This window comes from Shewanella maritima (assembly GCF_043643735.1).
Taxonomy (GTDB): domain Bacteria; phylum Pseudomonadota; class Gammaproteobacteria; order Enterobacterales; family Shewanellaceae; genus Shewanella; species Shewanella maritima_A.
The window spans coordinates 115,343-482,636 of record NZ_JBHZSM010000002.1 but is presented as its reverse complement, the minus strand read 5'-3'; the positions used below and the strand labels follow the sequence as shown (position 1 = coordinate 482,636).

Below are 367,294 nucleotides of genomic sequence, written 5' to 3'. Positions count from 1 at the left end.
AACAAAGATACAGGCAAACCCTAATTGATGATAACCACCTACTGAAGTAGGTGGTTTAGGGCTGAAAATAAAAAACCAGCCTGATGGCTGGTTTTTTAAATTGATGCAAGCTAACACATAACGGATTACTGCTTTAACTGGCTATCTAAAAATGCAGCAAGTGACTTATATAAATGATTACGTACCTTCTCGCCACGCATTGAATGCTTAGAGCCCGGATAATCTATCATTTGGAAAAGCTTACCTTCGTCCTGCAGCGCCTTGTAAACACGCGTGCTATTTTCAAACAATACATTATCATCAGCCATCCCATGGTACATCAATAAACCAGACCGATAGTTACTCACATAAGGCATCACACTGCTGGCCTCGTAACCTTGCTTATTGCTGTCAGGATGTCCCATATACCGCTCGGTATAATGGGTATCATATAAGCGCCAATCACTCACAGGCGCACCCGAAATAGCCGCCTTAAAGTAATCAGGCGCTTTAAACTGGCTCATCAATGCCATGTAACCACCATAACTGTGGCCGTAAATAGCAATATTATCGCCATCCACATAAGGCAAACTACGCAAGTAGTCGACACCGGCTTTTTGATCGTTAACTTCCGCATCTCCCATGTTTTGGTAGATCACAGACTCAAAGCGTGTGCCGCGATTACCAGACCCACGGTTGTCCAACTGAAATACAATATAGCCTTGTTGCAATAAATACTGGCTAAAATAATCAGCTCCGCTCCAGCTATTAGTCACTAACTGAGCATGTGGACCGCCATAAACACGTACCACAACGGGATACGTTTTTTGCGGATCAAATGCCACAGGCTTAAATAAGCGGTGCTGCAATATTTGCCCATCTTCAGCTTTAATATGGCCAAACTCCGGCATTTGCCACAAGGCTGCAAAATCAAATAGCGGATGGTCAGCATCCACTTTATTTTGCTCTACCCAAGCTAAATGTTTACCGGTTTCTTGGTGTAAGCTAATTTGAGGTGGTTGAGATAAGCTGCTGAAGTAATCGATATAAACTGGCTTATTGTCAGCAAAAACCACCTGATGCATGCCAGATCGAGTACTGAGTTTTTCTATACTGCTAGGCCCTTTCTCCATATGCACCCGATAGATATGTCGCTCAACGACACTGTCTTTACGACCAGAAAAATACACCCAGCCAGATGATTCATCGACATAATCTAGGCTATCCACAACCCAATCGCCTTGGGTTAAGGCTTGGCGGTTTTTGCCATTGTTATCGATTAAATAAAGATGTTTAAAGCCAGAGCGCTCTGAGCCCCAAATGAACTTATCCTGTTTTTTCAAAAAGTGCAGATCATCATGAATATTCACCCATGCTTCACTTCGCTCAGCCATCAAGGTTTGTTGCTTAGCCAAAATTAAATTTTCAGCACGAGTTAGATCAACTAGCCGTAAATCCAGTACCTGTTGATTTCGGCTTTGCCATTGATAAGACAACTTCTCACTCGATGGATGCCACTTTACACGTGGCAAATACATATCCTGCTCAGCGCCTAAATCAATCCACTGAGTTTGGTTGTCTGCAAGCGAAGCTACTGCCAATTTAATGGTGACATTCGCTTTACCCGCATAAGGGTAACGCTGCTGAGTCAACTTAATACCATCAGCATAAATTTCATTACGCGTTACCAGCTCAACGCCTGATTCATCAATGCGGCTAAAGGCAATTTTTGACTCATCAGGTGACCACCAGTAACCCGTCATGCGATCCATTTCTTCCTGCGCCACAAATTCAGCCATGGCGTTCTTAATCGGCCCTTTACCATCTGTAGTAATGGCCGACACTTTGCCCGTTTCAAGGCTTAACACATATAGGTTTTGCTCGCGAACAAACGATACGAAATTGGCTTTAGGTGACAACCTAGCGTCGGTCACAAAGCCCTCGCCTGTGTCTAGCTGCTTCATGGATTGAGTGGCAACTTGGTACAAGTACAATTGCCCTGAGGCTGGGATTAAAATTGATTGGCTATCTTGTGACCAAAAATATTCCATGATCCCTTGGCCATAAATTCGCTGGCGCTCGCGGCGTGCTTTTTCTTCATCAGACAATTCACCTGTGGCCAGCTTGTCAGCATCGATGAACACACTGCGCTTACCGGTGGCGATATCCATTTGCCAGAGATCGTAAAAATCTTGATTATCATCACGACCAGCCAAATAAGTCACACGCGAGCCATCAGGCGACATGCTCAAACCTCTTGGGCTTGCTCCCGCCAGTGCTGGGGATTGATGAATACGTTCGATGGTCAGTGGCGAGCGGCCACCTAAAATGGGAGTTAATTCAGCAGTGGTGTTATAGGTCATGTCCGTTGCCATTACGTGAGGTGCAATGAGTGCACTAGGTAGGATAAAAGGCATCGCAAGCGCAATCTTTATCGCCTTTTGCTTCCATGAACTTATCATTATTATTTCCTTGAATTTTGTTCAGCGACCTCATTCTGCCTTAAAATGGTTGAAAACAAAAACAACCTAATGCTAATTCAGCTGCAAAATCCCATGACTAACGCTGAAATATGCCGCGATCTGCGCTATCATCCGCGCTAGAAAATAATCAATGATAAAGCTGCGTGTTACGCTTAACGTAACATCCACGACCTTAACCCGACTTGTCTTAGGAATAACCATGCAAACATTGGCACAAACTCTGACTTCACAAGCGGTATCGGCTACCTTGTCTGATCTGCTGCTTACCCTTGCAAACACCTCTAAAGAGATCAGCTTAGCTGTTAGACACGGCGCTCTCGCTGGCGTACTTGGCGCAACAGAACAAGAAAATGTGCAGGGTGAAACTCAAAAGAAACTTGATGTCATCACTAATGACATGCTTAAAGATGCATTAGCCGCTGCAGGCAATGTACGTGGTATTGCATCTGAAGAAGAAGACTACGTAGTTGAAGCCGATAAAAATGGCGAGTTCCTCGTGTGTTTTGATCCATTAGATGGCTCTTCAAACATTGATATTAACTCGCTTGTGGGTACTATTTTCTCAGTATTACCAGCCCCAGCAGGTGAGTTAAACGAGCAAAGCTTTCTGCAAAAAGGCCGCAACCAAGTTGCTGCTGGTTATGTGTTGTATGGCCCATCGACCATGATGGCATTAACCACAGGTCAAGGTACGCAGTTTTTCACCTTAGACCCAAACACAGGCGAGTTCTTACTGACTCAAGATAACGTTGCTATCACACCAGATACCGGTGAGTTTGCCATTAACATGTCGAACCAGCGTTTCTGGGAAGCACCGATGCAAACTTACATTGCAGATTTACTATTAGGTAAACTCGGCCCGCGTGAGCGCAACTTCAACATGCGTTGGATTGCAGCCATGGTAGGTGATGTGCATCGTGTATTATGCCGCGGTGGTATTTTTACTTACCCTACCGACAACAAAAATCCTCAAAAGCCATACAAGCTACGTTTAATGTATGAAGCCAACCCAATGGCATTTTTGGTTGAGCAAGCAGGCGGTAAAGCCTCTACTGGCTACGACACCATCATGGATATTGAGCCTGAAGAAATTCACCAGCGCGTAGCGGTAATTTTAGGTAGTGCCAACGAAGTCGATACCTGCCTAAGCTATCACGGTCAAGATTACAGCCAAGAGCCAAACGTAGAATAATCTTGTACTCAGTGCTTATTTACAAAAAAACGCCAGTAAATCAAATTACTGGCGTTTTTTGTAACGGTTCAAAGCTGTATCAATTTGCAACTGTATAGCGCTTTTCTTATCTTTCAGATTAAAAATTAATAAAGTAACTGCTAGTGTAATTGCTAGGCTGCTATATCGGTTAATGAGTAATCGAGGTACATAATATAATTACAAGGATGTTGAAATATGCCATTATCCACACGCAAAAGATCACTAAACCTGCTTTTTTATACCTTTTACTTTTTTGCTCTCTCGCGGTTTATCTTCTCTGTATATAGCAGCTACACACTGCCATTTGAATATACTCAATCAGTTGAATACATCATTAAACATCAATTCTATACTGAACAAGCTATGTTCGCGTTCTTTATGGTTATGATCCATGCTTCCATCAATTACGTCCTCGATGATTTAGACAAAATTAAACGTAAATTAGACATAAAAGACTAATCACTGCCAACTGAAGTTTGGGTAATTAGGTAAGTTAAGTTGACTATTTGGGTCTTTCATCAACTCTGACTCTAATCGATGAATATCCTTTTGCAGCTGCACTCTAAATTTCCATACCTCTGTGGCAACTTTACTCAGCTCAGCTTCATCACCAGTGCCATTGCGAACATCAGCCCAAATAGGCCTTTGGTGATCATACGCTTGCTTCAAACGTGCCACCTGCTGCTCAATAAATTGCTTTAACTCATCAGATGTTGGCGCATTGGATACTTGTTGAGTACCAATTTGGCTGAAGAATTCGACGTATTCAGACTGCGGCACACTGTGAGCACTTTGCCATTTAGACACGGTTTGATGGTTCAATACCTGTGCACTTTTAGGGTCGATAACCAATACTGTCGGCGTACCAAAAATGGCATGATAGCCAAATAATTGCGGCACATGATGTAAATCATCAAAATATGCCACATCCACAAATTGCACCACAAAACGCTGCTGCAATATGCTTTGCATCTCAGGCGTTGAAAAGTTTGACGCTAAGCCTCGACTGTCATGGCACCATTGCGCACCTAACACTAACAGTAATAGTTTATTGTTTGCCTCAGCCTGTTGTTGCGCCTGAGCAATGTGCTGCATGTAATCACTGTTTTGCTCGAATTGATATTCAGGTAAAGCGGGTGTCATGTCATGGTGAGTGGTTTGGCAGCCCATTAAGACAAAGGCAAACAGACTGCACATGCAGCCTAAAAGTAGCGTACGCATCGTAAATCCTTCATTATCAGGCCGCCTAAACGGTTCTGCTTAAGCTAGACCTGTTCCTTATTGTTTGCTGTAGCATGCTAGAAAAGCAAAAGGCCTGCAAGTCAGCAGGCCTTTTTGATCAATTGGGCAAGTAAACCCACAATCACTTAGTCAACTTGATGCGGTTTTTCCGTTTGATCAACAATGGTCAATACCGCGGTATCACCCACTACATTACAAGAGGTCAAAATCATATCAATTAAACGGTCAAGCGCGGCAACAATAGCAAATGCTTCAATCGGTAAACCCATTTGGTGAATTAACACACCAATCATCACCATTCCGCCACCTGGCACACCACCAGCACCTACAGATAATAAGAATACGCTAAATAACAATGCCGGAATTTGCTCGCTAGTAATAGGCATGCCGAATGCGTTAGCAACGAAGAAAATCGCAATGGTAATGTAAATCGACACACCGCCCATATTCATGGTTGCACCAAGCGGTACACCAAAGCCTGCTACTGCGCGATTCACACCTAGCTTATCTGTTAGGGTACGCATGGTGACAGGAATCGTCGCATTTGAACTAGCCGTTGAAAGCGAGAACAAGATTTGCTCGCGAGTTTTCTCACGGAATGTGCTGGCTGACACTTGAGTAAAGAAGCTTACGGCATATGGGTAAACGACAAAGATCCACAGGGCTAATAAACCGATAATCAGCAATAAATACTGCACAACACTGAAGAAGACTTCTGGCTCAAGGGTTGCACCTAGCTTAAACATCAGCGCAAAGACACCAATTGGCGCTAAATTCATTACCACTGAAATCAAACGCATCATGATAACGTTAGCCGTTTGAAAACCTTTCACTGCACCTGAAACCGTTTCACCTAACGACTTCATCACACCGCCTAATAGCAATGCCATAAAGATCACTTGCAGCATATTGCCTGAAGTGAATGCTGAGAATGGGTTGTTTGGCACAATATTGACGATTAACGCCATTAAGTTTGGCAATTCGGTCGCGGTGATCTCAACCCCGCCGCTGCTGGACATATCCACGCCTTTACCCGGCTCAATCAGCATAGCCACGGTAAACGCTGCGGTAATTGCCACTAGCGTATTAATGATATAGAAGCTGAATGTTTTGCCACCGAGTCGGCCGAAGCTTTTCAAGTCTTGCAGCTCACACACACCACACACGATACTGACAAAAACTAAAGGCACAACCAACATCATGATCATGTTGACAAACATGCTACCAATGCCACTGGCAATGTTGACTAACGTGCCAGAAAAGAAAGCAATATCATTCAGTGCGAACTGAACAATGCTGCCCAATATGACACCGATAAACAAACCGATAAAAATTCTTGTGGATAATGAGTTCTTCATTGAGTGTTCAATCCCCGTAGCAATTAAGCCTGTATTAGTTAATTATTTTTATAAGCTAAGCCATAGGCCTACATTTTTTGATTGAAGGATACTGTGCCATCGCAAGCTAGATTTCAATGGTTTATCTCGAATACTCAGTAAAATTTTGGCAACATTTTTACGCACCGAACGTATACCACTGTTTTTAAAAGATTTAATAACAAACTCTAGATTAAAGCGGAATTTAACTTCAAAAACACAGCCTGTAACAGCACGATCGACGACAATTGAGAGGATTTCAGGTTTAAACACCAGTAAAAAATGACTAACGCATTAATAATGTTAACTCTAGAGAATGAGCTAACATATGCTGCTGTTTCACATTGATATGGAATTGTTGCATAGATTTAAATACTTGTGTCCAAGCTTGTAAAGCTTGGCTTTTTAGAAAGCTCACTTGTTTATGCTGTTTGTGGTAATCATCAAGATCATTGACCTGCTTTAACGTAACCAATTGCTCGGGTTCATTTAGCATCATTTTGGGGATAATGATCCCTTCGCATCCAATCAGTAACTGGGCAATTTGCAATCCCGCAGCATCTAAATCGGTAAATGCCAATACCTTTACCTTAGTGTGACTATTGCTGAGTAATTGCAGTAACCGCTTACAGCCAGCAGGTGAGTTTGCCCCGCCACCTCGATAGACAAACAGAGTACTATCAAGCTGTGAGCTAATGGCCTCATCAAAGTTCATCTTGGCTATAGCATCAAAGCTGTCGAGATTCTCGACTACGATTAACCTCTGTATCGAAGCATTTTGGCAGAAGCGAAATACACTATCGACAGGTAAGCGCATTGACGCTTCATCATCCACAATACCACTTAAAGCATTTGATAACTGCGGGTTCGAGGGTTGAGCACCAATTTGCTTAACTAAGACATAATTCGCCTCAGGACGAACGTTTGCCAGCTTTTCTTTATGGGAGACATTAGCCATTTGATGACGATCTGCGTCAAAATCTAGATTAAATACATCTAGGCCTGACTCTTCCTTGACTAACTGGTGCAGTAACTGATGGTCCTGCCGCGTGAGTATCAGCTTTTTATCAACCCCATCAATCTCGCCAACATCAAAATGCTGATATATCGCGCGCCAGTTGGCTGTCAGTTTCACCTGTAACTGACGCTTAGTCACCACAGTGTTGATGGCCTTAATTTGGGCGCGACTTAAACTGGCCATTTACGCCAACCACAACTCAACATCATGGATAATATAGTTGCCGTTATAGACTGGATGAGGCTTACCTATTGCCTCTAACTCAAAATAGTCTTTGTGCTCAGCAGGTAAACCTTCATAGCCACCGATAACCTGATAAATCCAACTTTCACTGTCCCAAGGTAATTGATGCTCTTCAAGGTATTGCAGCGCAGATTGTCGCTCGCCCGAATCAATAATGGCGCAAAAATAAGCATCTACGGCCAGCTTTAATGGGTTATCAGGGATATCAAAGTCTTCTACTTGTCCCACTGAAATTGGCATATCGGTTTCACGAACCGCTCTAATGCCATCATCACGATTAATGGTTTTAATGTGCGACACGATATCCATTAATGCCACTTCATGCTGGCTGTTATGTACATCAACATGCGCAGGCGCGAGTAAGGTTTCGGCACAATTAAACAATGCAGGCACTTGCTTATGGCTAACGTGATCACCCACTTCATAATCGGGGTGTAAATCGGTATGCAGCAACCAACCTTTTAATAAACGCGTACGCCCCTGAATTTGTCTAAATCGACCCAGCAATTCAAGTAGCCTCGCCTGCACGACACTCAACTCCTGGGTACATTGGCTTAACGCTTCTTGCAGATTAGTCACCAGTAACTTACGCAGCTCACGAATATCGCCAGCAATTTCGCCCAGCTCGCTAAACTGGAACATATCTAGCCCATTGAGTAGTTCAGTTACCTGACTTTGGGCGAGTTCATTTTCACGAATTTTAGCGCTGATGCTGCCTACATAACCAAACTCATTGTTGATCCGCCCCCACAACACACGAATGGAATAGCGCAAGCTATCGGTAAAGGCGTACACATGCTCATTTAAGTCAGCCAAATAAGCTTCTGAGGCACTATAGTCGCTGTTGAAACGGGCTTCTTTATAATGGTCGGCTAAGGTTTTGATACTGGCTAAAGCCGAGCCAACATTGGCATCAATTTGTCGGTTACGTTCATCACTCAGTGCTTCTTCAAGTAATGCTCGTACAGAACGCTTTAGACGCAAATCTTGCTCGGGATCAGGCCGCCATAAAATGCCGCTTTTCTTGAGCTTTTCAATGACTTTTTCGTCATGTTGATTTTCGTTGGTGGCACCAGAGAGGTACACATCCATCACCACATCAGCATGCCGCCCCAACTGTTTGAGCAGCTTTACCCCTGCTTGATGCAAGTTGTTGCTCATAGTAAATCCCTTTGTGTTGCGGTTTCAGCTTGCGCTTCAAGATTCAAACCTTCAGTTTCATCGATAAAGCGGATCACTTCATACAAATAATCAATCTTGCCTGTGGCGATAAAGATTTGTTTTTCAGCATTAGGCTTAGTTAAATAACCTAGCTCCACTAATCGCTTAAACACTAATTTTAACTGGCCATCCGTCGCACTTGAGGTTGAGCCAAACAAACGGTAATGGCTTAATTTTGCCAATTGCTCACTGAAAGCTGGGGTATCCTCGATGCAAGCTTGTAACTCAGTCAGTCGGATCGGTGCACCTTCGCTTAATGGTGCATCTTGGCCATTGGCTTCTTGGACTAACACCAACCATTCCACTAGCGGGATCAAGGCTGAGCAGATTTCTTTAAATTGACTCGATACGACTTTGCGCTCGGCATCGCCTAATTGCAGATAACCACAAAAGAACACATCACCTTCGCCGGCACTACTAATGGTGCGATTAATTTGATTGAGGTATTGTTCAACACGGTCGCGAGTTTGTGGGTTCTTCAACGCACGCCAACCATCTTCGTTGGTGACGCGACAAATAAACTCACCTTTGAGCAGTTGTTCAATCAATACGCCTGTGCCCACGAGTACAGACTCTGAAGATGACGAAGTTTGGATTTGCGACATTATGCCATCTCCTCGGTTTGGTTCTCATTACGCTTAGCTAAGCGCTCTGCTAATGGGTTAGATTTTGGTTTCACCACCTGAAGTTTGCGGGTTTGCTTATTAATGATGTAGCGGTTAGCAAAGAGATTGAGCACTTCAGATTCAGGGTTAGGGAATGCTCCTAATACACTGATATTGTTGTTTTCACAGGCATCAAAAATCTTCTTCACATTACCGTGGTGCAAGGTACCAAGCTCATCAATCGGCCAATGAATGGTTACGTCAGCTTTGCCTCTTAATAATCTGGTAAAGGCCAATAGGAACTTACACAAAATCAAATACGCCATACCGTGGCTTGATGATTCATTTAACTGTCTATCGGTGCGGATCACCAAGTCGCTATTACCTTCTTTAAGGCGCAGTTCAATTTCGAGTAGTTTAGCAATACCGCCTGTTAGCGCTGCGCGACCAATAATCTCCAGTGCGCGGCGCATGGTGTTGGTGTAGTTTTCATCCGGCAATTGACTGAAATTATCGGCTTTCCATGCTTTAAAGGCTTTTACAAATGCTTCTAGCTCAGGCCAGAATTCAAGCTCACTGATGCGAGAACGAATTTTCACGGCTGATTCAGATACACCGTCAAGGAACAATTCTTCACCCACTTCACGGGTAATGCGCGCACTTTGAGTGGCAATGCGGCGGTCAATATCCGCTAATACATCATAAAATGCGGTTAAGTCGACACCAAAGATACGCCCTTGCTCTTTAATCGCCATCAATGATTGCGGCACCATCACATTAAGTAACTGTTCAAGTTGTGGCACCAGCTTACGGTAATCAAGAATGCGGATGCCTTTGTCGTTGGTAAAGCTCGACTCTTCACGGGCACGCTCCCAAAACTCAGCCAAACTCGAACCCGACTTACTGGCGATCACACTGTCGAAATGCTCGACATATTGCTTCACAGAGCCCAGCAGATGGTCACGATTAAGTAGCAGATCTTCACCCTGACGCAATCGCTCACCAATACTGCCACTGGCAACATCTTTATTCTTGGGTAGCTTCAACTCAGCGAGTTTACGCATCACAGCGCGTAACTTAGTGAGGTTTTCAGACGCTTCAATTTGTGCCGCATCACACGCTTTACGGGCCGTTTCCAACTCATTGCGGCGCGTTTTAATCTCTGCTGTTTTATGTTTTAGCTGTTGCTGTAAATCCAGTGCAGCTCGTTTGACATCGGCAAGCTGACTTTGCAAGGTGGGCTTACGTTGCAACCAAGTGTGCTGATACCAATCATCAAAGCGCAATACTTCACTGCGACGTTGTTCTGCATGACTAATTTTGGCTTCTAGCTCGCGAATTTCACGCTTAAGGGCGATGATTTTGTCTTCATCGACACCGCGAGATTTCAGCTCGTCTTTATACCAAGACTCACAGGCTTTTTGTTCAGTTTTAGCGTGTTGTTTACGCTGGTCTATATTCGCTTTTATCTGCCCAAGTACATTGTCAATGGCGCCAACCACTTCTTGCCAATAGGCGTTCTTTTCCATCCGCGCTTCAAGGGCTTGTTCTTGCTGTTCTTCAAGCCATTGCTGATGCTGATTATGTAGTTGTTTTAGTTCATTATCTAACTGGGTTAGTCGTTTACCCGATTGGGCTTTACGTTCAGCTAATGCGTCATTGATAGCTTGTTGTTCGGTGCGTTTTTCGTCAAACAAACGACGCACATCTTCACGACTATTTTTGTATGCAGTGCGGGCAAAGGTTAACTCACGGCTCAGCTTATCCAGTGACTCATTCATGGCCACTAGCTGTGCTTCTGCTTCAGCCTGTCTTTCTTTAGCTGTGGTGAGTTGATCTTGTGCTTTATCAAGTGCAATACGTAGCTCTTGTTCAGAGTGTGCATACTCAGGCACCTCTAGCATGTTTAAATCGAGCTCGACACCAAATAAACCCGCGGCATTTTCTGCATTCACACGTGGGTGCAAATCACTGCGGTGCAACAACTCTGGCGCGATGACTTTACCAATGGTCTGCTCCCACCCCTGTGACTCTTTGCGTAAGAACTCCAATAAGGTGTGCGATTGCGGAAACAACATGTGTTCCAGCTCATCTTTTTGCTGCTCCGCTTCATTCACTTTGATGCCCGCTAAGCGTAGCGCTTCATTGGCTTGATCGCGTTTGGCACGTTGCTTTTTCTCTTCAGAGAACAAGCGCTCAACCTTATCGTTGCATACCTCTTGCTCTTCATCAGCAAGCGTAATACGTTCATCGAGCACAGCTAAACGCATTTTTTCTTCTTCGGTATATGTCACCCCATCCACTTGGTGAGTTAACTCAGCTTTAGTGAGTTTCAACTGATACTCTTGCTCACGGAATGTGGATTTACCCGCTTCTGTTTGCTCGCGCCATTGCTGTTCAAGCTTAGCCATATCATCGTTTGCCAATTCTCTCTGTGCATCTCGGGCTTCACGTTGGCTATCTTGCTCTTTATGTAGTTTGTCTAGCTCGCGGCTAAGTTGCTCACCAATTTTGCTGCGCCTTGCATTGTAAGCGGCTTCAATATCCTGATGTTTTTCCGTTTGCAATTTATGACGCTCTTGCAGACTTTCAACATCATTACGCCACGTAGGTAAACTATCTAAATCCGCTTTTGCTTGCTCAATATCAGCATCTAAAAACGCGGCATGCTTATCTTCAATGGCATCCAATTCTTGTTCATAACTTTGAACTGAGGTAGTTGCAGCTGAGATCTCTTGATTAAGCTCGTCCCGCACTTCTTTCCATTCAGTATCTAAGCTTGCTAATTGGCTATTGAGTGTCTTCGCTTGCTGAAGGTTATCCTCTTGACGGGCGGCTTCCTGAGTTTCATCTTGCTGATACCCTTTGGCCAAACTGGCTAAACGAAGTTCTGCACTGAGGAGTTGATCAAACTCTTGTTCTAACTTTTCAAACTGTGGTCGAATTTCTTCAAAACCTTGTACCAATTGGCTTTCACGGATCCATGATTCAACCCGTTGCGGATTCAATCTTGATGCAGGCGGGTTCACACCGTCTTCTTCCAAAATCGCTGCAATCATGGACTTCACAGTTTCCATTTTGCCTTCTTTGGAATGTACTGCTTTGGCCAATTTTTCAATGTGTCTTAAGGTATGCTCACCCTCACATAAGGAGAACTGCCTCGCATTGGTACGTAATTCTGAGCGATTGCTGCCAGTGGCAAGTAAACTGCGATCGTTTTGGATGATCGCTCTAAACTCTCGCGTATTGAGTAAATTAGAGTGCGCGACTTTTCGGCGCTTCATTTCTCGACCAAGATCCGCCATCGAATGACAAATAATCGTGTCACCATTGCGCGTTTTAACGTAATCATCGAGCTCAAAGCCTTGCGCTATAAAGCGGTAATTCACCCCTTTTCCATCACCTGCTGAGGCGAGCACCGCCTGATATAACAGCCCATCTTGTTTTTGATACTCATAAATGATGTAACTGGAGTCGTGAGGCAAATACCAACGCTCAAAACTGTCTCGAGTAGAGGGTACAACGCGACTTGGGTATTCGCCATAAAATACCGGGACGAGTCGTTGTAATGTGGTTTTACCTGATGCATTAGTACCACAAATATTGGTGTGGCCATCAAGGGCGAGCTCTACCACGCCAGGAAGGTGGGTATTAATCAGTACAATTCTTTTCAAGCTTGGCATGTGTGTCCTTTCCAAACAGATCCAATCGCGCGCAATTTGCGAACAGAGATGGCATTAAGTTAAATCAAAGTGCGAGGGTAAGCAATTTGTAGATGCTGCAGATGATACTCCAGTCAGGCTCTAGTTTGTGCTTAACTATTGGTCAACTAAAAATGAGCGGCTTGAAATGACATCAATATAAGTGGAAAAGTAAGACTAAAACGCAAAATGGAGCCACTTGGGCTCCATTGATTAATGCTTAGATGTATTAACTTAGATGAAAGTAAGTATCACTAAAAGCTAATTTTGCCTAGTTATGCAGCTTGCTCACCTGTTGCTTCAGTATGACGAATTAAGTAATCAAATGCGCCCAAAGAAGCTGTTGCACCACTGCCCATCGCAATAATGATTTGCTTATAAGGCGTATGGGTCATATCACCAGCAGCAAATACACCTGGAATTGACGTTTGACCGCGAGCATCAACAATCACTTCACCGCGTTCAGTTAAATCAACGACGCCTTTTAACCATTCAGTGTTTGGCACTAAACCGATTTGAACAAAAATACCGGCCAGTTCAATGTGGTGACTTTCGTCAGTCGCACGGTCTGTGTATTGTAACCCTGTAACACGAGCACCATCACCGATCACTTCAGTCGTCATCGCTTGTTTGATGATAGTAATGTTACCCATTGATGCGGCTTTACGTTGCAATACTTCATCTGCACGTAATTTAGAATCAAATTCAAGTACAGTCACATGCTCAACAATATTGGCTAAATCAATTGCAGCTTCAATGCCTGAATTACCACCACCAATCACAGCGACACGCTTGCCTTTGAATAATGGGCCGTCACAGTGCGGGCAATATGCCACACCTTTACCACGATATTCTTGCTCGCCTGGTACATTCATTTCACGCCATCTTGCACCTGTTGCCAATACGATTGATTGGCTAGTTAATGTCGCGCCATTAGCCAGTTCCACATCAAACTTACCTGCACTATTTTTAGCAAGGGACACACCACGTTGGTTGTCCATCACGTCGACATCATAGTCACGTACATGGTTTTCCAGATTGGCCACTAATTTTGGCCCTTCTGTTTTAGATACCGAAATAAAGTTTTCAATACCTACTGTTTCAGCTACCTGTCCGCCAAACTTTTCAGCAAGGATACCTGTCGTTAAACCTTTACGAGCTGAGTAAATTGCGGCTGATGCACCAGCAGGACCGCCGCCAACAACGAGCACTTCAAAGTCATCTTTTGCGTTAATGGCATCTGCTTGACGACCGGCGGCATTGGTATCAATTTTGTTTAAGATCTCTACCACGCTAATCGCGCCAACAGAGAAAGGCTCGCCGTTTAAGAATACTGATGGCACAGATAAAATATTACGCTGCTCTACCTCAGCTTGGAATAAGGCACCGTCAATCATCACATTGGTGATATTCGGGTTAATGGCCGCCATCATGTTCAAGGCTTGGACCACTTCAGGGCAAGTTTGGCAGCTTAGAGACACGTAGGTTTCAAACTCAAACTTACCAGGTAATTGTTTAATTTGTTCAATGACATCCGCTTCTAGCTTGATGTCGTGACCGCCGCTATGCAGCAAAGCTAATACTAAAGAAGTAAATTCATGTCCCATTGGCAAGCCTGCAAAACTAATTTGGCTACCATTTTCTGGGTTACGCACGCTCATATTTGGGCTGCGAGCACCTTGCTCGTTACGCACTAAGATAAGATCTGACACATCATTAATGTCATTGGCTAACGAAGTTAACTCAGCAGATTTGTTACCGTCGTCAGTTGACAATACCAGCTCAACTGGACGTTTTAAGTGTTGCATGTATGACTTCAGTTGATTTTTTACGTTGGCATCTAACATAACGACTCCTTACAAAGCGAAGTTTGTAATACACAATAAGTTTTTGAAATAGGTTGCCAGCTACCGGGTGATGAAGTCGGTAGCCGGCCGGAGAGAGAGTGATGAAATGGGGCTAAGCGCTACCCCATTTTTTGACTTAGATTTTGCCTACTAGGTCAATTGATGGCGCTAGCGTTTCTTCACCTGGCTGCCATTTTGCTGGGCAAACTTCACCGTCGTGGTCAGCAACATATTGAGCAGCTTGGATTTTACGAACTAGTTCTTGAGCACTACGACCAATACCTAGGTCATGGATTTCAGCAACTTTCACTTCACCTTCTGGGTTCATTACGAAAGTACCGCGAAGTGCTAGGCCGTCTTCTTCAATCATCACACCGAAGTTGCGTGTGATTGCACCCGTTGGGTCACCAATCATTGGGTAGTTGATTTTGCCAATAGTGTCAGAGCTTGCGTGCCATGCTTTGTGAGTGAAGTGTGTATCAGTTGATACTGAGTAAACTTCAACGCCCATTTCTTGCAGCTGTGCGTAATGGTCTGCCATGTCACCTAGTTCAGTTGGGCAAACAAACGTGAAATCAGCTGGGTAAAAGAATACAACAGACCATTTGCCCAGTAAGTCTTGCTCAGTGACGTCGACAAACGCGCCATTATGAAATGCAGTAGCTTTAAAAGGCTTGATAGTGCTGTTGATGATTGACTGTGTCATGTGTAACTCCATTAAGTTTAATTGGCTCATTTGAGCGATTAAAGACGATATTAAAAACTGTCTATAACTGTCGGCGATAACTGCGTGCCGTTGTTCGATGAAGCTAGAATACGTAATCGGATTGATTATGTATAACTGATAAAAACTATCATTATAATCGGATTTTCAGTTTAAGGCTGAACGGCTCAAAAAACGCATAATGAGTGTACAAAAAGTCTTTGTTTTGGTTGGTATATTCTACAAAACGGACATAGATCACAGTTTGCTTTGAGGGTGATTTTTGGGGTTATAAAGGGTGTTTTTTTATTTCGAATAGCAAAAGAGGCAGGTGCTGTTCACTTTTTTCGATTATGACTTTTTCAAAGTAGGTTTTTGGGAGTTTAGAGGGGTATTACTTTTCCAAACTTTGATATCTACACAATATGAAAATGCCCCCTAATGATTTGTTTTAAGATAAAACTCTGGGCAATTTTCAGCCAATACTCTAGTGTAATAGCCATAAACTTATCACGATGTCACTCTACTACATTCAGTGCTTGCATCTGATAATCAGTGTTTTTATCAATACCAAACATGGAGCCAGCATGAAAATATCAGGGAAATTTGATGTCACACTCGAACCAATGGATACCTATGCCACGGGGGCAGAGGGCGCAAATCTCGGCAGAATGTCAATCAACAAGAATTTTCATGGTGAGTTATCAGCACAAAGTCAGGGCGAAATGCTTAGCGTAATGACAGCCGTTAAAGGCTCTGCGGGTTATGTTGCAATCGAGCAAGTGGTAGGTACGCTTTCTGGTATGACAGGTTCTTTCGTGTTGCAACATTACGGCATGATGTCTGGCGGAAAAGACACGCTGATTTTAGAAGTGGTACCCGATTCTGGTACAGGCGAGCTGCTTGGGTTATCAGGCAACATGACCATCAAGGTTGACGGTGGCCAACATATTTACGAATTCGAGTACACAAAGCCACAATGAATGATGGTATTGCGAATAGTGATTCTACTAATAGTGGTAATTACTAATAGTGGTAATTACTAATAGTGGTAATTACTAATAGTGGTAATAGTGGTAATAGTGGTTATGAATAATAATAGTTTGACATTTATGCACTTATTCGCTCCCTAGCTTATCTTGAAACATATCAATACCCACGCTCGAATGCAGGAAAGACATGAAATTAGCTTTAGTCAGCAATAATGCGACAACTCAAGGGCGACAGGCCATAACGCAGTTACTCGCAAGTCTTAATGTGGCTCCCAACGAATTAACAGTAGGCTACATTGCCTCTGCGCCTGATCCAGATAGGACCTTCTTTAACCAAACTCGCGACTTTTACCAGCAGCTTGGGGTAAACCAAGTAGCATACCTTGAGCTTGAACAAGAATTTAGTCAGCAACAATTTGAGAAAATATGTGCCTGCTCAGTCATCCATTTATCTGGTGGTGATACCTATCGCTTTTTATATTGGTTAAAACAGCGTGGTCTGGTCGACACTTTAGCTAATCTAGCTTTAGCGGGGAAAGCCTTTGTGGGAGTCAGCGCAGGGGCAATGCTACTGACGCCATCCATTGAAAGCGCTTCACTATGTGGTGATATTGATACATTCCAGCAAACGGATTTTACAGCATTGGCTGTGGTCGATTTTATGTTTACCGCTCATGCCAAGAGGGATGCCAATGAACGCTCATTAGCTGAAAAAGTGGCTCAAGATAACCACTGCCCGTTTGTATTATGCGCTGACGAGGATGCACTGGTGATTGAGGGTCAGCAGCATACGGTATTTGGTCAGCCTCAATGGGTATATAGCGCAAAGCTGAAAAATGAGAAGAAACCGTGCCATCAATGATTGGTGGTACGGGCTGTTATAGCTATTTCTATGCACTAAACACTAAACACTAAACACTAAACAAAATTACGCTTCATACTTCCATGACTCGAAACGAGTAAGTACCCGTTGAATGTTAAAGTCCAACTGTTGAGACAAAGCTTGAGTCGCGGCTTTATTATTGGCTTGGCTAAAGCCTGCATCATGATCACAAGCAAATATCACCCAGTTTCCACCAGCCGTTAAACATGCATAGACATAGTTAAAATGTTGCGACAACCGTTGTTGAAATGCTAAATCTCGACTGTGTTCCTTCCAGCAATTCAGTACTAACATACCTTGCTGCTTGAGCTTAGATTTACACCCTTGCATAAAGCTGTCTGACAACTGGCGCTGGTCTACACCTTTTTCACTGTAGATATCTGCACACAATAAATCGACTTTTTTATGTTCGGCTTCAACGACAAATGGATAAGCATCTTGATGGATGAGTTGAAGCTTTTTACCTACAGGTAACTGAAAATATCGTCTAGCCACATCTATCACTTGCTGGCGAACTTCAACGGCGGTCATTTTAATCGCTGCATCATAGTGCTTAAACGCATGCACCAATGCACCGCCACCTAAACCCAAAATAATCACGCTTTTAGGTTTTACAAATAACAATGCAGCTAACATAGCTTGCACATAAGTGTGCTGCGGTATGTGCGGGTACTGTTTATCTAGTTTAGATTGCTCGTCATTTTCGCCAAAGGCTAAAATGCGGTAATCACCGTCATCTAATACGCAAAAATCGCCATATTCATCGGCTGTGGTATGGATGACTTTAAAATCGGACATCATGCTCTCTTTTGTTATCAAGGTTCATATCTTGTGCCAATCATTTCAGTGCTCAATAATTTCAGAGCTCATTCAGGGCTCAGTTATTTCAGTACTCAGTTATTTCAGTACTCAGTTATTTCAGTACTCAGTTATTTCAGTACTCAGTAGCACTGCAAAGAGTGACACGACAAAGTGGCACTTCCATTTTGGTGAACCTGCAATAAAAAAGGCTCTCCCTGAGCCTTTATCCTTGGATTGATTAGCTTAGGCGTGACATCATTTTAAGCTACGCTGAAATAAGCTGACCGCTTGTAAATACATTTGCAGCGCTAATGCGGGATCATATCTATCACCTTCATCACGCATAAAAGCATGCTGTGCATTGACTTCTTGCCAGCTAAAATTGGCTTCAACCTCTTCTAGCTTTCGATAAATATCTTTACGACCTTGAGCCGACACATGTGGGTCTTGCTTACCAAACACTAATTGCAATTCACCTTTAATATCGCCAGTGCGAGATAAAGAATCATTACCTTCTTGGCATGGTAGCGTATTTGAATGGATGTCAGTCGGATATAGGCAAAATGCACTACTGATATCAGGGTTAATTGCTGCACGATAAGCCAAATGGCCGCCAATACATACGCCCATGGCCCCGACTTTATCGCTGCAAAAGGTTTGGCTTCTGGCAAAGTCAATTAACGCTTGGGTATCAGTATCATGTGCTTCTAGCGGTTTGCTAAACTTGTCCTGATTACCTTTATCTTTACCAGCATCATCATAGGCTAGAATGGTACCTATTGGATTAAGCTCATGAAACACTTCAGGCACTAACACCACAAAGCCATGTCCTGCCATCATAGCGGCACTGCGACTAATCGGCGCAGTTTCTTGGAAAATTTCTGAGTAAAAAATGATGCTGGCAAACTGCCCTGGTTGACTGGGTCGATATAAGCTAGTGCGCATCGTCCCTGTCGCAGTGTCGATATCGTGAACTTCCCTTAAGATATTCATAATCCCTCAAAAAAATTGGAGCACATGTTTGCTACAACTTATCAACAAACCGCCAAAGTTAACACAGTTCATTTCCGGATTTTTCACCACTCAATACTGCTTGCACATTGTTAAGCGTGGTTGATGCAATGGCATTCAGTGCTTCTTGGGTTAAGAAGGCTTGGTGACCGGTAAAAATCACGTTGTGGCAGGCAGACAAGCGACGGAAAACATCGTCTTGGATGATTTCGCTAGATTTATCCTCAAAGAACAAGCCTTTTTCATTTTCGTATACGTCTAAGCCCAGTGAACCAATTTGACCGTCTTTTAAGGCTTCCATTGCATCAAATGCATTCAATAGTCCACCACGGCTAGTGTTAATAACCATGACACCCGGTTTCATTTTATTGAAACTTTCATTGCTGAGTAGATGGTGATTTTCAGGAGTTAATGGGCAATGTAAGCTGATGATGTCGCATTGCGGGTACATCTCATCCAACTCAACATACTCAATGCCAAGCTCAATAACTTCAGGATTTGGGTATGGGTCATAAGCGACGACTTTACAGCCAAAACCTTGTAAGATTTTGACAGTCGCTAAACCGATTTTACCCGTGCCAATCACCCCAACAGTTTTACCAAACATATTAAACCCAACTAGACCTGCTAGCGCAAAGTTAGCGTCACGAGTACGTTGATAGGCTTTATGGATTTTGCGGTTAAGGGTTAACATCAGCGCCACTGTATGTTCAGCTACCGATTCAGGAGAATATGCCGGTACGTTGACGACTTGAATCCCCAATCGCTTGGCTGCATCTAAGTCAACATTGTTAAAACCTGCACAGCGCATGGCAATAATTTTTGTGCCGCCTTTAGCTAACTCAACTAAAACTTCATCGCAAAGCGAATCATTCACAAATGCACACACAACCTCGAAACCTTCAGCCAGTTTGACGTTTTGCATGCAAATGCGGTAATCAAAGTACTCAATTTGGGCATTAAATGCTTCATTGGCTTGATTGAAATGACGAATGTCATATGGCTTAGCACTAAAAAAACCGATTCTCATATTAACCTCTACGCTTCATGCGTATATAAATTCTCAACTGTTTGCAATTTTAAGTGATAGTGGCAATTTTGTCGTTGTAGACTTTCAAAACAGACAGGGAATTGTGATCAGGGTTACTAGAATCAACCTAATTAAAACATTATTTGATTATTTTCTTACACCTCGGCACATTTATAACTTGATCACGTCCTTTTAGCCGTTATCTTGCTAAGCTTGCTTGCAGTTAACATCACTCCCTCTAGGTATCCACTATGGCGAAAAAACAGTCTCAGCCTTTATCAGAAACCCGTTTTTGGTTCGAAAGACTGACAAAAACCAGCCTCCGCGCATTGCACATAATTGGCATTGTTGGTGCGGGCGGCGGCATCATTGTCGGGGCTGAACAATCATTATGGATGAGCTATTGGGTGCTGGCGATGGCAACTGGCTGTTTGTTATTAGCTTGGGAAGTCGTAAGAGATTGGCGCTGGTTAATCCAATTAAAAGGCGTGCTAACCATAGTCAAAGTGGCAATGTTAGGCTTATTTATTCCGTTAGCTGCCTATAAATCTGAGCTATTCATATTCATTATATTACTGTCGGTAATTGTCTCCCATGGTCCTGCTGGTCTTCGTCATTATTCCATTGTGCATCGTAAAGTATTGCAAGGGCGAAAAGAAATAAAAGGCTAATGATTACTGCAGGCTAAGGAAACTAAATACACCTTTTGTAAGTTATTGCGTCGCGAAATAGCCACTCTTGATAGAGTTGGTGTATAGTTAATTTTGTCGCAATTGATTAACACAAGGATAAAGGATGTTTCCTTACCCAGAGCAATATCGAATCGCCACGCCACCGGTCACCACCGCATTTATGGTGTTTTGGGCGTTAACTAGCCACGCCATTTTTGCCGATGCGAGTCCGTTTGCCCTGTATCCATTAATGATGCTGTTCCCATTAGTGATTGCAACTCATGTGTATTTAATTTGGCACGCTCAAGGGATGACACGTCTCGATCAATGCTTTTATGCGCTAGTCCATGTCCCTTTAGCATTCGTGGTCTGGACCTTCACCATCATGCATGTCAATGGCAACGCATTTTCATAATCTACGCCACAGTTTTACCTAAGATTAGCGTCCAACCTTGCACTCTATGTCAACTCTGGGTAAGGTTGCGCCGCGAATGAATACGAGACTGACATGGCTGACTTTATTTATACTCCCCCTACCGACCCTTGGCTTGATGTAATTCATCTAGACAAAGACATTATTGTACTAAATAAACCTTCGGGAATTTTGTCTGTGCCGGGGCGAGATGCAGCTTACCATGACAGTATTTTTCAACGTGTGTTAGCCGAGCACCCTAATTCGCAAATCGTACATCGCCTTGATATGGCTACCTCTGGTGTCATTGTTTTAGCTTTAAGAAAGAAAGCAGAGCGAGAGTTAAAACGGCAATTTCGTGAACGTGAAACCGCCAAAGTATACTATGCCCGTGTTGCTGGCCATGTAAAAAACTTAAGCCGCGTAGAGTTACCGTTAATCTGTGATTGGCCTAATCGTCCAAAACAAAAAGTGTGTCATCAAACTGGCAAACCATCTGAAACCTTGGTCGATATCATCAGTTATGGCAAACAATCTACATTAGTTAAGCTCACTCCTATTACAGGGCGTTCTCACCAGCTGCGAGTACACATGATGGCAATGGGGCACCCCATTCTTGGCGATGGCTTTTATGCAGACTCATTAGCAAAGCGTCTCGCGCCACGGTTATTATTACATGCTGCGAGTTTATCTATTGCTCACCCTTATTCAGGTGAAGCATTGCAATTTACCGCACCGGTGCCTTTTATTGAGCCTGAAGGGCAACAGTAAACCAATCAGGGATTAAATTCACAATCCCATACTTTTTTTATATTTTTGCTAGATCATTGATGGCAAAAGCCGTAACTTGTTGAGAAACACATAATAATACGGCAACCAGTTATGGATGATTCATTTCAACGAGATCAATTAGATAATCAAATCTTATCAGCGTTAATGCAAGACGCTCGCACCCCCTTTGCTGAGTTAGCCAAACGGTTTTCGGTTAGCGCTGGCACAATTCACGTTCGCGTAGAAAAAATGAAGCAAGCAGGGATCATCACCGGTGCGCAAATAACCGTTAACCCGAAAGCACTCGGTTACGATGTATGCTGTTTTATTGGCATTAACTTAAAAAGTGCAGGTGACTATCCTTCAGCCCTAGCAAAACTGAATGCGCTAGAGGAAGTAGTAGAGGCATATTATACCACTGGCAATTACTCGGTTTTTGTAAAGGTAATGTGCCAATCCATAGATGGATTACAACATGTGCTAATTAACCGCATTCAATCCATTGACGAAATTCAATCAACCGAAACGTTAATTAGTTTGCAAAACCCCATTATACGTGGCGTCAAACCTTAGATAGTTTTGTTTTAAGTTATTCTTACAGTACATAATACTAAAAATAACTAATCACAAATAATGTATCAGCTTTATTACTTTTGTTAATCTTTTGTGCTAATAATGTTGGCAGCGCATCACAGAATGCGCATTTAACATCCAAAAAAAGCCATCTATAACATGAAAACTTTTGTTTATTAGCAATGCTTTACAGCTATAAACAAGTAAACTGATACAAGGAAGAAGTTGTGAAAACTAAATTATCGTTAGCGATTTCAGCTGCGCTCATTTCAAGTGCCGCTTATGCCAATGTTGATAAATACAACACTACAAATCAAGTAAACCAACAATTCAACGGACTACAAGTTTCATTAGAAGAAAAACAAGCTAAAACCCCATCAGCTTGGATGATAAAACTCAATACCAAGTCGCTTTCTGAACAAAGCCGTATTGCTGGGACTAACTTTAAGGTCGCAAAATCTCAAATTGCACAATCTCAAGATCGTCTTCTAAATGCGATCTCAGCATCTGATGCCAACATTCAAGTTGTTGGCAAAACCACTAACTTAGTGAGCTCTTTATTAGTTAAAGCCGACAAAGCGGTGCTTGAGAGCTTTTTAGGACATCCTGATGTCGCTGATATCTTACCTATCTATGACTATGAACTCGATGTGGCTGACAGTGCTGACTATATTAAGGCTACCGCCGTTATTGATGCGGGTGTGGCTTCAGGTAAAGGTCAACGTGTTGCTGTATTAGATACAGGTGTTGATTATACCCATGCTGCATTGGGTGGTTCAGGTGATGTTGCCGATTATGAAGCCGCAGTGGCTGCGCAGGCAGATGACGTTAACTGGCCGCAAGGTAAAGTCATCGGTGGATATGATTTCTATAATGATGATCCTAACCCAATTGATGCAGATGAAAACCACGGTACACACGTAAGCCACTCTGTAGTTGGTGTAGCGCCAGACGTTGAATTATACGTCTATTCTGTTTGTGGTGAATTCTGTCCTGGTATCGCTCAATTAAATGCTCTAGAAGCTGCGATAGATCCAAATGGTGATGGTGATATTTCTGATCGCGTAGATATTGTTAATATGTCACTCGGTGGCGACTTTGGCGATACTGCAGGTGGTGCAGTACAAGAGATGATCGATGAAATGTCAGAAATTGGCGTTAACTTCGCTATTTCTGCTGGTAATGATGGTGCAACACCTTTTGTCGTTGGTGGCCCAAGTACAAGTAATCATGCACTGTCTGTTGGTGCTATGACTCACCCTACAGTAAAAGCAGGTAAAGTTGAGTCAATGATCGATGGTGCAGATGTCACTGCTGTTGCAGCTGCGTTTAACACAACTCAAGTATTCAGTTTTGACGATACAACAGCGCCACTTGTTTTACCGACAGAAAATAATGATGGCTGTGCTGAATTTGCTGATGGTACAGACTTTACTGGTAAAACTGTCATTATCGACCGTGGTGGTTGTGCATTCGTGGATAAAGTTTTCCATGCTCAAGATAAGGGTGCATCATTTGTTATTGTAGCCAATAATGTTGAAGGTGATGGTGCCTTTACTATGGGTGGCACTAATCCTGATATTACTATCCCTTCAGTCATGATTTCTAAAGAAGATGGCGATGCATTGAAAGCAGCATTGGCAGCTGGTGATGTGGCGTTTAGCATTAACTCATCAGAAGTCTCAACTGTTGGCGCCATTGCTACATTCACTTCACGTGGTCCATCAATTGCCGGTACATTAAAGCCTGAAATTACAGCACCAGGTACCGCTATCATGACAGCTCATCCAGGTCTAGGTGATGGCTTATCACCAATCAGCGGTACATCATTCTCTAGCCCAATTACTGCGGGTGCGATGAGTATTGTTAGAGAAGCGCTACCACATCGTTCTGCTCTTGAAATCAAAGCAACAATGATGAACTCTGCAGACCTAGATGTCACTGTAGAGCCTCGTGATATCAATGCTGACGCAGAACTTGCGCCAATCAGTTACATCGGTGCAGGTCTAGTTGATGTTGAAAAAGCCGTTAACCTTCCTGTCATTGCATATAACGAAGATACCATGCAAGCGGCGCTTGCATTTGGTTTGGTTTCATCTTCAGAAACCACATCAATGACCAAGACAGTAACAGTGAAGAACTTTTCTAATGAAGAAAAAACATATTCATTGGTCGCTAAACAACGTTACATGAACGACATGGACTCAGGTGCAGTAAGCTTTGATCTGCCTGAGAGCATTACGATTCCTGGTGGCCAAACAGCCAGTTTTGATGTGATGGTCACCATTGACCCGACTATGCTTCCTGAGTGGACATTAACCTCTTCTTATGAACTTGACGGTACTGCTGAAGATGCTTCAGATGCGCTAACACTTTCTGAATATGACGGCGCGATTAAGTTCATGGATGGCGAAGATGTTGCCTTACATGTGGTTTATCATATTTTACCTAAAGCATCAGCAGCTGCATCGGTTGCAACCGAAGTCACTGAAGATGGCATAGTCAGAACCCTAACTAACGTTGGCGCAACAGCTATTGATGCACCATTTAGTGCACCAGTCACTGCTGTTGGCACTGAAGATATGTCTGTTCGTCATGACTTACTTGCAGCATCCACAGAAATCTATGGTAGTGGTTCTTGTGCTGAAGGCGCAGTTATTTATAACACCTTCAAGTTACGTGACCCTATGGCACATGCATTTGTGGCAAGCTATAACACGGATTTCGATATCAATAATGATGGTGTATGGGACACAACGGTAAGAACCGTTAATCTTAACTGGTTTAACCGCAATTACCCTCGTGCACTCTATGGACTAGCTGGCGCTTACGGTACTTCAAGTGGTTCATTACGCCCTGCATTCCATGTAACAGGCAATGACTTTGTCACCACTGTCGCGTGTTTTGAAGATGTCGGACTAACCATTGCTGATGTCGGTAATTCAATCAATGTTCGTTACCGTGTTGAAGAAGCTGATTGGGCGCCTGTTTCTACAGGTACTGGTGATGAAGTTGAAGCCATGGTTTCATTAGTCACACCAGATGCTTATGCTGAACTAGTCGATGAAAATGGCGATCCAGTTTCATCTCTAGAGCCAGGTGAGAGTGCGACACTGATGTCTCAGGTTGGCGCAAACTCTATGGGTTACATGTTACTTTCAGATAACGGCTCAATGTCTGTTATTGCAAATACAACAGATGAAGGTAACTCAGCCCCTATGGTTGAAGACTTAATGCTTTACGTAGATAAAGGTGCTGGGGCAGGCGTAGAACTAGGTCAAATTATGGCAACTGACCCTGATCAATTCACCAGCCCAGTTTCTGAATTTATCGTCATCAGCGCTAACTCCAGTATGTTTGTTATCGACAGTAAAGGTATGGTTTCTCTAAGCGATAATGCTGTCATTGATCAATCTACGGAAACAATGATGGCTACTGTAATCGCTTTAGATACTATGGGTAACCGCTCTGAAGAAGCGACTGTTACTATTATGGTTAACAATACCGCACCAACTGTGTCTCCATCTGGCATGGTAAGTACCGAAGGTTTTGTCGTTACAGCTAAAGCCAATGCAAAAGATGCTGAAGGTGATGAAATGACATATAACTGGGTTCAAACTGGTGGTGCAGCAGTTACTTTCTCGAATGGAGGCAGTTCAATTAGCTTTACAGCTCCATCAGGTAATCACGAATTAACTTTCGAAGTGACGGCTTCTGATGGTCGATTAGAGAGTGCTCCAGGTACAGCAACGGTTACCGTAAACGCAAAAGAGGAAAAATCTTCTAGCGGTGGTTCTCTTGGCTGGTTAACAGCACTATTGTTACCACTAGCTGCATTACGTCGCCGTAAGCACTAATCCGTGAGCTAACAATTAACTGAGTCATTCAGTAACACAAAGCCAGTAACTTAGGTTACTGGCTTTTTTATTGCTTCACGTTTGATATTGAACGACATTCGATATTGAACGACATTGCCATCATGGCTTTAAATTCATCAATGATTTAATTACACTCTGTGCATCATTTTTAATAGAAGACCCTCACATGCAGCTAAGTCAATTAAACCAACCTATTTTCGATCACCTTTTTCGTGACATTCATGAGTTTCGCACCACCTTCGACTTACCTGTAAACTCCCCTAATACGCTGGATAGCCAAGCTGACACGCTACATACATCATTGATCATTGAAGAAATGACTGAACTTGCAGAGGCTGATTGCCGTGTAGAGCAAGCGGATGCAATTGTTGATTCGGTTTACGTATTAATGGGCCGCTTAGTGCATTTAGGTGCCAGCAAAGTGGAAGATAACCTCGTTATCAGTTACTTGATAGATTTAATGTTAAACGTGGCTAAAAACCGCGAGATTGATTTTATTCGCTGTTGGGATGAAGTGCACTCAAGCAACATGAGCAAGGTATGTCGCAATCAACAAGAATTAGATGAAACCATTGCTGCTTATGCAAAACAAGGTGTAGAAATTGTTGGCAGTGTTAAAGGTGACTTCCTGATTGCCAAATGTGCTCAAGACGTTGAAATGGCCGGTAAAGTGGTGCGTAAAGGCAAGGTACTAAAATCGGTTTATTATCGCCCAGCTGATTTATCCAAATTAGTAAAAGATTAATCTGCTCCTGCCAATTTACTGGCGAGCAATGTCACCTCAATAGAACTAGGCATTTACTTGCCTAGTTCTACTATCAGCATTCACAAATCACCTGTTATCGCCTCTTTACCCCCCAACTTATAAGTCATTAGCTAGGTCATTGGCACGGTCATTAGCCAAACGACAGATTATGCAACTTGCTTAGTCACATCTTCTGGGTCTAGGCTCACACGCTTAATCACTGTTTCTGGCGAATCGACTGCCAAATAGACTTGAGTAAAGTCTTCTGGCAAATGTCCAAAACTACCAAAATAAGTCACATCAGTGGCAAAGTTGAGTTTAAGATTAAAGTGTTGTGCTCGACCAATACAAAGCTGTTCGGCTAACGCTGACTTATCAAACTCGCCTTGTTCGGCCGATTCAACCAGATTTAACGGCACCAGTAAAAATCCCCACAAACCATTATTAATCACCAGTTTCTCATCTTGAATATACAAGGAGTAATGTTTACTCACACGATAATTAGCCACCAATAAAATCACGCTGTAGGCGATAATGCTTGAGACAATAAGTGCGACAATGTCATTCCAAGACGCAATCAGGTAATAGCTAATACCACTTAGGGCGATACACCCAACAAGCATCAACAATAAGTGCCACACACGGCTGCTTAGCAAAGGGATATGCGCAAGTGCAGTAACATGATTTCGCGAGAACCAAGGAATGGCATATAACCAGTTAGCGGGCTCAGTGGCTAGCACCATTGCCAGTGAACGTTGCTTTTCATCAGATGCATCATATTGTTCAACGACACCAATACGTGGATCGCCCTTTAAAGAGCGGGCTTGCCATAAACCACGGATGACAGTGACCACAAGATACAACTCTATCACTAATAACACGGCAATAAGTGGATACCTAACCCACATAACAAACTCAAAGTAACTGGCAAACTCAGCTGGGAAACTCAATCTTGCCACCAAACTGCTCAAGCTAAAGATCAGCAATAACTTCCACTTGGGTTGTTTTCCTGCCTTAATAATCCAAAACCAATACAATATCGGCAATAACACAAAGTACACTGCGGCAATACTGGCTAGCAGAATTTCAGCAGAGGTTGTGACTAGTGTTTCTGGCGTAAAATGTACACCTAGCCAAAAGCAGGCTATGGCGCACACTAAAAAGCTGACTCTGAGCTTGATGGCTGAACGCATCTAACAATCCTTGTAACTATGATATCTATATCATTCAAACACTAACCGAAAACATGCTCAGGTTCGATTATTCACCCATGAGGAATTGTAACAGGCTATGTTAACCAGCTAATTTAATTTAGTTTTTCTAGAGATGAACTCTGATTATTTATCAATAGTACTACAGGGTGTTCAAGATGAATGGCACTAAGGGATTAGCTAGCGTACTAAATACATCAGGGTTAAATAATAAAAAGCGCTAACAGGACTAACTGGAAGAACTAAGGGCTAACTTGGTAACAACTTAGCCCCTTTTGTCATCAAACAATGGTATTCAAACGATGTAATTCACACTAGGTATTAAAACTAGATAATCACACTAAATAATCAACACCCAGTGCCACAAATAACGCAAACCCTGCCCAATTATTATTTAAAAAGGCTTTAAAACACGGCGCACGCTCACGCCCATGGATCAGGTATTGCTGATAGCCGCTAAAGGCAACAAATGTAAGTATACCAACACCATACATCAAGCCACGTTCAGCCGAGAGGCCAGCCATAATGAAGCACCCTAGGGCTGCTAATTGGAAAAAACCAATCCATTGCCTATCGTATTGACCAAACAAAATTGCTGTAGATTTAATTCCCACTTTTAAATCATCGTCTCTATCTACCATGGCGTACATAGTGTCGTAAGCCACAGTCCAACACCAGTTAGCAGCAAACAACCACCAAGCTTCTGCTGGTACATATCCTAGCTGGGCAGCATAAGCCATCGGAATAGACCAACTCCACACTATGCCTAAAAACATTTGTGGCATGTTGGTCACGCGTTTCATGTAGGGATACATGACGGTTAAGATGATGCCAACCACAGACATTTTAACCACAAGAGAATTGAGCATCAGCACCAGGCCAAAAGCACTCAAACCCAGTACCACAAACAATAACAAGGCTTCTTTAGTACTGACTTCACCTGATACTAAAGGACGATTCTGAGTGCGTTCAACATGAGCGTCCAAATTACGATCAGCATAATCATTAATAATACAGCCATTAGCACGCATTAATACCACGCCCACAATGAAAATCAGCAACACTTTTGTGTCTGGCATACCGCCAGCCGCAAGCACTAACGCCATCAAGCACGGCCACATCAACAGCAAAGTGCCAATGGGTCTATCTACTCGCATTAAACGCGCATAAGCGTTTAATTTTTTATTTAGCATTTAGGCTTTCTCCATAGAAATTTTTTGTTCTATTTCTTACTTCAGAAGAAAAATCATTAAGCATTTATATGCCATCTTGGATCATCCGTTTTATCGTTATCGCTTTTTCAAAATGATCAAGTTTATGCGTCTGTATCCACCATGTTGCCGCTTCCATTAACAGCTCAGGGTCATCATTTTTATTAGCAAAAAAAGCGTAAAAAGATAACCCAACATGGTCTCCTTTGGCGGCTATTTTTTTATCACAAACCGCAATGATTTTAGATCGTAAATCAGCTCTCATATTTATTCCATTAAAAGACTCAAGCAATCATTAACGCGACGATTAACTCATCTTACTCATAATTTAAAAGCATCCAGTAAAAGCGTGTTAACATGCTTCCAATTTAGCCAACGAGACTAACAACCACTTACTGCCAAAATCATCAAAATTCACTTGCACTCGGGCTTTTTCACCCACGCCTTCATAGCTGGTCACAATACCTTGATTAAACTTAAAGTGCTTCACTCTTTGACCAATGCTAAAACCAGTGTCATTAGTAGAAGTTGTCCGTTTCCCCATACCAGATAAATGCGACCCCGATGCAGGAAAACGCTGGCTGATTGAAGGCGTCACTTGTGTGCGCATCCGGATTTGTTCAACAAACTTTTCTGGGATCTCACTGATAAATCGCGACGGTGACGCATAATCTTCACGGCCATAAATGCGGCGTGATTCGGCGTAACTGACATACAGCTTTTGCATTGCCCGTGTCATGCCCACGTAACACAGACGACGCTCCTCATCGAGTCTGTCACCTTCATCTAAAGCCATCTTACTGGGGAAAATGCCCTCTTCAACACCCGCCATAAATACCATTGGAAACTCAAGACCTTTGGCAGAATGCAAGGTCATTAATTGCACGGCATCGGTAAATTCATCGGCTTGCCCTTCGCCCGCTTCTAACGCCGCATGGGATAAAAACGCATTAAGCTCACCCATGTCTTCTAACTCTTCCGGCATTTCAAAGCTACGCGCTGCAGTCACTAATTCATTTAAGTTTTCCACGCGCGCTTGGGCTTTTTCACCCTTTTCGGCTTCGTACATTGCACGTAAACCTGACTTATCTATCACGGTATCTGTCATACGATACAACAGCATGTCGTCGGTATCTGTTCGCAGGGTGACAATGAGATCCATAAAGTTACGCACAGCGTTAGCGGCACGGCCGGACAGTACCTTTTCTTCCAGTAAGCGCAAGCTCGCTTGCCATAATGTAAGCTGCTCTTGCCTTGCCGTATTTCGCACAATCTCCAATGTACGATCGCCAATACCTCGCGTAGGTGTATTTACAACACGCTCAAACGCGGCATCATCATCACGGTTATTGATGAGGCGTAAATAGCCCATGGCATCTTTAATTTCTTGGCGTTCGAAGAAGCGTAAGCCACCGTATATACGATATGGCGTGCCTTTATGTAATAACGCCTCCTCCAACACACGTGATTGGGCATTGGAGCGATATAAAATGGCACAATCACTTAAGCTGCCGCCTTTATCTTGCCAATCACTAATACGGCCGACAATAAAACGTGCTTCATCCATTTCATTAAACGCGCAATAAACTGAGATTGGTTCGCCGTCTTTATCTTCGGTCCACAATTTTTTACCCAATCTGTCTGGGTTATTTGCAATCAATTCATTCGACGCATTCAAGATATTGGCAGTTGAGCGGTAATTTTGCTCAAGACGAATGGTTTCAGAATTAGGGAAGTCTTTTAAGAAACGGTGTAGATTCTCAATTTGTGCACCACGCCAGCCATAAATCGATTGATCATCATCACCGACAATCATCACATTGGCAGTATTGCCCGCAAGCACACGGATCCAGGCATATTGAATCGCATTGGTATCTTGAAATTCGTCCACCAAAATATGTTTAAAGCGCTCTTGGTAATGGGCCAACAAATGCGGCTTATTAAGCCAAAGCTCGTGAGCACGCAGTAGAATCTCAGCAAAATCCACCAGCCCTGCTCGATCGCAAGACTCCTGATAAACCTTGTAAATATTTAACAGGTTTTGCTCAATCGGAAAGCCGCCTGCATCGATATGTTTAGGGCGCAAACCTTGGTCTTTTTTGCCATTGATATAATGTGCAGCATGACGTGGAGGGTATTGCTTTTCATCTAAATTCAGGCTTTTAAGAATGCGCTTGATTAATCTTACTTGATCATCAGAATCAATAATTTGAAACGTTTGTGGCAGGTTGGCATCTTGGTAATGGGTGCGCAATAAACGGTGAGCTAGACCATGGAAAGTACCAATCCACATTCTGCCCATGTTGCTGCCAACGACATTTTCAACACGCTCACGCATTTCCGCTGCGGCTTTATTGGTAAACGTTACCGCTAAAATAGAATAAGGACTTTGTTGCTCTACTTGCATCAACCACGCAATACGATGAGTTAACACACGAGTTTTACCACTGCCTGCACCCGCCAATACCAACATATTAGAAAGTGGTGCGCCCACAGCTTCGCGTTGTTTGTCGTTTAAACCATCAAGTAAAGTTGATACGTCCATTTGCCCTCCAAGAATAATGGCTGGCAGTATATCAGCTCCAAGCAATGGTCAGCTAGGAACTGATCTTATGTTTGCTAATTAATTCGCCGCAACCAAATGGCTAAGCAAGCTTAACAACAAGGCTGTGGGTTGATTTCAGCCGCAACAACAGAAATTTCCACCAGCAATGCATCACGTGCCATTTTCGCAGCCACACAAGCACGGGCAGGCGCATGACCTTCAGGTACCCACGCATCCCAAACGGCGTTCATTTCGGCAAAGTAACTCATGTCTTTGACATAAATAGTGGCTGAAAGCATATGTTTGCGCGAGCTGCCCGCTTGTTCTAGCAAAGCATCCACTTTATCAAGCATGGTTTGGGTTTGTTCTTTAATGTCTTTAGTGGCATCAGCGCACACCTGCCCACAAAGGTAAATCGTGCCATTATGCTTAACGATGCAGCTCATGCGTGCGCCCGTTTCCAACCTTTCTATCATGATAAGTTACTCTAAGGATATGGTTAATGATGGCGCATTATAGCAACTGCACTCTTTCAGCAGAACCGTGCAAATGATGCTTACGAAAGGCTGTTTCTAGCAGATGAAGACCTATACTCGGGTGGGATAAGCATCATTGAGGAAACACTACAAAAGCACTTATTGACAGACACACCAGTTAGTCACAATTTGAATCGGGCAAGCTTAAGCCTTCCACTTCTACATGTCGTTTTTGCTGTGTAATGGGGTCGATGAAATTCAGTGATTGCGCTAACAGCTGCAAAGGTTTAGCAAAGTTATCAGGGCCTTTAGGCTGCAATGTAGGATAAAACCTATCATGTAATATTGGCATGCCAAGGCTTTGCATATGCACCCTAAGCTGATGAGTTTTACCGGTAATCGGGCTTAACTTAAACAAACCATATTGCGCGTTAGCTTGCACTAAACTGATTTCGGAGTGAGTATTTGCTTCACCTTCAACCACTGCCATTGTAAAGCTCGGATTAGCTGGCTTCATCCTATTTTTAACGGTCCAATGATTAGGAAGCACTAACTGACTGGCTTGTTGCTGTTGCATTAATTGAGTGGAGAGTTTTGCCACTGCTTGGTACTGCTTATTAATCGCACCATCTAAAAACAGCTGATGATATAAATGCCGCGTGTCGGGGTTGGTACTAAATAACACCAAGCCTGCAGTGTCTTTATCTAATCGATGAGCTGGCGCAATGGTATCAATACCTGTGGCGATACGTAATCGATGCACCAAACATTCATTGACATAGTTACCACCTGGGGTCACCGGCAAAAAGTGCGGTTTATACACAATCAAGCTATGTTCATCTTGGTGTAATATTTCCGCCTCAAACGGCACCTTAGTTTCTGCCTCCACCTCGCGATAGTAATACACTCGCTGAGTCGGAGCATAAGCTGAAGCCACAGTAATTAACTCGCCACCTTGCCAATGCACCTTGCCACGCTCAATACGTTGCAGCCAAACTTCAGCTGGAATTTGTGCAAAACGCCACTGCAAAAAAGCCAACACAGTTGCAAAATGCTGGCCATTTAATTCACTTTCTCGAGGTAACACAATATAAGAAGGTTGCGCCGCAATGGCTGGTGATGCGCTCATAAGGTTGACTCAATAACACTGACAAATGAAATACAACGTCGCAGTCACTGCAAATTAACCGCAATGAGGCAGCGCAACGGATAGCAATAGCCGCAATGATAGCAAATTTAACTCAGAAACTGATCTTGCAGATAACATAAGCTGGAAAATAGTAGAAATCGAAGAAGGCTGTCACTCAGATTGAAAATCACCCAGTGAATACTAATGACTGTTAATGCGAAACTCTGAGAGCGTAGTCAATATTAGTTGACTACTACACAAAACATAAAAATTGTAACCATTGTAAGGTTACAATTTTTTGGCAAATCAATGCCATAATTAAGCCCTATTACAGTTACGAATTTACTTAGAGTTTACAGGTGTAAGGCAAGCAACGATGAAAATCGAAAACCCACAGACACTCAAACAAGCGTTAGCCAACGTGAAACTTGAAAACTTGTCCCCATCCCCGAAAGTAACTGAACTTCTTCAACAAGTATTAACGGATAAAAGCGTTGATACCGAGGATATAATAGGCTTATTGCGTGCGGCACACCGCCCTGATGAAGAGTGCTAAAACACTGTAAAGCGAATCACCTTGATTAAAAAGCCAGCTTCCGCTGGCTTTGGATTGAGAGGAAACGTTTAGTTATTTCTCTGTTTTTTCTCCGACATTCTTTAACAGATTCAATCCAATTAGCTGTTTTAATAATCGGAATTACCAACCATCATATCGTAATGGCCAAGTTGCCCAGCTTTGTCAAAAATATCTCTAAATACACGCAAATAGGCTTCATTAGTCTGCTCACCATGATTAATATATAAATCATCATGTATTGAATGAGGAGCATCATTAACCCATGAAAACAATGACTGACATATCAACTTATCACGACCATCAAATAGCGCACAAAACTCATCCTTGCTCATCCCAGCCCAAATCTTAAAATAGTTTTCAAGTATTCGGCGAAGCGAGTTTTGGAGGTTTACACTCGAAATGTTGCCACATTTAATGTCCTCCCAAAGCAGCTCATAGGCTGAACGTATTGGGTTGCTTTGACATCGCACTACAGTAGAGCCTTGCTCAAGCTTTTTTACTTGCCAAAAACTTTCTTCATTCAAAGCTCCATCCAAAGGGCGAGTCATGCTGAAGCTAATTCATTGTGGAAATAAACGTTACGTGTCAATACGAATACTTGCTTTATCTGCGAGTTCTCGTCTCTAGCCTCTTCCATCACACCTTTAATAAGACTACTAACAATATAGAGGATATCGCTATCTAAAGAAGAAATGGGGTCATCAAAAACAATAACTCGATTCGATGTAATGCCTGAAGGGTCTTGCGCTCCTATAATCAGGTAGAAAAAGTAAAGAAAAGTAATGAATGTTTTCTCGCCCTCACTTAATGAGTGAGCGGCATCCTCTCCATTAGCTCGTAAAATTTTATAGTGACGGCCTTCATCAGCTTCGCCAAGTAAAAACGAAGGAATCCAAATCTAAGTAATTAGTCATTTATAGCTGAAATAGTTGGCTGAATTGACGTCGTCTACCTTTCTAGCTCTTTAATTTGAGCCTTTCATTCCCTGACTTGCTCCTTTTTAGTCCTTAGGCTTTGTTCCATTCCTAATATAGTCTGCGTTAATCGGTTTTTAGTCGCCTGATATTGGCATAAGTCTTCATCCAATTCGCAGAGAACGTAGCGCCACACCTGAGAAGTTAATTTTTGCTTTTCGATGGTAAGGTTGCTGACTGTTAGATTATGAGCTGAAGTCGCTTCATTTGCTACTCTCACTAAATAACAAAGCTTGTCTAGCAGTGGCTTTATAGGCTCTAATTCAATTTTTCTGCTTGGCTCTTCTAACTTAACCGTCGGCTTAGCCTTATTCCCATTTAGCCTCTCAACCAATGTTTGCGCTTCAGCAGAATATAGTTCGTCATTCAGGAATTGATTTCCTTGCTCCAAATTGGACTGAATGGCTGCTTGCAACTGTTCGCTTGAGATTTGATAACGTGTCGCTAATTGTTGAAGGGCTTCAATATCATTGTCATAAGCATCACTAAAGAATTCATCCAAACTTTTAGCAAAATCAGCGACTGTAGTTTGCTGACAAAATGGACAGGTTGTTGGATCTTTTTGATGGTACTGGCGACCTTGTTGCACCCAGTCACTGTTACCAAGTTGCTCAATAAGACTCGCGATGTCGACATCTTGATTACCAACAATCACTTTTTGTAGCAGCTCATTCTCTTCTATTTCTATTAAGTCGTTTGCAGATAAACCACGTAAAAGGTTAACTTGTTCGACGCCTTCTGCAAAAACAGTTTGAGCTTTACCTTTCAACTCATCTAAAGTGAACAAATCAGCAATATTTGACGCCGCTTCCGCCAGTACTTTATTTTTAAATTTATCAGCGCTACTCCTTACGCCCGTGAAGGCATCTTGAAAGTATTTGTCATGAATCTGTTTTTGCTTAAAGCACCTTCTCGAATGTCAGGCCCGAGGTCTTGAAGCTCTTTACGTTTGCCGACCCGCCCTTCATCCCCATCCAATTGAATATTTAAACGAGCAATTTGGCCGTTTACTTTGTCAATTTCAGGCTTAAGAGCTGCAATTTTCTGTTCAGCTTCTACCTGATTCTAGCCTAAAGTGAAAACGCCCTGTAAAGCCCTTTCTTGGTTGAAATTACGTTCTACGAAGTCACGGTTATACACCATCCTTTCTAACGCAATATCCCCCTGCCAAGATAGGGGACAATGTGAATAGCCATCGCTGCCTGCTATAACTCGGCTAATTGTAGTCTTACCTGTCCCATTAGCACCGAATATAAAATTGATTGTCCGTAGATCAGTGAGCGATACTTGATTTATATACGTCGCTACTGTTGGCACTATGTGGATTTCCTTGATCATATGTCTTCCCTTAGCGACTAATTAAAAAGCCTCGACTAGCGAGGTTTTGGATTCAAAACGAAACATGTTTATTCAATTTGCTCGAATGAAATTCCTTTATAATGAGTCTCTAGAATTTTAATCTCTGATTCAACGACCCCAAATATTGTTTTTCCAGAAGAACGACTCTTGTAAAGACTACCGTCAGAAGATCTCAAATAGTGCTCAGAGTCATAAAGAAAAGTAGCTCGTTTTCCTTGATTTTCAATCATCACATTCTCTGATATCGCATTCTCTTTTTCTAGCGAGAACGGGCACTCCAACATCACTTCACGAATTGCTGTTAAAGCTTCACTATATTTCTGTTCAGTTATCATTTGATCGCTACCATTCAATATATAATTAAAAAACTTGGTGTCTTTAATGTAATACTTCGTAGCATTTTTAAAATCACAATCGCTTGTGGCTTTCATTATTTGATCATTGATTTCATTTACCTTTTCAACTGTAATATATTGTTCAGCGGCAAGGTAGAAAGGGGATATCAGTAAACTTATATTGATAAACCAATTAAAATTTCCTTTCATTCTTTCCTCTTAACAGTTGCGTAAAAGCAATTACCCAATTCATATACTAAACATTACACTTCCACTCTTAAAGTAGACATGAATGACTAAGCCCAAACAAACAAAAGCTGCTCCCATAGCACGAGCCTTCCATCCATTCAGCGATATTTCTTTTTGATGTGATGGAGCTTTTTCAACAATAGTGTTAATTCCTTGTTTTCCTGCCCCTAATTGAAGCTCAATCCTTCCTTTTATAATTGAATTGACCCCAAACAGTAAAAACAAAATTACTGCTATATCAGATTCATAAAAATTCATTTTGTGTCTTTCTTAATTTAATGTACACATATAAGCTTCCAACAAACGGGCATAGTAAAGCTATGAAAAATAGTTTCGCGGCATTCATTGAGTCTAAAAGTCTTCGATTAAAAATAATAAACCCTAGTGGATAAATACTCACAATTATTGTTACTCCCCAAAACAAAATACCAAGGTATTTTGAGTAATCATCAACGCTTATTCCACCATCAACAGATACAGAATAAGCGATAATGCTGGTAAGAAGAATCGCCCACGTTAAAATAAGGTTCTTCCAAATTTTCAATTTAACTACCTCTAATTTAGTGTTTTAGTGTCTACTTCTAATTCGACTTTTATTAGGCCCACATGAGCACCAACTTTTACCTTGCCTTCGTTGTTTACAGAAGTAGGATTTAAACTTAATGTTCCTGTAACCTTAGCTCCCTCTATTTTACCTGAAACAGTACCATTTTGAGGTTGAACTAATGCTTCAGCCTTAGCCAACTGTAATTGACCGCTCATGGTACCTGAAGCGTTACTCGCATTTAAACCTGCATCTGCTGAAAATTCAATTCCTTGGGCACTCGGGTCACTAGTCATAACACTAGATACTGCTAATGAACCGCCAGCATCAAATGAACCAACCCCCGGCATATTTTGCGCTTTTACTTGCAATCCGGCCCCAAAACCAACTTTTAATGTACTAGCAGAAGCAATCTTTCCTGCTGTTTGACTTGCTTGCCTAATTCCTTTCTGTCCACCTAAACTTTGAACCATTCCTTGAGGATTGTATGAACTTTCCCCTGTCGGATCGGTCAGGTTAATTGGATCATTATGCACATAAGCATAAAGATTCATCTGATCTTCATAACCTACAGGGTCAGTCTGAAGGAATCGCCCTAGCTTTGGATGATAAATCCGTGCTTTGTAGTGATAAAGTCCCGTATTGGGGATAGCCAACTGTCCCGTAAAGCCATATAGATTATTATTTTCATTATCTGCAACACCATATGCGCTGTAGTTAGTTTTCCCTGTGTAACCAAAAATATTGCTTAAAGCTACAAGTGACCCTAAATGATCAAAGTGCAATCGATAACCGCTATCAAATCCAGAGCCATCGTACCTTACTAATGGCTGTTTGGACTGTGGTGATAACAAATAACGATGATTTATAGAGTCTTGGCCATTATAAGCAACCAGTAATGTATCGCCCAAATACAAAAATTTAGTTGTTATATCATTACTTCTCCAGTTGTCTAATCGTCCCAGCGGATCATATGAAATACTGACATTATCTCCGTTACCTGCAATCGTTATTAACTTGTTCTCATTATCATATGTATACGTGTAATGGCCATCATAGGTTAAGTTGCCATTATCGCTATATTCAAAATCGGTACCACTAACAGAAGTATATTGATTTAATCCGTTAACTTGGTAATCATGACCGGTATCTGTACTACTGTCATATTGATAACCTGAATTAGACTTTGACAACGTTTCTATCTGACTGCTGGGGGTATAATCTATTATTGTCTCATTTTCTACACTGTTGTTTAGATTGCTCATAGAAAGCAATGTGGTGCGGCCAAAGTCATCAAAATCAAACTCTACCCCCATTCCTAACAAGGAAGATATATTTTGCAGAATGCCATGTTCATCATACGTATTTTTAATTATATTAACTTGCTGATTACTCCTAGTGACTGAGTCTAAGTTGCCATCTGCTTTATGTATTGTTTGAAAGGTAACGTTATCAGGGTAAGTAATTGACTGTTGAAAGCCACGATAGTCGTAGTCTAGCGTAATACGTTTATTTAGGTTTGCATTGTATTCTTCTGTTACGTTACCCAACACATCGTATTCATAGTGTATTTGTGTGTTAAGGTTATTGTTAAAATAAATTGACTTAAGCAAGCCAGAATTATAGTACTTGTATTTTTTGTTTCGTAAACCTGTTACAGATTTTACACTTATTCGCCCCATAGAGTCGTAGGTGTTATTTATTATGGCGCCATTTCTTAACCTGTTCGATTCCTGTAAGCCATTATTGTTATAGGTGTATTCTTCAAAGTCATTAACATTGTGCTGACCAACTGATGTTTTACTTGGGAAATATATATAATGTAACTGAGCGTCATCATAGTATGTGTATTCAGTTTTATTGCCAGAAGCATCTGTAACAGACTTTACTAATCCATTATCGTAATACAAAGTCGATTTATAGGTCTGTTCAATAGGAGTATGATAAGCCTTAACTATATTGAGAATTTTACCAGTATCGTTGTATTCATACTTAGTAATTCTATCAGGTCCAAAATTTCCCTGATTGCCAAGTGTACATGCGTCTAGATTCATTGATGCCATGGTAGCTTTATTCATCCTGACAGTTTGGCAGAGTAACCTAAACTTTTCATCGTAAGAAAAGTCTGTTCGAGACTGTATTTCGTCTTCGGAGTCGGCAAGTAAAGTAGATGATTTCATCCCGAAATCATTATACTGATAATGTGTTTTTGAAATTATATGGAAGTTTGGCCAATCTACAGGTGAAACCTCATTCCCTTGCCATGATAAAAGTGTCCCAGATTCAGAAGTTTCTAGATGGCCATTGTCATTGTAATGATAGCGTGTAGCTGAAATACGCGAATCAATTGGGTCTTGTGAAATTTCACCTAATATACGCCCACCAGTACTATAACGTTTTGATATTCCATCACTAGGACTTGAATGTGCAGTTAATGTCACAACTAGCAGCGTCAAAGCTGATAAACAACCTTTAAAAGTAATCATAAACTTTTCCCTGTATTAATTTGTTATTAAAGGCATTGCCCACTAGAAGGAAGGGGATATTCTGAAATTTGTCGACCCAAATCATCATACTGGTAACACAACTTATGGGACGATGATGAGTCAACGGTTGTTACAGAAGATAAATTTAAATTATAGGGCTCGTAACTATAGGAAGTGGTGATTTGATCTGAGCTACAAGTCTCTGATTTTGAAAAATGGCACTGCGTTTGATAATCAAGCAGATAGATACCATCTAAATAGTTAGCCAGTTGACCATTAGATTTCAAATATTGAGCAAAGTACTTTTTATAATAGAAATGTTCGACACTATTGTCTGGGTGTGTAACTTTTTTTATGCCACCATGTGCAGGATAATATTGATAGTTAGTTTTATGGTAAACACCATTAGAGGACCAGTTAGATGTCCATATTGGCTTATTACAGTATTTTCTATTTGTGGAGCTACATGCTGATGGATACTCAGCTTCTCTCGAATATACCCCGTCTTTAGTTATTTTAGTAATGTTCCCTCTATCATCATATTCATAGGAAAAAGATGATGCTGTACTTTTGTCTTTTGAGGTATATGTTTTAATTTGCGATTGCCAATCTTCACTAAATACAATCGTAGTATTCCATGTATCTATCTTTTCAGGGGTACCTCTATCTAAATCAAAATCAGCATAGTTGAACGATTGATAGCCACCAGAAGAAGCTTTTGATAATCCATAAGCCGAAACTATATTGTTAAAATCATAACCAATATTGTCATTACCGCTATAGGCTCTATTTAGCTCAACTTTATATTGTGTTACATCAGCTCCACCTAAAAACTTCTGATCGTCATAAATATCATACTTATATTCATACTCAATGGTTTTTCCACCAGGACTAACAATTTTTGTTAAAAATTGAAAGCCATTTGTTGTAACATTTCCATAGATATCTGTATAAGATAAATCAGGGATAATTCGATGAAACTCTGTCTCAACTCCATCTGGATCTGTAATGGTTTGAATTCTATTGCTAGGACCAGGATTAGAGGGGTGAGGTCTTGAAGAAAGTGTTAATTTCGGCCATTTGTCATCTGCGCAACCTTGACTATAACATTTCAATTTTGAAAGGTTTAGACCAATAATATTATCTATGTAGCTTGTAGTTCCATCAATTACAACTGATGCCGTGTCAGTATAAATACCATACCCAGTATTGGTTTCTTCAATAGTTACACGCTGTCCTGCTTCCTCTCTAAGCCTAAATGTTTTTTTAAATCCGTTTGGTGCTAACGCATGAATAATTTTTCCAGAAGGTAGGTTATGCCCAGCTAATTTTTCAGGTTTTGTATACAAGAGTTCTGTACCATCAGCAGTAGTCAGCAATAGCTGTCCATTAACCTGCTTTTCAAGTGTGTAAGATAAATCACTCAAAGATGTATATGTACCATCATCATTGATTTTAAACCTTGCAGTTACATCGCCTGAAAAAGTTATATGATGTTCATCAGGGTCTGTAATATTCGGATATGGATCTACTTCTTTAAACGAGCTCGAGCGAAATCCTGTAAAACCGACACTTCGATGGGTAACTAAAAAGCCAGTGCTAATACTGTTTGCATTACCCAAACTGATTGATTCAGGTGTATACATAACTCCTTGATAAGTCATACTTACGTGATGACGATCTACCAATGAGTACTTCTCAGTGTTAAGAGCAGTGTCAACTGTATTTGAAGCAAACACAGATGTATTTGTATATGCACATAGTGAAACTGCATATAGCATCATCCTTAATTTCATTAGCATATTCCTTTAATTTTTTTCTACAGAAGTCCTGTTTCCAGCTGGGTCGTAATTAAATGTTTTTTCTGTCACTGAGTCTTTTTTAATGATATGAAGGCGCCCAAGCGCATCATATTCATAGGTCATTTGAACGTATCCGGGGAGGATGATAGGTGAAGTGTAGCTACTGCACTCGGTACTGAAGTTAATGACTCGGCATGCAGCGACTCTAAATTGATAAGTACTTAAGTCTACAGAATACTCTGTTGAGGTGCTGGTTCCATTATAAATGTTCTTAAAGTTTTCATTTCCCTTTTTTGCTTGTAACTTATATTTTTCTGCCCCAGAAACTGATGACCAACTAAGAATTACAGTTTCCTCATTTTTCTCTAATGTTAGATTCCCTGGGGGAGAGAGTTGTTCAGAAACTAGGATGCTTTGACCATATTGACTACAGTTCGACAAATAGCAACCTCGAATTCTATAATAATATTGAGGGTTAACTTTACCTGATAATACGGTTGTTTTAGGGTCATAAACGTGTATACAGTCACTCGGTCCGTTAAAGTCTGGAGTCACTGATGTAGAAGATGATTGTAGCTGGAGTTGTGATGAGTAAGGTGAATAGCCACCTCCTGAATCCCCAGCACCTGAATATACTGTATACCAATTAATTCCATTTACTGATTCTTGGATATTAAACTGATTTTGATTAGCTCCACAGGCTGGCTGCCATTCTAGGTGAACTAGGCTTCCTTGCTTACTGCCAGTCAAACTCGGAGCAGAGGAAGTTATAATGGGGGCTGCTAAAACAGTATTAGAAATGAATAAAACAAACAGAAAAATCCCTGATATTTTCATATATTACATCATCCTTAATGTTATTTAGTTATTTTTTATACAACACCTCACCCCAGCCCGTCAACACAGCGTTAACATTTTAGCGATAAGTCGATAACACCATATTGTGACATAGTTCGTTTACGTCAGCAGCTTAAGAGCCTATATCACCACTGAATAAGTCAGGTATTACCAAAAATATATAGTTATTCCATACAAGTTAAACTACTTCAATTTAACTAGATGGAATAACACTTTCTACTCATGAAACACTTAATACTTTTGGTTCATTATAACTCTGTGGAGTGCAAACCGATCTAGGGGTTATCATTTGTAACTTTTCAATAGCAACTTACGCATCTACATGAGATTTAAGCAATTGCAGCACAAAGTCCATGGTTTTATGGCAGTTCGGTTGATCAGCTAGCATGATTTTATCGCGGTTATACATGGGCAACACTTCTAACCAACGTTGGCTGACCCAAGATGCGTCTTCAAGGTGTATGTGGGAATATAAATCTAGTAAGTCGGGGTTAACTTGATAGAACTGCTCTAACGCGGCACTGATAATAGCAAACTCACCTTCAATGGGCTCATGGCGCCAGTTTGGGCATGCTAATGTCCGAGCTATCCATGAACCATCTCGTTGCTGCGCTGCTGATAATATCTTGACGCGTTGATGCCCTTCTAGCACCACGCTAAGCGAGCCATCTTCTAATTGATGAAAATCGATAATGTCGCACTGCGTTGCAGTGATATAGCATGGGAGGTCGGCGTTGCTTCTCAGCGCACCAAAAGCCAGAGGGAAGTGCCCTTTTAACACACGAGCGATTAACTTTAGTTCAGCGGGGTTAGCCACACGCACTTCAATTCTACCACTGGGTAGCAGCACGGCATCTTCAACCAGTAAAGCCATTTCTTGAGATAGCATGATAACCTCCTCCCCTTACGGGTGCTCAGCTTCCTTGTGTCTTGCTTTCCCTCTTGTGCGGTGACGGTCAACGTCACAAAATACAAAAACCTAAAGTTCAATATAATAATACCGATTGGTATAAGTGTAGCACTGGTCAAATATTCAACAACTCTTCCAAGCGCCACTGCAAAGCTGGAATCGACCTTATCTATAGAGACCGTTTAATATAAGATAAGATTTCAACATACGGTTAACGTGTTGAATTATCGATATAAAACTAGATAGTCACCAATGTGTATGATGGCCTAAAAGCGATACTTTCTGCACCAATATCAAGTTTATAAATGTCACACTAATCATGTATTCGTTGTACATGTGCCATCAACTGATTGCTGGCAATTATCTCGTGTAACTCTTCAGCAAGCTGCCAACTACTTTTAGCCGAGGCTAACCAAAAGTCGATTCGCTCTTGAGTTTCGAGCTGACTAAAGTCATTACGGTCAGGGATTTTTGCTTTAGACAATTGCTGAATAAATGCATCAGTTGGCGCTAAAATCACGGCATTATGTAGATTGGATGCAGCCTTACGCCATGGCAGTGACTTATCAAACCAACCTGGGCTGACTTGTGGATAAAAATGTGGATATAAACTCAGACCGGCTTTAGGCGGCAGCGGCATATCAAAATGATAATCGGTGATGCCACCATCATAATATTTGCCCTTAGGTAAGCCAAAAATATCCCTCACAGGGTTAAGAAGTAATGGAATAGCGCCTGTTGCCATCAATGTAGATTGGAGGTTTTGTTCGGTCAATTGCGCTTGGCGCGTGGGTAAATCGGATAGAGACGCAAATGGTGAGAGTGTATCTTGGTGGCTCACTATTACTCGCTCAAAATGCAATTTAACACTGCGGCGGCTCATAATATTAGTCGCAGCAGTTAACGCCAACCCTAAACCAAGACCCGCTTTGGCTCTGATTTTATTTAACCCTCGGGCACGGCACACAACAAAGTGAGATCGAATTATCTCATTACTGACAATATCAGCCCCTTGTTGTTCGCCTAATACACCAGTAATAATTCGACTGACTTGCTCGTTAACCTGCTGACGGCTGGGCTTTGTTTCATAGCGCTGGTGAACATAATGCTCAATCAAACGTTCATAAGCCGCTTTTGGATTTTGCTGAGCAAAACAAGCGATGCGCCACGCCCCAGAAGATGCACCCATGGTGTAAAGAGGCTGATCGCGATCGGCAAAAAACTCACTAAATAAGTATTGATCTAAACCTGCTATCGATAACCATTTAGGCCCACCTGATGCAGCAAAAAGCTGAGTAAAAAGCGACTGTTGAAATCCGTGTTGCTCAAGTTGAGTATAGGCTGTTGGGCCAGCTAGTATTTGTAACGCTGCCAAAGTTCGTTCCTTGTTATTTGCGCATGCTTACTCATTTAATACCAAACAGCATCAAGCGTAAATTATTCATTGCATTAGATTTGTTCTGATTATCATACGATGCCTTGCCATTGTCGATAACCAGCTCTGCAAACACCAATACATAGGCATTTTTCCACGCTCTGCTTTATCTTCTTCGTGATTCCATAGACTCTGTAAAGTTAGCTTTCCTCTCTGTTCACACCCAGCAAAATGTGATCTTGATCAATATTCACAAGCTGCTAATATAACCACAAGAAATTAGTTATAACAAAAAGTAATATAACAACTAGTCAACCTATGAGCCTCTAGCAATGAACAAGTCATCACCTTTAAGTCAGATTTATCTCGATGCAAACGCCACCACGCCTGTACTTCCGCAAGCAGCTGAAGCCGCACTAAACAGTATGAAAGTATTGTTTGGTAACCCGAGTAGTAGTCATGTCACCGGCCTCAAAGCCAAAGACTTAATGGAAACTACGCGTCAAAATGCCCGCAAGGTCATTGGTGCGGAAACTGGGCAGCTTATTTTCACCAGTGGTGCCACTGAAGGCATTCAAACAGCGATCATTTCAGCTTTAGTTGAAGCAAAAAAACATATTGAACCCAACAAGCAGTACAGCCTACTTTATGGTGCAACTGAACATAAAGCGGTACCAGAATCGTTAAAGCATTGGAACGATATTTTAGGTATCCATGCAGAGTTAAAAGCCATTCCAGTCGATACATTCGGCAACTTAGATACGCAATTTATTGCTGATGAAGCACCTAACGCGCTAATGATTTGCACCATGGCAGTGAACAATGAAACTGGTGTATACCAAGACTTAGCAGCGTTAGAGCAAGTGATACGCAATGCAAACAGTCAGATATTTTGGATGGTAGATTGCGTACAAGCGCTAGGTAAAACCGCACTCAACCTCTCAGACACCAGCATAGATTATGCGCCGTTTAGTGGTCACAAGCTGTATGCGCCAAAGGGCATTGGTTTTATCTATATTCGCCAAAGTGCACCTTTTACTTCAATTATTGCTGGCGGCGGCCAAGAAAGCGGCTTGCGCTCAGGGACAGAAAACCTGCCCGGCATGGCGGCAATCAATGTGATTTTTGAAATGCTATTAGATACAAAAACGAGTGCTTTTGCTGACATCACTACCCTTAGAGGTTACCAAAGTCAGTTAATGGCCACTTTAACAAGCGTGTTCCCTGACGTTGTATTTAACCACAGTGTTGAAAACAGTGTGCCGACCACCATCAACTTTGCGATTGAAGGCTTCAGCAGTAAAGAGATCATGGACCTATTTGATGCGGCAAATATCCGTGTTAGCTCAGGTTCTGCATGTTCATCTAAAGTCACCCGCAGCTTTGTGCTAGATGCAATGGGGTTACCTGCGTGGCAAAGTGAGTCTGCTATTCGTATGTCTTTTGGTCCTGCAATGACTCAAGCTCAAGTGGATGAGGCCTGCCAACGCATTCAATCGGCCGCTAAAGCGCTCACCCATAGCTGTATGATTTTAGACAGCAGCGAGATAAATACCTCACAACCATTGAATGGCCTAGTGCAACTGCGTTCAGGCTCAAACTGCACTTGGGTATACGCCGATCAACAAAGCAAACAAGCCTTTATTATTGATCCTCTGCCCGATCTTAACGATCGATTAGATACCTTATTGCAATGTCAGCAACTTGAGTTAGTCGCCATCATTGATACTCACGGTCATGCCGATCATCAATCAGGTCGCGGTTTTATCGCTGATAAATATTTAGCTTCACAGCAAGCGGATGCGCTCGGCTGGCCAACGCAAAGCCAAGCATCCATTAATAGTCATGTGAGTGGTTATCACACTGTGATGATTGAAGGGCAACTGCTGCAATACATTAATATTGGCCAACAATGGTTAGTCAAAGTGCCTACACCAGGGCATACCGATGACAGTATGTCGTTGTTATTGTGTCAGCCCTTTACTGAGATAAGCGAGATAGCGCAACAATGTCAGTTCGCTTTCTGTGGCGATACTATTTTAATGGGCAGTTTAGGGCGCACAAACTTTGAATCGAGTAGTGCCAGCGATATGCACACCAGCTTAAAGCTTCTGCATCGTTTAATTGGCAGTAACACGCTTATTTGCGCCAGTCATGATTACAATAATGAGTTCACCACGCATTTATCTGCCGAATGTATGCGTAACCCTTTATTACGCGACACCTTAAATGGCCAGCTAGATATCGAAGAGTTTGAAGTGTTAAAGGCTGAACTTGATAGCCACTTATGTGATCAAGCAGGCAGTGAAATCATGTGCGGCGCATTAACTGATAGTCAATTATCAGGGTTACCTGTAGTTGAGTATAATCAGCTCAGTTTGCATGCTGCTATGGCGAGTGAAGAGATATCCTTGATTGATATCCGCGAACCTCATGAGTACGCATTGCAGCCCCCTCAAGATTCAAGTGAAAATGTACCACTCACTCGCCTTGTTCAGTTCATACAACAGCAACAACATAAAAAACATCATAAGTGGGTATTAGCTTGCCGCAGTGGCACACGTTCATACCTAGCAGCACAAGCAATGCAGCGCTTAGGTTTCGATAACGTAGCTCACCTAAAAGGCGGCTATGCATTGACGAGTTAGTCCATTTCCTATTACAAGTCAGGTTGCAGTCCTTTGTTAGACAACAACCTGACTTTTCGTTTCTCATTTCCCTACATCTATCGCCTACGTATATCTACTCATTCAAAGTGTATTCCTAATGATGGTGAGCAACAGACACTGCTACGCTATGCACTGAATTCTCCCAAATAGCCGTACTCAAACACTATCGACGTTTTAGTTATTGGTCACTTGCCTATTTCTTGTTAAAATCGCTGCAAATATATAGGAGCCTTAAAAAATGCCAATGTATGTTGTGGGTCATAAGATCCCTGATTCTGATTCAATTTGCGGTGCGATTGCACTGGCTTACTTAAAAAACCAAATTGATGAGCCAGCTGTGGCGACTCGTTTAGGTGATGTATCACCTGAAACTGCGTTCATTCTTGACCGTTTTGGCTTTGAAGCCCCAGCGCTGAAAGAAAGCTATGCTGGAGAAGAAGTTTACATTGTTGACCATTCAGAACTCACTCAAGCACCAGACGATATTAGCGATGCAACCATCGTGGGTATTGTTGATCACCACAAACTAGGTGATTTAACCACTTCTACACCGCTTGAATGTTGGATCCGCCCTGTAGGTTGCTCTAATACAGTGATTAAAATGATGTACGATTTCTACCAAGTAGACATTCCAGCTAACATTGCTGGCATCATGTTATGTGCCATCCTAAGTGACACGGTTATCTTCAAATCACCGACTTGCACTACAGCTGATATCCGCTGTGTTGAAGCATTAGCTGAAATCGCTGGCGTTGAGGACTTCAAAGCTTTGGGTATGGAAATGTTCAAAGTAAAATCTGCAGTAGATGGTACGCCAGCACGCGACTTAGTCATGCGTGATTTTAAAGACTTCAACATGAATGGTAACCTAGTGGGTATCGGCCAACTTGAAGTGACTGATCTTGCAGTATTTGACAACATCAAAGCTGATTTAGAATCTGACATCGCTAAACTAAAAGCTGAAGGTAACCGCCACAGTGTTATTTTACTGCTAACCGACATCATGCAAGAAGGTAGCGAGCTGTTAGTTGTTTCTGACGATACTTCAATCGTTGAAAAAGCCTATGGCAAGCAACTAGCCGACGGTAAAGTTTGGTTAGATGGTGTATTAAGCCGTAAGAAGCAAGTAGTACCGCCACTACAAGATGCTTTTGCTTAAGTAACACTTGATACCTAATATAAAAAGCAGAGCCTTGGCTCTGCTTTTTACATTTAGCATAAAATAAAGTGATGTAAGACTAATAGTAATAAATTCCTCTTACTATTTCCCCCATGAACATAGCTGAAGTCTTCATTTTTAAAGCTTCCTCCAATCTGGATAAATATATTGTTACTTTTCCACTGAATGTTTAAAAGATTATTTGTCTAAAATAAGAAATCATCAAAAATTAGCTATAGCGCATATATATCAAACATATACAGGGAATCAACATGTCACTTATTCAACTCGTCAGAACAGCCATGATTTTCGCACTAACATTTAGTGCTATGCCAGCCGTTGCAGATATCACATCCAGTGAACTTCCTGCTGTAAAAGCATTAAAAATCAATAACCCACAAGTTGTCACAGCAGGCTTACCTACTGAGGCACAATTTTCAGCACTGGCGAACGCAGGCGTGGAAGTGGTAATCAATCTTATTCCTACTGACAATACTCATTACCTAGACAGCGAGCCAGATCTAGTTCAGCAAGCAGGCATGACTTATGAAAATATTGAGGTGGATTGGCAACAACCACAACTTGCCGATGTGCAGCAGTTCATCAAGCTAATGGATCAGCATAAAGGGAAGTCAGTATTGGTACACTGCGCAGCTAACTATCGCGCCAGTGCATTTTATTATCTGTATCAACTGAGCCAAGGACTTGATGCGAGTGACAAGCAAATGCAGCAGTCGCTGTCACCTTGGGGCGACTTACAACAAAGCTTTGCTAAATACCCACAATGGCAAGCGCTGATTGAACAAGTAAAGCAGCAATACTAACCACAGGAAATGCTAATCAACCCAGACCGCACCTTTCATGGGGTTAATTTATTAACCCCAATTAAGCACTGTGAGAGTTAAATGATTCTCTCTCCTCACTTGCTACAAATTTCCTCATTAACCATTAACATGCACGGCTACTTCTGTAGCTAACGCAATTAACAGGATTTGAGCCACTAATACTGCTAGAATATCGCCTTATTTTAATTGGTACTCAACAATTTCCTGTGTACCTATTAATCTCATTATTATATTGAATTGTAAGGCTGCTATGACCGTTCTTTTGATGACACCGCCGATGACCCAGCTAAATACACCGTACCCAGCAACAGCGTATTTAACTGGTTTTTTGCGCTCACGAGGCTATGCAGCAGAGCAACGCGATCCTGCCATTGAGCTGTTTTTAGAAATGATGACGGCGCCAGCATTAGAGATTATTCGTCAACATGTAGAAGCGAACTTTGAGCATTTTGAAGATGATGAACTGCCACCCGCGGTGCATGCTTTTTTAGCTGACTTTGAGCGTTATCACCAATGTGTGGAAGCAGCAATCCGCTTTTTACAGGGTAAAGACCCAAGCTTAGCATTGCGTATTAACTCACGCCGTTTTTTGCCTGAAGGCCCTGCATTTGATGCCATTGCTCAAATGGAAGCCATATCGGGTGATGTACTGCAAGCGGCGTTCGGTAACCTTGGGGTGCAAGATAAAGCCAAATATCTCGCCACTTTATTTATTAATGACTTATCTAGTGTCATCACTCAGGGCGTTGACCCCTATTTTGAGGTCAGCCGTTACGGTGAACAACTCGCCGCCGCTAATCCAAGCTTTGATAACCTCTACGATACCTTAATGGATGAGCCCACCTTTAGCTCTGAAATTCTAGAACAATTGGTCGAGCATTACTTAGAAGAAACACAACCAAGCGTAGTGGCATTAACCGTGCCATTTCCGGGTAACATGCTCGGCGCATTGCGTATCGCTCAAACCTGTAAAGCGATTAACCCTGAACTACCAATCGTGTTAGGTGGTGGCTTTATTAACACCGAGTTACGCGCCCTAAAAGACTCACGAGTATTCGAGTTTGTCGATTTCATTTGTTTAGACGATGGCGAACGCCCGTTGATCACCCTGCTTGAATACTTTCAAGGCCAACGTGAGGTTGATGAGTTAGTCCGCACCTACTTCTTAGCCGAAAACGAACAAGGTGAAGTGTATGTTCACTTAAATGAAAACACCGAGCTGCATGATATTCCCCAAGCCGATGTGGGTGCGCCAATCTACGATGGTCTGCCACTTGATGAATACCTGTCATTATGTGAAATGCTCAATCCCATGCACCGTATTTGGAGTGATGGTCGCTGGAATAAGCTCACCATCGCCCATGGCTGTTACTGGCGTAAATGTAGTTTTTGCGATGTCAGCCTAGATTATATTGACCGCTACGACACTGCAGGTGCAGACGCGTTAGTCGATCGCATTGAGCAATTAATTGAAGAAACCGGCCAAACGGGATTCCATTTTGTCGATGAAGCCTTACCGCCAAAAACCTTATTTGCCTTTGCAAAGCGTTTAATTGAGCGCAATGTGGTCATCAGTTGGTGGGGCAATATTCGATTTGAGCGAACCTTTAGTCAGGCTCGCTGCCAATTACTGGCCGACTCAGGCTGCGTAGCAGTGAGCGGCGGGTTAGAAGTGGCATCAGATCGCTTATTAAAGCTAATGAAAAAAGGTGTGAGTGTTGAACGTGTCGCCCATGTGACTAAAGCCTTTAGCGATGCCGGCATTATGGTGCATGCCTACTTGATGTATGGTTTCCCGACACAAACAGAGCAAGAGACCATCGACTCGTTAGAAATGGTACGTCAAATGATGCAGCAAGGTTGTTTCCAATCTGCGTACTGGCATCGTTTTGTGGCCACCGTTCACAGCCCAATAGGCATGAATCCAGAGCAGTTTGGGATTACTTTGGTAGAACAACCGGAAATATTATTTGCTGAGAACGATGTCGATTTTATCGACCCGACAGGCACCGATCATCAAATGTTAGGTGAAGGGCTACGAAAAGCGATTTATAACTATATGCATGGCATTGGTTTTGAACAACCCATGAGTTTTTGGTTTGATCAAGAGGTGGCAAAAACAACCATGAAGCCTGACCTCATCTCTACGGCAATTAAGCAGTTTATTGATAGTCATTAGCGGTGCAATTAGCAGTGAAATGATAAGGTAAGATAACCTGAGCTCAAGAAAAGAAAAGGCCACTTACTTGTTCAAGGTAAGTGGCCATATAGATCTTGCGCAACTGAAATGATGAGGAACGATTGCCCAAAACCCATATTGAGGTTACCGATGGGTATCTAATACCAATCGGTGAATTAGGTGGTGTTGCTGACTACCTTACGCATCAGTTTGGAGCATCTGCTTTTGACCGGCGGGTCAACTGATAATCAACAACACCGTTTCAACGTCTAGCCATATCTGAGCTTGGCTTTACTCCAGTTAGTACTGGTAGCTAAACTGCAAGGTAAACTCACGTCCAGGCTCTTTGGCATAAACGATGTTATCTTGCTGATCATACTCAGTTTTCTCACCTAATAAGTTTTTCGCTTTAAACTTCAGCGACATACCATCAGTTGGGAAAAAGCTATAAGTAAAATCTAAACTATGGAATGGCTGTTCATATACGTCATCCAAGCCACCACGACCACCATAAGCAATACGCTCGCCAAAGACGTTATACACAAGTGTTGCTGCGTGTAGTTCGTTATCAGCATCGTAGCTTAGCTGCATGTTAGCCACCCATTGAGAGTGACCCGTCATGCGGCGAGTCTCGTTAGTTGGGTCAATCTCACCATTAGGCTCGATTTCAATTTCTGAATCACCCAAGGTTAAGTTACCGACAATAAAGAACTCGCTCCAAACGCTGTCTTCACCAGCAATAAAGTCGAGGTTTTGTAAAAACTCAGTTTCAAGACCGTATACGTAGCCTGAATTCGCGTTATAGAATTTCAGCTGACGCCCTGCTTCTGAAATTCGCTGAATCGGCTCAATCGGCGCGGCAACATCTTTATAGAAAGCACCAACAGAGAAGTTATTGCCTTCATCAGAGTAGTACTCCCAACGGGCATCAAAGTTGTTGATGCTTGAACTTTCTAGCTCTGGGTTACCAAAGAAATCAAAACCAGTAACAGGATCTTGGAATCGAACAGGTGACACTTCACGTAAATCAGGGCGAACAATCGTTTTACTCGCACCAAAGCGCCATTGGGTGGTGTCTGTTTGTTTCCAAGTGACTGTGGCTGACGGGAACCAATCATCTTCAGCAATCACATAGTCAGTTAACTCGTAACGACCACCTTCATCTGAAATTTCACCTTCAGGGGTAATGGGCAGTGTAGTACGGCGGAAGTCTTCATAACGTACACCCGCATACACGCGCCATACATCATCAAAGTCGGCATCAATCATAAAGAATGCCGCATCGTTTTTCTCGGCAGCAACATAATCTTCCGTGTCAGTTGAGGCATCTTTGAGTTCGATATCTAAGATGTCATCACTGATGTTGCTATCAGAGAAAATGTCATCGAAATCGTCTGATAAAATATCACCGTTTGGATCGGTAGGACTCAGCCCCACATCAAAACCTAGGCGAGTTGCGTAGCTTTCACGGGTACGGTCATAGTATTCGTAACCGCCAGTGAACTTAACAATCGCGTTATCAAACTCAACTGGCAAGGTGTAATCCCAGCTGTAGTTGGTGCTGTCATCTTCAAGGCGGCTATAGACATACTTAGGCGCATCTTGTGTATTGAGGTTACGCGACAATAACTGGTTGTTATCGTCTAATACCACATTGTAGGTGTAGCTTAATTCATTAGGTGCTTTACGCTGCGAACGTGCATCGGAATACATCCAATTGAATTCAGAATCCCAAAGAAAATCAATAAAGTGCTGACCTTTAATTTGATTGCTGATCAAAGTACGTTCTTCATAATCGATGTTATACACTTGCAGAGCATTAGGCTCACCAATGGTATCAATGGTTTCTTCAAGCGCGATGGACACATCATCTGAGGTATCACGTAAGTATGTGGTGTAGGTTTCAATTTTATGGTCGTAACCAATTTCTAAACCTAGGTTGATCATGCCTGACATTTGCACAATTGAATCTGTACCAACTACATCTTTCGCATTTTCAATCTGCACTTCATTTGCATCACCATCTAACTCAACATCTAGCTTGGTATAGTTCTCGGCCTGATTCTTATAAGACACGGCTGACAGTACGCCAAACACAACATCATCAGTAATATCCCAACGATCACCTATCGCAATGTCACCGCTATAACCAGGTGAAGTACTTTCGGTTTTAATTGCCATATCACGGTTAATATCAAGGGCTAAATCACGGTTCATCGCTTGGGCTGTTTGATAATCAATCGCCCCATTAGAACCTGTGACAATATCAATTGGACTAATACCGCCAAACTGGTTAATGGTGCCATTAATGCTTGATGGCATTGCACGCGTACCATCATCTTTGCCCATCCAATCATCTGAGCCACCATTGTAGGTATAGGTGTCATCAGAATCATTGGTGTTATAGCGGCCACTAATAGAAGCCTTAAAAAAGAAATCTGCTGGAATGGCTTTGGTGCGAATATCCACATGACCACCACCAAATGCGGCAGGCTTTGAGGCAGATGCTGACTTTTGTACCGATAAAGATTCTATAATCGATGATGGGAACATATCTAGCGGTACAACGTTACGGGTTGGGTCTGGCGATGGCACCTTGGCACCATTTAAAGAAGTCGAAGAATAACGCTCGCCTAAACCACGTACATAAATAAACTTGCCATCTTTTAGGGTAAGACCGGTTACACGACGAAGCGCGGCGGCTGCGTCACTGTCACCCGTTCTTGAAATTTGTTCTGCGCCCATAATGTCAGCAACGTTAATTTGCTCACGACGCTCTTCTGTTGCGGCCGATGCTGATGTACGCAAACGCCCAGTGATTTTGATTACCTCGATGTCTTCAATGGGAAAATCTTCACCTGGGTCAACATCATCATTTGCAAAAACAGGCTGCGCGGTAAAAATAGTCGCTGCCGAAATTGCCGAAATCACGGCAAGGTGTAGCTTGTTAGCAGTAAAGCTCGGCTTGATTTTCATTGCTATTACTATCCTGTGTAAGGTGTGAGATAGCCGCTTTCCAACTTTAAAGAGAAGCTGGGGAGCTAGAAAGCGGCTATAAACTTGGCTAACTTAACGAGAAGCTAAGGAATTACTGTGCTTGTGGAGCATAGGTCCAGCCTTCACGCCAGTCAGTTGTACCGTCAAATGCACCGATGTAATCAGTCGCTTCAAAGAAGCTATCTTCAGTGCTTAGGTCATGGCCATTACCAAGTAGCACAGTGTCATTTGCAGCAGGTACACCATTTGTCAGAGTAGCTTGTGCAGTTGAGTTACCGTCTTGACCTAGGAACCAAGTTTCGACGTCTACTGTGAGGTTGTTAGCTGGGTCTGAGCTGTTGCTGAACTTGAATGGTTCATTACAGTCGATAATCGAGTGCATGATAGATAGCGAACCATCATTAACGTTATCAACTAGACCTGAGTAAGTACCATCTAGCTCTAGACACTCACCAGACTCAGTTTCAGCAGTGCTACCTTTGCGGCCATGCACTAACACGTTGTATAACTTCGCTGCTGTCGCGACACGTAATAAGATGCCTTCACCTTTGTCACCGCTGGCGTTTTCAATATCGACACCTGGCTCAATTGTGAAGTTAGCAAGCATTGGCATAGATGTTGGCGTATCACCGTCGCTCTTGTGGCTATCACCTTCAATACCACGGTTAGCCGCACCATCTTCGTGAGTAATATGCACAAACTGCGCTTTACCCGTCCAGCCGTTAGTCCAGTCTAATGAGTCATCAAAGTTTTCAGTTAAGTAAACGTACTTGATATTGACTGCACCACCCCAGAACTCAACACCATCGTCACCGTTTGCATGCACCTGAATGTGGTCAACTTGCGTGCCGCTACCCACTGCTGCGAATGAGATACCGTTCATTTCTTGCGTGTCGTTCACTTTAAAGCCTGCGTACTTAACCACTACATGGCTAATTTGACCGCTGCTTTCGGTGTTGTCGTTACCACCATAACTGTGACTACCCACCTCGAATGCAACGTCACATGCGTTTTTATCAGGACACTTGTTCGTTAGGCCGTTACCCAGAATCACTAAACCGCCCCATTGGCCGCGCTCACCCGTTGCACCAGTTAGCACATCTTCTTCAGAGGTCATCACGATTGGATGTTCAGCAGTACCTTGTGCCATGATTTTAGAACCGCGGCTGACGGCAATGTAACTGTCAGAAGTAGAGAAGATATTGACACCCGCTTGAATGCCGAGTGTGGCAGAGTTTTCATTATCGCCACCCACAACAATCGCACCGCCATCAAGTTTGTACATAACATTTTGACCAGCAAGCAGTGTGGTGTTGCTCAGTACATTACCTTGAAGAGTACACACTAATGTCACTGATGCACCTTTGTATAAACCGTCTACTACTGTCTCTGAAGTCGTCCCTACAGGGCAAGATGTCAGCACGGGTAAAGTTGCTGGCTCAGTAGACTCACCATGAATGTCAGTAGTCCAATCCATTGTCCAATCGTTAGTACCGTCAAATGCACCTATGTACTGCGCATCATCTAAACGATCGTCCATATTAGACAGGTCAGCTTTACCACCCGTTAATGCTACTGATGAACTGTTTGGCATATAACCGTTTAGGTCAGATGCGCCCTCAAGGTTACCGTCTTGACCTTTGAACCATGCTTCAACGTCGAGCGCTAATGTGCGGCCTTCTTCAGCATCTGGCTGGGCATCTTTAAATGGTTCAACACAATCAATTAAGCTATTTTCAACCACTAGCATGTCGCTGTTAGCGTTGTTGACCGTGTTGTCGTCGTTCACTTCTAAACATTCGCCAGAGTCAACGTCGCCTTTAACAAGAAGGTTGTAGGCGTTTACTGCTGTGCCTTTACGGAAAAGAATACCTTCAGCTGCATCGCCACCACTGTTTTCACCGTTGGCAACGTTAATCGTGAAGTTAGCAAGCGTAGGATTAGACATAGGCGTTGCATTGGCGTCACTGTTACTATCTGCTTCAATACCACGGTTTGAGCCATTGTCAGCTTGGCGGATATAAACGTGTTGCGCACTACCTTGCCAACCGTTAGTCCAATCTAATGAATCGTCAAAGTTGTTAGTCAATACAACGTGAGAGATAGAAACGTTACCACCCCAGAACTCAACGCCATCGTCTTTGTTTTCATGTATCTGGATGTAGTCCACTTCAGTACCACTACCCACACCTGCAAAGCTGATACCGTTCATTTCTTGGGTATCGTTGATTTTGAAGCCACCAAACTCAACGCGCACATATTTTAGTGAACCAGAGTTATCTGTTTCGTCGTTACCACCGTAGTTATGGCTGCCAACTTCGAACGCCGCATCACACGCACTTAAGTCAGGGCAAGTGTTAACTGGTGCATTACCCAGTAGTACTAAGCCGCCCCACTGACCTGCTTCGCCTGCTTGGCCAAGTGCCGTCACTGAAGAAGTAAATACGATTGGCGCATCTTTAGTGCCTTCAGCCATGATCTTAGAACCACGGCTAATCACGAGATATGAATCGCTGCCACCAAGCACTTTAGTGCCTGGTTGAATAGTCAGCTCTACTGAGTCTGCGTTATCACCACCCGCAACCACTGCGCCATCTAATAGCCATACCACATCATTACCTAAAATGATGCTGCTGCCATCTTGTCCACCCGCATCACCTATAGTTGATGCTGCAGTTGAAGGACTCAGCGTACCTTTTAACTGCCAAACTTCTTTTCCGTCAACTGATGCAAAAGCAGTGCTTTTTTCAGCAAAACCACCATAGGCTTTTTCTTGTGCAGTTTCAGTTGGCTCAGTTGGACCTGGATCAGGTGTTACCGTGTCATCATTGCCGGTATTAATGTTGATATCACCACCACAGCCTGATAGACCAATTGTTGCAGATAGTGCCATTGCTACGGCGCCAAGTTTAAACAGATTTTTCAGTTCCATTGTCATCTCCGAAGATGGAATTAACTCACATTAAGTACAAGAATTTGTTTGCTGGTCGACAAACATAGAGAGCAAAAATGACAAAAAGACTGCGTAAAAATGACGCTTAAACGACACAAGCGTTACGATAATGTTTAAATCCAGCCTAAATAGGGGTTGTAGGAAGGTGAATAGTAGCCACATTTATTACAAAAAATACTCATCTGTATCAGCGGTGGATGCAAAATGTCATCTAATCATCAAAAAAACGACATCTTGTAAACTCGTGCATTTACGTTAAGTAACTGACACAATAATCATCAAGCATGAATTAATAATATGTCTTCAAAAATAAATTAGGGCCTTCTATGACGCGCTTTCCCCCAAAAAAATCAACAGCACTCGGCTTTACCTTAATCGAGTTGGTTGTTGTGATTATTATCCTAGGTATTTTGGCTGTAATTGCTGCACCAAAGTTCATCAACCTAAGCCGTGATGCCAAGATTTCTGCTTTAGAAGGGGTTAAAGCCGCATTCAATAGCACAGCCACATTTGCTTATGCACGCTCATCAATTGAAGGGGTAGAAAAAGATGACCGTAGCCAAGTGATGATGAATGACCTGTTAGTTGAAATGAAATATGGATACCCTGAGGCCTTCGGTGAGAATGGCGGCGTGGGCATAAATCAAGTAATGGACATCGACCCTGCTTTAGAGTTTTGCTTTGCGAGTAGTTGTGATGCAAGTGATGTAAATGTTATTCAGGGTTCATCAACTTATTCTATTGGCTATAACGTGCTATTTGATGAACCAGAGAGCTGCTATGTCCGTTATATCGAACCCACTGGCACAGGTGGACAAGCTGAAACCTATACGATCACCGAAGATTTTACTGGGTGTTAGTTGATTAAAGCCTAAAGGGTCATTTGATTGTTCAGATAGTTGAGCTTGTTGTTACATGGTTAACAGCTAATACGCCGTTAACCATGAGCAACGTTGTCAATATACGCCGCTGATGGAACCAATAAAGTTACAACACGGTTTTTAATGCTCGATTGATATTAACTTTCACCAAAACTGAACTCTGTTATCACATACACAGGCGTCTTTGAGGCATTAGATTCAGAAGGAATATAGTGAATATTTTCTAAGGCTTTTAACGCAAACTTATCCCAAGCGCCTTGGGGCATAGATTCTACTACGGTAGGGTTAAAAATCTCTCCGTTAGAGTCAATGAGGTACTTCACTTTCACTATTCCACTGGTTTTCGGAGGTTTTAGAGCGCCTGTATCAAAACTAAACTCTTCCGCTTTTCTTACCCAATAGTTTGATAAGTTAATTTGATCAACTATTACTGGCTCTTCAGTTAAATATTGCTCTGGCGTTGACGAACAACCACTCAACATAGCCAAACCAAGACATAACACCATTATTATTTTCATAAACAATCCTTGTAAAAATCATTAAAAAATTGAAGATAAATGACAAAAGTAGACGCTGACATCTTAGAATTTAGCGTCTGTAGGTACCCAATGCTCATACTCTGGATAAGCGGTAACCTTTATTGCTGAATATTTTTTTTGAATGCTAATACAGCTACATAAATCAGCCCAAAAAGTGGAAAAAGCGAAAAGAAAAAGCCAATCAAGGTTGCGACTTTAGGCGTTTCAGATTTCTTTTTCGCTAAGAAGTAACAAACTGTCGTATTGAGTAGAATAAAGACCATTAGCAATTGCCCCATCAAAGTTGCATTTACATTCATATAAATTCCTTTTTATTCTAATTCCTTAAATAGATTTCCTGTTTACTGCAAAATTTAATAATTGCACATTTGAAGCAAACCTAATGTTACCTCATGAATCTCTACAACATAAAACGAGTATTCTTGATAGTTCATTTCATCATGCAAACTATTGACGAAAACGGTGTTACAGCATAGGGAGTTTGGGAAGGAGTACTGAAAAACAGCTTGTCGGCGTTCCATGCCCAAGAGTGATAATTAGATTACACTAAAAAAACGATTGTTTTCAATCTTATTCCACTATCAGTAAAACAAAATCATATCGGCATTGATAACGCTGTTAACTTTAAACCTCGCTATGAATTAGTTTAAAAAGCAATCTATTGAGAGAATAATTAAGTGAACAGAAGACCCAAAAAACCAGCTAAGGCTCAAGTAATACGTTGATTAATGCATCGCCATATCCAACCCAAAAATTCAAATATAAAAAATGCTTGATGTCATACACACCAACTTTTCGGCTAAACACAAATAGTTTTCTGAATTAAAAAGCGCTATTTAACAGGTTTAGTTGATCAAGCTAAACCTAGGGTTACCTATCAAAGCAACCTAAAACCTTGTCACTTTTAATGAACTTGAATACGCTCAATTGACTCTTCAGGCTGGTGAATAACAAAATCCAATTGCACTAAACTGCCTTTTTTACCCGCTTTAGATGTCTGATATTGCCATTGCTCTAGTGCTTCTTTTGCTGAGCTATCAAATACGCCTTTAGGTGACGATTTCACAATCTCAACGTTAGACACATTACCTGCAGGGCTGATATCAAATGACAACTGCACATAGCCATTCAGCCCCTCTTTTGCTGCTTGGGCTGGGTACTTAGGTTCAATGCGTATAGTGGGGTACACCACATCTTGCTTAGCTTTTTTTGTCTCAGCTTGATGCTGACTACCCGCATTTACGCTGGGGTTAATGAACAATGCGCAGAGTACTAATGACGCGGTTAGACCTAACATCAGTCCGGTGCTTTTTCCGTGTTGTTTTTTCATCTGTAAGATCCTCTCTTTTAAGATGGTTTTATCTCCATAGTGAGTGTGGAACATGCTTAATGGCGCATGTTGTGAATATGCGAGTAGCGCACGGCTATACGCAATTTTTGAATCCGATACCATGGCTGCTGTCACTGCGGCATCACAGGATAACTCTTGATCATGTCTAAAGCGTTTATACGCTAGCCATGTAATTGGGTTAAACCACATCATTACTGCCAACAAATAAGCAAGCGAATTAGCAATGTGGTCTTTACGTTGAAAGTGGAATTGCTCATGGGCAACAATGGCCTGCTGCTGAGGCTGAGATAATTCAAAAAAGCTTTTTGGCACTAAGACAACTGGGCGAATGACTCCCACGAGCACAGGACTATTCACATATTCGCTTTGTGCTATATCAAGTCGAGTATCAGCCAAGCCAAACTGTGAAGGCTGCGAAACGATATGGGCGTGATGCTTAATTAATCGCAACTGCGCTAGCTGATAACCTAAACGGCAAAGGTGCCATATTAAGCCAACTATATACACACCCAATAATATAAACCAAAGCGTACCCTGATCAGCTGCTAACTGAGTTCCAGCCCGAACTGTATATGTTGCCATTGAGCTGGTAACCGCATTGTCAGAAACCAAACTAAACCACTGAGGCAATGAGATTTGCGCGAGTTCAACCACCAGCAATATTGGCAATAATAACCAGAGTGCATAGGTATAATGTGCGCCCAACTTAACTAAACAAAATCGGTGAGTTAACAATAAGACGGCGCAGGCAATACTCATCAGTACAATGAGCTCTAGTGCGAGTTGTGCGCCTAATTCGATGATGTGACTGCCTCCTTGCATTAACATTACTTTTGCTCCTTATGCCAATCATCTATCAAGGATTGCAGTTCATCCACATCCTCAGCCGATAAGGTGTTATTTTTTGCAAAGCCGGCAACCAAGGGGGATAACTTGCCCGAGAACATACGTTCGACAAAAGACTGTGAGGCTTTCGATGTGTAGTCTTGTTCAGCAATTGATGGCGAGTAATGATAAATTCGCCCTTGCTTTTCATAGCTCACGGCCTCTTTTTTCACTAATCGATTGAGCAGTGTTTTAACCGTTTTCTCGTGCATATCTTGCGTATCAGCCAGTGCTGAAACCAAGTCACTTGAGGTTTGTGGCGACTGCAACCACAACTGTTTTAACACTAATAACTCACTATTACTGATGTCTTTACTCATAACCCTAACCAGTTTTTTTCTTACTGTTGTTGACTAAATGATTCTTACAAAAATATGATTACAAATGTAATCTATAGTTTTAAATTACAATCGTAATCCTAAATAAGCAAGCACTAATTTGATTTTTATTTGTTCAATGGAATTAATGATGATGGATTAATATCTAGAACGCTAAAAGGGGGCAGAGACAGAAATAAGTTAGAAGGTAGAGAAGGTTTAGGAAAAAAAATGCAAAAACAATACTAAGTTCAAGCAGCACACACTGCTTGAACATTAGCTTTAGTCCTACTTAAAACACGCAGTGCTTGGCATAATCTGCCGCTTCATTAGCAGTCCAATTACCTTTGTCTTTCTTGTCCATTTGCTTACACCAGGCTTCGCTACCCACTTCAGGGGCGCATGCTGACAGGCCAACAACTAACAATAAACTTGTGACAACTGCAGTCAGTTTTTTCATTTCTCTTTCCTTTTAGATTTTCATGCCTCATCTCAGCACGAGTGACATCATATGCCTTCAAACGTAAGCTCAAAGCACAATGAGTTAGTCTTTTTTCGCAATCCATGCAATGGCATCTTGCTTGTTTTCAAGGGCAAACCAAGCAATCTCCCCTTGCATGAAGGGACTCAATAAATTAACTGCATTGCCTACCCAGTCTGGTCCACCAACAAATGCTAAAGCATCAAACTCAGGGAAGGTAACTTGTTCAGTGCCCGTCAATGAAGCGATGTCCCAACCTTCGAGTAACACATCAGCCTCAATGTATAAACAGACTCTGCCGTAGGTTTCTCTATATTGCTCAATCTGAGGCAATAATGTGTCGCGATAATCATTAGCAGATAAGCGACCGCTAACAAATAAACTCACTACGCCTGTGGCAATATCCGGAATTTGACTTAACATATAGCCTCCATAAAACCTGAGCTGGCAATGATTGCAGCAATAGTTGCAGATAATAACAAACTCCCCCACTAAACGGGTGATTTAATTGAACCAATTGCGATCTTTGTTAACTGAATGATGCATTTTAATCGACTAGAACGTATTCTGATGTTTCGCATCAGCAAAACACTGCTAACGGTTCAAGCAAGCTATCTTGAATCAACGACTCAACAGCTGCACAACTGACTTTAGGACGCAAGAACATGATTGAGATCAGCCAACGGGTCACCCTTGCAGACCATGAAGTGGAATGGCAATTTGTCCGTTCAAGTGGCGCTGGTGGGCAACACATTAATAAAGTTTCCACCGCTGCCCAATTAATCTTTGATATTAATCAGTCGAGCTTGCCCGACTTTTATAAACAAAGATTGCTAGCCAAGGCCGATCATCGCATTACTAAAAGCGGCAAAGTCATTATTAAATGTCAGCAAAGTCGAAGCCAAGATGCTAACCGACAACAAGCCTTGATGCAGTTTATTGAATTAATTAAGAGTGTGACTTATATACAGAAAGCCCGTATTGCGACTAAAGCAACGAAATCGAGTCAGCGACGACGGGTTGATGCTAAAAAGCAACGTGGAGCGACTAAGGCCCTGCGACGCAAAAATAACGACTATTAATTTATCCACAATTTAGGCTTGTAAAGCCTAAATTGTATGCAAACAAATACTCATTTACCGCAAATTTCGTGTTAAATTACACTGACTAACGCCAACTAAAACAAAAGGATGCTTTCATGGCTGCCAAAATTTTATTAGTGAATGGGCCTAATTTAAATCTACTAGGCCGACGTGAGCCTGGTGTATATGGCAGTGACAACCTCGATACCATCGTCGGCAGCGCAAAGGCGCAAGCACAAGATGCGGGAATGGCATTTGAACATGTTCAATCAAATGCTGAACATGAAATCATTAACGCTATCCATGCAACTGATGCGCAATTTATTGTCATCAACCCAGCGGCATTCACGCACACAAGTGTGGCATTAAGAGATGCCATTTTAGGGGTAAATATTCCGTTCATTGAAGTACATATTTCCAATGTACACGCCCGTGAGCCATTTAGGCATCATTCTTATTTTTCAGATAAAGCTGTAGGGGTAATATGTGGACTGGGCATTCAGGGGTATGAGTTCGCAATACAAGCTGCAATAAACCAGCTAAGCAAGTCGGCTTAAATAGCTTATTTGGCGCACTAAATGAGTAAGTTAAAGGTAGATGTACAAGTCATTCAAGCTGGCATATTTTCAAAGTGGGACTCACAAAGTGCTGCACTGCCAAAGTTTTTACAGGCCACGATACATGTGCCAGCTGAAATAGACATTGAATTTGGTTTTGTAACACGTATTAAAAAAGCAAAGAACCAAAAACTGCGTTACTGCATTTACCACCCCGATATTCCTGATGATAATGGCAATATCCGTCCCCCTTTTGATGGAGAGGTCTACATTAAAGAGAACGATTGGCGCTTTTATCTGGGCGATACCATTTGGGCACCCATTGAAAACAAACTTGGAAACTGGCGCATGACACTCGAACTAAAAGGCAAAGTGATCGCAGAGCGTACCTTTAAAGTCCATTTAGCCGAGTAACCCTAAAACTACTGGTTAGGCAGATTAGTTTGATTGTTGATCCAATCTAATTTTGCAAGATACCTTTGCCGATTTTCGCTCATATTGGTTAGCTCAACAACTTGGGCTAACCATTGCATCGCTTCTTCTGTCTCACCTAATTGATAAAGCACACGAGAGGGTCAAAGTAGGCTTGATGAAAATAAGGTAACTGCTCACCATATTCGTTGTTAAGCAGTACCTATAGAGGATCACCACCTGAGACTCTCTGTTCGATATCGGTGTATTTAAAGGGATGAGGAGTCGCTATTGCAAACTGTAAGTAGAACATAAATGCACCCAAAAATGCCGTCAACATATAAGCTGTAATGATTAACTCTTTTAGCAAAAATACCTCTGCATCACTTTTTATTCTTTTGTTTATTACACTTTCACTTACTTGAAATAACCGTACCTTAGCTTAAATACCTCTCCATGGTCACAGTTTGGCTTCCCTAGAAAAAATATAGTTAGCAAACTCTGTTTAAGCGACCCGCATTAACTTGGTATACTTTACGCTCTTAAATACCTTGAGCAGTTACCATGTCACTTTTGTCACACCTAGAACAGGCTATCACCACGCGTCAACAATTTATGTCACGCGCGGAACAAACCAGCACTGATTGTTATCGCTTATTTCATGGCACTGTTGAAGGTGAAAAGGGGCTCAATATTGATAGATACGGTGATGCTTGGTTAATTCAAAGTTTTCATCAAAGCCTCACTGATGAAGAGATAAGTTTACTTAGGAAGCGCCTACAGCAAATTAACGATTTCCCTGTGGTATATAACGACCGTTCACAGGGCCACTCTCGCATCAATAACTCTCTGGCTGACTCATCTCAACAGTTTGCTCAATCTGAACAAACCATGGCCGAAAATGGCATATTATTTACCAGTAAATTACGCCACGAAGGGCAAGACCCATTATTATTTCTTGATATGCGTATTGGCCGAGAATATATGCGCGCGCATGCTAGCGATAAAACAGTGCTGAATTTATTTTCTTACACCTGTGGTATTGGCACTGCTGCTGCAGTTGGCGGTGCTAAACGCGTGGTCAATGTTGACTTCTCTTCATTTGCCCTTGAAGCTGGTCGCAAAAATGCGCAACTCAATAATGTAGAAAATACCTGTGAATTTATCCAAAGTGATGCATTCCCCGCATTGCGACAATTAGCAGGCTTAAAAGTGGGTGGCAGACGTAATCAACGTTTGCCTAAGTACCCTAAGTTACCTGCTACTCAATTTGATTTAGTCTTCTTAGACCCTCCTCGTTATGCCAAAAGTCCATTCGGCATTGTTGATTTAATCAATGATTATCAATCATTATTTAAACCGGCGGTACTGGCGACGGCTGAGTGCGGTACAGTTGTTTGCTGCAATAATGTGGCGAAGGTAGATAAGCAAGAGTGGTATCAACAATTAGTGCGCTGTGTTGAAAAGCAAGGCAGAAAGGTAGTGCAAAGTCAGTGGTTAGATTGTCATAAAGACTTCCCATCATTTGATAACAATCACCCATTAAAAATTGTTGCGCTAACGCTGGATTAACCGCTCACTAATTACGGCTAACATAACGTATCCTCTGAATTGACTTAATTGGCATAGCTTTAGACTGGCATAGCTGTAGACAGGCATAGCTTTAGACTGGCATAGCTGTAGACAGGCATAGCTCTGAACAGACATAGCTAAAAGCACTCACATAGGTCACGCTTGCTAGCACAATTCAAGCGCGACTCTGGCACAGTTACGCCCTTCTTCTTTTGCAAGATATAACGCACTATCCGCTGCAACTTTCAAACAATGCCAATCTTTCGCAATGGCGCTATTAGGCACAGTGGGCGAAGCACCAATCGACACAGTAATTGAAATATTTCCCTTGGAGGTGGTTATCGGTTTTTGGGCAATAACCTGGTTTAATCGCGTTAAGGCCTGCTGTGGTAATTCTTCCGTTTTGCAGCCTAATAACAACAAAAACTCTTCTCCACCCCAACGAGAAAGGATGTCACCTTCACGAATACTCATAGAAAAACGACGCGCGCACTCTCTAAGCACTTCATCACCCACTTCATGTCCATAAGTATCATTCACCTGTTTAAAGTGATCACAATCAATAATAATGACACTGAAATGCGCAGTTTGAGCATGGCTAGCTCTCATGCTAACAAAATGCTCCATATAGCGTCGATTGAATATTTCGGTCAACTGGTCACGATTAGACTGTTCATATAAGTGCTTATTAGACTGACTTAAATTAACAACACGTTGCTTATAGCCGTTATAACGTTTCAACAAAAACAGAAAAGTTAAGCTGACCAAGAGTATAAACATGATTAACAGGCGTTGACTCAATGCATTTTTTTCTAAAGTCACGGCTGATAAGGCATTCTTTGATTCTAATAGCGCTATTTGCTCCTGTTGCAGCTTATGCTCAAACTTAGCTTGCATTTCAACTGTTTGAGCTTCTCTATTATCAAATAATACTGCTTGAGTGCCTTCATAAAAGCGTTTCAAATGCCAAATTGCGGCAGGGAGATCATTTAATGCTTGATACACATCAGCGAGCAATTGATGACTTTCTAATTGCAAGTTTGTCACTTGTAGTTGCTCAAAAGCTTCCAGCGCCGCAAGACCATCATCTCTAGCTTGGGTCATCTCCCCCAAATTAAATCGAATGATCCCCAAACCAAGCAAGCACTGATTGCGTGCAATGGGATCGTAAACACCTTCAGTAATCGCTAAACATTCAGTAACTACGGCTTTTGCCTGCTGGAACTTGCCAGTATTAAGTAATAACTCAGATTGGGTCCACAACGCGTATTGTAACAGTTGCTTATTAGGTGACTGGGAGGCTATTTCAGTACTTTTTTCACTATATTCAAAAGCCGCTTTTATATCGCCAGCTTCGGCAAACAAATCACTGGCATTACTGTACAAAATCAATACATGTTCATCGGAAATAAAATGACCTTTCAAATATATATTAATGGCTTTTTGATTATATTTAATCGCTTCATCCCAATCTTTAATTAGAGAGTAAACAACTGAAATATTAGAATACACTTTACTCACAAAAGCTCGGTTGGTCGCATCTTTAATCAAACTGATAGCACGTTGATAATCTGCAATTGATGCTTCATAGTTCAATTTTCGCGAATGTAATGCTCCTCGGGTATTCAGGGCTCTAGACAATATTCGTTCATGATTTGATTCGGTGGCTAGCTCAATACTCTCATTAATCATCTCAAATGCTTCATCAGCCACACCTCTACGCGCGGCAATCATCCCTTTTAATGTCATTGCCTCCGCTTGAATCCATAGCGTGGCACTTGCCTTTCCAAGGTGGAGCATTTGATTAGCATGGGTTTGCGCTGATGTTAGGTTACCCTGACTAACATCGATATCATGTAAAATGCGCAACTCAACAGCTTTAAATGTTTTGTCTTTATTAAACAGCCCCTCTTTTTGTAAAGATGCCAGCTGGGCCGATACCCAATCACTTTTCTGCTCAGCTACCATCAGTAACGATAGTAGAAACTTCCCTTCATCAGTGTGATTCAAAATGGCAATGGGATCATCGAGGGAAATATCGGTGAACACACTCGCATGGCTATATGAAGAGAAAAAAACCAGTAGTGCTGTTATCACAAGCAATCGAAATTGTCGCAATATGCCAGATGAAATGAGCAATTTAGCCTCGACAGAGTAAGTTGACTTACCGTTAATTATTTTTTAGATAAACGTTAACGCTACAATATAAAAACCGATAAGCAGGTTCAATGCTAATCAGTTAAATGAAACTATTTGATGCATATGTTGCATACTAATCATGCATAACATCTATTAACCCATCGCAGAGTTCACTCCCTGACAGTGACAAGCAGATCCATGCTAGCCCCTATGGTCCTTTTTCTGTTATGTCACCATCACCATCCTGTACAAATTTAAAGCAACCAATACTGATAATAATTAATAAAATAAAAACTGGATTTTCACTTATATTTATCACTTAAGAAATGTTAAAAACTAATTACTTCAACGCTATTCACAGCCACCAACAAACTACCTTTTAATTACTCCAAAACTAATAAAACCAACAAACAAATTAAATAAAACCCTAAATCAAAAAAAGATAATGTATTAAAAATTAATTTAGAAAAAATTAAAAAACAGATTAAAGGCAGGTTGGAATCAGATTTAATCTGAGCAAATACCAACCAAGACAAATGCATGTCTCAAACACCATAAAAACAAAACGTAAATCACAAATAGAATAAACAACCTTCAATTACGCGACAAAGTTGAACCCAATCACATACATATAGTTACAACTCAATACAATACAAATCAATCACATATATATTAATAAAGTTAATAATGCAGACACTTATTAAGATTATACTATTCTACTTATTAACATCATTTACTTTAACTGTTACTGCAGTAGAAAAAATTAATAGAATCCAAGGAAAAACTATGGGGAATGATTACATAGTAACTTGGGTTGATAAGCGTAATAGTACTGAACTAAACAAACAGCTAAAACAAAAAATAGATACGGCATTAGAAGAATTAAATCAATCAATGTCAGTGTGGCGTGAAGATTCAGAAATAAGCCTGATTAATAAAGCCCAAAAAGGAACTTATCCAATTTCTGAGCAAATGCGATTAGTATTATCTGAGTCTATTCGTATCAACCAGTTAACCCATGGCCGTTTTGATATAACTGTTACACCTTTAATTGATCTATGGGGATTTGGGCCTCATTCCAGTAAAAGACAACAACCCACTCAAGCGCAGATTGAACAAGCAATATCTCGTATAGGTATGGAAAAGTTCAGCCTAAATAATCAGCTGTTAATAAAGAAAAACTCAGAATTATCAATCAACTTATCAGCTATAGCTAAAGGCTATGGCGTCGATGTCATCGCTAACACTCTAAAAAATAATAACATTCATAATTTCATCGTCGACATAGGAGGAGAAGTTACAACGAGCGGCAATAAATTAGGTGAACCTTGGGTTGTGGCTGTTGAAAAACCATATGCAGTGGGCGCAACGAGTGTCATCAAGCTCGAACTCAATAACTTAGCAATCGCGACATCTGGAGATTATCGCAATTACTTCACCCAAAATGGCCAGAGATTCTCTCACATTATCGATCCTAAAACTGGCTACCCAGCGAACAATAACATTGTATCTACCACTGTCATTGCTGACTTATGCATGACCGCAGACGCGCTTGCTACCGCATTCATGATCTTACCAATAAAGGAGTCTTTACAACTAGCAGAAATAGAACACATACCATTAATGATTATTGAAGAACAATTCGGGGAGTTGATGACTTACCAATCATCTGCATTTAAGCAACTACAACAATAACCCCCTAATCAAAGAGTAATGCAGGGAATTAATTATGATGAACAATAAATTTAAAATTAGCCTTATATGTGCAGCCGTGATTGCACTTACAGGTTGTAATGATGATGACACTGATACTTCAGGTTTAGAGCAACAAATTAAAACCTTAGAAACACAAAATGCACAGCTTGAATCTGATAAAGCAGCCTTGCAAGAAACCACTGACCAAGCACTTGCTGATAATGAGTCTTTAGTTTCTGATAACGCAGCATTACAAGCCAAAGCCACCAGCTATATCAGCACGTTCCAAGAGCAGTGTGCTGAAGAAGGTGTCAATTTTGAATATGAAAATCCGAACCCGGATAACCCATTTGTCAATAATGCCCAAGTTCCTATGCCACAGATGACAAGCACGTCTATTGGCACTTATGCTGCTACACCATTGCCAGAAGATCATGAAGGTCGAGACAATAGCACCTGCACTAGTTGCCATTCAGCACAAGCTCCGGATGTTCACTATGGCGAAAATTGCACCAGCTGTCATACCTTTGAAGCCCCGGAGCCAGGTCCGGATCCAGACCCTGGTGCACCTGATACACCAACTCACCCAGCAGATGGTAATTGGGATGCATTAACTGGCGCCAGCGCGGGCACCTTCTACTACAACAAAGACGGTGCATCTTTTGTTAATGCAGCATTCCTTAATACCCGCTTTGGCAAGATGAATTCATTCTATGAGTGGAAAGCTTCAGATAGCGGTGTTAAAACCGTTAAATCTGCGTGTGGTTTACCTAACCGAGAACATATCACCACTAAGTTCCCCGATGACGGCAACGCCTATGTATTAAGTGAATATAAAAACTTCAAAGGTGCAGCTACGTTTGTGACTCAGCGTGAGGAAAATGGCCAGTCAATTGCAAGTGCAGCAACATTTGGCCCAAGTATGCATTTAGGTGATGACGGTGAATATTACGTCACCCTACTTATTACCAAAAACAACACTTGTAAGAACTTGGTGGACAATAATGCAGGTGAAATTCACTATTACGAGTTTGATACTCGTTCGAGTGTGAAACTGGGCTCTCCAGATATGGGACCTCGTAATGCTGGAGCTCGTATCCAAGTCACTACTGACTACAATGCAACTGAACTAAGAAGCTATGACTGGGCAACACCGGTTTATGGTGGCAACGGTCAGGCCTTTGACCCAGCTATTGTTGATTGGACAGCTGTTGGCGCATGTTCACTGTCATTAAAAGTAGAAACCATTTACCCATTGGGTTAATACGCATTAAAAACATCAACTTAAAAGCCCTCATGTGAGGGCTTTTTTTATGCGGCAAACTCAATTAATGGCACTTTGAGATATGGACATCATTTTAATAGTTGGCTAACACTGACTCATCTAGGTGCTGCACATCTGGGTCTAACTGGAGTGAGATCATTTTGTCGCTCACCTGCTGGTATTGTGCATTCACTTTAGACATTGTCAGGGTGTTGTTATCAAGCTCATACACTAAGGCTAAGCTACGGTAATAGAAGGCTAGGATCATTAAAGCTTCTGGTTCATTATCATCTGCTTTAGATTGGATGCTTTTTAGGTTTTTGAAAATCTTATTCTGTAACTGCTTTAACTGCCAAATGTAATACACCTCAAAATACTGAGGCTTACCACGCTGTTTTCGTACCACGAAAGTACAAATCATCAGTGCAAAAATAACCCCAAGAAAATTCAAATTAAAGTTACCTGTTGAGCCATCAGGCAATGCTTCTGAACCAAAAAATACAATTAGGGTTTGCCCGATGACAACTGAAAGTAAGGCTAATAATGCTACTAAGCTAAATTGAACTTTATTATTAAGACTGCGGTATTGTTGTTTATCAATTTGTTCTAACTTCATTTTTTGCTCTTTATTAGGTTAATCGACCATAAACACTGGCAATGATGATCGATGACAAATGCAAATGATACTGTGTTAACAGTGTCAACACACTAACAGACATCACTTAACTGCACGTTAACGCTTCACTTTTGAAGCGACAACAATTTCTACTAAATATTCTGATTTTAGTGATTTTGACTGTATTTTCACGCATTACCAATCTAAAATTATGGTTAATCTCTCTATATCAGCATGTATTCACGGGCATGAAGCCTGTAAGCCGTAACGGGATCAGTTACATCATCATTGGCGTCATCTACAATTTATTTTAAACATCGCCCAATAATACCTACAAGCATGCTTTGGTGATGGTTCATCACCCGCTATTTCTTGAGGAGTAAAATGGAAACTGTCTATACCATAGGCGAGCTGGAGTCATTCCTGATCGCTATTCTTGTTCTGTTTATCGGCCATTTAATCAACCGAAAAGTCAAAGTATTAAAGAAATACAATATTCCAGAGCCAATTGTTGGTGGTCTGATTGTCGCCGCTATCATCACAATATTGCACTTTAATAACATATCATTGGTATTTAGCTTATCGATGCAAAATACCCTGATGCTGATGTTTTTCAGTACTGTGGGGTTGGCTGCTAGTTATAAATTACTGATGAAAGGCGGTGCCAAAGTCTTTTGGTTTCTAGGGATCGCCTCTGTTTATATCATTATTCAAAACGCTGTAGGTGTGAGTTTAGCCTCTGCCTTAGGGCTCGAGCCGATTATGGGGTTAATTGCTGGTTCAATTACCTTGTCGGGCGGGCATGGTACTGGTGCGGCTTGGGCACAAACCTTCTCTGATATGTATGGCATCAACACCTTAGAATTTGCCATGGCAGCAGCCACCTTTGGTTTGGTTATGGGCGGTATTATTGGTGGCCCTGTTGCCCAACGCCTTATTAGTAAGCATAAATTAGAGTCATCTTACGGTGTGGGCGGCAATCATCATCAGGATCACCCTGATCTGGTGACTTACGACCAACTTGAAGAAGACCGCGTAACAGCCAAACGAATCTTAGAAGTGCTGTTTATTATTCTGCTTTGTGTCTCAGGTGCAAACTGGATTGGTCACTTAGTGGATACCTACAGTATCACTTGGCTGAAAATGCCTAATTTTGTATATGCCCTGTTTTTAGGCGTGGTGATCACCAACATCACTGAAATGTCTCGCGGCTACAAAATTAACAGTGAATGTATTGATATACTCGGTACCGTGTCCTTGGCTCTATTCCTTTCAATGGCGCTAATGAACCTCAAACTGTGGGAGATTTTTGACCTTGCGGTTCCACTGTTAATCATCTTATTTGCGCAAACGGTCATCTTAGGCTTGTTTGCTTACTTCGTGACATTTAAAGCCATGGGCAGCAACTATGATGCCGCCGTTATTGCCGGCGGTCACTGTGGTTTTGGTATGGGTGCAACGCCAACAGCGGTGATGAATATGGGTGCGCTAGTGTCACGAACAGGGCCGTCACCGCAAGCCTTTATGATTGTGCCGATCGTGGGTGCCTTCTTTATCGATATCGTTAACGCGATTATCTTGCAAGGCTATCTGAGCTTCATTGGCTAATCTGGGTGATGACTCCCCGATTAATAAGCCCCTCTCTTATACGCTAGAAGCAAAAATGCCAGACATATGTCTGGCATTTTTTTCAATACGGTTAAGTAATCGCAAGGTTTAAGCGTGGTTGTGACCTTCTTTACCAGCACAGTGACCACATTGATTAATGGTGTAGCCCTCAGCGGAATCTGATAAGCGACCATTACCCACAAATAATTCAAATAACTGCTCAGCTGTCATGTCACTCGCCTGACAAGTATGGAACTGTGCATCTTGGCCAAATTCTTGTGCCATTAATGCCAACCATTGTTCACGGGGCTGTGGAGTATGCGTCTTCATTAAGTTAATAACATTACGACCATGAATGGATTTAGACATTAGAAATACCTCATTTTTAAAACATGATTATACAATTGCATCATGGTATTCAGGCGTGCGCTTGCTCAAAATTTGCTTAAATACCCCATTAATTAATTTTTATTTTGTGAAATTACAGACCTAAATAAGCAGACACAAAAAAGCCAACGCAACTGCATTGGCTTGGGTTTCAGTCAGCTAATGACTACATTTTCAAACTGACATCAGAGCGAATTTTAGTTGAACAAGCCAATACGAAGCCGGCTTCAATTTCTGCAGCTGTTAATGTCGCTGTACTGTCGCTGCTTACCTCGCCTTCAGTAACTTGGCATTTACATGCACCACATACGCCATTTCGACATGCGGCAATAATCGATAAGCTTTCAGACTCTATGCCTTCCAATAAGGTTTGCTCACTGCCAAGTGGAATTGCTTTATCACCTATTTTTAGCATAAACCCGCCAGCGGCAGCATGCTCGCTAGGAGACAATTTGGTCATTGCTTGACTGACTTTTGGCGTATCACCAAAGCTTTCTTGGTAAAAGTTCGCCATATCAAAACCCGCATCCACCAATAAGGCTTTAACTGCGTCCATGTAAGGTGTTGGGCCACAAATAAACACGGTACGAGATTTGTAATCGGGCACTAGCGCCTGCAGTTTCTCAATAGTCAGCCTGCCAGCATCGCATTGAGTTTGTGGATAACGTATTAGCAAGTCTTGATGCTGGCTATCATCTTCAAGCACATAGCTGAGTGAAAACGAATCACTGCGCTGCGCCATTGAAGCCATCGCATCGGCAAAAATAATATCTTTTGCACTGCGTGCACTATGCACAAAGGCGATGTTGCTATCAGTGGTGGTATCACATAACCAGCGAGACATAGAATGCATCGGAGTCACACCACTGCCAGCCGATAAGAATAGGTATTTATCAGCGTTAATATCCACTAAGTTAAACGCCCCATCAGGGCCAGTGACTGTCACCTTATCATCGACGTTCAAAGTGTCAGCTAGGTAGTTTGACACCACACCGCCTTCAATACGTTTAATGGTGACGGTGAGTGAATAAGGTCGTGATGGTGATGACGCAATGGTATAACTGCGGAAAACAGGTTTACCATCAATCATCAATTTAAAAGTCAGAAACTGTCCCGGTTTAAAGTTGAATTTTACCGGCTCCAACCCCTGAAATTTAAAGCTGACTACATCATGGGTTTCTTGCCATTTGGCAACACATTTTAAGGTCATTTCGCCCCGCAGCCATTCGTCTGCAGCCAATAAGTTTTTGGCCTGCTCCGATGATGTTGCTTTAGATACTGCTACTTGGGATACAGCAGGCTCAGCTTGTTGCTGAGAAAGCGCATTAGCAAAAGAGAAACCTCCAGCAGACTTGGTCGCCGATTTCACATTGGCATCATTATCAGACTGTTGCTTTGATAGCGCACTTGAGAAAGAAAAACCGCCACTGTCAGATGCCGCAGACTGAGCTGGCTTGGCAGAAGAGTTATCTTGTTTTTGTTTACTCTGTTGCTGTGACAAGGCACTTGAGAATGAAAATCCTGAAGCAGACATAAGACACCTTTTACGATTGGGTTACACGAAAGCGTTGACAAAAATCTGTAGTAAACAATGACATTTACAATGAGAATGACACAAAGCGAATATCAAGGCGGTATTAACTCAGTCAATACCGCCTATCTGCATGATTATGCGGCTTTGATCATCGCATTAAGGTCTGAAGCCACATCCGTGGTGGTACGTAAACCAAATTGCTGCTCCAAGATATTGGCCAGATTCTCAGTGAGGAAGCCTGGTGCACTTGGGCCAGTGCGGATGTTTTTCACGCCTAATGAAAGTAGTGTAAGCAATACCACAATGGCTTTTTGCTCAAACCAAGATAGTACTAGGTGAAGCGGTAAATCGTTGATATCACATTCAAAGATATCTTTTAACGCTAAAGCTAACTGAATAGCTGAGTAAGCATCATTACACTGACCAACATCAAGCAAACGTGGAATGCCGTTGATATCACCAAACTCAAGTTTGTTGAACTTATACTTACCGCAACCCAAAGTTAAGATGATTGAGTCATCCGGTACTGACGTGGCTAAATCCGTAAAGTAGCTACGCTCAGTTTTATCACCATCACAACCACCAATCAGGAAGAAGTTTTTGATTGAACCGTTTTTCACATTTTCAACCACTGTTGGTGCTGCTGCCATTAGCGCATTACGTGCAAAACCAATCGTAATGGTGTGAGGAATTTCATCGTACTTAAAGCCTTCTAGCTCAAGTGCTTTGTCTATCACGACTGAGAAGTCTTCACCATCAATGTGTGTTACGCCCGGCCAACCTACAATGCTGCGAGTATAGATACGGTCAGCGTAATCGCCCACATTAGGGTCGATGATACAGTTAGAGGTCATCACGACTGCACCTGGGAAAGTACCAAATTCGCTTTGCTGGTTTTGCCAAGCGCTACCGTAGTTGCCCACTAAGTGCGGGTACTTTTTGAATGTTGGGTAAGCTAAAGCAGGAAGCATTTCACCATGGGTATAGACGTTAATGCCTTTACCCGCGGTTTGCTCAAGGATCAGTTCTAGATCTTTCATATCATGACCAGAGACCAGAATCGCTTTACCTTTTACACTCTTGGTGTTGACTTGAGTTGGCTCAGGGTGGCCAAATGCTTCAGTTTCGCCACTATCAAGCATTTCCATCACGCGGTAGTTTAACTGGCCAATTTCCATTGCCGTGTTAAATAGCTTGTCAGCATCAACAGAATCTTCACCAATGAATGCCATGATCTCATGAAATCGACCAGCGACTTCATCGTCCGTTTTATCCAATACGCGCGCATGCTCCATATAAGCTGCGGCACCTTTTAGGCCATATAAACATAATAAACGCAGACCCAAAATATCTTCATGAACATCACCACGATTAGGCAATGCGATAGGTGCTTGTTCAAGCATTTCAAGTTGGCTTGCCGCGAGATTTAGCTCGCCTTGATTAGCAATAACCACTGGCGTTTGGCCATTCGCTTCACATGCCGCAACATATTGTGCTTTAAGCTGCTCACGGTAAGTTTGCGCTTGACGCGCATAGTCGGTTAAACGGTCATCATCGAAGTTTACGTTGGTTAACGTAGAGAAAAATGCTTTCGGCACAAAAGTGTCAATGTCTTGATTGATGATGCCAAACTCACGTGCTTTCACTGCGTAAGCTGATACGCCTTGCAGCATATAAATCAGTAAGTCTTGTAAATCTGAGGTCGAGGCTAACTTGCCACACATACCTTGAGAATAGTTACACCCATTGCCTTCTGGGGTTCGGATTGTTTGCTCACATTGAACACAAAACATGACACGTTCTCCTCTGTTTTTAATCATGCATAAAATTTACATGTTTAAAGCAAGTCTACTCTTAACTCAGAAAAGCAAAACCTATTTTTGGTGAATATTTATGGTTTTTTGATCTGTATCACTTTTATTTTTATCTAGACATAGCAGAGATCTAAATGAGAATTATTGACAAAGCACTTCAACAATAGGAATGAAAAACGGGCAAAGAAACTTGCCCGTTTAAATGATGGATTGCGATTTTGATGTTTGAGTACCAAACAGAGAATAGCGAATAGACTATTTTAATTCATAAGCTTACATGCTCAGTTTCCGATTATCATTTTGGTTCTGCAATAAACACTCGTAGTTGACGCTGCAAACTTTTCTCATCTTGACGGCCATACTGCACCAATAAATCATCAAGGCCATCACTGTTAATATCAGACACAGATAACATTGACCCCTCTGTAGGTAAGGTAAAGCTTAACTCACTGCTTTTACTTGAAAATGGTTGCTTGCCAGACTGGCCATTATAGATTTTTAACTTGTCATCACTGTCTGACAGGATTAACTCCTTATAAGAGTCTCCATTTAAATCCCCTAACGCGACCACGGGTTCACCACTTTGCCCTGAAGTAAGACTGAAATTAAGCTCGACTTGCTTACTCTCGTTAGCTTTAGATGGGAAGCGATTATTATTATCCATCTTAAACACATACACATCTTGATCGATACTACCTGACAATAGCGCGCCGATAATTTGCGATACGCCCACATCAAAACCAGACACCACTACTTCATCAATATTGTCATTGTCTAAGTCACTAAAACGTAAGCCGGTTAAGGTACCATCAGCTTTAATAACGGTTGCAGCTTCACGACCAAAGTTCACTGTTTTTGCCCCATCAGGGCTTAACTGTTGCACTTGGCCTAAATACACCTCGTAATCGTTACTGCGATCAAACACGCCCGAGCTTTTGGTATATCGCACCACTAAGTCAGTAATGCCATCGCCATTCATGTCTTTTATCTGCTCAACTTTGCGGTACAGCAAGTCGCTTTGATCTAATTGTCTACCGTATGCATCACGCTTATTCCACCAATTAATACCGCTAATCGGCTGGCTCACAGAAATATAGTTAGGCACGGGGTCAAACTGACCATTTTCTTGCTGAAAATACACTTCCAGCATTCCCTCTCCCACCTTGACAAGATCGGACAAATTATCAAAATTCATGTCGCTACTAAATACTTCTGCACGGCTATATTCCGCGCCACTGCGGGTGACTTCCACAATCGGCTTTAGCGGTACAGATTGACTATGCAATTGGCCATCAGCTTTACCTAACAACACATGGGTTTGATGAAAGTCGCTTAACACAATATCGCCCAAACCATCTCGGTTAATGTCTAACGCAAACCGGCCGCGAGAAATATAATCAGCACTACTGGTTTGAGTAATTGAGCTCACTTGCGTCACTTCAACCAGTTGACTTGGTTGCTGTGCGTTGCTGGGCACAAATTGGTAAAGCGTGTCAGCATTAATGAAAAACAATCCTTGTATCGCGCCTTCGCTATTGGGATGAGCTTGAGGGTCATTGTCTGCTTGGTAAACGTCGTATCGAAATAAATCATTGGTTAATAACAGCTTGTCTAATTGGGTCAACTGTTGGTTTTGATAGCCATAGATAATCAACCAGCGCTGATACTGATCATCAACGCCTACCACAATCAACTCGTTGCCTTCTGCAGCAAGTACATTGGCGGAGACAATAGGTTGTGTCAGCTCGATATCAGCAGTGAGCTTGTACTCTTTAAAAGCAATGGCCGATGCAATATTAGGAGACAGAGTCACCATTGCACAGCCAAGCAAACAGGTTGTTCCCCATATGCGACTCACCATTTGTTGTACACGCGAGCTAGCGTCCATTTGCGCTAAAGCACGCCGACATGTTGCAATTAACTTCATCCTTAAACCTTTCAATTTATGCGAACATTCACTTTCTCTTAATAACCACTCTACAGTAAACGTCTACTTTGTACACAAATGGAATTGTTACTAAATACGATTTTAGGTGCCATTTTTTTAGGTTGGTGAAAGTTTGACTATAAAAGCAGATCAAGTGTGACAAAACACTAATAAATAAGGGGAAAATATTCCATTTGTGACAAATGGGGCTAGCATAGCCTTTCCAACAACAAGGAGTAACAAAATGAAAATTAGTGCACGTAACATGCTAAATGGCAAAGTAAAATCAATTAACGAAGGTTCAGTCAACAATGAAGTTGTTATTGAATTATCACCTGGTGTTGAAATTACTTCTGTTGTTACTAAAGCATCATGTGAAAATTTAGGCCTAGTGGTTGGCGGTGACGCATATGCCATCATCAAAGCAAGCAACGTAATGGTTGCAGTAGACTAAATTGTCTATTGAGGTTGGCGGTGATGGATTGCTTATCATGACTGCCAACGATTTAACAAAGCCATTCACTGCCGCATTAGCTTTATTTACTCAGCTAGACACTCCCCAAATTAATACTACATCAACTAAAATCGGCCTATCTTCATAAGCTGTTTGCCATATCTTTTTCAATATAACGTCTTATATTTAAAGAAAAAAATTTATTGATGTATCAGAACCTACAAATACCACCACAAAAGCGTGAGCCAAATCACACCCCATATGCCATTTTGGACAAAATGTCCGCTGAATTATCTTGTGGGCGATCAGTCTCAAACTTCTTCTACAACACCTTGTGATCTAAAGCACAATTTTGGTGCGGATTGATTTATATCAAGTCTTTACCGTTAACCAGACTCTATATTGATAATTAATGGAAATTAGCCCATCGTGAAAATGATAAGAAGGTTAGACTATGGATAATCACGCCGCACTCTACGAGCAAGGTAAAAAACGCCTTGAATATCTACGCCAAATAGCCCCCAGGCAAGATGTCACCCTAGAACAAAAAATGGCCGAAAACGGCATCACTCGCCGTGACTTCATTAAATGGAGTGGTGCTGTCACTGCTATGTTAGCGTTGCCACTGCCTTTTAGCACGTTAGTTGCTGAAGCTGCAGAGCTTGCTGACCGTGTACCCTTAATTTGGTTACACATGGCGGAATGTACAGGGTGTTCAGAATCGTTGATAAGAACAGATACGCCCAACTTAGATACACTGATTTTTGACCATGTTTCACTGGAATACCATGAAACCTTAATGGCTGCCTCTGGCTGGCAAGCCGAAGAAAACCTTGAACATGCACTTGAGGCATACAAGGGTAATTACCTGCTCGCAGTTGAAGGTGCAGTACCAACGGCCAACAACGGTGCTTACCTCACTGTTGGTTGTAAAGGTCATACAGGCTTACACATTGTGAAAGAAGCCGCTGCCGGTGCTGCCGCAATAATCTCAGTCGGTACTTGCGCCGCCTTTGGAGGTGTGCAAGCCGCAGCGCCCAATCCAACTGGTGCGAAAGGCGTACAAGAAGTCATTAATAAGCCTGTCATCAACCTTGGTGGCTGCCCACCGAGCGAAAAGAACATTGTCGGTACATTAATGTACTTCATCATGTTTGGTAAATTACCTGCTTTAGATATGTTCAATCGTCCGAAGTGGGCTTATGGCGCACGTGTTCATGACAACTGTGAACGTCGCGGCCGCTTTGATGCCGGTGAGTTCGTTGAAGAGTTCGGCGACCACGGAGCTAAAGAAGGTTACTGTTTATACAAAGTGGGTTGTAAAGGCCCGTACACCTACAACAACTGTCCAACAGAACGATTCAACCATCACACCAGCTGGCCCGTACTTGCAGGGCATGGCTGTATGGGCTGCTCAGAGCCTAATTTCTGGGATGACATGGCCGATTTCGAACGACCATTAGGAAGACAATTATTACATGGCATAGATGCAACTGCAGACACCATAGGTGCGGTTATTTTAGGTGCTACTGTTGTCGGTATCGGCGCCCATGCCGTTGCCAGTTTATTTGCTAAGCCATTGGAGGAGTAATCATGAGCAATCGCGTCGTTATCGACCCTATCACCCGTATTGAAGGTCACTTACGTGTAGAGGTAGAAGTGGATGAAAACAACACTATTACTAAAGCTTGGTCGTCTTCAACCTTATGGCGTGGTATTGAGGTGATCCTCAAAGGTCGTACTCCTATGGATGTTGGCCTTATTACCCAACGTATTTGTGGTGTATGTACCTACTCTCATTACCGCTGTGGCACTGAGGCTGTAGAAAATGCCCTTGGGGTTAAAATCCCATTGAATGCAAAATACTTGCGCTCATTGATGCAAACCTCACTCTATATGCATGACCACATTGTGCATTTCTATCATTTACATGGCTTAGATTGGGTAGATGTTGTCTCTGCATTAAGTGCAGATCCAGCACTGGCAGCCCAAGAAGCGTTGAAATACACCGACAACCCAATTGCTGCGGGTGAAGGTGATTTGCGTGCAGCACAAGAGCGCGTTAAAGGCTTGGTTGAAACCGGTAAGCTTGGCCCATTTGCCAATGCATATTGGGGTAATGGTACTTACAAGTTTACCCCTGAGCAAAATCTGATTGCATTATCCCACTACTTAAAAGCACTAGAAGTTCAACGTGTTGCAGCTGAAATGCTGGCAATTTTTGGTGGTAAATCTCCACATCCACAGTCTCTTGTTGTGGGTGGTGTCACCTCAGTGCGAGACATGCTCAGTCCAGCACGTTTACAGCAGTGGAAACAAAAACACGCCATTGTGAATGATTTCATTATTCGTGCTTACAAAGCCGATATTGTGATGGCAGCGGCTGCATTTGGCGGTGAGCCAAGTGTACTGGGTGGCGTGAACGTACCTAACTTCCTAGCAACTAATGATTTTGTACTTGCTGACGGTCAATACATGTTTGACCAAGGCGTCATCATGAACGGCGACTTAGCCGGTGTGAGCGACATCGACCCTGACTCAATCAAAGAAGATGTGACCCACGCTTGGTATAAAGCCGATGGTGCGCAACATCCCTATGAAGGTACCACAGTACCTGATTACACAGGCTTTGTAGAGCGCGACACAGTTTACGGCAAACTACCTACCGTTGATGGCGACGGCAAATATTCTTGGGTGAAATCACCGCGTTATAAAGGTGAGCCTGTAGAAGTTGGCCCATTATCATCATTACTGGTGAGTTATGCTCGCGGCAATGAAGTCGTGGTTAACGCAGTAAACGGCCTATTAGCCGCAACAGGATTACCCATTGAAGCACTCTTTACCACATTAGGCCGTACAGCTGCCCGCATGCTGCAAACCGTGATTGTGGCTGAAGAAGGCCTGAAAACTTTTGATGCCATGCTAGTCAATATGCAAAGTGATGAGTCAACCTATGTGAAACCTGAAATCGACTCAAGCAAAGAGTATGTTGGCCACGCCATGATTGAAGCGCCTCGCGGTATGCTCAGTCATTGGATCCGTATTAAAGACGGCAAGGTTGAAAATTACCAAGCCATCGTACCAACCACGTGGAATGCAGGCCCTATCGATGCCAACGGCAAAATGGGGCCATACGAAGCTTCGCTTATTGGTTTGAAACTGGAAGATCCAACTAAGCCATTAGAAGTTATTCGTATCATTCACTCGTTTGACCCATGTATGGCGTGTGCCGTACACGTGATGGATTACAACAAACAAACCTTAGGTCAGTTCAAGATTGACCCAAATGGTTTTTAACTTGGTTGGTTAATATAAGGGAGGGTTTATGGCACATTCAGCAACCCATACAAGGCATCTCATCTTTACACCAGCGATTAGGATATTTCACTGGTTAAGAGCCTTGTCTATTCTGGTTTTAGTGGTCACTGGCTTTTATATTTCATGGCCGTTTTTAGTGGCGCCTGAATCCAGCGATGTGTTAGTTCAAGGTTGGATCCGTTTTGCCCATATTGTGTTTGGATTTGTATTAACCGCCGTCACTCTAGTGCGTTTTTACTTGTTCTTCTTTAGTCGCAATGACATTGAAAGACGATCATTTAAAGATGTATTAAGTGTGAACAGCTGGCTGACACAACTCAAATCTTACATTTGGGTTGGACATCTCAACAAGGCAGGTATTTATGGCCCACTGCAATTTGTGACCTATGTAGCAATATCGTTCGTTGCTTTGTTCATTTGCATTACAGGCTTGGTGCTATATGCCAATGTATATCATCTAGGACTTGGTGGCATGTTATGGGATAGCGCAGCATGGGTAACCGCACAAATGGGCGGACTCGCTAATGTACGTATCTGGCACCATTATATGACATGGGCATTTATTGTGTTTGTGGTCATTCACGTATACATGGCTGTTTGGTCAGGTATTCGTTTTAAACACAACTCAGTAGACTCCATTGTGTCAGGCTATGACTATCATAAGGATCATTAACCCAACGTGAGCAAAATATTACTATTGGGTATTGGTAATGTATTGTACGCCGATGAAGGTATCGGCGTACATTTTACTAATTACATCAAAGAAAAATATACCTTCAATCACCCTCAACACCAACTCGAGATTGTTGATGGGGGCACCTTAGCACAAGGACTTATCCCCACCATTTGCCAATATGATCAACTCATTGTTGTCGATACAGTGAACAGCGCCGATGCCAATTATGGTGACGTGTATTTTTTTGATTTTGATCAGGCACCAGCTGAAATTGACTGGCAAGGCAGTGCCCACGAAGTAGAAATGCTGCAAACCTTAACCATGATGGACATGGTAGGCGACAGACCAAAAACCCATGTTTTAGGTGTGATCCCAACCGTAATCGAACCTATGACACTTGGGTTAACGGCCGCAATCAGTAATGCCGTTCCTACAATGGAAAAAGCCTTACTTGGCCACCTAACTTCACTCGGCTTTACCGTAGAACAACAACAAGAAGTAACCATCGATGCAGTGATCCCCGATGCTTACAAACGAGGCGTAGATCATGATGCACCATATTCAGTTTGAGTTTATTTGCTCACAACCCGTCGCACTGTACAGTTATCTGTGCGATAAATTCCAGCAATATCAATCTGCTGATATAACTAGCGTCCAATTTATCAATGAGCAACACCATAGTTGTTATGTCCTTGAATCCTACGGCGAACAGCCGCAATTAGAACAATTAGCCGAAGATATTGCTGAGCACTTTTTATTGTCTGTATGGCTTATCGACACCAACATCAAACGCATTGAGGCTAAACAATACCCGGATGCACCTAAAGCTAGTATCAACAATCAAACAGCACCGTTAAGTTACTGCCAGAATTGCCAACCCCAATTTGGTGATAACCAAAGTGCCGACTTCGCCAATATCAACCTCGCTTGTGAACATTGCGGCGGACATAACAAGTTATCTGCCACCCAAAGAGCGTTTACTGAACAGGATATCTTTGCTTTTGCTGAGGTGCTGTTAAACAAAGAAACCCTACATTTACCTGAAGACAATATGACATTGTCTATTGCTCAGCCTAACAATGTACGGGAGCGTCCATCTATTATTGTATGCAACCCCAATGCGATGAATGCCTACTTTAGCCTGAACGAGCAACAGGTGTTAGCATTATCAAGCATTGAAAAACCTTGCCTTAAGCTCTATACCAATGACTCTGGTATGCAAGAAATTAAAGCGCCGCTGGTCGATGTGCAATTTGCCAGTAATCGTTTAATGATCATCTTGTGTGAGCGTCTTCGTCAACGAGGCATTAATTGGATATACGCCCATTCAAACCCACCCGGTGAGCACCATGCCAATCCACCACTCAAACTGGCCTTAATTAATCACCAATGGGTTGCTAAACAGCAAGTATCTCCAGGCAAATGTAAAAGCTATTTCCAGCCATTACATGATGATGCCGTATCCTTGGTGACCAATATGGCTTACACAGCCAATTGCAACAATGACCAAATTAGTTGGAGCGCCACTCACTCACAAAATCTACAGTTACTGCCACCGACACATGCAGCGCAATGTGCATTGCTTGCAGGGCTACAAGCTCAAGTGCCACCGAGTAAATCTAAAAAGCCAAAGCATGCTGGGGTGCTGTTTTTTAGCCGCTACCAAGCTAGTCAAATTGTCACGATAGACAAAGATAGCCAAGCTGAGTTGTTCTTTGAATTGGATGCCATGCCGACATCAGGTTATGAGATTTGCCACCTACTCAGCCAAAGCCGTGAAAAAGGCTTATTGGACAAATTTAAGCAAAATCACCCTGACAGTTACAACACCTTGCTTGATATCAAATTAACCAGTCATCCAAAGTCATTAACCAGCTTAATGGCGGTGGCGGCGACGATTATTGGCTGCACAGTGCACCATGATGCACCTGAGTCAATCACCCAGCAATTAGCTGACCGCTTTGTGGCTGATGCGATGGCATTTCGTGGCGCAAATGCCCCAAGAATTGATTTTCCTCTCACTAAAGGTGAGGCTCATCGCAGTATCAATTGGTGCAAAACCTTGGGCACCTTAATGAGTTTCCGTTTAGCGGGAGAAACCGATTCTGCCAAGTTAGCTTTTGCCTTCCATGACTCATTAGCCGATTATCTCAGTAACTGGATTGAGCATGTGGATAAAAACATTGGCATTCATAATCTCGTGCTCGCCGGCAGTGAATTTGATAACCCAGTGCTAGCCAAGCGCATCCAGATCCGTGTTGGTAAGAACACGCCATTATTAGTCAATCAGCAACTCGATTTAGAAGGGGTGAATTTGGCGGTTGGTGGTCTCTTTTTAGCTAAGCGTCGCCGCTAAGTAACTCGGTAAAATCAGGGGTTTAAATGGCTCAAGAACAAGTCAGCATTTTTGTTAAAGGGATTGTGCAAGGGGTCGGTTTTCGACCTTTTGTCTATCGCCTTGCCGATACCTATTCGCTGACAGGCACTGTGTTAAATGATCATCTTGGCGTCAGCATAGTGCTTCAGGGAGAAGCCACCAGCATCAATCATTTTTTAACTGAGCTGGAGCAACATCCCCCAGTTTTAGCCCGTATTGATGCGATAAACACTGAATATCAAACCATAAATAACATTTATGATGATTTCAGTATTATCGAAAGTGATAAAGGCGATGCACAAGCCATAGTGGCACTGTCTGCTGATAAGAGCACCTGTCAAGATTGCCTCGACGAAATGGCTGATAGCCAAAATCGTCATTATCACTACCCCTTTACCAATTGCACCAATTGTGGCCCAAGGTACAGCATTATCAATGCGCTACCTTACGACAGGCACAATACTTCAATGGCCAACTTTGTGATGTGCAAACAATGCGAGCAGGCTTATACCAATCCACTTGATAGACGTTATCACGCTCAACCTGTTAGCTGCCCAGATTGTGGGCCAAAGTTACGTATACTTGAGCGCCAAGCCCAAAGTGACACTTTTGCCCCTTTTGCTGAGACTTCATTTCATTCATTATTGCAGCAAATCGTGAGTCTGCTTGAGCAAGGGAAAGTGCTGGCTATTAAGGGGCTAGGTGGCTTTCATCTGGTCTGTGACGCCACTAATCACCATGCTGTCACGACATTAAGACAACGCAAACAACGTGCGGCGAAGCCATTAGCTGTAATGGTCAAAGATTTATCTCAAGCCAAACTACTGGCGCAAGGCTCTCAAGCTGAGTGGCAACTGCTGCAAAGTGCTGAAAAACCGATTGTGGTGCTCAATAAACACTCCGTATTAGATAGTCCATCATTAGCAACTGAAACACACTGGAAGTTGAGTGATGCTATCGCCCCAGACATCGATCGAATAGGTTTATTCCTGCCTTACACGCCACTGCATCATTTGCTACTCCAACAATTTGGCAAACCTTTGGTAGCCACCAGTGCCAATCGCAGTGGCGAACCGATTATTTGCGACTGTGATGACATTATGTCGGAGCTTGGTCATGTGGTAGATGCCATTGTTGATCATAACCGCCCTATTATTAATGCCTGCGACGACAGTGTGGTGCAAATGATCAATGATCAGTTGCAGGTTATACGTCTAGCGAGAGGCTACGCACCGCTGACATTAGCCTCTGGCAATTTAGCATTAGATGAAAATGCATACCTTGGGGTAGGTGGCCAGCAGAAAAATGCCGTGGCCTTCGGATTTAAAGGCAATATGATTTTATCACCGCACATTGGCGACTTATTTAATTTACCCGCGCAGCACTACTTTGAAAGAAGCCTTGCGACGTTCAAACGGTTATACGACTTCACACCAAGCCATATCGTGACGGATCAACACCCTGACTATGCACCAAGTCGTTGGGCAAATGACTATTGCGAGCAAAATATTCAAGTGCACCAAAGTACGATTCAGCACCATTACGCCCATATTTTAGCCATCATGGCGGCCAATCAACACACTAAGCCTGTGCTGGGTTTTAGCTTTGATGGCACTGGCCTTGGCAATAATAAAAGCTTATGGGGCAGTGAAGTCATGCTAGCCGATTGCCAGCAATATCAAACTGTGGCGCATTTTAGTGCTTTTAAGCTGATTGGCGGTGAACAAGCCATTAAATATCCTGTTCGGATTTTACTGGCATTATTATTTGAGCATTTCGACCTCGACACGATCCGCTCACTGCCCATACCAGCCATAAACAATTTATCGGATACACAATTAGGTAATCTGCATACCTTGTGGCTAAACCCAAACCATGGGATTACTTGTCGCTCTGTGGGGCGTTTATTTGATGCCCTCGCCGTGGCTTTAGGCTTAATCGAATCAAACCAGTTTGAAGGACAAGCCGGCATGCTGATTGAGGCACAAGCAAGCCAAGCGACTTCAATTAACCCAAGTACTGATACTCATATTGACGCGAATGCTGTCAATATCAGCCTAACGGTCACAGCTCAGCAATACCCAGCGATGACCCAACCAGAAGAACCTGCTGAATTTGCCGTGAAAACTGTCACACAATGGGACAGCCAAGACCTATTCAAGCAGATCATTCATCATATACAGACCGCGCCCAATTCCCCAGCTCATTATCAGCAAATTTGCCATGGGTTCATCTCGGCTTTAGCTGGTGCGGTGCACGGTGTCAGTCAGCAATATGCACATTACCCACATGTATTTTGTGGCGGCGTATTTCAAAACAAAGTATTGCTGCAGCAATGTTTAAATCAGGCAAACAGTCACGGTATTTATGTTCTGGCTAGCCAACAGGTGCCTGTTAGTGATGGCGGTATTGCACTAGGGCAATTATGGGCCACCATGCATCGCAATGAATTAAGTCAAGCAGGTTTGGCTGCAACGATAGACTGATAAACAAAACTGAAATTCAGGCTCTATTGAGTTTCAAAATAGATATTTTTAACCACTGCAACCAGTGATAAAGCGTGAGATAGATCGCAGATTGACACACAAATATGTCATTCCTGATAAAAGCTTTTCAAACCTGACATTGGTCAATGATTCACTGCTCTATGTCACGCACACTGGATAAATAATTTAAAAAAGGTTTAACACTATGTGCCAAGATTGCGGATGCTCAATAACCCACGACCATCAACATGACACGCTGCATACTAACCCGCAGCTGAATGATAAAAAAACCTTATCTGTTATCCATAAGATATTGGATAAAAACGATATTGAAGCACAACACAATCGCGACCATTTTGAAAAACATGGTATTTGTGCCTTCAATTTAATGAGTAGCCCAGGCAGTGGCAAAACGACATTCCTAGAACACTTGTGTGAACAAACTGATCTAAATTACGCTGTAATTGAAGGCGATTTAGAAACCTCCAGAGATGCTGACAGACTCATTGCAAGAGGCATTAATGCTTATCAAATCCAAACCGGTTCAGCCTGTCACTTAGATGCATTTATGGTGCATGGCGCTTTGCACCATATTGAACTTGATAAGCTGGATATCTGCTTTGTGGAAAACGTCGGCAACTTGGTTTGCCCAGCAAGCTACGATGTCGGCACACACAAAAATGTGGTGTTACTGTCTATTCCTGAAGGCGATGACAAAATTGAGAAGTACCCTGTCATGTTCCGCCGTGCCGACTTGGTGTTAATCACTAAATCAGACCTACTACCGCATTTTGATTTCAGTATTGAAGAAGCAAAAGCGCAACTGGCCAAACTCAACCCTGATGTCGAAATTATGAGTGTATCGGTCAAGCAACCAGACACACTCAAACCTGTTGTGCAGTGGCTTTCACAGCAGCGTCAGCAATTGAGTCAGTCTATCGCGCAAAAGGACTAAATTATGTGTTTATCAGTGCCTTCTCAAGTCGTTGAAATCCATGATGATGCCACCGTCACCGTTAACACCATGGGGGTGAAGCGCCGCGTGAGCAGCCACCTGATGTCAGACCCATTAGCCATCGGTGATTATGTGCTCATTCATATTGGTTTTGTGATGAACAAAATCGATGAACAGGACGCCCAAGAAAGTCTCGCGCTGTATCAAGAGATTGTCGAAAAGATGGCCGAGCAGGAGTAACAGTCCATGCAGCTAAAAGATCTATATCAAGGATTTCGTCACCCAGAAGCCATTCATGCCCTAGCAAAGGCTATCAAGGAAACCGCGGCAAAGGTGAAAGGCGACATCAACATCATGGAAGTGTGTGGTGGTCATACCCATACCATCATGAAGTATGGTTTATTGCAGTTACTCCCTGACAATATTCGTTTTATCCATGGTCCAGGTTGCCCAGTATGTATCATGCCGAAAGAGCGCATTGATCATGCCGCTGAATTGGCCAGTCAAGATGACGTCATTTTGGTGAGTCTTGGCGATATGATCCGCGTACCTGGTTCAAAAGGCAGCTTAGCTAAGTTCCGCTCGCAAGGCTGCGACATTAGGCCGATTTACGACCCTCTTGACACCTTAACCATAGCTAAAGACAACCCTGATAAAAAGGTGATCTTTTTTGCCATAGGTTTTGAAACATCTACTCCAATGACCGCAGTACTGCTTGAACAAGCCATCAAGCAAGGGGTAGATAATCTGCTGTTTCATATCAATCACGTATTAGTACCACCAGCCATTGATGCGGTGATGGCAGAGCCCAAGACACAGGTGAACGCCTTTATTGGCCCTGCGCATGTGAGCGTAATAAGCGGCGCGAAAATATATCAAAAAGCGGTTGATGATTATCAAACACCCGTTGTGGTATCAGGCTTCGAGCCAGTTGATGTGATGGAATCGATACTGAAAATTGTTGTTCAAAAAGCCGCAGGTAAAGCTGAATTAAGCGTGCAATACAGCCGCTCAGTCACCTATGAAGGTAATCTTGCCGCCCAACAAATGATCGATAAATATTTTGAAGTGAGACCCGTGTTTCGCTGGCGAGGCTTAGGCCCCATACCTAATTCAGCCCTAAAACTGAAAGACGAATACCAAGATAGAGATGCTGAAGTCGTCATGCTACAGCACATTCCAGTGGTTGAAATTGACGATCACAAAGCTTGTCAATGTGGCGATATTTTACGTGGACTAGCCAACCCTAAAGACTGCAAAGTGTTTGGCAGAGGTTGTAGCCCAGAAACACCACTTGGCAGCTGCATGGTCAGCTCAGAAGGCGCTTGTAATGCCTACTACCGTTACGGTGGTCTCAACCCAGAGCAAGGAAAATAACATGGTTACGACAGCAAAAACCGTACAACTGAGCCATGGTGGTGGCGGTAAAGAAATGGATCAGCTAATCAAAAAAGTCTTCTTTGAAGCATTTGATAATCCGATTCTCACTGCCGAAGAAGATGCCGCAAAACTCCAACTTAAAGGCTCGGTGGCATTTACCACTGACTCATTTACGGTATCTCCGTTATTTTTTGCTGGTGGCGATATCGGTAAGCTTGCGATTGCTGGCACAGTCAATGATCTCGCCATGATGGCCGCCCAGCCAGAATACCTCAGTTGTAGCTTCATTATTGAAGAAGGCTTTGCCATCGACGATCTCAACACTATCGTGCAAAGCATGGCAACAGAATGTCATGTGAGTGGCGCGCGGATCGTCTGCGGCGACACAAAAGTAGTGCCAAAAGGCTGCGCCGATGGCGTGTTTATCAACACCACGGGAGTGGGTCATATCCTTAGTCCCAATGTTTCGGTAAACAACATCAAACCGGGCGATGCCATTATCGTGTCTCGTGATGTTGGCTGTCATGGCTCCACGATATTAATGGCGCGTGAAGGCTTGGCATTAGAATCAGAATTAACCAGTGATTGCGCAACACTCTGGCCTATTGTTGAGCAGCTCATTGCAGCCAATATGCCTATCCATGCAATGCGCGATGCCACACGAGGCGGGTTATCTGCAGTATTAAACGAATGGGCCAAAGCCTCTAATGTTGGCATAGATGTCAACGAGAGCGACATTCCTGTTGCTGATGAAGTAAAAGGCCTGTGCGAGCTATTTGGTTTTGAACCTTATGACTTAGCCAATGAAGGCACTTTCATTATCGCTATACCACAAGCCGCAGCAGCAGGTGCAATTGAAATTATGCAGCGATACGGCCATTGCGAAAACGCCGCCATTATCGGACAGGTAACACAAGCACATGAGGGCAAAGTGGTACTCACAACACCTTGGGGAAGCCAGCGATATTTAGACTTGCCACAGGGCGAGCTATTACCAAGGATTTGCTGATGCACGAGTACTCTATTGTCACCGCACTCATTGAACAATGCGAAACATTAGCAGCGCAGCATCAAGCCGAGGCCATTAGTCGGGTGGAGGTCAAAATTGGCATATTAAGCGGTGTTGAACCAGCTTTGTTATCGCAAGCCTTTGAAGCCTTTAAACAAGAAGGGGTATGCGCCAACGCAGAATTTAATATGCATATCCAGCCACTGCTATTGCAATGTCATGATTGTGGCCAACAAACCGAACAAAATGAACGCACCATTATCTGCTCTCACTGCAATAGCAACCGCACTCAGATTGTTGATGGAGAAGACATGATGCTGATGCAGTTAGAAATGGCGACGCCGTAGTGAGCCATATACAGAACAATCTGTAAAAAATAATCCATGGATTAAACAATCTATATCTATAAGTAAAACAACTAGCAAATGTTACAAGGAAATCGCAATGAAAAAAGCACTATCAGTTATCGCACTTGCCGCAGCCCCCTCTTTAGCAATGGCTCATGAAGGTCATGGTGGTATTGGTTTATTCCATCATTTGTCAGATCTAGTGCCTGCGATCGCACTCGTTGCTGTGGCAGCATTTATCATCTGGAAGCGTACTCGCTAAGCAAGTATTTAGCTTAGCGCCATAGCACGGGCAATGTAGCATTAGTTACATTGCTTGTTGTTGTGTCTGACAATTAAAATAAGCTAAGCAGTATATTTTAGATCTGGCTCAAACTTACATTAATACATCAGCATATTGATTAACTAAATCTAGTGCTTCCTACCTAGTTCACATTTCTTGCTATTTCAGCGTGCTATACCTGTCTTGATACATGTATTAATGAATTGAATAGCAATGAACAACATAAAAAAAATAAAAGAATTAGATATCTTTAGCTTGTTTGTTTTCAAGCAAACCTATGAGCAGAAACACGCCAATTGCGTCGCGAAAACATTGGGGGTTTCGGCCCCAAAAGTAAGTCGATGCCTTAACGCATTACGCGCGACTTTTGATGATGAATTGTTTTATCGTCGTCAGGCTGAATTAAAGCCCACTCCCCTAGCTGACTCACTTTATCCATCGATTAACGCATTATGCCAAAATGTCCAACAGCTTGAAGATGTGGCGTCGACAGAACAAAAACCACAGAGTTCAAAACTGCTGCATATCGCTGTACCGCCGATTTTTATGGCCAGTATTTCTCATCATCTCAGTCAGAGTCATATTCGGGAGAAATATGGTTCAATCAGAATACATCCTTGGTCAAGCCACTCAGCCGAGCAAATATATAATGGTGAAATAGACCTAGGCATAGGTTTTGAGATTGCCTTTGCAGCCGAATTAGATAAATCAGCCATCAGTCAATTAAGCTCCGTTAATTTCATTGCCCGTGATGATCACCCTATTTGGCAAGCCTCGCCTACCACAACGCTGGAAGATATTTGCCAGTATCGATTCTTATACATTGAAGAGATTGGATTTAACGACAAGCTTGACCCATTTGAGCGCTTTTGTATCGAAACGGGCACGCCTTATACCGAGTTGCATAAGGTGGCGACGTTAGAAGAGTGGTATTGTCACTTACTTACCATGGATAGCATTGCGTTTATTCCGCCAACAGAAGCACAAGTCTATCAGGAGTTGCCCAATATCCGCTGTGAAAGGTTAAGCCAAACACAAACTGAAAGATTGATTGGCAATAACAAATTACCTCAGCTGCATTTGATTGAACCTCAAGAAAATTACCGCCGTTACAGCAATGAATACCGAACATTAGTAATTGATATTGTAAAAGAAATATCCAATGTATAGAGAATTATTCTCATTCATTAAAAGTGAATTTTAAAAGCCACAATTAATACTTTCATATTTTAAAATTCACCTAACTGCATCTTTAATTAGCAATCACAAGTTCATCACACCAAACTAACAAACGCATCAGATTTCTCTATAGTCAAAAAGCAATAAAAAAATACCTATAAAGGGATAGAGCGATGAGTAAATATAGAAAATCGATAATGGCATTGGCCATAGTATCGGCTATAAGTTTGTCCGCTTGCAGCGGAGATGATGGTAAAGATGGTAAAGATGGAGAACCTGGTGCACCAGGGCAACCGGGTGATCCGGGTTTGCCTGCTGGCTCTTTTGCCACCACCGTTGAATCAGCCGCAGATTATCAGTTAACTGTTTCCCCCACCGATATCGTTGTTGTTGGTAGCAATGACTTCGCCTTAAAGTTCACAGTCACAGGTAAAAACCCACAAGGTGAAGATGTGCCATTTATGGGGTTAGATAAAATTGCCCTGTATGTGATGAACCAATATGAAAATACCACAGATACTGGCGCACCTATTTTATGGCAAAGTCACACCTTAACTAATGAGTTTGGTTCAAGCATGTACTGTACGCCAACAGGCAAAGCTACTGCGAGAGGTGGTGCAGAAGTTGATGCCTGTACTTTAGTTGAAGATCTTGAAAACCCTGGCACATATACCGGTACTTGGGAGCATGATGGCAATGCACCCGTAGTCTTAGCCGATGGTGACGTTAACGATTTATACCGAGTGATGATCCGCAGTTATGATATTACTGACGCCGAAGGTAATGGTGTTGCTGACAAACTGCTGTCTACACCCATTGATTTTATCGCGGCAACGGGTGAAGCAGCCGTATCAGCGAAAGATGCTGTCTCAAATGAAACCTGTATTAAGTGTCATACACAATTAGATGGTTATGCTGAAACCGATATGCGTATCAGCAATATTCATGCTCACCACAACTATCAAAAAGTAGAAAATTGTGTGGCTTGTCATAACCCAGCTTATGCTGGTGGACAGGACGATCCAGAAAAAGGCTACAACGCCAACTGGAATGCCATGATCCATACACTTCATGCTGGTCACCATATTGATAACTTACAAGGTGAAGCAAAAGAAATGTTTGCTGAAATTGGTTTCCCATCTGAAATCAATGAATGTACTGCTTGTCACGATAATGGCACTCAGTGGAACGACAACATTTATGCTGAAGCCTGTGTTTCTTGTCACACTGATGTGAATTTTGAAACTGGTGAAAACCATGCAGGTATTACTCCAAGTAGCGATGCTGCTTGTGTGGGTTGTCACGGTGGCGGTAGCTTAAGCCCTGTTCAAGCTCATAAAGTAGGCGTAAGAGAAAAAGCCGTTAATGCCATTGTGGTGGACGTCAGTCATGTCAGTTATATGGAAAGCGCGACAGCAGACATGGACGAAATCACCGTCACTTTTGATGTGTCAGTTGATGGTCAGCCTGTTGAAGATGGTTTTGAATTCACTAACTTCACTAAGTATGACGAAATGAAGATTGGTCGTATTGAAGATGATGGCCGTTACTTTGGTAGCACTTCAGTCAACTTAAACGGAATCGCAGCTGTAGGTGGTCAAATCACAGTCACTAAGCCTGCTGAGTACAACCTAGACGGTGCAAGTATTTCAATTACCCCACGCTTCTCAGTTTGTGCTGATGCTGACGGTATGCTGATTGAGTGTTTAGATGCCACAGGCAATGCCCAATACGATATCGGTTATGTTGCAATCACAATGGCACAAGCATACTGGAACTTAGCTAACCCTGATGGTAGTGATGCCAATATTAGTCGCTTTAGTGACCCAGCGCGTGTCACCGCTGATGAAGCAAAATGTAATACTTGTCATACTTCGCTGGGTATTGCTAAACATTATGGCGACCAACGATTCGACCAATGTGTAGGCTGTCACAACGATACATGGGGTGGTTCATACCACGTGACTGTTGAGTACAAGTCAGATGAAGTAGACACAGACGGTAACCCAATTTTCAAAGAAATTGATGGATTGACTTACCATACCCGTGACCTATTTGCTGTTGCTCATAGATTCCATACAGGTCTTTGGGATGACAACCGCGGCTTCCCCGCTATCCACCTTAACTCTGATATGGAAACTGTGGGTTACCCAGCTGTGGCCACGCAATGTACTGCATGTCACAAAGATGACGTCAGCCTGTTCGCCAGTGATGGCGGTTTGACTTCAGGCAAGCGTGCAATTGCTGTGGATGCCGGTGCTACAGAGTTCATCAGCCCAGTTGCTGAAGCTTGCCGTACTTGCCACGCTCACTCAAATGCATCAGCACTCGCTCACTTCAGAGCTAATGGCGCTGTAGTTGAAGGTGAAGGTCAAGCGACTTCAGACTTACCAGTTGAGTCTTGTGCAACGTGTCATGCAGAAGGCAAAACTTACGGCATAGATGTGGTTCACGGTGGAGGTGCACACTAGATACAAGTTCCTAACCGAGGCTAGAGCACTCTTCCCTGCTTGCTTTTAGCCAATGTGGAATGGGCCTATAACTGTTGTTATAGGCCTTTTTCATTATTGGTATAGCAACTGTTCAGTCCTCTTTCTCAACTCTCTGTTTTTATAAGCAGTTTCAATAATTTTTGGGATAAAACAACAAAGATACAAACTGATAACTATGTTAAACATTTGTTACCAGTAGTTGATTATGCTATTTATTAAGGGTCAAACGGCTGTTCAGCACTAAAAGCTGAGTTTTTGGCGAATAAATATAATATAAAATAAATGAGAGCCACCAAATGAAATTATCAAAAGTATCAAGCGCTATTCTAGCGTTATCGATCAGCACTGCACTTCCTACATATGCCAATAGCGACAGATATGTCATCCAAGTTGACCCACAAAAAAAAGGCATTGTTAAAGCTCTAGCCAAGCAGCTAGGTGCAGAGATCCACATAGACGGAAATGGCTTTATCGCAGCGACCTTTTCAGGCAAGAATCTAGAAGAAGTCAAAGGGCTATTAAATAACCCTCATGTTCAATTAGTTGAATTAGACCAACCAAGACAATTAATGAACTTTAGTGATAGCGCTGGCAATCCAACGGACACCCAAGTCACACCTTATGCAGTGGTTCAATCCCAAGCTGATCAGGTGAACTTTAATGCTAATGCAGGCATCAAAGTGTGCGTCATAGATTCTGGTTTAGACAGCAGTAATACTGACTTTAATTGGAACACCATTACCGGAGACAATGACTCAGGAACAGGTAACTGGTTTGATCATGGTGGTCCGCACGGTACGCATGTGGCAGGAACTATTGGTGCGGCCGATAACGGCTACGGTGTTATTGGTATGGCACCTGGTGTCGACATGCACATCATTAAGGTCTTCAATGCAGAAGGTTGGGGTTATTCATCAGATTTAGCCCATGCGGCAAACCTTTGTAGTCAGGCTGGTGCAGATATTATTAGCATGAGTTTAGGTGGCGGTGGAGCAAACTCCACCGAATCAAATGCATTCGAAAACTTTGCTAATGATGGTGGTTTAGTTGTTGCAGCGGCAGGTAATGATGGTAATAACGTACGCTCATACCCAGCGGGTTATTCCTCTGTCATGATGGTGGGGGCAAATGACGCTAACAATGTCATCGCGGATTTTTCCCAGTTCCCTTCTTGTGAAACCGGAAGAGGCAAGAAACGCACAACAGACGAAACTATCTGTGTCGAAATTACAGCTGGTGGTGTTGATACCCTTTCAACTTTTCCAGCAGGCTTAGCAACATCGTCATCACTCACCGCTGACACAACAGGATTTGCATCTTCTGCTATGGAGAATAGTGGCTCGGCAAGTGGCAACACCTACTTCATGGGCACAGCAGAAACCTCAGATGGAGGTGCAAATGGTAATGTATGTGTGATTGACCGCGGTAACATTTCATTCCATGACAAGGTAGCAAATTGTGAAGCCTCAGGCGGCGTAGGAGCTATCATTATAAACAATGAACCAGGCATGTTATACGCAACACTAGGTGAAGCTAACTCTACTTCAATCCCTGCTGTAGGTGTCGCTTTTGAAGATCGTAGTGCGCTTTTAGCGGCCATGTCTGCGAGTATTGACGTTGGTGCATCTGATTACGGATTAATGAGTGGTACTTCCATGGCAACACCTGCTGTATCAGGGATTGCTGCACTTGTTTGGTCAAACCATAGTCAATGTACTGGTGAAGAGATTCGTGAAGCACTCAACACCACTGCTTTGGATGCTGGTGCGAGTGGACATGATGTGTATTTCGGACATGGTATTGCCCAAGCTGCTGCTGCTAATGATTATTTAACCAACAACGGATGTAGTGGAGGAGTCACTCCGCCACCTTCAGGAGATGATATTTCTCTCAGCTTGAATGGTTACAAAAGTAGAGGTGTAAAATATGTTGATCTTACGTTCTCTGGTGCAACCACTTCACAGGTTGATATTTACCGAAATAATAGTTTGATCACAACCACTGTAAATGATGGTGCTTACACAGATACAATCTCAACCAAAGGTGGTGGCACATACACCTACAAAGTCTGTGAAGTATCCTCTACTACTTGCAGCAGTGACACCACTGTCACCTTCTAATTCATAATATTTATAATTAAATTATGATAAAACCTAGGCCAGATATTCTGGCCTAGGTTGTATCTAGAGAACAAGAAATCGGTTACTTTTTTTTAACAAGCGAACAAGTTACACTAGCCAAAATTTCATTTTGAGGTTTCTATGGATAGAAGATTACTTTTACTAATCGCTTGTTTTATAAGCTTTTCACCTTTTGCAGAAGTGTATAAGTGCGCTGATGGCAAGTACCAAGATCATCCTTGTGATAACGATAGCCACCCCATTGATTTAAGCGAGGTAGGCAGTGTCATTACCCCTCAATTAGTCACCGATGACGAACTAGAACAGACCAATAGCAATGCGCAGCAAGCGAAACGCGAAGAAATTTCTACCTACATTCGTAAGCAACAAATCAATCGCAAAATTAGCCAACTGCAGCGAAGTCGAAAACGCGCTCTGGTTGAACAAGAGCTTAAACGCTTAAATGAAGAACGTAATCTTGCTCAAAACGGTCGCATAACCAACGGGATTGCAACAAGGTATGTAGCAGATGAAGATTGGCAACAAAGTTTGACACAAGAAATGTCTGCATTGAATCTTCGCACTGAAGCCGAAGTTGCTTCGATTGATCGCCAAGTCGAAGTATTCCAAAGACAATTAGAAAAGCTAGAAAGCCTAGAACGGCCCTTTGAATAATGCGTTTGCCGCAATTAACTGGCACACTAGTGTCAGTAAACTCATTTAAACGTACTGCAATCTCATGACCATACCGAGTCACATCGAAACAGCACTAATCAATACGGCAGGGATATCTCACATTAACCAAGTGTCTGTAATCCAATCCTTATGGAGCGGGTACGGCCAATTACTCAGAGTATCAATTGAGCCTGGAATTAAGTTAACAGACCAGCGTGTTGCCAACACTGCCCCCATGAAAAGCGTGATAGTAAAACATATTCAATTACCTTGTTCTACGCTTTCACAGCAATCAGATCAGTTGGCCCACCCAAGAGGCTGGAACACGCAATTATCCCACCAACGAAAGCTCGATTCCTACGCCGTCGAGCAACACTGGTATCAATCTTATGCCAATCAATGCCACAGCTCGAGCTATCTACCCCAATGTATTCAATCGCAACAGCATGGTAATGACATCCTACTGATTTTAGAGGATTTGGCCTGCCAAGGTTTTACCGATGTGTATCAACAGGCCTCAGCTATCAATCACGATATAATCAAAGCCTGCCTACAATGGTTAGCACAATTTCATGGGCAATTTATCAATCACTGCGCTCAAGGTTTATGGCCTATCGGCAGTTACTGGCACTTAGCCACTCGGCCAGATGAATACGCGAGCATGCCTGATAGTGAGCTAAAGCGAGCTGCATCTGCCATAGATAACGCACTGAACCAGTGCCAGTATCAGACAATCATTCATGGCGATGCGAAATTAGCCAATTTCTGTATCAACCCAGACAATCAGCAAGCCGCAGCAGTAGACTTTCAATACGTAGGTAAAGGTTGCGGCATAAAAGATGTGGTGATGTTATTAAGCAGCACTTTAGATTTTAGTCAATCTCACCAGCAGCTAGATACACAAATAAGCCGCCACCTTGAGTACTACTTTGATAGCTTAAAAACAAGTATTCAACAGTATAAACAGGCTCTTCCCCCTGAAGAGGTTATCACTGAATGGCGTGATTTGTTTCACATTGCATGGGCAGACTTTCAACGATTTTTGCTGGGTTGGAGCCCTAACCACGCCAAAAACAATTCATATACACAAAAACTCACTAATAAAGCCCTTAAACAACTAAAGTAAGTCTAAAAATATGGACTTATAACCACACTAAATCTCCTATTTTTACGGTAAAAACTTATAACAAACATATAAAAATAGCAGCTTTTGCTCGACAATTACCCAAACAAATCATAACTCACCATTACGTGATCGCCATCACTTGAGCTATCGCAGCAATTCTTGCAAGCTACGACTTGCAAGCATCCATAAGGTGTTTGCTTTCCGTTCGGATGAAGGTAGCAGGAGAGTGGGGCTTAACCCCACACCGACGAGGCAAGTTAGTTATCTCAATACAACTAACCACTCTTTCAGGTGCCACTTAGTGGTGAGGACTGTTACTGGACGAGCCTCTGGAGAGATTGTTAGTCACACTTTTCGTGCGATATAACAACGCCGAAGGCGAAAGTGAGTTATTGATATTTCCTCAGTAACACGCGAAACGCTCAGGCAAAAGGACAGAGGAGAGGATGACTGTATTGCTTATGGTTTCTGACACCTTTGTTGCCCATTCAATGTGACTGAGCTCGTCAGCCCTTGTCGACAGACATTTCTTTTCCTCCCTTAGGGCCTGTTGATCTTTGCTGATTAGAATTTGTTCGAGTTAAAAGCACTTTAATCGCGGCGTGAGCGACGACGTCTAGTCTTCTAAACAAACTCGCTCACAACAAAGAGTAAAGCGCTTTTAAACGAACCTTACAGGCAGCACTTGTTGTCATTTCTACTGCGTTAACGACTTATCATGTGGAATAACCACACATCAAAGTCGTTGTCTTGTATAAATTTCCAACAAGTAGCTGCAAAAATAATCATGAAAGATTAACAGGCCCTATATTAATTAAGTTGTTTAATATTCGAGGAATATCATGAATTTTCACGCTTTACTCAGCGATGTCAACGCTATCGTTTGGGGACCAATCACCCTGTGCTTATTAGTGGGCACCGGTGTATATCTCACTGCTCGCTTAAAACTAATCCAAGTTTTCAAACTACCATTGGCATTAAGCCTGCTATTTAAACCCGCCAGTGGTAAAGGCGATTTAACCTCCTTTGCAGCCTTATGTACCGCGCTGTCAGCCACGATAGGTACAGGTAATATTGTCGGGGTCGCAACCGCGATTAAAATTGGTGGGCCAGGTGCTTTGTTTTGGATGTGGTTAGCCGCCTTTTTTGGCATGGCCACCAAATATGCTGAATGTATGCTCGCGGTAAAATATCGCACCACGGATGCCAAAGGCAATGTCGCTGGTGGCCCTATGTATTACATTGAACGCGGTATGGGGCTGAAATGGTTAGCCAAAATATTTGCCATTTTTGGTGTTGGTGTAGCCTTCTTCGGTATTGGTACCTTTGCACAGGTCAATGCAATTAGTGATGCGCTGACGATTGCCTTTGAAATCCCAAGCTGGGTGACTGCTATCGTGTTAACGACATTAGTTGCCACCGTCACCATTGGCGGCGTAACACGTATTGCTAATGTCGCGAAAAAAGTGGTGCCTACGATGGCATTATGTTACGTCATTGCGTGCTTATGGATATTGACTAGCTTTGCCGATCAGATTATTCCTGCCTTACAGCTGGTTATTCACAGTGCCTTCACACCAATTTCTGCAGCAGGTGGTTTCTTAGGGGCAACCGTAGCACAAGCAATTCAAATCGGTATTGCCAGAGGTGTATTTTCTAATGAGTCAGGTTTAGGTAGCGCGCCGATAGCAGCAGCCACTGCTAAGGTAAAGCAGCCAGTAGAGCAAGGTTTAGTTAGCATGACGGGCACCTTTTTTGACACCATCTTGATTTGCACCATGACAGGTTTGGTGCTGATCATTACCGGCGTGTGGAATGGTGATACTGCTGGTGCTGCAATGACCAGCGCAGCTTTTGCTGCAGGAAGCTCTGCCATGGTGGGGCAATATGTGGTGACTATTGCGCTGGTATGTTTTGCATTTACCACCATTCTTGGCTGGCATTACTATGGTGAGCGCTGCTGGAATTACTTAACCCAGCAACGCTTGGGTGAGCATGGCATTAAAATTTACCAGTTCACCTTCTTATTGCTCATCGCCATGGGCGCATTTATTCAATTAGATTTAATTTGGTTACTCGCAGACACAGTCAATGGCCTGATGGCAATTCCGAATCTGATTGCCATCATAGGTTTACGTCATGTAGTGCTAAAAGAAACCCAAAGTTATTTTGACAAAAAATGTGGCCGCGTCAGCACAGTTGTGCCTGCAAAGTTTTAATTTGAAAACTATAAGATATTTTCTCGATAGGCCATGTTTAATGGCGTTTTACTGAAGGACATCGATAAGTGAAATCAACACAGGCTGAACATAATGCTCAGCCTGTGTTTTCATCTACAACCAATAATCTACAACCAATCCATTCGAAACGATCGTATGTGAGTTCTGTGAACAACCGAAGTTATTGTATCTACGAGCGACTTATCAAGTTAACCACGCTGAATAGTGATATCTGCCACATAACCATGCTGTGTACTTTTTAGCGCATCAACAAGCATGCCAGCGGCTTCATCAGCTGACATAAAACCTGAGGTATCAACATCCTTACCACTCGTGGGCCAAAAACCTGTATCCATGCCCCCTGGGTAAACACACACCAGTTTCATCGGGCTTGATTTCAACTCTAAGCGCACAGACTCTATAAAGCCTTTAACTGCCCACTTAACTGCACAATAGGTTGACTCACCAGCTTTTGCGACCAATGCTGCTGTTGACATCACGACCACTACCGTCACAGGTTTATCTTGATAACGACGCACTAACTCACGTACTAAGTTAATGGTAGTAAGCAAGTTGTTATCGATAAGATTTTGAATTTGCTGATTATCCTGTACGACTATGTCACCAAAATAACCACTACCAGCACAATGGACTACAGTCGATAAGGGTTGCTGAGCGGCATCGATGTAATCAAATAGCTCCGCTACATCACTGGCTTGGGTTAAATCCGCACCAACGGCCTGAACAATATCCGTATCATTCGCAATAGCAGCCAATGACTCAGCGGTTTCGGTTAATCTTTGGCTATTTCTGCCTGTAATGGTAATAGCCTGCGCTGACTGCACGTATTGTTTGGCCACTGCACCACCTAAACCACTACTTGCACCTGTAATTAGAATCATGCATCCCTCTCATTTTCACGTTACAACATTACCAATATATCGCGTTTAACTGGGCTTACTTTAGCATTGAATGATAGGGCCTGTTGATCTTTGTCGATTGAATTTGTTCGAATTAAAAGCACTTTAATCACGACGTGAATAATGACGTGTAGTCATCTAAACAAATAGCTCGCAACGCAGAAGAAAGTGCTTTTAAACGAACCTTGCAGGCAGCACTTGTTGTCATTTCTACTGCGTTAATGACTTATCATGTGGAATAACCACACATCAAAGTCATTTCCTTGTATAAATTTCCAACAAGTAGCTGCAAAAATAATCTTGAAAGATCAACAGACCCAGCTATCACACCGCCTTGATAATCGCTACACAATGGACAATAAAAATATCAGTAAATGAACGCGATATTTTGGTTACAAGTGGTACACATTTGTAATAAAGTAGGAAATTAATATGGTGAAAATATCAACAATAACAGCAAATAAAGGAATATATGATGCTAAATCCTGCAAAAGCTTTCCCTTCCTTATTGGTGGCCTCAACATTGATGCTTTCTGCCTGCGGTGGCTCATCGGGTTCAAGTGATGACAATAGCGGCATTAGTACTGGTGGCGGTTCAGAACCTGAGTGGGTTGCGGGTGAATTTACAGCCTACCCTGATCTTGCTCAACAGTGCTCTGCAGACGGAACGGGGTCAGATTTAATCGAAAAACTATGGCTGCGTTCATGGACTAACGACACCTACCTTTGGTATGACGAAGTTGATGACATTAACCCTGATGGTTACTCAGTTGAACAATACTTCAATCTATTGGTCACTGATGAGTTATCAGAAACGGGCAACCCAAAAGATAACTTCCATTTTTCCATGTCATCGCAAGAATGGAATCAACTGGTCAACTCAGGCGCATCATTTGGCTATGGTATGAACTACTTTCTACGTAATGCATCATCAAGCGTTTCACGCCAAGTGACCATTTCGTACACTGAACCTAACTCACCAGCCACAACTAACAATATTGCGCGTGGTGCTATCATCGTCAGCATTGATGGCGTTAATGTTGCCAATGCCAATACACAGGCTGAAATCGACGTCTTAAATGCTGGTTTATTTCCAACCTCTTCTAGCAAACAAACCGAGTTTGTTATTCGTGATTTAAATTCACAAACCGATCGAAGCGTTTCATTAACAGCAGCAAGCATAGTGTCGACACCAGTACAAAATGTGAAAACCTTATCCACGGCTACCGGTAATGTCGGCTACTTGCAATTTAACTCTCACATCGCCACGGCTGAAAAAGGCCTGTTCGATGCAATAACACAATTAAGTAATGCCGGTGTAGATGATTTAGTGATTGATTTACGCTACAACGATGGCGGTCTGTTAGCCATGGCAAGTCAGCTAGGTTATATGGTTGCGGGTGACAATTTAACCGCTAACAAGACATTTGAATTGATGAACTTCAATGACAAATACCCAAATACTGACCCTGTTACTGGCGGTGCATTATCACCTGTACCGTTTATTCCTGTGACACTTGGATTCAACAGCGCATTAATCGGTCAAAATATTGCGCTACCGAGTTTAGATCTAGACAGAGTATTTATCCTTACAACAGGCAGCACCTGCTCCGCCAGTGAAGCGTTAATGAATGGCTTACGCGGTATTGATGTAGAAGTGATTCAAATTGGTGACACCACCTGTGGCAAACCCTACGGCTTTTATCCAACCGATAACTGCGATACAACCTACTTCACGATTCAATTCCAGGGTGTGAATGATAAAGGGTTTGGCGATTACGCAGATGGTTTTATGCCTAGTACTAACCCAATGCTTGCTAGTGAAGTACCTGGTTGCCTTGTAGGTGATGACTTTACTCACGCACTGGGAGACGCTGAAGAAGCTATGTTAAGCGCAGCACTTTACTATCGTGATAATAGCCAATGCCCAATGGTGGCAGCCGCTAGCGTAGCTAAAGCGCCAGCAATTAATGGCTTAGTCGATGAAAGCTTGCTACTGCAAGATACACGCAAGCAAAGCATTGTACGTAGCAATCGTATTTTGAGCCATATGAGTGCAGGTCAATAATGAGAGACTCTCGCTTATCGCTTATATCTATTGCGTTATTACTGGTTGTCGGTGGCTGTAACAGCACGCAAACCAGTAATAGCGCAACAGACATTAGGCCCATCACACAAGTTGAACCCGCGGTGTTAGTTAAGCCTAACACCTTAGTTCAGCAGGAGTTGCAGCTAGCCGTCAACCAGTTACTATCAAGTAAACAAGTCACCTTGGCAAAGAATGCATTTACCCAATCAAGCCAAATCACTTTGGAACGCCAATCATTTTCTGACGCTAACGGTCATAAGGTAATGGGGCGAACTATGGAAATGCCTGAGCAGTTTCAATTGCTCAAGCAGGGACATCAATGCATTGTCAGGCACTTAAATACTAATGAGCAGGTGGTACTGCAACATGCTACCTGTAAAAGTGAAGCATCCAGATAGATAATGACTCAAGATCATACTTGCGGTATTTAAGTGTTAGGCAAAGAAGGTTTAACGCTATAAACACGCCCGCTGGTATGATTTTTTGCTTTACGGCTGACATGTAAACAATGCGTTTATTCTCAAATGCGTTTGCAAAAAGTAAGTTAAAAATCATCTACATTTGGTTTTATTGTTCCCTAAAACTTGTGAGTCATTCTTAAATACCATAAGGTTAAAAAGGCAGCAAAAATAATAGCGCAGTGGAGAAACCATGGCTCAAGCAAAAATTCTCGTCATTGATGATGACCCAGTCTGTACAGGTCTTGTGTTGGCAATTCTGGGGGACGAATACTTAGTAATGACAGCCAACTCAGGTGAAGGGGCAATTGAGCTCTTATCGAATCTCACTCCCGATTTAATCTTTCTTGATATCACCATGCCAGATATTAATGGCTATCAGGTTTTAAAGCAGGTCAAAGCCAAAACTAACACCAGTAACATTCCAGTGGTGGTAATCAGCTCATTGGCTGAAGCCTCAGATCAAGAGTTTGCCATCAAACTTGGCGCAGATGATTATCTGACAAAACCAATATTACCCGATGCGGTACAAAGAGTGCTGACTAAGTTCCTGTAGACTCAGCTCCTGTAGACTCAGCTCCTGTAGACTCAGCAACTGTAAGTTAACGATGGATATGTAAGCTCAGCAACATCAAACCGCTAATTTGATTGCAAATAAAAAGGCTGCCTAGGGCAGCCTTTTTTAGTGATGAAACTTAACGCAGATTACTTCGCCCCTGGCTCAGCAAAACGTGTCATCCAGTCTTCTGCTTCGTTGTACCAATAAATCGAATTATTCGGTTTTAGAATCCAATGATTTTCATCTGGGAAGTAAATCATCCGCGATTCTACACCACGAGTCTGTAGAGTCCGGAACAACTCAAACCCTTGACCAACGGGCACACGGTAGTCAAGCTGACCATGGATAACTAAAGTTGGTGTGTTGAAATTTTCGGCACCATAATGTGGCGAGATCGATTTATAGATATCTGGATTTTCCCAGTAGCTACCAAAACGAGTACTGTGCACAGAGAAGTCTGCCGCCATTTGCGAGTACATGTTGTACACAGCAGCATGGATCAATAAGGCATTAAATGGGTTTTCTTCGCCTAGAATAATCGACGCTAAATAACCACCATAGCTGGCACCTGCAGCCACTACGCGCTCTTCATCAATCCAGTCTTTATCAGTCAGCCATTTGGTTGCCTTAAATACGTCATCAAGAGATTTATTTTTCCAATCAGGGTTAATGCTATCAGTAAACTCTTGACCAAAGCTGCTTGAGCCATGGAAGTTTGGCCATGCTGTCACATATCCCCAAGAGGCAAAGGTTTGCGCATTCCAACGATAGTGGAAACCATCAGAGATCGCACCATGCGGACCACCGTGGATCAGCATCATCAAAGGATATTGCTTGCTTTTATCAAACCCTGGAGGGTAATGCACCCACATTTGGATATCTTGATCGTTATAGCCTTTATAGGTCACAGACTCATAAGTACCCATGTCGACATTGGCTAAAATGTCATCATTAAACTTGTCTAAACGCGTGACCTTGCCATTACGCTTATTGATACTCACTAAGCGACCTGGGTATAAGAAGCTATCATTGACAGCAACTAACGTGCCGTCTTTCGCGATATCAGGTTGGCCAAAGTTAGTGGCGCCAGTAATGGCTTTAACTTTGCTGTTATTGATGTTGATGTGGTAGATACGACGGGTCGCAGCATCATCAATGGCTGCATAAAAGCCTTTGCTGTTTGCTGTCCACACAAAACGGGCAACTGAGCGATCCCAATCTTTAGCAACAGTACTGAACTTGCCTTTTTTCAGGTCATACAGCATTAATTTTGCGGTATCTGCGTAAAACCCATGAATATGCTGGCGAGTAAATGCCAACGTTTTACCATCTGGGCTAAAAGTTGGATTCGCATCTGGTGCTTGATTATCAGCAGTTAAATTGACCGCTTTCTTGCTACCAATTTCAGCTAGGAAAATATCTACTTTAGGATCAACCTTGTTGTCCCAACCGTTACTGTTAAATGCAATCCAACGCTCAGATGGGTCAATGTCATAGCTGCCTGCGCTCTGAGATGAACGCGGTAATTGAATATTTAGCGGCTGAGTAATTGGCTCAACATCGCCACCTTTCGTTGAAATACGGAACACATGCGCGTGTCTATCTTCTTCAATCCAGTGATCAAAGTGCGAATATGGCAGTGCATTCCACTGGCGAGCTGAGACTTTAGTGTCTTTATTAGCTTTCAGCTGTGTTGCCATTTCTTCCCAGTTTTTATCAGGGAAAATACGGCTAATGAAATAGATGTGTTGTCCAACCCACTTAATGCCTTTTACACCACCGGGTACTTCAGTTAAGCGCTGTGCTTCACCTGGTTGATTCATTGGTAATAAGTAGACTTGACCCGCGTCATCATCGTCACGCTTACTAATAAAAGCTAAGGTATTGCTGTCAGGTGAGAAAGTCGCTTCACTGACTCTCAGGCCTTTGGCGGTAATGGCGCGCTGTTGCTTACCTTCAGTGTCAAATAACCACAACTGAGTTGAGCCTTTATCACTCGGCACATCAAACTCAGTCACTGGTGCCACAATGTAGTCACCATTAGGCGAAATAGTTGGGTTGCCGATTCGGCTAAGTTGCCATAGCACATCAACAGATAGTGTCTTTTTTTCTTCCGCGATTACTGATGCAATGGGCATAAGCAAGCAGAGGAAAAATACCCCGATTTTTTTCACAGTGGTTCTCCCTATTATCTTTTTTATTTCGACGTTTACATTGCAAAACAAACGTGGGCAGCCAGCCGATGTCATTCCGGCACCGCGCAGATGCAACTATGTTGCACGCTACGCCTAAAGTAAGCTGAGTGTCAAAGCTTGTATTGAGTTGGTGAGATAAATGTTACCTATATCACACCCACATAATGGCGATAATCACTTAAGTGAAACTTAATCTGTCAGTTATTAGCGCCTGTTGCTCTTTCAAGATTGTTTTTGCAGCAACTTGTTGGAGATTTATACAAGGCAGTGACTTTGATGTGTGGTTATTCCACATAATAAGTCGTTAATGCAGTAGAAATGAAACAAGTGCTGCCTTTAAGGCTCGTTAGAATTCATCAATAACATGAAACGCGCGGTATTCATCATAGGCAAATTGGTCGGTCATGCCACTGATATAATCAATGATTAACCGAGTGCGGAAGTAGAACTCTCGACATGCTTCATCAGGTATTTGCGCGGCGAGTTGTTTTTGCTCCATCGCCAATTGATACGCTGAGATATGTTTTGAAGATAGCTTCTTAAATAAACGTTGAGGGTAAATAGGAATACTACACCAGCGAGGATCGGACTTTTTAATGCCGTTAATCAGCACATTAAACTGCGCTGAAGACAGTTCAAGCAAAGGTTGATAACACTGCATTAAACCGCTGATCACCCGGTAACCTTGCAGCTCGCGAGCCTCTACTTCAGGGTGACAAAAAGCTTGTTCAAGTGCCACCAGCTTAAAGGTTTCCACAATCATGTGATTAACGCTGTTATCTTCAATCAACGCCTGATTAAAGCTGCCATTAAATACCGCTTCTAAGTTATCAACAAAACGTTTTTGCGCATGTTGTGGCAACCTAAAGTTTACGCCAACCCGTAAGAAGACAAAGAAAGCGCTGTCGCTACCCTGCGCACTGCGTGTCGCCCGAGTCAGAATATCTGACATTACAGCTTGTTCTGGTGTCGGTAAATGCTCTGACAACTCAGAAAATTTTTGCAGTAATGCCTGTTTCATCTGCTCAATGGTGAGCACGTCTTTCTCAACAGCATCTTCTAAATCTGCAATGCCATAGGAAATATCGTCGGCCGCTTCCATGATATAGGAAAATGGTGAGCGACAATGCTGATCAATAGATAACACTGAGCGCAACTCACAGATGTAGTCAGTTTCACTTAAGTAGTAACCCACTTTTTTCTTTAAATAACTGTGTGGGTCATTGCTACCTTTCGCAGGCTTCACTTCAGTACCACAACGTGTGTACTTCATTATTCCTGATGCCTGAGCATAAGTCAGGTTGAGCTTCAACAAAGTATGGATAAGACGAATGCCCTGCGCATTACCTTCAAAGCTGATTAAATCACGGGCAATATCTGCCGGCAGGTCTTGCTGATGACGCTTGTGGTAGATGCCATTGAGGTGAGTTTCAAGCCAATCAATTAGCGCCGCTTCACCAAAATGGCCAAAGGGTGGATTGCCCACATCATGCATTAAGCAAGACATCTCAACCAGCGTTTCAAGCTCTCGATCAAAATCAGCTAAGCCCATGTGTTTTTGCTGCCACTGCGGCTTAGCTAACTCTTCGCAAATTAGCTGACTGATATAGCGCCCAACCTGCTGCACTTCCATTGAATGGGTCAATCGACTTCGCACTGCTGCATTGCGTTCAAGAGGAAACACTTGGGTCTTTTGTTGTAAGCGTCGAATGGCTGCGGAATTAATGATGCGTCCGCGATCACTTTCAAATTGCCGCGCAATGGGGCCTGAAGACGCTTTCTTTTGATAGGGTCTGTCGACTTTGATTTTTTCGCTGAAATGACCGGTCATAATGATGCTAAGGCAGTAGATTTTAAAACAAAACTACCCTAGAGACCGTCATCAAGCAACAGTTTCACCAGCAAAACCATGATTCAGAGACCGTTGATATCTTTTTGATAAGATAAATTGTTTAGATTCAATGGCTAAATTATGTTTTTAATAATAATCAGCTTAGAAATCCATCTAAATGTGTATACTCAATGATAAGCGCATAAACACTTTGGACGTATCAAACTTTATGACACGTAAACAGGTTTTTTCGGCCATCATTATCAGCTTAATCGCCTTCAGTTTGGTGCCATTATTAATGTGGAGCAACCAATGGTTTACGTCAAAGCAAAACCCACAGCAATATGGCATTGATGGCTCTTTTTTATCACCACTGCATTTTGAATGGCAAGATACCCAACTCAACAGCCAACGATTTCCTTTTAACGAGCCAACTTATACTTATGTGTTTGCAGGCTTCTTATCATGTTCAGAAATATGCCCTATTCGCATCAAACAATTACACCAACTTGAAGCGGTTATTGCCGATGATGAGCAACTAAGCCAGCAGTCCATTGCCTTCTTGTTTATCACTATTGATCCAGACAATGATACACCTCAGGTAAGGCAACAGGTGATAGATGCCCAATCACCTCGTTTTTTCAGTGCAGCACTCGCGGAATCAGCACTATTTAAACTGTCATCCCATTTATCTGAGAACATTTCATCATTTAGCACTACCAACAATCATGTTGGTAAGCTATTTTTAATTAAACCAAATGGAGAAATTGGCCGTATCTATTCTGCAAAAAAACTGTCGACCGACAAGATGTTAGCCGAGTTAAAGCAACTTATTTACTCAAGTAAGGAATCACCATGAGCCGCTCTGCTTCTGAAAAAATACAACAACAGAATGATGCCTATATTTATAAAATATTATTACTGCAATCCCCAATATTGATCGTCAGCGGGTTATTGGGTGCAGGCATGTTCACCTTTACCATGACAGCAGCCATCATTATGGCTGTGTTAGTGCAAGTGAGTTACACCTTGCTAAAAGGCACACCACTGTTTGGTATCGTCGCAGCGGTATTGATGATGACAGTATCTGGGCTGTTGGTACAATCGCAAATGGGTATGATAGAGATGCACTTTCATATCTTTGCCTCAATGGCGTTATTTCTGATTTACCAACGCTGGCAGCCTCTCGTCGCATCCCTCATTACGGTTGCAGTCCACCATGTGATTTTTACTTATATCCAGCTATCTGATGGGCAGATGTTTGGTACGCCTATCATGATTTTTGCTGGCGAATGTTCTTGGAGCATCATGCTAGTCCACGCTGTTTTTGCCGCGGCAGAAACGGGGATATTAGTCCGTATTTCGATGTTCATGCGTCAAAACTCATCAGCCAATTTACGCATTGCGAATGCCATCAGTAACATCTCAGCCAATAAAGATTTATCTATACGTTTAACTCCAGCTGACACTGAAGCAGAACAAGCTTTTAATTTGATGTTGGAAGAATTGAACCAGTTATTTACCGACTACAATGTGATTGCGAAGCAAATGGGTATCACGGCGGATGAATTAATATCTTTGAGTGAAATGACCCAAGAAGCGGTGCATAGTCAATACAATCAGGCTCAATCAATTTCACATACCGCACAACAAGTGATTGGTAATTTCCAGCAAGTTACCCATAACAGCCAAACTTCAGCTGAACAAGCACAATCTGCAGCTGTTTCCAGTGTGGATGACAGACAAAGCGCCCTTAACATAGTAAAAGACATGAGCGCATTAGAGAGTAATACCTCTGCAGTAACAGAGTCACTGACCGAACTCACCAACGATGTCACGGCTATCACATCATTGCTGCAAGCCATTCGCAGTATTTCTGAGCAAACTAACCTACTGGCACTTAACGCCGCCATTGAAGCGGCAAGAGCCGGTGAAAGTGGTCGCGGTTTTGCCGTGGTAGCAGATGAGGTAAGAACCCTAGCCCAACGTACCAGCCAATCAACTGATGAAATTGAAGCGGTATTAAGTCGCTTAAACCAAAGTATGCTCAGAACGGTTGATTCTATGGATGAGGGACAAAAAATCACCTCTGAGAACGTGGCCAATACCAATGTCATAGCTTCAGGGTTGGAAGAACGTACCTCTCAAATTGAGCAGGTTGCCCAGCTTAGCCGTGAAGTGGCCGATGAAACTGAGCAACAAAGTAGTCAATTAACCCATATTGGTAATGAAATAATCAGTAATGCTGAAACCGCGACGCTCTTATCAGAACAAGCGAAGAAACTAATGGAAGGCGTCAACTTGATGCAACAAATTACGGCTGAGTATCAAAGTAAAGCTGCGACTTATAAAACTCAGTGAGTGCAAGTAGAAGCGGCTTCATTATCTTGTTAAACCGCAGTATCGTGGAGTTTCTCGATACTGTGGTTCACCCCATAGCCTATAATAAATCCTGCACTTGTTTCAGTGCCGCTACGGCAAAACCTTGGTCATAAAAGAAGAGTATATTACCTTGCTCATCGAGTAACACGACTCGGGCATTGTTTGGATTTTGATTGCCTGTCAGTTGTTGCACTTGATCGCCATCTTTATAAATGGTCACCACCCCTTTCCACATAGGTTTAGGGATACCTCGACGCATTCCATTGTCTATCATGGTGCTGAACATACGCGGAAATAAGCCTTGTATCGTAGGCAGTTCAAACACAGGTACTTGTGTTTCAGTCATATCCAGCGCAATTAACCAGCGATCAATATCAAACTGACTATCTTGTTTATAACCAATCAATAATAAGGTTTTTTCACCGGCAAGGTCCTCAGGAAAGCGCATCGCTTGTTGTTCTAGCGACTCACCTTCTACACTCGGAAATACTTGCCCTGTAATATCTTGATTTGGATAAGTCGTGCTACACGCACTCAAAAGCAGCAACATAATAGCGGTTATTATTTTAATAAATTGAGTCAGCATACTGCGCATTCCTATTAATAAGCCAAAGCAAGCTATCTCTGCTTGCATATTCAATAGGTTATACGCAGTGAATAGCCAAACGGTTTAAAAAGTTATCAACTTATGCGATTAATACTTCAAACAAATTTAAGCGCCGATGCTAGCTATTTTTTAGGGATAGCATTATCACTTTGAGTATCAGCTTCTGATGGCGTTTGGTCGTTAGATGACGCTTCAGCTGCATTCAATATCTTGCTCGCCTTTGGCGGTAACGCATTTTGTGAATCGACAGTTGATATGACCTGTTTTACTTGTTCATCACTCACAGTTTGCGGTTGGGTCTGCGGCAACAAGCTGGCAATATTGTCGTGCGGCACCATCAATACAGGCTTATTCTCACCTTGAAAAAGCCATAAATAACGACTGCTACTACTGATGATGCCAACTTCAGGCAGTAATAATTGGTACTGCTTTGAATCAAATAAGCTGTTATTAAATGCGCTTTGCGTTGAATCGACAACAGATACCTTAACCTCTTCAGGCTGTGGTCTCGCCATAGGGTAAATCAAAGCGACACGATACTGAGTGAAATCATCGCGCATAAAGCGCTTATAATCATACTTGGCCACGAGGTCAGTCATATTCATGACCAACAGGCTACTGACGAATAACACGATATAGATAGGGTCAATTCTTAGCTTAAAATAGGTTTGATTATTATTGTCGCGATACTTAGGAAAACGCCGCATAAGCCAAGGATCTATGTAGAAACTAAAACCTAAAAAGCCTATCACCACAACTAGCACTGTCACAAAAGCCACCGGATGATGAATGGCAGACAAGATGAAATCGGTTAACTCTAAGTGAATAAGCACATCAACGCCAAAATGGCCTAATAGATGATAAGTGTAAGCAAGCCCAACAATCGTCGATAACAAGTAGAAGAACGACAAAATCAATGCGGGATGACGTTTAATATAATGTTGAATCACACTGCGACGTAACAACACAAGCTGATAGTAATCGGCACTGTCGTCCGTTTTAGATTGATGCTGCGAAGATGAAGTTGCTTGTGCCTGCGATTGTGCTCGCTCATTATGCTCAGGCATTAAAACGGGTGGGGTTGGCTCAAGCTCATCTTGCTGACCTGCACTTTGAGTTTGTTCAGATTGTACCGACATACGTTAACGTCATCCCTAATGATTACTTCCTTAATCTCTTTGTCCCACTTTACAAAGCCAAGCGCATAATGACCAGCTAATTTAATTGAGACTAACACCCTGGATTTTAAACAGTTTAATGGCACTCCCTAATCGGGCTCAATCAATGATAAAATAATGCCAATAACTTGAAAAATACTAGGTAGTACTATGAACCCAATTATTGCCCTTTTAAAAGAGCACAATGTGAGTGATGAAAAAATCAATGAGGTGTTTCAAACCTTAACCCAAAATCCCATGATGGCTATGAACATCATTGGTCAGTTAGGTATTCCACCGGAAAAACTTCAGCAGCTCATGGGATTAGTCATGCAAAACCCCGCTTTAATTAAAGAAGCTGTGGATGAACTCGGGTTAGACTTCAGCCAAGTCGAAGCTGCAAAAGCTAAAATGCAGCAATCAAATAGCGGCGAGCAGTAAGCTCATAGCATTTGCCCCCCTCAAATAGGTCAACTGCAGTGTTGACCTATTTTTATGCCCCCTCTTGCCCCCCGCTTTAATTTCAATCTTATTATCAGCCAACAAGTCGGTATAACAGCCCACATTAGCAACCACTTGTATTACATTAGTGACCTAACTCGGCAATAAAACTGTTATAAACGCCCATTTTCTATGTTAAATTCGCTAAATAGATCACATAATTGTATTACAATACTACGTAGTATTCTGTGGTAATTACTGAATGAAGACCAAGGAACAATAATGAAAAAATGCCAATTAAGCATGCTTGCAGTCGCAGTTTTAGTCGGTGTCGCAGGCTGCTCATCTACATCTCCAGAGCCTGCTCCTAAAAAAGAATTTAATTACGACTATAGTGTTTACCAGCTAGATACCAGCAAGGCGCCTGGGCAAAATTTTGATATGTCTAACTGGAAAATCACTTTGCCTGAGCTGGCTACTGAAGGCTCAAGAAATGGCAAGGCCTTAGAGATCAACAAGCATGACCTCTCTAACCAGCAAACGCCTTACCAGCATAAAGATTGGTTTTACACTGACCCAACTAATGGCGGTCTAGTATTTGTTGCGCCAAATGAAGCACCAACTACACCTAACAGTAAGAATACTCGCAGTGAACTACGCGCGATGTTAGCCGAAAAATACAATGAGCCAGCCAACAACTTTGTTGTTGCATCACACCCTGATGCCGCTGAATATGGTGCGATTGGCGGTCAATTAAAGGCGACCTTATCGGTTGATCAAGTGAGTGTGAGCGGCCAATACAATCGTAATAACGCATTTGCGGTCGTCATTGGTCAAATTCATGGATCTAAAAATGAGCCTCTAAAAATCGTGTACCGTAAATTACCTGAGCATGAGTTCGGTTCACTGTCTTGGAACTATGAGTTAAACCCAATTCCAGAGCAGCAAGATGCGCGTGACAGTAACGGTAAAAAGTTACGTAAAGACATTCGCCATGATGTGTTTGGTAAACACAATTTACGTCAAGGTTCAGCTGAGCCAACCGATGGCATTCGCTTAGGTGAAATTTTTGCTTATGAAGTGAATATCAAAGGTGACAATATGCAGCTGATCTTCACTAAAAGCCCTGGAACTGCTGACGAAAAGGTAAAGACCTTTGATGTGGATTTATCAAAAGGTAACTACAAAGGCCATGAAGTGGATCAAGGTTACGGCAGTGACTGGATGTACTTTAAAGCCGGTGCTTACAATCAATGTAACACTAAAGCCAGCAGTTCAAACTGCCAGTGGCGTGGTATGGAAGCAGGTGATTACACCCAAGCAACCTTCTTCCAGCTTGAGCTAAACCAGTAATTTAAAGTTACTTCCAAACCATAAAGCGCTTGCAATGCCCCCTGCGAGCGCTTTTTTATTGGCTATTTGTCACAGGCTGAATCAGCTGTAAATGCTCATCATACATAGCCGTTAATAATGGCTCTCCTTTGGCGTTTAGTCTGAACTCCCCATACTCAGCCTCCTCATAAAACTTGGCATGACCTTCTTGGAAGAAAAAAGCATTACTCGCCAGTTTGACTTGGTGATTACGCCAGCGATATTGCACTCTCAATTGGTTATCTAATAATGTCTGACCAAGATCTAAACTAATGAAATGTGCCACTTGGTGCTCATCTAATTGCACCACAATATAACCATCTGAAGGCAAAGCATCATCAAAAGATGCCTCGCCTTCCACTTGCTGACGTTGCAAGGATTTAATTTCGGCCCTTACAGCATCCGCTAGCGCAAATCTTAACGCCATATAATCGCCTTGCATCAATGAGCGAGGATCAACAGGTGCCAACTTGAATAACAGTCGCTGTCCATGGGCTAGGTGCTGCTCTTTTGAATATATTTGCCAATTCACAGCCGTCAGTATCACCAGCAAACCTAACCCCACCAGCGCAAGATGCCATCGCGAAACGCTCGATAATGCTTTATCAGTGTTACTCATGGTCTGACTCCTGTTGTACATACGTCTTTCGTAACCACCAGCGTGCTATCAACAACACACTTGCCAATGCCAATAAACTGTATGACTTATATAATAGGCTCACATCAAGGTGGTAATAATAAGCAATAATGAACACTATCAAGGAGAAAATAGCGCCAGCCATGAGCAGTGCATTACTTGAGGCAAACCCTAAAACCAGTATAACAACACCGACTCCCATGCCTTGTGCACCGAATGCCAATCCGCCAATAACCAGCATCATCACCAAGGCGCTGATTTGCTGCGTACGGCTTAACTGTGGGTATCTTTGTAGTAATTGCCAAACTACATATAGCGATACCAAAATAAACAATACGTTGCTGACCCAAACTTCAGTCAACATAGCGGAATGACTGTTTATCAATAACGCTTCAACCCACGCATATTCAAACGCTAATAGGCTGGTCTGCGCAGCTACCGCTAACAAGCAGGCATAACCTATGGTGAGTTTAGTTGTAACAGGCAGCTGCCATTTACCCTCTTTACCAGGCGGTTTTGGTGCAAACTCACTAAATTCAACCAATACCAACCAACAACCGATAAAGAAAATCATCCCTTCCGCCAAATGGGGTAACTGAAATAACGCTAACGTGCCAATCAAGCAAAAACAGGCCATTAAGGTACAACAAAATCGGTGCAGATGATTTTTGATCAACCACACCAAAAACAGCTGCATTACGCTGGCAAAAAGGAAGCCTTGCTTTGTATCGGCGTAATCATCAAGCCCAATTAAGACTAATACTTGTCCAGTAAAACTTAATGCCAAAGCCAGGTGCTCAACGAATTCATTGTGACCACGTTGAAATAATACTGCAGCCACAACAATTAAACTGATACCGCTGAACAGTGCCGCAATGCCCTCCTCAACGAGGAAATTCAAACTAAGGAACATAAAACCAAGCAGAAACACTGCAGCCAACCAGCCAGAAAACGCCAGCATCAATTTAATATACCAAGGTGAATCAGTTTGTTTATGCTCTTCAAACGTTCCTGACAGCAAACCTTGTTGCTGCAATTGCTGCCATAGCTTTGGCTGTTGAGTTAGTTTTGGTTGTGGGCTTAACTGTGCTGTCCTTGGCTGTTGTGACCTTAACTTTTGTGACCCGCGCTCAGTATTCGACTTCATGATTGCCACTCCTTGTGTATGTTACGCAACCAGTGAGCAGAACCCGCAGCCATGGCAATAATCATCATGGCGATTAATAAAAATGACTCACCATTCATCCGACTAAGCAACTTATCAACGAGTAGTGTAATGATCACAATGTTGGCCGACACCATCGCAAGCGCCAACATAAATAATTCCTGTCGATACAGCCGATAACCCCAATACATGAATAATAACCATAATGGCCACATGATCACCGGCAACCAGCCAAAATCGGCATGACTCACAATACTGCCGACCATCAGTACAGTTACACTCCCACCACAGGCCATAGCAATCAGTTTGTTAGACCAAGTATTGCTCAACCAATGCCATTTGCTATCAGCAACCTCCCAGCACAATAACGCGCAAGTATTGAACAAAAACAGGTGCCAAAATCCGTTCAATTCCGAGAGTTCGAACCAACCAAAAGCACCTCTGAAGTTCATGTGATAGAGCCAAATGGCAAGGTTAATGACACCAAGCCATAGCAACCATAATGCAGGCATGCGAGACAGTAACACCCAAGGGGTGATCAGCAGTGCCCAATTAGCGAAAAGTTGCCACGGATCGGCACCGGTTTGATAAGTCTGCCCAAAAAACGCCATCAACACCCCCACCAGAAAAGCAGCCACAAATAAAGGCGTTTGCGACAATGTCGTTGTCGAAGCGGTATCGAGTTGATGATTAGCTAGAGATGGTATTACACGCTTGCTACGTGTATTGAGGAAGTAATAAAGCAGCACACAGAGCACCAGTGCAGCTTCAATTAACACAAATTTGGTAAATCGACCGATTTCAGCCCAGTTATAAGCAATAAAAAACATCGCAGCGAAAGCAAAAGCTAATCCACCAAGCCAAGCTAATAAACGGTCAAAAAAACGAAACCAATCATTAGCAGAGGGTTTCACTTTTGCCAATACTAATGCCTGCTCAAGCTTATCTGGGGCAATTAGTTTCTGCTGTAATATTTCAAATAATTGTTGGCGACTCGTAGCCATAACGCATCCATTCACAAGCTGCTTAGCATTCAACAGCTTTCCTATTGTCTACCGACTATATTGGAATGAATAATATTGATTTACAAACATTTTTAATTCTAGCACTTAGCCACTACATTCAATGCCTTAGATGGCTGGCAAGTATTAGAGATGTATTTTGCTAGAACCTATATCTTATTCCGATACGCGATCGAAGCTCCCGTTTGTCAGAGTCATCACTCACCGAGACATCACCTATCTCAAACCAAGGACTCCAACGGTTAAAGGCATACCTAATTGTCAGATTATTTTCATAGTTGGTTCTTTTATTATCATATAGATGATAATCGGCATTGTCAGAGTAGTAATAGTTAAGCTCTAACCCAAAATCCCAACGGTTATGCTTATAAGCCAAATTTGTTGTGTAACGATGTCGGTAACGGTTGGTTGTCTCGTGAGGCTTAACATCTAGGCGATATCGAGCACTGATAGAGAAATTACTAATGGCCTCGGGTCTATATGTGAGGCGGATCTGTGGTTTATACGTGGCATTTTCATTACTGAATTCTACGGGCATACCTGGAGATAACGTCCACTGTTCATTGATTTTATAGTGATAACCAACATCAAGCTCTGCACCATTGGATTGCATATTCTGCAGAAACTCGCCATCTTCACCTTTAAATTTCAGCTCTAATGACATGGCGACATTATTTGCTAATGTGCCGCCCATTTTGACTCGACTAGCGTGCACTTGAGAGTCTTGTTTATATTCTTGACGAAAATCTACCGACAGAGCAGAGGCATTTGTACTCATCAAAACAAGCAAAGGCAATAACACTAGCTGGCGTATGAATTTCATTGCATTTCACCAAAAAGGAAACTTACTTGTATTACAATAATAAAAATAAGAAAACCCCAGAGGGTGTTGGTGAATTTGTGATCGAACTAACTTATTTAGCAATCGCTAAAACAAGCTAGATATGATTTTGTTACAAGTAAGCAACAAACAAATGGAAAGTCATTAATGGGCGTAACAGGTTTGGTACGTCAACAAAATGCAATATTCAATGTGGGCTGAGCTAGCTGATATTAGCCACAAAACCTATACTGCTGACTCACTAGCTCACCAGTTGAACCTGGTTTTTACCCTGCTTTTTAGCCATATACAACGCATCATCTGCACGATTAATCATAGGCTCAAGGCAATCAGTACTGAGTGGTAACTGCTTAAATAAATTTTGATAACTCCCCGCCACACCGATACTCGCAGTTAACGACAGAATGTCATCATTATGGATATATTCAATGGATTCTATTGCAGCTCGAATACGTTCAGCTTGAATAGCGGCTTGCTGTCTGGGTGTTTCCGGTAAACAGACGATGAACTCTTCCCCACCCCAACGGGCTGCAATATCACCTTTACGGCAGCTATTGATAATTGCCTTAGCCACATGCTTAAGCACATCATCCCCCACTTGGTGGCCATATTTGTCATTGATCCCCTTAAACAAATCAATATCAATAATGACCACAGATACATCCTGATGTTCACGTACTATGCGCTGTAATATGGGTAATGTCAGCTCCTGAAATCCACGGCGGTTATTTAGCTCGGTTAGGGTATCAGTGCGTGCATACTTCTGTGCAATCACTTTATCGAGCTGCGCCATTCTAAACTGCTGCGCTAAGATAGAAGCCAACAAAATCGCTTCAAGCGCCATGCCGACCTCAATCGCTTTAAAGGTAAAGTCATTGTATGGCACTAAAATGCCAGCCACGGCTAGAGTTGAGATAGAAATACACACTGCAGCAGTGACAGACGACAGAATAAATATCAGCGCAAAAGGCTTTTGTGCCTGCAGCGCTTTGACGCCCATGAGAATAAACAAAAATACAAAGCAGGTATTGAGAAAGAAAGACAACACCATGGCAAAGAATAAATAATCAAATACAAAGCCAATCAGCATTCCCAAAGGAATATAGATAGTGGTTCGCAACACCAAATCATCCAGCTTAGGGGCATACTCCTTGGTTTGTAACAGTGCCCGAGCAAAATGCAATCCAGCCACGCTGTAGGTGATCATTAAAAAGATATCTAACCAATCTTGGAAGTAAGGGCCAAAATCATAGGTAATGATAGTGTGCAGCTGTCCCGTATAGGACCAACTATTAAGGAGGAACCCCACCAAATATAAGCCATAAAGACCGTACTCTCGGCGGCGTATAAAGAAATACAGCACCAAATTATATATCGCTAACGCCAACATAATGCCATATAAAGCACCGTACTGATAACCGCTGGCAATATCGCGCTTAATCGCATTCTCTACAGAACTAAAGTGCACAGGAAGTGCCATCGGGCCTTTGGTTTCAACTCGCATGATCACTTGTGTTAACCCAGGTGGATATTCATTTTCGAAGGCATAATAGCGATACGGCATTGGCCTATCTTCAAACGCATAGCCATCACCGCCGGCGATATGCTGTTGTTCCACACCATGACGGATCAACCAAGTGTCTATGTAATCAATCCATGGCGTTTCTACTGATAAGCGGTAATTCTGTGGCTCGCTAGACGTATTATTTACCGTAAAAGTCATCCACACAGGGTCAACATTAATACCTAACGAAATAGAGTTGCTGCTACCGGTTTTCAATGCTTGGGTTCTCAGTAGCTCACGAGCTTGGGCTAATGTCAGCTTACCCTCCCGCTCGCGCAGATATTCAGTATGCTTACCGAGAGAGCCTTGGCCAAACTGAGGAATCGTCACTGTGTCAGCTTGCACTGCAACACTTGCAACCAACAAAAATAGAGTGACGAGAACACGCTGCAACCAAAGTGCAGGCTTCAGCTGAGTATAAAAACACGAGTGGAGCAGTCGATAGCTGACAGTATGCTCCTTGTAATAGCGTTGATTGCTTTGAGTTATTGTGGTGTACCCAGACATGAGCCTTAGCGCTTCTTGTTACATTCTGAATAATTAGTTACCTAAGTGATACTAGCACTAAATACCAGCGTAACTAATATTTATTCTCACTATCAATTAGAGTTACTAGCAGCAGGGGCTCGATATCCAGACAAAATAAAACCCTGATGATGACTCAACAGGGTCTTTTAAAGCAGTAGAACGAGGTTTTATAACAGAGTTACATTTGCAGCCATTGATTGATTTGCCCAGCGCCAGCCACGGCATATTGTCTACTCACTAGATTACCTTCTGAGTCAAAAACAAATAGCTCAGCAGAATTAGCTCGATATTGAGCAATAAATTGTTCACCTTCCGGCGTCCCCACACGTGCAATCAAGAAATACGCTTGATCACCCATTTGATCACGGGCTTCATTCATTTGTTCAGTCTGGCTATTACTGACCGCTAATCCAGGGTCATACACAAACACGATAGCAGGTTTACCAGTTCCAATCTGTTCATGAGAGGTACTGAAACCTTTAGGCATAATGGAAAGTAATCCTGCAAACAACACAACAATGGCTCCAACCACAGTGAGGGCGATTAAAGGTTTACGACGTGAGGAATTTGAATTGAGTTTGTCCATACTGACAACCTATGTCATTGTTTAATAATCAATCATCACACATTGTATAAAGCGAACCTGAGTCAGAGCTTAAAAAGTGAAAGATTGTATCAATTTAACTTTTTGATATTGTTTGTAGCCACAGACAACGCATTTAACATCATAAATTCCTATTAATCATAAGTCATACTTATGGATGCCCCGCCTTCGACGTTGATACAAACAATCACATAATCCGTGCCCAGCTTCAGTGCTTAAACTTTCAAGGTCACTTACAATAGAAGATGAAACTTTGTGCAAACATCTTTTTAACAGGAATACTGTAATAGTTAACAACATGATGGAGTCGTAATGCCTAGTAATATTACACTTAAAAAACTGAGATATTTACCAATATGTGTCGCAGCTGCATGTGCTTTTTCAGCTCAAGCCAGTCAGCAAAACTTTGATAGTCGATCATTTGCCATGGGAAATATAGGTGTAAGTACAGCTGATTATTTAACCGCGCCTTTTCATAACCCAGCGTTAGTTGCGCGTTTTAATGAAGATGACGCCGTTGCGCTACTGTTCCCCTCATTTGGTGTAGATGCCAATGATCCAACCGACATTATCGACAATGTGGAAGATTTCTCAGATATCTACGATGAGTTTAAAAACATCAGCAACCCAACAGAAGACGATGCGCAAAAAGTCATTAACCAACTCTTGTTGGTACAAGGTAACTATGCCCAAGTTCAAGCAGGCACCCAACTTGCCGTTGCAATCCCAAGCAACACCATCGCAGTTAATATCTTTGCCCAGGCCTATGCCGACGCGCTGGTCTTTGCTGATATTGATGAGAATGATTTAGACCCACTTAAAATCATTAACCTAGATTTAGACTCTAAGGCATTAACCATGGGAGTTGTGGTGACTGAATTTGGCGTCAGTCTAGCAAAGTCTTACAAAACGCCCACTGGGCAATTTTATTATGGCGTTTCACCCAAATACCAAAAGGTGAATACCATTAACTACATTGCCGACATTGATAACTATGAGTTTGATGACTGGGATGACGACCGTTACCAGTCTGACGAAAGTAACTTCAATATTGATATTGGCTTTGCATACCAACACAACGCGGGCTTTGGTTTCGGTATTGTCGGTAAAAACCTGATTAAAAACAGCTACCAAACAGAAGTTATTGAAGGTGTAAAAGGGGTCTATGAGCTGAGTCCTACATATACTATCAGTGCTAACTACCAAAATCGATTTGTCATCGCAGCCATTGATATCGCTCTGAATGAGTCAGTTGGCTATAAAGACTTAACAGGTACCATTAATGCCTATGACACCGACAATACTAACCGTCAAATTGCAGGTGTGGGTGTAGAGCTATTTCCAGAAAGTTGGTTCAGATTCCGCGCGGGTTATCAAACTGATTTATCAGATAATACCGATGACAGTTTCACCGCTGGCTTAGGGTTCTCACCTTTTGATGTGTTCCACTTTGATTTATCGGGTCGCTACGCAGATGACCGCAACATGGGTGTGTCACTGCAAACACGGTTTACTTTCTAACTCGAAGAGTAAGGTAGGCAATTCACGCTAGGCTCAATAAAGCCCAGATACTCAACGTGTCTGGGCTTTTCATTATTTTGTCTAAGTATGCAATCATCAAGCGTAAACGCTATAACCAATAACATGTCGGCGAATACTAAAATGATTCTTCCTGCAATAAGACGTAAAAAGGCCCGTGCCTGATGAGGGAACACGGACCTTGCAGGGAAGCGTTAATGTTTAATCAGCTCTTTGCTCATAGTGATCCATCGCCATTTTTTTTGCGAGATTTTCAGGGGTACTATGGCAATCATGGCAGTACTTTTCTAATGTTTTTTGGCTAAGTAACATAGGTGGCTCGCCTACTTCACCTTTCCATGAATGACAATCAACACAGGCAACTGCATTAATGTGTTCTTCAGTATCAATCCAAACATGTGCTGGTGTCACTGCCCACTTATCACCGTGGCACTCATTGCAATCATCCATCGCCATAACGGAACATGAAATCCAAATCCCACATAAGCACATTAGCACATTAGCTTTTTCATAGTAGCCACCTTAGTTTCTTAGGTTGTTACCCTCTCGCCACCTTTGATTTCCTACATCCATAGTACAACACCCTCAAAAAATTAATAGAAGATCTCATGAAACTTGAGCTGTAACACAATAATTTCATTAGTAAAAATTATGAGTTTCCATCTAGTAAAAATACCTAAAAAGCATTCACTTCTACCTAAAAGCTATACACTAGAAAGGGCGTATTCACCGCTAAAACATCTGTAAGTTAGTAGCTTCGCCAACAACCCTTTCATCACAACAAGTATTAAAAAATATTATCAAAATAATAAAAAATGATAATTTTATTTAATTTTAAGCCCGTCATATACTTTGCTCATTGAAACAACGCAGCAATTTCTCAGATAAAATTTTGGAGCACATTATGAAAATGAATCACGTAGGTATTATGGTTGGCGATATGGACCAAGCGGTTGAGTTTTATACTAAAGTTCTTGGCCTAAAAATCGTAATGAACAACACCAAAGTAACAGAAGAACGCGAAACAGCGATTGGCCGCATGTGTATTGCTGTGTTCGGTGAAGGTTTCCAAGGCTTCAACATCGCCCACCTGGTTACAACTGACGGCATAGGGGTTGAGTTGTTTGAAATGAAGCAACGCCAAGAGCGCCATGAAGTCGACTTTACTCGTCTAGGGATCTTCCACTTCTGTCTACAAACTGACGATTTTGAAGGCGTAATGGCACGTACTGAAGAGTTCGGCGGCAAGGTCCGCATGGACATTATGCGCTACCACCCAGAAGATGACAGCAAGCAAGCGAAAATGGTTTACTTAGAAGACCCATTTGGCAACTTATTCGAGTTGTACTCTCACACATATGAAGAGACTTACGCAACAGATTACGAATAAGCTTATCAGTGACACATATCACTTAGCTTAAGCTAGCCCGTATCAATCGCATCAACGCCCCAATATCGAAAGGTATTGGGGCGTTGTGTATTCAGTGATTGAATAACATCGCCAACAAAATCAGTAATATATATTGCCATGAGCTTCAATTAACGCTTTACTGATCATCATAAAAGGAATATTTGTGGAAATAATAGATGGATTTTAAACTTGCGTTATCAACTTGCTTACTGCTTTCAACGCTTTTTTCAGCTTATAGCTACTCACAAACCGTACCGTTCCTCGACTTTTACCCCAATTGCATAGACAAGACCTTAGACAGTGCACATGAACAATACCTCACCAAATTAACGACAGAGCAAATTAAACATCAAACTGAGGATGAACTCGTTAATATTGAGCTAAGTAAAGCACTCATTGCTATCCAAAAGAACGCCAGTCAACTCGGTGCTACCGCCATAATTATCAATAATAAATTTAGTGTATTTAGGAAAAGTAATAATCATAAAGCCAGCTCAATCACCACAAATATTCATGCTGACTACATCACCCTATGTGAGCATGATAAAACACTTACCACAAACAGGACCCCAGTAGGCAGTGATGGCCATAGAGTGCTTTCATCTCATACTTTCAGCGTAAGCACTACCTTCGGTGAAACCAATCAAAATCGAGCAAAAAAAGCCAGACAACACAAGCTAGCAAGTAAAAATATTAGTTTACTCTCGGCCTATGATGTCGAGTTAGGTCAAAACCAGTCTGCATTATCTGTACTTGGCCCAGAAAGTATTCGCCTTAGTTTAAGCAACGGTAATCAGCTGCTCGGCTATGGGCGTAGTCTGTGGGTAATGCTTAAGAACGATGAGATTATTCAGTTATCTAGCCAGCAAAATACACTCAATGTTCATGGCCTTAACTTCATCGATTTTAATAGCAACTATGATGATAAAGATTGGTTGTTTAACCAAAAATATAGCAAAGGTGACCCGATCCATGACATAACAAGCAATGAGGGTTATGAATCTCATAATGGCCGCATTACAGTCAAAGGGCATCACTCTACCCTGCTCACTAAGTCAAGGATGGACACTAACACTGGCAAGTCAGCCTACTATTTGGAAGGGTTTAACTTAACTGGCTCAACGCTGAGTCAACCCACATCAATTGCCAGTTTCCCCGAGGCTTCATTCGATTTAACAGGCATATTTCACACTCCAGAAAAAGCTTACAGCCAACCTCATATCAACAACCACCTGTACCTACATGATGACAAGCCATGGTTAATAGCATCACCTTTTTTACTGATTAATGCTGATGCAGAACAGGTTAATGCCCTGATTGTCACCGAGAGTATGTTTAGCCAAGAAAACACTGGCCAATTTAGCAACCTTGCAAGCTATCTCAAGCTGCACCAATTACCCACCACTAAAGCAGAGTTTTTTGCTCAATATCCAACTGCATTAGATGATTTTGACCAAGCCACTTATGACAAACAACAAGTGCAGATAACCGCAAAGTTTTCTTCTTACGATGATGACGCCGAGGTCATAGAGCTGAGATTAGAGTATTTTTAATGAGTGAGGCTTGAGCGTTTAATAACGACTGCTAAGGAAGTTAACTACTCTAGAACTATCTCGCATCAGCTTCTAACAAAGTAACCATTGCAGGCTTGAACTAGAGTGGATAGATAGGTTGGCTTGAATGCACTTTGTTCACAGCTATATTTTATAGATTCTTTACAGCACGTTAGTCACCCCATTGATTATTTCTCTATTACGGTATGCTAAAGTCTGTAATGCACATCATGACTAAAGTGAGTAGGAAGGGATGGCTACAAAACGAGTAAATACCCAAAATGGACTGTCGAAAGAGTTTAACTTTCTTGCTGGAACACCAATTAATATTGATATTGTGACTCCTGCAGGACAAAAAGGTCGTTTTCGTACAACCTTTATCGGCTACCTTCCTGGCGAATTCGTACTCATTCAATTCCCCGATTTAAATAAATTAGGCAGCTACGCCCAATACTTCGTTAATGGAACAGAACTGACAGTAAGAGGCTTAATTGAGGGTCATGAAGCCTCAGTGATTGCATTTGTCTCAACCATCAAGCAAACCTTAACCGTACCAACTCGAATGGTTGCACTGAATTTTCCCAAAGAGCTCACAGTGCACAACCTAAGGGCAACCAAACGTGTATTAACAGAACTTCCTACAACCGTGAGTCTTGAGCCTCAACAATGGTCTGCCTTAATGAGTGATATATCATTAATGGGGTGTCACTTAATCGTCAACAAATGTTCTGATGAAGATATTGAAGAAGGCGCAAAAATTACCATAACCGTAAAAGATAATGATGAGAACAATATCTCGATAACAGCTGTTGTATGTAACAAAAAATCTAAAGGCACAAATATCGAGTTTGGTTGCCAATTTACTGAACAGCAAGACGACAAGATTGAAAAAATGATCCATATGGCATTACTGGTAGAAAAGTGAATGTGCTTAAAATAAGTCGGGTCAGAGTAAACTTAAATTAGAAATTAGCACCATAATAAGTCGGGTCAGTAAAATAAGTCGGGTCAGAGTAAACTTAAATTAGAAATTAGCACCATAATAAGTCGGGTCAGAGTAAACTTAAATTAGAAATTAGCGCCACGCTTCAATAAGCCGGGTCAAAATAAGTCGGGTCAAAATAAGTCGGGTCAGAGTAAACTTAAATTAGAAAATTAGCACCATGCTTCAGCTATTTACATCACAATTTTCTCTATAACTTCCCCTTCGAAGTAAATAAAAAAGCCCGAAACCATCAGGTGTCAGGGCTTTCATTTACCAGCATCACACGATCACCTGCATACGCTCCAACGAAAAAATAAAAATTGTTTAAAATCAATATATTGCCATCATAAAAACAGAAATGACCACATCACCAGTATTCACAAACAAAAGCTTTGAAAAGGCATTGTTACTAATAGCTTAAAAATAAAAGTTTACTCTGACCCCACTTATTAACGTCAGTGTATTTAAAGGTGGTACGTTTGGTTCTGGAGACTCTGGAGGCTCTGGAGGGTTAGTAGGCGGTGCAACTAATGGCTCAAATTCAGGAACTGGTTCAAGAAAAGTTTGTACTGGCACCGCCGATAATATGAGATGCTTTACTGTATATTACTAATATATAAAGGGGGGATTCACTAAAATAGTAAAGCGAATTCCTCCGTCTAATAAATATAGAGATACTTATGAATATAATAAAAAAATACATCTAGAATTAATAACAATAGCAGCTTTATTATTACTACTGCATTTTAGGGAAGTTAACGTAATGAAATTAAATACATTCAACCTCATAACCTTTACAATTGCCACATCTCTTTGTCTTTACATCTTTAAAAAGAAAAACATAAAAAACTATTATCTAATTTTTTTGGGCATTTTTATATTTTGCATATCAGCTTTAAACATAGGTATCGACATTGCTTACATAACATTACTTTTACAGAGTCTTTTTCTTCTTTGCCTTAAAGTAAAAGAAATAATTACAGACAAACAAAAAAAATTTAAACAGTAGACTGTTAACAATCTGGATTTATACATTTTTCATTTAAATTACGAATACTAAAGTGCAAAAAACGCAAAGAAACGTACACGCTGACTTGCTGAGCGTGTAGCTATGAACAAAGAATGTTTTAACGGGCTGTTTAAGTTTACTCTGACCTCTGACCCGACTTTTTTTAGCGACGTAACACCGCTATCCAGCGGCCAAGACTGAGCAAGCTGGCCAGCGAGCCTGCCACGTAGGTTAGCGCCGCTGCCTTGAGGATCTTCTCCGCATGTTTTAGATCACCGTCGTGTAGGTACTGCCCCTCTTTTAGTATAGGCAGCGCCTTGCCATAACTGGCGTCGAACTCCACAGGTAGAGTCACGAGATGCACAATGGTGCTTAACCCCATCGACAACACCCCTATCAAAATAGTCAATGCACCAGCCTGCGGTATACGGGTGAGCATTAACACCACTGGCGCGGCAAACATCATGATGCCAGCAATACGCTCACCTACCATCGCGGCTCTAGCGAGCTTCTGCCGCATCAGAAATAGAGATTCTCCACGAGAATCTTGCAAAGCATGCCCAACCTCGTGTGCAGCGACCGTCACAGCAGTCAGCGAGTAACCGCAATAGTTGTCCGGCGCAAGGCGAACAGTCTTAGCAGCAGGATCATAATGATCACCGTCTAGCGTCTCTTCAACCTTGACGTCATTCAGTCCCAAACTGTCCAGAAGATGACGCGCAAGTTCTCCACCGCTGCCTTGCTGACTGTAGCGATCAGCAGGTTGCTGGTACTTATTCATGATGTGCTTGACCCACCAACCTGGCAAGAATACACAGCTGGCAATGACAATAAATAGGATGATCCATAGCATGAAAACTAGTATGCCATAACCGTTTGTATTACTCTCACTGCATTTACGTAAAGCCACTAACCGTGGATGGGTATAGTTGCCTGCAAAAAATAAGTGTAATTAATCCCTAAAAATAAAAGTTTACTCTGACCCCACTTATTCTCATTTTTCATCAAGTTTGGCGCTAAATGGCAAATTAATACCCCCATTTATCCGTTAGCATTACTCTAAATCTTGACTCATTGTAGGCTGTGGCCTATTTATCACGAGGAGGCATTAGAGTGACTAATAAACGCGTACAGCTTGTTACTGAACCAGAGAAAATCAATCACACTTTAGGTTTACTTAGGGCTGATAGCCAAATTGACATCGAGTTCGCCTTTTTTAGTAACGAACGCATCAAAGGCCGTGTTGTAGGCGCTCAAGCTGGCAAGTACTTTCTATTGACGTTACCTAAAACGGTATTTCGTACTCAAGAAAACATGCTAGTTGAAGGGCAGACTGTGGTAGTAAGATCAATTATTGAAGGTGACACAGGTGCCTGCGTTGCCTTTAAAGTGCGTATCCAGTCGGTAAGTAGAGCTCCCTATTATCTGTTGTTTATCGACTTCCCAAAAAAATTAGAGATGATTAACCTGCGCAAACAGGCAAGGTTGAGCACGCAGTTCCCTGCTAGTTTGAGCGTTCAGCAAGCTAACTCTGAGCAACATAGCCAAGTACTGACCGGGACAATTCATGATATTTCAGTATCGGGTTGTCGTTTTAAAACCGATAGCCAACCTAATGCCTTGCATCATTTAGACCGATTGATTGAACTAGCTATTAGTCTAGACGCGAGTACTGTGCCGCTTAAAATCAAGGCCAAAGTGAGCAATAGCAATGCTGGTCGTAATGGAATGCTATCGTTAGGAATAGAATTTTTGAGCGAGCAGATGAGCCCCAAAATCAATCAACAACTCGCTCAGCTTGTGCAATATCCTATGCTACGTAAAGCTAGCTAATGAATTAAGTAGGGTCAGAGTAAAGTTATTAAAGCTTGATTCCGGCTAAAAGCATCGCCGGAATGACAATTAAACTAGACCCGTTAATTGTCAGAAAACAAAAAGCCCCGATACCATTAGGTATCAGGGCTTTCAAATTCTCTTTTACAAGAAAAAGTTTACTCTGATCCCACTTATTACTTATTCCCGAGAAAAAGTTTACTCTGACCCAACTTATTCCCACTTATTCAAAAATGGATGGAAACAACGATGACGTTCCCTGTAAAAGGCAGTGATGTAACTGATAGCAGGGTCAAAAAAGTTTAGCGTGCCTTTATAGAGATATATGCAAATTCAGTACCCAAATAGGTTATCTAATGAGATTAGTTAACAAACTCCATTCAATATTTGAGTATAAAGATAAACCTCCTAGAACATACCAAATTTGCTTAAAAGCAAAGATCAGTTTTACTGCTGAGGTTGCTGCAGAGGTCATACTATCTAAAGCTATCTGGGCTTGTTTAGCATGAACAGAAATTTGGTTTCCCCAAGTCGGTTTCTTCATTCCATAACCTCAATTTTTCTAAGTGAGATTATTATACCAAACTGGTCATACCAGTCAACTGGTCGACCAGTTAAGGGTGTTGTTTAGGTCGTGTATAAATGGGAGCAGAGTCAACTTAAACCCAATTACGCTTCCCCAAACAAAAAGCCCCGATACCGCTAGGTATCGGGGCTTTCAAGTTCTTTTACAAGAAGTATGGCTTTCAGTTTTTAAGCTAAGACCAGCATCTGTGTATAGCGCAGGAAAAATGGGCTTAGAGCAAGGCTTTTTGTAGCGACGTGTAGCGTTTTTCTACACGAGCTGCAAAGTAACGCAGCTATAACCCATTTTAACCAGTTAGCTTACATCATGCCGCCCATTCCGCCCATACCACCCATACCGCCCATATCTGGCGCAGCTGGAGCTTCTTGAGCAATCTCACCAACCATTGCTTCAGTGGTGATCATTAACCCTGCAACAGACGATGCAAACTGTAATGCACTACGAGTTACTTTAGTTGGGTCTAGGATACCCATCTCTAGCATGTCACCGTAAGTGTCGTTACCGGCGTTGTAACCAAAGTTACCTTCACCGTTTTTCACGTTGTTAGCGACAACAGATGCTTCTTCACCAGCGTTGGTAGAGATTTGACGTAATGGCGCTTCCATTGCACGTAGTGCGATTGTCACACCGTGCTTTTGATCTTCGTTGATCACTTCAACGTCGCCAATTTTGCTTGCTACGCGAACTAATGCAACACCACCACCAGCAACAACACCTTCTTCAACGGCTGCGCGAGTCGCGTGTAGTGCATCTTCTACGCGCGCTTTTTTCTCTTTCATTTCAACTTCAGTCGCTGCACCTACTTTGATCACTGCAACACCGCCAGCTAGTTTAGCCATACGCTCTTGTAGCTTCTCTTTGTCGTAGTCAGACGTTGATTCTTCAGCTTGTAGCTTGATTTGTGCAACGCGTGATTCGATTTGAGTTTGCTCACCAGTACCGTCGATGATAGTGGTGTCATCTTTAGTGATCACAACGCGCTTCGCTGTACCTAAATCTTCTAGTGTCGCTTTTTCAAGCTCTAGACCGATTTCTTCAGCAATGACTGTACCGCCAGTTAGGATAGCGATGTCTTGTAGCATAGCTTTACGACGGTCACCGAAACCAGGCGCTTTAACCGCTGCCACTTTTACGATGCCACGCATGTTGTTAACAACTAATGTTGCTAGCGCTTCACCTTCAACATCTTCAGCGATGATCATCAATGGCTTACCAGTCTTAGCAAGTGCTTCTAGCAAAGGCAGTAATTCACGGATGTTTGATACTTTCTTGTCAACTAACAAGATGAATGGGTTTTCTAGCTCAACGCTGCCCGTTTCTGGCTTGTTGATGAAGTATGGAGATAGGTAACCACGGTCGAACTGCATACCTTCAACAACATCAAGTTCGTTCTCTAGTGCTTGACCTTCTTCAACAGTGATAACGCCTTCTTTACCTACGCGCTCCATTGCAGTTGCAATGATTTCACCGATTGATTCGTCAGAGTTTGCAGAGATAGTACCTACCTGTGCAATCGCTTTGGTGTCACTGCACTCTTGAGAAAGAGTTTTCAGTTCAGCTACGGCTGCAACAACTGCTTTGTCGATACCGCGCTTAAGATCCATTGGGTTCATGCCAGCAGCAACCGCTTTTAAGCCTTCATTTACGATTGCTTGTGCAAGAACAGTTGCAGTAGTAGTACCGTCACCGGCTGCATCATTGGCTTTAGAAGCAACTTCTTTCACCATTTGTGCGCCCATGTTTTCGAACTTGTCTTCGAGTTCGATTTCTTTCGCTACAGATACACCATCTTTAGTGATAAGTGGTGCGCCAAAGCTTTTGTCTAGTACTACGTTACGACCTTTAGGGCCTAAGGTAACTTTCACTGCGTTTGCTAGTACGTTAACGCCAGCTAGCATTTTTACGCGTGCGTCATTGCCAAATTGAACTTCTTTAGCTGCCATGATTTAAATCCTTTGAATAATATATTGATGGAAGTATATAAATGGGGGAGGCTTAGCCTACTACCGCCATTAGGTCGCTTTCAGACAGAATCAGTACTTCTTCACCGTCAATTTTTTCTTTTTTCACGCCGTAACCTTCGTTGAAGATCACCACGTCACCCACTTGTACATCAAGTGGCTTAACTGTGCCATTTTCAAGAATACGGCCATTGCCTACGGCTAATACTTCACCACGTGTAGAAACTTCTGCAGCGCTGCCAGTCAATACAATGCCACCCGCTGAAGTTGATTCAACTTCTAGACGCTTAACGATTACGCGGTCATGTAATGGACGAATATTCATCTATGAACTCTCCTAATGATGTGATGCCCAATAATCAAGGCGATTAATTAATAGGGTTTTACCCTAGATGCATGTGATATGGGGGTAAGTGATAGCAGATCCAAGGGGATTTACAAAAAAAATTTAAATTTGTTGAGTGGGATTTATTAATGCTCTGTGAATCCTGTTAGAATTCGACTCCATTAAGGTTTACCACGATGTTACATGAACGATAAACACGGACTGCTCACTCAACCTATTGGCCGAGTGCTTTACAATATGACTCTGCCTAACCTGATTGGTATTTTAACCATTATGGGTGGCTCACTGGTAGACATGTTCTTTATCGGTAAGCTGGGCACAGAAGCCTTAGCAGCAATCAGTTTCACCTTCCCTGTTACCCTTGTTGTCTCCAGCATTGCTATCGGTATTGGCGCAGGGCTTTCACGTAATTTCGCCCGCTATATGGGTAGCGGCGATATAGCACAAGCCAAGATCTTTTTATTCGATGTACTGCTGATTACCTTTGCCCTTTTTAGCATTATTGCCCTTATTGGATTGATGTTTATTGACCCGCTGTTTACTTTGCTTGGTGCCAGTGAATCAACCTTGTACCTCATTCACGATTACATGTTTTTCATGTACTTGGGTGCGCCCATTTTGTCATTGCTGATGGTACTTAACCAAGCACTGAGAGCCACAGGAGACACCCGTACACCGGCTAAAATCATGATGTCTGCCGCCATCGTAAATATCGTATTAGACCCATTACTGATTTTTGGTATTGGCCCGTTTCCACGTATGGAATTACAAGGCGCAGCCATTGCGACTTTGATGTCTTGGTTAGTAGCGGTCTTAGTATCGGGTTACTTAATTATCATCAAGCGCGATCTGATTAGCCCTGCAAAAATTCAGTTTACACGCTTGAAAAATAGCTTTGCCACGCTTTCGCATATTGCCAGACCTGCGTCATTAATGAATATGATTAATCCGATAGCTAATGGTGTGATTCTAGCGATGCTTGCGCGGGTTGATCAGGCGAGTGTTGCCGCCTTTGGTGCAGGGATGAAGTTAGAGTCGCTAATCATTATTGTGGTAATGGCATTATCATCAAGCTTGAACCCATTTATCGCGCAAAATCTAGGGGCGGGAAATACCCACAGGGCAAAAGAAGGCCTATTGTTATCGCTTAAGTTTGTGCTGATTTTTCAAACGCTATTAATTGTGCCTTTGTGGTTCAGTTCACAGTGGATTGCTGAGCTATTCTCATCAGATCCTTTGGTGGTCGATTGGCTGAGTTTTTACATTCAAATCGTGTCTCTGGCCTATGGCTTCTTAGGCATGGTGATTATCTTTGCTAATAGCCTAAATGCCTATAACCGTCCAATGAGTTCACTGGCGATTAATGTTGCGCGCCTATTTTTACTGTTATTGCCAGGTGCCGCTCTCGGGTTAATTGTCGGCGGCGTGAAAGGGGTGATGGTGGCATTACCTATTACCAATATCATTATGGGCATTGCCTGTTATATTCTGGCCACCAAAATATCAGAAGCTGACACCCCGATGGGTAAAACCAAACCTGTGAGTTAACCCTCACTTGTGCTTATCTGGCTTTAACCTTGCACTCAAGCCATGACACAGTATGTTATGCATAGAAGTCATGTTAATAAGCAACATTGATATAACGCTCATTGGTCAAACATGTTTTAGTCTCAAAAGGTATTCAGCCATGACACGTGCATTAAAAGCGGGATTATATTCAGGTATTGTCTGCCCGGGTGTGGGGCAATGGTGGTTAGGCTACAAATTACTTGCCTGTGTGTTTGTTCTGCTGAGCCTCATTAGTTTAGGTGCCATTGGACAGTTTTTACTGGCGCAGGCACATACTGTGGTTGATCAAGTATTGGCAGGTCAGGTAAACAATAACTTTTTCAGTATTTATCAGCAGGTCAAAGCGTTAATGGCACAAGGCGTAAGCGAAGAGCTATCTGGCTGGTCACAACTGTTTGTGGCTAATTGGCTGATTGCGATTATCAGTGCTGCTTATCTAGGTTATCGCCAAGATAAGCTGGCTGAGCAAGCGAGTGAATAACAGCTTGTATCACGAGTCATCGCTGTAACAGCACCCTTTCATCTCAAAATAAAACAGCGCTTTCATTTCAAGGTAAAACAGCGAGCATGGGCTCGCTGTTTTCAATATTGCACTCTACTACCGTGTTTAATCTTGCTTCTTACTATCTTGCGAGTCTGTTTTTGGCTCGACTTCAACGTCGATAATGTCACTTTCTTTTTGAGCGGGATCGTTTTGAGCAGGTTCTTTTTGAGGAGACGCTATATGATGCGAGCGTGGACTTGGGTCTTGCTTACGCTCAAAGTCGCCATCAAAGGTATTGCCCTGATCGCCAAAAGGTGGCTGTTTATCAAATGGGTTGCCTTGTTGGAACGGTCCTTGGCCATGTGGGCCAAAACCACCAGTAAAACGTGCATCAGAGACTACTTTTAACTGCAAACGTTTGTATAAAAAGCTGGCGATAGGTTTACGGGTAAAAGGCGTAAGTAATATCAGCCCGACAAAATCGGTCACAAAGCCTGGGATTAACAACATGACACCAGCTGCGGCAAGCATCATTCCTTCGACAATTTCTTTGCCCGGTGCTTCACCACTGGCCAGCTTTTGCTGTGCGATCATCAAGGTACTTAAGCCCTGACTACGTACTAAAGATACCCCAACGATGGCAGTGAAGAACACTAATGCCACTGTATTCCATGAACCAAACGCTTCACCAACGCGTATTAACACGTTCAACTCAATGACGGGGATCACCACAAAAAACAATAATAAGAAAAAAAACATGTTGGCCTCGCTTAAAGTGCGTATGCCCAATTGAGCGACGTCACGTTTTGAATAAATTTTTTAACTGCTTTGAATACTTTATGGGGGTTACACGGTCTTAATTCAAGACACGTCACGATTATCAAACAGAATAATGAAAACTGTTACTAAAAATCGTACAGTAGTCCCATAATAACTTTATTAGCTTAAGCTAACTTTAACTTTTATTGAGATACAATGACTGCAAAGTATTTGATAGTGTATAGCACCTGCCCAGATAAAACCGTGGCACAAACCATTGCCCGAGGTTTAATCAGCAAACAATTAGCAGCGTGTGTACAAATCGGTCAAAGCATTGAGTCAGTGTACGCTTGGCAAGGAGAACTTTGCCAGTCTCAAGAAGTGCCCTTACAAATAAAGTGTCTTGCAAGCCACTATGATGCCATTGAGCAAATGATCCTGAAACATCACCCTTATGATGTGCCAGAAATTATTGCCAGTAGCATCGACCGTGGTTTCGCTCCGTATTTACAATGGATAGAAGAAACTTCCGCATCATGAAAAAACTCGTCTCAGTTGTATTCACATCACTTGTATTGATGTCTACTTTGCTTATGACGTCATTGGCAACCGCACCAATGGCTCATAGTGAAGGAAGCTTAGCCAAGCGATTTAGTTTTTTGAGCTCAAGCAATGAGCCTGAACTTATGCCAGTTAATGAGGCATTTGTTTTTGATTACAAACAGGTTGGTAACCAAGTTAAGATCAGCTGGATCATTGCTGATGGCTACTACATGTACCGTGATAAGCTACAGTTTTCTGCCGATGATGCCGTAATTGGTGATATCGAGCTTCCTCGCGGTAAAATGCACAATGATGAATACTTCGGCGAGCAAGAAGTTTTCTATACCTTTGTTGAGTTTCCCATTGCCTTGAAACAAGCCACCAAAGAAGGGACGTTAAAGCTGACCTTCATGGGTTGCGCTGAAGGTAAACTTTGCTATCCACCCACCACTCGCGAAGTAATCTTAGAAGAAGTTGCTGAAAATGAAGGTAAAATCACCGCCAAAAAGGTGATTGGAGCTCCTGAGACTTCAAGCAGTGCACCTGCCGCGCCAATTACCCAACAAGATAGCTTGAGCCAAATGCTGCAAGATGACAGCCTATTTTGGACACTGTTGGTATTCTTTGGTCTAGGTGTGGGACTGGCACTCACCCCGTGTGTATTCCCAATGTACCCGATTTTGTCGGGCATTATTGTTGGCCAAGGTAAGAAATTATCAATGGGTAAAGCATTTACCCTATCAATGGCCTACGTACAGGGCATGGCGATTACCTACTCTCTGCTCGGTTTAGTGGTTGCGTCTGCGGGAATGAAATTCCAAGCTGCATTGCAACACCCTGCCATTTTGATTTTCTTGGCCGTCATGTTTGTGCTACTCAGTTTATCAATGTTCGGTTTGTATGAGCTGCGTCTGCCAGGTAAATGGCAAGAGAAAATGAACAACCTGTCAAACAACCAAAAAGGTGGCAATCTAGTTGGTGTGTTTATCATGGGTGTCATCTCTGGTCTGGTTGCTTCACCTTGTACCACAGCCCCATTGTCAGGCGCACTAATCTATGTCGCGCAATCTGGCGATTTAGTGCAAGGCTTCATGGCACTGTATGTTCTGAGTATGGGTATGGGCGTACCACTACTTATTATGGGTACTTCAGGTGGTAAGTTACTACCGCGTGCTGGCGCATGGATGGATGTGATTAAGACTATCTTCGGCTTCTTACTGATTTCAGTGTCGATTATGATGCTGGGCCGCATCTGGCCAGGCGTGATATCTGACGTACTCTGGTCTATTTGGGGCATCAGCTTAGTCGGCTACTTAATGCATCAGAATAAGATGACTGAGTTTAACTGGAAGCAAACGGCGCGTAGCATTTTATTATTGCTATCGTTATTAGCGAGTTTCTCTTATGGTTTCCAAGCTGTCATGGGCGCATTTGGACTGCAAGCGCCAGGCTTATCTGCTCCAGCGGGTCAAGCAACTGCGCAAGCACACCATCCTGAGTTCATCAAAATTAAGTCTCTTGAAGACTTAGAGGTTGAACTGGATAAAGCCAGTATAAGTGGCAAGACGGTCATGTTAGATTTATACGCTGATTGGTGTGTAGCCTGTAAAGAGTTTGAAAACATTACCTTTGTAGCACCAGAAGTGGCAGAGCGCTTAAACCAAATGGTGTTATTACAAGCAGATGTGACCCGCAGTGATGCTATAGATGTTGAGCTGCTCGAACATTACAACGTGTTAGGTCTGCCTACCTTACTAATGTTTGATGAAACAGGCGAATTACGTGATGATTTACGCGTAACGGGCTTTATGCGACCTCAAGCCTTTGCTGAACATTTAGATTTATTACTTAAAAATTAATATAAAATTAAGTATACCAATGAAAAATAGCGACTTTTATTGAAAAAGTCGCTATTTTTTTATGTTGAATCTGCATTTACAACATTCTCAGCATAATTCACTAGAATACGTAAAAAAATTCACTTGCCAAGCTGCACTGTTTGCTGTGAAAATTAACAATCACAACAAAAATCAAAAATGTCGTTCATAACAGACGCAGTAACACTCACCACCTGTCATACTCTTGTTAGTTTCGACTAATCAGTGAGATGTTTTGCGACGCTTCTACATTTGAAGCTATGCAGCAAGGAGTACCATGGAACCCGCAATATTAATCATTACCCTACTGTGTGGCATGATAGTGAGCCGAATTGGGCTACCGCCGCTAATCGGTTACCTTGCAGCCGGTTTTTTCTTGTTCATGTTTGGCCTTGAAGAAGACAGCATCCCGCTACTAAACAGCCTTGCCGATCTTGGTGTCACCTTATTGCTGTTTGCCATTGGTTTAAAACTGGATTTAAGAAGCCTGCTGAAAGCTGAAGTTTGGGCGAGCTCAAGCTTACACTTAATCGGTTCCATGCTGTTCTTTATCACCGTATTAAAAATACTGGGGTTAATTGGCCTAGATAGGCTGGAGTTCTTAGATTTTAATCAATTGATGCTGCTCGCCTTTGCGCTCAGTTTTTCCAGTACGGTTTTTGCGGTAAAAGTATTAGATGAAGCCGGTGATGCGCAGGCTTTATACGGCCGTGTAACCATTGGTATCTTGATTATGCAAGATATCTTTGCTGTGGCTTTTCTCACTGTATCGAAAGGCGAATGGCCTTCGATATACGCATTAGGCTTGTTATTACTGCCATTAATCAGACCTATTATCTACAAGGTATTTGACCGTGTCGGCCATGGCGAAATGCTAATTCTGTTCGGCTTAACCATGGCACTGGTTATGGGCGCATGGATGTTTGAAGCTGTAGGGCTCAAGCCTGATCTCGGTGCACTCATTATGGGGATTTTGTTGGCTGGGCATGCTAAATCCTCTGAGTTGGCTAAGTCGATTTATTATTTTAAAGAGTTATTCTTAGTCGCCTTCTTCCTCACCATTGGTTTAAATGGCTTACCCACAGTTTCAGATGTTGGACTCGCGGGCATTCTAGTGCTTCTGTTACCGCTTAAGATTTGGCTGTTTTTCTTCCTGTTAACCCGCTTTAAGCTGCGTTCTCGTACCTCGCTGTTTGCCTCATTCAATTTAGGTAACTACAGTGAATTTGGTTTGATTGTCGCTGCTGTGGCCGCGCAAAAAGGCATGTTACCTCCGGAGTGGTTGATCATTATTGCGGTTGCACTGAGTTTAAGTTTCCTCGTCGCGGCACCACTTAATGGCATGGTTAATCGTTTATATGAGCGTTACCACGCCAAGCTTATCGCGATGGAAAAGTACCCATTGCACCCTGAAGATAGACCCATTCGCATTGGTAACCCACGCTTCTTAATCTTAGGTATGGGCCGCATTGGTTGCGGTGCTTATGATGAAATAAAAAACCAATATAACGATGAAATATTGGGTATTGAACACAAACAAGAGTTGGTCGACTTCCATCTCAGCGAAGGCCGTAACGTGGTGCAAGGTGATGCCAGCGATACCGATTTTTGGGAAAAGCTAGAGCATGCGCCCAACCTTGAAATGGTCTTGCTCGCGATGCCACACCATATCGGTAACATGTTCGCAGTTGAACAGCTAAAGCGCCTAGATTACAACGGCAAAATCAGTGCCATTGTACAATACAGCGAAGATGCTGAAGCCTTAAGAGAAGCGGGGGTTGATGCGGTTTATAACTTGTATGAAGCCGCGGGTGCGGGTTTTGCAGAGCATGTCATTAAAGAAGTGCTGCATCAAGATGAGAATGCGGTATTCGATGCGATGCAGACCAAGCAAGGTGGAAGCTCGCCCACGGTGAGTAAACCCTAGCGCTTTAAATGTTCGCAAAGTCATATCTCAAACAAAAAAAGTGAGCCAATTGGCTCACTTTTTTATTAACAGCCGTCGTTACTTTTTCGAATAAGCAGCAGCGTTTTCACCAGCCAGTTTACCAAAGGTAATGATGTCTGAAATTGCGTTACCACCTAAGCGGTTCGCGCCATGTACACCACCGGTCACTTCACCTGCACCGTAAAGACCTGGAATCACTTTCTTATCTTCAGTCAATACTTCTGCTTGTGGGTCAATTGATACGCCGCCCATGGTGTGATGAACACCTGGGGTAACTTCAATTGCATAGAAGTTTCCTTCATTCAGTGCACGAGGTAAGTTTGCACGCTCAAAGTCTGTATCTTTACCCGCTGCCACCAAGGCATTGTATTGCGCAATGGATGCGGTTAACGCTTTACCATCTATGCCTTCAAGCTTACCTAATGCCTCAGGTGTCGCTGCTGATGGCACCACGCCTAGCTGAATATACTTATCAATTTTCTTCAGCGATTTACGCACTGAGTCATCAAAGATTAAGAAAGCAGTTTTACCTGTTTGATTCAAAATTGCCGCAGCAGCTTTATCACGAGTGGTGATTTCATTGACAAAGCGCTTACCTTCACGGTTGACCAAAATGGCGCCATTACCCCGTACCGCCTCGGTCACCATCACGCCACCTTTCACTGATAATGTTGGGTGAGCTTGAATATATTGCACATCCGTCATGCCTGCACCAGCATTACCTGCGACATCAAGGCCATCACCCGTTGCACCGGGTTGGTTGGTAGAAATAAAGCCTTTTAACTTAGGATCGTATTGTGAAACCCGCTCATTATTTTTAGCAAAACCACCTGTTGCCATAATTACAGCATCGGCTTTAATCCAGTAATAACCTTGGTATTTACCTTTAACCAGTAAACCTTTGACTACACCTTTGTCATTTTTGAGCACTTCAACACCACGGGTATTCATGCGTAAGTCGATGTCACGTTTCACGGCATTGTCATACAGCACTTGAATCACATGGGCACCGACACCCGCGCCACCCGTTGGACGGTGAGAACGGTTGGCAGAAGCGCCGCCCATACGGCCTACGTCATTTAAATCTGCACCTAGCGTGGTTAGCCAATCCACTGATCCTTTTGAATGTGAAGTCAGCACTTCCACCAGCTCAGGTTGATTTAAGTCTCGTCCACCTTTCATGGTGTCTTTATACATAGAGTCGGCGCTGTCTTTAATGTCTTTGGCTTTTTGCTGTTCTGTCCAAGCGGCATTCATACCACCAGCAGCCAGCTTGGCATTACCACCAATCACAGGCTCTTTTTCAATCAGCATCACATTGGCACCTTTATCGTGTGCTGCTACGGCTGCAGCAAAACCTGCACCACCTGAGCCCACGACAACAATATCTACAGTATCAGCTGGCGCTGCTGTCAACGCGGCTTTGCGGTCAGCGCTGTCTTTGGCTAACTCTGCAATAGATGGTTCATAACGCTGCCATTTTTTGCTGTATGGCATATCAAATTCAAAGCTATGACAGGCATCGCAATACACCACTGACTTCTCATGAGCGCTATGACAAGCAGTACATGCAACATCGCCTGGGAAGTGAGATTCATGGGCATTGTAGTTCTTACGCGTATTGGTTTCGGCCATTTCAGCTAAGTCGCCATGGCACGATTCACATTGCGCATTTTCATGAGTTAAACTGTCATTGGACAGTTCTCCACTGGCTAAATGGCAGCTTTCACACTCCATGTTTTCGCCATGAAAATCTGCCAAGTTATCAGCGGCAATTGCACTTCCCGCTAATCCTGCACTGCCTAATACCGCAGCTAACAGAGCTGCACATTTTGTCATTTTCATCTTGTCCACCTAGTCACACATTTTGATTAGTTGATATTGATTAATCCTTGTTGATAAGCACTAGTTTGAAATACAAGCCATAGTCGCTCAACACGCTCAGCCAAAGTGCACATGGTTTTCAACCGCGGATCACATCTTGATTTTGCAACTATGCAAAAACGCATATGCTGCAATGGCACTATGCAAAAATGCATAGTGCTAAGTGATGCTCATCACAGCATAGGTACTGATGTAATGAGCCGTAAATGGAACAAAAGATGGAAGCTCAATAACTAACTTTTCCGTTTTCCCATAGCCTAAGAAATAAAAATCGCGTCATTGGTCACCTTTACTTTTTGTGGCATTTGTTAATCTGACGCTATGAAATATTTGCCTATGCCTGTCTCATTTACCCTACTGGTGTTTGTTGCATTAACAATCACACCACCAGCGAGTGCGAGCAGTGAACAGCAAAAGTCAGAGTTAACTAATCTAACGCAGCAAAAAACAACTGACGCGATTAATCGTAATGAGCCAAATGGCGATGTGTTTCAAGGTGATAGAGGCTATAACCGGATTGTTTTTGGTGTTCACTCAAAAACTGCACCACTTGAGTGGCGCGCCAACGGTATAGATCAAGGCTTTAATGTAGAACTCATGCAGCGCATTGGTCAGATACTGAATACGCCAATTTCTGTGCGCCGAAAAACCTTCCAGCAGTTAATTAAAGATGTTGAAGATCCACACAGTGATATTGATATCATCGCGGTCGTGTCACCCATCGGCATTAGGCGCTCATTGAGTCAATCAGACCCCATTTATGCGACCCATGCCAAAGCCTATACTCGCCAAGGTAAAGCATTTATTGATACTTGGTCTGATCTCAACGGCAAACGGGTGGCCATTAAAAATGGCGCACTAGTGGATGTGTTTTTAGAGAATCAGCCACAAAATTTTACTCCTGTTGTAGTCGACTTATACGAGACCGGTTTCCAGTTATTGGGCGAAGATGCTGTTGATGTTGTACTGGCTGAGAATTTTGTCGCAAGGCGTTTGCAACCTAAATACCCCTTGGTTAGAAGTGCCAGTGACCCACTGATTTTTGGTGCATTTTCATTTGTCAGCCATCCAGAAAAAGCGCTCATCATGCGCGATATCAATACCGCATTAAGGCAACTTAAATTGTCTGGTGAGTATGATCAATTGGTACAAAAATGGTTCGGTACTGGGCGAGAAAAAGTTGACATCACCACCACCGAACGAAAAATGTTAATGCTGGCAATTTTGGTGGCCATCGTGTCTATCTTAGGCAGTTTATATACCGCTTATGTGAGCCGTAATTTACGTATTCGTTCAGAGGCGCTCAGCCTTGAATTGCAACAACGCCAAATTGCAGAGAAACAGATTTCTCAACTATCGCAGCAATTTCAAGATGTGCTTAATGGTATTCCCCACTGTGTCACCATATTTGACCATGATAGGAGGTGTTTATGGAGCAATGACACTGAACATCAACTTGATAAAGGCACATTTTACTTTTTAGATGGCAAACCATTTTCACTATTCACCAGCGTCAATCAAGTAATTGACACTCAAGGCTCTTTTATCGCGGACATGCGCAGTGGCGACCTATTTTGGCAAATACAAATCCACCCAATCACCAATGAGCAAGTCGTGGTGTTATTACAAGAAAACACCGAACAACATGTGCTTCGCCAAGCCAATGATGAAGCGAGCCGCCTCGCATCTTTAGGGGAGTTGTCTGCGGGGATTGCTCATGAAATCAACAATCCAACTGGGATCATTATTCATTCTGTTGCCCTATTTAGTGATGCGATAGCTGACATGCAAGCCGCTGCAGATAGTTACCAACAACAAAATCCGTTTTGGTTAGTCGCAGGGCTTGCGCCGCAGCATGCCTTTATTGAGCTACAACATAGTGCACAAGTTGTCGAAGACAGTGCTAAACGCATTAGCCGTATCGTGAAGGATCTTAAACAATATGCTTTACCGCATATCGATAGCCATCACCAAGCTATTGCCATTAATGAAGTAGTGCAAGTAGCGTTAAGGCTAACTGCGAACCAACTTAAGTGTGTTCAGTTAGAGGTTGACCTTGATCCGAATGACCCGATGGTATGCGGTGATGCTCAGCAGTTGCATCAGGTACTAATCAACCTGCTGCAAAATGCATGTCACGCCTGCGAGCAAGCAAACGATGCTATCAAAATTACGACCCAAAAAGTCGGCTCGAATGCCAGTTCTAAAGTCGGCTCGAAAGTGATCGTCACCGTCAGTGACACGGGCACTGGTATGGATAGTGCAACGTTAGCAAGGATCACTGAGCCTTTCTTTACTACCCGTCGCTCCTATGGCGGCAGTGGTCTAGGTTTATCTGTATGCAGCCGTATTATCAAAGAGCACAATGCCACGATGAAAGTCACCTCAACCATAGGGCTGGGGAGCCAATTTCAATTAACCTTTGAAAGTCTTGAAAGGAGCCATAAGTCATGCTGTTAGCTCGTAATATATTACTGGTAGATGATGAAGCCTCTTGGTTAAGAACATTGTCAGTTACGCTACAACGCCTAGTTCCTGAGGCCGTGATTGATACCTGTGTAGATAGTCGACAAGTGATGAATCGCATGGCCGTGACCGATTACGCACTGGTATTGCTCGATTTGACCATGCCATATCAAAGTGGTGAGCAATTATTGCAACAAATTCGCCTAGAACAACCACACACAAGGGTCATCATTGTCACGGGCGTGAATGAAGTAGACACGGCTGTGAATTGCATTAAGCATGGCGCATATGATTACTTTATTAAAACCGATGATGTAGCCGATCTCGGCCATTCCGTTAGAAGAGCTTTAGAAGTGGTCGGCCTTGAGCGTAACTACCAAAGAATTAAAGACAGCTTTTTAAGTAAAACCCTGTCACAGCCCAAGGCATTTAGCCACATTCTAACCTGTGAACCAGCACTTATTGATCAATTTCGCTATTTAGAAGCGATTGCATTTAGCCCTGAACCCATATTAATTGAAGGTGAAACGGGTACTGGCAAACAAGCATTCGCTAAGTGTTGTCATCTACTTAGCTCACCTGATGCACCATTGATAACCGTTAATCTCGCAGGTATTGATGCTCAGCAATTTGCCGCACAGCTGTTTGGCCAACTGTCTCAAACGCCCGGACAATCTGTTACTGGCGCAATACACAAAGCAGCTAAAGGCATTATCTACCTTAAAGACATTGCCGAATTACCATTAGAAAGCCAAGCCATTTTGGTTGAAGTGATAGAACAAAAACATTACTTCCCTGTTAACAGCGATCAGCATTACCCTGCCCACTGCCGTTTTGTGGTATCCAGTCAACACCCGTTAATGTCGCTGATGCAACAAGGCAAAATTCGCAGCGACTTATTTTATCTGCTTCAAAGCCATAAGCTCAACCTGCCCCCCTTAAGAGAGCGCCGTTTAGATATCACGATTTTGTTGAATCACTTTGTTGAACTGGCAGCACAGGAACTTAACCTCACGCCACCACCTGTGCCAAGTGAGTTAGCAAAGCAACTACAGCATTACCCTTTCCCAGGCAATATTAATGAACTGAAAAGTATGACCATTGATGCCGTGAGTCGCAGTAGTGCCAATGCATTGAATATTGCCCCCTTTATGCAAGCTATTAACGCGGTAATGCCACCACAACTTGATTCAACACCGATTCATTTTGGTGCCGAGTTACCGACATTGGCGGCAATGAGCCAAGCTTTAATCGATGAAGCAATGAGCCGGACTGCACAAAATCAAACAGCAGCGGCAAAAATGTTAGGGATAAGCCAAAGCGCCTTGAGTCGACGTTTAACGAAAGAAAAATAATTTTTAGCCATTAAGAATCAACTGATTAACATCATTTTTTGCAATTACATTGCTTTTATAAAGAAAATTTCGCCAAAGCGTTAATAGCAAAATATTCATAAGAACAATCAATTCGCTTCATTTACGGCTAAGTAGCTTAAAATCTGGCTTTATCCATGCTATAAGTCACCATAGACAAAGTGATATAAATCACATTTAGAATCGTTCACAGAAGCATTCACCTTATTTGTGTGGGAATCGATGACTATGGAAAACCCTGCTCAGCAAGCAATGAAACTGTTTGTGCAAAATTTTGGCACAAAAGCTGACGACCTTTACCAAGCGCCTGGGCGTATTAATATTATTGGCGAACACACCGACTATAACGAAGGGCTTGTGTTACCTGTTGCCATAAATTTCAATACCGTGATAGCGGTAAAACACCGTGATGATTACCAGTTTAGGGCAGTGAGTGATGCGTTTCCTGGCGAAATTCAACAGTGGGAATTTGGCCATGAAGGCGACATTGCTGATGATAGCCAGTGGTATAACTACCTTAAAGGCATTACAGCAGCCATGGCACTGTCTGGTCTTCATGCGAAAGGGTTAGATCTCGCCATCGTGGGCAACGTACCACTAGGAACAGGCTTGTCTTCTTCTGCGGCATTAGAAATCGCCTTTGGTACGGCAATATCTTATGCCGACCAACTGCATTTATCACCATTAGCCATCGCTCAGATTTCCCAACGAGCTGAAAGCCATATGACCCGACAAGAGTGCGGTATTATGGATCAAATGATCAGTGCCTTAGCAGAGCCAGACCACGCACTATTAATTGACTGCCTAGAGCTCGACAGTGAACCCGTACTGCTGCCAGAGAACTTAAGCTTAATTGTGATCGATTTAAATATCGATCGTAAAAGCTTCATGGCACAGTATCAGGAACGCAAACAAAGTTGCTATGAAATCACTGAGATTCTAGGGCTAGACTCATTGAGAGATTTAACCCAAATCCAGCTACATAGAGCCAAACAATTACTCACTGACAGCCAATATCGCCGAGCATTACATGTCATGACAGAAAGCCAGCGAACCGCCAGTGCAGCAAGAGCTTTACAAGAAAACAATCTCAATCGCTTTAGCGAAATAATGCACCACTCGCATTGTTCACTTCGGGACAATTTTGAAGTAGTCACCCCTGAAATGGATCATGTTATCAATGCCGTACATCAGTTTGTTGGGGATAAAGGCGGCGTCAAAATGAGTGATGGCTGCATTATTGCGCTTGTGGATCATGAACTGACAGATCAAGTGATTGAGCTTGTAGAAGACAGCTTCCATAGCCTCACTGGGCGTGACGCGACTATTCATTTATGCTCAGCATCAGGCGGTGCAGGCCGCATTACTTAACTTCCTAATAGAGACCATCATGATTTCAATTTCTCACCTTACGCCTTGGCAAGATCCACGCGGTGGAAACGTGCAGCGCATATTGCTCGATAATGGCATCATAAAATTAGAAGTATTGAGTTTGGGCGGCATTATTCGCACCCTCGAGGTTGCTGATAAACACGGCACTGCAGATAACATTGTATTGGGCTGTGACAATATTGAAGATTACTTAGCCCAACAAGCGCACTTAGGTGCTGTGGCTGGTCGTTATGCCAATAGGGTTGCCAATGGCCAGTTCAGTTATCAAGGGCAAACTTATCAATTAAGTGTTAATCAAGCGAGTAACTGCCTACATGGTGGGGAACAAGGCTTCAATCTGAAACATTGGCAGATGCAAGCCATTGAAGATGGTGTTCGTCTGACGCTATTAAGTCCTGATGGTGATATGGGCTTTCCCGGCAACTGCCAAGTGCAATTAGATTACCGCCTAAATGAAAATAAACTCATGGTTGAGTTTACCGCGACCACAGACAAACCATGCCCAGTTAGCTTAACCCAGCACAGTTATTTCAATCTTGGCGGTAGCCAATGTCAGACCAACACTGAACATCTCATTGAAGTTGACGCGAAACAATATATGACCATGAATGAAGTCGGTGTGCCTACGGCAATGGTGGCCACTCAAGGTAGCGATTTGGATTTATCAACACCGACACCTATGTCGGTGCAAAGCCAGCGCCCTGCACTCGCAGCAACCAATGGCTTTGATCACTGTTACGTTTTAGCGCAGCAACCGGGTAAACTCACCCGCTTTGGTAGTGTGTCTCACCCAAGTTCTGGACGTATTATGACGGTATATACCAACCAAGTTGGGGTGCAATTGTATGGCGCAAACTTTTTAGAAGGCACCATAGGGTATGCAAAGCAGGTATACCAAAACTATCAGGCTGTGTGTATTGAACCTCAGTTAATCCCTGACTCACCTAACCAGCCACAGCTCCCAGGTGCACAAATGACCACCCCCGAACAGCCCTATAAGCATGTCAGTTGCTATGAATTCACAGTCAAGGGGTGAGTAGGCTCACGCTTAGCCTGTACCAAAGAAATATCAGATTCAGCTGAATACAAAAAGGAATAACCTAGGTTATTCCTTTTTTGTTAATCCATATCGTCTAGGTTGTCGCCCATATCATGAATATCTTCATCGGCGTCATCCGAATCTTCATAATCATCGACTGGCTCAGGTGCTGCTTCTTCTTCGATCGGTTTCGCTTTCGCCTTGGTTGCTGGCGCAGAGTCTGGGACAGTTGATAAATCCAATCGCGAAGGATGTGCGGCTAAAAACGCACTACGGGCGGCTTGGAATACCGACTCAAATTCGTCCTTTGCTGCTGCAGTTTGCGCTGAATCTAGATCATGCAAATTCGCATTAACAATATCTTCGACAAACTCAATAATGGCATCGCGCCCAGAATGGTAAAAATATACGCGTCCTGGAGAAGCTTCAGGAAGGCTACCATCAAAGATCACGACAGTGTTGCCTTTGGCTGTACGTAACTCACCGTACCAAACTTGTTTTTTTGCTTTGTTATACATATATGCTAACACCCTTAAATCAACACATATATTGCACATGACTGACATTAAGCTAAACATTAAGCTAAAAGTCAGGTCATGTTGCGTTTATGACTTTTCTGTATTTAAACAGAAAATTTTCCAGAATCAATGCTCAATTTGATGATTTTTTTATGAATTGCTTGAAAACCAAGCAATTCATACACTTGGTTGCAGTTAACAAATCCATATTGTGATATCTACCACAATCACATCAGATTAAGCTAGGTCATAATTTAGTCGAAAAAACGCAGGGTTCAAGTGCCACGACAACAATTTCTACGACAAAGCGGCCGTTTTTTAATTTTTACTTGACCAGTCGAGCACCAGTTTTCCCCTGTGTCGTCCAGACTCCATTCTCTGATGCGCCGATACCACTTGCTCAAAGCCAAATACCTGATCAACATGAATAGCCATCTTGCCGTTATCTAACAATGGCCATACATGTTGCTGCAATTGCTTGGCAATCTCAGCTTTGGCATCATTACTTTGCGGCCTAAGGGTCGAACCGGTCCACGTAATACGCTTTGCCATTATTCGGAACACATCGACAGTGGCCTTAGCACCGGCCTGCATGGCCACAGATACCATACGTCCATCCATGGCTAATAATTTCAGGTTTTGATTAATAAATTCACCACCCGCCATATCAAAAACCACATCAATACCTTGACCTTGGTTTGCTTCAAGAATCGGCTCAACAAAATCCTGTTGGTAATTGCATGCAAAATCTGCCCCCTGTGCGAGGCAGTACTCTAACTTTTCATCAGTGCTACTGGTCGCATACACTTTCGCGCCCATTGCTTTAGCTAACTGAATAGCAGTAGTGCCTATTCCGCCTGAACCACCATGGATGAGTACGGACTCGCCTTTGCAAAGCCCTGCGCGCATGAATAGATTGCCCCATACAGTAAATAAGGTTTCTGGCAAGCTTGCTCCATGCACTAAGCTCATTCCCTTTGGAATGGGTAAACAATGACGGGCGTCAGTCACCACGTATTCAGCATACCCACCGCCGGGAACTAACGCACAGACCTGCTGATCAAGCTGCCAATGTGTGACACCATCACCTAATGAGACAATCGCTCCTGATACTTCTAGACCAAGTATAGGGCTAGCACCTGCGGGTGCTGGGTAAGCGCCTTGACGCTGTTTAATATCAGGGCCATTCACACCCGCTGCTGCGACCTTAATTAACACTTGCCCGGGTAGCACAGTGGGTTTAGCACCATTGGCAATGTATAAAACGTCGGCTGTACCAGTGTCGGAATATGTGACGTATTTCATTAAATATATCCCTATTGATGAAATGGCGTTGCTAGCAGTATTTTTGTACTCAATGCTTTCTAGATAAGTATCTATACACAAAGCATTGAGGCATTGGCTTATTTAGCCCCTAGCCCTGAAAAGGGCTAACAGCTAAAAAAGTTTCTATATCAGATTGCCGTATGTTGAGGTGACTGAGTTTACACAGGGTCTTGATGAACAATAACCTCTGCGTCATCAAATAATGCCGCAACCCTTTGTTCCACATTATCTGCGATCAAGTGCGACTCTGATAATGTCATGGCGCCGTCTAACTCCAAATGCATCTGCACAAAGGTTGTCTTACCGGCTTCACGAGTACGCAAGTCATGCACGCCAAGTACTAGTGGATCTTGTTTAGCCGTAGTGATGATTTGCTCACGCACTTCAGGCTCTAGCTCTCTGTCTAATAATGTTTGAATCGAACGGTATGCTAAATCAACAGCTTGCTGACCAATAAATATGGCAATCAATACAGCAAATAGGCCATCTGCCCACCACCAGCCATACGACGCTAACACGAGTGCTAGTAACACTGCGCCATTGAGTAATAAATCAGATTTATAGTGAAGCGAGTCCGCTTCAACCACTGTACTGTTGGTTTTTTCTAACGCCCGTTTTTGCAGCATGACTAGCGCCAAAGTCATCACAATCGCAATGATCGACACCACAATGCCCACAGTGGCTTGCGTAATGGGCTGTGGGTTAATCAGCTTTTCACCACCATAGAGCAGCAAGAGAAATGCAGAGCCAAGAATGAAGGCAGATTGCGCTAACGCAGCTAATGGTTCTGCTTTGCCGTGGCCATACCTATGATCCTGATCGGCTGGCACAATGGCATATCGAATGGCAATAAAATTCACGATAGAGGCCAAGGCATCAGCAAATGAATCAGTAAGCGATGCCAACATACTGGCTGAGCCTGAGTATAACCAAGCAATCAGCTTAATCACAATCAATGTCAACGCGGTAAACACAGCGGCACGACTCGCTAGCTTTACCCAAAAATCATAATCTGATTGTGGTGATGGTGTGCTCATGTCATCTGATGCCTTATATAAATTGGTGATTGTCGATAATACCTCAATCACGCTAAATAACGCGACCAAGTTTACATTTTAGCAGGGCTTACTCAGCTAGAGGGAACAGAGGGGATTAGGTCATAGCGAATTGTATAATGTTACGACTAACAAGCTCCTCTGCACCAATGTCACTTTTTAAGAGCAAAAAAAAGCCACGATAAAATCGTGGCGTTTAGCATTGAGAGGCTATTACATTATTAACTAATGCATTAACGTGAATGTTTACCTTTGCCTTTACCGCGCTCTAACATTTTTTCAAACTTTTCTTGTTGCTCAGGAGTCAACACTTGATATATTTCATTCTGCATTTTCATGAAATTAAGCGTCTTTTGTTGCTTTTCAGCTTGTTGAGCTTCAATCAACGTCGTAGCTTGTGCTTCATCAAAGCTTGAAGCAGTGATCAGTGCTTGCATTTGCTGCTTATGCTCACTACGAGCCTGTTTCATCGCTTCTCTATCACCGCTGTTATCAGCTTTGTATTTTTCAACAATTAGCTTAACTTGTTCTGTTTGTGAGTCAGATAAATCTAACTTACGCAGCATGCGATGCATACCTTTGCCATGACCACGTGATTTTTTACCATTGTGGTAGCCACTTTGTGAATTAGACTCTGCACTAGTTTGTACTGTTTGGGTTTCAGTTTGCTCAGCAAAAGAAGGCGCCATCATAAAAGAAGAACTTGCAAGAATGACAACGGCTGCTGCTGTAGGTAGACGTAAAGTAGAAAGTTTCATAATGATTTCCTCTGTATTTGGTATCAAGCTAACTAACTTGATGCTCAGTATAACCAGTGCAATGTCAAACAGCGTCTAACGGTGTAAAGGTGTGTAAAGACACACTTTTGAAAAATAGTCTCTAGATTTGGGAACCTGTTTGCTAGCTATTCTGTCTATCGTTACAACTGCTCAGTAGTAGTTATCACTAGCACAGGACTCTTTGAAAGATTTTATGCGAACTAGTTAACAAATTGTTTGGATTTTCGTTCACTTACCTAGGCATAAGCATAAGATGGAGTAATAAGCAGTCGTTATTTTCATTGATCTTGAGGTTTATGATGAACAGATTTTTCATCACTATTTTGATTCTTTTTAGCAGCATCGCAATGAGCACAATAAATGTCGCTCATGCAAATACTCCCCCAGCAGATGATCTTTGGATAGGCCAACAAACTAATGGCGAGCCCAACGTTAAGCTGCACTTTTTTTGGTCTGCCACTTGTCCACATTGTAAAGAAGCCCACCCATTTATTGATGCGTTAGCCGAGCGTGTCGACTGGATTGAGCAGCATGACTATTTGATCAGTGAAGATGGCAATGTAGATAAACTCATGGCAATGGGTAAGCAAACGGGGGTTGAACCACGCTCAGTGCCTTACTTTGCCATTTGTGGTGAAGCGGTAGTCGGTTACAACAACCATGATGTCACCGGCCGTTATATCATTGAGCGTTTAGAAGCTTGCTACCGTCAACAAGGTGGAAACCCCAATATCGGCGCGATAATGGATGACTTTTATGAAGCCCCTTCTACGCAAGGCACACCGTTATTTGAAACCTGTGAAGATACTAGCGCTGATCCAACGGCAGGTACCTGTGGCATGTCATTTGAGTCAGCGGCTCCAGGCGTACAACCTGTCAATATTCCATTAATTGGTGCTGTACAGCCTGATAAAATGTCGCTGCCTCTACTGACGGTAGTGTTAGCTGGGGTTGATGCCTTTAACCCTTGTGCCTTCTTTGTATTGCTGTTTTTACTTAGCATCATGGTTAACGCGGGTAGCCGTAAACGAATGCTGTTAGTCGGCGGTATTTTTGTGTTCTTCTCAGGATTTATCTACTTCATCTTTATGAGCGCTTGGCTCAACTTATTTGTATTACTCGGTGGCAGTGATGGCGGCATAATCATTACCTGTGCGGGTATATTGGCGTTGATTGCAGCAGTAGTGAATATAAAAGACTTCTTCATAGGGCGCGGTGACGTGAGTTTATCTATGTCAGTGGAGAACCGTGGCAGCTTAATTAAACGCATGGGTAAGTTGTCTAAAGCCAGCTCGCTGCCAACGTTAATTGTAGGCTCAACTGTGCTGGCCATTTTGGCTAATGCCTATGAGCTACTTTGTACTGCTGGTTTCCCGATGATTTACACCTCGGTGTTATCAATGTCAGGACTAGAAACAGCGGAACGCTACATGTACCTGATTGCCTACAATGTTATTTATGTCATTCCACTTGCTGCGATTGTGATTGCCTTCTCAGCCACTCTAGGCAAACGAAAACTGACAGAGAAAGAAGGCGAAGTACTCAAGCTGATGTCAGGAATCATGATGTTTGGCTTAGGTAGCATGTTGATTTTAGACCCTAATTCATTACAAAACCCAGTACTGTCTATTGGCCTCATCCTCGGCTCAATTGTACTGACATTCATTGTGACCAAAGCTAAGCGTCATATACTGAAGAGTAAGTAATACAAGCGGTTTGCGGATTGTAAAGCTGTGCAATGTTGATTTATTTTAAATCAGCATTGCGTTACAGTTTTTACATTGGTCGCAGTTTGACCCTTATGAGGAAACCTATGAGCCGCATTTTACTTGTTGATGATGACACTGGACTTTCAGAGCTATTAACTCAATTACTTGAGTTAGAAGGCTTTGATGTCACCCAAGCCTTTGATGGTCAATCTGGTTTAGAACACGCCACTCAAGCACAATTTGACCTAATTCTATTGGACGTCATGCTGCCTAAACTTAGCGGCTTTGAGGTACTTCGTGAACTGCGTAAAAGCCACACAACGCCGGTATTAATGCTTACTGCGCGTGGTGATGAAATTGATCGCGTGGTTGGCCTAGAAATTGGCGCCGATGATTACCTGCCAAAACCTTTTAATGATCGTGAACTCATTGCACGTATCAAAGCGATTTTGCGCCGCTCACATATCACCCAGTCTGATAATCAGTTGAATGACAACATTGTGTTAGGCGATCTTGTATTAGACAAAAACCGCCAAGAAGTATTCTGTAATGACCAGCTAATCGAATTAACTGGTACAGAGCTATCACTGCTATTTCAATTAGTGGAAAATGCTGGTGAATTAATGACCAAAGAAGTGCTCAGTGAAGCTGTACTGGGTAAGAAACTAATGCCATTTGATCGCAGTTTAGACATGCATTTATCCAATCTTCGCAAGAAAATTCCAGAGCGTGGCGATGGTCGCCCACGAGTGAAAACCTTGCGTGGCAAAGGCTATATCTGGATCCCGTAAATGGTCAATACTAGTGCTAAGCCCAAACTCGCCTTTTTAAACAAAACGCCTGCTGTGAGCAAATTGTTTGTTAAGCTCATGCTGAGCTTTTGGCTATGTATTTCTCTCGTTATTGGCCTGTTTGCCTTAGTACCACTCATGCAACAAGAGCATGACCGCACGCCGTTGTCACCTCAACTTGAAAACATGCTGAGCCGCGTAGCTGAAAGAATCAGCCATAACAACGAAGAGCTCAACCCTAGAATGCTAAAGCGTCTTGCCCATTGGCGAGATAATGAAAATAGCCCCGTAAAAATCTACTTAACTGATGACCAGGGTCAGGTACTCAATAGCAATCGCTTATCACGAGGGTTTCGCCATTTTCAATTAATGGCTGAAGAAACGGGCTATCCCATTAGCCATCAATTTCGTAAAGACTTATTTTTTGGCCCTTATACATTTGAGTTGAACGACCAGCAATATTTCCTCTATGGCCGCATTCTAGACCACCGTCCACGCCCGTGGTTTTTATTTTTTAAAGAACACAAACTCCTCAGCACTGGCCTATTAATTTTAATATCAGGATTAATCTGTGGCTTGTTGGCTTGGTATCTCGGTAAACCTTTACGTAACCTAAAACACAGTGCAAATGCGCTTGCTGCAGGTGATTTATCTAACCGTGTCGATACCGCAACCACTAAACGCAGTGACGAGATGGGGGACTTAGCTCAGGCGTTCAATACTATGGCTGATTCGATTGAGTCTATGGTGAACAATCAGCAACGCCTGATGGGCGATATTTCCCATGAATTACGCACACCGCTCACACGCTTACAGCTCTCATTGGCTTTAGCCCGTAAAAAAGGCATCGAAAGTGAAGAGCTCAGCCGCATCGGTTATGAAGCCGAACAGCTAGATGATTTGATTGGTGAACTGTTAAGTTTATCGCGTATTAGTCTCAATGCGAGTACACCGCTTATTGATACTGAACTTGCAGAAAGCCTAAGTCAGGTGCTTGATGATGCAGAATTTGAAGCTGCTCAGCAGGGTAAACAACTCAACATTAACATCGATGAGTCGCTACACCTTAAGCACTACCCTAAATCCCTAGCCAGAGCGGTAGAGAATTTATTACGTAATGCTATCCGCTATGCCAATAGCCAAGTCAGTATTCATACCCAAGTCAAACAACAGCAACTGGAAATCGTGGTCACTGATGATGGACCGGGGGTTGATGAACACGAGCTGCAGGCGATTTTTGAGCCATTCTATCGCCCTGACAACGCCCGAGATCGAGAAACTGGCGGCTGGGGTTTAGGCTTAGCTATCACCCAAGCAGCGATTACAGCCCATAAAGGTCAACTTTATGCCACCAATGTATCGCCTAACGGCCTACAAGTGGTGATAAGCCTGCCCTTTCAGCCTATTCCCAAATAGTGCTAACAAGGTTTAGCTAAGCAAATAATACTGTTTATTTTCAGTTTTTTACTGATAAATGAATCTGTGCTGCTATGATTATATAATCATCAAACAACCCCTAAGGTTACATGTTTCGTGCGAGTATAATTGCCATTAGTCTATGGGCGTGTAGTGCCTCGTTAGTCTTTGCACAAACAATGGAAGTGATAGCGCTAGAATATCCTCCCTATATTTCTACTAGCTTACCTAACAATGGCGAAGCCTTTAATACTGTACAAACCGAGCTAGCTAAAAGCGGGATAGACTTACAAGCTAATTTTTTACCTGCCGCACGAGCATTTAATGAAGTCTCAAAAAACCAGTGGTGTGCTAGTTTCCACCCACCAATCCCAGTCACTGCTCAACACACATTAGTGATCACCAAAAAAGAGTTAGTGCAATTAAGGCTGCATCGCATGCTAGAGCCTAATGAGTTTGTTGGTACCGAGATTAATGGCAAGGTGATCGCACAGTTGCGCATGATTGAGCCGAAAGGCGTGACAAAAGGCTTTGTGGATCAAGGCGCGGAGTTATTTTTGGTCGAATCTTTACCTCAAGCGGTGTCGTTACTGTTAAAAAATCGCGTTGATTATATTTATGCTGATAGTGCGGCACTAGAATTTGCTGCCAAACAACAAAATCTATTACCCACTTTTTTACAGGCATCTTCCATTGCTTTCAGAGAGTTTCCGGTGGGTATTTGGTTTAATAACCAATGCAATCAATCTAGCTTGGCAGTTAATGTACTCAAAAAGCAGGGTTACCCAGTCAAAACCTTTACTGAATCTACCGACAAGGTCAATTTAATCCCAGGTTCGCAGGCGAGCGAACTCAGTCCCAAGTATTATTCAGGGCTTAGCAGCGCGACGCCAATATCGGCACCATAATCTAAACTACTCACTTGGATTACGGCATAAAGTACAGTAAATAATCCACACTTCATTTTACTGTCAGTTTATCCCTATGCAACTAAACCAGTTTTGCCTATGAAAGCCTGATTCAACCTTGCTATAATTGCGCGTCTTTTAATGCTGCTGTTGCGAGAAAACCATGTTTCATATTGCCCTCTACGAACCTGAAATTGCCCCAAATACTGGCAATATTATTCGCCTTTGCGCTAACAATGGTTCTCAGCTGCATTTGATTGAACCACTTGGTTTTGATTTAGAAGAAAAGAAACTGCGCCGAGCAGGGCTTGATTATAAAGACCTCACGAACGTGACTCGCCATAAAAACTTTGATGCTTTTGCTCAGGCAATGGCAGGCAAACGGATTTTAGCTTGCACCACTAAGGGCAGCCGTCCACACAGTGAAATTGAATTCCAAGCAGATGATGTCTTGTTATTTGGCCCAGAGACCCGAGGATTGCCAATGGATATCATTAATGCGACACCACTGGATCAAAGGTTACGCATTCCAATGACTGGCAACAGCCGCAGCTTAAACCTGTCTAACTCTGTCGCGATTATTAGCTATGAAGCATGGCGACAAATGGATTATAAGGGCGCTTTATAATGAAAAAGTCGGCAAATAAGACCAACATCTCAGCTGAAACCCAACAGCAAGCGATGGCAGTTGCTAAAGCGACCCAAAAGCCTGGGCAAACAAAAGAGCAAACCAAGCTAATTGCGGCGGGGATAGAAAAGGGGATTGCGGAGTACAAAAAGCTCCAAAAATCCAAAGCCAGAGTGCGAGATAAGCAGCGCAAACAACTGCAAAAGCAGAAACTGAAACAGGCAAATGAGACTGATGCTGAACACGAGTTTGATAATAGTTACACAGAGGGGCAATTCACTGCTGTAGCCAAAGTATTATTAGCGTTGTTATTGGTTAGTTGGGGTGTGATAGCTTATTTACTGTTAGCTTAAGGTTTAGGCTTAAGTTTAGGTAATAACTCTATGGTGCGGATCACTTTATAACTGTCACTATCATCATCCAGATAATGTGCACTTTGTTGCCATAACCAGCTATCCTGTGCGGTACCTTGTTTGATAAACATCAACTGGATCAATGCAGGCCGTTGATTAACTTCCCCTTTTCCCACAAAAGTATAGCGTTCAGGGCGCTGATAGAGCGTAAATATTTGCCTAACTTCAGTATCAATTCCGTTACTGTAATCTAGCTCTATCGCTTGAAATTTCTGTTTAAACCACCAAGTTTCACTGGTATTAAAGCGGCTACTACTGCTAACACTAAAAATAAGTTGCTTAGCATCTGATGAGCATATGACTTGGGTGTCAACCTGTTTCGGCTCTGCATTAGGGCTGGCGGCGCTTCCCTGCCATTGCCCCGCTATTTGCCGACAAAAGTCTTTCAATGGCACTTTAGTATTGGCGTAGCTGTTTGATGCACTAATCAATACTGCAAGCACACTAACAAATATGGCTAAAGTGCGGGTAAGCTTGGCTGAAGACAAAGACATTTGTGAGGGCAGTAATAACGGTACTTTCATCATGCTTATCCGAGGTTAAAACAACTCAATATCATCATCTTCTGCCGACTTAGGCTGTTGCTTGTGCATGTATTCGGCTAAGGCCTCATGCAAGGGGATACCTTTAAGGACACATTCAAACATGTATTTTTCACATTCTAGCGAATAACTACGCATAATCTCTTGCTTCACTTGCTGCCAGGCTTGTTCATCAATGCGCTTCTGTTCATCTTTGAGTACTTCTTCAGTCAAAGCAAGGCCTGTGGTCACATGCTGTAATCGCTGCGAAATACGGTCATAAAACTGAAAAGCGACTACCCCTTCATTCACCTTGTCAGCCAACTGCTGACCGTGAGCGACAATATCTTCTGGGGTATTGTCTTGAGATTGTAGGTATTGATTAACTCGGGTTTGATGAGTCGCCATATCGGTAAACAATTGCCCTAAGCCAGCGACGTTTTTATCACCATCACTTAAGCTCAGTTCAATTTGCGCCATAGATAAAATCAACAGCTTAATGGTTTCACTCACATGATCCCAAGGTTGGCTGGGTTCTTCAGTTAAGGTTGGCTGAACCTGTGGGGTTGTTGTCATCGTTGTTATCCCAATTTAAAGCCTTCCAGACTATGTTATCTTTTATTCCCTTGCTTTGAATATACACTTTCATTGTTGATTTTTCAGTGTTTAGCGCATAAAAAAGGCTTACCTTTTGGCAAGCCTTACTAATGTTACTTGACAGTCAGAGGCAATGATTAATGACCAAATCCTGATGAAGTAATATCAACCTGAGTGACATCGCCGTACTGCTTGGCAATATCTGCAATCTCTGCCGCATTACCAATTAACACGTACTGCAGATTATCTTGCGGAAAATACTGCTTCACCAAGCGCTGTGCTTCTTCTAACGTGACACCGTCAACACGGGCTTGGAAGTCATTAATGTATTCATCACCAAAACCATACAAATATTGATCTGATAGCAAGCCTGCTAACTGGCCGCTGGTTTCAAACTTAGGAGGGAACTGGCCTTTAACATATGCCTTAGCAGAGTCCAATGTAGCTTGGTCAATGCCTTTCTCCCAAAGACGTGCATAAGTTTTTAACGCTAAATCAATGGCTTCTTTGGTTGTTGATGTTTTCGTGAATGTACTTAATCTAAATACACCAGCATCAGCGTAAGTAACAAACGCTGAGCGAGCACCATAAGTTAAGCCAGCATTCACCCTAAGCTCATCATTCAACCAAGAAGTAAAACGACCACCTAAAATCGTGTTCACCACCGTTAAGCCAACAATATCAGGATTACTTTGACTTACACCCATTCCACCAATGAGGAAGGTAGTTTCTATTGCATCAGGCTTATCAACTAATAAAACGTTGCTTTTCTGCAGGCTTGGTAAGTTTTTAGACAAGTCATTGGCCACTATAGCTTCTGTTGATTGCCAGTCACCAAAGGCGCGTTGCATTTGCTGTTTCATCGCCTCGATATCAAAGTCACCAACAATACTGACTTGGATATTATTTGGCTGATAATAGCTTTTATGGAATGCACGCATTTGCGACACGGTCATTTGCTCAATAGACTCTTTAAAGCCTGATGCAGCATTGCCGTATGGATGGTCATTAAACACTAACTGGTTGAAGTAACGTCCTATCACTCGTCTTGGGCTTTCTTTTTGCTGTGCAAGTCCAACCATAGTGCGCTGCTTTAGCTTGGTAAACTCATCAGCATCAAAATCCGGGTTACGCAGTACGTCTGTGAAAATGGGCAATACCTTGTCCAAGTCTTTAGCCATGAAATTACTACTTACATAGCTGCCATCTGTGCCTCCAGCAGTCATCAATTTCGCGCCAATAAAATCTAAGGTTTGTTCAATTTCGGCTTTAGACTGACCGCCTGCACCTAGCATCAATGATTTTGCTGTCATATCAGCCAAACCCGATGTCGTATCATGTACGGCACCCGCTTTAATGACGGCATTAAAGGTGACGATAGGCACCTCTTTTTTAACCATCAACTTCAAGGTTAAACCGTTATCCAATGTCACGGTTTGATACTCAGGCATGGCAAACGTATTAGTCGTTTCGGCCACAGATGCTGTTTGGTTTGTGGTTTGGCAGCCACTGACACCCAGCGTGCAAGCCAGTACCAAAGCTGACAGGGCAAATTTCATTTGTGTTTTCATTGGTCGGCCTCCTCTTGCGCGGCTAATACACCGACCGAACGGTTCGCTTTAATGAGATAGGTTTGGGCTACTCGCTGTATATCTTCAACTGTCACCTTGTTATAGGATTCTGGCGCATTAAATAGTTGCTCAAAGCTGCCAAAAAATAGCTCGTAAGTACCTAAGGTGTTGGCTTTACCATTAATGGTTTCCATAGTGCGATAGAAATTCATTAGCTTGGCATTTTTGACTTTCTCAAGCTCTTGTGGCGTGACGCCTTCTGTGGCCACACGGTTCACTTCATCAATCACAGCAAGCTCTAACGCTTTCGCTGTGATGCCTTGGTTGGCCACACTCATGATGTAAAACAGGTTAGGGTCAAACGACATCGGCATGTAAGTGTCAGCCGACACTGCAATTTGCTTATCGACTAAGGCTTGATACAAGCGAGAGCTATTACCTTGGCTTAAAATCGCGGTTAATAAATCTAAAGCGTAATAATCTGCATGACTAGTTGCTGGCACATGGTAGGCCAACATAACATTAGGCGTGCTGACCGATTCTTTTTTCAAGAATATGCGACGCTCACCTTTTTGTAATGGCTCCACAGTGCGTACAGCTTGAGGTGGCGCTTGGGCAGGGATTGGAGCAAAATACTCATTGGCTAATTTCTTAACCTCCGCAAGTTTCACGTCACCTGCAATCACAACCACGGCATTGTTGGGTGCATAATAGGTTTTGTGGTATTGCTGCAAGTCTTCCAGTGTCCATGCGGCAATATCGGACTCATAACCAATCACAGACCAGCGATAAGGATGCGCTTGAAACGCAACGCCTTTTACCGCTTCATTAATTGCGCGCCAATTGGAGTTTTCTAGGCCCGTTGTACGTTCAGACTGCACCACACCGCGCTCACTTTCCACCATCTCTGGGTTAATATCCAAATGGGCGATACGGTCAGCTTCTAAATCAAAAATCGTTTCCAGTGCATTGGCCGGGAACCAGTTGGTGTACACAGTGAGGTTTTCAGTCGTGTAAGCGTTGTTCGCACCACCAGCAGCTTCCATCGTGCGGTCAAACATTTTAGGACCAAATTTCTTCGAGCCATTAAACATCATGTGCTCAAAAAAGTGAGAAATACCTGTAATGCCAGGCACTTCGTTTCTTGAGCCGACTTTCCAGAATAAATACATGTTGGCATTAGGAATAGAGTCATCCTCTAACACCATAATTTTCATACCATTGTCGAGAGTAAAACTCTTAACATCGTCGGCTGAAGTGGCACTGGCTGATGTTGAAAACAACAGGCAAAGTGACAACATCCAGACCAGAAATGAACGGTTCATTTATGTCTCCTTACGTAAACGCGTTTGCGAGGTTCATTTGATAAGGTCAATCTATACCAACTAGCACAAGTATGTGATCATTCTTACTGGTTAAAATCTCTGATCACTCATTTATACTAATTGGTATTAAACAACAGGTGGAAGTTGTCACAGCAAAGATCATTGCCAGTGAAACGCGAGCTAAGCGCATAAATCTTCCTTGTTATTATGTTTAGGCTATTCAAAATACCGTTTATTCATCACTTTGTTAATGTTTGTGTCATTTTCAAAGTAAATTCAATTGTATCTGAATATGAATCCTTGTTGATTAGGGTCTGTTAATCTTTGTTGATTAGAATTTATTCGAATTAAAAACACTTTAATCGCGACGTGAGCGATGATGTCTAGTCATCTAGACCTGTGTTTTTTTAACCACAGTGCTCGCAACAAACTTAACTCTTTGCTAAGAGCGCAGGTGCTTTTAAACGAACCTTACAGGCAGCACTTGTTGTCATTTCTAACAAGCTGCTGCAAAAATAATCTTGAAAGAACAACAGACCCTAGAGCCTATGCAAAAACACCACATCTTTGTCGATGATTTGCAATTGCCATTGATAACGCTCCGCTAACCATTGAAAGGTCGCTTCGCTGTAGAAGTTTATATGGGTGGGATCATGCTTATAATGCCAATCAATAAATGCCTCATGACTTAATACACGTTTAGTCATAATTGCTAACGTGCCGCCAGGTTTAAGCATCGCTTCAAATTGCTGCATCAAACCTTGCGCATCGGCGATATGCTCTATTACTTCAGTCATGGTGATAAAGTCGTATTGCTTGTCGAGAAGTTGTGAATGAGGGTGATAAAACAGGTCATAGTTATCTACTTTAATGCCGTGCTTTTCAGCCATCTGGCTTAATACCGCCCCTTCACCACAACCATAATCTAACCCCGCAGCATCTTTCGATAATAAGGGCAGCAAGGGGAATAATGTGCGCCCTAAAAAGCGTTGATAGCCTTCATCAGCAACAGTATTGTCGTGCAAATCGTAAAAGGCTTTTTCATCCTCCTGTGACAAATAATACTGCGCAGGCACTGTCACTAATTGGCAAACATTGCAGCGCAAATACTCGCGTTTTTTATCTTGATGAAATAACACTAAATCAGGGCTGTGGCACAAGGGACAGACTGACACGCTCACTCCTACTTCGACAAGGCTGGTTATGGATATTAGTCTTTCTTCTCAATTTTACGCTCTTGTTTTGCTGTTTCTTGCGCCTGTTTAAGGTACTTTTCTTCTCGTGAGAGGCGGTCGTTAAATTGCTGCTGGGACTTTTCTTTTTGTGCCTGTTCCCATTCACCATATTGCTGACGCTCTAGTATTTCTTGCTCACGTTCAGACATGCCTTGAGCGGCCTCACGGGCTTTTTCTAGTTGTTCTTGTTCAGTTTTTTTAGATGCTTCGCGACCTGCATCAGCCTTTTCTCGCAGCGTCATTTTTTTATGTGGCTTATCACTATCAGCAGCCCAAACTTGGCTGGGTAGCATGCAAATACATAGCAAGCTGCATGCGGCTAATACTAAAATTTGGCGAGTCATGAGTCATCCTTGGTTGATAGTTGATATCGCTGGCGCACCTGTTCAGGCATCGCTTGCAACCTATGTTGCACCATCGCATCTAAAGCTGCAAATAATGGCGTGGTATCCAGACTAGCATCTATGCCACCGAGCACATGAGCAGTCGCCTCAAGTGTCGATAAACTATCAGCTCGCTTGGCTTTACGAATAATGTAATTAGACTGATGATTCATATCTAAATGAATCGCAGGGTAATCCAACAGCCACGGATTGAGTTGCAGCATTTTATACGCTTTTTTCCACGTGCCATCAATCAACACGATAGTACTGTCTTTAGCCGGTGATACCTGAGTAACACTTTGGCTTTTTTCGCTTGGATAAACGAGGTAAACCGAATTATTTGACTGTTCAAGCTGCTGTTTTAAAGCCGTAAAATCCTCTGCTTTCTCGCCAACAACCACCTGCATATCAGGCAGAACCAATTGCATTAACCTGACTGAATTTTTGGCATGACCTACTTCAGAAGGGTGCTGCAGTACGATGACTTGTGTATTTGAGGTGACCGGTGAAATTGCACTACAAACACATGCAGAGATGGGATACTGGCATTCATCGCAAAGCTTACGGGACATAGCGGAATTGGTTATTCTGGCTCAATGGGAATACCCCATCATAGCAAAATTCTTACTTAAGATTGAAATTGAGATGAAGATTGAGTCAGCATCAACAAACAGCGAGCATAAAGTCGAAAATAAAAGCGCCAATAAGAGTATTAGCTGTAGCTCTCTACAACCAATACTCCGCTTGTGATCTTAAGGATGCTGCTCTTGATGCCAATGATTTAAAGCTGGCATAGCCATCATGGCTAAGTACAACAAGCTGGTGATCCCCATCAATGATGCGATAGCGTAAGGCGCGGGGATGGACGTTAACTGGATCAATGCCACTAATAAAGACGCACCACTCATTTGAATAAAGCCTAGCATCGCCGATGCTGTGCCAGCACGCTCGCCAAAACCTGCAAGTGCCATAGTGGTTGCAGGGCCAAGCAACACAGCGAAGCCAACACAAAGCAACATCATGGGTAGCATAAAGCTAAAACCCGCAGCTAAACCTTCTTGCGGGCCAATGATTTGCATCAGCGCTTCTAACACGGCCGATAACAACATCAATACCAAAGCGGCTATCACACCATTACGATTGCCCACTCTTTTCACAAATACAGGGGCAACAAAGCACGCCACAATATTGACTGCGGCATTAAGGCCAAACAAGCCACTAAAGGTCAACTCTGAAATACCCAAATGCCCGATTAACCAGACTGGTGAGTAGGAGACGTAACAAAGAATCGAGGCCATAGCGATCATACAAGAGCCAGCATAGAACATGAAATGCGAGTCGGACAGCACTGGTGTGTAACGCCCCCAGCGATATAAACGACCACTACTTTCGGTGTTAGCAGGTTTTGTTTCAGGGAATCGAAGCAGAACAATTGCGAGCACCAATAAACCGTACAGCGCCATAAAGATAAAGGTTGAGCGCCAGCCGAACTGCATTGCTAACAGGCCACCCAATGTTGGCGCCAATGCAGGTACCACACAAATGGCACCATTGAGGTAGCTATACATGGACATGCTTTGCTCGCGGTTATAACAATCACGCACCGCACAGAACACAACGATTGAAGTAGAACACGCACCAATGCCTTGAAACACGCGAACTAACTGTAATAATTCAAAATCTTGCGCGTAAGCACCAATCACACTGGTCACGGAATACAGAATAATACCGAAAATAGCCACAGGCCTACGACCAAAACGATCAGCCAACGGCCCAATCAATACTTGGCCCACACCTAACGCAAATAAAAATAACACCAGAGTCGATTGAATACTGCTATCACTCACACCATATTCCAACGCCATTGTCGGCATTGATGGTAAGTAGATATCAATCGCTAGCGGGCTCAGTAGCACCATTAGCATTAATATTGGCAGTAAGTTACGTCTCATGATTCAATTGCTCATTGTTAATTTAAAACGTGCACATTTTAAATGATTAATGGTATGAACAGAAATGGTATAAACTCCTAAGTAAATTTCCTCTGAGGAATATCTCATGCATATTGATAATCTGTCACGTATCGACCTAAATCTATTGGTGATACTGCAAGTATTATTTGAAGAACAAAGCGTTACCCGTGCAGCAAGTCGCTTGCATGTTAGCCAGTCATCTTTAAGTAAAAGCTTAAACCGCTTACGCACTACCCTCGATGACCCTTTGTTTCAACGCACGGCACACGGATTAAAACCCACAGCCCACGCAATTGCACTAGGACAGCAGTTACCGAATTTGCTGCAAAATCTATATCAAATTACCCAACCACCGATATTTGATCCCTACAACAGCCACCGCAACTTTTCATTTTCGATGGTAGAAAGTGCCTATGAAACCCTACTGCCGCTGTTTATTGGTTCAGTATTAAAACAAGCACCAAACCTGAGTTTAGATACCTATTTATGGAATGAGAAATCGCTGCAGGATATCAGTTTAGGACAGGTTGATTTTGGTATTACAGGACGAGACTTATCACCATTGGCAGATGCACGATTCGATAATATGCCAGAAGGCATTGAGCATCAGACATTATTTAAAGATAACCAAGTGTGTTTAGTCAGAAAGCATCACCCTATTTTAGACAAAATAGCTCAAGGAGATTGGGATCTTACGGGTTATTTGTCGCTATTTCATGTGCAAGTGCGCTGCGAAGGTAATAACTGGTGGGCGATTGATTATCACTTGGCTGAATCTAATCACAGACGCAATATTTCGGTCACTGTGCCAGACTTTTATGGCGCGGCGAGTATCTGCGCCCACACGGATTTAATTTATACCTTGCCATCTAGCTTTGCTAAACATGCATCAAAACTTTACCCATTAGAAGTTGTGCCGCTGCCGTTTGAGTTTATGCCAATGGCATACGTGTTACTTTGGCACGAAAGGAATAATCAAGAACCGGGGCATCAGTGGTTTAGGCAAATTATTAGCCAGCAAATTCAACATGCATTAAAAACTGAAGACTGAGCTCAACGGTTAATCAACCAATGAGCTGGCACTCTCTAATTAATAATATGAGTAAAGAAGCTAAGCCAGAATAGTCTTAGCATGTTGCAGCGCCTCTAGCTCTTGCTCACTTGGGTTCAAGTCAATCACACTGTCGATTTGTATCGACAATGACTGCCAAATTGGCTCAATAACTTCGAGGTGTGCCTCATCGGCATATTCCTTGGCCAAACGTAACAAATATGCTGACTGCACCACATCAATTCGGCCTAGCATTCCATCAGCTAACGCAACACTGAGTTCCATCATAGCAGTCGCATTGCGGCCATATTTCACCACATCCTGTAGATAACGTTCGGCGGTGTCGAGCTCATCATCAGTGGCATTATCATTGTTTAGGATTTCAGTACCACAACGTAGCATGGCATCTAATTGGCCTTGCTGCGCCGCCTCCTTCACCCAGTACCAAGCTTGTTCAGTATCAACTTCACACCCTTGCCCCTGCTCAAACATAATGGCTAAATGAAATTGTGCATGTGGATAACCCGTTTGAGCCGCTTTACTGACCCACTCAAAAGCTTTTTGATATTCTTGCTGCTGGTAATAAATCACCCCAAGGTTAGACATAGCTTCAGCGTTTTCTGCCATAGCCGCTTTAGTCAACCACTGTTGTGATTGGTCAATGTCAACTTCTATTGATTCACCACCCACAAGATAAAAATACCCAAGCAATGCTTTTGCATCCACCACACCTTTCTCAGCGGCCTGCAATATAATTTGCTCACCTTGGGCTGCTTGCGGCGTACCCTGATAACCATGCAATAAGCTCACGCCATGCTCATACAAGGCATGATGATGTCTGTTAGATGCAGAAGCAAACCAATGAGCCGCTTGCTGGAAGGCGACATCGGTTGATAAGGCTGATGCTTTACGATTAACCGAGTCAGATTGCACTTCATCTGGTAGAGATTGATGGCTTATCGCTTGTTCTTGCTCATTTTGCATCAATGCTTTCGCTTTCAGCGACATCCCTACTAGATATTGCGCATCTGCATCATTTTGCATACTGGCGCGATAACATAAATCTCGCCCGACTAAAGCATCAAACTCTTCAAAGCGATAAGCAGGCGTGTCACTGTGATATTTGGGATACAACTGAGTGACAAACTTTAGAATATTGCGAATGGACTTCTCTGCAATCTTAACGAGTTGCTCATGAGTTAAGTGATACTTCTCTGGGTGGGCACCTCTGTTGCCATCTCCTCGCAAGCGGTGCAATGCACGAACTGTGGGCACATCAATCACACGGGCTTTATTTAACTGCTCAATTCGGTCATACAAATTGGGGCTGGAAAAGCTTTCGCCATGATGACTAGCTAATGCAAAAGTAAGTTTGTGGGTAAAACTGCGCACATACACTAGTGCTTGGGTGGGAATGTCCCTTACATAGCTTTTGGCGCTGGCGTAATCTTCAGATAAATCAGCAGCAAAACCGTCAATAAACTCAATGTCAGTTAACAATGAATGCTCCTTTATTTTGCTGCTATCTACCTGTGACTATCATTTCTACAAGTTATCAGGATGACTATTACACTTCAGTGGTGTCATCTGAGTCATTTTGCGGATTTTTCTGTTGGCGATTGACCATATACAAACGGAATAGCGCCACGTTGACAAACAAGCCAATAAAGGCAAATACCGTATCAATGACCAGCTGTGCTGGGAAGCCAACTTGCTGCGCCATTGATGCCATTGCACCACCTAAAATTGAAATAGGCAGATACAGCATCAATACCAATAGCGTTTTCAGCACAATTGGCCCTGAAAATTCAAAACTGGCTTTGATTGCTTGTAGTGGCGTAATGCGTTCCACTATGACCATGAAATTGACATAGGCTAAGCGGGCAAATAAGTAGAAACTGATCGTTAAACCAATAATCCAAAATGAACCAAAAGCGGCAAACAACACAATCGGCATAACAATAGCTAAACCAGAAAATACCCCAGCCAATAATAGCGGCGGTACAAAGGTGAAGCTTTCCATCAATACCCGGCCGGGTGTCACTTCATGTCCTTGAGAGCGTACTTCCATAAATAAGGTCAATGCAGCAATCAGCAAAGAAAATATTAATAGTAATGCCATCATTGCCATAGCATGAACAACACCAAATTCAGGTGTTTCTGCTTGTGACTGTGCCAACATTTCACTGCCAATCCATAACTGAATGGCCACCTGAATAATCAACAACGGAAAAGTCAACGCTGCCAATTGGCGTAAGTGATTACGGAAAAAGTTAAATGCTTCTGTCAAAATCGCAGACATGGTCGTTCCAATTAAAAATCTAAAAATGAATTGTTGCTAAGGATACCGAAAAACCACTGACTTTACCTAATCCTAATGACTTGATAGCGATATTCACTGTTACATCTGTGCGATTAAAGTTAAAATACGCACACTTATGGGATCAAAATCACATCACAGGATGTTAATAATGAAAGCACCTTCTCTTCTTATATGCGCACTACTCAGCTTAGCCTTAAGTACATCAGTTCAAGCAAGTTGGTTAGACAACCTCCTTGGCTCAGACAAAGATAACGAACAAACTGAGGTTCAAAAACCAAGTGAAGCTGACACGCAATCTAATGCACTTGTCGGTAATGTGATGTCACAACTCGGTCTATCTCAACAGCAAGCTGAAGGTGGCTTAGGCACTTTACTCAGCGTCGCACAATCTAGCTTAAGCAGTGATGATTTTGGTTCTTTATCAGACAGTATTCCGGGTGCCGATATGCTTTTAGCTGCCGTACCTGCTTTAGCCGGTGATTCAGGCATGTCTGGCTTACTGTCTCAAGCTGGGGATATTGGTACTTCATTGCAAGGTGGCGCCATGGTATATGATGCCTTTGAAAAACTAGGGATACCAAAAAGCTTAGTTGCCCCAATGATTGATGTTGCCAAATCTTATCTAGAGCAAAATGGCTCTGAGGGGAGCGTAGGCTTGCTCACTCAGGGACTAAGTAGCTTGTTATAACTGAGCAGTAAATTACTAAAATGGCCAAGGCGCGGCTCGTTTGCACAATGTCGCCGCGCCTATAATGAACACAATTTAATCCACGCCCTATCGCGCAGAAATGGTGGTTTTGCTAATATTCACCCATTACTCAATAGCCCCTGATGTGCCATGATAGCCAAATTAAAACAGTTATTTTCAACGCCTACGCAAACACTTACTGCTGAAGAAAAAGCCAAGCAAATGAATTTGGCTGCAGCAACTCTGCTGTTAGAAGTGGTCTATGCAGATGATCAAATGGGCGAAACTGAAATGGCCATACTGCCATCAGTACTGCAACAAACACTGAAAATTGATGCTGAAGATGCCGATGAGCTGATCATTGAGGCTAAACATACTCGCGGTAATGCAACCTCACTTTTTGAGTTTACAGCTGAAATTAACCAGCATTTCTCACTTGAAGACAAGCAGCAACTATTACTCGCCATGTGGCAACTGGCCTATGCTGATGGTGAACTGTGCCGCTATGAAGACCAAATTATTCGCCGCACGGCAGATTTGCTCTATCTTAAACATAGCGAGCTGATCCAAACTCGCAACATCGCCATGCAACAAAGAAGCTCATAGACCTGCAACTAAGAGTTAAGCCACTAAAAATACTAAGAATAAAGCGACCCAGAGTAAGTTCGTCACTAGCAAGAGTACGTACAGCTAAATAACAACGAAATAAGCCACTGATTCAGTGGCTTATTTTTTGTCATCGTCAATGATTAGACGGCTTGTTTTCGTTCTAAATGCTTTTTTTGATAGCCAACAAATGGCACAAAAATGATCACTAACACCAGCGCATAGAGCATGTTAATGCCAAGCGCAATGGCAACACCAACACAAAACACGCTGCCACAAATCACTATGGGCAGTGCTTTTTTGCCAAGCAATTTGATGGCAGCGAGCAAGGTCACTAAGTAAATCACCACGAAAACCCCATTGCTCCAAGAAATTAAACTTTCTAAGTCTTGGCCACTAAAATAGGTCAGGGTTATCACCACAGCCATGGTCGCGAGGATCATCATCAAGGCTCGTTGTGGCACCGCATGTTCATTCAATGTTGAGAAATAACGCGGCATGATGCCTTCTTGACTAAAACTCCACAGTAAGCGCGCTGCACTGGCGGCATAAACATTAACGGTCGCCAAACCGCTGACAATACCGAGAATGCCAATCACATATACACCTGCGCCATTGAAAGCAGTACCTGCTAACCAATAATCAAATGCAGCCATCATTGCCACGCCAGTGATGGCTTCAGGGGTAGCCAATAACAACAAGGTACACAATAAGTAAATGACACCGACTAGCACTGTTCCCATGACCATCGCCGGCAGCATATCGCGTTTAGGTTGCTTAAATTCAGTGGCTAAGTGGCTCATCGCTTCAATACCAAGGAAGCTCCAAAAGCCAATACCCACTGCCAGCATTAAGCCTGAATACTCAAATGTTTGCGCTTGAAAAACATCCACTTTTACCATTTCAGGCGCACTGACACTTATCAGCGCAACGACCACAGCAATAATCGCCAACGTCAAACCAAACTGCAACTGAGCTGATACCTGAATACCTCTGACATTGAGTAATAAAAGCAACAACACAATAAACAGCTGCGCCACTAATTGCTCAGCACCAGACATTGGCCACATGGCATCCATAAATTGGAATGTCATTAAAATTGCTGCAGGTGCACCAATTGGAATCACCAGTAAAAAGATTAAGCCGATAGTTCTCCCAGCCGTTGCCCCCATGGCTTTTTCGACAAAGTATGCTGGACCGGCAGCATGGGCAAAACGGCCGCTTAACAAACCAAATACCAAGGCCACTGGAATAATGGCAATGGTTAAGATTAACCATGCCGCTAATGCGCCAGTTCCCGCCACAGCAATGGTCATTTGCGGTAAAATAAATACCCCAGTACCCAGCAAAGTGGTGGCCATTAAGCCTGCACCTTGCCAACGTCCAATTGTCCCTGTCATTGACTTCACTTCTTTTGGTTAGTTGATTAAAGTAAGCCTATTATATGCTTGAGTGAGCTAACATACTGTCAAATATCATCGTCAGAATGATGATTATTACCGACAATGTGACAGCTTTATTTAATAAATACGACAAAATGACGGAGCAGTTCTTGGATAAATTCGATCACGCAATCATTAATGAACTCAGACTCAATGCCCGTCAAAGTGTGTCTTATATCGCTCAAAAGGTCAGCTTATCACGTAGTGCTGTTACTGAAAGAATCAAAAAGCTCGAGCAATCAGGCGTGATCCGTGGCTATCAGGTGCTACTGAGTGAATCTCAAAAAGAAGGGGTCTCTGCATACCTTGAAATCCAACACCGCTGCGCCAAATGCAGTGAAGTAGTGCATGTATTTAATACCATTCCAGAGGTGGTGACTTGTCAGGGGATCACTGGCGATATGGACTTACTGGTGTTTGTGATGGCACCGTCAATGAAACGGCTACATGAAATTCGTGAGTATTTTGATGCGCAACCCGATATTACCAAGATTAAAACGCATGTAGTAATGAGCGAGTGGATCAATAATCAAGCATAATTCCACCAAGGTCTACCTGGGTGTTATTAGCAATCTGCAATAGCAACAAATCCATCAGCGACCGACACAACAACGCCCACTTGTAATGGGCGTGATTTTTTACAATGAGATGGATTAAGTCACTAGGCGAGTTGTTTGCCTATCTCTAACCCTTTCCCTCTGATTTCAATCAGTTTATCGGTAATACCATCCATATCCATTTTAATAATGCCGACCTTGTCAGCTTGAGTTGAAAGCCAACAGGTAAATGAGTCTTCACCTCTATTATCATCCCAAAAGCTATAAACCTGATGAGCAAGGAAAATCATTGAAGCTATTTTAGATTCACCCTGAGCTTTCATTGGTTCCAATTGGTATTTAATACCTGCGACGAGTGCATGGGTAAACTTCCAGCTTTCAGCCAATAACGCGCCGACGGCAGGAGAATCAAAGCCTAGCAATGCCATTTCAAGCTCTTGCTTATTGCCACCAGCTTCAACTGCCGCGACGATTTGCGAGTTGATAGCTGGCTCGACTGTTGCAATCAATAAGTCACCAATTCTATGTAAAATGCCACAGGTAAACACTTCATCGGGTGCCACATCCGCTCGTTTGGCCATTTCTTGGGCATATAAGGAAATTTCAAAAGTTTCGCCCCAGAATTTTGCTAAATCAACACCTTGCACATTAGGAATTGCACCCACTACCGCAGATGCAACCACTAAAGTACGGAGGGTTTGCATACCTAAACGCACTACGGCTTCTTCAATTGAACCAACCTCTCGGCTGCGCCCAAAATGCGCTGAATTAGCCAATCTTAAAACTCGGGCACTAATCAGGGGATCAAGAGAAACTTTCTGTGATATTGCCTTAATTGAGGTACTTTCATCATTCACCGCATCTAGCAATTCGCTCACCGCTTTAGGTAGACGAGGAAGCTCATCCACGCGACCTAATAAAGCTGAAGATTCCATTCAATTCTCCTAATAGATTAGTCTTGTATTTCCATTTTGTTTTTATGCTCTTTGCTTAAAAAGTAGTACATACACAAGACGTTAAGCAAGCGAATAGCTTAAATATTTTTGTTAGGTAACAGACAGTTTCGCTGGTAACAGTTAGCCTAGTCATCATCATCAAGATAAACTTAGGATTAGTATGCAAATCACGATAGACTTGTTATTTCGTGCAGCTCAAATTCAATGGCGGAAAACGTTTTAGGTGACCCAATGGCACAGCAATTCATAGCAGACATTAACCTTCTTTGGGGACAATTACTCATTGAAGAAATACACCGATTAGGTGTCAAACATGTGTGTTTAGCCCCAGGCTCTCGTTCGTCACCACTCACACTTGCGGCATCAGCGCAGCCAAATATTGACACTCATGTGCATTTTGATGAGCGTGGACTAGGCTTTATGGCGCTAGGTTTAGCCAAGTCGAGTCAATCTCCCGTGGCAATCATCACAACCTCTGGCACTGCGGTGGCTAATTTATACCCTGCCATTGTTGAAGCATGGTTAACTCAAGTACCACTGATTGTATTGTCTGGTGACCGCCCGACAGAGTTAATTGATTGCGGAGCGAACCAAGCGATTATGCAGCCGGGCATTTTTGCACAATATGCCAAGCAGGTTAACCTGCCAACACCCGATTTTGATTTTCCAGCCCCTGCACTGCTGACAACTATCGATGAAGCCATTAGCAACCTTTCACAGCCAGTTCATATTAACTGCATGTACCGCGAACCGCTTTATCCAACTCAAGTGTTGCCATTATCATCCTATGAGAAATTTAGCCCAGAGCTCCAAGCATACTTAACACCGCTCAACGCATGGTTAAATCATCAACACAGCTATTGCCACTACCATTACCAACCAAATGCAGCACTGCCTTGCCAAGCGACCTTGAGACGGTTTGTGCATGGCAAAGGCGTAATTATTGCAGGTACATTGGCGCCAGATGAAAACCCACAAGCCATTATGCAACTGGCTAAGCAAATTGGCTGGCCAGTATTAACCGATGCACAATCTCAGCTTCGGCAGCACCCTGACGCAATAGGTCATATTGATCAGTTACTGCATCATAACGTTTGTCACAAGCTAATTAAGCAAGCTGATAGAGTGATTGTGTTTGGTGGTCGATTTATTTCAAAACGTTTAATCAATTATCTGGCATCCCAGCAATGGCATAGCTACTGGCAAGTATTGCCTCAATCATCTCGCTTAGATCCTAGCCATCAACCTAAACAAGTTTGGTTAAGTGGTATCAGTCAATTTGTGGAAAATGAATGGTCGCGCTCTTCTCAGTCTTTATGGGCTGATGAATTACATGTGTTCAATGGTAAATTGGAAAAGTTGCTACAACGCCAGATTGACGACAATGAATTCGGCGAGGCGCAAGTATTAAGACAAATAGCCAAACAGGACCAAGCAAAGCAGCTATTTATTGGTAATAGCTTGCCTGTGAGGTTGTTTGATATGTTCGCGCCAACAGTGGCAAACCCACCACATATTTTTACCAACCGCGGCGCTTCAGGCATTGATGGGTTAATCGCCACGGCCTGCGGTGTGGCAAAGGGCAACCAATTACCGACAACTATGATAGTCGGCGATATTTCATGCCTGCATGACCTCAACTCATTTGCTTTACTTAAGCAGTTAACGCAACCGTTTTTGTTGGTCATTTTTAATAATGATGGCGGCAATATCTTTAATCTGCTGCCTGTGCCAGATGAATCATTACGCAGTGAATACTATCGTTTAAGCCATGGTTTAGAGTTTGGTTATGGCGCGGCTATGTTTGGCTTAGCTTATCGCCAAGTCGATGACTTAGCTGATTTTATCCAAGTTTACCAAGAAGCTTATGAGTTTAACTGTACAAGTATTATTGAAGTCACAGTCGGCCCAAACCAAGCCAGTGATCAAATTGCTGCAATGGCACAATGGGTGAAAGACAGTTTATGATCAAAGTTAGCCGCTTTGGCGATCCCAGCTTACCGCCTTTGGTATTGCTGCATGGTTTTATGGGCGCTAAAGAAGACTGGCAACCGCTCATGCCAAAGCTAAGCCAAGTATTCCACTGTATATGTGTTGATTTGCCCGGTCATGGACAATCTGAGTGGCTACTGCCCTCTCCTGGGTTAAATGAAGCCGCTCACGCTATTGTCAGCCTATTATCTAACTTAGGTCACAAGCAGTTCCACTTACTGGGTTATTCATTAGGTGGACGAATCGCACTGCATATCGCACAGCAACACCCACAGAAACTACTCAGTTTAACCTTAGAGTCTGCCCACCCAGGTTTACAATCTGAACCTTTAAAACAGGCAAGATTACAAGCTGACAATATATGGCTACAGCGGCTGGAAACAATACCACTGGTTGAATTTCTTACTCTTTGGTATCAACAACCCGTGTTTGCTGATTTAACAAAGCAGCAGCAAGCTGCATTAATTAAACTCCGCAGCAATAACCAAGCCGATGCACTGTTAAATTGTTATCAAACCACATCACTGGCACTCCAGCAGGATTTACGTAAAATTCCTGACTCATTAGGCTGTATCACAAATGTGATGGTTGGCCAGCAGGATAAAAAATTTTCAGCCTTAGCGAAAAAGTGGGCACAGGATACGCCCATAAACCTGATTGAAGTTGCCGATGCAGGCCATAATATTCATTCAATTGAGCCTAATACTTTCACGACACTTTTATTCCAGCATTTGCCTATTGCAGGCCAATCTAAGGATGATTAACCTATGACTCAATCCACGCCTCAACCTAATCGCATTAACGCCTTTCAATTGGCTAAATTCAGTATAGATTTACACCCTGCATTAGCCGTGGGCAAACAGCGCATTGAACAGCGTCAGGGATTAGTGGTGTCATTGACGGATGAGCAACAATGCACGTTTTTTGTGGAAGTATCGCCTCTTTCAGGCTTGGACCGAGATAATCAGCCTATTCATGGTTTCTCAGCAGAATCCCTCGCTGAAACCGAGCAATGGTTGGCTCAGCAACTAAACTCACTCATAGATGCGCCGATTACTCGTATAGCAGAGCTAGCCGAAGCAGCACCCTATGCCAGCGTGCGCTTTGGATTAAGCATCCTTGCAGCCAAAATGACCCAAGACTTTAATCAGTGGCGTTCAGATACCCGTAATGTACCTTTGGTTTTTGATGGCATGAGCCCAGCCTTAGTAGAACAAAAGGTGCATGCAGCCACTGACCACTTTATAAAAGTAAAAGTTGCTCAAACCAGTATTGATTCAGAAATCGCATTTATTCATAAATTGCTACAACTGAATCCTAGGCTAAAATTACGCTTAGATGCAAACCGCGGCTTTGACTTAGCTCAGGCATGCGACTTTTTATCTTGCCTACCAAAGTCCAGCATCGAATACATTGAAGAGCCTTGTATTCGTCCACAAGATAATCCCACGCTTTATCAATCTGTCGCTGTAAAATATGCCCTTGATGAGTCGCTCAATAGTCCAGATTATCAATTTAGTCCCGAGGCAGGGCTAGGAGCCTTGGTGATCAAACCCAGTATATTTGGGTCAATTTCTGCAATCCAAACACTCGTTGAACAAGCTCAGCAACACGGCGTGCAATGTATTTTTAGTTCAGCATTAGAGTCTGATATTGCGATTAACGACATCAAAATCCTCAGCCACGCCATTACCCCAGAGTCAATACCTGGGCTTGACACGTTGGCGAGTTTCGATACCAAACTAGTTGAAAGTGGTGAACTAAATATGGCTGCACTTAACATCATTGCCAGTGCAAAAACTACCCGCGAGTAACTGGAGCTAGCCAGATGATATCGCCAATCCATCAACAAGCTCAGCAGTCACCGGCCGGCATAGCTGTCAGTTACTATTCCAACTCAGGTCAGTTAGTTGAATTGAGCTATCAAACACTCAGTCAGCAGGTCAGTCTATGTCAATCCCAGTTACGCTTAGCTGGGATAAGCAAAGGCGATATCATTGCTTGTATCGCACCCAACAGCATTGAGATGGTCAAACTCTATTGGGCATGTGTCGACTTAGGTTGCCTGTTCTTTCCAATATCACCGAGGTTTTCAGATCAGAAAATTGACCAACTACTACAACGGTTTGAGGTCAAATTTGCCTACAGTAATGACAAGCAATTAATAAGCTCATTAGCATCCCAGTCAATAACGTGGATTGATCAGCAGCGACACCAATCCAAAGGTTTTGAAAATGACAATCCTGCACTTGAAGTCGACCCTAGCACTCCACAAAACATCATTTTGACTTCAGGCTCCACTGGGCAACCCAAAGCTGCGGTACATTGCCTCAATAACCATATTTATAGCGCTCAAGGTTCACAGTATATGGTTAGCTTACTGTCACGAGATAGTTGGCTGTTATCTCTGCCGCTATTTCACATTGGTGGCCTTGCGATACTCAACCGTTGCGCACTGATTGGTGCCACAGTGGTGCTACGCGACGATAAACAATCACTTGCCCAGCAGCTTTTACGGCAAAAAATCACCCATGTGTCGTTAGTCCCCACCCAAGCCAATAGTTTATTGTCTGAGTCACCTCGCGCCCTTTGTCAGCTAAAAGCACTGCTACTTGGAGGGGGGATGATTGAACAACAGCTTGTCAACGCATTGTCTCGGCTCAATGTTGCGACATACACCAGTTATGGCATGACAGAAATGAGCTCTCAAATTACCACCAGCACAGCCAACCATCTCGGCTTTCATGGTAAAGCGCTACCTCATCGAGAACTCAGCCTAAGACAAGGTGTCATTTGGGTAAAAGGGCCTTGTTTATTTTTAGGTTACTTAGATAATGGCGTGATTAATTTGCCAGTTGATAACCAAGGCTGGTTTTGTACCAAGGATAAAGGTGAGTTAAATCAAAATGGCGAACTCGCAATTGTAGGTAGAGTCGATAACATGTTCATTTGCGGCGGTGAAAATATTCAGCCTGAAGAGATAGAAGCCGTGCTGTTACAACATTCAAATGTAAAACAAGCCATTGTATTTGCCATGCCTGATGCCAAGTTTGATAAGTTGCCTGCAGCGATTGTCGACTATGTAGATACGAGTCTTACCGCACAAACAAATGAGCAGCTGTCACAATCCGTGATTGATAAATTGGCTCGCTTCAAACGCCCACGTCAATTTTTTGCATGGCCGCAAGGATTAGAGGCTCAAGGGCTAAAAGTCTCTCGAAAGCAGGTCATCGCAAGCGCTAATGTCAAAAAACAATAGTATTGCAAGCATCAGCCTCAGAAACTATTAGTCTCGAAAATATTAGTCTCGAAAATATCAGTCTCGAAAATATCAGTCTCGAAAATATCAGTCTCGAAGCATTAGTATCAAAAGCCAGTTTGAAATCTTACGGGCACAAAAAAACCTGCCTGAGCAGGTTTTATACCAATTGGGATGGGCTTAAATCGCCATCTGATGTTTGAGCTTATTCATGGCATTCTTTTCAAGCTGCCTAATACGCTCAGCAGATACCTGATAAGTCGCAGCTAGCTCTTGTAGCGTCGTTTTATCATCATCTAACCAGCGAGCACGTAAGATATGCTGACTACGTTCATCTAAGGTTTTAATTGCAGAGAATAGTCGCGCTTGAGAATCGGCTTCCCAGTTAGCATTTTCAACCTGCTCGGCAACGTCCGATGAATGATCTTCTAGGTACAATGCAGGCGCATAATCATGAGAGGCATCGTCATCATTATCAGATGCTAAATCAAATGCAGGGTCTTGCGCAGACATACGTGACTCCATTTCAGTCACATCGGCTTTAGACACACCTAAGTTTTCAGCAACCATAGTGACTTCTTCGTCACTAAACCAACCAAGACGCTTTTTGGCTTTACGCAGATTAAAGAACAATTTACGTTGCGCTTTAGTGGTAGCTACTTTCACAATACGCCAGTTTTTCAACACGTATTCATGAATTTCAGCTTTAATCCAGTGCACAGCAAACGACACAAGACGCACACCCACATTAGGATCAAAGCGTTTCACTGCTTTCATCAAACCAATGTTACCCTCTTGGATAAGATCAGCTTGTGGTAAACCATAACCTGAATAGCCTTTTGCTACGTGCACAACAAAACGCAGATGAGACATAATCAACTGTTTTGCTGCTTGTAGATCGCCTGTTTCTTGTAAACGCTTGGCAAGCTCATGCTCAGTGTCGGCATCCATCATGTCGATGCTGGTCACCGATTGCATATAAGCTTCTAGGCTACTGCTCCCTTGTGGAACGGTTAGTGCCATTGATTGCGTTTGAAAAGTCATTCGCTCTCCTAAATACATAAACAAAAGTACTAAATGACAAAAGTGACAGCTAATTTAGCTTGAGACAATCACCGTCAATTTAGCTGATGAACTATCTGATAAATGACAGGACATGTCAACCGATGTTACATCTGTTGGTTACTTTTACCACAATATAAGCTGATCTCAAGTGAACAAATGTTCATTTAAACAAATTAGTTTATGATTATGACGGTTCAATTTTACGAAGATGCTGCCTTACAGAGAGATAAGAACCCAGCCAACCAAGGAAAGAAGCTAACGCGACTAACTTGATTAACTCAGCAAAGGACAATGATTGAATACGCAGTTCGCTACCATAAAGACCTAACAAGGCTGCCAAGGCACCATCTAAATACAGCACTAAGACATTAATGATAACCCAGGCAAGTGCGCCACCAATCACGCCATACCAAATACCTGTGTATAGAAAAGGTCGTTGAATAAATGCTTCCGTCGCACCGACGAGTTTCATAATTTCAATTTCAGTGCGGCGATTCATAATCGCCAAACGGATTGTATTACCAATAATTAGTACCACTGCTAACACTAGTAATGCCGCAATAGCCAATACGGTACGTTCCAATAAATTAACCATGGCTTGTAAGCGTTCAAGCCACTCTATGTCTAAACGACCAAAACTGACTTCAGGCTCTCGCTCTAACTTGGCTAATAGTTCGCGCGCACCAGCAGGGCTTGAGTAGCGATTTAATGGTGTTACAGTCACCACAGCAGGGAGCGGGTTCTCATCTAAGTAAGATAAAGCTTCACCAAATCCAGATAAGCGCTGAAACTCATCTAATGCCTGCTCACGGCTGATATATGACACGCTATCAACTTCACTGAACACTTTAATACGAGATATCAAACTCTGAATAGATTGCTCACTGCGCCCTTCATTAATGAATAACGAAATCTCTGCAGCACTGTTCCATGACTGAGTAATGTTCTCAGCATTTTTCACCAAGACTTGTAATGCCGCTGGCAGACTTAAACTCACCCCTAAAACCGCCATTGTCATGATTGATGACACAGGGTTTCGCCATACTTCACCTAAACTGGCCACACCTTGCTGAATGTGACGAATAAAAAACATCACAATACGACCACTCAGCGGTAGTTTACTTTGGGTAATACTCACTTTCTTGTTGCTCATACAACAACTCCATCCGTGGCTGAGTGAGTATCTAACATAGTGCCTTGGCGCAATGTTAACGTGCGATATTTCATCCGCGCAATGAGTCCCAAATCATGGGTCGCAATCAATACCGTTGACCCCGCATCGTTAAAGGTTTCAAACAAGCGCAAGATATCCATCGACAATTTAGGGTCAAGGTTACCTGTTGGCTCATCGGCGAGTAAGATAGGCGGCTTGTTTACAATGGCGCGGGCAATCCCGACACGTTGTTGCTCACCGCCGGATAGCATGATGGGTTGATGGCGCTCTTTACCAAATAAGCCCACCATGTCGAGTGCTGCAGCCACACGTTTTTTAATTTCGCCGTGCGAAAAGCCTTCAATCACCAGCGGCAAAGCCACATTGTCGAATACAGTTTTGTCCATCAATAGGTGGTGATTTTGAAATATCATACCGATATTGCGGCGCAGGTATGGCACATGTTTGAGAGGCACTTTGGCAATATCATGACCATTAATACTGACTTTGCCAGCCGTTGCACGTTCAATCACGGTGATCAATTTAAGCAAGGTACTTTTACCCGCACCAGAGTGACCCGTTAAAAATGCCATTTCCCCTTGTTGCAGGTGAAAATTAACATTTAATAAGGCTTTCTGGCCGCCAGAGTACACTTTACTGACTTGCTCAAATTGGATCATAAGTGATTGGTCCGTTTATTGTTTTGTTATTATTATTTTACTTGTCCTGATTAAACAAGGCCTCAATAAAGTCTTCGGCATCAAATGGACGTAGATCATCAATTTGCTCACCGACACCAATATGACGAATTGGAATATTGAATTTATCAGCAATCGCAAAAATAACACCACCTTTAGCGGTACCATCTAGCTTGCTAATAGTAATACCTGTCACACCAACAGCTTCTTGGAATAGTTGCGCCTGACTGATGGCATTCTGACCTGTGCTCGCATCTAAGGTCAGCATCACTTCATGTGGCGCAGTAGCATCAAGCTTTTGCATCACACGTACCACTTTCTTTAGCTCTTCCATCAAGTGGCCTTTGTTTTGCAATCGACCTGCTGTATCGGCAATCAGTACATCAACGTTTCTTGCTTGTGCAGCCTGCAGTGCATCAAATAACACCGACGCGCTATCTGCACCAGTATGTTGGGCGACTACAGGGATATCATTTCGCTGCCCCCAAACCTGTAATTGCTCAACAGCAGCTGCACGGAAAGTATCACCTGCAGCTAACATGACAGATTTACCTTGGCTTTGATACTGTTTGGCTAATTTACCGATGGTGGTGGTTTTACCCACACCATTAACACCAACCATTAAAATCACAAATGGGCCATCTGCATTTTCTGGCACTAAAGGCACGGCTACTGGCTCAAGTGTTTTTTGCATTTCTTCACGCATCAAATCATATAACGCTTCAGCATCTTTAAGCTGCTTACGTGATGCATGATCCGTTAAGCTATCAATCAGTTTCGTTGTCGTTTCAACACCGACATCGGCAATCAACAGTTGCTCTTCTAACTCTTCAAATAATTCATCATCGATTTTCTTACCAGAGAAGATGCTCATGAAACCTGAGCCAATATTTTCACTGGTGCGCATTAAGCCACGCTTCAAACGGGCAAACATGCCTTCTTTTTTCGGCTTAGCTTGAGGCTCATCGACTTGCTCATGCTCTGCGGCAACACTGCCGGCTTCAGCTTGCTCTGCTGCAATACGCTCAGCTTCAGCTTGCTCTGCGGCAATACGTGCAGCTTCGGCTTGCTCTGCGGCAACACGTTCAGCTTCGGCTTGCTCTGCTGCAATACGCTCAGCTTCGGCTTGCTCTGCGGCAACACGCTCGGCTTCAGCTTGTTCTGCAGCAACACGTTCAGCTTCGGCTTGCTCTGCAGCAACACGCTCAGCTTCAGCTTGCTCTGCTGCAATACGCTCGGCTTCAGCTTGCTCTGCAGCAATACGCTCGGCTTCAGCTTGTTCTGCAGCAATACGCTCGGCTTCAGCTTGTTCTGCGGCAACACGCTCGGCTTCGGCTTGCTCTGCGGCAATACGTGCAGCTTCGGCTTGCTCTGCGGCAATACGTGCAGCTTCGGCTTGCTCAGCGGCAATACGTGCAGCTTCAGCTTGCTCTGCTGCAACACGTGCAGCTTCAGCTTGCTCTGCGGCAACACGTGCCGCTTCGGCTTGCTCTGCTGCAACACGTTCAGCTTCAGCTTGCTCTGCAGCAACACGCTCGGCTTCAGCTTGCTCAGCAGCTACATGCTCTGTCTCTGCTTGTTCAGCAGCGATTTGTTCCACTTCGGCCTGATTGTCTTGTGGAGTCTCTGTGACTTCTGGAGCGGGATTCTTATCTTTACGAAACCAGGAGAAAAAACCTTTCTTTGCCATGTTTGCTACCAATGGTTAAATGCTAAATTCATAAAAAATGTGTGACCGTTAAACAAACTAATAGGGTAACTATTGCTAAATCTCCGATGAAATTTGCGTGATAGTCAGCTTTATTCATTTGTTTGTTATAAAATAACGGCAATGCAGATTGCGGCATAGTCTACCACTTTCTTTGTTCATGCAAAAACATGAGGATCACATGGCCAGAAAGCCTACTTCTAAATCATCAAATTCTGCTAAATCGAGTGGCCAAGTTCGGATCATTTCTGGTAAATGGCGATCGCGCAAACTTCCCATTCACGATTTGGCAGGCTTGCGCCCTACAACCGATAGAGTAAGAGAAACATTATTCAATTGGCTAGCTATGGATATTAAAGGTGCAAGGGTACTCGATTGCTTTGCAGGAAGTGGCGCTTTAGGTTTAGAGGCCCTATCCCGTTATGCTGAGTTTGCGCAGATGCTAGAGCTACAAAAGAGCGCAGCAAAACAGCTACAGCAGAACCTTGCCACATTGCAATGTGACAATGCCAACGTCGCGAATGTAGACAGTTTGCAATATTTAGCTCAGCCTGCAGCACAAGGTTTTGACATTATTTTTGTCGATCCACCGTTTCGTCAATCACTGGCTGACAAAACCGTAAACTTGTTAGTGGAAAATGCTTGGTTAAACCAAGATGCCCTAATCTATGTGGAAACGGAATCAGAGCTCAGTGAATTATCTGTGCCAAACAATTGGGTACAGCTAAAACAAAAAGTGGCGGGACAAGTAACTTACCGTTTATACCAATACCAAGCTTAAATAAGTGAATCTTACTTGGTTAATACACAGAGAACCCAATGAAAATATTTATTATCGCTGGCAAAGTTTTTACTTCGCTGACTTGGTTAGTGCTTATTGTCAATTTACTGATGCCTTTTGAAGGTAATGTCAGCATTGCGTTGAATTTCTTCTTAGCGTTCACCGTGATGATGCATGGATTTCAAGTACTCATTTTCCACACTATGTTTAGCCAAACTCACCAACTTAAAGCAAAAGACTACATTAAACCTTTTGCTTTTGGCGTGTTTACATTATTAGAGTATCGACAGCAATTACTCAGTCAAAATAGTGAGCCTAAAGCGTAAAACAGGCAGCCCCAAAAGTGACTAGGAAAAACACATGTAGGCGCTATTGTCACTTTGCTAGCAGAAGATCTGTGAGCACTAATACCATCTGTTAGTGCTCACAATAAAAATGAAAACTGAGCAACTTAGCTCAGTTTTTTATGGCTGTTTTCTATGATGCTCAATCAGTAATTCCGAACACACACTATTAAACGCGCATAAATTGATATAAATAGGCAATAAAAAACCCCGTCCGAAGACGAGGTTTCTATTTCGTACTATGCCTCAGCTACTTTAGCTGCGTTCCGGCATGGTCAATTGTCACTTACTTTTTAGGGTAAGGGTGAGCAACACCTTTGTGACAATCTACACAAGTCTTACGCTTGTCGCCTTCTTGGTTAGCATTTCTTTCATGCATTCTTTTCGCCATTCTGCTCATCTCTTCTGGCTGGTTCTCGTAGATACGAGTGTGACAGTGAGTACAGTTTGCAGAGTCAGTTGCATGGAAGTATTTAAGTGCTAAGTCAGCTTGTTCTTTACGGTTTTCGTCTAACCACTCTTGAGTGTTAAAACCATCAATCGTTAGGAAACCATATAGATCTTTAGATACGATGATTTTCTTGACCAAGTAATCAACTGGGCCATGAGGTAAGTGACAGTCTTGACACTGAACAGTAACACCAGCACGACCGCCACCATGAGCAGATGCTAACACTTCATCTTTCAATGAGTGATTGCTGTGACAAGTCATACAAAAATCATCAGTACTTGTAGCATGCAATGTTTGTTGAGTTGCAAAGTAACCCACGACACCCATCACTACACCGATTAAAAGTAAAACGATAATTGAATATTTTGCGCTAGGTTTAAACAGTGCACGCCAATTCATTGCTCAATCTCCATTAATAACTAAATTAGTTTTCTAATTTTTCTGAGCTTAGTTTAGGGAGTTTTTCGCGTAAAAAACTTTGTTTAGTCTATGTTTTTATACGAAAGTTGCTGCAAAATAACCAAAATGTGATCAAGATCACTCGCAACAAGGATTTTGGTCATTAATTTAAGCTTGGTTTAAAGGTGTTCTTTGTTAAGCAGTTAACAAGCAAGTTACTTATCAACAAAGTTTTTTCATACCTACGACTTTTTCAATGCATCAAATTTATAGCTACCTGATTTGATCAAAAATAACTTTCGATTCGATGAGGTGATTGATTGAGGTGATTGATTGAGGTGATTGATTGAGGTGATTGATTGAGGTGATTGATTAAAGATAATTAATCCTCTCAATAGCTTAATCTCCATTAATAAAGTAAATAAATGTGAATCTTGTCTAGTTCAATTCATTTACATAGTGCTAATATTCATGCGTAATCCATATAGGAATCACTATGCTTAGCTTACTGCGCCATAAAATCACCTATGCTTTCACGCTGCTCGCACTTGTGGGTCAGTTAGTGTTTGCTAACGGTGTATTAATGGTACCCAAAGCTCACGCACAAGAAATGCCTATGGCTCAGATGAGTCAAAATATGGATTGCCATCAAGCAAAACCAGTCGTGCAATCTGACGATTGCTGTAGCAAACAAGTCCAATCTCCTGAAACCACTGTTTCAACACAACAGCATTGCTGTGGTGGCAGTAATATGTGTCAGTCTGATTGTAACCATTGCTTATTCATCTCAATTGCCGGTACGCTTTTTGAGTTTTCCCATTGGTCAGCGTTTCAAGTACCAGAAAAAGCGCAAGCCAACGTAATGCCTCATTTCCACTCTATCTCGCAACAACAAGATATTCGCCCCCCGATTGTTTAATCAAACAGTAATACCACTGTCGATGTAGCAAAAAATCTTATGTTATTGTAATTATTCCGTTTGTTAGTAGTGATCTTGTCTCTGCTCGCTTGCGGCAAATCTCTTGATGGAGTTATGTAAATGAAAACCCTTACCTGTTTATTTTTAAGCCTCTTCTTAGTGGTTGCGACTGCACCTACTGCTATGGCTCACCCCAATATGCAGCAACAGCAACACAGCCACGCATGCCCCATGCATCCTGAAGTAACAGGCCAAGCAGGCGATACTTGTCCCCAGTGTGGAATGGACTTAGAAGCTTCTAAGAACTGCCCTCACGCTAAACACCATGCTAATAGCAAGCACCACAAGTGTGATAACTGCCCTAACAAAGCAGGCCAACACAATAAGTGCGACAACTGTCCTAAATGTGCTGAAGGCAAAGACTGCAAAAAATGTCAGTCTGGCTCATGCCCAAATAAGGCCGGCAAACATCATGGTGATGCGAAACAACACAAGTGCGACTCTTGTCCTAACAAATCAGCCGTGCATGACGCAAAACATACCCATGCTTGCCCTATGAATCCTAAAATCACGGGAAAAGCGGGCGATACTTGCCCTAATTGTGGTATGGATCTAGAACCAATTAATCAACCAGCAGACCACAGCGGTCATGGTCATCATTAATTGAGTAGGTGGAGATAAGGCATTATGACTCTATATCAATTGAATAAGTCACACCACGCTCTGTGGTATGTTGTGGCACTGCTATTCCTAGTATGCCCCTTACTGGCAAATAGCCAAGACCATGATCACTCAACACACGATCACTCATCAAAAGCACATACAGTGCAGGCAAACTATTACTGCCCAATGCACCCTGAAGTGACCAGCCATGAAGAAGGTCGCTGCCCCAAGTGCAATATGTTCTTGGTAAAAGATGAATCTGACACAACTGCAGATAAACACGCAGAACATGCACATACTGAGCAAGCACAGTATTACTGCCCAATGCACCCTGAAGTGACCAGCCATGAAGAAGGTCGCTGCCCCAAGTGCAATATGTTCTTAGTGAAAGATGAGGAAGGTCACGACCACCAAGCTAATAAACAGGCTGCTGATGTGTTAGATGCCCCGAAGCCGTCGCTCACAAGTATTAGTGATAAGGCAACGGAATCATCAACCGTAGCTTCAGCCAACAGCTCAGGTGAAGCAACCATCAAATATGTCTGCCCCATGCACCCGCATATCGTCTCCGATGAGCCAAGTACTTGCCCTATTTGTGGTATGAACTTAGAAGTTGTTGAAATGGGCGGTGGAAGTACCATTGAAGTTAATGTTTCTGGCGGCATGCAACAGGCATTAGGTATCCGCAGTCAGGCAGCTGAAAATGGCACTTTATGGAAATTTGTCAGTACCATTGGTACCGTCGAATATAATCAAAATACCATCGGCCATGCCCACACAAGAGTCACGGGCTGGATTGAAACCTTACATGTTCATAATGTTGGCCAGCGCGTGAAAAAAGGCCAACTGGTCTATGAACTTTATTCACCAGAGCTAATCAACGCACAAGATGACTACACCCAAGCGATTGATTACTTAAAACAAGATACAAGCCGTGGTCAGGTGTTACTGCGCAAAGCGCGGCAACGTTTATCACTGTTAGGGGTGTCTGATGCCACCATCGCCCAACTCGAAAAGACAGGTGAAACTGTATATCGCATACCTTTTTATGCCGAGCAAGATGGATTCATCAGTGAGTTGAATGTGCGCCATGGTATGTATGTGCAACCCGGCGACACCTTATTTGAAATCGTTGACCAGCGCAGTGTGTGGGTCATTGCAGAAGTGTTTGAAAATGAGCAAAGTTGGTTAGAAGAAGGCCGCCCAGTTGAAGTGAGCGCCAAGGCTCAAGGCCTATTTGATATTGAATCCACTATCGACTTTATTTACCCACAACTCGACCCTGTCACCCGCGCAATGCAAGTGCGCATTGAGCTTGATAACAGCGACAAAGCACTCAAACCCGGTACTTTAGTTGACGTAAAATTATTTGGCGGACCTAAACGTAATGTAGTTTGGATCCCGACCGAAGCACTGATCCAAACTGGCCGAGAAAACCGTGTTGTTGTACAGCAATCCGATGACAGCTTTGCTTCAGTGAATGTCAAAATTGGCATGATCAGCCAAGGAAGAGCTGAAATCATCGAAGGGATTGAAGAAGGTGATAAGGTGATCATCTCTGGTCAGTTCTTATTAGACTCTGAAGCCAGTATTCAAGGCAGTCTGCAACGTTTGAGTCAGCCAGCTAGTGACAAAACTGACGCACACCAACACCATTAATAGGAGCTCATGATGTTAGAAAAGATCATCGCGTTCTCTATTAAGCAACGCATTATGGTGCTGGCCATGACAGTGCTGATCACTGTCATTGGCTACCAAGCCATGCGCAGCACGCCGTTGGATGCGCTACCCGATTTGTCTGATGTGCAAGTGATTGTCAAAACCGCTTATCCTGGGCAAGCACCGCAATTGGTAGAAGACCAAGTCACCTACCCATTATCAACAGCAATGCTCGCAGTACCGGGCGCCAAAACAGTGCGTGGTTTTTCCATGTTTGGCGATTCCTATGTGTATATCATTTTTGAAGATAATACTGATATTTACTGGGCACGTTCGCGTGTATTGGAATACCTGTCTCAAACCCAATCTTTGCTGCCCGATGGCGTCACTCCAACGCTTGGACCAGATGCATCAGGGGTAGGTTGGATCTTTCAATACGCATTAGTTGACCGCAAAGGTAACCATGATCTAGCTCAGCTACGCTCTCTGCAAGATTGGTTTTTAAAACTTGAGCTGCAAAGTGTTGCAGGTGTGTCAGAAGTTGCCACTGTCGGCGGCATGGAACAGTCATACCAAATCATTGTCGACCCGCACAAGTTAGCCTTGTATCAGCTCGATTTACTGGCCATTAAAAACGCCTTAGGTAACGCCAATAGCACAGCCGGCGGTTCAGTGATCGAAATGGCCGAAGCCGAATACATGATAACCGCATCAGGGTATCGACAAACCTTAGATGACTTTGCGGAAATCCCACTGGGTATCGTGTCTGAAGCTGGCATCCCTGTCACCATGAAAGACGTGGCGACTTTGCGAAAAGGTCCAGCAGCTCGGCGTGGTATTGCTGAGTTAGATGGTCAAGGTGAAGTGGTTGGCGGCATTGTTGTCATGCGTTATGGCGAAAATGCTCTTACGACCATTAACAATGTCAAAGACAAACTTAAAGAAATCGAAAACGGCTTGCCAGATGGCGTGGAGTTAGTGATTACTTACGACCGTTCTGAGTTAATTCTTAACTCAGTAGATAACCTGACCAAAAAAGTCATGGAAGAAATGTTGGTCGTGGCGATTATCTGCCTGATTTTCTTACTGCATGCTCGTTCCACTCTGGTCGCAGTGATTTCGCTGCCTATCTCTATTCTGATCAGCTTTATTGTCATGAATGCGATTGGCGTCAATGCCAATATTATGAGCTTAGGTGGCATTGCGATTGCCATTGGTGCAGTAGTCGATGCCGCGATTGTGATGGTTGAAAATGTGCATAAACATTTAGAGCATTACCGAGAGCAACATCAAGGTAAAACACCTCAAGGTGAAGCACATTGGCAGCTAGTAAAAGAGGCAGCTGTGGAAGTGGGGCCTGCACTGTTTTTCAGCTTACTGATTATTACATTAAGCTTTATTCCAGTGTTTGCTTTAGAAGCGCAAGAAGGACGGTTATTCCACCCACTGGCCTATACCAAAACCTTTGCCATGGCTGCTTCAGCGATACTCGCCATTACGTTAATTCCTGTGTTGTTGGGTTATTTTGTCAGAGGAAAAATCCCTGCTGAAAACAAGAATCCACTCAGTCGCTTTTTAATTGCGATTTACCGTCCTTGCTTAGCTGTGGTGTTACGTTTTCCAAAAGTCACCATTTTGCTGGCTTTGATTGCTCTAGGCAGCGCGCTTTATCCACTGTCGAAAATGGGTTCAGAGTTTATGCCTGAGCTTGAAGAAGGCGATTTGTTATACATGCCAACCACACTACCCAGTGTCAGTGCAGGTAAAGCTGCCGAGATTTTGCAACAAACTGATCGCCTGATAAAAACCGTGCCAGAAGTTAAACGGGTATTTGGTAAGGTGGGACGCGCCATGACAGCGACCGACCCTGCACCATTAACCATGCTGGAAACCACGATTATGCTTAAACCCCAGCATGAATGGCGTGAGGGCATGACGCTGGAAGGGATCATTGCCGAATTGCAGCAAACGGTGCGCGTTCCCGGTATGACCAATGCGTGGGTTCAGCCCATTAAAACGCGCATTGATATGCTATCAACCGGTGTACGAACTCCTGTAGGCATTAAAATATCAGGCTCAGATGTGGATGAGCTGCAACGTATAGGTGCTGAAATTGAAGCTGTCGTCAGCCAAATCCCTGGCACAATGTCAGCCTTTGCCCAGCGCACCAGTGGTGGTCGGTACATTGATATTGAGCCAGACTTAAAAACCGCTGCGCGCTACAACATGACCTTGCGTGATATCCAAGATGTGGTGCAAATGGCGATTGGTGGTATGCAAGTGGGTCAATCGATTCAAGGCCAAGAAAGGTACCCAATTTCAATCCGTTACCCCCGTGATTTACGGGATAACATTGAAAAACTCAATGCACTGCCCGTACTGACCAAAACAGGCAAATACTTACCGCTCGGTAACTTAGCCACGCTGACGATTCGAGATGGTGCACCCATGCTCGCCAGTGAAAATGGTCGATTAATCTCATGGGTATTTGTCGATCTCCAAGATGTGTCTATTGGTGAATATATTGAGCAAGCCAGAGCCGCATTGGATGAGCAAATCACACTACCTGCGCGTTACAGTTACACTTTTGCAGGGCAATATGAGTACATGCAGCGCGTAGAAGACAAGATGCAGGTAGTCATTCCATTGATGATTGCAGTGATCTTCATGTTACTTATGATGACCTTTGGTTCGTTTGCACAAGCGTCGGTGATCATGTTGAGCCTACCATTTTCATTGGTGGGTAGTGCATGGCTGCTGTATTTCTTGGACTTTAACATGTCTGTGGCTGTGTCTGTCGGTATGATCGCCTTGGCAGGCGTCGCAGCAGAGTTCGGCGTGGTGATGCAGGTATATTTAAACAACAGCATCAAAGATCGCCAACGCCGAGGACAATATCAATACCGCAGCGATTTGGTTGCGGCATTGATGCATGGCGCGGTAATGCGTATTCGCCCTAAAGCCATGACAGTGGCAACCATCTTCTTTGGTTTGTTACCCATTATGTGGGGCAGTGGTACAGGTAATGAGGTAATGCAGAAGATTGCTGCGCCTATGGTGGGCGGCATGATCACCGCACCACTATTATCTTTATTTGTTCTACCGGCTATTTATCTGTTGCTATATGGTCGAAAGTTAGCCAAAGACTAAAGATTAACACAACAAAAAACGGCGACACTGCTACCAGTGTCGCCGTTTTATTATCAGTGCCGACTCATTCAGCTTCACTCAAAATACGCTTCTTCTCAGCCGCAAGGCGGATAGTTTTATACATACCCCAGCCCATAATCACACCACCAAAACCAAACATGGCATTAATCAACATCGGATTTTGTAAGAAGGGTAAAAAGCCGTCACCAAAGCCAACAAACGTACCGTACAACGCCAAACCAAACAGTAAACTGCCTGGCGCTTCCATTACGGCCACAAGTACCATTTGCTTATTGATTTGATCTATCCTTGATTGAACATTGCTCATCATTTTCCTTAATCGATTTTTCAATTCAAGAATAACTTGCCTCGATTTGACGCAAATATCAATACATGCAAATAGCCACACCTTACTTTTTATGCACATTAACTTTGTAGTTACTCATATTGTTATTTACCTAGAGCTTTGATGGCTTATCAGCTACTTTATATTAATGCATCAACAATTTAAGGACGTCATTTGAATCAACTTGGCTTAATATGTTTAACACTATTACTCAGCCTTTTTAGCCAAGCAGTTTTGGCCAAAGGGGACTGCCTCAACATTCACGTGATTAATAGCACGCCAATTGGCTATATTAATGAATCAGGAGAGATGACAGGCACACAACCAAGCTACCTTGAAGCAATAGCCAAAGAATCAGGTCTATGCTTTGACCTCATCATGCTGCCATACCCAAGAATATGGAAAAGCATTGAGTTAGGACAGCATGATGGCGGCATCATTTTTCGCTCACAATCACGTTCACATCTTGTCGAATACGTCGCTAAAATTCGCAGTATCAATATTGCAGTTATCCCATTATCAGGTAACACAATATCCCATTATGATGATTTAACTAAACTGACCATAGGTAAGCTCAGAGGTAGCCACTTAAGCCCAAAGTTTAATGACGATCCAAGGATGAAAGTTGTCGAAATTAAGTCGTACGACCAAATGATCAAAATGCTAAAAGCTGGCAGGATTAATGCTGTTGCAGGTGGTGCACATATGCTCACCTATCAGCTAGAAGTTCAAGGAATGATGGGCAAAGTCGATCTGACTCAAAGTTATGTACTTGGTCAAAAAGAGCAATGGATGCAGCTGTCTAAAAAGTCGCCACACTTAGACAAAATACCGCAAATGAAACAGGCCATAGAATCATTACGTCAACAAGGTATTTTAGATGACATAATGAATGATTTTTTTGGTTCATCATGGCAATTAGTCGACCTAAAACCGCTACAATCAATCGCAGAGTAGATGTAGTCACTTTTTTAATAAGTATTGCCCAATGCTAAGAAATGTTGAGTAAACCGTTATCAAACGGCAACTGCCTCACGCGAGCTAGTATTTTGTTTGTGATGGCTATCCTCCCGAAATATCAACCACAAAAAAGCCTGCTAAAAAGCAGGCTTAATATAATTGATAACTTAGTTGCTAGATTGAAAAGCCAGATCTAGAACGGGATATCGTCATCCCAACCTTCATCCAAATCAGGCGTGAAGTTTTGGTTTTGATTCTGCTGCGGCTGAGGTGCAGGACGCTGTGCAGGTGCTTGTTGCTGCTGGAAATTACCTTGCGGTGCATTCGGCTTAGGCTGGTAAGCACTTTGACTACCTTGTTGCTGCGGTGCTTGCTGAGCAGGTGCTTGCTGTTGACCAAAGTTTTGCCCTTGAGCAGGTGCTGCAGGCTTAGGCTGGAAACCCGGTGCTTGCGCTTGAGGCGCTGGACGCTGAGCTGGTGCCTGCTGAGGACGCTGTTGTTGCGGCTGCTGATAGCCACCTTGGCTCTGGTTTTGGTTCTGATAGCCCGCGTTATCACCACCTGAATTACGGCTATCTAGCATTTGCATTTCTAGCGCGTTGATTTCAGTTTTGTAACGGTCTTGACCTGTGTTTTGGTCCTGCCATTTGCTGGTTTGCAGTTTACCTTCAATGTATACCTTAGAGCCTTTTTTCAGGTACTCACCAGCAATTTCAGCTAAGCGACGGTACATGACGATGTTGTGCCACTCTGTACGTTCCTGCTGTTGACCTTGTTGGTCTTTCCAAGTTTCACTTGTCGCAATAGTAAAGTTAGCTACAGCGTTACCATTTGGCATATAACGCACTTCAGGATCTCTACCTAAATTACCAACCAAAATTACTTTATTTACACCACGACTGGCCATCGAAATCTCCTGAGATTTTTATCTAATTTGATGCTTAAAACGTATATGCGATCGAAAAATTGATCTAATTGACAGAGCCTAACACAGCTCGCGCCTCACTCAAATTGAATTTATCATCCACCTTCAAATAGGCGACATTTTCTTCAAGTACGACGATTGCTTCTGCCACACCTGAAAGCTGTGATAACTCGGTTGCCATGCCTTGTGCATGGGCTTTATCTTGAATGTTTGCTTCAAGCGTATAGCTTTTAAGCAATACTGGCTGCTCCATGCCAATACTTAATATCAACCAAATAACCATGAGCGCCAATGCAGCAAAAAATACACCTGACGCCCCTAAATATTGATAAGCACCACCGCCGAGCATACCGCCACAAAACGCCCCTAAAAATTGGCTAGTTGAATACACCCCCATAGCCGAGCCTTTCTCACCCACTGGGCAGAATTTGGCAATTAAGCTTGGCAAAGACGCTTCTAAATAATTGAATCCGGTAAAAAACAGCAAAACGGCAATACTGAGCACCCAAATGCTGTCGGCAAACACACCCATTGTGGCTAACGCTAACATCATGATCAGCAAAGACAGCTGGAACATAGTTTTACTGTTATTACGCTTCACCCCAATAATGATTAACGGCACCATGAGGAAGAACGCACCAACAAAGGCTGGGAAGTACAACATCCAGTGCTTTTCTTTGGCAAGACCCGCGTCAACCAAATCCAAAGGTAAGGCAACAAATACCGCAGTTAACACCAGATGCAGAATAAAAATGCCTGCATCTAAACGGAATAACTGTGGGTTAAATAATAATTTTTTCAGTTTGCTTGGGGTCGCCACCGTGTCACCTTTCGGTGCTTGAGTCACAGGGTTCGGCACAAAGAACTGCACAATTAACATGCCCAATACAGCAAACAAAGCGGTCAGGTAAAACAGCCCTGTTAAGCCCACCATCTGAGTAACAACCGGCCCTACTAACAAGGATAACGCAAACGAAAAGCCAATGCAGACACCAATAACGGCCATCACTTTAGTGCGTTGTTCATCTCGAGTTAAATCGGCAGCTAATGCCAGTACCGCAGCGGCGATAGCGCCCATGCCTTGAATAGCACGGCCAAGCACCACACCATAAATATGATCAGAGGTAGCAGCAATCACACTACCAATCGCAAACAGCACTAGGCCGGCAAGAATAATAGGCTTACGGCCATACTTGTCAGACAGCATACCCATTGGGATTTGTAACACGGCTTGTGTTAAACCGTAAGCACCGATAGCGATACCCACCCACAGCGGAGAAAAGCCTTCTAAGTGCTGCCCGTATAGTGCAAAAACAGGCATAATCATAAACAAGCCCATCATGCGCAATCCAAATACGCTAGCAAGCGAGAACGCTACTTTTTTCTCAACTCCAGATAGTCCATTACTGGCCATGCAATCGCCCTTTGATAGATTCAGTAAAACGCGCATATTATCACAGCAAAAGAATTTAGCTCAAAAGGAAATCACAGAATACTAATATAATCACCTTTTCAGACTTTCCCTTCTGTCACTGGTGAAAATACCAGCAAGAAACCTAGTTATTAACCATACAGCTGAACTATGGCCTAGTTGTAATCGTAGTGACGATTAATTCCGTAAATTAGATGTGAAACAGCAAAACAATCTATGCGATACTGATCACCGTTTTGTCGTAAAAATAGTAAGAGTGAGTTGATGGATAAAATTGAAATACGCGGCGCCAGAACCCATAACCTGAAAAACATTAATTTGACGATCCCACGAGACAAACTGATTGTCATTACAGGGTTATCAGGTTCAGGTAAATCGTCACTGGCTTTTGACACCTTATACGCTGAAGGTCAGCGCCGTTATGTCGAGTCATTGTCTGCATACGCTCGCCAGTTTCTAAGCTTGATGGAAAAGCCCGATGTTGATCATATTGAAGGCTTAAGCCCTGCTATTTCGATTGAGCAAAAGTCCACCTCGCATAACCCACGATCTACTGTGGGAACCATTACTGAAATCTACGATTATTTAAGATTGTTGTTTGCGCGTGTTGGTGAACCACGCTGCCCCACTCACGGGCAACCTTTGTCAGCACAAACCGTCAGCCAGATGGTCGATAAAGTGCTCGATTTGCCTGCAGACAGCCGCCAGATGTTACTCGCTCCCGTAGTCAACGACCGCAAAGGTGAGCACGTTAAGCTATTAGAAAGCTTGTCTGCTCAAGGCTATATACGCGCCCGTATTGATGGCGAAGTGTGCGACTTATCAGACCCACCAACGCTCGACTTACACGTTAAACACACCATTGAAGTGGTGGTTGACCGTTTCAAAGTGCGCAGCGATTTAAAACAACGCCTCGCCGAATCATTTGAAACCGCGTTAGAGCTGTCAGGTGGCATCGCAAAAATAGCCAGCATGGATGGCAGTAGCGACGAAGAACTCGTGTTTTCAGCTAACTTTGCTTGCCCATTATGTGGCTACTCAATGACTGAGCTCGAACCGCGTATTTTCTCATTCAATAACCCTGCAGGTGCTTGCCAAACATGTGATGGCCTTGGCCACCAGCAGTTTTTTGACCCAGACAGAGTGGTCACAAATGGTGATTTATCATTAGCTGGCGGGGCTATTCGAGGTTGGGATAGACGTAACTTTTATTACTTCCAAATGCTCAGTTCATTGGCCGAGCATTATGATTTTGATGTCGAGCAGTCATACGATTCACTGCCAGATAAAGTGAAAAAGATTGTGCTTTACGGTTCTGGTAAAACCAAGATTGCCTTTAAATATGTCAACGACCGTGGCGACGTGGTAGTACGTAACCACCCATTTGAAGGCATTTTAAATAACATGGATCGCCGCTACCGAGAAACCGAAAGTAACTCGGTGCGTGAAGAACTATCTAAGTTCGTTAATATGCAGCCTTGTAACAGCTGTGGCGGCTCACGTTTACGCGAAGAAGCACGCAATGTGTTTATTGCCGACATCAACTTGCCCGAACTCACCACTTGGTCTATCGGCGAAGCGAAAGACTATTTCGACCAAGTCAGTTTTGAAGGTCAGCGTGCGCAAATTGCAGAAAAAATCTTAAAAGAGATCAGTGAGCGGTTAGGCTTCTTAGTCAACGTCGGTTTAAATTATCTCAGCTTGTCTCGCTCGGCAGATACCTTATCAGGTGGTGAAGCTCAGCGTATTCGTCTTGCGAGCCAAATTGGTGCAGGCCTTGTGGGTGTGATGTACGTGCTGGATGAACCGTCAATCGGTTTGCATCAACGTGATAATGAGCGCCTGTTAAATACACTTGTGCATCTGCGTGATTTGGGTAATACCGTGATTGTGGTTGAGCATGATGAAGATGCGATTCGCACAGCTGACCATATTATCGACATTGGCCCAGGCGCGGGTGTACATGGTGGGGAAGTCATTGCAGCAGGCCAGTTAGAAGACATCATCGCCTGCGAGCAATCGGTGACTGGCCAGTATATTTCTGGCACCAAGCAAATTCACATTAGTGATGAGCGCACCAAAATCAATAAAAATAAACTGATTGAGCTAAAAGGCGCCACAGGCAATAACCTGAAAAACGTCAATTTATCGGTTCCTGTTGGCTTACTAACCTGTGTCACAGGGGTATCGGGTTCAGGTAAATCAACTTTGATCAACGACACCTTCTACAAAATTGCCCACCGCGAGCTCAATGGCGCAACAGTGGATGAACCTGCACCCTATAAAAGCATTAAGGGCATGGATCATTGCGACAAAGTAGTCGACATTGACCAAAGTCCGATTGGCCGTACTCCGCGCTCAAACCCTGCTACTTACACAGGTATTTTTACCGCTATCCGTGAATTGTTTGCCGGTACACAAGAAGCGCGTACCCGCGGCTATTTAGTCGGCCGCTTCTCATTTAACGTCAAAGGTGGTCGCTGTGAAGCGTGTCAGGGTGATGGCTTAATCAAAGTAGAAATGCACTTCTTGCCTGATGTGTATGTGCCTTGTGACTCTTGTAAAGGAAAGCGTTATAACCGCGAAACCTTAGAAGTGAAATACAAAGGCAAGAGCATTCATGAAGTGCTGCAAATGACCGTTGAAGAAGCGCGCAGTTTTTTTGATGCCATTCCATCTATTGCCCGTAAACTGCAAACCTTAATGGATGTGGGTTTGTCATATATCCGATTAGGCCAAAGCGCCACCACATTATCTGGTGGTGAGGCGCAGCGGGTCAAACTGGCTAAAGAGTTGTCTAAACGCGATACAGGCAAAACCTTGTATATTCTGGATGAGCCCACCACCGGCTTGCACTTTGCCGACATTCAAATGTTGTTAGATGTATTGCACAGGCTGAAGTCTCACGGCAACACCATTGTGGTGATTGAACACAACCTTGATGTGATTCAAACCGCCGACTGGATTGTCGATTTAGGCCCAGAAGGTGGTCAAGGTGGTGGTGAGATTCTGGTAACAGGTACGCCAGAAGATGTTGCGAAGCATAAAACATCGCATACTGCGAGGTTCTTGAAACCTGTGTTGGAATTGCATCAGCAAAGGGCGAAAGGGAAGAAGTAAGCAATCAAACTTTGTTTGGATTGGTTTGGTTTGATTTGGTTGAATTAGTTTAACCAAGTCACTGGTTATGACTTTTCCCAAACCTTGTTTGGTTTGGTGGTTTAGCCAGATAAGTACCTATTCCAAACTCCGTTTGGCCTTTTGGTAAAACATCAAAGTCGTGGCGCTTCGCCCACACCCGAGTCAAGGGAGGAAGCGCTTGCCTCCCTTAACAAACCCTCAGCGCCCCAACCAAGTTATTCTTTCAAAGCGAATAAGCTTCATACTCCAATAAAAATACCTAACAGCTCAGATGGCACATCCATGTGCCCCTGAGCTTTAACCATCATCCATGATGGTTATACGGTATTTTCATCTGCGTATTTCAGCAACTTGGAACGGGGAATAATTGTAGGCTGCAACTTCAATTTAATTTCTCATCAATTGAGAACAACGAAAGGTAGTTTACTTAGCTATTAAAGATGCGCCAGCAGGTTCAACTTATTCCCTTGGAAGTGCCCGAATGCGTTGAGTTAATTCACGTGATGGAGGCTGGTCATTCTCGTGCATCCATGCACTTCATGACATTCAGATATCCTACCTATCGACGCCGACATAGCCTCAGATGAGCCATGGTCGCTCCTTGGCATCCATGCCAGCGCGACATTCGTATATCCATATACATCAGATGGCGATTATGAGGCGCTAGTGAATTAACTCTGTAGCATGAGGATTAGCACTTCGCGGGAACGGCAAGGGAGATCCAAGAGGGGATTGCTGTTGATCCCCTCTTGGTCGGGTGTGAGCGAAGCGCCACGACTTTTTATAAATAGCTTTAATATTGCCGAAGCGCCCATAACCTTTATCAATATTGATAAAAAATTAAATACACCAAGTTTTCACGCTTTGCGCAATTAACCACATGGTGCATTGCTTCAACCCTTATTAACTGAATAAAAACATATAGCTAACGTTGCTCACATTTCAAATACCTTCAGAATAAGTGCGTATACACACCACATCACCACCTCTTGAAACTTCCGTAAAACCTCCGTACAAACTGGACAAACCTTCTATTTGCACTATAATCCTCACCATTACGGAAATATTCCGTACATAGGAGGAATAATGGCATCAGCACGTTTAGATATACGCCTTGATGAAGAGATTAAGGCAAAAGCAGAAAAAGCATCGGCTTTACTTGGACTTAAAAGCCTCACTGAATATGTGGTGAGACTCATGGACGAAGACGCTACACATGTCATTGCTAAACACGAGAGTATTGTCGTCAAAGACAATGTCTTTGATGAGTTTATAACGGCATGTGACAAAGCAACAGCGCCTAACCAAGCTTTACTTGAAGCAGCAAAATTCACTAATGAGAGTGGCGTTAAATGAGTTGGGCAAAAGAGTTCGTTGAACTTAGTAAATCCGAGCATGATCGCAATTCATTTGATTGTGGTGAACCAGAATTAAACACCTTCATCAAAACTCAAGCTGCAAAGCATATGCAAGCGGGTATTAGTCGTACTATGGTTCTACCCAGCGCTCAGCCACTGCTTAATCAAAAACAGGCTATTTGCGCTTTTTATAGTGTTGCACCTAGCTCAATCAGCCGAGAGACGTTACCTGATAAGTTAGCAAAAAAATTACCTAAATATCCCATTCCAGTTTTTCTCTTAGCTCAATTAGCCGTTCATAAAGAATTTCATGGTTCAGGGCTAGGTAAAATCAGTTTAATCCGTGCATTAAAATACCTTTGGGAAGTGAATCATCACATGAAAGCTTACGCAATCGTGGTTGATTGCCTCACTGATTCTGCACAATCATTTTATACCAAGTTCGGCTTTGAAGTGCTGTGTGAACAAAATGGTCGAACTCGGATGTTTTTACCAATGAAAACGGTAGAGCAGCTTTTTGAACAATAGATTATTACTTTTCCAAACTGCGTTTGGATTAACGTCGTGGCGCTTCGCCCACACCCGAGTCAAGGGAGGAAGCGCTTGCCTCCCTTAACAATCCCTCGGCGCTCCATTGAAGTGTTATTCCCTCAACTATTTAAGTAATTTTGCTAACGCCTCATAATCGCCATCCATGGCTCATCTGAGGCTATCTCGACATCCATGTCGAGCTCACGCAAAATTTCTTATTGTTTCAGGACACTTCAAACGGAGAAAAATAGCCTGCAGGTGCATATGTATTAGCAAGCTAAGTTGGCTTTGAGAAACCTTTGAGCGAGCATTCTGAAAAAACATGCCTGCTGCTTCACCTCATTTTCTCTACAATCACAAATCAATTAGTACAGATCAAATGCGCCTGCAGGTTCAACTTATTCCCTTGGAAGTGCCCGAATGCGTTGAGTTAATTCACGTGATGGAGGCAGGACGCCGACATAGCCTCAGATGAGCCATGGATGGCGATTATGAGGCGCTAGTGAATTAACTCTGTAGCATGAGGATCAGCACTTCGCGGGAACGGCAAGGGAGATCCAAGAGGGGATTGCTGTTGATCCCTTCTTGGTCGGGTGTGGGTTGAAAACCCACGACTTTTTGCAAATAATTTTAAAACTGCCGAAACATCACGACATTAACCAATATCGATAAAATAGTGAATACAACAAGTTTTCACGCTTTGCGCAATTTACCACATGGTGTATTAGTTCAATCTTTGTTAACTTAATGAAATACAAATAGTTAACCGAGAGCATATTTCAAAGTCTTCAGAATTAATGCACATGCGCGTTAATCCCATTATGTGCGCATGCGCACTATTAAAATGTTAGCTTTCAGGGGGGAAGCAGTTGAGATTACTACTAATATTGAGTGCAATTCTTCTATCAGGTTGTCAAGTAGCCATAATGGGCGTTAACTGTTTAGATGGAAAAATTAAGCGTGATAGCAAACCTGTAAGTTCCCCATACGAGTTGACACTTAAAGTAGAGGGGCACTCTCCTGTTACTTACAAATACAGTTGTGAAGAGTATTATGGAACCCAATGTAGTGTCCGAGGTAATGGTTGGGCTTATCGTCAAGTCGAAGGTATGAAGCCACCTCCACATCTAACATTCCAAATTGGAGATGATGAAATATCACTTAAAGCGCCAAATTGCAGAGAAATCCATTCATCTTCGAAACCAGACTATACATGGTTTGAAGCTAAGGTTAATGGAATTAGTATGTATATTGTCGGTATTGAAGATGGCAAGGCAGTTCTTAAAGCTGCTCCAACAAACTCTCCAGAATCCAAAGTGTTTTATCTGAAATTTGATTATGAATTTTATCAGCAAGAAAGCTAAAACAGTTTGCTGTTTATCGTGCCTTAAAATTTTAGCAAACAATTTTTAGTCTCTTATCGGGCGTTATAAGCAAAGGAGTGCTCAATGAAAGCTGTGTTATCAATCATTGCCGCAATTATTATTTCAGGATGTGCCTCAACAATCGAAGAAGAACATGAAATCCCTAAGCGCTCGATTGGCTCTGCTGGGAAGGCATTAGGGCAAGATATAATTAATTCGATAGATACTTATGTCCTAAATAACTTCCACTGCAAATCTTGGAAAGCTAACAGCGTCGAACATGTTTCCGTTATGGGAGAGCTTTACTTTAAAAAATCAGGCCATATTGTTTCTGGCTCGGTTGCAGAGAATTGGAACATTGTTCAATGTGGTACGGATATCAAGCTGGCGCTAGTAATAACTGCTGACGGTGCCGGCGGGAATCTTGTGGCAATAAAAAAACTGTAAAATTTTGCTTATAACAAACGAATCAAAGCAGCGGACACAAACAGTTGGCTTGTGTTCCTTCGTCGCAAATTGTAGCCAACTATTTTGTGCCATTTATGCGGGGCGTTAAATTGGAGTCATCGTGCATCACATTATTAGGCTTATTTTTATCATTTCGCTAGCTCCTATCATTGCTAGCGCTACGGCACAACAGCCTGATGAAATAATCATCTCCGATAAAAGCCACCCTCTTCAAACTAATCCCCTTGATGATTATCTAGAGATTAATGGTTGGAAACCGCCTGAAGAAGCGAATATTTGGTCTTCAAATTGGCGAGGATACATTGCCACTTGGAGAATAGATGGAAATCATTTGATATTGGATGATGTAACGATCCGTATAGATGGGCCTGATAGCGATAACTCATTTAATGAGGTTGAGAAAAGTATTCTAGATAGTTTATTTCCAAATCAGGTAAAAATCTTAGCTAAATGGTATACAGGAGCATTAATCGTCCCAACAGGAGAATCAGTTGAATATGTACATATGGGCTACGGATCTACTTACTCCAAGTATAGTGTTTTAGAAGTAAAGAAAGGCATTATTGTTAAGAGCACCAACTTTACTATTGAAGAGTTCGAAAGATATAAAATTTCAAAATTTGAAAAATTCAAGAAGACCGAAACATTTAAGGCTGGACTATTAGAGTTGACCACTGGTGAAAACTCTTGGAGTGAAGATAGTGCAGTATCATTTATGTATGACTTCTTTGCGGAAAAGTACCTCTCACAGTAAAGGCCTAACAAACGCACTAAAGTCGAACCATTACACGCTTGCTGAGTCGGCACATGGCCTCAAAATAATAGCAAGTGTGTAATGGGCGCCTTATGCGAGCGTTCAAATTGGCATCGAAAGTAATTTCACATGACAAAATAGAGACATGCGCCCATCACCTATAATCAACTCACTACCAACAAAAACCAAACAACCCAATGAGCAGCTGCCTAGCTTATGACTACATAGAAATAGCCTGCCTTTATCGTTACCCGATTAAGTTGACGATGAATTCGGGTGACACCTTGCACGGTATCGCAATGGATACCAAGCGCAATTCTGCTGGTGTGGAATGTATTGAGTTAGCAATGGCTGCACAAAAAGTATTAATCGTACTTGATGACATCGCCACGCTTGCAGTTTGCGTTGAAAACCCGCATTTTAATCAAGTCAGTATCAACTCAAATACACCCAGCTCGGATTAACCAAGGCTGTACTCATTAAGCTGAGCTTACCTAACTTTTAGCTCAGCCAAATAAGGCAGACAGTTTACACTACCGAGTAACAGGCATTTTGCCCTCACCAAAGGATGGATAACATGAAACGATTAATCACAGCACTGTTGGTAATAGGTTTACCTGTTGCACTCATGTCTACACAGATTCATGCATCGAATATGGCAGAAGAAAAGCCCACACAGCACTTAAAAGTCGCTGAAGTCACCAGCATGGAACAGGCTAAAAAAGTCTTCTTAATGAAAACGGCTGAAATGATGTCAAAGCAACAAATTGACCAAAAAGCCGCAGCTGACATTCACATTATCACTTATACACTGGAGCAAAGTGTTGCCTATTTCACTGAAAACCTAACCGGTGAAAAACAGGCTTTAGCAACACAAATGGCTGAAGTGGTTGAGCGGATACATTTAACGTCTGAAACAAGCAGAACCGATCAACTTAAAACGCATTTAGGTGAATATTATCAGCTAGTCGATCAGTTCCTATTTAGCTTTTAAATATCCATTGTGAGCCGTTTCTCTATGGAACATATCCTGCGCTTTCAATAACCGCATAACATATTAGGCAAAATCATCATGTCAAAAATTGAATTTACCGCAGCTGAAACAGAGCAGATGGTCGATAAACTGCAAACTTATTTTGAAAGTGAACTGAATCAGGAGTTGGGCCAATTTGATGCGGAGTTTTTATTAGACTTCTTTAGTAAACAAATGGGCGCATATTACTACAATCGTGGCTTACATGATGCACGGGCTATTTTTGAGTCTCGCGTTGAATCTATTGACGACGACATATACGCCATTGAAAAAGAGATCCGTTAATCTGCTCCTTTGTGGAAAACGGCTCAATATAAACCTTCAAACATTAGCAATATAATCCATACTAGATATATAAAATCATTCACTTAGGACACCAATGCGACTGCAAAGGAATATGCGCCAAACCTTAGCTGTGCTCCTCATCAGTATGGCGTTGAGCGCCTGTGCCAACCAGCAACCCTGTAACCTGCCCCTTGAACATGTTTGGGTGGATCAGGCTCAAGTGAAAAACGATGTAACAATACTCAGTAGCGATAGCATGCAAGGTCGCAAAACCAACCAAGTGGGCGCTCAACTTGCAAGAGATTATTTAAACCGTCGTTATCAAGAAATAGGCTTAACTGTTTGGTCGATACCTTCCTCAACCCCCGAGCTAGAACATACTAGCAATACCACTAGCAACTCGCGTTACAACCACCCCTTTGATTATCCGCATCAATTCTCAACCCGCCAAGGTATTAACGTGGTAGGCGTCAGCTTGGCTAAACACCCCAGTAAACGCTGGCGAATTGTCACGGCGCATTATGACCATCTAGGCAAACGTGGCTCTCGAATCTATAACGGTGCAGACGACAATGCTTCCGGTGTGGCGGGGTTACTGGCGATAGCGCAACATTGGCCACTCACCCGAATGAGTGAGCAGGTTAATTTATTATTAGTAGCCACAGATGCTGAAGAAAATGGACTCCATGGCGGTTATGCCATTGTTGAAGCATTACAAGAATTTGCCGCGCAACAACAGGCGCAAATTGAGCTCGCGGTAAATTTAGATATGATAGGCACATCACCGAGAGCTCAACGTATTTATATCGAAGGCGATAACAACTTAACTGAGTTTGAGCAATTCAAGGATGCACGTTATCAGCAGAGTCAATTATGTATTCGAAATAGCCGCAGTATGTTCAAGAAAGGTCAACTAAATCGAACAGATTGGTTACGGGCATCGGATCATTATCCATTCCACAAAGCCGATATACCTTGGGTGTATTACGGTGTACCACCACACAAGCACTATCATCAAACAACAGATACTGCAGATATTATTAGCTGGTCATTTTTATCAGCTACAATTGAAACTGCAATGGCAACATTACAGATCAAGGCAGCCGACATTGTCGCACCGTCTTCTTAAAGCGCATTTTAAGATATCGACAATAACTTGCCATATGGGTTTAGCAATACAATCAAAAATCAGGCCACTTTTTAATAAGACCAACGATTTTAATAGCCAAATGAGATATAGGTTGCTATAATATCGCCCTTTTTGAAACGGGAAATCGACACGGGGTTGATTTTCTGTCTGTGAAACTCCAGCGCGAATTTGATATTTTCGTGCGCATCCACAAGGCAACAACTCAATGTCATCCGATGAAAGAACTTTCCGCGAACTTGGTTTATCCGAGAATTTGCTTCGTGCCCTTGACGATCTAGGTTACGAAAAACCAACGCCAATTCAGGCTGCAAGTATCGATCCTTTAATGGAAGGAAAAGATATTTTAGGTCAAGCGCAAACAGGTACTGGTAAAACAGGTGCATTCGCACTGCCACTACTAAATAGCGTTGACCAAAAACTAAATGCGCCTCAAATCCTTGTACTTGCTCCTACACGTGAGCTTGCTGTACAGGTTGCTGAAGCATTTGGTAGCTATGCAAAACACATGAAAGGCTTCCACGTACTGCCTATTTACGGTGGTCAAAGCATGCATCAACAACTGAGTGCGCTACGTCGTGGCCCTCAAGTGGTTGTGGGTACACCCGGTCGTGTTATGGACCACATGCGTCGTGGTACATTAAAGCTTGATGCATTAAAAGCATTAGTACTTGATGAAGCAGATGAAATGCTAAAAATGGGCTTCATCGACGATATCGAATGGGTACTAGAGCACAAGCCTGCTGAAAGCCAGTTAGCGCTTTTCTCGGCAACAATGCCAGAGCAAATTAAGCGTGTTGCTAACAAGCACCTAAATAAGCCTGTTCACATCAGCATTGCAGCAAGCCACACAACAGTTGAATCAATTGAACAACGTTTTGTTCAAGTGTCTCAGCACAACAAACTTGAAGCATTAGTACGTGTGTTAGAAGTTGAAAATACTGAAGGTATTATCATCTTCGTGCGTACTCGTAACAGCTGTGTTGAGCTAGCTGAAAAGCTAGAAGCGCGTGGTTATGCATCATCACCACTACACGGTGACATGAACCAGCAAGCCCGTGAGCGTGCCGTTGAGCAGCTAAAACGTGGCAAGTTAGACATTCTTATTGCAACTGACGTTGCAGCTCGTGGTTTAGACGTTGAGCGTATCGGTCACGTTGTAAACTACGATATTCCTTATGATTCTGAAGCCTATGTTCACCGTATTGGTCGTACTGGCCGTGCAGGTCGTACTGGTATGGCAATCTTGTTTGTTACTCACCGTGAAATGCGTATGTTACGTACCATTGAGCGTGCAACAAACAGCCGTATTTCACCAATGAAGATCCCAAGCCCTGAAACCGTTGCAGAACGTCGTTTATCACGCTTAGGTGAGCAAATCCAAGAAACCATTAATGGTGATATTGACTTCATGAAGACGGCAGTTGCCGATTTATGTACTCAGCTAGAAATCGATACTGATTTATTAGCTGCTGCATTACTGCAACAGGTTCAAGCAGAGCGTCCTCTACAGCTTCCTCCAATTCAAGAACGCAACCGTGATTCTCGCGACGACCGTCGTGGTGAGCGTGGTGGCGAACGTGGTGAACGCCGTGAACGTGGTGGTCGCCCAATGCCAACAAGCTTCGGTAAAGCTGACGGCCTTAAAGACAATCCAGACGTGAAAATGAATCGTTATGTGATTGATGTAGGTCGTGAAAATGGTGTAGGTGTCGGTAATATCGTAGGTGCAATTGCTAACGAAGCTAACATTGAAAGCCGTTTCATTGGTCAAATTCAATTATTTGATCAAGTCACTACCGTTGACTTACCAGATGGCATGCCAAAAGACGTATTAGGTCACCTGAGAAAAGTACGTGTATGTGGTCGTCCATTGAACATCCGTGAAGCGGATGGTGAAGCGTTCCCAGAGCAACGCCAGCGTCGTCCTCGTGGTGATCGTAATGACCGTCGCCCTCGTGGTGACCGCAATGACCGTCGTCCTCGCGGCGATCGTAACGACCGCCCTTCTGGCGACCGTCGTCCACGTAAGCCACGTGATAACGGCTAACAAGTTAAATACTTAAAAATGGAGCCTTTTGGCTCCATTTTTTTATGGCAAAAAACCAGTAATTTGACTGCAGCTTACTCACCCTGTGGTATGCCCTAAATCACAGGATTGTTCATATATCCAAAAAGCCTATTTATGGCCTGTGTTTAAGTGGTAAAGCCACTGATTACAGGTAAAATAGCCGCCATTAATGATCCCCCGACTAGCATCTTTCTAGAGGAACACTCGTCATGAGTCTTGCTGATTCAGTTTTAGCAGTGAATAACGATCTACCAATTCGCACCGACAAGCCTGTACATAGCGGTAAAGTGCGCAGTGTATATTGGTTAACTGAGGCCGATAGCCGCCGTTTGATTGACCAAAAAGGCTACGATGTGCCAGCGGATACACCACTTGCCATCATGGTGATCAGTGACCGTATCTCAGCATTTGACTGTATTTTCCATGGTGAAGAAGGCTTAAAAGGTATTCCTGGGAAAGGGGCGGCACTGAACGCGATTTCAAATCATTGGTTCAAGCTGTTTAAAGAAAATGGTCTAGCAGATAGCCACATTCTCGATATCCCACACCCATTTGTGTGGATTGTGCAAAAAGCGCGACCTGTGAAAGTTGAAGCCATTTGCCGTCAATACATCACAGGTTCTATGTGGCGTGCTTATGAGAAAGGCGAACGCGAGTTTTGTGGTATCACCCTGCCTGAAGGCTTAAGCAAAGATCAAAAACTGCCTGAACTGCTGATTACGCCATCAACCAAAGGTATTTTAACCGGTATTCCAGGCGTACCTGCACAAGATGATGTCAATATCTCTCGTCAGAATATTGAAGAAAACTACCAAGCATTCGGTTTCGAAAAGCCGCAAGATATCGATTTATACGAAACGCTGCTTAAACAAGGTTTTGGTGTTATTTCAGATGCTCTGGCCAAACTGGACCAAGTTTTCGTTGATACCAAATTTGAGTTTGGTTATGTCACTGACAGTAACGGCCAATCCAAGCTGATTTATATGGATGAAGTGGGCACACCAGATTCATCCCGTATTTGGGATGGTGCTGCTTTCCGTGATGGCAAAGTGATTGAAAACTCAAAAGAAGGCTTCCGTCAATTCCTACTAAACCACTTTGATGATGCTGACATCTTACTTAACAAAGACCGTATGGATGAACGTGAAGCATTAGCCCGCGATAACGCATTACCGCTTGAAGCAATGATGAACGTATCGCGCACTTACACAGGTGTTGCAGAGAAAGTGACGGGTAACAAGATTGAACTGTCTTCCAACCCTAAGGCTGATATCGTCGCCATCTTAAAACAGCAATATGGATTAATCGATTAAACTAGCAGTTAGTTGATAAGCCACTTAAAAGGGAGCAGTCGCTCCCTTTTAATACTCAAATACGCTTTTTAAGCACGAACATATTGAACACTTTTCAAATTAGTCCGAATCAGTAATCGACATCAGCACGTTATAAATCCAGCTACACATCTGATGCTCATTCAGTTCATATAAGAATTCCGCCTCTTCACTCATCAATTGATGTGCCTTCAACTCGCCTAATGTATCAAGACCATTTAACCAACTGAGTAATAAACGCTCATCTAATAATTGCATTAGCGAAGTAACTGACTGATTTGATTGGAGCTTTGGCTTGTACGATTCTTTAAATTTTTGACGTAATTCATCAACCGCTTGTGTGTCACCTTGAGCCTCATAAAAGTTTTGTAAAATGCCGACACCTATCGCCTTTGTTATTTTAGTACGACCTCTATCAAACATTGTCTGCCCAAGTCTCTCACATGCTTGTAAGCTCCTGACTTGATGTTGAGCCTTACACCATTCTAAGGCACTTCCGCCAAACATTGTTGCAGCAGACTTACCAATAGCATCAATCGTACTCATCCTTACATCAACCCCTTGGGCAGCCATCGCATTGACATAATAGATAAGCTTTTCTCCCCAGCGTTCATTATACCCCGGCGCACTCAATAGAGAGTCGATTGCAGCCAATACAGCCTCATCATTGTCATTTTTGGCATAATAATTAATTGCTTCAATCCAAATTGCACCATTGTATTTATCTTTACTTATGGCAAGTTCTATTAACTCATTGGTACATCTGGCATCTTGAATTTGGGTACATTGCTGAATCAATTCTTTAGCAAGTAATGGGTTATCACTGCCATTTTCAAACAGCTCAAACAAAGTATCTGGATCAGGTTTTAAGCCAGGTTGATCTTGATTAAACATAGCGTAAGCGAGTCGATCACTTTCCAACGTTGACTCAGCTAATCTTTGCATACGATGTTGTTGCCTCAACTTAATGTTTTCTATATCAACAAAACTATCTGTAATAGACTCAAGATCTGGCAGACAAGCAAACATTGCTTCTTCAGCTGTAGGTGGTTCAGTAGTAGACTTCGCGACAGATTGAGCATGTGTTAGCTCATCCAAGTTGCCAGAATCAACCCGCTGAGATTGCTCAATAGATTGCTGCATGGGTGAAATCAATGAAGGGTCAACTTCTTTGGCAGGAATAAGTAAAACGATAAACAATCCAATTAAGGCCACTGCCACTGTAATTTTGAATACACGAGCCATAAAAGTCCTTTTTATTTAATAGCTTGGTTATCTTTAAACATCTAGAGTAAGTTAGTGAGCGCTAAAATAAAAGGCCATATGCCCCTATCGTACTCAGTTCCCCCTAACGGCCCTACTCTAACGTCTCAATCTTAAAGTTATCCTGCAGCCTCAATTTACAAACAGACATCAAAAGTAAACAACCAAAAAGTCACGATTTTACACATAAATAGATATGTAATAATCATTTATGAAACAGCATCAAAAACCTATGACATTTAGTGTTACCAAAACAAATACTAAGATAAGAACAGCAATACAGACATTTGTTAAACATCAGGGTTAAACCAACCCAAGCACACCTTAACAAGCAACAATCACCTCAAAAAAACAACATAAACCTCAACTTGTCTATTTCAATCACTCACTTGCTCAACTACTATCTCAGTAGCAATTACAATTTGGAGCCAGCCAAGCTATGAAACAGGTGGAATTTCGTAATATTGATAAGTTGTTTATCAAGATGTCTATCAATGACAAATTTTGGAGTATTTTTGCTCTTTTCCTGCTTATTCTCTCTGCGGTCAGTATCAGTAGTTATTTCAACAAGGTCGACCTGATTGAACAACAATCTCAGTTCGCTTTGGAGCAAAAAGCCACGGGTATTTTAGAAACATTGACCCGACTCGATCAGCTAGACCAAGCCAGTCATTACGGGTTGCAGTTACAGAGCCGCAATACCGAGAGCAACCATAACGGCAACCAAGTGACTGGCGTGGTAATGAACCAAGGCCAATATTTCAGCTTATCAGCCTCTATTAGCCAAGAAGAAAAACAAGCTAAGCAAAGTGCATTCTACTCCTTGCTACTTAGCTATTTATGGGCGCTGCCGTTCGCATTAGTGCTTTATTGGAATGCGACTTTCATCGGTGGTGCGTTATGGGTGCTATGGGATACGACAGTTAAAATTGGTAACGGTGACTTAACTTCTCGACTCGGCTTCCATCCTGGCCGTGATGAATTCGGCACCATAGGTTGTGCATTGGACAAAGCCATGGACACCTTAACTGAGCTGGTTGTTACCGTGAAACAAAACACAGAAACCTTGCACTCAGCATCGAACTCAATTGCAGATGAAACCAGACAAAGTGCTGAGCAAATCGATCAACAATATGCATCGCTGGACTCTGTTGCCACGGCAATGGAACAAATGACAGCATCGGCGGCTGAAGTATCTAATATTGCCAGTAATACCACGGCCCAAGCTGAGCAAGACTCTGAATATACTAAACAAAGCTATGGCCGCGTAAAAATGGCGATTAATGAGATTGAGCAGCTTTCAAATTACATCGAAGACACCTCTAACTCGGTGCATACCTTAAAAGAGAATGCCACCAAGATTAATGAAGTGATCACCACTATTAATGCTATTTCTGAACAAACAAACCTATTGGCATTAAACGCTGCAATTGAAGCGGCACGTGCAGGTGAAATGGGGCGTGGCTTTGCGGTCGTTGCTGATGAAGTTCGTACATTAGCTAGCCGCACACAATCCGCCACAGTTGAAATTCAGTCGATGATTGAACAGCTACAATCAGAAACCCGTAACATCGACAGCATTACGCAAGATACAGTGAAACAAGCTCAGAGCAGTAGCGAGCTGATCAGCAATATTGGTACTGACGTTAATGCCATCACTGAATCATCGGGTTCAATTATGGACATGAGCTTCCAAATCTCGACTTCATCGGAAGAACAAAGCTCAGTGGCCAACGATATTGCACAGGAGCTGACCGAAATCCGCGTAAAATCAACCACAATTCGAGAATTGGCACAGCAATCGTCAGTGGGTGTTGAAGATCTAGCACAGGCATCTGCTAATTTGGGCAAGATTTTGAGTAATTATCAAACGGCTTAATACTCTGCCGCAAACTCAGTAAAACCAATCGGCATAAATAAGTGAACATACTTGTGCTGATTGGTATAAAACAAAGCCATCATATTGATGGCTTTTTTGTGCCTGCTAATTAATTTGATTTAGCTAGCACATACCTCCTCTGAAGCCACACTCATAACAAGGTCATTATTTACAAAAGGCTACAAATGTAAATGATAATTATTTTTATTTAGATCTTTGCAAATTTTAATTACCATTTGTGTTAACCCAATGTTGAGCGCTGCTCAGCCACATCCATATAGCAAAGATGAATATCACCATGAAACTGTCACCCATTAGCCTAGCTATCGCTCTATCTATCAGCAGCAGTGCATTTTTTAGCACGTCACTAGCAATCGCGGCAGAAGTAACCGAGACTTCTGCAGCACAAACCAATGCCAGCGAAGATCAACTCATCGAGAAAATTGAAGTCAAAGGACGTTATATTGAAGGCTATAATGCTCACCAAGCCAGCGGTGCTTCACGTTTAGACCTTGATATTGTCGATATTCCACAATCGGTTTCTGTGATCACCAGTGCGCAACTGGAAGACTTCCAACTCAATGACATAAACTCAGCATTAGACACAGCAACAGGCATTAATGTAGAGCGTATTGAAACCGACCGTACTTATTACACAGCCCGAGGTTTTGATGTCACTAACTTCCAAATTGATGGCGTAGGCCTGCCATTAACCAATGGTAACAACCATGCCGATGAAGACACCGCTATATACGACCGTATTGAAGTAATACGCGGTGCAAACGGTTTAATGACAGGTGTAGGTAATCCATCAGCAACAATTAACTTTATCCGCAAACGCCCACAAAACAGTAATAACTTAGCACTGCAAGCAAGCTATGGCAGTTGGGACAACAAACGCATTGAGGCCGATGGTACATGGGTGATCAATGACAACTTCTCAGCGCGTGCCGTCGCGGTTAAACAGAAAAAAGACTCATATCTGGATCGCTACCAAACAGACAAAACCATTGGCTATGTTTTCCTTGAAGCCAACATCACCGACAACACTAGTTTATCAGTGAGCCACAGCTATATTGATAATGATGCGACTGGCAATAACTGGGGCGCACTTCCCTTATTTTATACCGACGGCAGTGCCACCAATTACGACCGCTCAACCAATACATCGGCCAACTGGTCAAATTGGCAAGTCACCAAGCACAACACTGTGGCAGAGCTAAGCCATTACTTTAACGATGACTGGCGTTTACGCGCAACCTACTCCCATAAAACCACAGATGAAGACACCGAGCTTTTCTATGTCTACGGCACACCAGACAAAGAAACTGAGCTTGGTTTAACCGGTTACGGCAGTGAATATGATTTAGATGATAAACATGATCTAGCTGACTTATACATTGACGGTGAGTTTGACTTATTCGGCCGTAGCCACCAGTTGGTCGCTGGGGTAAATTACGCCAAAGTCAAATACACGGACTCATCACTATACGACTACACCACGGGTAATGGCTTCCCGCCAATGCCAGATCTCAATACCTGGGATGGCAATACGCCTATGCCAACATTTGCAGATGGTTTACGCGGCAGTGATGTGACAGCAACGCAAAAAGCGGCATATATCACGGGTCGCTTCAATATTTTTGACCCACTGCACGTGATTATTGGTGGTCGTTTTAACGACTGGAAAGCGCAAGGTGAGTCTTATGGAAACATTCAAGATGTTGAAGACAGTGAGTTCATTCCATATTTAGGCGCGGTATATCAATTTATGCCTGAGTTATCCGCCTATGCCAGTTACACAGAAACTTTTACCTCGCAAACAGAGCTAGACATTAACGACCAAACCCTAGCACCTGTTACTGGCGAAAGTGCCGAAGTCGGCCTAAAAAGCAGCTTATTTAATGGGGCATTAATCGCCACACTAGCTTACTTCAACGTGAAGCAAACCAATTTAGCCACACTGGATCCTGATACAGCCGAGCTACCACCCACTGAGCAGCGTTATTACGGTGCAGATGGCATTGAAAGCAAAGGTTTTGAACTGGATATTGCCGGAGAAGTCTATGATGGTCTTAATGTTAGCTTGGGCTATACCGACTTTGATATTGAAGCAAATGACGACAATAATCAGGTAGCCAATTACACACCGAGCAAGCTGTTCAAACTTGGCACAACCTATCAATTACCTTTCCTAGAAGATCTCACCATTGGTGCCAACATGCGCTGGCAGGATGATATTTTCCGCAAGCAAGGTGTGGTTGGTGAAGGTTTTGACAATGCAGGCGATACCATCATTACCGAACAAAATGCTTATGCGATTGTGGACTTGATGGCACGCTATCAATTTACCCCCAATATTGAGCTTACCTTGAATGCCAATAACGTAACTGATGAGAAATACCTCACCAGCCTTTATTGGGCACAAGGTTATTACGGGGCACCCGCTAACTACAGTGCTTCTTTAAGCTGGAAGTTATAACAGCAACGCCCTTGCTGTCCCATTCAGCAAGGGCTCAACTCTCCAATACCCAGAGCTGACAATGAGAAAATCCTTATTTAAATGGCATGCTTACAGTGCCTTAATCGCTATGCTACCACTGCTGATCATTTCCATCACTGGTAGTATTTTAGTATTCAAAGTTGAAATTGATTCCTTACTCCGTCCTGAACATATGCGTGTTGATGTGCCTCCACATACTCAAAGGCAAAGTTTAGATACCTTGATGCAAAACGTATTAACTAAACACACAGGATATGAGTTAGGTGGTTGGGAATTATTTGACGATAAACAACGCTCTGATGCGGGTTATTTAATTAAACATGGCACGGATGAATGGTCAAAAATATACGTTAATCAGTATTCTGGACAATTGCTGTCTACGCCGCAGAATATGCAGCATTACATTACTGACTGGTTATTAGAGCTACATTACAGCTTTTTATGGCACGTAAAAGGCGCATCCATTGCCTTTGTGAGTGCGCTAATGATGTTGTTTCTCGGCATAAGTGGCATGCTGCTTTATCGACGTTTTTGGGTAAAGTTATTCACGATGCGTTTTAATGCCGTTAAACGGATCTTGTTCAGTGACATTCATAAGTTTGTCGGCATCACTGCTTCCCCTATTTTACTCGTCGTCGCCTTCACAGGGGCATACTGGAACATCAGCGGTATTATTCATGAGGTGACTGAGCATGCTGACGGCGAACATTTCCACATTGTCGCACCGCTGCACAGCCCAGATATTTCATTTGAAGCACTACGAGTGAGTTCAGCAGAGCAAATAGCCTCTTACCGAGCGAACTACCTTGCGATGCCCCACGAGCCTGATCGCGATATTACCTTCTACGGTGAAGTGGATAATAAAAACCTATTTAGCAGTGAATATTCCAGCATTGTGAAATTTGATAAAACCACAGGTGAACTACTGGAGAAAACCGATATTCGCGATGCTGGCATGCTGCATGTGATAGTTGATAGTTTTCGTAAGCTTCACTTTGGCTATTTCGGTGGCTTATTTACCCGCATATTATGGTGCATCATGGGGTTAATGCCTGTCATTTTAGGCGTGACTGGTTTGTATTTATTTTGGCAACGTCAGCGCCAGCAACTGTCTGCAAAACGTAATCGACAACAATTAGCAACGAGTTAATTTGAGCGCCAGCTCCCTGCTTAGTGCTTAGTGCTTAGTGCTTAGTGCTTAGTGCTCAATTGAAGTGGTAATAAAAACAGGCGCAAGGTGCGCCTGTTTTCATTTATGAAGAGTGACGATTAGTATTTAGCCGCAGCGTCTGCATCAGGCATGGTTGCTAATATAAATTCACGTAAGTCTTGATTCGACAACTGTAGGTCTTCAGCACGCAAATACATCATGTGACCACTGCGGTAACCTTTAAAGCTAAGACGCTGTTGCATTTTACTGCTTGGGTCGAGCTGCCACATGGTATATTTAGCATCAAAGTAATTTGTCGCTCCGTCGTAATAGCCCGCTTGGATCATCACGTTTAAATACGGATTTTGTGCCATGGCTTGGCGTAGATTCTCACCCGTTTTGTTATTGGTACGATCCCACGGACGTACTGGGCCAAACATGTTGTACTTCATATCCGTTTGATAGTTCAGCTCGGTACGCATGTAATCATTAATGGCTGGAGTAAACGAGTGCAACCAAGATGTCAGTTCAGCATTGTAATCAGGCTTACTGCCAATCACTTGTTTATCAATGCCTAAATAACGCGAATCTAAACGACCTAATGTTTTACCTTGGTCACGAAGTAACTCTTTCCAAAAGTAGCTAGTCGGGATATCTAAGTTGGCATCAAGCACAGTTTGCACACTCAAACCTGAATAATGTGCCACTTTCTCAGCAATGTACTGTTTTTTATCAGCATCAATAAAGCCGCCCATAGCCAGTGCTGGCAGGTACTCATTGATGGTAAATGCTTCTACTTCAGGTAAAACCTGATATAAATCTTTGCTCTGTAAATCATCCGCTAACACCTTATGATGCCATGCAGTAGCCGCAAAGTAAGGTAATCGATTCGCCGCTTTTACTGCGCCTTTTCGTTCAATACCAATATCTGTTGGCGACACTAACACCACGCCGTTTAAGTACATCCATTGTCTATTTTGCAACTCTAGCGCTAACCCTGATACGCGGGTTGTACCATAGCTTTCACCAATCAGGTATTTAGGTGAACGCCAACGTTCGTTGCGGGTCACAAATGTGTTTAACCATTCTGCTAGATATTCCACGTCGGCATTAACACCAAAGAACTTCTCTTTTTGCCATGATTTACTTGGCGTCTTGCCATTTTTATCAGGCAAAACCCGTGAGTAGCCAGTGTTCACAGGATTGATGTACACAATATCAGCAACATCTAGCACTGAGTGCGGATTGGTTTTGACACCATAAGGTTGCAATGGATAACCTTCATCGTCCACATTCAATACGCGTGGGCCAGTATAAGCCACATGCATCCAAACTGACGCTGAACCTGGGCCACCATTGAACGACATTAGCAATGGTCGACTTTCACGGTTTTTGACATCAGTACGTTGATAATAAGTGTAATGCAGTGTCGCAATCGGGGTGCCTTCGTCATTCCAAACAGGTTGTGTACCTGCGGTTGCAGTGTAACTGAAGCGCTTACCATTCACTTTAGTTTTATGTTCAGTCACGACTTTATGATCGATCGGGATTTGTCGTTTGGTTTGGCTTGCAGAGGTTGCACTGTCTTTCGCAAATGCCTGTTGTGGTGCAACGAGGACACTACAAAAAGCGGTGAATAACACAAGATAAGCAAATGGCTTCATGATGTTCTCTTAATCGTTATTGTTGTTATGATTTCCCTAATTAAAAAGCCTAAGGTAAATACACGCAAGCATTTCATAACTTGCTTAACGAAAATCCTGGTAACAATCTGATTATCAATGGTTTATTAACTGTTAAAAATCGTAAGCAAACGTACATTCACATTTTACAACGAACATTCACTTAATGCCGTAAACAACAAAGCCCTAAGCAGAGCTTAGGGCTTTGTTAATCAGTCTAAATCTTATTGAGTGATTGTCACCACTAACACACTAGTTACCCGCAATTTTCATCTCGCTAAGTAGGATGCCACCGGTGCGAATGGATGAGCGTAAATCACGATCACTTGCCACGGCTTGTATGCCCATAAACATATCTTTGAGGTTGCCCGCTATGGTAATTTCTTCAACAGGGAACTGAATTTGACCATTCTCGACGTAGAATCCAGCTGCACCACGAGAGTAATCACCGGTAACAGGATTGACGCCTTGTCCCATCACTTCAGTCACAATCAAGCCTTTATCCATTGCTTTAATCAGCTGTGCAAAGGTTTGCCCCGTGTGAGCCAGCGTCCAGTTATAAATACCACCAGCATGGCCTGTATTTTTCATGGCTAATTTTCTAGCTGAATAACTGGTTAATAGATATGACGCCAAATGCCCGTCATCAACGATGTTTCGCAGCTGCGTTGCCACACCTTCACTGTCGTAATTAGCACTGGCAAGGCCGGCACGCAAATGAGGCTGCTCTTCAATATTGAACCAATCAGGAAAAATTTGCTTGCCCAATGAGTCCATTAAAAAGCTCGATTTACGGTACAAGCTGCTGCCGCTAATCGCGCCCACTAAATGTCCCACTAACCCAGTAGCAATTTCTGGTGCAAATAACACGGGTAGATTACAGGTAGCAATCTTACGCGCATCCAGTCTATCAATAGTTTTTTGCGCCGCCTTCAAGCCAACAGCTTCTGATGACAAGAGCTGGTCAAATTGGCGGGAAACGGTGTAATCATAATCACGCTGCATATTGCCGTCTGCTTCTTCGCCAATCACCACACAGCTTAAACTGTAACGCGAGCTGCAATAACCACTTAGAAAACCATGGGAGTTACCGTATACCTTAGCCGCAGTATGTGCATTAGCCGATGCACCATCTGACGCTTTAATACGATCGCTACTATCAAGCGCAGCGATTTCACTGTTGATGGCCATTTGCGCTAGGCCTTGGGCATCAATATCGTGTGGATGATATAGCTCCAAATCCTGAATATCTTTTGCCATTAACTCAGCATCTGCGAGGCCATTAAATGGGTCACTAGAGGTGAATTTAGCAATGTCATCTGCCGCTTTAACCGCTTGTTTAATGGCTTGTGGAGATAAATCTGAGGTTGATGAATTACCTTTGCAACCATTGCGGAATACCGTAATGCCTAGGGCACCATCTTTGGTAAACTCAACAGTTTCGACTTCTTTTTCACGGGTTGAAACTGATAAACCTTGCTGTTTACTGATCGCAACTTCAGCTGCACAAGTACCTAGCTGCTTTGCATAGTCGAGAGCGACGGCGACAGCTTCTTTTAATGCAGGTAATTGAGAACTAATTTGAGTTGAAGGTGCTGAAGATGTCGATGACGAATGAGGATGAGAAGCCACAAAAATACTCTTTTATTAACCGAATTAACTTAAGCATATCAAATTCACTCAGGATTTGATAACCATCGCTAAATTCAAGGTTTGTACGGTATATTTTGCTCTGATGGCGCTGAATTAAGTGCTATCATTAAGGGATATTTTTCCGAGGTTTATGATTATGAAGATTGTTGGCGATTCTGAACACTTTCAGCAGCCCTTTGACCACGACGAAGACTACGTCAGTCGTACCGAATTTAAAAAAGAAAGTGAGCAAGCTCAAGCGCTTGGCATGAAGTTGATTGCGTTAAGTAAATCGCAACTCGATAAAATGGAATTAGACGAATTCCTTTACGATGCTGTACTTAAAACCAAGTCAATTAAGCCCAAAACTGAAGCGTATCGCCGACATTTACAATATATTGGTAAACTTATGCGTGGCTTTGATCACCAACCAATTGAAGCAACACTGGCTAAAGTACTGAATAAGAATAATAATGTAGCCGCTCAGGTACAGATTATTGAAAAGTTACGTGACCGTTTACTTAGCGAAGGTGATAGCCACATTCAAGCTTTGCTTGATGAACACCCTCAGCTAGAACGCCAAAAACTACGTCAACTCGTTCGTCAGGCCAATAAAGAGTTACAAAAGGATCCTGAATCTAAAGCCTCAAAAGAGCTGTTTAAATATCTGCATACAGAAATAGATAACACCTAATAAAATCAGTTAATAAGGATGTTGCCAATGGGGCTAAAAACAATTTTTAAAACCCTGTCGTTTTCAATTGCTTCTGTTTTATTAATGGCTGGATGTAACGGCGCTGCCGATGGCACATCCCCAGATCCTGACAACCCGTCAAATTACACTCTGTCATTGAGCTACTACTCAGTAGTCGATGGCGAGTGTGATTCTGCCACCTCAGAACGTGTATTTGATGCCAATGAACGTTTCTGCGCCGTAGCAAATGTCCAACAAGACGGCAGTGCACTTTCTGGTGTGTTAGTGGATTTTTCCTCTGATAACGCAACCATTGCCCCTAGCACGACACTCACCAACGATGACGGTTTAGCCAAAGCCATTGTCTCTTCGGGCGATCAAACCGCCATTGCAGGGACGTTAACCGCCATTTATGCCCCCGCTAACGCTGACTCTGTGAGCGATGAACGCACTTATGAATTTACTGAAAGCATAACTCTTCCCCCAGTTGAAAGCTTTACTATCACCACATCCATTGAAGATGCCACAGGCACTGTCACTCGCTTTAAAGTCGATGAAACGGTGCAATTGTTGGCGAAGTTTGTTGATAGTAGTAATCAAGGGGTTGCCGACCAACTTATTACTTTCCAAGCGGGCAGCGCCACACTCACACCCGCAACTTCGTTAACAAATAACGAAGGTATTGCGTCAGTTTCTTATACACCACAAGAGAGCGAGTTAGGTGCAACAACACTTGTTGCCTCAGCAACTTACCAAGGTGAAACCATCAGCGGCACCAGTTTCTATGAAGTGTTGTCGGCCGATGCTATTGAACCAGAAGGCACGTTAAAGATAGGGCATTTTGATGCACAAGGTGCATTCGTTGAAGGACAACTGGCCACAGGCTTAATCCCAGATGCTAATGGTGACTACATTATTAGTGCCGGTGGTACTTTTGGTGTGTCGGCTACCATAGTGTTGCAAGATACCGATGGTACTAATCAAATATTGACGACGCCAACCAGTGTAAGCTTCAGCTCTGCATGTTCAACAGATGGATTAGCCAGCTTAGACTCACCGGTTACAACGCTTTCTGGTACCGCAGGTTCAACCTTTACCGACATTCAATGTAGCGGTAATAGCCAACGAGATGAAACCATTACCGCGACAGCAGTAGTAGGAAGTACCACTTTGAATGCTGAGCTGGCTTTCAGCTTACACCCGCAAACGTTATCAAATATTAGCTTTGTCTCGGCTGAACCTACGCAAATTCGTATTAAAGGTGCAGGCGGTACGGGCTCAAGCGAGTCATCATTGGTGACTTTCTTAGTCAGTGGTAACAATGGCCAACCCATTGCCCAGCAAACTGTCGATTTTAGTTTAGACACCACTGTGGGCGGCTTAGGCTTTGATAATGGAACAAGTACTGCACAAGGCACAACCAATGCGCAAGGTGTGGTGACCGCCCGAGTACAATCGGGTACTGTGCCGACACCAGTGCGAGTGGTTGCGACTGTGACTGATGGTACCACCAGCATTTCAACCCAGTCAGAGCAGTTAACCGTGAATACTGGCCTACCACAGCAACTTGGCTTTAGTATTTCCACTACTGAGTTTAACCCTGAAGCAGGTGACCATAACGGTGAACAAGTCACGATTTCGGTGTTTGCTTCAGACAGCTTTGGTAACCCCGCGCCAGACGATACAACGGTGAATTTCACCACTGAAGGTGGTCAAATTCAGCCATCATGCAGCACTGAAAATGGTCGATGCTCGGTTGAATGGACTTCTGCAAGCCCAAGAGTGCCTGATCACCGTATCACCATATTAGCGTATGCTTTAGGTCATGAAACCTTCTTTGACACCAATGGTAATAACATCTTCGATGATGCCGATGGTGACGCTATTGCTGAAGCTTGTTTAGATAACACTAACCAAGCCATTGCTTGTACCGGTAATGGTATGGATATTGAAACCTATCATGCTAACGGCTTTAGCGATTTGGGCGATGCTTTCCGCGATGATGACGAAACGGGTGTGCGTAAAGATGGTGAGCCTTTCTTCAATACCACGGGGAGCGGATATTCAAGCCCAGACGGGCTATTCAATGGTCCACAATGTGAAGGTGCCTTGTGTGGCACTGGGCAAGCCAACAAAACCTATATTCGCACTGCATTAGTGTTAACCATGTCTGGCTCTGATGCCGTATTTGGTTTATCACAAGATGGTAATCTAATTGCAGATCCTGCCACTGACATTGTCGATATTCCTGCTGCATCTGCATCAGTTTTCACAGTGCAGTTAACCGACAGTGCAAATCAAATGCTACCTAATGGTTCAACGGTTAATGTCACCGCGACAGAAGGTACACTAACCTTTAATGGTTATACCGTGCCCAACCGCACTCGACATGGTGGCTCGTCGACTGGCTTTACGTTAGCCAATGACGCAGACCCAGGGGTAAGTACTGTTACAGTAGAAGTCACCACGCCGAAAGGCATTGAGAGCAGTTATTCATTCAGCGTGACTCTGCTCTAGCGACTTGGGGTAATTAATTTTTCAGTTGATTGCCTAAGCTAATAAATGCAGAAAAGCCTTTGACCGTTAGGTCAGAGGCTTTTTTATGGATGATATAGCAACACGTACTTTAGTAACTCGCTGGCTTTACTGCAACAAATCAAACCTATTCATGATAGATAATCACTCAGATTTACATTGCTCAAGCGGTCAGAACAAGCATGCGTTTATCTATGAGTCTGGTGTTGGGTTGAATACTGCTGTTGTTTATTCGCAATCCCCACATAGGCTATGCCAAAGAATAGGATAAATAAGCCCCACAACTGCAGCCAAAGTGGAAATACAGTCTGCCAATCTGTCCCCATTTGATTCAGTTGGGTCATCGCCATAATGGCTGGTACTGCAGGAACAATTTGCGATAGCCATACTAAAGGCTCAGGGATCAGAGTCACAGGCCAAACTAAACCCGATGCAAAAATAATTGGCATTGAGATGAGCAGCACAACCTGTGTAGGAAAATCACGACGCTGGTATAAACAACTCATTGCAATACCCGCTGCAGCGCTTGCAAGAATGAATGGCAACAGCATCATAGCCACTTGCACTAATTCACCCACTACAGTGAGTTGGTAATAATAATGACACCAACCAAAGTAAAACGCGCTGAACATGGCATAGATAAAACTGAAACTCGCCAGACGCCCTAACAGTAATTGCATAGGGCTAACTTGCTGCCAGTAGCCCTGACTTCGCCATTGCCCTGCCCCTAAAATACCTGTGCCAATCAGCATGGTTTGATGCAATACCAGTAGCAGCACTGCAGGTACAATGTAGCTCAAATAGCCGAGGCTTGGATTAAATGCGGGCACACTGTTTAGCTTTAATGCATGTAAACTCAGTGCAGCTTGTCTTGCATCCTCACCTTTTGCGAGCATCGCAGTAAATTGGATATGTTTAGCCGCATCCAGCCCCACTTCCACCATGCCTTCAGCAATAGCCGAGTACACCAGAAAATAGTTAGCGTCACCACCAATCACCAAGGTGCTACCCTTGCCAATTAATAACTGCTGACGAAATTGGGCAGGGATAATAACAATCCCTTTAGTCTTACCTTGCTCTAGCCAATTTTTTGCCTCTGCTTCAGAGTCCACTAGCCCCACTACTTGCAGTTTTGGCGAGGCATTAGCATGACGGATAACCATTCGGCTCAAAGAAGACTTATCGTGATCGACAATCACAATCTCTTGCACAGTCGCCACATTATGTAAGTAGGGTAACGGATACAAAAAGGCATAAAAGGCCACCCCGCCAAATAAGGTAATCACAATGGCTTTATCAGACACAATGGCCTTGAGGTCAGCTAGGACAAGCGACCAAAAATTCATGATGGTCTCCCTGGTTGCTCAGCACCTTGGCTTGCTTGTGAATTTATTGAGCATTGGCCTGATGAGGCATTAGCAGCCAGTAGCTTTCTACCACCTAACACCACGATAGGCATGAGCAGTAAAAAGCCTACATAAGAGGTAAATGAAGGCAACAGGGATGACAACTCACTGCCATAATTCACTATTGCCAAGTGCTGTTCAATGTAATGACTTGAAGGCATGATCTGACGCCATAACAAAGCCAGTAAAGGCATGTCATGGGTTGGGAAGGTAACGCCCATGAAAGGAAAAGCAGGCGCAAACAAGGCAGCACAAAAGCTCACCACCCGAGCGCTATCTTGCAATAATAAAAAGATAGCCAGCACCATCCACCAAATAGTCAGCGTCATTAGCGTTTGCGCAACTAACAATAAACCAAACGCACTGCCAATATGTAAGCCTAAATATTGGTATAACACGACATTGAGCACGCAAAACTGCAAAATACTTAACGGTACATAGACTGCAGCTTTTGTTGCAATCGCAGGTATTAGACCATGTTGCAGCCACTGCTGAACGCTATCTTGTCGCAGCTCGCGGGTAAAGCTATTTACAAAGGTCAACATCATTACAATTTGCACAATGGCAACCAAGATGGCTGGCATCAAAAATACTTGATAATGACTATTTTTGTTATAAAGCGGCGTAATTTGCATCGCAATCGGTGTGAGATTGAGCTCAGCTTGCACCTTAGGCACGCCGCGGCTGTATTGCCCCATTAACGATACATCTTTAAGCCCTGCACCTAAACCTTGTTGTATTTGGCTGGACAACAACTTACCTACCAGCAAGAACTGACTGTTATACCTAACATCAATAATCGGGCTGTGACCAGTAAGTAAGTCTTTGCGCATATCATCAGGAAACACCACAAGTGCAAAAGCATCTACTTGCATCATTGCCGCTTTTGCTTCTGCAAGATTGGCATAACTGACACTGGCAATAGTGGAGCTGGCATTGAGTTTACGCGTCAATTCTCGGCTGAGCTGGCTATTGTCGAGATCAACGACGGCAACAGGCATATGCCTTGGCATTGCAGCACTAAAAATCCACAACAGGCTGAGGATCGCAAGCACTGGCAAATAGGTGAGCAGCGCTAATTGCCACTGATCTTGCCATAACGCTGACCACTCTCGCTTTATCAGGCTGTTCATCTTAACGCCTTATTGGCGAATGATCGCAGACATGCCAACGCGCAGATCCGCAATCGGCTGAGTCGGCATTAGTTCAACATCAAAGGTTCGCATATCAAAGTCATGGCCTGACTCTGTGGCGCGCCAAGTAGCAAAGTCACCCATGACACTCACATGAACCACTTCGAATGAGTGCGCTTGTTGCAAACCAGGAATATACAAGGTAAATGTATCTCCTCGCTTAAATTGATGCAGCTGATCTTCTCGAATTTGGAACGTTGCCCAAGCATCGGTCATATCAATCAGGCTCACGACAGGAAATCCGCTGGGCACTAGCTCGCCCGCTTGCATCAGCACTTCACTGACTTCGGCATTTTTTGGTGAACGCATTTGGCTATCGGCCAAAATGGCATTTACCTCATTGACCGCACCTTCTGCCATACGAGCATTACCCGCGGCAGCGGCTTTGGTTTCTTCTCGGGCGCCTTCTTCCGCCATTTTGTACATGGCAAGTGCTGCTTGCTCAGTATATTTAGCCGCTTGCCATTGAGTGTAGGCTTCATCGCGCTTTTGCCTTGCCACAACGCCTTCAGTAAATAAGTTCTCCACGCGTTGGTAGGTTTTCTCCATCAACTCTGTGGCTGCTTGGGCTTTAAGCCACTGGTCTTTTGCCGCCATCACTTCCTGACGACGCGCACCATTATCAGCTTCTTGCAACATGGCTTTTGCCGCATCTCTACCACCTTCAGCTTGCATGAGCTTGGCATCAAGTTCAGGGCTGCTGATGGCAAATAAGATATCACCCTGTGTAACGCGATCGCCTTTACGCACCATCACTTGTTCGATGCGGCCTGGCACCTTGGAGGAAATATTGTATTCTCGCGCTTCTATTTGCCCTTGCAGCATCACAGGTTTGTCAGTAAATGCTTGGTTAACGCCATAAGCTAACACCAACAGCAACACAACCAATGTCAGTACTGCGATAATTCTATTGGCTTGCATGCTTTGCTCCTTGAGCTGTTTGTTCATCTTGATATTGCACCCGTGCAATAAATTCATCGAGTTGACCGCTAAGGCTCATCAACATGGCATAACTTTGAATATAACGATATTGCGCGCCTAACTGCTGTGTTTTAGCACCATTGAGTTTCAGTTCGGCATCCACTCGTTCGATAGAGGTAGACAAACCTTGATTAAAGGCAAGCTCACGTAATCTAAGGTTTTCCTGTGCGAGGGCTAAAGTAGAATCCAGCGCGATGATTTCTTCATAGGCCTGTAATAATTGCCGATAGGTTTGATCCACCAGCAAACTTAAATCTTGCTGAGTTTGCGCTTTAGTGTGTCTAGCTTGTAATAGCGCACTTTGGGCAGCTTGTACTTTGCCACTGTGACCATCTCGGCTAAGCAAAGGCACCTTAACGCCAACGCCCACCATCCAGTCAGGCTCGACTTTGGAGAACAAACTATCATCCTCATACAAGGTGTAATTACCGTATAAAAAGACTGTGGGATAATAACTACCTTTCTCTAATGCAATGAGGCCATTAGCTTGTGCTTCTTTGGCTTGCAATAATTTAAGTGCAGGGTGCTCATTCATCGTCATCGACGAGAGCTGAGATAAAGACGGTTGATTGGTTAACACGAATAGATGCGATGCGGGCTGCACTTGGGGGAGCTGCAGCATACGTGACAGCGCAATTTGTGCCATTTCATGTTGCCTTTGAGCATGACGCATTTGCACCTTGGCATTATCTAATGCTACCTGTGCATTCAGTAGCTCAACTTTAGCAATTTGCCCTTGTTGTTCTAACTTGCTGGCGTGGTCGGCATGTTCACTTAATGAAGCAACCAACTGTGACTGTGTATGTGCAACCGTGTTAGTCACATTGACCGCAAAATAGCGCTGTACCAGCTGATTGAACAATTCCCGTTGAGACAGAGCAAACTGCTGTTGTTGCTCAGATACTTGTGCGGCTTTAATGCCCTGAGCTGCAGTAATTTTTCCGCCAGTATATATCGGCCACATGGCTTGCAAGCTAGCTCGAAAAATATCTTGCTCAGTAAATGGGGTGACAAATAACGAGCCAGGTATTAAACCTATCGCATCGCCTAATGCTGGTGGTAACGTACTCGGATCGAGTGCTGCTAACGGGTTTAGATCGCGCAAATCCAGCTCAATGGGCTTTTCGAGTCGAGTATAACTCCCCGCAATATCAAGCGATGGATAATTGAGTGACTGACTCGCTTCTTGCTCCGCCTGCGCTCGATTCACTTGCTGTGTATCAGCCTTCAGCTTGTCGCTCACTTGTTGTAAATGCTGCCATGCTTGATCAAATGCGAGTGCTTGCTGCGCAGGCGCACGTTGGAGTGCTGTTTCTAGTGGGGTTTGCGCCAATGCTTGAGAACAAAAAATCGCGGGAAGCAGTGAAACTGTCGCCAAAACAGCAGTCACGTGAGCAGCCAAACGTGTAGATAATTGATATAACGTGTGCAACTTAAGGCTCACCCTACCCTCTAGAGTTTTTACTCAAACGCTACAGCTCATTGTATAGATTAATGCTGACATTCCTAGCCAGCACGGTCACATATCAGATAATTGGATAAAAAAGTTTAAGATAATCAATCTTCAAGGTAGCATTTGAACATTAACTACCTTGAAGTAACAGCACGCAACTCAATAGCGCACCTAATAGCTAATGGTTAAGCGGTACCACCCACTGTGAGTCTGTCAATTTTAAGCGTCGGCTGCCCTACACCTACAGGCACACTCTGACCATCCTTACCACACACACCAACACCTTTATCTAGGCTTAAGTCATTACCTACCATGGAAATCTGTCCCATGGCTTCTGGGCCATTACCAATCAGTGTTGCACCCTTGATTGCCTGAGTTATCTCACCTTTCTCAATAAGGTAGGCTTCAGAAGCTGAAAACACAAACTTACCCGAAGTAATATCGACTTGGCCACCACCGAAGTTAGGCGCGTAAATGCCTTGTTCAACAGATTGAATAATTTGCTTCGGTTCGCTGTCACCTGCTGTCATATAGGTGTTAGTCATTCTCGGCATAGGTAAATGCGCATAGGATTCACGTCGGCCATTACCGGTACTTTGCTCACCCATAAGGCGTGCGTTTAATTTATCTTGCATGTAACCTTTCAAAATACCATTTTCAATCAATGTGGTCTTTTGCGTTGCAACACCTTCATCATCAATCGACAGCGAACCACGACGATGCTCTATAGTGCCGTCATCAATCACCGTCACTAGAGGCGAAGCCACTTGCTGGCCCACTTTACCGCTAAAGGCACTGCTGCCTTTTCGGTTAAAGTCACCTTCTAAACCATGACCTACCGCTTCGTGTAATAACACCCCTGGCCAGCCGCCACCGAGTACCACGGTCATTTCGCCTGCTGGCGCATCAATAGCATGTACATTAACTTGCGCTTGTCTTACGGCCTCACGAGCGAACTCAAAGCATTGAGGTAGGCCATTTTCATCTGTCTGTAAAAAGATACTATAGTCGTGACGTCCACCGCCACCTGCGCTACCACGTTCACGCTTACCTTGGTCTTCTAAAATAACACTGCAATTAAAGCGCACTAACGGGCGAATATCAGCAGCTAAAGTACCGTCGCTGGCTGCGACTAAAACCTCTTCATGTACTCCAGACAGGCTCACTACAACTTGAATAATGCGCTCATCTAAGCTGCGAATATATGCATCGGCCTGCTTGAGCAAATCAATTTTTTTGGCCTCTTCCATTGCTGCTATTGGATCTGCACTGTTGTATAAGCTCTGTGCTTGGGTACGAGAAAATGCATTAACCTGTCCAGAGTCACCGGCACTGGCAATGCCTCTTGCAGCATCAACCGCCGCATCTAATGCGATTGGATTGATTTCATCTGCATAGGCAAAACCGGTTTTTTCACCGGTAATAGCACGAACGCCCACACCGCGCTCAATATGAAAGCTACCTTCTTTTACGATGCCATCTTCTAACACCCAAGACTCATGGCGACTGCCTTGAAAATACAAATCAGAAAAGTCGACATTATGTTGATGAATTCGCTGTAAATAACCTTGTAGGCCATCTAGATCTAATCCATCCTTAAGTAAGCTTTGTTCTACTTGCGATAAAAAAGGCATTCAATTTCTCTTTAATTCTTCAATTTGCGTTAGCGCGATAAGCTGTAGATGAAGCGCTAGCTTGATGTGAGTTCAGGCTTAATAAATCGATTATGCCCTAAAACAGGCATGTTCTGGCGAATTTTCTGCAATTGCTGTAAATCTGGACGAACCTGCAACCAGCCTGTACCTTCTGGCTTACAAGCCGACACTTTTCCCCAAGGGTCAACCACCATACTATGGCCATAGGTTTCTCGACTACCTTGATTATGTGAGCCCCATTGATTTGCTCCAAGTACAAAACATTGGCTTTCAATGGCTCGGGCTTGCAGTAATACCTGCCAATGGGCTTCACCGGTCACTTTGGTAAATGCTGAGGGCAAAGTGATAAGTTCTGCTCCTTGAATACGCAGTGCTCTGAATAAGTCAGCGAAACGTAAATCATAACAAATGGCGAGACCAATCTTGCCAAAAGGCGTGTCAACCACCGTAATTCTATCTCCCGGCGCGAAAGTATCACTTTCACGGTACTGGCGAGTGCCATCAGCAACATCGACATCAAACAGATGAATTTTGTCATAATAATCAAGTGTCATCCCTTGATCATCAAACACATAACAACGGCTAACTACCTTATTGTTAGGAGCTTGAAATGGCATGGTACCCGCCACCATATGCACTTGATATTGCTTGGCCATCGCAGCCAGTTTATCTGCCAGCTCATTAAGCTGTTCGTTACCGGCAATGGCCAATTGTTGAGATTCATGCCCGCCAAATAGTAAGCAGCATTCTGGTAATACGACTAATTGAGGCTCATTTTCAAGACGAGGAAGAGTGTTAAGCTGCGATTCTATAAACGCTAGATTGGCTTGTACATCTTTGCTGCTTTGACATTGCAGTAAGCTCCATTGCATTGCACTCTCCTTTATCTATTAGAATATGGCCTGTATCAAAAGATACTTGGCCTTTATCAATAAACAAGCGGCCTTTAATATGGCGATCAGTTGCCTGATTAAGCATAGTCACATTCGCTAAAGTGACAGGATCAGATTGTTTCACGTTAGGCTGAGGCTCAACCGTTGGCTCTTCATCTTCAGTTGCATTAGTAGGGCTTGTTTGTTCAACAGTTGGTAAGCTATCCGAAGCTTGATCGTTAGTGGCTGGGCTTGCACCTAAACCTTGCTCTGACTCTTTTGACTGTTCTAGCTCTTTTGACTGCTCGGGGTCTTGTGACTGCTCGGGCTGTTGAATTTGCTCAGCTTCTTGCGTTTGCTCAGGCTTAGCTTCGCGCAATACAGATTCCGGAATTTCAATTTCTTTACTCTTACGTTCTAGCTCTTCTAAGATTGGCGTATCAATATCACCTGTCACCCTAAATCGAATTTCTGAAATGACCTCAATAACCGGCTCTAATACCTTGGTGAGTGCAAAAGCGCCAACGCCGAGCGTCCAAGCACTGGTACTAAGCAACACAACAGTAGGAACACTGGAGGCTAGTTGAGGGACAAATCGAATGTCATAGTTCAAACTGCCTGTGGTTAGATCGGTAAAACCACGCATCCGCATATTACCTGCAATGGCATCCATCTCTGAATCCGTGGTTTTAACCACGCCATTGTCAATATCTAGACTACCGTTGAATGAGTTAAAATAAAGACCTTGGCCAAACACATCACTGAAATCTAATGACAACTTACGTACAAGTGAATCTAAGCTAAACAGTGAGAAAATCCGTGCGCCTTTATCACTTATTTCTGAAAGATGCCCTTTACCCACATCAAATTTCAATTCGCCATTGAGGGTTTCTAGTGAAAAGTCATAAGGTGCCCCTTGCCAGCTAAATTCACCTACTAACCCCAGTGGCGCATCTTTAATCCCGAGATTGATGCCTAGCATATCTGACAGTTCATCAAATTTAGTGGAATTCATTTCAACATCAAATTTGGACATTGACTGCCCTTCAATCATTTGCCAATCACCCACTGCAGAGATAGTCACTAGTGGACGCTCAAGGCTCACCGTACTGAAATGATAGCCATCAGTAACTGGATCAGCTTGCATCACAAGGTGGCCAAAGTTAATGTCATAGACGGCAAAATCATCAACATCAATGGCGAGCGGTGGCATATTTCCCAGTAGTTCTGATTGAGTGTAATCTGCACTGTCTGATGACTTAAACTCTGGTGATAAGTGTAGCTTTTGAGCGACGATTTTTAATCCTTGGTCACGCCAACTGCCGTAAATATCGATGTGTCCAACAAGCTCTTGTGAATCAATATCAAAACGCCACACATATTCGAGTGGTTGTGCAACAAACTCAACTTGATTAAAGGTTTGCCCCATTAACTCTAATTGCTCAAGCTTACCGCTTATCTGAGTAAGTGCTGGGAAAAACGCTGTTTGACTGATGTCATCAGCTGAATCGGCCAAGCTAGTTTCAGACTGGTCGCTTTGAGCTAATGATGAATCAGAACCGCTAGCCTCAGAAAGTACAGTTTCAACAACCTCACTAGATAATATCTGTGCTTCTTGGGTATCACCTGCTGACACTAACGGCTCGTTTACTAACGGAGTTTGCAGCGCTGCCCCATCTGTAACTTCAACAGCTTCATTAGCGTTAGCTGTTTGGTTAGGTTGCAGCTCTTCAGCTTCATCCACGGTTTTAATCGCTGCGCTAATAACTTCTGTTTGACTAGTAAACTGGTTAATGATGGGTAACCACTGAGTAAATTCAGCGTAAGGTAAATCGATATTCAAGTGACCATCACTTTTACGTAGTTCATCACCTAATTGAAAACGACGTCCAATCAATAAATCATAATAAGCGAGGTTATTACCGCTCTCTTGGTTAAACTCTCCCCAAAATTCGGCCTTATTATCTAACTTGATACTCAATGATGACTGCAAGTTATCACCTACTAACTCTGCTCGCAGCTGCATAGGTTGCTCTGCTGTTTTGGCAAAAGGTGCAGGCAAATTAAGTTCTGTGCCTTGTAAATCGGACTGAGTATGCACTTGCAACGTATAACCAGACGGATCAAAAATCATCAACAGATCACCTTGCCAATCCATTTGTCCTTGATAGTAATCACTCAGCGGATTAGCAAAGCTAGCTGGCAAGGCATCAAGTTGCCATTGCCCATCTATGTCGACATTCAATGCCATGTTTTGGTTTTTTTTCTCAGTGTTAAAGGTAAATTGCAATGGCTGGCCAAACAGCAGAGCTTCAATATCATGCCCTTGCACAATTTCACTAGCAAAGCTCACATCACCTCTCACGTCACGTAGCTGCATTCCGGGCTCAGCTATGAACACTGGGTTTCCATCAAATTTCACAAAGCCATTGATTTGTGGTGCTGGGCCATCATCATAAAGCGCGAAACTTAAATCGAGTAATAAGTTTAACTGCTGCTCGATTTGCACCACATCAAGCACACTTCCAACAGATTCAGCTAAAGGAGATTGCTTAATAACATCATAAGCAGCATGTGCATCAGGGTTGATATCACCTACTACAGTCAGCACCAACTCAGGTTCAAAACGGGCAATGGCGACTTTGGCGCCATCGACTGGTACTTCACCTAGATTTCCTGAGCGAATTAACAGATCCATACCTGCATTTTCAAACAAAGCATACAAGTCCAGCTCAGTGACCATGGGCCAATCATCTTGAAATTGGAATTGCCCTTGCTTGATAGAAAAGTCGGCCTGAAATATGCCTGAGGCATCATCATAGGGGTATTGATTTAGGTTACCGTGCCAAACAACTTGTGCTTCTGGGATCTGCCCAGCCACTAAGCCCATTTTCAAGTAACTAACCAAACCTTCACTCATGCTTTTTAAAGGGAAGTATTTTTCTGCCTTAGCCACATCATGGATCTGCATATTTGCAGCAAGTGCCATATGAGTATTGTTATTAAATGTAAGCTTAACTCCAGCATCAAATGCAATATCTGTATTACCAAATTGCACCTGTGGAATCACCAGTTCCATGTTGTTAGTATCAAAACTGCCTTCAATGGCGTTTGAATCGAACTGTAATGATTCACGGAAGCCATCAGCAAAATCCAGAGCATATTGCTGCTTAGGTAACTCAAAAATCAAGCGATTATCTTGCCAGTGTAAGTTAAAATCTATCGGCTCTATTCCAGGCACGCCAGCATAAGGCTGCCACTGCATATCATTCACAGTGACACTGGCAACCCAAGACTTATCTTCACGTTTATTTACCTCTATTGGCCCCACAAAGCCTTGAGGGTCAATTGCGTGCCATGTTTCCACTTCATCACGCCATACACCAGGGATTAAAGGCAGGAGCGGCGTGAAATTAGCAAAAGATAACTCGCTTATTCTGGCATGGAATTCATCATTATTTTTGCTCATTTGCAACTGCAATAAATCCCAAGGGTTACCATTGGTAATGAAATCTAACGCCTGACTAGAGAACTGCCAGCCATGATCAGTTGGTTGCCATAGCAACTGCCCTGATAACATGTCGAGCCTATGCTCTCTGACTTTTTCTTCCCATTTTAGCCAGCTCGGTTGAAAGTCAAAAATAGCATCCTGAATGCCACGATTCGCCACTGACATCCAGGCCTCAAGGTTAATCACACCCTCAAATTCGATAATATTTAAATCGATAATTGGATCTTCACGACGGGATGCCCACTCACCTATATCAAGTGACTTCGCCACGATATAAATATCACCTGCAATAGAATCTGGTCGATAACCGTTGCCAGTTAGGTCGACATTGACAGCCAATCGCTCTTTTGCCGATGCATCCAGATCTAAATGAATAAGTCCCTTACCACGATGACGGTTATTGGTATTAAGCCAATGCAAACTATCGATATAAATAGGTCGAAACTGATGATTTTTACTGTAAATCAGGAATGAAGCATCATTAATGGAATAATGCTCTAACTGTTCAAGCAATAACGCATAAAGCCAATCTAAATCACGGCTGGCATTACCTGTAGTTGGCATGGCTTTGAGGGCGTCAAGGTCAAGGGCGACACTTAAACCATCGAAAACCACAGTCTCAATTTGCGGGGTTAAACTCAGTAATGACTCCCAGAAATCAAGTTTCACATGGACATCTTGTGCCACAATGGTTAGTGGGAGTTTGTCCTGCTGTGGAATAACTAAGTGATGCGCAGATAACTCTGGGCCATAGGCCTGCCACTGTGCTGAAAGCTCAGTGACTTGTACTTTGATTTGGTATTGAGATTCGATGTAGTTAACAATCTCCTGACGGATCTCAGGCACATGGGGTAATAACCCGCGGATCAGGCTCACCACCAGTGCAAAAAGCACTAATGCTATCGCGAAAAATTGCCAGCATATGCGGCCAACTTTTTTAGCCTGACTTTTTGCCACTAGACCATTACCACATCATATTTATTTTGTGCGTACATCACTTCATTTTGTAAGCGAATTTGCTTACCGATATAAACCTCTAACTCTGCAAGTAAATGGCTCTCATCACCACTTAAGCTCATATACACCGCAGGCGAGCAATACAACAAAAACTCATCAGCTTGATAAGCACGGTTGAGGCGAATGATTTCCCGAAAAACTTCATATGACACGGTTTCCACCGTTTTCATACTGCCGGTACCTTTACAAGATGGACATTCATCGCACACAACATGCTCTAAACTTTCACGGGTACGCTTGCGGGTCATTTCGACCAGACCTAAACCTGAAAAACCGCTGACATTGGTTTTAACTCGATCTTGGGCTAAAGCTGATTTGAGGCTAGTTAGCACCCTTTCTTGATGCGCTTCATTTTGCATATCGATAAAGTCGATAATGACAATGCCACCAAGGTTACGCAATCGCAGCTGTCTGGCAATAGCCTGAGTCGCTTCAAGGTTAGTATTAAAGATGGTTTCTTCGAGGTTTCGATGCCCCACAAACGCCCCAGTATTGATGTCGACAGTGGTCATGGCTTCCGTTTGATCAATAATCAAATACCCACCCGACTTTAGCTCAACCTTGCGGCCTAAAGCCCGTTGAATTTCATTTTCGACATCATATAGCTCGAAGATAGGTGCAGGCCCAGTATAATGCTCAATTTTATTGGCAATTTCAGGCATAAACTCTTGAGAAAATTGATGTAACTCGTCAAAGGTTCGCTTAGAGTCCACTTGGATATGATCTAGCTCTTCACCCACAAAATCACGAATAATGCGTACTTGCAGTGCTAAGTCTTGGTAAAGCAAGCTCGCACCTTGACGCTTACGACGCTCACTGACTTTACTCCATACCCTTCTTAAGAATGCAGCATCTTGTGCCAGCTCAACATCACCAACATTCTCAGCAGCCGTGCGGATAATAAAGCCGCCGTCATCATCAACGAAAGGTAAGGTAATCGCTTTGAGTCGCGCACGTTCTTCTTCTTGCTCAATGCGTTGCGAGACACCCACATGACTAGAACCTGGCATAAATACCAAATAACGCGACGGTAAAGTAATGTCTGTCGTGAGACGAGCGCCCTTGGTGCCCAGTGGGTCTTTGACCACTTGCACCATAATATCTTGTCCTTGACGAACTAGGGTGGCAATGTCGCGCACCACAAAATTGCCGCGCTCTTGGTCGTCAACACACTCTGTGTGCGGCACGATATCGGAGGCATGTAAAAAAGCGGCTTTATCTAATCCAATATCAACAAATGCTGCCTGCATGCCCGGCAGAACGCGGCTAACTTTACCTTTATAAATGTTGCCCACTAAACCTCGTTTCATACGACGTTCAATGTGCACCTCTTGTAACACACCATGCTCGACTAACGCGACTCTCGCTTCGGTAGGTGTAACATTTATCAGTAACTCAGAGCCTTTTTTGCTTTGTATTTTGTTGTTCATAAGTCACCAAACATCGTTAGTTTGCAAACAGGAAACCTGAAAAAATACAAACTCGGTTTAAATATGACTGACAGATTAATGTGCCAGTAATGCTAATAATTCACGGGTTTCAACCAAAGGTAAACCCACTACGGCAGAGTAGCTACCATTGATACTGCGAACAAAACAGCCACCCAACGCTTGGATACCATAACTTCCGGCTTTATCCATCGGCTCTTGGGTAGCAATATAGGCGGCAATATCTTCGTCGCTAATCTCGCAAAAACTCACCTCAGTGATGCAGTTGCGAACGTGAGTTTGATCACCATCCGTTATCGCAACGGCGGTCATCACCTGATGTGTTTGCCCAGATAAGCGTTTTAACATGGCCGTTGCGTCCGCAACATTTTTGGGCTTGCCTAGCACTTCACCGTCAAGCACAACAATGGTATCTGAACCAAGCACTTTAGGTGCGGTAAACTGCTGGCTGAGCTTTAAACCCGCTTGGGCTTTCTCAATCGCCAGTCGCTCAACAAATTGCAAAGGTTGTTCTTGGCCTTGCATCGACTCATCAATATCTGGCGCAACTAATTCAAATTGAAACTGCGACTGGGTAAAGCCCGCTTGTTGCAATAAACTTTTACGTCTTGGAGAAGTGGAAGCAAGCACCCATGTCATGGTCAATTACCTATTTGTTTTCATTCTAATTATTTGATTGAATAAGCTGCTTGCAGCTTTACCTGACTTTGTAAGAACGGCGTATATTACGTAGCGACCAAAATAACCACCACCAAATAAACACGCTAGAAATTGCAGGTAAAAACAGCGCTATATCGAACTCTGCACCACCGACTACGACATATTGCAGCCAGTAGATAATCATGTGATAACCACAAATCAAGCTGGCTACTAATATAGATTGCTGCCAACGGGGAAAGTTTCGAAAACGTTGCGAGTGCATCACAACAAAATAAATCACTAGCGACAACGCTAAGGCTCGAATGCCTAATGTGGCACCCAGTAAAATATCCAGCATGACACCTAATATCCATGCGGTGAGCACACTGTATCTATGAGGTAACGCCATTGCCCAGTAGATCATCACCAATACCAGCCAATCTGGACGCCACACTTCGACAATCTGTGGCAGCGGCATAATTTGGAACATCATGGCCACAAATAAGGTAATCCAAACCACTAAACGACCATTTGCTATATGAGCACTCATTGTGACTCCTGTGCATTTTCTGTGGTTTGAGCTCCAGTACCGTTTGGCTGCTCAGTAGCACCTTCAATATCTTCTGCAGACACTTCAATGAGTTGTTCCGCGATATCTACATCTGCCTCTTCATCAGGCCAAATCAATAACACATAGCGAATACGATCGAGCGCAGCTAAAGGCTGAGCGCTGACTGCAGCATAACTTTGGCCATCATCGCGCGAGACTGACATCACTCGAGCCACGGGATATCCTTCGGGAAAACGGTTGCCTAGTCCAGAGGTGACGAGTAAATCACCCGCGACAATATCGGTACTTTTGGCAACGTGACGCAGTTCAATTTCATCGATATCAGCCGTGCCGTTTGCAATTGCACGTACATCATTGCGAGTAATTCGCACAGGAATACCATGGGTGGCATCAGAGACTAACAATACGCGACTGGTGAACTCACTCACTTCAACCACTTGACCGACAACACCGTGAGCATCGACTACTGGCTGACCAACGTATACACCAGTATTTCGCCCATGGTTTAACACCACGTAATGACGAAATGGGTCGCTGGCCACTTCCATCACTTCTGCCACGACTTTACGAGAATCCATGTGCACAGGCGAACCAAGCAGCACTCTCAGACGTTCATTTTCTTGGCGTAAATGTTCAAAGCGTTGCAAGCGCTCAGACATCATCAATTGCTGCCTAAGTAATTGCTTGTTTTGCATGGCGAGCATGTTACGTGTCGCAAATGCTTCAGCAGACCAATCGAGTAAATCACCAGGTACATTGGCCACGAAATGTAACGGGCTTAGGAGGGTAGAAAGCGAGTTTCTTAAGGGCTCGAGGCGTTCGTTGGCCATCATTAATACCACCGACAAAATCACTGCCAGTGTGAGACGAAATTGACTCGATATCCCGCGAACGAAAATTGGTTTCATTATGTACTTTCTAAGAACAAAAAGGGGGCATCATAATGCCCCTTTTATTTAATATGCGTTTATGGATTAATTCTCTTCAGAGAATAAATCACCACCATGCATATCAATCATTTCTAGCGCTTTACCGCCACCACGAGCAACACAAGTCAGTGGGTCATCAGCCACCATGACAGGAATACCTGTCTCTTGCATTAACAAACGGTCTAAATCACGCAGTAATGCACCACCACCGGTTAATACCATGCCGCGCTCTGAAATATCAGAAGCTAATTCAGGTGGAGACTGCTCAAGGGCAACCATTACCGCACTAACAATGCCTGACAGTGGCTCTTGCAGTGCTTCTAGAATTTCATTGCTGTTCAGAGTGAAGCTTCTTGGTACACCTTCAGCAAGGTTACGACCACGAACTTCAATCTCTAACACTTCGTCACCTGGGTACGCGGTGCCGATAGTGTGCTTAATACGTTCTGCTGTTGCTTCACCAATCAAACTACCATAGTTGCGGCGAACATAGTTGATAATGGCGTCATCAAACTTGTCACCACCAATGCGAACTGATGATGAATACACCACGCCATTGAGTGAGATAATGGCAACTTCTGTGGTACCACCACCGATGTCTACCACCATAGAACCTGTTGCTTCTGATACTGGTAAACCCGCACCAATTGCCGCCGCCATTGGTTCTTCAATTAGGTACACTTCTCGCGCACCAGCACCCATAGCAGATTCACGAATAGCACGACGCTCAACCTGAGTTGCTCCCACTGGCACACACACTAATACGCGTGGGCTTGGGCGGAAAAAGCTGTTGTTATGCACTTGCTTGATAAAATGCTGTAACATTTTCTCAGTAACATAAAAGTCAGCAATCACACCGTCTTTCATTGGGCGGATGGCTTTAATGTTACCCGGTGTACGGCCTAACATCTGTTTAGCATCGGTACCAACAGCTGCTACCGACTTTTGGCCATTACCAGTGCGTTCGCCACGGATAGCCACCACTGATGGCTCATTCAAAACAATCCCTTCGTCTCGAACATAAATAAGGGTGTTTGCCGTACCTAAATCGATAGATAGGTCATTTGAGAATATACCGCGCAACTTTTTGAACATGAATCAGGCCTGTTTCTGTGAAGTCAGAAGAATGAAAAATCAGCTCACTTTATCAATGACACCCCGATTCCACAAGAGCCAAGGGGTTAACAATTGCTAATCTTGGCATTTTTTTTACAAATGCATTAGCAAACTCTCATTTGAGCTGAGTTAATCACTAAATTCAGTGTTTGATGAAGCAATTTGCTTACGCGCTTTTAACGCACTTCTTGCCAATAAATGACACGGTCATGGCCACGATAGCGGCCAAAGAAGGCACTGGCTCTTGGATCGGCTAAATCATTAGGTGAAAGCGAGTTCCAATTCCAATACCACTCTAACCAAGCATCCACATCCATTGGCGCTGTCACTTGACCACGATAATTTGTGGTACCTATGTTTTGCCACAATAATTGCTGTTCACCATTAGCCATGTTGCCTGTTTCACTGCGCGTAACAATCTCATTAACTCGAATTGCTGGCTCATAGGTTGCTGATGGCGGCAATACACCCCGTACAATACTGCAACTGTCATCGACATTCGTTACCCAGTCAACGCCATTCCAATACTGCGCAGTAACAGGCATAACGAGTGTTTCAGACTCCGGCCCATAGGTATTTCCAAGAATGACTCTACCGTGGCGCAAATTTTGAGTGCTAATCTGCTTAGCAGTACAAGTATTACTTGGCGTGGCACAGTTACCCGATGTATCAGGCCTCATGTCAGGATTAGCGACAAAAGCATAGTCGCCATCGTTATCAAACATCTGCACACCGATAGCAAGCTGGGTAAATGGCCCGTCCAAGAGTGGCGCATTCGTGCGGCTAAATGTGGCTTCGTGGCTAACATCTAATGTCGCCACACCTGCAACCCAATCACTGCTACCGATGGGTAGTGCTGAGAAGCGCGGACTTAAATCAACACCATCATCATTATTCTCACCAGCTAACGCTGCAGTGGCCTTAGCAAAACTGCCTTGATAGTTTTTAGTAACGTAACTTGGTGTCGTATTGTAAGCACTGACATTCATCGACATTGAGAAAGGTTGGTCCATATAGCTAAAGCTGCCACACGCTGGCATCACATTAGCCCCACTGATCACAAACCTGTCGGGGATAAAGCGGCCGATAAAGCCTGTTTTCGCCGTTGGAATATTATAAAAATTAGAGCCGATATAATTCACTGGTGATGTCACAGTGAAGTTGAATACGCCCACTTCATTGACCGCTTGTGTCACCGTATTGAGATTATTTGGGAGTGCGCTGTGGTTGTAACTTGTATTACTCACACTACCTAACTCGCCAGGATTTGGCGCGACTAATTCATGAGCAAGGAACATACCTTGGTGCGCATAATTAGGGGTATCCAAGTTATCACAGTAATTTACATCACCATCAAGCTGCCAAGCCTTTCCACGCACTTCAAATTCAAAGGTTTCCCCCGCTTTTTTATACACATCACAACTGGCATCACCTGCTGCACAAGCCGCATTATTATCAACAGGAGTCACACATAATCCGATAGGGAAACTGATAAACCTATCATTACCTAACATGGTTAAGCCGTCTTCTTCACCGATGCCGATATATTGTGCATCTAGTTGCATCTGCCCAGCATCAGGGTAATTGACTGTAAAACTGGCTTCACCTTGTGCATCAAACGTTAAATTTATTGGTGTTGCTGCGGCCTGAGATTGGCCGATACCTGCGCCATTTATCGTCACAGCGGAGGTTGCCGCAACACTGTTTATATCTGGACTGATAAAGCTACTCCAGAGGCTCACCGTTTTACTGGTATTGGCAAAGGTGGGCACACATTGCTGGGTCGAATCATCTTTTTTTACAGCAGAAATCGTCATATCAATGGGTTTATTGGCAAATTTCACAAACTGGCCACCAGAGTCGGTATTATCCGTAGATGAGCCAAAAATAAAGCCTGTATCTTCAAAGGTCAGCGTACAGTTAGTTGCATTGGCAACACCACCTGAAATAGAACACAGGGTTTGACTGAATGGCTTAGTGCCCGGGGTTGAGCCTGTCACGCCAATCGTCACCGCACCGGGTGTGTTATGACGTAAATCCAGCGTGGTTTGACCGCCGGTAAATGTCACAACATTACCGCCGACCCATCCGCCACCTGCAGGAATAGTGGCAGGGCTTAAGGTCGCTGTGACTTGATCTAACACTAAGTTATCGCAGTTCGCATCTGCACAGGCTTTTAATGTCATGGACTCGGCATTACAGGTCAGTCCGCTACCCGAATGATCAAATTCAAAATGGTCAATAACAACACCAATAGGGTTGGAATCTAGCGCACAAATTTCAACATTATCAATCTCATGATTATTTGTAGCCCCGCCAGTTGATCCAGTGAGGGACAACAAAAAGTCAGCCGGTACAGCAGACTGTGTAGGTTCTGCGGCCGCATCAAACGGAGCAATCAACTCGACATAACCTGAACCTGTGTTTCGTTCAACCGTGACAACTGACTGACCGGCAATGCGGGAATCTATCGTGATGCGATACCGATGTGCTGGTGAGACATTGTTATCATCAACAGGTGGCGTTAAGCAGGCACCATTAGGATTAGTTTGGCCGTTATTACAGGTACCTCGCAAGTAATCATAACCCGTAGTCCCTGAGCCTGAGCCCCGTATTGCCACAGACTGTTGACGCCTGCCTGGACCGCTGGGTCCGCCTTCGGTTGAAAAGTTACCGTACTCATCGATACCAAAACCTAACCAACCACCTGCAAAACCATCGACAGTTGAGCGCGCACCATAGCCAAGTGGACCACCATACGCCCCCGCTTGTGGAGTGATAGCAGCATCAGATAACACAAAGGCAATACCATCGGCTCCACTACCACCGTAGGCAAAATGATCAAATTCAATCGTCACTAAGTTATTCGCTGCGGGGAACAACCGCTGATAAGTTGAAGATGTGGCTTGGTTGCCTTGCGCTTCCGTCACTCGCAAGCGGTTATTTACAATTGAGGGAGTAAAGTTTCCTCGACTGCTCGATACCACCCAATCTGAACCGACATCCGAGCGAGAAAAATCATCACTAAAACACTCGAATACCTGCTCATCTTTCTCTAATGCAACGAAACTATAGTTTTCCCATATATGGCGACGGTCGGTATCTCGATAGGTATCTTCATCCACGACCATACTGACTAAGTTATTCGTCAACTGACAACGCCTTAACCAACCACCATCACCACCACGGCGACTATTTTTACCCGCCACAAAAACGGGCACTTCAGTAAAACCATTGATTGCAGTTGTGTAGTTACATTGATAGCTCAAAGATTGGATGCCGCCAGCAGTGAACGTTTGTGCTTGTGAACCAAAATGATAATTAACGTTTTCACCGTTTAATACCAAGCTGCCTTCACCAGATTGCACCGACATATACGCCACTGACTCTGCTTGAATTCGATTATTATTTAATCTAGCAGGCATACACTGATTACCATTAGTGCGTACTTCAGAGGTATCGAGCGCAACCTCCATGCCGGTATTGGTAAATTGTGAGGTGGTAGTAAACCAACAATCATTCACATTGGTTTGAATTTGATGCAACAGCACATCTTGAGTATTGGGCAATGTCACATCGGTATAAGGGGAGTTACCACCAAACAATGCCTCATCGATATCAATCGTACCTGCGATTAACTGAGTGCCATTAGATAAATCATGGGTACCAGGGGTCACTGCTATCCAATGCACTTCGGTCATTGTATCTGATGGGACATAACGGTTTGAGGTAGTTGGAGATTCTTCTTGTGACCAAGTAAACCCAGTATTGGATGGTGTGCCCACTAAGAAGGCTGATGCTGGACCATCGTTATCGCTATTGACCTCTGCTATGGTAGGCATCAAAAATATAAGCGGGGTGACTCCTGCATCAAACGGTGTATCAAACACAACATTGGCAGATGTCGCTTTGCCATATTGTAGGTGGAATGAGTCTTCAGCTTGAGTATTACAATCAGGCACAATATCAATTTGTTGGGCAACATCAGAAAAAACAACTTTCGCATCTCGCCCCATTTCTACATGCTGCCCTGTAACGGCACCATTTAATGTAGATGAACCACTCAACACAACATTGCCTTCAGACACAACATGCGCATCAAGCGTCGCACTACCATTCAGGGTAAAATCACCATAGTTATATATAACAAACTGCTCAGGTTGCACAGAAAAGCTTAGGTTCAGATGGGTATAGTCATCTTTAACAAAAAAGGTGACGCTGCCTGACTGGGGAAAAGTAAGACTAACACTTGAACCTAGAGATAAATTTTCAATCCAATATTGGCCAGGCGCAAAAATCAGATTCCCCGAGCTTCCTGATAAGCTCTTTATTTTATAAATACCCTCAGAATTATTGGTTGTAAATTCAATCGTTCTCCCACTGCCACCACCGATAGTGATATTACGATACTCCCCTTCTGGCACTTGTGTAAGTGGCGCATTCGACGGCGGAGCGCTGATATCATCCGAACTAGAAGAAATACATTGTGAAAAATCCAGCCGTTCTTGAGGTAAAGCAGCGACAAAATCCCCTGCCTGACAAAACTTGGCATTGCCATTACTGGGAATACACGCTTTAAACTTTGAATCCCCGTTTTGGATATAGTTATAGGTAGGCAACTGCCCATTGGTTGGCGCATTTATAATAGTTGCGGTATTCAGTGTGATAGTGCCGCTTGGATCGATATTATTGACCCCTTCTATAAAGGTACTACTCCAATCGGCCTTGGCATCATAAGAGGTAAATAGCATAAACAACATTACCCACAACATGCTGTTTATAGAATTCGTCAGTAACGCTTTATTCACCACGGGCTTCTACCTCCACCTGACGATTTACTCTTAGACAATTTGTCGTGTCATCACTGCCACAGCTTCCCGTTTCACAGGTTGCAGTACTCGTAATACGAAATTGCGTCACACTGCCCACCTGTGTTGGTGTACAACTAATATTCACCAAACAACTATGAAAACCGACCTCATTTACAGGAGGTGTCCATGAGCCACTGACACTTGAGCAATCATTTACCGCTCCCGAGAGTGGAAATAACTGGGCTAATGCCGCATCAGCACCACTATTGGCAGCAAATAATGCACGTGTGCCCCACACTTCCATTGAAAATGCTTCATCGCCATCTTCAACAATGCGTATCAAGCTTGCTGCCAATAAAAACATGACAATAATAATAAATATACCTATCACCAACGCACTGCCTCGTTGGCGACGGAGTGTGTGATTATGGAACATTCATCACCTGCACTTGATGTTGATATTTGAATGACTCGCCATTGACGCTGAACCGCGGCTGCAGGTGCACAATGGCATTGGTCACTAAGCTAGATGGCGTTAATACAATTGCAGGCTCAACCAAAAAAGCATTACTGACATTTTGCGCCATTAATACACCCATCCCCATATCTGATGGCACAGGTTGTGATGCTTGAAAGCCATAACCTTGATATAAAAATAAGTCAGCATCTGCAGTTGAGTTCGGCTTCACGAAACAGTAGCTCATTGGCTCTTGAGCAAAAAACACCCTTTTCAATGGGGAAGCATCCAAGAAGCGTACATCGCTGGCAAATTTAATATCGGCCTGATTAGCCGCTACAGAGACACTGTCTATTTCAAAGCGTTTGCCTTCTGTTCCTGCTGCAGAATAGAGCTCTGATTCCGTCAGAGGATACATAATCGCTTGCCAACCGGCTGTAATTGTTTCATTTGATTGAATTACCGCCATAGTGTCATCCACAGGATCAGGATATATGGGAGCATCCAAATAACTGGTGCTCGCACTGATAGGCAAAATTTCAATGCACTGATAAGTCCCATTAGTGGCGGTTTGCACTCGAATACTATTTGGCACGGCATTACGAATATCGCGGGTCATTCGCTCAACCCCAAACCGGCTTTGACTCAAGACTTGGTCCACTGAAGCCGACTCAATAAAAATCCGAGTACCAAAAATCACAAAACTACTGACACCGACAACCAGAATACCAAGCACAATGATCACTGTGACCATTTCAACCAGTGTAAATCCTAGCTGGCGCGTAATACCTATATGGCTCGGCTGTTTTTTGGTGCGAAGCGGCATTGAAAACGTCATTAGTAATTACTCCTAACGCTTTGGTACACAATGCTTTCATTAGTTGGGGTGGTCACTTCAACGGTAATTAACTTTTGTGCCCGCGTAGCCGAATTAATGTATGCCACAGTGACATTCATATTAAAATTTGGATACAAGCTGGCATAGGTATCTGTTGAATCCAGCATTAAACTATTGATAGTTAAGCCATGATAATCGTCAACATCATTAAAGTTATCACGCGCCTCTCCATTTGGCCCAAGTGTCGTCGAGCAATTCAGCGCTCCCGCTACAGCACTGTCACACGCTGGCACTCCACCATTAGGATTGGTATTTTGATCATAGCGCTTACCCCAGATTTCATTCATCACAGAATGAGCTAATTCTGCAGAGCGCACACGATGCAAGGTTTCAACACTGCGATCGGCTTGTGGAAACAACATAGTTAACATCAATACTAACGCTATGCTGATCACTAACATGCCAACAACTAACTCTATCAAGGTAAAGCCAGTTGATTTAACGCGCTTGAAAGCGATATAGGGTGAGGTCTTTTTTCGCTGAATACTAAAGCGCATAAATATAGCCCTCAGTGCTCACACCGATTTGCACCACATCATCAGCGGAAACGGTAAAACAGACGCCATTGCAGTTTTGATTAATGACTCTGCCAGCTTGATCAAACACCAACTCAAATGACTGGCTCCCACCTGCAGTAAGTGCAATGGTAGCACCGCCTTGTAACGCTTGATTTTCCTCAGTACGTATTTGCCCAGTGCAGGCATTACCCACTCGGCCGCTGAAATGTTTTAATTGATAGTGTGTAGTCGAAACACTGACAGCATAACAACGGTCAGCGTTATGCATTGCACGCAACTGTGCTTGGCGCAATTCAGATATGAACTCATTACGAAGGGTAAAGGCACTGTAACTTGAGTCAGATAGCAGGCGCGGCAGTACCGTCACGGCAAGGATGCCGATCAATAATATGGTTGTCACCAGTTCCACCAAACTAAATCCATTGGATTTAATGCAGTGCGATATTATTAACCGATTCACTCAGGAGTGCCTTATGGTTATCACTATCAGGAAGAAGCAAAGAGCAGCAACTCAGGTTAAGAGCTATGGCTCTGGTTAAATACCTCACCGATAAGCGACAACACTATCATTAGTGTCAGACAATTAAGTCTATTGTTATGTGCTTAGTATGGCAAATTTAGCGCTATTTTGTCTGCCTATTTATTGTTTTTGTTGGGGAAAGTTTGTGATTTAGTCATGACTTGGCAGACAAGTTTCTTATAACAGTGCAATCAAATACATTGGCATGTCGCTGACGGACATTTAAGAGCCTTTGTTGATGAATATTATGGATAAAAAAGGCCTGCGACTGCAGGCCTAGGAAGCGTTGGTTTATGATTTAGCAATCAGAGGCTGTTGGGAAGTCACCAACATTGCCCTCATATGAGAATGTGGCCTGCTCACCTACACCCCCAGCTTCATTATAAATAAAGTAGCAAGTATCAGGGGCACCAACTTGCTGTAATTTCACTCCATCAGTTTCATCAGTAACAGACCAATCAGATGTTGATATATCCGTTGCATAAACGATAGCTGCTTCATTCTCAGCGAGATAACCGTATGTAGTAGCGACTACCGTACTTGGAGTAGCAGCTCCATCACTTATACCAATATCTACAGAACCATTTTCATTTCTTTCCTCACCAGCTAATGCTGCCTTAGAAAATACCAGCGTATTCGCCCCCTGAATAGCCGCTTTCGCGCCTTGCAAGGTTGATACACGCGCATCACCTTGGAGATTAATAAACTTTGGCGCAGCGGTCACAGCAAGGATACCTAAGATGATGATCACCACCACTAATTCGATTAACGTAAAACCATTTTGCTTTTGCATGAATATAACCTTATTTCATACTGAAAAATATTGCCTGAAACTGGAAACAATTGTTAATTTTTCCTAAAGGCATAGAGAATACTGACAAATTATCCCACTACGTCAGTATTTTGTCTGCGTCAACGGTGTGACACTTTGTATAACTGCAACAGCAAACACTGAATGATTAACAATTGTGACCAATTGAAGCGTGAAGGAGGTAGGTTGAGCGGCAAGCGAGTAGATTTGAAGGTGGTAAGGCAATAAAAAAGCCTGCATATGCAGGCTTCAAAACAAAGGTTAAAATATTTAACAATCGTCACCTTTGACTTCATAAGTAGGTAAAGCGCCTAATGCTTGAGATGGAGTATACTCTAAATGACAATCTGCAGCAGGATTAGCACCTGTTCCATCATCATATGGAGAGGTTGTTTGGTATAATATAGTTGGCGCAGTTAAATCTGCACCCTCAGCAATTGTCCAATCATTCGTAGTGTCCAACTCCAACGCTTCTTCTAATGAAGCAGCATCATTTTGAAGGTAACCAAAAGCAATCGCAACTGTATCAGCAGCTGTAGCACCAACTTGAACAGTATCATCTGCCGCTTTTTCTTTACCGGCAATAGCTGATTTAGAGTATACAAGAGTATTCGCACCTTGAAGTGAAGCCTTGAGGCCATCAAGTGTTGAGCGATAAGCATCACCTTGCAAATTAATAAACTTAGGTGCAGCAGTCACTGCCAAAATACCGAGAATGATGATCACCACCACTAATTCAATCAGAGTAAAACCTTGTTGCTTTTGCATAATATAAACCTCAAAGATAAGCGAAATTTTGTAAATTATTTATGTTATTTTTTTATGGCAAAGCCATTTAATTGTAACTGTGTAAGCTCAAATTACCCCTACACAGATGGTAGCCGCAGCCTAATATCATTAGGCCGTGCAGCAACCTTAATTATTGCTAAACGATAATACCTGCCCAGTTCCTGGGTTGTAGGTGATGCCATTGGCACCCGCTGTGTTCAAATCTGGATTAGGATTAGGAATGCCGGTATTGGCATTTAGCGCTAAAGAAGCCACTTGGTGATAAACACATAAATCAATACCGTTAACCACAGTGCCATCAATTGCCGTAGCACTACCACCCACTCCGTTAATCACACGTACTGTATAACGTTGTTTTCGTGCATCTTCAGTAGATAACACATTACGCGGTGCGCTTTGTAGAATGCTATTAAATACGGCCTGACAAGATTCATCTGTCATTGTGGTGACATCTGTTGAGTTATCGATACCGATAGGGAAACCAAAACGGGTGTCAAGAGCCACACTGGTGCCATCTAGAATGACCGAGGTATTACGACGCCCATCTACTTCCCATTGCGCACGAACAAAACCCACTGCGGTAGATAAACCACCAGCAACGCCATCTAAACTGGCGTTTTCAGCTTCCTCAGTCACATTTAGAAAACGAGGAATAGCCGTCGCAGCCAGTAACCCTAAGATGACTATTACAATCACTAATTCAATAAGTGAGAAGCCACTTTGTTTTTTCATCATAAAACCACCTTAAACCTAATGAATATTGCTATCGTGCTAATTGCGTCAAAATCTATCGCAAATAGCTAAAAAATAGTGACTAGATCAATCTATTACAATCACAATGGATTTGTCTGTCATTTTACACAGTCGTTATATTTTTTGAAGCAATAAATAATCAAAACCAATCTTTTTGCAACAAGAATATCCATCCTGTCAAATATTGCATCATTGCTAGCTAGCTAATTATTTTAACTCACTTTTTAATTGTTAAATTAATATTAGCAGCTTATTCAAAATAACCAACTTAAGCACTCAACTACTAGTCACTTCCCTCTAAAAAAATCACCCTTCCAGATGAGTGTTGATAACTAATACTAGCCTCGTTTTGTGCCACGTAACGACAAATCTGGTTGTCGGCATCATAGCTGATGATCAAGTCCTTGGTGCTACTGGCCAATAACTGGTGCCATAACTGATAACACCCTTGCACATCGACACGGTGAAGCTCAGGGAAACCTTGAGACGACATTAAAATAACATTGCCAGCTTGAGCCTGTGCTGAATCGTATGTTTCACTTTCACTATGTGCTTCACTGCTTTTTGATGCTTTCGTTTCTTCTGAGGCTTGGCTTAAATTAGGCTGCATATTTGAGGCCAAGCTTTCCCAATCTAAATGCAAATTGCTAGGACGACCTGATGTCATCCACTGACTGCGTACCATGGCTAGCACATGCAAAAAACGATTGTGCTCGATGGCCATGCTGTGACCGACTAACGTAGGCACACCATTAAAGTGGCGAAAACCTAACACCGCGAGTAACAGCAACAACACGCAAACAGCAATAATCCGTCCATAGGCTTTGATAATGTCATGCTCAGCTTGCTGTTGTTTCAGCATCCATGCCTCCACTTAACCCATACATTACTGCCCACCCTTAACCACATTCAGCATATCCCACATAGGTAAGTAAATGCCTAACGCAAGGATCAATACAATGCCCGCGACAAACCCGATCAAAATAGGTTCTAATTTTGCTGTTAGATTTTTAAGATCGTAATCGACTTCGCCTTCATAAAAATCAGCTGCATCAGTCAAAAGCTGATCGATTTGTCCAGTTTCTTCGCCCACTGCAACCATTTGTAGAACCAATGGGGTAAACAAACCACTGCTATTAGAAACCCGCAGCATAGACTCACCAGATTCAATACCGCGACGCATATTGACTATTTTGTCATGCATATAGGCATTATCTACTGCATCAGCCACTAAACTAAGGGCCTGCGTCATTGGTACTCCGGCACTCAGCATCATAGAAAAGCTGCGGCAATATCTGGATAACGTAGAACGTTCTATAATTGATCCTACTGCAGGAATATGCATTTTCCATTTATCCCACTGCTTCTCACCCTTTTCAGTGTGATGCCAGTATTTAACGCCAATAATAATGGCAATAAGTCCGACAATCATATGAGGCCAATAGTTCACAAATAAGCTAGAAGTGCTGATGAGTAGTTTTGTTGCCCAAGGTAATTCAGCACCAAAGCGAGAAAACATCTCTGCAAATTTTGGGATAACCATGATATTTAAGACAACCATTGCCAGCGCAATAGCGAGCAACACAAACATAGGGTAACGCATTGCAGATTTGATACGGCGACGCGTCTCTTGCTCTCGCTCGATGTATGATGATAACTGTAAAAATGCCTCGTCTAACTTACCCGTATTCTCCCCCACGTGAACCATGGAAACGAACAGTGAACTGAATACATCAGGATGCTGATTCATAGCTGAGGACAATGGTCGCCCCGAAGTAAGCTGCTCGGAAATATCATCAAGTGCATCTTTCATTCTTTTAGAGTGAGTGGTTTCTGACAGTCCTGCAATCGCACGTAAAATGGGAATGCCTGAACGAGTCAATGAATACATTTGTCGAGTGAAGATTTGTAGTTCTTCCAGTGAAACCTTAGAACCAAAAATATTTGCTAATGAAAACGACGCCTGCTGTTTTACTTCTGTTAATTCCAGCGGAATAATGCCACGGGACATCAAGGTATCGGCTGCAGCATTCTCTGTCGCAGCTTCAAGGCGTGCACTCACTGCCTGGCCTTGCTGGTCTCGTCCTTTATATTGAAATATTGGCATAATTGACTCTTTAGTGCTGACTCATCATGTCTTCTGAAAGCGGCACAGCAGATTCGCTCACGTCTTCTACTAGTTTAGCGACTTCTTCAATGGTTGTGGTTCCTTGCATCAAATAAGTCATGGCTGAGTCAGCTAATGGAATAAAATTCGGGCTTAATTTTGCCGCATGAGCAAACGCTTGTGGATTGCCTGTCCTCATTGCGTCAATCATCGGCTCATCGAGCTCAAGGATCTCAAAAATACCCACTCGGCCACGGTAACCCGAACCATTACAACTTTGGCAACCCGTGCCCATTCGAAAACGAGCCTGAGTAAAATCAAGTGAAGAGACACTTTTTAGCCAACTCATATCAGCCGCAGAGGGTTGATGATCAACGGCACAGTTTTGACAAACACGACGCACAAGGCGCTGAGCAATAATGACCCTTAATGCACTGGCGACTAAGTAACTTGCCGCCCCCATATCTAACAGACGTAATGCGCTGGTCACCGCATCATTGGTATGCAATGTTGATAATACAAAGTGGCCGGTTAATGCACCACGCAGACCAATCTCCACGGTTTCTTGGTCACGCATCTCACCCACCATGATAATATCAGGGTCTTGACGTAAAGTGGTTCTCAGTACATTCGAAAAATCCAAACCAATTTTATGGCTAACTTGTACTTGGTTAATTCTAGGAAGCTGGTATTCGACAGGGTCTTCTACTGTAATGATTTTGGTATCCGCTTTGTTTAACTCGCTTAAAATACCGTATAAGGTCGTCGTTTTACCGCTACCCGTTGGGCCTGTTACCAGTAACATGCCGTGTGGACGCTTAATTTGTTTACGAATTCGCTCAACAATTTTCGGCGGCATACCGGTTTCATCTAATGTACGTAAACCCGCAGTTTGGTCGAGTAAACGCATCACGACTGATTCGCCATGATAAATCGGCATGGTCGACATACGCACATCAATTTTATGGCCCTTAATCTCAATATGAAATCGGCCATCTTGTGGCAAACGCTTCTCGGAAATATCCAATCCCGCCATCAGCTTTAGTCGCAAAACTAATGCTGAAGCAATGTTAACTTCGCTAAGCGTGTTCTCATGTAACAAGCCGTCGATACGCTGACGAATACGCAGTACTTCTTCACCCGGTTCGATATGAATATCCGATGCCCGCATTTGCACTGCATCTTCAAAAATCGACTGCAGTAGCTTAACAACCGTGGTCTCGTTGTCGCTGTCGCTTTGGGTAAGGCTGCCCAAGTCGAACATGTCATCAGCGGCATATTCTTCATCTAATTTACCGGCAATTTCCGCAATTTGATCAGTACGGCGATAGAGATTGTCGAAAGCATCGAGTAACTGTTGTTCTGGGCAAACGGCAATTTTTAGCAGCTTTGGCGCAACCATCACCTCAATATTATCAATCGCCTGCAAATCGGCAGGATCACTCATCGCGACCAATACATGTTCATTGTGGCTTTCTATCACCAGTGCACGGTAACGTCTGGCTTGCACTTCAGGTAAAATTGACACCACCTCAGGGGCAACTGGCTTACGGCTAATGTCCACAAACGGTAAATTAAGCTGTTGCGATAAAAACTTGAGTAACTGATCTTCTGAGATATAGTGCAGATCAATCAAGGTACGTCCAAGCTTTTTGCCTGAATTTCGTTGTTCAGACAGTGCCTGTGTAAGTTGCTCTTCCGTGATAATCAACTCTTGAACAAGTAAATCCCCTAAGCGCATCTTTAACTTGGGTTTCATAGGGTATCTCCTAATTCGGCTAAACGATCATCAATGAATTGCAGCGCATTATTGGATAAACCGGCACTTTGCGAGGCGGTACGATAAGCTTGGGCTGCTTGTGAAAATAATTGCTGAGAGTCAAGAGCATAAGCTAACCCCAACCACCAGCGACCTTGACCAGGCTCAACCTTAACCAATGAACGATAAGCCGCTTCAGCTATTGAGTGTTGTCCGGTTTGCTGAGCCAATACCGCCTGTTGCATCCATTTATCGCGCGCCCAATCGCTAGTGTCAGCAATATTATCTAGCTTATTCAATGCATGGTGGTTTTGTCCCAGTGCACTCAAATAATTCGCCATCAAAATATAAAATTCCCATTCCTGTGGGTACATACTTGCGCCAGCTTCTAACACTCTTACCGCAGTATCAGTGCGATTTACCCTATGGTAAACCTCGGCAAGTTGCATACGTGCTTTATGAAAATCAGGACGATGGAGAGTGGCCTGCAAATATTGGTTTGCAGCTTGTTGTAAATCGCCTCTGGCCTCAGCAGCATTAGCTTGGTCAAACTCTCTTTGCGCCAGTTGCTGTTTCGTCAGTATCACTTCTCTTACGGTAACTTTTGGTGTTTCAGATATTGAATTTGTTGTAACAGACTGAGTATCGGCGGTTTGGTTACTTGCTGGTGAGCTCACAGCTTCCGCTGCGGAAGATGTTGGCTCAAGTGAAGCAATACTGTCGACATCTTGCGCTGACTTATCTGTATCAATTGGATCTGTCAGTTGAGCAGTTGTTTCTACAGAACCAGTATCTAAGCTTGTTGACGCAACAGACACTGACCCCATTTCTTCAGTATTTATAGAGGCTGACGCCACCACTTGAGTATTGGCAGGCTGCTTTTGAATGTCAGATTGTTGTTGCTCAACTGATAATATTTGCCCGCTTGATGTCTCCTGATTGGCTGATGGCTCTTTATTCGCTAATGACACTATATTCGCTGATGGCTCTTGCTCAACTAAAGGCGTTTTATCTGCGGCAGACTCTACGTTAACGGGTGAAACCGCTACTTCAGGTAGCGCTGTAGAAGGCTGATTGTGAACCACATTTTGTTGAGGTGCTTGTTGTAATAAGTTGATACCAAACCAGACTGTAGGCGCAATTAATACTAGCAAAATAAGGCCAAGCAATAATGGCGAGCGCGTACTTGTTTTAGGACGTTGTTGATATTGTAATTCTGGCTTTACAAACTCACTTTGTGGTGCGGTTTGCTGCAACTCGGAGTCTGCCTTAGCATCGGTTGGTTGCCGCTTTTTATCTAAATCTTGCAGCATTTTATTAATCACGCTCATATCCAAGCTCTCATTTGTGCCCAAATGTCTGCGCAACAATTGGTGTTATATAAAATAAAGCTAATCAGCATGATCATCAGGGTTACTATTATCCATGCATGGTAGCGACGCGGCTGGGCAACCGGGGGCATTTGAACATCTTCGGTATCCAGTGCAGCCTCTTTACAGTGTTTCTTGTTTACTTGCCGACTGCCATCTCCAAAGCATAACAGTAAGCTCTTATGAGCGAGGATATTAACTAAACGAGGAATACCACGAGATGCGCTAGCGATATATTTGGCATGAGCTTGAGTAAACAAGGGCGTTCCCTTATAACCCGCAATTGAAAGGCGATACTGAATGTAAGCTTCGACCTCATCCCAGCTAAGAGGTCGCAAGTGATAACTAAACGTAATACGTTGCCTCAATTGTCTAAATTTGGGCTTCGCAAGGCGTTCATCCAACTCTTGCTGACCAAATAAAACCACCTGCAGCAACTTGTGGCTTTCAGTTTCTAAATTGGTAAATAATCGCAGTGCTTCGATACTGTCATCAGGTAAGGCTTGAGCCTCGTCTAGTACTAACAGTACATGGAAGCCTTGCTTATTTAACTTCAGTAATTGATCGTGAATTAACCCTGTTAATTGCTGCTGATTAATCTCACCTTCAGCTTCTATGCCTAACTCGCTTGCAACGGCCCAACGCAGCTCTACAGGCGACAAATAAGGATTAGGAATATAAGCACAATGATATTGTTTTGGTAAGTCATTTAGTAACTTACGGCAGACTAAGGTTTTACCTGTGCCGACTTCACCGGTAACCTTTATAAAACCCTCACCAGTTTCTAACGCTGTTTGTAACACCTGCAATGCTTCAACATGTGGCGCCAAACCAAAGAAAAACTCTGTATTTGGCGTCAATGTGAATGGTAATTGAGTTAAGCCAAAATGCTGCAAATACATGTTATGTTTTCAATTACCTTATTGCTTTTCAGGGTACCAGCGGTCGATTAACTTTTGAGAACGTTGTAGCTCTGTTGCCCAGGTGCCATCTCCCACTACTGTCGGCTTGAGCATAATGATCAACTCTGTTTTAGTGGTTGAACGGCTGCGGTTAGTAAATGCTTCACCAACAAATGGGATATCACCTAGCAGAGGCACTTTTGACACCACTTCAATATTATCGCTCTTCATCAAGCCACCAATAACGACTACATCACCCGATGAAGCTTTAATCACGGTATCGGACTCACGAATTTCGCTTTGCGCTAATGGCAGTTGCAAGGTTGAGTCACTGACTTTAATTTCCTTAATTTGTTCCTGTACATTAATCACTGATGGGTGCACGTGAAGTAGCACATTGCCCTCATCATCAATTTGCGGCGTTACATCTAACGCAATACCAGAGAAAAATGGCGTAAGCTCAACTTGTGGAGTGGTCACGGGGGTGGTACCTGCTACGGTAGTTGAAGATACATCAGTAACAAAGTACTCATCATTACCCACTTTAATCACGGCTTTTTGGTTATTTGATGCTGTCACACGCGGACTAGAGAGTACATCTACGTCCCCTTGCGTATCAAGCAAACTGATCATGGTGTTAAAGTCACTGCCTGAAACACTAATAGAGGTTACCCCACCAATCACATTGGTAATGGCATCACTTAAGCCTGTACTCGGTGATGTGCCAAATTCGACATTTGTGCTGCCAATATGGCCAACGACACTATCCCACTGAATACCTTGCTGATAGCCATCAGACAATGTCACTTCTAAAATCTTGGCCTCTAATATCACTTGTCGTTGCAGGTGGGTTTCGGCTTTTTTAATAAAATTGCGAACTTGACGTAGCTCGTTAGGATACGCTCTGATAGTCACTAATCCAGCTTGTGGAGTCACGACCACTTGGCGGCCATCACCAGTTTTACCAATAATGGACGATAAGGTACCTTCTAACTCACCCCAAAAATCCGTTTTGGTTTTAGAGCGGATAAAAGTGCCGTTATTATTATCACCACTATTATTGTTGTTACTGTCGCTGCTGTTGCTACTATTGTTACTAAAACCGCTTGAGCTTGAGCTGCTATTGCTTGAATTACTGTTGTTATTGTTATCAGAAATGCGGCCTGAACTCACTGAGGTTAGCGACAACCCCTCACGTTGCATATACAAATAGTTCAACGGGAATGTTTCGGTGCGCATGCCTGCTGGGAAGACTCGCAACACGCGACCTTCACGGCTAACTTCATAGCCGTAAATATCTTCAACAACTTGAATTGCTTCTGATAGTGTCACACCTTTTAGTGATAAAGAAATGGTACCTTGCACGTCAGGGTGAACAGCCACACTTAAAGGTGAGCCTTTGACTAAGCTCGGGAAAAATACCTTCGCATCAACATCACTGGCTGCCACATCAAAACGTCGTTCAGCTGGGCGGGTAGGCACTGCAATATTGCGACTACTATTTAACTCACGCTGCACATCGGCAGGCATAACCGCTGGCGGTGGTGTGACTGATTTTTGCTGCTGATTTGCTGCTAAAGAGCGGCTGAGTACTTCCTTAGATGTTGATGGGTTCGGCCTATCATTTGGGATCTGACACGCCACTAAAAACAGAGAAACAAATGGGGTTAACAATTTTGCTGCTTTCATTATATTGATATTCCTATTTCCCTGTAATCGACTTAAATAGCTGTAATTTACTGCCATCGGTGAAATTGACATAGTTTTGTCCGATATAAGCTATTTTGCGTCCCTGAATGACGTCACCTGTCGTTAAAATTTTATTATTTATCACTGCGACTTTTTCAACGCCATTGACGATACTGTTTAGGACTAATGCCTCATTAACAACCACAGAAGTTGAACTCACGCGCGCACCGCTACCCGGCATGGTAGGGTCTCGTAACTGTTTTGCTTGTATCATTGACGACATTAGCACTAAGCCTGTCGCTATGACTACGCTGAATCTAATGCTGATTGGCGACACCGATAAAATCCTTATTAATACTGAGCGTGTACAATTGCAGTGTTATTTTCCCTTTAGGGTACGCATCTACCTGATAATCCATACTTTGCCAAAAAAGCTTATCAGGCATACTTTCCACTGCCTGTATAAATTTTAAAATGTCGAAATAACTGCCTGTTAAGGTTAATTCAATGCCATGACTATATAAGTTCATTTTCTCTTGCTCACCCACTTGAATAAGCGGTGTAGGAGCAATTGAGGTAAATGACTCTAACGTGACACCTTGTACATTCGATAGTAGGTTTGCCAACATACTCGGCATATGACTGGCCGGCACCATATCAACCATTTGCTCACCCAACTCGGCATCAACCTTGGCAATTTGTTCCACTATCAGTGCTAGACGTTGTCGATAGTCTTCATCGATATCTTTAGCCAGCTGCTGTTGATACAGTGCAATTTGTTGCTCAGCTATACTGTTTTCGTATGTAATCGATTTAAGTTGTTTTTTCGTCTGACTTAATGCATTCCACTGGCTCTCAAGCAACGTCATAGCCAACATGCCCACCGCAATCATTACGACCAAAGCAATCAGACCACGTTCACGCTGTGTGAGCGGGTTAAACTTACTTTCAAGTGCTAGCCATTGTGACTTCATTTACCAGCCTCCACTAGCTCTACTTGGCTGGTCAAGGTAAACGCCAATGGTTGGTCATCACCACGATTCATTGTCATCGAAGCAAATGAGTAACCCTGCAAAGTTTGTGTTGTTTTCAAGCGTTCAATCCACAGAGGGATACTTTGCGCACTTGAGCCAAAGCCCGCAAAACTGTATTGCCCTTTTGCAACATAGATTTGACTCAACCAAACAGAATCATCTGCGGCTTGCGCTAAATCAACTAACAAGGGTGAATAACCTCGGCTAATCATATCTTTTCGCGCACTTAACTCGACCTTCAACAGGCGTTTTATCTCTAACCTTTTTTGCTCTAGTTCAACCTTGGCGACTAAATCAGCATTCGGTTTACGCGCAGCTATTTGCGCTTCTAATTGCGCCTTTTTCATGTCTAAACTTTCTTTTTCAGCAGCCACTTGTGTTCTTTGCTGCTCGTAACTCGATTGCTGCCAAAGCATCAGTGATAAACAAATGGCACATATTGCCACAACCGCAACGGTAAACATCACCAAACGTTTCAGCGATAAACGTAGCTTGGGCGGTAATAAATTGGCTGAATATAAATTAATCCGAGTTTTCATTAGGCTGCGTCACCTCGTGATAATTCTTTACGGGCCAACATTGCCATGAATCCAGCAACACCTTGATGCTCAACCGCCTGTACTTTTTGATTAAAGTTTGCAGAAATTAACTGTGCAAGGGTGTCAGATTCACCATCGGTTAATACTGAAATAGACGCCACTGGCGCCTGACGTAACTGGCTTTCAAAGTAATCCATTGAACGTTGAATTTCCAAGCTCAAATTATCAGCCATGCCATAACTTAACTCTTCAGCTTTTGCTTTATCTAATTGAGCAAAGCCGCGCACTCGACGCTGCATTAATAATTCACCGGCTTTCACAACCGTGAGCAATAACTCTTCATCAGGCAAATGGACGACAATCAAATGCGCCATTGCATCATCAGAAAATAATTGGTCAAACATCAATTCTTCAACACTGATCCCAGCAACAGTTAACCCCAATTCATCACACGCAGTGGCTAACTTGACGAGTAATGGCTTGCTGGCAATCACCACATTGACCTTATTCGCCACTGACACACTTGTTTCAAAATAATCTAATTGAATATCAGTGACAGGCTCTGACACCATGTCTTTCACTTGCCAAATTAACGCTTGGTTAATTTCAGCCTCATCGACATTAGGTTTATCTGCTTGGAGTAACTGGTAATGGCTAGCACCTAGGACAAATTGGATTTCAGCAGCGCCAAACTGCTGTTTTATCGCGCTTAGCGCTGCATTTAAGTTTTGTTCTTCGAATGGAAAACTTTCAACGGTAGGCTTGTCAGTCTCAGCGGATTGAGGCATTTGAAACACCCATAATGCTTGTGCAGCAAGGTACACACCCAATTGCCCTGACTGGGTTGTCGACTGCCAAAAAGCTAACTTACTGAAAAAGCTTTTGCTCATTATGGATTCCATTTCAAAATTTTTTACTGTGAATAATTCGTTCACAATACCGAAACAGTCAAAACGACTTCATCGCCAATGCTTGAGCATTGTTTATACCGATATTATGCAATTTTTAACCCACGCTATGAGTCAAAAAAGTGTCATTGACATAATAATCGCTAATTGATTAATTTTATAGACAATATATTTATTTTTGTGCACAGCACTTAAGATAGAATGCTAACTTAAGTTACACAAGTTTTACATTGATTTAAGCTGTAACACTTTGCATAAGTAACCCAGCATCAACTCGCTCATTAAGTTTCAACATTTGATCAATGATAAGCTTATGTAAATACATGTAGTTACTCTGTTATTTCGCTTCCTGCGCAGAACCAAACAATTCTCCTTGAGCAGCGCTGACACCTAGAATTTTCAACGTTTGCCATTCTTCAAACGAACCGACCCCTTCAGCCATCACTTGCACCTTAGCCCGATGTAAACCACCGATAAGACTGCGTACAAACAATTGGTTTTCAGGACGTTGATGGATATTTCGTACAATCGAGCGATGCAACTTCACTAAATCAAAGTGATACTCTTGTATATAATGCGTGCCCACCACCTGCTGGCCGACGTTGTCGACACATAACCGAGCACCCATTTTGACTAACATATTTAAGTTAGCCACCAAGGTGGGATTATTCTGATTTTTCACGATAATATCTTCGGAGACTTCAAATATTAACCGAGCAGCCAGAGGCCTATGTTCAAGTAAGGTGGGTTTAAGCCAACGAACAAATGCACGGCTCGTTAAACTATCTAAACTCAAATTCACGCAGTAAGTCATTTGGTTATTCTGCATCAAAGACTTCATAACCTGCGTTAATACCTGCCGTTCAATTTGCGGCATTAAACCACACTTATTGGCCATCGGAATAAATAATGTGGCTCGAATTTCATTATGGGCATTGTCTCGTACACGGGTAAAAATTTCGCGGTACAACAAGTTATCATCACTATCGAAAATAGGCTGTTGCAACGGATAAAAGCGCTTTGCCACCAATGAGTTTTCTAAGAAGCTGCGCCACCTAACAGAGCCTTTAGCGACTTCACTGTCTAAAATACCTTTGTCATACATAAACCAGGTGTTATTTCGCTGTAACTGCGCCGCTTTAAGGGCCATTTCAGCTTCTTCAATTAATTGCGGTGTTTCATCACCGCCTTTATAAAAGGCTGCGCCAATATGCAGGTAATTGTCTTCCTCAAGCACATCCACGGGTATCGCGAGGCAGTTATTTAACAAGCGATTAATGAGTACGTCAGCTTCAGCAAGGGAGACTTGGGGCACTACCACTGCAATTTGTTGTGTCTGCCTACGCGCAATAAAGCTGTCAGGGAAATCACTGATTAAATGCTGAATCGCACTGGCTAAGTCACTAACATATTTAACTAATGACGCTTTATCTGCTTCTAACTCTTCAAACTCAATCAATAACATTACACCATGAGCAATCATCAGTTGATGATTACTTAGCGCATCGAGTCGATTCTCAAAAAAGACATGGTTTCCTATCTCAGTTTGAGGGTCCAAAAACGTGTTAGATCGAATGAACTTATCAAATCGGCCACGCTCTTTATGGGCATCCTGCAAGTCGGCTATCAATTTATTAAGGGCACGATTAATCAATCTTGGCTTGCCACCAGCATCGGCCAGTTCTGTCGCAGCTTTCAAGTCGCCATCAAGTACATACTTACTGCGCGACGCTAGTGTTTCTATGCCTTCGAGCTCTTTTGAATACCAACCGTAGCCAAACCTCACAAACAAGGCAATCGCCAGTAGACCTATCGATAAAGTTAAATACTCATACCAGCTAAACTGATGTAATGAAAAAGGCTGAGGTAAGGTAATAATCCAGTGCACATTTTCAATTTCATCAATAGAGAATTGATAAGTGCGTTTATTAAGGGAGTAATTTATGTCCGCCGTTTGATATAAATACAATAAATTTTGTTTATGGCGGATCTCAAAGTGCGATGCTTGGAATGCTTCTAACATTGGCGGCAGCCAAGTTTCCAATTCCGATAGTGTCTGCTGTTGGTAGTGACGTGAAACGATTTGATGGAGCTCTTCGACCTTTTGGTGCTGAAACTTAAAGGTCAACTGCACAAAGCTGATGCTAGCTGTGAGCAAAAAGACAAAGGCAACAGCAGCAAGAGACATAAGCCAAAAGCCGGTCAGTTTTCTCGTCAGTATTTTGGTCAATTTCATTTAATCCGCTACCCTGCAGAAATGACTTCTTATTGTGGACGGCAATTGCCAGCACGTTGTGGTAAATAATAGCCTTGATAGCAAGATACAGTCACCTGATCTCACCTAAAACAACGATTAATAATACTATTATTCAAGATGTGGCTTAAGTATACATGAAGCACATAAACAAGAATAACTCATCAAGATAATCGCTTTGATACCAAAAATAAAAAAGGGAGCAACATGCTCCCTTTGATGATGACTAGTTTATCATTACCTTACAACTCATAGTGCTCCGGTAAGGTATCAATGGCTGCGACACCTGAATCGATTGCCGCTTGTGATACAGCACGAGCCACATTCGGTAACAAACGTGGGTCCATTGGCTTAGGTAGCACGTAATCAGCCCCGAAACTTAATCCTTCTACATCAGGATAAGCGGCAACCACTTCACTTGGCACAGGTTGTTTAGCTAAATCTGCAATCGCATGTACTGCAGCAATTTTCATTTCGTCGTTAATGCAAGACGCTCTCACATCCAATGCGCCGCGGAAAATAAAGGGGAAACAAAGCACATTATTCACCTGATTAGGGTAATCACTGCGACCGGTACCCATAATTAGATCTTTACGGATGGCATGTGCGAGCTCTGGCTTGATTTCTGGATCTGGGTTTGAACAAGCAAATACCACAGGATTATCAGCCATTAGCTCGATGTCTTCAGGCTTTAATAAGTCTGCACCTGAAAGACCAAGGAAAGCATCTGCGCCTCGAATAACATCTTGCAATGTTCGCTTATCAGTGTTGTTAGCAAATAACGCTTTATATTCATTCATGTCATCGCGGCGAGTATGCAATACACCTTGGCGATCTAGCATGTAAACATTCTCACGTAGTGCACCACACTTAACAATCATGGTCATACATGCAATGGCTGCAGCACCCGCCCCCATGCACACAAACACTGACTCTTCAATTTTCTTACCTTGAATTTCCAACGCATTAATAATACCGGCCGCGGTAACAATTGCTGTACCGTGTTGGTCATCGTGGAATACAGGCACATTACAACGCGCAATTAATTCGCGCTCAATTTCAAAACACTCAGGCGCTTTAATATCTTCAAGGTTAATACCACCAAACGTATCAGAAATGGCCTCAACAGTATGAATGAAATCTTCTGTGGTACGGTGTTTGACTTCTAAATCAATAGAATCAATACCTGCAAAGCGCTTAAATAGCAGTGCCTTACCTTCCATTACAGGTTTAGAGGCTAATGGGCCTAAGTTACCCAAGCCTAAAATAGCGGTACCATTTGAGATAACAGCAACCGTATTACCTTTGTTGGTATATCGATAAGCGTTTTCAGGATCGGCTGCGATCTCACGTACTGGCTCTGCGACACCTGGACTGTAAGCCAAAGACAAATCGTGGCTAGTTTCTGCCGCTTTAGTTAATGAAACGGCGGTTTTTCCTGGGACGGGAAATTCATGGTAATCGAGAGCTTGTTGACGGAAATCTGACATCTTTAAAATATCCTGAACTGCGCAATATGAGTCTGTGAAAAAGTGAAATACTGTGCTCCGTATGATTTGTATACAATCTGGGAGCAAAATCAGGCTAACCATACGCTAGTTAGCCGGTGAGTTAAATCAAAAAATACGAGAAACTGCGCTTATCCAACCAGTGAACAACATAAAACCAGAAATATTAACTTATCTTTTTTGAGCACTTATAAATCAATAAGTTAAAAATGAAAGAAAATAACAAGATTTATCCAATTAATTGAGTTTTATTGTCAGTTTAGGTTACTTTTTTTGTACAAATAACAATATTAAACATGGAATAAAAACTATATTATTTATAACAAAAAAGTTTAAAAATTAAACAACGTCATTTGAGACTGATTAACAATAATTCGAGCAATCAAATAAACTTTCCGTTTAATCAGATTTCAATTAACGATCTCTTATCAATGTTCGCCATCCCAGCCAAATCAAACAGCGAAAAATAACGAATTGGATAATGAAATGACCACTGGAATTAGCGCGAACCGAAGCTGAAGCTGCCTGCTTCATTGAGACTATCAAGGACACATCACAGTGACAATGCGCCTGCAATTGATGCTGCTGTAAATTAACCAATAAACAATACGCCTTCTGAAGAAAGTGGTTTAGGGGCTAAAAACAAAAAAGGCGCCAAAGGCGCCTTTATTAATAATCGACTGGGTCGATTATTTTTTGCTAAGCATACCGAAACGCTTGTTGAACTTGTCAATACGACCACCAGTATCAACAACTTTCTGAGTACCAGTGTAGAATGGGTGACATGCACCACATACGTCTAAGTGTAAATCTTTACCAGCAGTAGAGTTTACTTTAATAACGTTACCACAAGTACAAGTTGCAGTGATTTCAGCGTATTCTGGGTGGATACCTGCTTTCATTGGGGTTACCTCAATTTAAGGCCATGTCGCTCTCCCAACCCGAAGTTGAGCACCACATGAAGTTATTTAACAATATGTTTTAGGCGCGAGATCATACAGTGTCTAATTCAGACAAACAAGTCTATTTTATCTTCAGCCAAAATTTATCATTTTAACCCGACAATTAGCCTGTTTTTTTAGGTTGGCCTTTGGTTTAACCTATCCACAAAAAGTGCTGATAAGCCTGTCGCTAAACTAAACCAGCAGATGCAAAAATGGCTACCTATATAATAGGCAGCCATTGTTAGATTCAGTAAGTCGTTTATTAACGCTGAGATTCTACAAGTTGTTCAAACTTGGCTTTATTGCCGATATTTTCTCGGTGATAAGTGAGCAAGTCTTCACTTGGACACTTTAAGTCAACATCAGCACGCATCTTTTGTATTTTCCGCTCAGAAAAACCTCTAGGGTTCGCATCATAAATCGCCAGCATCGCATCGAATACGCCAACCCTCCATTGCTCGCGATACATGCTGGCTAGTTGCCACAGCGTATCTTCGGGGTTACGTTCAATAATGCAATTCTCAGCCGTTAATTGCACTGGGAGTTCATCAGCCATTTGCACTAACTCATCATTTGCGAGCGCCTGCGCCATAGCATCATCCATGGCATTAATATCTGGTGCACTATCAGACACAACTGGCGCATTGTCCACTTGAGCCACAGCAGACATAGGTTGTGGTTCTGCAGATTCAAACTCAGCAGGCAACACGCTATCTTGTTCAAAGGTATCAGTTACCAACTCTTCAGCGGCCTTAGTCTCTTTGATTGGCTCAGCGTGCATGACATGGGGCTGACTCGTTTCTGTATCAATGGTTTTAGTATCAATGGTTTTAGTATCAATGGTTTTAGTATCAATGGTTTTAGTATCAATGGTTTCAGTATTTGTAATCTGTTTGCCACCAGCCACTAACGCATCGTAAGTTTGCTTGTCTGCTGTCGAATCAACAAACTGACTGAGGATCGCCTCATCAGGGCAAGTTAATCTTCTGTCGGCCATTAACCGTGTAATATCGCCACGAGTAAAGGCGCGAGGGTTCGCTTCATATATGGCTAACATGGCGCCAAATACATTGGTGCCCCACTGTTTACTATTTTTACTGGCAATGCTCCAAAGGGTATCGCCAGTGTCTCGCAGCACAATGCAGCTATCGCCGGAGGTATAAGCTTGAGCTGTCATCGTGTCAGGCTCAGCTGAAGTCGATGGCTTCATGCGCTTAATGCCTACTGGCGACTTATTATTACTGAAACTGGATTCGGAGAATACGGCAACGGGTTTATATTGCTGCCATTTAGAATGACGATATTCAGAGACTATCAATGCGGCTTTAGGGTCTTGAATGGCTTCTTTGCCTCTGAGACTCAATCTGTCGCCTTGGTACGAAATAACCTCAAGTTTTTCTAGCACAATATTGCCACTGTAAACTTGACGTAAATAGAAGTTAAGCCTTGATAGGTCCTTATGCTCAGTCGTGACGACAACACTGATAATAGGAAGGGCCCCAGCTTCAAATTGCTTGGTATCAATCCCGACATGGCTAATTTCAGCTGAAACAGGTGCAGCAGTGCTAATAGCCAGCGTAACCGCAATGGCTAACGCTGTAAGAGCTTTCATCAAATCAATCCTTTTTATGTATTCCAGTTTACCGATTTTCATTTCGACTCTCTGAATTATTTTTATTGTGATTCCATTAACTACATCGGCAAATTTCTATTAAAACAATCAGATAAATAATTGTCCAATTTGTAAATAGTCACTTAACCTGCCACAACTTTTGTAAGCTTAACTTCACGCTGATTCAATAATTTATCCTATATTGAATCAAACTTCGAGCTTAATAATGTCATCCGTTTAGATTTTAATAAAACCAAGGGCTGCCACCAGTCCAAGGTCCAATCCGACAGGGCAATTATTAATCTAATCAATGCCTCACAGCTTTTTTTGCTAGGAACTCACATCACAACTACCACTTATTCGTTGCTTAAGGTTACACTGAAGTCATTCTTCTCTATTAAGTTTATGACGTGTTTGTTGAAGTCGCGCTAGCTGTCCCGCTCAGAAAAAGTTTTACTTACCAAATCAAGCACAATGAATCTGATTCAGTGTGTATAGGTTTGCGGGTAAAAGTGCCATTTGGTCCGCAGCAACTCATTGGGTTAATCACCAAACTGAATGTCAGCACTGACTTACCCAGCAACAAAATCAAATTTGTTAACGCAATACTCGACACTGAACCGCTACTGCCTGATAACCTATATAAACTCACATTGTGGGCATCGCGTTTTTACTTTTGCAGTCAGGGGCAAATGCTCAGCCAAGCGCTCCCTGTAGCACTTAGAAAAGGGGCTGATGCATCTCCAAAAGCCGTCACCCTACTAGCACTGTCAAAAGACGGTAAACAAGTCGACACTTCAGTGTTAAAACGTGCCCCCGCTCAAAAGCGTTTATTTGAAGCTTTGCAGCAAGCGCCAATCACAATTGATGAGTTCAACGCCCTAGAATACAGCCGTGCCGCACTGACGGCATTAGAGCAAAAGCGCTGGCTTGAGCGCCAAGAAGTCCCCATTGAAATTGACCTAAGCTGGCGACAACAGCTGGAAGTCACAGAAACGCCGCACAAGCTTAATAAGCAACAAGCTGTGGCTGTGTCAGTGCTGAATCAACAACAAGGTTATCACTGCACACTATTAGAAGGCATTACCGGTTCAGGTAAAACCGAAGTCTATTTACACGTTATCGAAACCGTATTGAAACAGGGTAAACAAGCCCTAGTACTGGTACCTGAAATAGGCCTAACACCGCAAACCATTAACCGCTTTAAACGCCGCTTTAATGTGCATATTGCCGTGATCCACTCAGGGTTAACCGATAACCAACGGCTGGATGCATGGCGTCTAGCCCGCAGTGGTCAAGCAGCCATTATTATTGGTACGCGTTCGGCACTGTTCACGCCTATGGCTTACCCAGGGTTAATCATCTTAGATGAAGAGCACGATGCCAGTTTCAAGCAGCAAGAAGGGGTTCGCTACCATGCACGCGATTTAGCCGTCATGCGCGGTCACTATGAATCGATTCCCATTATTCTCGGCACTGCCACACCGTCCCTAGAGACCCTGCAAAATGCTTTAAATGGCCGCTATCATCATCTAGAGCTTGGTGAACGCGCAGGCGCAGCACAAAAAGTAAAGCAAGGCCTGATTGATATTCGCTCGCTACCGTTAAAAGCAGGTATGTCAGACTCACTGATCAATGAAATGCGCATGCATCTCGATGCAGGTAATCAGGTACTGTTATTCTTAAACCGCCGCGGCTTTGCCCCCGCACTGCTTTGCCATGAATGCGGACATTTGCACGAGTGCGACCGCTGCGACGCCTTTTTTACTGTGCATAAAGGCTTAAATGAAATTTGCTGCCACCATTGTGGCAACGAATATGCTATCCCTAAACAATGCCATCAATGTGGCAGCACCATGTTGGTGGGGCACGGATTAGGCACCGAGCAACTTGAACAACAACTCACTGAGATATTCCCTAAACACCCAGTGGTGAGGATTGACCGAGACACCACTCGCCGCAAAGGCAGTTTAGAAAAGCAATTACATGCGATTCATAAAGGTGAATACAAAATTTTAGTGGGCACGCAAATGCTAGCCAAAGGTCACCATTTCCCAGATGTTACCCTTGTGGGTTTGATTGATGTGGATGGCGCATTATTTAGCGCTGATTTTCGCGCACCTGAGCGCTTTGCCCAGCTATATACGCAAGTTTCAGGCAGAGCTGGCCGCGCAGATAAACCCGGTAAAGTATTATTACAAACCCATCAGGCAGATAACCCTATCATTCGCGATATATTACAGCATGGCTACCATCAGTTTGCCCGCAATCAACTCACTGAACGGCAACAAGCATTATTACCTCCCGCTTGGCATATGTTGTTGATCCGCGCTGAAGCACATTCTGCGCAAGATGCAGATGCATTTCTTTCCGCTGTTGCTCAGCTACTGCCACAAGATAAAGAATGTGAAGTGATAGGCCCTATCCCAGCGCCATTGGATAGAAAAGCCGGTAAGTATCGACGCCAACTGATGTTTCAAACTAAAAGCCGCTTAAGACTGCAACAAGCATTTGAGCAGGCCTTACCCTTAATTGAAGCCCTACCTGAGCAAAAGCGCTGTCGTTGGAGCATTGATAGAGATCCACAAGACTTGATGTAACAACAACACGAATAAGTACCAGCAAAAAAGTGATTTATCAGCGCATCCACAGCAAATATTGCCAAAATTGAGAGTTTTTATTCAATGCGCATAGCAATTAGACAGTATTAGCAGGTAAAATAACGGGTTCGGTCGAGTTATTCTTTTATCTACTACTTAGTGCAAATTGACGCCCATGAAATCACATATTACATCTTTACTTGAGCAAACCATTGAAACCTTTAAGCAAAAAGAGCTGATCCCAGCCGATTTTCAAGCCCGCATTCAGGTAGACCGAACTAAAGATAAAAGTCATGGGGATTTAGCAACTAACTTAGCAATGATGCTAACCAAAGTGGCTAAGAAGAATCCACGCGATATTGCCCAATTGATCATCGATAACCTACCTGAGTCTGACCACGTTGCAAAAGTGGAGATTGCAGGTCCAGGTTTCATTAACTTCTTCATTGATGACAATGCCCTAGCTAATCAGTTACAAGCAGCATTGAATGATGAACACTTAGGTATTGAGCTACCAGCTGCACAAACCATAGTCGTAGATTACTCTTCACCCAACCTTGCCAAAGAAATGCATGTAGGTCACCTGCGTTCAACCATTATTGGCGACAGTGTTGTACGTGCACTTGAGTTTTTAGGCCACAAGGTTATCCGCCAAAATCACGTTGGTGATTGGGGCACACAATTTGGTATGTTGCTGGCTTATATGGAAGAGCTGCGCGCCAATAACCAAGAGCAAGCCTCTCTTGAGTTATCTGATCTCCAAGAGTTTTACCGTGCTGCAAAAGTCCGTTTTGATGAATCGGAAGACTTTGCCACTCGTGCCCGTAAACTGGTTGTAGAGCTACAATCAGGCGAAGAATACTGCAACAGCTTATGGCGCGAATTTAATGACATCTCGCTCAGCCATTGTATGGAAATCTACCAGCGCCTTGGTGTGAGCTTAAGCCGTGAAGATGTGCGCGGTGAAAGTGCATATAACGATGACTTAGACCAAGTGGTCGCTGATTTAGCTAGCCAAGGGCTACTAACAGAAAGTAACGGCGCTAAAGTCGTGTTCCAAGACGAATTTAAAACCAAAGACGGTGAGCCACTGCCAGTAATTATTCAAAAAGCAGATGGCGGCTATTTATATGCCACAACCGATATGGCAGCGATGCGCTATCGCTCAAACGTACTCAAAGCCGATCGCGCTTTATACTTTGTTGATTTACGCCAAGCATTGCACTTCCAACAAGTGTTCAGCTTAGCGCGCCAAGCTGGCTTTGTTCGCCCAGAAATGACCTTAGAACACACAGGTTTTGGCACCATGAACGGTGAAGATGGCCGTCCATTCAAAACCCGTTCTGGCGGTGTGGTCAAATTAGTCGATTTACTGGATGAAGCCAATGTTCGTGCTTTAGAGTTAGTGCGCAGCAAAAATCCAGATATGGATGAAGCAACACTGACAGAAATTGCCCGCGTGGTTGGAATTAGCGCTGTTAAATACGCTGATCTATCAAAAAATCGTGCCAGTGATTACATCTTTAGCTTTGAGCAAATGCTGAGCTTTGAAGGCAACACTGCACCTTACCTTTTATATGCTTATACCCGTGTGGCTGGTATTTTCAAACGCGCTCAAGATGTCGACTTATCAAATGCGAAAATCGTACTAGAGCACACCAAAGAAAAAGACTTAGGCACTAAGCTTGCGCAGTTTAACGAAGTGTTAGCGCGCATGACAGATAAAGGCCAACCACATGTACTGTGCGGCTACTTATATGAGCTAGCGAGTGAGTTCTCAAGCTTTTATGAAGCCTGCCCAGTATTAGCTGCCGACACTGAAGCACAAAAGCAATCACGTTTATTGCTTGCACAGTTGACGGCAAATACGTTAAAAACAGGCTTATCATTGTTAGGTATTGAAACGCTAGAGCGCATGTAGTTATGAGTCGCGATTACGCTAACCGTAAACCAAGAAAGTCGAAAAACACTCGAGGCCGCGCTAAAAAGCCTGCCAATCGTCAGCCAATGCCGATTGTGCCCTTATTGGTGGTCATCGCCCTTGTTGTAGGGTTTGCTTACTTTTTATGGTCAATTAAAGGCAGCTCTGAAGCCCCTGTAGTGGTTGAAGAGTCTGCACCTGTGGTTGAGCCTAAAAAGCAGCCCACTAAAGTAAAGAAAGACCCTAACGAGTTGCCACCTAAGCCAGAAGAAAAATGGACTTATCAACAAGAGCTTGAAAACAAACAAGTTGAAGTTGATTTACCTGAATCTGAGATAGTGCAAGTGAAACTGTATCAAATGCAATGTGGCTCATTTAGACAAGAGTCACAAGCAGAGCAATTACGCGCCACAATCGCTTTTCAGGGCTTAGAAGCACAAGTAAAACGCACCGAAGGCAGTAATGGTCTTTGGTATAAAGTGGTATTAGGACCGTTTGAAGGTAAACGCCCAGCAGAAAGTACCCGCCATCGTTTACAACGTGCTGGGATTAATGGCTGTAAGATTTGGTTATGGCAATAGGTTTTTCCAAATTTTGTTTGGATTAATTTCTTGGGTTATTTCTAATCCTAATTTTGTTTGGCCTATTGCAATAAAGAGCTAAAATCGTGGGTTTTCAACCTACACCCGAGCAAGAGGGTATCAACAGCTATACCCTCTTGCATCTCCCAGCCGCCCATCGCGAAATTTTCACTCTTTATTGACAAGATGGCGAAAGATTTCCATATGAGAATTATCCAGCTTCTGACTTCATTTATTGTCTGCTTCGGCCACCTCTTTATTGTTAAGAGTGAAAATGCTAACGCTTCGATATAACATTGTACTCTTTCCAAACTCCGTTTGGATTAACGTCGTGGCGCTTCGCCCACACCTGAGTTAAGGGGGAAAGCGCTTGTCCCCCTTAACAATCCCTCAGCGCCCCAACCAAGTTATTCTTTCAAAGCGAATAAGCTTCATACTCCAATAAAAATACCTAACAGCTCAGATGGCACATCCATATGCCCCTGAGCTTTAACCATCATCCATGATGGTGATACGGTATTTTTACCTGCGTATTTCAGCAACTTGGAACGGGGAATGGCTGTAGACTGCAACATTGTTGAAATGGATAAACCTCATCTAGATTGTTAACTTTGTACTATTAAAGATGCGCCTGCAGGCTCAATGTATTCCCTTGGAAGTGCCCGAATGCGTTGAGTTAATTCACGTGATGGAGGCAGGTCATTCTCGTGCATCCATGCACTTCATGACATTCAGATGTCCTACCTATCGACGCCGACATAGCCTCAGATGAGCCATGGTCGCTTCTTGGTCGGGTGTGGGCGAAGCGCCACGACGTTAATTGATATTGAGTAAAGTCAAATATTATAAGTTACTTGAACTTGCGCATTTTACCCGATGGTGTATTGGTTGAATCTCTGTTAACTTAATGAAATACAGATAGTTAACCGTGCGCATATTTCAAAGTATTCAGAACTAATGCGCGTTAATCCCATTAAGTGCGCATGCGCACTATACAAATGTTACGTGTCTCCCTAGAGTCAAGCATGGAAGAATTTAAAAGCTTAGAAGAATTAACAGAGATGGATGAAAAGCATCGATTGATGGGTGCTATCTGTGGCTCTGTGCCTAGCCTAGAAAGAATGCATAAGTATCTTTCGGAGGAAGTTCTCAACGAAGAAGTTCCTGAAGAAATCCAAGGGCAATTTAATGTAGCTAAAAACATGGCTCTGTATTCTTACTATTTCTATGCTCTAGATCCTGAAGTTCACCTTAAAACGTACACGATCATTGAGCACGCATTGCGGATTAAGACTAATCCCAAAAAGAAGATGATGTTCAGAGCACTAATGAATCATGCTGTATCGAAACGCTGGATTAAAGATTCAGGGTTTCGTCATATAGATAATCCAAGCCCTGACAATGAGTGGTGCAAATCAATGGTAGATGTGATGTCTGACCTTAGGAATTCTAAAGCTCATGGCTCATCAATGTTGGTTGGTGACTGCTTGCATCACATATCGTCATGCGCTGACTTCGTTAATCAACTATTTCCGCAGCTTCAAACTCGTAACAAGTCAAGCAAGAAGGACGCGCTAACGCGCGCCTCTTCTTGAGGCGTTAGGCCATCGGAGTCATCATTGAGTAAATATATATTCATAGATAATTGGGTTCTTGGGCGATTATCAAATGATGAGTTTTACGACTCACTTGTAAACTACATCATGTCTAACGATTTGGTGGTTGTTTTAAATTCATTGTCATTGACCGAATTATATAATCCGAATTGGCAAGATGGAGATAGAGCTGAAATTGCAGTTGAATTTTATTCAATCTTACCGTGTGTCATTGTTGACCCCGCTAAAGTTAAACAAGAAGAAGTTGACAATAACCTCAATAAACTAGAGAAACTGCCGATCGCAATGGACTTGAGGAACGTAGAAAAAAGCGAACGAAAATTGCTTCTTTTAGATGCCCTTCGAGGTGGAGATCTTGCCATTGAGCAAGGGATAAATATCCCTGAATGGGATAAAAGTTATCAAAAAGAAAAATCTGAGTGGCTAGGTAATGTTAACAAGATTATTGCTAACGCAATAAAAAATGGAACACTTAAAAAAGGTAAAAAACCTAGGAAAAAGAAAGACCCAGTAGAAAAAGAAACCTTTTTACTGTCACTAGATATGCGAGAAGTAATTAGTAGCAAATTCGATTTGGTATTTAAATACAGATTGGCGAAAAGAAACTGCACCGATCCTAATTCTGGTGTTAGATTTACCTCTCTTTTATTTTGGCATTTATATATTGATGAAGATCCTTCTAATAAAATTAAACATGGAGGATCGGATATTGGTGATATACACCAAATGAGTCTTATCCCATATTGTGATATTTTCACTTTAGATAAAGCCATGTTTAGGTTGGTTAGCAAAGTAAAAGGTGATTGTAATCCTTTGAATTGTAGGATTTTAACCAAAAATACATTAGAAACAGAAATTCACAGTTTCTGCAATAAAATCACCTAACAAGAGACTATGGCGTCAATAGCTAGCTTTTGGCGTTCCACACAGCATCCAAATCCAACCTCATTCACTTTTAACCAAACCAATACATAGATGAACACGTTTAAACGTTTCTCAACAAACAACCTGCGCTAATCCAGTTAGCGCTTTTTTATACCTTGAAAATCCCTATCACGCCCCCATATCCACTATATCTACCAGCAGCACTCCCAATTTTAGCTGCCGACGTTAAGAGGATTTACCGTGACTACTATCGTATCCGTACGCCGCAATAATCAAGTTGTCATCGCAGGTGATGGCCAAGTTTCCCTCGGCAATACTGTCATGAAAGGCAATGCCCGCAAGGTGCGTCGCTTATACCACAACAAAGTACTTGCTGGATTTGCTGGCGGTACTGCTGATGCATTCACGCTTTTTGAGCGTTTTGAAACCAAACTCGAAATGCATCAAGGCCACCTACTCAAATCAGCCGTTGAGTTAGCTAAAGATTGGCGTACCGACAAAATGCTACGTAACCTAGAAGCTATGCTGATTGTGGCAGATACCGAGGCGTCATTGATCATCACAGGTAATGGTGATGTGGTGCAGCCAGAGCACGATATTGTTGCCATTGGCTCAGGCGGTAACTTTGCCCACGCTTCAGCGCTGGCGTTAATTCAAAATACTGAACTCACCGCACGTGAAATTGCTGAAAGATCACTGACTATTGCGGGTGATATTTGTGTGTACTCTAACCAGCACAAAACGATTGAACAAATCGACTACTAAATTCTGAACGTAAGGAAAAATTATGTCTGAAATGACACCTCGCGAGATTGTCCACGAATTAGACTCGCACATTATCGGCCAACAAAATGCGAAACGTTCAGTTGCTGTAGCACTGCGTAACCGCTGGCGTCGTATGCAACTTGAGCCATCTTTGCGCCAAGAAGTCACCCCAAAAAACATTTTAATGATTGGCCCTACTGGTGTGGGTAAAACTGAAATTGCTCGTCGTCTTGCTAAGCTGGCTAACGCGCCATTTATTAAAGTAGAAGCCACTAAGTTTACCGAAGTGGGTTATGTGGGTAAGGAAGTTGAGCAAATCATTCGTGATTTAACTGACTCAGCAATAAAAATGACCCGCGAAACGCAAATGAAAAAGTGCCGTTTCCGCGCAGAAGAGCAAGCAGAAGAGCGCATTTTAGATGCCTTGCTGCCTAAGCCAAAAGATGAGTGGGATACTGACAACAAAAGCGATTCCAACACCCGTCAAATCTTCCGTAAAAAACTACGTGAAGGTCAGCTAGACGACAAAGAAATCGAAATTGATATCGCTGCTCCGCAAATTGGTGTAGAGATCATGTCGCCTCCGGGCATGGAAGAAATGACCAATCAACTTCAAGGTCTATTCCAAAACATGGGCGGTCAAAACACCACTAAACGTAAGAAGATGAAAATCAAAGATGCGTTTAAACAACTGGTTGAAGACGAAGCGGCCAAGTTAGTTAACCAAGAAGATCTTAAAGAACAAGCCATCGACCTTGTCGAACAAAACGGCATTGTATTCTTAGATGAAATCGACAAGATTTGTAAGCGTGGTGACACCTCTGGCCCTGATGTGTCTCGCGAAGGTGTACAACGTGACTTACTGCCATTGGTTGAAGGCTGCACAGTCACCACTAAACACGGCATGGTAAAAACCGACCACATTTTGTTTATTGCTTCTGGCGCATTCCAAATGGCTAAGCCATCTGACTTGATCCCTGAGCTACAAGGTCGCCTACCTATTCGTGTTGAATTAGACGCGTTAAGTGCCAACGATTTTGAACGTATTTTAACTGAGCCTCATGCCTCATTGACTGAGCAATATGTGGCGCTGATGGGTACAGAAGGCGTGAAAATTGAGTTTGCAGAGTCAGGTATTAAACGCATTGCAGAAGCTGCATGGCAAGTTAACGAGCGCACTGAAAACATTGGTGCACGCCGTTTACACACTGTGATGGAAAAGCTGATGGAAGAGATCTCGTATGATGCCTCTGACAAGTCAGGTTCATCTTTTGTGATTGATGACAAATACGTTAATGAGCACCTAGACTTATTGGTACAAGATGAAGACTTAAGCCGCTTTATTCTATAGGTGGATGTGCTACCTCGGTCGCATTTTTTGCCGAGGTTGCCTGGTAAATTAGCCATTAGTAATATTATTACTGACGACTTTACCAAGCTTCAAATAAGGTGGTGAGCTTCAATGTAAGCGCCACCTTTTTATTATCAAGTTTAAAGAGAGCATCGCCATGACCACACCTACCGTGACAGGCTTAAAGCTGAAACGTAAATCTAGAATGTTAGAAGTCACTTTCGACACCAATGAAACCTTCAACATCAGTTGTGAAATGCTCAGAGTGCACTCGCCTTCTGCTGAAGTGCAGCGCCACGGCAACCCGATTTTGGTCACTCATAAAAAGAACGTCAACATTACTGATATCAAACCGGTGGGTAATTATTCAGTGAAACTTGTCTTTGATGATGGCCACGACACAGGGCTATTTACTTGGAAAATTCTCTATGAACTAGGGAGCCAACAAGTGGAAATCTGGGAGCGATACTTAGCCAGATTACGCGCAGAAAAAGGCTCACGTGAGCCATTAATCGATATGAATATTAAGTACTCATAATCCTTACAAGTTTACTCAATAAAAAGGCCAATACATCAGTATTGGCCTTTTTCATTAACTCAATCTAACACTGAGCAACCTCAGTTTTATCCATATCAAACTGACTTTTATTTCGCTTATCTAAGCGGCCGCTTAATCTAGTCAATAGCAGCGCGAGTAGTACGATTAACGCACCGACCCATGGTGTATGCATCAACCCAGCTTGCGCGACAATCATCCCGCCGCCCCATGACCCCAGTGCAATACCCACGTTAAATGCGGCAATATTTAACCCTGAGGCCACATCCACGGCATCTGGGGTATACTTCTCAGCTAACTTAACCACATATACCTGCAACCCAGGCACATTACCAAATGCAAAGGCGCCCCATACCAGAATCGTCAATACCGCGGTAATACTATTGAATGCAGTGACATTAAACACCAGCAATACCACGGCTAAGCCAGAAAATATTACCGTCAGGGCACGCACTGGACCTAATCTATCAGCCATTTTCCCGCCCCAAATATTGCCAATTGCAACGGAGACACCATAAACCAGCATGATGAGGCCAACTGCATTGGCATTGAACCCGGAGACATTTTCTAAAATAGGCGCCAAAAAAGTGAACGCAGTAAATGTGCCACCATAACCAAGTGCGGTAATCCCATAAACTAACAATAAACGCGGTTGAGTCAGCACACGCAGTTGCGAAGATAACTTGGTACGCGGCGGTTGTTTCAAGTTATTAGGGACTAATAATGCACTTCCTAGTAGTGCAATCAATCCAAGTACGGCAACGGTTAAAAACGTAGCTTGCCAACCAAATGCTTGACCTATGTAGGTGCCTAATGGCACCCCTGTGACCAACGCGACAGTTAAACCCGTGAACATAATCGCAATCGCACTGGCCGCTTTCTCTTTTGACACGAGTCCCGTCGCAATGGTTGAACCAATCGAGAAAAATACCCCGTGAGCTAAACCGGTTAAAATGCGTGCGGCAACCAAAGTGCCATATCCCGGTGCTTGCCATGCCATTAAATTACCCAGAACAAATAATGACATCACAGCCAACAACACGTGTTTTCTATTCCACTTGCCGGTTAAGGCGGTTAGCACTGGCGCGCCAATGGCAACACCTAATGCATATAAACTGACTAACAACCCTGCTGATGGCAGGGAAACATTTAAATCCCTGGCCATGGTTGGGATCAATCCAACAATCACAAACTCAGTGGTTCCAATCGCAAAGGCGCTAAGCGTCAATGCAAGCAGTGCTAAAGGCATAATCAACTCTCAATATGTGCAAACTCAAATCCAACATCTGAGCCATTTCATCTTGGGCGACATTATGCGCTGAGCTATATTTGTAAAAAACAGCATTTTCGTCAAATGACTTTTGTACTTTTTAGTGGTAATAATGTTTTTTTGCTTGTGAGTTTATTTATGCATACACGTTCTGACGATTTACTGATGCTGCTTGCTGTGGTTGACAGCGGCGGGTTTTCTGCTGCAGCAGAAGCACTTAATCAGCAGGTGGCCAAAGTCTCTCGTGCCGTCAATAAAGTTGAAAAACAATTAGGGATGTCCATTCTTAATCGCACCACAAGGCGGGTTGAACTCACTGAAGAAGGCCGGCAATTCGTCAACAGTATCCGTATTGGATTACAGCAAATTCAGCAAGCAGAAGAACAACTGATTTCTCAAGGCGAGCAACCAAAAGGAAAGCTTCGTGTCGATGCTGCTAGCCCGTTTATCTTCCATCAATTAATCCCATTGATTGGAGAATTCAATCGCACTTATCCAGACATTGACTTAGAGTTGACTTCAAACGAAGGCTTTGTGGATTTGATAGAACAACGCACTGATGTTGCCATACGAATTGGCAAGCTTGCTGATTCCACTCTCCATGCTCGCCACCTTGGTAAAAGTGAACTGCACATAGTGGCCTCCCCTGATTACTTGAGTCGACGCGGCCAACCGACAAAAGTACAGGAATTATCTCGCCATGACACGATTGGTTTTTCTGCGCCCAAAATTTTAAACCGCTGGCCACTGAAAGGGTTTGAATTACTCTCGCCTAAATTTACTAGCAGTAATGGTGAAACTGTACGCCAATTGGCATTAGCAGGTAACGGCGTAGCCTGCTTATCAGGCTTTATGGTCAATCAGGATTTGGCTGAAGGGCGTTTAGTCACACTACTTTCAACAGAAAAAACCACCACTGCTGGCCGAGAACAAGTGAGTGCTGTGTATTATCAATCATCCGCTGTAGCGAAACGCATCTCAGCATTTATTGACTTCATTCAACCAAGGCTCAGTTTGTAACTGATGCAAAGCATGTAAGGCTCTACAACACTATGACTCCACTAAAATCAGCATTTATAAATAAATTCACTCGATACACCATCGCACTATTGCTGTGTATGTTTACCCTGTCATCATTGCATGCCAATGAACTGACAGCCTATCAGGATGTACCTAAGCAGTGGCGCACTGAGATCATTCCTTTCCCGCTAAATTTTGCCTCGCAAATACCGCTAATTGGCGTTGAAGAATTAGTATTTGCACCGGGTATGTATGATGCAAGCAAACAAGACTTTTTCAGCTATGCCTTTGTTTGGGCTGTGTCCTCTACCACGATTGATACGCAAACCATGCAACAATATATTCATCAATATTACTTGGGGTTATACAAAGCCGTATCAGGAAAACACCAAGTTGCAAAAGACGAGGTAAAGGTGACTCTCACAGGGAGTAAAGACAATCAGTTCTATAGCGGATATATTGATTGGATTGAGCCGTTTGTTAGCCAACAACCACAAAGATTATTTTTTGAGACCCATCAACAAACATGTGAAAAAACACAGCAAATACGCTGGTATTTTACTGCTTCACCACAAGTCAATTCGCACATTATTTGGCAGCATTTATCAGATTTATCCAAAACCCACTGCTAAATCTATTGAATAGGTTTGCTGTCAGTATCCCCGATAGCAAACCGATGAAGCCTGATACAAAGCTGTTACAACTCAGAAAACTCCCCTCATTTGCGCTAAAGATTGTTATCTCCGATTTGTCACATCTATAGTGATGAGCTTACAAACATTAATAAACGTCCATCTAAACAGGGGGGATTTTTGACCTAAACATACGATGTGCAATAGTTATACGATTCATTTTGCGGAGAAAACCATGCGCTCTCTTATCTTACTTACGCTCACGTTTGTTTCATCAATCTCACACGCTGCAACACCTGCACCTTTTCCGACACAATCCACTCAGACGGGTGAACGCTTTATGGTCAGCGCGACCAATCCTTATGTTTCAAGTACTGGATATCAAGTGCTTGATAATGGTGGTAATGCGGTTGATGCCATGGTCGCAATGCAGATGGTGATGACTGTCGTCGAGCCCGATATGACAGGGCTAGGTGGTGGAACATTTGCCTTATTTTTTGATAAATCAGCTGGAAAGTTTCATGCCTTTGATGGCCGTGATGCCGCTCCCAAAAGTGCCAGCCCTGATATGTTCATGGAAAACGGCAAAGAGGTGCCGAATAGTGAGGTACTTGGCCCTCGTGCCGTCGCAGTGCCAGGCACGCTAAAGCTATTACATGAAGTTCATCAACATCACGGTAAATTACCTTGGGCAAAGCTGGTACAACCGGCCATTGAATTAGCAACTCAAGGATATGCGATGAATAGTTATACCTATGATATTGTCGTCAGAGAGCAGCACCGACTCCATAAAGACCCTGAGATTAAAGCATTGTATTGGCAAAATGATGAAATCAAGTCAACAGGCAGTCTCATACAAAACCCAGCATTAGCACATACCTTATCTATGATCGCACTTCATGGGGCTGATTACCTATATCAGGGTGAATTAGGTAAACGCATCGTCAGTACAGTGAATAGCCGTATTGCTGATGATAAGCCTAAATTATCTATGGATGACTTTAATCAATATCAACTCAAACACAGGGATATCATAAAAACTAGCTATCATGACCATCAAATTGTCTCCTTTGGTTACCCTTCCTCAGGCGGTGTAATGGTAGCGCAAACCCTTGCCATGCTTGAGCCCTTTCAACTAGCCAAAATGCCAATGACTAGCGCTGAACCTTGGCGGTTAATGACAGAGTCTCAGCGTATTTCTCAAGCTGACCGTGTTGCTTACGCGGGTGACCCTGATTTTGTTGAAGATCCAACCGAGCAGTTGCTCGCACCCGAGTACCTTGCCAAACGTAGACAGTTGATTAAACCAACTGGCGTTTTACTAACAGAGCCTAAGGCAGGTGAAATAGGCCATCAGCCTGTGGCCGATACTAAACTTGAAGGCAAGGACACGGGCCACATCTCGATTGTGGATAGCCAAGGCAATGCCATTGCAATGACCAGCACAGTAGGAACAGGCATGGGTTCTGGCGTGATGGTAGACGGTCTATTACTCAATGCACAAATGGATAATTTTACTCACACGCCACTCATTGACGGTAAACCTACCCCTAATGCCATTGCCCCAGAGAAACGACCACGCTCGGCAACCACGCCATTAATGGTCATGGATAAAAACAACCAACTTCGTTTAGTCATTGGCTCGCCTGGTAGTGGCCAGATCCCAGGTTATGTATTGAAAACCTTAGTGGGTGTTATCGATTGGAATTTATCTGCACAAGACGCCATTGATTTACCCAACATTCAATATGGCACCAAAATCGATCGCACCAAATCTGAGAACTCAACGGGTTTATTAGTTGAAAAGAAAACCTTTGCCGAAATGCTGGTACCCGAATTAAGTCACGCAGGCTATCAAGTGCATGTACTGCCGATGGTGAGTGGCTTGAACGCTATTGAGATTAACAAAGGCAAAGTAATTGGCGCCAGCGACCGCAGAAGAGCCTCTACGTCAATGGGGAAGTAGTTTTGGCATCAAAGCCAAGGTAACTTAAAAGTAAGTCAATCTCATAAACAAAAATGCCAGCTGAAATAGCTGGCATTTTTATTATCTAACGCGATGAGACGCTAAACCGCTAAGCATTAAACCGCTGATTGAAAAATCACGCTGTCTGCTTTGTCGGTGTACGACTTAATCTCGTCAAAGTTCAAGTAACGGTATGTGTCAGCTGCTGTCGCATCTAACTCTTTCGCGTATTCTTGATACTCTGCAGGCGATGGTAAACGGCCCAGTAACGCTGCGACTGCAGCAAGTTCAGCCGACGCTAGGTATACGTTTGCACCTGTACCTAGACGGTTCGGGAAGTTACGCGTAGAAGTTGAAACAACCGTTGAGTTCTCAGCAACACGTGCTTGGTTACCCATACACAATGAACAACCTGGGATCTCAATACGCGCACCAACACGGCCAAAGATTGAGTAGTAACCTTCTTCAGTTAGCTGATCTTTGTCCATCTTAGTTGGCGGAGCAATCCATAAACGCGTTGGCAATGTCGTTGCAAACTTGTCTAGCATCTTACCGGTAGCACGGAAGTGACCGATGTTAGTCATACAAGAACCAACGAATACTTCGTCAATTTTAGTATCAACTACAGATGAAAGTAGCACTGCATCATCTGGATCGTTTGGTGCACAAAGGATTGGCTCTTTGATGTCAGCTAAATCGATTTCGATTATTTCAGCGTACTCAGCGTCGCTGTCAGCTTCCATTAGCTCTGGGTTCGCAATGAATTCTTCCATCGCTTTAATACGACGCTCGATGGTACGACGGTCACCATAACCTTCACTGATCATCCACTTCAACATCACGATGTTAGAGTTAAGGTATTCGATGATTGGTGCTTGGTCTAGCTTGATGGTACAACCTGCTGCGCTACGCTCAGCTGATGCGTCAGAAAGCTCAAACGCTTGCTCAACTTTCAGGTGTTCAAGACCTTCAATTTCTAATACACGGCCAGAGAAAGCATTGATTTTACCTTTCTTCTCAACCGTTAATAGCCCCATTTCAATTGCTTTGTGCGGGATAGCGTGTACTAGGTCACGTAACGTGATACCTGGTTGCATTTCACCTTTAAAGCGAACCAAAATTGACTCAGGCATATCCAGTGGCATCACACCCGTCGCTGCTGCGAAAGCAACAAGGCCAGAACCTGCTGGGAATGAAATTCCTAATGGGAAACGCGTATGTGAGTCACCACCTGTACCTACAGTATCAGGTAGTAGCATACGGTTTAACCAAGAGTGGATTACACCATCACCAGGACGAAGTGATACACCGCCACGGTTCATGATGAAATCAGGTAGTGTTTGGTGTGTGTTCACATCAACTGGCTTAGGATATGCCGCTGTGTGACAGAATGACTGCATAGTTAAGTCAGCACTGAAACCTAAACAAGCTAAGTCTTTTAGCTCATCACGGGTCATAGGGCCTGTGGTATCTTGCGAGCCAACAGAAGTCATCTTAGGTTCACAGTATTGGCCAGGACGAATACCGGTTACGCCACACGCTTTACCCACCATTTTCTGGGCAAGGGTATAACCTTTACCCGTATCAGCAACGTCACCTGGACGTACAAATACCTCTGAAACTTCAAGACCTAAGGTCTCACGAGCACGGTCAGTTAGACCACGACCAATAATCAGCGGGATACGACCACCAGCACGAACTTCATCAAGTAATACTTCAGTTTTCAATGAAAACTCAGAAATCACTTCGCCAGTGCTGTTTGACTTAACCACACCTTCGTATGGGTAGATATCAATCACATCACCCATGTTCATTTTGCTTACATCGAGCTCTATCGGTAATGCGCCTGCATCTTCCATTGTGTTGAAGAAGATAGGTGCAATTTTACCACCTAAACAGAAACCGCCAGCACGTTTGTTTGGTACATTCGGGATATCATCACCCATGAACCATAGCACTGAGTTAGTCGCTGATTTACGTGAAGAACCGGTACCAACAACATCACCAACATAAACAAGTGGGTGGCCTTTGCCTTTCAGTGCTTCGATTTCTTTGATTGGACCCACTACGCCAGCTTCATCAGGCACAATACCGTCACGGGCATTTTTTAGCATCGCTAATGCGTGAAGTGGAATATCAGGGCGAGACCATGCATCCGGTGCTGGAGATAGGTCATCAGTATTCGTTTCACCGGTTACTTTGAACACGGTTAAGGTAATTTTTTCAGCAAGCTTTGGACGGTTTAAGAACCAGTCAGCGTTGGCCCATGACTCAACAACTTGCTTAGCCGATGCATTACCTGCTTGCATTTTTTCTACCACATCGTGGTATGCGTCAAACATCAATAGTGTGTTTGATAACGCTTTAACAGCAAGTGGGGCAAGAGCATCATTTTCTAATTGTGCGATCAGTGGTTCAATGTTGTAACCACCTTGCATGGTGCCAAGTAACTCTACTGCACGGTCTGCAGATAGGATTGGTGACGTCACTTCACCTTTGGCTACGGCATCAAGGAATGCTGCTTTTACGTAGGCAGCTTCGTCAACACCAGGGGGAATACGATTTTCTAGTAGGTCGATAATGACGGCTTCTTCACCCGCCGGCGGCGTTTCTACTAACTTAACTAATTCAGCCACTTGTTGTGCATCTAATGGCTTAGGGACAACCCCCTCTGCAGCACGTTCTTCGACGTGTTTACGATATGCTTCTAGCACGGCAACATTCCTCTTTGTTTTGCGCCTTACGGCGAAACCCAGTGCGTCATCAATGTCGCACCGACAATTCCACAGGTTCGGGCTTGAAATCCGACCACAGTATACTACAGCTTTAAAAAAGTATGAATCAGATCACACTATCAGAAGCATGAAATCTACATGATTTTTTCATCAGCATGTCAATTTAAGACAGCATTGCAAACAAAGAAATTAGACAATAGTTTGAAACGAGAATAAATACTTTATTAAACAAATAGTTAATCTAGATATATTATTTAAAACTAAACTAGCTTGAAATTGACTCAATGAAGTTAACTCATCAAAAAATAACCGAATTTGATTGAGACTCACGCTAAATAACCGGATAATTTGCAATCTACTCATCATGAATAATTATTGAGGTATATGTGAATATTCAAGCAGTACTATTTGATATGGACGGCGTGCTCATCGATTCTGAACCTGCCTGGCAAAAGGCTGAGCTTGAAGTGTTCAATCAATTGGGGCTAAACCTCACCCAAACAGATGTTGAACAAACCATTGGCTTGCGTATCGATTTAGTCGTGGACTATTGGTACAAACGCCGCCCTTGGCCTAAATATGACAATGCCCAAACCACTCAAGCCATTGCAGAAAAGGTCGTGGCGTTTATTTTAAAAGAAGGACAAGCATTACCCGGTATTTTGGATGCGATTTCGCTATGTAAAAGCTTTGGCCTCAAAGTAGGCTTAGCGACCTCCTCTCCTCACTACATTATTGACGCGGTGCTCAATAGACTTGCTCTCAACAATGCTTTTGATGCCATAGAATCGGCAGAGCATCTTGCATTAGGCAAGCCTCACCCTGAGGTTTATCTCAATTGCGCGAAAGCACTTGCCGTAGCGGCAGAGCATTGCTTAGCGATTGAAGATTCGTTTAATGGTTTGGTCGCTGCCAGAGCAGCAAGCATGCAAACCATAGCCATACCAGAAGCCAAGTTTGCCAATGACGCCAAGTGGGTTATCGCGCACCATCAGCTGACTGATGCGACTGAATTTGGGCAGGTATTAAACCAATATCAACTTGACTAACACCTCGTTAAACACATAAAAATAGCCCCTCGAAAGTAGATTTCGAGGGGCTTATAATATCGATTGTTTATCACTTAAGCGGTTAACAAGTACTAAAAGTTTTTACCTAAGAATAAGTAAAACGCTTTCTCACCTGTATCCGAGGCACCTAAGCCAACGGCAGCGGGGCCCCATTCAGTGTCTGTGCCTAAAAATAAGCTGCCCGCAAAAATTAACTCATCAATATTAATGTCATCTCTTTCATCCCACACGTTACCACCCTCTATACTGAAGCCTAAATACCAAGGCTTATCCGTACTGAGTACACTACGCGCCAGATCATATTGATAGATAGCTGCACCAAAAACTTTATGTGCACCAGCTAATGCGTTTCTGTGATAACCAGATAAGTTTAAGAATCCACCTAATTCGGCTGGATGCACAGTAAAGTTATTATCGGCTTCGATGGTTGATAGTTCTGCTTTACCCACAAAAGCATGGTTACCGATATGTACAGCCCCCTTCCAATCAGCTTGAAGCTCCCAGGTTACACCATCTTGTGCTTCAAGCAGATCTGACTTAAACCTTTCGTCTCGCACATGAACTAAAACTCTAAATCGGTTACCTTGGGTCGGGAAGCTAATACTGTCCAAGGTGTCATAGCCTATAGAAAAATAGCTACCGACAGAGCGGTAATCGAGATCATTTTCCAAATAAAAATCTTGCTCTATACGTCCTTTTTCAGCGGATAAACCTAACTCAATCGCACCGGCATGTGAATAATTGCTTCCGACACCCACTTTAATTTGACCAACGTTGTTACTTAAGTTGTGAACCAGCTGGTTTTCGCTGTATATGGTCCATTTCTTTATATCGAATTGGAATCGTGAAATCCCGTAGAAGCGTTGATCTTTATCTATGGGTAAATAAAACTCCGTCGCTATCATAGTGCGGTAACCTAACTGCAACTCATTTCGCCACTCACCACCGTATTCGGTTAAATCGGCCATGATATAAGCAAGGTTCACCGACATAGCAGACTCTAGGGTAAAGTCATCTTCCCAGTTAAAGCCTGCCTGAAAATAGTTTGGTCCCCAGGACTTTTGCTGTGCGGTGACAGTCAATACTCGACCATCTTCAGTATCTTGAAATTCAGCATCAACACGTTCAAATTTGTTTAACGAGTAAACCCGTTTTAACGCGTCATTCAATGATTCTTTGGTGACGACATCACCAACTTGGATATCTAATTTTTCCCGTAAGACTTTTTCACTGACTTTAGAATCATTGGCAAAACGCACCTCAACAATTGGACGCTCAAGTGGATCGCTCCAGGCTTTTCTACGCTCAAGTTTTTGTGCCACATAAGCATCAAACTCTGACTGAGCAACACCTAAATCTTGTAACTTTGCCAAGTGTTCATTAGCAGCTGAAATACCTAATATCAATGCTTGCGGCATCACAGAAAAATCAGTGGTGCTGAGGTTATCAACTGCAGGACGAATGAGGATGTCTTGCTCTGTTAATAATTTCTTTTGCTTAATCGCGTTGGCCCGAGTCAGCATGGTCGACAGCTGCTCTAATACAGAAATGGTACTAGTAAGTTTAGACTTATCAGATAATGTTGAGCCAATATCTACAGCAATCACAATATCCGCACCGAGTGCTTTAACGACATCCACAGGCATATTATTGGCAATACCACCATCAACCAGCAACTTACCATCTAACTCTGCTGGTTGCAGAGCGCCAGGAACTGTTGCTGAGGCTTGCATCGCTTGTACAATACTGCCACCATCTAACACAACAGCTTGACTGGTTTCTAGATCCGTTGATACCGCACGATAAGGAATCGAAAGTTCATCAAAATCACCATATTGCTGCACTAAATCTGTAGATTGACGCAACAGCAGTGACATCGTTTGCCCCACCAATAACCCCGTCGGTGCGGTTATTTCTCCGCGATTAAAACCTAAATTTAGCGGGATATTGTAACGGTCACGAAACTGCTTATCTCGATAGCTTAAAGCTTCACGGGGGATAAAATCCGAATAGCCTTCAGACCATTGGCTGGCCATCATAATGGTTTCAATTTCTTCAGCGCTGTAGCCTAGAGCGTACATTCCGCCAACATAAGCACCAATACTGGTACCTGCGATGTAATCAACTGGAATACGGTTGGCTTCGAGTACTTTTAATACACCAATATGGGCAGCACCTTTTGCGCCACCACCACTTAAGACTAAGCCCACCGTTGGCCGTGTTACTGGCTGCTCTTGTTCAGCAAAGGCCAAGAAAGGGCTGAATACTAAGAAAAGCAAGAACAGTAGGCGAGAGCTGTAATTATCCCTGAGCACTGAAAGCATAGATTTAGTCCATTATTATGAAATCCGTTACATTCTAGCAAAAAACAACCAACAAACTGAACCGCTCAGCTGATCCACTATCCAATTAATTTTTCAATAAATACTGCTCAAGCTCAGCGACAGGTAATGGTTTTGAAAAGTAATATCCTTGAATAACGTAACAACCGCGTGAAAAGACTTGCTCAAGCTGCTCTTGCGTCTCTACCCCTTCAGCCACCACATTTAGCTTTAAGTTGCGTGCAAGCTCGATAATACTACTGGTAATAGCTTGGTCGACCGCATTATCCGCAATATTAATCAAGAAAGAGCGATCAATTTTTAGTACGTTGACATCAAAGCTGCTTAAATAAGCCAAAGACGAGTAGCCCGTACCAAAGTCATCAATGGCCACCTGAATACGCATATTTTTCAATTCAGCAAGATGCTCTTTGGCCACGTTGAGCTCTTTCATCAACACCCCTTCCGTAATTTCTACGGCAAGGTTATCTGGCGATATACCTGTTTCACTAATAACTGCGGTTAAATGTTTAATGAAGTCAGGTTGACGGAAATGAACTGCAGATATGTTAACCGAAACATGAAAAGGCTCATTATAGATTGCTTGCCAACGCGCGCCGTCTGTACAAGCTTGACGGATAACCCAACGGTCAATATCAACAATTAGACCGCATGACTCTGCAACGCCAATAAACACATCTGGTGGAATAAAGCCGTCTTTAGGATGTTGCCAGCGAATTAATGCTTCCATACCGATTACTTTGTCGCCATTTAAAATGTCTATTTGAGGCTGGTAGTATAATTCGAACTCGTTTTGCTCAAGTGCTTTGCGAAGGTCCGCTTCAAGTCGCAAGTGATATAAAGCCTCGGCATTCCGTTCAGCCGAGTAATAGCGGAACTGACTTAAGCCATCTTCCTTAGCGTGATACATTGCCAAATCAGCATTTTGAATCAATGCCTCTGGGGTTTGCGCATCATCTGGCCATAAACTGATACCAATACTGGTCGAAATAAAGAATTCACGTCCTTGAATGTGAAATGGCGTGGCTATCTGCTGTATTAATTGTTCTGCAATGTGGTTGATTTGATCGATACTCGTCACGTTACGGATTAGCACCACAAATTCATCACCACCAAAGCGGCATAATATATGATCTGGGCCAATGCATGTTTGCAGACGTCTTGACGCTTCAATCAGCAACGCGTCTCCCATACTGTGACCATAAGAGTCGTTAACATTTTTAAATCTATCTAGATCCAAAAATAATAGCGCGAGTTTTTCATCTGAGCTCTGAGCGAGTTGTGTGACTTGATCAAGTGTGCGAGTGAACATGGAACGATTAGCCAAGCCTGTCAATAAATCACTATTAGCTAAGCGGCGTAAGTTAGATTCATTTTGTTTTCGCTCAGTAATATCGGAAAACACCACAACATAATGCGTCGACCCACCAGGCGCATTCTGCATAAGTGAAATATTGAGCCACACAGGGCAGGTATCGCCATCTAATCGACTTAGATTGCGCTCCCCACTCCAATAAGACTGATGAGCAAACAACTTATCAATATCCAAGGGCACTTTGCTGCCCACAATGAGTTCTGAAAATTGCTTACCGATTAACTCTTGCTCAGTTGCAGATAAGATGAGGGTTGCCGCTGCATTGGTAATTTTGATCGACTTATCACTGTCTAGAATCATCATACCTTCTGAAGTATTTTCAAATGCAGCGACTAACAGCGACACTTCGCTCTGTAACTCTTTTTGTTCTGTAATGTCGGTAAAAATACCTGCGGCTTCTCGTAACTCACCTGTTTCATCGTCAGTGGTAATGGCTCGACCACGAACGCGCATCCAGCGCCAGCCTTTGTCAGCATGCTTGTAACGATATTCTACGTCTATCAAACCATCTGAAGATTGCTTAAATTCTTGCCAAGCGGACTTTGCATGACTGATATCATCTGGATGGACAGGGATTGAGCCCACATGATTAATTAACGTTTCTTGGTCGCCAAGTACACCACCTCGATTATCAAGGTAAATGTGTTGGGTATCCCAGCGCCATAAATCTGAATCACTGCCGCGTAAAGCTTGATAAAGCCGTTCATCGCTTTCCATCAATGCGGTATTCATCGCTTTCATATTATTAATCTGGCGTTGGCGTAAAGCGACAATCAATACGGTGAGCAAGATGAGGGTAAATAACACAGCACTCTTAAATTTGCTGGTTTGCCACCAAAAAGCATTCACAGTAAATGTATAAACATAGGGTCGCTCTGACCAAATACCATTGCTTTGATAAATAAGCTCTAATGTATAAACTCCATCAGTTAAACTGGCAAAGTTAATCTGTGACTTGCCTTCAAGCAGCAAATAGTTACCGACGGAATCTCCTTCTCGCGTCAAGCGGTACTGAATATTGAGTGGCTTTGAGTCAATGTAATCTAACGAGGCAATTTGAAAGCTCAACATCCCAGCACCTGCTGCGACTTGCATGCCTTGCTTAGGAATAATGTCTACCAAGGTTTGCTCATCGAAGTAAAGGGTGACGGACTCCAATATGATTTCATCTTGAACGATGCGATTAGATAAGCGCTCTGGGTCAATCAACATCAAGCCATCAGGTGTGCCGATATATAAACCTTGATCGGCACGATAAGCGATGGCCATTTCATTAAACTCGTCAGAAATAAATCCATCTCGGTTCAAATACACTTTCACCTCTTGGGTGACAAGGTTTTGCTTGATAATCGAGTCATTACAACCAATGATATTGCTGCGATCGGTTTGTAACATAAAATACACAGTATTGCATTCTACGCCCCATTTTTTAGTCAAGTTGACGACTTGATGATTAGTGGTATCAAATTCATAGATGCCTTTTTGAATCGTCGCCAACCAGAGAGTGTTGGGCCTAACTGGCATCATGTTGGATACTTCAACATTTTCTGGCAAGAATGGCGTCATACTATGAAATTGATGCTGCTCGTCAAAATAGCCAAAATAGAGGCCGCCTATCCAAAGTCTATTGTGATTGTCATGTAGAATAGAATTGAACCAAATGTGTGACAAAGGCGCATCGGAAATATCCACTTTAACAAGATCCGCTTCACCTTGTTGCCAGTAAAATAACCCCGCTGTACTGGGTAACCAAATTCGCTCGGAAATGTAAGGGTCGTGATAGGCTGTGATGACAATCTCATGTTCAAGGGAGTTTTTACCGCCAGACCAATCACTGAATCGCATGCTTTGATGTGTATGCTTGTTAATGACAAACAAGCCATTTGTGCTGGCTAACAAAAGATGATTGTTATCCAACGGCATAATGGTATACACACTGTCCGTTACTAAAAATCCATCTGGCTGAATCCACTTTGCCTTGCCATTATTCTCGGTCACCATGATCCCGCCGTCGGACCCCAACCAAAGCGAATCTGACTCAGGGTAAATCGCCCAAATCATTTCATTGGGTAATTGATGGCGAGTCTCAGCAGTAAAGCTTTGTTTGATAAAATTTGCCGGTGGAGAAATAAGTGCTAAGCCATCGCCAGAGCCACCAACCCAAATCAAACCATTATCATCAATCACCATGTCATTGACGTATTCAATATTGGCGGCTTGCTTCAGCTCTTTGCGATAATTAATATGAGTATCAGGACTTGTCTCTGGGTGCCAGCGCATTAACCCATCACGGCCACTGAGCCATAAATAGCCTTCTTTGTCGGATAAAATGCGCGAAAGATTATATTCAAAACCATCAACTCGCTTAATCGCTTTTGAACTCAGCTCAACGTTAAATAAACCAACCGATGACGTTAGCCAGATCATATCCTCTCGTAAAATCACCTTGCCAATTTTGCCAAGGTTAGCGGGCCAGTCAATGTAGTGCTCATTGCCAATTTGTAGTCTTTTTGTCGCGACAAATATCTTTTCTTGGCTGGGTGTTTCAAAGAAGCTGTGCCAGCGCATGCTAGCGTCAAGCTCGTAATCAGATACTTGTTGTATTTGCAGTGTCTTAGTATCGAGAGAATACAAGTCGCCCACATTAGTCATCAACATCAAGGTGCCATTGTCTAATGTCTGCACATCCACCACCACTGTACCCCTGCCCTGCTCTTGGGTTTTATTGGGTAAGGTTAAGGGGATAAACTGGTTTTCATTGATGTTATATAGATAGATATTGCTAAAAGAGGTGGCCAGCATATGGTGCTGATCAACAGGAATAATGTTCTCAAACATTGGGTCATTAATGACAGTGTCCAAGCCCACTTTATCAATACGGCGGACAGTAGTACTACTGACTCGATATAAGCCATCCTCAGTCGCTAACCAAGCAAAACCATATTGATCAAAGCTGATGTCATTGATTGATGCATTCGTGAGTCCATCACGTACATTAAATACTCGCTGTACGATTTCCGAATGCACAGCATAAGCTGACGGCAAGTAACCGAAAAGGAAGATTGAAACAAACAGAAGTAAACGGAACATTAAATAACTGAAAAACCTCGATAAATACAACTATGCAAATTCGATGTAGTTGTCCGTTACTTACATCACACAATAGCAACTTAAATATAGCATTCATTTCAATGCTCGCAAAAAAAAAGCACCCCTCAGGGTGCCTTTTCTAACAAAGTGTAACTTTTGTAAATTACTTCTTCTTTTTAATCGCTTTTGGGTTAGGTAAATCAGTAATTGAACCTTCGTAAATTTCAGCCGCTAAACCAACTGACTCATGCAGTGTTGGGTGAGCATGAATAGTCAGTGCTAAATCTTCCGCATCACAACCCATCTCAATTGCTAGACCAATTTCGCCCAGTAGTTCACCACCGTTAACACCTACGATAGCACCACCAATTACACGATGAGATTCTTTATCGAAGATTAACTTAGTCATACCATCAGAAGCGTCTGATGCAATCGCACGGCCACTTGCAGCCCATGGGAAAGTTGCAGTTTCATAAGCAACACCTTGCTCTTTCGCTTCTTTCTCAGTAAGACCAACCCAAGCTACTTCTGGGTCAGTATAAGCAATCGATGGGATCACTTTCGGGTCGAAGAAGTGCTTAAGACCTGAGATAACTTCAGCTGCTACGTGACCTTCATGCACACCTTTGTGCGCCAACATAGGTTGACCTACGATATCACCGATAGCAAAGATGTTATTTACGTTAGTACGCATTTGCTTATCAACATTGATAAAGCCACGCTCATCAACCTTAATACCTGCTTTCTCAGCGTCCAATGACTTACCATTTGGTGTACGACCAATCGCCACTAATACGGCATCATAACGGACTGGTTCAGCAGGTGCTTTCTTGCCTTCCATTGTGACGTAAATACCGTCGTCTTTTGCTTCAACCGCTGTCACTTTGGTTTCCAGCATTAAGTTGAACTTCTTCTTGATCTTCTTAGTGAAGATACGAACAACGTCTTTATCTGCAGCTGGGATCACTTGGTCGAACATTTCAACCACGTCAATTTCACTACCTAGCGACGAATACACAGTACCCATCTCAAGACCGATAATACCACCACCCATCACAAGCAACTTGCCAGGTACTTCTTTTAGTTCTAAGGCATCAGTTGAATCCCAAATACGTGGGTCTTCATGTGGGATAAATGGCAGCTCAATTGGACGAGAACCCGCTGCAATGATGGCATGCTCGAAGTTAACGGTAGTTACACCGTCTTTGCCTTCAACAGCAATAGAGTTAGGGCCAGTAAACTTACCGAAACCGTTAACCACGTTAACTTTACGCATTTTAGACATGCCGCCTAAACCGCCAGTTAATTGGCCAATCACTTTTTCTTTGTAGCTACGTAGCTTGTCTAGATCGATTTGCGGCTCACCAAAAGTGACACCGTGATCTGCAACTGTTTTTGCTTCTTCAATCACTTTAGCAACATGCAATAATGCTTTTGAAGGAATACAACCTACGTTTAGACAAACACCACCAAGCGTGTCAAAACGCTCGATAATCACTGTCTCTAAACCTAAATCAGCAGCACGAAACGCCGCAGAATAACCTGCAGGGCCTGCACCTAATACCACAACTTGAGTTTTAATTTCGTTACTCATGACTTCCTCTAATCTCTTCATTCCGTTAGGGAGACGGACTCGGGCCCTAAATGTCGATAACGCCAGCTTGAAACTGCTGTTTCAAATCCAATTTTATTTATCGCACATTTCAAAAATTGGGATGGCGCATTTTAACCTTTGTTTGACCTAGATCACAATCTACCGAGACATAAAAAAGGCCACTGAATTACAGCGGCCATTTTTGTTTATAAAATCAACGTGCGAATGTCAGATAAAATGCCTGACAATGTGACACTGAATCGCGCCGCCATCGCACCATCAATCACGCGGTGATCGTACGATAATGACAGTGGCAACATCAGCTTAGGTTCGAACTCGCTACCATTCCATTTTGGCTTCATCTCAGACTTAGATACACCTAAAATAGCCACATCAGGATAGTTAACGATTGGGGTAAACGCTGTACCACCAATGCCACCTAAACTTGAAATGGTAAAGCAGCTACCTTGCATGTCTGCCGCTTTAAGCTTACCGTCGCGAGCTTTAACAGAAATCTCCATGAGTTCGCGAGACAGCTCAACAATGCCTTTTTTGTCAACATCACGTACCACAGGCACAACAAGTCCATTTGGCGTATCAACCGCGACACCAATATGGAAGTACTTCTTCTGAATTAAAGACTCACCATCATGGCTCAAGCTAGAGTTAAACACTGGGAATTGTTGTAGTGTTTTGGCAACGGCTTTCATCATGAACACAAGCGGCGTGATCTTATAGTCCGCTTTTTGTTTCGCAGCGACTGCATTTTGCTCTTTACGGAATGCTTCTAGCTCAGTGATATCCGCTTCGTCAAACTGGGTCACATGTGGAATGGTTACCCAGTTACGGTGCAAGTTAGGGCCAGATATTTTCTGGATACGGCTAAGTGGTTTTTCTTCCACTTCACCAAACTTGCTGAAGTCGACTTTAGGCGCATCAATCACATTTAAGCCGCCCGCACCGCCAGCAACAGACGTTGCTGCGCTTGCTTTAGGACGAGAAAGCTCGTACTTCACATAGGCTTGTACGTCTTCTTTCAAGATACGTTTCTTACGACCAGTACCTGTCACCTTAGTTAGGTCTACACCAAACTCACGTGCTAAACGACGCACTGCAGGTGATGCATGTACCACACCTGTTGCACTTGGTGCTGCCGCACTTGGGTGATGTGGCACAGGTGGTGTTGCACGACTTGCTGGCGCAGGAGCAGCTTGCTGAGCCTGACTTGCTGGCGCCGGTGCTGGAACAGCAGCTTTTGGCGCAACAGGCGCTTCGCCAGCCACTTCTAGCATGATAACCAAGGTACCTTCAGATACCGTATCACCTACTTTTAAGCTCACCGATTTCACTACACCTGATTTAGGTGATGGCACATCCATCGTGGCTTTGTCAGTTTCAAGTGTCACTAATCCAGCTTCAGCTTCAATGGTTTCGCCTTCGCTAACTAACACTTCAATCACAGGTACATCAGTATCACCGCCAATATCAGGCACTTTAACTTCAACAATTTGTGATGCAGCAGGTGCAGCTGCTACAGGGGCTTCAGCTTGGGCTGCAGGCGCTTCAGCGTTAGCAGAACCTGCCACTTCAAGCATTAACACGACAGTACCTTCAGATACCGTGTCGCCCACTTTGATACTAATTGACTTCACTACACCAGCTTGAGGTGCAGGAACATCCATAGTCGCTTTGTCAGTTTCTAAGGTAATCAGTCCTGCTTCAGCTTCAATTGTTTCACCTTCGCTGACCAATACCTCAATCACAGGCACATCAGTGTCGCCACCGATGTCTGGTACTTTAATTTCAATCACTTCAGCAGCAGAGGCAACTGGCGCTGCAGGAGCTTGTGCAGCTGGTGCGGCCGCTTCGGCTTTAACCTCTTCCACTTTTGCAGCTTGAGCAGGAGCTTCAGTAATCGCGCTGCCACTTTCTTCAGCCATAAGGGCGATAAGCGTGCCTTCAGACACTGTGTCACCTACAGCCACTTTAAGCTCTGCCAACTTGCCAGCAAAAGGCGCTGGAATATCCATGGTTGCTTTGTCGCTTTCGACGGTAATAATAGAGGCTTCTTTTCCTAGCACCTCTCCAACCTCGGCGCATACTTCGATAACCTGAACTTCATCAGTATCGATATTAGGAACCAAAACTTCTTTTAAATCAGCCATTTTGAATTCCTCTTACGCGAATTGTGGGTTAACTTTATCAACGTCAATGCCATACTCGTTGATTGTTTTAGTCAACACATCAACTGGCATTTCACCGCGATCAACCAGCGACTTAAGCGCAGCCAGTACGATGAACTTAGCATCCACTTCAAAGTGATGACGAAGATTTGCACGGCTATCACTGCGGCCAAAACCATCAGTACCCAGTACTTTATAGTCAGTTGGCACATAAGCACGCAGTTGCTCACCGTATACTTTCATGTAGTCGGTTGCCACAATCGCTGGAGAATCTGTTGCCAATACTTCACTGATGTACGCTTTCTTAGGCGTTGCAGTTGGGTGTAGTAGATTCCAACGTTCAGCCGCTTGGCCATCACGTGTTAGTTCGTTAAAGCTGGTTACGCTAAAAACATCTGCTGAGACACCAAAGTCTTTAGCCAGAGCTTGTGCTGCTTTACGTACTTCTTCAAGGATAGTGCCACAACCCATAAGTTGGACTTTACCTTTGCCACTGCCCGCCACAGATTCAAGCTTGTAAATACCTTTAACAATGCCTTCTTCGGCATCTTTTGGCATTTCAGGCTGAACGTAGTTTTCGTTCATGGTGGTGAGGTAATAGAACACATCTTCTTGTTTCTCGCCGTACATGCGCTCGATACCATCTTGCACAATTACTGCGATTTCATAACCATAAGTTGGGTCGTAAGACACACAGTTAGGCACGGTATTAGCCAAAATATGACTGTGACCATCCTGATGCTGAAGACCTTCACCATTTAGCGTTGTACGACCTGAAGTACCACCTACTAAGAAACCACGTGCACGCATGTCGCCCGCTGCCCATGCCATGTCACCAATACGTTGAAAACCAAACATAGAGTAGTAGATGTAGAATGGAATGGTCGGTAAGTCATTCACTGAGTAACTGGTTGCAGCAGACACCCATGAAGACATTGCACCCAACTCATTAATACCTTCTTGCAGTACTTGACCTGACTTATCTTCACGATAGTACGCCACTTGGTCAGCATCTTGAGGCTCGTATTTTTGGCCTTCATGAGCATAAATACCCACTTGACGGAATAGGCCTTCCATACCAAAGGTACGCGCTTCATCAGGAATAATTGGCACAATACGCTTGCCAATTTTTTTGTCTTTCAATAATGCGGTTAGCACACGCACAAACGCCATGGTTGATGAGATTTCACGGCCATTTGAGCCTTTTAATACTGCATCAAAAATCTTCAGAGAAGGCACTTCAAGCTCTTCAGAGAAGTTTTCTAAACGTTGTGGCACATAGCCTTTTAACTCTTCACGGCGTGCTTTAAGGTATTTAACCTCTTCAGAGTCTGGACCAGGATGATAGAAAGGAATATCTTCTAATTGATCATCTGGGATTGGGATATTGAAGCGATCGCGGAAGTAGCGAATTGAATCGACATCCATCTTCTTCACATTGTGTGCGATGTTTTTACCTTCACCCGCAGCACCCATGCCGTAACCTTTAACGGTTTTAGCGAGGATCACAGTTGGACGACCTTTAGTCTTTTTAGCGTGATCTAATGCAGCATAAATCTTAACTGGATCATGACCACCACGATTTAGACGCCAGATATCATCATCTGACATGTTAGCAACCATTTCGGCAGTTTCTGGATACTTACCAAAGAAGTGCTCACGAGTATAAGCGCCACCTTTGGCTTTACAGTTTTGGTATTCACCATCAACGGTTTCTTCCATTAACTGTAATAGCTTACCGCTAGTGTCACGGGCTAATAATGGGTCCCAATAGCGGCCCCATATCAATTTAACCACTTCCCAGCCTGCGCCGCGGAATTCGCCTTCAAGCTCTTGAATAATCTTACCGTTACCACGTACCGGACCATCAAGACGCTGCAGGTTACAGTTAATAATAAACACAAGGTTATCTAACCCTTCGCGTGCAGCAAGGCCAATCGCACCTAATGCTTCTGGCTCATCACACTCACCGTCACCTAGGAAACAATATACCGTTTGCTCAGAGCAATCTTTCAGACCACGGTCTGTTAGGTATTTCAGGTATCGCGCTTGGTAAATCGCTTGAATTGGACCCAAACCCATAGATACTGTTGGGAACTGCCAGTAATCAGGCATTAACTTAGGGTGTGGGTATGAAGATAAACCTTGACCATCTACTTCTTGGCGGAAGTTAGCTAGCTGGTCTTCAGTTAATCGCCCTTCAAGGAATGAACGAGCATAAATACCAGGTGCGATATGACCTTGGAAATAGACTAAATCACCACCGTCTTTTTCATTCGGCGCGCGGAAGAAGTGGTTAAAACACACATCATAGATAGTGGCGCTAGATGAGAAACTTGAGATATGGCCGCCTAGCTCTAAATCTTTCTTAGAACCACGCAATACCATTGCTAAGGCATTCCAACGAATGATAGCGCGAATACGACGTTCCATTTCTTGATTACCAGGCATATTAGGCTCTTGCCCTGCTGGAATCGTATTCAAATAAGCCGTGGTCGCATCATAAGGTAAATGTGTACCATTACGGCGGGCTTTATCAATTAACTTTTCTAATAAAAAGTGCGCTCTTTCTGGCCCTTCTTGCTCTAATACTGCTTGTAGAGCATCAACCCATTCCTGAGTTTCTGACGGGTCCAAATCTTTTAGCATATCTTCAGACATCTTGCAGTCCTTCCTACTATATGATTGTTATGATTAGATTTATCAGGTTATTCCCAATAAAGATTTTGTAATTAGTTACCACTCTTCAAACGGCGTAAGCTACGTTGTAAGCGACTGTCTTCTTCTCTCACAGACAGCATCACTTCTTCGATATAACTTAAGTGTTCGTTTGAAGCCTCTCGAGCGGCTTCTGGGTCACGGCGAACAATGGCTGCCAATAAATCGCGGCGATGTTCGTTTGCAATGGTTGAGGCTTCTTCACGGCGGCGAAGAAGCTCAAGGTTCTGTGCCACATTTTTATGCAGCACTGGGGTTAAACTGAGTACAAGGTGCAACATAGCAACGTTGTGAGACGCCTCGGCAACAGCACGGTAGAACTTGACAATAGCGTCGGCTTTGGCTTCAACATCGGTAGCTTCTTCTACTTGGTTGATGCTATTTTTGATATTTTTCATATCGGCATCGGTACCACGTAACGCGGCAAAATAGGCCATCATCCCCTCTGTGGCATGACGAAATTCCAGTAAGTCGTACTGACTTTCTGAATCTTCATGCATCAACTCAACGATAGGGTCGGCAAGACTTTGCCAAAGTTGCTCTTTCACATAGGTGCCACCGCCTTGACGACGCATAAGCAGACCTTTTGCTTCAAGCTTTTGGATAGCTTCACGTAATGACGGGCGCGATACTTCAAACTGCACAGCCAGTTCACGCTCAGGGGGTAATTTCTGACCAGGCTGTAAACTGCCTTCAAGGATCATACGCTCTAGCTGTTCCATGATCACATCAGAAATCTTTGGCTGACTAATCTTACTATAAGCCATTTGCTAAGCCGCTCCGTTCATATTTATGATTGTCAATTGGTCTTACCAATTTTTATGATAGAGCGCACTTTATCAAATCATACGTGACATGTCTAGCATATGCGGGCGGGAGCTAACATTTAACATCACATTCAAACGCTCGGATGAAGAGCATAGCGCAAATGTAACATTAAGGGGTCTGACCATTTAACCTTTACTGGCAAACGGTAAAGCCAATTATTGGCTAGTTTATCTTATTTTAAAAGCACTTATATGAAATTAATTCACTACCCCAAAGATGGTCAATACCGACAAGACTGTCACCAATAATAAAAAGTTACGTTTACTTAATGCTAACAAAGCCAGAGTAGACTGCACACAAATAGGTGCTTTGCTGACCTCGGGCATAGACTCCGAAGCGCTCGCTGTTTTAGTGATGATTTTTCGGGTTGGTGTCGCAATACTCAATGAATAACGGCTCCAGGCACTTATCCCTTCAGAAAAGCGGCCACTCAACGCGAACCCAAAACTGAAAATACGCGATGGTAACCAATCAACCGCATGCATTAAACGGGTCACCCATCGAATTTGCGCCCCATGCTTTACTAACAAGTCATCATAGAAACGTAGGCTACAATATAGCACGGCTCCCACAGGGCCAAACATGATTAAAAATAGCGCCACTGCACCGTAATAACGGTAGTTAATCCAAGCCACTGTTTCACCGACTTTTGCTCCTAGTTCTTTTTCATTCACTGCATCTAGGCATTCATGGCACTCTAACTGCCCCGCATAAAAATAGCAGGCTTGCACATCGCCACGACAAGCAGCTAATACATACTTTTTAAATACATTGCGTACTTCGATGTGATTAAAACAAATAATGGCTATTAACACCCAAACACATAAACTGATGACATTATAAAAAATGCCATCAAGCAGAAGTAAAACAACGAAGGTGACAACGGGCGGAAGGAATATGGCTAAGAGGGCATAAGGCGTTTTGGTGAGAGTATCGGCCCCCCAACAGCGCTGCTGATAGAGCTTCATCAGTTGATCAAATTGCAGTGATTGCGGAAGCAGTTTTAATCTTTCTACTAATATCGCCACCAACAATGAAAACAGTGCCATACACCCTCTCTAACAACTTTGTGGTTTGACTTACAATACAACAGTTTAAATTAAAATGATTGGCCTTTTATCAAACTTTGACGATATCGCTGCCAATCAAAACTGTCACCGGGGTCGGTTTTGCGCCCTGGGGCGATATCACAATGGCCAGTAATCCGATCAAGGCTAATCATAGGATACTGCAACATAAGCTGCTGAGTTAATCGTGTCAGTGACAGATATTGCTCATCGGTATACGCTATATCATCAGTCCCTTCTAGCTCAATGCCAATAGCAAAATCATTGCAGTTTTCTCTACTTTCAAATTGAGACACGCCAGCGTGCCAAGCTCTGTCATCGCAGCTGACATATTGCGTCACAGCCCCTTCACGGTTAATTAAAAAATGCGCAGACACGGTTAACCCCTCTAGCTCTTTAAATGAAGGATCTGCACTCACATCTATACACCCTTTAAAAAGGTCATCTATATAAGGCAGACCAAAACACCCAGCCGGCAGGCTAATGTTATGAATGACTAATAGACTCACTTCATTGTCAGGCCGCTGATTAAAATGTGGCGAGAGACAGGTCGATGCCAAGTTATACCATCCATTGTTAAAGCGTTTACTTGTCATATTGTGTCATTTCCTCTTCACCGATTCTCACACTAGGGTTTTGTTCACGGGATTGAGCTATAAGACTTAAACAGATAAATATCAGTCAATAAACTCCATTGAAACTATAGGTGAGACCATATCAATTATGCTAATCTTACGCCATATACAGCCGCATTATTTCAATGCCAACCACCTTAGGTTGTGTCACCTTTGCAAGGACATCGCATCATGTTAGAAAATGATATTCGCCATGCCGTAAAAACCGCGCTTAATGAAGATTTAGGTTATTGGGAAAATCAAAACGTACAAGAACTGTTAGCTGCAGATATTACAGCAGCGCTTATACCTGCAGATAAATATGTAGAAAGCTCGCTTATCACGCGTGAAGAAGGCGTATTTTGTGGCAAAGCTTGGGCAGAACAAGTGTTTAATCAGTTAGGTGGTGAAGTTGCCCTTCACTGGCACGTTGACGACGGTGACTTAGTAGTACCGAATCAAGTCTTATGTGAACTATCAGGTCCTGCACGCGCTATTCTAACGGGTGAACGTACGGCAATGAACTTCATTCAAACCTTGTCTGGGGTTGCCAGCTTAACTAAGTTGTATGTTGATAAACTTGCTGGTACTCATACAAAATTGCTCGATACTCGTAAAACCATTCCAGGACTTCGCACTGCTCAAAAGTACGCGGTAACCTGTGGCGGCGGTAAAAACCACCGCATCGGTTTATTTGATGCTTTCCTTATCAAAGAAAATCACATATTTGCTTGTGGTGGCATAGCCAATGCCATTACAGCTGCAAGGCAGATGCACAACGATAAACCCGTTGAAGTAGAAGTAGAATCTATCGATGAACTTACCCAAGCGTTAGATGGTGGTGCAGATATCATCATGCTAGACAACTTTGATGTCACTATGATGGTAGAGGCTGTGAGCATCAACAATCAATACAAAGAAAAAGGTCAACAAACTAAGTTAGAAGTGTCGGGTAATGTCACCCTAGACACCATCGCTAACTTTGCTAAAACTGGCGTGGATTACATTTCGGTTGGTGCATTAACAAAACATGTAAAAGCAATGGACTTATCGTTACGTGTGAAGAGTTGATGAGCTTAAATGCTAAGTGCTAAGTGCTAAGTGCTAAGTGCTAAGTGCTAAGTGCTAAGTGCTAAGTGCTAAGCACAAGTCTCACTTGTAATATATTTTTTGCATTGTTGTTTGTTGCATATTCTGCATTGTTTTTTGTTGCGTATATAGTGCTAAACCATCCCCGCAAATTGTTGAGCGGGGATTTTCATTCTGTCGCGTCATCTAATAAAAAACGCTTCATTTTTATCAGTAGTCCATGTGACCAAATCAATCCTTTAGACAAACAATCACTTCAATAGAACTCCGCTCTACTTCATGCATATTATCACTCATTAAGTGAATTTGTTCTCACACCAAATGTTACATATTAGTTACACCGCGCATCCTCTCAACAACGTCGTTAGCGTTTAAAATGTTAATTTTTTAATTCTAATCAACCGAAAGTTGTACGTCAGTTTTCTAGCATTAGGTTAATTACGCCAAATTTTCTTCAGCTAAATGTCATATGTCAAAAAATTGCTATAACTAGAAGTTAAAAAATGGCTAACAATCAGAATTTTTAGGAAATAATAGTATTTATCTCAACAATACTATTCCATTTATCTCAACTTTATACTACCGTTTAACACAGGCGAGATGGCCTTTCGGCCTATTTTGTTTAACTATGACGCAAATTCAATGTTGCAATCTTGACTGTCACAATTTAACAATTGTTGCTCAATGTTGCATAATTGCGCTAAAGTTAACACTCAGCCGAAAGTCATACGAGGTTGATAAGATTTGGTTAAGTTTGGATGCATCCTGCCGATACCAAGATCACAATCAAGTAGGAAAATACAGAATGCGGTGTGGCCTAACTTAACACCAATTTCAGCATAATAATGAGTTATCACTTTTTGAAGTTTGCCAACTCCAAGTTTGATAGCGATTTTAAAACTGTAGACCGAGGCACTTTTGCTAGCTTTTGCTGAGCGTAATGTTTCAACACTAAAATGTTCCAACACTAATGTAAGTGTCGCAGTAATTTTTACGGAGAGAGAAAATGAAAGGTATCAACCAAATCAACAAAGCTAAGGGTTTCACCCTTATTGAATTAATGATCGTAGTCGCGATCATCGGTATTCTTGCAGCAATCGCATTGCCTGCATATCAGGACTATACTGTTAAATCCCAAGCTGGCTCAGCATATTCTGAAGTATCAGGTCTTAAATCTGCATTTGAGATAGCTGTTAACGAAGGAAAAACACCTAGTACAACTTCTACAGCTGCTGGTTATATTGGCCAAACGGCTACAGGTGGAACATATTGCGATATCGCATTAACAGGTACAACCACTATTGAATGTACTGCAGTTGGCGGAAACGCAGACAAGTTCACTGGTAAAAAGATTACCTTATCCCGTACCGCTGAAGGCGTTTGGAGTTGTACATCCGATTTAGAGGCTAAATTCAAGCCAGGAAACTGTGCTTAAAACATACTTCTATTTACGAAAAGGCAGCTAAAGCTGCCTTTTTCTTTGTTTATCTTTGCATTTTTGATAATAATATACTTTATTACTTTTGATAGAGATTTAATCGGATGCCTTCTACTGCGCTTAATCTTGGCTTATCTTCATTATTCGCTAAAAAACAATTACTAACTGAAGAACAGCTTACTAACGTTATTGCGCACTCTCGTAAAACCAAAGAGGCATTAGTCACATCAATAATTAACTCTAAATATCTTTCTGCTAGGGAGATCGCTGAACTGTGTTATGAAGAATATGGTATTCCATTCCTAGATTTAACCGAATTCGACATTTCCAGCATTCCTGAAGAGCTCCTCAACAAAAAGCTCATTGATAAACATAAATGCTTACCCCTATTCAAGCGCGGCAACCGTTTATATATTGCATCTTCAGATCCGACTAACATTACCGCTTTAGAAGACTTTCAATTTAGTCTTGGACTTCACGCTGAAGCTATTCTAGTCGAAGATGATAAATTACAGCACATACTAGAAAAAGTATTGGAAGATGATTTATCAAGTTTAGATTTATCAGGCGTCGATGAAGAAGCGCTAGCCGGAATGGAAGTGGCGGAAACTGAACGCCGAGATGAACCGGAAGGTGATAGCAGCGATGATGCGCCGATTGTTATTTATATCAACAAAATCCTCACTGATGCCATACGCAAAGGTGCCTCTGATTTACATTTTGAGCCCTATGAGAAACGCTACCGCATTCGTTTTCGTATTGACGGCATTTTACATGAAGTTTCAGAACCACCTGTCAACTTGTCTGGCCGGATTTCAGCCCGTTTAAAAGTAATGTCCAAGCTGGATATTGCCGAGCGCCGTGTACCGCAGGATGGTCGCATTAAAATGAAGCTGTCGCGTACCAAGTCCATTGATTTTCGTGTCAGTACCTTGCCTACGATTTGGGGCGAGAAGATTGTAATGCGTATCTTGGATTCATCTTCTGCTCAATTGGGTATTGAAAAGCTCGGCTATGAAGATGAGCAGCGTCAGCTCTATGAAGAAATGCTTGCTAAACCTCAGGGGATGATTCTAGTCACCGGTCCAACCGGCTCAGGCAAAACCGTATCCCTCTATACTGGGCTAAATATCCTGAATACAGAAGAGCGCAATATTTCCACTGCAGAAGATCCTGTGGAAATTAACCTTGAAGGGGTTAATCAGGTTCATATTAACTTAAAAGCCGGGTTAACCTTCGCCTCTGCGCTTCGTTCGTTCCTTCGTCAAGATCCAGATGTGGTCATGGTCGGTGAGATCCGCGATTTAGAAACTGCCGAAATTGCCATTAAAGCGGCACAAACCGGTCACTTAGTATTATCCACATTACATACAAACTCAGCAGCAGAAACCTTAACCCGTTTAATCAATATGGGCGTGCCTGGGTATAACATTGCCAGCTCGGTGAATTTGATTATTGCTCAGCGTCTAGCGAGACGACTCTGTCCTGCCTGTAAAGAAGCGGAGGATGTTCCACAGCCAGAACTGGAGAGGTTAGGCTTTAGTAAAGAAGATATTGAGCAAGGCTTTACTGTATTTAAACCTGTTGGTTGTGATTTATGTTCTGGTGGTTACAAAGGCCGTGTCGGTATTTATGAAGTGATGAAAATGTCCGATGATATAGCTCGCACCATCATGGAAGGCGGTAACTCGCTTCAAATCGCTAATCAAGCAGCAGCCAATGGTATGAAAAACCTACGTCAGTCTGGCTTATTGAAAGTAGTCAAAGGGGTAACTAGCATTACCGAAATTAATCGTGTCACTAGCTTTAATTAACACGTTTAATGATTCATACTAAAATCAGAAACATACTATAGTATTCTCTATGTGTGGAAATTGAAAAAACGGATTTAACGCATTTTAGCGAGATTAGGCTCCCAACTTAAACTTCCAAACTAAATAGAGTGATTGAAAGCCTACAAGGAATTGTTACATGGCGACGGCGACAGCAAAAAAAAATAAGTCAAAGGTAAAGCACCAACCCAAAATTTTTACTTTTGAATGGAAAGGCTTAAATGGTGATGGGCAGCGTACCTCGGGTGAGCTGCGTGGTACCAGTATTGCTGAAATTCGCAGCACCTTAAAACGCCAAGGCATTTCGCCAAAGAGTGTAAGAAAAAAATCCCCACCGCTATTCAAATCTGAGAAAAAGATTACGGCAATGGACATTGCCATGATTACCAGACAAATTGCTACTATGCTATCTGCTGGTGTACCTTTAGTAACGACTATTGAGCTATTAGGTCGTGGTCACGAGAAAGCTAAGGTACGTGAGCTACTTGGAACCATTCTTTCAGACGTACAATCAGGTATCCCTCTTTCTGATTCATTACGCCCTCACCGCCAATACTTTGATGATTTGTATGTGGACTTAGTTGCTGCAGGTGAGCATTCAGGTGCTCTAGATGCCGTATTTGACAGAATTGCGACCTACAGAGAAAAAGCGGAAGCGCTTAAGTCAAAGATTAAGAAAGCCATGTTTTACCCAGCAGCAGTTGTTGTAGTTGCTATTGCAGTAACCACTCTACTTCTCCTATTTGTGGTGCCACAATTTGAAGAAATTTTTAATGGCTTTGGTGCAGAACTCCCCGCATTTACTCAGTTAATCATAAACATTTCAGAATGGTTACAAAGTACCTGGTGGGTATTTGTATTAGCAATCATTGCTTCAATTTTTTTATTTAAAAGAGCCCATAGGAATTCTCAAGCCTTTAGAGATCAAGTTGATGCCTCACTCCTTAAAATCCCTGCTATTGGCGATATATTGCATAAAGCCTCTATGGCGCGTTTTGCACGCACACTAGCAACTACCTTTGCTGCCGGTGTACCGCTTATTGATGGATTAGAATCAGCGGCAGGAGCATCTGGCAATGCTGTATATCGCAAAGCTCTCATCAAGGTGCGTACTGAGGTTATGGCTGGTATGCAAATGAATGTGGCTATGCGCACCACAGGCTTGTTCCCTGACATGCTGATTCAGATGGTGATGATTGGTGAAGAGTCTGGTGGGTTAGATGAAATGCTTAACAAGGTAGCCAATATTTATGAAATGCAAGTAGATGATGCTGTCGATGGGCTTTCAAGCTTAATTGAGCCGATCATGATGGTCGTTATTGGTACTATTGTAGGCGGCTTAATCGTAGGTATGTACTTACCAATTTTCCAAATGGGTAATGTTGTCGGCTAAGCAGCTTTGCAATAAGCTGCATTCTTTAAAAAATTATAATATGAACCAATTTATCGATACTTTCTTAAATACTATGAGCCAATCCCCTTGGCTGTTTACTGCAATAACATTCATCTTTGCTGCCACCATTGGCAGCTTTTTGAATGTAGTAATCCACCGCTTACCCGTGATGATGAAGCGTGAGTGGCAAAGTGAATGTAATTTTTACTTAAGTGAATATCACCCCGATATTGTCAAACAAGTGGGCGAAGAGCGCCTGAATAAGCCTATAGATAGCTTCCCAAAAAAATACAACATTGTTGTGCCTACGTCTGCTTGCCCAAAATGTGGCAGCAAGATTAAACCATGGCACAACTTACCTATTTTGGGCTGGCTAATGCTTAAAGGAAAGTGTGCTAATTGCAGTGCTAGTATTTCAGCACGCTACCCTGTTGTTGAATTTATCACGGGTGCACTCATCGCGACGTTAGCGTGGCACTTTGGCCCTACAACTGAGTTTTTATTGGCATCCATTTTAACCTTCGCATTAGTGGCGTTAACAGGTATCGATCTCGATGAAATGCTACTGCCAGATCAAATTACGCTACCAATATTATGGCTTGGATTATTAGTCAATTTGCAGGGTACATTCACCACGCCTCAAGACTCTCTCATTGGCGCAGCGGCAGGTTACTTAAGCTTATGGAGCGTGTTTTGGCTATTTAAGTTGGTTACTGGCAAGGAAGGAATGGGTTATGGCGATTTCAAGCTTATGGCCGTGTTTGGTGCGTGGTTAGGCTGGCAAATGCTACCACTGATCATTTTACTTTCCTCTGCTGTGGGTGCTGTGATTGGGATAGCCATGATTGCCACTAAAAAACTGCATTCAGGTAAGCCTATTCCTTTCGGGCCTTATATTGCTATTGCTGGCTGGGTGGCCATGATATGGGGCGCTGATATCGTTAACTGGTATTTAAGCACGCTATGAGCTCCGCACCATTCATTGTCGGCTTAACTGGCGGCATTGGCAGTGGCAAAACCACTGTAGCCAACTTATTTGCAGGTAAAGGCATTGAGTTAGTTGATGCCGATGTGGTCGCGCGTGATGTCGTAAAGCCGAATACCGAGGGATTAAATGCCATTGCGGCACATTTTGGCAATGCGGTATTAAATGCAGATGGTAGCTTGAATCGCCAAGCATTACGGGGGCGGGTATTCAGCCATGAAAATGAAAGGTTATGGCTCAATAATCTATTGCACCCATTGATCAGAAAAACCATGTTAGAGCATGTACATAATGCCAAAAGTGACTATGTTATTTTGGTTGTACCCTTGCTATTTGAGAACGGGTTAGATAGCTTAGTCAATACGACTTTAGTTGTCGATATTTCAGCCGATTTGCAGAAGCAACGTTCGGCTGCTCGTGATTCAACTTCACAAGCTGAAATCCAAAAAATTATCGATAGCCAAATGAGCCGAGAGCAACGTCTGAGCAAAGCTGATCACATTATTGATAATCAAGGTGATGTATCGTCATTATCCAAGCAAGTTAATGAGTTGCATCAACACTTTTTAAGCTTAGTTCAGCAACGCTAACCAATAGCGTACACTCAAAGCACAACTTTTTGCCGATGAAGTATATCTGCCAATTAAACTAACACGAATAAAAAGACGCTCCCGATAAGAGTACGCAACCATGACTCACTTGATATATGAACAGCCGTTGAATGAGAAAACACGCAATTATTTGCGTTTAGAACATCTCTCGGAAAAAATTGCTCAAGTGACTCAGCAGGATCATCATCATTTTTGTTTTGAGCCTATTTTTGCACTTGCTGAACTAACCGAACGTTGTGACTTCACGTCTGATGTGCTCAAAGATATCGATAAGCAAGTGTTGTTGCTGTCAAAGTGGCATAACCTTCCCCATGTAGACAAACAACAAATTTCTGAACTCATCAGTGAACTGAGCGATGCAAAGCAAGCATTAAATCAATCAGAAAGACTTGGCGCTAAATTAAAACAAGACAAATTCCTGTCAGCACTTAAACACAGATTCAGCATGCCTGGCGCGTGTTGTAATTTCGACTTGCCACAACTGCATTTTTGGTTAGAGCTACCTTGGCCAAAGCGACAATTAGATATTCTCCATTGGGTAAGTGAATTCCAGCCTCTGTTAGGTGCAATTAATCTATTACTGAAACTGTTAAGAGAAACCGCCAAGTTTATTCATGCCACCGCTGAAGCAGGTTTTTACCAAACTAATAGCGATAAAATGCTGTCATTGATTAGAGTAAAGATTGAACCAGATCAGCAGTGCTACCCAACCATCAGTGGCCACCGTAACCGTTTTGCCATTCATTTTGTTGACTTCCACAAGCAAAAGCATACCGATAAACCGATTACTTTCATGCTAGCCACTTGCGAATAAAGACTTTACACTGACACCATTATTTCTAATTGCTAAAACTGTTATGCCTACCATTGTAAATTGCCCTATTTGTAAAAAATCCGTGCCTTGGCAACCTAGTTCAGAATTCAAACCCTTTTGCAGCGAGCGTTGTAAACTCATCGATCTAGGCGACTGGGCTGATGAAAAGCATGCGATTCCTGTGAAGACACCTACTGATCCAGATATGTTCGATGGCCAATGTTTTAACGACATCGATCTCGATGACGCAGGCTTTGGTGAAGGCGACTTCTTCAAACAAGACTAATATTCACCAATACGAAGAGATAACAATGCAAAAGCGTGTACATGTAGCTGTGGGTGTGATTATCGATAATCAACAACAAATCTTACTGGCATTAAGACATGGCCACCTGCATCAAGGCGGTAAATGGGAATTTCCTGGCGGCAAAGTCGAATCAGACGAGACAGTCACTCAAGCACTTGTAAGAGAATTAGCCGAAGAAGTGAATTTACAAGTTGGTAGCTCAATCCCCTTTATGAAAATAAGCCATGATTACCCTGATAAACATGTCTTGTTAGATATCCACTTGGTGACTGACTTTACGGGAGAGGCTAAAGGGATGGAGTCCCAACAAATCGCTTGGGTTAACATCAATGAGCTAGCACAATACGAATTTCCCGAGGCTAACAAGCCGATTCTAGACAAACTTTTACAGCACTACTCATAACATAGAGTAAGCTGTTTTAAGCTAGCAAGTAGGCTTTACGAAATACTGCAAATACCTCGTTGCTAAGATTTTTGGATGAAAGATCATGCTTTTAGCAGATGATAAGTACTCAACACAAGTTAACAAAGTACAGGTTAACAAAGATCAAGAAGACAAAAATGCCCCAGCCATAAAAACTGGGGCATTTTGATTATTAACGGTACCAACTCGGTATCTGGGTTTCGTAGTCGGCAATACTTTGCTCAAACGACAATGTTAAGCCAATTGCATCCAGACCATTAAGTAGTTTGTGTCTGGCTGATTCTGCAATCGTAAAATCAAATGTACTTCCAGAAGGGGATGTAACAGTTAATGCTGATAAATCGACATTAATTTCTGCACCTTCTTCTGCAGCCACCTCATCGATTAACAGCTGAACCTGCTCAGCTGTCAGTTTTACCGGCAACAAACCATTATTGATGGCATTGCCGTAGAAAATATCAGCAAAGCTTGGGGCAATGATTGCCCTCAAACCAAAGTCCTGCAGTGCCCATGGCGCATGTTCTCGACTTGAGCCACAGCCAAAATTCTCTTGCGCCAATAAAATAGACGCACCTTGGTATCGCGCTTGGTTTAAGCTAAATTCAGGGTTGTTTTGCTCACCAGCATCATCTAAATAACGCCAATCATGAAACAAATGTACCCCAAACCCATCTCGAGTCACTTTTGATAAAAACTGTTTCGGTATAATTTGGTCGGTATCGATATTGGCACTATCAATGGCAACCGCTAAGCCGGTATGCGTAGTAAAAGCTTGCATAGGTTTCTCCTGTTAGGTTGCAATTAATAGGGTTGACGAATATCGACAAAGTGACCCGCAATCGCCGCAGCAGCAGCCATAGCAGGGCTGACGAGGTGTGTACGACTGCCACGTCCCTGACGCCCTTCAAAATTACGATTACTGGTTGATGCACAGCGATCGCCTTCTTCCAAGCGGTCATCATTCATCGCTAAACACATTGAACAGCCTGGTAAACGCCATTCAAAGCCTGCCTCAAGGAAGATTTTATCTAGCCCTTCAGCTTCAGCTTGTAATTTAACTTGTCCAGAACCAGGCACCACGATAGCACTCACACCTTCAGCAACTTTACGCCCTTTTGCATGATGTGCTGCAGCGCGTAAGTCTTCGATTCGCGAATTAGTACATGAGCCGATAAACACCTTATTAATGGCAATATCAGTCATTTTAGTGCCTGCAGTCAGGCCGATATACTCAAGCGCCTTTTGCATGCTGGTTTTAACGGTTTGATTGGTCTCTTGTTGCGGGTCTGGTACAACAGTGTCGATAGCGGTCACTTGTCCAGGGTTAGTTCCCCAGGTTAATTGTGGCGCGATATCTTTTGCATGCAATACAACCTCAGCGTCAAAACTAGCACCGGCATCGGTAGATAGCTTTTGCCAAGCAGCAACGGCATGCAACCAATCTCCACCTTTTGGCGCAAACTCACGACCTTGTAAGTAATCAAATGTCGTCTGGTCAGGCGCGACCATACCCGCCTTAGCACCCATCTCGATGGCCATGTTGCATAAAGTCATGCGTCCTTCCATGCTTAATGCTTCAATCGCTTCACCACAAAATTCAACAACATAGCCAGTACCGCCATCCATACCCAAGTGTCCAATAATGGCCAGTACGATATCTTTAGCTGTTATACCGGGCGCCACTTGACCACGAACTTCTACCTTCATGGTTTTCGCTTTCAGTTGGCGTAGTGTCTGAGTCGCAAGTACATGTTCAACTTCTGAGGTGCCAATACCAAAAGCCAAAGCACCAAATGCGCCATGCGTAGCGGTATGGGAGTCGCCACATACAATCACACTGCCCGGTAAAGTAATACCTAGCTCAGGCCCCATTACATGCACAATACCTTGATTTGGATGATGGATATCATATAAACGAATGCCAGACTCTTTACAGTTTTGCGCCAAGGTTTCGACTTGCGTTCGTGCCATTGGGCTTAATGCATCTAGGCTAGCGCTACGTGTAGACGTATTATGATCCATTGTGGCAAAGGTTTTTTCGGGCGCACGTAATTGACGCCCCGCGACCTTAAGACCACTAAAGGCTTGAGGTGATGTCACTTCATGGACTAAATGTCGATCCACATAAATAATAGGCGCTTCGTTTTCGGGCGTTGCTACCACATGCGCATCCCATACTTTTTCGTACAAGGTTTTTGGATTGCCAGTTGTTGACATTACACGCCCTCCTTGACTACTTGAGCAATATAATCGCCCATTTCAGCTGTCGTTTTAGCATGTTCGCGCTTATCAGCATCGACTAACTCGCCCGTTAAATAACCATTAGCTAAGGCTTTACCAACGGCTCGTTCAATGGCACTGGCAGCCGCTTCTTGTTTCAAGCTGTGACGCAGTAATAAAGCTGCAGATAAGATTTGTGCTACTGGATTTGCGATGCCTTTACCCGCAATATCAGGCGCACTACCACCAGCAGGCTCGTACATACCAAAGCCATCACTATTTAAGCTGGCAGAAGAGAGTAACCCCATTGAGCCCGTTAACATCGCCACTTCATCTGAAATAATGTCACCGAATAGGTTTGAGCAAAGCATGACATCAAACTCATTTGGCCGGCGTAATAACTGCATTGTCGCGTTATCAATGTAGATATGTTCAAGCTCAACATCTGGATAGTCTTTAGCCACAGACTCAACCACTTCACGCCATAGCACTGAACATGCCAACACATTGGCTTTATCTACAGAAGTCACCTTTTTACGACGACCTTGAGCTGCTTCAAATGCAATACGACTAATGCGTTCAATTTCTCTGCGGCTATAACGCATGGTGTCAAACGCTTCTTCATCAGCGCCTTCACCTTGTCTGCCTTTAGGCTTACCAAAATAAATGCCACCAGTGAGCTCTCGCACGCACAACACATCAAAACCACGGCTTGAAATATCACTGCGAAGCGGTGACATATGCTCTAAACCAGCATGCAGCTTGGCTGGGCGAAGATTACAAAACAAATCAAAATGACCACGAAGCGGCAATAACGCACCACGTTCAGGTTGATCATTGGGGGCAAGATGTTCCCACTTAGGACCGCCTACACTGCCAAATAAAATCGCATCGGCTGCTTCACAGCCTTTCAATGTCGCATCAGGAAGCGGGCAACCATGATTATCAATGGCAATACCACCGACATCGTATTCGGTGTACTCAATATTTAGCTCAAAGCGTTTCTCAACTTCAACCAGAACCTTGCGTGCTTCAGCCATCACTTCTGGGCCAATGCCATCTCCGGCTAATACTGCTATTTGATAACTCATACGCCAACTAGCTCCCTATCTTTATGAATTTGTTGTTTATAATCGGCTACCTTGTCCGCACGGTAAGTCAGGTTCATCACATGTACTAAAGCTTGCGCTGATGACTCAACCACGTCCGTTGCTAGGCCCACACCATGGAAATTTTGCTGGTTATAACTGGCCGTGATGTCAACTTGCCCTAACGCATTTTGCCCTTCACCTTTAGCTGCCAATTGGTAATTTGTAATGTTAATGTCACGACCCGTCGCACGTTCAATCGCATTATAGGCTGCATCAACAGGGCCATTACCTGTTGCGGCCTCTGTGATTTGTTTATCGCCGACGGTAATTTTTACTGTTGCAGTCGCCACGCCTTCATTAGAATCAGAATGCACCATCAAGTGCTGCAATTGATAATGATCATCATCTTGTGACTGTGACTCCATAAATACTAAAGCTTCAAGATCATAGTCAAACACCTGACCTTTTTTATCAGCCAATTTCAAGAACTGCTCATACAAACTATCCATGTCGTAATCTTCAGGCTTATAGCCCATTTCTTCCATGCGATGCTTTATCACATGGCGACCACTACGCGATGTCATATTTAGGTTGTTTCGATTTAAACCTATGCTTTCTGGCGTCATAATTTCATAGGTGTTCTTCGCTTTTAGCATGCCATCTTGATGAATACCTGAGGAGTGTGAGAAAGCATTGCTGCCCACTACTGCTTTATTGGCTTGAATAGGCATATTACATAGCTGGCTAACTAAAGAAGATGTGCGGTGAATTTCCTTAGCGTTAATGCCACACTCAAAATCTAAAAGGCCTTTACGAGTATTCAAAATCATGGCGATTTCTTCTAAAGAACAGTTGCCTGCTCGTTCACCAATACCATTAATCGTACATTCAATTTGTCGCGCACCTTGCTCAACAGCGGCAATGGAATTAGCAACTGATAAACCTAAATCATCATGGCAATGTACTGAAATTACCGCTTGATCGATATTGGGTACGCGGTTGAATAAAGTTTGAATAATACCGCCAAATTCACTCGGCACCGTGTAACCTACTGTGTCTGGGATATTAATGGTGCGTGCCCCAGCCTTAATAGCTTCTTCAACCATACGACATAAATTATCTATCGGTGTACGGCCTGCATCTTCACAAGAGAACTCAACATCGTCAGTAAATTTACGTGCGTATTTTACTGCCCCTACCGCCATGTCTAGCACGTCATCAAAACTACGCTTTAGTTTACTCTCAACATGGATAGTGGAAGTTGAGATGAACGTGTGAATGCGAAATTGCTCAGCAACAGATAAAGCCTGTGCAGCAGCATCAATATCCTTTTCAAGGGCACGAGAAAGACCACATACACGACTGTTCTTGATAGATTTTGCAATGGTTTGTACAGACTCAAAGTCCCCCGGTGAAGACACGGGAAAACCCACTTCCATGACATCAACACCTAAACGCTCTAGAGCGAATGCGATTTGTAGCTTTTCTTTCACAGTTAGGCTCGCCGCCAATGCCTGCTCACCATCCCGTAAGGTGGTATCGAAAATAATTACTTGATTAGACATTACTTTTCTCCGTGAAGCTTAAGCTCAAATAAACACAGCCTTTTGCATAAATATTTAAAATTCAAAAGGACAAATAAAAAACCCCGCGGCATAGTGCGCGGGGTTTGTGGTTGCTCTAATAGTTACTTAGTGTGCAGCACAAAGGACTCCGCGCATCGAGTGCGTAAGAGAATAAGGAGCCCGAGAAGTTGCTTTGAAACATTCATATTAATTAAATAACTATTCTTACTAAAATCTGTTGATGGTTAATATTTATCTTGCCAGCGCCTTTATGTCAACCTAATTTTACTGAACATGAGTAATTTAAATAGCCAGATAACTTGCCAAGATTACAATTTAACGATAAAGCATCAGCTTCTGGCTAAAATTGCCGCTTCAATTTGGCTTAATCAAGACACAATATCTCAAGTTAATGAATAAGAAAGCCTTCAGTCTCCCTCTGAATTGCAATAGACAAAACGGTCAGTTGTCTGAATGCGATAACCAATTTTTATTGAAATAAGAAATAAGAATTAAGAATTAAGAGATAAGAGATAAGAAACGAAAAACAAAGCGGATGCTACATAAGCTGGTAATTGAATATGCGCAAATAAGTGGTTAAAACCGACGACTAGGAAAGAGTCACAGAAATAAAAATCACCACGCCATCACAACTTAGCCCTTAGCCCTTAGCCCTTAGCCCTTAGCCCTTAGTTAAGTAATCGCTGATTTCATCTAAGAACTCACCGCCAAACCTGTCCAGTTTAATTTGTCCAACACCGTTGACGGCCAGCATTTCACCAGGGCTAGTTGGGGTCATTGCGGCCATTTCTGCTAAGGTCGCATCATTGAACACCAGATAAGGTGGAATATCATGCTCTTCTGCAATCTCACGGCGCAGTAATTTAAGCCGAGCGAATAACTTACGATCATATTGCTGAGGTGCGCGACTGTGTCGCGGCTTTACAGTCGCAATTAAGGCAATACGAGGCTCAGCTAACATTAATGCCAACTCAGACTTTAATATTGGCCTTGCCGCTGGGTTTAAAGTTAATGATGAACCTCGAGTAATATCTTGGCTAGCTAAACCTAAATGAATTAATTGACGAGTCACACTCAACCAATGTTCGGCAGACTTATCTTTACCTATGCCCCAAGTTGACAGTTTATCATGGCCTCTTTCAACCACATTGGTCGCTTTTGAGCCTCTTAAGACATCAATCACATGGTTAATGCCAAAGTGCTGCTTCAAGCGAAACACACAAGATAATACCTTTTGTGCATCTTCGGTGCCGTTATATCGCTTGGGAGGGTCAAGGCAAATATCACAGTTGCCACATGGTTCAGACGCACTTTCATCAAAATAGTGTAATAGCACTTGGCGACGACACGTTTGCGCTTCGGCAAAGGCTGCCATACTGTGCAGTTTATGAAACTCTACTTGCTGCTGTGGCCCTGGTTCAGATTGCTCAATAAGATGCTTTACTCGGCCAATATCGGCAGGGTCAAACAACATATATGCTTCAGCTTCTAGACCATCACGACCTGCACGGCCTGTTTCTTGATAATAGGCCTCAATGCTTTTGGGGATATCATAATGCACCACAAAGCGTACATTGGATTTATTAATGCCCATACCAAATGCAACGGTGGCTACCACTATGTCGATTTGATCTTTCAAGAATTGATCTTGAACTTGCGCCCTTTCTTCTTGGCTACGCCCTGCATGATAAGCTTCCGCTTTAAAGCCTTGTAACCTGAGCCTTTGGGCCACATCATCCACACGGCGGCGGCTACTGCAATACACAATTCCACTATTGCCATTCTGCGCCATTAAAAACTGCCTCAGCTGATTAGCTGCATTGAGTTTCTCAGCAACAGTGTAGCGAATATTGGGCCTATCAAAACTAGAAAGCAAAGTGTACGGTTGGATGTGCAAACGCTCACAAATACTCAAGCGTGTGGCATTGTCTGCTGTCGCGGTAAGCGCCATCAGTGGAATGTGAGGGTATTGCTGCTTCAACTTACCTAACGCTGCATATTCAGGGCGAAAGTCATGGCCCCACTGGCTAATACAATGGGCTTCATCAATGGCAAACATGGACACATGTAAATGTGTTAACCGCTCTTGGAAATCAAAACTCAACAGTTTTTCTGGTGAAATATAAAGTAATTTGATTTCACCGCTATGCAAACGCCTTAGTACTTGCAATGCTTCTTCTCTTGGAAGAGAAGAATTGATATAAGCGGCTTGTACCCCTGTTTGCAATAAGCTATCTACTTGGTCTTTCATTAATGAAATCAACGGTGACACAACAATCGTGACACCAGGCAACAATAATGCTGGGAGTTGATAGCACATACTCTTACCACCACCCGTGGGCATAATGACCAAGGTATCTTGCCCCACCAAAGTACGGTCAATGACATCCCTTTGGCCTTCGCGAAAGTCACGATAACCAAATACATGCTGCAGCGTAGTGGCAACCGTATCTTGTTCAGCAATAGCAGTGTTAACTTCAGCAGTCACAGTGGGAAGGCAAACCTATGTCAGTAGATGATGGTATTAGCGAGCTATTCTAAATCAGCTAGTCGGTGATGTCTTGGGATAATAGTTAAACACTTGTTTGAAATATGACCAAGTAATCGCTAAGTTAGTATCAACTCCCTATTTCGATTGGATAGTTCATGACGAATCAAATACACACAACGGCACTGCAACAGGTCGCTGATATCTTTGACCAGCGGGTTCCATTCCATAATTTATTGGGGCTAGAAATCAAGCGCTATGACACTGATGGTGTGGAAGTGGTGATAAATATGAAACCTGAGCTGGTTGGCAACATACATCAGAATATTCTTCACGGCGGTGTTACAGCAACATTGTTAGATGTGGTCGGTGGCTTAACTGCATTTGCTGGGCTTGTTTCTAGTAAACAAGATTGGACGATTGAACAGCTGCAAAATAGATTAACTACGCTGGGGACAATCGATTTACGTGTAGATTATTTACGCCCTGGACGCGGCGAAACCTTTACAGGTACAGGCAGCGTGATCCGCGCAGGTAACCGTGTATCCGTTTGTAGAATGGAACTGCATAACGAACAAGGCACACACATTGCCTTTGGAACGGGTACCTACATGGTAGGTTAGTCGACTAGCGAGTTTACGTTAACGACAGTTCACTTATTCAGACTAATAAAATCCAATTTTCACTATTGCACATGTTTCTCTTGTGTAACGCTATCGTGCGCCCTACAATCCCTCATCCTTGTTTCGCCCCATGAGTTTGCCATGCCTGATACCGAGTACCGTAAAGGAATTATTCTCGCCATTTGTGCCTACTGTTTTTGGGGCGTGGCACCGCTTTACTTCAAGCTACTAACTCATATTCCTGCCACAGATATTTTAGTGCACAGGGTTATTTGGTCATTTTTGTTCATGATCATCTTGATGAAGTTTGTGGGAGGGTTTGGGCGCTTCAAGCAATTACTAAAGCAACCCAAGCAATTATGGGTATTGCTCGCAACGTCAATTCTGATTGCCGTTAACTGGCTAATTTTTATCTGGTCGGTCAATAACGACCAAATGCTGGATGCCAGTCTAGGTTACTTTATTAACCCCCTGTTTAATGTACTGCTGGGTATGATGTTTCTGTCTGAGAAGCTACGTAAACTGCAATGGTGCGCTGTTGGTCTTGCTGCAATAGGGGTGATGGTGCAGTTAATTTCTTTTGGCTCTTTGCCGATTATCTCACTGTCATTAGCCGCAACTTTCGGTTTTTACGGTTTGCTGCGTAAAAAAGTAAACATCGATGCGAAAACAGGCTTGCTGGTTGAAACTGCCATTTTATTACCGGTCGCGCTTGGCTACCTAGCTTTTACGTTTGATGTAAATGGCACAGCCAACATGCTCAATAATTCCACTAATTTAAATCTACTCTTGTTAGCTGCCGGCATAGTGACTACGATTCCTTTACTGTGTTTTTCAGGTGCTGCTATCCGTATTCCACTATCCACATTGGGTTTTTTCCAATACATCGGTCCTAGTATCATGTTTGTGTTAGCAATAACCTTATACGATGAAGCCTTTGATATTGAAAAAGGCCTCACCTTTGGCTTTATTTGGTGCGCGCTGGTGATCTTTGTTGCTGATATGCTGTTACAACGTCAAAATAAGAAGCGCCAAAATAAAAAGCTTCAAAGTAAGAAACCACAGGCAACGATTTCATAATTTAAAAGCCAATCAACAATGGCTTCATAAACAGTTGCCCTTAGACAATTTCCTCAGCAACTATTGCTAGCTGCCATCAACCGACAACGCCTGTAATTGTTCAAGTAATAACTTAGGCTGCTGAACACTCACTATGATGGTATAACCTTGTGTGGTTGGTATCATCACCCCATGCTGCATATTAGCACTAGACATTAACGCCTTATCGCCATTTTTCAATTTGAACCACCCAAGTAAATAACCCGGCAATCCCATTCCATTTTGACGCCACTTGGGAGACAACTCAGGGTCATTGGCATTATAAAAGCTAACCTGTTGAAACTGAATTTCAGATAACGACAATGTTTGTTTATAGAGGGGGATATCGACTATCAATTGATCCGGGGTCAAAATGATTTTTGCATCGTTAGCGCGATATAGCACATAACTAAAGACACCAATCACAGCAATCACAATACCTAAACCGGCATATTTGGCGTTGCTCGGCATAGGTTTGAGCCAAAGCATGACACAAATCAACACCAAAGTGACCAGTATGGCCGCCAGAGCAAGTGATGCATTACTTGGAATACCCATTAATAAAAACTGTTGCAAACTGACTCCAAGAATCGTTATGAAATGATTAACTTATCATATATAAGCAAGATTTAACTTCAAGCGAGAACCACAGGATAGTAATTCACAAAAGCAATCAGATAAGAATTGCAGACAAGCAAAGGTTTACGGGGGGAATTTAGGGCTGCCACTTTATGCAGCCCAATCAGAGTGAGGTTATAAACCTTCTGCTAAGCCATATTTATACAAGGCGTTTTTTTTCAATCCATGGATTTGTGCAGCTAAGGCTGCGGCTTTCTTCAGCGGTAATTCTTGCACTAAAATAGTGAGTGTTTTTATCGCTTCAGGCGATATTTCACTGGCTTGCTCAGCACGATAACCATGACACATCAACACGATTTCGCCGCGTTGCTGATTGGGATCATCTTGCACCGTTTTCAATACTTCAGTAGCAGTGCCCGATAAAAATGTCTCAAAGGTTTTCGTTAACTCACGTGCCATCACGACTTGTCGCTGCTCACCCAATACAGTAACGATTGACGTCAGGCTATGTACGATTCGGTGAGGTGATTCATAAAAAATCAAAGTGCGAGGGTCTTCAACCAATTCAGTCAGTTTATCGATACGCCCTTTTTCCTTTGCAGGTAAAAAACCTTCAAACGAAAATCGATCTGACGGTAAACCAGATGCACTTAGCGCTGTAATCGCAGCACAAGCCCCCGGTAAAGGGATCACTCTATGGCCAGCTTGACGTACATGATTAACGAGGTGATAACCTGGATCTGAAATGAGGGGCGTACCAGCATCTGAAATGAGTGCGACGGAAAGACCTTGTTCCAATTGAGACACAATCCATTGAGCTCTATCTCGTTCATTGTGATCATGTAAAGCCGTTTTGCGGGTTTCAACCCCAAAGTGGCTGAGTAATTTGCCACTGTGACGCGTGTCTTCACAGGCAATGAGATTAACTTGGTTCAATACCTCGATAGCTCTGGTGCTGATATCATCTAAATTGCCGATTGGTGTCGGCACAATGTAAAGAGCGGTGGTATGCTCCATAACTACCTCATATTCATTGACCTGAGACTTTAACCAAGTCCAAGAGCAGGTTAAACTATTGCCAGTATATTAACAGAGTGAAGACCTGTGTTGAAAAGACTGACCACAACAAAATTTGTCGGAGCATTGCTATTATCAGCGTTTTTAGCTGGTTGTGCGACGCAAACCGATCACGCTACCACAACCATTGACACATCAATGGAAACGGTAAAGCATTCCGCGAAAGTGTACGTTAATGAGGCGCAAAACACCCAAGACACAGGTAAACAGCAGCGCTATTTGCTTTTAGCCGCTCATGCATACATCAATGAGGGGAACTATGATGCGGCAAATAAAGTACTTCGCTCATTAAAGCTGGGCAATGATAGCAGTTTATTGGCACAACAACGCTTTTTAAGTGCAATTGTTACTGAAAAAACAACATCGGTTTCTGCTGCGATTAAGCAGCTCAATTATCCCAGTCAATGGCAGCTACCTCGTTGGCAAATGGCCAATTACTATCAATACAAAGCCAACCTTTATCAGCGTAATAATCAACCGATAGATCAGGCAAGACAGCTAAGCTTTTTAAGCCAGTATGTCTCAAAAGATGAGGCTGTATTGGTTAATGATGATATTTGGAACATGCTGCAACCGCTCCATGAAGAAACACTGCGCGTGTTTATGAATGACAAGTCTAACCCAATATTCTCTGGCTGGTTACAACTGGCTTATATTGCCAAACACTATGCTGTAACGCCAAGTCAGTTGGTCAGCTACCTTGGGCAGTGGCAACAACAAAACCCAAGTCACCCAGCGGCTATCCAGTTACCAACGGATTTAGAACAAGCATTGAATGCCAGACCTTTTAACCCACAGACAGTAGCAGTATTACTGCCTTTATCAGGTAATAGAGCAACAGTTGCTGAACCCATTAAACAAGGCATCATGGCGAGCTATTTGTCGCAGCAAACCCAGTTCGACTTACAGTTCTTTGATACTGAAAAAGGCATTGCTGCAGCATACCAACAAGCTGAACAAGCGGAAGTAGACTTTATTATTGGGCCGTTATTTGCCCAAGATGTTGAGACGCTTCACCAGCTCCAAGCTGAACAAACTAATCACATTCCGCAACTGTTTTTGAATCAAGTGGATAAATTTGAGGTTAACCCAAACCAATTTTACTTCTCGCTTTCACCAGCACAAGAAGCAAGTGATGCGGCTTTTAAAATGTTCAATGATGGCGTGAAGCAGCCACTTATCTTTGCCAGTAATAACAGTATTGGCAAACGTATGGCTGAAAGCTTTATTGAAGCTTGGACAGAGTTAGCTGAAACAGACGTTGAAGTTCACTACTACGATTCAGGCGATCAAATGCGTGTTACGGTAAAACAAGCATTAGGCGTGTCAGAAAGTGAAGCCCGTATTCAGCGCATAAAAGAGCTCATTGGTAACAACACAGAAGCGGATTTTCGATCTCGCCAAGATATTGATGCTATTTATATGGTGTCAGGTGCACAGGACTTAATTTTGCTTAAGCCCTTTTTAGATGTGAACTTTAGTGTTTTTTCGAAGCCTATAGCTTTGTATACTAGCAGCAGAGGACGTGTCAGCACGCGTGATGGTCAAGCAACGCCTGAACTCAATGGCACCATGATGAGTGACATACCTTGGTTAATGCAATCAAGTAACGAAACCAGAATGGTAAACCAGCTGTGGCATACTTGGAGCAACAGTAAAAAACGCCTGTTCGTCATGGGTTTTGATTCAGTTGAACTGATAAACCGTTTAGCGCAAATGCGCGCTTTCCCAGGCTACCAATTTAACGGTAGAAGTGGCGTACTGACTGTCAATCCGCAAGGGGTTATCGACAGGCAACTGTCTTGGGGAAAATATGTAAGCGGTAATTTGCGCCCATTATGATGCAAGGTGATCGTGCTGAAGCTTTGGCAAAAGAGTATCTGATAAAACAGGGGCTGACATTTGTCGAAGCGAATGTACGTTACTCTTTTGGAGAAATAGATTTAATCATGCGTGAACAGCAAACACTGATATTTGTAGAAGTGAAGTACAGAGCATCAGAACAGTTTGGTGGCGCAATAAACGCGCTTAGCAAAGCGCAAATACAACGAATTAGAAAGGCTGCGAGCCATTATTTACAGATAAACAATATCTCACCAGCATGTCGGTTTGATTTAATGGCAATATCGCCGAGTCAAACGCAATGGATTACGGGATGTTTTTAGTTTATTCACATTGTGTGATGCTAGCGCTTTAGTCACATTTTGTGCACAACACCATTTCTTTATAGGTAAGGATAATTAGATGTTAGATCGTATTAAAGACAGTTTCACAGAGTCAATTCAAACCAAAATTGATGCGGCTGAAGCATTGCCAGAGTCAATTGAAAAAGCTGCTGAAATGATGGTGCAATGTCTACTTGGCGGTAACAAAATCCTTTCATGTGGTAACGGTGGTAGTGCGGGTGACGCACAACACTTCTCAGCGGAATTACTAAACCGATATGAAATCGAACGCCCACCATTACCTGCTATCGCATTAAGCTGCGATACTTCAACTATCACAGCGATTGCAAATGATTACAGCTATGATGAAATTTATTCTAAGCAGATTCTTGCACTAGGCCAGCCTGGTGATATTTTGCTTGCCATTTCAACCAGTGGTAACTCTGGTAACGTAATCAAAGCGATGGAAGCTGCGCTTAGCCGCGATATGACAATTGTTGCACTGACAGGTAAAGATGGCGGCGCCATGGCCGGCTTAATGAGCGCAGGCGATGTCGAAGTACGTGTGCCATCAAATGTGACTGCACGTATTCAAGAAGTGCACTTGCTCGTGATCCACTGTTTATGCGACAACATTGATCGCACCCTGTTCCCTCAGGACGAGCAAGCATGATAAAAGCGTTTGCAGTGATAGCCTTGGCGTTACTGCTGCAAGGCTGTGCTGGTGTAGTTATGGTTGGGGCTGTCGGCGGCGCAAAAATGGTCAATGACGAGCGTAGCATGTCGACACAATTAAGTGACACCAATGCCGATTTTGAAATCATCAATGCTTTATCACAACATGAGGATATTAAGCAGCAGACTAATATCACTGGTGTCGTGATGAATAATAATGTGTTGATGATCGGTCAGTCTCCAAGTTCTGTACTACGTGATAAAGCAGTTAATGTGGTGCAAGAGCTCAACATTGGAGGCAAGCTTCATAACCAAATACGAATTGGTAACCCGACCTCATTTACCACTCGAAGCAATGACACTTGGATCACCACTAAGGTCAAAACGCGAATGCTCAATAATAAAGAGCTTGATGTCACTCGTATTAAAGTTGTCACCGAAAATGGTGAGGTATTTTTACTCGGATTGGTTTCTCAACAGCAGGCAGACCTTGCTGTAGATGTTGCAAGAAACACCTCTGGGGTAAGGCGAGTGATTAAGGTATTTGAGTATATTGAGAGCTAGAAGATATGGCTATATACACTCATCTGAGTAATAAAAAACCAGCATAAGTGCTGGTTTTTTTTATTGATTAAACGGAAGTAGTTATTCGCGAATAATTAAACAATTAAGCCAATTTTTTCATAGACAGTTTTCACAGTCGCTGCCGCTCTAACGCGTGCTTGCTCAGCACCTTGCTTCATGACTGAATCAAGATATGCTGTATCTGCTCTTAACTCTTTATAGCGCGCTTGAATAGGCTCCAGCATCGCGACAACAGCTTCACCTGTTGCGACTTTAAGGTGACCATACATCTTGCCTTCAAAGTCCTTTTCAATTTGCTCAACGGTTTGACCATTACAACCTGACATCAAGCTCATTAAATTTGAAACACCTGGCTTTTGCTCTTGATCAAAACGCACAATAGGTGGCTCTTCACTATCCGTCATCGCTTTTTTGACTTTCTTCATGATGGCTTTTGGCTCTTCTAGCAAACCAATCACGTTATTGCGATTTTCATCTGACTTAGACATTTTCTTAAGCGGCTCTTGTAGAGACATCACTTTAGCACCTTGCTTAGGAATAAATGCTTCAGGAATGGTGAATGTGTCGCCATATGCATTATTAAAGCGATTAGCAATATCACGAGTTAATTCAAGATGCTGCATTTGATCTTGGCCAACAGGGATTTCATTTGCTTGATAAAGTAGAATATCTGCAGCCATCAACACTGGATAGTCAAACAGACCAACATTAATATTGGTCGCATGTTTTTGAGACTTATCTTTAAACTGTGTCATACGATTTAGCTCGCCCATTTGGGTGTAGCAATTTAACGCCCAGCTAAGCTGTGTATGTTCAGGCACATGAGACTGAATGAACACAGTACTCTTTTGCGGATCAACCCCACATGCCAAATACAACGCCAGTGTATCTAAACAGGCTTCACGCAGCACTTTTGGATCTTGGCGTACTGTAATCGCATGCAAATCAACAACACAATAAATACAATCATGACTATCTTGCATCGACACCCATTGACGTAATGCGCCCATATAATTGCCTATGGTTAATTCGCCTGATGGCTGCGCACCGCTAAAAACTATGGGTTTAGTCATTTGAAATATTGCTCCAATATTAATTTAAAAGTAAATCGCCAACTTGTGAGAATGACTCACAAACTGCATCTGGTGAACTTAGTCCAATATGTTCACCGTAGTTATAGCCATAGGTCAAGCCAATTGATAAAACTTGGGCCGATTTAGCCGCTAGGATATCATTTTTTGAATCACCAACCATCAAAAGCTGATGTGGTGCTACGTCCCAGAAGTCAATTAGATGGATTAAAGGCAAAGGATCTGGCTTCATTCTTGTCAAAGAGTCACCACCTAGTATCTGTTCGAAAAAATCGAAAAGCCCAAATGACTTTAACAAAGGAATAGTAAATTCATATGGCTTATTAGTGACAACCGCCATTTTATAACCTGATGTTTTAAACTTGGTTAACGTCTCAAGTACCTCAGGGTATAACTCACTGTGCTTTTCAAGATGCAAACCATAATGATGCATGAATCTTGGCATCACTGAGTCTAACTGTTGGTTTATTTCATCAACAGGTTTATTGGGCTGTGCAAAACTTAACGCACGTGTCATCAACACTTTTGCACCATTACCTACCCAGCTTCGAACCTGTTGCTCTTGTGCATTAGCTAAATTGAGTTCTGATAATGTGGCATTGGTCGCTGCAGCCAAATCTGGCACACTATCAACTAATGTACCATCAAGGTCAAACGCGATAACTTTTACAGCCTGCCAAGGTGTTTTTGTCATGCTATTTAGGCTCAACTTTCGCTAATTCAAGGCGCATTTCATCTATCACAGCTTTGTAGTCTGGTTGGTTGAAAATAGCTGAACCCGCTACAAACATATCAGCACCAGCTTGTGCAATTTCAGCAATATTGTCGACTTTAACACCACCATCCACTTCTAGGCGAATATCATAGCCACTTGCATCAATGCGCTCACGCACTTGGCGTAACTTATCTAATGTTGAAGGAATAAATGACTGCCCCCCAAAACCTGGATTGACAGACATCAGCAAAATCACATCTAACTTATCCATGACGTGATCTAAATAATGTAATGATGTCGCGGGATTAAATACTAAGCCAGCCTTACAACCTGACTCTTTAATCAATTGCAGTGTGCGGTCAACATGCTCTGATGCTTCTGGGTGGAAAGTAATGATCGACGCACCTGCTTTAGCAAAGTCTGGGATAATACGATCTACAGGTTTAACCATTAAATGCACATCAATTTCAGCCGTGACGCCATAGTCTCGTAGCGCCTGACATACCATAGGGCCAATTGTTAAATTAGGCACATAATGGTTATCCATTACATCAAAGTGAACGACATCTGCACCCGCATTGAGCACAGCATCAACGTCTTCGCCTAAACGAGCAAAGTCAGCAGATAAGATTGAAGGAGCGATTAGATATGGGCGCATGGTGTTCCCTTTACGCAAAGTAGTGGCCAAATAGTAAAGCCGTATTTTACCCGCTGTCGAACATATCAACCAGTGCAGAACTCAAATTAAACTATAAAACTGCGCATATTGTGCACGCTAGCGTCATCCACTGATTAGAAGGTTTAACCTAATAGCTCAATTTTTCACAGCGCCTACCAGCTTTGGTAAGAAAATAAAGTGCAATTTATCAAAAAACATATGTTCATAAACTAATCAGTTTTGCTATAATCTAGGTCGTCTTAATTCTGTGTTATTGATTGGCGCGTTGTAAGCAAGGAATCAGCTATGAACAAGTCAGCTAAAAATCTTCTCGAACGATTAAATACAACAACAGTAAAACTTACCTCAGCTTCGCTTGCTTTAAGCGCACTTGGGTTAACGTTTACTGTGATGTCGCAGTCCTCAACTGAAGATCTCAGTACGCAAGCCTGTGTATGTGATTCTGATACAAGCTATAACACAAGCCTTCCATCTAGCCACCCGAGTAATCGCTGTGCGACTCAAGGCGATGATGTCAGCTGGGGGAAATGGTTAACTGGCAACAGCCGTTCAACACAGTTTCACTTCATTGACTTATTGGAGCTACTACACAGCCGGAACAGTGAGCCAGTATCAGATTTGCCAAGCTCCAATAATGCTGACCACCTCAAAGGCTAATGCGTTTTTGGGAGTTATTGTTTAGCACGCTAGCTGCTTTTTTTGGAGTGCAGACTGATAAAAATAGACAGCGCGATTTTTCTACTTCATCGCCCTTACCCTTCATCGTGATGGGAGTTATTTTAGCTTTGTTCTTGGTATTAGCACTGATTTTGTTAGTTAATCTCGTCTTGAATCAACAGCCTTAGTTGTTAACAAAGCTCACTTCACATTACCTTTCTCACAACAAAGAGTTCCCCCTGAGCTTAAATAACATCATTATCCAATGCTTATCTAATACCAGCGACATCATTGTTGATATGGGCTGGCTAGCCCGAGGTGATAGTGATCTAAATGCAATATGACGAACAAAAGAAAATCGAAGTAATACTATTAAGCTATGGAAGAATAACTCGGCTTGAACATTAAACTTTATCGCTAATACTCTTCATCTTGGTATAGATGATCATATAACGCGATGATTTCATCCACCTTGGTTCGCGAACTTCCTTTCTGGCTGATATTGCGCTGCACTTGAACTGTGGCATGGCTAGCGCCATGGTAAAGCTCTCTTGTAAGCGGGATATCATGGTTGCTAATTACTACCGGAATATTCTGTTTATGCGCAATATGGCGAGAGTGCCTAGCGAGCAATGCTTGATCATCCAAACTAAAGCCGTTCCCAGCATAGGTGGTGAAACTTGCAGTAGATGATAATGGAGCGTATGGCGGGTCACAATAAATAACATCACCTGCGGTAGCCATAGCAAAAGCCTGCTGATAGCTTACGCATTTAAAGGTGGCATTTTGGGATTTTTCTGAAAAATACCATAACTCTTTTTCAGGGAAATAAGGTTTCTTGTAAGAACCGAAAGGCACATTAAAACCGCCTTTACGGTTGTATCTGCATAAACCATTAAAGCCATGTCGGTTCATGTATAAGAAATACACTGAACGTAAAAATGGGTCATCAGTATCGTTAAACTCAGCGCGAACACGGTAATAAGCCTGCTTGCAGTTCATTTGCTCAACAAACATCGCCTTAGCTGCTGTGATATATTTATCTGGTTGGTTTTTTACCACTTCATACAGATTAATCAGGTCTTGGTTGATATCACATAGCAAATACTCATCGTAATCAGTATTTAAAAAAACGGAGCCTGCACCAACAAATGGTTCGACTAGTCTTTTCCCTGACGGTAAATGTTTAGTTAACTCATCGACTAGTTTGTATTTGCCACCTGCCCACTTAAGGAAGGCTCTATGCTTTTTAATCATTAAATGGGATTTAAATCTGACTGATGAAGATGACGATTGTACTCTGTTTACAATCAATTATCACCGCTTAGTTAGCCTCATTGGCCAATATTTTGTACTCTGTTAAGTCATCCCAATTTCGCACCCAGGGTATAGCAAATCCGTGTATTTTCTGTAATTCAATGGCTTTATCTTTCGCTTGAGCGCGGGTCGCAAATTGCCCTAAAAATAGCACGTAGCTGTTTTTGTATTGGCTAACAATTAAGTCCTGCTCTTCAGAAAGTTGGCTGTAAAAAGACGAAAGGGATTTTCGTTGGCTTACATTGGCTAATTGCAATGTAAAACCCTGCATGGTCAGTTGTTCTTGCTCTGTTTCAGCGAAGTTCGATAACTCTGCGACTTGATTGAGTTCAACTGTAGGTTTAGGCACTGCTCCCCTCTCAGAACTCTGAGTAGTGGGCTTTCCATCTGTTTGAGGCACTAGCTTATTTTTAATGACTTCACTGTCTTCAAGTAACTCATCTTGCACTTGTTTTTCTTCAATGTGTGGCAAAGTCACATTATTTTCTGTAGAGACCAATGGAACAACACGCTGCTCAACAAACATATGAGACTGATTAATACTCTGCTTCTCTTTGTTTATTTCTAGCTTGTTTGAGTCCACCTCATTCCTCGAGACTATTTGCTTACTTGCAGTAACATGACCTAATCCAACTTGATGTAAATACTTTATAGCCGCATCGCGTTTCTGTGACTCTTCCACAGTCAACGCTCGCGTTTCCACGACATCAACCTGCTTTACTGACTTGCTAACATAAAACCATCCAGCAATAACGCTAACCATCACAGCAACAGACACGGATAGGCCAACTGACCACTTATTAAGCCAATTAAGCCAAGTTTTTTTCGGTTCTTCTTGTGGAGACAAAGCCAATTGGAGCTGATCTAACACTTCCTGAGGCGTACCAGTTTGTTTTGCTAATCGATCCCTAATGATATCGCGAGAGATGAACGGATTAGCACCACTTCTTAGCAATAAGCTTTGGTACAAACCTTCACGCTCAGCTAAAGGTAAGGCATCAATCGACATTTGCATCATCCACTGACGAAAGTTCTCAGGTAATTGAACGATAAGTTGAGACCAATAGCCTTCAGAGACAGTCACTGTGATTGCTACCGGACGATTAGCGCAATGAACTTGGCTAAGTAAAATACACTCAGCCCAGATATCGAGAGGCATCAAGTGAGCATCATCAATAATGATATGAAGTGGCTTTTGTAGTTTTTGTTGTAACCTAGATACGGTATCGAGCAGGGAAACTTCGTCGTCAAAAATGGGAGAATTGATCAGCTGGATGAGAATTTTTCTGCGAATTTCTGCACTGTCAGCATGCAGAGGGCATACGACTAACGCACAATTATACTCATCCATTTCACTGGCTAATGCAGTGACCAGAGTAGACTTACCTGAACCGGCGTCACCAGATACAACCGCGACTTGCTCGCTAAATGAAACGACATGAGCAATACGTTGAAGTAATGATTCTTGTGACGGTAACAATAATTGATGCGCTGACACTATCCCACCATGGAAGTTTATGCGCCTTCAATCACCTGCTTAAGAATGTCTTCGCTCACATCACTATAGACATCTGCAGTTCCAATACTCGTCGGTAGAATTAATCTGATTTTACCAGCGAGCACTTTCTTATCACGGCGCATATGTTTAATAAAACTATTAAAATCCATTGAGCTTGGTGCAACAATAGGCAGGTCAAATGCGGCATGAATTGCACGAATTCGGCAAACTATTGACGGTTCAATGAGATTTAATCTATTCGCGGTTTCTGCAGCAAGAATCGTACCTACTGCAACAGCTTCACCATGGAGCCACTCACCATAACCCATTTCAGCTTCTATTGCATGACCGAAGGTATGACCAAGGTTTAATAAAGCCCTGACCCCACGTTCAGTTTCATCTTGCGCTACGACATCTGCTTTAATCTGACAACAGCGTTCAATAGCATAAATCAAAGCTTGAGTATCTAAGCGCTTTAATTGCTCAACATTGTCTTCTAGCCAGTGAAAGAAGTCTTGGTCCCAAATAATGCCGTATTTGATTACTTCAGCCATACCTGCGGCGAATTCTTTTGCAGGTAACGTAGTTAAACAATCCGTATCAATTATGACTTGTTTAGGTTGGTAAAACGCGCCTATCATATTCTTACCTAGAGCATGATTGACTGCCGTTTTGCCTCCAACAGAAGAGTCAACTTGGGACAGTAGTGTGGTAGGAATTTGAATAAAATCAACACCACGTTGATAGCTAGCTGCAGCATAGCCTGTCATATCACCAATAACGCCACCACCCAGTGCAATTAGCACACAATCGCGAGCATAGTTAGCTTCAAGTAAATGAGTAAAGATATGATTAAGATACTCAAGTGTTTTGTATTGTTCGCCATCAGGCAACACAACACTTTCCACTTGGGTACAGCCAGCCAACACCCCTTCTAACCTTTTCAGATAAAGGGGGGCGATGGTGTCATTAGTAACAATGAGTATTTTTTTTTGAGCTAAATCTTGATCAAAAAGTTTAGGCTGTTTCAGCAATGATTGACCAATAGAGATTGGATATGTTCTGTCTCCCAAATCAACCAAAATTTGCTGCATACATTTACCTAAAAACCTAATTGCTCAATAATTTGATTCGCAACAACTTTAGCGCTTTGCTCATCGGTCTTAACAATTACATCCGCAATTTCTTCATAAAGAGGATTGCGAGTATCTGCTAATTGCTCAAGTACTTCTCGTGGATCGTCAACTTGCAATAAAGGACGGCGCTTGTCACGCTGAGTTCTTGCAACTTGCTTATCAATCGTTGTTTCTAGATAAACAACAATGCCACGAGCAGAAAGAAAGTTTCGAATGTCTTTGCTCTGTACTGAACCGCCACCGGTTGCCAAAACGATACCTTGCCTCTCAGAAAGGTCTGCAATGACTTGTGTTTCACGACGACGGAAACCTTCTTCACCTTCTACATCAAATACCCAAGCGATATCTGCGCCTGTGCGTTTTTCAATCTCGTGATCTGAGTCGTGGAATTCTAAATGCAGCAATTGAGCTAAGTGTCGACCAATTGTGCTTTTGCCTGCGCCCATAGGGCCTACCAGAAAAATATTACGTTTTTCAGCCATTTCGGATACGTCTGAATCTTATATAAAAAAAGTGCCTTTCGACTTAATTAACAAGTCGACCTATATATTACCTTGCTCTATTGAGACTTGACGGGGGATTATCTCAGTTAGGGCTATGGCTGGCAAGTCATCAGTACAATTAAAGGTAAATTTATTATCATAGATGACTGATTTACTCCTCAGGCTGACTGCTGGCAGTAATTAGAAAAGCCTAAATACATCAATAAAAAAGCCAGCAATGATTTAGCTGGCTTTCATGTTTAAGTTTAAGTCTAAATCTAACTAACGTTGATCACTCACAATCTTAGGTGTGACAAAGATAAGTAGTTCCTGACGCTCATTACTGTCTGAGGTATTTCTAAATAGGAAACCGACTAATGGAATATCACCTAATACAGGTACTTTACTCACTCGACTGATGAGGTTTTGTTGATAGATACCGCCTAAGACAATAGTTTCGCCATTATCTACTAGTACCTGAGTACCAATACGTTGGGTATCAATGGAAACCGCTTCACCTGTCGGTGTCTGCACTGTCGTACCTTGTGAATCTTGAGTAATTTCTAGATCCAAAATAACTTTATCATCAGGGGTAATTTGTGGTGTCACACGTAATGACAGTACGGCTTTCTTAAAGGTAACTGAAGTGGCCCCACTCGATGCTGATTCAACATATGGAATCTCTACACCTTGCTCAATATAAGCAGCTTTCTGATTAGATGTAGTAATTCGTGGGCTAGCAATAATTTCACCCTTGTTCTCTTGCTCAAGTGCGCTTAACTCTAAATCAAGCACTGTGCCATCAGATAACTTAGCCACATGGAAAGCAATACTAGTAGCACCTGATGCAGCAGCAGGCAGATTCACATTTAAGCGATCATCTAGACCTGGTATAATGCCATTGGCAATATCTCCTGCCCCCTCAAGCGAGCCAGATGTACCTTTAGTACCTTGCTGATCTGTGATGCCCCAGCGGATACCTAAATCTTCAGAAATATTATCTTTTACGGTGACCATACGTGATTCAATTAACACCTGCTTAATCGGAATATCTAGTACGTCTGTTAAACGATGTACATTCTCTAAAATTTCAGCGGTATCTTTCACCAGTAATGTATTAGTACGTTCATCAACGGCAACACTACCACGACTAGATAACAAGCTAGAATCTTCTCCTTTAAGTAATTCTGCAATATCAGCTGCTTTAGCATAGTTGATTTGAATATATTCAGAATAAAGTGGGGCTAACTCTTTCACTTCTTGCTGATTTTTCAGGTCGTTACTTTCTCTTATCGCAAGCTCTTCACTTGGGGCAACCATTAAAATATTGCCTTCAATACGCTTATCTAAGCCTTTTGTTTGCAAGATTAAATCTAACGCTTGATCCCAAGGCACATCGTCTAACCTAAGTGTAATATCGCCCTCGACCGTGTCACTTGTCACAAGGTTAAAGTTGTTGTAATCGGCAATAATCTGCAACACAGTTCGTACGGATATTTTTTGAAAGTTTAAAGATAAAGATTTACCGTTGTATTTCTTATCCTCTTTCGTTACCGATACACGCTCTACTTTATTGATGCTGAGCTGAAAAACATTACCATCTTGCTTATAGTTGTAATCATAGTGGCCTTCAACATCCATAAGAATTCGAGCGGTTAAATCTTCATTGAATGTTTCAAAACTTGTCACTGGTGTTGCAAAATCCTGTACGTCCATGACATACAACAAATCATCGCTGATTCCAGTATTGTATAGCTTGATCTCAAGTTTTGAGCCTACCTGTTCAACGTTCGCTGCAACCGTTGGATTATTTAAATTGACCAGCAATTCACCGCCACCTTTGGTGTTGCGACGAAAATCAATGCTATCGATACTATTTACAAAGGGATTTGCCCCCGTTGAACTGTCGATAACGTCATCATTAATGGTCAAACGGTATGTATTACCTACTACCTTTCCTTGATACGGTTTTACATTCTCTAATAACACAACAACCTGTAAGTCGGATGCAACTTGCTGTGCGGTGATTGACTCGACACCAACTCTTTCAACAGTAAGATCATTTTTTGCTAAGTTTGAAATCGTTTCATTAAAGCTTAAATTGATTTCACTTGGCTTAGCTGACAAGTCCAAAGTTGGATCATCGATATCCGACTCAAAAACCAGTTCAATTTCTAATTGATGGTCAACAACAGAGTGATACTTAACATCCATTAGGCGATTCGCAGCTAATGCATTGGGTACTAGGCCAACAACCAAAAAGACACTCATTAGTGTGTTAAAAAGAGTTGTTGCTGTACTTGCTTTCATCGTGGCAGAAGATTTCATTATTCCCTCATCCCTTCGCACGTTATTGACCAGAAAGTTCTAAGTTGCTTGGCCTTTCCGCCCAACAACCTGAACCATCAGGAATTAATTCTATAATTTCGATATATTTTGGTGTTACCGAGGCTATTCGACCGTGATACAAACCTAAAAACTCACCCTCACCAACTCGGTAAACATTTGCATCAGCAGTCTCAATCAATGCCCAAACCTCACCATCATCGCTTAATGTCCCACGCATGCGTAAGTTATCAATCGCATAGGTTTCCAGTCGACTTTTACGACGTTTAAGGTCAGGCTGTAAACAGTCTTTAGTGGTATCAATCACTTCTTCAGTTAGCTCACGAGAAGGTGGCACAAAAGGGCTACGCATAAGCTCAGCTTGATAAGCAAAATGTTCAAACTTTGGCGTCTCTTTCAGAGGCGGAATACGTGCAACATGCTGTGCTTTCGTCGTGGTAACAAATAACTCTAAATCACTGTGGTCACCAATACAGCCGGAAAGCAGGAAAGTTGGCGCTAAAAAAGGCAACAAAAATAGAGGCTTTATTCTCATTTTTTACCTCCTGCTGTTTCTTTTGGTAATTCAGCACCTTCTTTGAAGCGGTAGGTCTTTGCTAGGATATCCATAGAAAGTCCACCTTCATCACTTCGTCTGATAACAAAGTCATGCAAACTCACGATACGGGGCAGCTTTGCAATGCCGCTAACCATATGCCCAAGTTGGTGATAATCGCCTTGAACACTCATTTTAATTGGGAATTCGATATAGAAATCACGACTAATTTCATCTTCCCAATCTAAACTATTAATTCTCAGCCCCGCATCAGTTGCCACAAAAGTAACATCATCAAGTAACCCTGGCATTTCATTTTCAGAAGGCAGCATTTTCAACAGTTCTGCAAACTGAGCTTCCATGATAACCAATTGTTCTCTGTATAGTTTAAGGTTAGCCGCTAATCGATATTTATTCTCGAAATCTGTGCGTAATTCCACTTCTTTTTTCTTTTCTGCATCCATAATGGAAATGGCATCAGAAATAAACAAGTAATAGCTAGCCCCTGTCACACACGCAGCAAGAAATACAGCAAATACTATTTTGACGAGTTTTGGCCAACTGCCGATATTCTCAAAATCAATGTCATTAAACTGGTCTAAATCGAGGTTCATTTGATCGCTCCTTGTTCGTCAGACAAGCGCAATGCAATTTCTTTAATCGTTACGCGAAGCCTAAACCTCTGTAACTGACGAAGTGCTTCATTTTGAGTAACAATTGACTGCATGCTTGGATCATGAAGATATTCGGATGTTTTCACCTTACGCATCATGTTTGCCACATTGTTATTTGACTCACTGCGACCTTCAATCCATAACAGGCTACCGCTTTTCTCAATGCTAGATAAATAGATGCCCGCAGGCACGATACGGACTAGCTCATCTAATACATGTGTCGGCAAATTACTCGATTGCTGAAGCTCTAAAATGATATCCGTGCGTCTCTCAATATCTTTTTTACGCTCTGTAATTTTTTTAATTTCTGCAATTTGTGCATCTAGCAAACTGATTTCATTAGACAGGTAAGTATTTCGCTGCCTTTGGTCATCAGTTACAAGCTCAATAAAGCCAAGAAATAAATAGATGGCTAACGATGTCACTAAAAAGACTAAAGCGAGAATGCCAATATAATCGCGTTTTTGTTTCTCCCTAGCCTCTTCACGCCAAGGTAATAAGTTTATGTTCGCCATTGAGCATAACTCCTTAACGCCAGTCCACCAGCAACCATATACTTACTAATGATTGGCTGCAGCGCAGATTTCACATCTTCTTCAGCATGGAGACACCCCTGGAATGGGTCTGCAACAATTGCATGCACGCCTAATTCAGAAGTGATCAAGCCAGCCATCCCTTCCAGTGCAGCAGTGCCGCCACAAAGCACGATATAATCGACCTTTTCATTACCACTAGAAGTGCAATAAATTTGAATTGTACGCTTGATTTGTTGCAGGAGCTGAGTTTGGAATGGCGATAATACTTCAAACATATAGTTTCGAGGCAATTCACCAGCGAGCTTGGCTTTCTCGGCTTCCTCGTGAGTCATACCATAGAAAGACAAAATGGATTGAGTATATAATTCCCCACCAAAAGCTTGCTCTCTTATGAAACTAGTTTCACCATTTTCAACAACAGCAAAAGTCGTCATATTGGCACCTACATCTACCATCGCGATAGACTTTTCTTTGGCACCATCAGGTAATTGATCGTAAATAAGTTCAGCAGAACGTCCCAAAGCATAGGCTTCTACATCTACAACCTTAGTGTCCAGCTCAATGATATCAAGCGCATCAACTCTCGAATCAATGTTTTCTGTGCGGCATGCACTTAACAGCACATCAACCTTGGTTGGATCGGTTTGATTTGTCGTGAGAGTTTCAAAATCAATACTGACTTCATCGAGTGAATAAGGAATGAGATTATCTGCTTCAATTTCAATCTGTGCTTCCATCTCTTCTTCATTTAATGAAGAATCCATGTAAATCACTTTCGTCATGACAGCAGAGCCAGACACTGCAACCGCTGCAAACTTTGCAGATTTAGGCAAACCGCGTCTAATCTGCTGCAGTGAATCTTGAACAGCGTCCATATCTCGAATTTCATGATCCACCACGGCACCTTTACGAACAGGGGCTGTAGTATAATTCTGAATTTTGTATCCATCAGCAGTCTTGCTTAGCAATATGGCTTTTATTTCATGGGATCCAATATCTATCCCGACCATTTGCGGAGCTTGACGCTTCCATAGTTTAGAAAGCATAGTCCGTCATCACATTCTATTTTATTATCATTTTAAAAAAGATTAGCACAAAATCTATAAGTTATAAGTATTTGTATAAAATGTTTCGGTATTTTACAAATACTATTTGAAGTATACATGTTTTTACTTCAACTAAAACTATCTCGCTTATATACTATTGCCTTTATTTAAGTTTTTTGGAATTTTCACGTGAAATGGTTTAAACGTCTAATTATTGCATTCTTCAGCCTAACCCTATTAGGAATAGGTGCAATTGGTGCTGCTTACTTTTATGTACTGCCAGATCTTCCTGACGTCACCACGCTAAAAACAGTGAAGTTACAAACCCCGCTCAGAATATATAGCCAAGATGGGAAATTAATTTCTCAATTCGGTGAAAAGCGCCGTATCCCTGTGGAATACGAGGATGTGCCGGAGCAATTAATCAATGCTGTGCTGGATACTGAAGATGCGCGTTTCTTTGAGCATAGAGGTATTGACCCTATAGGAATTATTCGTGCGGCAACGATATTAATTACCACAGGCAAGAAAAGCCAAGGTGCAAGTACCATCACTCAGCAGGTTGCCCGTGGTTTCTTTTTAAGTAATGAAAAAACCTATATCCGAAAAACCAAAGAAATCTTTCTTGCCTTAAAAATTGAGCAGGCGTTAACCAAAAAAGAAATTCTAACACTTTACCTTAACCGCTCATTTCTAGGGAACCGAGCTTATGGTGTCGGCGCTGCAGCTCAAGTTTATTACGGTAAAACTTTAAATGAGCTAAGCCTACCCGAAATGGCAATGATTGCTGGTTTACCTCAGGCGCCATCAGCAGCAAACCCCATACGTAACCCACAACGAGCAGTTTCTCGTCGTAATTGGGTACTTGGCCGCATGCTAGAAAAAGAAAACATCACTCAAGTTCAATATGATGAAGCAATTCACTCTCCAGTTACTGCAAGATATCATGGCGCGGTTATTGATTTATATGCACCATATATTTCAGAAATGGTGCGTGAGTATATGATTGACAAGTATGGCCAAGAAGAAGCCTATACCAATGGTTATAATGTCTATACCACAATCTCATCAGACCTACAGTTAGAAGCGCAAACAGCCTTGAGAAACAATGTCTACGCTTACGATCAGCGTCATGGTTACCGCGGAGCTGAAAAAGTTTTATGGACAGAGCTAGCACCCAGTGATGAAGACATTATAAAAGCATTAAAAAAGACGGCTTCATTACAAGGTATTATTCCTGCAGCAGTAATGGCAGTCGAAGAAAAAACTATACAAGTGTTAACACGTAATGGCGAGAGTATCAGCCTAGAATGGCCAGAGCTGCAATGGGCAAGAAAATTCATCTCTGATCGACGCCAAAGCCGTCCACCTAAAGTTGCAGCAGATATTGTCAATGTTGGAGAACAAGTTTGGGTACGCCACAATGGTAAAACTTGGCAATTATCACAAATACCTCAAGTATCCAGTGCAACAGTTTCAATTGACCCATTTGATGGTGCAATTCGCACCCTCGTTGGTGGCTTTAGTTTTAATCAAAGTCAGTTTAATCGCGTCACGCAAGCAAAGCGCCAATTAGGTTCAAATATTAAGCCTTTTATTTATGCTAGCGCACTAGAAAAAGACTACACACTTGCCACGCTAATCAACAATGCCCCAATCAACAAACCGGATACTCGCCAAGGCACAGCATGGCGCCCTAAAAATTCACCTGACATTTATGGTGGGCCGACTCGATTAAGAGTAGGTTTAGCGCAATCAATTAACGTTATGTCTGTTAGGGCGTTACGCCATATTGGCATTCAAGAGTCCATTGATGGTTTAGTCAAATTTGGCTTTGATCCAGCTGACTTACCGCGTAATGAATCGCTCGCACTGGGCTCTCCTTCAGTAACACCGATGCAAGTTGCAACAGCATTTAATGTATTTGCCAACGGTGGTTATCTTGTAGAGCCTTTCTTTATCGAACAAGTGACAGATTCATATGGCAAAGTGATTGAACAGGCATCCCCAACCTACGCTTGCAAACCGGTTACTTCAGCTGAGCCAGCATTAGTAAATGACGATCCATTTGCAGCAATGGCTGCTGAATTAGGTCAGACAGTAGAAGTTGAACCAGAACATACTACAACCAATGTACCTGCAGAATGCATGAACATGGAAAATCGTTTCGCAGAGCAAATTATTTCTGAACAAACAGCATTTCTCATTACAGAAGCCCTGAAGAGTGTGATCTGGGGTGGTGGTGATTGGAGTAAGGGCACAGGTTGGAACGGTACAGCTTGGCGCGCATCACGCTTAATCAAGCGTCGAGATATTGCGGGTAAAACCGGTACTACCAATGAAGCGAGAGACACTTGGTTTAGTGGCTATAGCCCGACCTTAACCTCTACGTTTTGGGTCGGTTTTGACGATCACAACCGCCAATTGGGTCGAACAAGTTGGATGGCTGAAGGAGCACCAGATCAGATCACAGGCGGAGAGTCAGGCGCAAAAACAGCAGGTCCTGGCTGGAATCATTTCTTTAAAGCAGCCCTAGCAGGCACAGAAGAAAAAACAGCAATACCACCCAAAGGTATTGTCACCGCGAGAATTGATTTAGCGACAGGAAAACTCACTCGTAAAACTGACCATACCACTGCCTTTGAATACTTTATTGATGGTACTCAACCAACTGACTATGTCACTGAAACACCCGAAACCGATGAGATTTTTATCGACAATTCAGGTGAAGATCTCTTTCAATAGTTGAATTATGCCAAACAAAAAAAGAGTGCCTATTTGCACTCTTTTTTATTGGCTCATATCTAGCGTACTGCCATTCATCTGAATCTACTAACGCACCAGCTTCTATCTATGTAGCCTCAGAGCTTAAAAGCCACTGAGTGAGTTCAGATAAACTTGCCACATGATGCGTTGGTTTTATTTCATCGGGTACAGGCTGTTGATCATGATTCAACCAACAAGTGTGCATACCAGCGTTATTGCCACCGAGTATATCCGAGTCGATGTTATCACCTACCATCAACACCTTCTTTGGATCGGGCTTGCCCATTAACGCCAAAGAATGTTCAAAAATGGCTTTATCTGGTTTAGCAACACCTACTTGCTCGGAAATAACCACATGCTCAAAATCATTCATGAAACCTGTTCTTTCTAGCCTAATGGACTGCAGTTGAGTAAAGCCATTGGTAATAATCCCCAAATTCACTTTATCACTAATGGCATCCACCATTTCACGCGCTCCTGGCAGTGGTTGGCAAATATCTGCCATTGCCGTTAAAAAACCTGAATTTAGCTCTTCGGTAGAGCAATTAAGCTTTTTAGCCCACGCATTGAAGCGGGTAGTTTGCAACGTATTGGCATCAATAGTGCCATTTTGATATTCATGCCAAAGGGGTTTATTCACCTTTTGATATTGCTCAAAATCATCCTGACTAAATTGCACATTATACTTTGAAAACATTAACCTTAGGCCAGCATAAGCATCAAAGTGAAATAAGGTTTCATCGGCGTCAAATAACACCCATTGAAATTGATTAACTCTCATGAAGGTTTACTCAAAAAGTGGGGCTAATTTTGCTTCTTGATCAAGCAATGATTGATAAATAGTGAGCTGGTTGGCCGCCCTATCTAAATTATGATTAGGTCTTTGAATGGCAAAATATTGATCGCCATTTAGGTAATCAGTTAAAAAGCGGCTACCTAACATCAAAGCCATCGCCTTTAATCCAATCCACAAGCTATTTTTTTCTGTAGGAGTAATAATCCCTTCAAACTGTGAAAGATAGCATTGGCTTGCGTGTGCAATCACTTCTGGCCTCGCAATCACTTTACTAAGCTCTGTTGAGTCTTCTGGCTCTGGCGAGCAAAATGCTCGTACCATGTCACCAAAATCAAACATGAGATAACCACTCATGCACGTGTCCAAGTCAATAACAGCCATACTCGACATATCACGCTTATCAAACAGCATGTTATTAATTTTGGTGTCATTGTGGCAAACGCGGCGCGGTAATTGAGGTAAAAGCTGATTAACATGCTCAACAAATACTTGCTGAGACAAGGTAAAGTCCACCCATTGGCGACATTGCGCTAATCGATGAGCGTTATCGTTTGCAACCGCCAGCTTTAACTGTTCAATTCTTTTGGACAGATTTAAAAAGTCATCAATCACATCGGTTAATGAGTCAGGGTCAACGTCACTTAGGCTGGCACTGAAATGACCAAAAGCCGATGCCGCATTACCGGCATCTTCTAAGTTGTTAACCACACTGATTGTATGACTGTTTGGTAAGTATGTTATCGCTCGCCAAAAACCGCCGTCACCTAAGTCAACAAAAGCTTGCTTTTGTTCAGTTAGCACAGGACTAATAACTTGTAGCTGATATAAACCCTTGTCAGCTTTGAGCTGAAGATGCTGCGCAATTTTTGTTGCGTTACGCACCAATTCACAAGGCTTGGGAAATACATCCGTATTTATTTTTTGCAGCACGAAGCTTTTTTGCGGACTTTTGACCAAGTACGTCTGGTTAATATGCCCCTCACCTAAGACAGAAATCGCTGCCGACTGAGGCACACCATAACAAGGCAAAACTTGCTGCCTAATAAACTCCATTCCCAACTAACTCCATTAATATATAAATACGTTCAACCTAGTTTTGGCCACAATCACATGGCTTTTAGCCGTTACAATAGTTTGGCAAATTCAGGCTGACGACTCAGGGCAACTTGGCTCCCTGCTAAACTAAATTGATATCCACACAAAGAAAAGCTGCCGCGCATGGCCACATCTTTAATAATGGCCTGACTATCTAATGGGGAAAATCTTGCTTCACTACTCGAGTCAGCCGTTAAATCGACTGTCATCGGACGATACTTGGCGCGATTATTAAACTCTAAGTTTGCGCAACTTTTATCACCTTTAGCGCTGGCTAATGACCAGATATTTCTAACTACGCCTTCTTCACCTAGCCAACGAATAATCAAAATATCTTGCTCTTGTTCAAGCCAAAATCCATCAGGCAATTTAACCGATATTCTTGGCACGTTACTGGGTTTAGGTTCAGTCTCTACAACCTGCGGTGCTAAATCTAATGATTGATCTTGATTTGGTTTAAACACGACAACGGTCACTAAGATGACAACAGTGATCACCGCCAAAGATATGCCAGTAACCTTAACCGTATTCCTATTGCTACTGGCCCACGAGCGTAAAGCACTGGTAACTTTATTTAGTCCATCATCAGCTCCTGCATCGGGCTTTAATGTCGGCTGGGTACGATTTAAATCAGGTTGTTCGCCATCAATATGGGGAACATCATCTAACACATCACCACTTAAAACGGGTTCGCGGCGCTGTTGAACTGTGCGTAATGACGCTGTTGTAGTCAATTTTGGACCATAATAACCTTGCACAAAATGCATATTATTGTAGGCATTACTTTTAAGGCTGAGCCACACGATTATCGCTATCAATACTGTCGCAATGGGCGATAACCACCCCAGTCCGACCTGCACATATTGTGATACTGAAAATAACAGTAATAAACTTGGGATAACGGCAACTAAAGGCTGTGGAAGGTTTGCATTACGAATCCGACGTAAACCTGATAGTCCTGCAATGGCGGCAAATAATAAGCTAATTACCACAGCAAATAAGCTGGAGGGGAAAATGACGCCACTCAAAATAGTTAAAATAAATGCTAAAGCGGCAATACTCGCAAAACGAAACGATTGGTCATGGCCTTGGTGACAAAATAATGAGGCTAACAACATACGTGAATCCCAAAAAACTTATCGAAAAAATGAAATGCTTGGACTATCTCACTGCACAAAAATATTTTTAAACTGCAAAGCCTACAGAATCTAGCGTATAAAACCAGTATCTATCCGTAAAAAGCATTAAACCCGCACAAAAAATTATCAACTTAGTAATATGTGCACCACACATTGCATGGGTTTGTTCAGCCATGAATAGCCACTAACTATCACTCAACAATCAGCACAGATCTAGCCTAAGACTATCGATAGCGAGTATAATGGTAAGTTCTATTTCGTTATCAGAAGTTGCTGCTTAATTTATGAATACTCGTGGAAATCTATTTATCGTGTCAGCGCCGAGTGGGGCTGGTAAATCTTCATTGATCTCAGCGTTGCTGAAAGATAACCCACAAGATAAACAGGTTTCTGTTTCTCATACAACTCGTCAACCTCGCCCTGGGGAAGAAAACGCAAAGCATTACCATTTTGTCAGCGTCGAAGAGTTCAAGTCACTGATTGCTGAGAATGCTTTTTTTGAATGGGCGGAAGTCTTTGGCAATTACTACGGAACCTCTCGAAAAGTGATTGAGCAAACCTTAGATAAAGGTATCGATGTATTCTTAGATATTGATTGGCAGGGTGGCGAACAAGTAAAAAAACTCATGCCTGAAGCGATAGGCATCTTTATTTTGCCGCCTTCTAAAGCTGAACTAGCGAGCAGACTCACAGGTCGGGGACAAGACAGCCAAGAAGTGATCGACAAACGTATGGCTCAAGCTGTCTCAGAAATGTCACACTTCAAACAATATGACTTTGTTATTATTAACGATGATTTTGACACAGCATTAGGTGAATTTAATACCATTATTGCTAGTCAAAAATTAACCTGTGCTAGTCAGAGCTATACTCACAATGATATGATTGTCGATCTGTTGGCAGAATAGTTGCCATAGTGTACAATTTTGCGTCATTTTTCCCTGTAAGATAAATTTGGAGTTTTAAGATATGGCTCGCGTTACTGTAGAAGACGCCGTAGAACAAATCGGCAACCGTTTTGACATGATTTTGGTTGCAGCGCGTCGTGCACGCCAAATCGCCGTTCAAGGCAAAGACCCAATGGTAGAAGAGATGAATGACAAGCCAACGGTTCTCGCATTACGCGAAATCGAATTAGGTTTAGTTACTTCTAGCACTCTTGATGCTGATGAGCGCCAAAGCGTTCGTGAGCGTGAAGCAGCTGAAATTGCCGCTGTAGCAGCCATAGCTGAAGGTCGTACAATCTAAGGAGAAGCGCCACTTGTATCTGTTTGAAGGTCTAAAGGAGTCTGCGTCTGGATATTTAGAGCCGGAGCAAGTAGAGTTACTCAAGCAGGCCTATTTGGTTGCGCGAGATGCCCATGAAGGTCAAATGCGCTCAAGTGGCGAGCCTTACATTACCCACCCTGTTGCCGTTGCCCGCATTCTAGCGGACATGCGTCTTGATTTCGAGACGCTCATGGCAGCATTGCTGCACGATACAATTGAAGACACCCCAGTAACCAAAGAAGAGTTAGCTGAACTATTCGGCATGACTGTCGCTGAATTAGTTGAAGGCGTGTCTAAGCTTGATAAAATCAAGTTTCGCGATAAGAAAGAAGCCCAAGCTGAAAACTTCCGCAAAATGATGATGGCCATGACTCAAGATATTCGAGTCATTCTCATTAAATTAGCCGACCGCACTCACAACATGCGTACATTGGGCGCATTACGTCCTGATAAACGACGTCGCATTGCTCGAGAAACCCTCGAAATCTACGCACCAATTGCAAACCGTCTTGGTATTCATAACATTAAAACAGAGTTAGAAGACCTTGGGTTTCAAGCGTATTATCCAATGCGCTATCGCGTTATCAAAGAAGTAGTCAAGTCAGCTCGTGGCAATCGAAAAGAACTGATAAACAGTATTGAAACGGCCATTGAGACCCGTCTTGAAGAACAAGGCATTAAGGCCTCTGTAAAAGGCCGTGAAAAAAACCTCTACTCAATTTACCGTAAAATGAGCGGTAAAGAATTGCAATTTCAAGAGGTGATGGATATTTATGCCTTTAGAGTGATTGTTGACTCTATTGATACCTGTTACCGCGTTTTAGGCTCAATGCATGGCCTATACAAACCGCATCCTGGTCGCTTTAAAGATTATATTGCCATCCCCAAAGCCAATGGGTACCAGTCATTACATACATCCTTATTTGGTCCACATGCTGTTCCTGTTGAAGTACAGATCCGTACCGAAGAAATGGATCAAATGGCCGACAAAGGGGTTGCTGCCCACTGGATGTATAAGAGCAACACCATGGCGTCACAGCAATCCACTACACAAGTGCGCGCCCGCAAGTGGATGCAAAGTCTACTTGAATTACAACAAAGTGCCAGCAGCTCGTTTGAGTTTGTTGAGAACGTTAAAACTGAACTCTTCCCGGACGAGATCTATGTCTTTACGCCTGAAGGTCGTATTCTGGAGCTACCAGTGAATGCCACACCGGTTGATTTCGCTTACGAAGTTCATACAGACGTAGGAAACACTTGCGTAGGTGCGCGTGTTAATCGCCAAGCCTACCCATTAAGTCAGCCGCTTATTTCAGGTCAGACGGTTGAAATTATTACGGCAAAAGGTGCTCGACCTAATGCCGCATGGCTTAACTTTGTAGTAACAGGTAAAGCCCGCGGTAAAATACGACAAGTATTAAAAAGCATGAAAGGTGACAACGCCATTGGTCTTGGTCGCCGTTTACTTAACCATGCACTTGGAGATAGAGATCTTAGCGACCTACCTGAAGAACAAGTCAATAAAGTCATTGCCGAAACGAAGCACGATACTTTAGATTCATTACTGGCTGACATTGGTCTAGGTAACGCCATGAGCATCGTTATTGCCCAACGCTTACTTGGACAAGACCTCCAGCAATCACCCGATGATAAAGACGCTAAAGTCATGCCAATTCGTGGTGCTGAAGGTATGTTGGTCACTTACGCTAACTGTTGCCGACCTATACCAGGAGATGCGGTGATAGCCCATGTTAGCCCAGGTAAAGGCCTAGTGGTGCATATGGAAAATTGTGCCAATATCCGCGGCTACCAAGGCGAGCCAGACAAATACATCACTGTACATTGGGATAACGTTGAAGGGCTTGAATACCAAGCTAACTTACGTGTTGAAATTGTTAACCACCAAGGTGCACTGGCAAAAATCACCTCGATTATTGCTTCAGCAGATTCCAACATTCACAATCTCAGCACAGAGGAACGTGATGGACGGGTATACTTGATTAATTTACGTATTTCGGTAAAAGATAGGGTGCACTTAGCAAATGTCATGCGCCGAATTCGTGTTTTACCTGAAGTATTACGTACTTCGCGCAATAAATAACCCTCAGCCCTGTTGGTCTATCCTACGGGGCTGAATAAGGCATAAAGACCTTAGGACCCTCAAAAGAGAGAAATAACATGGCTAATAAATCAATCATTGCCACTGACAAAGCTCCACAAGCTATTGGCACTTATTCACAAGCTGTAAAAGTCGATAATACCGTTTATTTATCAGGTCAGATCCCACTGGTTCCTAGCACAATGGAAATGGTCAGTGACAATTTTGATGAACAAGTAGTACAGGTATTCGAAAATTTGACTGCCGTTTGTGATGCTGCAGGTGGCAGTATGTCTGATATTGTTAAACTGAATATCTTCCTGACCGATCTATCCCACTTTGCCACAGTCAATGACATCATGAGCAGATACTTCTCTCAGCCTTATCCGGCCCGCGCTGCGATTGGTGTAAAAGAGCTGCCAAAAGGCTCTTTAGTCGAAATGGACGGCATCATGGAGCTTTAATCAATCTGATGATTTTTACTCTCGATATATTAGAGGCGCATTTTGCGCCTTTTTTGTCACTTGAATTCAACAATTTCACCACGATTTTCCCAACACATTTCCCATAAAAAATGCGAAAAATGAAATGCTTGTTAGGCAAATGATTCTCTAAGATTAAAATTTGCGCTGGGTCACAAAACTGGCCATACTAAGTGAAAAAGCCCGCTACCACATAACAATAATTATCATGGAATCGTCGATGGAAAACGTAATCAAAACCCCAGTTGAAATGCTATCGCATTGGGTTGAAACACAAGGTGACAAGGTATATCTTCGCCAGCCAATTAATGGCAAATATGTTGAATTTACATGGGCTGAAGTAAAGCAGCAAGTTGAGCAAGTTGCCGGTGCACTGCGCCATTTGGGTTTAGTCCCGGGTGATAAAATTGCTGTATTATCAAAAAACTGTGCCGAGTGGTTTATTACTGATTTAGCCTTGATGTACGGCGGATACATCAGCGTGCCCATTTACCCAACAGCCAATGCTGATACTATCCGCTATGTTATCGAGCACAGTGGCAGTAAAGCCATTTTTTCTGGCAAGTTAGATTACTGGGCCGATCAAGAGGCAGGCGTTGGTGGTGACATCCTACGTATCGCGATGCCTTATGACACCATGCCTTGTCAGTATCAATGGGACAATCTATTAAGCCTTGGTGAACCGCTAGTGGGCGAGCCAATGCCCTCACCCGATCAAGTCATGACGGTGATTTACACTTCTGGCTCTACAGGCAAACCGAAAGGGGCAATACAAACCTTCGAGAACTATGCTTGGACTTGTGAAGCTGTAGTTCGTGACTTACAAACCAATACCGAAGATCGCCTTATATCTTATCTTCCACTAGCACATATTACTGAGCGTGTAGCGATTCAAGGGTCATCATTCTATTCTGGCTCAGCCGTCGCCTTTGTTGAGAGCCTCGATAGTTTTGTTGAAGATGTGCAACGCTGCCGTCCAACGGTGTTCTTCTCTGTGCCAAGACTGTGGACGCTTTTCCACCTGAACATTATTAATCGTATTGGCGAAAGTAAACTTAACTTTCTGCTTAAGATCCCGATTATTAGCAGCATAGTGAAACGTAAAATCCACCAAGGCCTTGGACTCGAACACGCAAGACTACTAGGTTCAGGTTCTGCACCCATTCCGCAAACATTACTTGAGTGGTACCACAGTATTGGGCTCAATATTTGTGAAGCTTGGGGTATGACAGAAAACTGCGCCTATTCCATTATTAACTATCCTTACAATGCCAACAAAATTGGTACTGTAGGACGCCCTATTGAAGGTTGCCAAGTACGCCGCACCGACGAAGGCGAGTTAATGGTCAAATCACCTGGCTTAATGGAAGGTTACTATCTACAGGAAGAAGCCAGTGCAGCGGTTTTCGATGAAGATGGCTTTTTCTTCACTGGTGATCTATGTGAAATAGATGAAGATGGCTATATCAGTATTACTGGACGAGTTAAAGATAACTTCAAAACATCAAAAGGTAAGTATGTTGCACCAGTACCGATTGAGCGAAAGCTAGCCCAAGACTCTCACCTTGAGCTAATTTGTGTTATCGGTTCCGGTCTACCTCACCCAGTAGCCCTTGTTCAGCTTTCAGAAGGTGCACGTAAGCAGCCACGTGAAGAAGTAAGAGCATCTATCAAAGCAACGCTGGACAGTATCAACCCTAACCTAGAATCACATGAACATGTTGACGCTGTGATTGTTACCAATGAAGAGTGGACTGTTGAAAACGACATCCTCACACCAACTCTCAAGATTAAGCGTCATGTACTTGAAAAACGCTATAGCGCAATGGTTGAAGGTGTTCGCGGTGCCAAAGTGCGCTGGGAAGAAGAGCTTTAATCTAGTCAGATAAAACTGCAATTTCAGACACGATTCACACCCAATAATGCCACTCAATGAGTGGCATTATTTTTGTCCTGTTGTTTTGATGACATTTGTCACTCGGTATTGATGATGTTTGTCCATGTCCAAATTTGAACCTTTTTTGAATAATAACTTCATCGCAACACACTTATTCAACGTCAAAAAAGGACATGACCATGAAAAACTTACTACTATCATTTAGCTTAATCATTGCAACGCCATTTGCACACGCTAGCATCGATCAGATTGATAATGCCGTTAACAACAAAGACATTAAAGGTCTAAAACAACTAGCACAACAAACATCTGGCTACCAACAAGCCTATGCTGATTACCGCCTCGCTATCACTGCAAATATTGTTGGCCAACGTCAATTGACCGCATCTTCACTAGAAAGAGCTGCTCGTACTTTGGTGTCCCTCAATCAGCAGCAACCTAATGCTGATACCGCTGTATTACTTGCATCAGTATACGGTATGCAAATGGGAACAGGACAGGGAAACCCAATGGAGCTAGGTATAAAGTCCAATACATTACTGACACAGGCTGAACATGCTGAGCCAACTAATCCAAGGCTATGGAAAGTAAAAGCCATTTCGGCCTATAACACGCCTGCACAATACGGTGGCAGCATGGAAAAAGCCAAAGCATACGCCTCAAAAGCCATTGAAAACTTCAATCAACCGTGTGACGACATCTGCTGGGGCTTAGAAGAAGCCTATACGTGGCACGGATTGGCTAAACAAGAACTTGGTGATATTAAAGGCGCGAAACAGGACTTTGGATCAGCAATTGATAACAATGCTGAATATGCCTGGGCCAAGTTCTTATTATCGCGCCACGCAAAATAAAATCGCGCCAGTTTGTAGAAATGAATGCACGGTTAAGTTAACTTAGCCGTGCACGGAGGCATTATGGAACAGCTTAATATGCAAATCAGCCAGCAGTTGGTCAATCAAGACACGGCTAATAACCCTCAAATTCCCAGCTACAAGACTAAAACAGCTTGGATATACTTAGTCTATCTCGTGTTCTTTTTCGTACCCTTGTATTTTCAGCAAGGCCAATGGCTGAATATTTCAGTCTCCCTAACGATGCTCATTCCCTTCCTAATTAGCTATTTTTGGGTATTTACTTGCCATTCCAGTAAAGCTAAATATCCGCTTGCGATAATGATCATCACAGCAGCTTGCACCACACCATTCACCAGTGGGTCATTATCATTTTTCAGTTTTGCCAGCTTTTTTATTGGTTTCCATTACCCCAAAAAAACCGCAATTATGTCTATCGTGGCTTTGTCAGGGGTCATGTTTATACTGGACTTTGCTTTAAGCTTTCCGAGTCATTACTTTGCTTTTTATGGTTCTGCAATCAGTATTGCGATGGGGATTTTTGGTTCTCTAGAGCGCAATAGAACTCACCTACAGCGCCAACAGCAACGCTCTCAAGATGAAATAAGCCAACTAGCGACTTCACTTGAACGTGAGCGTATAGCCAGAGATTTGCACGATATTGTCGGTCATCAGTTAGCCTCAATCGCACTAAAAGCTGAGTTAGCAGATAAATTGCTGGCAAAAGGCAATACAGAACAAGCACAGGCACAAATAGCTCAAGTCAGTGACATTACCCGTGAATGTTTAACTGAAGTGCGTCAGGCTGTCAGTGGCTATAAGCACATAGGTTTAAATAAAGCGCTCCATAGTGTTAGTCAATTACTTAGGGATAAGTCCATCGTGGTGACCCTTGAAGGCCAACCTCCTAAGATGCCTAAACTTGTAGAGTCTCAGTTAGCCTTGATCATTACCGAGCTGGGCAACAACATCCTCAAACATAGCCAAACTACCCACTGTGTGATCAACAATGACGTCGGCGCGGACTATTACCAACTCACAGTGACAGAGAATGTGGCCAGTCTGCCTTTTGATGCAGGCAATGGGCTTACAGGTATTAAAGAGCGCGCCGATATTATTAACGCTAAATTATCAATTGACACTCAGCCTCAGGTGCAAATAAGCCTCCGTATTGCCCTTGAACAGTAACGTTAATAATTGCATCTAGAAATTGAGGATTATCCCGTGACAAAAAAACTTAATGTATTACTAGCTGAAGATCAGGCTATGGTGCGCGGCGCTTTAGCCGCCCTTCTCTCTCTGGCTATGGATGACACCATAGCAATGACAGTGACAGAAGTTGAAAATGGCGATCAGGCTATGCAACAACTAAAACAGCAGGAGTTTGACTTGCTGTTAACCGATATTGAAATGCCAGGAAAAACCGGGCTTGAGCTCTGCCAGTATTTGCAACAACAAGCATCCCCGACCAAAACTATTATTTTGACCACCTTTGGCCGTTCAGGTTATATCAAGCGCGCATTAGAGTTTGGCGTAGGCGGCTTTTTACTCAAAGATGCGCCTTCAGATGATTTGATCCACGCCATTAATCAAGTTATGGCAGGTAAGCGTGTCATTGACCCAGAGTTGGCCATCAGCGCCATTGGTGATGAAGACCCACTTAATGATAAAGAACGCAAAGCCTTACGCTTGGCTGGCGAAGGAAAATCCACTAACGAAATTGCTCAGTTATTGTTTATTGCTGAGGGGACGGTACGTAATTATTTATCAGAAGCCATTGCCAAATTGAATGCCACCAATCGCATTGATGCCGCAAGAATTGCGCGGCAAAAAGGTTGGTTATAGCACGATATAGCAATGAATATTGCCAAGCAGATTATCTCTGTTAATATATAAAACATATGTATATATTTACAGTAATCAGGTGTAAATAATTGCCTCAGCTCGATATTACGCCAGTCACTTCATTAAAAGGCGTTGCCAAGAAAATGGCCGAACGCTTAGAAAAGCTCGGCATAAAAACGGTTCAGGATTTATTGTTCCATTTACCGCTGCGCTATGAAGACCGTACACAAATTTATCCTATAGCGGCACTGCATATGGGCGGCTATGGCACGATTCAAGCTGAAATTCAGTCTACTCAAGTTTTACCCGGCCGACGTAGGATGCTCACTTGTACAGTGAGAGATTACAGCGGCACACTTACCTTGCTTTTTTTTAATTTTTCCATGTCGCAACGTAACGCAATGCAGCCCGGAGCGACCATAATTGCCTATGGTGAAATTCGCCGCGGCAAGCATCATGCAGAAATAATTCACCCTGAATATAAGATCATCAAACCAGATGAAACCATCCAATTAAGTGATACATTAACGCCAATTTACCCAACAACAGAAGGACTGAAACAAGCCAGTTGGATAAAGCTCACCACACAGGCATTGGCATTATTGAAAGGTGGGGGATTAACTGAGTTACTGCCAAAATCACTGCATCCCAATAACTTGAGTCTACAACAAGCACTGCAACTAGTGCATCGTCCTCCCAATGATGCTTGCCCCACCTTACTTGAACAAGGCAGTCATCCAGCACAACAAAGATTAATCCAAGAAGAATTGCTTGCTCATAATCTCAGCATGCTCAAATTGCGCGAGCGCAGCCATCAAGATGCTGCGGTTCAAATGCCAGCAACCTTGCAACTGATTAAGCCTTTCTTAGCCAATCTGCCTTTCAGTCCCACGAACGCACAGCAAAAAGTAGTCCACGATATTGAACAAGACTTGCTCAAGCCGCATCCAATGATGCGACTCGTGCAGGGGGATGTCGGTTCAGGAAAAACCCTAGTGGCAGCACTCGCTGCATTACGGGCAATTGAAAACGGATTCCAAGTTGCAATGATGGCGCCCACTGAGCTGCTGGCTGAACAGCACGCCATCAACTTCAGTGCTTGGTTTGAACCGCTTGGATTAAAAGTAGGCTGGTTAGCAGGTAAATTGAAAGGCAAAGCTAGGGCGCAATCTTTAGCTGATATCGTCTCTGGTGAAGCGCAAATGGTTATTGGTACTCATGCGATTTTTCAAGAACAAGTGCAATTCAAACAACTTGCACTGATTATTATTGATGAGCAACATAGATTTGGGGTACATCAACGTCTTGGGTTACGTGAAAAAGGTGTCCAGCAAGGATTTCATCCTCACCAACTTATCATGACAGCAACACCAATCCCTCGCACATTGGCTATGACGGCCTACGCTGACTTAGACACGTCGATTATTGACGAATTACCACCAGGCAGAACACCTGTGACCACTGTGGCGTTACCAGACTCCCGCCGACAAGATGTTATCGACAGAGTCAGACAAGCCGCATTAGAAGGTAAACGGCAAACCTACTGGGTGTGTACCTTAATTGAGGAATCTGAAGTACTTGAATGCCAAGCCGCTGAAGATACGACACAAGAATTGATTCAAGCCTTGCCTGAGTTAAAAATTGGCTTAGTACATGGTCGCATGAAAAGTGCTGAGAAACAGCAAATCATGGCACAGTTTAAGGCTGCAGAGCTGGACTTATTGGTCGCAACTACAGTCATAGAAGTTGGCGTAGACGTACCTAACGCGAGCTTAATGGTCATAGAAAACCCTGAGCGATTAGGGCTAGCACAATTACATCAGTTACGCGGTCGTGTTGGGCGCGGCGCGGTAGCCAGCCATTGTGTGCTGATGTACAAAGCGCCATTGTCACAAACGGCCACAAAACGTCTCGGTGTATTAAGGCAAAGCAATGATGGCTTTGTTATTGCGCAAAAAGACCTCGAAATTCGCGGGCCGGGCGAAGTATTAGGCACTCGACAAACCGGTTTAGCTGAACTTAAAATCGCAGATTTAGTACGCGATCAGCACCTAATAGACGGGATACAAAAACTGGCAGTCCATGTGAATCAGCAAGTGCCTGAACATGTCGACGCCATTATTCATCGCTGGTTAGGTGAACGACAACAATTTGTCCAAGCCTAATCCTTAGTGAGCGTGATCAAGATTATAATTTGTTAATTATCCAGCACTAGCGCTAGACAACAGCGTCTATTGTTGCAGAATGAACTAGCGCTATTGCAGCATCAAATGTTTAAGGAAGCCGTATGCAAGTAAATCAAGATGATCGAGTATCACCAATGACTTCCGGTAAGTCAGGTAATAGTCATGCATTAATCATCGTCGCGATTGTGGTTGCCATTGCTGGCGCTATCTACTTTATCGCAACTGATGACCCAGACCCGACTCCCGTTGCTGAGCCAGTCATGCCAGTTCAGGTTCCAGATGTTGTGCCAGAGCAACCCATTGAACAGCCACAGATTGAAGAAGTCATCGTCGTTGAACCCGTAGACGAAGTTGTGCCATTAGGTGAACCTGAAACGCCCGCCATTGTTGAGCCGCAGCCTGAACCGCTACCTGAGCTAACCGCCTCTGATGACTTTATGGCCCAACAATCACTTGTTGTTGCCGATGGAATGGATATTACCCCACTTCTACAGAAAAAAGACTTAGCCCGCCAGTTTGTGGTGTTTGTTGATAATCTCGCTCAAGGCGAATTGATCCGTAAAGCGAGTCCGTTAAAAGGGCCAGAAAATGATTTCACCGTATCGGAAGTGACAAATAAAACATATTTGAACCCAGACAGTTATCATCGCTATGATATGTATGCTGATTTTGTCAGTAATTTAGATGCACAAACGTTAACTGAAACATACGCCTACATTGAGCCATTGTTCACTCAAGCATTTGATGAATTAGGCTATGGCGACAGTTACAGCTTTAATGAGCGCCTACAGCAGGCTTTCAGCATGCTGTTAAATACACCTATCATTGAAGATCCAATTGAAGTGTCCACTATTAGTGTTAACTACCAATTTGTTGACCCTAATCTAGAGGCTTTGCCTAATGCACAAAAATTGCTGATAAGAATGGGGCCAGACAATACCCGCAAAATTCAATCAGCTATCCGTAAAATGCGCCAACAATTACCGCAGTAAAACAATCGAGAAACAAACACAAAAATGCCGCGATTATCGCGGCATTATTTTTTCTACAAGTCTCACATTAAACCGGTGTATCTTTTACTGGCAGTGACACATACTTCCCATTAAACACAGCACATAATTTATCGCCACACATTAGCTCAACCTGCAACTGCGCCCTCAAACGCTTACCTCGACCAAGCACACTGGCATCTTGCCCCAGCCAAGTCACCTTAGTAACTGGTTGAGTATCGACGGGAGCAAGGAAGCGCACGTTTGCATCAGCCAACACAATATCACCATCCACACCTGACAATTGTTGTTGCAGCCAGACCATGCCCCAACCCGTTAAAGTCATGAGGGTGTATATGCTGCCAGCAAACATGGTGTGGTGTAAATTGATATTGGGAGCTAATGGTGCTGTGACCGTGAGCGTATCATTTTGAAAGCTGAGCAGTTGAATTTGCATAAACTCACTAATTGGAATCGTTTGATACCAAGTGGTTTGCAGCTGAGCTAACAGGCTATCCATTTCAACAGACAAACTTGTCGGTGGTTGGTTCACGTTTCATCCTTGTGTCATTGCAACAGATTACACCTGCAAACTGAACGTCACAGGGCCATCATTCACCAGTGAGACTTGCATATCAGCCCCAAAACTTCCAGCCTGAGTATCAACACCTAAATCACGACAGTACTGCACAAAAGCTTGATACAAGGCTTTTGCTTGATCTGGTGTCGCAGCTTTCGAAAAACTCGGGCGCAAACCTCGCTGAGTGTCTGCAGCAAGCGTAAATTGTGAAACAACCAACAAACGGCCGCCCACTTGCTGCACATTAAGATTCATTTTACCTTGCTCATCACTAAACACGCGATATTTTACAACTTTCTCAGCCAGCTTAGCCATGGTTTTCGGCGTGTCATGTTGCTCAACGCCGAGCAAAACGAGTAGCCCTTGTTCAATCTCACCAATCACTTCAGTTTGAGCACTATCGGCGGCATGACAAGCATCAAGCTCAGTGCCAACAGCAACGCTGACACTGGCTGAGCTAACCCTTTGAATTAATCCAATCACCTATCAACCTTATTCACTTGTCGGGTGCTGCATAATCGGTAAAGGCTTAATTAGCTCTTGTGACCGTTCTGGGAATGAGTCTCCCACTTGGCGTAAACCTTCATCGGTCCACAACATAAAACGGCGAAGCTCTTCAAGTTCAAAACCATTCACGAAAGTCATAGAGCTTTGTACTTGTATTACAGCGCCATTCTCCCTTACGAGGAACTTGGCAAAGTTTAATTTCTGATTCAAAGAACCAATCGCTAATAGCAACTCCTGACTACCGTGCAACTGAGGGTGCACCGCATAAAAACGGTTTGCTAGAATTCTATCAATGCCATCTTGATTTCTGCTTACTTCAAGTACAAACTCCTGATCACCAAACTGAATAGCAATACGATTAGCGCCAATTTTATCGACCAAGTAATTGGATTTCACCAAGGTGTTATACAGGGCGTAAGAGGCTTGCTCATTTGACATTTCCCCTAAGGCAATGCTTGTTGGGACAGGTTCTGGGCCGATTGGCGCTTCAGTTTTATCCGTTGATGCGCAAGCAGTTAATCCTAAAATACATGCAGCTAAAAGTAACTTCTTCATTCTAATTCCTGTGATATATCCGATGTCTAAATCCCTGAAAGTAGGCAATCTTCACTGTGCATACTTTCAGCATAATAATCTGTAGTCGTTAACTTTACATTGGTTTGCCGTTTTGAGTTCACCATCGCTTGTATCGCCCCTTTTACCTTTGATAATAATTGAGGATCAGCCAACGAGTGGTAGGCTTGCTTCACCTTGTGATAGCGTAAGTTGAGCTGGCACACCGTCTCAAGGTATTGCTCTAAAATATGACTTGGGCAAACGTTATCATATTCACCTTGAATGATTACTGTACGAGCTTTAACCTTATCTTTCACCATTGTCATCATCATTTGCCCGTTAAAATAACAATGCTTAGCAAAATGATGACTAATCTGGGCCATTGAAACATGCCTAGGCTCTAACTGCACAAGCTGCGCATTAGGCATGGCCAAAGCAAGCTCCCAGTTAATCCACGCGGCACAAGCTGACATATCATGCTGGTTAATAAGAGGGTCATAATCAGCAATCAATTGCTGTGGCTTGCGAGAGTGACTGTTGACTTGATTTTGAAAAGTCAGATACTGCTCGGGCTGCTTCGCACCCGCGCCTTTTTCAGATAGGAGCCACTCAACACCTTGATGACTGGGAATAAACATTCCCCAATAAACTTGGGCAATAACGTATTGTGGATATATTCCACTATAAAGCCAGCCAAGCATCGCGCCTGACGAACCACCGACTAGATACCAACGATGAATACCTAAAGCACGCCTCACGAGGTCAATGTCTTCCACTAGGGTATTAACATTATTATTGGCTAACTTATCAACAGAACGCGAGCGCCCAGAGCCGCGCTGATCGATAAAAATCACATGTAAATCGCAGCTTTCAAACAAGGCTAACTCATTCAGCTGGCACCCTGCACCAGGTCCGCCATGCAGATAGACGACAGGCGTTGCCCCCTTCCGACCATACTCAGCGACATACAGTTCATGACCATCACCAACGGCTATATATTGCTGACCAATGAAGCTCGGTAAATGTGCCAGCATTGCTATTTCATTATCTGTCATTAGGCGGCATCGTTATCCTTGCTAGAGCTCAATGGCTTAACTTGCGAGGACACAATCTGCTCATCGGCGTGACTCACAGGTAGATGTTTTTTAAAAAACTCAGGCAATGAAGCGGTAATTTCCGCACCGAGTAACACGATAATCCATGATAAATAAATCCACACAAATAAAATCGGAATAACGGCTAAAGCACCATAGATAGCTTCATAGCTTGGAAACTGTGTCACATAGAATGCAAAGCCTTTTTTGCCGGCTTCAAACAAAATTGCAGCGACGATGGCTCCGGTCAAAGCATGTAAAAATCTTACCTTACGATTAGGTACCACCATGTAAAGCAACAGTATAGACGCGACAGAGAACAGCATAGGCAAGCGCTCCACTATCCAAGTCACAACCCCTGATAGCTCAGTGCCACTAAAAAACTGTAACGACACCACATAAGAGGTCGCCACTAGGCTAGCACCAATCAGCACGGGTCCAAGCGTGAGTACCATCCAATACATTGAAAATGACACCACATAAGAACGCTTATCGGAGACTCGCCAAATTGAGTTAAGTGCCTTATCAATGGCTGAGATCAACATGATTGCGACCACCACTAAGGCAATAATACCTACAAAGGTCCCCTTAGATGCATTAGCCACAAACTCATTAATATGTACTTGGACTGTTTCGCCGGCAGCAGGTAAAAAGTTGCTATAAATAAAATCTTCAATCTTACTGCGGATCCCTTGAAATACTGGGAACGCCGATAACATCGACATGGTCACCGCAACCATGGGCACCAATGACAGAAGAGTCACATACGCTAAATGACCAGCACGAATGTTGATTTGGTCATCCCTTAACCTTTGCTTTAAATGCAAAAAAAACTGCCAAAAACCTTGGCCGATGCTCTGGTATGCAACTACATCAAACTTAAATGGCATAATAATCCTTTATTGATAGGGTGTTAGTGAATTTATTATTGGTATTCACCCTACAAGTTCGTACAATGTTATAACATAAATCGCATAGTGTAAGGGAGTAGATTAATGTCACAACAAGGTTCTGCAGGTAACGTTCTTGCTGCTGTAGCAAGTTTATTCTGGCCTGGCTTAGGTCAATTATTACAAGGACGTATCTTAGCCGCCCTAATGTTCTTTTGTATCACTGTCGTGGGTTATTTTTTCTGGGTACTAATTATTCCGCTCATCATCGGTGCCATTTTTCACTTATGGGCCATTATTGATGCAGCTAAATACACTGCACCCAATAGCCAATAGCCAATAGCCAATAGCCAATAGCCAAAGAATAGAGAATAACAACATGAAAAAATGGATGTCATTGATTTTTTTATCTACCAGCCTGATGCTGACGGGTTGCCAAAGTGCTTATTACGGTGCCATGGAGAAAGTCGGTTACCACAAGCGTGACATTATGGTTGACCGTGTTGAAGACGCCAAAGAGTCGCAACAAGAAGCGCAAGAACAATTTAGCTCAGCACTTGAAGAAATGCAGGCTCTACTAGCATTTGATGGTGGCGATTTAGAAGCTGCTTATAACAAGGCTAAAGATGAGTTTGAGTCAGCTCAAGCTGCTGCTGATGATGTATCTAACCGTATTGATAAAGTCGAGTCTGTTGCAGAGGCTTTATTTGATGAGTGGGAAACTGAGATCCAAGAAATCAGCAAAGCGAGTTTACGCCAAAGTAGCACCAATAAACTTAACTCAACTAAGCGCTCATACAATTCGCTCGTTAAAAGTATGCGTCGTGCAGAATCGAAAATGCCGCCAATTTTGACCGCCATGAAAGATAATATGCTTTATCTAAAGCATAATTTAAATGCACAAGCCATCGGCGCTATTAAAGGTGAATTTGCCAGTTTACAAACTGATATTTCAAGTTTGATTAGCGAAATGAATAAGTCGATTGCTGAGTCAAATAAATTTATTGAATCAATGGACGGAAAGTAAGGTTAAACAATTAGCACAAAGTGAATCAAACGGTTCTGACATTCACATATCTCGCTAACAATATAAAGGGGATGGCATCATCCCCTTTTTAATCACTGTAACCACTGGTAAAAAACCTTAGCCATCAGCAATCAGCAATCATCAACTTCAATGGCAATTAACGGTGTGTCACCTGCAAACTGAGGCTGAGAATACCTAATTTCACATTCATTAGCCGCAAAATCAGCATCTGGTCGAATACGAATGCCTGCTCTGCCAGCTAAGGTGTAGCTGGTTAACCTAAACTCACCGCCATCAGCAACATCCTCAATATTAATAGCACGAGCAATGCCAGTTGCAGTATGTCTTGGGTAACCGAACGCGAGGATAATATCTTCCCCCTGTACTTCAATACTATTGCCTAAACCGTTACCTGCAGCTGCGGGGGCAGTTTCATCGCAATCACTCGACACTAAGCAGCCTGAATGAACCATATTTTTTGCACTACTGACTGCACCAGCCACTCCACGCATAGTACTTTGATATGCATCACTTGATAAGTTGATAAACTTAGGCAAAGCAACGACAGCTAATATACCAAGAATGATAATGACCACAACCAGCTCAATCAGTGTAGAGCCTTTGCTGTTTGCCAAGCTTGAGTGCGTTTTTGCTGGTGATAGTTAACTCACGTTAAATACTCCATTGCTCTTCCTGTAAGGCTACATATACTTGATTTTTACCATTATGCTTAGCTTGATACATAGCTTGGTCAGCATGATGAATTAACTCATCGCTGCTTTTTATCTCGGTATGACTTACGGTAATACCGATACATGCTCCTATGATGACAATGTAACCATCCATCTCGAACGGCTGTTCAAGTATCGATAGCAACTTCTCAGCAGCTTGCTGAGCATCACTAATATTAGCCGTACCTGGCATAAGTACTAAAAACTCATCCCCACCATAGCGAGCTAACACGTCATCAATAAATAAATGTCGATTCAAACGCTTAGCAACCGCCACGAGTAATGAATCACCAATGGCATGTCCATATTTATCATTAACTGCTTTGAAGCCATCAAGGTCAATAAACAACAAACAAAAAGGGTGCTGCTTTGCCAGTTGCTGATCAATTTGCCGCCGAATAGACATTCGATTGGCTAGGCCTGTTACGGCATCATGATTAGCTAAATGTACGGCTTTGGCTTGCGCTTGCGCTAAATCAGCAGTGCGATCAGCTACCCGAGCTTCTAGCTCTTCACGACCAGCCCTGATATCCAGCGCCATTTGCCTGAAACTATCAAACAGCTTTGCAAACTCAATAGTATGAAATTTATGTGGCGTGACTAATGGCATTTGTTGCTCAGTTATCAGATGCCGAGTTTTATCTGTCAACACATCAATTGGCCGAGTAATTAACCTAGTTATCCACCAACTCACAATGCAGCACACTAAAAGCGACAAAAAGCCTACCAACAAGGTAACTTTTATTACATTGAAGGCGCTCGATTCCAATTCCTGAATTGGCTGCGGGATCATCACACCCCATCCGGTGGCTGGCACCACATCAAAGCCAGCGATCATATCCGCCTTAACTGCAGGCGAATAGAACTCACTCACGCCAGATTCGCCTGACATCATCTGTTGAACAATACTAATTTTACTGATGTTTTTAGCTTGTTGTTGCCATTGCTTATTGGGGTGCGCCAGTACATTTCCTTGGCTATCAACAATGGCAGCATGGCCTTTTTCACCAAACTCTACCGCTGATTGTAAATGCTCAATGTAGGTTGTTTGCATTGTGGCTAGCCAGATGTAACCTTGCCCGTCTTGGCGGATCATATACACAGTCGGGCGTTCAAGCCCCGTTTTATGCACTGGGGTAAAACGCGCTTCATTAAGTAAACTGAGTTCAAAAGGCATCTGGCTATTAATGAGAGAGTGAGGAACAGAATACTCTCCACCAAAGCTTACGTGTATTAACTCCCCGTTATCTGAATACTTAGCAATCGACTCAACATCAATGGATGCCAGTAACTGAGCCATTTGCTCATTCATCACTTGCTGTGATTCAATGTTGGTTGCAGCGGTAAAAATAGCTAGCGCATCCACAGCATACCGATTCAATGCCCGTGTCAGGTTCTTTGCCAATAACAAATGCTTGTCATGCACCATGCGATGTTCATTCTCTAGTGCTGAGTTTGCAGACCAAATTGAAATTGTAGTAATTGGGATTAACGAGATAAGTAGCATCATCAAAAATAGCAGATGACGAAAGGATAAGGTCATGGGGTTAATAACTGATTTATGGCCTAAATAACGACCAAGTTAAAATGTAACAACATTGTCACATGTGACCGTTTTCCATTCAAGCAAATAAGTTAACAAACATCACAAATTATAAACAAAATAAAACCCTGATTCGCTAAGGCCAATCAGGGTTTTTAAAGCTATCAAGAATATTACAGCTTAACTCATATAGAAGTTATAGGCTGTAGTAAAGCTCGAACTCCATTGGGTGAGTAGTGCGAGATACTTGCTCACACTCAGCAGACTTAAGCTCGATGTATGACTCGATGAAGTCTTTGCTGAATACGCCACCTTTAGTTAAGAACTCGTGATCCGCTGCTAGGTTCTCAAGTGCATTCTCTAATGAGGTTGCAACTTGTGGGATCTCAGCTGCTTCTTCTGCTGGTAAGTCGTATAAATCTTTGTCCATTGCATCACCAGGGTGGATCTTGTTTTGGATACCGTCAAGACCAGCCATTAGCAGTGCAGAGAAAGCTAAGTATGGGTTAGCAGTTGGATCTGGGAAACGTGTTTCAATACGACGCGCTTTAGGGCTTGGTACCACTGGGATACGGATTGAAGCACTACGGTTACGTGCAGAGTATGCAAGCATAACAGGCGCTTCAAAGTGAGGTACTAGACGCTTGTATGAGTTCGTGCTTGGGTTAGTGAATGCATTCAATGCACGAGCGTGCTTGATGATACCACCAATGTAATAAAGTGCTGTTTCACTTAGGCCTGCGTACTTATCACCAGAAAATAAGTTAACACCGTCTTTCGCTAATGATTGGTGAACGTGCATACCGCTACCGTTATCACCTACGATTGGCTTAGGCATGAATGTCGCCGTTTTGCCATAAGCGTGAGCTGTGTTATGCACAACATACTTCATGATTTGGATTTCATCTGCTTTATTTGAAAGCGTGTTGAAACGTGTCGCAATTTCGTTTTGGCCGGCAGTTGCTACTTCATGGTGATGCGCTTCAACTACTTGACCCATGTCTTCAAGGATCAAACACATGGCACTACGAATGTCTTGTGAAGAATCAACAGGTGCAACTGGGAAGTAACCACCTTTAACGAATGGACGGTGACCCGTGTTGCCATCTTCATAGCTAGTACCTGAGTTCCATGCCGCTTCTTTCGCATCAACTTTCACGAAAGTACCTGACATGTCAGTACCAAACTTAACGTCGTCAAATAAGAAGAACTCTGGCTCAGGACCAATTAATACTGTATCTGCGATACCAGTTGATTTTAGGTATTCTTCTGCTTTCTTAGCGATTGAACGTGGGTCACGTTCGTAACCAGTCATTGTGCTTGGCTCTAGAATGTCACAACGGATAAGGCCTGTTACTTCTTCAGTGAAAGGATCTAATAAAAATGAAGAAGGATCTGGCATCAATACCATGTCTGATTCGTTAATGCCCTTCCAACCATTGATTGAAGAACCATCAAACATTTTACCGTCTTCGAAGAAATCTTCGTCTACTTGATGAGATGGAATCGAAACATGCTGCTCTTTACCTTTTGTATCGGTAAAACGTAAATCAACAAACTTTACTTCTAGCTCTTCAATTTGCTTTAGTATTTCTGCAACTGATGACATTCTAAAACCTCCGGTAGGGTGTAGGGTTATCCCTTAAAATAATCTGGTTATTCGTCGACAAAATATCTGCAATGCGAATTTTTACAGTTTAAAGCCAAAATCGTGCCAAAAAACTAAATGCATGATTATAAATAATTTTAATTCCTAGCTCATCAATAAAAACCGATTAATGCACAGATATAGTGCAACACTATGCACCCTAAAGGTGCGCTAGTCCAATTCGGTGCGTACCAAAATGAAGCAAGCTTGATCCAGTTCATGAAACTGTCACTTTTATTCGTCAGTCTATAATTGTTAAGCATCACCACAGCTAAATCGCGCTGTATTCGCCATAAAAAAGCTAAGTGTTCAAAAATAATCCTATCTACTGGAGCCTCGGTAGAGTAGAATGGCACGCTTTTTTATGACGGCTATACTTATTAGCTGCGTTAAACTCCAATTTTTATTTGATGGTATAGAGGTTTTATCCGTGTTAGAAAATTTACGTAACATCGCCATTATTGCTCACGTTGACCATGGTAAAACAACCTTGGTAGACAAGCTTTTGGCTCAGTCAGGTACCCTTGAAAGTCGAGGCGAAGCCGAAGAACGTGTAATGGACTCTAACGATCTTGAAAAAGAGCGTGGTATTACCATTCTTGCTAAAAACACTGCCATCAAATGGAACGACTACCGTATTAACATCGTTGACACCCCTGGTCACGCCGACTTTGGTGGTGAGGTAGAACGTGTTCTTTCTATGGTTGACTCAGTATTGCTATTGGTTGATGCGGTTGATGGCCCAATGCCACAAACTCGCTTTGTTACCAAAAAAGCATTTGCTCAGGGTCTAAAACCAATCGTTGTAATTAACAAGATTGACCGTCCTGGTGCTCGCCCTGACTGGGTTATTGACCAAGTATTCGACCTATTCGACAACTTAGGTGCAACTGACGAGCAATTAGACTTCCCTATCGTTTACGCTTCTGCACTAAATGGTTTTGCGACATTAGATCCAGACGAAACAAGTGAAGACATGACACCGCTTTTCCAAGCGATTGTTGAGAAAGTATCTTCACCAGATGCTGATGCTGAAGGTGAATTCCAGATGCAAATTTCTCAACTAGACTACAACTCTTATGTTGGTGTTATCGGTATTGGCCGCATCAAGCGTGGTAGCGTAAAAGTTAACCAACAAGTGACTGTTATCGGTGCTGATGGTAAGACGCGTAACGGCAAAGTTGGCCAAGTATTAGGTTACATGGGTCTTGACCGTCACGAAGTAACTGATGCTAACGCTGGTGATATCGTTGCGATTACAGGTTTAGGTAATCTACAAATTTCTGACACAGTGTGTGGCGTAAACCAAGTTGAAGCACTACCTGCTTTATCTGTTGATGAGCCAACATTAACCATGACTTTCCAAGTAAACACTTCTCCGTTTGCTGGTAAAGAAGGTAAGTACGTTACTTCACGTAATATTCTTGAGCGTCTAGAGCAAGAATTAGTTCACAACGTGGCATTACGTGTTGAAGAAACTGAATCTCCTGACCGTTTCCGTGTTTCGGGCCGTGGTGAGCTTCACCTTTCAATCTTAATTGAAAACATGCGTCGTGAAGGCTACGAGCTAGCAGTATCTCGCCCAGAAGTTATCACCAAAGAAGTTGACGGTGAAATGTGCGAGCCATACGAAACCTTAACTGTTGACGTTGAGGAAGACCACCAAGGTGCTGTCATTGAGAAATTAGGCATGCGTAAAGGTGACATGAAAGACTTACAACTAGATGGTAAAGGTCGCGTTCGTATTGACTTTATTATTCCAAGTCGTGGTCTTATTGGCTTCCAAACTGAGTTTATGACAGCGACTTCAGGTACTGGCTTAATTTACCACTCGTTTGATCACTATGGTCCTGTTAAAGGTGGCGATATTGGTCAACGCCAAAACGGTGTACTTATCTCTAATGCAACCGGTAAAGCGTTAACATTCGCACTGTTCGGCTTGCAAGATCGTGGTCGCCTAATGATTGGTCACGCTGCAGAAGTATATGAAGGCCAAGTAATTGGTATTCATGCTCGTGCAAACGATTTAACAGTGAACTGTCTTAAAGGTAAGCAGTTAACTAACATGCGTGCATCGGGTACTGATGAAGCACAAGTGCTAACACCACACATTCAAATGACACTAGAACAAGCACTAGAGTTTATTGATGATGATGAGTTAGTAGAAGTTACACCAGAGAACATTCGTGTTCGTAAGAAGTTACTGACAGAAAGTGATCGTAAACGTGCAAGTCGTGAATCTAAGTAATTTTCGCGATTAACAGCACAAATTAAGCCCGCTTTAGCGGGCTTTTTTGTGCCTGCTATTTAAAGCCTTATATGCGTTTAATAATAGCTTCTGCTTTCTTCACCACAAAGTGCTCGACCATAAATGATAGGGCTATTGGTAACGAGTTTTAGTATTACATTGCTAATTACAATCGATAAAGTTAATACCATTTATTTTAGCTTTTAACCTGCTAGAACAGCCGCTTTATCCCCATTTTCATGACACGCTTACCGATTGAATTTTTTATATATAGTTATCCCTGACTAATTTTGCTGATTTTTATAGTGTAAAAGTCTAATATTTAGATAGCGACCAGATAGATAAAAGGAATCATCATGCGCATTTTATTACTTTTAGTACTGTTACTTATTAGCGTAAGTAGCGCTGCTACGGTTTATCGCTGGGTTGATGAAAATGGCAAAGTACATTACTCAGATGAACCGGTCGAAAATGCTGAAGTCGTGACACCAAATGAAAATACCCAAAATCAGGTGTCTTTAGATATTCCGCAACCGAGAACATCTTCCTCAGATTCTACTCAAATAACTGATGCACTTCCCGATGTGAAAATCTCAATCTTGTCTCCTACCGAAGAATCCACCATTCGCCAAAACAGCGGCAATATTACCGTAGTCTCAAGTATCACGCCTAAATTGCCCAAAGGTGTATTTTTAAGCTTATATCTGGATGGTGAGCTGCTAATCCAACCGCAAATATCTAGCAGATTTGAGTTAATCAACATTGATAGAGGTGAACATACCATTGTGGTGAAAGCAGTGACCCAAAACGGCAAAGTCCTTGCATCTAGTTCTCCAAGAAAGGTTTTCCTTCATCGAGCAACGCTATAAACGTTATATAATTTGACATCCAAAATACAATAAATAAACTTAAAAACAATAACTTAAAGTATTACAAAAATTATATAATCTGACTTTGGCGTTCGATGTTGAAGGTTGCTTGATGCACCATAATAGTGCACCATTGTGGTGCATTTTGGTTGCGACCTGATATTGGACGGCAAATGGACACTCATACTTTACTCAATCATTTAGTCACTGCGGTATTGGTTATCGACAAGCAACTCAAGCCTTGTTATGCCAATGCCGCTGCAGAACAGTTACTGGGCGTTAGCCACCATAAGCTGTTAGAAATGCCGCTCCCAGAGCTTTACCAAATGATGGGCGTTGACAACAAAAAGCTCAGTGATGCTGTTATTGCCTGCCAAGGTTTAACAGTTAATACCGCACCTTTATTAACGCTTGATGGGCAACACCACACCATCGATATTACCGTCGTGCCGTTAGAGAATGAGCAGCAGTTAAGCCTATTAGAGCTGAGGCAAGTCGATCAGCAAATGCGTATTCACCAACAGCTCAACATGGATGCACAACAACAGGCTGCACAATTTCTAGTACGTAACCTAGCCCATGAAATCAAAAATCCACTGGGTGGATTACGTGGCGCAGCCCAGTTACTTGCAAGAGAATTGACTTCTGAAGACCAAAAAGAATTTACCCAACTGATTATTGAGCAAGCTGACAGGCTAAGGAATTTAGTTGACCGGCTACTGGGACCACAGCGTCCAACAGAGCATTCCGAGCATAATATTCATGAAGTGATCCAGAAAGTGGTGTCGTTATTGGAAATGGCATTGCCCGAACAAATTCAATTAATTAGAGATTACGATCCGTCAATTCCGAATACCCAGATGGATCCAGACCAATTGCAGCAAGCGGTATTGAACGTAGTCCAAAATGCGATTCAGGCGTTGGAGGGTTGTGGTGGCACCATCAAAATCCGCACTCGCACTCAGCATCAGGTCACTTTAGGGACACAAAGGTACAAACTGGTATTGGTGCTGTCGATTATTGATAACGGCCCAGGCATCGCACCAGAACTAATGGATACATTGTTTTACCCAATGGTCACCGGCAGAGAGGACGGCTCGGGCCTCGGTTTATCCATTGCACATAATATTGCTCGATTACATGGCGGTCGCATCGACTGTACATCAGCCCCAGGACATACAGAATTTAGCATCACCTTGCCCCTACAGGCATAAAGCAGCATTGCGCTAATGAGGAGAAGTAATGAATACGAGTGAACAAGTTTGGATCCTCGATGACGATAGCTCAATACGTTGGGTGTTAGAAAAAGCGCTCAAAGGTGCCAAGCTAACCACGGCCAGCTTCGCCGCAGCAGAGTCGTTATGGCAAGCCCTAGAATCATCACAGCCGCAAGTGATCGTGTCTGATATCCGCATGCCAGGAACTGATGGCCTGACGCTGCTTGATAGACTTCAGCTGCATTATCCACATATTCCAGTCATCATCATGACTGCACATTCTGATTTAGACAGTGCCGTCAGCGCCTATCAAGCCGGCGCTTTTGAATACCTTCCAAAGCCCTTTGATATTGATGAAGCCATTGCATTAGTTGAACGTGCAATTACCCATGCAACAGAACAAACACCATCAATTGAACCGGATGAAACTGTTGTAAAAGCGCCTGAAATTATCGGTGAAGCACCGGCAATGCAGGAAGTATTCCGTGCCATTGGTCGCTTATCGCGTTCATCTATCAGCGTGTTGATTAATGGGCAGTCCGGTACAGGTAAAGAGTTAGTCGCTGGCGCGTTACATAAGCACAGCCCACGCAAAGATAAATC

The 367,294-nt window shown here is 43.0% G+C and carries 310 protein-coding genes and 1 riboswitch (1 of these 311 only partly in view); of the genes, 147 read left to right on the top strand and 163 right to left on the bottom strand.

The genetic code is table 11. The features are described from left to right. Window positions 1–125: 125 nt before the first annotated feature. The gene (locus ACHUGF_RS04225; protein ID WP_394129548.1) at window positions 126–2,354 is read right to left on the bottom strand and encodes a S9 family peptidase; all 2,229 of its coding nucleotides are present in this window, start codon (window positions 2,352–2,354) and stop codon (window positions 126–128) included. Window positions 2,355–2,661: 307 nt separating this feature from the next. Here ACHUGF_RS04225 and ACHUGF_RS04220 point away from each other — a divergent pair, with 307 nt between their 5' ends. Together ACHUGF_RS04220 and ACHUGF_RS04215 are read left to right on the top strand one after the other, a co-directional pair. Then, window positions 2,662–3,654 carry a class 1 fructose-bisphosphatase gene (locus ACHUGF_RS04220; protein ID WP_394129532.1) on the top strand — a complete coding sequence of 331 codons (993 nt, stop codon included), beginning with the start codon at window positions 2,662–2,664 and terminating at the stop codon, window positions 3,652–3,654. Window positions 3,655–3,870: 216 nt separating this feature from the next. Next, entirely contained in the window at window positions 3,871–4,134 is a 264-nt protein-coding gene (locus ACHUGF_RS04215) for a hypothetical protein (RefSeq protein ID WP_394129531.1), read from the top strand. Here the strand turns inward: ACHUGF_RS04215 and ACHUGF_RS04210 are convergent, their stop codons facing one another. The 8 genes from ACHUGF_RS04210 to ahpC form a co-directional block, all read right to left on the bottom strand. Continuing rightward, entirely contained in the window at window positions 4,135–4,896 is a 762-nt protein-coding gene (locus ACHUGF_RS04210) for a thioredoxin family protein (protein ID WP_394129530.1), read from the bottom strand. It lies immediately after the preceding gene. 146 nt (window positions 4,897–5,042) lie between these two features. Beyond that, window positions 5,043–6,275: a dicarboxylate/amino acid:cation symporter gene (locus ACHUGF_RS04205; RefSeq protein WP_394129529.1), complete on the bottom strand. Its 1,233-nt coding sequence runs from the start codon at window positions 6,273–6,275 to the stop codon at window positions 5,043–5,045. A gap of 304 nt (window positions 6,276–6,579) precedes the next feature. Continuing rightward, a complete protein-coding gene (locus ACHUGF_RS04200; RefSeq protein ID WP_394129528.1) occupies window positions 6,580–7,494 on the bottom strand; it encodes a DUF7281 domain-containing protein in 915 nt (304 codons plus the stop codon). After that, window positions 7,495–8,715: a phosphoenolpyruvate carboxylase gene (locus tag ACHUGF_RS04195; protein ID WP_394129527.1), complete on the bottom strand. Its 1,221-nt coding sequence runs from the start codon at window positions 8,713–8,715 to the stop codon at window positions 7,495–7,497. It lies immediately after the preceding gene. After that, window positions 8,712–9,380 (bottom strand): hypothetical protein, encoded by a 669-nt coding sequence (locus ACHUGF_RS04190; RefSeq protein ID WP_394129526.1) that lies wholly within the window; start codon window positions 9,378–9,380, stop codon window positions 8,712–8,714. The genes ACHUGF_RS04195 and ACHUGF_RS04190 overlap by 4 nt, the downstream gene beginning before the upstream one ends. After that, window positions 9,380–13,063, bottom strand: coding sequence for an ATP-binding protein (locus ACHUGF_RS04185; RefSeq protein WP_394129525.1), 3,684 nt, complete (start codon window positions 13,061–13,063; stop codon window positions 9,380–9,382). Before ACHUGF_RS04185 ends, ACHUGF_RS04190 begins: the two co-directional genes overlap by 1 nt. 293 nt (window positions 13,064–13,356) lie before the next feature. Next, window positions 13,357–14,928, bottom strand: coding sequence for an alkyl hydroperoxide reductase subunit F (ahpF, locus tag ACHUGF_RS04180; RefSeq protein WP_394129524.1), 1,572 nt, complete (start codon window positions 14,926–14,928; stop codon window positions 13,357–13,359). A 136-nt stretch (window positions 14,929–15,064) separates the two neighbouring features. Beyond that, a complete protein-coding gene (gene ahpC / locus ACHUGF_RS04175; RefSeq protein ID WP_394129523.1) occupies window positions 15,065–15,634 on the bottom strand; it encodes an alkyl hydroperoxide reductase subunit C in 570 nt (189 codons plus the stop codon). Between the two features lie 584 nt (window positions 15,635–16,218). On the opposite strand from ahpC, the gene ACHUGF_RS04170 reads away from it, so the two are divergent. Together ACHUGF_RS04170 and ACHUGF_RS04165 are read left to right on the top strand one after the other, a co-directional pair. Further along, entirely contained in the window at window positions 16,219–16,614 is a 396-nt protein-coding gene (locus tag ACHUGF_RS04170; protein ID WP_394129522.1) for a DUF3224 domain-containing protein, read from the top strand. Window positions 16,615–16,810: 196 nt separating this feature from the next. Next, window positions 16,811–17,485, top strand: a complete 675-nt coding sequence (locus ACHUGF_RS04165; RefSeq protein ID WP_394129521.1) for a Type 1 glutamine amidotransferase-like domain-containing protein — start codon at window positions 16,811–16,813, stop codon at window positions 17,483–17,485. Between the two features lie 66 nt (window positions 17,486–17,551). Here the strand turns inward: ACHUGF_RS04165 and ACHUGF_RS04160 are convergent, their stop codons facing one another. From ACHUGF_RS04160 to ACHUGF_RS04150, 3 genes are all read right to left on the bottom strand, one after another. Further along, entirely contained in the window at window positions 17,552–18,304 is a 753-nt protein-coding gene (locus ACHUGF_RS04160; protein WP_394129520.1) for a spermidine synthase, read from the bottom strand. Window positions 18,305–18,562: 258 nt separating this feature from the next. Next, complete coding sequence (locus ACHUGF_RS04155; protein WP_394129519.1) at window positions 18,563–19,300, bottom strand: dienelactone hydrolase family protein; 738 nt, start codon at window positions 19,298–19,300, stop codon at window positions 18,563–18,565. 58 nt (window positions 19,301–19,358) lie between these two features. Then, on the bottom strand, window positions 19,359–20,348 hold the full coding sequence (locus ACHUGF_RS04150) for a 2-hydroxyacid dehydrogenase (RefSeq protein ID WP_394129518.1): 990 nt from the start codon (window positions 20,346–20,348) through the stop codon (window positions 19,359–19,361). A 251-nt stretch (window positions 20,349–20,599) separates the two neighbouring features. Here ACHUGF_RS04150 and ACHUGF_RS04145 point away from each other — a divergent pair, with 251 nt between their 5' ends. From ACHUGF_RS04145 to ACHUGF_RS04120, 6 genes are all read left to right on the top strand, one after another. Continuing rightward, complete coding sequence (locus ACHUGF_RS04145) at window positions 20,600–21,019, top strand: hypothetical protein (protein ID WP_394129517.1); 420 nt, start codon at window positions 20,600–20,602, stop codon at window positions 21,017–21,019. Window positions 21,020–21,143: 124 nt separating this feature from the next. Next, window positions 21,144–21,434, top strand: a complete 291-nt coding sequence (locus tag ACHUGF_RS04140) for a hypothetical protein (protein WP_394129516.1) — start codon at window positions 21,144–21,146, stop codon at window positions 21,432–21,434. Between the two features lie 93 nt (window positions 21,435–21,527). Then, a complete protein-coding gene (gene rluA / locus ACHUGF_RS04135) occupies window positions 21,528–22,202 on the top strand; it encodes a bifunctional tRNA pseudouridine(32) synthase/23S rRNA pseudouridine(746) synthase RluA (RefSeq protein ID WP_394129515.1) in 675 nt (224 codons plus the stop codon). A 111-nt stretch (window positions 22,203–22,313) separates the two neighbouring features. Next, entirely contained in the window at window positions 22,314–22,775 is a 462-nt protein-coding gene (asnC, locus tag ACHUGF_RS04130) for a transcriptional regulator AsnC (protein WP_394129514.1), read from the top strand. A gap of 227 nt (window positions 22,776–23,002) precedes the next feature. After that, complete coding sequence (locus tag ACHUGF_RS04125; protein WP_394129513.1) at window positions 23,003–26,632, top strand: S8 family serine peptidase; 3,630 nt, start codon at window positions 23,003–23,005, stop codon at window positions 26,630–26,632. A gap of 187 nt (window positions 26,633–26,819) precedes the next feature. Beyond that, window positions 26,820–27,398, top strand: a complete 579-nt coding sequence (locus ACHUGF_RS04120) for a nucleoside triphosphate pyrophosphohydrolase family protein (RefSeq protein WP_394129512.1) — start codon at window positions 26,820–26,822, stop codon at window positions 27,396–27,398. Between the two features lie 167 nt (window positions 27,399–27,565). On the opposite strand, the gene ACHUGF_RS04115 is transcribed toward ACHUGF_RS04120, so the two are convergent. The 6 genes from ACHUGF_RS04115 to ACHUGF_RS04090 all read right to left on the bottom strand — a co-directional run bounded on the left by ACHUGF_RS04115 (window position 27,566) and on the right by ACHUGF_RS04090 (window position 33,970). Next, window positions 27,566–28,591: a hypothetical protein gene (locus ACHUGF_RS04115; protein WP_394129511.1), complete on the bottom strand. Its 1,026-nt coding sequence runs from the start codon at window positions 28,589–28,591 to the stop codon at window positions 27,566–27,568. A 353-nt stretch (window positions 28,592–28,944) separates the two neighbouring features. Next, window positions 28,945–29,802: a 4-hydroxybenzoate octaprenyltransferase gene (ubiA, locus tag ACHUGF_RS04110; RefSeq protein WP_394129510.1), complete on the bottom strand. Its 858-nt coding sequence runs from the start codon at window positions 29,800–29,802 to the stop codon at window positions 28,945–28,947. Between the two features lie 64 nt (window positions 29,803–29,866). After that, window positions 29,867–30,085, bottom strand: coding sequence for a DUF6500 family protein (locus ACHUGF_RS04105; RefSeq protein WP_394129509.1), 219 nt, complete (start codon window positions 30,083–30,085; stop codon window positions 29,867–29,869). 87 nt (window positions 30,086–30,172) lie between these two features. Continuing rightward, on the bottom strand, window positions 30,173–32,365 hold the full coding sequence (gene uvrD / locus ACHUGF_RS04100) for a DNA helicase II (RefSeq protein ID WP_394129508.1): 2,193 nt from the start codon (window positions 32,363–32,365) through the stop codon (window positions 30,173–30,175). Between the two features lie 110 nt (window positions 32,366–32,475). Further along, window positions 32,476–32,844 (bottom strand): RidA family protein, encoded by a 369-nt coding sequence (locus ACHUGF_RS04095; RefSeq protein WP_394129547.1) that lies wholly within the window; start codon window positions 32,842–32,844, stop codon window positions 32,476–32,478. 175 nt (window positions 32,845–33,019) lie between these two features. Continuing rightward, on the bottom strand, window positions 33,020–33,970 hold the full coding sequence (locus ACHUGF_RS04090; RefSeq protein ID WP_394129507.1) for a pseudouridine synthase: 951 nt from the start codon (window positions 33,968–33,970) through the stop codon (window positions 33,020–33,022). 376 nt (window positions 33,971–34,346) lie between these two features. Here ACHUGF_RS04090 and ACHUGF_RS04085 point away from each other — a divergent pair, with 376 nt between their 5' ends. Continuing rightward, window positions 34,347–34,526 (top strand): hypothetical protein, encoded by a 180-nt coding sequence (locus ACHUGF_RS04085; protein WP_394129506.1) that lies wholly within the window; start codon window positions 34,347–34,349, stop codon window positions 34,524–34,526. Between the two features lie 128 nt (window positions 34,527–34,654). On the opposite strand, the gene ACHUGF_RS04080 is transcribed toward ACHUGF_RS04085, so the two are convergent. The 11 genes from ACHUGF_RS04080 to ACHUGF_RS04030 all read right to left on the bottom strand — a co-directional run bounded on the left by ACHUGF_RS04080 (window position 34,655) and on the right by ACHUGF_RS04030 (window position 45,439). Continuing rightward, complete coding sequence (locus ACHUGF_RS04080) at window positions 34,655–35,095, bottom strand: AAA family ATPase (protein WP_394129505.1); 441 nt, start codon at window positions 35,093–35,095, stop codon at window positions 34,655–34,657. Then, window positions 35,092–35,391 carry an AAA family ATPase gene (locus ACHUGF_RS04075; RefSeq protein WP_394129546.1) on the bottom strand — a complete coding sequence of 100 codons (300 nt, stop codon included), beginning with the start codon at window positions 35,389–35,391 and terminating at the stop codon, window positions 35,092–35,094. Before ACHUGF_RS04075 ends, ACHUGF_RS04080 begins: the two co-directional genes overlap by 4 nt. A 134-nt stretch (window positions 35,392–35,525) precedes the next feature. Next, window positions 35,526–36,410 (bottom strand): AAA family ATPase, encoded by an 885-nt coding sequence (locus tag ACHUGF_RS04070; RefSeq protein ID WP_394129545.1) that lies wholly within the window; start codon window positions 36,408–36,410, stop codon window positions 35,526–35,528. 176 nt (window positions 36,411–36,586) lie between these two features. Continuing rightward, window positions 36,587–36,859, bottom strand: coding sequence for an AAA family ATPase (locus ACHUGF_RS04065; protein WP_394129504.1), 273 nt, complete (start codon window positions 36,857–36,859; stop codon window positions 36,587–36,589). 68 nt (window positions 36,860–36,927) lie between these two features. Continuing rightward, window positions 36,928–37,425 carry a hypothetical protein gene (locus ACHUGF_RS04060; protein ID WP_394129503.1) on the bottom strand — a complete coding sequence of 166 codons (498 nt, stop codon included), beginning with the start codon at window positions 37,423–37,425 and terminating at the stop codon, window positions 36,928–36,930. Between the two features lie 39 nt (window positions 37,426–37,464). Continuing rightward, window positions 37,465–37,722, bottom strand: coding sequence for a hypothetical protein (locus tag ACHUGF_RS04055; RefSeq protein ID WP_394129502.1), 258 nt, complete (start codon window positions 37,720–37,722; stop codon window positions 37,465–37,467). Window positions 37,723–38,019: 297 nt separating this feature from the next. Further along, a complete protein-coding gene (locus ACHUGF_RS04050; RefSeq protein WP_394129501.1) occupies window positions 38,020–40,494 on the bottom strand; it encodes an RHS repeat-associated core domain-containing protein in 2,475 nt (824 codons plus the stop codon). Between the two features lie 26 nt (window positions 40,495–40,520). Further along, window positions 40,521–42,290 carry a hypothetical protein gene (locus tag ACHUGF_RS04045; RefSeq protein ID WP_394129500.1) on the bottom strand — a complete coding sequence of 590 codons (1,770 nt, stop codon included), beginning with the start codon at window positions 42,288–42,290 and terminating at the stop codon, window positions 40,521–40,523. A 12-nt stretch (window positions 42,291–42,302) separates the two neighbouring features. Continuing rightward, window positions 42,303–43,133, bottom strand: coding sequence for a fibronectin type III domain-containing protein (locus ACHUGF_RS04040; RefSeq protein ID WP_394129499.1), 831 nt, complete (start codon window positions 43,131–43,133; stop codon window positions 42,303–42,305). A gap of 331 nt (window positions 43,134–43,464) precedes the next feature. Next, on the bottom strand, window positions 43,465–44,043 hold the full coding sequence (locus ACHUGF_RS04035; protein WP_394129498.1) for an LON peptidase substrate-binding domain-containing protein: 579 nt from the start codon (window positions 44,041–44,043) through the stop codon (window positions 43,465–43,467). Window positions 44,044–44,377: 334 nt separating this feature from the next. Beyond that, a complete protein-coding gene (locus tag ACHUGF_RS04030; RefSeq protein ID WP_394129497.1) occupies window positions 44,378–45,439 on the bottom strand; it encodes an alpha/beta hydrolase in 1,062 nt (353 codons plus the stop codon). Window positions 45,440–45,771: 332 nt separating this feature from the next. Here ACHUGF_RS04030 and ACHUGF_RS04025 point away from each other — a divergent pair, with 332 nt between their 5' ends. From ACHUGF_RS04025 to ACHUGF_RS04010, 4 genes are all read left to right on the top strand, one after another. Beyond that, on the top strand, window positions 45,772–48,087 hold the full coding sequence (locus tag ACHUGF_RS04025) for an aminotransferase class V-fold PLP-dependent enzyme (protein ID WP_394129496.1): 2,316 nt from the start codon (window positions 45,772–45,774) through the stop codon (window positions 48,085–48,087). A gap of 259 nt (window positions 48,088–48,346) precedes the next feature. Beyond that, a complete protein-coding gene (locus ACHUGF_RS04020) occupies window positions 48,347–49,267 on the top strand; it encodes a manganese-dependent inorganic pyrophosphatase (RefSeq protein WP_394129495.1) in 921 nt (306 codons plus the stop codon). Window positions 49,268–49,539: 272 nt separating this feature from the next. Then, a complete protein-coding gene (locus ACHUGF_RS04015) occupies window positions 49,540–50,091 on the top strand; it encodes a protein tyrosine phosphatase family protein (protein WP_394129494.1) in 552 nt (183 codons plus the stop codon). 271 nt (window positions 50,092–50,362) lie between these two features. After that, window positions 50,363–52,291 (top strand): B12-binding domain-containing radical SAM protein, encoded by a 1,929-nt coding sequence (locus ACHUGF_RS04010; RefSeq protein ID WP_394129493.1) that lies wholly within the window; start codon window positions 50,363–50,365, stop codon window positions 52,289–52,291. A 300-nt stretch (window positions 52,292–52,591) separates the two neighbouring features. Here ACHUGF_RS04010 and ACHUGF_RS04005 read toward each other — a convergent pair whose 3' ends face one another. Both ACHUGF_RS04005 and ACHUGF_RS04000 read right to left on the bottom strand, forming a co-directional pair. After that, window positions 52,592–55,267, bottom strand: a complete 2,676-nt coding sequence (locus tag ACHUGF_RS04005) for a TonB-dependent receptor domain-containing protein (RefSeq protein ID WP_394129492.1) — start codon at window positions 55,265–55,267, stop codon at window positions 52,592–52,594. Window positions 55,268–55,379: 112 nt separating this feature from the next. Then, window positions 55,380–58,220 (bottom strand): hypothetical protein, encoded by a 2,841-nt coding sequence (locus ACHUGF_RS04000; RefSeq protein ID WP_394129491.1) that lies wholly within the window; start codon window positions 58,218–58,220, stop codon window positions 55,380–55,382. A gap of 347 nt (window positions 58,221–58,567) precedes the next feature. Here ACHUGF_RS04000 and ACHUGF_RS03995 point away from each other — a divergent pair, with 347 nt between their 5' ends. Continuing rightward, window positions 58,568–59,101, top strand: coding sequence for a pilus assembly FimT family protein (locus tag ACHUGF_RS03995; protein WP_394129490.1), 534 nt, complete (start codon window positions 58,568–58,570; stop codon window positions 59,099–59,101). 158 nt (window positions 59,102–59,259) lie between these two features. Here ACHUGF_RS03995 and ACHUGF_RS03990 read toward each other — a convergent pair whose 3' ends face one another. The 6 genes from ACHUGF_RS03990 to ACHUGF_RS03965 all read right to left on the bottom strand — a co-directional run bounded on the left by ACHUGF_RS03990 (window position 59,260) and on the right by ACHUGF_RS03965 (window position 63,118). Then, window positions 59,260–59,640: an energy transducer TonB gene (locus ACHUGF_RS03990; protein ID WP_394129489.1), complete on the bottom strand. Its 381-nt coding sequence runs from the start codon at window positions 59,638–59,640 to the stop codon at window positions 59,260–59,262. Between the two features lie 119 nt (window positions 59,641–59,759). Then, entirely contained in the window at window positions 59,760–59,960 is a 201-nt protein-coding gene (locus tag ACHUGF_RS03985; protein ID WP_394129488.1) for a hypothetical protein, read from the bottom strand. 605 nt (window positions 59,961–60,565) lie between these two features. Further along, a complete protein-coding gene (locus tag ACHUGF_RS03980; RefSeq protein WP_394129487.1) occupies window positions 60,566–61,840 on the bottom strand; it encodes a M56 family metallopeptidase in 1,275 nt (424 codons plus the stop codon). Continuing rightward, a complete protein-coding gene (locus ACHUGF_RS03975; RefSeq protein ID WP_394129486.1) occupies window positions 61,840–62,217 on the bottom strand; it encodes a BlaI/MecI/CopY family transcriptional regulator in 378 nt (125 codons plus the stop codon). Before ACHUGF_RS03975 ends, ACHUGF_RS03980 begins: the two co-directional genes overlap by 1 nt. Before the next feature lie 289 nt (window positions 62,218–62,506). Then, entirely contained in the window at window positions 62,507–62,674 is a 168-nt protein-coding gene (locus ACHUGF_RS03970; RefSeq protein WP_394129485.1) for a DUF3012 domain-containing protein, read from the bottom strand. A gap of 84 nt (window positions 62,675–62,758) precedes the next feature. Continuing rightward, window positions 62,759–63,118: a SpoIIAA family protein gene (locus ACHUGF_RS03965; protein ID WP_394129484.1), complete on the bottom strand. Its 360-nt coding sequence runs from the start codon at window positions 63,116–63,118 to the stop codon at window positions 62,759–62,761. A gap of 242 nt (window positions 63,119–63,360) precedes the next feature. On the opposite strand from ACHUGF_RS03965, the gene arfB reads away from it, so the two are divergent. The 4 genes from arfB to ACHUGF_RS03945 all read left to right on the top strand — a co-directional run bounded on the left by arfB (window position 63,361) and on the right by ACHUGF_RS03945 (window position 66,317). Next, window positions 63,361–63,777, top strand: coding sequence for an alternative ribosome rescue aminoacyl-tRNA hydrolase ArfB (arfB, locus tag ACHUGF_RS03960; protein WP_394129483.1), 417 nt, complete (start codon window positions 63,361–63,363; stop codon window positions 63,775–63,777). A gap of 116 nt (window positions 63,778–63,893) precedes the next feature. Continuing rightward, window positions 63,894–64,334: a type II 3-dehydroquinate dehydratase gene (gene aroQ / locus ACHUGF_RS03955; RefSeq protein ID WP_394129482.1), complete on the top strand. Its 441-nt coding sequence runs from the start codon at window positions 63,894–63,896 to the stop codon at window positions 64,332–64,334. A gap of 21 nt (window positions 64,335–64,355) precedes the next feature. Further along, window positions 64,356–64,748 carry a DUF3859 domain-containing protein gene (locus tag ACHUGF_RS03950; protein WP_394129481.1) on the top strand — a complete coding sequence of 131 codons (393 nt, stop codon included), beginning with the start codon at window positions 64,356–64,358 and terminating at the stop codon, window positions 64,746–64,748. A gap of 561 nt (window positions 64,749–65,309) precedes the next feature. Continuing rightward, a complete protein-coding gene (locus ACHUGF_RS03945; RefSeq protein WP_394129480.1) occupies window positions 65,310–66,317 on the top strand; it encodes a class I SAM-dependent rRNA methyltransferase in 1,008 nt (335 codons plus the stop codon). A gap of 165 nt (window positions 66,318–66,482) precedes the next feature. Here ACHUGF_RS03945 and ACHUGF_RS03940 read toward each other — a convergent pair whose 3' ends face one another. Further along, the gene (locus ACHUGF_RS03940; RefSeq protein WP_394129479.1) at window positions 66,483–68,414 is read right to left on the bottom strand and encodes a tetratricopeptide repeat-containing diguanylate cyclase; all 1,932 of its coding nucleotides are present in this window, start codon (window positions 68,412–68,414) and stop codon (window positions 66,483–66,485) included. 828 nt (window positions 68,415–69,242) lie between these two features. Between ACHUGF_RS03940 and ACHUGF_RS03935 the strand changes: the two genes are divergently transcribed. Continuing rightward, window positions 69,243–70,151, top strand: coding sequence for an FAD:protein FMN transferase (locus ACHUGF_RS03935; protein ID WP_394129478.1), 909 nt, complete (start codon window positions 69,243–69,245; stop codon window positions 70,149–70,151). Between the two features lie 34 nt (window positions 70,152–70,185). After that, window positions 70,186–71,415: a hypothetical protein gene (locus tag ACHUGF_RS03930; RefSeq protein ID WP_394129477.1), complete on the top strand. Its 1,230-nt coding sequence runs from the start codon at window positions 70,186–70,188 to the stop codon at window positions 71,413–71,415. A gap of 94 nt (window positions 71,416–71,509) precedes the next feature. Here the strand turns inward: ACHUGF_RS03930 and ACHUGF_RS03925 are convergent, their stop codons facing one another. After that, entirely contained in the window at window positions 71,510–72,031 is a 522-nt protein-coding gene (locus ACHUGF_RS03925) for a DUF3087 family protein (protein WP_394129476.1), read from the bottom strand. 384 nt (window positions 72,032–72,415) lie between these two features. Between ACHUGF_RS03925 and gltS the strand changes: the two genes are divergently transcribed. Further along, on the top strand, window positions 72,416–73,639 hold the full coding sequence (gene gltS / locus ACHUGF_RS03920; RefSeq protein WP_394129475.1) for a sodium/glutamate symporter: 1,224 nt from the start codon (window positions 72,416–72,418) through the stop codon (window positions 73,637–73,639). Between the two features lie 108 nt (window positions 73,640–73,747). Here gltS and ACHUGF_RS03915 read toward each other — a convergent pair whose 3' ends face one another. The 4 genes from ACHUGF_RS03915 to ACHUGF_RS03900 form a co-directional block, all read right to left on the bottom strand. After that, a complete protein-coding gene (locus tag ACHUGF_RS03915; RefSeq protein ID WP_394129474.1) occupies window positions 73,748–74,008 on the bottom strand; it encodes a YecH family metal-binding protein in 261 nt (86 codons plus the stop codon). Window positions 74,009–74,192: 184 nt separating this feature from the next. Further along, complete coding sequence (locus ACHUGF_RS03910; RefSeq protein ID WP_394129473.1) at window positions 74,193–75,560, bottom strand: FAD-binding oxidoreductase; 1,368 nt, start codon at window positions 75,558–75,560, stop codon at window positions 74,193–74,195. A 134-nt stretch (window positions 75,561–75,694) separates the two neighbouring features. After that, window positions 75,695–77,353, bottom strand: coding sequence for a hydroxylamine reductase (gene hcp / locus ACHUGF_RS03905; protein ID WP_394129472.1), 1,659 nt, complete (start codon window positions 77,351–77,353; stop codon window positions 75,695–75,697). Between the two features lie 316 nt (window positions 77,354–77,669). Then, window positions 77,670–79,301, bottom strand: a complete 1,632-nt coding sequence (locus ACHUGF_RS03900) for an FG-GAP repeat domain-containing protein (protein WP_394129471.1) — start codon at window positions 79,299–79,301, stop codon at window positions 77,670–77,672. Window positions 79,302–79,545: 244 nt separating this feature from the next. On the opposite strand from ACHUGF_RS03900, the gene ACHUGF_RS03895 reads away from it, so the two are divergent. The 19 genes from ACHUGF_RS03895 to ACHUGF_RS03805 all read left to right on the top strand — a co-directional run bounded on the left by ACHUGF_RS03895 (window position 79,546) and on the right by ACHUGF_RS03805 (window position 102,397). Further along, a complete protein-coding gene (locus ACHUGF_RS03895) occupies window positions 79,546–79,755 on the top strand; it encodes a TOBE domain-containing protein (protein ID WP_394129470.1) in 210 nt (69 codons plus the stop codon). A gap of 454 nt (window positions 79,756–80,209) precedes the next feature. Continuing rightward, on the top strand, window positions 80,210–81,346 hold the full coding sequence (gene hyaA, locus ACHUGF_RS03890) for a nickel-dependent hydrogenase small subunit (RefSeq protein WP_394129469.1): 1,137 nt from the start codon (window positions 80,210–80,212) through the stop codon (window positions 81,344–81,346). Between the two features lie 2 nt (window positions 81,347–81,348). After that, window positions 81,349–83,052, top strand: coding sequence for a nickel-dependent hydrogenase large subunit (gene hyaB / locus ACHUGF_RS03885; RefSeq protein WP_394129468.1), 1,704 nt, complete (start codon window positions 81,349–81,351; stop codon window positions 83,050–83,052). Window positions 83,053–83,080: 28 nt separating this feature from the next. Beyond that, complete coding sequence (gene cybH / locus ACHUGF_RS03880) at window positions 83,081–83,746, top strand: Ni/Fe-hydrogenase, b-type cytochrome subunit (protein ID WP_394129467.1); 666 nt, start codon at window positions 83,081–83,083, stop codon at window positions 83,744–83,746. A 6-nt stretch (window positions 83,747–83,752) separates the two neighbouring features. Next, window positions 83,753–84,319 carry a HyaD/HybD family hydrogenase maturation endopeptidase gene (locus ACHUGF_RS03875; RefSeq protein ID WP_394129466.1) on the top strand — a complete coding sequence of 189 codons (567 nt, stop codon included), beginning with the start codon at window positions 83,753–83,755 and terminating at the stop codon, window positions 84,317–84,319. Next, window positions 84,297–86,105 carry a Kae1-like domain-containing protein gene (locus tag ACHUGF_RS03870; protein WP_394129465.1) on the top strand — a complete coding sequence of 603 codons (1,809 nt, stop codon included), beginning with the start codon at window positions 84,297–84,299 and terminating at the stop codon, window positions 86,103–86,105. Before ACHUGF_RS03875 ends, ACHUGF_RS03870 begins: the two co-directional genes overlap by 23 nt. 26 nt (window positions 86,106–86,131) lie before the next feature. Next, a complete protein-coding gene (gene hypF / locus ACHUGF_RS03865) occupies window positions 86,132–88,612 on the top strand; it encodes a carbamoyltransferase HypF (protein ID WP_394129464.1) in 2,481 nt (826 codons plus the stop codon). 205 nt (window positions 88,613–88,817) lie between these two features. Further along, the gene (gene hypB, locus ACHUGF_RS03860; protein ID WP_394129463.1) at window positions 88,818–89,567 is read left to right on the top strand and encodes a hydrogenase nickel incorporation protein HypB; all 750 of its coding nucleotides are present in this window, start codon (window positions 88,818–88,820) and stop codon (window positions 89,565–89,567) included. Window positions 89,568–89,570: 3 nt separating this feature from the next. Further along, on the top strand, window positions 89,571–89,807 hold the full coding sequence (locus tag ACHUGF_RS03855; protein WP_394129462.1) for a HypC/HybG/HupF family hydrogenase formation chaperone: 237 nt from the start codon (window positions 89,571–89,573) through the stop codon (window positions 89,805–89,807). A 6-nt stretch (window positions 89,808–89,813) separates the two neighbouring features. Further along, the gene (hypD, locus tag ACHUGF_RS03850) at window positions 89,814–90,944 is read left to right on the top strand and encodes a hydrogenase formation protein HypD (RefSeq protein WP_394129461.1); all 1,131 of its coding nucleotides are present in this window, start codon (window positions 89,814–89,816) and stop codon (window positions 90,942–90,944) included. A 1-nt stretch (window position 90,945) separates the two neighbouring features. Beyond that, window positions 90,946–91,956: a hydrogenase expression/formation protein HypE gene (hypE, locus tag ACHUGF_RS03845; protein WP_394129460.1), complete on the top strand. Its 1,011-nt coding sequence runs from the start codon at window positions 90,946–90,948 to the stop codon at window positions 91,954–91,956. Then, a complete protein-coding gene (hypA, locus tag ACHUGF_RS03840; RefSeq protein ID WP_394129459.1) occupies window positions 91,956–92,303 on the top strand; it encodes a hydrogenase maturation nickel metallochaperone HypA in 348 nt (115 codons plus the stop codon). Before hypE ends, hypA begins: the two co-directional genes overlap by 1 nt. A 97-nt stretch (window positions 92,304–92,400) precedes the next feature. After that, window positions 92,401–92,565 carry a hypothetical protein gene (locus ACHUGF_RS03835; RefSeq protein ID WP_394129458.1) on the top strand — a complete coding sequence of 55 codons (165 nt, stop codon included), beginning with the start codon at window positions 92,401–92,403 and terminating at the stop codon, window positions 92,563–92,565. A 234-nt stretch (window positions 92,566–92,799) separates the two neighbouring features. Continuing rightward, window positions 92,800–93,756, top strand: a complete 957-nt coding sequence (locus ACHUGF_RS03830) for a LysR family transcriptional regulator (RefSeq protein ID WP_394129457.1) — start codon at window positions 92,800–92,802, stop codon at window positions 93,754–93,756. Between the two features lie 182 nt (window positions 93,757–93,938). Then, window positions 93,939–96,236 (top strand): OmcA/MtrC family decaheme c-type cytochrome, encoded by a 2,298-nt coding sequence (locus tag ACHUGF_RS03825; RefSeq protein ID WP_394129456.1) that lies wholly within the window; start codon window positions 93,939–93,941, stop codon window positions 96,234–96,236. A gap of 317 nt (window positions 96,237–96,553) precedes the next feature. Continuing rightward, window positions 96,554–98,377 (top strand): S8 family serine peptidase, encoded by a 1,824-nt coding sequence (locus tag ACHUGF_RS03820; RefSeq protein ID WP_394129455.1) that lies wholly within the window; start codon window positions 96,554–96,556, stop codon window positions 98,375–98,377. 141 nt (window positions 98,378–98,518) lie between these two features. Then, complete coding sequence (locus ACHUGF_RS03815; protein WP_394129454.1) at window positions 98,519–99,052, top strand: hypothetical protein; 534 nt, start codon at window positions 98,519–98,521, stop codon at window positions 99,050–99,052. 64 nt (window positions 99,053–99,116) lie between these two features. Beyond that, the gene (locus tag ACHUGF_RS03810; protein WP_394129453.1) at window positions 99,117–100,178 is read left to right on the top strand and encodes a phosphotransferase; all 1,062 of its coding nucleotides are present in this window, start codon (window positions 99,117–99,119) and stop codon (window positions 100,176–100,178) included. Between the two features lie 319 nt (window positions 100,179–100,497). After that, a riboswitch (glycine riboswitch) is annotated at window positions 100,498–100,626 on the top strand. A 394-nt stretch (window positions 100,627–101,020) separates the two neighbouring features. Beyond that, on the top strand, window positions 101,021–102,397 hold the full coding sequence (locus ACHUGF_RS03805) for an alanine/glycine:cation symporter family protein (RefSeq protein ID WP_394129452.1): 1,377 nt from the start codon (window positions 101,021–101,023) through the stop codon (window positions 102,395–102,397). 209 nt (window positions 102,398–102,606) lie between these two features. Here ACHUGF_RS03805 and ACHUGF_RS03800 read toward each other — a convergent pair whose 3' ends face one another. After that, a complete protein-coding gene (locus ACHUGF_RS03800; RefSeq protein WP_394129451.1) occupies window positions 102,607–103,299 on the bottom strand; it encodes an SDR family NAD(P)-dependent oxidoreductase in 693 nt (230 codons plus the stop codon). A 490-nt stretch (window positions 103,300–103,789) separates the two neighbouring features. Here ACHUGF_RS03800 and ACHUGF_RS03795 point away from each other — a divergent pair, with 490 nt between their 5' ends. The 3 genes from ACHUGF_RS03795 to ACHUGF_RS03785 all read left to right on the top strand — a co-directional run bounded on the left by ACHUGF_RS03795 (window position 103,790) and on the right by ACHUGF_RS03785 (window position 106,420). Then, the gene (locus tag ACHUGF_RS03795; RefSeq protein WP_394129450.1) at window positions 103,790–105,385 is read left to right on the top strand and encodes a S41 family peptidase; all 1,596 of its coding nucleotides are present in this window, start codon (window positions 103,790–103,792) and stop codon (window positions 105,383–105,385) included. Next, window positions 105,385–105,804 carry a hypothetical protein gene (locus ACHUGF_RS03790; RefSeq protein ID WP_394129449.1) on the top strand — a complete coding sequence of 140 codons (420 nt, stop codon included), beginning with the start codon at window positions 105,385–105,387 and terminating at the stop codon, window positions 105,802–105,804. Before ACHUGF_RS03795 ends, ACHUGF_RS03790 begins: the two co-directional genes overlap by 1 nt. A 253-nt stretch (window positions 105,805–106,057) precedes the next feature. Beyond that, window positions 106,058–106,420 (top strand): response regulator, encoded by a 363-nt coding sequence (locus ACHUGF_RS03785; RefSeq protein WP_394129448.1) that lies wholly within the window; start codon window positions 106,058–106,060, stop codon window positions 106,418–106,420. A 149-nt stretch (window positions 106,421–106,569) separates the two neighbouring features. On the opposite strand, the gene ACHUGF_RS03780 is transcribed toward ACHUGF_RS03785, so the two are convergent. After that, window positions 106,570–108,597: a S9 family peptidase gene (locus ACHUGF_RS03780; RefSeq protein WP_394129447.1), complete on the bottom strand. Its 2,028-nt coding sequence runs from the start codon at window positions 108,595–108,597 to the stop codon at window positions 106,570–106,572. 367 nt (window positions 108,598–108,964) lie between these two features. Further along, window positions 108,965–110,449 carry a dGTPase gene (dgt, locus tag ACHUGF_RS03775; protein WP_394129446.1) on the bottom strand — a complete coding sequence of 495 codons (1,485 nt, stop codon included), beginning with the start codon at window positions 110,447–110,449 and terminating at the stop codon, window positions 108,965–108,967. A 229-nt stretch (window positions 110,450–110,678) separates the two neighbouring features. Between dgt and ACHUGF_RS03770 the strand changes: the two genes are divergently transcribed. Both ACHUGF_RS03770 and ACHUGF_RS03765 read left to right on the top strand, forming a co-directional pair. Beyond that, on the top strand, window positions 110,679–111,308 hold the full coding sequence (locus tag ACHUGF_RS03770) for an SCO family protein (RefSeq protein ID WP_394129445.1): 630 nt from the start codon (window positions 110,679–110,681) through the stop codon (window positions 111,306–111,308). Beyond that, window positions 111,305–112,810: a methyl-accepting chemotaxis protein gene (locus ACHUGF_RS03765; RefSeq protein WP_394129444.1), complete on the top strand. Its 1,506-nt coding sequence runs from the start codon at window positions 111,305–111,307 to the stop codon at window positions 112,808–112,810. Before ACHUGF_RS03770 ends, ACHUGF_RS03765 begins: the two co-directional genes overlap by 4 nt. A 79-nt stretch (window positions 112,811–112,889) precedes the next feature. Here the strand turns inward: ACHUGF_RS03765 and ACHUGF_RS03760 are convergent, their stop codons facing one another. Further along, the gene (locus tag ACHUGF_RS03760; protein WP_394129443.1) at window positions 112,890–113,417 is read right to left on the bottom strand and encodes a hypothetical protein; all 528 of its coding nucleotides are present in this window, start codon (window positions 113,415–113,417) and stop codon (window positions 112,890–112,892) included. 143 nt (window positions 113,418–113,560) lie between these two features. Further along, window positions 113,561–114,577 (bottom strand): hypothetical protein, encoded by a 1,017-nt coding sequence (locus tag ACHUGF_RS03755; RefSeq protein WP_394129442.1) that lies wholly within the window; start codon window positions 114,575–114,577, stop codon window positions 113,561–113,563. A gap of 189 nt (window positions 114,578–114,766) precedes the next feature. Here ACHUGF_RS03755 and ACHUGF_RS03750 point away from each other — a divergent pair, with 189 nt between their 5' ends. Both ACHUGF_RS03750 and ACHUGF_RS03745 read left to right on the top strand, forming a co-directional pair. Continuing rightward, window positions 114,767–115,036 carry a DUF2999 family protein gene (locus ACHUGF_RS03750; RefSeq protein ID WP_394129441.1) on the top strand — a complete coding sequence of 90 codons (270 nt, stop codon included), beginning with the start codon at window positions 114,767–114,769 and terminating at the stop codon, window positions 115,034–115,036. Window positions 115,037–115,318: 282 nt separating this feature from the next. Continuing rightward, window positions 115,319–116,389, top strand: a complete 1,071-nt coding sequence (locus tag ACHUGF_RS03745) for a polysaccharide lyase family 7 protein (protein ID WP_394129440.1) — start codon at window positions 115,319–115,321, stop codon at window positions 116,387–116,389. A gap of 55 nt (window positions 116,390–116,444) precedes the next feature. Here ACHUGF_RS03745 and ACHUGF_RS03740 read toward each other — a convergent pair whose 3' ends face one another. The 6 genes from ACHUGF_RS03740 to ACHUGF_RS03715 all read right to left on the bottom strand — a co-directional run bounded on the left by ACHUGF_RS03740 (window position 116,445) and on the right by ACHUGF_RS03715 (window position 122,750). Beyond that, the gene (locus ACHUGF_RS03740) at window positions 116,445–117,026 is read right to left on the bottom strand and encodes a GDYXXLXY domain-containing protein (protein ID WP_394129439.1); all 582 of its coding nucleotides are present in this window, start codon (window positions 117,024–117,026) and stop codon (window positions 116,445–116,447) included. Further along, the gene (locus ACHUGF_RS03735; protein WP_394129438.1) at window positions 117,019–118,191 is read right to left on the bottom strand and encodes a DUF4401 domain-containing protein; all 1,173 of its coding nucleotides are present in this window, start codon (window positions 118,189–118,191) and stop codon (window positions 117,019–117,021) included. The genes ACHUGF_RS03740 and ACHUGF_RS03735 overlap by 8 nt, the downstream gene beginning before the upstream one ends. After that, complete coding sequence (locus ACHUGF_RS03730) at window positions 118,188–119,213, bottom strand: DUF2157 domain-containing protein (RefSeq protein WP_394129437.1); 1,026 nt, start codon at window positions 119,211–119,213, stop codon at window positions 118,188–118,190. The genes ACHUGF_RS03735 and ACHUGF_RS03730 overlap by 4 nt, the downstream gene beginning before the upstream one ends. A gap of 160 nt (window positions 119,214–119,373) precedes the next feature. After that, a complete protein-coding gene (locus ACHUGF_RS03725) occupies window positions 119,374–120,054 on the bottom strand; it encodes an oligogalacturonate-specific porin KdgM family protein (RefSeq protein WP_394129436.1) in 681 nt (226 codons plus the stop codon). A gap of 259 nt (window positions 120,055–120,313) precedes the next feature. Continuing rightward, complete coding sequence (locus ACHUGF_RS03720; RefSeq protein ID WP_394129435.1) at window positions 120,314–122,143, bottom strand: sensor domain-containing diguanylate cyclase; 1,830 nt, start codon at window positions 122,141–122,143, stop codon at window positions 120,314–120,316. 199 nt (window positions 122,144–122,342) lie between these two features. Continuing rightward, the gene (locus ACHUGF_RS03715) at window positions 122,343–122,750 is read right to left on the bottom strand and encodes a hypothetical protein (protein WP_394129434.1); all 408 of its coding nucleotides are present in this window, start codon (window positions 122,748–122,750) and stop codon (window positions 122,343–122,345) included. A gap of 330 nt (window positions 122,751–123,080) precedes the next feature. On the opposite strand from ACHUGF_RS03715, the gene ACHUGF_RS03710 reads away from it, so the two are divergent. Next, a complete protein-coding gene (locus ACHUGF_RS03710) occupies window positions 123,081–124,289 on the top strand; it encodes a conjugal transfer protein TraF (protein ID WP_394129433.1) in 1,209 nt (402 codons plus the stop codon). A gap of 219 nt (window positions 124,290–124,508) precedes the next feature. On the opposite strand, the gene ACHUGF_RS03705 is transcribed toward ACHUGF_RS03710, so the two are convergent. Beyond that, window positions 124,509–124,763, bottom strand: coding sequence for a hypothetical protein (locus tag ACHUGF_RS03705; RefSeq protein ID WP_394129432.1), 255 nt, complete (start codon window positions 124,761–124,763; stop codon window positions 124,509–124,511). 448 nt (window positions 124,764–125,211) lie between these two features. Here ACHUGF_RS03705 and ACHUGF_RS03700 point away from each other — a divergent pair, with 448 nt between their 5' ends. From ACHUGF_RS03700 to ACHUGF_RS03690, 3 genes are all read left to right on the top strand, one after another. Next, window positions 125,212–125,697, top strand: a complete 486-nt coding sequence (locus ACHUGF_RS03700) for a VOC family protein (protein ID WP_394129431.1) — start codon at window positions 125,212–125,214, stop codon at window positions 125,695–125,697. A gap of 197 nt (window positions 125,698–125,894) precedes the next feature. Continuing rightward, window positions 125,895–127,271: a hypothetical protein gene (locus tag ACHUGF_RS03695; protein ID WP_394129430.1), complete on the top strand. Its 1,377-nt coding sequence runs from the start codon at window positions 125,895–125,897 to the stop codon at window positions 127,269–127,271. Window positions 127,272–127,524: 253 nt separating this feature from the next. After that, the gene (locus tag ACHUGF_RS03690) at window positions 127,525–128,196 is read left to right on the top strand and encodes a flagellar brake protein (RefSeq protein WP_394129429.1); all 672 of its coding nucleotides are present in this window, start codon (window positions 127,525–127,527) and stop codon (window positions 128,194–128,196) included. A 1,232-nt stretch (window positions 128,197–129,428) separates the two neighbouring features. Here ACHUGF_RS03690 and ACHUGF_RS03685 read toward each other — a convergent pair. Further along, on the bottom strand, window positions 129,429–130,118 hold the full coding sequence (locus ACHUGF_RS03685; protein ID WP_394129428.1) for a zinc metallopeptidase: 690 nt from the start codon (window positions 130,116–130,118) through the stop codon (window positions 129,429–129,431). Between the two features lie 260 nt (window positions 130,119–130,378). Here ACHUGF_RS03685 and ACHUGF_RS03680 point away from each other — a divergent pair, with 260 nt between their 5' ends. Next, entirely contained in the window at window positions 130,379–131,098 is a 720-nt protein-coding gene (locus ACHUGF_RS03680; RefSeq protein WP_394129427.1) for a PilZ domain-containing protein, read from the top strand. Between the two features lie 349 nt (window positions 131,099–131,447). On the opposite strand, the gene ACHUGF_RS03675 is transcribed toward ACHUGF_RS03680, so the two are convergent. From ACHUGF_RS03675 to ACHUGF_RS03665, 3 genes are all read right to left on the bottom strand, one after another. Further along, a complete protein-coding gene (locus ACHUGF_RS03675) occupies window positions 131,448–131,642 on the bottom strand; it encodes a hypothetical protein (RefSeq protein WP_394129426.1) in 195 nt (64 codons plus the stop codon). 341 nt (window positions 131,643–131,983) lie between these two features. Continuing rightward, window positions 131,984–133,627, bottom strand: coding sequence for a chaperonin GroEL (gene groL / locus ACHUGF_RS03670; protein ID WP_394129425.1), 1,644 nt, complete (start codon window positions 133,625–133,627; stop codon window positions 131,984–131,986). A 52-nt stretch (window positions 133,628–133,679) separates the two neighbouring features. Further along, the gene (locus ACHUGF_RS03665; RefSeq protein ID WP_394129424.1) at window positions 133,680–133,970 is read right to left on the bottom strand and encodes a co-chaperone GroES; all 291 of its coding nucleotides are present in this window, start codon (window positions 133,968–133,970) and stop codon (window positions 133,680–133,682) included. Window positions 133,971–134,174: 204 nt separating this feature from the next. Here ACHUGF_RS03665 and ACHUGF_RS03660 point away from each other — a divergent pair, with 204 nt between their 5' ends. Together ACHUGF_RS03660 and ACHUGF_RS03655 are read left to right on the top strand one after the other, a co-directional pair. After that, window positions 134,175–135,539 carry an MATE family efflux transporter gene (locus ACHUGF_RS03660; RefSeq protein WP_394129423.1) on the top strand — a complete coding sequence of 455 codons (1,365 nt, stop codon included), beginning with the start codon at window positions 134,175–134,177 and terminating at the stop codon, window positions 135,537–135,539. Window positions 135,540–135,678: 139 nt separating this feature from the next. Beyond that, entirely contained in the window at window positions 135,679–136,041 is a 363-nt protein-coding gene (locus ACHUGF_RS03655; RefSeq protein ID WP_394129422.1) for a hypothetical protein, read from the top strand. A 126-nt stretch (window positions 136,042–136,167) separates the two neighbouring features. On the opposite strand, the gene ACHUGF_RS03650 is transcribed toward ACHUGF_RS03655, so the two are convergent. Then, window positions 136,168–136,803 carry an FxsA family protein gene (locus ACHUGF_RS03650; RefSeq protein WP_394129421.1) on the bottom strand — a complete coding sequence of 212 codons (636 nt, stop codon included), beginning with the start codon at window positions 136,801–136,803 and terminating at the stop codon, window positions 136,168–136,170. 216 nt (window positions 136,804–137,019) lie between these two features. Between ACHUGF_RS03650 and cutA the strand changes: the two genes are divergently transcribed. The 3 genes from cutA (at window position 137,020) to ACHUGF_RS03635 (ending at window position 141,150) form a co-directional block, all read left to right on the top strand. Beyond that, the gene (cutA, locus tag ACHUGF_RS03645; protein WP_394129420.1) at window positions 137,020–137,343 is read left to right on the top strand and encodes a divalent-cation tolerance protein CutA; all 324 of its coding nucleotides are present in this window, start codon (window positions 137,020–137,022) and stop codon (window positions 137,341–137,343) included. Then, window positions 137,340–139,205 carry a protein-disulfide reductase DsbD gene (locus ACHUGF_RS03640; protein WP_394129419.1) on the top strand — a complete coding sequence of 622 codons (1,866 nt, stop codon included), beginning with the start codon at window positions 137,340–137,342 and terminating at the stop codon, window positions 139,203–139,205. The genes cutA and ACHUGF_RS03640 overlap by 4 nt, the downstream gene beginning before the upstream one ends. Before the next feature lie 295 nt (window positions 139,206–139,500). Next, window positions 139,501–141,150 (top strand): cation:proton antiporter domain-containing protein, encoded by a 1,650-nt coding sequence (locus ACHUGF_RS03635; protein ID WP_394129418.1) that lies wholly within the window; start codon window positions 139,501–139,503, stop codon window positions 141,148–141,150. Between the two features lie 78 nt (window positions 141,151–141,228). On the opposite strand, the gene ACHUGF_RS03630 is transcribed toward ACHUGF_RS03635, so the two are convergent. Continuing rightward, a complete protein-coding gene (locus ACHUGF_RS03630; RefSeq protein WP_394129417.1) occupies window positions 141,229–143,016 on the bottom strand; it encodes a flavocytochrome c in 1,788 nt (595 codons plus the stop codon). 375 nt (window positions 143,017–143,391) lie between these two features. On the opposite strand from ACHUGF_RS03630, the gene ACHUGF_RS03625 reads away from it, so the two are divergent. The 4 genes from ACHUGF_RS03625 to ACHUGF_RS03610 all read left to right on the top strand — a co-directional run bounded on the left by ACHUGF_RS03625 (window position 143,392) and on the right by ACHUGF_RS03610 (window position 149,322). Beyond that, window positions 143,392–145,515 carry an ATP-binding protein gene (locus ACHUGF_RS03625; RefSeq protein WP_394129416.1) on the top strand — a complete coding sequence of 708 codons (2,124 nt, stop codon included), beginning with the start codon at window positions 143,392–143,394 and terminating at the stop codon, window positions 145,513–145,515. Then, window positions 145,506–146,876 carry a sigma-54-dependent transcriptional regulator gene (locus ACHUGF_RS03620; protein ID WP_394129415.1) on the top strand — a complete coding sequence of 457 codons (1,371 nt, stop codon included), beginning with the start codon at window positions 145,506–145,508 and terminating at the stop codon, window positions 146,874–146,876. Before ACHUGF_RS03625 ends, ACHUGF_RS03620 begins: the two co-directional genes overlap by 10 nt. A 246-nt stretch (window positions 146,877–147,122) precedes the next feature. Beyond that, entirely contained in the window at window positions 147,123–148,265 is a 1,143-nt protein-coding gene (galK, locus tag ACHUGF_RS03615) for a galactokinase (RefSeq protein WP_394129414.1), read from the top strand. Window positions 148,266–148,284: 19 nt separating this feature from the next. Further along, on the top strand, window positions 148,285–149,322 hold the full coding sequence (locus ACHUGF_RS03610; RefSeq protein ID WP_394129413.1) for an aldose epimerase family protein: 1,038 nt from the start codon (window positions 148,285–148,287) through the stop codon (window positions 149,320–149,322). Window positions 149,323–149,405: 83 nt separating this feature from the next. Here the strand turns inward: ACHUGF_RS03610 and ACHUGF_RS03605 are convergent, their stop codons facing one another. The 4 genes from ACHUGF_RS03605 to ACHUGF_RS03590 all read right to left on the bottom strand — a co-directional run bounded on the left by ACHUGF_RS03605 (window position 149,406) and on the right by ACHUGF_RS03590 (window position 152,982). Continuing rightward, window positions 149,406–149,843: a hypothetical protein gene (locus ACHUGF_RS03605; RefSeq protein WP_394129412.1), complete on the bottom strand. Its 438-nt coding sequence runs from the start codon at window positions 149,841–149,843 to the stop codon at window positions 149,406–149,408. Window positions 149,844–150,161: 318 nt separating this feature from the next. Next, a complete protein-coding gene (locus ACHUGF_RS03600) occupies window positions 150,162–151,148 on the bottom strand; it encodes an NAD(P)H-quinone oxidoreductase (protein ID WP_394129411.1) in 987 nt (328 codons plus the stop codon). Window positions 151,149–151,327: 179 nt separating this feature from the next. Further along, complete coding sequence (gene fieF, locus ACHUGF_RS03595) at window positions 151,328–152,206, bottom strand: cation efflux pump FieF (protein ID WP_394129410.1); 879 nt, start codon at window positions 152,204–152,206, stop codon at window positions 151,328–151,330. A 251-nt stretch (window positions 152,207–152,457) separates the two neighbouring features. Continuing rightward, window positions 152,458–152,982, bottom strand: a complete 525-nt coding sequence (locus ACHUGF_RS03590; protein WP_394129409.1) for a Spy/CpxP family protein refolding chaperone — start codon at window positions 152,980–152,982, stop codon at window positions 152,458–152,460. Between the two features lie 368 nt (window positions 152,983–153,350). On the opposite strand from ACHUGF_RS03590, the gene ACHUGF_RS03585 reads away from it, so the two are divergent. From ACHUGF_RS03585 to ACHUGF_RS03560, 6 genes are all read left to right on the top strand, one after another. Further along, a complete protein-coding gene (locus tag ACHUGF_RS03585; RefSeq protein WP_394129408.1) occupies window positions 153,351–154,709 on the top strand; it encodes a cytochrome C biosynthesis protein in 1,359 nt (452 codons plus the stop codon). A gap of 107 nt (window positions 154,710–154,816) precedes the next feature. Beyond that, window positions 154,817–155,503 carry a response regulator gene (locus ACHUGF_RS03580; RefSeq protein ID WP_394129407.1) on the top strand — a complete coding sequence of 229 codons (687 nt, stop codon included), beginning with the start codon at window positions 154,817–154,819 and terminating at the stop codon, window positions 155,501–155,503. Then, entirely contained in the window at window positions 155,504–156,919 is a 1,416-nt protein-coding gene (locus ACHUGF_RS03575; protein WP_394129406.1) for an ATP-binding protein, read from the top strand. 110 nt (window positions 156,920–157,029) lie between these two features. Beyond that, a complete protein-coding gene (locus tag ACHUGF_RS03570) occupies window positions 157,030–157,827 on the top strand; it encodes a hypothetical protein (protein WP_394129405.1) in 798 nt (265 codons plus the stop codon). A gap of 163 nt (window positions 157,828–157,990) precedes the next feature. Beyond that, on the top strand, window positions 157,991–158,455 hold the full coding sequence (trmL, locus tag ACHUGF_RS03565; protein ID WP_394129404.1) for a tRNA (uridine(34)/cytosine(34)/5-carboxymethylaminomethyluridine(34)-2'-O)-methyltransferase TrmL: 465 nt from the start codon (window positions 157,991–157,993) through the stop codon (window positions 158,453–158,455). Further along, window positions 158,455–158,808 (top strand): DUF2956 family protein, encoded by a 354-nt coding sequence (locus tag ACHUGF_RS03560; RefSeq protein WP_394129403.1) that lies wholly within the window; start codon window positions 158,455–158,457, stop codon window positions 158,806–158,808. Before trmL ends, ACHUGF_RS03560 begins: the two co-directional genes overlap by 1 nt. Here the strand turns inward: ACHUGF_RS03560 and ACHUGF_RS03555 are convergent. The 8 genes from ACHUGF_RS03555 to ACHUGF_RS03520 form a co-directional block, all read right to left on the bottom strand. Next, a complete protein-coding gene (locus tag ACHUGF_RS03555) occupies window positions 158,805–159,395 on the bottom strand; it encodes a hypothetical protein (protein WP_394129402.1) in 591 nt (196 codons plus the stop codon). The two genes, ACHUGF_RS03560 and ACHUGF_RS03555, sit on opposite strands and share 4 nt — an antisense overlap. Window positions 159,396–159,407: 12 nt before the next feature. Beyond that, window positions 159,408–159,965: a hypothetical protein gene (locus tag ACHUGF_RS03550; RefSeq protein ID WP_394129401.1), complete on the bottom strand. Its 558-nt coding sequence runs from the start codon at window positions 159,963–159,965 to the stop codon at window positions 159,408–159,410. 158 nt (window positions 159,966–160,123) lie between these two features. Beyond that, the gene (locus ACHUGF_RS03545) at window positions 160,124–161,557 is read right to left on the bottom strand and encodes a M16 family metallopeptidase (RefSeq protein ID WP_394129400.1); all 1,434 of its coding nucleotides are present in this window, start codon (window positions 161,555–161,557) and stop codon (window positions 160,124–160,126) included. Further along, a complete protein-coding gene (locus tag ACHUGF_RS03540; protein ID WP_394129544.1) occupies window positions 161,554–162,858 on the bottom strand; it encodes a M16 family metallopeptidase in 1,305 nt (434 codons plus the stop codon). The genes ACHUGF_RS03545 and ACHUGF_RS03540 overlap by 4 nt, the downstream gene beginning before the upstream one ends. A gap of 563 nt (window positions 162,859–163,421) precedes the next feature. Beyond that, window positions 163,422–164,057, bottom strand: coding sequence for a class I SAM-dependent methyltransferase (locus ACHUGF_RS03535; protein ID WP_394129399.1), 636 nt, complete (start codon window positions 164,055–164,057; stop codon window positions 163,422–163,424). Window positions 164,058–164,092: 35 nt separating this feature from the next. After that, the gene (locus ACHUGF_RS03530) at window positions 164,093–164,461 is read right to left on the bottom strand and encodes a hypothetical protein (protein WP_394129398.1); all 369 of its coding nucleotides are present in this window, start codon (window positions 164,459–164,461) and stop codon (window positions 164,093–164,095) included. Next, complete coding sequence (locus ACHUGF_RS03525) at window positions 164,458–165,072, bottom strand: tRNA-uridine aminocarboxypropyltransferase (RefSeq protein ID WP_394129397.1); 615 nt, start codon at window positions 165,070–165,072, stop codon at window positions 164,458–164,460. The genes ACHUGF_RS03530 and ACHUGF_RS03525 overlap by 4 nt, the downstream gene beginning before the upstream one ends. Before the next feature lie 180 nt (window positions 165,073–165,252). After that, window positions 165,253–166,452, bottom strand: coding sequence for a multidrug effflux MFS transporter (locus tag ACHUGF_RS03520; RefSeq protein WP_394129396.1), 1,200 nt, complete (start codon window positions 166,450–166,452; stop codon window positions 165,253–165,255). A gap of 106 nt (window positions 166,453–166,558) precedes the next feature. Here ACHUGF_RS03520 and ACHUGF_RS03515 point away from each other — a divergent pair, with 106 nt between their 5' ends. Next, complete coding sequence (locus ACHUGF_RS03515; protein ID WP_394129395.1) at window positions 166,559–167,524, top strand: LysR family transcriptional regulator; 966 nt, start codon at window positions 166,559–166,561, stop codon at window positions 167,522–167,524. A 60-nt stretch (window positions 167,525–167,584) separates the two neighbouring features. On the opposite strand, the gene ACHUGF_RS03510 is transcribed toward ACHUGF_RS03515, so the two are convergent. Together ACHUGF_RS03510 and ACHUGF_RS03505 are read right to left on the bottom strand one after the other, a co-directional pair. After that, window positions 167,585–169,039, bottom strand: a complete 1,455-nt coding sequence (locus ACHUGF_RS03510; protein ID WP_394129543.1) for a DUF4145 domain-containing protein — start codon at window positions 169,037–169,039, stop codon at window positions 167,585–167,587. 52 nt (window positions 169,040–169,091) lie between these two features. After that, window positions 169,092–169,826 (bottom strand): hypothetical protein, encoded by a 735-nt coding sequence (locus tag ACHUGF_RS03505; RefSeq protein WP_394129394.1) that lies wholly within the window; start codon window positions 169,824–169,826, stop codon window positions 169,092–169,094. A 169-nt stretch (window positions 169,827–169,995) separates the two neighbouring features. On the opposite strand from ACHUGF_RS03505, the gene ACHUGF_RS03500 reads away from it, so the two are divergent. Further along, window positions 169,996–170,535, top strand: coding sequence for a DUF2780 domain-containing protein (locus ACHUGF_RS03500; RefSeq protein WP_394129393.1), 540 nt, complete (start codon window positions 169,996–169,998; stop codon window positions 170,533–170,535). A 150-nt stretch (window positions 170,536–170,685) separates the two neighbouring features. Beyond that, window positions 170,686–171,141 (top strand): tellurite resistance TerB family protein, encoded by a 456-nt coding sequence (locus ACHUGF_RS03495; RefSeq protein WP_394129392.1) that lies wholly within the window; start codon window positions 170,686–170,688, stop codon window positions 171,139–171,141. A gap of 143 nt (window positions 171,142–171,284) precedes the next feature. On the opposite strand, the gene yjeH is transcribed toward ACHUGF_RS03495, so the two are convergent. Beyond that, window positions 171,285–172,550, bottom strand: a complete 1,266-nt coding sequence (gene yjeH / locus ACHUGF_RS03490; protein WP_394129391.1) for an L-methionine/branched-chain amino acid transporter — start codon at window positions 172,548–172,550, stop codon at window positions 171,285–171,287. A 143-nt stretch (window positions 172,551–172,693) separates the two neighbouring features. On the opposite strand from yjeH, the gene ACHUGF_RS03485 reads away from it, so the two are divergent. Beyond that, window positions 172,694–173,122: an Lrp/AsnC family transcriptional regulator gene (locus ACHUGF_RS03485; RefSeq protein ID WP_394129390.1), complete on the top strand. Its 429-nt coding sequence runs from the start codon at window positions 172,694–172,696 to the stop codon at window positions 173,120–173,122. Between the two features lie 122 nt (window positions 173,123–173,244). Here the strand turns inward: ACHUGF_RS03485 and ACHUGF_RS03480 are convergent, their stop codons facing one another. Then, complete coding sequence (locus ACHUGF_RS03480) at window positions 173,245–174,075, bottom strand: HDOD domain-containing protein (RefSeq protein WP_394129389.1); 831 nt, start codon at window positions 174,073–174,075, stop codon at window positions 173,245–173,247. A gap of 252 nt (window positions 174,076–174,327) precedes the next feature. On the opposite strand from ACHUGF_RS03480, the gene menD reads away from it, so the two are divergent. Genes menD through menE form a run of 4 tightly spaced genes read left to right on the top strand, consistent with a single transcriptional unit; the run spans window position 174,328 to window position 179,347 of the window. Continuing rightward, a complete protein-coding gene (gene menD, locus ACHUGF_RS03475) occupies window positions 174,328–176,064 on the top strand; it encodes a 2-succinyl-5-enolpyruvyl-6-hydroxy-3-cyclohexene-1-carboxylic-acid synthase (protein WP_394129388.1) in 1,737 nt (578 codons plus the stop codon). Then, entirely contained in the window at window positions 176,061–176,852 is a 792-nt protein-coding gene (gene menH, locus ACHUGF_RS03470; RefSeq protein ID WP_394129387.1) for a 2-succinyl-6-hydroxy-2,4-cyclohexadiene-1-carboxylate synthase, read from the top strand. The genes menD and menH overlap by 4 nt, the downstream gene beginning before the upstream one ends. Before the next feature lie 3 nt (window positions 176,853–176,855). Beyond that, a complete protein-coding gene (gene menC, locus ACHUGF_RS03465) occupies window positions 176,856–177,902 on the top strand; it encodes an o-succinylbenzoate synthase (RefSeq protein ID WP_394129386.1) in 1,047 nt (348 codons plus the stop codon). Window positions 177,903–177,916: 14 nt separating this feature from the next. Further along, window positions 177,917–179,347, top strand: coding sequence for an o-succinylbenzoate--CoA ligase (gene menE, locus ACHUGF_RS03460; RefSeq protein ID WP_394129385.1), 1,431 nt, complete (start codon window positions 177,917–177,919; stop codon window positions 179,345–179,347). A 180-nt stretch (window positions 179,348–179,527) separates the two neighbouring features. Here the strand turns inward: menE and rpoH are convergent, their stop codons facing one another. The 4 genes from rpoH to ftsY all read right to left on the bottom strand — a co-directional run bounded on the left by rpoH (window position 179,528) and on the right by ftsY (window position 183,953). Then, complete coding sequence (gene rpoH, locus ACHUGF_RS03455) at window positions 179,528–180,391, bottom strand: RNA polymerase sigma factor RpoH (RefSeq protein ID WP_394129384.1); 864 nt, start codon at window positions 180,389–180,391, stop codon at window positions 179,528–179,530. A 205-nt stretch (window positions 180,392–180,596) separates the two neighbouring features. After that, window positions 180,597–181,565: a permease-like cell division protein FtsX gene (gene ftsX / locus ACHUGF_RS03450; RefSeq protein WP_394129383.1), complete on the bottom strand. Its 969-nt coding sequence runs from the start codon at window positions 181,563–181,565 to the stop codon at window positions 180,597–180,599. Then, the gene (gene ftsE, locus ACHUGF_RS03445) at window positions 181,562–182,245 is read right to left on the bottom strand and encodes a cell division ATP-binding protein FtsE (RefSeq protein WP_394129382.1); all 684 of its coding nucleotides are present in this window, start codon (window positions 182,243–182,245) and stop codon (window positions 181,562–181,564) included. The genes ftsX and ftsE overlap by 4 nt, the downstream gene beginning before the upstream one ends. Window positions 182,246–182,282: 37 nt before the next feature. Beyond that, complete coding sequence (gene ftsY, locus ACHUGF_RS03440; RefSeq protein ID WP_394129381.1) at window positions 182,283–183,953, bottom strand: signal recognition particle-docking protein FtsY; 1,671 nt, start codon at window positions 183,951–183,953, stop codon at window positions 182,283–182,285. Between the two features lie 199 nt (window positions 183,954–184,152). Between ftsY and rsmD the strand changes: the two genes are divergently transcribed. Then, the gene (rsmD, locus tag ACHUGF_RS03435; RefSeq protein WP_394129380.1) at window positions 184,153–184,752 is read left to right on the top strand and encodes a 16S rRNA (guanine(966)-N(2))-methyltransferase RsmD; all 600 of its coding nucleotides are present in this window, start codon (window positions 184,153–184,155) and stop codon (window positions 184,750–184,752) included. 38 nt (window positions 184,753–184,790) lie between these two features. Beyond that, entirely contained in the window at window positions 184,791–185,078 is a 288-nt protein-coding gene (locus ACHUGF_RS03430; RefSeq protein ID WP_394129379.1) for a DUF1145 domain-containing protein, read from the top strand. Window positions 185,079–185,382: 304 nt separating this feature from the next. Here the strand turns inward: ACHUGF_RS03430 and ACHUGF_RS03425 are convergent, their stop codons facing one another. Beyond that, complete coding sequence (locus ACHUGF_RS03425) at window positions 185,383–185,946, bottom strand: NapC/NirT family cytochrome c (protein WP_394129378.1); 564 nt, start codon at window positions 185,944–185,946, stop codon at window positions 185,383–185,385. Window positions 185,947–186,442: 496 nt separating this feature from the next. Between ACHUGF_RS03425 and ACHUGF_RS03420 the strand changes: the two genes are divergently transcribed. The 4 genes from ACHUGF_RS03420 to ACHUGF_RS03405 all read left to right on the top strand — a co-directional run bounded on the left by ACHUGF_RS03420 (window position 186,443) and on the right by ACHUGF_RS03405 (window position 192,337). Continuing rightward, complete coding sequence (locus ACHUGF_RS03420; RefSeq protein ID WP_394129377.1) at window positions 186,443–186,865, top strand: hypothetical protein; 423 nt, start codon at window positions 186,443–186,445, stop codon at window positions 186,863–186,865. Between the two features lie 120 nt (window positions 186,866–186,985). Further along, window positions 186,986–187,528, top strand: a complete 543-nt coding sequence (locus ACHUGF_RS03415; protein WP_394129376.1) for a heavy metal-binding domain-containing protein — start codon at window positions 186,986–186,988, stop codon at window positions 187,526–187,528. A 24-nt stretch (window positions 187,529–187,552) separates the two neighbouring features. Beyond that, window positions 187,553–189,187, top strand: coding sequence for an efflux RND transporter periplasmic adaptor subunit (locus tag ACHUGF_RS03410; protein ID WP_394129375.1), 1,635 nt, complete (start codon window positions 187,553–187,555; stop codon window positions 189,185–189,187). A gap of 12 nt (window positions 189,188–189,199) precedes the next feature. Then, window positions 189,200–192,337, top strand: a complete 3,138-nt coding sequence (locus ACHUGF_RS03405) for an efflux RND transporter permease subunit (RefSeq protein WP_394129542.1) — start codon at window positions 189,200–189,202, stop codon at window positions 192,335–192,337. A gap of 64 nt (window positions 192,338–192,401) precedes the next feature. On the opposite strand, the gene ACHUGF_RS03400 is transcribed toward ACHUGF_RS03405, so the two are convergent. Beyond that, window positions 192,402–192,665, bottom strand: a complete 264-nt coding sequence (locus ACHUGF_RS03400) for a hypothetical protein (protein WP_394129374.1) — start codon at window positions 192,663–192,665, stop codon at window positions 192,402–192,404. 192 nt (window positions 192,666–192,857) lie between these two features. Here ACHUGF_RS03400 and ACHUGF_RS03395 point away from each other — a divergent pair, with 192 nt between their 5' ends. After that, window positions 192,858–193,640 (top strand): substrate-binding periplasmic protein, encoded by a 783-nt coding sequence (locus ACHUGF_RS03395; RefSeq protein ID WP_394129373.1) that lies wholly within the window; start codon window positions 192,858–192,860, stop codon window positions 193,638–193,640. Window positions 193,641–193,836: 196 nt separating this feature from the next. Here ACHUGF_RS03395 and ACHUGF_RS03390 read toward each other — a convergent pair whose 3' ends face one another. Next, window positions 193,837–194,550 carry a single-stranded DNA-binding protein gene (locus tag ACHUGF_RS03390; protein WP_394129372.1) on the bottom strand — a complete coding sequence of 238 codons (714 nt, stop codon included), beginning with the start codon at window positions 194,548–194,550 and terminating at the stop codon, window positions 193,837–193,839. A gap of 64 nt (window positions 194,551–194,614) precedes the next feature. Beyond that, a complete protein-coding gene (locus tag ACHUGF_RS03385; protein WP_394129371.1) occupies window positions 194,615–195,982 on the bottom strand; it encodes an MFS transporter in 1,368 nt (455 codons plus the stop codon). Window positions 195,983–196,264: 282 nt separating this feature from the next. On the opposite strand from ACHUGF_RS03385, the gene uvrA reads away from it, so the two are divergent. From uvrA to ACHUGF_RS03325, 12 genes are all read left to right on the top strand, one after another. Then, window positions 196,265–199,120, top strand: coding sequence for an excinuclease ABC subunit UvrA (uvrA, locus tag ACHUGF_RS03380; RefSeq protein ID WP_394129370.1), 2,856 nt, complete (start codon window positions 196,265–196,267; stop codon window positions 199,118–199,120). Window positions 199,121–200,227: 1,107 nt separating this feature from the next. Continuing rightward, the gene (locus tag ACHUGF_RS03375; protein WP_394129369.1) at window positions 200,228–200,497 is read left to right on the top strand and encodes a type II toxin-antitoxin system TacA family antitoxin; all 270 of its coding nucleotides are present in this window, start codon (window positions 200,228–200,230) and stop codon (window positions 200,495–200,497) included. After that, entirely contained in the window at window positions 200,494–201,027 is a 534-nt protein-coding gene (locus ACHUGF_RS03370; protein ID WP_394129368.1) for a GNAT family N-acetyltransferase, read from the top strand. Before ACHUGF_RS03375 ends, ACHUGF_RS03370 begins: the two co-directional genes overlap by 4 nt. Window positions 201,028–201,956: 929 nt before the next feature. Next, complete coding sequence (locus ACHUGF_RS03365) at window positions 201,957–202,394, top strand: hypothetical protein (protein WP_394129367.1); 438 nt, start codon at window positions 201,957–201,959, stop codon at window positions 202,392–202,394. Between the two features lie 84 nt (window positions 202,395–202,478). Next, the gene (locus tag ACHUGF_RS03360; RefSeq protein WP_394129366.1) at window positions 202,479–202,841 is read left to right on the top strand and encodes a hypothetical protein; all 363 of its coding nucleotides are present in this window, start codon (window positions 202,479–202,481) and stop codon (window positions 202,839–202,841) included. Between the two features lie 121 nt (window positions 202,842–202,962). Further along, window positions 202,963–203,616, top strand: coding sequence for a hypothetical protein (locus ACHUGF_RS03355; protein ID WP_394129365.1), 654 nt, complete (start codon window positions 202,963–202,965; stop codon window positions 203,614–203,616). A 197-nt stretch (window positions 203,617–203,813) separates the two neighbouring features. After that, entirely contained in the window at window positions 203,814–204,080 is a 267-nt protein-coding gene (locus ACHUGF_RS03350) for a Rho-binding antiterminator (protein WP_394129364.1), read from the top strand. A gap of 113 nt (window positions 204,081–204,193) precedes the next feature. Beyond that, entirely contained in the window at window positions 204,194–204,610 is a 417-nt protein-coding gene (locus ACHUGF_RS03345) for a DUF6746 family protein (protein ID WP_394129363.1), read from the top strand. 78 nt (window positions 204,611–204,688) lie between these two features. Further along, on the top strand, window positions 204,689–204,934 hold the full coding sequence (locus ACHUGF_RS03340; RefSeq protein WP_394129362.1) for a DUF2164 domain-containing protein: 246 nt from the start codon (window positions 204,689–204,691) through the stop codon (window positions 204,932–204,934). Between the two features lie 94 nt (window positions 204,935–205,028). Beyond that, window positions 205,029–206,063, top strand: coding sequence for a M28 family peptidase (locus tag ACHUGF_RS03335; RefSeq protein WP_394129361.1), 1,035 nt, complete (start codon window positions 205,029–205,031; stop codon window positions 206,061–206,063). Window positions 206,064–206,289: 226 nt separating this feature from the next. Continuing rightward, a complete protein-coding gene (locus ACHUGF_RS03330) occupies window positions 206,290–208,131 on the top strand; it encodes a DEAD/DEAH box helicase (protein ID WP_394129360.1) in 1,842 nt (613 codons plus the stop codon). A 230-nt stretch (window positions 208,132–208,361) separates the two neighbouring features. Beyond that, entirely contained in the window at window positions 208,362–209,465 is a 1,104-nt protein-coding gene (locus ACHUGF_RS03325) for a phosphoribosylaminoimidazolesuccinocarboxamide synthase (RefSeq protein WP_394129359.1), read from the top strand. Between the two features lie 99 nt (window positions 209,466–209,564). On the opposite strand, the gene ACHUGF_RS03320 is transcribed toward ACHUGF_RS03325, so the two are convergent. Beyond that, on the bottom strand, window positions 209,565–210,728 hold the full coding sequence (locus tag ACHUGF_RS03320) for a hypothetical protein (RefSeq protein ID WP_394129358.1): 1,164 nt from the start codon (window positions 210,726–210,728) through the stop codon (window positions 209,565–209,567). A 457-nt stretch (window positions 210,729–211,185) separates the two neighbouring features. On the opposite strand from ACHUGF_RS03320, the gene ACHUGF_RS03315 reads away from it, so the two are divergent. The 3 genes from ACHUGF_RS03315 (at window position 211,186) to ACHUGF_RS03305 (ending at window position 216,278) form a co-directional block, all read left to right on the top strand. Next, window positions 211,186–212,625 (top strand): methyl-accepting chemotaxis protein, encoded by a 1,440-nt coding sequence (locus ACHUGF_RS03315; RefSeq protein ID WP_394129357.1) that lies wholly within the window; start codon window positions 211,186–211,188, stop codon window positions 212,623–212,625. A 298-nt stretch (window positions 212,626–212,923) separates the two neighbouring features. Beyond that, window positions 212,924–215,107 (top strand): TonB-dependent siderophore receptor, encoded by a 2,184-nt coding sequence (locus ACHUGF_RS03310; protein WP_394129356.1) that lies wholly within the window; start codon window positions 212,924–212,926, stop codon window positions 215,105–215,107. A gap of 61 nt (window positions 215,108–215,168) precedes the next feature. Further along, entirely contained in the window at window positions 215,169–216,278 is a 1,110-nt protein-coding gene (locus ACHUGF_RS03305) for a PepSY-associated TM helix domain-containing protein (protein ID WP_394129355.1), read from the top strand. 119 nt (window positions 216,279–216,397) lie between these two features. On the opposite strand, the gene ACHUGF_RS03300 is transcribed toward ACHUGF_RS03305, so the two are convergent. Both ACHUGF_RS03300 and pmbA read right to left on the bottom strand, forming a co-directional pair. After that, complete coding sequence (locus ACHUGF_RS03300; RefSeq protein ID WP_394129354.1) at window positions 216,398–217,942, bottom strand: S10 family peptidase; 1,545 nt, start codon at window positions 217,940–217,942, stop codon at window positions 216,398–216,400. Window positions 217,943–218,212: 270 nt separating this feature from the next. After that, a complete protein-coding gene (gene pmbA, locus ACHUGF_RS03295) occupies window positions 218,213–219,592 on the bottom strand; it encodes a metalloprotease PmbA (RefSeq protein WP_394129353.1) in 1,380 nt (459 codons plus the stop codon). 157 nt (window positions 219,593–219,749) lie between these two features. Between pmbA and yjgA the strand changes: the two genes are divergently transcribed. Both yjgA and ACHUGF_RS03285 read left to right on the top strand, forming a co-directional pair. Continuing rightward, window positions 219,750–220,286 carry a ribosome biogenesis factor YjgA gene (yjgA, locus tag ACHUGF_RS03290; protein WP_394129352.1) on the top strand — a complete coding sequence of 179 codons (537 nt, stop codon included), beginning with the start codon at window positions 219,750–219,752 and terminating at the stop codon, window positions 220,284–220,286. Window positions 220,287–220,313: 27 nt separating this feature from the next. Then, window positions 220,314–222,803, top strand: coding sequence for an Ig-like domain-containing protein (locus ACHUGF_RS03285; protein ID WP_394129351.1), 2,490 nt, complete (start codon window positions 220,314–220,316; stop codon window positions 222,801–222,803). A 206-nt stretch (window positions 222,804–223,009) separates the two neighbouring features. Here the strand turns inward: ACHUGF_RS03285 and ACHUGF_RS03280 are convergent, their stop codons facing one another. The 34 genes from ACHUGF_RS03280 to ACHUGF_RS03115 all read right to left on the bottom strand — a co-directional run bounded on the left by ACHUGF_RS03280 (window position 223,010) and on the right by ACHUGF_RS03115 (window position 265,795). Beyond that, the gene (locus ACHUGF_RS03280; RefSeq protein ID WP_394129350.1) at window positions 223,010–224,167 is read right to left on the bottom strand and encodes an ABC transporter permease; all 1,158 of its coding nucleotides are present in this window, start codon (window positions 224,165–224,167) and stop codon (window positions 223,010–223,012) included. Beyond that, window positions 224,164–225,360, bottom strand: coding sequence for an ABC transporter permease (locus ACHUGF_RS03275; RefSeq protein WP_394129349.1), 1,197 nt, complete (start codon window positions 225,358–225,360; stop codon window positions 224,164–224,166). Before ACHUGF_RS03275 ends, ACHUGF_RS03280 begins: the two co-directional genes overlap by 4 nt. A gap of 9 nt (window positions 225,361–225,369) precedes the next feature. Beyond that, entirely contained in the window at window positions 225,370–226,341 is a 972-nt protein-coding gene (locus tag ACHUGF_RS03270; RefSeq protein ID WP_394129348.1) for an HlyD family secretion protein, read from the bottom strand. After that, window positions 226,328–227,734, bottom strand: a complete 1,407-nt coding sequence (locus ACHUGF_RS03265) for a TolC family protein (RefSeq protein ID WP_394129541.1) — start codon at window positions 227,732–227,734, stop codon at window positions 226,328–226,330. The genes ACHUGF_RS03270 and ACHUGF_RS03265 overlap by 14 nt, the downstream gene beginning before the upstream one ends. Before the next feature lie 305 nt (window positions 227,735–228,039). Then, window positions 228,040–229,488 carry a metalloprotease TldD gene (gene tldD / locus ACHUGF_RS03260; RefSeq protein ID WP_394129347.1) on the bottom strand — a complete coding sequence of 483 codons (1,449 nt, stop codon included), beginning with the start codon at window positions 229,486–229,488 and terminating at the stop codon, window positions 228,040–228,042. 56 nt (window positions 229,489–229,544) lie between these two features. Next, window positions 229,545–230,381 carry a carbon-nitrogen hydrolase family protein gene (locus tag ACHUGF_RS03255; RefSeq protein WP_394129346.1) on the bottom strand — a complete coding sequence of 279 codons (837 nt, stop codon included), beginning with the start codon at window positions 230,379–230,381 and terminating at the stop codon, window positions 229,545–229,547. Beyond that, complete coding sequence (locus ACHUGF_RS03250; RefSeq protein ID WP_394129345.1) at window positions 230,305–234,849, bottom strand: YhdP family protein; 4,545 nt, start codon at window positions 234,847–234,849, stop codon at window positions 230,305–230,307. The genes ACHUGF_RS03255 and ACHUGF_RS03250 overlap by 77 nt, the downstream gene beginning before the upstream one ends. Continuing rightward, window positions 234,849–236,339 (bottom strand): ribonuclease G, encoded by a 1,491-nt coding sequence (rng, locus tag ACHUGF_RS03245; RefSeq protein WP_394129344.1) that lies wholly within the window; start codon window positions 236,337–236,339, stop codon window positions 234,849–234,851. The genes ACHUGF_RS03250 and rng overlap by 1 nt, the downstream gene beginning before the upstream one ends. A 75-nt stretch (window positions 236,340–236,414) precedes the next feature. Further along, complete coding sequence (locus ACHUGF_RS03240; protein ID WP_394129343.1) at window positions 236,415–236,996, bottom strand: Maf family protein; 582 nt, start codon at window positions 236,994–236,996, stop codon at window positions 236,415–236,417. 58 nt (window positions 236,997–237,054) lie between these two features. Next, on the bottom strand, window positions 237,055–237,546 hold the full coding sequence (mreD, locus tag ACHUGF_RS03235) for a rod shape-determining protein MreD (protein WP_394129342.1): 492 nt from the start codon (window positions 237,544–237,546) through the stop codon (window positions 237,055–237,057). Next, complete coding sequence (mreC, locus tag ACHUGF_RS03230; RefSeq protein ID WP_394129341.1) at window positions 237,543–238,475, bottom strand: rod shape-determining protein MreC; 933 nt, start codon at window positions 238,473–238,475, stop codon at window positions 237,543–237,545. Before mreC ends, mreD begins: the two co-directional genes overlap by 4 nt. A gap of 66 nt (window positions 238,476–238,541) precedes the next feature. Next, window positions 238,542–239,591: a rod shape-determining protein gene (locus ACHUGF_RS03225; RefSeq protein WP_394129340.1), complete on the bottom strand. Its 1,050-nt coding sequence runs from the start codon at window positions 239,589–239,591 to the stop codon at window positions 238,542–238,544. 197 nt (window positions 239,592–239,788) lie between these two features. Next, window positions 239,789–244,420, bottom strand: coding sequence for a DUF6701 domain-containing protein (locus ACHUGF_RS03220; RefSeq protein WP_394129339.1), 4,632 nt, complete (start codon window positions 244,418–244,420; stop codon window positions 239,789–239,791). After that, window positions 244,413–244,859, bottom strand: coding sequence for an MSHA biogenesis protein MshP (locus ACHUGF_RS03215; RefSeq protein ID WP_394129338.1), 447 nt, complete (start codon window positions 244,857–244,859; stop codon window positions 244,413–244,415). Before ACHUGF_RS03215 ends, ACHUGF_RS03220 begins: the two co-directional genes overlap by 8 nt. Continuing rightward, window positions 244,849–245,706, bottom strand: a complete 858-nt coding sequence (locus ACHUGF_RS03210; RefSeq protein ID WP_394129540.1) for a PilW family protein — start codon at window positions 245,704–245,706, stop codon at window positions 244,849–244,851. The genes ACHUGF_RS03215 and ACHUGF_RS03210 overlap by 11 nt, the downstream gene beginning before the upstream one ends. 11 nt (window positions 245,707–245,717) lie before the next feature. Beyond that, on the bottom strand, window positions 245,718–246,275 hold the full coding sequence (locus tag ACHUGF_RS03205) for a prepilin-type N-terminal cleavage/methylation domain-containing protein (RefSeq protein WP_394129337.1): 558 nt from the start codon (window positions 246,273–246,275) through the stop codon (window positions 245,718–245,720). Continuing rightward, the gene (locus ACHUGF_RS03200; protein ID WP_394129539.1) at window positions 246,265–246,744 is read right to left on the bottom strand and encodes a prepilin-type N-terminal cleavage/methylation domain-containing protein; all 480 of its coding nucleotides are present in this window, start codon (window positions 246,742–246,744) and stop codon (window positions 246,265–246,267) included. Before ACHUGF_RS03200 ends, ACHUGF_RS03205 begins: the two co-directional genes overlap by 11 nt. A 370-nt stretch (window positions 246,745–247,114) precedes the next feature. Continuing rightward, window positions 247,115–247,609, bottom strand: a complete 495-nt coding sequence (locus ACHUGF_RS03195) for a type II secretion system protein (protein WP_394129336.1) — start codon at window positions 247,607–247,609, stop codon at window positions 247,115–247,117. A 288-nt stretch (window positions 247,610–247,897) separates the two neighbouring features. Continuing rightward, window positions 247,898–248,398 (bottom strand): type II secretion system protein, encoded by a 501-nt coding sequence (locus ACHUGF_RS03190; protein WP_394129538.1) that lies wholly within the window; start codon window positions 248,396–248,398, stop codon window positions 247,898–247,900. Between the two features lie 144 nt (window positions 248,399–248,542). After that, window positions 248,543–249,151 (bottom strand): type II secretion system protein, encoded by a 609-nt coding sequence (locus ACHUGF_RS03185; protein ID WP_394129335.1) that lies wholly within the window; start codon window positions 249,149–249,151, stop codon window positions 248,543–248,545. 301 nt (window positions 249,152–249,452) lie between these two features. Then, window positions 249,453–250,031: an MSHA biogenesis protein MshF gene (locus ACHUGF_RS03180; RefSeq protein ID WP_394129334.1), complete on the bottom strand. Its 579-nt coding sequence runs from the start codon at window positions 250,029–250,031 to the stop codon at window positions 249,453–249,455. Window positions 250,032–250,055: 24 nt separating this feature from the next. Then, window positions 250,056–251,276, bottom strand: a complete 1,221-nt coding sequence (locus ACHUGF_RS03175; protein WP_394129333.1) for a type II secretion system F family protein — start codon at window positions 251,274–251,276, stop codon at window positions 250,056–250,058. A 10-nt stretch (window positions 251,277–251,286) separates the two neighbouring features. Then, entirely contained in the window at window positions 251,287–253,035 is a 1,749-nt protein-coding gene (locus ACHUGF_RS03170; RefSeq protein WP_394129332.1) for a GspE/PulE family protein, read from the bottom strand. Further along, a complete protein-coding gene (locus tag ACHUGF_RS03165; RefSeq protein WP_394129331.1) occupies window positions 253,032–254,366 on the bottom strand; it encodes a tetratricopeptide repeat protein in 1,335 nt (444 codons plus the stop codon). Before ACHUGF_RS03165 ends, ACHUGF_RS03170 begins: the two co-directional genes overlap by 4 nt. Beyond that, entirely contained in the window at window positions 254,363–255,307 is a 945-nt protein-coding gene (locus tag ACHUGF_RS03160) for an ExeA family protein (RefSeq protein WP_394129330.1), read from the bottom strand. Before ACHUGF_RS03160 ends, ACHUGF_RS03165 begins: the two co-directional genes overlap by 4 nt. An 18-nt stretch (window positions 255,308–255,325) precedes the next feature. Next, window positions 255,326–256,996: a pilus (MSHA type) biogenesis protein MshL gene (mshL, locus tag ACHUGF_RS03155; protein ID WP_394129329.1), complete on the bottom strand. Its 1,671-nt coding sequence runs from the start codon at window positions 256,994–256,996 to the stop codon at window positions 255,326–255,328. 13 nt (window positions 256,997–257,009) lie between these two features. Beyond that, the gene (locus ACHUGF_RS03150; protein WP_394129328.1) at window positions 257,010–257,333 is read right to left on the bottom strand and encodes an MSHA biogenesis protein MshK; all 324 of its coding nucleotides are present in this window, start codon (window positions 257,331–257,333) and stop codon (window positions 257,010–257,012) included. After that, window positions 257,314–257,970 carry a type 4a pilus biogenesis protein PilO gene (gene pilO, locus ACHUGF_RS03145; protein WP_394129327.1) on the bottom strand — a complete coding sequence of 219 codons (657 nt, stop codon included), beginning with the start codon at window positions 257,968–257,970 and terminating at the stop codon, window positions 257,314–257,316. The genes ACHUGF_RS03150 and pilO overlap by 20 nt, the downstream gene beginning before the upstream one ends. Next, window positions 257,967–258,569, bottom strand: coding sequence for a PilN domain-containing protein (locus ACHUGF_RS03140; protein WP_394129326.1), 603 nt, complete (start codon window positions 258,567–258,569; stop codon window positions 257,967–257,969). The genes pilO and ACHUGF_RS03140 overlap by 4 nt, the downstream gene beginning before the upstream one ends. Continuing rightward, on the bottom strand, window positions 258,569–259,459 hold the full coding sequence (locus tag ACHUGF_RS03135) for a biogenesis protein MshI (protein ID WP_394129325.1): 891 nt from the start codon (window positions 259,457–259,459) through the stop codon (window positions 258,569–258,571). The genes ACHUGF_RS03140 and ACHUGF_RS03135 overlap by 1 nt, the downstream gene beginning before the upstream one ends. Before the next feature lie 355 nt (window positions 259,460–259,814). Beyond that, complete coding sequence (gene csrD, locus ACHUGF_RS03130) at window positions 259,815–261,713, bottom strand: RNase E specificity factor CsrD (protein WP_394129324.1); 1,899 nt, start codon at window positions 261,711–261,713, stop codon at window positions 259,815–259,817. Window positions 261,714–261,973: 260 nt separating this feature from the next. Then, entirely contained in the window at window positions 261,974–263,221 is a 1,248-nt protein-coding gene (locus ACHUGF_RS03125) for a malic enzyme-like NAD(P)-binding protein (protein WP_394129323.1), read from the bottom strand. A gap of 707 nt (window positions 263,222–263,928) precedes the next feature. Next, complete coding sequence (rpmE, locus tag ACHUGF_RS03120; protein ID WP_153665631.1) at window positions 263,929–264,141, bottom strand: 50S ribosomal protein L31; 213 nt, start codon at window positions 264,139–264,141, stop codon at window positions 263,929–263,931. 304 nt (window positions 264,142–264,445) lie between these two features. Next, window positions 264,446–265,795, bottom strand: coding sequence for a FimV/HubP family polar landmark protein (locus ACHUGF_RS03115; protein ID WP_394129322.1), 1,350 nt, complete (start codon window positions 265,793–265,795; stop codon window positions 264,446–264,448). A 410-nt stretch (window positions 265,796–266,205) separates the two neighbouring features. On the opposite strand from ACHUGF_RS03115, the gene priA reads away from it, so the two are divergent. The 3 genes from priA to ACHUGF_RS03100 all read left to right on the top strand — a co-directional run bounded on the left by priA (window position 266,206) and on the right by ACHUGF_RS03100 (window position 270,897). Next, a complete protein-coding gene (gene priA / locus ACHUGF_RS03110; protein ID WP_394129321.1) occupies window positions 266,206–268,395 on the top strand; it encodes a primosomal protein N' in 2,190 nt (729 codons plus the stop codon). Window positions 268,396–268,570: 175 nt separating this feature from the next. Then, window positions 268,571–270,316 carry an arginine--tRNA ligase gene (argS, locus tag ACHUGF_RS03105; RefSeq protein WP_394129320.1) on the top strand — a complete coding sequence of 582 codons (1,746 nt, stop codon included), beginning with the start codon at window positions 268,571–268,573 and terminating at the stop codon, window positions 270,314–270,316. A gap of 2 nt (window positions 270,317–270,318) precedes the next feature. Continuing rightward, window positions 270,319–270,897: an SPOR domain-containing protein gene (locus ACHUGF_RS03100; RefSeq protein WP_394129319.1), complete on the top strand. Its 579-nt coding sequence runs from the start codon at window positions 270,319–270,321 to the stop codon at window positions 270,895–270,897. Window positions 270,898–271,328: 431 nt separating this feature from the next. On the opposite strand, the gene ACHUGF_RS03095 is transcribed toward ACHUGF_RS03100, so the two are convergent. Beyond that, window positions 271,329–271,472 carry a hypothetical protein gene (locus ACHUGF_RS03095; RefSeq protein WP_394129318.1) on the bottom strand — a complete coding sequence of 48 codons (144 nt, stop codon included), beginning with the start codon at window positions 271,470–271,472 and terminating at the stop codon, window positions 271,329–271,331. Window positions 271,473–271,922: 450 nt separating this feature from the next. Here ACHUGF_RS03095 and ACHUGF_RS03090 point away from each other — a divergent pair, with 450 nt between their 5' ends. From ACHUGF_RS03090 to ACHUGF_RS03070, 5 genes are all read left to right on the top strand, one after another. Beyond that, on the top strand, window positions 271,923–272,492 hold the full coding sequence (locus ACHUGF_RS03090) for a hypothetical protein (protein ID WP_394129317.1): 570 nt from the start codon (window positions 271,923–271,925) through the stop codon (window positions 272,490–272,492). Between the two features lie 24 nt (window positions 272,493–272,516). After that, the gene (locus ACHUGF_RS03085) at window positions 272,517–273,398 is read left to right on the top strand and encodes a hypothetical protein (protein WP_394129316.1); all 882 of its coding nucleotides are present in this window, start codon (window positions 272,517–272,519) and stop codon (window positions 273,396–273,398) included. Between the two features lie 240 nt (window positions 273,399–273,638). Further along, complete coding sequence (hslV, locus tag ACHUGF_RS03080) at window positions 273,639–274,163, top strand: ATP-dependent protease subunit HslV (RefSeq protein WP_394129315.1); 525 nt, start codon at window positions 273,639–273,641, stop codon at window positions 274,161–274,163. A gap of 22 nt (window positions 274,164–274,185) precedes the next feature. Then, on the top strand, window positions 274,186–275,514 hold the full coding sequence (gene hslU / locus ACHUGF_RS03075; RefSeq protein ID WP_394129314.1) for an HslU--HslV peptidase ATPase subunit: 1,329 nt from the start codon (window positions 274,186–274,188) through the stop codon (window positions 275,512–275,514). Between the two features lie 157 nt (window positions 275,515–275,671). Further along, window positions 275,672–276,052, top strand: a complete 381-nt coding sequence (locus tag ACHUGF_RS03070) for a gamma-butyrobetaine hydroxylase family protein (protein WP_394129313.1) — start codon at window positions 275,672–275,674, stop codon at window positions 276,050–276,052. A 64-nt stretch (window positions 276,053–276,116) separates the two neighbouring features. On the opposite strand, the gene ACHUGF_RS03065 is transcribed toward ACHUGF_RS03070, so the two are convergent. Then, window positions 276,117–277,319 carry an MFS transporter gene (locus ACHUGF_RS03065; protein ID WP_394129312.1) on the bottom strand — a complete coding sequence of 401 codons (1,203 nt, stop codon included), beginning with the start codon at window positions 277,317–277,319 and terminating at the stop codon, window positions 276,117–276,119. Between the two features lie 159 nt (window positions 277,320–277,478). Between ACHUGF_RS03065 and ACHUGF_RS03060 the strand changes: the two genes are divergently transcribed. The 3 genes from ACHUGF_RS03060 (at window position 277,479) to ggt (ending at window position 280,958) form a co-directional block, all read left to right on the top strand. After that, window positions 277,479–278,360, top strand: coding sequence for a LysR substrate-binding domain-containing protein (locus ACHUGF_RS03060; protein WP_394129311.1), 882 nt, complete (start codon window positions 277,479–277,481; stop codon window positions 278,358–278,360). A gap of 32 nt (window positions 278,361–278,392) precedes the next feature. Next, window positions 278,393–278,992: a hypothetical protein gene (locus ACHUGF_RS03055; protein ID WP_394129310.1), complete on the top strand. Its 600-nt coding sequence runs from the start codon at window positions 278,393–278,395 to the stop codon at window positions 278,990–278,992. A 235-nt stretch (window positions 278,993–279,227) separates the two neighbouring features. Beyond that, window positions 279,228–280,958: a gamma-glutamyltransferase gene (ggt, locus tag ACHUGF_RS03050; RefSeq protein WP_394129309.1), complete on the top strand. Its 1,731-nt coding sequence runs from the start codon at window positions 279,228–279,230 to the stop codon at window positions 280,956–280,958. Window positions 280,959–281,074: 116 nt separating this feature from the next. Here the strand turns inward: ggt and acnB are convergent, their stop codons facing one another. Beyond that, a complete protein-coding gene (gene acnB, locus ACHUGF_RS03045) occupies window positions 281,075–283,672 on the bottom strand; it encodes a bifunctional aconitate hydratase 2/2-methylisocitrate dehydratase (protein WP_394129308.1) in 2,598 nt (865 codons plus the stop codon). Between the two features lie 407 nt (window positions 283,673–284,079). Here acnB and hxpB point away from each other — a divergent pair, with 407 nt between their 5' ends. Further along, window positions 284,080–284,742 (top strand): hexitol phosphatase HxpB, encoded by a 663-nt coding sequence (gene hxpB / locus ACHUGF_RS03040; RefSeq protein ID WP_394129307.1) that lies wholly within the window; start codon window positions 284,080–284,082, stop codon window positions 284,740–284,742. A gap of 92 nt (window positions 284,743–284,834) precedes the next feature. On the opposite strand, the gene ACHUGF_RS03035 is transcribed toward hxpB, so the two are convergent. From ACHUGF_RS03035 to ampD, 8 genes are all read right to left on the bottom strand, one after another. Beyond that, on the bottom strand, window positions 284,835–287,087 hold the full coding sequence (locus tag ACHUGF_RS03035; RefSeq protein WP_394129306.1) for a patatin-like phospholipase family protein: 2,253 nt from the start codon (window positions 287,085–287,087) through the stop codon (window positions 284,835–284,837). Between the two features lie 85 nt (window positions 287,088–287,172). Further along, entirely contained in the window at window positions 287,173–291,570 is a 4,398-nt protein-coding gene (locus ACHUGF_RS03030; RefSeq protein WP_394129305.1) for an EAL domain-containing protein, read from the bottom strand. A gap of 163 nt (window positions 291,571–291,733) precedes the next feature. Then, window positions 291,734–293,164: a dihydrolipoyl dehydrogenase gene (gene lpdA, locus ACHUGF_RS03025; RefSeq protein WP_394129304.1), complete on the bottom strand. Its 1,431-nt coding sequence runs from the start codon at window positions 293,162–293,164 to the stop codon at window positions 291,734–291,736. Window positions 293,165–293,370: 206 nt separating this feature from the next. Then, window positions 293,371–295,329 (bottom strand): dihydrolipoyllysine-residue acetyltransferase, encoded by a 1,959-nt coding sequence (gene aceF / locus ACHUGF_RS03020; protein WP_394129303.1) that lies wholly within the window; start codon window positions 295,327–295,329, stop codon window positions 293,371–293,373. 12 nt (window positions 295,330–295,341) lie between these two features. Next, on the bottom strand, window positions 295,342–298,008 hold the full coding sequence (gene aceE, locus ACHUGF_RS03015) for a pyruvate dehydrogenase (acetyl-transferring), homodimeric type (protein ID WP_394129302.1): 2,667 nt from the start codon (window positions 298,006–298,008) through the stop codon (window positions 295,342–295,344). Window positions 298,009–298,079: 71 nt separating this feature from the next. Further along, complete coding sequence (pdhR, locus tag ACHUGF_RS03010) at window positions 298,080–298,832, bottom strand: pyruvate dehydrogenase complex transcriptional repressor PdhR (RefSeq protein ID WP_394129301.1); 753 nt, start codon at window positions 298,830–298,832, stop codon at window positions 298,080–298,082. 258 nt (window positions 298,833–299,090) lie between these two features. Then, window positions 299,091–299,942 (bottom strand): beta-lactamase regulator AmpE, encoded by an 852-nt coding sequence (gene ampE, locus ACHUGF_RS03005; protein WP_394129300.1) that lies wholly within the window; start codon window positions 299,940–299,942, stop codon window positions 299,091–299,093. A 50-nt stretch (window positions 299,943–299,992) separates the two neighbouring features. Continuing rightward, entirely contained in the window at window positions 299,993–300,556 is a 564-nt protein-coding gene (gene ampD / locus ACHUGF_RS03000; RefSeq protein ID WP_394129299.1) for a 1,6-anhydro-N-acetylmuramyl-L-alanine amidase AmpD, read from the bottom strand. A gap of 210 nt (window positions 300,557–300,766) precedes the next feature. Between ampD and nadC the strand changes: the two genes are divergently transcribed. The 9 genes from nadC to mutT all read left to right on the top strand — a co-directional run bounded on the left by nadC (window position 300,767) and on the right by mutT (window position 309,446). Further along, window positions 300,767–301,645 (top strand): carboxylating nicotinate-nucleotide diphosphorylase, encoded by an 879-nt coding sequence (gene nadC, locus ACHUGF_RS02995; protein WP_394129298.1) that lies wholly within the window; start codon window positions 300,767–300,769, stop codon window positions 301,643–301,645. A 1,024-nt stretch (window positions 301,646–302,669) separates the two neighbouring features. Further along, window positions 302,670–303,098 (top strand): pilin, encoded by a 429-nt coding sequence (locus tag ACHUGF_RS02990; protein ID WP_394129297.1) that lies wholly within the window; start codon window positions 302,670–302,672, stop codon window positions 303,096–303,098. Between the two features lie 107 nt (window positions 303,099–303,205). Continuing rightward, window positions 303,206–304,915: a type IV-A pilus assembly ATPase PilB gene (pilB, locus tag ACHUGF_RS02985; RefSeq protein ID WP_394129296.1), complete on the top strand. Its 1,710-nt coding sequence runs from the start codon at window positions 303,206–303,208 to the stop codon at window positions 304,913–304,915. Window positions 304,916–305,072: 157 nt separating this feature from the next. Further along, a complete protein-coding gene (locus tag ACHUGF_RS02980) occupies window positions 305,073–306,326 on the top strand; it encodes a type II secretion system F family protein (protein WP_394129295.1) in 1,254 nt (417 codons plus the stop codon). Between the two features lie 40 nt (window positions 306,327–306,366). Continuing rightward, on the top strand, window positions 306,367–307,293 hold the full coding sequence (locus ACHUGF_RS02975) for a prepilin peptidase (RefSeq protein WP_394129294.1): 927 nt from the start codon (window positions 306,367–306,369) through the stop codon (window positions 307,291–307,293). Next, window positions 307,290–307,901, top strand: a complete 612-nt coding sequence (gene coaE / locus ACHUGF_RS02970) for a dephospho-CoA kinase (protein WP_394129293.1) — start codon at window positions 307,290–307,292, stop codon at window positions 307,899–307,901. Before ACHUGF_RS02975 ends, coaE begins: the two co-directional genes overlap by 4 nt. Before the next feature lie 100 nt (window positions 307,902–308,001). After that, window positions 308,002–308,736: a cell division protein ZapD gene (zapD, locus tag ACHUGF_RS02965; protein ID WP_394129292.1), complete on the top strand. Its 735-nt coding sequence runs from the start codon at window positions 308,002–308,004 to the stop codon at window positions 308,734–308,736. Window positions 308,737–308,779: 43 nt separating this feature from the next. Continuing rightward, entirely contained in the window at window positions 308,780–309,022 is a 243-nt protein-coding gene (gene yacG / locus ACHUGF_RS02960; protein WP_394129291.1) for a DNA gyrase inhibitor YacG, read from the top strand. A gap of 25 nt (window positions 309,023–309,047) precedes the next feature. Continuing rightward, complete coding sequence (gene mutT / locus ACHUGF_RS02955; protein WP_394129290.1) at window positions 309,048–309,446, top strand: 8-oxo-dGTP diphosphatase MutT; 399 nt, start codon at window positions 309,048–309,050, stop codon at window positions 309,444–309,446. Between the two features lie 193 nt (window positions 309,447–309,639). Here mutT and leuD read toward each other — a convergent pair whose 3' ends face one another. The 5 genes from leuD to recQ all read right to left on the bottom strand — a co-directional run bounded on the left by leuD (window position 309,640) and on the right by recQ (window position 316,852). Continuing rightward, window positions 309,640–310,245, bottom strand: coding sequence for a 3-isopropylmalate dehydratase small subunit (leuD, locus tag ACHUGF_RS02950; RefSeq protein ID WP_394129289.1), 606 nt, complete (start codon window positions 310,243–310,245; stop codon window positions 309,640–309,642). A gap of 23 nt (window positions 310,246–310,268) precedes the next feature. Next, entirely contained in the window at window positions 310,269–311,684 is a 1,416-nt protein-coding gene (gene leuC / locus ACHUGF_RS02945; protein ID WP_394129288.1) for a 3-isopropylmalate dehydratase large subunit, read from the bottom strand. After that, entirely contained in the window at window positions 311,684–312,778 is a 1,095-nt protein-coding gene (leuB, locus tag ACHUGF_RS02940; protein ID WP_394129287.1) for a 3-isopropylmalate dehydrogenase, read from the bottom strand. The genes leuC and leuB overlap by 1 nt, the downstream gene beginning before the upstream one ends. Further along, entirely contained in the window at window positions 312,775–314,343 is a 1,569-nt protein-coding gene (leuA, locus tag ACHUGF_RS02935; protein WP_394129286.1) for a 2-isopropylmalate synthase, read from the bottom strand. Before leuA ends, leuB begins: the two co-directional genes overlap by 4 nt. A gap of 682 nt (window positions 314,344–315,025) precedes the next feature. Beyond that, window positions 315,026–316,852: a DNA helicase RecQ gene (gene recQ / locus ACHUGF_RS02930; RefSeq protein WP_394129285.1), complete on the bottom strand. Its 1,827-nt coding sequence runs from the start codon at window positions 316,850–316,852 to the stop codon at window positions 315,026–315,028. 158 nt (window positions 316,853–317,010) lie between these two features. Here recQ and ACHUGF_RS02925 point away from each other — a divergent pair, with 158 nt between their 5' ends. Further along, window positions 317,011–317,475, top strand: coding sequence for a thioesterase family protein (locus tag ACHUGF_RS02925; RefSeq protein WP_394129284.1), 465 nt, complete (start codon window positions 317,011–317,013; stop codon window positions 317,473–317,475). Between the two features lie 141 nt (window positions 317,476–317,616). Continuing rightward, window positions 317,617–318,555, top strand: a complete 939-nt coding sequence (gene rarD / locus ACHUGF_RS02920) for an EamA family transporter RarD (RefSeq protein WP_394129283.1) — start codon at window positions 317,617–317,619, stop codon at window positions 318,553–318,555. 66 nt (window positions 318,556–318,621) lie between these two features. Here the strand turns inward: rarD and ACHUGF_RS02915 are convergent, their stop codons facing one another. Both ACHUGF_RS02915 and rsmI read right to left on the bottom strand, forming a co-directional pair. Continuing rightward, window positions 318,622–319,149 carry a PH domain-containing protein gene (locus ACHUGF_RS02915; protein ID WP_394129282.1) on the bottom strand — a complete coding sequence of 176 codons (528 nt, stop codon included), beginning with the start codon at window positions 319,147–319,149 and terminating at the stop codon, window positions 318,622–318,624. Window positions 319,150–319,326: 177 nt separating this feature from the next. After that, complete coding sequence (rsmI, locus tag ACHUGF_RS02910; RefSeq protein ID WP_394129281.1) at window positions 319,327–320,169, bottom strand: 16S rRNA (cytidine(1402)-2'-O)-methyltransferase; 843 nt, start codon at window positions 320,167–320,169, stop codon at window positions 319,327–319,329. Window positions 320,170–320,256: 87 nt separating this feature from the next. Between rsmI and ACHUGF_RS02905 the strand changes: the two genes are divergently transcribed. The 4 genes from ACHUGF_RS02905 to ACHUGF_RS02890 all read left to right on the top strand — a co-directional run bounded on the left by ACHUGF_RS02905 (window position 320,257) and on the right by ACHUGF_RS02890 (window position 323,633). After that, window positions 320,257–322,071 (top strand): penicillin-binding protein activator, encoded by a 1,815-nt coding sequence (locus ACHUGF_RS02905; protein ID WP_394129280.1) that lies wholly within the window; start codon window positions 320,257–320,259, stop codon window positions 322,069–322,071. After that, complete coding sequence (locus ACHUGF_RS02900) at window positions 322,068–322,394, top strand: YraN family protein (protein ID WP_394129279.1); 327 nt, start codon at window positions 322,068–322,070, stop codon at window positions 322,392–322,394. Before ACHUGF_RS02905 ends, ACHUGF_RS02900 begins: the two co-directional genes overlap by 4 nt. 79 nt (window positions 322,395–322,473) lie before the next feature. Further along, window positions 322,474–323,067 carry a phosphoheptose isomerase gene (locus ACHUGF_RS02895; protein ID WP_394129278.1) on the top strand — a complete coding sequence of 198 codons (594 nt, stop codon included), beginning with the start codon at window positions 322,474–322,476 and terminating at the stop codon, window positions 323,065–323,067. Further along, window positions 323,064–323,633, top strand: a complete 570-nt coding sequence (locus ACHUGF_RS02890; RefSeq protein WP_394129277.1) for a BON domain-containing protein — start codon at window positions 323,064–323,066, stop codon at window positions 323,631–323,633. Before ACHUGF_RS02895 ends, ACHUGF_RS02890 begins: the two co-directional genes overlap by 4 nt. A 95-nt stretch (window positions 323,634–323,728) precedes the next feature. On the opposite strand, the gene trpS is transcribed toward ACHUGF_RS02890, so the two are convergent. The 3 genes from trpS to rpe are packed head-to-tail and all read right to left on the bottom strand — an operon-like array spanning window position 323,729 to window position 326,118. Beyond that, window positions 323,729–324,727 (bottom strand): tryptophan--tRNA ligase, encoded by a 999-nt coding sequence (gene trpS / locus ACHUGF_RS02885; protein ID WP_394129276.1) that lies wholly within the window; start codon window positions 324,725–324,727, stop codon window positions 323,729–323,731. 19 nt (window positions 324,728–324,746) lie between these two features. After that, window positions 324,747–325,439 carry a phosphoglycolate phosphatase gene (locus tag ACHUGF_RS02880; RefSeq protein ID WP_394129275.1) on the bottom strand — a complete coding sequence of 231 codons (693 nt, stop codon included), beginning with the start codon at window positions 325,437–325,439 and terminating at the stop codon, window positions 324,747–324,749. Between the two features lies 1 nt (window position 325,440). Beyond that, window positions 325,441–326,118 carry a ribulose-phosphate 3-epimerase gene (gene rpe / locus ACHUGF_RS02875; RefSeq protein WP_394129274.1) on the bottom strand — a complete coding sequence of 226 codons (678 nt, stop codon included), beginning with the start codon at window positions 326,116–326,118 and terminating at the stop codon, window positions 325,441–325,443. 306 nt (window positions 326,119–326,424) lie between these two features. On the opposite strand from rpe, the gene ACHUGF_RS02870 reads away from it, so the two are divergent. Next, complete coding sequence (locus tag ACHUGF_RS02870; protein ID WP_394129273.1) at window positions 326,425–326,796, top strand: hypothetical protein; 372 nt, start codon at window positions 326,425–326,427, stop codon at window positions 326,794–326,796. Further along, complete coding sequence (locus ACHUGF_RS02865) at window positions 326,796–326,984, top strand: DUF2970 domain-containing protein (RefSeq protein WP_394129272.1); 189 nt, start codon at window positions 326,796–326,798, stop codon at window positions 326,982–326,984. Before ACHUGF_RS02870 ends, ACHUGF_RS02865 begins: the two co-directional genes overlap by 1 nt. Before the next feature lie 229 nt (window positions 326,985–327,213). Here ACHUGF_RS02865 and ACHUGF_RS02860 read toward each other — a convergent pair whose 3' ends face one another. From ACHUGF_RS02860 to ACHUGF_RS02820, 9 genes are all read right to left on the bottom strand, one after another. Continuing rightward, on the bottom strand, window positions 327,214–328,053 hold the full coding sequence (locus tag ACHUGF_RS02860) for a Dam family site-specific DNA-(adenine-N6)-methyltransferase (protein WP_394129271.1): 840 nt from the start codon (window positions 328,051–328,053) through the stop codon (window positions 327,214–327,216). A gap of 67 nt (window positions 328,054–328,120) precedes the next feature. After that, window positions 328,121–329,611, bottom strand: a complete 1,491-nt coding sequence (locus ACHUGF_RS02855; protein ID WP_394129270.1) for an AAA family ATPase — start codon at window positions 329,609–329,611, stop codon at window positions 328,121–328,123. Between the two features lie 17 nt (window positions 329,612–329,628). Next, the gene (gene aroB, locus ACHUGF_RS02850) at window positions 329,629–330,705 is read right to left on the bottom strand and encodes a 3-dehydroquinate synthase (RefSeq protein ID WP_394129269.1); all 1,077 of its coding nucleotides are present in this window, start codon (window positions 330,703–330,705) and stop codon (window positions 329,629–329,631) included. Between the two features lie 8 nt (window positions 330,706–330,713). Then, window positions 330,714–331,229, bottom strand: a complete 516-nt coding sequence (gene aroK / locus ACHUGF_RS02845; protein ID WP_394129268.1) for a shikimate kinase AroK — start codon at window positions 331,227–331,229, stop codon at window positions 330,714–330,716. Between the two features lie 282 nt (window positions 331,230–331,511). Next, complete coding sequence (locus ACHUGF_RS02840) at window positions 331,512–333,500, bottom strand: type IV pilus secretin PilQ (RefSeq protein ID WP_394129537.1); 1,989 nt, start codon at window positions 333,498–333,500, stop codon at window positions 331,512–331,514. Window positions 333,501–333,579: 79 nt separating this feature from the next. Beyond that, window positions 333,580–334,110, bottom strand: a complete 531-nt coding sequence (locus ACHUGF_RS02835) for a pilus assembly protein PilP (RefSeq protein ID WP_394129267.1) — start codon at window positions 334,108–334,110, stop codon at window positions 333,580–333,582. Then, window positions 334,107–334,724: a type IV pilus inner membrane component PilO gene (locus ACHUGF_RS02830; protein ID WP_394129266.1), complete on the bottom strand. Its 618-nt coding sequence runs from the start codon at window positions 334,722–334,724 to the stop codon at window positions 334,107–334,109. The genes ACHUGF_RS02835 and ACHUGF_RS02830 overlap by 4 nt, the downstream gene beginning before the upstream one ends. Next, window positions 334,721–335,299: a PilN domain-containing protein gene (locus ACHUGF_RS02825; protein ID WP_394129265.1), complete on the bottom strand. Its 579-nt coding sequence runs from the start codon at window positions 335,297–335,299 to the stop codon at window positions 334,721–334,723. The genes ACHUGF_RS02830 and ACHUGF_RS02825 overlap by 4 nt, the downstream gene beginning before the upstream one ends. Next, a complete protein-coding gene (locus tag ACHUGF_RS02820; RefSeq protein WP_394129264.1) occupies window positions 335,287–336,366 on the bottom strand; it encodes a pilus assembly protein PilM in 1,080 nt (359 codons plus the stop codon). Before ACHUGF_RS02820 ends, ACHUGF_RS02825 begins: the two co-directional genes overlap by 13 nt. A 189-nt stretch (window positions 336,367–336,555) precedes the next feature. On the opposite strand from ACHUGF_RS02820, the gene ACHUGF_RS02815 reads away from it, so the two are divergent. Beyond that, window positions 336,556–339,111 carry a penicillin-binding protein 1A gene (locus ACHUGF_RS02815; protein ID WP_394129263.1) on the top strand — a complete coding sequence of 852 codons (2,556 nt, stop codon included), beginning with the start codon at window positions 336,556–336,558 and terminating at the stop codon, window positions 339,109–339,111. A 106-nt stretch (window positions 339,112–339,217) separates the two neighbouring features. Here ACHUGF_RS02815 and yjjG read toward each other — a convergent pair whose 3' ends face one another. The 3 genes from yjjG to ACHUGF_RS02800 form a co-directional block, all read right to left on the bottom strand. Further along, window positions 339,218–339,913 (bottom strand): pyrimidine 5'-nucleotidase, encoded by a 696-nt coding sequence (gene yjjG, locus ACHUGF_RS02810; RefSeq protein WP_394129262.1) that lies wholly within the window; start codon window positions 339,911–339,913, stop codon window positions 339,218–339,220. Window positions 339,914–339,919: 6 nt separating this feature from the next. Next, window positions 339,920–340,981 carry an aminoglycoside phosphotransferase family protein gene (locus ACHUGF_RS02805; RefSeq protein ID WP_394129261.1) on the bottom strand — a complete coding sequence of 354 codons (1,062 nt, stop codon included), beginning with the start codon at window positions 340,979–340,981 and terminating at the stop codon, window positions 339,920–339,922. 71 nt (window positions 340,982–341,052) lie between these two features. Beyond that, window positions 341,053–342,141 carry a hypothetical protein gene (locus tag ACHUGF_RS02800; RefSeq protein WP_394129260.1) on the bottom strand — a complete coding sequence of 363 codons (1,089 nt, stop codon included), beginning with the start codon at window positions 342,139–342,141 and terminating at the stop codon, window positions 341,053–341,055. A gap of 305 nt (window positions 342,142–342,446) precedes the next feature. On the opposite strand from ACHUGF_RS02800, the gene gmk reads away from it, so the two are divergent. The 10 genes from gmk (at window position 342,447) to ACHUGF_RS02750 (ending at window position 353,785) form a co-directional block, all read left to right on the top strand. Beyond that, window positions 342,447–343,070 (top strand): guanylate kinase, encoded by a 624-nt coding sequence (gene gmk, locus ACHUGF_RS02795; RefSeq protein WP_394129259.1) that lies wholly within the window; start codon window positions 342,447–342,449, stop codon window positions 343,068–343,070. A 61-nt stretch (window positions 343,071–343,131) separates the two neighbouring features. After that, the gene (gene rpoZ, locus ACHUGF_RS02790) at window positions 343,132–343,410 is read left to right on the top strand and encodes a DNA-directed RNA polymerase subunit omega (RefSeq protein WP_130600555.1); all 279 of its coding nucleotides are present in this window, start codon (window positions 343,132–343,134) and stop codon (window positions 343,408–343,410) included. Window positions 343,411–343,423: 13 nt separating this feature from the next. Beyond that, window positions 343,424–345,532, top strand: coding sequence for a bifunctional GTP diphosphokinase/guanosine-3',5'-bis pyrophosphate 3'-pyrophosphohydrolase (spoT, locus tag ACHUGF_RS02785; protein ID WP_394129258.1), 2,109 nt, complete (start codon window positions 343,424–343,426; stop codon window positions 345,530–345,532). A 77-nt stretch (window positions 345,533–345,609) separates the two neighbouring features. After that, on the top strand, window positions 345,610–345,993 hold the full coding sequence (locus ACHUGF_RS02780) for a RidA family protein (RefSeq protein WP_394129257.1): 384 nt from the start codon (window positions 345,610–345,612) through the stop codon (window positions 345,991–345,993). Window positions 345,994–346,231: 238 nt separating this feature from the next. Beyond that, on the top strand, window positions 346,232–347,887 hold the full coding sequence (locus ACHUGF_RS02775) for an AMP-binding protein (protein WP_394129256.1): 1,656 nt from the start codon (window positions 346,232–346,234) through the stop codon (window positions 347,885–347,887). A 200-nt stretch (window positions 347,888–348,087) separates the two neighbouring features. Next, entirely contained in the window at window positions 348,088–348,762 is a 675-nt protein-coding gene (locus ACHUGF_RS02770) for a hypothetical protein (protein WP_394129255.1), read from the top strand. 63 nt (window positions 348,763–348,825) lie between these two features. Beyond that, window positions 348,826–349,950: a sensor histidine kinase gene (locus ACHUGF_RS02765; RefSeq protein WP_394129254.1), complete on the top strand. Its 1,125-nt coding sequence runs from the start codon at window positions 348,826–348,828 to the stop codon at window positions 349,948–349,950. Between the two features lie 36 nt (window positions 349,951–349,986). Further along, window positions 349,987–350,607, top strand: coding sequence for a response regulator transcription factor (locus ACHUGF_RS02760; RefSeq protein WP_394129253.1), 621 nt, complete (start codon window positions 349,987–349,989; stop codon window positions 350,605–350,607). Between the two features lie 89 nt (window positions 350,608–350,696). After that, window positions 350,697–352,772 carry an ATP-dependent DNA helicase RecG gene (gene recG, locus ACHUGF_RS02755; protein WP_394129252.1) on the top strand — a complete coding sequence of 692 codons (2,076 nt, stop codon included), beginning with the start codon at window positions 350,697–350,699 and terminating at the stop codon, window positions 352,770–352,772. 122 nt (window positions 352,773–352,894) lie between these two features. Then, on the top strand, window positions 352,895–353,785 hold the full coding sequence (locus ACHUGF_RS02750) for a DUF3014 domain-containing protein (RefSeq protein WP_394129251.1): 891 nt from the start codon (window positions 352,895–352,897) through the stop codon (window positions 353,783–353,785). A gap of 67 nt (window positions 353,786–353,852) precedes the next feature. On the opposite strand, the gene ACHUGF_RS02745 is transcribed toward ACHUGF_RS02750, so the two are convergent. The 5 genes from ACHUGF_RS02745 to ACHUGF_RS02725 are packed head-to-tail and all read right to left on the bottom strand — an operon-like array spanning window position 353,853 to window position 357,408. After that, a complete protein-coding gene (locus ACHUGF_RS02745) occupies window positions 353,853–354,302 on the bottom strand; it encodes a thioesterase domain-containing protein (protein WP_394129536.1) in 450 nt (149 codons plus the stop codon). A 60-nt stretch (window positions 354,303–354,362) separates the two neighbouring features. Further along, complete coding sequence (gene dtd, locus ACHUGF_RS02740; RefSeq protein ID WP_394129250.1) at window positions 354,363–354,845, bottom strand: D-aminoacyl-tRNA deacylase; 483 nt, start codon at window positions 354,843–354,845, stop codon at window positions 354,363–354,365. Window positions 354,846–354,854: 9 nt separating this feature from the next. Then, window positions 354,855–355,424: a flagellar basal body L-ring protein FlgH gene (locus ACHUGF_RS02735; RefSeq protein ID WP_394129249.1), complete on the bottom strand. Its 570-nt coding sequence runs from the start codon at window positions 355,422–355,424 to the stop codon at window positions 354,855–354,857. Between the two features lie 26 nt (window positions 355,425–355,450). Beyond that, window positions 355,451–356,479, bottom strand: a complete 1,029-nt coding sequence (locus ACHUGF_RS02730; protein WP_394129248.1) for an alpha/beta fold hydrolase — start codon at window positions 356,477–356,479, stop codon at window positions 355,451–355,453. Then, window positions 356,479–357,408 (bottom strand): virulence factor BrkB family protein, encoded by a 930-nt coding sequence (locus ACHUGF_RS02725; RefSeq protein ID WP_394129247.1) that lies wholly within the window; start codon window positions 357,406–357,408, stop codon window positions 356,479–356,481. Before ACHUGF_RS02725 ends, ACHUGF_RS02730 begins: the two co-directional genes overlap by 1 nt. Window positions 357,409–357,513: 105 nt before the next feature. On the opposite strand from ACHUGF_RS02725, the gene ACHUGF_RS02720 reads away from it, so the two are divergent. Continuing rightward, window positions 357,514–357,744, top strand: coding sequence for a hypothetical protein (locus ACHUGF_RS02720; RefSeq protein ID WP_394129246.1), 231 nt, complete (start codon window positions 357,514–357,516; stop codon window positions 357,742–357,744). Between the two features lie 43 nt (window positions 357,745–357,787). Continuing rightward, entirely contained in the window at window positions 357,788–358,435 is a 648-nt protein-coding gene (locus ACHUGF_RS02715; RefSeq protein ID WP_394129245.1) for a DUF2959 domain-containing protein, read from the top strand. A 131-nt stretch (window positions 358,436–358,566) separates the two neighbouring features. Here the strand turns inward: ACHUGF_RS02715 and ACHUGF_RS02710 are convergent, their stop codons facing one another. The 3 genes from ACHUGF_RS02710 to glnA all read right to left on the bottom strand — a co-directional run bounded on the left by ACHUGF_RS02710 (window position 358,567) and on the right by glnA (window position 362,318). Further along, the gene (locus tag ACHUGF_RS02710; protein ID WP_394129244.1) at window positions 358,567–359,070 is read right to left on the bottom strand and encodes a type II secretion system protein; all 504 of its coding nucleotides are present in this window, start codon (window positions 359,068–359,070) and stop codon (window positions 358,567–358,569) included. A 37-nt stretch (window positions 359,071–359,107) separates the two neighbouring features. Beyond that, window positions 359,108–360,709, bottom strand: a complete 1,602-nt coding sequence (locus tag ACHUGF_RS02705; protein ID WP_394129243.1) for a sensor domain-containing diguanylate cyclase — start codon at window positions 360,707–360,709, stop codon at window positions 359,108–359,110. 196 nt (window positions 360,710–360,905) lie between these two features. Then, window positions 360,906–362,318, bottom strand: coding sequence for a glutamate--ammonia ligase (gene glnA / locus ACHUGF_RS02700; protein ID WP_394129242.1), 1,413 nt, complete (start codon window positions 362,316–362,318; stop codon window positions 360,906–360,908). A 469-nt stretch (window positions 362,319–362,787) separates the two neighbouring features. On the opposite strand from glnA, the gene typA reads away from it, so the two are divergent. The 4 genes from typA to glnG form a co-directional block, all read left to right on the top strand. Then, a complete protein-coding gene (gene typA / locus ACHUGF_RS02695; protein WP_394129241.1) occupies window positions 362,788–364,605 on the top strand; it encodes a translational GTPase TypA in 1,818 nt (605 codons plus the stop codon). Between the two features lie 356 nt (window positions 364,606–364,961). Further along, window positions 364,962–365,474: a DUF4124 domain-containing protein gene (locus ACHUGF_RS02690; protein ID WP_394129240.1), complete on the top strand. Its 513-nt coding sequence runs from the start codon at window positions 364,962–364,964 to the stop codon at window positions 365,472–365,474. Window positions 365,475–365,647: 173 nt separating this feature from the next. Beyond that, the gene (gene glnL, locus ACHUGF_RS02685) at window positions 365,648–366,688 is read left to right on the top strand and encodes a nitrogen regulation protein NR(II) (protein WP_394129239.1); all 1,041 of its coding nucleotides are present in this window, start codon (window positions 365,648–365,650) and stop codon (window positions 366,686–366,688) included. Between the two features lie 28 nt (window positions 366,689–366,716). Further along, on the top strand, window positions 366,717–367,294 hold the 5' end (the start) of the coding sequence (gene glnG, locus ACHUGF_RS02680; protein ID WP_394129238.1) for a nitrogen regulation protein NR(I). It continues 838 nt past the right edge of the window; the window shows 578 of its 1,416 coding nt (coding positions 1–578); it begins with the start codon at window positions 366,717–366,719; its stop codon lies beyond the right edge, outside the window.

Bases quoted from the DNA above. Each gene is read 5' to 3' on its own strand.
- ACHUGF_RS04225 (WP_394129548.1), bottom strand. From the start codon at position 2,354: ATGGCAACGGACATGACCTATAACACCACTGCTGAATTAACTCCCATT.
- ACHUGF_RS04220 (WP_394129532.1), top strand. From the start codon at position 2,662: ATGCAAACATTGGCACAAACTCTGACTTCACAAGCGGTATCGGCTACC.
- ACHUGF_RS04215 (WP_394129531.1), top strand. From the start codon at position 3,871: ATGCCATTATCCACACGCAAAAGATCACTAAACCTGCTTTTTTATACC.
- ACHUGF_RS04210 (WP_394129530.1), bottom strand. From the start codon at position 4,896: ATGCGTACGCTACTTTTAGGCTGCATGTGCAGTCTGTTTGCCTTTGTC.
- ACHUGF_RS04205 (WP_394129529.1), bottom strand. From the start codon at position 6,275: ATGAAGAACTCATTATCCACAAGAATTTTTATCGGTTTGTTTATCGGT.
- ACHUGF_RS04200 (WP_394129528.1), bottom strand. From the start codon at position 7,494: ATGGCCAGTTTAAGTCGCGCCCAAATTAAGGCCATCAACACTGTGGTG.
- ACHUGF_RS04195 (WP_394129527.1), bottom strand. From the start codon at position 8,715: ATGAGCAACAACTTGCATCAAGCAGGGGTAAAGCTGCTCAAACAGTTG.
- ACHUGF_RS04190 (WP_394129526.1), bottom strand. From the start codon at position 9,380: ATGTCGCAAATCCAAACTTCGTCATCTTCAGAGTCTGTACTCGTGGGC.
- ACHUGF_RS04185 (WP_394129525.1), bottom strand. From the start codon at position 13,063: ATGCCAAGCTTGAAAAGAATTGTACTGATTAATACCCACCTTCCTGGC.
- ahpF (WP_394129524.1), bottom strand. From the start codon at position 14,928: ATGTTAGATGCCAACGTAAAAAATCAACTGAAGTCATACATGCAACAC.
- ahpC (WP_394129523.1), bottom strand. From the start codon at position 15,634: ATGACACAGTCAATCATCAACAGCACTATCAAGCCTTTTAAAGCTACT.
- ACHUGF_RS04170 (WP_394129522.1), top strand. From the start codon at position 16,219: ATGAAAATATCAGGGAAATTTGATGTCACACTCGAACCAATGGATACC.
- ACHUGF_RS04165 (WP_394129521.1), top strand. From the start codon at position 16,811: ATGAAATTAGCTTTAGTCAGCAATAATGCGACAACTCAAGGGCGACAG.
- ACHUGF_RS04160 (WP_394129520.1), bottom strand. From the start codon at position 18,304: ATGTCCGATTTTAAAGTCATCCATACCACAGCCGATGAATATGGCGAT.
- ACHUGF_RS04155 (WP_394129519.1), bottom strand. From the start codon at position 19,300: ATGAATATCTTAAGGGAAGTTCACGATATCGACACTGCGACAGGGACG.
- ACHUGF_RS04150 (WP_394129518.1), bottom strand. From the start codon at position 20,348: ATGAGAATCGGTTTTTTTAGTGCTAAGCCATATGACATTCGTCATTTC.
- ACHUGF_RS04145 (WP_394129517.1), top strand. From the start codon at position 20,600: ATGGCGAAAAAACAGTCTCAGCCTTTATCAGAAACCCGTTTTTGGTTC.
- ACHUGF_RS04140 (WP_394129516.1), top strand. From the start codon at position 21,144: ATGTTTCCTTACCCAGAGCAATATCGAATCGCCACGCCACCGGTCACC.
- rluA (WP_394129515.1), top strand. From the start codon at position 21,528: ATGGCTGACTTTATTTATACTCCCCCTACCGACCCTTGGCTTGATGTA.
- asnC (WP_394129514.1), top strand. From the start codon at position 22,314: ATGGATGATTCATTTCAACGAGATCAATTAGATAATCAAATCTTATCA.
- ACHUGF_RS04120 (WP_394129512.1), top strand. From the start codon at position 26,820: ATGCAGCTAAGTCAATTAAACCAACCTATTTTCGATCACCTTTTTCGT.
- ACHUGF_RS04115 (WP_394129511.1), bottom strand. From the start codon at position 28,591: ATGCGTTCAGCCATCAAGCTCAGAGTCAGCTTTTTAGTGTGCGCCATA.
- ubiA (WP_394129510.1), bottom strand. From the start codon at position 29,802: ATGCTAAATAAAAAATTAAACGCTTATGCGCGTTTAATGCGAGTAGAT.
- ACHUGF_RS04105 (WP_394129509.1), bottom strand. From the start codon at position 30,085: ATGAGAGCTGATTTACGATCTAAAATCATTGCGGTTTGTGATAAAAAA.
- uvrD (WP_394129508.1), bottom strand. From the start codon at position 32,365: ATGGACGTATCAACTTTACTTGATGGTTTAAACGACAAACAACGCGAA.
- ACHUGF_RS04090 (WP_394129507.1), bottom strand. From the start codon at position 33,970: ATGAGCGCATCACCAGCCATTGCGGCGCAACCTTCTTATATTGTGTTA.
- ACHUGF_RS04085 (WP_394129506.1), top strand. From the start codon at position 34,347: ATGAAAATCGAAAACCCACAGACACTCAAACAAGCGTTAGCCAACGTG.
- ACHUGF_RS04080 (WP_394129505.1), bottom strand. From the start codon at position 35,095: ATGACTCGCCCTTTGGATGGAGCTTTGAATGAAGAAAGTTTTTGGCAA.
- ACHUGF_RS04065 (WP_394129504.1), bottom strand. From the start codon at position 36,859: ATGATCAAGGAAATCCACATAGTGCCAACAGTAGCGACGTATATAAAT.
- ACHUGF_RS04060 (WP_394129503.1), bottom strand. From the start codon at position 37,425: ATGAAAGGAAATTTTAATTGGTTTATCAATATAAGTTTACTGATATCC.
- ACHUGF_RS04055 (WP_394129502.1), bottom strand. From the start codon at position 37,722: ATGAATTTTTATGAATCTGATATAGCAGTAATTTTGTTTTTACTGTTT.
- ACHUGF_RS04050 (WP_394129501.1), bottom strand. From the start codon at position 40,494: ATGATTACTTTTAAAGGTTGTTTATCAGCTTTGACGCTGCTAGTTGTG.
- ACHUGF_RS04045 (WP_394129500.1), bottom strand. From the start codon at position 42,290: ATGAAATTAAGGATGATGCTATATGCAGTTTCACTATGTGCATATACA.
- ACHUGF_RS04040 (WP_394129499.1), bottom strand. From the start codon at position 43,133: ATGAAAATATCAGGGATTTTTCTGTTTGTTTTATTCATTTCTAATACT.
- ACHUGF_RS04035 (WP_394129498.1), bottom strand. From the start codon at position 44,043: ATGCTATCTCAAGAAATGGCTTTACTGGTTGAAGATGCCGTGCTGCTA.
- ACHUGF_RS04025 (WP_394129496.1), top strand. From the start codon at position 45,772: ATGAACAAGTCATCACCTTTAAGTCAGATTTATCTCGATGCAAACGCC.
- ACHUGF_RS04020 (WP_394129495.1), top strand. From the start codon at position 48,347: ATGCCAATGTATGTTGTGGGTCATAAGATCCCTGATTCTGATTCAATT.
- ACHUGF_RS04015 (WP_394129494.1), top strand. From the start codon at position 49,540: ATGTCACTTATTCAACTCGTCAGAACAGCCATGATTTTCGCACTAACA.
- ACHUGF_RS04010 (WP_394129493.1), top strand. From the start codon at position 50,363: ATGACCGTTCTTTTGATGACACCGCCGATGACCCAGCTAAATACACCG.
- ACHUGF_RS04005 (WP_394129492.1), bottom strand. From the start codon at position 55,267: ATGAAAATCAAGCCGAGCTTTACTGCTAACAAGCTACACCTTGCCGTG.
- ACHUGF_RS04000 (WP_394129491.1), bottom strand. From the start codon at position 58,220: ATGGAACTGAAAAATCTGTTTAAACTTGGCGCCGTAGCAATGGCACTA.
- ACHUGF_RS03995 (WP_394129490.1), top strand. From the start codon at position 58,568: ATGACGCGCTTTCCCCCAAAAAAATCAACAGCACTCGGCTTTACCTTA.
- ACHUGF_RS03990 (WP_394129489.1), bottom strand. From the start codon at position 59,640: ATGAAAATAATAATGGTGTTATGTCTTGGTTTGGCTATGTTGAGTGGT.
- ACHUGF_RS03985 (WP_394129488.1), bottom strand. From the start codon at position 59,960: ATGAATGTAAATGCAACTTTGATGGGGCAATTGCTAATGGTCTTTATT.
- ACHUGF_RS03980 (WP_394129487.1), bottom strand. From the start codon at position 61,840: ATGTTAATGCAAGGAGGCAGTCACATCATCGAATTAGGCGCACAACTC.
- ACHUGF_RS03975 (WP_394129486.1), bottom strand. From the start codon at position 62,217: ATGAGTAAAGACATCAGTAATAGTGAGTTATTAGTGTTAAAACAGTTG.
- ACHUGF_RS03970 (WP_394129485.1), bottom strand. From the start codon at position 62,674: ATGAAAAAACTGACTGCAGTTGTCACAAGTTTATTGTTAGTTGTTGGC.
- ACHUGF_RS03965 (WP_394129484.1), bottom strand. From the start codon at position 63,118: ATGTTAAGTCAAATTCCGGATATTGCCACAGGCGTAGTGAGTTTATTT.
- arfB (WP_394129483.1), top strand. From the start codon at position 63,361: ATGATTGAGATCAGCCAACGGGTCACCCTTGCAGACCATGAAGTGGAA.
- aroQ (WP_394129482.1), top strand. From the start codon at position 63,894: ATGGCTGCCAAAATTTTATTAGTGAATGGGCCTAATTTAAATCTACTA.
- ACHUGF_RS03950 (WP_394129481.1), top strand. From the start codon at position 64,356: ATGAGTAAGTTAAAGGTAGATGTACAAGTCATTCAAGCTGGCATATTT.
- ACHUGF_RS03945 (WP_394129480.1), top strand. From the start codon at position 65,310: ATGTCACTTTTGTCACACCTAGAACAGGCTATCACCACGCGTCAACAA.
- ACHUGF_RS03935 (WP_394129478.1), top strand. From the start codon at position 69,243: ATGGGGAATGATTACATAGTAACTTGGGTTGATAAGCGTAATAGTACT.
- ACHUGF_RS03930 (WP_394129477.1), top strand. From the start codon at position 70,186: ATGATGAACAATAAATTTAAAATTAGCCTTATATGTGCAGCCGTGATT.
- ACHUGF_RS03925 (WP_394129476.1), bottom strand. From the start codon at position 72,031: ATGAAGTTAGAACAAATTGATAAACAACAATACCGCAGTCTTAATAAT.
- gltS (WP_394129475.1), top strand. From the start codon at position 72,416: ATGGAAACTGTCTATACCATAGGCGAGCTGGAGTCATTCCTGATCGCT.
- ACHUGF_RS03915 (WP_394129474.1), bottom strand. From the start codon at position 74,008: ATGTCTAAATCCATTCATGGTCGTAATGTTATTAACTTAATGAAGACG.
- ACHUGF_RS03910 (WP_394129473.1), bottom strand. From the start codon at position 75,560: ATGTCTGCTTCAGGATTTTCATTCTCAAGTGCCTTGTCACAGCAACAG.
- hcp (WP_394129472.1), bottom strand. From the start codon at position 77,353: ATGTTTTGTGTTCAATGTGAGCAAACAATCCGAACCCCAGAAGGCAAT.
- ACHUGF_RS03900 (WP_394129471.1), bottom strand. From the start codon at position 79,301: ATGAAGTTAATTGCAACATGTCGGCGTGCTTTAGCGCAAATGGACGCT.
- ACHUGF_RS03895 (WP_394129470.1), top strand. From the start codon at position 79,546: ATGAAAATTAGTGCACGTAACATGCTAAATGGCAAAGTAAAATCAATT.
- hyaA (WP_394129469.1), top strand. From the start codon at position 80,210: ATGGATAATCACGCCGCACTCTACGAGCAAGGTAAAAAACGCCTTGAA.
- hyaB (WP_394129468.1), top strand. From the start codon at position 81,349: ATGAGCAATCGCGTCGTTATCGACCCTATCACCCGTATTGAAGGTCAC.
- cybH (WP_394129467.1), top strand. From the start codon at position 83,081: ATGGCACATTCAGCAACCCATACAAGGCATCTCATCTTTACACCAGCG.
- ACHUGF_RS03870 (WP_394129465.1), top strand. From the start codon at position 84,297: ATGATGCACCATATTCAGTTTGAGTTTATTTGCTCACAACCCGTCGCA.
- hypF (WP_394129464.1), top strand. From the start codon at position 86,132: ATGGCTCAAGAACAAGTCAGCATTTTTGTTAAAGGGATTGTGCAAGGG.
- hypB (WP_394129463.1), top strand. From the start codon at position 88,818: ATGTGCCAAGATTGCGGATGCTCAATAACCCACGACCATCAACATGAC.
- ACHUGF_RS03855 (WP_394129462.1), top strand. From the start codon at position 89,571: ATGTGTTTATCAGTGCCTTCTCAAGTCGTTGAAATCCATGATGATGCC.
- hypD (WP_394129461.1), top strand. From the start codon at position 89,814: ATGCAGCTAAAAGATCTATATCAAGGATTTCGTCACCCAGAAGCCATT.
- hypE (WP_394129460.1), top strand. From the start codon at position 90,946: ATGGTTACGACAGCAAAAACCGTACAACTGAGCCATGGTGGTGGCGGT.
- hypA (WP_394129459.1), top strand. From the start codon at position 91,956: ATGCACGAGTACTCTATTGTCACCGCACTCATTGAACAATGCGAAACA.
- ACHUGF_RS03835 (WP_394129458.1), top strand. From the start codon at position 92,401: ATGAAAAAAGCACTATCAGTTATCGCACTTGCCGCAGCCCCCTCTTTA.
- ACHUGF_RS03830 (WP_394129457.1), top strand. From the start codon at position 92,800: ATGAACAACATAAAAAAAATAAAAGAATTAGATATCTTTAGCTTGTTT.
- ACHUGF_RS03825 (WP_394129456.1), top strand. From the start codon at position 93,939: ATGAGTAAATATAGAAAATCGATAATGGCATTGGCCATAGTATCGGCT.
- ACHUGF_RS03820 (WP_394129455.1), top strand. From the start codon at position 96,554: ATGAAATTATCAAAAGTATCAAGCGCTATTCTAGCGTTATCGATCAGC.
- ACHUGF_RS03815 (WP_394129454.1), top strand. From the start codon at position 98,519: ATGGATAGAAGATTACTTTTACTAATCGCTTGTTTTATAAGCTTTTCA.
- ACHUGF_RS03810 (WP_394129453.1), top strand. From the start codon at position 99,117: ATGACCATACCGAGTCACATCGAAACAGCACTAATCAATACGGCAGGG.
- ACHUGF_RS03805 (WP_394129452.1), top strand. From the start codon at position 101,021: ATGAATTTTCACGCTTTACTCAGCGATGTCAACGCTATCGTTTGGGGA.
- ACHUGF_RS03800 (WP_394129451.1), bottom strand. From the start codon at position 103,299: ATGATTCTAATTACAGGTGCAAGTAGTGGTTTAGGTGGTGCAGTGGCC.
- ACHUGF_RS03795 (WP_394129450.1), top strand. From the start codon at position 103,790: ATGATGCTAAATCCTGCAAAAGCTTTCCCTTCCTTATTGGTGGCCTCA.
- ACHUGF_RS03790 (WP_394129449.1), top strand. From the start codon at position 105,385: ATGAGAGACTCTCGCTTATCGCTTATATCTATTGCGTTATTACTGGTT.
- ACHUGF_RS03785 (WP_394129448.1), top strand. From the start codon at position 106,058: ATGGCTCAAGCAAAAATTCTCGTCATTGATGATGACCCAGTCTGTACA.
- dgt (WP_394129446.1), bottom strand. From the start codon at position 110,449: ATGACCGGTCATTTCAGCGAAAAAATCAAAGTCGACAGACCCTATCAA.
- ACHUGF_RS03770 (WP_394129445.1), top strand. From the start codon at position 110,679: ATGACACGTAAACAGGTTTTTTCGGCCATCATTATCAGCTTAATCGCC.
- ACHUGF_RS03765 (WP_394129444.1), top strand. From the start codon at position 111,305: ATGAGCCGCTCTGCTTCTGAAAAAATACAACAACAGAATGATGCCTAT.
- ACHUGF_RS03760 (WP_394129443.1), bottom strand. From the start codon at position 113,417: ATGCTGACTCAATTTATTAAAATAATAACCGCTATTATGTTGCTGCTT.
- ACHUGF_RS03755 (WP_394129442.1), bottom strand. From the start codon at position 114,577: ATGTCGGTACAATCTGAACAAACTCAAAGTGCAGGTCAGCAAGATGAG.
- ACHUGF_RS03750 (WP_394129441.1), top strand. From the start codon at position 114,767: ATGAACCCAATTATTGCCCTTTTAAAAGAGCACAATGTGAGTGATGAA.
- ACHUGF_RS03745 (WP_394129440.1), top strand. From the start codon at position 115,319: ATGAAAAAATGCCAATTAAGCATGCTTGCAGTCGCAGTTTTAGTCGGT.
- ACHUGF_RS03740 (WP_394129439.1), bottom strand. From the start codon at position 117,026: ATGAGTAACACTGATAAAGCATTATCGAGCGTTTCGCGATGGCATCTT.
- ACHUGF_RS03735 (WP_394129438.1), bottom strand. From the start codon at position 118,191: ATGAAGTCGAATACTGAGCGCGGGTCACAAAAGTTAAGGTCACAACAG.
- ACHUGF_RS03730 (WP_394129437.1), bottom strand. From the start codon at position 119,213: ATGGCTACGAGTCGCCAACAATTATTTGAAATATTACAGCAGAAACTA.
- ACHUGF_RS03725 (WP_394129436.1), bottom strand. From the start codon at position 120,054: ATGAAATTCATACGCCAGCTAGTGTTATTGCCTTTGCTTGTTTTGATG.
- ACHUGF_RS03720 (WP_394129435.1), bottom strand. From the start codon at position 122,143: ATGTCTGGGTACACCACAATAACTCAAAGCAATCAACGCTATTACAAG.
- ACHUGF_RS03715 (WP_394129434.1), bottom strand. From the start codon at position 122,750: ATGGACAAACTCAATTCAAATTCCTCACGTCGTAAACCTTTAATCGCC.
- ACHUGF_RS03710 (WP_394129433.1), top strand. From the start codon at position 123,081: ATGCCTAGTAATATTACACTTAAAAAACTGAGATATTTACCAATATGT.
- ACHUGF_RS03705 (WP_394129432.1), bottom strand. From the start codon at position 124,763: ATGGCGATGGATGATTGCAATGAGTGCCACGGTGATAAGTGGGCAGTG.
- ACHUGF_RS03700 (WP_394129431.1), top strand. From the start codon at position 125,212: ATGAAAATGAATCACGTAGGTATTATGGTTGGCGATATGGACCAAGCG.
- ACHUGF_RS03695 (WP_394129430.1), top strand. From the start codon at position 125,895: ATGGATTTTAAACTTGCGTTATCAACTTGCTTACTGCTTTCAACGCTT.
- ACHUGF_RS03690 (WP_394129429.1), top strand. From the start codon at position 127,525: ATGGCTACAAAACGAGTAAATACCCAAAATGGACTGTCGAAAGAGTTT.
- ACHUGF_RS03685 (WP_394129428.1), bottom strand. From the start codon at position 130,118: ATGCTATGGATCATCCTATTTATTGTCATTGCCAGCTGTGTATTCTTG.
- ACHUGF_RS03675 (WP_394129426.1), bottom strand. From the start codon at position 131,642: ATGAAGAAACCGACTTGGGGAAACCAAATTTCTGTTCATGCTAAACAA.
- groL (WP_394129425.1), bottom strand. From the start codon at position 133,627: ATGGCAGCTAAAGAAGTTCAATTTGGCAATGACGCACGCGTAAAAATG.
- ACHUGF_RS03665 (WP_394129424.1), bottom strand. From the start codon at position 133,970: ATGAATATTCGTCCATTACATGACCGCGTAATCGTTAAGCGTCTAGAA.
- ACHUGF_RS03660 (WP_394129423.1), top strand. From the start codon at position 134,175: ATGAACGATAAACACGGACTGCTCACTCAACCTATTGGCCGAGTGCTT.
- ACHUGF_RS03655 (WP_394129422.1), top strand. From the start codon at position 135,679: ATGACACGTGCATTAAAAGCGGGATTATATTCAGGTATTGTCTGCCCG.
- ACHUGF_RS03650 (WP_394129421.1), bottom strand. From the start codon at position 136,803: ATGTTTTTTTTCTTATTATTGTTTTTTGTGGTGATCCCCGTCATTGAG.
- cutA (WP_394129420.1), top strand. From the start codon at position 137,020: ATGACTGCAAAGTATTTGATAGTGTATAGCACCTGCCCAGATAAAACC.
- ACHUGF_RS03640 (WP_394129419.1), top strand. From the start codon at position 137,340: ATGAAAAAACTCGTCTCAGTTGTATTCACATCACTTGTATTGATGTCT.
- ACHUGF_RS03635 (WP_394129418.1), top strand. From the start codon at position 139,501: ATGGAACCCGCAATATTAATCATTACCCTACTGTGTGGCATGATAGTG.
- ACHUGF_RS03630 (WP_394129417.1), bottom strand. From the start codon at position 143,016: ATGAAAATGACAAAATGTGCAGCTCTGTTAGCTGCGGTATTAGGCAGT.
- ACHUGF_RS03625 (WP_394129416.1), top strand. From the start codon at position 143,392: ATGCCTGTCTCATTTACCCTACTGGTGTTTGTTGCATTAACAATCACA.
- ACHUGF_RS03620 (WP_394129415.1), top strand. From the start codon at position 145,506: ATGCTGTTAGCTCGTAATATATTACTGGTAGATGATGAAGCCTCTTGG.
- galK (WP_394129414.1), top strand. From the start codon at position 147,123: ATGGAAAACCCTGCTCAGCAAGCAATGAAACTGTTTGTGCAAAATTTT.
- ACHUGF_RS03610 (WP_394129413.1), top strand. From the start codon at position 148,285: ATGATTTCAATTTCTCACCTTACGCCTTGGCAAGATCCACGCGGTGGA.
- ACHUGF_RS03605 (WP_394129412.1), bottom strand. From the start codon at position 149,843: ATGTATAACAAAGCAAAAAAACAAGTTTGGTACGGTGAGTTACGTACA.
- ACHUGF_RS03600 (WP_394129411.1), bottom strand. From the start codon at position 151,148: ATGAAATACGTCACATATTCCGACACTGGTACAGCCGACGTTTTATAC.
- fieF (WP_394129410.1), bottom strand. From the start codon at position 152,206: ATGAGCACACCATCACCACAATCAGATTATGATTTTTGGGTAAAGCTA.
- ACHUGF_RS03590 (WP_394129409.1), bottom strand. From the start codon at position 152,982: ATGAAACTTTCTACTTTACGTCTACCTACAGCAGCAGCCGTTGTCATT.
- ACHUGF_RS03585 (WP_394129408.1), top strand. From the start codon at position 153,351: ATGAGCACAATAAATGTCGCTCATGCAAATACTCCCCCAGCAGATGAT.
- ACHUGF_RS03580 (WP_394129407.1), top strand. From the start codon at position 154,817: ATGAGCCGCATTTTACTTGTTGATGATGACACTGGACTTTCAGAGCTA.
- ACHUGF_RS03575 (WP_394129406.1), top strand. From the start codon at position 155,504: ATGGTCAATACTAGTGCTAAGCCCAAACTCGCCTTTTTAAACAAAACG.
- ACHUGF_RS03570 (WP_394129405.1), top strand. From the start codon at position 157,030: ATGTTTCGTGCGAGTATAATTGCCATTAGTCTATGGGCGTGTAGTGCC.
- trmL (WP_394129404.1), top strand. From the start codon at position 157,991: ATGTTTCATATTGCCCTCTACGAACCTGAAATTGCCCCAAATACTGGC.
- ACHUGF_RS03560 (WP_394129403.1), top strand. From the start codon at position 158,455: ATGAAAAAGTCGGCAAATAAGACCAACATCTCAGCTGAAACCCAACAG.
- ACHUGF_RS03555 (WP_394129402.1), bottom strand. From the start codon at position 159,395: ATGATGAAAGTACCGTTATTACTGCCCTCACAAATGTCTTTGTCTTCA.
- ACHUGF_RS03550 (WP_394129401.1), bottom strand. From the start codon at position 159,965: ATGACAACAACCCCACAGGTTCAGCCAACCTTAACTGAAGAACCCAGC.
- ACHUGF_RS03545 (WP_394129400.1), bottom strand. From the start codon at position 161,557: ATGAAAACACAAATGAAATTTGCCCTGTCAGCTTTGGTACTGGCTTGC.
- ACHUGF_RS03540 (WP_394129544.1), bottom strand. From the start codon at position 162,858: ATGTTGTCACTTTGCCTGTTGTTTTCAACATCAGCCAGTGCCACTTCA.
- ACHUGF_RS03530 (WP_394129398.1), bottom strand. From the start codon at position 164,461: ATGACTCGCCAAATTTTAGTATTAGCCGCATGCAGCTTGCTATGTATT.
- ACHUGF_RS03525 (WP_394129397.1), bottom strand. From the start codon at position 165,072: ATGTCCCGTAAGCTTTGCGATGAATGCCAGTATCCCATCTCTGCATGT.
- ACHUGF_RS03520 (WP_394129396.1), bottom strand. From the start codon at position 166,452: ATGAGACGTAACTTACTGCCAATATTAATGCTAATGGTGCTACTGAGC.
- ACHUGF_RS03515 (WP_394129395.1), top strand. From the start codon at position 166,559: ATGCATATTGATAATCTGTCACGTATCGACCTAAATCTATTGGTGATA.
- ACHUGF_RS03505 (WP_394129394.1), bottom strand. From the start codon at position 169,826: ATGTCTGCGATTTTGACAGAAGCATTTAACTTTTTCCGTAATCACTTA.
- ACHUGF_RS03500 (WP_394129393.1), top strand. From the start codon at position 169,996: ATGAAAGCACCTTCTCTTCTTATATGCGCACTACTCAGCTTAGCCTTA.
- ACHUGF_RS03495 (WP_394129392.1), top strand. From the start codon at position 170,686: ATGATAGCCAAATTAAAACAGTTATTTTCAACGCCTACGCAAACACTT.
- ACHUGF_RS03480 (WP_394129389.1), bottom strand. From the start codon at position 174,075: ATGGAATCTTCAGCTTTATTAGGTCGCGTGGATGAGCTTCCTCGTCTA.
- menD (WP_394129388.1), top strand. From the start codon at position 174,328: ATGGCACAGCAATTCATAGCAGACATTAACCTTCTTTGGGGACAATTA.
- menH (WP_394129387.1), top strand. From the start codon at position 176,061: ATGATCAAAGTTAGCCGCTTTGGCGATCCCAGCTTACCGCCTTTGGTA.
- menC (WP_394129386.1), top strand. From the start codon at position 176,856: ATGACTCAATCCACGCCTCAACCTAATCGCATTAACGCCTTTCAATTG.
- menE (WP_394129385.1), top strand. From the start codon at position 177,917: ATGATATCGCCAATCCATCAACAAGCTCAGCAGTCACCGGCCGGCATA.
- rpoH (WP_394129384.1), bottom strand. From the start codon at position 180,391: ATGACTTTTCAAACGCAATCAATGGCACTAACCGTTCCACAAGGGAGC.
- ftsX (WP_394129383.1), bottom strand. From the start codon at position 181,565: ATGAGCAACAAGAAAGTGAGTATTACCCAAAGTAAACTACCGCTGAGT.
- ftsE (WP_394129382.1), bottom strand. From the start codon at position 182,245: ATGATCCAATTTGAGCAAGTCAGTAAAGTGTACTCTGGCGGCCAGAAA.
- ftsY (WP_394129381.1), bottom strand. From the start codon at position 183,953: ATGGCAAAGAAAGGTTTTTTCTCCTGGTTTCGTAAAGATAAGAATCCC.
- rsmD (WP_394129380.1), top strand. From the start codon at position 184,153: ATGGCCAGAAAGCCTACTTCTAAATCATCAAATTCTGCTAAATCGAGT.
- ACHUGF_RS03430 (WP_394129379.1), top strand. From the start codon at position 184,791: ATGAAAATATTTATTATCGCTGGCAAAGTTTTTACTTCGCTGACTTGG.
- ACHUGF_RS03425 (WP_394129378.1), bottom strand. From the start codon at position 185,946: ATGAATTGGCGTGCACTGTTTAAACCTAGCGCAAAATATTCAATTATC.
- ACHUGF_RS03420 (WP_394129377.1), top strand. From the start codon at position 186,443: ATGCTTAGCTTACTGCGCCATAAAATCACCTATGCTTTCACGCTGCTC.
- ACHUGF_RS03415 (WP_394129376.1), top strand. From the start codon at position 186,986: ATGAAAACCCTTACCTGTTTATTTTTAAGCCTCTTCTTAGTGGTTGCG.
- ACHUGF_RS03410 (WP_394129375.1), top strand. From the start codon at position 187,553: ATGACTCTATATCAATTGAATAAGTCACACCACGCTCTGTGGTATGTT.
- ACHUGF_RS03405 (WP_394129542.1), top strand. From the start codon at position 189,200: ATGTTAGAAAAGATCATCGCGTTCTCTATTAAGCAACGCATTATGGTG.
- ACHUGF_RS03400 (WP_394129374.1), bottom strand. From the start codon at position 192,665: ATGAGCAATGTTCAATCAAGGATAGATCAAATCAATAAGCAAATGGTA.
- ACHUGF_RS03390 (WP_394129372.1), bottom strand. From the start codon at position 194,550: ATGGCCAGTCGTGGTGTAAATAAAGTAATTTTGGTTGGTAATTTAGGT.
- ACHUGF_RS03385 (WP_394129371.1), bottom strand. From the start codon at position 195,982: ATGGCCAGTAATGGACTATCTGGAGTTGAGAAAAAAGTAGCGTTCTCG.
- uvrA (WP_394129370.1), top strand. From the start codon at position 196,265: ATGGATAAAATTGAAATACGCGGCGCCAGAACCCATAACCTGAAAAAC.
- ACHUGF_RS03375 (WP_394129369.1), top strand. From the start codon at position 200,228: ATGGCATCAGCACGTTTAGATATACGCCTTGATGAAGAGATTAAGGCA.
- ACHUGF_RS03370 (WP_394129368.1), top strand. From the start codon at position 200,494: ATGAGTTGGGCAAAAGAGTTCGTTGAACTTAGTAAATCCGAGCATGAT.
- ACHUGF_RS03365 (WP_394129367.1), top strand. From the start codon at position 201,957: ATGGGCGTTAACTGTTTAGATGGAAAAATTAAGCGTGATAGCAAACCT.
- ACHUGF_RS03360 (WP_394129366.1), top strand. From the start codon at position 202,479: ATGAAAGCTGTGTTATCAATCATTGCCGCAATTATTATTTCAGGATGT.
- ACHUGF_RS03350 (WP_394129364.1), top strand. From the start codon at position 203,814: ATGAGCAGCTGCCTAGCTTATGACTACATAGAAATAGCCTGCCTTTAT.
- ACHUGF_RS03345 (WP_394129363.1), top strand. From the start codon at position 204,194: ATGAAACGATTAATCACAGCACTGTTGGTAATAGGTTTACCTGTTGCA.
- ACHUGF_RS03340 (WP_394129362.1), top strand. From the start codon at position 204,689: ATGTCAAAAATTGAATTTACCGCAGCTGAAACAGAGCAGATGGTCGAT.
- ACHUGF_RS03335 (WP_394129361.1), top strand. From the start codon at position 205,029: ATGCGACTGCAAAGGAATATGCGCCAAACCTTAGCTGTGCTCCTCATC.
- ACHUGF_RS03330 (WP_394129360.1), top strand. From the start codon at position 206,290: ATGTCATCCGATGAAAGAACTTTCCGCGAACTTGGTTTATCCGAGAAT.
- ACHUGF_RS03325 (WP_394129359.1), top strand. From the start codon at position 208,362: ATGAGTCTTGCTGATTCAGTTTTAGCAGTGAATAACGATCTACCAATT.
- ACHUGF_RS03320 (WP_394129358.1), bottom strand. From the start codon at position 210,728: ATGGCTCGTGTATTCAAAATTACAGTGGCAGTGGCCTTAATTGGATTG.
- ACHUGF_RS03315 (WP_394129357.1), top strand. From the start codon at position 211,186: ATGAAACAGGTGGAATTTCGTAATATTGATAAGTTGTTTATCAAGATG.
- ACHUGF_RS03310 (WP_394129356.1), top strand. From the start codon at position 212,924: ATGAAACTGTCACCCATTAGCCTAGCTATCGCTCTATCTATCAGCAGC.
- ACHUGF_RS03305 (WP_394129355.1), top strand. From the start codon at position 215,169: ATGAGAAAATCCTTATTTAAATGGCATGCTTACAGTGCCTTAATCGCT.
- ACHUGF_RS03300 (WP_394129354.1), bottom strand. From the start codon at position 217,942: ATGAAGCCATTTGCTTATCTTGTGTTATTCACCGCTTTTTGTAGTGTC.
- yjgA (WP_394129352.1), top strand. From the start codon at position 219,750: ATGAAGATTGTTGGCGATTCTGAACACTTTCAGCAGCCCTTTGACCAC.
- ACHUGF_RS03285 (WP_394129351.1), top strand. From the start codon at position 220,314: ATGGGGCTAAAAACAATTTTTAAAACCCTGTCGTTTTCAATTGCTTCT.
- ACHUGF_RS03280 (WP_394129350.1), bottom strand. From the start codon at position 224,167: ATGAATTTTTGGTCGCTTGTCCTAGCTGACCTCAAGGCCATTGTGTCT.
- ACHUGF_RS03275 (WP_394129349.1), bottom strand. From the start codon at position 225,360: ATGAACAGCCTGATAAAGCGAGAGTGGTCAGCGTTATGGCAAGATCAG.
- ACHUGF_RS03270 (WP_394129348.1), bottom strand. From the start codon at position 226,341: ATGCAAGCCAATAGAATTATCGCAGTACTGACATTGGTTGTGTTGCTG.
- tldD (WP_394129347.1), bottom strand. From the start codon at position 229,488: ATGCCTTTTTTATCGCAAGTAGAACAAAGCTTACTTAAGGATGGATTA.
- ACHUGF_RS03255 (WP_394129346.1), bottom strand. From the start codon at position 230,381: ATGCAATGGAGCTTACTGCAATGTCAAAGCAGCAAAGATGTACAAGCC.
- rng (WP_394129344.1), bottom strand. From the start codon at position 236,339: ATGAACAACAAAATACAAAGCAAAAAAGGCTCTGAGTTACTGATAAAT.
- ACHUGF_RS03240 (WP_394129343.1), bottom strand. From the start codon at position 236,996: ATGACATGGGTGCTTGCTTCCACTTCTCCAAGACGTAAAAGTTTATTG.
- mreD (WP_394129342.1), bottom strand. From the start codon at position 237,546: ATGAGTGCTCATATAGCAAATGGTCGTTTAGTGGTTTGGATTACCTTA.
- mreC (WP_394129341.1), bottom strand. From the start codon at position 238,475: ATGAAACCAATTTTCGTTCGCGGGATATCGAGTCAATTTCGTCTCACA.
- ACHUGF_RS03225 (WP_394129340.1), bottom strand. From the start codon at position 239,591: ATGTTCAAAAAGTTGCGCGGTATATTCTCAAATGACCTATCTATCGAT.
- ACHUGF_RS03215 (WP_394129338.1), bottom strand. From the start codon at position 244,859: ATGTTCCATAATCACACACTCCGTCGCCAACGAGGCAGTGCGTTGGTG.
- ACHUGF_RS03210 (WP_394129540.1), bottom strand. From the start codon at position 245,706: ATGCCGCTTCGCACCAAAAAACAGCCGAGCCATATAGGTATTACGCGC.
- ACHUGF_RS03205 (WP_394129337.1), bottom strand. From the start codon at position 246,275: ATGCGCTTTAGTATTCAGCGAAAAAAGACCTCACCCTATATCGCTTTC.
- ACHUGF_RS03195 (WP_394129336.1), bottom strand. From the start codon at position 247,609: ATGCAAAAGCAAAATGGTTTTACGTTAATCGAATTAGTGGTGGTGATC.
- ACHUGF_RS03185 (WP_394129335.1), bottom strand. From the start codon at position 249,151: ATGATGAAAAAACAAAGTGGCTTCTCACTTATTGAATTAGTGATTGTA.
- ACHUGF_RS03180 (WP_394129334.1), bottom strand. From the start codon at position 250,031: ATGCTGAAACAACAGCAAGCTGAGCATGACATTATCAAAGCCTATGGA.
- ACHUGF_RS03175 (WP_394129333.1), bottom strand. From the start codon at position 251,276: ATGCCAATATTTCAATATAAAGGACGAGACCAGCAAGGCCAGGCAGTG.
- ACHUGF_RS03170 (WP_394129332.1), bottom strand. From the start codon at position 253,035: ATGAAACCCAAGTTAAAGATGCGCTTAGGGGATTTACTTGTTCAAGAG.
- ACHUGF_RS03165 (WP_394129331.1), bottom strand. From the start codon at position 254,366: ATGAGCGTGATTAATAAAATGCTGCAAGATTTAGATAAAAAGCGGCAA.
- ACHUGF_RS03160 (WP_394129330.1), bottom strand. From the start codon at position 255,307: ATGTATTTGCAGCATTTTGGCTTAACTCAATTACCATTCACATTGACG.
- mshL (WP_394129329.1), bottom strand. From the start codon at position 256,996: ATGAAAGCAGCAAAATTGTTAACCCCATTTGTTTCTCTGTTTTTAGTG.
- pilO (WP_394129327.1), bottom strand. From the start codon at position 257,970: ATGAAGTCACAATGGCTAGCACTTGAAAGTAAGTTTAACCCGCTCACA.
- ACHUGF_RS03140 (WP_394129326.1), bottom strand. From the start codon at position 258,569: ATGAAAACTCGGATTAATTTATATTCAGCCAATTTATTACCGCCCAAG.
- ACHUGF_RS03135 (WP_394129325.1), bottom strand. From the start codon at position 259,459: ATGAGCAAAAGCTTTTTCAGTAAGTTAGCTTTTTGGCAGTCGACAACC.
- csrD (WP_394129324.1), bottom strand. From the start codon at position 261,713: ATGAAATTGACCAAAATACTGACGAGAAAACTGACCGGCTTTTGGCTT.
- ACHUGF_RS03125 (WP_394129323.1), bottom strand. From the start codon at position 263,221: ATGTCAGATTTCCGTCAACAAGCTCTCGATTACCATGAATTTCCCGTC.
- rpmE (WP_153665631.1), bottom strand. From the start codon at position 264,141: ATGAAAGCAGGTATCCACCCAGAATACGCTGAAATCACTGCAACTTGT.
- ACHUGF_RS03115 (WP_394129322.1), bottom strand. From the start codon at position 265,795: ATGAAAGCTCTTACAGCGTTAGCCATTGCGGTTACGCTGGCTATTAGC.
- argS (WP_394129320.1), top strand. From the start codon at position 268,571: ATGAAATCACATATTACATCTTTACTTGAGCAAACCATTGAAACCTTT.
- ACHUGF_RS03100 (WP_394129319.1), top strand. From the start codon at position 270,319: ATGAGTCGCGATTACGCTAACCGTAAACCAAGAAAGTCGAAAAACACT.
- ACHUGF_RS03095 (WP_394129318.1), bottom strand. From the start codon at position 271,472: ATGTTGCAGTCTACAGCCATTCCCCGTTCCAAGTTGCTGAAATACGCA.
- ACHUGF_RS03090 (WP_394129317.1), top strand. From the start codon at position 271,923: ATGGAAGAATTTAAAAGCTTAGAAGAATTAACAGAGATGGATGAAAAG.
- hslU (WP_394129314.1), top strand. From the start codon at position 274,186: ATGTCTGAAATGACACCTCGCGAGATTGTCCACGAATTAGACTCGCAC.
- ACHUGF_RS03070 (WP_394129313.1), top strand. From the start codon at position 275,672: ATGACCACACCTACCGTGACAGGCTTAAAGCTGAAACGTAAATCTAGA.
- ACHUGF_RS03065 (WP_394129312.1), bottom strand. From the start codon at position 277,319: ATGCCTTTAGCACTGCTTGCATTGACGCTTAGCGCCTTTGCGATTGGA.
- ACHUGF_RS03060 (WP_394129311.1), top strand. From the start codon at position 277,479: ATGCATACACGTTCTGACGATTTACTGATGCTGCTTGCTGTGGTTGAC.
- ACHUGF_RS03055 (WP_394129310.1), top strand. From the start codon at position 278,393: ATGACTCCACTAAAATCAGCATTTATAAATAAATTCACTCGATACACC.
- ggt (WP_394129309.1), top strand. From the start codon at position 279,228: ATGCGCTCTCTTATCTTACTTACGCTCACGTTTGTTTCATCAATCTCA.
- ACHUGF_RS03035 (WP_394129306.1), bottom strand. From the start codon at position 287,087: ATGCTTTCAGTGCTCAGGGATAATTACAGCTCTCGCCTACTGTTCTTG.
- ACHUGF_RS03030 (WP_394129305.1), bottom strand. From the start codon at position 291,570: ATGTTCCGTTTACTTCTGTTTGTTTCAATCTTCCTTTTCGGTTACTTG.
- lpdA (WP_394129304.1), bottom strand. From the start codon at position 293,164: ATGAGTAACGAAATTAAAACTCAAGTTGTGGTATTAGGTGCAGGCCCT.
- aceF (WP_394129303.1), bottom strand. From the start codon at position 295,329: ATGGCTGATTTAAAAGAAGTTTTGGTTCCTAATATCGATACTGATGAA.
- aceE (WP_394129302.1), bottom strand. From the start codon at position 298,008: ATGTCTGAAGATATGCTAAAAGATTTGGACCCGTCAGAAACTCAGGAA.
- pdhR (WP_394129301.1), bottom strand. From the start codon at position 298,832: ATGGCTTATAGTAAGATTAGTCAGCCAAAGATTTCTGATGTGATCATG.
- ampE (WP_394129300.1), bottom strand. From the start codon at position 299,942: ATGGCACTGTTTTCATTGTTGGTGGCGATATTAGTAGAAAGATTAAAA.
- ampD (WP_394129299.1), bottom strand. From the start codon at position 300,556: ATGACAAGTAAACGCTTTAACAATGGATGGTATAACTTGGCATCGACC.
- nadC (WP_394129298.1), top strand. From the start codon at position 300,767: ATGTTAGAAAATGATATTCGCCATGCCGTAAAAACCGCGCTTAATGAA.
- ACHUGF_RS02990 (WP_394129297.1), top strand. From the start codon at position 302,670: ATGAAAGGTATCAACCAAATCAACAAAGCTAAGGGTTTCACCCTTATT.
- pilB (WP_394129296.1), top strand. From the start codon at position 303,206: ATGCCTTCTACTGCGCTTAATCTTGGCTTATCTTCATTATTCGCTAAA.
- ACHUGF_RS02980 (WP_394129295.1), top strand. From the start codon at position 305,073: ATGGCGACGGCGACAGCAAAAAAAAATAAGTCAAAGGTAAAGCACCAA.
- ACHUGF_RS02975 (WP_394129294.1), top strand. From the start codon at position 306,367: ATGAACCAATTTATCGATACTTTCTTAAATACTATGAGCCAATCCCCT.
- coaE (WP_394129293.1), top strand. From the start codon at position 307,290: ATGAGCTCCGCACCATTCATTGTCGGCTTAACTGGCGGCATTGGCAGT.
- zapD (WP_394129292.1), top strand. From the start codon at position 308,002: ATGACTCACTTGATATATGAACAGCCGTTGAATGAGAAAACACGCAAT.
- yacG (WP_394129291.1), top strand. From the start codon at position 308,780: ATGCCTACCATTGTAAATTGCCCTATTTGTAAAAAATCCGTGCCTTGG.
- mutT (WP_394129290.1), top strand. From the start codon at position 309,048: ATGCAAAAGCGTGTACATGTAGCTGTGGGTGTGATTATCGATAATCAA.
- leuD (WP_394129289.1), bottom strand. From the start codon at position 310,245: ATGCAAGCTTTTACTACGCATACCGGCTTAGCGGTTGCCATTGATAGT.
- leuC (WP_394129288.1), bottom strand. From the start codon at position 311,684: ATGTCAACAACTGGCAATCCAAAAACCTTGTACGAAAAAGTATGGGAT.
- leuB (WP_394129287.1), bottom strand. From the start codon at position 312,778: ATGAGTTATCAAATAGCAGTATTAGCCGGAGATGGCATTGGCCCAGAA.
- leuA (WP_394129286.1), bottom strand. From the start codon at position 314,343: ATGTCTAATCAAGTAATTATTTTCGATACCACCTTACGGGATGGTGAG.
- ACHUGF_RS02925 (WP_394129284.1), top strand. From the start codon at position 317,011: ATGACGAATCAAATACACACAACGGCACTGCAACAGGTCGCTGATATC.
- rarD (WP_394129283.1), top strand. From the start codon at position 317,617: ATGCCTGATACCGAGTACCGTAAAGGAATTATTCTCGCCATTTGTGCC.
- rsmI (WP_394129281.1), bottom strand. From the start codon at position 320,169: ATGGAGCATACCACCGCTCTTTACATTGTGCCGACACCAATCGGCAAT.
- ACHUGF_RS02900 (WP_394129279.1), top strand. From the start codon at position 322,068: ATGATGCAAGGTGATCGTGCTGAAGCTTTGGCAAAAGAGTATCTGATA.
- ACHUGF_RS02895 (WP_394129278.1), top strand. From the start codon at position 322,474: ATGTTAGATCGTATTAAAGACAGTTTCACAGAGTCAATTCAAACCAAA.
- ACHUGF_RS02890 (WP_394129277.1), top strand. From the start codon at position 323,064: ATGATAAAAGCGTTTGCAGTGATAGCCTTGGCGTTACTGCTGCAAGGC.
- trpS (WP_394129276.1), bottom strand. From the start codon at position 324,727: ATGACTAAACCCATAGTTTTTAGCGGTGCGCAGCCATCAGGCGAATTA.
- ACHUGF_RS02880 (WP_394129275.1), bottom strand. From the start codon at position 325,439: ATGACAAAAACACCTTGGCAGGCTGTAAAAGTTATCGCGTTTGACCTT.
- rpe (WP_394129274.1), bottom strand. From the start codon at position 326,118: ATGCGCCCATATCTAATCGCTCCTTCAATCTTATCTGCTGACTTTGCT.
- ACHUGF_RS02870 (WP_394129273.1), top strand. From the start codon at position 326,425: ATGAACAAGTCAGCTAAAAATCTTCTCGAACGATTAAATACAACAACA.
- ACHUGF_RS02865 (WP_394129272.1), top strand. From the start codon at position 326,796: ATGCGTTTTTGGGAGTTATTGTTTAGCACGCTAGCTGCTTTTTTTGGA.
- ACHUGF_RS02860 (WP_394129271.1), bottom strand. From the start codon at position 328,053: ATGATTAAAAAGCATAGAGCCTTCCTTAAGTGGGCAGGTGGCAAATAC.
- aroB (WP_394129269.1), bottom strand. From the start codon at position 330,705: ATGCAGCAAATTTTGGTTGATTTGGGAGACAGAACATATCCAATCTCT.
- aroK (WP_394129268.1), bottom strand. From the start codon at position 331,229: ATGGCTGAAAAACGTAATATTTTTCTGGTAGGCCCTATGGGCGCAGGC.
- ACHUGF_RS02840 (WP_394129537.1), bottom strand. From the start codon at position 333,500: ATGAGTGTCTTTTTGGTTGTTGGCCTAGTACCCAATGCATTAGCTGCG.
- ACHUGF_RS02835 (WP_394129267.1), bottom strand. From the start codon at position 334,110: ATGAGAATAAAGCCTCTATTTTTGTTGCCTTTTTTAGCGCCAACTTTC.
- ACHUGF_RS02830 (WP_394129266.1), bottom strand. From the start codon at position 334,724: ATGAACCTCGATTTAGACCAGTTTAATGACATTGATTTTGAGAATATC.
- ACHUGF_RS02825 (WP_394129265.1), bottom strand. From the start codon at position 335,299: ATGGCGAACATAAACTTATTACCTTGGCGTGAAGAGGCTAGGGAGAAA.
- ACHUGF_RS02820 (WP_394129264.1), bottom strand. From the start codon at position 336,366: ATGCTTTCTAAACTATGGAAGCGTCAAGCTCCGCAAATGGTCGGGATA.
- yjjG (WP_394129262.1), bottom strand. From the start codon at position 339,913: ATGAGAGTTAATCAATTTCAATGGGTGTTATTTGACGCCGATGAAACC.
- ACHUGF_RS02805 (WP_394129261.1), bottom strand. From the start codon at position 340,981: ATGGAGTTTATTAGGCAGCAAGTTTTGCCTTGTTATGGTGTGCCTCAG.
- ACHUGF_RS02800 (WP_394129260.1), bottom strand. From the start codon at position 342,141: ATGTTGTTAGCCTCATTATTTTGTCACCAAGGCCATGACCAATCGTTT.
- gmk (WP_394129259.1), top strand. From the start codon at position 342,447: ATGAATACTCGTGGAAATCTATTTATCGTGTCAGCGCCGAGTGGGGCT.
- rpoZ (WP_130600555.1), top strand. From the start codon at position 343,132: ATGGCTCGCGTTACTGTAGAAGACGCCGTAGAACAAATCGGCAACCGT.
- ACHUGF_RS02780 (WP_394129257.1), top strand. From the start codon at position 345,610: ATGGCTAATAAATCAATCATTGCCACTGACAAAGCTCCACAAGCTATT.
- ACHUGF_RS02775 (WP_394129256.1), top strand. From the start codon at position 346,232: ATGGAAAACGTAATCAAAACCCCAGTTGAAATGCTATCGCATTGGGTT.
- ACHUGF_RS02770 (WP_394129255.1), top strand. From the start codon at position 348,088: ATGAAAAACTTACTACTATCATTTAGCTTAATCATTGCAACGCCATTT.
- ACHUGF_RS02765 (WP_394129254.1), top strand. From the start codon at position 348,826: ATGGAACAGCTTAATATGCAAATCAGCCAGCAGTTGGTCAATCAAGAC.
- ACHUGF_RS02750 (WP_394129251.1), top strand. From the start codon at position 352,895: ATGCAAGTAAATCAAGATGATCGAGTATCACCAATGACTTCCGGTAAG.
- ACHUGF_RS02745 (WP_394129536.1), bottom strand. From the start codon at position 354,302: ATGGATAGCCTGTTAGCTCAGCTGCAAACCACTTGGTATCAAACGATT.
- ACHUGF_RS02735 (WP_394129249.1), bottom strand. From the start codon at position 355,424: ATGAAGAAGTTACTTTTAGCTGCATGTATTTTAGGATTAACTGCTTGC.
- ACHUGF_RS02730 (WP_394129248.1), bottom strand. From the start codon at position 356,479: ATGACAGATAATGAAATAGCAATGCTGGCACATTTACCGAGCTTCATT.
- ACHUGF_RS02725 (WP_394129247.1), bottom strand. From the start codon at position 357,408: ATGCCATTTAAGTTTGATGTAGTTGCATACCAGAGCATCGGCCAAGGT.
- ACHUGF_RS02720 (WP_394129246.1), top strand. From the start codon at position 357,514: ATGTCACAACAAGGTTCTGCAGGTAACGTTCTTGCTGCTGTAGCAAGT.
- ACHUGF_RS02715 (WP_394129245.1), top strand. From the start codon at position 357,788: ATGAAAAAATGGATGTCATTGATTTTTTTATCTACCAGCCTGATGCTG.
- ACHUGF_RS02705 (WP_394129243.1), bottom strand. From the start codon at position 360,709: ATGACCTTATCCTTTCGTCATCTGCTATTTTTGATGATGCTACTTATC.
- glnA (WP_394129242.1), bottom strand. From the start codon at position 362,318: ATGTCATCAGTTGCAGAAATACTAAAGCAAATTGAAGAGCTAGAAGTA.
- ACHUGF_RS02690 (WP_394129240.1), top strand. From the start codon at position 364,962: ATGCGCATTTTATTACTTTTAGTACTGTTACTTATTAGCGTAAGTAGC.
- glnL (WP_394129239.1), top strand. From the start codon at position 365,648: ATGGACACTCATACTTTACTCAATCATTTAGTCACTGCGGTATTGGTT.